Annotated in this window: 399 protein-coding genes, 2 tRNA genes and 4 pseudogenes (2 of these 405 cut by a window edge); 191 read left to right on the forward strand and 214 right to left on the reverse strand. The window is 68.2% G+C overall.

What is annotated here, in order from left to right; all coding sequences use genetic code 11:
* The 5 genes in view from AB4Y64_RS04955 to AB4Y64_RS04975 are tightly spaced (at most 25 nt apart) and all read right to left on the reverse strand, a layout consistent with a single transcriptional unit that may run on beyond the window.
* On the reverse strand, positions 1 to 394 hold the beginning of the coding sequence (locus AB4Y64_RS04955) for a DUF1611 domain-containing protein (protein WP_441815337.1). It extends 650 nt beyond the left edge of the window; only the first 394 of its 1,044 coding nucleotides appear in the window; it begins with the start codon at positions 392 to 394; its stop codon lies beyond the left edge, outside the window.
* Between the two features lie 6 nt (positions 395 to 400).
* Entirely contained in the window at positions 401 to 2,770 is a 2,370-nt protein-coding gene (locus AB4Y64_RS04960) for a TonB-dependent receptor (RefSeq protein ID WP_441815338.1), read from the reverse strand.
* 25 nt (positions 2,771 to 2,795) lie between these two features.
* Positions 2,796 to 4,115 (reverse strand): peptide MFS transporter, encoded by a 1,320-nt coding sequence (locus AB4Y64_RS04965; RefSeq protein ID WP_441815339.1) that lies wholly within the window; start codon positions 4,113 to 4,115, stop codon positions 2,796 to 2,798.
* Positions 4,116 to 4,117: 2 nt separating this feature from the next.
* Positions 4,118 to 5,116 (reverse strand): dipeptide epimerase, encoded by a 999-nt coding sequence (locus AB4Y64_RS04970; RefSeq protein ID WP_441815340.1) that lies wholly within the window; start codon positions 5,114 to 5,116, stop codon positions 4,118 to 4,120.
* Between the two features lie 20 nt (positions 5,117 to 5,136).
* Positions 5,137 to 7,158, reverse strand: a complete 2,022-nt coding sequence (locus tag AB4Y64_RS04975; RefSeq protein ID WP_441815341.1) for a serine hydrolase — start codon at positions 7,156 to 7,158, stop codon at positions 5,137 to 5,139.
* A gap of 225 nt (positions 7,159 to 7,383) precedes the next feature.
* On the opposite strand from AB4Y64_RS04975, the gene AB4Y64_RS04980 reads away from it, so the two are divergent.
* The 3 genes from AB4Y64_RS04980 (at position 7,384) to AB4Y64_RS04990 (ending at position 9,687) form a co-directional block, all read left to right on the forward strand.
* Positions 7,384 to 8,019 carry a helix-turn-helix domain-containing protein gene (locus AB4Y64_RS04980; protein WP_441815342.1) on the forward strand — a complete coding sequence of 212 codons (636 nt, stop codon included), beginning with the start codon at positions 7,384 to 7,386 and terminating at the stop codon, positions 8,017 to 8,019.
* 93 nt (positions 8,020 to 8,112) lie between these two features.
* Positions 8,113 to 9,135: a methyltransferase gene (locus tag AB4Y64_RS04985; RefSeq protein ID WP_441815343.1), complete on the forward strand. Its 1,023-nt coding sequence runs from the start codon at positions 8,113 to 8,115 to the stop codon at positions 9,133 to 9,135.
* 117 nt (positions 9,136 to 9,252) lie between these two features.
* The gene (locus AB4Y64_RS04990) at positions 9,253 to 9,687 is read left to right on the forward strand and encodes an EamA family transporter (RefSeq protein ID WP_441815344.1); all 435 of its coding nucleotides are present in this window, start codon (positions 9,253 to 9,255) and stop codon (positions 9,685 to 9,687) included.
* A gap of 6 nt (positions 9,688 to 9,693) precedes the next feature.
* On the opposite strand, the gene AB4Y64_RS04995 is transcribed toward AB4Y64_RS04990, so the two are convergent.
* From AB4Y64_RS04995 to AB4Y64_RS05035, 9 genes are all read right to left on the reverse strand, one after another.
* Positions 9,694 to 9,987, reverse strand: a complete 294-nt coding sequence (locus AB4Y64_RS04995) for a DUF1330 domain-containing protein (protein WP_441815345.1) — start codon at positions 9,985 to 9,987, stop codon at positions 9,694 to 9,696.
* A 154-nt stretch (positions 9,988 to 10,141) separates the two neighbouring features.
* Positions 10,142 to 10,705 carry a hypothetical protein gene (locus tag AB4Y64_RS05000; RefSeq protein ID WP_441815346.1) on the reverse strand — a complete coding sequence of 188 codons (564 nt, stop codon included), beginning with the start codon at positions 10,703 to 10,705 and terminating at the stop codon, positions 10,142 to 10,144.
* A gap of 109 nt (positions 10,706 to 10,814) precedes the next feature.
* Positions 10,815 to 11,243 carry a DUF1801 domain-containing protein gene (locus tag AB4Y64_RS05005; RefSeq protein WP_441815833.1) on the reverse strand — a complete coding sequence of 143 codons (429 nt, stop codon included), beginning with the start codon at positions 11,241 to 11,243 and terminating at the stop codon, positions 10,815 to 10,817.
* Between the two features lie 32 nt (positions 11,244 to 11,275).
* Complete coding sequence (locus tag AB4Y64_RS05010) at positions 11,276 to 11,698, reverse strand: DUF1801 domain-containing protein (RefSeq protein ID WP_441815347.1); 423 nt, start codon at positions 11,696 to 11,698, stop codon at positions 11,276 to 11,278.
* Between the two features lie 17 nt (positions 11,699 to 11,715).
* Complete coding sequence (prpF, locus tag AB4Y64_RS05015; protein WP_441815348.1) at positions 11,716 to 12,900, reverse strand: 2-methylaconitate cis-trans isomerase PrpF; 1,185 nt, start codon at positions 12,898 to 12,900, stop codon at positions 11,716 to 11,718.
* A 28-nt stretch (positions 12,901 to 12,928) separates the two neighbouring features.
* Positions 12,929 to 13,393 (reverse strand): SRPBCC family protein, encoded by a 465-nt coding sequence (locus AB4Y64_RS05020; protein ID WP_441815349.1) that lies wholly within the window; start codon positions 13,391 to 13,393, stop codon positions 12,929 to 12,931.
* A 57-nt stretch (positions 13,394 to 13,450) separates the two neighbouring features.
* Positions 13,451 to 16,048, reverse strand: coding sequence for a Fe/S-dependent 2-methylisocitrate dehydratase AcnD (gene acnD, locus AB4Y64_RS05025; RefSeq protein WP_441815350.1), 2,598 nt, complete (start codon positions 16,046 to 16,048; stop codon positions 13,451 to 13,453).
* Between the two features lie 208 nt (positions 16,049 to 16,256).
* A complete protein-coding gene (locus tag AB4Y64_RS05030; RefSeq protein WP_441815351.1) occupies positions 16,257 to 17,036 on the reverse strand; it encodes a bestrophin-like domain in 780 nt (259 codons plus the stop codon).
* Positions 17,037 to 17,111: 75 nt separating this feature from the next.
* Positions 17,112 to 18,140 (reverse strand): NADP-dependent oxidoreductase, encoded by a 1,029-nt coding sequence (locus AB4Y64_RS05035; RefSeq protein WP_441815352.1) that lies wholly within the window; start codon positions 18,138 to 18,140, stop codon positions 17,112 to 17,114.
* A 242-nt stretch (positions 18,141 to 18,382) separates the two neighbouring features.
* Between AB4Y64_RS05035 and AB4Y64_RS05040 the strand changes: the two genes are divergently transcribed.
* Together AB4Y64_RS05040 and AB4Y64_RS05045 are read left to right on the forward strand one after the other, a co-directional pair.
* Positions 18,383 to 18,949 carry a hypothetical protein gene (locus AB4Y64_RS05040; protein WP_441815353.1) on the forward strand — a complete coding sequence of 189 codons (567 nt, stop codon included), beginning with the start codon at positions 18,383 to 18,385 and terminating at the stop codon, positions 18,947 to 18,949.
* A gap of 21 nt (positions 18,950 to 18,970) precedes the next feature.
* Positions 18,971 to 19,894: an outer membrane protein OmpK gene (locus tag AB4Y64_RS05045; protein ID WP_441815354.1), complete on the forward strand. Its 924-nt coding sequence runs from the start codon at positions 18,971 to 18,973 to the stop codon at positions 19,892 to 19,894.
* A gap of 9 nt (positions 19,895 to 19,903) precedes the next feature.
* On the opposite strand, the gene AB4Y64_RS05050 is transcribed toward AB4Y64_RS05045, so the two are convergent.
* The 6 genes from AB4Y64_RS05050 to AB4Y64_RS05075 form a co-directional block, all read right to left on the reverse strand.
* Positions 19,904 to 20,314: a low affinity iron permease family protein gene (locus AB4Y64_RS05050; protein ID WP_441815355.1), complete on the reverse strand. Its 411-nt coding sequence runs from the start codon at positions 20,312 to 20,314 to the stop codon at positions 19,904 to 19,906.
* Positions 20,315 to 20,410: 96 nt separating this feature from the next.
* Positions 20,411 to 21,055, reverse strand: coding sequence for a hypothetical protein (locus AB4Y64_RS05055; RefSeq protein WP_441815356.1), 645 nt, complete (start codon positions 21,053 to 21,055; stop codon positions 20,411 to 20,413).
* A gap of 22 nt (positions 21,056 to 21,077) precedes the next feature.
* Positions 21,078 to 21,866, reverse strand: a complete 789-nt coding sequence (locus AB4Y64_RS05060; protein WP_441815357.1) for a DUF899 domain-containing protein — start codon at positions 21,864 to 21,866, stop codon at positions 21,078 to 21,080.
* 178 nt (positions 21,867 to 22,044) lie between these two features.
* Positions 22,045 to 22,722: a glutamine cyclotransferase gene (locus AB4Y64_RS05065; RefSeq protein ID WP_441815358.1), complete on the reverse strand. Its 678-nt coding sequence runs from the start codon at positions 22,720 to 22,722 to the stop codon at positions 22,045 to 22,047.
* A 43-nt stretch (positions 22,723 to 22,765) separates the two neighbouring features.
* Complete coding sequence (locus AB4Y64_RS05070; protein WP_441815359.1) at positions 22,766 to 23,986, reverse strand: helix-turn-helix domain-containing protein; 1,221 nt, start codon at positions 23,984 to 23,986, stop codon at positions 22,766 to 22,768.
* A 9-nt stretch (positions 23,987 to 23,995) separates the two neighbouring features.
* Positions 23,996 to 25,000 carry a saccharopine dehydrogenase family protein gene (locus tag AB4Y64_RS05075; RefSeq protein ID WP_441815360.1) on the reverse strand — a complete coding sequence of 335 codons (1,005 nt, stop codon included), beginning with the start codon at positions 24,998 to 25,000 and terminating at the stop codon, positions 23,996 to 23,998.
* A gap of 147 nt (positions 25,001 to 25,147) precedes the next feature.
* On the opposite strand from AB4Y64_RS05075, the gene AB4Y64_RS05080 reads away from it, so the two are divergent.
* The 4 genes from AB4Y64_RS05080 (at position 25,148) to AB4Y64_RS05095 (ending at position 28,736) form a co-directional block, all read left to right on the forward strand.
* Positions 25,148 to 25,762 (forward strand): TetR/AcrR family transcriptional regulator, encoded by a 615-nt coding sequence (locus AB4Y64_RS05080; RefSeq protein WP_441815361.1) that lies wholly within the window; start codon positions 25,148 to 25,150, stop codon positions 25,760 to 25,762.
* 121 nt (positions 25,763 to 25,883) lie between these two features.
* On the forward strand, positions 25,884 to 26,162 hold the full coding sequence (locus AB4Y64_RS05085; RefSeq protein ID WP_441815362.1) for a hypothetical protein: 279 nt from the start codon (positions 25,884 to 25,886) through the stop codon (positions 26,160 to 26,162).
* A 30-nt stretch (positions 26,163 to 26,192) separates the two neighbouring features.
* Positions 26,193 to 27,008: a polyphosphate kinase 2 gene (ppk2, locus tag AB4Y64_RS05090; RefSeq protein ID WP_441815363.1), complete on the forward strand. Its 816-nt coding sequence runs from the start codon at positions 26,193 to 26,195 to the stop codon at positions 27,006 to 27,008.
* A 33-nt stretch (positions 27,009 to 27,041) separates the two neighbouring features.
* The gene (locus AB4Y64_RS05095; RefSeq protein ID WP_441815364.1) at positions 27,042 to 28,736 is read left to right on the forward strand and encodes a SulP family inorganic anion transporter; all 1,695 of its coding nucleotides are present in this window, start codon (positions 27,042 to 27,044) and stop codon (positions 28,734 to 28,736) included.
* A 19-nt stretch (positions 28,737 to 28,755) separates the two neighbouring features.
* On the opposite strand, the gene msrA is transcribed toward AB4Y64_RS05095, so the two are convergent.
* The 7 genes from msrA to AB4Y64_RS05130 all read right to left on the reverse strand — a co-directional run bounded on the left by msrA (position 28,756) and on the right by AB4Y64_RS05130 (position 36,152).
* Positions 28,756 to 29,265 (reverse strand): peptide-methionine (S)-S-oxide reductase MsrA, encoded by a 510-nt coding sequence (gene msrA / locus AB4Y64_RS05100; protein ID WP_441815365.1) that lies wholly within the window; start codon positions 29,263 to 29,265, stop codon positions 28,756 to 28,758.
* A gap of 129 nt (positions 29,266 to 29,394) precedes the next feature.
* Positions 29,395 to 30,657 carry a serine hydrolase domain-containing protein gene (locus AB4Y64_RS05105; RefSeq protein ID WP_441815366.1) on the reverse strand — a complete coding sequence of 421 codons (1,263 nt, stop codon included), beginning with the start codon at positions 30,655 to 30,657 and terminating at the stop codon, positions 29,395 to 29,397.
* Positions 30,658 to 30,705: 48 nt separating this feature from the next.
* Positions 30,706 to 31,098, reverse strand: coding sequence for a GFA family protein (locus AB4Y64_RS05110; protein WP_441815367.1), 393 nt, complete (start codon positions 31,096 to 31,098; stop codon positions 30,706 to 30,708).
* A 17-nt stretch (positions 31,099 to 31,115) separates the two neighbouring features.
* Positions 31,116 to 31,508, reverse strand: a complete 393-nt coding sequence (locus AB4Y64_RS05115) for a hypothetical protein (RefSeq protein WP_441815368.1) — start codon at positions 31,506 to 31,508, stop codon at positions 31,116 to 31,118.
* A gap of 230 nt (positions 31,509 to 31,738) precedes the next feature.
* Entirely contained in the window at positions 31,739 to 33,280 is a 1,542-nt protein-coding gene (locus AB4Y64_RS05120; RefSeq protein WP_441815369.1) for an arylsulfatase, read from the reverse strand.
* A gap of 338 nt (positions 33,281 to 33,618) precedes the next feature.
* A tRNA-Ile gene (locus AB4Y64_RS05125) sits at positions 33,619 to 33,694 on the reverse strand.
* A 67-nt stretch (positions 33,695 to 33,761) separates the two neighbouring features.
* Positions 33,762 to 36,152 carry a GH92 family glycosyl hydrolase gene (locus tag AB4Y64_RS05130; protein ID WP_441815370.1) on the reverse strand — a complete coding sequence of 797 codons (2,391 nt, stop codon included), beginning with the start codon at positions 36,150 to 36,152 and terminating at the stop codon, positions 33,762 to 33,764.
* Positions 36,153 to 36,336: 184 nt separating this feature from the next.
* Between AB4Y64_RS05130 and AB4Y64_RS05135 the strand changes: the two genes are divergently transcribed.
* The 5 genes from AB4Y64_RS05135 (at position 36,337) to AB4Y64_RS05155 (ending at position 41,510) form a co-directional block, all read left to right on the forward strand.
* Complete coding sequence (locus AB4Y64_RS05135; RefSeq protein ID WP_441815371.1) at positions 36,337 to 37,380, forward strand: LacI family DNA-binding transcriptional regulator; 1,044 nt, start codon at positions 36,337 to 36,339, stop codon at positions 37,378 to 37,380.
* Positions 37,381 to 37,423: 43 nt separating this feature from the next.
* Positions 37,424 to 38,431: a carbohydrate kinase family protein gene (locus tag AB4Y64_RS05140; RefSeq protein WP_441815372.1), complete on the forward strand. Its 1,008-nt coding sequence runs from the start codon at positions 37,424 to 37,426 to the stop codon at positions 38,429 to 38,431.
* Complete coding sequence (locus AB4Y64_RS05145; protein WP_441815373.1) at positions 38,428 to 39,666, forward strand: AGE family epimerase/isomerase; 1,239 nt, start codon at positions 38,428 to 38,430, stop codon at positions 39,664 to 39,666. Before AB4Y64_RS05140 ends, AB4Y64_RS05145 begins: the two co-directional genes overlap by 4 nt.
* A complete protein-coding gene (locus AB4Y64_RS05150) occupies positions 39,666 to 41,051 on the forward strand; it encodes a glycoside hydrolase family 47 protein (protein ID WP_441815374.1) in 1,386 nt (461 codons plus the stop codon). The genes AB4Y64_RS05145 and AB4Y64_RS05150 overlap by 1 nt, the downstream gene beginning before the upstream one ends.
* Before the next feature lie 75 nt (positions 41,052 to 41,126).
* Positions 41,127 to 41,510, forward strand: coding sequence for a SnoaL-like domain-containing protein (locus AB4Y64_RS05155; RefSeq protein ID WP_441815375.1), 384 nt, complete (start codon positions 41,127 to 41,129; stop codon positions 41,508 to 41,510).
* A gap of 66 nt (positions 41,511 to 41,576) precedes the next feature.
* Here AB4Y64_RS05155 and AB4Y64_RS05160 read toward each other — a convergent pair whose 3' ends face one another.
* The 4 genes from AB4Y64_RS05160 to AB4Y64_RS05175 are packed head-to-tail and all read right to left on the reverse strand — an operon-like array spanning position 41,577 to position 47,481.
* The gene (locus tag AB4Y64_RS05160; protein WP_441815376.1) at positions 41,577 to 43,052 is read right to left on the reverse strand and encodes a 2-dehydro-3-deoxy-6-phosphogalactonate aldolase; all 1,476 of its coding nucleotides are present in this window, start codon (positions 43,050 to 43,052) and stop codon (positions 41,577 to 41,579) included.
* A complete protein-coding gene (locus AB4Y64_RS05165) occupies positions 43,049 to 43,987 on the reverse strand; it encodes a 2-dehydro-3-deoxygalactonokinase (protein WP_441815377.1) in 939 nt (312 codons plus the stop codon). The genes AB4Y64_RS05160 and AB4Y64_RS05165 overlap by 4 nt, the downstream gene beginning before the upstream one ends.
* A 34-nt stretch (positions 43,988 to 44,021) precedes the next feature.
* The gene (locus AB4Y64_RS05170; protein WP_441815378.1) at positions 44,022 to 44,762 is read right to left on the reverse strand and encodes an SDR family NAD(P)-dependent oxidoreductase; all 741 of its coding nucleotides are present in this window, start codon (positions 44,760 to 44,762) and stop codon (positions 44,022 to 44,024) included.
* Between the two features lie 37 nt (positions 44,763 to 44,799).
* Positions 44,800 to 47,481: a TonB-dependent receptor gene (locus AB4Y64_RS05175; protein ID WP_441815379.1), complete on the reverse strand. Its 2,682-nt coding sequence runs from the start codon at positions 47,479 to 47,481 to the stop codon at positions 44,800 to 44,802.
* A 243-nt stretch (positions 47,482 to 47,724) separates the two neighbouring features.
* Here AB4Y64_RS05175 and AB4Y64_RS05180 point away from each other — a divergent pair.
* The 3 genes and pseudogenes from AB4Y64_RS05180 to AB4Y64_RS05190 form a co-directional block, all read left to right on the forward strand.
* Positions 47,725 to 47,826 (forward strand): annotated as a pseudogene (locus tag AB4Y64_RS05180) (pentapeptide repeat-containing protein); the annotation flags it as partial.
* 12 nt (positions 47,827 to 47,838) lie between these two features.
* Positions 47,839 to 48,744 (forward strand): dihydrodipicolinate synthase family protein, encoded by a 906-nt coding sequence (locus tag AB4Y64_RS05185; RefSeq protein WP_441815834.1) that lies wholly within the window; start codon positions 47,839 to 47,841, stop codon positions 48,742 to 48,744.
* Positions 48,741 to 49,910: a mandelate racemase/muconate lactonizing enzyme family protein gene (locus AB4Y64_RS05190; RefSeq protein WP_441815380.1), complete on the forward strand. Its 1,170-nt coding sequence runs from the start codon at positions 48,741 to 48,743 to the stop codon at positions 49,908 to 49,910. Before AB4Y64_RS05185 ends, AB4Y64_RS05190 begins: the two co-directional genes overlap by 4 nt.
* Here the strand turns inward: AB4Y64_RS05190 and AB4Y64_RS05195 are convergent.
* The 4 genes from AB4Y64_RS05195 to dtd all read right to left on the reverse strand — a co-directional run bounded on the left by AB4Y64_RS05195 (position 49,889) and on the right by dtd (position 54,676).
* Positions 49,889 to 51,178 carry an MFS transporter gene (locus AB4Y64_RS05195; protein ID WP_441815381.1) on the reverse strand — a complete coding sequence of 430 codons (1,290 nt, stop codon included), beginning with the start codon at positions 51,176 to 51,178 and terminating at the stop codon, positions 49,889 to 49,891. The genes AB4Y64_RS05190 and AB4Y64_RS05195 overlap by 22 nt on opposite strands.
* Positions 51,179 to 51,271: 93 nt before the next feature.
* Positions 51,272 to 51,991 (reverse strand): IclR family transcriptional regulator, encoded by a 720-nt coding sequence (locus tag AB4Y64_RS05200; protein WP_441815382.1) that lies wholly within the window; start codon positions 51,989 to 51,991, stop codon positions 51,272 to 51,274.
* 315 nt (positions 51,992 to 52,306) lie between these two features.
* Positions 52,307 to 54,175 (reverse strand): RNA polymerase sigma factor RpoD, encoded by a 1,869-nt coding sequence (gene rpoD / locus AB4Y64_RS05205; RefSeq protein WP_441815383.1) that lies wholly within the window; start codon positions 54,173 to 54,175, stop codon positions 52,307 to 52,309.
* Between the two features lie 60 nt (positions 54,176 to 54,235).
* Positions 54,236 to 54,676, reverse strand: a complete 441-nt coding sequence (gene dtd, locus AB4Y64_RS05210) for a D-aminoacyl-tRNA deacylase (protein ID WP_441815384.1) — start codon at positions 54,674 to 54,676, stop codon at positions 54,236 to 54,238.
* A 106-nt stretch (positions 54,677 to 54,782) separates the two neighbouring features.
* Here dtd and AB4Y64_RS05215 point away from each other — a divergent pair, with 106 nt between their 5' ends.
* From AB4Y64_RS05215 to AB4Y64_RS05225, 3 genes are read left to right on the forward strand one after another with little or no spacing between them, the layout of a single operon-like run.
* Complete coding sequence (locus AB4Y64_RS05215; RefSeq protein WP_441815385.1) at positions 54,783 to 55,733, forward strand: lauroyl acyltransferase; 951 nt, start codon at positions 54,783 to 54,785, stop codon at positions 55,731 to 55,733.
* A 47-nt stretch (positions 55,734 to 55,780) separates the two neighbouring features.
* On the forward strand, positions 55,781 to 56,296 hold the full coding sequence (locus tag AB4Y64_RS05220; protein WP_441815386.1) for a PH domain-containing protein: 516 nt from the start codon (positions 55,781 to 55,783) through the stop codon (positions 56,294 to 56,296).
* Positions 56,297 to 56,305: 9 nt separating this feature from the next.
* A complete protein-coding gene (locus tag AB4Y64_RS05225; RefSeq protein ID WP_441815387.1) occupies positions 56,306 to 57,790 on the forward strand; it encodes a PH domain-containing protein in 1,485 nt (494 codons plus the stop codon).
* A gap of 10 nt (positions 57,791 to 57,800) precedes the next feature.
* Here AB4Y64_RS05225 and AB4Y64_RS05230 read toward each other — a convergent pair whose 3' ends face one another.
* Positions 57,801 to 58,853, reverse strand: a complete 1,053-nt coding sequence (locus tag AB4Y64_RS05230; RefSeq protein ID WP_441815835.1) for a CDP-glycerol glycerophosphotransferase family protein — start codon at positions 58,851 to 58,853, stop codon at positions 57,801 to 57,803.
* 22 nt (positions 58,854 to 58,875) lie between these two features.
* Between AB4Y64_RS05230 and AB4Y64_RS05235 the strand changes: the two genes are divergently transcribed.
* Both AB4Y64_RS05235 and AB4Y64_RS05240 read left to right on the forward strand, forming a co-directional pair.
* Complete coding sequence (locus tag AB4Y64_RS05235) at positions 58,876 to 59,700, forward strand: glycosyltransferase family 2 protein (RefSeq protein ID WP_441815388.1); 825 nt, start codon at positions 58,876 to 58,878, stop codon at positions 59,698 to 59,700.
* Complete coding sequence (locus tag AB4Y64_RS05240; protein WP_441815389.1) at positions 59,697 to 60,551, forward strand: glycosyltransferase family 2 protein; 855 nt, start codon at positions 59,697 to 59,699, stop codon at positions 60,549 to 60,551. Before AB4Y64_RS05235 ends, AB4Y64_RS05240 begins: the two co-directional genes overlap by 4 nt.
* Positions 60,552 to 60,556: 5 nt before the next feature.
* On the opposite strand, the gene AB4Y64_RS05245 is transcribed toward AB4Y64_RS05240, so the two are convergent.
* The 4 genes from AB4Y64_RS05245 to def form a co-directional block, all read right to left on the reverse strand.
* Positions 60,557 to 62,257, reverse strand: coding sequence for an ArnT family glycosyltransferase (locus tag AB4Y64_RS05245; RefSeq protein ID WP_441815390.1), 1,701 nt, complete (start codon positions 62,255 to 62,257; stop codon positions 60,557 to 60,559).
* Positions 62,258 to 62,319: 62 nt separating this feature from the next.
* A complete protein-coding gene (gene rsmB, locus AB4Y64_RS05250; protein ID WP_441815391.1) occupies positions 62,320 to 63,642 on the reverse strand; it encodes a 16S rRNA (cytosine(967)-C(5))-methyltransferase RsmB in 1,323 nt (440 codons plus the stop codon).
* 38 nt (positions 63,643 to 63,680) lie between these two features.
* Positions 63,681 to 64,595, reverse strand: a complete 915-nt coding sequence (fmt, locus tag AB4Y64_RS05255; protein ID WP_441815392.1) for a methionyl-tRNA formyltransferase — start codon at positions 64,593 to 64,595, stop codon at positions 63,681 to 63,683.
* Positions 64,596 to 64,687: 92 nt separating this feature from the next.
* Positions 64,688 to 65,203: a peptide deformylase gene (def, locus tag AB4Y64_RS05260; RefSeq protein WP_441815393.1), complete on the reverse strand. Its 516-nt coding sequence runs from the start codon at positions 65,201 to 65,203 to the stop codon at positions 64,688 to 64,690.
* Between the two features lie 232 nt (positions 65,204 to 65,435).
* Between def and AB4Y64_RS05265 the strand changes: the two genes are divergently transcribed.
* The 11 genes from AB4Y64_RS05265 (at position 65,436) to AB4Y64_RS05315 (ending at position 77,961) form a co-directional block, all read left to right on the forward strand.
* Complete coding sequence (locus tag AB4Y64_RS05265) at positions 65,436 to 66,584, forward strand: LysM peptidoglycan-binding domain-containing protein (RefSeq protein WP_441815836.1); 1,149 nt, start codon at positions 65,436 to 65,438, stop codon at positions 66,582 to 66,584.
* Between the two features lie 92 nt (positions 66,585 to 66,676).
* Positions 66,677 to 67,897 (forward strand): DNA-processing protein DprA, encoded by a 1,221-nt coding sequence (dprA, locus tag AB4Y64_RS05270; RefSeq protein ID WP_441815394.1) that lies wholly within the window; start codon positions 66,677 to 66,679, stop codon positions 67,895 to 67,897.
* An 89-nt stretch (positions 67,898 to 67,986) separates the two neighbouring features.
* The gene (locus AB4Y64_RS05275) at positions 67,987 to 68,475 is read left to right on the forward strand and encodes a DUF494 family protein (RefSeq protein WP_441815395.1); all 489 of its coding nucleotides are present in this window, start codon (positions 67,987 to 67,989) and stop codon (positions 68,473 to 68,475) included.
* 329 nt (positions 68,476 to 68,804) lie between these two features.
* Positions 68,805 to 71,321 carry a DNA topoisomerase I gene (locus tag AB4Y64_RS05280; protein WP_441815396.1) on the forward strand — a complete coding sequence of 839 codons (2,517 nt, stop codon included), beginning with the start codon at positions 68,805 to 68,807 and terminating at the stop codon, positions 71,319 to 71,321.
* A 135-nt stretch (positions 71,322 to 71,456) separates the two neighbouring features.
* Positions 71,457 to 72,020: a Sua5/YciO/YrdC/YwlC family protein gene (locus tag AB4Y64_RS05285; protein ID WP_441815397.1), complete on the forward strand. Its 564-nt coding sequence runs from the start codon at positions 71,457 to 71,459 to the stop codon at positions 72,018 to 72,020.
* A gap of 98 nt (positions 72,021 to 72,118) precedes the next feature.
* Complete coding sequence (locus tag AB4Y64_RS05290; RefSeq protein ID WP_441815398.1) at positions 72,119 to 72,727, forward strand: DUF1579 domain-containing protein; 609 nt, start codon at positions 72,119 to 72,121, stop codon at positions 72,725 to 72,727.
* A gap of 67 nt (positions 72,728 to 72,794) precedes the next feature.
* Positions 72,795 to 73,499, forward strand: coding sequence for a DUF4124 domain-containing protein (locus AB4Y64_RS05295; protein WP_441815399.1), 705 nt, complete (start codon positions 72,795 to 72,797; stop codon positions 73,497 to 73,499).
* A complete protein-coding gene (locus AB4Y64_RS05300) occupies positions 73,499 to 74,212 on the forward strand; it encodes a DUF4124 domain-containing protein (RefSeq protein ID WP_441815400.1) in 714 nt (237 codons plus the stop codon). Before AB4Y64_RS05295 ends, AB4Y64_RS05300 begins: the two co-directional genes overlap by 1 nt.
* A 129-nt stretch (positions 74,213 to 74,341) precedes the next feature.
* Complete coding sequence (locus AB4Y64_RS05305) at positions 74,342 to 76,198, forward strand: CocE/NonD family hydrolase (protein WP_441815837.1); 1,857 nt, start codon at positions 74,342 to 74,344, stop codon at positions 76,196 to 76,198.
* Positions 76,199 to 76,324: 126 nt separating this feature from the next.
* Complete coding sequence (locus AB4Y64_RS05310) at positions 76,325 to 77,251, forward strand: dienelactone hydrolase family protein (protein WP_441815401.1); 927 nt, start codon at positions 76,325 to 76,327, stop codon at positions 77,249 to 77,251.
* Positions 77,252 to 77,583: 332 nt separating this feature from the next.
* Positions 77,584 to 77,961, forward strand: a complete 378-nt coding sequence (locus AB4Y64_RS05315) for a hypothetical protein (RefSeq protein ID WP_441815402.1) — start codon at positions 77,584 to 77,586, stop codon at positions 77,959 to 77,961.
* A gap of 60 nt (positions 77,962 to 78,021) precedes the next feature.
* Here the strand turns inward: AB4Y64_RS05315 and AB4Y64_RS05320 are convergent, their stop codons facing one another.
* On the reverse strand, positions 78,022 to 78,555 hold the full coding sequence (locus AB4Y64_RS05320) for a cytochrome P460 family protein (protein WP_441815403.1): 534 nt from the start codon (positions 78,553 to 78,555) through the stop codon (positions 78,022 to 78,024).
* A gap of 484 nt (positions 78,556 to 79,039) precedes the next feature.
* Here AB4Y64_RS05320 and AB4Y64_RS05325 point away from each other — a divergent pair, with 484 nt between their 5' ends.
* Positions 79,040 to 81,124: an alkaline phosphatase D family protein gene (locus AB4Y64_RS05325; protein WP_441815404.1), complete on the forward strand. Its 2,085-nt coding sequence runs from the start codon at positions 79,040 to 79,042 to the stop codon at positions 81,122 to 81,124.
* Positions 81,125 to 81,168: 44 nt separating this feature from the next.
* Here the strand turns inward: AB4Y64_RS05325 and AB4Y64_RS05330 are convergent, their stop codons facing one another.
* The 5 genes from AB4Y64_RS05330 to AB4Y64_RS05350 all read right to left on the reverse strand — a co-directional run bounded on the left by AB4Y64_RS05330 (position 81,169) and on the right by AB4Y64_RS05350 (position 87,268).
* Positions 81,169 to 81,810: a hypothetical protein gene (locus AB4Y64_RS05330; protein ID WP_441815405.1), complete on the reverse strand. Its 642-nt coding sequence runs from the start codon at positions 81,808 to 81,810 to the stop codon at positions 81,169 to 81,171.
* Between the two features lie 77 nt (positions 81,811 to 81,887).
* Positions 81,888 to 83,081 carry a hypothetical protein gene (locus AB4Y64_RS05335; protein WP_441815406.1) on the reverse strand — a complete coding sequence of 398 codons (1,194 nt, stop codon included), beginning with the start codon at positions 83,079 to 83,081 and terminating at the stop codon, positions 81,888 to 81,890.
* Positions 83,082 to 83,107: 26 nt separating this feature from the next.
* On the reverse strand, positions 83,108 to 85,453 hold the full coding sequence (locus AB4Y64_RS05340; RefSeq protein ID WP_441815407.1) for a putative bifunctional diguanylate cyclase/phosphodiesterase: 2,346 nt from the start codon (positions 85,451 to 85,453) through the stop codon (positions 83,108 to 83,110).
* Positions 85,454 to 85,472: 19 nt separating this feature from the next.
* Positions 85,473 to 86,066: a hypothetical protein gene (locus AB4Y64_RS05345; RefSeq protein ID WP_441815408.1), complete on the reverse strand. Its 594-nt coding sequence runs from the start codon at positions 86,064 to 86,066 to the stop codon at positions 85,473 to 85,475.
* A gap of 242 nt (positions 86,067 to 86,308) precedes the next feature.
* Entirely contained in the window at positions 86,309 to 87,268 is a 960-nt protein-coding gene (locus tag AB4Y64_RS05350) for a LysR substrate-binding domain-containing protein (protein ID WP_441815409.1), read from the reverse strand.
* 98 nt (positions 87,269 to 87,366) lie between these two features.
* On the opposite strand from AB4Y64_RS05350, the gene AB4Y64_RS05355 reads away from it, so the two are divergent.
* The 3 genes from AB4Y64_RS05355 to AB4Y64_RS05365 all read left to right on the forward strand — a co-directional run bounded on the left by AB4Y64_RS05355 (position 87,367) and on the right by AB4Y64_RS05365 (position 90,508).
* Positions 87,367 to 88,524, forward strand: coding sequence for a hypothetical protein (locus AB4Y64_RS05355; protein ID WP_441815410.1), 1,158 nt, complete (start codon positions 87,367 to 87,369; stop codon positions 88,522 to 88,524).
* A 255-nt stretch (positions 88,525 to 88,779) separates the two neighbouring features.
* A complete protein-coding gene (locus AB4Y64_RS05360; protein WP_441815411.1) occupies positions 88,780 to 90,198 on the forward strand; it encodes a pyridoxal phosphate-dependent decarboxylase family protein in 1,419 nt (472 codons plus the stop codon).
* A 58-nt stretch (positions 90,199 to 90,256) separates the two neighbouring features.
* Positions 90,257 to 90,508: a hypothetical protein gene (locus tag AB4Y64_RS05365; RefSeq protein WP_441815412.1), complete on the forward strand. Its 252-nt coding sequence runs from the start codon at positions 90,257 to 90,259 to the stop codon at positions 90,506 to 90,508.
* Here the strand turns inward: AB4Y64_RS05365 and AB4Y64_RS05370 are convergent.
* The 6 genes from AB4Y64_RS05370 to AB4Y64_RS05395 form a co-directional block, all read right to left on the reverse strand.
* Positions 90,505 to 91,350 (reverse strand): CPBP family intramembrane glutamic endopeptidase, encoded by an 846-nt coding sequence (locus AB4Y64_RS05370; protein ID WP_441815413.1) that lies wholly within the window; start codon positions 91,348 to 91,350, stop codon positions 90,505 to 90,507. The genes AB4Y64_RS05365 and AB4Y64_RS05370 overlap by 4 nt on opposite strands.
* An 87-nt stretch (positions 91,351 to 91,437) precedes the next feature.
* Complete coding sequence (locus AB4Y64_RS05375; protein ID WP_441815414.1) at positions 91,438 to 93,051, reverse strand: PepSY-associated TM helix domain-containing protein; 1,614 nt, start codon at positions 93,049 to 93,051, stop codon at positions 91,438 to 91,440.
* 31 nt (positions 93,052 to 93,082) lie between these two features.
* A complete protein-coding gene (locus AB4Y64_RS05380) occupies positions 93,083 to 93,346 on the reverse strand; it encodes a hypothetical protein (RefSeq protein WP_441815415.1) in 264 nt (87 codons plus the stop codon).
* Positions 93,346 to 93,627 carry a hypothetical protein gene (locus tag AB4Y64_RS05385; RefSeq protein WP_441815416.1) on the reverse strand — a complete coding sequence of 94 codons (282 nt, stop codon included), beginning with the start codon at positions 93,625 to 93,627 and terminating at the stop codon, positions 93,346 to 93,348. Before AB4Y64_RS05385 ends, AB4Y64_RS05380 begins: the two co-directional genes overlap by 1 nt.
* Positions 93,628 to 93,638: 11 nt before the next feature.
* Positions 93,639 to 95,762, reverse strand: coding sequence for a TonB-dependent siderophore receptor (locus AB4Y64_RS05390; RefSeq protein ID WP_441815417.1), 2,124 nt, complete (start codon positions 95,760 to 95,762; stop codon positions 93,639 to 93,641).
* Between the two features lie 221 nt (positions 95,763 to 95,983).
* The gene (locus AB4Y64_RS05395) at positions 95,984 to 96,760 is read right to left on the reverse strand and encodes an SDR family oxidoreductase (RefSeq protein ID WP_441815418.1); all 777 of its coding nucleotides are present in this window, start codon (positions 96,758 to 96,760) and stop codon (positions 95,984 to 95,986) included.
* Positions 96,761 to 96,864: 104 nt separating this feature from the next.
* On the opposite strand from AB4Y64_RS05395, the gene AB4Y64_RS05400 reads away from it, so the two are divergent.
* Positions 96,865 to 97,092, forward strand: a complete 228-nt coding sequence (locus tag AB4Y64_RS05400) for a hypothetical protein (protein ID WP_441815419.1) — start codon at positions 96,865 to 96,867, stop codon at positions 97,090 to 97,092.
* Between the two features lie 91 nt (positions 97,093 to 97,183).
* Here the strand turns inward: AB4Y64_RS05400 and sppA are convergent, their stop codons facing one another.
* Entirely contained in the window at positions 97,184 to 99,067 is a 1,884-nt protein-coding gene (gene sppA, locus AB4Y64_RS05405; RefSeq protein WP_441815420.1) for a signal peptide peptidase SppA, read from the reverse strand.
* Positions 99,068 to 99,192: 125 nt separating this feature from the next.
* Positions 99,193 to 100,575: an MATE family efflux transporter gene (locus AB4Y64_RS05410; RefSeq protein WP_441815421.1), complete on the reverse strand. Its 1,383-nt coding sequence runs from the start codon at positions 100,573 to 100,575 to the stop codon at positions 99,193 to 99,195.
* A 158-nt stretch (positions 100,576 to 100,733) separates the two neighbouring features.
* On the opposite strand from AB4Y64_RS05410, the gene AB4Y64_RS05415 reads away from it, so the two are divergent.
* On the forward strand, positions 100,734 to 102,227 hold the full coding sequence (locus AB4Y64_RS05415; RefSeq protein WP_441815422.1) for a DUF3667 domain-containing protein: 1,494 nt from the start codon (positions 100,734 to 100,736) through the stop codon (positions 102,225 to 102,227).
* 4 nt (positions 102,228 to 102,231) lie between these two features.
* Here AB4Y64_RS05415 and AB4Y64_RS05420 read toward each other — a convergent pair whose 3' ends face one another.
* On the reverse strand, positions 102,232 to 102,870 hold the full coding sequence (locus AB4Y64_RS05420; RefSeq protein ID WP_441815423.1) for a DUF3106 domain-containing protein: 639 nt from the start codon (positions 102,868 to 102,870) through the stop codon (positions 102,232 to 102,234).
* Positions 102,857 to 103,870: a sigma factor-like helix-turn-helix DNA-binding protein gene (locus tag AB4Y64_RS05425; RefSeq protein ID WP_441815424.1), complete on the reverse strand. Its 1,014-nt coding sequence runs from the start codon at positions 103,868 to 103,870 to the stop codon at positions 102,857 to 102,859. Before AB4Y64_RS05425 ends, AB4Y64_RS05420 begins: the two co-directional genes overlap by 14 nt.
* Positions 103,871 to 104,330: 460 nt before the next feature.
* On the opposite strand from AB4Y64_RS05425, the gene AB4Y64_RS05430 reads away from it, so the two are divergent.
* Positions 104,331 to 106,529: a primosomal protein N' gene (locus AB4Y64_RS05430; RefSeq protein ID WP_441815425.1), complete on the forward strand. Its 2,199-nt coding sequence runs from the start codon at positions 104,331 to 104,333 to the stop codon at positions 106,527 to 106,529.
* A gap of 29 nt (positions 106,530 to 106,558) precedes the next feature.
* On the opposite strand, the gene AB4Y64_RS05435 is transcribed toward AB4Y64_RS05430, so the two are convergent.
* Positions 106,559 to 107,314, reverse strand: coding sequence for an NYN domain-containing protein (locus AB4Y64_RS05435; RefSeq protein WP_441815426.1), 756 nt, complete (start codon positions 107,312 to 107,314; stop codon positions 106,559 to 106,561).
* A gap of 152 nt (positions 107,315 to 107,466) precedes the next feature.
* Between AB4Y64_RS05435 and tal the strand changes: the two genes are divergently transcribed.
* From tal to AB4Y64_RS05450, 3 genes are read left to right on the forward strand one after another with little or no spacing between them, the layout of a single operon-like run.
* The gene (gene tal, locus AB4Y64_RS05440; protein ID WP_441815427.1) at positions 107,467 to 108,417 is read left to right on the forward strand and encodes a transaldolase; all 951 of its coding nucleotides are present in this window, start codon (positions 107,467 to 107,469) and stop codon (positions 108,415 to 108,417) included.
* Positions 108,418 to 108,454: 37 nt separating this feature from the next.
* On the forward strand, positions 108,455 to 109,771 hold the full coding sequence (locus AB4Y64_RS05445; protein WP_441815428.1) for an MFS transporter: 1,317 nt from the start codon (positions 108,455 to 108,457) through the stop codon (positions 109,769 to 109,771).
* Positions 109,768 to 111,033 (forward strand): NAD(P)/FAD-dependent oxidoreductase, encoded by a 1,266-nt coding sequence (locus AB4Y64_RS05450; RefSeq protein WP_441815429.1) that lies wholly within the window; start codon positions 109,768 to 109,770, stop codon positions 111,031 to 111,033. The genes AB4Y64_RS05445 and AB4Y64_RS05450 overlap by 4 nt, the downstream gene beginning before the upstream one ends.
* A gap of 90 nt (positions 111,034 to 111,123) precedes the next feature.
* Here AB4Y64_RS05450 and rpoH read toward each other — a convergent pair whose 3' ends face one another.
* From rpoH to rhlB, 6 genes are all read right to left on the reverse strand, one after another.
* Positions 111,124 to 112,014 (reverse strand): RNA polymerase sigma factor RpoH, encoded by an 891-nt coding sequence (gene rpoH, locus AB4Y64_RS05455; RefSeq protein ID WP_441815430.1) that lies wholly within the window; start codon positions 112,012 to 112,014, stop codon positions 111,124 to 111,126.
* A gap of 114 nt (positions 112,015 to 112,128) precedes the next feature.
* Positions 112,129 to 112,863, reverse strand: a complete 735-nt coding sequence (gene ung, locus AB4Y64_RS05460; RefSeq protein WP_441815431.1) for a uracil-DNA glycosylase — start codon at positions 112,861 to 112,863, stop codon at positions 112,129 to 112,131.
* Entirely contained in the window at positions 112,860 to 113,702 is an 843-nt protein-coding gene (locus tag AB4Y64_RS05465) for a response regulator (protein WP_441815432.1), read from the reverse strand. Before AB4Y64_RS05465 ends, ung begins: the two co-directional genes overlap by 4 nt.
* An 11-nt stretch (positions 113,703 to 113,713) precedes the next feature.
* Complete coding sequence (gene ftsX, locus AB4Y64_RS05470) at positions 113,714 to 114,628, reverse strand: permease-like cell division protein FtsX (protein WP_441815838.1); 915 nt, start codon at positions 114,626 to 114,628, stop codon at positions 113,714 to 113,716.
* A gap of 74 nt (positions 114,629 to 114,702) precedes the next feature.
* Entirely contained in the window at positions 114,703 to 115,389 is a 687-nt protein-coding gene (ftsE, locus tag AB4Y64_RS05475; protein WP_441815433.1) for a cell division ATP-binding protein FtsE, read from the reverse strand.
* Positions 115,390 to 115,609: 220 nt separating this feature from the next.
* Positions 115,610 to 117,349, reverse strand: a complete 1,740-nt coding sequence (gene rhlB, locus AB4Y64_RS05480; RefSeq protein ID WP_441815434.1) for an ATP-dependent RNA helicase RhlB — start codon at positions 117,347 to 117,349, stop codon at positions 115,610 to 115,612.
* Between the two features lie 287 nt (positions 117,350 to 117,636).
* Here rhlB and trxA point away from each other — a divergent pair, with 287 nt between their 5' ends.
* Positions 117,637 to 117,963 carry a thioredoxin TrxA gene (trxA, locus tag AB4Y64_RS05485; protein WP_441815435.1) on the forward strand — a complete coding sequence of 109 codons (327 nt, stop codon included), beginning with the start codon at positions 117,637 to 117,639 and terminating at the stop codon, positions 117,961 to 117,963.
* A 259-nt stretch (positions 117,964 to 118,222) separates the two neighbouring features.
* The gene (rho, locus tag AB4Y64_RS05490) at positions 118,223 to 120,007 is read left to right on the forward strand and encodes a transcription termination factor Rho (protein ID WP_441815436.1); all 1,785 of its coding nucleotides are present in this window, start codon (positions 118,223 to 118,225) and stop codon (positions 120,005 to 120,007) included.
* 66 nt (positions 120,008 to 120,073) lie between these two features.
* On the opposite strand, the gene AB4Y64_RS05495 is transcribed toward rho, so the two are convergent.
* Entirely contained in the window at positions 120,074 to 120,919 is an 846-nt protein-coding gene (locus AB4Y64_RS05495) for an energy transducer TonB (RefSeq protein WP_441815437.1), read from the reverse strand.
* Between the two features lie 9 nt (positions 120,920 to 120,928).
* Positions 120,929 to 121,798 (reverse strand): energy transducer TonB, encoded by an 870-nt coding sequence (locus AB4Y64_RS05500; protein ID WP_441815438.1) that lies wholly within the window; start codon positions 121,796 to 121,798, stop codon positions 120,929 to 120,931.
* 155 nt (positions 121,799 to 121,953) lie between these two features.
* On the opposite strand from AB4Y64_RS05500, the gene AB4Y64_RS05505 reads away from it, so the two are divergent.
* Positions 121,954 to 123,783 (forward strand): monovalent cation:proton antiporter-2 (CPA2) family protein, encoded by a 1,830-nt coding sequence (locus AB4Y64_RS05505; RefSeq protein ID WP_441815439.1) that lies wholly within the window; start codon positions 121,954 to 121,956, stop codon positions 123,781 to 123,783.
* 48 nt (positions 123,784 to 123,831) lie between these two features.
* Here AB4Y64_RS05505 and AB4Y64_RS05510 read toward each other — a convergent pair whose 3' ends face one another.
* From AB4Y64_RS05510 to AB4Y64_RS05525, 4 genes are all read right to left on the reverse strand, one after another.
* Positions 123,832 to 127,104, reverse strand: a complete 3,273-nt coding sequence (locus AB4Y64_RS05510) for an ankyrin repeat domain-containing protein (RefSeq protein WP_441815839.1) — start codon at positions 127,102 to 127,104, stop codon at positions 123,832 to 123,834.
* Positions 127,105 to 127,156: 52 nt separating this feature from the next.
* Positions 127,157 to 127,426, reverse strand: coding sequence for a YcgL domain-containing protein (locus tag AB4Y64_RS05515; protein ID WP_441815440.1), 270 nt, complete (start codon positions 127,424 to 127,426; stop codon positions 127,157 to 127,159).
* Between the two features lie 131 nt (positions 127,427 to 127,557).
* Positions 127,558 to 128,571: a cytochrome d ubiquinol oxidase subunit II gene (gene cydB, locus AB4Y64_RS05520; RefSeq protein ID WP_441815441.1), complete on the reverse strand. Its 1,014-nt coding sequence runs from the start codon at positions 128,569 to 128,571 to the stop codon at positions 127,558 to 127,560.
* A complete protein-coding gene (locus AB4Y64_RS05525) occupies positions 128,571 to 130,019 on the reverse strand; it encodes a cytochrome ubiquinol oxidase subunit I (protein ID WP_441815442.1) in 1,449 nt (482 codons plus the stop codon). The genes cydB and AB4Y64_RS05525 overlap by 1 nt, the downstream gene beginning before the upstream one ends.
* 178 nt (positions 130,020 to 130,197) lie before the next feature.
* On the opposite strand from AB4Y64_RS05525, the gene AB4Y64_RS05530 reads away from it, so the two are divergent.
* Complete coding sequence (locus tag AB4Y64_RS05530; RefSeq protein WP_441815443.1) at positions 130,198 to 132,582, forward strand: prolyl oligopeptidase family serine peptidase; 2,385 nt, start codon at positions 130,198 to 130,200, stop codon at positions 132,580 to 132,582.
* A 100-nt stretch (positions 132,583 to 132,682) separates the two neighbouring features.
* Here AB4Y64_RS05530 and AB4Y64_RS05535 read toward each other — a convergent pair whose 3' ends face one another.
* Together AB4Y64_RS05535 and AB4Y64_RS05540 are read right to left on the reverse strand one after the other, a co-directional pair.
* Complete coding sequence (locus AB4Y64_RS05535) at positions 132,683 to 133,585, reverse strand: DUF2950 domain-containing protein (protein WP_441815444.1); 903 nt, start codon at positions 133,583 to 133,585, stop codon at positions 132,683 to 132,685.
* Between the two features lie 13 nt (positions 133,586 to 133,598).
* Positions 133,599 to 135,305 (reverse strand): DUF3300 domain-containing protein, encoded by a 1,707-nt coding sequence (locus tag AB4Y64_RS05540; protein ID WP_441815445.1) that lies wholly within the window; start codon positions 135,303 to 135,305, stop codon positions 133,599 to 133,601.
* A gap of 151 nt (positions 135,306 to 135,456) precedes the next feature.
* Between AB4Y64_RS05540 and hemF the strand changes: the two genes are divergently transcribed.
* Positions 135,457 to 136,383: an oxygen-dependent coproporphyrinogen oxidase gene (gene hemF / locus AB4Y64_RS05545; protein ID WP_441815446.1), complete on the forward strand. Its 927-nt coding sequence runs from the start codon at positions 135,457 to 135,459 to the stop codon at positions 136,381 to 136,383.
* A gap of 48 nt (positions 136,384 to 136,431) precedes the next feature.
* Here hemF and AB4Y64_RS05550 read toward each other — a convergent pair whose 3' ends face one another.
* Together AB4Y64_RS05550 and polA are read right to left on the reverse strand one after the other, a co-directional pair.
* Complete coding sequence (locus AB4Y64_RS05550; RefSeq protein ID WP_441815447.1) at positions 136,432 to 136,920, reverse strand: DUF421 domain-containing protein; 489 nt, start codon at positions 136,918 to 136,920, stop codon at positions 136,432 to 136,434.
* 518 nt (positions 136,921 to 137,438) lie between these two features.
* Complete coding sequence (gene polA / locus AB4Y64_RS05555) at positions 137,439 to 140,219, reverse strand: DNA polymerase I (RefSeq protein ID WP_441815448.1); 2,781 nt, start codon at positions 140,217 to 140,219, stop codon at positions 137,439 to 137,441.
* Between the two features lie 115 nt (positions 140,220 to 140,334).
* Between polA and AB4Y64_RS05560 the strand changes: the two genes are divergently transcribed.
* The 7 genes from AB4Y64_RS05560 (at position 140,335) to AB4Y64_RS05590 (ending at position 144,315) form a co-directional block, all read left to right on the forward strand.
* The gene (locus AB4Y64_RS05560) at positions 140,335 to 140,634 is read left to right on the forward strand and encodes a DUF2782 domain-containing protein (protein ID WP_441815449.1); all 300 of its coding nucleotides are present in this window, start codon (positions 140,335 to 140,337) and stop codon (positions 140,632 to 140,634) included.
* Positions 140,635 to 140,646: 12 nt separating this feature from the next.
* Positions 140,647 to 141,105, forward strand: a complete 459-nt coding sequence (locus AB4Y64_RS05565) for a GNAT family N-acetyltransferase (protein WP_441815450.1) — start codon at positions 140,647 to 140,649, stop codon at positions 141,103 to 141,105.
* A gap of 92 nt (positions 141,106 to 141,197) precedes the next feature.
* The gene (locus AB4Y64_RS05570; protein WP_441815451.1) at positions 141,198 to 141,740 is read left to right on the forward strand and encodes a methylated-DNA--[protein]-cysteine S-methyltransferase; all 543 of its coding nucleotides are present in this window, start codon (positions 141,198 to 141,200) and stop codon (positions 141,738 to 141,740) included.
* A complete protein-coding gene (locus AB4Y64_RS05575) occupies positions 141,737 to 142,477 on the forward strand; it encodes a 2OG-Fe(II) oxygenase (protein ID WP_441815452.1) in 741 nt (246 codons plus the stop codon). Before AB4Y64_RS05570 ends, AB4Y64_RS05575 begins: the two co-directional genes overlap by 4 nt.
* A gap of 60 nt (positions 142,478 to 142,537) precedes the next feature.
* On the forward strand, positions 142,538 to 143,182 hold the full coding sequence (locus AB4Y64_RS05580; RefSeq protein ID WP_441815453.1) for a MarR family winged helix-turn-helix transcriptional regulator: 645 nt from the start codon (positions 142,538 to 142,540) through the stop codon (positions 143,180 to 143,182).
* A 110-nt stretch (positions 143,183 to 143,292) separates the two neighbouring features.
* Entirely contained in the window at positions 143,293 to 143,529 is a 237-nt protein-coding gene (locus tag AB4Y64_RS05585) for a glutaredoxin family protein (RefSeq protein ID WP_441815454.1), read from the forward strand.
* A 69-nt stretch (positions 143,530 to 143,598) separates the two neighbouring features.
* On the forward strand, positions 143,599 to 144,315 hold the full coding sequence (locus AB4Y64_RS05590; RefSeq protein ID WP_441815455.1) for an MOSC domain-containing protein: 717 nt from the start codon (positions 143,599 to 143,601) through the stop codon (positions 144,313 to 144,315).
* A 140-nt stretch (positions 144,316 to 144,455) separates the two neighbouring features.
* Here AB4Y64_RS05590 and uvrD read toward each other — a convergent pair whose 3' ends face one another.
* Positions 144,456 to 146,636 (reverse strand): DNA helicase II, encoded by a 2,181-nt coding sequence (gene uvrD / locus AB4Y64_RS05595; RefSeq protein ID WP_441815456.1) that lies wholly within the window; start codon positions 146,634 to 146,636, stop codon positions 144,456 to 144,458.
* Between the two features lie 52 nt (positions 146,637 to 146,688).
* Here uvrD and AB4Y64_RS05600 point away from each other — a divergent pair, with 52 nt between their 5' ends.
* Entirely contained in the window at positions 146,689 to 147,642 is a 954-nt protein-coding gene (locus AB4Y64_RS05600; RefSeq protein ID WP_441815457.1) for a M61 family metallopeptidase, read from the forward strand.
* 6 nt (positions 147,643 to 147,648) lie between these two features.
* Here the strand turns inward: AB4Y64_RS05600 and AB4Y64_RS05605 are convergent, their stop codons facing one another.
* Complete coding sequence (locus AB4Y64_RS05605) at positions 147,649 to 148,257, reverse strand: TIGR00645 family protein (protein WP_441815458.1); 609 nt, start codon at positions 148,255 to 148,257, stop codon at positions 147,649 to 147,651.
* Between the two features lie 152 nt (positions 148,258 to 148,409).
* On the opposite strand from AB4Y64_RS05605, the gene AB4Y64_RS05610 reads away from it, so the two are divergent.
* From AB4Y64_RS05610 to AB4Y64_RS05625, 4 genes are all read left to right on the forward strand, one after another.
* A complete protein-coding gene (locus AB4Y64_RS05610) occupies positions 148,410 to 149,099 on the forward strand; it encodes a glutathione S-transferase N-terminal domain-containing protein (RefSeq protein WP_441815459.1) in 690 nt (229 codons plus the stop codon).
* Between the two features lie 41 nt (positions 149,100 to 149,140).
* A complete protein-coding gene (locus AB4Y64_RS05615; protein ID WP_441815840.1) occupies positions 149,141 to 151,351 on the forward strand; it encodes a DPP IV N-terminal domain-containing protein in 2,211 nt (736 codons plus the stop codon).
* Between the two features lie 137 nt (positions 151,352 to 151,488).
* Complete coding sequence (locus tag AB4Y64_RS05620) at positions 151,489 to 151,980, forward strand: BON domain-containing protein (protein WP_441815460.1); 492 nt, start codon at positions 151,489 to 151,491, stop codon at positions 151,978 to 151,980.
* A gap of 109 nt (positions 151,981 to 152,089) precedes the next feature.
* On the forward strand, positions 152,090 to 152,824 hold the full coding sequence (locus AB4Y64_RS05625) for a response regulator transcription factor (RefSeq protein WP_441815461.1): 735 nt from the start codon (positions 152,090 to 152,092) through the stop codon (positions 152,822 to 152,824).
* 73 nt (positions 152,825 to 152,897) lie between these two features.
* Here the strand turns inward: AB4Y64_RS05625 and AB4Y64_RS05630 are convergent, their stop codons facing one another.
* Positions 152,898 to 154,568 (reverse strand): NAD(P)/FAD-dependent oxidoreductase, encoded by a 1,671-nt coding sequence (locus AB4Y64_RS05630; RefSeq protein WP_441815462.1) that lies wholly within the window; start codon positions 154,566 to 154,568, stop codon positions 152,898 to 152,900.
* A gap of 317 nt (positions 154,569 to 154,885) precedes the next feature.
* Between AB4Y64_RS05630 and AB4Y64_RS05635 the strand changes: the two genes are divergently transcribed.
* Together AB4Y64_RS05635 and AB4Y64_RS05640 are read left to right on the forward strand one after the other, a co-directional pair.
* Complete coding sequence (locus AB4Y64_RS05635) at positions 154,886 to 155,422, forward strand: hypothetical protein (RefSeq protein ID WP_441815463.1); 537 nt, start codon at positions 154,886 to 154,888, stop codon at positions 155,420 to 155,422.
* A gap of 112 nt (positions 155,423 to 155,534) precedes the next feature.
* On the forward strand, positions 155,535 to 157,352 hold the full coding sequence (locus AB4Y64_RS05640; protein ID WP_441815841.1) for a DUF885 domain-containing protein: 1,818 nt from the start codon (positions 155,535 to 155,537) through the stop codon (positions 157,350 to 157,352).
* 50 nt (positions 157,353 to 157,402) lie between these two features.
* On the opposite strand, the gene AB4Y64_RS05645 is transcribed toward AB4Y64_RS05640, so the two are convergent.
* A complete protein-coding gene (locus AB4Y64_RS05645; protein WP_441815464.1) occupies positions 157,403 to 158,086 on the reverse strand; it encodes a YdcF family protein in 684 nt (227 codons plus the stop codon).
* A 163-nt stretch (positions 158,087 to 158,249) separates the two neighbouring features.
* Between AB4Y64_RS05645 and AB4Y64_RS05650 the strand changes: the two genes are divergently transcribed.
* From AB4Y64_RS05650 to AB4Y64_RS05660, 3 genes are read left to right on the forward strand one after another with little or no spacing between them, the layout of a single operon-like run.
* Entirely contained in the window at positions 158,250 to 159,428 is a 1,179-nt protein-coding gene (locus AB4Y64_RS05650; RefSeq protein ID WP_441815465.1) for a beta-ketoacyl-[acyl-carrier-protein] synthase family protein, read from the forward strand.
* Positions 159,425 to 160,228, forward strand: a complete 804-nt coding sequence (locus tag AB4Y64_RS05655) for a beta-ketoacyl synthase chain length factor (RefSeq protein ID WP_441815466.1) — start codon at positions 159,425 to 159,427, stop codon at positions 160,226 to 160,228. Before AB4Y64_RS05650 ends, AB4Y64_RS05655 begins: the two co-directional genes overlap by 4 nt.
* A gap of 1 nt (position 160,229) precedes the next feature.
* Positions 160,230 to 161,072 carry a glycosyltransferase family 2 protein gene (locus tag AB4Y64_RS05660; RefSeq protein ID WP_441815842.1) on the forward strand — a complete coding sequence of 281 codons (843 nt, stop codon included), beginning with the start codon at positions 160,230 to 160,232 and terminating at the stop codon, positions 161,070 to 161,072.
* Positions 161,073 to 161,078: 6 nt separating this feature from the next.
* Here AB4Y64_RS05660 and AB4Y64_RS05665 read toward each other — a convergent pair whose 3' ends face one another.
* The 9 genes from AB4Y64_RS05665 to AB4Y64_RS05705 form a co-directional block, all read right to left on the reverse strand.
* Positions 161,079 to 161,639 carry a hypothetical protein gene (locus tag AB4Y64_RS05665; RefSeq protein ID WP_441815467.1) on the reverse strand — a complete coding sequence of 187 codons (561 nt, stop codon included), beginning with the start codon at positions 161,637 to 161,639 and terminating at the stop codon, positions 161,079 to 161,081.
* Positions 161,640 to 161,721: 82 nt separating this feature from the next.
* Positions 161,722 to 162,462 (reverse strand): 3-oxoacyl-ACP reductase FabG, encoded by a 741-nt coding sequence (fabG, locus tag AB4Y64_RS05670; RefSeq protein WP_441815468.1) that lies wholly within the window; start codon positions 162,460 to 162,462, stop codon positions 161,722 to 161,724.
* Positions 162,463 to 162,508: 46 nt separating this feature from the next.
* A complete protein-coding gene (locus tag AB4Y64_RS05675; RefSeq protein WP_441815843.1) occupies positions 162,509 to 162,889 on the reverse strand; it encodes a phosphotransferase in 381 nt (126 codons plus the stop codon).
* 49 nt (positions 162,890 to 162,938) lie between these two features.
* Positions 162,939 to 165,275: an MMPL family transporter gene (locus tag AB4Y64_RS05680; RefSeq protein WP_441815469.1), complete on the reverse strand. Its 2,337-nt coding sequence runs from the start codon at positions 165,273 to 165,275 to the stop codon at positions 162,939 to 162,941.
* Positions 165,276 to 165,301: 26 nt separating this feature from the next.
* The gene (locus tag AB4Y64_RS05685) at positions 165,302 to 165,988 is read right to left on the reverse strand and encodes a LolA-related protein (protein ID WP_441815470.1); all 687 of its coding nucleotides are present in this window, start codon (positions 165,986 to 165,988) and stop codon (positions 165,302 to 165,304) included.
* Positions 165,900 to 166,916 (reverse strand): LpxL/LpxP family acyltransferase, encoded by a 1,017-nt coding sequence (locus AB4Y64_RS05690; protein WP_441815471.1) that lies wholly within the window; start codon positions 166,914 to 166,916, stop codon positions 165,900 to 165,902. The genes AB4Y64_RS05685 and AB4Y64_RS05690 overlap by 89 nt, the downstream gene beginning before the upstream one ends.
* Positions 166,913 to 167,218, reverse strand: coding sequence for a hypothetical protein (locus tag AB4Y64_RS05695; protein WP_441815472.1), 306 nt, complete (start codon positions 167,216 to 167,218; stop codon positions 166,913 to 166,915). Before AB4Y64_RS05695 ends, AB4Y64_RS05690 begins: the two co-directional genes overlap by 4 nt.
* Before the next feature lie 49 nt (positions 167,219 to 167,267).
* The gene (locus AB4Y64_RS05700; protein ID WP_441815473.1) at positions 167,268 to 167,960 is read right to left on the reverse strand and encodes a ketosynthase; all 693 of its coding nucleotides are present in this window, start codon (positions 167,958 to 167,960) and stop codon (positions 167,268 to 167,270) included.
* A gap of 52 nt (positions 167,961 to 168,012) precedes the next feature.
* Positions 168,013 to 168,282, reverse strand: coding sequence for a phosphopantetheine-binding protein (locus AB4Y64_RS05705; protein WP_441815474.1), 270 nt, complete (start codon positions 168,280 to 168,282; stop codon positions 168,013 to 168,015).
* A 135-nt stretch (positions 168,283 to 168,417) separates the two neighbouring features.
* On the opposite strand from AB4Y64_RS05705, the gene AB4Y64_RS05710 reads away from it, so the two are divergent.
* From AB4Y64_RS05710 to hemB, 9 genes are all read left to right on the forward strand, one after another.
* Positions 168,418 to 169,782 carry an NAD(P)/FAD-dependent oxidoreductase gene (locus tag AB4Y64_RS05710; RefSeq protein WP_441815844.1) on the forward strand — a complete coding sequence of 455 codons (1,365 nt, stop codon included), beginning with the start codon at positions 168,418 to 168,420 and terminating at the stop codon, positions 169,780 to 169,782.
* 14 nt (positions 169,783 to 169,796) lie between these two features.
* Positions 169,797 to 170,789, forward strand: coding sequence for a chorismate transformation enzyme, FkbO/Hyg5 family (locus AB4Y64_RS05715; protein ID WP_441815845.1), 993 nt, complete (start codon positions 169,797 to 169,799; stop codon positions 170,787 to 170,789).
* Positions 170,790 to 170,915: 126 nt separating this feature from the next.
* Positions 170,916 to 171,164: a hypothetical protein gene (locus tag AB4Y64_RS05720; protein WP_441815475.1), complete on the forward strand. Its 249-nt coding sequence runs from the start codon at positions 170,916 to 170,918 to the stop codon at positions 171,162 to 171,164.
* Between the two features lie 223 nt (positions 171,165 to 171,387).
* Complete coding sequence (locus tag AB4Y64_RS05725; protein WP_441815476.1) at positions 171,388 to 172,839, forward strand: OprO/OprP family phosphate-selective porin; 1,452 nt, start codon at positions 171,388 to 171,390, stop codon at positions 172,837 to 172,839.
* A gap of 20 nt (positions 172,840 to 172,859) precedes the next feature.
* Positions 172,860 to 173,885: a sulfate ABC transporter substrate-binding protein gene (locus AB4Y64_RS05730; RefSeq protein WP_441815477.1), complete on the forward strand. Its 1,026-nt coding sequence runs from the start codon at positions 172,860 to 172,862 to the stop codon at positions 173,883 to 173,885.
* Between the two features lie 110 nt (positions 173,886 to 173,995).
* Positions 173,996 to 174,868, forward strand: coding sequence for a sulfate ABC transporter permease subunit CysT (cysT, locus tag AB4Y64_RS05735; protein ID WP_441815478.1), 873 nt, complete (start codon positions 173,996 to 173,998; stop codon positions 174,866 to 174,868).
* The gene (cysW, locus tag AB4Y64_RS05740; RefSeq protein ID WP_441815479.1) at positions 174,861 to 175,730 is read left to right on the forward strand and encodes a sulfate ABC transporter permease subunit CysW; all 870 of its coding nucleotides are present in this window, start codon (positions 174,861 to 174,863) and stop codon (positions 175,728 to 175,730) included. The genes cysT and cysW overlap by 8 nt, the downstream gene beginning before the upstream one ends.
* A 184-nt stretch (positions 175,731 to 175,914) precedes the next feature.
* The gene (locus AB4Y64_RS05745) at positions 175,915 to 176,958 is read left to right on the forward strand and encodes a sulfate/molybdate ABC transporter ATP-binding protein (RefSeq protein ID WP_441815480.1); all 1,044 of its coding nucleotides are present in this window, start codon (positions 175,915 to 175,917) and stop codon (positions 176,956 to 176,958) included.
* 49 nt (positions 176,959 to 177,007) lie between these two features.
* Entirely contained in the window at positions 177,008 to 178,000 is a 993-nt protein-coding gene (gene hemB, locus AB4Y64_RS05750; protein WP_441815481.1) for a porphobilinogen synthase, read from the forward strand.
* 25 nt (positions 178,001 to 178,025) lie between these two features.
* On the opposite strand, the gene AB4Y64_RS05755 is transcribed toward hemB, so the two are convergent.
* Complete coding sequence (locus tag AB4Y64_RS05755; protein ID WP_441815482.1) at positions 178,026 to 178,940, reverse strand: TolB family protein; 915 nt, start codon at positions 178,938 to 178,940, stop codon at positions 178,026 to 178,028.
* Positions 178,941 to 179,021: 81 nt separating this feature from the next.
* Here AB4Y64_RS05755 and aroE point away from each other — a divergent pair, with 81 nt between their 5' ends.
* The 4 genes from aroE (at position 179,022) to AB4Y64_RS05775 (ending at position 181,535) form a co-directional block, all read left to right on the forward strand.
* Complete coding sequence (aroE, locus tag AB4Y64_RS05760; protein ID WP_441815846.1) at positions 179,022 to 179,864, forward strand: shikimate dehydrogenase; 843 nt, start codon at positions 179,022 to 179,024, stop codon at positions 179,862 to 179,864.
* An 11-nt stretch (positions 179,865 to 179,875) separates the two neighbouring features.
* Positions 179,876 to 180,130 carry a YkgJ family cysteine cluster protein gene (locus AB4Y64_RS05765; protein WP_441815483.1) on the forward strand — a complete coding sequence of 85 codons (255 nt, stop codon included), beginning with the start codon at positions 179,876 to 179,878 and terminating at the stop codon, positions 180,128 to 180,130.
* A 74-nt stretch (positions 180,131 to 180,204) separates the two neighbouring features.
* Complete coding sequence (locus AB4Y64_RS05770) at positions 180,205 to 181,020, forward strand: prolyl oligopeptidase family serine peptidase (RefSeq protein ID WP_441815484.1); 816 nt, start codon at positions 180,205 to 180,207, stop codon at positions 181,018 to 181,020.
* A 140-nt stretch (positions 181,021 to 181,160) separates the two neighbouring features.
* Positions 181,161 to 181,535: a hypothetical protein gene (locus AB4Y64_RS05775; RefSeq protein WP_441815485.1), complete on the forward strand. Its 375-nt coding sequence runs from the start codon at positions 181,161 to 181,163 to the stop codon at positions 181,533 to 181,535.
* Between the two features lie 55 nt (positions 181,536 to 181,590).
* On the opposite strand, the gene AB4Y64_RS05780 is transcribed toward AB4Y64_RS05775, so the two are convergent.
* The 8 genes from AB4Y64_RS05780 to AB4Y64_RS05815 form a co-directional block, all read right to left on the reverse strand.
* The gene (locus AB4Y64_RS05780; RefSeq protein WP_441815847.1) at positions 181,591 to 182,907 is read right to left on the reverse strand and encodes a DUF58 domain-containing protein; all 1,317 of its coding nucleotides are present in this window, start codon (positions 182,905 to 182,907) and stop codon (positions 181,591 to 181,593) included.
* Positions 182,908 to 182,912: 5 nt separating this feature from the next.
* Positions 182,913 to 183,905, reverse strand: coding sequence for an AAA family ATPase (locus AB4Y64_RS05785; RefSeq protein ID WP_441815486.1), 993 nt, complete (start codon positions 183,903 to 183,905; stop codon positions 182,913 to 182,915).
* Between the two features lie 45 nt (positions 183,906 to 183,950).
* On the reverse strand, positions 183,951 to 185,096 hold the full coding sequence (locus AB4Y64_RS05790; RefSeq protein WP_441815487.1) for a DUF4350 domain-containing protein: 1,146 nt from the start codon (positions 185,094 to 185,096) through the stop codon (positions 183,951 to 183,953).
* Entirely contained in the window at positions 185,093 to 186,772 is a 1,680-nt protein-coding gene (locus AB4Y64_RS05795) for a DUF4129 domain-containing protein (RefSeq protein WP_441815488.1), read from the reverse strand. The genes AB4Y64_RS05790 and AB4Y64_RS05795 overlap by 4 nt, the downstream gene beginning before the upstream one ends.
* On the reverse strand, positions 186,769 to 187,818 hold the full coding sequence (locus tag AB4Y64_RS05800) for a stage II sporulation protein M (protein ID WP_441815489.1): 1,050 nt from the start codon (positions 187,816 to 187,818) through the stop codon (positions 186,769 to 186,771). Before AB4Y64_RS05800 ends, AB4Y64_RS05795 begins: the two co-directional genes overlap by 4 nt.
* 1 nt (position 187,819) lies before the next feature.
* Positions 187,820 to 188,500: an RDD family protein gene (locus tag AB4Y64_RS05805; RefSeq protein WP_441815490.1), complete on the reverse strand. Its 681-nt coding sequence runs from the start codon at positions 188,498 to 188,500 to the stop codon at positions 187,820 to 187,822.
* Positions 188,500 to 189,018 carry an RDD family protein gene (locus AB4Y64_RS05810; protein ID WP_441815491.1) on the reverse strand — a complete coding sequence of 173 codons (519 nt, stop codon included), beginning with the start codon at positions 189,016 to 189,018 and terminating at the stop codon, positions 188,500 to 188,502. Before AB4Y64_RS05810 ends, AB4Y64_RS05805 begins: the two co-directional genes overlap by 1 nt.
* A gap of 74 nt (positions 189,019 to 189,092) precedes the next feature.
* Positions 189,093 to 189,632, reverse strand: coding sequence for a gamma carbonic anhydrase family protein (locus tag AB4Y64_RS05815; RefSeq protein WP_441815492.1), 540 nt, complete (start codon positions 189,630 to 189,632; stop codon positions 189,093 to 189,095).
* Between the two features lie 105 nt (positions 189,633 to 189,737).
* On the opposite strand from AB4Y64_RS05815, the gene AB4Y64_RS05820 reads away from it, so the two are divergent.
* Entirely contained in the window at positions 189,738 to 191,174 is a 1,437-nt protein-coding gene (locus AB4Y64_RS05820) for a coniferyl aldehyde dehydrogenase (protein ID WP_441815493.1), read from the forward strand.
* A gap of 195 nt (positions 191,175 to 191,369) precedes the next feature.
* On the opposite strand, the gene ltaE is transcribed toward AB4Y64_RS05820, so the two are convergent.
* On the reverse strand, positions 191,370 to 192,389 hold the full coding sequence (gene ltaE / locus AB4Y64_RS05825) for a low-specificity L-threonine aldolase (RefSeq protein WP_441815494.1): 1,020 nt from the start codon (positions 192,387 to 192,389) through the stop codon (positions 191,370 to 191,372).
* Positions 192,390 to 192,459: 70 nt separating this feature from the next.
* Between ltaE and xth the strand changes: the two genes are divergently transcribed.
* Positions 192,460 to 193,230 carry an exodeoxyribonuclease III gene (gene xth / locus AB4Y64_RS05830; protein WP_441815495.1) on the forward strand — a complete coding sequence of 257 codons (771 nt, stop codon included), beginning with the start codon at positions 192,460 to 192,462 and terminating at the stop codon, positions 193,228 to 193,230.
* Between the two features lie 70 nt (positions 193,231 to 193,300).
* Here the strand turns inward: xth and AB4Y64_RS05835 are convergent, their stop codons facing one another.
* On the reverse strand, positions 193,301 to 193,570 hold the full coding sequence (locus AB4Y64_RS05835) for a GlsB/YeaQ/YmgE family stress response membrane protein (RefSeq protein WP_441815496.1): 270 nt from the start codon (positions 193,568 to 193,570) through the stop codon (positions 193,301 to 193,303).
* Positions 193,571 to 193,735: 165 nt separating this feature from the next.
* Entirely contained in the window at positions 193,736 to 195,067 is a 1,332-nt protein-coding gene (locus AB4Y64_RS05840; RefSeq protein WP_441815848.1) for an AMP-binding protein, read from the reverse strand.
* Positions 195,068 to 195,174: 107 nt separating this feature from the next.
* On the opposite strand from AB4Y64_RS05840, the gene AB4Y64_RS05845 reads away from it, so the two are divergent.
* The 11 genes from AB4Y64_RS05845 to rpmG all read left to right on the forward strand — a co-directional run bounded on the left by AB4Y64_RS05845 (position 195,175) and on the right by rpmG (position 203,928).
* Positions 195,175 to 195,771, forward strand: coding sequence for a 4'-phosphopantetheinyl transferase family protein (locus AB4Y64_RS05845; protein ID WP_441815497.1), 597 nt, complete (start codon positions 195,175 to 195,177; stop codon positions 195,769 to 195,771).
* Positions 195,772 to 195,824: 53 nt separating this feature from the next.
* On the forward strand, positions 195,825 to 196,544 hold the full coding sequence (rsmG, locus tag AB4Y64_RS05850; protein ID WP_441815498.1) for a 16S rRNA (guanine(527)-N(7))-methyltransferase RsmG: 720 nt from the start codon (positions 195,825 to 195,827) through the stop codon (positions 196,542 to 196,544).
* Positions 196,545 to 196,741: 197 nt separating this feature from the next.
* The gene (locus tag AB4Y64_RS05855) at positions 196,742 to 197,563 is read left to right on the forward strand and encodes a ParA family protein (protein ID WP_441815499.1); all 822 of its coding nucleotides are present in this window, start codon (positions 196,742 to 196,744) and stop codon (positions 197,561 to 197,563) included.
* On the forward strand, positions 197,560 to 198,465 hold the full coding sequence (locus tag AB4Y64_RS05860) for a ParB/RepB/Spo0J family partition protein (protein ID WP_441815500.1): 906 nt from the start codon (positions 197,560 to 197,562) through the stop codon (positions 198,463 to 198,465). The genes AB4Y64_RS05855 and AB4Y64_RS05860 overlap by 4 nt, the downstream gene beginning before the upstream one ends.
* A 16-nt stretch (positions 198,466 to 198,481) precedes the next feature.
* Positions 198,482 to 198,907, forward strand: coding sequence for a hypothetical protein (locus AB4Y64_RS05865; RefSeq protein ID WP_441815501.1), 426 nt, complete (start codon positions 198,482 to 198,484; stop codon positions 198,905 to 198,907).
* A 190-nt stretch (positions 198,908 to 199,097) separates the two neighbouring features.
* Entirely contained in the window at positions 199,098 to 200,078 is a 981-nt protein-coding gene (locus tag AB4Y64_RS05870; RefSeq protein WP_441815502.1) for an NAD-dependent epimerase/dehydratase family protein, read from the forward strand.
* A gap of 6 nt (positions 200,079 to 200,084) precedes the next feature.
* Positions 200,085 to 200,819 (forward strand): glycosyltransferase family 2 protein, encoded by a 735-nt coding sequence (locus AB4Y64_RS05875; protein WP_441815503.1) that lies wholly within the window; start codon positions 200,085 to 200,087, stop codon positions 200,817 to 200,819.
* A 49-nt stretch (positions 200,820 to 200,868) separates the two neighbouring features.
* On the forward strand, positions 200,869 to 201,195 hold the full coding sequence (locus tag AB4Y64_RS05880) for a lipid-A-disaccharide synthase N-terminal domain-containing protein (RefSeq protein ID WP_441815504.1): 327 nt from the start codon (positions 200,869 to 200,871) through the stop codon (positions 201,193 to 201,195).
* Between the two features lie 97 nt (positions 201,196 to 201,292).
* Positions 201,293 to 203,059, forward strand: a complete 1,767-nt coding sequence (locus AB4Y64_RS05885) for a DUF885 domain-containing protein (protein ID WP_441815505.1) — start codon at positions 201,293 to 201,295, stop codon at positions 203,057 to 203,059.
* 454 nt (positions 203,060 to 203,513) lie between these two features.
* Entirely contained in the window at positions 203,514 to 203,750 is a 237-nt protein-coding gene (rpmB, locus tag AB4Y64_RS05890; RefSeq protein WP_158731856.1) for a 50S ribosomal protein L28, read from the forward strand.
* 13 nt (positions 203,751 to 203,763) lie between these two features.
* Positions 203,764 to 203,928, forward strand: coding sequence for a 50S ribosomal protein L33 (rpmG, locus tag AB4Y64_RS05895; RefSeq protein ID WP_200607758.1), 165 nt, complete (start codon positions 203,764 to 203,766; stop codon positions 203,926 to 203,928).
* A gap of 215 nt (positions 203,929 to 204,143) precedes the next feature.
* Here rpmG and AB4Y64_RS05900 read toward each other — a convergent pair whose 3' ends face one another.
* Together AB4Y64_RS05900 and AB4Y64_RS05905 are read right to left on the reverse strand one after the other, a co-directional pair.
* A complete protein-coding gene (locus AB4Y64_RS05900) occupies positions 204,144 to 207,131 on the reverse strand; it encodes a TonB-dependent receptor domain-containing protein (RefSeq protein WP_441815506.1) in 2,988 nt (995 codons plus the stop codon).
* Positions 207,132 to 207,164: 33 nt separating this feature from the next.
* Positions 207,165 to 208,178, reverse strand: a complete 1,014-nt coding sequence (locus AB4Y64_RS05905) for a helix-turn-helix transcriptional regulator (protein ID WP_441815507.1) — start codon at positions 208,176 to 208,178, stop codon at positions 207,165 to 207,167.
* A gap of 76 nt (positions 208,179 to 208,254) precedes the next feature.
* Here AB4Y64_RS05905 and cls (AB4Y64_RS05910) point away from each other — a divergent pair, with 76 nt between their 5' ends.
* Both cls (AB4Y64_RS05910) and AB4Y64_RS05915 read left to right on the forward strand, forming a co-directional pair.
* Positions 208,255 to 209,685, forward strand: a complete 1,431-nt coding sequence (gene cls / locus AB4Y64_RS05910; RefSeq protein ID WP_441815508.1) for a cardiolipin synthase — start codon at positions 208,255 to 208,257, stop codon at positions 209,683 to 209,685.
* A gap of 88 nt (positions 209,686 to 209,773) precedes the next feature.
* Entirely contained in the window at positions 209,774 to 213,250 is a 3,477-nt protein-coding gene (locus AB4Y64_RS05915) for a PAS domain-containing hybrid sensor histidine kinase/response regulator (RefSeq protein ID WP_441815509.1), read from the forward strand.
* A 7-nt stretch (positions 213,251 to 213,257) separates the two neighbouring features.
* On the opposite strand, the gene AB4Y64_RS05920 is transcribed toward AB4Y64_RS05915, so the two are convergent.
* From AB4Y64_RS05920 to acs, 5 genes are all read right to left on the reverse strand, one after another.
* The gene (locus tag AB4Y64_RS05920; protein ID WP_441815510.1) at positions 213,258 to 214,589 is read right to left on the reverse strand and encodes a PQQ-dependent sugar dehydrogenase; all 1,332 of its coding nucleotides are present in this window, start codon (positions 214,587 to 214,589) and stop codon (positions 213,258 to 213,260) included.
* 162 nt (positions 214,590 to 214,751) lie between these two features.
* Positions 214,752 to 215,213, reverse strand: a complete 462-nt coding sequence (locus AB4Y64_RS05925; protein WP_441815511.1) for a VOC family protein — start codon at positions 215,211 to 215,213, stop codon at positions 214,752 to 214,754.
* 32 nt (positions 215,214 to 215,245) lie between these two features.
* Positions 215,246 to 216,076: a helix-turn-helix domain-containing protein gene (locus AB4Y64_RS05930; RefSeq protein WP_441815512.1), complete on the reverse strand. Its 831-nt coding sequence runs from the start codon at positions 216,074 to 216,076 to the stop codon at positions 215,246 to 215,248.
* A 40-nt stretch (positions 216,077 to 216,116) separates the two neighbouring features.
* The gene (locus tag AB4Y64_RS05935; protein ID WP_441815513.1) at positions 216,117 to 216,785 is read right to left on the reverse strand and encodes a response regulator; all 669 of its coding nucleotides are present in this window, start codon (positions 216,783 to 216,785) and stop codon (positions 216,117 to 216,119) included.
* A gap of 8 nt (positions 216,786 to 216,793) precedes the next feature.
* A complete protein-coding gene (gene acs, locus AB4Y64_RS05940) occupies positions 216,794 to 218,746 on the reverse strand; it encodes an acetate--CoA ligase (protein ID WP_441815514.1) in 1,953 nt (650 codons plus the stop codon).
* Positions 218,747 to 218,963: 217 nt separating this feature from the next.
* Here acs and AB4Y64_RS05945 point away from each other — a divergent pair, with 217 nt between their 5' ends.
* On the forward strand, positions 218,964 to 220,427 hold the full coding sequence (locus AB4Y64_RS05945; RefSeq protein WP_441815515.1) for a DcaP family trimeric outer membrane transporter: 1,464 nt from the start codon (positions 218,964 to 218,966) through the stop codon (positions 220,425 to 220,427).
* 14 nt (positions 220,428 to 220,441) lie between these two features.
* Positions 220,442 to 222,106: an MFS transporter gene (locus AB4Y64_RS05950; RefSeq protein WP_441815516.1), complete on the forward strand. Its 1,665-nt coding sequence runs from the start codon at positions 220,442 to 220,444 to the stop codon at positions 222,104 to 222,106.
* A 97-nt stretch (positions 222,107 to 222,203) separates the two neighbouring features.
* On the opposite strand, the gene AB4Y64_RS05955 is transcribed toward AB4Y64_RS05950, so the two are convergent.
* Complete coding sequence (locus tag AB4Y64_RS05955; protein ID WP_441815517.1) at positions 222,204 to 224,561, reverse strand: Tex family protein; 2,358 nt, start codon at positions 224,559 to 224,561, stop codon at positions 222,204 to 222,206.
* Positions 224,562 to 224,725: 164 nt separating this feature from the next.
* On the opposite strand from AB4Y64_RS05955, the gene AB4Y64_RS05960 reads away from it, so the two are divergent.
* On the forward strand, positions 224,726 to 225,454 hold the full coding sequence (locus AB4Y64_RS05960; RefSeq protein WP_441815518.1) for a ThuA domain-containing protein: 729 nt from the start codon (positions 224,726 to 224,728) through the stop codon (positions 225,452 to 225,454).
* 12 nt (positions 225,455 to 225,466) lie between these two features.
* Here the strand turns inward: AB4Y64_RS05960 and AB4Y64_RS05965 are convergent, their stop codons facing one another.
* Positions 225,467 to 226,021, reverse strand: a complete 555-nt coding sequence (locus tag AB4Y64_RS05965; protein WP_441815519.1) for a hypothetical protein — start codon at positions 226,019 to 226,021, stop codon at positions 225,467 to 225,469.
* A 220-nt stretch (positions 226,022 to 226,241) separates the two neighbouring features.
* On the opposite strand from AB4Y64_RS05965, the gene AB4Y64_RS05970 reads away from it, so the two are divergent.
* Entirely contained in the window at positions 226,242 to 227,708 is a 1,467-nt protein-coding gene (locus tag AB4Y64_RS05970; RefSeq protein WP_441815520.1) for a DUF1254 domain-containing protein, read from the forward strand.
* Positions 227,709 to 227,714: 6 nt separating this feature from the next.
* Here AB4Y64_RS05970 and AB4Y64_RS05975 read toward each other — a convergent pair whose 3' ends face one another.
* From AB4Y64_RS05975 to AB4Y64_RS06010, 8 genes are all read right to left on the reverse strand, one after another.
* Positions 227,715 to 228,209 (reverse strand): hypothetical protein, encoded by a 495-nt coding sequence (locus tag AB4Y64_RS05975; protein WP_441815521.1) that lies wholly within the window; start codon positions 228,207 to 228,209, stop codon positions 227,715 to 227,717.
* On the reverse strand, positions 228,206 to 229,300 hold the full coding sequence (locus AB4Y64_RS05980) for an efflux RND transporter periplasmic adaptor subunit (protein ID WP_441815522.1): 1,095 nt from the start codon (positions 229,298 to 229,300) through the stop codon (positions 228,206 to 228,208). The genes AB4Y64_RS05975 and AB4Y64_RS05980 overlap by 4 nt, the downstream gene beginning before the upstream one ends.
* 26 nt (positions 229,301 to 229,326) lie before the next feature.
* The gene (locus AB4Y64_RS05985) at positions 229,327 to 232,428 is read right to left on the reverse strand and encodes an efflux RND transporter permease subunit (protein WP_441815523.1); all 3,102 of its coding nucleotides are present in this window, start codon (positions 232,426 to 232,428) and stop codon (positions 229,327 to 229,329) included.
* 168 nt (positions 232,429 to 232,596) lie between these two features.
* Positions 232,597 to 233,466, reverse strand: a complete 870-nt coding sequence (locus AB4Y64_RS05990) for a LytR/AlgR family response regulator transcription factor (RefSeq protein ID WP_441815524.1) — start codon at positions 233,464 to 233,466, stop codon at positions 232,597 to 232,599.
* A gap of 2 nt (positions 233,467 to 233,468) precedes the next feature.
* Positions 233,469 to 234,554 (reverse strand): sensor histidine kinase, encoded by a 1,086-nt coding sequence (locus tag AB4Y64_RS05995; protein ID WP_441815525.1) that lies wholly within the window; start codon positions 234,552 to 234,554, stop codon positions 233,469 to 233,471.
* Between the two features lie 326 nt (positions 234,555 to 234,880).
* Entirely contained in the window at positions 234,881 to 235,249 is a 369-nt protein-coding gene (locus AB4Y64_RS06000) for an EF-hand domain-containing protein (RefSeq protein ID WP_441815526.1), read from the reverse strand.
* A gap of 14 nt (positions 235,250 to 235,263) precedes the next feature.
* On the reverse strand, positions 235,264 to 236,451 hold the full coding sequence (locus tag AB4Y64_RS06005; RefSeq protein WP_441815527.1) for a DesA family fatty acid desaturase: 1,188 nt from the start codon (positions 236,449 to 236,451) through the stop codon (positions 235,264 to 235,266).
* Positions 236,452 to 236,596: 145 nt separating this feature from the next.
* Positions 236,597 to 237,472 carry a CHAD domain-containing protein gene (locus tag AB4Y64_RS06010; protein WP_441815528.1) on the reverse strand — a complete coding sequence of 292 codons (876 nt, stop codon included), beginning with the start codon at positions 237,470 to 237,472 and terminating at the stop codon, positions 236,597 to 236,599.
* Between the two features lie 49 nt (positions 237,473 to 237,521).
* Between AB4Y64_RS06010 and mutM the strand changes: the two genes are divergently transcribed.
* The 3 genes from mutM (at position 237,522) to AB4Y64_RS06025 (ending at position 241,819) form a co-directional block, all read left to right on the forward strand.
* A complete protein-coding gene (gene mutM, locus AB4Y64_RS06015; RefSeq protein ID WP_441815529.1) occupies positions 237,522 to 238,334 on the forward strand; it encodes a bifunctional DNA-formamidopyrimidine glycosylase/DNA-(apurinic or apyrimidinic site) lyase in 813 nt (270 codons plus the stop codon).
* A 68-nt stretch (positions 238,335 to 238,402) separates the two neighbouring features.
* Positions 238,403 to 238,966: an ECF-type sigma factor gene (locus tag AB4Y64_RS06020; protein ID WP_441815530.1), complete on the forward strand. Its 564-nt coding sequence runs from the start codon at positions 238,403 to 238,405 to the stop codon at positions 238,964 to 238,966.
* A gap of 21 nt (positions 238,967 to 238,987) precedes the next feature.
* Positions 238,988 to 241,819: a protein kinase domain-containing protein gene (locus AB4Y64_RS06025; RefSeq protein WP_441815531.1), complete on the forward strand. Its 2,832-nt coding sequence runs from the start codon at positions 238,988 to 238,990 to the stop codon at positions 241,817 to 241,819.
* Between the two features lies 1 nt (position 241,820).
* Here the strand turns inward: AB4Y64_RS06025 and AB4Y64_RS06030 are convergent, their stop codons facing one another.
* The 3 genes from AB4Y64_RS06030 to AB4Y64_RS06040 form a co-directional block, all read right to left on the reverse strand.
* Positions 241,821 to 242,444 (reverse strand): thymidine kinase, encoded by a 624-nt coding sequence (locus AB4Y64_RS06030; protein WP_441815532.1) that lies wholly within the window; start codon positions 242,442 to 242,444, stop codon positions 241,821 to 241,823.
* A gap of 43 nt (positions 242,445 to 242,487) precedes the next feature.
* A complete protein-coding gene (locus tag AB4Y64_RS06035; RefSeq protein ID WP_441815533.1) occupies positions 242,488 to 243,363 on the reverse strand; it encodes a methylglyoxal synthase in 876 nt (291 codons plus the stop codon).
* Between the two features lie 101 nt (positions 243,364 to 243,464).
* On the reverse strand, positions 243,465 to 244,244 hold the full coding sequence (locus tag AB4Y64_RS06040) for a hypothetical protein (RefSeq protein WP_441815534.1): 780 nt from the start codon (positions 244,242 to 244,244) through the stop codon (positions 243,465 to 243,467).
* A gap of 221 nt (positions 244,245 to 244,465) precedes the next feature.
* Between AB4Y64_RS06040 and AB4Y64_RS06045 the strand changes: the two genes are divergently transcribed.
* The 5 genes from AB4Y64_RS06045 to AB4Y64_RS06065 all read left to right on the forward strand — a co-directional run bounded on the left by AB4Y64_RS06045 (position 244,466) and on the right by AB4Y64_RS06065 (position 249,555).
* Positions 244,466 to 246,445, forward strand: a complete 1,980-nt coding sequence (locus AB4Y64_RS06045) for a UvrD-helicase domain-containing protein (RefSeq protein WP_441815535.1) — start codon at positions 244,466 to 244,468, stop codon at positions 246,443 to 246,445.
* Positions 246,446 to 246,463: 18 nt separating this feature from the next.
* Positions 246,464 to 246,838 (forward strand): SMU1112c/YaeR family gloxylase I-like metalloprotein, encoded by a 375-nt coding sequence (gloA2, locus tag AB4Y64_RS06050; protein ID WP_441815849.1) that lies wholly within the window; start codon positions 246,464 to 246,466, stop codon positions 246,836 to 246,838.
* A 137-nt stretch (positions 246,839 to 246,975) separates the two neighbouring features.
* The gene (locus AB4Y64_RS06055; protein WP_441815536.1) at positions 246,976 to 247,989 is read left to right on the forward strand and encodes a transporter; all 1,014 of its coding nucleotides are present in this window, start codon (positions 246,976 to 246,978) and stop codon (positions 247,987 to 247,989) included.
* A gap of 63 nt (positions 247,990 to 248,052) precedes the next feature.
* The gene (locus AB4Y64_RS06060) at positions 248,053 to 248,544 is read left to right on the forward strand and encodes a GNAT family N-acetyltransferase (RefSeq protein WP_441815537.1); all 492 of its coding nucleotides are present in this window, start codon (positions 248,053 to 248,055) and stop codon (positions 248,542 to 248,544) included.
* 69 nt (positions 248,545 to 248,613) lie between these two features.
* The gene (locus AB4Y64_RS06065) at positions 248,614 to 249,555 is read left to right on the forward strand and encodes a 5'-nucleotidase, lipoprotein e(P4) family (RefSeq protein ID WP_441815538.1); all 942 of its coding nucleotides are present in this window, start codon (positions 248,614 to 248,616) and stop codon (positions 249,553 to 249,555) included.
* Positions 249,556 to 249,761: 206 nt separating this feature from the next.
* Here AB4Y64_RS06065 and AB4Y64_RS06070 read toward each other — a convergent pair whose 3' ends face one another.
* The 4 genes from AB4Y64_RS06070 to AB4Y64_RS06085 form a co-directional block, all read right to left on the reverse strand.
* Positions 249,762 to 250,727 carry a Csu type fimbrial protein gene (locus tag AB4Y64_RS06070; protein ID WP_441815539.1) on the reverse strand — a complete coding sequence of 322 codons (966 nt, stop codon included), beginning with the start codon at positions 250,725 to 250,727 and terminating at the stop codon, positions 249,762 to 249,764.
* Entirely contained in the window at positions 250,727 to 252,985 is a 2,259-nt protein-coding gene (locus AB4Y64_RS06075) for a fimbria/pilus outer membrane usher protein (RefSeq protein ID WP_441815540.1), read from the reverse strand. Before AB4Y64_RS06075 ends, AB4Y64_RS06070 begins: the two co-directional genes overlap by 1 nt.
* A 76-nt stretch (positions 252,986 to 253,061) precedes the next feature.
* Entirely contained in the window at positions 253,062 to 253,775 is a 714-nt protein-coding gene (locus AB4Y64_RS06080) for a fimbrial biogenesis chaperone (protein ID WP_441815541.1), read from the reverse strand.
* Positions 253,775 to 254,266: a Csu type fimbrial protein gene (locus AB4Y64_RS06085; protein ID WP_441815542.1), complete on the reverse strand. Its 492-nt coding sequence runs from the start codon at positions 254,264 to 254,266 to the stop codon at positions 253,775 to 253,777. Before AB4Y64_RS06085 ends, AB4Y64_RS06080 begins: the two co-directional genes overlap by 1 nt.
* Positions 254,267 to 254,607: 341 nt before the next feature.
* Here AB4Y64_RS06085 and AB4Y64_RS06090 point away from each other — a divergent pair, with 341 nt between their 5' ends.
* The gene (locus AB4Y64_RS06090) at positions 254,608 to 255,525 is read left to right on the forward strand and encodes a hypothetical protein (protein ID WP_441815543.1); all 918 of its coding nucleotides are present in this window, start codon (positions 254,608 to 254,610) and stop codon (positions 255,523 to 255,525) included.
* 26 nt (positions 255,526 to 255,551) lie between these two features.
* Positions 255,552 to 258,416, forward strand: coding sequence for a glycerol-3-phosphate 1-O-acyltransferase PlsB (plsB, locus tag AB4Y64_RS06095; protein WP_441815544.1), 2,865 nt, complete (start codon positions 255,552 to 255,554; stop codon positions 258,414 to 258,416).
* A gap of 37 nt (positions 258,417 to 258,453) precedes the next feature.
* Here plsB and AB4Y64_RS06100 read toward each other — a convergent pair whose 3' ends face one another.
* Positions 258,454 to 258,663 carry a YdcH family protein gene (locus AB4Y64_RS06100; RefSeq protein ID WP_441815545.1) on the reverse strand — a complete coding sequence of 70 codons (210 nt, stop codon included), beginning with the start codon at positions 258,661 to 258,663 and terminating at the stop codon, positions 258,454 to 258,456.
* 129 nt (positions 258,664 to 258,792) lie between these two features.
* On the opposite strand from AB4Y64_RS06100, the gene ttcA reads away from it, so the two are divergent.
* From ttcA to AB4Y64_RS06115, 3 genes are all read left to right on the forward strand, one after another.
* Positions 258,793 to 259,698 carry a tRNA 2-thiocytidine(32) synthetase TtcA gene (gene ttcA / locus AB4Y64_RS06105; protein WP_441815546.1) on the forward strand — a complete coding sequence of 302 codons (906 nt, stop codon included), beginning with the start codon at positions 258,793 to 258,795 and terminating at the stop codon, positions 259,696 to 259,698.
* Between the two features lie 133 nt (positions 259,699 to 259,831).
* On the forward strand, positions 259,832 to 260,737 hold the full coding sequence (locus AB4Y64_RS06110) for a recombination-associated protein RdgC (protein WP_441815547.1): 906 nt from the start codon (positions 259,832 to 259,834) through the stop codon (positions 260,735 to 260,737).
* 121 nt (positions 260,738 to 260,858) lie between these two features.
* On the forward strand, positions 260,859 to 261,671 hold the full coding sequence (locus tag AB4Y64_RS06115; protein WP_441815548.1) for a M48 family metallopeptidase: 813 nt from the start codon (positions 260,859 to 260,861) through the stop codon (positions 261,669 to 261,671).
* Between the two features lie 108 nt (positions 261,672 to 261,779).
* Here AB4Y64_RS06115 and AB4Y64_RS06120 read toward each other — a convergent pair whose 3' ends face one another.
* Both AB4Y64_RS06120 and hemH read right to left on the reverse strand, forming a co-directional pair.
* Positions 261,780 to 262,652, reverse strand: a complete 873-nt coding sequence (locus AB4Y64_RS06120) for an alpha/beta fold hydrolase (protein WP_441815549.1) — start codon at positions 262,650 to 262,652, stop codon at positions 261,780 to 261,782.
* Positions 262,652 to 263,686: a ferrochelatase gene (gene hemH / locus AB4Y64_RS06125; protein WP_441815550.1), complete on the reverse strand. Its 1,035-nt coding sequence runs from the start codon at positions 263,684 to 263,686 to the stop codon at positions 262,652 to 262,654. The genes AB4Y64_RS06120 and hemH overlap by 1 nt, the downstream gene beginning before the upstream one ends.
* Positions 263,687 to 263,881: 195 nt before the next feature.
* Between hemH and AB4Y64_RS06130 the strand changes: the two genes are divergently transcribed.
* The 4 genes from AB4Y64_RS06130 (at position 263,882) to tatC (ending at position 266,450) form a co-directional block, all read left to right on the forward strand.
* A complete protein-coding gene (locus AB4Y64_RS06130) occupies positions 263,882 to 264,784 on the forward strand; it encodes a lipid-binding SYLF domain-containing protein (RefSeq protein WP_441815551.1) in 903 nt (300 codons plus the stop codon).
* A gap of 110 nt (positions 264,785 to 264,894) precedes the next feature.
* Positions 264,895 to 265,134, forward strand: a complete 240-nt coding sequence (gene tatA / locus AB4Y64_RS06135; RefSeq protein ID WP_441815552.1) for a Sec-independent protein translocase subunit TatA — start codon at positions 264,895 to 264,897, stop codon at positions 265,132 to 265,134.
* A 36-nt stretch (positions 265,135 to 265,170) separates the two neighbouring features.
* Entirely contained in the window at positions 265,171 to 265,641 is a 471-nt protein-coding gene (gene tatB / locus AB4Y64_RS06140; protein WP_441815553.1) for a Sec-independent protein translocase protein TatB, read from the forward strand.
* 26 nt (positions 265,642 to 265,667) lie between these two features.
* Positions 265,668 to 266,450 carry a twin-arginine translocase subunit TatC gene (gene tatC / locus AB4Y64_RS06145; RefSeq protein ID WP_441815554.1) on the forward strand — a complete coding sequence of 261 codons (783 nt, stop codon included), beginning with the start codon at positions 265,668 to 265,670 and terminating at the stop codon, positions 266,448 to 266,450.
* A gap of 46 nt (positions 266,451 to 266,496) precedes the next feature.
* Here tatC and AB4Y64_RS06150 read toward each other — a convergent pair whose 3' ends face one another.
* Positions 266,497 to 267,342 (reverse strand): BPSS1780 family membrane protein, encoded by an 846-nt coding sequence (locus AB4Y64_RS06150; protein WP_441815555.1) that lies wholly within the window; start codon positions 267,340 to 267,342, stop codon positions 266,497 to 266,499.
* Between the two features lie 67 nt (positions 267,343 to 267,409).
* Positions 267,410 to 268,147 (reverse strand): glutamine amidotransferase, encoded by a 738-nt coding sequence (locus AB4Y64_RS06155; RefSeq protein WP_441815556.1) that lies wholly within the window; start codon positions 268,145 to 268,147, stop codon positions 267,410 to 267,412.
* A gap of 137 nt (positions 268,148 to 268,284) precedes the next feature.
* On the opposite strand from AB4Y64_RS06155, the gene glyQ reads away from it, so the two are divergent.
* The 5 genes from glyQ (at position 268,285) to AB4Y64_RS06180 (ending at position 277,571) form a co-directional block, all read left to right on the forward strand.
* Positions 268,285 to 269,190 carry a glycine--tRNA ligase subunit alpha gene (gene glyQ, locus AB4Y64_RS06160; protein ID WP_441815557.1) on the forward strand — a complete coding sequence of 302 codons (906 nt, stop codon included), beginning with the start codon at positions 268,285 to 268,287 and terminating at the stop codon, positions 269,188 to 269,190.
* A gap of 20 nt (positions 269,191 to 269,210) precedes the next feature.
* Complete coding sequence (gene glyS / locus AB4Y64_RS06165; RefSeq protein WP_441815558.1) at positions 269,211 to 271,277, forward strand: glycine--tRNA ligase subunit beta; 2,067 nt, start codon at positions 269,211 to 269,213, stop codon at positions 271,275 to 271,277.
* Positions 271,278 to 271,357: 80 nt separating this feature from the next.
* Positions 271,358 to 273,145 carry an autotransporter assembly complex protein TamA gene (locus tag AB4Y64_RS06170; RefSeq protein ID WP_441815559.1) on the forward strand — a complete coding sequence of 596 codons (1,788 nt, stop codon included), beginning with the start codon at positions 271,358 to 271,360 and terminating at the stop codon, positions 273,143 to 273,145.
* 10 nt (positions 273,146 to 273,155) lie between these two features.
* The gene (locus tag AB4Y64_RS06175; protein ID WP_441815560.1) at positions 273,156 to 277,052 is read left to right on the forward strand and encodes a translocation/assembly module TamB domain-containing protein; all 3,897 of its coding nucleotides are present in this window, start codon (positions 273,156 to 273,158) and stop codon (positions 277,050 to 277,052) included.
* 6 nt (positions 277,053 to 277,058) lie between these two features.
* Positions 277,059 to 277,571 (forward strand): GNAT family N-acetyltransferase, encoded by a 513-nt coding sequence (locus tag AB4Y64_RS06180; protein ID WP_441815561.1) that lies wholly within the window; start codon positions 277,059 to 277,061, stop codon positions 277,569 to 277,571.
* Between the two features lie 37 nt (positions 277,572 to 277,608).
* Here the strand turns inward: AB4Y64_RS06180 and AB4Y64_RS06185 are convergent, their stop codons facing one another.
* Both AB4Y64_RS06185 and AB4Y64_RS06190 read right to left on the reverse strand, forming a co-directional pair.
* Positions 277,609 to 278,127: a lipocalin family protein gene (locus AB4Y64_RS06185; RefSeq protein ID WP_441815562.1), complete on the reverse strand. Its 519-nt coding sequence runs from the start codon at positions 278,125 to 278,127 to the stop codon at positions 277,609 to 277,611.
* Between the two features lie 131 nt (positions 278,128 to 278,258).
* On the reverse strand, positions 278,259 to 278,813 hold the full coding sequence (locus AB4Y64_RS06190) for a DUF2058 domain-containing protein (protein WP_441815563.1): 555 nt from the start codon (positions 278,811 to 278,813) through the stop codon (positions 278,259 to 278,261).
* Between the two features lie 72 nt (positions 278,814 to 278,885).
* On the opposite strand from AB4Y64_RS06190, the gene AB4Y64_RS06195 reads away from it, so the two are divergent.
* The 3 genes from AB4Y64_RS06195 to AB4Y64_RS06205 all read left to right on the forward strand — a co-directional run bounded on the left by AB4Y64_RS06195 (position 278,886) and on the right by AB4Y64_RS06205 (position 283,583).
* Complete coding sequence (locus AB4Y64_RS06195; protein ID WP_441815564.1) at positions 278,886 to 279,383, forward strand: M48 metallopeptidase family protein; 498 nt, start codon at positions 278,886 to 278,888, stop codon at positions 279,381 to 279,383.
* A gap of 111 nt (positions 279,384 to 279,494) precedes the next feature.
* Positions 279,495 to 282,017, forward strand: coding sequence for a type II secretion system protein GspG (locus AB4Y64_RS06200; RefSeq protein WP_441815565.1), 2,523 nt, complete (start codon positions 279,495 to 279,497; stop codon positions 282,015 to 282,017).
* Positions 282,018 to 282,032: 15 nt separating this feature from the next.
* A complete protein-coding gene (locus AB4Y64_RS06205) occupies positions 282,033 to 283,583 on the forward strand; it encodes a phospholipase D-like domain-containing protein (RefSeq protein ID WP_441815566.1) in 1,551 nt (516 codons plus the stop codon).
* A 383-nt stretch (positions 283,584 to 283,966) separates the two neighbouring features.
* On the opposite strand, the gene AB4Y64_RS06210 is transcribed toward AB4Y64_RS06205, so the two are convergent.
* From AB4Y64_RS06210 to AB4Y64_RS06230, 5 genes are all read right to left on the reverse strand, one after another.
* Positions 283,967 to 284,524 carry a dihydrofolate reductase family protein gene (locus AB4Y64_RS06210; RefSeq protein ID WP_441815567.1) on the reverse strand — a complete coding sequence of 186 codons (558 nt, stop codon included), beginning with the start codon at positions 284,522 to 284,524 and terminating at the stop codon, positions 283,967 to 283,969.
* A gap of 98 nt (positions 284,525 to 284,622) precedes the next feature.
* Positions 284,623 to 285,051 carry a GFA family protein gene (locus AB4Y64_RS06215; RefSeq protein ID WP_441815568.1) on the reverse strand — a complete coding sequence of 143 codons (429 nt, stop codon included), beginning with the start codon at positions 285,049 to 285,051 and terminating at the stop codon, positions 284,623 to 284,625.
* Complete coding sequence (locus AB4Y64_RS06220; protein WP_441815569.1) at positions 285,048 to 286,364, reverse strand: sialidase family protein; 1,317 nt, start codon at positions 286,362 to 286,364, stop codon at positions 285,048 to 285,050. The genes AB4Y64_RS06215 and AB4Y64_RS06220 overlap by 4 nt, the downstream gene beginning before the upstream one ends.
* A 194-nt stretch (positions 286,365 to 286,558) precedes the next feature.
* Complete coding sequence (gene mnmG, locus AB4Y64_RS06225) at positions 286,559 to 288,448, reverse strand: tRNA uridine-5-carboxymethylaminomethyl(34) synthesis enzyme MnmG (protein ID WP_441815570.1); 1,890 nt, start codon at positions 288,446 to 288,448, stop codon at positions 286,559 to 286,561.
* 680 nt (positions 288,449 to 289,128) lie between these two features.
* Complete coding sequence (locus AB4Y64_RS06230) at positions 289,129 to 289,674, reverse strand: hypothetical protein (RefSeq protein WP_441815571.1); 546 nt, start codon at positions 289,672 to 289,674, stop codon at positions 289,129 to 289,131.
* Positions 289,675 to 289,882: 208 nt separating this feature from the next.
* On the opposite strand from AB4Y64_RS06230, the gene AB4Y64_RS06235 reads away from it, so the two are divergent.
* From AB4Y64_RS06235 to AB4Y64_RS06250, 4 genes are all read left to right on the forward strand, one after another.
* Complete coding sequence (locus AB4Y64_RS06235; RefSeq protein ID WP_441815572.1) at positions 289,883 to 290,812, forward strand: DMT family transporter; 930 nt, start codon at positions 289,883 to 289,885, stop codon at positions 290,810 to 290,812.
* A 9-nt stretch (positions 290,813 to 290,821) separates the two neighbouring features.
* Positions 290,822 to 291,820 carry a threonine ammonia-lyase gene (locus tag AB4Y64_RS06240; protein WP_441815573.1) on the forward strand — a complete coding sequence of 333 codons (999 nt, stop codon included), beginning with the start codon at positions 290,822 to 290,824 and terminating at the stop codon, positions 291,818 to 291,820.
* Positions 291,821 to 292,013: 193 nt separating this feature from the next.
* Positions 292,014 to 292,442, forward strand: coding sequence for a ketosteroid isomerase-related protein (locus tag AB4Y64_RS06245; RefSeq protein WP_441815850.1), 429 nt, complete (start codon positions 292,014 to 292,016; stop codon positions 292,440 to 292,442).
* 141 nt (positions 292,443 to 292,583) lie between these two features.
* Positions 292,584 to 294,098, forward strand: coding sequence for an ArnT family glycosyltransferase (locus AB4Y64_RS06250; RefSeq protein ID WP_441815574.1), 1,515 nt, complete (start codon positions 292,584 to 292,586; stop codon positions 294,096 to 294,098).
* Here AB4Y64_RS06250 and AB4Y64_RS06255 read toward each other — a convergent pair.
* The 7 genes from AB4Y64_RS06255 to bioB form a co-directional block, all read right to left on the reverse strand.
* Complete coding sequence (locus AB4Y64_RS06255) at positions 294,068 to 294,685, reverse strand: hypothetical protein (RefSeq protein ID WP_441815575.1); 618 nt, start codon at positions 294,683 to 294,685, stop codon at positions 294,068 to 294,070. The genes AB4Y64_RS06250 and AB4Y64_RS06255 overlap by 31 nt on opposite strands.
* A gap of 58 nt (positions 294,686 to 294,743) precedes the next feature.
* A complete protein-coding gene (locus AB4Y64_RS06260; RefSeq protein WP_441815576.1) occupies positions 294,744 to 295,736 on the reverse strand; it encodes a multidrug resistance efflux transporter family protein in 993 nt (330 codons plus the stop codon).
* A complete protein-coding gene (bioC, locus tag AB4Y64_RS06265; protein ID WP_441815577.1) occupies positions 295,733 to 296,647 on the reverse strand; it encodes a malonyl-ACP O-methyltransferase BioC in 915 nt (304 codons plus the stop codon). Before bioC ends, AB4Y64_RS06260 begins: the two co-directional genes overlap by 4 nt.
* On the reverse strand, positions 296,644 to 297,423 hold the full coding sequence (gene bioH / locus AB4Y64_RS06270; RefSeq protein WP_441815578.1) for a pimeloyl-ACP methyl ester esterase BioH: 780 nt from the start codon (positions 297,421 to 297,423) through the stop codon (positions 296,644 to 296,646). The genes bioC and bioH overlap by 4 nt, the downstream gene beginning before the upstream one ends.
* A gap of 85 nt (positions 297,424 to 297,508) precedes the next feature.
* Positions 297,509 to 297,925 (reverse strand): ACT domain-containing protein, encoded by a 417-nt coding sequence (locus AB4Y64_RS06275; protein ID WP_441815579.1) that lies wholly within the window; start codon positions 297,923 to 297,925, stop codon positions 297,509 to 297,511.
* A gap of 22 nt (positions 297,926 to 297,947) precedes the next feature.
* Positions 297,948 to 299,171 (reverse strand): 8-amino-7-oxononanoate synthase, encoded by a 1,224-nt coding sequence (gene bioF / locus AB4Y64_RS06280; protein WP_441815580.1) that lies wholly within the window; start codon positions 299,169 to 299,171, stop codon positions 297,948 to 297,950.
* A gap of 2 nt (positions 299,172 to 299,173) precedes the next feature.
* Complete coding sequence (gene bioB / locus AB4Y64_RS06285; RefSeq protein WP_441815581.1) at positions 299,174 to 300,265, reverse strand: biotin synthase BioB; 1,092 nt, start codon at positions 300,263 to 300,265, stop codon at positions 299,174 to 299,176.
* 49 nt (positions 300,266 to 300,314) lie between these two features.
* On the opposite strand from bioB, the gene AB4Y64_RS06290 reads away from it, so the two are divergent.
* The 3 genes from AB4Y64_RS06290 to AB4Y64_RS06300 all read left to right on the forward strand — a co-directional run bounded on the left by AB4Y64_RS06290 (position 300,315) and on the right by AB4Y64_RS06300 (position 303,430).
* Entirely contained in the window at positions 300,315 to 301,064 is a 750-nt protein-coding gene (locus tag AB4Y64_RS06290) for a ComF family protein (protein ID WP_441815582.1), read from the forward strand.
* A 99-nt stretch (positions 301,065 to 301,163) separates the two neighbouring features.
* Positions 301,164 to 302,618 carry an Hsp70 family protein gene (locus AB4Y64_RS06295; protein WP_441815583.1) on the forward strand — a complete coding sequence of 485 codons (1,455 nt, stop codon included), beginning with the start codon at positions 301,164 to 301,166 and terminating at the stop codon, positions 302,616 to 302,618.
* A gap of 251 nt (positions 302,619 to 302,869) precedes the next feature.
* Positions 302,870 to 303,430, forward strand: coding sequence for an HdeD family acid-resistance protein (locus AB4Y64_RS06300; protein ID WP_441815584.1), 561 nt, complete (start codon positions 302,870 to 302,872; stop codon positions 303,428 to 303,430).
* A 245-nt stretch (positions 303,431 to 303,675) separates the two neighbouring features.
* Here AB4Y64_RS06300 and AB4Y64_RS06305 read toward each other — a convergent pair whose 3' ends face one another.
* Positions 303,676 to 304,176, reverse strand: a complete 501-nt coding sequence (locus tag AB4Y64_RS06305; protein ID WP_441815585.1) for a Rid family hydrolase — start codon at positions 304,174 to 304,176, stop codon at positions 303,676 to 303,678.
* Positions 304,177 to 304,315: 139 nt separating this feature from the next.
* Here AB4Y64_RS06305 and AB4Y64_RS06310 point away from each other — a divergent pair, with 139 nt between their 5' ends.
* Positions 304,316 to 304,870 carry an HdeD family acid-resistance protein gene (locus tag AB4Y64_RS06310; protein WP_441815586.1) on the forward strand — a complete coding sequence of 185 codons (555 nt, stop codon included), beginning with the start codon at positions 304,316 to 304,318 and terminating at the stop codon, positions 304,868 to 304,870.
* Between the two features lie 22 nt (positions 304,871 to 304,892).
* Here the strand turns inward: AB4Y64_RS06310 and ubiA are convergent, their stop codons facing one another.
* The gene (gene ubiA, locus AB4Y64_RS06315; RefSeq protein WP_441815587.1) at positions 304,893 to 305,801 is read right to left on the reverse strand and encodes a 4-hydroxybenzoate octaprenyltransferase; all 909 of its coding nucleotides are present in this window, start codon (positions 305,799 to 305,801) and stop codon (positions 304,893 to 304,895) included.
* 168 nt (positions 305,802 to 305,969) lie between these two features.
* Here ubiA and AB4Y64_RS06320 point away from each other — a divergent pair.
* From AB4Y64_RS06320 to zapE, 5 genes are all read left to right on the forward strand, one after another.
* Positions 305,970 to 306,046 (forward strand) — tRNA-Arg (locus tag AB4Y64_RS06320).
* Positions 306,047 to 306,157: 111 nt separating this feature from the next.
* The gene (locus tag AB4Y64_RS06325; RefSeq protein WP_441815588.1) at positions 306,158 to 306,673 is read left to right on the forward strand and encodes a c-type cytochrome; all 516 of its coding nucleotides are present in this window, start codon (positions 306,158 to 306,160) and stop codon (positions 306,671 to 306,673) included.
* 117 nt (positions 306,674 to 306,790) lie between these two features.
* Positions 306,791 to 308,548 carry an ExeM/NucH family extracellular endonuclease gene (locus AB4Y64_RS06330; protein WP_441815589.1) on the forward strand — a complete coding sequence of 586 codons (1,758 nt, stop codon included), beginning with the start codon at positions 306,791 to 306,793 and terminating at the stop codon, positions 308,546 to 308,548.
* Between the two features lie 105 nt (positions 308,549 to 308,653).
* Positions 308,654 to 309,346, forward strand: coding sequence for an alpha/beta hydrolase (locus AB4Y64_RS06335; protein ID WP_441815590.1), 693 nt, complete (start codon positions 308,654 to 308,656; stop codon positions 309,344 to 309,346).
* Entirely contained in the window at positions 309,343 to 310,470 is a 1,128-nt protein-coding gene (gene zapE / locus AB4Y64_RS06340; protein WP_441815591.1) for a cell division protein ZapE, read from the forward strand. The genes AB4Y64_RS06335 and zapE overlap by 4 nt, the downstream gene beginning before the upstream one ends.
* A 43-nt stretch (positions 310,471 to 310,513) precedes the next feature.
* Here the strand turns inward: zapE and AB4Y64_RS06345 are convergent, their stop codons facing one another.
* The 4 genes from AB4Y64_RS06345 to AB4Y64_RS06360 all read right to left on the reverse strand — a co-directional run bounded on the left by AB4Y64_RS06345 (position 310,514) and on the right by AB4Y64_RS06360 (position 314,845).
* Positions 310,514 to 311,863 carry an APC family permease gene (locus AB4Y64_RS06345; RefSeq protein WP_441815592.1) on the reverse strand — a complete coding sequence of 450 codons (1,350 nt, stop codon included), beginning with the start codon at positions 311,861 to 311,863 and terminating at the stop codon, positions 310,514 to 310,516.
* Positions 311,864 to 311,920: 57 nt separating this feature from the next.
* The gene (locus AB4Y64_RS06350; protein ID WP_441815593.1) at positions 311,921 to 312,157 is read right to left on the reverse strand and encodes a hypothetical protein; all 237 of its coding nucleotides are present in this window, start codon (positions 312,155 to 312,157) and stop codon (positions 311,921 to 311,923) included.
* A gap of 24 nt (positions 312,158 to 312,181) precedes the next feature.
* Positions 312,182 to 314,089: a M61 family metallopeptidase gene (locus tag AB4Y64_RS06355; protein WP_441815594.1), complete on the reverse strand. Its 1,908-nt coding sequence runs from the start codon at positions 314,087 to 314,089 to the stop codon at positions 312,182 to 312,184.
* Positions 314,090 to 314,215: 126 nt separating this feature from the next.
* The gene (locus AB4Y64_RS06360; protein WP_441815595.1) at positions 314,216 to 314,845 is read right to left on the reverse strand and encodes a DUF938 domain-containing protein; all 630 of its coding nucleotides are present in this window, start codon (positions 314,843 to 314,845) and stop codon (positions 314,216 to 314,218) included.
* Positions 314,846 to 314,986: 141 nt separating this feature from the next.
* Between AB4Y64_RS06360 and AB4Y64_RS06365 the strand changes: the two genes are divergently transcribed.
* From AB4Y64_RS06365 to AB4Y64_RS06375, 3 genes are read left to right on the forward strand one after another with little or no spacing between them, the layout of a single operon-like run.
* The gene (locus AB4Y64_RS06365) at positions 314,987 to 315,283 is read left to right on the forward strand and encodes an I78 family peptidase inhibitor (protein WP_441815596.1); all 297 of its coding nucleotides are present in this window, start codon (positions 314,987 to 314,989) and stop codon (positions 315,281 to 315,283) included.
* A 3-nt stretch (positions 315,284 to 315,286) separates the two neighbouring features.
* A complete protein-coding gene (locus AB4Y64_RS06370; RefSeq protein ID WP_441815597.1) occupies positions 315,287 to 315,763 on the forward strand; it encodes a ribonuclease domain-containing protein in 477 nt (158 codons plus the stop codon).
* A complete protein-coding gene (locus AB4Y64_RS06375) occupies positions 315,760 to 316,197 on the forward strand; it encodes a barstar family protein (protein WP_441815598.1) in 438 nt (145 codons plus the stop codon). The genes AB4Y64_RS06370 and AB4Y64_RS06375 overlap by 4 nt, the downstream gene beginning before the upstream one ends.
* 4 nt (positions 316,198 to 316,201) lie before the next feature.
* On the opposite strand, the gene AB4Y64_RS06380 is transcribed toward AB4Y64_RS06375, so the two are convergent.
* A complete protein-coding gene (locus AB4Y64_RS06380) occupies positions 316,202 to 317,470 on the reverse strand; it encodes a TCR/Tet family MFS transporter (RefSeq protein WP_441815599.1) in 1,269 nt (422 codons plus the stop codon).
* Positions 317,471 to 317,943: 473 nt separating this feature from the next.
* On the opposite strand from AB4Y64_RS06380, the gene gltB reads away from it, so the two are divergent.
* The 3 genes from gltB (at position 317,944) to AB4Y64_RS06395 (ending at position 324,453) form a co-directional block, all read left to right on the forward strand.
* The gene (gene gltB / locus AB4Y64_RS06385; protein WP_441815851.1) at positions 317,944 to 322,410 is read left to right on the forward strand and encodes a glutamate synthase large subunit; all 4,467 of its coding nucleotides are present in this window, start codon (positions 317,944 to 317,946) and stop codon (positions 322,408 to 322,410) included.
* Between the two features lie 5 nt (positions 322,411 to 322,415).
* Entirely contained in the window at positions 322,416 to 323,906 is a 1,491-nt protein-coding gene (locus tag AB4Y64_RS06390) for an FAD-dependent oxidoreductase (RefSeq protein WP_441815852.1), read from the forward strand.
* Positions 323,907 to 324,162: 256 nt separating this feature from the next.
* A complete protein-coding gene (locus AB4Y64_RS06395) occupies positions 324,163 to 324,453 on the forward strand; it encodes a GIY-YIG nuclease family protein (protein WP_441815600.1) in 291 nt (96 codons plus the stop codon).
* A 186-nt stretch (positions 324,454 to 324,639) separates the two neighbouring features.
* Here the strand turns inward: AB4Y64_RS06395 and folE are convergent, their stop codons facing one another.
* The 6 genes from folE to AB4Y64_RS06425 form a co-directional block, all read right to left on the reverse strand.
* Positions 324,640 to 325,230 carry a GTP cyclohydrolase I FolE gene (gene folE, locus AB4Y64_RS06400; protein ID WP_441815601.1) on the reverse strand — a complete coding sequence of 197 codons (591 nt, stop codon included), beginning with the start codon at positions 325,228 to 325,230 and terminating at the stop codon, positions 324,640 to 324,642.
* A 219-nt stretch (positions 325,231 to 325,449) separates the two neighbouring features.
* Positions 325,450 to 327,018 carry an efflux transporter outer membrane subunit gene (locus AB4Y64_RS06405; protein ID WP_441815602.1) on the reverse strand — a complete coding sequence of 523 codons (1,569 nt, stop codon included), beginning with the start codon at positions 327,016 to 327,018 and terminating at the stop codon, positions 325,450 to 325,452.
* Positions 327,011 to 330,181 (reverse strand): efflux RND transporter permease subunit, encoded by a 3,171-nt coding sequence (locus AB4Y64_RS06410; RefSeq protein WP_441815603.1) that lies wholly within the window; start codon positions 330,179 to 330,181, stop codon positions 327,011 to 327,013. The genes AB4Y64_RS06405 and AB4Y64_RS06410 overlap by 8 nt, the downstream gene beginning before the upstream one ends.
* 158 nt (positions 330,182 to 330,339) lie before the next feature.
* A complete protein-coding gene (locus AB4Y64_RS06415; RefSeq protein WP_441815604.1) occupies positions 330,340 to 331,533 on the reverse strand; it encodes an efflux RND transporter periplasmic adaptor subunit in 1,194 nt (397 codons plus the stop codon).
* A complete protein-coding gene (locus tag AB4Y64_RS06420) occupies positions 331,530 to 332,546 on the reverse strand; it encodes an SDR family NAD(P)-dependent oxidoreductase (protein WP_441815605.1) in 1,017 nt (338 codons plus the stop codon). Before AB4Y64_RS06420 ends, AB4Y64_RS06415 begins: the two co-directional genes overlap by 4 nt.
* The gene (locus tag AB4Y64_RS06425; protein ID WP_441815606.1) at positions 332,543 to 332,824 is read right to left on the reverse strand and encodes a DUF2798 domain-containing protein; all 282 of its coding nucleotides are present in this window, start codon (positions 332,822 to 332,824) and stop codon (positions 332,543 to 332,545) included. The genes AB4Y64_RS06420 and AB4Y64_RS06425 overlap by 4 nt, the downstream gene beginning before the upstream one ends.
* Before the next feature lie 158 nt (positions 332,825 to 332,982).
* Between AB4Y64_RS06425 and AB4Y64_RS06430 the strand changes: the two genes are divergently transcribed.
* Positions 332,983 to 334,065, forward strand: a complete 1,083-nt coding sequence (locus AB4Y64_RS06430) for a LysR substrate-binding domain-containing protein (protein ID WP_441815607.1) — start codon at positions 332,983 to 332,985, stop codon at positions 334,063 to 334,065.
* Between the two features lie 72 nt (positions 334,066 to 334,137).
* On the opposite strand, the gene recD is transcribed toward AB4Y64_RS06430, so the two are convergent.
* The 3 genes from recD to recC are packed head-to-tail and all read right to left on the reverse strand — an operon-like array spanning position 334,138 to position 342,910.
* Positions 334,138 to 335,994, reverse strand: coding sequence for an exodeoxyribonuclease V subunit alpha (gene recD / locus AB4Y64_RS06435; protein ID WP_441815608.1), 1,857 nt, complete (start codon positions 335,992 to 335,994; stop codon positions 334,138 to 334,140).
* Positions 335,991 to 339,578, reverse strand: coding sequence for an exodeoxyribonuclease V subunit beta (gene recB / locus AB4Y64_RS06440; protein ID WP_441815609.1), 3,588 nt, complete (start codon positions 339,576 to 339,578; stop codon positions 335,991 to 335,993). Before recB ends, recD begins: the two co-directional genes overlap by 4 nt.
* Positions 339,575 to 342,910, reverse strand: a complete 3,336-nt coding sequence (gene recC, locus AB4Y64_RS06445) for an exodeoxyribonuclease V subunit gamma (RefSeq protein WP_441815610.1) — start codon at positions 342,908 to 342,910, stop codon at positions 339,575 to 339,577. Before recC ends, recB begins: the two co-directional genes overlap by 4 nt.
* 218 nt (positions 342,911 to 343,128) lie before the next feature.
* Here recC and AB4Y64_RS06450 point away from each other — a divergent pair, with 218 nt between their 5' ends.
* The 8 genes and pseudogenes from AB4Y64_RS06450 (at position 343,129) to AB4Y64_RS06485 (ending at position 348,637) form a co-directional block, all read left to right on the forward strand.
* On the forward strand, positions 343,129 to 343,917 hold the full coding sequence (locus tag AB4Y64_RS06450) for an ABC transporter ATP-binding protein (RefSeq protein WP_441815611.1): 789 nt from the start codon (positions 343,129 to 343,131) through the stop codon (positions 343,915 to 343,917).
* A 28-nt stretch (positions 343,918 to 343,945) separates the two neighbouring features.
* Positions 343,946 to 344,695: an MlaE family lipid ABC transporter permease subunit gene (locus AB4Y64_RS06455; protein WP_441815612.1), complete on the forward strand. Its 750-nt coding sequence runs from the start codon at positions 343,946 to 343,948 to the stop codon at positions 344,693 to 344,695.
* A 37-nt stretch (positions 344,696 to 344,732) separates the two neighbouring features.
* Positions 344,733 to 345,296, forward strand: coding sequence for an outer membrane lipid asymmetry maintenance protein MlaD (gene mlaD / locus AB4Y64_RS06460; protein ID WP_441815613.1), 564 nt, complete (start codon positions 344,733 to 344,735; stop codon positions 345,294 to 345,296).
* Positions 345,293 to 345,964, forward strand: coding sequence for an MlaC/ttg2D family ABC transporter substrate-binding protein (locus AB4Y64_RS06465; RefSeq protein ID WP_441815614.1), 672 nt, complete (start codon positions 345,293 to 345,295; stop codon positions 345,962 to 345,964). Before mlaD ends, AB4Y64_RS06465 begins: the two co-directional genes overlap by 4 nt.
* 1 nt (position 345,965) lies before the next feature.
* On the forward strand, positions 345,966 to 346,247 hold the full coding sequence (locus AB4Y64_RS06470; protein ID WP_441815615.1) for an STAS domain-containing protein: 282 nt from the start codon (positions 345,966 to 345,968) through the stop codon (positions 346,245 to 346,247).
* 110 nt (positions 346,248 to 346,357) lie between these two features.
* Positions 346,358 to 347,476 carry an MlaA family lipoprotein gene (locus AB4Y64_RS06475; protein ID WP_441815616.1) on the forward strand — a complete coding sequence of 373 codons (1,119 nt, stop codon included), beginning with the start codon at positions 346,358 to 346,360 and terminating at the stop codon, positions 347,474 to 347,476.
* A gap of 520 nt (positions 347,477 to 347,996) precedes the next feature.
* Positions 347,997 to 348,185 (forward strand): annotated as a pseudogene (locus AB4Y64_RS06480) (integrase core domain-containing protein); the annotation flags it as partial.
* Between the two features lie 182 nt (positions 348,186 to 348,367).
* Positions 348,368 to 348,637: a hypothetical protein gene (locus AB4Y64_RS06485; protein ID WP_441815617.1), complete on the forward strand. Its 270-nt coding sequence runs from the start codon at positions 348,368 to 348,370 to the stop codon at positions 348,635 to 348,637.
* 250 nt (positions 348,638 to 348,887) lie between these two features.
* Here the strand turns inward: AB4Y64_RS06485 and AB4Y64_RS06490 are convergent, their stop codons facing one another.
* From AB4Y64_RS06490 to AB4Y64_RS06510, 5 genes are all read right to left on the reverse strand, one after another.
* Positions 348,888 to 349,448: a hypothetical protein gene (locus AB4Y64_RS06490; protein ID WP_441815618.1), complete on the reverse strand. Its 561-nt coding sequence runs from the start codon at positions 349,446 to 349,448 to the stop codon at positions 348,888 to 348,890.
* A gap of 15 nt (positions 349,449 to 349,463) precedes the next feature.
* Positions 349,464 to 353,540, reverse strand: a complete 4,077-nt coding sequence (locus AB4Y64_RS06495; RefSeq protein WP_441815619.1) for an RHS repeat domain-containing protein — start codon at positions 353,538 to 353,540, stop codon at positions 349,464 to 349,466.
* Between the two features lie 42 nt (positions 353,541 to 353,582).
* Positions 353,583 to 356,351 carry an RHS repeat domain-containing protein gene (locus tag AB4Y64_RS06500; RefSeq protein ID WP_441815620.1) on the reverse strand — a complete coding sequence of 923 codons (2,769 nt, stop codon included), beginning with the start codon at positions 356,349 to 356,351 and terminating at the stop codon, positions 353,583 to 353,585.
* 232 nt (positions 356,352 to 356,583) lie between these two features.
* On the reverse strand, positions 356,584 to 357,942 hold the full coding sequence (rmuC, locus tag AB4Y64_RS06505; protein ID WP_441815621.1) for a DNA recombination protein RmuC: 1,359 nt from the start codon (positions 357,940 to 357,942) through the stop codon (positions 356,584 to 356,586).
* A 47-nt stretch (positions 357,943 to 357,989) separates the two neighbouring features.
* Complete coding sequence (locus AB4Y64_RS06510) at positions 357,990 to 359,159, reverse strand: class I SAM-dependent rRNA methyltransferase (RefSeq protein ID WP_441815622.1); 1,170 nt, start codon at positions 359,157 to 359,159, stop codon at positions 357,990 to 357,992.
* Positions 359,160 to 359,295: 136 nt separating this feature from the next.
* Here AB4Y64_RS06510 and AB4Y64_RS06515 point away from each other — a divergent pair, with 136 nt between their 5' ends.
* The 5 genes from AB4Y64_RS06515 to AB4Y64_RS06535 all read left to right on the forward strand — a co-directional run bounded on the left by AB4Y64_RS06515 (position 359,296) and on the right by AB4Y64_RS06535 (position 364,821).
* Complete coding sequence (locus AB4Y64_RS06515) at positions 359,296 to 360,057, forward strand: rhomboid family intramembrane serine protease (RefSeq protein WP_441815623.1); 762 nt, start codon at positions 359,296 to 359,298, stop codon at positions 360,055 to 360,057.
* A gap of 83 nt (positions 360,058 to 360,140) precedes the next feature.
* Entirely contained in the window at positions 360,141 to 361,838 is a 1,698-nt protein-coding gene (locus AB4Y64_RS06520) for a M20/M25/M40 family metallo-hydrolase (protein ID WP_441815624.1), read from the forward strand.
* The gene (locus tag AB4Y64_RS06525; protein WP_441815625.1) at positions 361,835 to 362,524 is read left to right on the forward strand and encodes an aspartate/glutamate racemase family protein; all 690 of its coding nucleotides are present in this window, start codon (positions 361,835 to 361,837) and stop codon (positions 362,522 to 362,524) included. The genes AB4Y64_RS06520 and AB4Y64_RS06525 overlap by 4 nt, the downstream gene beginning before the upstream one ends.
* Positions 362,525 to 362,650: 126 nt before the next feature.
* Entirely contained in the window at positions 362,651 to 363,670 is a 1,020-nt protein-coding gene (locus AB4Y64_RS06530; protein WP_441815626.1) for a TIGR00266 family protein, read from the forward strand.
* A 104-nt stretch (positions 363,671 to 363,774) separates the two neighbouring features.
* A complete protein-coding gene (locus AB4Y64_RS06535; RefSeq protein WP_441815627.1) occupies positions 363,775 to 364,821 on the forward strand; it encodes a patatin-like phospholipase family protein in 1,047 nt (348 codons plus the stop codon).
* A 7-nt stretch (positions 364,822 to 364,828) separates the two neighbouring features.
* On the opposite strand, the gene AB4Y64_RS06540 is transcribed toward AB4Y64_RS06535, so the two are convergent.
* Positions 364,829 to 365,971, reverse strand: coding sequence for a fatty acid desaturase family protein (locus AB4Y64_RS06540; RefSeq protein WP_441815628.1), 1,143 nt, complete (start codon positions 365,969 to 365,971; stop codon positions 364,829 to 364,831).
* An 8-nt stretch (positions 365,972 to 365,979) separates the two neighbouring features.
* The gene (locus AB4Y64_RS06545; RefSeq protein ID WP_441815629.1) at positions 365,980 to 367,122 is read right to left on the reverse strand and encodes a ferredoxin reductase; all 1,143 of its coding nucleotides are present in this window, start codon (positions 367,120 to 367,122) and stop codon (positions 365,980 to 365,982) included.
* Positions 367,123 to 367,250: 128 nt separating this feature from the next.
* Between AB4Y64_RS06545 and fabR the strand changes: the two genes are divergently transcribed.
* Positions 367,251 to 367,886: an HTH-type transcriptional repressor FabR gene (gene fabR, locus AB4Y64_RS06550; protein ID WP_441815853.1), complete on the forward strand. Its 636-nt coding sequence runs from the start codon at positions 367,251 to 367,253 to the stop codon at positions 367,884 to 367,886.
* On the opposite strand, the gene AB4Y64_RS06555 is transcribed toward fabR, so the two are convergent.
* Positions 367,883 to 368,947 (reverse strand): pyridoxal-phosphate dependent enzyme, encoded by a 1,065-nt coding sequence (locus AB4Y64_RS06555; RefSeq protein WP_441815630.1) that lies wholly within the window; start codon positions 368,945 to 368,947, stop codon positions 367,883 to 367,885. The genes fabR and AB4Y64_RS06555 overlap by 4 nt on opposite strands.
* Positions 368,948 to 368,956: 9 nt before the next feature.
* Entirely contained in the window at positions 368,957 to 369,427 is a 471-nt protein-coding gene (locus tag AB4Y64_RS06560) for an Lrp/AsnC family transcriptional regulator (protein ID WP_441815631.1), read from the reverse strand.
* A gap of 127 nt (positions 369,428 to 369,554) precedes the next feature.
* On the opposite strand from AB4Y64_RS06560, the gene AB4Y64_RS06565 reads away from it, so the two are divergent.
* Complete coding sequence (locus AB4Y64_RS06565) at positions 369,555 to 370,169, forward strand: glutathione S-transferase family protein (RefSeq protein ID WP_441815632.1); 615 nt, start codon at positions 369,555 to 369,557, stop codon at positions 370,167 to 370,169.
* Positions 370,170 to 370,192: 23 nt separating this feature from the next.
* Here AB4Y64_RS06565 and AB4Y64_RS06570 read toward each other — a convergent pair whose 3' ends face one another.
* Positions 370,193 to 370,669, reverse strand: coding sequence for an Lrp/AsnC family transcriptional regulator (locus AB4Y64_RS06570; protein WP_441815633.1), 477 nt, complete (start codon positions 370,667 to 370,669; stop codon positions 370,193 to 370,195).
* Positions 370,670 to 370,790: 121 nt separating this feature from the next.
* Here AB4Y64_RS06570 and phhA point away from each other — a divergent pair, with 121 nt between their 5' ends.
* Entirely contained in the window at positions 370,791 to 371,684 is an 894-nt protein-coding gene (gene phhA, locus AB4Y64_RS06575) for a phenylalanine 4-monooxygenase (RefSeq protein WP_441815634.1), read from the forward strand.
* A 33-nt stretch (positions 371,685 to 371,717) separates the two neighbouring features.
* On the opposite strand, the gene AB4Y64_RS06580 is transcribed toward phhA, so the two are convergent.
* Positions 371,718 to 373,142 (reverse strand): FAD/NAD(P)-binding protein, encoded by a 1,425-nt coding sequence (locus AB4Y64_RS06580; protein ID WP_441815635.1) that lies wholly within the window; start codon positions 373,140 to 373,142, stop codon positions 371,718 to 371,720.
* A gap of 282 nt (positions 373,143 to 373,424) precedes the next feature.
* On the opposite strand from AB4Y64_RS06580, the gene AB4Y64_RS06585 reads away from it, so the two are divergent.
* Both AB4Y64_RS06585 and AB4Y64_RS06590 read left to right on the forward strand, forming a co-directional pair.
* Positions 373,425 to 374,528 carry a sensor histidine kinase gene (locus AB4Y64_RS06585; protein WP_441815636.1) on the forward strand — a complete coding sequence of 368 codons (1,104 nt, stop codon included), beginning with the start codon at positions 373,425 to 373,427 and terminating at the stop codon, positions 374,526 to 374,528.
* Positions 374,525 to 375,178, forward strand: coding sequence for a response regulator (locus tag AB4Y64_RS06590; protein ID WP_441815637.1), 654 nt, complete (start codon positions 374,525 to 374,527; stop codon positions 375,176 to 375,178). Before AB4Y64_RS06585 ends, AB4Y64_RS06590 begins: the two co-directional genes overlap by 4 nt.
* 3 nt (positions 375,179 to 375,181) lie before the next feature.
* On the opposite strand, the gene AB4Y64_RS06595 is transcribed toward AB4Y64_RS06590, so the two are convergent.
* From AB4Y64_RS06595 to crcB, 4 genes are all read right to left on the reverse strand, one after another.
* Positions 375,182 to 375,550, reverse strand: coding sequence for a hypothetical protein (locus AB4Y64_RS06595; protein ID WP_441815638.1), 369 nt, complete (start codon positions 375,548 to 375,550; stop codon positions 375,182 to 375,184).
* Between the two features lie 84 nt (positions 375,551 to 375,634).
* On the reverse strand, positions 375,635 to 376,405 hold the full coding sequence (locus AB4Y64_RS06600; protein WP_441815854.1) for a LytR/AlgR family response regulator transcription factor: 771 nt from the start codon (positions 376,403 to 376,405) through the stop codon (positions 375,635 to 375,637).
* A 1-nt stretch (position 376,406) separates the two neighbouring features.
* Positions 376,407 to 377,660, reverse strand: a complete 1,254-nt coding sequence (locus tag AB4Y64_RS06605; RefSeq protein ID WP_441815639.1) for a sensor histidine kinase — start codon at positions 377,658 to 377,660, stop codon at positions 376,407 to 376,409.
* A gap of 120 nt (positions 377,661 to 377,780) precedes the next feature.
* On the reverse strand, positions 377,781 to 378,170 hold the full coding sequence (crcB, locus tag AB4Y64_RS06610) for a fluoride efflux transporter CrcB (protein WP_441815640.1): 390 nt from the start codon (positions 378,168 to 378,170) through the stop codon (positions 377,781 to 377,783).
* A 112-nt stretch (positions 378,171 to 378,282) separates the two neighbouring features.
* On the opposite strand from crcB, the gene AB4Y64_RS06615 reads away from it, so the two are divergent.
* Positions 378,283 to 379,794: an acetyl-CoA hydrolase/transferase family protein gene (locus AB4Y64_RS06615; RefSeq protein WP_441815641.1), complete on the forward strand. Its 1,512-nt coding sequence runs from the start codon at positions 378,283 to 378,285 to the stop codon at positions 379,792 to 379,794.
* Positions 379,795 to 379,802: 8 nt separating this feature from the next.
* Here the strand turns inward: AB4Y64_RS06615 and AB4Y64_RS06620 are convergent, their stop codons facing one another.
* Complete coding sequence (locus tag AB4Y64_RS06620; RefSeq protein ID WP_441815642.1) at positions 379,803 to 380,492, reverse strand: helix-turn-helix transcriptional regulator; 690 nt, start codon at positions 380,490 to 380,492, stop codon at positions 379,803 to 379,805.
* Positions 380,493 to 380,556: 64 nt separating this feature from the next.
* Positions 380,557 to 382,020, reverse strand: a complete 1,464-nt coding sequence (locus AB4Y64_RS06625; protein WP_441815643.1) for an NIPSNAP family protein — start codon at positions 382,018 to 382,020, stop codon at positions 380,557 to 380,559.
* Positions 382,021 to 382,198: 178 nt separating this feature from the next.
* On the opposite strand from AB4Y64_RS06625, the gene AB4Y64_RS06630 reads away from it, so the two are divergent.
* From AB4Y64_RS06630 to AB4Y64_RS06640, 3 genes are all read left to right on the forward strand, one after another.
* A complete protein-coding gene (locus tag AB4Y64_RS06630; RefSeq protein WP_441815644.1) occupies positions 382,199 to 383,245 on the forward strand; it encodes a class 1 fructose-bisphosphatase in 1,047 nt (348 codons plus the stop codon).
* 314 nt (positions 383,246 to 383,559) lie between these two features.
* Entirely contained in the window at positions 383,560 to 384,990 is a 1,431-nt protein-coding gene (locus tag AB4Y64_RS06635) for a sigma 54-interacting transcriptional regulator (RefSeq protein ID WP_441815645.1), read from the forward strand.
* A gap of 84 nt (positions 384,991 to 385,074) precedes the next feature.
* Positions 385,075 to 385,821 (forward strand): 2OG-Fe(II) oxygenase, encoded by a 747-nt coding sequence (locus tag AB4Y64_RS06640; protein WP_441815646.1) that lies wholly within the window; start codon positions 385,075 to 385,077, stop codon positions 385,819 to 385,821.
* Between the two features lie 27 nt (positions 385,822 to 385,848).
* Here the strand turns inward: AB4Y64_RS06640 and AB4Y64_RS06645 are convergent, their stop codons facing one another.
* From AB4Y64_RS06645 to AB4Y64_RS06655, 3 genes are all read right to left on the reverse strand, one after another.
* Positions 385,849 to 386,835 (reverse strand): fimbrial protein, encoded by a 987-nt coding sequence (locus AB4Y64_RS06645; RefSeq protein WP_441815647.1) that lies wholly within the window; start codon positions 386,833 to 386,835, stop codon positions 385,849 to 385,851.
* A gap of 212 nt (positions 386,836 to 387,047) precedes the next feature.
* Positions 387,048 to 387,482, reverse strand: a complete 435-nt coding sequence (locus tag AB4Y64_RS06650; RefSeq protein WP_158731994.1) for a response regulator — start codon at positions 387,480 to 387,482, stop codon at positions 387,048 to 387,050.
* A complete protein-coding gene (locus AB4Y64_RS06655) occupies positions 387,482 to 388,615 on the reverse strand; it encodes a sensor histidine kinase (protein WP_441815648.1) in 1,134 nt (377 codons plus the stop codon). Before AB4Y64_RS06655 ends, AB4Y64_RS06650 begins: the two co-directional genes overlap by 1 nt.
* Before the next feature lie 118 nt (positions 388,616 to 388,733).
* On the opposite strand from AB4Y64_RS06655, the gene AB4Y64_RS06660 reads away from it, so the two are divergent.
* Entirely contained in the window at positions 388,734 to 390,530 is a 1,797-nt protein-coding gene (locus tag AB4Y64_RS06660) for an SLC13 family permease (RefSeq protein ID WP_441815649.1), read from the forward strand.
* Positions 390,531 to 390,544: 14 nt separating this feature from the next.
* Here AB4Y64_RS06660 and AB4Y64_RS06665 read toward each other — a convergent pair.
* Positions 390,545 to 391,662: pseudogene (locus tag AB4Y64_RS06665) on the reverse strand (PA0069 family radical SAM protein).
* A gap of 150 nt (positions 391,663 to 391,812) precedes the next feature.
* Here AB4Y64_RS06665 and cls (AB4Y64_RS06670) point away from each other — a divergent pair.
* The 4 genes from cls (AB4Y64_RS06670) to AB4Y64_RS06685 all read left to right on the forward strand — a co-directional run bounded on the left by cls (AB4Y64_RS06670) (position 391,813) and on the right by AB4Y64_RS06685 (position 395,059).
* On the forward strand, positions 391,813 to 393,249 hold the full coding sequence (gene cls / locus AB4Y64_RS06670; RefSeq protein ID WP_441815650.1) for a cardiolipin synthase: 1,437 nt from the start codon (positions 391,813 to 391,815) through the stop codon (positions 393,247 to 393,249).
* 133 nt (positions 393,250 to 393,382) lie between these two features.
* Positions 393,383 to 393,649: a hypothetical protein gene (locus tag AB4Y64_RS06675; protein ID WP_441815651.1), complete on the forward strand. Its 267-nt coding sequence runs from the start codon at positions 393,383 to 393,385 to the stop codon at positions 393,647 to 393,649.
* Positions 393,650 to 393,750: 101 nt separating this feature from the next.
* Positions 393,751 to 394,260 carry a hypothetical protein gene (locus AB4Y64_RS06680; RefSeq protein ID WP_441815652.1) on the forward strand — a complete coding sequence of 170 codons (510 nt, stop codon included), beginning with the start codon at positions 393,751 to 393,753 and terminating at the stop codon, positions 394,258 to 394,260.
* A gap of 37 nt (positions 394,261 to 394,297) precedes the next feature.
* The gene (locus AB4Y64_RS06685; protein ID WP_441815653.1) at positions 394,298 to 395,059 is read left to right on the forward strand and encodes a pyridoxine 5'-phosphate synthase; all 762 of its coding nucleotides are present in this window, start codon (positions 394,298 to 394,300) and stop codon (positions 395,057 to 395,059) included.
* Positions 395,060 to 395,134: 75 nt separating this feature from the next.
* Here the strand turns inward: AB4Y64_RS06685 and AB4Y64_RS06690 are convergent, their stop codons facing one another.
* Positions 395,135 to 395,560, reverse strand: a complete 426-nt coding sequence (locus AB4Y64_RS06690) for an ExbD/TolR family protein (RefSeq protein WP_441815654.1) — start codon at positions 395,558 to 395,560, stop codon at positions 395,135 to 395,137.
* A 300-nt stretch (positions 395,561 to 395,860) separates the two neighbouring features.
* On the opposite strand from AB4Y64_RS06690, the gene AB4Y64_RS06695 reads away from it, so the two are divergent.
* Entirely contained in the window at positions 395,861 to 396,538 is a 678-nt protein-coding gene (locus AB4Y64_RS06695; RefSeq protein WP_441815655.1) for a hypothetical protein, read from the forward strand.
* Positions 396,539 to 396,600: 62 nt separating this feature from the next.
* On the opposite strand, the gene AB4Y64_RS06700 is transcribed toward AB4Y64_RS06695, so the two are convergent.
* The 10 genes from AB4Y64_RS06700 to dnaA form a co-directional block, all read right to left on the reverse strand.
* Positions 396,601 to 397,017, reverse strand: a complete 417-nt coding sequence (locus AB4Y64_RS06700; RefSeq protein WP_441815656.1) for an ExbD/TolR family protein — start codon at positions 397,015 to 397,017, stop codon at positions 396,601 to 396,603.
* 15 nt (positions 397,018 to 397,032) lie between these two features.
* Entirely contained in the window at positions 397,033 to 397,455 is a 423-nt protein-coding gene (locus tag AB4Y64_RS06705) for an ExbD/TolR family protein (protein WP_441815657.1), read from the reverse strand.
* A 42-nt stretch (positions 397,456 to 397,497) separates the two neighbouring features.
* A complete protein-coding gene (locus AB4Y64_RS06710; RefSeq protein WP_441815658.1) occupies positions 397,498 to 398,250 on the reverse strand; it encodes a MotA/TolQ/ExbB proton channel family protein in 753 nt (250 codons plus the stop codon).
* A 73-nt stretch (positions 398,251 to 398,323) separates the two neighbouring features.
* On the reverse strand, positions 398,324 to 398,998 hold the full coding sequence (locus tag AB4Y64_RS06715) for an energy transducer TonB (protein ID WP_441815659.1): 675 nt from the start codon (positions 398,996 to 398,998) through the stop codon (positions 398,324 to 398,326).
* Positions 398,999 to 399,170: 172 nt separating this feature from the next.
* The gene (locus tag AB4Y64_RS06720; protein ID WP_441815660.1) at positions 399,171 to 400,388 is read right to left on the reverse strand and encodes a tetratricopeptide repeat protein; all 1,218 of its coding nucleotides are present in this window, start codon (positions 400,386 to 400,388) and stop codon (positions 399,171 to 399,173) included.
* A gap of 128 nt (positions 400,389 to 400,516) precedes the next feature.
* Entirely contained in the window at positions 400,517 to 401,320 is an 804-nt protein-coding gene (locus AB4Y64_RS06725) for a M48 family metallopeptidase (RefSeq protein WP_441815661.1), read from the reverse strand.
* 144 nt (positions 401,321 to 401,464) lie between these two features.
* A complete protein-coding gene (gyrB, locus tag AB4Y64_RS06730) occupies positions 401,465 to 403,930 on the reverse strand; it encodes a DNA topoisomerase (ATP-hydrolyzing) subunit B (protein ID WP_441815662.1) in 2,466 nt (821 codons plus the stop codon).
* A gap of 518 nt (positions 403,931 to 404,448) precedes the next feature.
* Positions 404,449 to 405,564 (reverse strand): DNA replication/repair protein RecF, encoded by a 1,116-nt coding sequence (gene recF / locus AB4Y64_RS06735; protein ID WP_441815663.1) that lies wholly within the window; start codon positions 405,562 to 405,564, stop codon positions 404,449 to 404,451.
* Between the two features lie 209 nt (positions 405,565 to 405,773).
* Positions 405,774 to 406,874 (reverse strand): DNA polymerase III subunit beta, encoded by a 1,101-nt coding sequence (gene dnaN, locus AB4Y64_RS06740; RefSeq protein WP_441815664.1) that lies wholly within the window; start codon positions 406,872 to 406,874, stop codon positions 405,774 to 405,776.
* Positions 406,875 to 407,176: 302 nt separating this feature from the next.
* On the reverse strand, positions 407,177 to 408,502 hold the full coding sequence (gene dnaA / locus AB4Y64_RS06745; RefSeq protein ID WP_441815665.1) for a chromosomal replication initiator protein DnaA: 1,326 nt from the start codon (positions 408,500 to 408,502) through the stop codon (positions 407,177 to 407,179).
* A 405-nt stretch (positions 408,503 to 408,907) separates the two neighbouring features.
* On the opposite strand from dnaA, the gene rpmH reads away from it, so the two are divergent.
* The 5 genes from rpmH to AB4Y64_RS06770 all read left to right on the forward strand — a co-directional run bounded on the left by rpmH (position 408,908) and on the right by AB4Y64_RS06770 (position 413,988).
* Complete coding sequence (gene rpmH / locus AB4Y64_RS06750; RefSeq protein ID WP_031374044.1) at positions 408,908 to 409,048, forward strand: 50S ribosomal protein L34; 141 nt, start codon at positions 408,908 to 408,910, stop codon at positions 409,046 to 409,048.
* 71 nt (positions 409,049 to 409,119) lie between these two features.
* Positions 409,120 to 409,548 (forward strand): ribonuclease P protein component, encoded by a 429-nt coding sequence (rnpA, locus tag AB4Y64_RS06755; protein WP_441815666.1) that lies wholly within the window; start codon positions 409,120 to 409,122, stop codon positions 409,546 to 409,548.
* A 15-nt stretch (positions 409,549 to 409,563) separates the two neighbouring features.
* Positions 409,564 to 411,270, forward strand: coding sequence for a membrane protein insertase YidC (gene yidC, locus AB4Y64_RS06760; protein ID WP_441815667.1), 1,707 nt, complete (start codon positions 409,564 to 409,566; stop codon positions 411,268 to 411,270).
* A 113-nt stretch (positions 411,271 to 411,383) separates the two neighbouring features.
* Positions 411,384 to 412,730: a tRNA uridine-5-carboxymethylaminomethyl(34) synthesis GTPase MnmE gene (mnmE, locus tag AB4Y64_RS06765; RefSeq protein WP_441815668.1), complete on the forward strand. Its 1,347-nt coding sequence runs from the start codon at positions 411,384 to 411,386 to the stop codon at positions 412,728 to 412,730.
* 217 nt (positions 412,731 to 412,947) lie between these two features.
* Positions 412,948 to 413,988 (forward strand): TonB family protein, encoded by a 1,041-nt coding sequence (locus AB4Y64_RS06770; protein WP_441815669.1) that lies wholly within the window; start codon positions 412,948 to 412,950, stop codon positions 413,986 to 413,988.
* A 266-nt stretch (positions 413,989 to 414,254) separates the two neighbouring features.
* Here the strand turns inward: AB4Y64_RS06770 and AB4Y64_RS06775 are convergent, their stop codons facing one another.
* Genes AB4Y64_RS06775 through AB4Y64_RS06790 form a run of 4 tightly spaced genes read right to left on the reverse strand, consistent with a single transcriptional unit; the run spans position 414,255 to position 418,561 of the window.
* Positions 414,255 to 415,472, reverse strand: coding sequence for an ABC transporter permease (locus AB4Y64_RS06775; RefSeq protein ID WP_441815670.1), 1,218 nt, complete (start codon positions 415,470 to 415,472; stop codon positions 414,255 to 414,257).
* Positions 415,469 to 416,215: an ABC transporter ATP-binding protein gene (locus AB4Y64_RS06780; protein ID WP_441815671.1), complete on the reverse strand. Its 747-nt coding sequence runs from the start codon at positions 416,213 to 416,215 to the stop codon at positions 415,469 to 415,471. The genes AB4Y64_RS06775 and AB4Y64_RS06780 overlap by 4 nt, the downstream gene beginning before the upstream one ends.
* Complete coding sequence (locus tag AB4Y64_RS06785) at positions 416,212 to 417,738, reverse strand: alpha/beta hydrolase (protein ID WP_441815672.1); 1,527 nt, start codon at positions 417,736 to 417,738, stop codon at positions 416,212 to 416,214. Before AB4Y64_RS06785 ends, AB4Y64_RS06780 begins: the two co-directional genes overlap by 4 nt.
* Positions 417,739 to 417,793: 55 nt before the next feature.
* Positions 417,794 to 418,561: a ferredoxin--NADP reductase gene (locus AB4Y64_RS06790; protein ID WP_441815673.1), complete on the reverse strand. Its 768-nt coding sequence runs from the start codon at positions 418,559 to 418,561 to the stop codon at positions 417,794 to 417,796.
* A gap of 117 nt (positions 418,562 to 418,678) precedes the next feature.
* Between AB4Y64_RS06790 and AB4Y64_RS06795 the strand changes: the two genes are divergently transcribed.
* From AB4Y64_RS06795 to AB4Y64_RS06810, 4 genes are all read left to right on the forward strand, one after another.
* Entirely contained in the window at positions 418,679 to 419,692 is a 1,014-nt protein-coding gene (locus AB4Y64_RS06795) for an ABC transporter ATP-binding protein (protein WP_441815674.1), read from the forward strand.
* A 58-nt stretch (positions 419,693 to 419,750) separates the two neighbouring features.
* Positions 419,751 to 420,551: an ABC transporter permease gene (locus AB4Y64_RS06800; RefSeq protein WP_441815675.1), complete on the forward strand. Its 801-nt coding sequence runs from the start codon at positions 419,751 to 419,753 to the stop codon at positions 420,549 to 420,551.
* A gap of 4 nt (positions 420,552 to 420,555) precedes the next feature.
* Positions 420,556 to 421,503 (forward strand): 2-dehydropantoate 2-reductase, encoded by a 948-nt coding sequence (gene panE / locus AB4Y64_RS06805; RefSeq protein WP_441815676.1) that lies wholly within the window; start codon positions 420,556 to 420,558, stop codon positions 421,501 to 421,503.
* A 180-nt stretch (positions 421,504 to 421,683) separates the two neighbouring features.
* Positions 421,684 to 422,061, forward strand: coding sequence for a hypothetical protein (locus AB4Y64_RS06810; RefSeq protein ID WP_441815677.1), 378 nt, complete (start codon positions 421,684 to 421,686; stop codon positions 422,059 to 422,061).
* Between the two features lie 16 nt (positions 422,062 to 422,077).
* Here AB4Y64_RS06810 and AB4Y64_RS06815 read toward each other — a convergent pair whose 3' ends face one another.
* Positions 422,078 to 424,069 carry a winged helix-turn-helix domain-containing protein gene (locus AB4Y64_RS06815; protein WP_441815678.1) on the reverse strand — a complete coding sequence of 664 codons (1,992 nt, stop codon included), beginning with the start codon at positions 424,067 to 424,069 and terminating at the stop codon, positions 422,078 to 422,080.
* A 190-nt stretch (positions 424,070 to 424,259) separates the two neighbouring features.
* Between AB4Y64_RS06815 and AB4Y64_RS06820 the strand changes: the two genes are divergently transcribed.
* Complete coding sequence (locus AB4Y64_RS06820) at positions 424,260 to 424,568, forward strand: hypothetical protein (RefSeq protein WP_441815679.1); 309 nt, start codon at positions 424,260 to 424,262, stop codon at positions 424,566 to 424,568.
* 6 nt (positions 424,569 to 424,574) lie between these two features.
* Here the strand turns inward: AB4Y64_RS06820 and AB4Y64_RS06825 are convergent, their stop codons facing one another.
* Positions 424,575 to 425,366, reverse strand: coding sequence for a TatD family hydrolase (locus tag AB4Y64_RS06825; protein ID WP_441815680.1), 792 nt, complete (start codon positions 425,364 to 425,366; stop codon positions 424,575 to 424,577).
* Between the two features lie 106 nt (positions 425,367 to 425,472).
* On the opposite strand from AB4Y64_RS06825, the gene hrpB reads away from it, so the two are divergent.
* Both hrpB and AB4Y64_RS06835 read left to right on the forward strand, forming a co-directional pair.
* Complete coding sequence (gene hrpB / locus AB4Y64_RS06830) at positions 425,473 to 428,001, forward strand: ATP-dependent helicase HrpB (protein WP_441815681.1); 2,529 nt, start codon at positions 425,473 to 425,475, stop codon at positions 427,999 to 428,001.
* Between the two features lie 94 nt (positions 428,002 to 428,095).
* Entirely contained in the window at positions 428,096 to 429,127 is a 1,032-nt protein-coding gene (locus AB4Y64_RS06835; protein ID WP_441815682.1) for a hypothetical protein, read from the forward strand.
* A 19-nt stretch (positions 429,128 to 429,146) separates the two neighbouring features.
* Here AB4Y64_RS06835 and AB4Y64_RS06840 read toward each other — a convergent pair whose 3' ends face one another.
* Positions 429,147 to 429,812 carry a Fe2+-dependent dioxygenase gene (locus AB4Y64_RS06840; protein WP_441815683.1) on the reverse strand — a complete coding sequence of 222 codons (666 nt, stop codon included), beginning with the start codon at positions 429,810 to 429,812 and terminating at the stop codon, positions 429,147 to 429,149.
* A gap of 143 nt (positions 429,813 to 429,955) precedes the next feature.
* On the opposite strand from AB4Y64_RS06840, the gene AB4Y64_RS06845 reads away from it, so the two are divergent.
* Positions 429,956 to 430,318, forward strand: coding sequence for a hypothetical protein (locus AB4Y64_RS06845; RefSeq protein WP_441815684.1), 363 nt, complete (start codon positions 429,956 to 429,958; stop codon positions 430,316 to 430,318).
* A 27-nt stretch (positions 430,319 to 430,345) separates the two neighbouring features.
* Here the strand turns inward: AB4Y64_RS06845 and AB4Y64_RS06850 are convergent, their stop codons facing one another.
* Positions 430,346 to 431,467 carry a hybrid sensor histidine kinase/response regulator gene (locus AB4Y64_RS06850; protein ID WP_441815685.1) on the reverse strand — a complete coding sequence of 374 codons (1,122 nt, stop codon included), beginning with the start codon at positions 431,465 to 431,467 and terminating at the stop codon, positions 430,346 to 430,348.
* Between the two features lie 361 nt (positions 431,468 to 431,828).
* Here AB4Y64_RS06850 and AB4Y64_RS06855 point away from each other — a divergent pair, with 361 nt between their 5' ends.
* Entirely contained in the window at positions 431,829 to 432,803 is a 975-nt protein-coding gene (locus AB4Y64_RS06855) for a DMT family transporter (protein WP_441815686.1), read from the forward strand.
* 22 nt (positions 432,804 to 432,825) lie between these two features.
* On the opposite strand, the gene AB4Y64_RS06860 is transcribed toward AB4Y64_RS06855, so the two are convergent.
* The 3 genes from AB4Y64_RS06860 to AB4Y64_RS06870 form a co-directional block, all read right to left on the reverse strand.
* Positions 432,826 to 433,362, reverse strand: a complete 537-nt coding sequence (locus AB4Y64_RS06860; RefSeq protein ID WP_441815687.1) for a pseudouridine synthase — start codon at positions 433,360 to 433,362, stop codon at positions 432,826 to 432,828.
* Entirely contained in the window at positions 433,359 to 434,231 is an 873-nt protein-coding gene (locus AB4Y64_RS06865; RefSeq protein ID WP_441815688.1) for a class I SAM-dependent methyltransferase, read from the reverse strand. Before AB4Y64_RS06865 ends, AB4Y64_RS06860 begins: the two co-directional genes overlap by 4 nt.
* A 67-nt stretch (positions 434,232 to 434,298) precedes the next feature.
* Complete coding sequence (locus AB4Y64_RS06870; protein WP_441815689.1) at positions 434,299 to 435,273, reverse strand: LysR substrate-binding domain-containing protein; 975 nt, start codon at positions 435,271 to 435,273, stop codon at positions 434,299 to 434,301.
* Positions 435,274 to 435,436: 163 nt separating this feature from the next.
* Here AB4Y64_RS06870 and AB4Y64_RS06875 point away from each other — a divergent pair, with 163 nt between their 5' ends.
* From AB4Y64_RS06875 to AB4Y64_RS06895, 5 genes and pseudogenes are all read left to right on the forward strand, one after another.
* Positions 435,437 to 435,655, forward strand: coding sequence for a hypothetical protein (locus AB4Y64_RS06875; protein WP_441815690.1), 219 nt, complete (start codon positions 435,437 to 435,439; stop codon positions 435,653 to 435,655).
* A gap of 228 nt (positions 435,656 to 435,883) precedes the next feature.
* A pseudogene (locus AB4Y64_RS06880) lies at positions 435,884 to 436,126 on the forward strand (AraC family ligand binding domain-containing protein); the annotation flags it as partial.
* Between the two features lie 178 nt (positions 436,127 to 436,304).
* Complete coding sequence (locus tag AB4Y64_RS06885) at positions 436,305 to 436,706, forward strand: helix-turn-helix domain-containing protein (protein ID WP_441815855.1); 402 nt, start codon at positions 436,305 to 436,307, stop codon at positions 436,704 to 436,706.
* 113 nt (positions 436,707 to 436,819) lie between these two features.
* Positions 436,820 to 437,788, forward strand: coding sequence for a DMT family transporter (locus tag AB4Y64_RS06890; RefSeq protein WP_441815856.1), 969 nt, complete (start codon positions 436,820 to 436,822; stop codon positions 437,786 to 437,788).
* A 93-nt stretch (positions 437,789 to 437,881) separates the two neighbouring features.
* Positions 437,882 to 438,931, forward strand: coding sequence for a DUF4344 domain-containing metallopeptidase (locus AB4Y64_RS06895; RefSeq protein ID WP_441815691.1), 1,050 nt, complete (start codon positions 437,882 to 437,884; stop codon positions 438,929 to 438,931).
* Between the two features lie 94 nt (positions 438,932 to 439,025).
* Here AB4Y64_RS06895 and AB4Y64_RS06900 read toward each other — a convergent pair whose 3' ends face one another.
* Positions 439,026 to 441,251: an NADP-dependent isocitrate dehydrogenase gene (locus tag AB4Y64_RS06900; protein WP_441815692.1), complete on the reverse strand. Its 2,226-nt coding sequence runs from the start codon at positions 441,249 to 441,251 to the stop codon at positions 439,026 to 439,028.
* Between the two features lie 215 nt (positions 441,252 to 441,466).
* Entirely contained in the window at positions 441,467 to 442,174 is a 708-nt protein-coding gene (locus AB4Y64_RS06905) for a UPF0149 family protein (protein ID WP_441815693.1), read from the reverse strand.
* Positions 442,175 to 442,271: 97 nt separating this feature from the next.
* On the opposite strand from AB4Y64_RS06905, the gene AB4Y64_RS06910 reads away from it, so the two are divergent.
* Positions 442,272 to 442,652 carry a YchJ family protein gene (locus AB4Y64_RS06910; RefSeq protein WP_441815694.1) on the forward strand — a complete coding sequence of 127 codons (381 nt, stop codon included), beginning with the start codon at positions 442,272 to 442,274 and terminating at the stop codon, positions 442,650 to 442,652.
* A 74-nt stretch (positions 442,653 to 442,726) separates the two neighbouring features.
* Here AB4Y64_RS06910 and AB4Y64_RS06915 read toward each other — a convergent pair whose 3' ends face one another.
* The 3 genes from AB4Y64_RS06915 to queF form a co-directional block, all read right to left on the reverse strand.
* Complete coding sequence (locus AB4Y64_RS06915) at positions 442,727 to 443,218, reverse strand: hypothetical protein (RefSeq protein ID WP_441815695.1); 492 nt, start codon at positions 443,216 to 443,218, stop codon at positions 442,727 to 442,729.
* A gap of 52 nt (positions 443,219 to 443,270) precedes the next feature.
* Positions 443,271 to 443,570, reverse strand: a complete 300-nt coding sequence (locus AB4Y64_RS06920) for a LysM peptidoglycan-binding domain-containing protein (RefSeq protein WP_441815696.1) — start codon at positions 443,568 to 443,570, stop codon at positions 443,271 to 443,273.
* 116 nt (positions 443,571 to 443,686) lie between these two features.
* Positions 443,687 to 444,508: an NADPH-dependent 7-cyano-7-deazaguanine reductase QueF gene (queF, locus tag AB4Y64_RS06925; protein WP_441815697.1), complete on the reverse strand. Its 822-nt coding sequence runs from the start codon at positions 444,506 to 444,508 to the stop codon at positions 443,687 to 443,689.
* 129 nt (positions 444,509 to 444,637) lie between these two features.
* Here queF and AB4Y64_RS06930 point away from each other — a divergent pair, with 129 nt between their 5' ends.
* Positions 444,638 to 445,279: a glutathione S-transferase family protein gene (locus tag AB4Y64_RS06930; RefSeq protein WP_441815698.1), complete on the forward strand. Its 642-nt coding sequence runs from the start codon at positions 444,638 to 444,640 to the stop codon at positions 445,277 to 445,279.
* A 44-nt stretch (positions 445,280 to 445,323) separates the two neighbouring features.
* Here AB4Y64_RS06930 and AB4Y64_RS06935 read toward each other — a convergent pair whose 3' ends face one another.
* The 9 genes from AB4Y64_RS06935 to AB4Y64_RS06975 form a co-directional block, all read right to left on the reverse strand.
* On the reverse strand, positions 445,324 to 446,652 hold the full coding sequence (locus AB4Y64_RS06935; protein ID WP_441815699.1) for a M20 family metallopeptidase: 1,329 nt from the start codon (positions 446,650 to 446,652) through the stop codon (positions 445,324 to 445,326).
* Positions 446,653 to 446,726: 74 nt separating this feature from the next.
* Positions 446,727 to 448,049 (reverse strand): M20 family metallopeptidase, encoded by a 1,323-nt coding sequence (locus tag AB4Y64_RS06940; protein ID WP_441815857.1) that lies wholly within the window; start codon positions 448,047 to 448,049, stop codon positions 446,727 to 446,729.
* A gap of 55 nt (positions 448,050 to 448,104) precedes the next feature.
* Positions 448,105 to 448,503, reverse strand: a complete 399-nt coding sequence (locus AB4Y64_RS06945; protein WP_441815700.1) for an MmcQ/YjbR family DNA-binding protein — start codon at positions 448,501 to 448,503, stop codon at positions 448,105 to 448,107.
* Positions 448,504 to 448,584: 81 nt separating this feature from the next.
* Positions 448,585 to 449,382, reverse strand: coding sequence for an HvfC/BufC family peptide modification chaperone (locus AB4Y64_RS06950; RefSeq protein ID WP_441815701.1), 798 nt, complete (start codon positions 449,380 to 449,382; stop codon positions 448,585 to 448,587).
* Positions 449,379 to 450,266: an MNIO family bufferin maturase gene (gene bufB, locus AB4Y64_RS06955; protein WP_441815702.1), complete on the reverse strand. Its 888-nt coding sequence runs from the start codon at positions 450,264 to 450,266 to the stop codon at positions 449,379 to 449,381. The genes AB4Y64_RS06950 and bufB overlap by 4 nt, the downstream gene beginning before the upstream one ends.
* A 2-nt stretch (positions 450,267 to 450,268) precedes the next feature.
* Positions 450,269 to 450,721: a BufA2 family periplasmic bufferin-type metallophore gene (gene bufA2, locus AB4Y64_RS06960; RefSeq protein ID WP_441815703.1), complete on the reverse strand. Its 453-nt coding sequence runs from the start codon at positions 450,719 to 450,721 to the stop codon at positions 450,269 to 450,271.
* Between the two features lie 98 nt (positions 450,722 to 450,819).
* A complete protein-coding gene (locus AB4Y64_RS06965; protein ID WP_441815704.1) occupies positions 450,820 to 451,494 on the reverse strand; it encodes an NrsF family protein in 675 nt (224 codons plus the stop codon).
* On the reverse strand, positions 451,487 to 452,071 hold the full coding sequence (locus AB4Y64_RS06970; RefSeq protein ID WP_441815705.1) for an RNA polymerase sigma factor: 585 nt from the start codon (positions 452,069 to 452,071) through the stop codon (positions 451,487 to 451,489). Before AB4Y64_RS06970 ends, AB4Y64_RS06965 begins: the two co-directional genes overlap by 8 nt.
* A gap of 192 nt (positions 452,072 to 452,263) precedes the next feature.
* Positions 452,264 to 454,716: the 3' portion of an indolepyruvate ferredoxin oxidoreductase family protein gene (locus AB4Y64_RS06975; RefSeq protein WP_441815706.1), read on the reverse strand. The gene runs 1,231 nt beyond the window's last position; 2,453 of the gene's 3,684 nt are visible here — the last part of the coding sequence; its start codon lies beyond the right edge, outside the window; it ends in the stop codon at positions 452,264 to 452,266.

The raw sequence follows: 454,716 nt of genomic DNA on the forward strand, positions 1-454,716 counted from the left end.
TCAGGCGACGGCCATGGCGCTTGGCGACGTGCTGCAGACCTGGCAGGTCGGCCAGGCGCATGTGCATGCCGCTGATGATGTCGAGCCCGGCTTCGAGCGCATTGACCAGCGCCGCCACCCAGTGTTCCGGGATGACGCCGCCGGCGTTGGCGACACCGATGACCAGCGCGCGCGCACCGGCCGCATGTGCCTGCGCCGGCGTCATGGCCGGCAGGCCCGTGCTGACACGGGCGCCGGGCAGGAGGTATTCCCCGAGGCATTGCTCCGGCGCCCAGTCACGCAGACCAAACGCGGTCTTGGCGTAACCGGGCTCCACCGTGTCCCCCAGGAACAGCAGGTACGGTGCGGGCAATGCCGGGGTCTCGGGTTCGTGCAGCGTGGGGGCGACTTGCATCTGCGGTCAGAACCTGTAGTCGACCTCGATGCCGAAGGTGCGTGGCTGTATCGGCGCGGCGACCAGCTTCTCGGTGACGTCGGTCAGCTCGCTGGTGATGTCGCCGATGGACTGGTAGGCGCGCTCGTCGCTGACGTTCTTGACGTAGGCGCGCAAGGTCCAGTTCTCGTTGCTGAGATACGCGTTGAGGTCGGCGGTGATGTAGCTGTCGAGCTCCAGCGGCGGGGTGACATCGCTCGCCAGCAACGTCGGCGGCGTGGTGCTCGGGTCGAGGATGTCCTGGCGCGCGGTGGTGCCATTGCTGGTCGCACCGACGTAGCGCAGGGCGCCACCGAAGTGGGCCGTCCAGCCATTGGAAAGCGGCAGATAGTAATCAGCCGTCGCGTTCCACGACCAGTCGGGCACATAGGGCAGTGCGTCGCCCTTCGCGCCGCTGGTGATCTCCACCAGGTACGGCGGCGACTCCACCGAGATCACCGGGAAGCTCTCGTCGAGCTTGGCATCGGTGTAGGAGCCGTTGAGGCCGATGTCGAAGTTGCTGCTGGCATGGAACACCGTGGCCAGCTCGATACCGGTGCTGCTGGCCTTGCCTGCGTTGACCAGACCGGAGATGCCGTTCACCACCGACGCGACCTGGATGTCGTCCCAGGCGATATGGAAGCCGGTCACGTCGAACTGCAGGCGATTATCAAGCCACAGCGACTTCAGGCCCAGCTCGTAGTTGGTCAGCGTCGAGGCGTCGACCTGCGAAGGCAGGCCATCGACCAGCACATTCGGGCCGCCCGGCTGGTAGCCGGTGGCGACGCGTGCGTAGACCATGGCTTCGTCGCTGAGCTGGAGCTGCGGGCTCAGGCTCCAGGTGAATACATCTTCAGACGAACTGTTGGGCGTGCTGCCCAGCGGCACCAGGATGCCTTCGGTGACGTCCTGCGAGAAATCCTGTTCGTTGCGCGACCAGCGCACGCCGGCGCTGACCTTGAAGGCATCGGTGAAGTTGTATGCGCCGTTGGCGAAGAACGCGGTTTCTTCGTACGTGCTGGGGATCTGCAGGACCGCAAGCGTGCCTGCGATGGTGTCGAATGGCGCCGGCAGCGGCGAACCGTCAAGCTGGTTCAACTTCGCCGTCTGCTTCTGGAAAGCGTCTTCCTTGGTGTAGAACACGCCGGCCATCCATTCGAATGGACCGCTCTGCTTCGAGACCAGGCGGAACTCCTGGGTGAACTTGTCCAGGTCCAGGCCGATGTCGAAGTACGAGCTGCCCGGTTCCGGCAGGCCCAGCAGCATGTCGGCGACGCCGCCGTACAGCACGGTGGTGTCCGTGCGCTGGTTGCTGCGCGACTCGGAATAGCCGGTGGCCGAAACGAAGTCGGCCCAGCCCAGGTTCCAGTTCACCGTCGCCGAGTAGTAGTCGACGTCCTTGTAGAACGGTTCGTCGACGACGACGTTGTTGGTGAGATCGCCGAACAGCGGCTTCTGGCTTTCCGGGTCGAGCGCGACCAGGGCGTTGTTGTCGCTGTCGACGGTCTGGCGCATCGCCGTCAGGTCGAGCGTGGCGCTTTCGCCCTGCCAGCGCAGCGCGACACGCGCGCTGGTCTGCTTGGCGGAGTTGATGTCTTCCTCGCCGTTGACGGGATTGTCGATGTAGCCCGGCAGTTCGTTCTGCGCGTAGCTCACGCGCAGGCCGAGGCGATCGTCGACGAGCGGCAGGTTGGCGCCGAAGCGGGCGTTCCAGCCCAGGTCGCCGGAATCCTCGACGCTCGACAGTCCGCCACCGACGCGGAACTCGGTGTTGGACAGGTCCGGGGCCACCGACACGTACTTGACCAGGCCGCCCATCGCGCTGGCACCGTAGAGCGTGCCCTGCGGGCCGCGCATCACTTCGATGCGGCTGATGTCGTAGGGCAGCAGGTCGAGGGCGAAGAAGTTGGCGGCCTGGTAGATGCCGCTGGAGCCCAGCGGCGTTTCGTCCAGGTAGGTGCCGACGGTGGCGCTTGACGACAGCGGCGAGACGCCGCGCAGCGAAACCTGCGTCTTGCCCGGCGAACCATTGGTGCTGATGAACAGGCCCGGCACGGTCGCCTGGAAGTCGCTGAGCTGGGTGGCGTGCGAGTTCTCGATGCTCTCCTCGGTGATCACGCTGATCGAGGACGGAACTTCGCGGATGTTCTCCGAGCGCTTGTTGGCCGTGACTACGACCTTGTCCAGGTCGGTCGCGCTGTGACCTCCCGCCGAGGCCGCATCCTGGGCGAAGGCCGAGCCTGCCACTGCCATCGCCAGCGTGCCGGCGATGACAACCGCCAGCGGGCTGCGACGCATCGAACGCACCGACGCGCGCTTGAGGGCTACCGGGTTGCTGCTTGCGTCAACGTCGTACATGTCGTCGTTCCCCTGGTGGTAAGTCTTACAAAGGTGTCGCTTGGCCAATGGCCGCGGCGGGCAACTGCGCGACCGCTTCCACCTTTCGGGTGGGGCGATCGAGCAGCCACAGCAGGGCGCCGGCGGCAATGCCGACCGCGCCCATGAGTACGAAGAAGGAAGAAGGGCCGAGCACGCTCCAGTAGGTACCGAGCACGCCGGCCAGCAGGCTGCCGCCGAAGGTCGTGAAGAACCACGCGGCGATGGTGGTCGCGCCGTGCCCCGCCGGCGCGAGCCGTGCGAACAATCCCAGGCCGATCGGCAGGATGAAGAGCTCGCCCGAGGTCAGCACCAGGAAGAACAGCGCCAGCCAGATCCAGCTCGCCTGCCCCGCCGGCGCGGTCGCGCTGACCACGGCCAGCAGCAGGTAGGCACAGGCGACGCCGAGCGCGCCAATGGCCATCTTGCGGGCCGGCGCAGGTTCGCGACCGTTGCGGGCCTGTCGGGTCCAGTGCGCGACGAACAACGGCGTCAGCACGATCACCAGCAGGGGATTGAGCGACTGGAACCAGGTCATCGGGATGGTGAAGCCGCCGAGCGCGCGGTTCACGCCCGTGTCCGCCCATAGCGCGATGGTGTTGCCGAGCTGCTCGTAGGCGCCGCGGAACAGCATCACCGTCAGCGCGATCGCGGCCAGCACGCGCACGCGCTGCCACAACTCATGGCGCTGCAGCGCGACCGCCGGCTGCGTCGGCGCGTCGGTGCGTCGCGGGCCTTCTTCGGGCAGGTGGCGCGAACCGAGCACATAGATCACCAGTCCGGCGAGCATGCCGATGCCGGCGGCGCCGAATCCGTAATGCCAGCCGTACAACTCGCCGAGCGTGCCGCAGACCAGTGGCGCCAGCAGGCCGCCGACGTTGATGCCGACGTAGTACACGTTGTAGGCCGAGCCGCGACGCGGATCGTCCTTGGCGTAGAGACCGTCGATCTGGCTCGGCAGGCTCGGCAGGAACAGGCCGTTGCCGAGCGCGATAGCGGCCAGCGCGAAGTAGAACAGGCTTTCGGAGGCCATCAGGAAATGGCCGAGCGCCATGATCGAGGCGCCGATGATCACGGCGCGACGGCGCCCGAGCCAGCGATCGGAGATCACCCCGCCGATGATCGGCGTGAAGTAGACCGTCGCCGTGTACGCGCCATACACCAGCGACGCGTGCTGCTGGCCCAGCGACAGCTGCTTGGTCATGTAGTAGACCAGCAGCGAGCGCATGCCGTAGTAGGAGAAGATCTCCCACATCTGCGTCAGGAACAGCACGGTCAGGCCACGCGGCTGGCCGAACAGGTCGCGGCTGCGCGCGCTTGCGACCATCCTCAGCAACCGCCCCACACGTTGCCGGGGCAGTCGACCTGGCCGTCGGCATAGATCACGCCCGGGCTGCGGTCCTGGGCAAGGAACAACGCACCGTCGAGATCGACGATGTCGCAATGCTGGCCGAGCACGAAGCCCGCGCCCATCGCCCAGCTGGTACCGATCATGTTGCCGACCATCACCTGCAGGCCCAGCGCGCGGGCGCGTTCGGCCATCAGCAGGCCTTCGGTCAGGCCGCCGCACTTGTCGAGCTTGATGTTGACCACGTCGAAGCGGCCCAGCAGCGGTTCGATCTCGTCCAAGCCCTGCACGCTTTCGTCAGCCGCGATCGCAACGCTGCAATCGAGGCCGTCGAGGCAGGCTTCGTCGCCGCGCGCGCACGGTTGCTCGAGCAGCGACACATTTTCATCCACCAGCACCGGCACGAGCTTGTGCAGCGTATCGGCCACGTAGCCCTGGTTGGCGTCCACACCGAGCCAGACATCCGTTCGCGCAGCACGCACGGCATGCACGCGCGCGATGTCGAGGTCGACATCGCCGGTGAGCTTCATCTTGATCGCGCGGGCGTGCGAGTAGGCCACCGCACCGGCGGCCATCACCGCCGGTTCGTCCGCACCGAGCGTGTAGGTCGTCAGCAGCGGACGCGCCGTTTCCAGCCCGGCCAGCTTCCACACCGGCACGCCGGCAAGGCTGGCTTCCAGTTCCCACAACGCGCAGTCGAGCGCGTTGCGGGCGCCGCCCGGCGGCAGCAGCGCGCGCAGTTCCTCGCGGCTGATGCCGGCTTCTATCGCCGCGCGATGCGACTCCAGCGTCGCCAGCATGTCGGCCGGTTCGTCGCGAAGGTAATAAACGCCGGCCCCTTCGCCACGGCCCTGGTGGGGGCCATGGCGCAGGGTCACCACCGTCACCGGCGAATCGCGGAAGACGTGACCGGAGATACGGAACGGCTTCGCCAGGCGGAGCAGTTCGTTGCGGATGTCGACACTGACGGAAGTAGCCACGTGGATCAGTCCTGCTGCCGTCAGTAGTTGGCGCTGTAGCCGAGGATGTTCTGGGAGATGCCGAACCACAGCAGGCCCAGCATCGACAGCGCGAGGACCACGCTCCACAGCTTGACCGTCCAGCGGCGACCGCTGCGCAGCACGTGCCAGGCATTGCCCAGTCCCACCAGCGCACCCAGCGGCAGCACCACCAGGTTCAGCAGGCGCAGCGTGTGCACCCACTTGTCGCTGGCCGGCGAGAGCATGTCGAGGCTGCTGAGCATCCACACCGCCAGGACCACCGCAGCACCCAGCGACACCACCACGGCCAGCGAGGCCAGGCGGATGCGCTTGTGCCAGGTCGCGTCGGCACCGGTCAGTGCATACGGCACGCGGTAGTGGCGGCGCACCAGGGCCGAGATCGGCCAGGCCAGCACGGTCAGCAGCAGCGCGCACAGGCCGAGCGCGAGGATCGGCAGGAACACGCCGCCCGAGCGGTACCAGGGCGTGCGGTCGAAGACCATGAAGGGCGAGATCGGGTCGGTGCTGAAGCGCTCCACCTTGCCGTTCATCACCTGCGCGGCGATGCGGTCGGGACCGTCGACATCGCGCCACACGTACGGCGCGACTTCACGCCACTTCTTCGGTGCGCCGTTGGCGCCGAGCAGGTCGGGCACAGTGATGGTGCCGTCTTCATTGGCGACCACCTGCGACTGGCCAAGCAGGTAGGCCAGGGCAACGAAGCCGTCCTCGGAGCGGCGGCTGTTGTCGTAGCGGCCCGCCATCTGCGCGGCATGGAGCTTGGCGGTGGCTTCGTCGACCTTGCCTTCGGCGTTCGGGCCCGGCAGGTAGCGATCGGCGAAGGCATGGAACAGCTCGGTGCGGACCACGTGCGCCGCGCCTTCCTTGCCACTGGAGTTGACCGAGATGTAGAGGCCTACGCCGTCATCCGGGAACAGGTGCAGGTCGCTGTGGAACCACTGCGTGTCGCCGGCATGGGCGATCGAGCGGTGGCCGTTGATGTTGGCCTCGTAGAAACCCAGCGCCATGCGGTTGAGCGGCGGCAGGATCGTCAGCGTGGTCTCGTGCATCTGCCGCGCGGTCGCTTCCGACAGGATGCGAGCATCGCCGTAGGCGCCGTTGTTGAGGTGCGCGATCATGAACTTGGCCATGTCCGCGCCGGTCGATGCCAGGCTGCCCGCCGGCGCCGGATTGACGATCTCGTACGACTTGGCCTTGCCTTCCGAGGCCTGCGAATAACCGCTGGCCATCAGCGGCTGCAGGTTCTTCGGCAGCGGCTGGCGGAAGCTGGAGTGCTGCATGCCCAGCGGCTTGAAGATGTGCTGGTCGATGTAATCGTCGAACGGCATGCCCGAGACACGCTGGACGGCGTAGCCGGCCATGGCGGTGGCGTAGTTGGAGTACGACGGCGTGGTGCCCGGGTCGTAGATGCGCGTGGGCACCCAGTGCTTGAGGTAGGCCTCAAGCGGGATCAGGCCCTTCTCGTCGTTGGCGATCAGTGCGCGCGCGGTTTCTTCCATGCCCGTGGTGTGGGTCATGGCCTGGCGCAGCGTCACCGGCTTGCCGTTGCGGGCGGGAACCTCGAAGTCGAGGTACTTGTTGATGTCCTCGTCGAGGTCGAGCTTGCCGGCCTCGACCAGCTGCATCACCGCGGTCCACGTCAGCAGCTTGGACACCGAGCCGGGACGGAACAGCGTCTGCTCCGGGTCGACCGGCTTGCGCGAGGCGACATCGGCGTAGCCGTAGCCCTTCTGCAGCAGGACCTGGCCGTCCTTCACCACCACCACGACCGAACCGGCGATGTCGCCACGGTTGAGCGCGTAGGGCATGAAGCCGTCGAGCCAGGCTTCGACATCGGCGCGGTTCAGCGCAGCCACGCCTGGCGCGGGGACGTCGGTCGCCACGGGCGCGGCCTGCGGCAGCGCCGGCACGGTCGGTGCCGGCACGGCCGGCTTGATGTCCTGTCCTTCCTGGGCCAGAACCGGCACTGCCGGGAGCGCCAGGATCAAGCCGATCAGGTACGAGACTGCAGTCAGACGCATCGACACGTACTCCCCAAGTTCATGCCCGAAGGCGGATCCCACCGGCGCATCCGGACAAACCGGGCGCACGCAGGCCGCTTATCGACCTGTTTCGGCATTAATGATCCTAATCAGAGAATTGTCAACCTGTTCTGGTCAATCCGAGGAAATGGCAGGATCATGGCTGCAGTCCCCGGCCCGCCCCAGGCGTGCCCCGGACCCGTGCCCGGCAGGAGCCCCCGCTAGATGACTTCGCAACACCCCACGATTGGCAGCCTGTTGCGCTCGTTGCGCGCGCGAAACGGCTGGACGCTCAAGGAAATGAGCCAGCGCTGCGGCATTCCGCTGTCGACGCTGTCGAAGATCGAGCACGACCGCCTGACGCTGACCTACGACAAGCTGCTGCAGCTCAGCCAGCGCCTGAACATCCGCATGTCGGAGCTGTTCGCCGAGCCCGACGAGGCCGCCGAGCCGGCGGTCACCGCGCGCCGCAGCATCGGCCGCATCGACGACTCGATCCGCGTCAACACGCCCAACTACGACTACTTCTACCTGTGTCCGGAATTGCGCCGCAAACGCATGATTCCGGTGGTGACGCGCGTGCGCGCCAAGAGCATCGGCGAGTTCGGCGACCTGGTCCGGCACTCGGGCGAGGAGTACATCTACGTGCTCGAAGGCCGCGCTGAAGTGCATACCGAGTTCTACGACCCGATCGTGCTCGAGGCCGGCGAATCGGTGTACATCGACTCCAACATGGGCCACGCCTATGTCGCCGCCGAGGGTTGCGAGGAGGTCGTCCTGCTCGGTGTGTGCTCCAGCAGCGACGAACACCTGATGCAGTCGCTGATGACGCTGCACGGCGACGAGGCTGCAAACCGGTAGCCGTACACGCCTGCGACGCCGGGCGCGGCCTTCTGGCCGAACGCACCGCCCGGCCGCGTTGTCCAGCAGACTCCGGACTGCCGAGGTAGCGCCATGAACGACCTGTCCCCCGCCCGGATCATCGAGGTCGGCATGGGCTTCTGGCCTGCCAAGACCCTGCTGTCGGCCGTGGACCTGGGTGTGTTCTCCCGGCTCGGGGACGGCGCGATGACCGGCGCCGAATTGCAGGCCGCGCTGGGCCTGAGCCCGCGCGCCAACCCCGACTTCTTCGACACCCTGCTGGCGCTGGGCTTCCTCGAGCGCGACGGCGACGGCGCGCAGGCGCGCTATCGCAACACGGCCGAAACCGCGCACTTCCTGGACCGTGCCAGCAAGGGCTACATCGGCGGCTTCCTGTCGATGGCCAACGACCGCCTGTATCCGTTCTGGGGCGACCTCAGCCAGGCGCTGCGTACCGGCGAACCGCAGAACGAGATCAAGCGCACCGGCGCTTCGATGTTCGACGAACTGTACCGCGACCCGGCGCGCCTGGAGCAGTTCATGGGCGCGATGGCGGGCATCTCCGCCGGCAACTTCCACGCCTTTGCCGAAGCCTTCGACTTCTCGCGCTACACCACGCTGTGCGACGTCGGCGGCGCCACCGGTCAGCTGTCGATGGCGGTGGCGCGTCGCCATCCACATATGCGCTGCATCAGCGCCGACCTGCCGGTGGTGACGCCCATCGCCGAGCGCGAGATCGCCCGGGCAGGCATGACCGGGCAGGTGCGCGCGCAGTCGGTCGACTTCCTGACCCAGCCGTTGCCCAGCGCCGACATCATCACGATGGGGATGATCCTGCACGACTGGAACCTGGAGGGTAAACGCCACCTCGTCAAAGCGGCATACGACTCACTGCGCAAGGGCGGCGCGTTCGTCGTCATCGAGAACCTCATCGATGACGCACGCCGCGAGAACGCATTCGGCCTGATGATGTCGCTGAACATGCTGATCGAGTTTGGCGACGCCTTCGACTTCACCGCGCGCGACTTCGATGGCTGGTGCCGGGAAGCGGGGTTCGAGCGCACGGAGGTTATTTCGCTGGGTGGTCCGGCGAGCGCGGCGGTCGCCTACAAGTAGCGATTTTCCGGCCGCAAGCTGCGTGGCAGACACGACGCTGCCCCATCACCGAGCTTGCCCACGGCCCCGTTCGGGACTGAAATGGCATCCACGCCGCCGACCGGTCAGGAGATGCGCATGACAATCCCCAGCAATTGGGCCATCTGGGCCCTGATGTCAGCCGTATTCGCAGCACTGACCGCCGTGTTCGCCAAGGTCGGCGTGCACGACGTCGATTCCGACCTCGCCATGGCCATCCGCACCCTGGTCGTGGCGGCCGTCATCGTTCCGTTCGTGATGTTCAGTGGCAAATGGTCGAACCCGTTCCAGCTGCCCGGCAACACCCTGGCCTTCCTGGTGTTGTCGGCGCTGGCGACGGGCGCCTCGTGGTACTGCTACTTCCGCGCGCTGCAGATGGGCGACGTGTCGCTGGTCGCGCCGGTGGACAAGTTCAGTGTGGTGCTGGTGGCGGTGTTCGCGTTCGCCTTCCTCGGCGAACGCCTCAGCTGGCGCGAATGGACCGGCATCGGGATGATCACCGGCGGCCTGGTACTGCTCGTCCTGCGTCGCTGACCGCGGTCACTCCAGCCCTTCGATGATGCGCACGTCGCGCTCGGCCGCACCCACCAGGAAGGTCAGCGACGCCTGGTAGTCGGCGCTCTCGTAGGCCGATATGGCCGCTGCCAGGCTCTCGAACTCGACCAGCACCAGCCGCGAGGGCATGCCTTGTTCGTAGGTCCTGGCAGGCTCTCCGCCAGCGACGATGCGCCCACCGTGCGCGAGGATCGCCTCGGTCCCGGGCGCGATGTAGCGCCCGACCGCGACCGGATCGGATACCGACTTCCACGCGATTACCCAATAGCCCTTGTTCATGCGACACCTCCGCCGACCGGATTGGTCGATGCGCAGAATCTACGCGTGAGGTATCGGCCCGCGAATCCCCGAGGCTGGGCAGACATCCTTCCGCGCCGGGGAACAATCGAGATGGACTCTCACCCCGATGGCAAGCAGGAGAGGCTGGCGCAGGTCAGCGCCGCAGCGGCGGGCGGAACGCACCGGGCATCGGACCACCGGGCAAGGGCCCGTCCAGCATCGGTGCCGACATCGGTCCCGGACCGGGGCCGTAGTAATAGCCCGGTCCATAACCTGGTCCATAGCCCGGCCCATACATCGGACCGTCGTACTGGCCGACGCTGATGTTGAGGCCGATGCGGCGGGTGTCGCCGTCGTCGGTGGTGTAGTCCTTGCCCAGGTTGATGTTGGCGGCCTGGTAGTTGCTGTTGCCGCCGTGCTCGGACCAGCCCACGCCCATTTCCAGGTTGCCGTGAACCTGCCAGTCGCCGTTGCCGTTGGCCATGTCGCGCGGGTCCCGTGGGCGCCAGCCCGTCTGGTTGCTGGCACTGGCCACTCCCTCCGGGGTGCCGGGCGGAACGTTGAGATAGTCGGCGGTGTTGGCGAAGGCGATCTTCGTTGCCGGCACGCTGAGGTCCAGTGCGCGGGCGGTGGAATCGGGCGCCTGCTGCGCCCCGGCCGGGCCGGCGGCCAGCACACCGCACACAAGCACGAGACTGATTGTCGCGACCGGTTTCATGGCAGGTGTCTCGAAAGTGCGCGGCTGCGCGGTGCGGGACTTGACGCTATCACACCGGCTTGAATGGCAGCTGTCGGCGACCGGCCAAACCGGGACAAATTGAGGGCGATCAGGCGCCCTTGGTTTTCTTCCTGGCGCGAGTGGCCACCGCCGACGCGTTCAAGGCCACCGCCGCGCGAACCAGCGCCTTCAATCCGGCTTCGTCGATCTTCACGCCTTCGCGGAAATCGATGGCGCGGCGGGTGTTGCCGTCCAGGCTGGAGTTGAACAGGCCCTTGGGATCTTCGAGCGAGGCACCCTTGGCGAAGGTCATCTTCACCGCGCTCTTGTAGACCTCGCCGGTGCTGATGATGCCGTTGTGCGACCACACCGGGACGCCCCACTTCCACTCCTCGACGATGCCAGGGTCGGCCTTGAGGACGACTGCCCGGATCCGGCCCAGCGTCTCGCCGCGCCAGTCACCGAGTTCGTTGATGCGCTCGTCGATCAACTGCGAGGCGGAATCGGTGTTGTCCTCCGCCGGGCCGCTCTTCTTCATCATCGTGGTTGCCTTGGTCGTGGGGAAAGGAATCACATCCGCTCGCCGGGCAGCTGGCTGGCCTGCTTCACCCAGGCGGTGAACTGCGACTCGTCCAGCGGCTCGGCCTCGCCGATGTGCAGGTAGCGGGTGTCCTGGCTCTTCGACTCGCCCGGAGGAACCGGGCGCAGCGAGGTGCCGCGGAAGAACGCCACCTTGATGTACTTCGTGAAGCAATGGACGCTGAGGAACCAGCCATCGCCCTCGATTCCGTACAAGGGCGAGTTCCATTTGACGGCTTTGCTGACGGCCGGAACGGCGGACACGATGAGCTCGTCGAGGCGGCGACCGACGTCGCGCTTCCAGCCCGGCATGGCCGCGATGTAGGCCTGCACCGGGGCGTCGCCGTAAGCCTTGGCAATCTGCGGGTTGCCGCCGGCGAGCAGTTTCGGCGAATCGGACTTCTGGTCGGTCACGCGCCCACTCCCAAGCCTCAGAACGAGTCGGCCGGTACCCGCACCGCGCCTTCCATCAGCACCCGTGCGCTGCGGCTCATCACCGCGCGGGTGACCGTCCACTCGCCGTCGACCAGCCTGGCCTCGGCACCGACACGCAGCGTGCCCGACGGATGGCCGAAACGCACCGCACTGTGTTCGCCACCGCCAGCGGCCTGGTTGACCAGCGTGCCCGGGACGGAAGCGGCGGTGCCGATTGCAACCGAAGCGGTGCCCATCATCGCGTGGTGCAGCTTGCCCATCGACATCGCACGCACGTGCAGGTCGATGTCGGAAGCGGCGATGTGCTTGCCGCTGGAAGCAACGTAGTCCTGCGCCGGCGCGACGATCGCGACCTTCGGCGAGTGCTGGCGCGTGGCGGCCTGCTCGATGCTCTTGATCAGCCCCATGCGCAACGCGCCGTGCGCGCGGATGGCCTCGAAGCGCGCCAGTGCCTTCGGGTCATCGTTGAAGACCGGCTGCAGCTCGGTGCCGGTGTAACCCAGGTCGGCGGCATTGACGAAGATGGTCGGGATGCCGGCGGTGATCATCGTCACCTTCAGCGTCCCGACGCCCGGGACTTCGAGGTCGTCGACCAGGTTGCCGGTCGGGAACATCGAGCCACCGTCGCTGTCGTCGGCCGGGTCGAGGAACTCCAGCGCGATCTCGGCGGCCGGGAACGTCACGCCGTCGAGTTCGAAGTCGCCGGTCTCCTGCACCTGGCCGTTGCTCATCGGCACGTGGGCGATGATGGTCTTGCCGATGTTGGCCTGCCAGATCCGCACCACCGCGATGCCGTCGGCGGGCACGCGGCTGGCATCGACCAGGCCGGCGCTGATCGCGAACGGTCCCACCGCCGAACTGAGGTTGCCGCAGTTGCCGCTCCAGTCGACGAACGGCTTGTCGATGAGGACCTGGCCATAGAGGTAGTCGACGTCATGGTCGGGCACCGACGCGCGGGAAATGATCACGCACTTGCTGGTGCTCGAGGTCGCACCGCCCATGCCGTCGGTGTGCTTGCCGTAGGGATCGGGTGAGCCGATCACGCGCATCAGCAAGGCATCGCGCTTCGGGCCCGGCACCTGCGCCACTTCGGGCAGGTCCTGCAGGCGGAAGAACACGCCCTTGCTGGTGCCGCCACGCATGTAGGTGGCCGGGACGCGGATCTGGGGGAGATGGGACATGGGGGTTCCGTCGAATCAGGGGTTGTGGTCAGGGGGCAGGTTCGTCAGGGACATTGGCTTCGATCAGCTGCGCGAGCAACGTCAACGATTCCTGCCAGCCCAGGTAGCAGAACTCCACCGGGATCATCGCCGGGATGCCTTCCTGCACCACGTTGAGTTCGGTGCCGCACAGGACCGTCTTCAGCGTCACGGTGACCTGCATCTGGCCGGGCATGTTCGGGTCTTCGAACTCATCGACGTAGCGCAGCAATTCTCCCGGCACCAGGTCGAGGTACTTGCCGCCGAACGAATGACTCTTGCCGGTGCCGAAGTTGGTGAACGACATGCGGTAACTGCCGCCCACCTTCGCGTCCATGTGATGCACCTTGCCGGTGAAGCCGTGCGGCGGCAGCCACTTGGCCATCGCGTCGGGATCGAGGAATGCACGATAGATGCGTTCGGCGGGCGCACGCAGTACGCGGTGGAGGCGCACGGTTCCGGTGGCTGCTGTCATTTCCGTATCTCCTTGCTGTCGGGGACTGCGGGGAATTGCGGGCGGCGGGTGGCGGCCTCAGGCCGCCTGTGCGGACTCCAGGAAATCGTTGGCGAAACGCTGCAGCACGCCGCCGGCGTCGTAGATCGACACTTCCTCGGCGGTATCGAGGCGGCAGGTCACCGGCACTTCGACACGCGCGCCATTGCGGCGGTTGATCACCAGCGTCAGCTGCGCGCGCGGCGTGCGCTCGCCGATGACGTCGAACGTCTCGGTGCCGTCGATGGCCAGCGTGGTGCGGTTGGTGCCCGGCAGGAACTCCAGCGGCAGCACGCCCATGCCGATCAGGTTGGTGCGGTGGATCCGCTCGAAACCCTCGGCGGCAATCGCCTCGACGCCGGCCAGGCGCACGCCCTTGGCCGCCCAGTCGCGCGAGGAACCCTGGCCGTAGTCGGCGCCGGCGATGATGATCAGCGGCTGGCGACGCTCCATGTAGGTTTCGATCGCCTCCCACATGCGCGTGACCTGCCCGTCCGGCTCGATCCGCGCCAGCGAACCCTGCTTCACGTTTCCGGCCTCATCGCGGACCATCTCGTTGAGCAGCTTCGGGTTGGCGAAGGTGGCGCGCTGCGCGGTCAGGTGGTCGCCGCGGTGGGTGGCGTAGGAATTGAAGTCCTCTTCCGGCAGGCCCATCTTCGCCAGGTACTCGCCGGCGGCACTGTCGGCCATGATCGCGTTCGACGGCGACAGGTGGTCGGTGGTGATGTTGTCGCCGAGCACCGCAAGCGCGCGCATGCCGCTGAGCGTGCGCTCGCCGGCCAGCGCGCCTTCCCAGTACGGCGGACGGCGGATGTAGGTGCTCTGCGGGCGCCAGTCGTACAGCGGGCCGACCTTTTCGCCGTGCATCTGGCTGATGCGGAACATCGGCTCGTACACCTGGCGGAAATGCTCCGGCTTGACGCTGCTGGCGACGATCGCGTCGATCTCCTCGTCGCTCGGCCAGATGTCCTTGAGCGTGATCGCGTTGCCGTCGGCGTCATGGCCGAGCGCATCGCGTTCGATGTCGAAGCGCACCGTGCCGGCGATGGCATAGGCCACCACCAGCGGCGGCGAGGCCAGGAACGCCTGCTTGGCGTACGGATGGATGCGGCCATCGAAATTGCGGTTGCCCGACAGCACCGCCGTTGCATACAGGTCGCGATCGATCACTTCCTGCTGGATCGCCGGATCGAGTGCGCCGCTCATGCCGTTGCAGGTGGTGCAGGCGAAGGCGACGATGCCGAAGCCGAGCTGCTCCAGCTCCGACAGCAGGCCGGCCTCTTCCAGGTACAGCTGCACGGCCTTGGAACCCGGCGCCAGCGACGACTTCACCCACGGCCGGCGAACCAGTCCGCGCGCGTTGGCGTTGCGCGCGATCAGGCCGGCGGCGATGACATTGCGCGGATTGCTGGTGTTGGTGCAGCTGGTGATGGCGGCGATGATCACCGCACCGTCGGGCATCTGCCCGGGCACGTCCTGCCACTCGCCGGCAATGCCGCGTGCGGCCAGGTCCGAGGTCGGCAGGCGCTTGTGCGGGTTGGAAGGTCCGGCCATGTTGCGCACCACCGTCGACAGGTCGAAGGTGAGTTCGCGCTCGTACTCGGCGTTCTTCAGCGCATCGGCCCACAGGCCGGCCTGCCTGGCGTAGGTCTCGACCAGTCTGATCTGCGCGTCTTCGCGGCCGGTCAGGCGCAGGTAGTCGATGGTCTTGTCGTCGATGAAGAACATCGCCGCGGTCGCGCCGTATTCCGGCGCCATGTTGGAGATCGTGGCGCGGTCGCCCAGGGTCAGCGCCGATGCGCCTTCGCCGTGGAATTCCAGGTACGCGCCGACCACCTTGGACTGGCGCAGGAACTCGGTCAGCGCCAGCACGACGTCGGTGGCGGTGATGCCGGGCTGCGGCTTGCCGGTGAGGTTGACGCCAATGATGTCGGGCAGGCGCATCCACGAGGCGCGACCGAGCATCACGCTCTCGGCTTCGAGGCCGCCGACGCCGATGGCGATCACGCCCAGCGCATCGACGTGCGGCGTATGGCTGTCGGTGCCGACCAGCGTGTCCGGGAACGCGACACCGTCGCGCGCATGCACCACCGGCGACATCCGCTCCAGATTGATCTGATGCATGATGCCGTTGCCCGGCGGAATCACGTCGACGTTGCGGAACGCCTTCTTGGTCCAGTTGATGAAGTGGAAGCGGTCTTCGTTGCGGCGATCCTCGACAGCGCGGTTCTTGGCGAACGCGTCCTTGTCGAAGCCACCGTATTCCACGGCCAGCGAGTGATCGACGATCAGCTGCGTCGGCACCACCGGATTGATCTGCGACGGGTCGCCACCGCGCTCGGCGATCGCGTCGCGCAAACCGGCCAGGTCGACCAGCGCGGTCTGGCCGAGGATGTCGTGGCAGACCACGCGCGCCGGGAACCACGGGAAGTCGAGGTCGCGGCGACGTTCGATCAGCTGCGTCAGGTAGGCATCGAGCATGTGCGGCTCGGCACGGCGCACCAGGTTCTCGGCGTGCACGCGCGAGGTATACGGCAGCCGGTCGTAGGCGCCGGGCGCGATCGCCTCGATCGCGGCGCGTGCATCGAAGTAATCGAGCGCGGTGCCCGGGAGCGGCTTGCGGTGTTGGGTATTCATGGCGGCTGCTGGGTCTTCGTCGGAGTGCGACAGCGACACTCCTTCGCGGGCATGCATCGTGAGGCCATGCGGAGCCCGGTCTGGCAGGTGCGCTGAGGCCGGGGAAATCCCGGCACCGGCGATTATCCCGCAATTGATGGGGGCCCGGACCCCCCATTTCTGGCTGGAACGCGGACAGCGGGGGGCGCCGGGGCCCCTGAGCCGCTTCTCAGCGCAGCTGGTCGCGCAGGTCGACCAGTGCCTGGTCGGCCGAATCGACGCGGATCAGCCCCATCCGCGGGTACTCGATCTCGATGGTCACGTACACCGTCAACGACAGGATCGTGGCGAACACGAACATGTGCAGCCAGCTGCGATCGGGATTGCGCGAAGTGGCATAGCCGACCAGCAGCCCGGCGATGAGGCACAGGCTGCCCAGCAGCCAGTAGACGACCCTCGGCGGATGATTGCGCGTGGCCGCCACGCGCGTGTCGGTGATGTCGAACATCTCGGTCAGCGAGGTCACCATCAGTGTCATCGCCGGCCCCGGGGTCTCCACTCGCTTGCATGCGCTCACGGCCTTCAACCAGATCTGCCGTTGCAGCGCCGCGTCGCTGCCCAGACGCGCCGCAGTCGCGACCCGGTCCTCGACGTTGCGGTACGTCACCAGGCGCGCTTCCAGGTAGCGCCGGAACAACGCCCGCAGCTCCGGCTGCGCATCGGCCGGCAGCAGGTCCAGGCGCAGGTAGGCGGTACCTATCGCGTTGGCTTCGTCGGCGACCAGGCGGCGGCGGTCATCGAAGCGCGACGCCGCACCGAAGAAGGTGAAGGCGATCAGCAGCGCCAGCAGGCCGAACACCGCGCCTTCCGCGGCTTCGGCGCCCTTGGTCAGCCCACGTCCCTCGCGCGCCAGATGGGCGATACCAACCCGACGGCCCAGCTCGACGAACAGCAGGATCCCGGCGAACAGGCCGAGCGAGAACAGCACTACCTGCGATGCGAAGCCCACGCTCGCCGCTCCACGGTGCAAGCCCCGCAGTCTTCGCGGCCCCGCATTACGCTGTCGTGAAGTCGGCCAGCGCCGTCAGTCGGCGACGCGGATGACCAGCTTGCCGAAATTCCGGCCCTCAAGCATGCCGATGAACGCCTCCGGCGCATTCTCCAGCCCGTCGACGATGTCTTCGCGCAACTTCACCTTGCCCGCGGCGACCCAGGCGCTCATCTCGCGGTAGAACGGCGCGAAGCCGTCGGCGTAATGGTCGAGGATGATGAATCCCTGCGCGCGGATGCGCTGGCGCAGCAGCAGCCCCATCAGCAGCGGCAACCGGTCCGGTCCGGGCGGAAGCTTCTGGTCGTTGTAGTGCGCGATCAGCCCGCATACCGGCACGCGGGCACCGATGTTGAGCAGCGGCAGCACGGCATCGAGTACTGCTCCGCCCACATTCTCGAAGTAGACATCGATGCCGTCCGGGCAGGCCTGCGCCAGCTGCTTGGCGAACTGCGGATCATTGCGGTCGATGCAGGCATCGAAGCCGAGCTCGTCGAGGACGTAGCGGCATTTGTCGGCGCCACCGGCAATGCCGACGGCCCTGGCACCCTTGATCTTCGCGATCTGGCCGACGACGGCGCCCACGGCGCCGCTGGCGGCGGCGACCACCACGGTCTCGCCGGGCTTGGGCTCGCCGATGTTCAGCAGCCCGTGGTAGGCGGTGAAGCCGGGCATGCCCAGCACGCTCAGCGCCAGCGACGAATGGGCGGCATCGCCCAGTCGCATCAGGTCGCTTCCGTCCGTGAGCACATAGTCCTGCCAGCCGGCGCCGCCGAGCACGAGGTCACCCTCGGCGAACTTCGGATGGCGCGATGCGACGACGCGATTGACCGTGCCGCCGACCATGACATCGCCCACTTCGGTGGGCGGTGCGTACGAGGGCGCATCGCTCATTCGGCCGCGCATGTAGGGATCGAGCGAGAGATACAGCGTGCGCAGCAGCACCTGGCCGTCTCCAGGCGTCGGTACGTCGAGTTGTTCGAGGCGGAAATCCTCCGTCGTCGGCGCACCCTTTGGGCGCGAGGCAAGGGCGATACGGCGGTTCACGTTGGCGGTCTGCGGCATGGAAGGCTCCGATGGCGATGCGACAGTCGCTGCCGCGATCAGGCCGACATCTTATGCCCGTCTCTCGCCAGCCGGTCCGCGACACTGTGTTGCACAAACGTACGGGCATGCGTGTACGGCCATGCATGCGTCTTGTGCCCATCACGCAGGCATCACGGCCGCGTCGCTGTATTGACCCACATTGCTGGGCCACATTGCTGGACCACATCCCTGAACCACACTCCCCTGCAGGTGAGTCCGTCATGAAATCGTTGCTCATTCCGATCGCCTTCGCCGCTTCCCTGCTCGCCTTTGACGCCGAGGCGAAGTTGCCGCTGATCAACGCCACCTGCCCGGGCAAACTGGATGTCCACGTCGACCAGGGCGGCCCGGTCTATGTCAACGGCAAGGAAGCCAAGCTCAAGGTGTTCAACGACAACGCCTACGAGGCCAAGGACGCGGCAACGGGAACGACCATCTCGATCACGATCAATCCCGACGGCACACCCGATGTCTCGTACACCGGCAAGGCCCGCGCGAACGGCATCTGCACGGTCGCCAGCTCCGAGGTTGCCGAACCCGCGGCGGCCGCGCCCACGCCTGCGTCGGGCGAATCGCATCCGGGCTCGGAACAGGCCTGCCTGGCCGCCGTGTCCAAGAAGGTCGGCATTGCCAGCAACAAGCTTTCGGTGATCGAGTCGCTGGGCAGCGAGGCCGGCATCTCGGTGTCGGTGAAGGTACCGGGTGCCCAGGCGCCCTGGGCCTGCATGACCGACCAGAAGGGCAAGGTCTGGAACGTCAGCTACACCGGGTCCGAAGGCAAGCTGTGAGCGACCTGCCAGGAGCCGGCAATGGCCTCACGGCAGTCACGGCAGTCGCGGCAATCGCGGCAATCGCGGCAATCGCGGGCAAGGCCTGCACGCGTTCTCGCCGTCGCGGTGATCGGCCTGCTGGCTGCGACCGCGGCCGCTGCACAGACCGCTGAGCCACCCGAAGAAGCACCGCCAGCGGCGGACTCCTCATTCTTCCTGTGGACGGATACCAGCCTCACGCTGCTCGCGTACGGCAAGGGCTTCGCGGTCGACCCCGACGAGCAGTCGACGTTCACGCTCGAGCATGCGCACGAGTCGAAGATCGGCGACTTCTTCATGTTCATCGACTTCACCGACTTCCACGGCGAGCCCGCGACCGACTCGACCTGGTACGGCGAATTCGGTCCGCGCCTGAGCTTCGGCAAGATGCTCGACAAGGACCTGTCGCGCACGCTGTTCAAGCACAGCCTGTTCGAGATCAAGGATGTACTGCTGGCGATGCAATACGAGCGCGGTGAGGACCCTGACCTGGCCGAGGCCGCCCTGCTCGGCCTGGGATTGAACCTGGACGTGCGCAAGGAAGGCCCGCTGGGCGGCATGGGCAAGTTCAACTACGTGCAGTTGAACTTCTATGGCCGCGCCGAACTCACCGAGAACACCCGGCACGGTTTCCACGACATGCAGGTCACGCTGGCAGCCAGCTATCCATTCCAGATCGGAGGCGCGAAGTTCCTCGTCGACGGGTACTTCGACTGGGTCACCGGTCTGGGCTCGGAGGACTGGAGCTACCACCTCAACCCGCAGATCAGCTGGGACGCCGGTGCGGCGATGTGGAACACACCGGGCAAGTTCTTCATCGGCGTCGAAGTGGACCTGTGGTGGAACAAGTACCAGATCGTCAATTCGCCGTCCTTCGACACCAACCAGGATGCCGTGAGCGTCATGCTCAAGTACCACCTGTAGCGGCGGCGATCAGGGTTCCGGCGTTCCGGTGTCCTTGTCGCCCTGGTCGAGCTGCGAGCGCGCCGTGGCGGCGAGGGCCTGGTACTTCGCCTTGAACTCGTCGAGGCTCAGCTCCTCGAGCTCTTCCAGGTCCAGCAGCGCGTTGTGCGCGCCCTTGGTCGCGCGGATCAGCTCGTCCAGTTTCACCTGGATCGCTTCGGTGTCGCGGTTCTGCGTGTTCTGGATCAGGAAGACCATCAGGAAGGTGATGATCGTCGTGCCTGTGTTGATCACCAGCTGCCAGGTGTCGCTGAAGCCGAAGATCGGGCCGGTCACGATCCACACGACGATCAGCAGTGCCGCGAAGGCGAACACCCGTGGCCGGCCGCAGAAATGCGACGCAGCCTTTGCGAAGCGGGAATACCAGGACGTGTTGCGCATCGGGGAAGCCTCGTTCTTCTGCAACGGCATTCGCCCGACCCTAGCAGATAGGCCGTGGACGCCCCGCACGGGGGCGTCGGGACACACCCGTGCGTGCTAGCGGACCAGCAGCAGCGCCGTGCCGGTGAGGGCCAGCGCGGCCGTCCATGCATGGGGCCTCGTTGCCGCCCCCAACAGACGAGGATGCAACGCGGCGCCCCGGCACACGCCGGCGGCGATGGCGCCGGTCGTGGCCAGCATTGCCAGCATGTGGACGCTGACGGCGGCCAGCGCCAGCAGCGCCGAACCGGAGGCGGTGATCTCCCGCGCCGGCGAGTTCGACAGGCACAGTGGCACCAGTGCCGGGACCAGCATCAGGCCGGCGCCGTGGGCGGTACTCATCAGGCAGGACCACAGCGCGATGCCGGTCTGGCCGACGCGCCTGCCGACGGCGATGTTGGCGCCGTGGGTTTGCGGCACGGCGCCGCGTAGCCAGCGGTAGAGCGCCACAGCGACCAGAACCGCGCCGGCCACTGCCTGGACCCGCGTGCGGTCCATCAGGACGCCCTGCGTCACCGCCAGGACCACGATGACGATCGAGGCGGCGTGACCGACCGCGATCGGCAGCAGGGCCCGGCGCGACTGCGCGCCATCGCCGGCGCGCAGTCCCAATGCCGCAGCAAACATCCAGCCATTTGCCGGACTCGCGCCGTGCAGCGCGCCGAGCCCGGCAACGGCCAACCATGGCCACAGCGTTTCCATGACGCCCGTCGGCAGCCCGGACTCAGGACTGCCCGCAGTCGCATCCAGCCGCGGGCGGAACCGGCTTCGCTGGCGATTGCACTTCGTAGCGGTCGTGGTGACGCACCCATTCCATGGGGTAGTCCAGGCCGTCCTCGTCGCGCCCCTTCGGAGTCAGCTCCAGCAGGTTGTAGGTGTGCATCATCACCTCCACGCCGCGGCCGTAACGCGAGTACGTATGGAAGACATCCCCCGCCTCGTCGCGATAGAAGACGCTGATGCCCGGCGCTTCTTCATGCGGGAATGGCTGGCGGACGTAGTTGTAGTCGACCTTGCCACTGGTCATTTCGTCCTGGGTGAAGTTGACGCCGTAGTCGTGGTTGAAGTCGGTGCCATGCGACGACACCCACTTGAACTGCCAGCCCATGCGCTGGCGGAAGCGTTCGATGTCGGCCAGCGGCGCGCGCGAGACGGCCAGGAACGTGACGTCGCGCTGGGCCAGGTGGATGTTGGCGCCATCGTTGTGGTCGGCCATGTAGGAGCAGCTCTTGCAGCCCTGCTCCCAGCCCGGTGCGAACATGAAGTGCTGCACCAGCAGCTGGCTGCGTCCGTCGAACAGTTCGGCCAGCGTGCGCGGGCCATCAAGCGTGTTGAAGATGTATTCCTTGTCGACCTTGATCCACGGCAATGCGCGACGCTCGCGTGCGATCTGGTCCTGCAGGTAGGTCAGTTCCTTTTCGCGTGCGAGCAGCGCCTTGCGTGCGGCGATCCATTGATCCGGCGACACGACGGCCGGGGCGAGCGTGTTGGCTTGTGCGATTGCTGCGTTCATGAGTGCTTCCTCGGCCCGTTGGGCCATGATCGGCGATGCGTGGCGACCGGCGGCGTGCGGGCAAGCCGCGCCCGTATCCGGTGGTTGCACCGGATGGGTACCTGCAGGGGCTACGCGATTGCGTTGTTGCGTGCGTCAGCGCGACGGGGCACAGCCCGTGGCGCGTTCTACGCCGTGGCTACTTGCGTGGCCGGCGCACGGCACGGACCGTTCCGCCAGGTCCGCCGCCGCAATAGAACAGATCGGCGCCGTTCGACTCCAGGCCACTGACCCCCGCGCCAGGCGGCATCTCGAGCCGCTCCAGGACAGTGCCGCTGGCCGGATCGATGTGCCGCAGTTCGCTTTCGTCGCCGTCCCAGACGCCGTGCCAGAGCTCGCCGTCGACCCACGTCACCCCGGTGACGAACCGGTTGGATTCGATGGTGCGCAAAATGGCGCCGGTTTCAGGATTGATCTGGTGGATCTTGCGATCGCGGTACTGCCCGACCCACAGGCTGCCTTCGGCCCAGGCCATGCCCGAGTCGCGACCGCCGCCGGGTGCGGGGATCGAGGCGACCACCGCGCCGGTCGCCGGATCGATCTTGTCGATGCGCGCCTCGGCGATCTGATAGAGGTGCGTGCCGTCGAAGGCCGTGCCCGCGTCTGCGGGGCAATCGATGGTGCGCTCGACCTGCCCGCTGTCCGGGTCGAAGGCCAGCACGCTGGGACCGGTGGCGGCCCACACGCGGTGGCCGTCGTAGGTGACGCCGGCAATGTTCTCGGCGCCGTCGAACGGGCCGTACTCGCGGACGATCTCCGCGGCGCGCGCCGGCACCTGCTCTGTCGTCTTGTCGGTGGTGGCGAGGGTGGGGGACATGGCGTGGCTCCTGTTGGCGCCGGTCTTGGCGCGTAGGGTCAATCTACTCAGGCGGCAGCGCGGCAGGGAGTAACAAGATCGTCGTGAATCCGACCAGAGGCGGCGCCAGCCAGCGCTGCGCGCGGGCGCGACCGATCGACCTCACCTGTCCGCCGGCTTCCAGTTCGACCAGCGCACGCTGCACCGTGCGCTGGCTGTCGCCCAGGGCCAACGCCAGCGCCGAGGTGGACCAGGCGGCGCCATCGGCGAGCAGCGCCAGCAAGGACGCCTGCTCGCCATCGATGGGCGGCACGAGCACGACGACGGCCTGCCCGGCGCGTGGCGCGAGCGCGAAGCCGCGCGCAGTGGTTTCGATGTCCACCAGCTGCGACACCAGCGCGCGCAGGCGACCGATTTCCACGCGCAGCCGCGCCCGGTGCGTTTCATCCGGGTGGCGTGTACAGAACACGCGCGCGATCAGCGTGCTGCGTTCGACATCACCGGGCCAACCTTCGGCCAGTGCACGCAGCAATGAGAACAACACCGGCCGCCGCGCCATCGGTTGCCAGTGCTCAGCGGCGCGCAGGCCACGTCGGCAGGCATCGACGACCAGCGTGGCGGAGGCCACCAGTGCCTCGACCTCGTCCAGTCGCAACGGTTGCTCGTGGCCGGCGTGGATGCTGCGCGCGGCGGCGCGATCGAGCCCGGCACGCGCCTCGACCACCTCGGCGATGAGCGCGGGCACGCCTGCGCGTTGTGCCGCGTCGAGGGCGCGCTGCAGCGCTGCCCGCGCCACCGCCGTGCGCAGCGATCGCAACGCCACTTCGGCTGTCGCCAGTTCGGCCACCGCTCGCAGCGATGCAGACAGGCCTTGCAGCTCCAGTGCGGCCAGCGCCGTGGCGGCTTCGTCGAGGCGACCGAGCAGGAGCTGCCGGCGTATCGCGATCAGGCGCGCCTGCATGGCGTTGGCGTGATCGGCGCGCGCGGACAAGGTCTGTTCTGCCTGTGCGAGCGTGCGCGGCGAACCGCCCAGGTCGCGCATCGCGAGCGACACCTCGGCCTCGGCGACAACACAGCGCGCGCGCGCAAGTTCCTCGCGGCTGCCAAAACCGCGGGCGGCAAACCGCAGCAGTTCGCGCGCGCGCGGGTACTCGCCGAGCTGCGCCATCGCGATGCCGCGCAGGGCCAGCGCGGGCGGGTCATCGCGCAGCGCCACGCGCTTGAGCGCGCCGAGCGCGTCGCCGGCGACCAGCGCGCGCCCGGCAGCGGCAATCAGGGAGTCCATCGCGACAGGCTAGGCCACCCCCAGCCGGAACGACAACTGGTCCGGCGTGAAGGAGCGCAGGAAGTCTTCCGCGTCGAACGCCTCGGCCAGTGCCAGCGCACCGGCGCGATTGAAGTCGCCCTTGAGTATCCGCTCGGCCGCTTCGGCCACCAGTGGCGCGGTCACCGCATAGATGTCCTGGCCCCAGGCGACCGCACGCGGCGATCCCTCACTGCCACCTGCCCTGACCTCCATCGCGAACTTCTGCGCCGACCGGCCCTGCGCATCGACCGCGGTCGGCGTTGGCGTGGCGTCGTTGCGGACGTCGGCGAGCGAGGTGCTGTTGAGGTATGCGCGCAGGTTGCCGACATCGAGGTGGCGCGAGATGGTGATGATCTCCGAGAACGGCAGTTCGTCCATCGCCTGCACGCCGTGCGGCGCATCGAACGTCCATTGCGTCCGGCTTGCGGGCACCGGCATCGGCACCAGTTGGCCGTTGTCGAGGACCACGCGCGGAACGCGATTGCGCTCGCCGGTCCTGCGCGTTCCTTCGGTCGGCCACCAGCGGTCGAGCGCGACGGCAACGGTCAGGTCGTCGACGCGGTCGGCGCCCACCAGCGCAGTGGCCAGCAGGTCGGCCAGGCCGCCGTAGAACCCTGCCGCCGGGATGACCGCGACGCCGGCCGCGCGTGCCGGTTCGTCATAGCGTTCGAACGTGGCCTGGGCACTGGCCTGCTCGGCCGTGACATCGATGTAGGACGCGCCGGCACGCAGCGCCGCTTCCACCAGCGGCGAGGCGGTGTCGAGGAACGGACCGGCGCAGTTGATCACCACCGCGCAGCCTTGCAATGCCCGGTCCAGCGCATCGGGGTCGTCGATTGCGGCCACCCGCCCGGTGACGCCCGCGGGCAGCCGGGCGGCATCGCGCCCGACCGCGACCACGCCCAGCCCACGGCGCAGCAGTTCGGCGACGACGAATGCACCGGTATGGCCGGAAGCACCATAGACGGCAACAACTCCTTTGTTTCCAGCCATTTCACTTCTCCGTATGAGCGAGCGAGCAATCAGTGAGCCATCAGCGATGCGGGGCGCGTCGAAGCGACGCTACAGACCTGTCTGTTCTTGCGAAGGTACAGACAGGTCTGTAGTGTGTCAACCACAGAGTTCACCGGACCCGACCCCATGGCTGCCACCCCTACCCGATCGCCCAAGGCGCAGGCCGCCGAATCGCTGGACGTGCGCGAACGGATCCTCGAATGCGCTTCCGGCCTGTTCTATCGCCAGGGCGTGCGCGCGGTCGGCGTCGACCTGGTGGTGGCCCAGGCCGGCGTGGCCAAGACCAGCCTGTATCGACACTTCCGCACCAAGGACGATCTGATCGTCGCGTTCCTGGAGCGCGAGGACATCGACTTCTGGTCGACCTGGGATGCCGTGGCCGCCCAGCATGCCGACGACCCGGCTGGCGAACTGGCTGCCCACATGCGCTGGATTGGCGAACGCCTGTCGCGTTCGAACTATCGCGGCTGCCCGCAGATCAACGTCTCGGCCGAGTTTCCCGAGCCCGACCATCCGACGCGGCACGTGGCACGCGCGCACATGCAGGGTTTGCGCTCGCGGCTCGGCGCGATTGCAAGGCGACTGCACGTGTCCGATCCCGATGTCCTGGGCGCGCAGCTGGCGCTATTGGTCAACGGCGCGTTCGTCAGTTCCGAACTGCTCGCCGGGGAGGACGCGACGCGCATCCTGCTGCAAGCGGCAACGGCGATGGTCGATGCGGCACGGTCGTCGGCGCGATAGCGCGCGTCCCAGCAACCGGCCGGATCCAGCACGTGTCCCGCCTATGCCGTGAAGTCATCGTGAAGCCGGGCCCCTTTGGACCGGCGCAGAATAGCCTCTCGCACGTATTCAGGGGGCTGCCATGTCCGACCAGACCGACGACACCGCCACGATCCAGGCGCTGCTCGATCGTCTCGTGCATTTCCGCCTGCCCCGCGCCATGGCGATCAAGAAGCGCGTCGACAACGGCGAACGCCTGACCGATTCCGACATCACCTTCCTCAAGACTGCGCTGACCGACGCCCAGGACGGACAGAAGTACGTGTCGCGCAATCCGGAATTCCAGGGCCTGGGCGAACAGATCGCCTCGCTCTACAACGAGATCGTCCGCAAGGGCATCGAGAACGAAAAGAACGCCTGACCCGCAGTCCCGCGCAGCGGAGCACCCACCATGAAGCCTGGCAAACGCGATGACGGCAGTTCCGCGGAACCGGAACGGATGAAGCGCAAGCAATACGAGGCCGAGCTCGAAAAGCTGCACGTGGAGCTGGTCAAGCTGCAGATGTGGGTGGTGGAGAAGAAGCTGAAGGTCTGCGTCGTTTTCGAGGGACGCGACACTGCCGGCAAGGGCGGCACGATCAAGGCGATCACCGAACGTGTCAGCCCGCGTGTGTTCCGCGTGGCGGCGCTGCCGGCGCCGACCGATCGCGAGAAGAGCCAGATGTACTTCCAGCGCTACATGCAGCACCTGCCGGCCGCGGGCGAGGTCGTGATCTTCGACCGCAGCTGGTACAACCGCGCCGGCGTCGAGCGCGTGATGGGCTTCACCTCGGAGGCGAAGGTGCGCAGGTTCCTGCGGACCGCGCCGCTGGTTGAGGCGGCGATCGTGCAGTCCGGGATCATCCTGCTCAAGTACTGGCTGGAAGTCAGCGACGAGGAGCAGACGCAACGGCTGAAGGACCGCGCCACCGACGGCCGCAAGTTGTGGAAGCTGTCGCCGATGGACTTGAAGTCGTATGGCAGGTGGTACGACTATTCGAGGGCGCGCGACGACATGTTCGCCGCCACCGACTCGCCGCACGCACCGTGGTACGTGGCGCGAACCGACGACAAGCGCCGCGCGCGCCTGAACATCATCCGTCACATCCTCGACAAGGTTCCCTACGAAGAACTCCCGCGCGAGAAGTTCCGCCTGCCCAAGCGGCAGAAGCGCGGCGACTACGTCGAACCGGACTTTCCGTACAAGTTCATCAGGGAGCAATACTGACGCCGCCGTGACATTTCCCAGGAGCTTGCAGGCATGAACGGCTGGACGCGCTGGCTACCGGGACTGCAGGTCATCCGCGATTACCAGGCGGCCTGGCTGCCGCGCGACATCATGGCCGGACTGGTGCTGACCACGATGCTGGTCCCGGTCGGCATCGCCTATGCCGTGGCCTCGGGCGTGCCGGGCATCTACGGCCTCTACGCCACCATCGTGCCGTTGCTTGCCTATGCGCTGTTTGGGCCGAGCCGCATCCTGGTGCTGGGGCCTGACTCTTCCCTGGCCGCGGTGATTCTCGCCGTCGTGCTGCCCCTGTCCGGCGGCGACGCCGCACGTGCCGTGATCATCGCCAGCCTCATGGCGGTGGTGTCAGGGCTGGTGTGCATCCTGATCGGCGTGTTGCGGCTGGGCTTCGTCACCGAGCTGCTGTCCAAGCCGATCCGCTACGGCTACATGAACGGCATCGCTTTCACCGTGCTGATCAGCCAGCTGCCCAAGTTGTTTGGTTTTTCGATCGAGGGCCATGGACCGCTGCGCGACCTGGTGCAGATCGCGCAGGCAATCGCCGATGGCAAGCCCAACTGGACCGCGTTCGCGGTCGGCGCCGCCACGCTGGTGGTGATCCTGCTGCTCAAACCGTGGAAGCGGATTCCCGGTCTGCTGATCGCGGTGGTCGCGGCCACCGTGGTGGTCGGTGCGTTCGGCCTGGACGTCAGCGCCGGCGTGAAGGTGCTCGGGCCGCTGCCGCAGGGTCTGCCGATGTTCGTGCTGCCGCTGATCGAACCGGCCCATCTGGCGCAGATAGCCATTGGCGGCTGCGCCGTGGCAATGGTGGCATTCGCCGATACCAGCGTGCTGTCGCGCACCTATGCGGCAAAGACCGGCGTCAACGTCGATCCGAACCAGGAAATGATCGGCCTGGGTGCGGCGAACCTGGCGGCGGGGTTGTTCCAGGGATTCCCGGTCAGCAGCAGTTCCTCGCGCACGCCGGTGGCCGAAGCCGCCGGTGCACAGACCCAGCTCACCGGTGTGGTCGGTGCACTGGCCGTCGCCCTGCTCCTGCTGGTCGCGCCGAACCTGCTGCAACACCTGCCAAGCAGCGCGCTGGCGGCCGTGGTGATCGCCGCGGCGATCGGCTTGTTCGAATTCCAGGACCTGCATCGCATCTTCCGCATCCAGCCATGGGAGTTCTGGCTGTCGATCGCCTGCTTCGTCGGCGTCGCGGTGTGGGGCGTGATACCGGGCATCGGCATCGCCATCGGCATCGCCGTGCTCGAGTTCCTCTGGGACGGCTGGCGCCCGCACCACGCCGTGATGGGACGGGTGGCGGGCATCCGCGGTTTCCATGACATCAGCCGCTACCCGCAGGCGCGCCTCGTCCCGGGCCTGGTGCTGTTCCGCTGGGATGCGCCACTGTTCTTCGCCAATGCCGAGCTGTTCCACCAGCGCGTGCTCGACGCCATCGCAAAGTCACCCACGCCGGTGCAGCGGATCGTGATCGCCGCCGAACCGGTGACCAGCATCGACGTGACATCGGCCGACATGCTGGCGGGGATGGAGACGGCCCTGCGCGAGTCCGGCATCGAGATGCGCTTCGCCGAGATGAAGGACCCGGTCAAGGACAAGCTCAAGCGCTTCGAGATCCTCGAGCGCTTCGGCACGCCGTACCCCACCATCGGTTCCGCGGTGGATGCCTACGTCGAGGAACACAAGGTGGAATGGAAGCCGTGATGCGGCTTGCACACGCGCATCACTGCGTGCGTTCGGGCAACTTCCAGTCCGGCCGGATGAAATGGCAGGTGTATCCCTCGGGATAGCGCTCCAGGTAGTCCTGGTGCTCCGGCTCAGCCTCCCAGAACGGACCCGCCGGGGCAATCTCGGTGGTGACTTTGCCGGGCCACAGGCCCGATGCGTCGACATCGGCGACGGTGTTCTCGGCCACGCGCTTCTGCGAATCGCTCGTGTAGTAGATGGCCGAGCGATAGCTGGCGCCGACGTCGTTGCCCTGGCGGTTCTTCGTGGTCGGATCGTGGATCTGGAAGAACAGCTCCAGGATCTGGCGATAGCTGATCACGGCCGGGTCGAACACCATCTCGATGGCTTCGGCGTGCGAACCGTGGTTGCGATAGGTGGCGTTGGGCACATCGCCGCCGGTGTAGCCCACGCGCGTGGACACCACGCCGGGATAGCGCCGCAGCAGGTCCTGCATGCCCCAGAAGCAGCCGCCGGCAAGGATGGCGGTCTCGGTTGCAGTGGTCATTCCGGTCATCTCCACAGTGGCCTGGTCGGACGCGGACATCGCGCCGCCAGGTGGTTGCTAGATGTGGGCCGCGGGCGGTGGTTCAAGGCGGGAGCGGCCAATTCGGCACCGTTTCGGGCCGCTGCCGCCCTAGAGGTCGTAGGACAGCAGGTCGTAGCCGGTGGCCGCGCGCACCACGCGCTGGTGGACGAACGAGCCGCTGCCGCCGTTGGTCAGCACCACGATGCCGCGCCGCCGCTGTGCGTCGCCCACCGCGAAGTTCTTGAAGATGCCGCCGTTGCTGCCCGAGTGGTAGAAGACCGGGCCGTCGCGGGTCGGCTCCATGTTCCAGCCCAGGCCCTTCTGCGTCCAGCGACCGGGCAGGTTGATCTGCGGCGTGAGCATGGCCTGGCGCGTGCTCTCGGTGATCTCCCATGGCGCGCGTTGCCTGCGCGCCATCATCAGCGTCAAGAACGTCGCGTAGTCCTGCACGGTGGTGCGAAGGCTCGCCGCCGCGTTGGCGAGAATGTCGCCGGGCCACGTGACCAGTCCGGACGGTGCGAGCGCCATCACTTCGGGCAGCGCACGTTCGGCGTCTTCGTACTTCCATGCGGACAGCGGCTTGCCCCAGCGGTCGGCGACCCGCTGGGCGATGCTCCACTGCTCGCGGAACATCTGCGGCGGCATCCCTGCTTCGGTCTGATCGTGCGCGCGATGGCCGTAGACCGAGCGCGCGGCAAGATCCGCATTCCAGGTGTAGCTGCTGTCGTTCATGCCGGCCGGGGCGAACAGGTGCGTGCGCATCGAGTCGTCCAGGCTTTGGCCGGTGATCGACTCCACCGCCAGCTGCAGCCAGAAGATCGCCTCGCCGGAATAGTCGATGCGGGTGCCGGGCTTGACCATTGGCACCAGCTTCTCCGTCGCTGGCGTCGTGCGCCAGTTCGGCAGGCCGGTGGTGTGGCGCAGGACATCGCGCGGCGTGATCAGATCGATCCACGGATGGTCGGCCAGGTAGGCGGGACGCCGGTACTGCACCAGCGGGCGATCCAGATCAATCAGGCGCTGGTCGACGAGCTGCATGACCAGATAGGCGAACACCGGCTTGCTCAGCGAAGCGTCCTCGAACACCGTGCGCGCATCCACGGGCGCGCGGGTCTTCGCATTGGTCACGCCGAAGCCGCGGCTCCAGGCCAACGCGCCGTCTTCGACCACGGCAATGCCCACCCCGGGGACGGCGAACGCCTGCATGATCCGCGGCAGCTCGGCGAGAAATGCGTCGTCGGGAATCCAGGCGCTGTCCGCGGTCTTGCACGGAGCAGCGATCGCGAGACTGGAAGGCAGGACGCCGACGGCACCGAGCGCGGCAGCGTGGGCGATGAAGCGACGGCGGTCTGGATCAGGTCGGGTCGGCATTGCCGCATTGGATACGTAGACGGCCGTTGCGGCAAGAGGGCGCGGGGTCTATCCCTCGAAGCGCGTTGTCCTTTCGCGATCGCGCTCGTAGTGCCTGGCGAGCGGGAATCGCGGCAGCCAGGACTCGCGGCGGATGGTCCAGCTTTCGTAGGTCGGCACGAGCTGATCAGGGGCGTCCAGCGAGCCCAGATTCACTTCGACTTCGTCGCCGGAGCGGCCGAAGACGGTGGAGCCGCAACGGGGGCAGAAGTGCCGGCCGGCGTACTCGCGCGTTTCACCCTCTAACGAAACTGCGTCCTGGGGGAAGATTGCGGACGCATGGAAGAGCGCCCCGTGGTGTTTGCGACAGTCGAGGCAGTGGCAAAGGCCTACTCGGTACGGGAGGCCCGACGCTACAAGTCGGACGTCGCCGCAGAGGCAACCGCCGGTGAAGTGCTGCATGGTGTGCCTCCTCTGAATCAAGGATGCTCGATTTCTGGCCCGAACCGGGTTGGTCGCATGTAGCGCCGCATCAACGCCAGAGCCGCGCCGAAGGTGATGATGAGCGAGGGTACGATCCATCGCCAAAGCCCCGAGAACATCCCGGGCCCGTGCAGGATGCTGTCGTAGTAGCTGCGATCAAGGAGCGCATAACCGTGCGGTACGAACACGGTGATGATGGGCGTTGGAACCGGTGCGGCAACCAGCGCGAAAGCCAGGGCGAGCGCCGTGATGGCCCAGCGGGAACGGATCGACCGGCGCCGCATCAAGCGGGCTGCGACAAAGAAGACCAGCAGGATGGGAGCGGCCAGGATCGCCCACAGGGGCAGCAGCACCATGAGCATTGTCAGCATGTGCAGCAGTTCCTCCATGGCCACCTGACGCTTGAATCAAGCCGAACCGCATATCGGTCCCGAACCAAGTGGATCTGCTTGCATCTTGCCGCGAAGCCTGGCGAGCAGCAAATTCCAGGCTCTGCCTGAAGCGATGATTCCGGGCGGGACGACCGCTCGCGCCGGAAGGCGCTGACCTGCCTGCGGTACCGACCGCTTGCGGCCACAAGCTGGATGTCAGCACCAACAAGGTCTGGCTGTGGGGACGTTCAGTTCTTCCTGCTTCCTTCCTGCAATGACTGCAGCGCCTTTTCCACGCTGAGCGATCCGGAGACCTGGCTGGGCGGGTAGTCTTTGAACGTGGACAGGAACTTGGCCATGATGACTGTGGCAGGCATCATGACCCACAGTTTTTCGCCCCACCACTGACCGTAGGACGTCGATTCGGTCTGGTACCGCTCCCAAGGATCGACGCGCAGGTTGGTCACGAGCGGAACGTTGGTCGAATCCTCCTTGCCGCTGAACAGGTTGCCGACGATGGTCTTGAAGGTGACCTTCCACTGGTTGTAACGCACTGCCATGAGGTCGGCATTGTCGCTGAAGTAGAAGAATTCCCGGCGCGGGCCCTCGGTGGCCTTGCCCTCGAAGAATGGCTTGAAGTTGTAACCGTCGAGATGGTTCTTGAAAGTCTTCTCGCCCGCCTTGTAGCCGGTGAGCAGTTTCTCCTTCAGATCCGGTTCGCCCGCTGCCGCAACAAGGGTAGGCATCCAGTCTTCGGCCGACATGATGTCGTTGATGATGACGCCCGGTTGAATGACGCCAGGCCACCTCGCAAGCATGGGCACCCTGAAACCACCTTCGTACACCGTGCCTTTTTCGCCGCGGAACGGATGGTTGCCGCCATCGGGCCAGCTGAAGATCTCGGCGCCGTTGTCGCTGGTGAACAGGACGACCGTGTTGTCGGCGATCCCCAGCTCGTCCAGCTTGGCGAGCAACTCACCCACTACCCAGTCCAGCTCGGCCATCGCGTCGGCAAACAAACCAAAGCCGGTCTTGCCGTCCCATTTCTTGGACAGATGCGTCCAGGAGTGGCACCGCGTGGAGTTGTGCCAGAGGAAAAACGGTTGTCCTGCCTTCACCGAGCGGTCGATGAAATCGCACGAGCGCTTCACCAGATCCGCATCGACATCTTCCATGCTCACCTTGGCAGCGGGATCCATACCCGGATGCGGCGGCAATGGGCCGGCGTCCGCAATCTTCTGCTTGCCGACGCGACCCCAGCGCGAATCCTCCGTCGGATCATCGACATCGGTTGCCACGCTGTGGATGACGTTGCGCGGGCCGAACATTGCGCGGAATTTCTTGTCCTTCGGATACTCCGCGTCGTAGGGTTCTTCCATCGCATTGAGGTGATAGAGGATCCCGTGGAACTCGTCGAAGCCGTGGACCGTCGGCAGATACTCGTTCCTGTCGCCAAGGTGGTTCTTGCCGATCTGTGCCGTCGCGTATCCCAACGGCTTGAGGAATTCCGCGATCGTCGGATCGGAATCCTGCAAGCCCTGCTTCGCCGCAGGCAGGCCGACCTTCAACAGCCCGGTCCGGAACGGCGTCTGCCCCGTGATGAACGCCGCGCGTCCCGCAGTACAGGATTGTTGACCGTAGTAATCGGTGAACAGCGCGCCCTCGCGTGCTAGCCGATCGATGTTCGGCGTGCTGCCGCCCATCATGCCGCGATGGTAGGCACTGATGTTCCAGATGCCCACATCATCAGCCATGATCATGATGAAATTGGGCTTGTTTGAGGCGGCCATCGGATGCTCCGATTCGCGGCGAACGCTCCGCACTTGCCTTCATCATATTGAGTGACCTGTTGGCGTGAGGTCACTCCTTCTTCACAGCCGGTAACGAACGAGTGTGCGATCGGATTCTGAGGTCGTGAACGCGCGCTATGGGTTGCGGTTTCAAGCGGTCGTGGTGACCGCGCCTCAAGGGACCACACTCTGAATGCTCGCCTGCGGAGTCGGCCACACATCGCAGTGCCTTTCCCGCGTCAAATTGCGGCCCAACTTGCTGGACGTTCCTCATAGTTTGGCCATTCCGGCCAGATTATGGTTGAACGCACGCTGCGGTCGACGTCGACGCAATGAACTGGTGGGCCCACCAGGATTCGAACCTGGAACCAAGGGATTATGAGTCCCCTGCTCTAACCGTTGAGCTATAGGCCCGAGGGCTGCGCATCTTACCAGCCCACGGATTCCGCCAGCCCGGCGGTGGGCAACCCCCCGTCCCGCCTCAGCGCCCAGCCGACATCGAGTACGGCCGCTCCGCCGCCCCGGTCGCCCAGGCCTTGTCGGGCTGCGCCTGCATCGTGAAGTGCAGTTCTCCGCCGGCCATGATCTCCTCGTGGCGAAGGAACGCCCGCTCCAGCGGCTTGCCATTGAGCATCGCCCGACCGATATACGGGTGCGCCGCGTCAAGCCCTTCGGCCACCACCGTGAAGCGCTTGCCATTGGGCAGGTTGAGGCTGGCGCGCGGCAGGAACGGCCGGCCGATGATGTACTCGTTGCTGCCCGGCGCGACCGGATAGAACCCCAGCGCGGTAAACACATACCAGGCCGACATCTGCCCAAGGTCGTCGTTGCCCGCCAGGCCATCCGGCCGCGGCGCGTACTGCGTGGCCATGATCTGCCCCAGGCGCTCCTGGGTGCGCCACGGCTGGCCGGCGTACGCATACAGGTAGGCCACGTGGTGGCTCGGCTCGTTGCCGTGCGCGTACCAGCCGATCAGCCCGGTGATGTCTTCCATGTGCTCGAAGATCTTCGGGTCGACCTTGGCGTCGAACACCGCGTCTAGCCGCGCGACCAGCTTGTCCTCGCCACCGTGCGCGGCAGCCAGGCCGGCGACGTCCTGCGGCACGTACCACGAGTACTGCCAGGCGTTGCCTTCGGTGTAGTCGCTGCCGTAGCCGCTGGCGGTGGCGTCGAAGGGTTCGCGGAAGCTGCCGTCGCGCTTGCGTGCGCGCATGAAGCCGGTCTTCTCGTCGAAGGCGTGGCGCCAGTTGCCGGCGCGCTTGCCGAACTGCGCGGCGATGTCCTTGTTGCCCATCGATTCGGCCACGCGCGCGATGGTCCAGTCGTCGAAGGCGTACTCGAGCGTCTTCGAAGCGGCCTCGCCTTCCTCGTCTATCGGCACGTAGCCCAGCTGCATGTACTGGGCGATGCCGTCGTAAGGGCCGTAGCTGGCGCTGTCCACCATCGCCTTCAGCGCCTTGCTGGTGTCGTAGCCGCGAATGCCCTTCATGTAGGCATCGGCGATCACCGGCACGGCGTGGTAGCCGATCATGCACCACGTCTCCTGGCCGTGGAACGCCCACACCGGCAGCACGCCGTAAGGGCTGTGTTCGTACGATGCGAGCAGCGAGTTGACGAAGTCGTTGTTGCGTTGCTCCGGCTGCACCAGCGTCAGCAGCGGATGCAGCGCGCGGTAGGTGTCCCACAGCGAGAACGTCGAGTAATGGGTGAAGCCCTTGGCCTGGTGCACGGCGTTGTCGGGGCCGCGGTAGCGGCCGTCGCTGTCCATGAACAGACTCGGGCCCATCAGCGTGTGGTACAGCGCAGTGTAGAAGCTGCGGCGCTGCGGCTCGGGTGCGTCGATGTCGATCGCGCCCAGCGCCTGCATCCACTGCACCTTGGCGGCGGCGCGCACGCCGTCGAAGTCGAAGCCGGGCACTTCCGCGTCCAGGTTGGCGATGGCGCTGTCCTCGCTCACCGGCGAGATCGCCACCTTCACCACCATCGACTTGCCCGCGGCGCCGTCGAAGTCGAACGCGCCGACCAGCTGCCGGCCTTCGATCTGCGCCCGCTGGCGCGGGTCGTTCTCGCCCGGCGGCGGGAAGCCCTTGTAGACGATGTCCTGCTCGGTGTCGTTGAACTGGTGGCCGCTGACCGGCTGCGAGAAGCGCATCGCGAAGTACAGCTGCCGGCCCGGCGCCCAGCCGCGGGTTTCGCGGAAGCCGGTGACGGTGCCGTCGGCACGCAGGCGCATGCGCGACCACTGCACCTTGCCCGGGTAGTCGTACATGCTGGTGCGCAGGTCGACCAGCACATGCGCCGGCTTGCCCTTCGGGAACTGATAACGGTGCACGCCGACGCGCGGGCTGGCGGTCAGTTCGGCACGGATCGCGTAGTCCTTCAGCGTCACGGCGTAGTAGCCGGGCTGGGCGACTTCGTCGTCGTGGCTGAAGCGCGACATGTAGCCGCTGCCGGGCTTGCCCGCTTCACCGCGCTCGAGCTTCACCTCACCCGCGATCGGCATCACCAGCACGTCGCCGAGGTCGGAATGGCCAGTGCCGGAGAAGTGCGTGTGCGAGAAGCCGGTGATGGTGCTGTCGTCGTAACGGTAGCCGGCGGCCCAGCCGTAGCCTTCCTTGCGCGACTTGATCTGGGTGTCCGGGCTGAGCTGGACCATGCCGAACGGGACCACGGCGCCCGGGAAGGTGTGGCCTTCGCCGCCGGTGCCGATGAAAGGATCGACCGAGGCATACGCGCGTGCGGCCGCGGCGTCAGTCTTCGGCGCCGGCGCGGCGACGGCCATCCCGGCCAGCGCCCAGGTGCACAGCGCGGACAGCAGGAACAGGCGGCGCGGCGCGGAAGGTGTGGCGGTCGTGAGGGCAAGGCGGGGCATCGTTCGCTCCTGGTCCGGGGCCGGGCCGGACATGAATTTGGATCGTTCTAAACCGCGGCAACCTAGCACGCGGTCGCCGCCAGTTCATGCTGCGGTGCAGAATGCGCCGTCTGCCCCGGGGGCGCAGGATGCGCAGAATTTAGAACGATCCAAATCCGCTGCCCATGCCCTCCGGACACCCGCGATGACCGCCCCCGCCCGCACCCGTGCCCGGGTGACCCTGGCCGACATCGCCGACGCCTGCGACCTGTCGCGGGCGACGATTTCGCTGGTGCTGCGCGGTAGCCCGCTGGTCAACGCCGAGACGCGGGCACGGGTGGAAGCCGAGCTCAAGCGCCAGCGCTACGTCTATCACCGCGGCGCGGCCAACCTGCGCCGCAACGTGTCCTCGACCGTGGCGCTGGTGATCAACGACCTGTCCAACCCGTTCTTCGCCGAGTTCGCCGCCGGCGTTGACGAGGCCCTGGCTGCGGCCGGCTACGTCACCCTGCTCGGCAGCACCGGCGAATCGGCCGAACGCCAGCAGGCGGTGCTCGCCTCGCTGCTTGAACACGACCCGGCCGGCATCATCCTGTCACCTGCCGAAGGCAGCGACGGCGCTCGCCTGCGCGGACTGCTCGGCGTGCACACACCGACGCTGGTGTTCAACCGCGAGCTCGGCGTGGAATGGGACTTCCTTTCGCTCGACAACGTGCGCGGTGCGCGCATGGCGACCGAACACCTGTTGTCGCTGGGCCATCGCCGCATCGCCTTCTTCGGCGGCCATCAGGATTCCAGCTCGTGCCACCAGCGCCGCGAGGGCTATCGCGAAGCGCTCGTCGCCGCGGGCATCACGCCCGAGCCGCAATGGCTGGTCGAATGCGCGCCGACGCGACTGGAGGCGGCACGACAGACCGGCGCCTTGTTCGTGCGCGACCCCGCGCCGACCGCCGCCGTCTGCTACAACGACGCGGTCGCACTGGGCCTCATGGCCGGGCTGGCCACGCGCGGCCGCCGCGCCGGACACGATTTCGCCGTCACCGGTTTCGACGACATCCCCGAAGCCGCGGTAAGCGCGCCGCCGTTGACCACCATCGCCGTCGATCCGCGCGCACGCGGTCGCCAGGCGGCGGAACTCATCCTGCAACGCCTGCGCGACCCGTCCACGCCCGCCACCGCCACCATCGCCCCCGTGCAGCTGAAGCTGCGCGCGAGCAGCCTGACCACTTCCCTGGAGGACGACGCATGAGTCATCGCAACCTGTCCTCGACCGCCACTGGCGGTGCGCAGCCATGAGTACCGTCGCAGGACGCACCGCAGTCGTCTGCTTCGGCGAGGCGCTGATCGACTTCCTCGCGGTTCCGGCCGTGGCCGGGCAGCCGCGCCATTTCGCCGAGTACGCCGGCGGTGCCCCGGCCAACGTCGCCGCGGCGGTCGCGCGGCTGGGCGGAAATGCGCGCTTCGTTGGCATGCTCGGCGCCGACATGTTCGGCGAGTTCCTGATGTCGCAGCTCCGCGCGATGGGCGTGGACACGCGTTTCACCGCGCACACATCGGCGGCGCGCACGGCGCTGGCATTCGTGTCGCTCGATGCCGAAGGCGAGCGCAGCTTCAGTTTCTACCGCCCGCCCGCCGCCGACCTGCTGTTCCGCGAGGAGCATTTCGACCCGGCCTGCTTCGAAGATGCAGCCGTGCTGCACGTCTGCTCCAACAGCCTGACCGAGCCCGACATCGCAGCGACCACGCTGGCCGGCATGCGCCTTGCGCGCGAATCCGGCGCGCTGGTCAGCATGGACCTCAACCTGCGTCCGTCACTGTGGCCGGAGGGCGTCGATCCGGCGCCGCGGCTGTGGGATGCGCTGGCCACCGCCGACCTGATCAAGCTGTGCCGCAGCGAAGCCGAATTCCTGATCCGCCGCGCCGGCGACGAGGGCGCCATGCTCCGCCGCCTCTGGCAGGGCCACGCCCGATGCGTGCTGGTCACCGACGGCGCCCAGCCGGTGCGCTGGTTCACGCGCGGCGCCGAGGGCGTGGCGCCGACATTCGCGGTCACCGCCACCGACACCACCGCCGCCGGCGACGCCTTCGTTGGCGCGCTGCTGCACCGGCTGGTCGAACGCGGCGCCGGCATGGAGCAGCTGGGCACGCTGCTCGACGACCGCGTCGCCCTGGCCGACGCATTGCGCCACGCCGCCGCCGGTGGCGCCCTGGCGACCACGCGCCACGGCGCGTTCGCCGCCATGCCCGGCCGCGACGACCTCGATCAACTCCTTCGACCCAAGACTGCGACCGACTCATGAGCCGCATCCCCCCAGCCACTCCGGACTTCCGCAGCCAGGCATTCCTGCGCGCGCACATCGCCGAGACGATGGCGTTCTATCACCCGCGCGCTATCGACCCAGCCGGTGGCTTCTTCCACTACTTCCGCGACGATGGCAGCGTGTACGACAGCGCGCACCGGCACCTGGTGAGCAGCACGCGCTTCGTCTTCAACTACGCGATGGCAGCGCGCGAGTTCGGCAATCCCGAATACCTCGACGCCGCACGCCATGGCCTGCGCTACCTGCGCGAGGTCCATCGCGACCCGCGCAGCGGCGGCTATGCCTGGACGGTGCGCGATGGCGTCGCCGAGGACCGCACCAACCACTGCTACGGCGTCGCCTTCGTGCTGCTGGCCTATTCCACCGCGCTCAAGGCCGGCATCACCGGGGTCGCGCCGTGGATGGACGAGACCTGGGAGCTGTTGGAGGCCCGCTACTGGGAGCCGGCGCACGGCCTGTACCGCGACGAGGCCGACGCCGACTGGAACTTCTCCGGCTACCGCGGCCAGAACGCCAACATGCACATGTGCGAGGCGATGATCGCCGCGTTCGAGGCCAGCGCGCAGCCGCGCTACCTCGAGCGCGCGCTGATGCTGGCCGACCACATGACGCGCCGCCAGGCCGCGCACGCCGGCGGACTGGTCTGGGAGCACTACGACCGCGACTGGAACATCGACTGGAACTACCACCGCGACGATCCCAGGCACCTGTTCCGCCCCTGGGGTTTCCAGCCCGGCCACCAGACCGAATGGAGCAAGCTGCTGTCGACACTCGACGGGCACCTTCGCGAGCGCGGTGTCGTGGTCGAGTGGCTGCGCGAGCGTGCGGCGCACCTGTTCGACGTTGCGGTTGCCGCGTCATGGGATGCGCGCAACGGCGGTCTGTTCTACGGCTTCGCGCCCGATGCCGGCTATCCGGTCTGCGACGACGACAAGTACTTCTGGGTGCAGGCCGAATCGATCGCCGCCGCCGCGCGCCTTGCGCAGGCCAGCGGCGACGATCGCTACTGGAACTGGTACCAGCGCCTGTGGGACTACGCGTGGCGCTTCTTCATCGACCACGACCACGGCGCCTGGTACCGCATCCTCGATCGCAACAACCGCAAGTACAGCGACGAGAAGAGTCCTGCCGGAAAGACCGACTACCACACCATGGGCGCGTGCTACGACGTGCTCCACCTGTTGCGCGCGCACGCGCCGGAGACCGTTGCCTGATGAACCTTCGTCCCCTGTTGCTCAGCGTGCTGCTGTTCCCCACGGCCGGCGTCGCGGCTACTGCCTCCCCGAAGAAACCCGCGACGCCGCCCGTACTCACCCAGGAGCAGGCCACGCAGAGTGCCGAACGGGTCAAGGCCGAGTTCCTGCACGCCTGGCGCGGCTACCGCGAGCATGCGTGGGGCCATGACGCACTCAAGCCGCTGAGCAACGGGTCGCATGACTGGTACGGCCAGTCGTTGGTGATGACGCCAGTCGACGCGCTCGACACGATGATCCTGATGGGCCTGGACGACGAAGCCCGCGATGCGCGCGAGCTGATCGCCACGCAGCTGTCGTTCGACCGCGACATCGACGTCAAGCATTTCGAAATCGTGATCCGCCTGCTGGGTGGCCTGCTCTCGGGCTACCAGCTCAGCGGCGACGAGCGCCTGCTCAGGCAGGCCGAGGACCTGGGCAAACGCCTGCTGCCCGCGTTCGACTCGCCGACCGGCCTGCCCTACGTCTACGTCAACCTGCGCACCGGCAAGGCTCACGGCACCGACAGCAATCCGGCCGAGGCCGGCACCCTGCTGCTCGAGTACGGCACGCTCAGCAAGCTCACCGGCAACCCGGTCTATTACAACAAGGCCAAGCGCGCCCTCGTCGCCACCTACGAACGTCGCTCCAAGATCGGCCTGGTCGGCGAGCGCTTCGACGTCGAGACCGGCAAGTGGACGCAGACGCGCAGCCACGTCGGCGCGCGCATCGACTCCTACTACGAGTACCTGTGGAAGTGCTGGAAGCTGTTCGGCGACCGCGACTGCCTGGCGATGTGGAAGACCAGCATCGCCGCCGCCAACCGCTACTACCCGGAAGAGGTCGACGGCGCGCTGTGGGTCGGCCACGTCGACATGAACACCGGCAAGCGCGTGGGCAGCCTGTACGGCGCACTCGACGCGTTCTATCCGGGCCTGCTTGCCTACTCGGGCGATGTCGATCGCGCGCGCCGCCTGCAGGCGTCGTCGTTCGCGATGTGGCGCGTGCACGGCATCGAGCCGGAGGAGTACGACTACCGCAAGGGCGTGGTGACGTACCCGCAGTATCCGCTGCGGCCGGAGATCATCGAGTCGGCCTGGTACCTGCACCGCCTGACCGGCGACAGGCAATACCAGGCGATGGGCCAGGAGATGTTCGAGGACTTCGTCCGCTACACCCGCACCGACTCGGGCTTCGCCTCGCTCAAGAGCGTGGTGACGAAGGAGAAGGAGGACGACATGGAGAGCTTCGTGATGGCCGAGACCTTCAAGTACTTCTACCTGCTGTTCGCGCCGGCGAAGACGCTGGATCCGGACCAGGTCGTCCTGAACACCGAGGCGCATCCGCTGCGAAAGACGTGGAAGTAGGCCCCTCACGCTGCTGACACAACGCTGACAGTGGCTGGGCGTAGTCTTTCGACTCCTTCCCCCCGGAGACGAACAATGAATACGCAGCAGGTAGCCGCAAGGCTGGTCGAGTTGTGCAGGGCCGGAAAGTTCGACGAGGCGCAGCGTGAGCTCTACGCCGACGATGCGGTGAGCATCGAGCCGGAGGGCTTGCCGGCAGGCGCCCTGGGCAACGTCAAGGGACTGGCGGCCATCCAGGAGAAGAGCCGCAAGTTCAACGAAAGCGTGGAGACCTTCCACAGCGTGTCGTGCAGCGATGCCGTCGTCGCCGATGGCTGGTTCAGCGTGGCCCTTGGCCTGGATGCAACGTTCAAGGGCATGGGCCGCATCGACATGCGCGAGATCTGCGTGTACCGGGTGCGCGCTGGGAAGATCGTGCACGAACAGTTCTTCTACGATGTCGAGGCGCCTGGGACTTGATGCGTTGCATCTGGCGCGTTGCGCTTGCCCGGATGGCTCGAAAAAATGGCCCCGCTTTCGCGGGGCTTATTTCTGTCTTCCGTTGATCCTGAAGAGTCCGCCCGATCCGGGTGAGGCAGCCAGCGCCTCATCGCTCAGCCGGGCACGCGCCGTGGTGACGTACAAGGCACCATCGGGCCCGATGCAGACACTGCCGACATGCGGTGCCGGCACGCGAACGCGCTGGACGCACGCACCATTGGGCGCGATCCGCACCAGTTCGCCTGCGCCCCACATCGCCACCCAGAAGTTGCCCTCAGGCGTGATCGCCATGCCGTCTGGCTTGCCCGGCAGGCCAAGGAAGTCGGTGACGATGACGGGCTCACCAAGGGCACCAGACGCCGCATCGGCCGGATAGGCGAGTAGCGTTCGCGCGAGCGTGTCGATCACGAACAGCGTGCGCTCGTCGTCGGAGAACGCCATCCCGTTGGCGACACCGAGACCTCCGGCCACCTTGCGCGCCGGCGCATCCGGCAATGCGGCATGAAAGATGCCACCGCGCCCTGTCAGTACGCCCCGGTGCATGGTGCTGCCCCACAGACCACCGCGGCGGTCGATGACCAGGTCGTTGAGGCGACATCCGGCACCGGTGTCGATCACAGGGCCGCGCGCGAGGACCGCTCCACCGGCTGCGTCCAGTCGCACGAACGCATCCTCGCCGTTGCCCACCAGTGATCCGTCGGGCATCACCCCCAGCGACCAGACCGGTTCTGGCATCGATGCTTCGGTCCAGTCACCGCTCGATGGCGTGAATGCGAGCAGCCGCTTTCCAATCGGATCGACCCACAGCACGCGATCGCCCAGGACTACTGGCCCTTCGCCGACCGTCGCCCTGGTGTCGCAGACGAGTTCAACCGTCGGAGGCAAGGCGCGCGACGTCGCGGCGACCCACTCGCGTGCACGTGCACCGACTGCGTCCGCACTGCGGCCTGGCTTGTACATGTCGGACCCGGTGCCGAACGCCATCGCACCCGCAGCGAGCAGTGACGGCACCGCGTCTGGACTGACTCCACCGACCGCGATCAACTGCACCCCGGCAGGCATCACCGCCTTGATCCCAGAAAGCGTGGAGGCATTGGCAGGGAACGCCTTGAGATGACGCGCGCCCGCTGCGATCGCCGCGAACGCCTCGCTCGCGGTTGCAAAGCCCGGCAGCGGCAGCATGCCGTGCGCCAGGCTGGCGCGGATCACATCGGCATCCGTGTTTGGCGCGACGCAGAACTGGCAGCCGGTGTCGACGAGTCGCTCGACATCGGTGACGGTCAGCACGGTGCCGGCACCGATGGCCATGCGCTCGCCGAAATGCTCGCGCAGCAGGCGGATGGTGGTGAACGGGTCGGGCGAGTTCAGTGGGACTTCCGCGATCGTCACCCCGGCGTCCAGCAGCGCGGTCGCGACCGCAACCGACTCCGCTGTGGTGATACCGCGCAGGATCGCGATGATCGGCGCCTTGTGCAGGCGCGCGTCGAACTCCGCGGTGAAGGTGGCAAGGTCGGGCTTCATGCCGGCAGCGCACCCGTGTGCAGTGCATGCATCGTCGCGAAGCCCTGGACGATGGCCTCGCGCGACTCCACTGCATGGCTGTCAATGCCAAGTTCCTTCAGTGCGGCCGCATACATCGCGCACACCGGGCCGGTGCCGACCAGCGGAATACTGGCCTCCGCCAGCTCGGGGAACAGGGCACGCGCATCGGCGACCTCCGACCCGATCAGCAAGCCTCGCAGATACGAGGCGCCCTCGCTGCGCTTGATGTCGTCGCGGATGACCGCCGCACGCGCTCCGAACAGCAGCGTGCCCAGGCCGGTATCGCGACGCACGCCGGCGCGTACGCCGTCGAAGAACGCAGGACTCACATGCGCCGGACCGTCGACGATCGACGCCAGCAGGCCGGCCGCGGTGAGCCGGTCGAAGATCTCGCCCGACATCGCCGTCGAGAATTCGCGGACGCGACCGCCGTCCATGCGCACCCATTTGGTGTGCGTGCCCGGCAACGCGACGATGCCGGACTGCGGCAGGCGCCGGGACACGAGCAGGCCAAACAGCTCGGTCTCCTCGCCGCGCATGATGTCGGAGGCGTTGTCGCGCATGCGGCGGCAGGCCAGGCCCGGGACGATCCGGACCTCGACATCGCCGATATGCGTCTCGCGCAGCGCCTGCGCGAGTCCGCCGAGCGCGACGGGACACTCGACGTACCCGGCATCGATCCAGCCGATGTTGGAACCGATCATGCCGCAGGCATAGACATGCGAGACGCCCGGCCAGCGCACTGCCACGCTCGCCATGTGGTTCACCATGCCATCGCGGCTCATCACGGCAATGCCGGCCGGGGCTTCCATCGCGTCGACAACCTTGCCTTCGGCGTCGATCAGGTAGGCGCGGAAGTTCGAGCTGCCCCAGTTGATGCCGACGATGCAGCCTTGCGTGCGCTTCTGGTTCATCTGCTTCTTGACGTGGGGACGGGGGTGGCGAAGCTCAGCGCCTGGTGACGCCTGCGCCGCCGTCGACCGGGAACACGCCGCCGGTGATCCAGCCGCTGCGCTCGCTGGCCAGGAACCACGCCAGTTCGGCGATGTCCTGCGGCGTTCCCAGGCGTCCGAGTGGGTGGCGCTGGATGTTGCGTTCGCGCGCGAGCACCGGGTCGGGTTCGCGGTCGAAGGACGATTGCAGCATGGCGGTGTCGATCGATGCCGGCGCGATCGCATTGACGCGGATCTGCCACGGCGCCAGTTCCAGCGCGGCGGTGCGAGCCAGCTCCTCCAGCGCCGCCTTGGAGCTGGCATAGGCGGCAAGCGTCGGCGTCGCGAAGCGGGCGTTGATCGAGGTGAGCAGGACGATGGAACCGCCACCGCGGTCGCGCATGTGGGCGGCGCAGTGCCGCATGAGGCGCGCGGCGGCGATGACGTTGACCGCGTAGGTGTCGGCGAACAGGTCGTCCGCCGAGTCCATCAGCGTTCCGGGCGGACAGATCGCGGCGCAGTGGACCAGCACGTCGGCCGGGCCCAGCGCCGTTTCCAGTGCGGCGACGGCGGCGTCGATGGCCTTGGAAGAACGCAGGTCGGCAATGGCCGTCGCATCGGCCGCCGGTGCAGGGTGCAGGTCGAGTGCCGCGACCCGCGCCCCGTCCTCCTGCAGCCGGCGGGTGACGGCTGCGCCGATCCCGCCGGCGGCCCCGGTCACCAGGGCCACCTTTCCCGTCATGCTGCCTTCGCTCATTCCGCGACTCTCCGCCTGATCGAGGTACCGCGATGACTCAGAAGCGGAAAGTCACCGTCGCCTTGTAACCGCGACCGAACACCACGTTGGTACGCAGGCCCTCGTCATACCCGTCGAAGGTCTTCTGCTGGCTGTCGAGCAGGTTGATGCCGTCGAGCTGCAAGGTGAGGCGGTCGTTGAAGTCGTAGCTTACCGTGGCCGACAGGTCCGAATAGGTGTCGTTGTAGATGCCGGTCGCCGCGGCCGACAGTGCGACCAGGTACTCGTCGCGCCAGTTGTAGGCCAGGCGGGCACTGAACGGCCCCTGCTCGTAGTAGCCGATCAGGTTGGCGTTGTTCTTCGACAGGCCCGGGAAGGCCATCTCGTTGCCGTTGATGTCGGTGATCGGGGTCTTGGAGTCGATGTAGGTGTAGGTGGCGACGACGCCGAAGCCACCGGCGATCGGCACCTGCGCCAGCAGTTCCAGGCCCTGGATGGTGGCGCTGTCGCCGTTGACCTTGCGGTTGATCAGGAAGTTGACGCCGCCGTAGGACTCGGCGCTCTGGCGCTGGACGATGAAGGTCGACACGTCCTTGTAGAACAGGCCCGCCGAGAGCATGCCCTCGTCGCTGTAGTACCACTCCAGCGACAGGTCGTACTGGTCAGCCTCGAACGGATCCAGTCCCGGCGCGCCGCCGGTGCCGGTGCCCGGGGTGATCTGCACGCCGTTGTCGAACACGGCATTGTTGTTGAGCGAGACGCCGTTGTTGAGGTCTTCGGTGTTCGGGAAGGCGACCACGCGGGCGGCACCGCCGCGTACGACCAGGCTGTCGTTGATGTCGAGCTTGACGATGCCCGAGGGCAGCCAGTAGTCATCGTTGCGGCTGAACACCGTCGGCTGCGGCGAGCCGTTGGGGTTGATCAGGTTGCCGGTCGAATCCATGTCGCGACCGACGTAGCGCAGGCCGACGTTGCCCGCCAGCTGCATGCCGCCGACGGCGCTGTTGATGTCGAGCTTGGCGTAGGCCTCGGTGAAGTCCTCGGCGATGTTGAACGTGCCGGCGTAGGCCAGCGTGTTGTTGGCACCGTCCAGGCACTGCGGGTTCTGCGAGATCGACGGGAATGCGGTGAACGCGGCGCAACCGGTGAAGGCATCGCGCGTGGCGGCCAGGAACGCACGCGGCAGGCCGGCGAACTCGCCGCTCATGAAGTCGTTGTTGCTATGGACTTCGAGGAAATCGCCGAGCTGGTTGGCCGGAAGGCCACCGGCCGGACGGATGTCCGCGCGCAGCGGGTTCTGGGTGGTGTCGAGCGAGCTGTAGCGCGCGCCGAAGTTCAGTGCCTGGATCGCCGAGTCATCGAAGTCCCAGGTCCAGTCGGTGCGTGCGGCGGTGGTGTCGGTCTCGGCACGGTAGCGGTTGTCGAACAGGATCGACAGGCGCAGCTGGTTGGGGTCGGTGATGTCGATGCCGCGGACGTTGAAGCTGCCGAAGTCGCCATTGGTCAGGTCGAAATCGACCAGCGAGGTCAGGCCGACGACCGGCTGCAGGCGCATGTAGTTCTGGTGGTACTCGGCGCTGGAGCTGCCGTAGGACACCTCCGCCGAACCGCCCAGATGGCCTTCGCCACGGAACGTCGCGCGCAGCGCGCTCGACCAGACCTCGGCGTCGATGTCGGCGATCTCGGTGTTGACCAGGACCGGACCGGCCGACGTGCCCTTGATCAGGATGTCGTGCGGCGAGTACACCGCGTTCGACAGCGCCGCGCTGGGGTTGAAGGCGATCCAGTAGCGGTCGCGCTCGGCATCCTGCTTGGAATAGAAGGTGTCGGCGGTGAGCTCGACGCCGTCGGTCGGGCGCCACTGCAGGACGCCGCTGATGCCGTACTTCTCGCGGCTGTCGTTGATGTCCTGCGCGCGCATGTCGGTGCTGCCAAAGCGCGTGCGCGCCGGCGTCACCGTGGTGTCGTTGAAGCGGGCGTAGCCGGAGAACGTGTCCAGGCCCTGCTGGACGACGTCGTACTTGCTGTACGTCGCCGAGATCAGGCCACCGAAGGTCTTGTCGCTGTTGCGACCCGACAGCAGCGTGAACACTCCGCCGCCGCCATTGCCACCGAGCTCGTCATAGCCGGCTTCGGCGGTGACCACATTCTGCGCCGCGTCGCCGGCAAGCGGCTTGCGCGTCTCGATGTCGATGATGCCGCCAAGCGCGCCGGCGATCTGGTCCGAGCCGGCAAGCTTGGTCACCGACAGGCGCGATATGAGTTCCGACGGCACCAGCGTCAGCAGGCCGTAGGTCGACGTGTTGAGCTGGTCGAGGCCGTTGCCGCCGCGTCCGGTCGCGTCGACGATCTGGCGGCCGTTGTAGAGGATCACGTTCTCGCGCAGGCCGCGCACCAGGATGTCGCTGCCCTCGCCCATGCCGCGCTCGAGCTGCACGCCGGCCACGCGGCCGAGCGATTCGGCGACGTTGGTGTCGGGCAACTTGCCGATGTCGTCTGCCACGATCGCGTCGACGATCTGGGTCGAGTCGCGCTTGATGTCCTTGGCCGCTTCCAGGCTGCCGCGGATGCCGACCACCGTGACCTGGTCCAGCGTCCGCGGTTCGTCGCTGGCGCTGGTGGTCTGGGGTGCCGGTGCCGCCGCTTCGGGTGCGGGGGTGGTCTGCGCTGCCGCGGCCATGGAGGCCAACAGCGTGGGTGTAATCAGTGTGGACAGAATCGTTCGACGAAGCTTGCGCATGAACCGGGCCTCCCCCCGAAGTCATTGCTGGGTCTTGTTTGCGATACGAACTGCTTGCGTTGTGTGGCTAATATAGCAATATATGTCCTGCGCAAAGCAAGGGTTTTTGCAGATAAATCGTTGCTGCAGCGCAATAAATGCCAGATTTCAATCGGTTGGACTGTAGCCCTGGTAGCAACGTCCAGCCACATTCCGCAGGCGGTACGCAACGGGGGAGCAATGAGCGAATCCACAGGGAAGGCAATGACAGGTGTCGAGTTGAGAGGCGAGTCCTTGAGAGGAGCGTCCTTGAAAGGGGCGTCCTTGAAAGGGGCGTCCTTGAGAGGGGCGTCCTTGAGAGGGGCGTCCTTGAGAGGGGTGTTCCCGATCCTGCCCACGATCTTTGAAGACAGCGGCGCGATCGACTTCACCGGTACGCGCGCGGTGCTTGAGTACATCCTTGCCGCGGGCGCCGACGGCATCGTGTTCCCCGGCCTGGCCAGCGAATACGACATGCTCAGCACTGATGAGCGCCTGCAGATGACGGTGAAGCTGGGCGAGTGGATCGCCGGTCGCGTGCCGTTGGTGATCGGCGCCAGCAGTGCCGACCCCGAACTGGCGATGCAGTTCGCGCGCGCAGGCGCCAAGGCCGGCGCGGTCGCGTCGATGGTGCTTACGCCGCACCGCCACGCCAAGAACCGCCAGGCAATGGCCGACTACTTCGCGGCGATCCACGAAGCCAGCGGCATCCCGGTGATGCTGCAGAACGCGCCTGCACCGATGGGCGTGGGCCTTGCCGTGGATGAAGTCGCCTGGCTGGCCGAGCAGGTGCCGGGCATTCGCTACGTAAAGGAAGAAACCCAGCCATCCGGCCAGCGCATCACGCAGTTGAGCGAGCGTGCGGGCGATGCCCTCGATGCGGTGTTCGGCGGCGCCGGTGCGCGCTACGTGATCGACGAGCTGGTGCGCGGCGCCAAGGGTACGATGCCTGCCTGCGAAGTCACCGAGGTGCACGTGGCCATGCTCAAGTGTTTTGCCGATGGCGACATCGATGGTGCACGCACGTTGTTCGAACGCAGCCTGCCGCTGCTGAGCGTGCAGGCGGTGTTCCGCTGGCGGCTGACCAAGGCGGTGCTCAAGCGCCGCGGACTCATCGCCAGCGATCACGTGCGCGCGCCCGGCCCTGCCCTGGATGCATTCGACCAGAGTGAAGTCGATGCACTGCTGGCACGCATCGCCGACCTGGTTCCGCTCGATCGCGTGCCGGGAGCGACCGCCGCATGAGCGCCGTGCGCAGCGTAGAGACCTTCATCGTCACCGTGCCGCGCGACACGCCGTACCTGGGCCCGCTTGGCCCGGGCGAGCGTGTCAACGAGCGCGGCTATGTCGTGCGCAAGGGCAACGGCACGATCTATCCGTCCGTGGACCGTTCGGTCGTGGTGCGCATCACCACCGACGACGGCGCGGTCGGCTGGGGCGAGACCTACGGCATCTGCGCGCCGCGTGCGGTCTGCGAGATCGTCAACGACCTGCTCGCACCGGAACTGGTTGGCCGCGAGCCAGACGACGTCGAACAGATCTGGGACGACCTGTACGGGCTGATGCGCGTGCGCGGCAGTTTCGGCGGCTTCTACGTCGACGCGATTGCCGCACTCGACATCGCACTTTGGGATCTGCGCGCACGCGCGCAGAACCAGCCGCTGTGGCAGCTTCTCGGCGAGCGCCAGCGCGAGCGGGTGCCTGGATACCTGTCGGGCCTGCCGGCCGCGACCGTTGCCGGTCGCGTGGAGATGGCCAAGGCGTTCCAGCAGCAGGGCCATGACGCCTTCAAGATCCATGCCGTGGTTAGCAGCGAGGGCATCGTCGAGGAGGCCGCGGCGTTGCGCGAGGCGCTGGGTGACGACGCCGAACTGATGGTCGACCTGCACTGGAAGTTCGATGCCAACCAGGCACTCACCGTGATTGATCACCTCGCGCCGTACCGCCTGCAGTTCGTCGAGGCGCCGGTGAAGCCCGAGGACGTCAGCGGCCTGGCGCGCGTGGCGCGCGAAGGTGCGATTGCGGTTGCGGCCGGTGAGGAATGGCACACCGAGTACGAAGCGAAACTGCGGCTGGACGCGAACGCGGTGCGTTATATCCAGCCGGAGATGGGCCACACCGGCATCACCCAGTTCCTGCGCATCGCGCGACTGGCAGAAACCCATGGCGTGGCCATCGCCCCGCACGCGACGATCGGCACCGGCATCTTCCTTGCCGCGAGCCTCCACGCCTCGTCGGTCGTTCGTGGCCTGTGGCGCCACGAGTGGCAGCACTCGGTGTTCGCCCGTTCGCTGGAACTGCTCGACACCGACATGGACTACGCCGATCGCCACTACCGCCTGCCGACCGGCCCCGGCCTGGGCGTCACGCCGGGCGACCGCTTCTGGGATTACGCCGTCGGCGTCGCCTGAACGACGTTGCCGTCGAGCGACTGGACCAGGCGCGAATGCCGCGCCTGACGCACCGCCAACCATGCCAGCACCATCGCGATCGGATGCAGCATGGCCATCAGCACGAAGGTGCGATCGAACTGGTGCCCGGCGACGAGCTTGCCCACCACCTGCGTCGACAGCATGCCGCCCAGGCCGCTGCCGGCGCCGATGAAGCCGAACACGGTGGCGATGTAGCGACTCGGATACAGATCGACCACCAGCGTGCTGATGTTGATCTGGAACACCAGGTGGGCGAATGCCACCAGCGAGGCGATCGCGAACAGGATGGTCAGTGGCGGATGGAATGCCGCGATCAATCCCAGCGGCGCGAGTATCGCCGCACCGGTCATGGCGGTCAGGCGACTGCGCACCGGCGTCATGCCGCGCTTGATCAGGCCACTGGAGATCGCACCGCCGCCGATGCTGCCGACGTCGGCCGCCAGGTACACCAGCCACGCCAGTGAGGCGACCGCGACCAGGGTCATGCCGCGCTGGTCGTTGAGGTACTTGGGGAACCAGAACAGGTAGAAGTACCAGACCGGGTCGGCCACGGCGCGCGACAGCACCAGCAGCCACATCGTGCGGTCGCGCAGCAGGTTGCGCCACAGCGAGCCTTCGCCCTTGATCGGCGCGGCGTCAGCGCTGGCGGGTGTGGCGGCGGCGGTCTCACCGCGCGGCTTCGACGGAAAGATCCACCACCACGCAATGATCCACAGCAGCCCGACCGCACCGGTGGTGATGAACGCCCAGCGCCAGCCGAACACCACCGCGATGCCACCGATCAACGGCGGCGCGATCGTGGCGCCGACCATCGCACCGGCGGTGTAGATGCCCAGCGCCAGTCCGCGTTCCTGCGGCGGGAAATGTTCGGAGACGACCTTCGATCCGACGGTGTAGTTGCCCGGCTCGCCGAGGCCCAGCGCGAAGCGCGCCGCGCCGAGTTCACCAGCGGTGCGCACCAGACCGGTGAACAGGTTGGCGATGGACCACCAGCCCACGAACAGCGCCAGTGCCACCTTCGACCCGAGCCAGTCGGTGATGCGGCCGGCCAGCAAGTAGGCCACGGTGTAGGCGAACAGGAACATCTGGACCACGCGCGCATAGGCCGGGTCGTCCATGCCCAGATCGCGCTGGATGGTCGTGGCCAGGATCGAGAGCGCCTGGCGGTCGAGATAGTTGATGACGGTGGAGACAAACAGCAGGGCGAGCAGTGCCCAGCGGACGCGGGCCGATCCTTTCCAGTTCACTGAAGTACCGCCCGCTCCCCGAGGTGTCGCTGGACGGTATTGCTAATTTAGCAACACGTCAATCTGCGCCGCATCATGCCCGCGGCGCACGCCTCAGCCGATCTCCTTGACCGCCTCACGCAACGCGGCGACCAGGTCGGCAGTCGCCGACTCCGGGATCCAGCCCGACATCGCGATGCCCGCATGCACCGGATCGCCCATGGGCACGGCGACGATGTGATGGTCGCGATCGTCGGCGACGTGGATGCGCGCATAGCCATTGGCGCGAGTGACCTGCAGCGTGGCCAGCAGCGACTCGATGCCCTCGGGGAACATCGGGATCTCGTGCCCGGCATAGAGATCGCGCACCTCCTCGTCGGACAACTGCGCGAGCAGCACGATGCCGATACCGCTGGTCGTTGCCGGCAACAGACCGATGCGCCCCAGACCGCGCGCGGCCTCGATCCCCGGCGGCGCATGGAACAGATAGCTGACACTGTGATTCCACAGCACGCCCAGCGCGACGGTATGCCCGAACCGGCGCAGCTCCTCCAGCACCGGCAGCGCGCGCCGGATCAGCCCGGACGCAAACAGACTCTGCGCCGCCAGCACGTGCATGCCCGGCCCAGCCGTGTACTTGCGGTTGGCCGTCTGCCGCGCGATGCCCAGGTAGGCCAGCGTCTTGAGCAGCCGATTGACCCGGGTCGGATTGGCATCGAGCTGGCGCGCCAGCTCCCGGCAACCCACGGGCTCGGGCGAGGACGCCAGCGCCTGCAGCGTGGCGATCCCGTCGATCAGGCTCTGGTTGGGCTGCGCGTTGGGCTTGGCTTTCATCCGTTCAGGGTACCGGCGAACGCGCCCCGGCAACAGATGGCTGCTATATCCGCAACGAAAGTGGCGCCACTGCGCTTGCCCGCGTCCAACCGAAGACCGGGAAACGAATGGCCGAAGCGTCGTCCGGCAGGCTGGGGAGTGCTCCGCAGCGGGACATGGATGTCCCGCGCCCCGCATCGGACAAGGATGTCCGACTAAGGGGCGGAGCACTCCCCAGCCTGCCGGACGGCGCCACAACGAAACCTGCCCCCAACGCCCCACAACGAAAAAGCCCCGCTTTCGCAGGGCCTCTTCTTCAACACATGCAACCAGCAATCAATCGATATCGAGGAAGCTGCGCAGCTGTTCCGAACGGCTCGGATGACGCAGCTTGCGCAGCGCCTTCGCTTCGATCTGGCGGATACGCTCACGCGTCACATCGAACTGCTTGCCGACTTCCTCGAGGGTGTGGTCGGTATTCATGTCGATGCCGAAGCGCATGCGCAGCACCTTGGCTTCCCTCGGCGTCAGGCCGGCGAGCACGTCGCGGACCGTCTCGGTCAGGTTGATGTTGGTGGTGGCCTCGACCGGGGACTCGATGTTCGTGTCCTCGATGAAATCGCCCAGATGCGAATCCTCGTCGTCGCCGATCGGGGTTTCCATCGAGATCGGTTCCTTGGCGATCTTCATGACCTTCCGGATCTTGTCCTCCGGCATGTCCATTTCTTTCGCCAGCTCTTCCGGAGTCGCCTCGCGGCCGTACTGCTGCAGCATCTGGCGGCTGATACGGTTGAGCTTGTTGATCGTCTCGATCATGTGCACCGGGATACGGATGGTGCGCGCCTGGTCGGCGATCGAACGCGTGATCGCCTGGCGGATCCACCAGGTCGCATAGGTCGAGAACTTGAAGCCGCGGCGGAACTCGAACTTGTCCACGGCCTTCATCAGACCGATGTTGCCTTCCTGGATCAGATCGAGGAACTGCAGGCCACGGTTGGTGTACTTCTTGGCGATCGAGATCACCAGGCGCAGGTTGGCCTCGACCATTTCCTTCTTGGCCTTGCGCGCCTTGGCTTCGCCATAGGCCATCTGGCGAGAGATGTCCTTGATGTCGGCCAGCGTCAGCAACGAAGCGGTTTCCACCGCGATCGTGGCTTCCTGCTCGGAGATGATCTGGTCCTTGACGTCACGCAGGCCCGACGACCACTTCTGCTTGCGCTTGAGCAGCTCGTCCACCCACTCCAGATTGGTCTGGTTGCCTTCCCAGGCGCGGATGAAGTCCTTGCGCGGCATCTTGGCCACGCGCGTGGACAGGTCGAGAATGCGGCGCTCGTGATCCTTGATCTTGTTGACGACCTCGCGCAGGTTGCGCACCAGCACGTCGGTCAGCGGCAGCGGCAGCTTGAAGGTGACGAACACCGCGGCCATGTCCTCGCGAAGCTTCAGCGAGGTCTTGTGACCCGCGCCGTGCTTGGCGTGCGACTTGAGGAACTTGTTGTAGTGGTCGGCCAGGGCTTCCATGCGCGAAGCGACTTCGACCGGATCCGGACCGCTGACAACCTCTTCGGTTTCCTCGGCGACCGGTGCCTCTTCCTCGTCGTCATCGACTTCGGCGTCGGGATCGGCAACCACGACCGGGGCCGGCGGCTCCGGCACGTCGTCGAGGTGATCGTTGAAGCCAACGATAATTTCAGCCAGGCGCTTCTTGCCCGCCTTGTGCTGTTCGTAGTCTTCGAGGATCGAGGCGATGGTCGCCGGGAACACGCCCAGGGACGCCTGGACCTGGCCCAGGCCTTCCTCTATACGCTTGGCGATGGCGATTTCGCCTTCGCGGGTAAGCAGTTCGACCGTACCCATTTCGCGCATGTACATGCGCACCGGGTCGGTGGTGCGGCCGCCTTCGCCATCGAGCGCGGTCAGCGCTGCGGCAGCTTCTTCGGCGGCGGTATCGTCGACTTCACGGTTGCCCGTGCCGCCGTCTGCGAGCAGCAGAGTTTCGGCATCGGGGGCCACTTCGTGGACCTCGATACCCATGCCGTTGATCATGCCGATGATGTCTTCGATCTGCTCGGCATCGACGAGGTCGTCGGGCAGGTGATCGTTGACCTCGGCATAGGTCAGGTAGCCCTGCTCCAGGCCCTTGCTGATCAACTGCTTGATATCGGAGGAGGGGGGCTGACGTTCGTTGGCCATGTGCTGCGCCACCGCGCTATGAGAGGGTTGGGAACGTTCCAGTATATCAGGCCGGAGGGGTCGGGGCCGGACTCAGGAACGGAGAAGGAAGGTGACCGGGCCGTCGTTGACCAGGCTGATCACCATATGGGCACCAAAGCGCCCCGTTTCCAGCCCCCCTGTGTGTTTTTCCCTGCAGATTTCGACCAGCCTGCTGAACAAAGGTTCAGCCAGCTCCGGCGCCGCGGCAGTACTGAAGCCCGGACGCATCCCGCTGCGTGTGTCGGCCGCCAGGGTGAACTGGCTGACCAGCAGCAACCCGCCGCCGGTGTCCGCGAGGCCGAGGTTCATTCGGCCGGCCCCGTCCGCAAATACACGGTAACCAAGGAGCCGGTCGGCCATCCGCTGCGCCTGCGCCTCGCCATCGCCCGGCTCGACCCCGACCAGGGCCAGCAGGCCCGGCCCGATCGCGCCAATGGTCTCGCCTTCGACCCGGACGGCCGCTTCGGTCACGCGTTGAATCAGAGCCAGCATGCAGTGATGGATGCGCCGTGGTGGAAGAGGGTTCGCGGGGCTGTTGTAGCCTAAGGCGTGGTCCGGGCGGAAGCCCGGAGCGCGCCCCTCCTCGCCGAACGACGCCATGACCGGCCTTGCCGCCCGCCTGCCCGCCCGCCTGTTGTTCGCCTTCGCCGCCCTGCTCGGCCGCCTGCCGTGGCCGTGGCTGCTGCGCCTGGGCGACGCCCTCGCGGCGTGGTGGAGCTGGCGCGACGTGCGCGAAAGCCGGGTGGCGCGGATCAACCTGGAGCTGGCCTACCCCGACCTGCTGCCGGCCCAGCGCAACGAGCTGCACCGGGCGATCCTGCGCACCACCGCGCGCCAGGTGCTGGAAACGGTGCGCCTGTGGACCCGGCCGCACGCCGAGAATCTCGAGCTGCTGCGCGAGCAGCACGGTACCGGGCTGATGGACGCCGCCATCGCCGCCGGTCGCGGCGTGATCATCGCCGCGCCCCACCACGGCAACTGGGAGCTGCTCAACCAGTGGCTGGCCTGGCGCACGCCGCTGGCGATCCTGTACCGGCCGCCGGAGTCGGCGGTGGTCGAGGCCTTCCTCAACCTGGTCCGTGCCGATGCCGGTCATGACGACAGTGGCGACGGCGAGCGCGTCACCCAGGTCCGCGCTGAAGGGCCGGCGATCCGCCAGTTGTTCAAGCGCATCAACGACGGCGGCGTGGTCGGCATCCTGCCCGACCAGCAGCCCAAGGCCGGCGACGGCGAGTTCGCACCGTTCTTCGGCGTGCAGGCACTGACGATGACGTTGATCGGCCGCCTCGCGGCACGCACCGGCGCCACGGTGCTGTTTGCCTGGTGCGAGCGCGTCGACACCCACACCGGCCACCCGGGTTTCGCCCTGCATATCGAAGCGGCGCCGGCGGCGATGGCCGATCCCGATCCGAAGGTGGCCGTGGCCGCGCTCAATGCGGCGGTCGAGCACATCGCCCGGCGCGATCCGGCGCAATACCAGTGGACCTACAAACGCTATACGCTGCGACCGCCGGGCTCCGGGGAAGAGAATCCGTACTGGAAACGCTGACCAGACAGGCTTCGCCGGCGTACCCGTGACACTTTCACTGGATGGCCATGCTCACGCCCGATTCGACGCACACCCCGCCCGTCCCTGCCGCCGCTGCCGCTGCCGTGGCCGACTGGCAACCACTGCCCATCCGTGCCCGCGCCCTGTGCCTGCTGGGTGCCCTGCCGCTGGCGATCCCGTTCGCAGTCGCCGGCTTCATCCTGGCGCGGGTGCTGGAGCTGCCGGTTTTCATCGGCCTGCTTGCGCTGGTGCTGGGCGTGGCGCTGGCGTTCTGGATCGGCCTCAAGCAGTACCGCTACACCTTCTGGCGTCTCGACGACGATGGCCTGGCGATTCGCCGCGGCAACATGTGGCAGCGCGAGACGCGCGTCCCGGCCACGCGCGTGCAGCACCTGGACCTCAAGCGCGGGCCGCTGCAACGCAGGCGCAACCTGGCGACGCTGATCGTGCACACCGCCGGCACCCGACACAGCTCGGTGGCGGTGCCGCACCTGGACGCCGACGACGCCGAGCGCCTGCGCGACCGGCTCGGGCGCCAGATCGACCACGATGACGACCTGTAACCGGCGCCGATGAACGGACCCGTGACCGCTTCGGAACCCGAACGCCGCCTGCATCCGATGTCGTGGCTGTTCGTGCTGCTGCAGCAGCTCAAGCAGTTCATCGTGCCGCTGCTGATCCTGCTGTTCCTCAAGCGCGGCGACCGCAACGAGTTGTGGCCGCTGATCGGCGTCGCGGTGCTGGTGGTGACTTCGCTGTGGCAGTACTTCACCTACCGCTATGGCGTCGCCGGCGACCACCTGGTGGTGCGCAGCGGGCTGCTTGAACGCAGCCTGCGGGTGATCCCGTTCGCGCGCATCCATAACGTCGCGCTGCAGCAGACGCTGCTGCACCGGCTGTTCGGCGTGGCCGAAGTGCGCCTGGAATCGGCCGGCGGCGCCAAGCCCGAGGCGCAGATGCGCGTGCTCAGGCTCGACGATGCGCTGGCGCTCGAATCGCTGGTGCGGCGTCGCGGCCAGGCCACCGCGGCCGATGCGCCGGTCGAAGAACCCGCGGTCGACACGCTGTTGACCCTGCCCGTGGCGGAAGTGCTGCGGCTGGGGCTGGTTTCCAACCGTGGCCTGATCCTGGTCGGCACGGGTTTCGCTGCGGCGGCGCAGTTCAGCCCCAAGCTGATCCCGAACCTGTTCGAAGCCGTCGGCATGCGCCTGTTCGGCTACGCCGGCGAGCATGGCTTCGGTCCGCTCGAATACGCGGCGGCGGGTCTGGCGGTGCTGGCCCTGTTGCTGGGCGCGCTGCGGCTGCTGTCGGTGGCGCTGGCCCTGATGCAGTACTTCGGTTTCCGCCTGAGCGAACAGGGCCGCCGGTTGACCGTCGAACGCGGCCTGCTGGCGCGCTGGCGCACCAGCGCCTCGCGTCGCCGCATCCAGGCCTGGACCCTGCACGAAGGCGTGCTGCACCGCCTGCTCAAGCGTCGCAGCCTGGAAGTCGACACCGCCGTGGCCGAGGAAGGACGCCAGCAGCGCGCGCTGCGCGAGCTGGCCCCGATCGCCACGCCGGCCGCGTGCGATGCCCTGGTCGAGCACCTGCTGCCGCGCGCGAAGTGGTCACATCTGGACTGGCAGCCGCTGCCGGCGTCGAGCTGGTGGCGGCTGTTCCTGCCTTCGGTGCCGTTCGTGCTGGCGGTAGCGATTGCATTGGCGATCAAGTTCGGCGCCTGGGGCCTGCTCGCGCTGCTGTGGTTGCCGTGGTCGGCATTCAAGGCGCGGCGCCACGCGCAGCGCGCCGCCTACGCGGTGGGCGATGAGCTGATAGCGATCCGCGAAGGCTGGTGGACCCGGCACTGGCGCTTCGCCGAGCTGGACAAGTTGCAGGCGCTGCAGCTGACCCATTCGCCGATCGACCGCCGCTGCGGCACCGCGACACTGTGGCTGGACACCAGCGGCGCCGGCGCGATGGCGCCACCGTTGCGCGTGCGCTTCCTGCCCGAGGCAGAGGCGCGGGCGCTGTATGCCCGGCTCGGGCGGACCCTGGCGCAGCGGCCGCTGCGCTGGTGATGCGGCCCGCTCAGGGACGCCAGTAGCCCAGTTCGCGGCGGATCTGCAGCGCGCGCCACAGCGACGACAGCGGCTTTCGCCGCAGCGTGCCGAGCTCACCGTCGAGCAATGCCTGCGTGGCGGCCAGCACGCGCTCGGACGAGCGCCCATCGCGGTACGGGTGGATCGAATCGGCATAGGCCGACAGCGCAGCGAGCAGCGCCGGCTCCGGCGCGAACGCGCGATAGAGCATCTCCGGCAGCCGCGACGGATCGTCGAAATCGAGCATGTGCGGTTTTGGCGCGCGATTGCGGAACGTCACCACCGGCTTGCGCTGCACGACGAACTCGGAGACCACCGAGGTGGTGTCGGCCAGCAGCACGTCGGCGGCGCGCTGCGCGGCGACCAGCTGTTCGGTCTCGAAGAAGGCCGCATTGGCGCCGGCCAGCGAGCGATAGCGCGCGAAGAGTTCAGGCGGACACTTGGGGTGCAGGGTCAGCAGCCAGTAGCGGTCGCCCTTGGCCACCTCTGCCGCGATCGCATCGAACAGGTGCGGCGCCGCGCTCAGGCGCTCGGTGAATGTGGAGGCGAACATGACGACCAGGCGCGAACCGGCCGGCGCACGCAGGGCGGCGGCGGCGCCGTCGTCATCGCGGAACAGCGGATCGAGCTTGGGCCAGCCGGTCTCGACCACGGCGAAGTGACCGGCCTGCACCGCCAGCGCCTGGAACGGCGCGGTCGTCGCCGGGCCCTGGGTGCAATAGAGGTCGAACAGCCCGCGCACGCGGAAATGGCCGCGCTCGTCCGAGCGCTTCTCGACGTTGAAGCCATGGAACAGCTGCACCTTCGCCCCGGAGACGAACGGAGGCACCCAGTTGGCGGCGCTGAACACCGCCCGCGGTTTCAGCGCGACCGCCTCGTGCAGGCCTATCATTCGCACCGGCGCCGGCAGTTCGGCGCCGGCGGCGCCGTCCACGAACCAGGCGTGCACGCCGTGCCCGGCGGCTTGCAGCGCCTGCGCCAGCGGCTGCAGGATGGGCAGCGCATAGCGTTCGCTCGCGAACAACAGGTAATCGGCCATCAACGCTTCCTCCAATACGCCATCGATGCAGGACACGCCGGAGACCGCGCCCCACACGCGTGGCGCGCGCTCAGCATGCCCGCTGTCGGCCTGCATTATTGCGTTCAACGAGGCCGACCGCATCGGCGACTGCATTGCCTCGCTGGCGTTCTGCGACGAAGTGGTCGTGGTCGATTCGTTTTCGACCGACGCCACGGCCGAAATCGCCCGCAGCCTCGGCGCGCGCGTCATCCAGCGCCCTTTCGAAGGTTTCCGCAGCCAGAAGCAGTTCGCCGTCGAGCAGGCCGCGCACGACTGGGTGCTGTGCCTGGATGCCGACGAGCGAGTCAGCGATGCCCTGCGCACCTCCATCGAGGCCGAACGCGCCGGCGCCTTCGGCGATGCGGCCGGCTTCCGCTTTGCCCGCCTCAGCGAGTACTTCGGCAAGTTCCTGCGCCACGGCAACGCCTACCCGGACCGCGTCCTGCGCCTGTTCGACCGCCGCCGCGGCGGCTGGCGCGGCACCCGCGAGGTGCACGAGGCCGCCAGCGTCGACGGCCCGGTGCGGACCCTCGCCGGCGACCTGATCCACTACCCCTACCGCTCGCTCGAGCAGCAACTGCTCAAGACCCAGCGCTACGCCCGGATGATGGCCGAGCACGACTTCGCCCGCGGCAAGCGCGCCACGCTGACCGGCCTGGTGCTGTCGCCGGCATGGCGCTTCTGGCGCGGCTACCTGCTGCGCGGGGGCTTCCGTGATGGTTGGCACGGCCTGGTCTACGCCTACGTCCGCGCCAACTACGTGCGGCAGAAGACGATCATGTTGTGGATGCTGCACAACGGCCAGGCCGTGAGTGGACCGGACCGATGAACGCCATTGCCCCACCGCGCGCCAGCGTCGTCATCACCACCTACAACTGGCCCCAGGCGCTGGAGCTGGCGCTGGAGGCCCTCGCCCGCCAGGACACGCTCCCGCACGAAGTCGTGGTCGCCGATGACGGATCGCGCGAGGACACCCGCGCGATGCTCGAACGCGTGGCCCGTGACTTTCCGGCGCCGCTGCGCCACAGCTGGATCGAGGACCGTGGCTTCCGCGTCTCCCTCGCCCGCAACCGCGCCATCGCCGCAACGGGGGGCGACTACGTTCTGCTGCTCGACGGCGACATGCTGCCGCACCCGATGTTCGTCGGCGACCACCTGCAGGCGGCCGAGCCCGGAAGCTTCGTCCAGGGCATGCGCGTGCTGACCAACGAGGAAGGCCGCGACCGCCTGCTCAATCGCGAAGTGGCGCAACTGGGTTTCTTCGACCGCGGCCTCACTCGCCGCCGGCACACGCTGCGCCTCCCGGCGCTGGCCGCGCTGTCGCTGCGCAGCACGCGCGGCCAGAGCGGCAGCGCGATCAAGACCTGCAACCAGGGCTGGTGGCGCGACGATCTGGTCACGCTGAACGGTTTCGACGAGCGCTACGAGGGCTGGGGCCGCGAGGACAAGGACCTGGCCGTGCGCGCGTTCCATGCGGGGCTTGAGCGTCGTTCACTGCGCTTCGCTGGCCTGGCCACACACCTGTACCACCCCGAGCGGCACGAAGAGGGCGCGAGCCCGAACGATGGCCTGCTGGCCGAAACCCGCGCCAGTGGCCGCATCCGCAGCGTGCAGGGGCTGGACCGCCATATCGCCGAGTTCGCGGCGCATCCGCTCCCGGATCTGCGCCGCCTGGGTTGATGCGCCTATTGACAGTTGGCCGCCGCCGAGCCCGGCACCAGCGTCCATCCGCGCCGGTTGGCATTGCCCATGTGCTGCGCCTTCCCGCTGTCGATGCACTTGGCCAGCGCCACGTCCTGCACCAGCAACCAGCGCGTCGCCGGCGATTGCCGCTGCCAGGCAAGTCCGCGCCGCATCTGCTCGTCGAAGTCGACCTTGAAGCCGAACTCGGCGACCTTGCGGTCGGCCATCAGCAGGTTCTGCTCGCGCCACGCCACCAGGCCCAGTTCGGCCTGCGGCCCGATCCGCTGGCCGATGTCGGTCATCAGCCCGCGGGCCGACGAGGAGTCGTTGAGCAGCGGCGCGATGGCCAGCCCGAAGCACACCCACAGGCCGGTCAGCGTCGCCAGCGTGGCCACGATCGGGCGCGCGCGTCCGAACCACAACAGGCAGGCGACACCGAAGAAACCGACCGCCGTGATGCTGGCCGCAAGCGCCGTGGACACGTCTTCGATGGAGCGCTCGGCGACGAAGCGGCGCTCGAAACCCGGATCGCCCAGCAGCATCGCCAGTCCGCCAATCAACAGGCCGCCGGCGAGTACCGCGGTGAATCCGTAAGCCAGACGCCGCACGCCCTTGCGCCGGATCAGTCCCGGCAGCAACGGCCCCAGCGCCAGCGCCATCATCGGCAGCGCCGGCAGGATGTACATGTCGCGCTTGCCGCTGGGCAGGGTAAAGAACACCAGCACCAGCAGGCACCACGCCAGCGGCAGCAGATAGCGCGGATCGCGCCGGCGCAGGCGCCGCCACCACGCCGGGATCGCCCACGGCAGCACCAGCACCGTCGGCAGCCACATGGTCAGGACCACTTCGAGGAAGTACCAGGCCGGCTGGCCGTGATCCCACGACGCGCCGTAACGCTTGGCCGTCTGCCGGATCAGGATGTCGTCGATGTAGGCACGGTATTCGGGCCCGGAGTTTCCGAGCCCGGCGATCAGCATCGGCACCAGCCACACGCACGCGGCCAGCACGAAGGCGAGCGGACCGAGCCAGAACTTCGCGCGGCCGGCATATACCTTCACGTCCCAGCCGCGCAGCGAGGCGATGCCGGCGGGGATCAGCATCAGCAGCGCGATGAAGCCCACGCCCTTGCTGATCGTGCCCAGCGCCGCGGCCGCCCAGCCGAGCATCCACATCGGCCAGTTGGGGCCCACGCTCCCACCGGACGTGCTTCGCGCGACCTGCAACACATGCCGCAGCAGCCCGTAGTTGGCCAGCGTGATCCAGAACACCACCAGCGGATCGATCTGCGCCTTCTTCGACTGCCAGGTGAACTGCAGCGCGAACAGCAACGCGTATCCGGCGTACAGCCCGACCCGGCGCGTCCACAAGCGGCGGCCCAGGTCGACCACGCACCACAGCGTGCCCAGCGCGGCCAGCAGCGACGGCAGCAGGAAGGCGACGCGCCAGTTGCCGAACACCGTGTAGGCAAGCGCCTGCAACCACATGAACAACGGCGGCTTGTCCGAATACAGCTCGCTTCCGCGGTGCGGGAACAGCCAGTCCCCGCTCTCGATCATGTGCTTGGCGACGAGCGCGAAGCGCGGTTCGTCGGCCGGCCACGGGTCGCGCAGGCCAAGGCCGGCACCGAGCACGAGCACGGCGATGATCCAGAACAGCGTGGTGTCGTTGCGCCAGGTCGGGCGCGCGGCGATCGGCTTGAGCATGGCGCGGATGATAGCCGGCAGGCGTCGTCGCGATGTCGGAACGCCGGGCCGTCCGCCGCCGGTCAGGCGTTCTTGCGCAGCCGCGCGTAGAAGAACCCGTCGTAGCCCAACTCGCCCGGCAATCGCTGGCGACCGGCGCCACTGGCGCGACCGAAACGATCATCGAGCGCTTCGGCCACCGCGTCTGGCGTGCGCGCCAGGAACGCATCGACCTGTGCCTCGTTCTCGGCCTTGAGGATCGAACAGGTCGCGTACAACAGCACGCCGCCAGGCGCGAGCGTGGCCCACAGCGCATCGAGCAGGCGCGACTGCGTCGCCACCAGTGCCGTCAGGTCCGATGCGCGGCGGTGCTGCAGCACGTCGGGCTGGCGGCGGATGATGCCGGTCGCCGAACACGGCGCGTCCAGCAGCACCGCGTCGAACGGCGTTCCATCCCACCATGCCTGCGTGTCGGCGGCATCGGCGGCAAGCAGTTGCACGCGCTCGCCCAGGCGCAGGCGGGTGAAGCCCGAGCGCATCCGGTCCAGGCGTTGCGCATCGATGTCGAGCGCGACCAGTTGCAGCGATGCATCGCGCTCGAGCAGGTGCGCGGTCTTGCCGCCGGGCGCGGCGCAGGCATCGAGCACGCGCGCGGACGGCGGCGCCGCAAGGGCCTCGACGACAAGTTGCGCCGAAGCATCCTGCACGGACGCAGCGCCTTCGGCGAAGCCGGGCAACGCCGCAACCGCGGCCGGCGTGTCCAGTCGCAGCGCGTCGGGCAGACGCTCGTCGACCTGCGACTCGATGCCGGCTTCCTGCATGCGGGCGCGATAGTCGTTGCGCGATTGCTGGCGACGGTTCACCCGCAGCCACATCGGCGGTTCGGCGGCGCTGGCGTCGAGAATGGCCTCGGCGTCCTCGGGCCAGTCGCGTTCTATCTGGTCGCGCAGCCATTTCGGCCAGTGCGCGTGCGGCTCACCGGGCGGCAGGCCTTCACGCTGGGCGCGACGCAGCAGGGCATTCACCAGACCGGCCTGGTGGCGTCGGCCGAGCGTGCGCACGGCCTCCACGGTTGCGGCCACGGCGGCGTGGGCCGGCAGACCCAGCGGATCGAGCTGGGCGAAGCCGACGAACAGCAGCGCCTTGAGCTCGCTGTCGCGCTTGGGCAATGGTCGCGGCACCCAGGCCAGCAAGGCCGACTCGAAGCGCGCCGGATGGCGCAGCACCGCAAAACAGATCGCCTCCACCAGCGCGCGGTCACGCGGATCGGCGATGCGCGGCAGCGCCACCGCGAGCTCGGCCTTCAACGAACGGCCGTGATGCAGCACCGCATCGAGCACGCGTGCGGCGGCTGCGCGCGAGGCGGCGCCGGAGGTCGCGCTGGGGGAGTGGTCGGGGCGTGGCATCGGGGGTCGCCGTCCTGGGTCGCTGTCGTGGCCGGCCGTCAGCGCAGGTCGGGACGACCGTTGAGGTAATCGGCCGCGGTGATCGCCTTGCCGCCCTCGCGCTGCAATACGCGGATGCGCAGTACGCCGGCGCCACAGGCGACATCCAGGCCGTCGCGGCCGGCGCGCAGCAGCGATCCCGGCTCGGCGCCATGGTGTTCGTCGAGCGCGACCGCACCATGCAGGCGCAGCCGCTCACCGGCGACCACCGCTTCGGCCATCGGCCAGGGATTGAAGGCGCGCACCTTGTTGGCCAGCGTCGTCGCCGGCTGCGTCCAGTCGAGGCGGGCCTCGGCCTTGTCGAGCTTGTGCGCGTAGGTGACGCCCTCCGTGGGCTGTGGCTGCGGCACCGGTCGGATGTCGGCGCGCAACAGGCCCAAGCCGTCGGCCAGCACCTGCGCACCCAGCGTCGACAGGCGATCGTGCAACTGCCCGCCCGTCTCGTGCTCGCCGATCTGCAGCGACTGCGACAACAGCACCGGGCCGGTATCGAGACCCTTCTCCATCTGCATCAGGCACACGCCCGACTCGCTGTCGCCGGCTTCGATCGCGCGCTGGATGGGTGCGGCGCCGCGCCAGCGCGGCAGCAGCGAGGCGTGCACGTTCCAGCAACCATGGGTGGGGATGTCCAGCACCGACTGCGGCAGGATCAGGCCATAGGCCACGACCACCATCAGGTCGGGTTGCAGCGCGCGCAACGCGTCCCTGGACACGGCCGACTTGAAGTTCTCCGGCTGGAACACGTCGATGCCGCGCAGCAGCGCCTCGCGCTTGACCGGTGAAGGCGTCAGGCCGCGTCCGCGTCCGGCCGGACGATCGGGCTGGGTGTAGACGGCAACGACCTCGTTGCGCTGCGAAGCCGCGCGCAGGCACGGCACGGCGAAGTCGGGAGTGCCGGCAAAGACGATTCTCATCGGATTGGATGCGCCAGGGGAAAGTGGGACAGGACGAACGAAATCATCCGGGCCTTCCCGGAGTCATCCCGGGCGCGGTCCGGGCCGGGCGCTCAGGCCGCGGCCTGGCGGCGCTGCTTGGCCAGCTTCTTGCGCACCATCTCGCGCTTGAGCGGCGAGAGGTAGTCGACGAACAGCTTGCCGGCCAGGTGGTCCATCTCGTGCTGGATGCACACCGCCAGCAGGCCCTCGGCTTCCAGCTGCTGCGGCTTGGCGTCGCGGTCGAGGAAGCTGACGGTGATGCGGTCGGCGCGGGTCACGTCGGCAAAGATGCCCGGGACCGACAGGCAGCCCTCCTGGTAGACCTGCTCGCCGTCGCGGGCGGTGATCTCCGGATTGATGAACACCCGGGGCTCGTCGTGCTCCTCGCTGATGTCCATGACCATGAAGCGCTGGTGCACGTCGACCTGGCTGGCGGCCAGGCCGATGCCCGGGGCCTCGTACATGGTCTCGAACATGTCATCGAGCAGCTTCTGGAATTCGGCGCTGGTGACGCGCGCAGGATCGACCGGCGCGGCGACGGTGCGCAGGCGGGGGTCGGGAAACTCGAGAATGGGGAGCAGGGCCATGGCGATTCTGGATGGCAATTCAAATGGGGGCGTGTGTCACAACCACAACAAGTAGTGCGATTGTAACCCCGTTGGGTCGCTCCCACGCTTGCAACCATGCGGTTCTTCTGGGCTATATTGCCGCGGGGCCCCGCCTTTACGGGCGTGCGGGGAAGCTGCCTCTGGCAGCACGCAAGGGGCCGTCGATCCAAACTGCTCGACATGGGCTCATAGGGGAAAACCGATGGTCACCATTTTCAAACCGTTGCGCACGGTCCTGACCGCTGCGTTGCTGACGGTCGCCACCTACGGCGTGGCCGCCGAGGTCGCGGGCAACCATCCTGACACCTACGTGGTCAAGAAGGGCGACACCCTGTGGGACATCGCCGGCAAGTTCCTGCAGAAGCCCTGGCTGTGGCCGGAGATCTGGCAGGCCAACCCGCAGGTCAAGAATCCGCACCTGATCTACCCCGGCGACGTGCTCTCGCTGGCCTACCTTGACCGCGTCGCGGTGCAGGAAGGCCCCCGTCAGGAGGCGCCGATCAATGCCATTCCGCTGTCCGATGTCGAGGCCTTCCTCAAGGACATGCGCGTGGTCGAGGACTTCGAGAGCCTGCCGTACGTGGTCGGACTGGAAGAAGACCGCCTCGCCGGCAGCCTCGACCAGGTCGCCTACATCAAGGGCTTGGCCGACGCCCAGCCGGGCCAGCGCTACGCCGTGGTCCGCCCGACCAACCGCTACCAGACGATGGATCCGGATCGCTGCTGCGACAACTCCGGCCGCCGCGCTGCCGACCTCGACTTCCGCGGCAAGCGCAACATCGGCCTGGAATCGCTGTGGAACTACCAGATGCCGGCCGGCGGTGGCGAGTTCCTGGGTTACGAGCTGACCAAGCAGACCGTCGGCACGATCAGCCGCGGCGTTGCCGGTGACTCCAATGCCGCCACGCTGTTGATCGACGGCAATGGCCGCGAAGTACGCGTCGGCGACCGCCTGATCCCGGTCGAGGCGCAGCCCTACGACCTGCAGTTCATGCCGCATGCCCCGAACCAGGAAGTTGCCGTCGAGAAGGCGCGCGTCATAGCTGTCGCCGACATGCTCACCAGCGGCGGCAGCCGCGACGTGGTGGCCCTGTCGGTCGGCACCGCCGACGGCGTCGACAACGGCACTGTGTTCTCGACCTGGCGCCAGGGCAGCCTGGAGATCGATCGGGTCAAGGCCGGCCTCGACCGCAGCTACGACGCCACCACGCGTGGTGGCGAGGTCAAGCTGCCTGACGAGTTCGCCAGCCACGTCATGGTCTTCCGCACCTTCGAGAAGGTCAGCTACGCGCTGGTCATGGACAGCATCCGTCCGACCCGCCTGGGCTACCGCCTCAAGCACCCGGACGCGTCGAACTGAGCCCCGGGTAGCGATCCCCATCGGGATCGACCTACGCTTCAAAACGACGGCGCCCTAGGGCGCCGTCGTCGTTTCCGCCCGATGCTCGGGCCATGCCACTCGCCCCTCCGCCGCAATCCCCGCCTTCCAGCCGCCGCCACCCAGACCGCCCAGACCGCGACGATCGCGCCGACAAGGACGACGCCGCTGACGTCCGTGCCCTGCTCAAGCTGATCGCTGTCGGCGGGGCCACCGAGCCCAGGCGTTGCCTGCTGGAGCAATTCCGGTCGCCCGCACGGGCGCTTGCCGCCGGGCCGGCGGCCTGGCGCCAGTGCGGGCTGACGCCAGCGCAGGTGCTGCGGCTGTGCCCGCGCGACTTCGAACCATCGCCCAGGGCCGAGGCCTGGCTGAAGCGCCCCGGACACCATCTGATTGGTTGGCACAGCCCCGACTACCCGGCGCAACTTCGCCGCGCGCCCAGTCCGCCGTTGGCGCTGTTCGTGGCTGGCGACCCGATCCTGCTCTGGCATCCCGCGGTCGCCATCGTCGGCAGCCGAGGGCCCACGCCCGCGGGGTCCGGCCACGCCAGCGATTTCGCCCAAGCGTTCGTGCGCTCCGGCCTGGCCGTGGTCAGCGGGCTGGCCGCCGGCATCGACACTGCCGCCCACGAGGCCACGCTGGCGGCCGGCGGCATCACCGTGGCGGTGCTGGGCACCGGGCCCGATGTCGCCTACCCGCGCGCCAATGCCGGCCTGCTGGCGCGCGTCGCCAGCCATGGCGTGGTGGTCAGCGAGCATCTCCCCGGCACCCGTGCACTGAAGACGCACTTCCCGGCCCGCAACCGGATCATCGCCGGCCTGTCGCTGGCGACCCTGGTGATCGAGGCGGCCTGGCAATCGGGGGCCCTGATCACCGCGCGCCTGGCAGCGGAAACCGGGCGCGATGTGTTCGCCCTGCCCGGTTCGATCCGCAACCCGCTCGCCCGCGGCTGCCACCGCCTGATCCGCGAGGGCGCCGGCCTGGTCGAGGATCCGGCCGAGGTCATCGCTGCTCTGGCGCCGCAGGCACAGGCCCTGGCGCAGGACTTGCGGATGCGCCTGGACGCCCCAATTCACCCCGGTGAGGAAGTCGTTATCCAGACCGGCAGGGATTCAGCGACGCAGGACGCCGACTACCAGAGGTTGTGGCTGGCCCTGGGTCATGACCCCACCACTATGGATGAACTCGTCACACGTTCTGGATTGACGACCGCAGCAGTGTCCTCCATGCTGCTGCTCATGGAGCTTGATGGTCGTGTTCAGGCACAACACGGCCGGTACTTCCGCAATCGCTGAATGAGGGCATCCACCACCTTCACCCAACGACCCGCGGGTCACCCGCAAGTTTCTGCCCACCGCGCCGCATGCGGCGCAGGCCGAGGGAAATGAAAGAGAGCATTCTGGACGTCCTGCTGTACCTGTTCGAGCACTACTTCACTGAAGACGCGGACCTTGTCCGCGACCACGATTCGCTCCGCAGCGGTCCTCTCTTTGACGAGCTCGGCAAAGCCGGGTTCAGCCCCGCCGAGATCAACAAGGCCTTCGAGTGGCTCGATGCGCTGGCCCTGCAAAGGCCCAGCGCCAGCGTGCCGCGCGCCGATGGCCCGACCCGCATCTACTTCGGCCCCGAGCTCGACCGGCTCGACGTCGAGTGCCGCGGATTCCTGATGTTCCTTGAGCAGCACGGCGTCCTCGATGCCGGCCAGCGCGAGCTGGTGCTCGACCGCGCCATGGCCCTGGACCAGGACGAACTCGACCTGGACGACCTGAAATGGGTCGTGCTGATGGTCCTGTTCAACCAGCCCGGTTCCGAGGCGGCCTACGCCTGGATGGAAACCCAGATGTTCGAGGACGAGCCCGAGCCGGTTCACTGACCGGCACGACCTCTCGTGTCGCGGGCCCCTCGTTTCGCGGTCCCGGGCCTCCGGGGCCGTTCTGGCGCCATCTGCGCTTGCCGGCGCTTGCGCAATTCGCGCGCGATTTCCACCTGCCTTCGTTTACCGCAGCCGAGCTGAACAGCGCTGCGGCGCATGCGCTACAGGTCCCGACTTCACGCAGCCGCGCTTGACAGCCGTGGCCGGCGCGTGCCCTCAATAAAAAAAGGAAGCCCCCCTGCGCCCCGCCACGATGCCGGGCCCAGCCTTCCACAGACCTCAACCGTAACAACCGCCAGCAGCACCGGAACAGGTCCTGCGGAGCCCCCATGGCCAAGAATCTCCTAATCGTCGAGTCGCCTGCCAAGGCCAAGACGATCAACAAGTACCTAGGCAAGGACTTCACCGTCCTGGCCTCCTATGGCCACGTCCGCGATCTGGTGCCCAAGGAAGGTGCGGTCGACCCCGACCGTGGCTTCGCGATGCGGTACGACCTGATCGAGAAGAACGAAAAGCACGTCGAGGCCATCGCCAAGGCCGCCAAGAGCGCCGATGCGCTGTATCTGGCGACCGACCCGGACCGCGAGGGCGAGGCGATCAGCTGGCACATCGCCGAGATCCTGCGCGAGCGCGGCCTGCTCGAGGGCAAGACGCTGCAGCGCGTGGTCTTCACCGAGATCACGCCGCGCGCCATCAAGGAAGCGATGACCCAGCCGCGGCAGATCGCCACCGACCTGGTCGATGCGCAGCAGGCACGCCGCGCGCTCGACTACCTGGTGGGCTTCAACCTGTCGCCGGTGTTGTGGCGCAAGGTGCAGCGCGGCCTGTCCGCCGGCCGCGTGCAATCGCCGGCGCTGCGCATGATCGTCGAGCGCGAGGAAGAGATCGAAGCCTTCATCGCCCGCGAGTACTGGAGCATCGAGGCCGAGTGCGCGCACGCGACCCAGACCTTCACCGCCAAGCTCAACAAGCTCGACGGCAAGAAGTTCGAACAGTTCACCGTCACCGACGGCGACACCGCCGAGGCCGCGCGCCAGCGCATCGTCAAGGCCGCCAATGGCGCCCTGCATGTCACCGACGTGGCCAGCAAGGAGCGCAAGCGCCGCCCGTCGCCGCCGTTCACCACTTCCACGCTGCAGCAGGAAGGCTCGCGCAAGCTCGGCTTCACCACGCGCAAGACCATGCAGGTCGCGCAGAAGCTGTACGAAGGCGTGACCCTCGGCGACGAGGGCACCGTCGGCCTGATCAGCTACATGCGTACCGACTCGGTCAGCCTGTCGGAAGAGGCACTGGGCGAGATCCGCGACGTGATCGCCCGCGACTACGGCACGCGCGCGCTGCCGGACAAGCCCAACACCTACCAGACCAAGTCCAAGAACGCGCAGGAAGCGCACGAAGCGGTTCGCCCGACTTCGGCGCTGCGTACGCCGGCACAGGTCTCGCGCTTCCTCAGCGACGACGAGCGCCGCCTGTACGAGCTGATCTGGAAGCGCGCCGTCGCTTCGCAGATGGTCCCGGCCACGCTCAACACCGTCTCGGTCGATCTGGCTGCCGGCGGCGAGCACAGCTTCCGCGCCTCGGGCACGACGGTGGTCGATCCGGGCTTCCTCGCCGTCTACGAAGAGGGCAAGGACACCAAGTCGAGCGAGGACGAGGACGAAGGCCGCAAGCTGCCGGCGATGAAGATCGGCGACCGCGTGCCGCTCGATCGCATCCACGCCGACCAGCATTTCACCCAGCCGCCGCCGCGCTTCACCGAAGCGGCGCTGGTGAAGGCGCTCGAGGAATACGGCATCGGCCGTCCCTCGACCTACGCCTCGATCATCCAGACGCTGCTGTTCCGCAAGTACGTCGAGATGGAAGGGCGCAGCTTCCGCCCGTCCGACGTCGGCCGTGCGGTCAGCAAGTTCCTATCCAGCCACTTCACCCGGTACGTCGACTACGACTTCACCGCCAAGCTCGAGGACGAGCTCGATGCGGTGTCGCGCGGCGAGGAAGAGTGGGTGCCGCTGATGGAGAAGTTCTGGGGACCGTTCAAGGAACTGGTCCTCGACAAGACCGAGTCGGTCGATCGCAGCGAAGCCACCGGCGCGCGCGAACTGGGCACCGACCCCAAGAGCGGCAAGCCGGTCAGCGTGCGCCTGGGCCGTTATGGGCCGTACGCGCAGATCGGCACGGTCGAGGACGAGGAGAAGCCGGTGTTCGCATCGCTGCGACCCGGCCAGAGCATGCACACGATCGAACTGGCCAACGCGCTGGAGCTGTTCAAGCTGCCGCGCAAGCTGGGCCAGAGCGACGGCCACGAGGTCAGTGTCGGCATCGGCCGCTTCGGTCCGTTCGCCAAGCGCGGCACCACGTATGCCTCGCTGCCGAAGGAAGACGACCCGCACACCATCGAACTGGCGCGCGCGGTGTTCCTGATCGAAGAGAAGGAAGAGATCGCCCGCAACCGCATCATCAAGCGGTGGGACGAGAGCGACATCCAGGTGCTCAATGGACGCTTCGGCCCGTACATCAGCGACGGCAAGCTCAACGGCAAGATCCCGAAGGATCGTGAGCCGGCCTCGCTGACGCTGGAAGAAGTCACCCAGCTGCTGGCCGATACCGGCAAGCCGGTGCGCGGTCGCTTCGGCAAGAAGAAGGCGGCGGCGAAGAAGGAACCGGCGGTCAAGGTTGCCAAGAAGGCGACCGTGAAGAAGGCCGTGGCGAAGAAGGCACCGGCCAAGAAGGCAGCGAAGAAGACGGCGGCCAAAAAGGCGCCGGCGAAGAAGGCTGCTGCCAAGAAAGCCGTCGCCAAGGCGCCTGCGAAGAAAGCGGTGAAGAAGGTCGTCAAGGCCAAGGCCTGAGGCGTCGGCCTGCCCACACCCCAACCTCTCTCCCGCAAGCGGGAGAGAGGCTCCAGTCGCAGCTCCTTTCTCCCGCGCGCGGGAGAAGGTGCCCGCAGGGCGGATGAGGGCCGCTTTGCCCGCTATTCTTCCTGCATGCACCGGTCCCTCACCGCCTCCGACGCCGCCACCGCCCTGCACCAGGGCAGTGTCATCGCCTACCCGACCGAAGCCGTCTGGGGCCTGGGCTGCGATCCCTTCGATGAAGTGGCGGTCATGCGCCTGCTGGCGATCAAGCAGCGCCCGGTCGACAAGGGCCTGATCCTGATCGCCGGCACCCTGGACCAGCTCGACGGACTGCTTGACTGGCAGGCACTGCCGGCCCCGCGCCGCGACGCGGTGCTGGCGAGCTGGCCAGGCCCGAACACCTGGATCGTCCCGACCACCGCGCGCGTGCCGCGCTGGATCACCGGCGCGCACCGCGGCGTCGCCGTGCGCGTCAGCGACCATCCCACCGTCATCGCCCTGTGCGCCGCCTTTGGCGGGCCGCTGGTGTCGACCAGCGCCAACCTCAGCGGCGAGCCGCCAGCCCACCTTCGCGATGGACTCGACGAGCGGTTGCTTGCGCTGCTGGACGGCGTGACCGACGGCGAAACCGGCGGCCTGGCCGCCCCCACGACCATCCGTGACGCCCTCAGCGGGGCGCAATTGCGCGCCTGAGCGCGGGCCCGGCACACCGGCTTAACGGCACAAGTCGTAGCGTCCCGGCGCCGGCGTTGATCGGCAACGCCACGGACCGGGCCCACCAGGAGGCCGCCATGAAGATCGCGCAGGTGTCGCTGCTGACGCTGGCATTGATGGGCGCCGTGCCACTGGTGGCGAAGGAAAAGGCCGGCAGCGCGCCGCAGCTCACCGCCGACCAGCAGGCCATGATGCGGGCTTGGGAAAAGGCCTCGCAGCCCGGTGAGCAGCACAAGCAGCTGGCCGCGATGGTCGGCAAGTGGACCACCAAACAGACGATGTGGATGGGTCCCGACACGCCCCCCATGACCGAAACCGGCTCGGCCACCAATACCCTGGTGCTGGGCGGCCGCCACATCCGCCAGGACTTCCGCAGCTCGTGGATGGGCCAGCCGTTCGAAGGCGTGGGCTACACCGGCTACGACAACGTCACCGGCAAGTACTACAGCTCCTGGATGGACAGCGGCTCGACCGGCGTATTCGTCTCCAACGGCGACTACGACCCGGCGACCCGCACCTACACCTTCGTCGGCGAGATGGCCGACCCGAACGCCAAAGGCGCGAAGGTCCCGGTCCGCCAGGTCGTGCGCATGGTCGACAACGACCACGAGGTGTTCGAGATGTACGAAACGCGCGGCGGAAAAGAATCCAGGACGATGCAGATCGAGTACACGCGGCAGAAGTGAGGACGCCACCGCCATGACCACGCAATCACCGCTATCGCCGGCGTCGCCGACGGCGCATGCTCCACGCATGTCGTCGCTTCGCCTGGTGCTGCTTGCCTTCCTGCCGCTTGTGCTGGCATCGGCCGTTGCGAGCGCGGGCGACATCACCATCTACCGCTGCACCGACGGCAAGGGCAAGCTCACGTTGCGCGATACTCCGTGCCACAAGGGCGAGACCCAGCAGGCCAAGGAAATGCAGCGGCCCAAGGATCCGCCGAGGCAAGCCAGGGCAAAGCCTGCAAGCAAGGGCAAACCGACCCGCACCGTCGCCACGGCGGCGGTTCCCGGTTCGGCACCCGCCACCACCCGCTACATCGTGATGACCCCGCCCAAGCCCATGTACGAATGCACCACTCCCGACGGCACCAGTTACCTGAGCGATACCAGCGAGGGCAATCCACGCTGGATGCCGCTGTGGGCGCTGGGCTATCCGGTCGTGGACTCGCGCACGTCGCTGGGCGACAACGTCGGCGGCCGGCCTGGCCGTCCGTCAGGCACGCAACCCGGGCCGCCGATGGGCGGACAGTTCGTCTATGACCCGTATGGGCCCGGCTCCTGGGTCCGCGATACCTGCAATGCGCTGCCGCAGCAGGAAGTCTGCGCGCGCCTGCGCGATCGTCGCTGGGAACTGGGTCGTTCCTACAACAGCGCGCTGCAGAGCGAGCGCCAGCAGATCGACCTGGAACAGCGCGGCATCGATGCACGCCTGGCCAATGATTGCGGTGACGCCTGATGCCGGTGGCTGCGGGGCGCGGGAGCGCGTTGCGACGCGCGTGGTGGTTGCTGCTGTTGCTTGCCCTGTCGTTGCTGGCCCTGGTGCCGGCGGCGCAGGCGCAGGTGGTGATCTATCGCTGCACTGATGCAACCGGCGCAGTGACGCTGCAGAACGGCACGCCCTGCCCCAAGGGCAGCAAGGAAGTGAAGCGCGTGGTCGAGCCGGCGCCGCGGCAATCACGCGCGCAGTTCATCGCCGGTGGCGCTGTCGCACCGGCTCCCGCAAGCGCGCCTGCGGCGCAAGCAGCCCCTGCGGGCATGACCGCGCCGGTCGCGCCAGCACCCACGGCGGCGCCAGCACCCGTGCCCGCCGCGGAAGCCACCGCCACGCCCGCACAGGCCGGTCCCGCACGCCCGCCAGCGCTGTTCGAATGCCGCACCTGGGAAGGCCACCGCTACCTCGGCGACGAGGCCGCGCCACCGCCGCGCTGCGTACCGCTGGCGGTCTCCGGCCTGGATGGAACCGTTGCGACCGGCGGCGCCTCGGCATGCCAGATGGTCCATGACGACTGCCAGCCAGTGCCGGACACGATGCTGTGCGAAGGCTGGAGCCGGCGCCTGGACGATGTCGAATCGCAGTCCGTCGGCGGTGGCGACAACCGCGCATATGCGCAGGCCGAGGCCAGCCGCCTGCGCGGAATCATCGCCGCGAGCAGCTGCGCCAAGCCCTGAATGGCCGCCACGCTGGCCGACACGCGCCGTTGACGCCGTTAGTGGAAGCGTCGCAGGCACGTGCCGGCGGCGGTTTCGACTGATGCGTGCGCCGCAAGGGACGCCAACTTGGAGATGGACTTGTCCGCGGTGCGACCCGCTTCCTTCTGGTGGATGCTGCTGATCGGCGCCACGCTGACCGTGGTCATCGCCGCGGGCCTGCTATACGCCCTGCGCAATCGCATTCCCGCCCATTGGCAGGTGCCGGCGCGGGCGCTGTTGTTCAACGTGCGCATCGACGACGATGTCTGGATAACGATGCCCGATGGCGTGCGCCTGGCCGGCACGCTGTACCGGCCTCGCGCGGCGCGCGATCCGCTGGCGACGGTCTACGTCCGCCTGCCCTACGACCGCCGGCATTACGGCGAGGCGCTGGGTGAGGCGATGTTCTTCGCGCGCCACGGTTACGCCGTGCTGGTGCAGGACGTGCGCGGCAAGTTCGAGTCGGAAGGCGACGGCTTCGTGCCATGGCGACATGGCACCGGTGACGGTGTCGCGACGCTGGACTGGATCACCCGGCAACCCTGGTCGAACGGCAAGGTCGGCACGATCGGCTGTTCGGCGCTGGGCGAGCTGCAATACGCCCTGGCCCGGGCCAACCATCCCGCGCACGCGGCGATGATCCCGAGCGCGGCCGGCGGCGCGGCCGGCGCACTCGCCGGCAATGCCGACTACTTCGGCTCCTTCGAAGGCGGCGTGATGCAGCTGTCGGGGACGACGGGCTGGTTCTCCCGGCATGGCGGCAAGCTGGCGCACTCCGGCTCGCCCGCGGTCCCGGGCATGGCCGCGCTGCTGCCGCAGTTGCCGGTGCTGGACCTGGTGCAGCGCGCGCGTCCCGGCCCCAACGCCTACGAGGACTTCCTGCTGACGCCGCTCGGCGGCCCGGGCTGGAACGACCTGGACTACGTCACCGATGCCGACCGCATCACCACCCCGGCGCTGGTGATCAACACCTGGGGCGACCAGACCATCGATGGCACGCTGGCGATCAGCGAGGCCGTGCGCCGGCATTCGCCCGAAGCGGCGATGTACCAGCATGTCGTCATCGCCCCGGGCAACCATTGCGAACACGAACAGATCGCCGACATGGGCCGCTTCGGCGAGCTGCCGGTGAGCAACGCCGGGCAGCCCTATCGCGAGTGGTACCTGCAGTGGTTCGACTACTGGCTGCGCGGCCGCGGCGACGGCCTGGCCAAACTGCCGCCGTACCTGTTCTTCGTGCTCAACGAGCAGCGCTGGCTGACTTCCACCGCCTGGCCACCGACACAGGCCCGCCACCAGCGCTGGTACCTGCGCAGCGGCGGCAAGGCCAATGGCCGCGATGGCGACGGCACGCTCGGCCCGCAACCGGACGAGAACGAACACGTCGACGGCTACCTCTACGACCCGCTCGACCCGGTGCCCTCGCGCGGCGGCCCGCTGTGCTGCAGCGCCGATCCGCATGCCGTGTCCGGCCCGGTCGACCAGCGCGATGTCGAAATCCGCGACGACGTGCTGGTCTACACCTCGCAGCCGCTGGAAGCACCGATGCGGATCGTCGGCCCGCTGCGCGCGCACCTGGTGGTGTCGTCGTCGGCACCGGACACGGATTTCGTCGCGCGCCTGGTCCACGTCTGGCCCGACGGTCGCGCCACCAACATCCAGGAAGGCGCCCTGCGCGCGCGCTACCGCGACGGCATCTTCTGCCCGACGCGCATGAAGCCCGGCGAGACCTACGAACTGACGGTCGACATGCGCTCGATCGCCTACCTGGTGCCGCGCGGCCACCGCATCCGCCTCGACGTCACCAGCAGCAGCTTTCCGCGGCTGGAGCGCAACCTCAACACCGGCGGCCGCAACTACGACGAGACCGTCCCGGCGCAGGCACTGAACCGGGTGCACGTGGGCGGCAACACCGCGTCGTATCTGGAACTGCCGGTGCTGTCGACACCGGAACCCCCGGGCTAGCCGCAAGCGTCCGTCATCCCCTCGAATGCGGCGACCCGGCGTCGTTGCCGCAACGCCAGGAAGGTATGCTCGGCCAACCGGGCGCCAGCGTCGTGGATGCTGATGGCCACAACCGCGGAGACCGTCGTGTCGAATCCTCCCCGCTCCAGGAACAGCCGCCTCACCGCGGACGACTTCGATCCGGAAGTGCTGCGCCTGTTCGACCAGTACGTGCACGGCGCCATCGACCGCAGGGGCTTCCTCGCTGGTGCGGCGCGTTTCGCTGCCGGTGCTGCCGGTGCGGCGGGACTGCTGGCGGCACTGAGCCCGCAGTTCGCGGCCGCGCAACAGATCAAGCCCGACGACAAGCGGCTGTCGGCGAAGTACGTCGAGTTCGACTCACCGCACGGCTATGGCAAGGCCCGCGGCTACCTGGCGCGGCCGGCAAAAGCTGATCGCCCGCTGCCGCTGGTGCTGGTGGCGCACGAGAACCGCGGCCTCAATCCGCACATCGAAGACATTGCCCGGCGCCTGGCGCTGGCGGACTTCATCGCCTTCGCTCCCGACGCCCTGTTTCCGCTCGGCGGCTATCCCGGTGACGAGGACGCGGCGCGCACGCTGTTCGCCCAGCTCGACCAGGCCAAGACACGCGAAGACTTCGTCGCGGCAGCGGGCCTGCTGGCGGGCATCGAGGGCGGCAACGGCCGCCTGGGTGCGGTCGGCTTCTGCTACGGCGGCGGCATCGCCAACTTCCTCGCCACACGCCTGCCCAACCTGGCCGCGGCCGCACCGTTCTACGGCGCCCCGCCGGCGCTGGAGGACGTGCCGAAGATCAAGGCGGAGCTGCTGGTCGTGCTCGCCGGCAACGACGAACGCATCAATGCCGGCTGGCCGGCCTACGAGACCGCGTTGAAAGCGGCGAACGTGCATTACACGCTGTTCCAGCCGCCAGGAACGCAGCACGGCTTCAACAACGACACCACGCCGCGTTACGACGAGGCCGCGGCGAAGGAGGCCTGGGCGCGGACGCTGCTGCTGTTCAATCGCACGCTGCGCGAGGGCGGCAAGAAGTAGGCGCGTTCCATCACCTCCATGCCCACGCGGGAGCTCCCATGAGACTGGCCAGGGTTGTTGTTTGCGCTGTCGTGATGGCGGGTGCAGTGCTCAGTGCGTGCAGTCGTCCTGCCGAGCCTGCTGCGCCTGCAGAACCTGCTGCTGTCGAACAGGCGAAGCCTGCCGCCACCGCAGATGCGGCTGCTACGGCTCCCGCTGCTACGGCCCCCGCTGCTCCCGCGCCGGCTGCGACGGCACCGGCTGCGACCGCTGCTGACACGCCAGCCTCGCCCGCGCCGGCGGAACCCGCCCCTGCGACTGCCACTGCAGATACCGCCGCCGGCATCAAGCAGGTGAACGATTCGATCGACAGCAGCCTCGGCGACCACACGCGCTACGAACCGTTCATCCGCACCTTCCAGACGGCCGTGGTCAACAGTGACAAGGCCACGGTTGCCGCCATGGTGCACTACCCGTTCGGCGCCACCATCGACGGCAGGAACCATGTCATCAAGGACCCGACCGCGTTCGTCGCGCAGTACGACAAGGTCTTCACCCCGGACATCGTCCAGGTCGTCAAGGACCAGCAGTACGCCGACCTGTTCGTGAACTACAAGGGGATCATGTTCGGCAGGGGCCAGGTATGGATCAACGGCATCTGCACGAAGAACAGCCGCAGCTGCGAGCAGTTCGACGTCAAGGTCGTGACGATCCAGCATGGCCCGGAGTGACCTCCGGGCACGCGGTCGGCGACATTGCATGAACTCTCATGCGTGACCTCCGCGGAGGCGTCATCGCTTCTGGTACGGGTGGAATATGTAGTTCTTGTCCGCGACCTTCACGTGGCACGCATGCCCACAATCCGAGACGCCCGTTGGGTCGACCGTCATTGAGTCGGTAGCTGCGGTGTAGTTGAAGAGCGCATACCCCCATCCTCCGCTCTTCGGGAACCGCTTGCTGTCCTTCTCCATCAGAAAGGCCTGTGTGAAGACGTCGGGCACGTCGACATCGAACGGCGCATCCGTGCTCTTCTTCGGCTTCCACTGAAGTTTTGCGATCTTGGCGCCATCGGGGAACGGCTGGCCGTTGCCCGGAATGCCGGACTTGTACGCCTTGATCATGATCGGGTTTGCGACGATCACTTTCAGCACATCGGTCTTGGCAGAAGAAACTACCGACCAGTCTTCGTAACCCTTGAAGTCGGCGAACGCGACTCCACTGGGCGATACGAGCGCGTATTTGTCCTGCGCGCCGACAGCTGCACCGGCAATGGCAACAAGCGCAGCCGCAGCCGTGGCAATCCAGAGTTTGGTCTTGCGATTCATGATTGATCCTTGACGTCAGCGTCAATCCGGGCGCAGCAATCCCCGGCCACGCGGCGATTGCCATGTGGGAGATCGTTTCGCGAATGGGTTACTGCCTTGTGCGTGGCAAGCACGAACGTCGATCAGCCGGGGCAGGCTGCCCACAGCGATTGGTTGGGGTTCGTCGAGGTGCGCCAAATCCGTAAGCGCCACGGCGTGGATTGACCGGGAGGGACCGCGTGATTCCAGGGCTACTGCCTTTGCTGGTACCGGCTGTAGCCGGCCGCGAGGCAACGTCTGTTGCTCGCTACCAATCTTCTACGCCTCCAGATGAAGGGCCGCAAGGCCCACGTTCCTCGCGCCAGCGCCTGGCGCGGCTGATTCGGAGGGGGTCGCATGCCGCCCATGGATCCAATGGTTTCACCGCGGTACTTTCGGCACGTTCACCGGCTCATGTTCCAGGTCTAGCGTTGCGGCGATTCGACACCGCAAATGGTGGGCCGACATGCCGACACTCAGCCGTCGCACGTTTCTGAAGCTCGCCGCCGCGTTGGGCGCGACCCTGGCGTGGAGCTGCGCGACGGTGCGTCCTTCGGCCAGTGGCTGGCGCGAGCGTCGTGACCTGTTTCCGCAAGGCGTCGCCTCGGGCGATCCCGATGCCCACAGCGTCATGCTCTGGACGCGGCGCCCCTATGGCGATGGCCGTGAGCGCGCCACGGTGTTGGTGGAAGTGGCACAAGACCCGGCCTTCACGCGCGTGATCGCGACCACGGCGGCGCCGATCCTGGCCGAGGCCGACTGGACCTGTCGCGTGCTGGTCGGCGACCTGCCGCCGGCGGGCGAATACTGGTACCGCTTCATCGACGAGGAAGGCAACGGCAGCAGGATCGGTCGAACGCTGACGGCGCCTGCGCCCGACGATTCGCGCCCGGCGCGCTTCGCTTTCGTCAGTTGCCAGACCATTTGCGAGGGTGCCCAGAACGCCTATCGGCGAATGATCTGGGAAGACGAGCGCGCCGCGCCCGAGGAACGGCTCGGCTTCGTGTTGCACCTGGGGGATTTCGTCTACGAAGTCGTGCAGTACCCGGACCAGGTCAAGGACGGCCATCGCTACGACCGCCTCATCAGGTTTCCGGTCAAGTTTCCGAAGGGCAAGACGGTCGCCAAGAACCGCTTCTGGGCACCGGACTCGCTGGAGGACTATCGCGTCCTCTACCACGCCTACCTGCAGGACCCGGACATCCAGGATGCGCGTGCGCGCTGGCCGTTCGTGGCGATGTGGGACAACCACGAATTCTCCTGGCAGGGCTGGCAGTCGATCCAGGAGTTCCCTGGCACCGAGGGCTGGGTGCCCGCGCAGACACTCAAGGTCGCGGCGAACCAGGCCTGGTTCGAGTATCAGCCGGCGCGGGTCTTGCCGCCGGGGCCCAGGCTGGACGCCTTCAGTGCACCGCACGTCGTCGACACGCTGGTCAAGGATTTCGACGACGACGGACTGGGAACCGAAGCCAACAACCTCGCCGCGATCGACAGCCTGATCGCGTATCGCGCCTTGCGCTGGGGCCGGCACATCGACCTGATCATCACCGACCAGCGCAGCTTCCGCTCGCGCGACCCCGTCAATCACGACGAAATCAGCACGCTGTTCGAGGGCGACACGCTGGGATTCGTACCCGAGGAATTGATGCGGCAACTCGACGGCGGCCGCGACTATGGCAACGGGCATCCGCCGGCGAAGCTGTCCTTCGGCGCCAGGAGCGTTGCCAACTACCGCGTCGGCGACGCCGCACAGACCATGCTGGGGGCGAAGCAGAAAACCTGGTTCCTCGAACGGCTGCGCGGCGCGACGGCCACCTGGAAGATCTGGGGCAATTCGCTGGGAACCCCCGACTGGCGCGTCGATCCGCAGAATCTCCCGACCGCGCTGGGCAAATATCCCGAGGGCGCAGGCTTTGCCGTCCTGGCCACCGGCGACTGGGGTTGCACCTACCACGAACGCGCCGAGATCTTCGACGCCGTGCGCGATGCCGGCATCACCGGTTTCGCCATCGTGTCCGGCGATCGCCACAGCTTCTGGGCGGGTTACGCAGCCAAGGCATTGCCGCCTGCGGCGTTCGAACCGGTGGGTGTCACCTTCGTGACCGGCTCGATCTCTGCCCCGGGCATGGCCGAAGCCAACGAGCACAACCAGAAAGAGGAAAGTCCGTTGCGCCCGCTGTACGTCGCCAACCCGGGTGGCGGATCACCGCAGCCTACGGTCAACCTGCTGTTGCACCACGGCGTGCGTTCGGCGCTGGAGTTCGCCAGCAGCGGCGACCTGCAGAAGGCGCACGCGGTGAGCAATCCCGATGTGGCCCCTCACCTGTCCTTCGTCGACATGGGCGGGCACGGCTACGCCACCGTGCGTGTCGATGCCAGCACGATGGCAACCGACTTCGTCTGCATCCCGCGGCCCATCGAACGCAGCGCCGGCGCGGACGGCGGGCCCCTGCGGTATCGCGTCCGCCACGAAGTGTCGCTGTGGCGGTCAGGCGAACGGCCACGGATGCGGCAGACCATCCTGGAAGGCGATGCGGGACTGGCGGTGTGATGCGCGTATTGCCTTGGGGATTCGGCAGCAGCGTGGCCCGGGCCTCATGACTCCGGAATTGTCGCAGCAGCAAACGGCGCAAGCACTGCCCAGCCGAGGTTCTCATACAGGCCGCGGCCGTCTGCCGTGGCGACGAGAAGCTGCGGACTCGCCACGGCCTTCCTCGCAGCGCCAAGTGCGGCCATCACTGCAATGCCCAGTCCTTTCCGCCGGTGATCCAGTGCGGTTTCGATCCGGTCGTAGATGAAGACTTCCGCGGCTTCTGCCGCGCTTCCGCTCGCGGCCAGACCGCCATCGGGCGCGATGACGCAAGCCCGCGTGACAGGCCCTGTCTGTTGAACCTCCATCCTGTATCCACTCGGCAGCGGCTTTTCGGCGGACGTCTGCGCTGCCGCCATCATGAAATAGTTCGCAGGCTGAACCTCCCACCGGGCCGGCAGTGCGCTGCGCAACTCCTCGTCGCTGCCGCACAACTTCAGGTAATGGCGCGGCGCCGTGATCTCGTGCGCGATTTCGCGCAAGCCATCGCATGACCGCGGGAATACCCAGCGCTTCACTTCCTTTTCCGAGTGGGTGTCGACCCGGAAGCCTCCGCGGTGATGGACAGGAGCCGGCGCGCCACGCGCGATGGAATGCGCGGCCTGCCAGGCGAAAACGAGGTCTGGATCGACGGGAGATGGGGTCATGGGGGGGGGGCCGTCCGGGGGGCTTTCAACTGAAGCATTGCATGGTCTCAGGAGCTAAGACCCACCCGCTTCCCGCTTCAGAAGAACGCCCGCACGGCGACCTGCACCTGCACGTCGGACTGCGTGGCATCAAGACCTTCGTCGCGCCGCTGGTTGCGGCTGCTGTCCACGCGCAGCACCTCCGCGGTGACACGCAGGCGCTCGTCCGGGCGCCAGTTCATCGCCAACGTGAAGGCGTTGCCGTGCTCGCTCAGCGGCGACGATGGTTCGCCTGGCCGCTGCCGGGTCTGGAACATGTCCATGCGCACCGCCGGCTGCCAGGTGCCGTACTCGCGCGCGAGCATCAGGTAACCGGCGTTGAATTCCGTGTTGAGCACCAGCACGCCCGGAACCGGCTCGAAGATCGTGGCGCCGTGCATGAGCTGGCTCATCAGCGCCCATTCGCCGAACCGCTGCTCCGCCCCTGCGCTCCAGAAGTGCGTGCGCCAGGCAAACACCGTGCGATCGGCGTAGCGCTCGGACTCCGAGAGGTCGGCGTGGTTGTCGTAGTACAGCGCGGTGAAGCGCCGTTGCGAGGACGGCTCCCAGCCGAGCGCGCCGTAGAAGCCCGGGCGATCGTCCATCTCCACGAACGGGCGATACTCCATTGGCACGGGAGCGTAGGCGGTGGGCGCGTATACGTCCGGCTGGCGCAGGCTGCCATCGATGCCAGTGGTGATGTCGCCCATGCCCCAGCCGCGCGAAGCGAGCAGTTCACCGGCCGGATCGTTCTTGAAGAACATGGCCACGCGCGCATCGAGGGTGCCGCCCTGCCCGCGGTGCTCGACATGCAACTCCGCTCCGATCGTCCGCAGCTCCTCGCCCACCCAGCTGTTGATCGCCGAAGGCGTGAGCGTCCGCGTCGTGCTCCAGGCAACGCCGTCGTGTTCGAGCGAGATCGGCGGGAAGAATGCGCCGGCCTGGATCGACCAGCGCCACGGCGTGGTCGATACGGGGCGATAGCGCAGCCAGGCCTCGGTCAGGTCGAGCGAGTTGGGCAGCTCGGGCTGGTATTGCGCGGTCGCGCTGGCCAACAGCGATGGCGTGGCCTGGAACGCCACATTCAATGCGGCCCCACCCGACAGCGCGTCATCGTTGCCGCCAAAGCGCGTCTTGCCCAGGCCGCCGTCGAGCCAGCTGGTCTCGTCGGCCGGGGCTGCCAGGCGCAGGTCCAGGTAGCCTTCGACGCTCACCGACTGCGCCAGCGCCGGCTGCGCCAGCAGACAGGTCATGGCGACCGCTGCGATTGCTCTTCGCATCAGCCCTCCATGCCCGCCGGCTGCCGCCAGCGTTCGGTGTTGGCCAACCGGCCGAGCTCGTCGGCTGGCATCGCCGGGGAGATCAGGAAACCCTGCGCGTGGTCGCAGCCGATGTCGCGCAACCAGGCCAGCGCCTTGGCGTCGTCCACGCCCTCGGCCGTCAGTCGATAGCCAAGCTGGTGGCCGAGCTCGACGATCGAGCTGACGATGATCCGGTCTTCGCGCGAGTGCGCCAGGTTGGTGATGAATGTCTTGTCGATCTTCAACTCGCGCACCGGTAACCGACGCAGGTAGGCAAATGACGACTGGCCGACGCCGAAGTCGTCGATCGCCAGGTCGATGCCCTGGTCGGCGAGACGGCGCAGCACCGCGATGGCCGCATCCGGAGTCCGCATGATGGCGCTCTCGGTGATCTCCAGCACGATCTGCGTGGGCGCAACGCCGTGAGCGCGGAGCAGGCCAGCGATCCGGCGTGGGAGATCGGCGTCCTCCAGGTCACGCGCTGAAATGTTGATCGCGACCCGGATATGCCGGCCCTCGGCCTTCCAGCGACTGGCCTGCGCGATGCCCGCGTCCAGCGCCCAGCGCGTGACGCGGTGGATGTTGCCGGTTTCCTCGGCAAGCGCGATGAACGCATCCGGCGCCACCGGACCGACGACGGGGTGCGTCCAGCGCGCGAGGCCTTCGGCGCTGTCGATGCGGTCCTCGCGCAGGTTGAGCTTGGCCTGGTAATGCAGCTGGATGGCGCCGAACTCGAGCGCGTGGCGCAGGTCGCCCATCAGCGACAGACGCTCGGGCCGGTGCGGGTCGGTCACCGGGTCGTAGATGGCGATCGGATCGACCGCGCGCAGCGCGCGGATCATCGCCACCTCCGCGCGGCGCAGCAGAACGCCCGCATCGGCGCCATGTTCGGGCGCCATCGCGATGCCGACGGCGGGTGCGAAGTCGAGCGTGAGATCCGCCTCCCGGTAGGGTTCGGTCAGTGCATCGACAATGGACTGCGCGAGCGTGCGCGCGCCACCGCGTACGGATCCCGGAAGGAAGACCGACAGCTGCGTATCGGTGGCGCGCGCCACCAACGCATCGCCGGCCGCCACTTGCACGCGCGTGCCGGCTTCGCGCATCAGCCGGTCCGACACCACATGGCCGAGTGTCTTGATGATCTCCGGCAAGCGTTCCAGCCCCACCATCAGCAGCGCCGCAGGAGCGTCGGGGCGCGCGGCCAGCGCGTCCTGGATCGCGGTTTCGGTGAAGGCCCGGTTTGGCAGCCCGGTGACCTGGTCGTGACCGGCCTGGTAGAGGATGCGCGCCTCGCGCTCGCTGATGGCGCCGGCCATGTTGCCGAACGCATCGGCGAGTTGACCCAGCTCATCGCGGCGTGCCGGGGTGTCCGGTGGGCTGTAGTCGCCCGAGGCGATGCGCCTGGCCAGGGCCGCCAGCGCCTCCACCGGACGCGACACGCTGCGGGCGATGACCCACGCACAGACCAGGCCCACGACCAGGCCGAAAGCCAGCAGGCCGGCCCATGCCAGGGCCACCGACCGGTAGGGCTTGAGCGCATCGTCGACGGAGAACCCGAGCACCGCGGCCACGCGCGGGCTCTGGCCCGAGCCTCGCAGCCACACGGCCTGCGATACGTATTCGCGGCCACCCACGTTGACCACGACCGGCGACGTGGGCAGGCGACCGCGCGCGGCCAGCGGCACGGCGAGCCGGCTTGGATCGCTGCCCCGCGCCAGCACGGTGAAGCCGCCGGCGGCGTCGGCGGCGGCCAACTCGATGCTCTTTGGCAACGTCGACTGCTGCTGCAGCCGCCGCACGACCCGGTCGTCCACGGGGACGGCGGCACCGATGTAGCCGACCAGGTCTGGTGCGAACACCGGCACGACCACCATCCAGCAGGCGCGCTGTTTCAACGCCACGATTCCCGCGACCGGTTCCTGCAGTGCGTGCTCGACCAGGTCCGCATAGGGAAATGGCGTGCCGACGGGCGACTGCCCGGTGGTGTCGGCCTGGATGCGGCCGTCCACGCCCACCAGCAGCATCTGCGTGGCGCCGACACGGCGGCCGTGGTTACCCAGCGCCGACAGCAGCGTTTCCTCGTCGCCCTGCGCCACGGCGGAGCGCAACGCGAAATCCTGCGCGAGCACCTCCACGCTGGCGGCGGTACCGTCGGACATGTCCTGGAACTGGTGCGCGAACGACTGCGTGGCCACCTGCAGCTGGCGCTTGCCCTCGCCGATCAGTTCGTTGCGCGTGACCTGATAGACGAGCAGACCGGTGAGCCCCTGCACGACCACCAGGGCGACCACGAAGAACGACGCCAGTCGGAAGCGGAAGCCCATGTTCCCGGCGCGCTCGCCGTTAGTACCGCGTGTGCTCGCGGTCGAACTGTCGCCGCGAGTCCGGAAGCAGCGTCACGGCGAAATCCAGGCTGCGATGTTCGTCCAGGCGCAGGGCGATGCCGGACTGCATGAGGTCAGGACGCTTGGGCGGCAACCGCGGGTGCCACACGCGCACATCGAACTCGCCCGCGGGCAGGCCCTGGAACCTCGCCATGCCGCCGGCATCGGTGTGCGCCAGCCACGGCGCATCGGAGACGTACAGGTAATTGATCATGCCGTCGTGGATGTTGCAGCCAACGGCAATGACCCCGGAACGTTCAAGCTTCAGCGGCGCCGATTGTTCGCCGGGCGCGAGCACGAACTCGAATGCCTTGATCGGCGAGAACGAATAGACGTGATGGCGGGTGCGATCGCTGTTGCGGTAAACGACCTCGTCGCCGGGTCGGAATACTTCGACATAGGGGGTGAAAGCAAGCGCCCTCTGGTCGATCACGCGCACCGATGCCGGGCCACGGGCGGGCGTCCTGCGCGCATCACCCGAGGCGGCGCCGCGCACGACCAGGGTCACCACCGCATCGGTGACGGCGCGGCCGCCGGTGTCGGTTACGCGCACGTCCAGATCGGCCGCAGCGGCTGTGCCGCCGAGCCAAGCCAGTAGCAAGAAAAGCACTGCCTGCTTCCGCATGCCGCTCCCCCCGAGGCGTCAGTGACGGATGGCCGACCCCCCGGCCCAGCCCCGAGATTAGCACCGGCAGCGTTGAGCGCAACGGGACTTGCCGGCGGCCGGCGCGCTACGGCTTGGGGTCGTCGATCTCGATGATCGCGTAGTCCTGGCGCGCACCCTGCGCCCGGTCATCAACGTGACCCTTGCACTCGAGGCTCGACGACCACCGCGCGGCGGATCATCGCGCGGGCGGCATCGCGATCGCGCGCGGCCTCCGCCGACAACCATTCACGGAAGCTGGCGATCTTGCGGCTGTCATGCCGGGCCGCCGGATAGGTGAACCAGAACGCGCGGCCGTCGCTGACGACCAGGTCGTGCGCCGGTACCAGCCGGCCTGCATCGAGCTCGCCGCGGAACAGGATCGGCGACCCGATCGCGACGCCCTGCCCGGCGATGGCCGCGGCGATGTCGAGGTACTCGGCGGACAATTGCGTGCCGAACCGGCCCGGCGGGATCGCACCGTCGAACCCGAGGGCGCGATACCACAGCGACCACCAGTCCGGCCGGCCCAGCAGCGGAACCGGCAAGGGTCGCTGCGGATCGCCGCCAATGTCGGCCACCGACTCGCGCAGCGAAGGCGCGCACATCGGCATGAACACACTCGGCAGCAGCTCGACCGTGCGCAGGCCCGGCCAGTTTCCGTGGCCGTTGCGGATCGCCGCATCGTAGCGGCCGCCGCTGAGGTCTTCGGCGGCGGCCGACAGGTCCAGCTCGAAGGCGATGTCGGGATGGCGCGAGCGGAAGCGCCCCAGCTTTGGTGTCAGCCAGCTCGTGCCCAGCGACGGCAGCGTGGTCAGCGACAGGTGGGTCTCGTCGACTTCGGCCGCCTGCACGAAGCTCGCGCGCAGTGCGGCGAAGGCATTGATGGCCTCGCGCGCAACGATGTCGCCGGAGCGGGTCAGGATCACGTGGTTGGGGTGGCGCACGAACAGGCTGACACCGATCTGCTGTTCCAGGCGGCGTACGTGGTAGCTCACCGAGGCCGCGGTGGTGTCCAGCTCCTGCGCGGCCCGGGCGAAGCTGCCCAGCCGGGCGGCGGCCTCGAAGGCCCGGATAGCCGGAAGCGAAGGGAATCGGCGGTCGCTGACCATAAGTCTGGCTGAGTGTGCGGGCCGCATTTCGGGTGGTCAACGTGGCGCCGGCCTGGCCATGATCGGGCCACGAATTCCGTGCCGGAAAGGAGCGCCCCATGCCAGGACCGTCTCTGAATCACTTGGGTCTGGATCACTCGGATCTGGATCACGCAGGTCTGGATCACGCAGGCATCGACCCCCAGGCCTGCTGTCACGCCCGCCGCCAGTTCATCGCCGGCCTCGCCGCCGCGGCGACGGCCTCGCTGGTCCTGCCAGTCTTCGCCGCGACGCCCGGCGCAGCCGTCGCCGCCGCGCACACGCACGACTGGGAATGGCTGCTGGGCAATTGGGACGTCTGGCACCGGCGCCTGAAGGATCGCCTGACAGGCAGCGACGACTGGGAGGAGTTTCCCGGCAAAAGCGTGTTCTGGCTGACGATGGGCGGGCTGGGCAATATCGACGACAACGTCATCGACATTCCTTCAGGCAGCTACCGCGGCCTGACCGTCCGCGCATTCGATGCGCACACGGGCACCTGGGCGATCTGGTGGCTGGACGGTCGCGACCCGACCCGCATCGAGCCACCGGTGCGCGGCGGCTTCGATGGCGACACCGGCACGTTCACCGGCCGCGACACGTTCAAGGACCGCCCGATCGTCATGCGCTTTCGCTGGAGCGACGTCCACGGCGCGCGCCCGTGGTGGGAGCAGGCGTTCTCGCCCGACGATGGCAAGAGCTGGGAGGTCAACTGGCGCAACTACTTCACGCGCACTTCGTCGCAGCCCGGCGCGCTGCCGAAGCTCGCCGATGCACCGAAAGACTGGGATTTCCTGGTCGGTCGCTGGAAGGTGAGCCATCGCCGCCTGCGGCAACGGCTGGTCGGCAGCGACCAGTGGGACGAGTTCGGCGGCACGCTGGTCAACTGGCCCGTGCTCGGCGGCAAGGGCAACGTCGGCGACAACGTCATGGAATTCCCGGATGGCACGGTGCGCGGAGTGGGCCTGCGCGCGTTCGATCCGGCCAGCGGGCAGTGGTCGAGCTGGTGGCTCGACGGCCGCGACCCGGCCGCCATCGGCGCGCCGTTGCGCGGCCGCTTCGCCGATGGCGTCGGCACGTTCATGGGCGATGACACGCTTGCCGGACGCGCGGTGAAGACGCGCGTGCAATGGTCACGGATCACGCCGCGTTCGGCGCGCTGGGAGCAATCGAGCTCCGGCGACGGCGGCGCGACGTGGGAGAGCAACTGGATCAGCGACTTCACGCGCGTGGGGTGAACCGCCCGCACCATCACCTGCAATCCACGGCGTCCGCGCGCCGAGGGCCTGCACCGGCTGGCGAAGGCGCGGCTTCATTACCTCTATCGGGCCTCTACGGGCATTGCTGATCGTCGCCTACGTGGTGCTGTTCTGGCGAGTGACGCATTTTGATCCTGCTCTTCAGGTGAACGCGTCGGCGCGGGAACACTGCGTTCTCCGCCTGGTGACGAGGCCTCCCGTATGCTGTGCCCGTTCCCACGGGATCCCAGCGCCATGGCCACCGATCGCTTCGCGTCCGCCGTGTTCGACGAGTACCTGGAGAAGGCGGTAGCGCACGCCTCCGATTACCTGCGCACGCTCCCTGACCGGCACGTCGGTGCGCGCGCCAGCCGTGACGAACTGCTGGAAGTGCTGCGCATACCGCTGCCCGTGCAGGGCGACGAAGGCGGTGAAGTGATCGACCTGCTCGCGTCGCAGGTCGACCGCGGCGCGGTCGCCTGCAACTCGCCGCGCTACTTCGGATTCGTGATTGGCGGCGCCTACCCCGTCGCGCTGGCCGCCGACTGCCTGGTCTCGACCTGGGACCAGAACGCCGGCATCTACGCCATCTCGCCGCTGGTGGCGGTGGTGGAGGAAGTTGCCGCGCAGTGGTTGCTGGATCTGTTCGGCCTGCCGCCCGAGTCCGGTGTCGGCTTCGTCACCGGCTGCCAGATGGCCAACTTCACCTGCCTGGCCGCGGCCCGCCACGGCGTGCTGCGGCGCGTGGGCTGGGACGTGGAGACCGATGGCCTGGCCGGCGCGCCGCGCATCAATGTCATCGCCTCGGCCGAGTCGCACATCACCATCGATGTGGCGATGCGCTACCTCGGCCTGGGCACGCGCGCGTTGCAGGGCGTGGAGACCGACGGCCAGGGCCGCATGCGCGTCGATGCGCTGCGCGAGAAGATGGCCTCGCTGCAGGGCCCGACCATCATCTGCGCGCAGGCCGGCAACGTGAACACCGGCGCCTTCGACCCGTTGCGCGAGATCGGCGCCATCGCCAACGAAGCCGGTGCGTGGTTGCACGTCGATGGCGCGTTCGGGCTGTGGGCCCGCGCCAGCCAGGCGCACCGCAGCCTGGCCGACGGCATCGAACTGGCCGACTCGTGGGCGACCGATGCGCACAAGTGGCTGAACGTGCCTTACGACTGCGGCGTGGCCATGGTGCGCCATGCCCAGGATCATCGTGCCGCGATGACGTCCGCGGCCGCCTACCTGATCCAGACCCAGGGCGCCGAACGCGACGCCGTCGACTGGGTGCCCGAGTTCTCGCGCCGCGCCCGCGGCGTGCCGGTCTATGCGACGTTGCGCGCGCTCGGGCGCGACGGCGTCGCCGACCTCATCGAGCGCACCTGCGCGCGTGCCCGGCAGATGGCCGGTCTACTGGCGCGCGAGCCGGGAGTGAGCATCCTCAACGACGTGGTGCTCAACCAGGTGCTGGTCCGCTTCGACGACGATGACGATTTCACCCGCGCGGTCATCAGCGGCGTGCAGCAGGACGGCACGTGCTGGCTCGGCGGCACCAACTGGCAGGGCAAGGCGGCGATGCGCATCTCGGTTTCGAACTGGGCCACGACCGAAGACGACGCCAGCCGCAGCGCGGCGGCGATCGCAAAGGTGTTCTGTTCGCTGCGCGGCCCGAAAACCAGCTGACAACAGACCTCGCAGAACAGACTTCGCAACAACAGACTTCGAGAGTCCGGAGAGCGCCATGATCGAAATCATCCTGCTGCTGGGCAGCGACGACTACGCCATCGAGCACTGGCCGGAGGCGCCGGACGTCATCGACTACAAGGGCCGACCCTTCTCGCTGCGGGCCGGTCCGCGGGTACCGGTGGCGACCGATCACGAGTTCGAACCGGTGGCCGTCTATGCGCCGGACGAACTGACCGAGGAAGAGTTCCAGGACCTGTTCTACGCCCTGCAACCGAAAGTGGCCGAGCTGCGCCTGAAGTACTCCTAGCGTGCTGCACGCGCGGCGACGGCTGGCCTGTTGCGGATCCAGCGCACCAGCAACGCGATGCTCGCCGTGACCACGATCGCGGTGATGATCGAGGTTTCCGGACCGAATTCGCCGCCCGTCAGCCACTCAGGCCCGCGATAGATGCTCTGCAGCGGCGCCCGCGCGCGCCAGTCTTCCATGCCCGACAACGGGATGCCGGTGGCGAAGATCGCGAGGTTCCATGCGGCGTGGTGCACGCCGACCACCCACAGGTTGCGCGAGGCGATGTAGATGCAGGTCCAGAACGCGCCGATCAGGGTGAGTGCCAGCACCATTGCCAGGCCGGCTCCTGCATTGAACCAGTGCATCGCCGCGAATATCAGAGATTGCAGCAGCACCGCGGCGACCGTCCCGACCGCCCCTTCCAGCGTGCGGAACACGATGCCGCGGAACACGATCTCCTCGATCATTGCCGCCACCAGGATCGCGCCGGCGATCGCAGGCACGCCCTGCATCCCGCGGACCGAGACGACTTCGTAGTTGCCCAGCGCGAACAGCGAGAGCGTGGTGACCGAGATCAGCAGCGCGCCCGTCACCGCACCCAGCGCGATACCGGCCGGCGCAAAACGCAATTCGCTGGCGGCACGCTTTTCGTGGAAGCGGACGTACGCCCAATACCCCAGCAGGGCAGACAGCAGGATGCCGGCACGCCGAAGAACGCCGGTCGTGGCCTCCGCAGGTTGGAACAGCGCCACCTGCGCCGGCAGCAGCACGGACCGGTACAGCGTCATGCACCCCACCACGGCGGCGAGTGCCAGCGCAAGTTTCAGCAGCGCCTGTCCCGCCGCGCGTCCCGTGATCAAATGAAAACCCCTTCCGACGCGCGTGAGCCACGGCTTCCCGCCATGGTATGCGAGGTGTCCGCTCAAGGCGAAGCGGCGGCGAGCGAACTAGTCGGTGACCAGTCCAGAGGCCGCCTGCGCAGCGCGTCCGCGCGGGTCCGCCCAGACGCTATTGGGTTCACCGTCACGGGCACGGCGCGCGGTGGCGAGCGCCAGCCAGCCGAACCCGAACGCCATCGCCAGCGCGCCGGCATCGATGGCGAACAGTGGCCACTGCCCCTGCAGCGCCGTCACCCACAACCAGGCGCCGGTAACCGCGCCATGCGCCAACGGCACCAGTGCGGTGGTGACCGCCGCGGCCCACAGCAACTCCCGTGCCGCCCGCACGGGTGGTCGCAGCGCAGCCCACAGCGCGCACAGCGCCCAGGTCGCGAAGCAGACGGCCTTGACCGCCTCATCCAGACCCATCGCCAGGCGCAGCCCCGGCCACTGCGCCAGTTGCGTGGCGATGAACGCCACCGAGATCGCCACGCACACGCCGATGCACACGCCGACCGTGGCGCGCGCCATGCCCAGCTGCGCCTTGCCCTGCTCGAGCTGGCGACGCTTGCGCCGCGACTCGACCCACAGCAGGTTGCCCGAATAGAACAGGAACGCGCCGCCGATGCCGAGGACGAAATAAAGCACCCTTACCCAACTGTTGCCGTACTCGCCAAAGTGCAGCGCATACGCCGACGTCAGCGTGGCGTGGTTGGCATCGCGACTGCCCGGCAGTTGCGTGGCGAGCACCGCACCGGTGTTGGCGTTCATCGCCACCGTACCGATCGGCCCGATCGATCCCGGCGACTGGCCGGCAATCTCGATCGTGGCATTGGCGTCGCCGGCATGCGCCAGCTTGAAGTAGGCCGGCTCGAACGAAGCCAGGCCCTGCCCGCGTGCGATTTCGATCGAGCGCGCATGCAGCATCGCCAGCGATCCCAGCGGCTGTACGCGTCCGGCCGCGGTCACCACGGGCGCAGTGTCCATCGCCGGGCCCAGCGCCGACATCAGCTGGCCGCGGAAGACCAGCGGATTGAGCGCCGTCATCACCAGCATGATCAGGCACAGCAGCGCGCCGGTGACGGCGAACATGACGTGCATCGGCAGGCTGAGCACACCGATGACGTTGTGCGCGTCCTGCCAGAAGCGCTTGAGGTTGCGGCCCGGGCGCAATGCGAACAGGTCGTCGGCGAGCTTGGGCAGGTGGATGATCACGCCCGAGATCAGCGCCAGGCCGTAGAGCAGGCTGACGATGCCCATGATGTACTGGCCGGCGACGGGAATGCCCAGCGAGTAGTGCAAAGCGTTGACCAGTTCCGGCAGCGCGCCGCCGGGCATGCGGTCGCTGCCCTCCAGGTTGTCGAGCGTGGCGTAGCGCCACTGGCCGCCGGCGTCCTGCCAGTAGCTGGCGGCCTGCGGGTATTCGCCGCCGGGGAACACCATGCCGACATGCTCGCGCGCCTGCGGATGGCGGGCCAGCGTCTGGTCGAGCAGTTGCTGCGCGTCGGCGAGGCCCTGCTGCGCCGACAACGGCGCGTGCGGGGTCTGCCAGGCCTGCAGGTCGTGGTGGAACACCGTGATCGCGCCAGCATAGAACGCCACGAACAAGGCGAAACCGGCGACCAGGCCGACCCAGGTGTGCACGCTGGTGAAAGTGCGCAGGGTGTTGGACTTGAGCTTCATCATGCCGGTTCGTTCACTTCGGTGCGCGCGCTCAGCGTACCCATTGCAGCGTCTGCAACGCCCACAACAGGCCAAGGCTGAGCGCCGCGCCACCACTGAACCAGGCCCACGCACGCTTGCCATCGCGGAACTGGAAGGCCAGCGCCATCGCGCCCATCCACAGCGGGAAAAACGCCACGATGCCGGCGACCAGCGTCGACTGCCAGGGGCCTGGCCAGAGCCAGCAGGCCAGCCCGGTGATGCCCGCCGCCAGCAGGAAACCGGGAACCGCGGCGGCGGCGGCGCGACCCCACATCAGCGTGACCCGCCGGCGCCGGCGGGCGAACGCAGGGCCAGGTACGGCAGGACGATCAGGCCGAGCATCCAGGTGCCGAGCATTGCGCACAGGCCGGCGCCGCCGCCGAGCAGCACCATCCACAGCACCAGCCCGACCACGGCCAGCGACAGGCCGATGCGGGTCCATCGCCGCGGGTGCTTCGGCCGCGGCGTCCAGCGACAGTTGCGCGAACCGGCATACAGCGCCAGCGCCGACAGCAGCGTGCTGATCAGTGCCGACAGCGCCAGGGCCGTGTCCATGCCGGTGCGCTTTACCAGTGGAAGCGCGCGGTCGCGGTGACCGTGCGCGGATAGCCGTAATAGCACCAGGCCGCGCTGTTGCAGGCGCTGATGTATTCCTTGTCGGTCAGATTGTTGGCGTTGAGCTGCAGGCGCCACTGGCCGATGTCGTAGTGCACCGCGGCATCGAACAGCGTGTAGGACGGCGTCTCCCACAGGTTGTACGCATCACCGAAATGCTCGCCGGTGTAGCGCACGCCGCCACCGAAGCCCAGGCCCGACAGGAGGCCGGAGGTGATCGTGTAATCTGCGCCGAGCGAGGCGACCTGCTCGGGCTGCAGCGGGATCTGCGTGCCCAGCGACAGCGGGTCGGTGCTCTGCGTCACTTCCGAGTCGGTGTAGGTGTAGGCGCCGTAGACGCTGAAACCGTTGCCAACGTTCCAGCGGCCTTCGAGCTCGACGCCGTTCACTTCCGTCTCACCCTGCTGCACCTGGAACAGCGTGTGGTTGGGGTCGACCGTCAGCGTGTTCTGCTGCACCAGTCGGTACACGGCGAGCGTGGCGAGCATGCGGTTGTGCGCCGGCTGGTACTTCACGCCGGCTTCGATCTGATCACCGGTGGTGGGCACGAAGGCGTTGCCGGCGAAGTCGGTGCCGACGGTGGGCTGGAACGACTGCGAGTAGCCGACGTACGGAGCGAAGCCGTTGTCGAACAGGTAGTTGATGCCGACGCGGCCGGAGAACTCGTCGTCGCTCTGGTGGCCACGGGCGCCGCCGATCAGCTCGCGCGTGTCGGTGCCGACCCAGTCCTGGCGTCCGCCGAGGGTGACGACCCAGCGGTCGAGTTTGATCTGGTCCTGCACGTACAGGCCGGTCTGATCCTGGTCCTGCACGGTGCGCGAGGTGTAGTCGGGCTTGACGATCGGGCTGCCGTAGACCGGGTTGAAGATGTCCAGGGTCGGTGCGTTGAACGCGAATGCCTGCGCGTACTCGGTGCGCGAGTCGCGGTAGTCCAGGCCTGCCAGCAGCGTGTGCTGGGCGCGACCGGTATTGAAGGAGAACGTCAGCTGGTTGTCGATGCCGGTGTTCTTCGCTTCTTCCTCGGTCGCCCACAGGTAGCGGAACAGCGTGCGCTGGTCGGCGAGCAGGCCGAACGCGCCGACGGTGACCGACGGGTCGATGTCGGTGGTGCCGTAGCGTGCGTTCTGCCTGAAGACCGTGCCGCCGCCGAAATCGTGGGTGAACTCCCAACCCAGCGACTTCATGGTCTTGTCGTAGCCGTTGTAGCCCGGCTCGCCGGTGAAGCGGTTCATCGGGATCTTGCCGTTCGGGTTCGGCAGCAGCGTGCCCTGCGACGGCAGGAAGCCGGCGCCGGCAACGGTGTCGTTGCGCTGGTAGCGCGCGAGCAGTGTCAGCGTGTTGGCTTCGTCGGGCTTCCAGGTCAGCGCCGGCGCGAAGTAGTAGCGATCGTCGTGGACGTAGTCGATCAGGTCATCGCTGTTGCGGGCCAGGCCGGTGAGGCGGTAGGACCACTCGCCGCTGCCGCCGATCGCGCCACCGAAATCGAACGCGGCCTGCATCATGTCGTAGCTGCCGAACTGCACTTCGACCTCGTGCAGCGGCTCGTCGACCGGGCGCTTGCTGACGTAGTTGATCAGGCCGCCCGGCGGCATCGCGCCGTAGGTGACCGACGACGGGCCCTTGAGCACCTCGATGCGCTCCAGGCCGAACGGCTCGATGCGGGTGATGCTGGTGCCCGAGCCATCGGCGAGGGCGAGGCCGTCGAGGTAGCGCGCCGGGGTGAAGCCACGCACCAGCAGCCAGTCGCTGCGCGGGTCGGGACCGAAGCCACCGCCCAGTGCGCCGGCGGTGTACCAGATCGCTTCTTCGGCGCCGTGCACCGCGCGGTCGCGCAGCTGCTCATCGGTGATCACCGAGACCGACGCGGGGATCTCGCGCAGCGCAGTGTCGGTCTTGGTCGCGCTGCCGCTGCTGCGCGCCAGCGGCGCGTGCACCTGGACCTCGTCGAGGTCGGTGGCCGACGACTTCGTCGCCTGGGCCTGGGCGGCCAGCGGGGCGCACAGAGCGGCGGCCAGGGCCAGAGCGAGGGCGTGACGTGAAGCAACGACGGAAGAAGCGGCGCGGCGAGGAGACATGGGGAGACCAGGGTGGGGGCGGCGGATGCCCCGTCCATGGGGTCTGGGAGTCGCACCGGGACCACCGGTGGACATTCCGCGCAATAAAAATGGGAATGATTCGCATTCTAGAGGCCGGCGCAGGTTTGGGCAACGGCGCCGGCCCCCGCCGGCGCGCGCTGCTCCGTCGTTGAAAAACCCCCGACGCTGGGCCCCGCCTTCGCGGGAATGACGAGCGAGGGTCAGAACCCGTAGCGCAGGAACCCGCCGTCGACCGCGATGCACTCGCCAGTGACATACCCCGCCGCGGGCAGGCAAAGGAACGCCACCGCTGCCGCCACTTCTTCCGGCTCGCCGATGCGCCCCAGCGGCGTGCGCAGGAGCACTTCGTCGAGATAGTCCGGATCGGCGAGCTTGTCGGAGGTGCGACGGGTGCGGATGTACCAGGGCGCCACCGCATTGACGCGGATGCCGTCCTCGGCCCATTCGACGGCCAGGTTGCGCGTCATCTGGTGCATGGCGGCCTTGCTCATGCCGTACGGCGCGCCGGTGCGGACATGGATCATCCCCGAGACGCTGCCGACGTTGACGATGCTCGACGCGGCATGCCGGATCAGCAGCGGGTGCGCATAACGCGACAGTTCGAAGGCGGAAAACAGGTTGACCTCGAACACCTGCCGCCACTCGTCCTCGGTGTAGTCGGTGGCCGGCTTGCCGATGTTGCCACCGGCATTGTTGACCAGGATGTGCAGGCCCTCGCCGAAATCCTCGACCCAGTCGAGCAGCTCGCGGCGTTGCTCGTCATCGGCGACATCGGCAACGAAGGCCTGGATGTCGCGTTCCGGGAAATCCTCGACCAGCTCGCTGCGCGCGGCATCGAGCGCGGTCGAGTCCCGCGCGGCCAGCAGCACGTCGGCGCCGAAGCCCAGCAGTTCGCGGGCGATCGCGCGACCGATTCCGGCGCTGCCACCGGTGACCAGGGCCAGTTGTCCGTCCAGGCGCCAACGCTTCGGGTCCATGCAGCTCTCCGGGAATCGCACAAGGTGAAGTGGGTCGCAGTCGGCAGGTTGCCGCGCGCGACGGCCGCTGTAGCATAGCCGCCAGACCAATCGAGGGTGCCCGGATGTCGCGATCGCTGCTGTTGGCACTTTTGCCGCTGGCGCTGCTGGCCGGTTGTTCGAAACCCGAGCCGCCGGAGAAGGAACGGCCGCCGGAGCCCCAGGCGACGCAGTTGCGCGACGCCATGAAGGCCCCCCTGGAAGAGGCGAAGAAGGCCCAGGAAGACGCCAGGAAGGCTGCCGAGGAGCAGCGCGCGGCGATCGATGCAGCGACGGACGCGACGTCGAACTGAGCGCCTGCCAACCCGGGGCAACCGGCCTCAAATGAAAAACGCCCGGCGATGGCCGGGCGTTTTCCGTTTCGACTGACTTTCTGGCGGTGCGCTACAAGCCGCAGAAGCAGTAGGCCAGCGCCTTCACTGGCACGCCGCGGGTCGGCGTGATCGCACCTTCGAGGAAGCGCAGGTCGGCGGCCGCCTGCGGCGAAGCCTTGGCGAGCAGGCTGCGCGCCATGTCCGAATCGCGCAGCCAGGCGCCACCGGCGCGGCTGCCGACGAAGCCGGTGAAGAACCGCTCGAACGGCGTCGCCGCCTTTTCGATGTAGCGCACGTGGTAGCTGTCGGGCTTGCCGAGCTTGGCCTTGGTGGCCGCGAACTCGATCGCCTGCTGCAGGCCGCCCAGCTCGTCGACCAGACCGCGCTCCTTGGCCTGCTCGCCGCTCCAGACGCGGCCGCGGGCGATCGCATCGACCTGCTCGACCGGCTTGTTTCGGGCGCTGGCGACGCGACCGGTGAAGTCGCGGTAACCCTTGTTGATCACCGACTGGATCACCTCGCCGACTTCCGGCTGCAGCGGTCGGGTGATGTCGAAGGCGCCTGCGAAGCGGGTGGTGCCGACGCCGTCCGAATGCACGCCGATCTTGTCGAGCGCACGCGGGATGGTCGGGATCAGGCCGAAGATGCCGATCGAACCGGTGATGGTCGAGGCATCGGCATAGATGCGGTCGGCATCCATCGAGATCCAGTAGCCGCCCGATGCCGCCAGGTCGCCCATCGACACCGACACCGGCTTGCCGGCCTTCTTCAGCGCGACCACTTCGCGGCGGATCTGCTCGGAGGCGAACACTTCGCCGCCCGGGGAGTCCACGCGCAGCACCACGGCCTTCACGTTCTCGTCGTCGCGCGCCTCGCGCAGCAGGGCAGCGGTGGATTCGCCACCGACGGTGCCCGGCGGCTGCTCGCCGCTGCGGATCTCGCCTTCGGCGACGATGACGGCTACCTGCGGGCGGCCATCGACGGCCTCAAGGCCGCTGTCGAGCTGCAGCAGGTACTCATCGAGCGAGGCCTGGCGGAAGCCGCCATCGGCATCGTCGTCGGCGACGCCCCGCTGGACCAGCAGGTCGTCGACTTCCTCGCGCGTCTTCAGGCCATCGACCAGCTTTGTCTGCAGCGCGAACCTGGCCAGGTCGCCCTGGGCGCTGGCGATGCCCGCCGGCATCTGGTCGATGCTCTGCGCCAGCTGCGTGGCGTCGAGCTTGCGCGCCTTGGCGACGTCGCCCAGGTAGCGCTGCCACACGTCGTTCATCCAGAACAGGTCGGCTTCCTTGGCCTCCGGCGAGGCGGCGTCGAGCACGTACGGCTCGGCCGCCGACTTGTACTCGCCGACCTTGAACAGGTGCACATCGACGCCGAGCTTGTCCTGCAGGCCCTGGCGGTAATACGTGCGATAGCGGCCCAGGCCTTCCAGCAGCATCCCGCCCATCGGGTCGAGGTAGACCTCGTTGGCCTGCGCGGCCAGCAGGTACTGCTTCTGGTCCATCATTTCGGCGAAGGCGACGACCTGCTTGCCGCTGGCCTTGACCCGCGCCACGGCCTGCGCGACTTCGCGCAGCGAGGCGAAACCACTGGCGTCCAGCTCGTCCAGGTCGAGCACCACGCGCTCGATGCGCTTGTCGTCGCGCGCCGCGTCCAGCGCGCGCACCAGGTCGCGCAGCTGCACTTCACCGCCGCGTTCGCCCATGGCCTTGCCGAGTGCGCGCGTCAGCGGATCGTTGCTGTACTGCTCGACGAGGGCGCCTTCCGGCGCGATCACCAGCGTGGTGCGATCAAGCAGCGGCCGCGTGCGCGGACCGGCGCCAAGGATGGCGAGGACGATGAAAAGCAAGGCGAAGAACACCAGGTTGAGGATCAACCGGCGGGTGAAATTCATCGCATCCCATAACCCGATGAAGAAACGGGCGATCGGGCCGCGACGGGGTGTGTCATTCATTGCAAAGGCTCCTGGCGTACGGTTCCAGCCTAATCCCGGATGGCATGGAATTCACCCGCCATTCGTAACACGCCCTCCCGGCAACCGGCGTGATGCGGCCGTGGGGCATCAATTACATGGCCCGCTCAAGGCCCGCGCATGACCAGCCGGTCGGGCTGGCTCGAGCGCAGGAAGCGGGTGCAAAGCAACACGGCGGCGACGGTGAGGCCGGCGATCAGTCCGATCCACATTCCCTTGGGCCCCCAGCCCAGTCCAAGGCCAAGGCCGGCGCCCAACGGCATGCCGATGCCCCAGTAGGCGAGCACCGCCAGCAGCATCGGCACGCGCGTGTCCTTGAGCCCGCGCAGTGCGCCGGCCGACAGCACCTGCACGCCGTCGGGGAACTGGAACGCCGCCGCATACAGCAGCAGCGAAGCGGCCAGCGTCGCCACCGCCGTATCGCGGGTGTAGAAGCTCACCAGCAGGTCGTTGCCGGTCAGCAATACCAGGCCGGAGAACAATTGCGTGCCGATCACGATCGCGTAGCCGGCATAGGCGGCCCGGCGCACGCCGTGGAAATCGCCGCGTCCCATCGCGTGGCCGACACGCACGGTGGTGGCCTCGGCCAGGCCCATCGGCACCATGAAACACAGCGACGCCAGGTTGATCGCGATCTGGTGCGCGGCCGCCGGCACTTCGCCCAGGCGCCCCATCAGCAGCGCGGTGGTGATGAACAGTCCGCCCTCCATCAGCACCGTCACGCCGATCGGCAGGCCGGTGGCGAGCAGCCCGCGGATGATCGACCACTCGGGCAGGTCGAAGCGCTCGAAGAGCTTGAGGTCGGCAAAGCGCCTGGCGCGCCACAGCACGATGGCAAAGCCAATGGCCTGCAGCCACAGCATGATCGCCGAGGCGATGCCCAGGCCGCCGGCGCCCATTTCGGGGAAGCCGAGCCTGCCGAACGTCAGCACGTAGCCCACCGGCAGCAATATCAGCAGGCCGCCGGCGCTAAGCACCAGAGTCGGCAAAGTCCAGTGCAGGCCTTCGCTGAGGTAGCGCATGCAGAAGAACAGCGTCAGCGCCAGCACGCCCCAGCGGATGCCGTGCAGGAACGAGGTGGCGCCGGGAATGATCTCCGGCGTGATGCCCATCGCGCCCAGCGCGTAGGGAATGAAGGTCAGGAATGCGAACAGCACCAGCCCCAGCCCGAACGCCAGCCACAGCGCCTGCCGGAACAGCGCGCCGATCTGCCCGCGCTGGCCGGCGCCGTCGAGCTGCGACACCGACGGCGGCACCGACAGCAGCGTGCCGATCGGCACCATCATCGGCAGCCACCACAACGCGGTGCCGATGGTGACCGAGGCCAGGGTGGTGGTGCTGTGGTGGCCGGCCAGGACGTTGTCGACGAACGCGATCAGGCCGGTCGATACGTGCCCGCCCACCAGCGGCGCGGCGAGGAGGGCGGTGGTGCGGACTTCGCCGAGCAGGCCGGTGCGGGCCGCGGAGGCGACGGGGGAAGACGGGGACATCGTTACAACCAGATGCACGACTGCGGCCGCGCGACCGAATCCGATGTCGGGCGCTGGCGCCGGGTCGCGGCGGCCCGCTATCTTAGCGGCTTGATCTGAACAGCTCGTTGTCGCGGCCTGCACAAGGCCCCGACACCCCGGGGAGAGGGAAGTAACCGATGAGCGCAACAGGACACGACACGCCCAGCCATTGCGAGAACTGCAATGCGCCGCTGCAGGGGCACTACTGCCACGACTGCGGGCAATCGGTGGTGAACCCGGTGCGCGACGCCAGGCACGCGCTGGAGGAGGTGTTCGAGTCGTTCTGGCATCTCGATGGCCGCATCTTCCGCACGTTGCGCGACCTGGTCGTGCCCGGTCGCGTGGCCGTCAACTACCTCGCCGGCCAGCGCGCGCGCTATGTCGCGCCGCTGCGGTTGTTCCTGGTGCTGAGCGTGGTGACGTTCTTCTTCGCGCAGATGGCCATCCACGTCGAGAACAACGAGGGCGCCAATCCCATGGTGCAGCTCGAGGACGGCGTGTCGAGCAACAAGAATTCGGCCAAGCAGTCCAAGGCCTTCGCCAAGGCGGCCAGCATCGCCGACGTCGAGCAGATCCGCCGCAGGAACCTGGCCGACCTGGCCGAAGCGCGCTCGGCGGTGCCGTCGGTGCTGCTGCACGCTCGCAAGGCGATCGACGTCGCCATCGCGGATGTGAACCACGCCGCCGACAGCCGCATCGAGGCGATCGGCCGCGAAAAGGCCATGAGCGCCGAACAGGTCGCCGCGGCCAAGGCCGATGGCCAGCGTCGCGCCAACGAGGCACTGGAAACCTCCAAGCAGAGCATGGACAAGGCCGAGGACCTGACCACGCTCGAGCGCCTGCGTGTTGAACGCCTGGTACCGCACCAGGTCAAGCTGGCGGGCCTGCCCGCCAGCGCGGCGGCCGCGCGCCGCCACGAGTTCAACGAGATTCGCGACATCAACATCGCCGCCGGCTGCCGCGCAGCGAAGTTGCAGATCGCGGTGGCGACCAGCACCGAAGGCAGCCGCGCGCGCAAGGAATCGGAAGACGCGCGCATCTACGGCGATCCGGACTGCTACGACCGCCTGACCCTGTTCGGCAGCGATGAACCCTGGGACGAGGAAACCAACCCGCTGGTGATCAGCTGGGCGCCGGCCTTCTTCAACCACTGGGTCAATCGCCAGATCGCCCACGGCCGCGAGAATGTGTCGCGCGCGCAAAAGGATCCGAGCCTGTATGTCCGCGCGCTGCTCGCGGCGGTGCCGTCGGCGCTGTTCCTGCTGGTGCCGGTGTTCGCGCTGCTGCTGAAGCTGGCGTACCTGGGCTCCGGGCGCCGCTACCTCGAACACCTGGTGGTGGCGCTCTACAGCCACGCCTTCATGTGCCTGGCGATGCTCGCCTTCTTCGTGTCGATCGCGCTGGACAACGCGATCTCGCCGCAGTGGAGCGGATTCGGCTGGATCAGCGGCACGCTCGAAACGCTGCTGTGGCTGTGGCTGCCGGTCTACCTGTGGCTGATGCAGAAGCGCGTGTACGGCAACGGCTGGATCGTCACCACAGTGCGCTACCTGGTGATCGGCAACCTCTACTTCGTCCTGCTCGCCTTTGCCGCCACCTTCCTCGCCCTGGCGAGCGTGGTGCGGATGTAAGCCCTCAGTGCTGCATCTGCTGCCAGAGCCAGTCGCCGCGCCCTTGCGGGCCGGCAGCCAGCAGACCGCGGCGCAGTTCATCGCGCCTGGTCGGAGGCGTGCGCTGCGCCAGCACGCCCAGGTCGATGCGCTGTTGCGGTGACATCGTCCGCAACGCCTGCATCAGCGCGGCGTGCTCCGCTGCCGGCACCTGCGCCAGCAGCGGTTGCAGCATCGCGTAGTCGACTCCCAGCGACGGCCCCAGCAGCCAGCCACGGCGTTCACTGCGATCGAGCGCATCGAACTGCGCGCGCCAGGCCTGCTGCCGTTCGGACGGCATCGCCGCCAGCTGCGTCGTGGCGGCCTGGATGCTGACCTGCTCGCTCGCCGGCAATGCACGCCACGCCTGGTAGCGCTCGCGACGGGCATCGCGTTCGGCGCGAGGCAACGCATCCCAGTCCTTGGCGCGTTGCCTGAAGTCGCCGCGTTGTTGCGGTGACCAGCCACTCCACTGCTGCCATTGCCGCTGCAGTTGCGCATGCGCGGCGGGCGGCAGGCGGGCCATCACGTCGAGCAGCTCGGACGGTGCCGACCACGCCGAGGCGATCACCAGCGCCAGCGACAGCGCCAGCAGGCCAGGCAGACGACCTTCACGTCGGCGCATCGGAGGTCTCCGTGTCGGTTTCGGGGCTCGTGGCGGCATCGGCCGGGGTCGGTGCAACCGAATCCGCCGGCGGCACGTCCGTGGGCGGCGTCGGCTCGGTCACGCCGGCTGCCTGTTGCGCAGCGAACCAGCTGTGGAACTCCAGGTCGCGCGCGTCGGCCTGGCCCTGCGGGTCGGCGAGGAGTTCGAAGTCGCGATGGGCGACCAGGGCGGTCTCGGCGGAGTAGCGCGAGGCCGGCGCATCGCCTTCCGGCAGTGCCTCCACGCGAACCCGCTTCACCCCGGGCTCCAGCCCCAGCGCGCGTTGCCATGGGGTCAGCGAGCCGGGCCAGATGAAGCTGGCGGCCAGGGCCAGCGCACACAGCGCGAACAGCGACCACAGCAGCGGCAGCAGCCAGCGCGGGCGGCGCGGCGTTGCCGGGCTGCCGGCCGATGTCGCGGTCGGACCGGTGACACCGCGCATGGCGGCCTCGCGGGCACCGCTGAGCCGCACCAGCCGGTCGGCCGGCAGGGTCTTGATCCGGCGGTGGATCTGCTCGCGCAGCCGCTGCCAGGCCTCGGGGTCGGCCCGGCCGTCCTCGTGGTGCGGCAGGGCCCGCTGCAGGGCCAGGCGGAAGCTCGGCTGGGATACGCCCAGCACGGCCGCGCCCTCCTCTTCCGACAGGCCCGCGGCCACTCGCAGCAGCAGGGCCGCGCGCGGCCCGCTGCCGAGCTCGCCGAGGCGGTCGGTGACATCGATCGGCAAGGCCACCGCGGTGCGATTGCGCAGCTGCGGCTGGCTTAGTAACAGCGCCCAGAACCGGGCCGGCCACGCCGCCATGGGCACCGATTCGGCCTCGACGCGGAACTGCGCCATGGCCGCCGCCAGGGCAGCGTCGCCGAGGACGGCATCGCCGGCCTGGAGTTCGGCCAGGACCGCGCCACGACGCTCGACGCCGCGCACGAACGCGGACAGCGCGGGGGGCGGAGCGGAGTGGGGGGAGGGGGAAGAAACGCTCATCGGGACTGCATCGCCATGCCCCGCATCATAGCGATGCCGTCATGCCACAAAACCGCTTGACAACGCGCTAACTCGTGCTCCGCGAAGCAGGACGCGGCCCGCACCCGAAAAGCGGTTGTGCACAGCAGTAATGGAATCGTCACGACCGGACGCCAGACCCCGCCCCGGCGTCCCATGACAGCGATGTTTCACAGTCAACCTGTTGATTCAAAAGACAATAACCGCGATGGCGATTTTTTCACCAACGTGGCCGCAAGGCCTGTTTTTGTGTAGCCGGACCAATCTGCCGACACACCATGCACAGATTTATCCACAGGCGATGTGGATAAAGGTTAATTGCCTTTTACATCCGACACTTGCGTGACTTATGTCACATAGCGCGGAGCAATGCCCTGCAACTTTCAGCAGTCGGGCCGTCCCTCGCGCGCCTCGGTAGACTGCGCCGATGCCCGATGCCTCGATGCCTGATTCGCCGGTCTGGCGACTGGCCCTGCCACTGCCATTGCCGCGCCTGTTCGACTACCTCCCGCCTGAAGGCGAGGCGGCGCGGGCGGGCGATGTCGGCAGCCGGGTGCGGGTGCCGTTCGGGAGTCGCGAACTGGTCGGGGTGGTGGCCGAAGTCGGCAACGCCGGCGAGGACGCTCCCCAGCTCAAGCACGCCCTGGCGCGGCTCGATCCGGAACCGGTGTTCCACGGCGAGCTGCTCGATTCGCTGCGCTGGCTCGCGCGCTACACCCATGCCCCCCTGGGCGAGGTGCTGGCGACTGCCCTGCCGGCCACCCTGCGCCGTGGCGAGCCCCTGGCCGACACCCATGCCTGGGCCTGGCAACTGACCGAGGCCGGGCAGACCGGGCGCGAACGCCTGCGTGCCGGTAAGCCGCGCCGCCTGGCCGACCGGCTCCAGGCGGGCGCCTGCGACGAGGACAGCCTCGACGACGACCTCGACGGCTGGCGCAGCGCCGCCCGCGCCCTGGCCAAGCGCGGCCTGGCCGAGCGCATCGCCGTGCCGGTGACGCCACGGGCACCGGCGCCGCGCCCCGGGCCCACCCTCAACGGCGAGCAGCAGGCCGCCGTGGACGCCGTGCTGGCGGCCCGCGACGGCTTCGCCGCGTTGCTGCTGGACGGCGTCACCGGCAGCGGCAAGACCGAGGTCTACCTCCATGCCATCGCCGACTGCCTGGCGCGCGGTCGCCAGGCGTTGGTGCTGGTGCCCGAGATCGGACTGACGCCGCAGACCCTGGCGCGTTTCCGGGCCCGCCTCGGCGTCCCGGTCCACGCCCTGCATTCGGGCCTGGGCGACGGCGAGCGCGCCCGCACCTGGGCGGCGTTCGCCCGTGGCGAGGCGCGGGTGGTGGTGGGCACGCGCTCGGCGGTGTTCCTGCCCATGCCCGAGGCCGGCCTGATCGTGATCGACGAAGAACACGACGGCAGCTTCAAGCAGCTCGACGGCATTCGTTACCACGCCCGCGACTTTGCCCTGGTGCGCGGCAAGACACTGGGCATCCCGGTATTGCTCGGCAGCGCGACGCCGTCGCTGGAGACGCTGCGCAACGCCCAGCTCGGCCGCTACACCCACCTGCGCCTGCGCGAGCGCGCCGGCGATGCACAGCCGCCGACGGTGCGCGTGTGCGACGTGCGCAAGCGCCCGCTCGAAGCGGGCCTGTCGCAGGAACTGCTCGACACGATCGGCCGCGCGCTCGGCGCCGACGGCCAGGTGCTGGTGTTCAAGAACCGCCGCGGCTATGCGCCGGTGCTGCTGTGCCATGACTGTGGCTGGAGCGCGCAATGCCAGCGTTGCAGCACCGAGACGACAGGCACGCCGATGACGGTCCATGCAGGAGGTCGTCGCCTGCAATGCCATCACTGCGGTGCGCGCCGGCCCGTGCCCAATGCCTGCCCGGATTGCGGCGGGCTGGCGCTGCAGGCGCAGGGCGCAGGCACCGAACGCATCGAGGAAGCCCTCGCCGCCCGCTTCCCGGATGTCCCGGTGTTGCGCATCGATCGCGGCACCACCCAGCATCGCGATGCACTGGAACAGCACCTGGCGCGCTTCGGCACCCGGCGCGGCATCCTCGTCGGCACGCAGATGCTGGCCAAGGGCCACGACCTGCCGCAGCTGACCCTGGTGGCCGTGGTCGGCATCGACGAAGGCCTGTTCTCGGCCGACTTCCGCGCTCCTGAGAAACTGGCGCAGTTGCTGATCCAGGTCGCCGGTCGCGCCGGTCGCGCCGAGCGACGCGGTGAAGTGCTGCTGCAGACGCACCATCCCGGCCATCCGCTGCTGGCGACACTGCTGACCGGTGGTTACGCCGCCTTCGCCGAGGAAGAACTGGCGCAGCGCGAGGCCGCGGGTTTCCCGCCGTTCGCGCACATGGCGATGATTCGCGCCGAAGCCAGGCACACCGAGGCCTGCGAGAACTTCCTGCGTTCCGCGCGCGCGGCATTGCACGACACCGGCGCCGCACTCGACCTGCACGGCCCGCTGCCGGCGCCGATGCCACGCCGCGCCGGCTACCAGCGCGCGCAGCTGCTGCTGTCGGCGCAGGACCGTCGCACGCTGCACATGGCGCTCGATGCCGCGATGCCGGCGATCCATGCCCTGCCCGACGCGCGCAAAGTGCGCTGGTCGCTCGACGTCGACCCGGTCGATCTCTATTGACCGCTACTTGAGCGCGGCTTGAGTGCCGCCTATGCGCCGGCGCCTTTCTCCGCCGCCTTCGATTTCGCCCGCTGCTTCGGCCGGATCCACAGGATCTGGTTCTCGCGGTTGACGTCGAACAGGCCGGTCGCTTCGATCAGGTCGCTGAGTTTGCGGAAACCGTAATTGCGCGAATCGAACGAGGCCTGGTTGCTGATCTGGTGGCCCACCTGGCCCAGGTGCGCCCAGCCGTCGTCGCCGCTGGCCGACTCGACCGCGCTGCGCAGCATCTGCAGCAGGCGGGTGTCGTCGCGAAGTTCCTTGGCCGTGCGCGGCTTTGTCGCCACCGCCGTGGCTTCGGTGCTGGGCTCGACGAGGGCTTCGAGGTAGGTGAACTTGGAGCACGCATTGACGAACGGCAGCGGCGTCTTCTTCTCGCCAAAGCCATAGACCTTCACCCCGTCGGTCAGCAGCCGCATCACCAGCGGGGTGAAGTCGGCATCGCTGGAGACGATCGCGAAGCCGTCGAGGTTGCGCGCGTACAGCAGGTCCATGGCGTCGATCACCATCGCCATGTCCGATGCGTTCTTGCCGCTGCTGTAGGCGAACTGCTGGATCGGGCGGATCGCGTATTCGTGCAGCGTCGCTTCCCAGCTCTTGAGGTGCGGGCTTTTCCAGTTGCCGTAGGCGCGGCGGACATTGGCGACGCCGTGGCGCGCGACCTCGGCCAGGATCACGTCGATCTTGGCGGCCGGGGCGTTGTCGGCGTCGACCAGCAGGGCGATTCGGCGTTGCGGTTCGGCCATGACACGCTTCCAGGCGGGGTCGCGCCGAGCCTAACCCAGGGCGGAGGCGACGGCATTACGTTGGACCGTGCGGTGAATGTTAGCGCTACCATGATTTAATCGGGGACAATGCCCCCAACACTCGACCCATCGACGCCAGGACCCCCCAGATCGTGACCAGCCAGCTCGAACAACTGCGCAGCCTGTCCGCCGTCGTCGCCGATACCGGCGACATCGAAGCGATCGCCCGCTTCCATCCGCTCGACGCCACCACCAACCCGTCGCTGCTGCTCAAGGCTGCCTCCATCCCGGCCTATTCGCCGCTGATCGATGCAGCCCTGGCGCAGGCGCGCGGTTCCGACCTGGCCGAGCGCATCGCCGATGCCTCCGACGTGCTGGCAGTCACCATCGGCACCGAGATCCTCAAGTTGATCCCGGGCCGCGTCTCGACCGAAGTCGACGCGCGCCTGAGCTTCGACACCGAAGCCACGCTGGCCAAGGCACGCAAGCTGGTCGCGCTGTACGAGAAGGCCGGCATCGGTCGCGAGCGGCTGCTGATCAAGACCGCGTCGACCTGGGAAGGCATCCGCGCCGCCGAGCAGCTGGAGCGCGAAGGCATCAACTGCAACCTCACGCTGCTGTTCTCGTTCGCCCAGGCCGTCGCCTGCGCCGAGGCCGGCGTGTTCCTGATCTCGCCCTTCGTCGGTCGCATCCTCGACTGGCACCTGGCCAACGGCGCGGAGAAGCCGGCGACGCCGCAGGATGACCCGGGCGTGCAGTCGGTCACGCGCATCTGGCACCACTACAAGCGCCACGGCTTCAACACCGTGGTGATGGGCGCGAGCTTCCGCAACACCGGGCAGGTGCTGGCGCTGGCCGGCTGCGACCGCCTGACCATCTCGCCAGAACTGCTGGCCGAACTGGCCGCAAGCGAAGGCGGCGTGCCGCGCGCGCTCAACGACACCGGCGACCGTGCTCCGGCACCGGCGGCGCTCGACGAAGCGGCATTCCGCTGGCAGCACAACGAGGACGCGATGGCGAACGACAAGCTGGCCGACGGCATCCGCCGCTTCGCAGCCGACCAGCGCAAGCTCGAGGCCTTGCTGGCGCAGCGACTGGGCTGAGTTCGGGCAAACTGTGCGCATGGATGCGACGACCCGGATGACTCCCGCCCACCGCCTGCGCAGCATCTTCAGCGGTTCGGTCGGCAACCTGGTGGAGTGGTACGACTGGTACGCCTACTCCGCGTTCGCCATCTACTTCGCGCCGCATTTCTTCCCCAAGGGCGACACCACCGCGCAGTTGCTCGACACCGCGGCGGTGTTCGCGGTCGGCTTCCTGATGCGTCCCGTCGGCGGCTGGCTGATGGGACTGTATGCCGACCGCCACGGCCGCAAGGCGGCGCTGATGCTGTCGGTGCTGCTGATGTGCGCCGGCTCGCTGCTGATCGCGGTGGCGCCGGGCCATGAGCGCATCGGCATCGCCGCGCCGGCGCTGCTGGTGTTCGCGCGGTTGCTGCAGGGCCTGAGCGTTGGCGGCGAGTACGGCACGTCGGCGACCTATCTCAGCGAGATGGCCGATGCGCGTCGGCGCGGATTCTGGTCGAGCTTCCAGTACGTGACGCTGGTGATGGGGCAGCTGCTGGCGCTGGGATTGCTGGTGTTGCTGCAGCGCCTGCTCTTGACCGAGGAGCAGCTGCAGGACTGGGGCTGGCGGATCCCATTCGTGGTCGGTGCGCTGTGCGCGGTGACTGCGCTGTACCTGCGCCGCGGCATGCAGGAAACCGAATCGTTTGCCATCGCCAGAAGCCAGGATCACAATCAGCGTGGCAGCCTGCGCGTATTGCTGCAGCATCCGCGTGAGGTGCTGACTGTCGTCGGCCTGACGATGGGCGGGACGCTCTCGTTCTATACCTTCACCACGTATCCGCAGAAGTTCCTGGTCAACACCGGCGGCTTCAGCAAGGCCGATGCGACGCTGGTGTCGGCGGCATCGCTGCTGGTGTTCATGCTGCTGCAGCCGCTGGTCGGCGCCCTGTCGGACCGCATCGGCCGGCGTCCGATCCTGATCGCGTTCGGCGTGCTCGGCACGCTGTGCACGTATACGATCCTCAGCGGCATCGCCGGGGCAGGCAGCGTGTGGAGCGCGTTCGCCTGGGTCATGACCGGGCTGGTCATCGTCAGCGGCTACACCTCGATCAATGCGGTGGTGAAAGCCGAGTTGTTCCCCGCGCACATTCGCGCGCTCGGGGTCGGACTGCCGTATGCGCTGACGGTGTCGCTGTTCGGCGGCACCGCCGAGTACCTTGCGCTGTGGTTCAAGCAGATCGGCCATGAGTCGTACTTCTACTGGTACGTGACGGCCTGCGTGGCGGTGTCGCTGCTGGTGTATGTGTTCATGCGCGATACCAAGCATCACTCGCGCATTGATCGCGACCACGAAGACGTGGATGCGCAACATGGAGCAGCCAAAGCATGAGTTCGATTCCTGCACGCCCCCGCGTTGTCGTCGTCGGTGGCGGCTTCGGTGGCCTGTGGACCACGCGTGCGTTGGCGGGCGACGACGTCGACATCACCCTGATCGACCGCCGCAACCATCATCTGTTCCAGCCCCTGCTCTACCAGGTCGCCACGGCCGGCCTGTCGTCGCCCGACATCGCCGCGCCGCTGCGCCACATCCTGCGCAACCAGCGCAATGTCGAGGTGCGCCTGGGCGAGGTCACCGGCATCGATACGAAGGTGCGCGCGGTGACGCTTGCCGATGGCGAACGACTGGACTACGACTGCCTGCTGCTGGCCAGCGGCGCCACCCACGCGTACTTCGGCCACGACGAATGGAGCAAGGATGCGCCGGGGCTGAAGACGCTCGATGACGCGCTGGCGATTCGTCGGCGACTGCTGCTGGCGTTCGAGCGCGCAGAGGCGTGCGAGGACCCGGAGGAGCGTTCGGCGTGGCTGAGCTTCGCCGTCGTCGGCGGCGGCCCGACCGGTGTCGAACTGGCCGGCACGCTCGCAGAGATCGCGCGGCACACGCTCAAGCGCGAGTTCCGCAACATCGATCCTTCGCATGCGCGCGTCCGGCTGGTGGAAGCCGGGCCACGGGTGCTGGCGTCGTTTCCCGAGTCGCTGTCCGACAAGGCGCGGCGCCAGCTGGAGAAGCTCGGCGTCGAGGTGGTGACGGGTACGCCGGTCAGCCGCATCGATGCGCGTGGATACACATTGGGCGAGCAGTTCGTTCCCGCACGCACGGTGTTGTGGGCCGCAGGCGTTGCGGCATCACCGTTGGGGGCGTTGCTTGGCGTGGAGCTCGATCGTGCCGGGCGCGTGCCGGTTGCGGCCGACCTGAGCGTGCCGGGCCATCCGGAGATCTTCGTCGCCGGCGACCTGGCCAGCGTGGTGCAGGACGGCAAGCCGGTGCCCGGCGTGGCCCCGGCGGCGAAGCAGATGGGTGCGCACGTCGCCGCGGCGATCCGCGCGCGGCTCTCGGGCAAGCCGGCACCGGCGTTCCGCTATCGCGATTTCGGCAACCTCGCGACGATCGGGCGCATGGCCGCGGTCGTCGACCTGCATGGCTTCAAGCTGTCAGGGTTGCTGGCGTGGTGGTTCTGGCTGGCGGCGCACGTGTTCTTCCTCATCGGCTTCCGCAACCGGATCATCGTGCTGATCAACTGGGCGTGGGCGTACTGGAGCTACCAGCGGCACGCGCGGATCATCCTGGGGCAGGACAAGCCGGCGCCCTGAGCTCCGTCATCCCGGCGAACGCCGGGATCCATTTTGCTAACGAAAACGGCCCGGTTTCCCGGGCCGTTCTGCATTGCATGCCGCTGACGCTTACGCCGCGAACAGCGCGCGCATCTTCTTGAGCGCGTTGGCTTCGATCTGGCGGATGCGTTCGGCGCTGACGCCGTACTCGTCGGCCAGTTCCTGCAGCGTGATCTTGCTTTCGTCGTCGAGCCAGCGGCGCTTGATGATGTCGCGCGAACGCGCATCGAGTTCCTGCAGGCCTTCGCGCAGCAGCGCCAGGTGACCGTCTTCCTCGTCTTCGCGCTCGTAGGTCTGCGAGGGATCCTCGCCATCGGCGCGCAGGTAGGCCACCGGCGACGGCGGGGCGCCATCGTCGTCCTCGTCCGGCGCGTCGAAGCCGATGTCACGGCCCGACAGACGCGACTCCATCTCCAGCACTTCGCGCTCGGAGACGTTGAGGTCGCGCGCCACGGCACGGACTTCCTCGGCGTTCATCCAGCCCAGGCGGGTCTTGGACTTGCGCAGGTTGAAGAACAGCTTGCGCTGCGCCTTGGTCGTGGCGACCTTGACGATGCGCCAGTTCTTGAGGATGAACTCGTGCATCTCGGCACGGATCCAATGCACGGCGAACGACACCAGGCGCACGCCCTGATCGGGGTCGAAACGCTTCACGGCCTTCATCAGGCCGATGTTGCCTTCCTGGATCAGGTCGCCGATCTGCAGGCCGTAGCCGTTGTAGCCACGGGCGACGTGCACGACGAAGCGCAGGTGCGAGTGCACCAGCTCACGGGCGGCGTCGAGGTCTTCGCCTTCGCGGAAACGGCGGGCCAGCGCCTGCTCGTCCTCGACGGTCAGCACCGGGATGCGGTGCACCGCGTTGACGTAGGCGTCCAGCGAGCCCAGCGCGCTCGGCACGGGGATGTTGTTGGCGACCAGCGCAGTGGACAGGCCGCTGTTTGTAAGGCTGTTCGTGGTCATGGCAGGCATCTTAGCAGTCGGATTGTAGGACTGCTAAAGGCCCTGGAAGTTCCGCACTGTTGCGGTGGCAGAACAATGGAACTGTTCAGGTTGGGGATTGCGCCACAGACGCAGTCAGACAGCCAAGGCAGCCCGGGGCGGCAATGACCAGTCTATTCCGGCCTGGCCGCGGCGCTGCAGGTACTCGTTGGTCGCCGAAAAATGGCCACTGCCGAGGAAACCCCGATGGGCCGACAGCGGCGAGGGATGGGGCGCACGCAGGACCCTGTGGCGGCGCGAATCGATGACCTTGCCCTTGGCCTGGGCGTAGCTGCCCCAGAGCAGGAACACGAGGCCCTCGCGCTCGCGGTTGAGCGTGTCGACCACGTGGTCGGTGAAGCCTTCCCAGCCCTTGCCCTGGTGCGCGCCGGCGCGTCCCTCCTCGACGGTCAGGACGGCATTGAGCAGGAGCACGCCGCGGCGGGCCCACGGCAGCAGGCAGCCGTGGTCGGGCCTGGCCACGCCGAGGTCACGTTCGATCTCCTTGAAGATGTTGAGCAGCGACGGCGGCACCGGCACGCCGGGCAACACCGAGAAGCACAGTCCGTGGGCCTGGCCGTGGCCGTGATACGGGTCCTGGCCGAGGATGACGACCTTGACGTCATCAAACGGGGTCGCATCGAAGGCGGCGAAGATGTTCGGACCGGGCGGGTAGACATTCACGCCGGCCGCCTTTCGATCGCGCAGGAAACCCGACAGTGCCTGCATGTCGGGACGCTGCAGGTAGTCGCCTATCCGTTCTTTCCAGGACGGCTCGAGATGGATCCTGGCCGAGCCGCCCGGGTCCGCCCGCTCGCCGCCGTCGTTCATGCGTCCAGTGCCGCCTGCTCCGGCAGCCGCGACAGGCGCAGCTGGAACAGCGTCTTGGTGATCAGCAGGCGCTCTTCAATCGGCTTGAGCACCAGGTCGTTGGCGCCGGCGCGCAGCAGCGCGCTCTGGTTGTGGGCATTGGCGTCGCCGGTCATCACCAGCACCGGCAGGCGGCGCTTGCCGTGGCCGAAGTCGTGGCGCAGGCGTTCGAGCAGGTCGTTGCCGCTGAGCGCGCCTTTCAGATAGACGTCGGTCAGCACCAGGTCGGCGCCGATGTCGTCCTGGCCGCGACGGGTCTCGAGGAACTCCAGCGCTTCTTCGACACCGATGAAGTGCAGCACGCTCAGGCCGGCGCGTTCGAGCATGCGCTTGGTTGCCAGGGCGACGACCTTGCTGTCCTCGACGTAGAGCACGCGCGCGCCGGGGATCGGCTGCGGCTGCACGTAGCCGCGGATGAAGGCCGCCAGCGCGCTGTGGCCCAGGCCCTTGTCGAAATAGTCGGTGACATCTTCGGTGAAGCTGCGCGATTCCAGGTGCGACTGCGCGTCGCCGGAGACGACGATGATCGGCACGTAGGCCTGACCGGCCGACTCGCGCACGGCGCGCGCCAGGGCGATGCCGTCGCCGTCGGGCAGCGACAGCGATGTGGTGACCAGATCGACCGGGCCTTCGGCCAGCGCCGCCTGTGCTTCGGCGATGCCCGCACACGGCACGACCACCGCGTCGGCGAGTTCGCGCGTGAGCACGTCGCCGATCAGCTTGCGCACCAGCTTGGAACCGTCCACGACCATGATCCGCGGCGCGGTGCTGGCGAGGTGTCGAAGGTCGTGGGAACTCATGCCTGGATCACTTACGAAATGGGCCGGGTCTGGCGCAGGTAATGACCGGTAACGAAACCGGCACCGATCCAGCCGAGCAGGCCGGACCCGAAAACAATCGCACCCGCATGCGCCAGGTCGAAACCCTCCAGCGCGAAGCTGCTGCCGTAGCTGCGGGCGAGGTCGGCCAGCGGCACGCGCAGCGCCAGGTCGGCCGCGGTGAGCAGGGCCAGCGCGATCAGGCCCGCAACCAGACCGTAGCTCAGGCCGAGATAGAGGAACGGGCGACGGATGAAACCGTCGGTGGCGCCGAGTTGTTGCAGCACGGCGATTTCTTCGCGTCGCGACTGGATGTCCAGGCGCACGGTGTTGCCGACCACCAGCAGCGCGCCCAGGCCCAGCAGCATGCCCAGCACCCAGGCCAGGCGCACGCCGAAACGCAGCCAGCTGTCCAGGCGCTGGCGCCAGCCGGCATCGTGCTGGACGACGTCGACTTCGGGCAGGTTCTCGAGCGATGCGGCGAGCTGGGCCTCGTCGCCCTTCGGGCTGACGATCAGCACGCTCGGCAACGGATTGCCCTCGCCTTCATCGGACGCGACCGCGGATATCGCGTCGCCCAGGCCGCTGCGCTCACGCAGTTCCTGCATGCCCTGCTCGGGCGTGCGCAGTTCGAGCGCGGCGACATCGGCGCGACCGCGCAGCTCGTCGGCGAGCGCACGGGCGCGGTCGAGCGCAACCGAGGGCTTGAGGAACAGGCTGATCTGGCGCGCCTGCTGCACCGAGCCGGTGAAGCGTTCGATATTGCCCAGCGCCGCCCACAGGCCCAGCGGCAGAGTGATCGCCACCGCCATCACGCCAATGGTGAGTGCGGTCGCCCAGGGCTTGTGGAACATCCGACCGAGGCTGGCGACGAGGCTGTAGAGATGATGGTCGAACCAGGCACCCAGGCGCGAACGCGGCGCCTGTGGGCGCGGCTTGGCGGCTGCGGGCTGCGGCTTGGCCGCTTCCGGCGACGTGGCGCTCACTGGGCCAGGTCCTCGGGCGAAATGTCATCGACCAGGCGGCCCTGGTTGAGTACGAGCACGCGCTTCTTCATGCGCTTGACCAGCGCCAGGTCGTGGCTGGCGACCAGCACGCTGGTGCCGCGCTCGGGCAGCGACTCGAACAGCGCCATGATCTCCGCCGACAAGGTGGGGTCGAGATTGCCGGTGGGTTCGTCGGCGACCAGCAGGCGCGGTTCGCCGACGATGGCGCGGGCAATACCGACACGCTGCTGCTCACCGGCCGACAGCTGCGTCGGCAATGCCTCGGCGCGAGCGCCCAGGCCGACCTTGTCGAGCACGCTGCGCACGCGCTTGCCGATATCGCCACGGCGAAGGCCACGCAGGATCAGCGGCAGGGCGACGTTGTCGGCGACGCTGCGATCGGCGAGCAGGCGATGGTCCTGGAAGACCACGCCGACTTCGCGCCGGTGCAGGGCGATGCGACGCCCGCGCACCTTGAGCAGGTTGCGGTCGCCGAACAGCACCGCGCCGCGGCTGGGCCGTTCGGAGAGATGGATGAGTTTGAGCAGGGTGCTCTTGCCGGCACCGGAATGGCCGGTCACGAACAACATCTCGCCCGGCGCCACTTCGAAGCTCACTTCGCTCAGCGCGTCGTGGCCGCCGCTGTATCGCTTGCTGACATTGTCGAAGCGCAGGACGCTCATCGCTCACCGGTGCTTGCTGATGCCGCCAAGTATCGGCGGCGCGGGCAAGGAAGGCCAGCGGCGGGGCGAAAACCGCGACGGTGATCCGGTTGGCACAGACGCGTCCGTTCCCCCGCGTGCGGGAGAAGGTGCCCGGAGGGCGGATGAGAGCGCCACTTGCGGCGCCGTGCTACTGCCTCACCCCAACCCCTCTCCCGCACGCGGGAGAGGGGCTCAAGGCTCAGTGCTGGCTGCGCGGTGCGCGGGTGATCAGCGACTTGAGACTGCGGCCGATGCGGTTGAGCAGGCCCGGCTTCTCGGCGGACGCGGCACCGGCCTTCGGCTTCTGTGCATGCACCTGGGTGGCCTTGCCCGACGGCGTGGCGACGGCGGCCGTGGCCTCGCCATTGCCCTCCACGCGCTTGCCACCGCGACGGCGACGGCGCTTGCGCGGTGCGCGCTCGGCATCGTCCAGGCCCGGGGTCGGCGCCGTGACCGCCGCAGCGACAGGCGCGGCGACAACGGCTGCACCGCCTTCGGCCATGGCTGCGGCCGCGCGCGGCTTGCGCTCGCCACGCGGCGCGCCGCCTTCACGGCGCTCGCCAGGGCGACCATCGCTGCGACCACCGCTGCTGCGGCGCGGGCCGCCGGCGCCACTGCCGCTGCGACCGCCGCCACTGCGACCACCACCACGACGCTCCTCGTCGGCCGCACGCTGCTCGCGCGCTTCCTTGAAGATGGCGCCAATGCTCTCTTCTTCTTCGCCCGGCTCGCCGGCCGGCACTTCGCGCGGCGCGCGCGGCAGCGCAACCAGCAGGTCGGGTTCAACCGCCACCACCGGCAGCTTCTGCTCGATGTAGGCCTCGATGTCCGGCAGCGACATCGCGTAGCGCTCGCAGGCGAAGCTGATCGCGTCGCCCTCGGCGCCCAGGCGCGCGGTGCGGCCGATGCGGTGGACGTAGTCCTCGGCATCGAACGGCAGGTCGTAGTTGTAGACATGAGAGACGCCGTCGATGTGCAGGCCGCGCGCGGCCACGTCGGTGGCGACCAGGATCTCGAGCTGTCCCTTCTGGAACTTGTTGAGCAGCGACTCGCGCTTCTTCTGCGGCACGTCGCCCGACAGCACGCCGACGCGGTAGCCGCCGCGCTCCAGCGAACGCGCGACGCGCTCGACGAACGCCTTGGTGTTGACGAACACCATCGTGCGCGCGCCTTCACTGCGCGACAGCAGGCCCAGCAGCAGCGGGATCTTCTCTTCGTCGGCCGGGAAGTAGACCTTCTGGCGGACCTTCGCGGCCGTGATGAACTCGGTCTCGACGACGATCTTCTCGGGCTCGTTCATGTGCTCGTACGCCAGCTCCAGCACGCGATGGCTGAGCGTGGCCGAGAACAGCAGCGTCTGCCGCTCGGTGCGGATCGGCATGCGGCGCAGCAGGAAGCGGATGTCCTTGATGAAGCCCAGGTCGAACATGCGGTCGGCTTCGTCGAGCACGCAGATCTCGCAGGCGTGCAGCGACACGACCTTGTGCTGCTTGACGTAGTCGATCAGGCGGCCGGGGGTGGCGATGATGACGTCGGCGCCCTTCTGCAGCAGCTCGCGCTGCTTGTCGTAGTCGACGCCGCCGTACACCAGGGCGAACTTCAGGCCCAGGTCGCTGCCGAACTTGACCGCGTCCTTGTGGATCTGGATCGCCAGTTCGCGCGTCGGCGCCAGGATCAGCGCGCGCGGGTCCTCGGGCTTGCGTTCGGCCAGGGCCGGACGCGTCAGCAGCCGGTTGATCACCGCGACCAGGAACGCCAGCGTCTTGCCGGTGCCGGTCTGGGCCTGGCCGGCAACGTCACGGCCATTGAGCGCGAGTGGCAGCGTCAGCGCCTGGATCGGCGTGCAGCGGGTGAAACCTGCGGCCTCGAGTCCGGCCAGCAGGCTCGGATGCAGGTCGAAGGTGGAGAAGGAAATATCGGTTAGGGGCTTGTCGCTCATCAGATTCAGTCTGTCCGCGGGACCGTGCTACCTGCAGCATGCAGTTTTGCACCGGTGCGCTTGCGTGGGTGGCGTCCGCCATCGCAGACTGCCGGGGCCGGTCCCTGAGAGGGTCATTCCTCATGGGTGCCGGCTAGGTTCGGTGTCGGCGGCGGGCTTGAAGTCGCCGCGAAACGCCCCAGTTTACCGTAACGCCCGATCCGGCACCGCCGGTTCCGGGCCGGCCCCAGCCGGGCCGGCGGCCCGTGCCGCCCCCCGGCCGTCGATCCAACCCGCAGGAGAACCCCGTGAGCGAGAAAATTTTGCACGTCGGCGATGCCGATTTCGATGCCGCCGTGCTGCAGTCGTCCGAACCGGTCCTGGTGGACTTCTGGGCGGAATGGTGCGGCCCGTGCAAGATGATCGCCCCGGCCCTGGACGAGCTGGCCGCCACCTATGAGGGCAAGGTCAAGATCGCCAAGGTCAATGTCGACCACAACCGCAACACGGCGATGAAGTACCACGTGCGCTCCATCCCGATGCTGCTGCTGTTCAAGAACGGCCAGGTCCAGGCCACCCAGATCGGCGCGGTGGGCAAGGCCCAGCTGAGCCAGATGATCGACAAGGCGCTCTGAGGCCGGGCCCCGGCCTGGCAACGAGCCCACCGGCTGCGTCCGCCCTGCGGGCGCAGCTCCGCCGGCCCGCCCCGGCGATGTGAACGCCCCCTGTCCGGACGCTTGCCGCCGCGCTGTGGCAGTGCTAGTTTCGTCCTACCCGGCGTTCCCGTAAGACGTGTCGCGTGACTTGTCGCGGCGCCGCACCCCTTCTTGAACCAATCGTCCCCGACGTCCCGCTCGCCCTCTGCGAGCGCTCGCCTCAGCGAGGAATCCCTGCTTGTCCGATAACACCCCTGACGCTGGCGACACCGCCGAAAAGCGCGTGCGCAAGCCGCGTGTGAGCAAGGCAGCCGACAACGCCGCCGCCACACAGACCCCATCCGAAAGCGCCCCGGCGCCGCGTGCGGAAGCTCCGCCGCCGGCTGCCCCGGCTCCCAGCGCGCCCGCTCCGGCCGCCGCTCCCACTGAATCCCGCGCCGAATCCCGTGCCGATGGCGCCCCGCCCCAGCAGGGCGGCGAAGGCGGCCAGGGCCAGCGTGGCCAGGGCGGTCAGAACCAGGGCCCGGGCCAGAATCAACACCGCAACCAGGGCGGCCAGCAGCAAGGTCAGGGTGGTCAAGGCCAGCAGGGCCAGCAGGGCCAGGGTGGCGACGAAGGCGGCCGCAACAACCGCCGCGACCGCTTCCGCAACCGCCGTGACCGCCAGCGCGACCGCTTCCAGGGTGGCATGGAGGACGACGGCGGCAACGGCGAGCAGTTCGTGCCGCGCCCGCACCCGCAGGTCCCCGAGGGCTTCCCGCAGTACTCGCTGGGCGACCTCAAGCGGATGCCGGCGAACAAGCTGCTCGACCTCGCCGACACCTTGCAGATCCAGGAAGGCGTCGCCCGTGCCCGCAAGCAGGACGTCATCTTCGCCCTGCTCAAGGTACTGACCCGCCACGGCGAAGGCGTCGCCGCCGACGGCGTGCTGGAGATCCTGCCCGACGGCTTCGGCTTCCTGCGCTCGCACGAGGCCAGCTACCTGGCCGGTCCGGACGACACCTACATCTCGCCCAGCCAGATCCGCCGCTTCAACCTTCGCACCGGCGACCATCTGTCGGGCCGCATCCGCTGGCCCAAGGACGGCGAGCGCTACTTCGCCCTGGCCGTGGTCGACACGATCAACGGCGAGCCGCTGGAAGCGAGCAAGAACAAGGTCCTGTTCGAGAACCTGACGCCGCTGTTCCCGCGCCGCAAGTTCCGCCTCGAGCGCGGCGACGGTTCGACCGAGGACATCACCGGCCGCATCCTCGATCTGATGGCGCCGCAGGGCAAAGGCCAGCGCGCCCTGATCGTCTCGCCGCCCAAGGCCGGCAAGACGATGATGATGCAGCAGGTGGCCACGGCCATCACGCACAACCACCCGGACGTGCACCTGATCGTGCTGCTGGTGGACGAGCGTCCGGAAGAAGTGACCGAGATGCAGCGCACCGTGCGCGGCGAAGTGGTCTCCTCGACCTTCGACGAGCCGGCCGCGCGCCACGTGCAGGTCGCCGAAATGGTGATCGAGCGCGCCAAGCGCCTGGTCGAACACAAGCGCGACGTGGTCATCCTGCTCGACTCGATCACCCGCCTGGCCCGTGCCTACAACAACGTCGTGCCGTCGTCGGGCAAGGTCCTGACCGGTGGTGTCGACGCCAACGCCCTGCACCGCCCGAAGCGTTTCTTCGGTGCCGCGCGCAACGTTGAAGAAGGCGGCTCGCTGACCATCATCGCCACCGCGCTGATCGACACCGGCAGCAAGATGGACGAGGTGATCTACGAAGAGTTCAAGGGCACCGGCAACTCGGAAGTGCACCTGGACCGTCGTATCGCCGAGAAGCGCGTCTACCCGGCGATCAACATCAACCGTTCGGGCACCCGCCGCGAGGACCTGCTGATCGAGCCGGAACTGCTGCAGAAGATCTGGATCCTGCGCAAGCTGCTGCACGGCATGGACGAGATCGGCGCGATGGAGTTCCTGCTCGACAAGATGAAGACGAGCAAGTCGAACGACGAGTTCTTCAGTTCGATGAAGCGCTGAGTCCGGCGCCCGCCGTAACGAAAACGCCCCGCGATGCGGGGCGTTTTTGTTGGTGCATCCGCGGGATCAGCCGCCGATCGGCGTCAGCAGTTTCGGCCCGGTTCCCAACGGTTGAATGGCGCCATTGGCGACGGCATCGGCGCCCAGTGAGGTATCCATCGCGCCAATCCATGGCGCGCTTTGCCTTGGGCCCGGGACGTACGCCTCCCACTCGCCGTACTTCAGCGGTTTGGCGTCGTGGGCAACGAAGTCGACCGGAACGCGCGCCAGCCAGAATGGGGCATCGACTTCGTCGCCGCGCGTCGGCGGGGTGAACGTCCAGGCGCTCGCACCGCGCACCGCCGCCTTCGCCAGCACGCGGCGCCAGCGCTCCAGCCCGGCCTCGCTGTCGATGACCTTCATGTTGACCTGTTCGGCGATGGCGTCCTCGACGTTGCCGTTGCGGCCAATGCGGACAATCAAATAGACCGTGCCGTAGACGCCTGCGCTTGCGGCGTCCATCGGATAAGCCGGCGGCTTCAACGATGCGCTCGCGAGGGATCCTTCCTCGTTCGGATTGCCGAAGTTTCCGGCGGCGATGCGGACATCAAAACCGTCGCCCGTTGCCGCGCGCCTGGCCACCAGGCGGACGCTCATCGCGGTACGCACCCTCGCCGGCTTGCCTGCGATCTCGACTGGCTCGAACTTCCAGCCCGGCGTGGCCTTGTCGAGCAGCGCGGTGACCACTGGCGGCAACTCCGCGCCGCGGTCGAGGGTATAGCCGCTGACGCTGCCGTCGGGCTCGATGTCGATCATGCCAGCCACCAGCAGCGTCGATTCGACCTGTTTGCGCACCGCAGCGGGGCCGGCGGCCAGGGCAGCGGTGAACCAGAACATCAGGCTCAACGTCGCAATCCATCGGATGAATTTCATTGGCGTCTCCTACCCCTGCCCTGCCGGTGTCAGCAGGCGCGGGCCTGTGTCGTTGTCGGAATAGACGCCGCCGGCGGCGATCGCGTCGACGGGATCGCGCGCGTCGTCTGCGTTGTCCCGCCACGGCACCGCCACGCGCGGGCCGGGGACGTAGGCTTCCCAGTGTCCGTACGCCGGCTGCGGCCGGTCCGGTGCGTAGAAGTCGACCGGAATCCGCACGGACCACGACGATGCCGCCACGTCCTCGCCCTTTTTCGGCGGATCGAACTTCCACTGGCGCGCCTTGGTGACGCAGACGTCGGCGAACTCCTTGCGGAAGCGCTCCATCTCCTTCGGTCTCGCCGCGACACGCAGATTGACCTGGCGTGCGATGACGTCCTCGACGCTGCCGTCGCGACCGATCCGCACTATGAGATAGACCGTGCCGCCGATGCCGCCTTGCGCCAGGCCCTGGGGATAGCGCGGCGGCGCCAGTCGACCACGCCGGGTCGGGATCCCCTCGTCGTCACCCTTGCCAAAACTGACGCCCGCGATCTTCAGCGAGAAGTCGCCGTTGTCGCCCTGGTTGCCCACGACCCTGAGGCTGAAATGGTTGCGCGCGGCGACTGCCTGGCCCGCAGCCATTACCGGGTCGAAGCGCCAGGTGGCCACGGCGGCGTCGACCAGCTGGACGACAGATTCTGGCAACGCGTCGACCTTGTCGACGGCGTGACCGCTGACGCTGCCATCGCGTTCGATATCGACCGTACCGGTCACCAGCATGGTGACCACGATCTGCTTTCGCACTTCCTCCGGCGCGCGCGACCGCGTTTGCGCCTGCGACTGCGCCACCGTGCCCAGCAGCACCAGTGCCAGCGCCAGCCATCCCTGCCTTGCCATGCGATCTCCCCCATCCATGAGCTGCGAAGATCAGAACCGGAAACGGGGCTCCATGCAAGCCCTTGCCGCTTGCCGGCGCATCGCAGTGGGTCCGGGTGAAGGCGCTGCAGTCGGGATGCGATGCGCGCCACCTATACTCCGTCCAGGAGGTGCTCATGCACAGCGGCGGTCTTGAATTGGCTCTGGTGTTCCTGCTGGCCGCGGTGATCGCGGTGCCGGTGTTCCGCCGCTTCGGGCTGGGCGCGGTGCTGGGTTACCTGACCGCGGGCGTGGCGCTGGGGCCGTACGGCTTCCGCGTCGTCACCGAGGCCGAGCGCGTGCTCACCGCCGCCGAAATCGGCGTGGTGATGCTGCTGTTCGTGATCGGACTGGAGCTGTCGGCCGCGCGCCTGCGGGTGATGCGCAAGCCGGTGTTCGTCATCGGTGGGCTGCAGGTGCTGCTGACCGGCCTGGCCCTGGGCGGTTTGTCGATGGTCGCCGGCGTGAGGTGGCAGGCGGCGATCGTCGTCGGCCTCGGCCTGACGCTGTCGTCCACGGCGGTGGGTCTGCAACTGCTGTCGGAACGCAAGGAACTGACCACCGACCATGGTCGTGTCGCGTTCGGCATCCTGCTGTTCCAGGATCTTGCGGCGATCCCGCTGTTGGCGGCGATCCCGCTGCTGGGCCGCGCCGGCGCCGCCGAGTTCAGCTGGGAAGAGGTGGTCAAGGCCGTCGGCGCAATGGCGGCGCTGGTGATCGGCGGTCGCGTGCTGCTGCGGCATGTGTTCCGCGTGGTCGCGCGCGCGAACATGCCCGAGGTGTTCACCGGCGCGGCGTTGCTGACGGTGCTGGGCAGCGCATGGCTGATGCAGATCGCGGGGCTGTCTGCCGGCCTGGGTGCGTTCATCGCCGGCGTGCTGCTGGCCGACTCGGAATTCCGCCACGAACTGGAAGCGCAGATCGATCCGTTCAAGGGCCTGCTGCTCGGCTTGTTCTTCATCGCCGTGGGCATGAGCATCGACCTGCAGCGGGTGCTGTCGGAGCCGTGGATCATCACCGGCCTGGTAGCCGTGCTGATGGTGGTGAAGTTCGCCATCCTCTACCTGATCGGGCGGCGACCGGGCGGGCTGGATCCGCGCGCGGCGCTGAAGCTGGGCGGCGTGCTGGCTCTGGGCGGCGAGTTCGCGTTCGTGGTGTTCAACGAAGGCGTGAAGGCGGGCCTGATCGAGGACCCGGTGCGCGACCGCCTGGCCGCGGCGGTGGGCGTGTCGATGGCGTTGACGCCGTTGCTGCTGATCGCGATCGGGCGCCTGCTGGCCTCCAACCGCACGCGCAAGCAGGAGCGCGAGTTCGACACTTTCCCCGACGACGGCCAGCCGCAGGTGATGATCGCCGGCTTCGGGCGCTTCGGTCAGATCGTGGCGCGCCTGCTGGTGGCGCAGAAGATTCCCTTCATCGGCATCGAGCACAGCGCCGACCAGGTCGACTTCGTGCGCCGCTTCGGCAACCCGGTCTACTACGGCGATCCGGCCAAGAGCGAGTTGTTGCGCTCGGCCGGTGCGGCCAACGTCAAGGTGTTCGTGGTCGCCATCGACAGCGTCGAGGAGAACCTGCACACCGTGAGCACCATCCGCCGCCTGTATCCGGAGGCGACGGTGTTCGCGCGCGCGCGCGACCGCCGCCACGCCTGGGAGCTGATGGACCTGGGCGCGCGGGCGCTGCGCGAAACCTTCTACAGCAGCCTGCGCATGGGCGAGAAGGTGCTGGTCGAACTGGGTCTGCCGGAGGACGTGGCGCGCGACCATGCCGAGCGCTTCCGCGAGCACGACCAGCGGCTGCTGCGCGCGCAGTACCTGATCCGCGACGACGAGGACGCGCTGCTGCAGTCGACGCAGGATGCGCGACGCGAACTGGAGGAACTGTTCAACGCCGACTTCGGCGAAGGCATGCTCGGCCAGATCGCCGATGCGACGCGCAACGAGGCGAACGTGCTGGACGAGGAGTAACCACGTCACCCCGGCGTTCGCCGGGATGACGTGAGCAATGCCGAGGCGTCAGCGCGGTTCGCGCAGGAAGCGCGCCATCGACACGTTCTGGCCTGAGGCCGGCGGCGCGAACTCCGCGGCGATGTCGATGAAACCGCGCATCACCGCGATCTCGCGCGGGGTGCGGTTGAGCGCGTCGCGCAGGTCCGGATCGGCGCCGGCGCGGATCAGGAACTGGACCACGCGCAGCAGGCCGTGCAGCGCCGCCAGGTGCAGCGGGCCGAAGCCACGCGGGTCCTTGGCGTCGAGCGCGGCCTCGTGGTCGATCAGCAGCTGCATGCCGGCGATCAGCACGTCCTCGTCGGCGCCCGTGCCGGGTTCGGCGCGCGCACCCAGCAACAGCAGCAGCGGCGTGGCGCCGGCCGCCGGATGATCGGCGTCGACGCCGGCCAGCAGCAGGGTGTCGAACAGCGCCACCAGGCGCGAACGTTCGCGCGCATTGAAGCCGTACATCGCCGCGCAGTGCAGCGCCTGGCGGCCTTGCGCATCGCAGGCCTGGACGTCGGCACCGGCGGCGAGCAGGCGCGCGGCCAGGTCGGTCAGTCCGAGTGCGCAGGCGACCATCAGCACGGTGAGGTCACCGGGCAACCGCTGTTCGAGCGGCGCGCCGGCAGCGATCAGTCGATCGACGATTTCTGCATGGCGCATGCTCACCGCCGCCGACAGTGGCGTCGCGCCGGAATTGGCCGTCGCCTTCGGGTCGGCGCCGCGCGCCAGCAGCAGGTCCACGACGGCACGGTGTCCGCCACCGGACGCACGCAGCAGCGCCGTGCAGCCCTGTGCGTCGACCGCGTCGACCGCCAGGCCCAGGTCGAGCAGGCGGCGCACTGCGTCGGCATCGCCCATGATCGCGGCCGCGGGCACGTCCTGCGCTTGCAGCGGACGCCGCGGCAACGGCCAGCCGCGCCAGTCGAGCCAGTCGGCGAGGTCGCGCCGGCCCGAAGCCAGTGCCACGCCCAACGGGGTCTGGCCGTCGGCGGCCACCAGGTCGGGAGCGGCGCCCTGCGCCACCAGGCGCTTGAGCATGCCGTCGCGTCCCAGTGCGGCGGCCAGGTGCAGCGCGCTCATGCCATGGCTGTCGCGGGCATTGAGGTCGACGCCGATTGCGAGCAGGCGTTCGACGACGCGCGGCCAGTCCAGTCGCACCGCCAACGCCAGCGCAGGATCGCCGGCGGGCGATCGCGCGAACGGGTCTGCGCCGCGTTCGATCAGTTCCAGCGCCAGCGACTCCGCCGCTGCGCCGTCGGCGTCGCCGCCATGGCAGGCGGCGAGGAAGCGGGCGAGGCCACCGGCACCGGCCGGTGAAGCGCCGCGGCGCAGCAACGCCAGCAGCGACGGCAGGGCGTCGCCGCCACGTGCCAGCAATGCCATCACCGGGGTATCGCCGGCCGCGTTGCGCGCTTCGGCATCGGCGCCCTGCGCCAGCAGCCAGTCCACGCGCGTGGCGGAGACCGCCGATTCGTCGTCGTGCAGGAGCGCGCCGCGTTCGCTGGCGCTGAGCAGCTGCGCAAGTCCACCCAGCTCTCCGGCGCGGCCGTCGCGCAGGCCATCGCGCAGCAGCACGGTCGGCGCGCGATCGGGCAACGGCGCATCGTCCTCGCCTTCCTCGCTGAGCGCGGACGGCAACGGATAGGCGCGGTCGAGCGCGGCCACGAGCGACCAGCGCCCGGCTTCGGCAGCGCGGTCGATCGCGCGCTTGCCGTCGGCGTCGCGTTGCTCGGCGTCCACGCCCAGATCAAGCAGGCGCTGCACCAGCGCCGGAGACGGCGACTCGGCCATGCATGCCAGCACCAGCGCGTTGCGGCCGCGGCTGTCGATGGCCAGGGCGGCGTCGGCGCCACCGCGCGGCAGTTGCGTGAGCAGGCGTTCGAGCAGATCGAGATGGCCGCCGCGTGCCGCTTCGAGCACCGGGCTGCGTCCTTCCAGGTCGCGCGAATCGGCGTCGGCGCCGGCGGCGAGCAACGCCGCGGCAATGTCGAGGTGGCCGGCGTAGGCGGCTTCGTGCAATGCATTGCGGCCGCGGCGGTCACGCCCGTCCACGCGCGCCTTGTGCTTGAGCAGCAGGCCAACGCCGGCGACGTCGTCCTCGTCGCCACCGGCGGCGGCGAGCAGCACCGGCTGGCCACCGGCCGGCTCCGGGCGCGCACCGCGCTCGAGCAGGAACTTGGCCAGGCGCCAGTTGCCGCCGGCGCAGGCGACGCCGAGCGGCGACAGACCGTCGTGGTTGAGCGGATCCAGCTCGGCCGCGGCATCGCGCAGCAGCGCCGCCACGCCCGGGTCGGAACTGCGCGCGGCATGGTGAAGCGGGGTGTTGCCCTCGGCGTCGGTCAGGCGCGGGTCGGCGCCATTGGCAAGCAGGGTCATGACCGCGTCCGGACGCCCGTGCCAGCTGTCGCGGGTGGCGGCCAGCAGTGGGTTCATGCCGGCGTGCGTGACATTGAGGTCGATGCCGTTGGCGATCAGCGTGCGCAGCAGGCGCAGGTCGGGCAGCACCGCGGCGAGCACGGCCAGGCTGCGCTGGTCTCGCTCGTCGGCCGGCGGCGGCGCGGTGACGTCGGCGCCCAGTTCGATCAGTTCCAGCGCACGTTCAACGCGACCGCTGCGAGCCGCGGCGTACAGCGCCGGGGCCAGCGGTTCGCCGTCGACGAGGGCAACGGGTTCCTCGTCTTCTTCCCCGTCATCGTCGTAGGCGAATCCCGGCAGCGGATCGGCCGGAGCCACTTGCTGCAGGACGAGGTGCAGGCCCGGTGCGGCCAGTGCGAACACGACGGCGAGGATCCAGCGTGTACCGGCGCCGAGCAGTCCCGGCCAGGCCAGCATCAGCACCGCCGCGGCCAGCGCCAGCACGATCGCGGCAACGCCGAGCCCGCGCCAGGCGCTGAGTTCGAGTTCGCCCAGGGCCTGCCAGTGCTCGCGCAGCGGTCCGCCTTCGCGCTCCATGCCCAGCCACAGCGGCCACAGCCGCCACAATCCGAGCAGGGCCACGCCGACGACCGCACTGAGGCCAAGTGCCGAAGTCAGCGACCCGGTCTGCAGCAGTGAAGACAGCGGCCAGGCGACGACCGCGGCCAGGACCGCGACTGCCGCCGCCCACAGCAGCGCCAGCACACCGGCCTCGCGCACTGCCTCGCTGCGTGTCGGCAGGCCGCCATCGCGCCAGCCGCGCACGGCCAGCGCCGCCAGCGGTTGCGCCACAACGCCAGCCAGCACGGCGACGATGCCGCCAAGGCCGGCGACCAGGCCCAGCGCGATCGCGCCGGCCAGCAGGCCGCCCAGCCGCATAGGCAGCGACGGCGAGGGTCGCGGCGGCGGTGAGGTTCGCAGCGGAATCTGCTCAGGCATCGGTGCCCCAGTCCTCCGTCATCGGATCGGCCTGGGTCGGCGGGAACTGCAGGTGGAAACCGCGCGCCGACAGATTCTCCCGGACCACGGCCACGTCGCCGCGCGCAAGCTTGCGTTCCGGCGTCAGCACCAATTCGAGGACGAACTGCATCGCCCCCAGCTGCGAACGCAGCGGTTCGGGCAGGCGCGCGAAGTCGTCGCGCTTGGCGAGGTACACGTAGGTGTCGGCCTTGCGGAGGCTCTTGTAGACGTAGGCTTGCATCGGTCCGGACGAAAGCAGCGGCAAATACGGCCGCAACGTGATGTTGGACACAGCATACCTGTCGTTGTGGCGCACGCGCACAACGGGGGATTCAGGATTGGGCGCCAATGGTAAAGGCGACGGCGCAGCAATCAGTGGTAGCCGGCGTCCGCCGCGACCTTGCCCCTGAACACGCTGTAGGACCAGTAGGTGTAGCCCAGGATGGCCGGCAGCAGGACGATCAGGCCGACCAGCACGAAGCCCTGCGAGGACGGCGGCGAGGCCGCATCCCAGATCGTCAGGGCCGGCGGCACGATGTTGGGCCAGATACCCAGGACCAGCCCGGCGAAGCCGAGTGCGAAGAAGCACAGGGTGAGCAGGAACGGCGCGGCATCGCGGCCCTCGCGCATCGCCGCCCGCCACAGGGCGAACGCATTGGCCAGGGCCAGCAGCGGCACTGGCGCCAGCCACCAGAAGTTCGGGCCGTCGAACCAGCGCGCCATGATCCGCGAGTCCAGGAACGGCAGCCAGGCGCTGACCAGCCCCATGAAGGCGACCACGACCAGCACCAGCGGGCGGGTCAGGCTGCGTGCGATCAGCTGCATGCGGCCCTCGGTCTTGAGGATGAGCCACGTCGAGCCCAACAGCGCGTAGCCGAACACCACCGCCACGCCGGTCAGCATCGAGAACGGGCTGAACCAGCCGAACACGCCGCCCAGGTACTTTCCGCCCTGCAGCGGCATGCCTTCGACCAGCGAGCCCAGGATCACGCCCTGGGCGAAGGCGGCCAGCATCGAGCCCAGCGAGAACGCCGCACCCCAGGCCGGCTTGCTGCGATGCGCCTTGAAGCGGAACTCGAAGGCGACGCCGCGGAAGACCAGGGCGATCAGCATCAGCAGCACCGGCAGGTACAAGGCCGACAGCACCACCGCGTAGGCCTTGGGGAACGCGGCCAGCAGGCCGGCGCCGCCGAGCACCAGCCAGGTCTCGTTGCCGTCCCAGATCGGGGCGGCGGTGTTCATCATGTGGTCGAGCTGGTGCTCGTCTTCGGCGAACGGCGCCAGGATGCCCAGGCCGAGCACGAAGCCGTCGAGCACGACGTACATCAGTACGCCAAATCCGATCACGCCGAACCACACCACCGGCAGCACGGTCGCCATGTCCATCACGCGCCCTCCGGGCTGCTTTCAACTGTGCTGCCAGCAACCGTGCGGCCATCAACCGCGCTGTCGTCCACTGCTGCAGACAGCGGCCGCGCCGGCGTCTTGTCGCCGCCTTCGGTGTGCTGCGGCGGTTCGTGCGGCAGCGGGCCCTTCAGCACCTGCTTGCGCAGGTACCAGATGCCGGCGCCAAAGACGATGGCATAGACCAGCGCATAGACGATCAGCGAGGTCATCACACTGGCCGCGGCGAGGATCGGGCTGACCGCGTCGGCGGTGCGCAACAGGCCGTAGATGACATAGGGCTGGCGACCGATCTCGACCACGTACCAGCCGGCGAGGATGCAGACGAAGCCGGAGAGCATCAGCGTCTTCCAGCCCAGCAGCACGATCCGCGACTGGTACAGGCGACCGCGCCAGAGCATCCACAGCGACGCCATCGCCAACAGCAGCATCAGCGTGCCCAGTCCGACCATCACCCGGAATGCATAGAACACCGGTTTCACCGGCGGCCGCTCGCTGGCCGGCACCGACTTCAGCGGCTGCACCTCACCGTCGAGCGTGTGGGTCAGGATCACGCTGCCCAGCTTCGGGATCGCCACCTCGTAGTCGTTGCGCTCGGCCTTTTCATTGGGCACGGCGAACAGCACCAGCGGCACGCCTTCGCCCTTGGGATAGTGATCCCAGTGGCCTTCCATCGCCGCGACCTTGATCGGCTGGTGTTCCAGCGCGACCAGGCCGTGCTGGTCGCCGACGATGACCTGCGTCGGCACCGTGATGGCCGCGAAGATCACCGCCGCCTTCAGCATCCGCTTGCCCGCCTCGACGTGCACGCCGCGCAGCAGGTACGACGCACCGACGCCACCGATCACGAAGCACGTCGTGATGAACGCCGCCAGCACCATGTGCGCCAGGCGCAGCGGGAACGACGGGTTGAAGACGATCTGCCACCAGCTCGCCGGTTCGAACACGCCATCGACGATGGTGTAGCCGGCCGGCGTCTGCATCCAGCTGTTGGCCGAGATGATCCAGAACGTGGAGATCAGCGTGCCCAGCGCGACCATGCAGGTGGCGAGGAAATGCATGCGTTCGCTGACGCGTCCCCAGCCGAACAGCATCACGCCGAGGAAGGTCGCCTCCAGGAAGAACGCGGTCAGCACTTCGTAGCTGAGCAGCGGCCCGAGGATGTTGCCGGCCTGCTCGCTGAGCGTGGCCCAGTTGGTGCCGAACTGGAAGCTCATGACGATGCCCGACACCACACCCATGCCGAACGACAGGGCGAAGATCCGGGTCCAGAAGAAATACAGATCGCGCCACGACGTGTCGCGGGTGCGCAGCCAGCGCCATTCGACGAAGGCCAGCCAGCTCGCCAGGCCGATGGTGAAGGCCGGGAACAGAATGTGGAACGAGATGACAAAGCCGAACTGGATGCGCGACAGCAACAGTGCGTCCACGGTGCAACTCCGTGACTTCTTGCACATGATTGTGCGCCGCGCATCTGGGGCTGTCACGTTCGCCCGGGTCACTTCAGTGTTTCCCATGACGCATGACCCGATCCGGCAAACCCGCGGACTGATACGCTTCGGCGGTTTGCTGCACACCCGCCTTGTCCATACGCCCGGTCCCGACCCAATGCGCCTTACGCCGCTTGCCACTGCCCTGACCCTGTCGACGCTGCTGTTTTCCAGCGCCCACGCACAGACGCCCCCCAGCCCGCTGACCCTGGCCCAGACCATGGCCGACCCGGACTGGATCGGGCCGCCGGTCGACCAGGCCTGGTGGTCATGGGATGGCCAGCGCGTGCAGTACTTGCTGCGCCGCGAAGGCGAGACGATCCGCGACACCTGGCAGCAGGGCATCGCCGGCGGTACCGCTGCCCGTCTCGACGGCGCCGCACGGACCGACCTCGATGCCGCCCAGCCAGTGCTCGACGCACAGCGCACGCGCATGGCGTTCGTGCGCAATGGCGACGTGTTCGTCCGCGACCTGCGCAACGGTGCGCTGACCCAGGTCACGCGCAGCAACGACGACGAGGCCACGCCGCAGTGGAGCAGCGACGGCAACCTGGTCTTCCGCAGCGGCAACGACTGGTATCAGTGGCGTGCCGGCCAGGGCACCGCGCAGGCGGCGGTCGTGAAAGCCGAGAAGGACCCGGCGGCCGCACCGAAGGCCGACGACCTGCGCACGCGCCAGCTCGACATGATCGCCACGCTCAAGAACGACCGCGCCCAGAAGGAAGCTGCGCGCCTGCAGAACGAGCAGTGGCGCCAGGCCGACCCGACCCGCGCCGCCGCGCCGACCTACCTCGGCGATGACGTCAAGATCGTCGACAGCGCACTGTCGCCGGACGCGAAGTGGCTGCTGGTCGTCACCTCGGCCAAGGACGCCGACGACGGCAAGGCCGGCAAGATGCCCAAGTACGTGACCGAATCGGGTTACGAGGAATTCGAGGACGTGCGTGTCCGCGTCGGCCGCAACGCGCCGGTGGCGCACAAGCTGTGGCTGGTCGATGTCAACGCATCGAAGGCGACCGAGCTGAAGTTCGACACCCTGTCCGGCATCCAGGCCGACCCGCTGGCGGCGATGCGCAAGGCCGCCAAGCAGGATCCGCTCAAGGGCAATCGCGCGGTCCGCATCGAGACCGATGGCGACGGCACCGGCCCGGCGATCCACTGGAGCAGCGACGGCCGCCAGGCCGCGGTGCTGATCCGCGCGGTCGACAACAAGGACCGCTGGATCGCGACGATCGCACCGGCAGGCGGCGATGCGAAGCTCGCGCTGCGCGACCGCCTCACCGACCCGGCCTGGATCAACTGGGGCTTCAACGACTTCGGCTGGACCAACGATGGTGCGCTGTGGTTCCTGTCCGAGCGCAGCGGTTACTCGCACCTGTACGTCAACGACGGCGGCGGCAAGTCGCGCGCCCTGACCTCGGGCAAGTGGGAAGTGTCGGCGCCGCAGCTGTCCAACGACGGCCGCAGCTTCTACTTCGTCTGCAACCGCAAGTGGCCGGGCGACTATGAAGTCTGCGCGGTCGACCGCAACGGCGGCGACGTGCGCGAAGTGACCTCGCTCGACGGCGTCGAGGACTTCTCGCTGTCGCCGGACGGCTCCAAGGTGCTGGTGCGCCATTCCGACAGCTACATGCCGCCGCAGCTGGCGGTGGTCAACACCAGCGGCGACGGCCTGGTGCAGCTGACCGACACGCGCAAGCCGGAGTTCAAGGCGCGCGAATGGATCAAGCCCGAGTACGTGCAGGTGCCCAGCAAGCACGGCGCCGGCGTGGTCTGGGGCAAGTACTACGGCCCGAAGAATCCGGACCCCTCGCGAAAGTATCCGGTCGTGATGTTCGTGCACGGCGCCGGCTACCTGCAGAACGTGTCGGATCGCTACCCGAACTACTTCCGTGAGCAGATGTTCCACAACCTGCTGGTGCAGCAGGGTTACATCGTGCTCGACCTGGACTATCGCGCCAGCGAAGGCTACGGACGCGACTGGCGCACGGCGATCTACCGCCAGATGGGCCATCCGGAGCTCGAGGATTACCTGGACGGCCTGGATTGGCTGGTCGCCAACAAGGGCGGCGACAAGGACCATGCCGGCATCTACGGCGGCAGCTACGGCGGCTTCATGACGTTCATGGCGCTGTTCCGCTCGCCGGGCACGTTCAAGGCCGGCGCGGCGCTGCGCCCGGTCGCCGACTGGTCGCAGTACAACCATGAGTACACCAGCAACATCCTCAACACGCCCGAACTTGATCCGCAGGCGTACAAGGTGTCGTCACCGATCGAGTTCGCCGGCGGCCTGCAGGACAACCTGCTGATCGCGCACGGCATGATCGACGACAACGTGTTCTTCAAGGACTCGGTGATGCTCAGCCAGAAGCTGATCGAGCTGCGCAAGGACAAGTGGGAGATCGCACCGTACCCGATGGAGCGTCACACCTTCACGCACCCGGACAGCTGGTACGACGAGTACCGCCGGATCTATGAGTTGTTTGAGCGGACGCTGAAGTAATCCGACTTTCCCCCTCTCCCGCTGGCGGGAGAGGCGCGGGACGAGGGGCCTGCCTCATCCGCCCGCAGGCACCTTCTCCCGCTAGCGGGAGAAGGGCTGCTCATTTCGACGCAGCCGCCGCGACGTCCGGCTTCACTTCCTTCCAGCTGCTGTCCGGATCGAACTTCGTCATCGCCTTGGCGAGATTCTCGCTGTCAGGGCCGAGGTCCTTCTCGAACACATCGCCTTCGTGGCTGATCATGAAGGTCATCACGCCGGTATCGCCGTACTTCGACGGCCAGCCGACCAGGGCGAAACCGCGGCTCATGTTCTTGCCCAGCAGGTAACTGTAGGCGCCGCCCGGCGCCGACGGCCCCTGCGCGGTCAGGATCTTGAAGTGGTAGCCATGCCAGTCGCTGCCAGGCTCGGCGTCGGCGAACAACGGCCCCAGCGGGCTGACCTGGCCGCTGTCGTCGTCGGCCCAGTACAGGCCATCGTGCAGGCCATCGGTGCTGAGCACTTTCTGCGCGTACTCGAGGACGCCGTCGCCGTCGCGATCCACCAGCGCGTATTCCGTCTGCGCGTCGTGGTAGGCCAGTTCCGATTCGATCGTGTCGTCCTCGTTGCGGCCGATGCGGCGCACGCGGATCTCCTCGGTCGCGGCATGGGTGTCGAATGCCCAGCCGCCCTTGCCCTTGGCCAGCGGGATCGGCAGCGTCCATGCGTCCTTGCCCACGGCCAGATGCGCGCGACCGTCCTTGCCGGTCTGGATGACGTGCTTTTCGCGATAGCCCTTGAGGAACGCCTCGACATCGCTGCGGTCGACGCCGGCGATCGGGATGTATTCGCGCCAGTCGTTCCCCAGTAGCGCTGCGAGTTTCTGCTCGTCGGCGCGCTGCGTGCCGAGCGCGGCGACGAATGCCTCGGCAGCCGCGTCGGGCGTGGGGTAGGCCTGTTGCGCCCATGCCGGCACGGCCAGCAGTGCCAGCATCGCTACAGGAAGCATGCGCAGGACGGATTTCATGGATGAGTCCCCCTCAGCGACCACGACCGCCGCCACCCTGGCGTTGCGGCGGATGGGATTGACGTGACACCTGATGACCACCACCACCGCCGCCACCTCCGCCGCGATGCTGCTGCGAGCGCTGGGCCGAAGCATGGCTGGCACCGCCGCGATTGGCCTGCGCGCGCGACTGCTGCGGATTGTGCGCGCCGGCGAAAGCGTTGTTGCTGGGCGACTGCCGCGACGCGTGCTGCGTGCGCGCCTGCTGCCGGGCCTGGTTGTTGCCCTGCGTCTGCCGGTGCTGCTGCTGTTGCGGGCGCTGTTGCTGGCGATTCTGCGCGGTCTGCTGGGCGCGCTGGCGATCGGCCTGGGTGCGGTTGCCGGCGCCGCCGCCGGCGGCGGTGCGGGCGCGGTCACGATCGGCGTTGTGCGAGCGGTCGCGCGAGGCAAGGTCCTGCGCGGCATTGGGGCGGTTGCCCCCGAGGTCGGTCGGCTTGGAACGGTCGCGCGCCGCATGCTGCTGCGCGGCGGACTGGGCGCGCTCGCGTTGCGCATCGCGCGTCTGCGCACCGCCGCCCTGCACGCGGTCGCGCGCCTGCGGATTGTTGCGCAGGTCGCGATTGGCCGCCTGTGCGCGATCGCGCGCTTCGCGGTTGCTCGCGGCAGGCGAGTCGATCCCGCGATTCTCCATCGAACTGCGGGCGCGGTTGCGGGCGTCGGCGCGGGCCGGGTCGTCGCCGCGGAACTGGTTGCGGTTCTGCGCGCCATCCATCTGCCGGCCGTAGCGCTCGCGGCTGGCGTTGTCGCGGTACGGCACGCCATCGCGGTTGAGCGAGTTGTGCTGCCAGTTGCTGTTGTTGATGGTGCGGTTGGTATTGATGTTGTTGTAGCGGTTGACGTTGATGTCGACGTCGTTGCTGCCCCAGTTGCAGTCGCCCCACAACGCATTGGTGACGGCGATACCGGTGCCGAAGGCGAGACCGGCCATCAGTGCGCTGCCGGCGTAGTAGCCCGGCGATGGCGGGTAGTACGCGGGCGGATAGGACGGATACGCCCAGTTGCCATAGACCTGGGTCGGGTTGTACGACGGCACGTAGACGACTTCGGGGTCGCTCGGCTCGATGATGATCGTCTGCTCGGCCGGCGGCGGTGCTTCCTGGATGACCGTGGTGCCACCGTCGGATGGCGCTGCGGCGGGCGCGGGCGCGGCTGCCGGCGCGGCCTGCACGGTGACGTTCTGGTACTGGTTGGACGAGAGGTTGCCGGCGGCCTGGGCCTGCCGGCGGAGCCGCTGCACGGCATCCATCACGGCATCGGGCTGGGCCAGGAACGCGTCGCCCAGGCGCTGCACCCAGGCCGGATCCTGGCCAAGCGTGTCGAGCGCCTGCGGGAAGGCCACGAGCGCCTGCACGCTTGGATCCCACGGCTGCGAGGCGACCTGCTTGACCGCGTCATCGCCCTTGGCGTTCGGATTCGCCTTCGACCACGCCGCGGCATCGGCGACGTTGCCCGGATAGGTCGCCGCCATCAGCACCTGCGCCAGCAGCGGATCGGGATAGAGCGCGATCGGCGCGACCATCTGGTCGAGCTCTTCCTTGCTGAACGACGTTGAGGCCGCAGGCGCCGCAGCGGGTGTGGCGGCGGGCGCGGCAGCCGGCGCGGCCGGAGCGGGTGCCGGCGCTGTGGCAGCCGGCGCGGGCGTCTTGTCGCCGGAGCATGCCGCCAGCGACAACAGGACCATGAGAAGGCCAATTCGACGATGGTTGCGCACGGACGACTCCCAACGCTGTGGCGTTTGAATCCTGCTGCCGCCCGGCCATGACGGCTCCGGTGCGGCCCCTGGTTCAGGCGGCGGCTATCATGCGCACCACCCCTGCAAGTTTCTTGTGAACATGACCGAGCCCTCCCCCGGCTTCGACGCCGTCCGCGATTACCTCACCGGCCTGCAGGACCGCATCTGCGCATCCATCGAAGCCGTGGACGGCAGCGCGCGCTTCAGCGAAGACCTGTGGCAGCGCGCGGAGGGCGGCGGCGGACGCACCCGCATCCTTCGCGACGGTGGCGTCTTCGAGCAGGCGGGGATCGGCTTCTCCGATGTCTCCGGCACCAGGCTGCCACCCTCTGCCACGGCCGCCCGGCCGGAGCTGGCCGGCGCGTCGTGGCGCGCGGTCGGCGTATCGCTGGTGTTCCACCCGCGCAACCCGTACCTGCCCACCACCCACGCCAACGTCCGCCACTTCCGCGCGATCCGCGACGGCGAAACCGTGGCGTGGTGGTTCGGCGGCGGCTTCGACCTGACCCCGTTCTATCCGTTCGATGGCGACGTGCTGCACTGGCACCGCGTCGCGCGTGACCTGTGCGAGCCGTTCGGCGGCCAGCAGCGTTACGACAAGCACAAGCACTGGTGCGACGAGTACTTCTTCCTCAAGCACCGCAACGAGACGCGCGGTGTCGGCGGGCTGTTCTTCGACGACCTGCACGAAGACGCCGACCAGGACTTCGCCTACATGCGCGCGGTCGGCGATGGTTTCCTCGATGCCTACCTGCCGATCGTAGAGCGCCGCCGCGACACGCCCCATGGCGATCGCGAGCGCCAGTTCCAGCTGTACCGTCGCGGACGCTATGTCGAGTTCAACCTGGTGTTCGACCGCGGCACGCTGTTCGGATTGCAGTCTGGCGGCCGCACCGAATCGATCCTGATGAGCCTGCCGCCGCTGGTGCGCTGGGAGTACGGGTTCACCCCCGAGGACGGCAGCGCCGAAGGGCGCCTGGCCGACTACCTGCGACCGCGCGACTGGTTGAAGGAACTCGTTCGCTGATCAGCGCGGCGATTGCCGCGCCGCGCTCCTGGACAGGGCGCAGCCCGATCAATCGTCGCTGCCGTCGTCCTTCTGGTCGTTCGTCATGATCGTGATGTGGCCGTCGGTTTCCAGCAGCGCCAGCCGCACCCGTTCGATGTCGCTGCAACCGGACTCGCGCATGGCCTTGGCGAGGTCGTCGCGATTGACGAGTTCGCGTTTGAGCACGTCGCGATAGACGTGCCCGTTGCGCACCAGCACCACCGGCGCGCCTTCCAGCAGGTGCTCGGCGACCTTGCTGCGCGAGGTGATATAGCCCACGAGCCAGTTGAGCACGATGAGCGTGGCCGCCAGCAACAGCCCACCGGTCATCGAGGTGTCCTTGCCGAGCAGTGCGTTCTGCACTGCATTGCCGAGCAGCACGATCAGCAGCATGTCGAATGCGGTGAACTGCCCCATCGTGCGCTTGCCAGACATGCGGATCATCGCCAGCAGCACGACGTAGACCACGACCGCGCGGAAGACGAACTCCCACCACGGCATCGACATCTCGAACATGCGGCGCTCCAGCGTGAGGGTCGCGGCGATTGTGCACCACTGGCCTCGCGTCTTACCGGCGAATGCCGGGGCACACGTTGACGGTGTCGGGCGCTGGGGATCGGAAGCACATAGCGGGGCCCAAGGTTTGCAACGCAAACTTTGGGTTTTTATTGCCTGCGCAAAAAGCGCAGACAATAAAAAGCCCCGCAGGCAGGGGGGGCCGGCGGGGCTGGTGGAGCGGGACCTGGGGAGGGGTCTTCGCTCCGGGGGATCACTCCAGGGGAGGGAGAGATCTACGACAGGCGTTGCACCTGTCGCGACCTATATGACCATTCCGTACATGGATGGTTCGTGAAGATCCGGGTTAACAATTTGTTGGATTCAGGACAGATTCATTCTGAGAAAACGCTTACCCCTGCGTTTTTCCCGTTCAGCGAAACACTGAATGCGCTGGCACGAAACTCGCCGACGGCCCGACCCCGCCGAGGCGATCTCCCGGCCTGGCCGTCCGTCGGCTGGCGGCGTCCTCTGACGGCTCAGTGGGCCTCGTCCCAGTTCGCTCCGATCCCGCTGTCGACCACCAGCGGCACCCTCAGCTGGGCCGCCCCGGACATCCTGGATCCGACTTCGGCCAGGAGCGTATCGACAAAGCCTTCCTCGACCTCGAACACCAGTTCGTCGTGGACCTGCAGGACCATCAGCGCGCGTTCGCCCTGCCCGGCCAGCCAGGCATCGATGGTGATCATCGCCCGCTTGATGATGTCGGCGGCCGTGCCCTGCATCGGTGCGTTGATCGCGGCACGCTCGGCACCCGCGCGCAGGCCCTGGTTGCGGGCCTGGATGTTCTCCAGGTACAGGCGCCGGCCGAACACGGTTTCGACATAGCCCTGCTCGCGCGCCTGCTGGCGCGTGCGCTCCATGAAATCGCGCACGCCCGGGTAACGGCTGAAGTACAGCGCGATGTAGTCCTGCGCCTCGCCGCGGGAGATGCTCAGCTGGCGCGCGAGACCAAACGCGCCCATGCCGTACATCAGGCCGAAGTTGATGGCCTTGGCCGCGCGGCGTTCGTTGCCGCTGACGTCTTCCATCGCCTTGCCGAATACCTCGGCGGCGGTGGCGCGGTGGATGTCGGCTCCCGACTCGAACGCGCGCAGCAGGCCGGCGTCTTCCGACAGGTGGGCCATGATCCGCAACTCGATCTGCGAGTAGTCGCAGGCGACGATGCGCCGACCCGGCGGGGCGACAAAGGCCTGGCGGATGCGGCGACCGTCGTCGGTGCGGATCGGGATGTTCTGCAGGTTCGGATCGCTCGACGCCAATCGGCCCGTGGCAGCGCCGGCCTGGTGATAGCTGGTGTGGACGCGGCCGGTGTCGCGGTTGACCATCTCCGGCAGCTTGTCGGTGTAGGTGCTGCGCAGCTTGGCCAGGCCGCGGTATTCGAGGATCACGCGCGGCAGTTCGTGTTGCTCGGCGATCGCTTCGAGCGCTTCCTCATTCGTCGATGGCGCTCCCGACGGCGTCTTCACCAGCGCCGGCAGCTTGAGTTCGTCGAACAGCAACTGCCCCAGCTGCTTGGGCGAATCCAGGTTGAAGCTGCGCCCGGCCATCTCGGTCGCCTTCTGCTGCGCGGCGAGCATGCGCCGGCCGAGATCGGCCGACTGCCGGCGCAGTTCGTCGCCGTCGATCATCACGCCGTTGGCTTCGATGCGCGCCAGCACCGGCACCAGCGGCATCTCGATGTCGCGGTAGACGCGTTCCAGGCCCGCTTCGGCGAGCAGCTTCGGCGCCAGCGCGCGATGCAGGCGCAGGGTCACGTCGGCATCTTCGGCGGCGTAGCGTGTGGCGTCGTCGAGGGCGACCTGCGAGAACGAGATCGCCTTGGCGCCCTTGCCCGCGACCTGCTCGTACTTGATGGTGTCGTAACCGAGGTAGCGCCTGGCCAGCGAATCCATGTCGTGACGGGTCGCGGTGGCGTTGTAGACGAAGCTTTCGAGCATGGTGTCGTCGGCGTAGCCGGCCACCTCGATGCCGTTGCGGCGCAGGACGTGCAGGTCGTACTTGCCGTGCTGGCCGAGCTTCTTCTTGTTGGCGTCGGCGAACAGCGGCGCCAGTGCGGCCAGGGTCTCGGTGCGGTCGAGCTGCGCCGGTACGCCCGGGTAATCGTGCGCCAGCGGCAGGTAGGCGGCCCGACCCGTTTCCACGGCGAAACTCAGGCCGACCAGGCGCGCCTGCATCGGGTCGAGCGAATCGGTCTCGGTGTCGAACGCGAACTCGTCGGCCTCGCGCAGGCGGTTGATCCAGGCGTCGAGCTGGTCCTGGGTGAGGATGGTTTCGTACTCGCCGGGTGCAGCCAGTTCCGGAGGCGGAGCTTCGCCCGCAGCCGATGCGGAGCGGGCGTAGCCGGCAGCAGTATTGCGCACGCCCGCGCCGCCACCGCGACTGTCGTCACCCGCACCGCCGCCACCTTCGAGTTCCTTCAGCGCCTGCTTGAAGCCGTAGCGCGCGTACATCACGCGAAGATCGTCGTTGTGCGGCGCGCGCAGGGCCAGTTCGGTCGGCGCGCGCTCGAGCTCCAGGTCGGTGCGGATCGTCGTCAGCGTCCGGTTCAGCGGCAGGCGCGGCAGTGCCGCACGCAGGTTCTCGCCGATCTTGCCCTTGATCTGGTCGGCGTTGGCGATCACCGCTTCGAGCGTGCCGTATTCGCCGAGCCACTTGGCTGCGGTCTTCGGGCCGCACTTGTCGACGCCGGGAATGTTGTCGACGGTGTCGCCCATCAACGACAGCAGATCGATGATCTGGTCCGGGCGCACGCCGAACTTGTCGATCACGGTGGCCTCCGAATCCAGGCGGCTGCCGCTCATGGTGTTGACCAGGGCTATGCCCGGCCGCACCAGCTGGGCGAAGTCCTTGTCGCCGGTGGAGATGGTGACGTCGATGCCCTGCTCGGCGGCGCGCAGCGCCAGGGTGCCGATCACGTCGTCGGCCTCGACCCCCGGGATGCGCAGGATGGTGATGCCCAGCGCCTCGACGATGTCGCACATCGGCTGCACCTGCGCGCGCAGGTCGTCGGGCATCGGCGGCCGGTTGGCCTTGTAATCCGGATAGAGCTCGTCGCGGAATGTCGGCCCCGGCGCATCGACGACGAAGGCGATGTAGCTCGGCTGTTCCTTGAGCGTCGCGCGCAGCATGTTGACCACGCCGAACAGCGCGCCGGTCGGCTCGCCGGCGTCGTTGGTCAGCGGCGGCAGCGCATGGAAGGCGCGGTACAGATAGCTGGAGCCATCGATCAGGACGAGGCGGGGGGTCGGCTGGTTCATGGGCCGATTCTACGGGGTCGTTTGCGGGGCGGCATGTCGACGCGGCGTCACCGCCGTGGTGGGTACGAGCGCGTATGCTGTCGCCCTGCGACCCCCACCGGATCTGGAGACCGCCATGCGCAACCGCCTGCTCGCCTTCCTGTTGCTGCCGCTCACCTTGACGGCGTGCGCGACCATGGGCGCGGGAGACGATCCGACGGCCGGCCTGCAGGGCGCGGAAGTACGTACGCGGACGGTCGAAGGCGGTGACGTGCTCGAGGAATACCGCGTCGCCGGCCAGCTTCGGGTCGTGAAGATCACCCCGGCCCGGGGCCCTGTCTACTACCTGGTGGACAACAACGGCGACGGCATCCTCGACAGCAGCAAGGGCGAGGGCCCGATCTCGCCGGTGCAGTACAAGCTCTTCAGCTGGTAACCCAAGCGCACGATGACGACATTGCAAGACCGCGGACACGACATCCGCACGCTCACCGCCGAAACCGGCCTGCGCGCGATCTGGCCGCTGGTCTCGCAGTTGCGGCCGGAGTTCGACGAGGACCGTTTCGTTGCCCAGATGCTGCGGCAGATCGACGAAGGCTGCCGCGCGACGGTGCTGTTCGACGATGGCGGCACGCCACGGTCGTTCGCCTGCTGGCGGGTGATGGAGATGCTCGCGGTAGGCAAGCATGTCTACGTCGATGACCTGGTGGTGGACGGCACCGTGCGCAGCCGCGGTTACGGCAAGGCCATGCTCGACTGGCTCAAGGTCGAGGCACGTCGCCTGGGCTGCGCGCGCCTGCAGCTGGATTCGGGCACGCACCGCCAGGATGCGCATGCTTTCTACCTGCGCGAGGGGCTGCGCATCGAGGCGTTCCATTTCGGGACCGTGCTGAAGGGGCCGTGCTGAAGGGGCTGCGTTGAAGTAGTTGCAAGAACCGGATATCGGGCGGTCCGTCTGCCGCCTAGAGTCATTCGCGTCCCCCGCCTGCGAGGCACGCGATGAACACTTCCACGCTCCACAATGACGCCGCCAGCGAGATGCTCCGCTTCGCCGTGGCGCCGTGCACACTCGGCTATGTCCTGGTTGCAGTCGCCTCCGGCGAGGTCTGCGGACTACGCGCCATCCTGCTGGGCGACGATGCCGACGAAGTCGCGCGCGAATTGCAGCAGCGCTGGCCACGGGCGCATCTGCTGACCGACGCCGACGGCCTGTCCCGCCATGTGCGGGCCGTTGGCGCGCTGATCGAAACACCGCGGCGCGGGCTGGACATGGCGCTGGATATCGCCGGCAGTCCGTTTCAGCAGCGCGTCTGGGCTGCGTTGCGCACGATCCCGGCCGGAGCCACGGCGAGCTACAGCGACGTCGCCGCGCGCATCGGCGCGCCCGCGTCGGTCCGCGCCGTTGCCGCCGCCTGTGCCGCCAACACGCTGGCCGTGGCCATTCCCTGCCACCGTGTTGTCCGTCGCGATGGCGCGTTGTCGGGCTATCGCTGGGGCGTTGCCCGCAAGCGCGCCCTGCTGGAACGCGAGGCCTGGGCATGAGCGCGATCCTGCGACCACACTGGAAGACCCAGGGCCTGATGCAGCGGATCGACTGGATCGACTGGCCGGGCGTGTCGTCACAGCTCGACGCCCGCGGTTGCGTGCGCATACCGGCGCTGCTGGAGCCGGCCGACTGCGATGCAATCGCAGGCCTGTACGACCGGCCCGACGGCTTCCGCAGCACCGTGAACATGGCCCGCCATGGTTTCGGGCGGGGCGAGTATCGCTACTTCGCGTATCCGCTCCCGGCCACGGTCGCGGCCCTGCGCACGGCGATCTACCCGCGGCTGGCCACCATCGCCAACCGCTGGAATGAGGCGATGAACAACGACGTGCGATTCCCCGACGAGCACGACCGGCTCATCGCGCGTTGCCGCGATGCGGATCAGAGCCGGCCGACGCCGTTGTTGTTGCGCTATGACAGTGACGACTACAACTGCCTGCACCAGGACGTCTATGGCGAACACCTGTTCCCGCTGCAGCTGGTGGTGTTGCTTTCCCGGCCCGGACACGACTTCGATGGCGGCGAACTGGTCCTGACGGAGCAGCGTCCGCGCATGCAGTCGCGTGCCGAGGTGGTGCCATTGCAGCAGGGCGATGCCGCGGTGTTCGCCGTGCGCGAGCGGCCTGTACGGGGAACGCGCGGTGTCTACCGGGTGCAGATGCGGCACGGGGTCAGCCGCATTCATTCGGGCCGGCGCCACGCACTGGGCGTGATCTTCCACGACGCGCGCTGAGCGGTCCTGCCCGACAACCGCTCTTGCAACTAAAACTTAGGAGTCCTAAGTTATTGGCCAATGGACGTCGACCCGCAAAAGCTGCAGCAGGCCCGCATCGGCATCGAACGGCTGTCGGGGCTGTTGCGGGCGCAATCCTGGGCCGCGAACGACGCGCCCGCGCTGCACCCGGCGCAACGGTCGTTGCTGCTGGCCCTGGCTGGCCAGGCCAACGGCTTGCGCAGCGGCGATCTGGCGGCGCGCCTGGGCGTTTCCGCGCCAACGATCAGCGACTCGCTGCGCACGCTGGAGGGCAAGGGCCTGGTCCAGCGCAAACCCGACCCGCATGACGGCCGCGCCTGGCGCATGTCGCTCACCCGGGCCGGCAAGACCCTCGCACGGCGCCTGCAGGACCCCGCCGCCGGCCTGGGTCCGCTGCTGCAGGCCCTGCCGGAACGGGAACTCGGGCAGTTGCTTCGGGTGGTCCAGCTGATGATGCGCGAGGCCCAGCAACGTGGCCTGGCCAGCGGTCTGCGCACTTGCCTGGGCTGTGGATTCTTCCGCCCCTACGCCTCGACCGATCCGAAGCAACCGCATTTCTGCGCCTATGTCGGCGCGCCGTTCGGCGACGCCGCGTTGCGCGTGGACTGTGCCGAGCACAAACCCCAATCCGAGGAGGCGCTGGCCATTGCCGTGCAGCGCTTCCGGGATGCCGGCCCTTCATGAGCCGGCGAAAATGGGCGGCGCCCGACGGACATCGGACGCCACCCGGCTACACGCAGTACCCACGTAGTAACCCCCTCCCCCGCGTCACAGCGAAATGAAGGAATATCAGTATGAAGCAGAAGGCCGTTTTCTATCACGCCGGTTGCCCGGTCTGCGTCGATGCCGAGCAGCAGCTCGCGCACGCACTCGATCCGGACCGTTTTGAAGTGGAGGTCGTCCATCTGGGCGAGTCGCCTTCGCGCATCGACGAGGCCGAGCTCGCCGGCGTGCGGTCCGTGCCGGCGCTGGTCATTGGCGGCGCGCCGATGCATGTCAACTTCGGCGCCGACCTGAGCGACCTGCGCTGACGAGCTGCACCGTTGCCGGCGCGGCGCATCCGTGCGCCGCGCCGGCAACGACTCCACGAGACTTCCTCCATGCAGACCTCCCATTCCGCGAAGTCGCTCCCGTGGCGCATCGACGCCGTACTGCTCGGCCACGCACGGCCCTACACGCGTCCGGGCAGCGTCAGCGCGATCGACAAGCAACCGATCGACGAGCCGGTACGCATCGAAACGCTGGGGCTGGTGGGCGATGAGCAGGGCGATCCGCGCGTCCACGGCGGCCCGGACAAGGCCGTGCACCATTACCCGTTCGATCACTACCCGCGCTGGCGCGAGGACCTGGGCGACCTGGAGCGGCTGCGCTTCGCGGGTGCGTTCGGCGAGAACCTCAGCAGCCAGGGTCTGAACGAAGGCGAGGTCTGCCTGGGCGACCGGTTTCGCATCGGTACGGCCGTGCTCGAAGTGAGCCAGGGCAGGCAACCGTGCTGGAAGCTCAACGACCGTTTCGGCGTGGCCGACATGGCCAGGCGCGTGCAGGCCAGTGGTCGCACCGGCTGGTACTACCGCGTACTGCAGCCGGGCAGCGTGCGCGTGGGCGATGCCATCGCGCTGGAGGCGCGGCCGTTCCCGCAGTGGAACCTGCGCCGGCTGGGGGCGCTGCTGTTCGAGCGCCGGCTCGATCCGGCCGAGCTGCGCCCCGCCCTCGACCTGCCGCTGGTGCCGTCCTGGCGAAAGCTGATCGAGACCCGCCTGCAACGCGGTGCGGTGGAGGACTGGGGCAAGCGCATCGAAGGGCCGCAGCCGGACTAAAGTCCGCGCCGGTCCGGCCGATACACCGAGCAGGCAATCCCATGCCACGCAGGCAGAACAGGATTCGGTGTGTCCGCACGGCACCCTCGACGAAACACCGACCCTGCGCAGCGGCAGCTGAGCCACCGCTTCAGCCGGCCTCAGGCCGGCTGCAGGTTCGCGTACGCCAGCACCAGCCACTTGCTGCCGGCGTCGTCGAAGTTGACCTGCACGCGTGCGTGCGCGCCGGCGCCCTCGTAGTCGGTGACCGTGCCGGTGCCGAAGCTGGGATGGCGCACCATCGCGCCAAGCTTGATCGGCGGCGCCTCGATCGCGGCATGGCCCATGTCGCGGCGCGGCTGCGAGTTGTACATCGGCCGTGACACCTGCACCTTCGGCCGCACTTCGTGCAGCAGCGCCGGCGGGATCTCGCGCAGGAAACGTGAGGGCACGCCATACATGTCGCTGCCGTGGATGCGGCGGGTCTCGGCGTAGCTGAGCACCAGCTTCTGCCGCGCACGGGTGATACCGACGTAGGCCAGGCGACGCTCTTCCTCGAGCCGCCCGGATTCCTCGGTCGAGCGCCCACTCGGGAACACGCCCTCTTCCATGCCGGCCAGGAACACCAGCGGGAACTCCAGGCCCTTGGCGCTGTGCAGCGTCATGAGCTGCACGCCTTCCTCGCCGGCCTGGGCCTGGCCTTCGCCGGCTTCGAGTGCGGCGTAGCTGAGGAAGGCGACCAGTTCCGGCATCGCCGCGGCGTCTTCCTCGTCGCTGCGGGTGAAGCGCGAGGCCACCGAGACCAGTTCGTCGAGGTTGTCGACGCGCGAGTCGAGCTGGCCGCGCGATTCGTTGAAGTAGTGATCGCGCAGGCCAGAACGGATCAGCACGTGGTCGATCTTCTCCGGCAGCGTCATCGGCTGCACCTCGGTGTCGAGGTCGTCGGTCAACGCGAGGAAGCCGGCAATGGCGTTGCGCGCACGCGCGGTGAGGCCGTTCTCGCTGACGGTGCGGCGTGCCGCTTCCCACAGCGCGACGCCGTCGGTGCGCGCGCGCCGGCGCACTTCGTCGAGGGTGCGCTCACCGATGCCGCGCGTGGGCGTGTTGACCGCGCGTTCGAACGCGGCATCGTCCAGGCGCGAGGCGATCAGGCGCAGGTACGCCAGGGTGTCCTTGATTTCGGCGCGCTCGAAGAAGCGCTGGCCGCCATAGACGCGGTACGGCACCTGCTCCGAGAGCAGCGCCTCTTCGAAGGCGCGCGACTGCGCATTGCTGCGATACAGGACCGCGACCTCGCCAAAGCTGCCGCCGTCACGCACCCACTGGCGCAGGCGCTCGACCGCGAAGCGCGCCTCGTCCATCTCGTTGTAGGCGGCGTACAGGTCGATCGACTCGCCGGTGCCGCTGTCGGTCCACAGGTTCTTGCCGAGGCGGTCGGGGTTGTGGGCGATGACGGCGTTGGCCGCTTCGAGGATGTTGGCGCTGGAGCGGTAGTTCTGCTCCAGGCGGATCGTCTGCGTGCCGGGAAAGTCCTTGAGGAAACGCTGCATGTTCTCGACCTTGGCGCCGCGCCAGCCGTAGATCGACTGGTCGTCGTCGCCCACCACGAACACGTGGCCGCTGTCGCCGGCGAGCACGCGCACGAATGCGTACTGGATGGCATTGGTGTCCTGGAACTCGTCGACCAGGATCTCGCGGAAGCGGTGGCGGTAGTGCGCCAGCAACGCCGGGTTGTCGCGCAGCAGTTCGTGCGCGCGCAGCAGCAACTCGGCGAAGTCGACCAGGCCGGCGCGCTCGCAGCGCTCCTGGTAGGCCTCGTACGACTTCAGCATCACATCCGCCCACGGATCGTTGCCCACGGGCTGGATGTTCTGCGGGCGCTTGCCTTCGTCCTTCTGGGCGTTGATCCACCAGGCGATCTGGCGCGGCGGGAAGCGCGCCTCGTCGATCTCCAGGCCCTGCACGACGCGCTTGACCAGGCGCAGCTGGTCGTCGGAGTCGAGCACCTGGAAACCTTCGGGCAGCTTGGCTTCCTGCCAGTGCAGGCGCAGCAGGCGATGGGCGAGGCCGTGGAAGGTGCCGATCCACATGCCGCGGGCGCCGTTGCGCAGTTGCGCGTCGACGCGCGCGCGCATCTCGCCGGCGGCCTTGTTGGTGAACGTCACCGCCAGGATGCCGTGGGTGGGCACGCCGTGGACTTCGTTCAGCCAGGCGATGCGATGGGTAAGCACGCGGGTCTTGCCGGAGCCGGCGCCGGCGAGGACCAGATAGTGACCGGGCGGAGCGCTGACGGCCTCGCGCTGCGCAGGGTTCAGCGCGTCGAGCAGGTGGGAGACATCCATCCGGGTATTGTAGCGGGGCCGTCACCCCTCCCCCCGCCCGGAGCGTCGCGCCGTGCACTCCAAGCTGCTGTTATTGCTTGCCCTGCTGGTGGCGACCCCGGCGACAGCCGACGACAGCGGTGCGGTCGTCGGCGAACCTGCCCCGAGCACGCGCGTCCTGCAGGCCGACGGCAATTCGCTGCACGTGGAGGTGCTCGACACCGCCGACCCGGCCCGGGTCGACGAACTGCAGCGCTGGCTGGCCGAGGCCGCCGCGGCGACCCTGACCGCATTCGGCCGCTACCCGCTGGACGATGCGACCGTGCGCATCACCCAGATCGACAGCGACGATGAGAGCCCCGTGCCCTGGGGCCAGACCCAGCGCGGCGAAGGCGATGTGGCGGTGCTGCTGTTCGTCCGCCGCGACGCCCACCTGGCCGAGTTGCGGGACGACTGGACCGCGGTGCACGAGCTCTCGCACCTGTTCCACCCCTACCTTGGCCGCGAGGGCCGCTGGCTGGCCGAAGGCCTGGCCAGCTACTACCAGAACGTCCTGCGTGCCCGGGCCGGGCTGCTCTCGCCCGAAGCGGCATGGCAGGAGCTGGACGCGGGCTTCGGCCGTGGCCAGCGCGAGCACAGCGGCATGCCGCTGGACGGCCTCGGCCGGCGCGGCACGATGCGCGTGTACTGGGCCGGCGCGGCCTTCTGGCTGGAGGCGGACCTGGCGCTGCGACGCGAGCATCGCAGCAGCCTCGACGCGGTGCTCTCGAAGTATTCGCGCTGCTGCCTGCACGGCACCGGTGAAGTCGCACCGGAGGCATTCATGGCGAAGCTCGACGAACTTGCAGGCGCGGCGGTATTCCTGCCGGCGTACCGCCGTTATGCGCAGTCGCGCGAGTTTCCGTCGCTGGATGCGGCCTATGCGGCGCTGGGGATCGAGCGCGGCACGGACGGACTGGTGTATTCCGACCGCGCCGACGCACGGAAACTGCGTGCGGCGATCATGCGACCGCACGCCAAGCCGTAACGACCGTCAGTGCGCCGCCTTGTGCGGCTTGCCGACCTGCGCCATCAGCCTGTCGGTGTAGGCGATGCCGATCGCCGACAGGATGAACACGCAGTGGATGATGGTCTGCCACATCACACCGGCTTCGGTGTAGACCGCTCCCTTCGTCACGGCATCGGCCGCTGCCGTGGTGGCTGCGGCGGCGACGACCGGATCGGCGCCCAGCGACCCGATGGCGATGAAGGTCTTGAGCAGGTGGATCGAGGAAATGCCGATGATCGCCATCGCCAGCTTTACCTTGAGCACGCTGGCGTTGACGTGGCTCAGCCATTCGGGCTGGTCGGGGTGGCCTTCCAGGCGCAGGCGCGAGACGAAGGTTTCGTAGCCGCCGACGATCACCATCACCAGCAGGTTGGAGATCATCACCACGTCGATCAGGCCGAGCACGGCGAGCATGATCAGCTGTTCGCTGAACGTGGTCGCGTGCGAGATCAGGTGCCAAAGCTCCTTGATGAACAACACGACGTACACGCCCTGGGCGACGATCAGGCCCAGGTACAGCGGCAGCTGCATCCAGCGCGAGCTGAAGATCAGGGCCGGGAGGGGGTTGAGGGGGCGTTCGGACGTCTGCGTCATGCGGCGGGGGCGTTCGTTTGCGGGCCGGCTAGGGTACCGGCCGGCCGCGGGCCCCGCCAAACCAGACCTTGCATCTTCTGGCCGTTCGGCACGCTCCGCGACCGGGCCGGCCGCCTTACACTCCGACCTCCCCATTGCCAGGGCGTCACCTGATGATCGACCTGCATTACTGGCCGACCCCCAACGGCCACAAGATCACCCTCTTCCTCGAAGAAGCAGGGCTGGGCTACACCATCCACCCGGTCGACATCGGCGCCGGCGACCAGTTCAGGCCCGAATACCTGAAGATCTCGCCGAACAACAAGATGCCGGCGATCGTCGACACGGCGCCCGCCGACGGTGGCGCGCCGATCAGCGTGTTCGAGTCCGGCGCGATCCTGCTGTACCTGGCCAACAAGACCGGACAGTTCTTTGCCGACGACCTGCGCGGCCGCGTCGAGGTCAACCAGTGGCTGCACTGGCAGATGGGCGGACTGGGGCCGATGACCGGCCAGTACGGCCATTTCCACGTCTACGCGCCCGAAGACCTCCCGTACGCCAAGGACCGCTACAAGCGCGAAGTGCTGCGCCTGCTCGGCGTGCTCGACAAGCGCCTGGCCGACCGTGAATACATCGCCGGCCACTTCAGCATCGCCGACATGGCGGCGCACCCGTGGATCAATCCCTACACCAAGGCGCCGCTCGACCTGGAGCCGTTCGCCAACCTGCGCCGCTGGCATGCCCAGGTCGCCGCACGGCCGGCGGTGCAACGCGCATATGCGGTTGCCGAACGCTACGGCGCCAAGCGCGAGATGACACCTGAAATGCACAAGATCCTGTTCGGCACACCTGAGACTAAATGAAGAACTTCACCGCCCGCGGCGCCGCCGCCTGCCTGCTTGCCATGTCGATCGCAACCGTCCCCGCCCTCGCCCAGAAGACCGCACCGGCCACGCCGCAGAAGCTGACGCTCGAAGCGTTGGCTGGCGATGCGCCGCTGTCGGGGCCGAGCCTGATGAAGGCGAAGGTCGCCCCCGACGGCAGCCGGGTGACCTTCCTGCGCGGCAAGGAGAGCAACAAGAACCGCCTCGACCTGTGGGCCTACGACGTCGCCAGCGGCCAGACCGCGAAGCTGGTCGATGCCGATGACATCCTGCCGGGCGAGGAAGTGCTCAGCGATGCCGAGAAGGCGCGCCGTGAGCGCCAGCGCATCGGTGCGTTCAGCGGCATCGTCGATTACCAGTGGGCACCCGACAGCAAGGCGCTGCTGTTCCCGCTCGGCGGCGAACTGTACCTGTACGACCTGGCCAGGTCGGGCAAGGCCGCGGTGCGCAAGCTCACCAGCGGCGAAGGCTTCGCCACCGATCCGAAGCTCTCGCCGATGGGCGGCTTCGTCAGCTTCGTGCGCGATCGAAACCTGTGGGTGATCGACCTGACCAGCGGCAAGCAGGCCCAGCTCACCCGCGACGGCAGCGCGACGATCGGCAACGGCGTCGCCGAGTTCGTTGCCGACGAGGAAATGGACCGCCACACCGGCTACTGGTGGGCGCCCGACGACTCGGCGATCGCATTCGCACGCATCGACGAAACGCCGGTGCCGGTGCAGAAGCGCTATGAGGTCTATGCGGACCGCACCGAAGTGGTCGAGCAGCGCTATCCGGCCGCCGGCGACCACAACGTGCTGATCAAGCTCGGCGTCGTCGCGCCCAAGGCCGGCGCCGCGCCGAAGTGGGTCGACCTGGGCAAGGACCAGGACATCTACCTGGCGCGCGTGGATTGGCGCGACCCTCAGCACCTGTCCTTCCAGCGCCAGTCGCGCGACCAGCACACGCTCGAGCTGATCGAAAGCGACCTGGCCAGCGGCAAGCAGCACGTGCTGGTCACCGAGACCAGCAAGACCTGGGTGCCGCTGCACAACGACCTGCACTTCCTCAAGGACGGTCGCATCCTGTGGAACAGCGAGCGTAGCGGTTACGAGCATCTGTACGTGCTCGACGCCGACGGCGGCAATGCCAGGGCACTGACCAGCGGCGACTGGCCGGTCGACAGCGTGCTCGAGGTGGATGAAGCCGCCGGCCAGGTCTACTTCGCCGCGGGCAAGGACTCGCCGCTGGATGCGCAGATCTATCGCGTGCCGCTCGACGGTGGTGCGATCGTCCGCCTGTCGAAGGCCGACGGCGTGCATTTCGCCAGCTTCGCCGCCAATGCCAGCGTCTTCGTCGACAACTGGTCGAACCCGACCACCCCGCCGCAGCTGGAGCTGTACCGCAGCGACGGCACCCGCATCGCCGCGCTGCTGAAGAACGAGCTCAGCGACCCGCAGCATCCGTACGCGAAGTTCGCCGCCGCGCAGCGGCCGATCGAGTTCGGCACGCTGACCGCCGCCGATGGCAGCACGCCGCTGCACTACAGCCTGCTCAAGCCGGCCGGTTTCCAGGCAGGCAAGCAGTATCCGGTGGTGGTTCTGGTCTATGGCGGCCCGGCCTCGCAGACGGTCAAGCGGGCCTGGACGCCGGACTTCAACCAGTACCTGGCGCAACACGGCTATGTCGTGTTCTCGCTCGACAACCGCGGCACGCCGCGTCGCGGCGCTGCGTTCGGCGGCGCGCTGTACGGCAAGCAGGGCACGGTGGAAGTGGCCGACCAGCTGCAGGGCGTGCAGTGGCTGAAGAAGCAGCCGTGGGTCGATGGCAAGCGCATCGGCGTGTACGGCTGGTCCAACGGCGGCTACATGACCCTGATGCTGCTGGCCAAGGCCTCCGACCAGTACGCCTGCGGCGTTGCCGGCGCACCCGTCACCGACTGGGGTCTGTACGACACGCACTACACCGAGCGCTACATGGGGCTGCCGGCCGGCAACGCCGACGGCTATCGCCAAGCACGCGTGCTCGAGCACATCGAAGGCCTCAAGTCGAAGCTGCTGCTGATCCATGGCATGGCCGACGACAACGTGCTGTTCACCAACTCGACCTCGCTGATGAGCGCACTGCAAAAGCGCGGCCAGCCGTTCGAGCTGATGACCTACCCGGGCGCGAAGCACGGCCTCAAGGGTGCAGACAACCTGCACCGCCTGAAGCTGACCGAGGATTTCTTCGGGCGCTGCCTGAAGCCTTGAGTGGTCAGGAGCCTCCCGCGAGCGCGGGAGGCTTCCTTGCGCGCGTTACGTTAAGAATCCATCGCCGCTTCTTCGCGCAGCGTTTTCGACCCGTTTGGCAGCATGTTCCGTCCGTGCTCCATTCGAGGTGAACCGACATGCATGAACGAGCCGCAACAGGCGCGCTGATCACGCTGCGCAACATAGCGCTGGCCTTCGCCGCCGGAACGCTGGCGATGTATTTGCTGGATCCGCGTAGCGGCCGCCGGCGCCGCGCGGTCATCCGCGACCGCACCCGCTCCGCGGGCAATGAGGCCGGGCGCTACGTCCAGGGCAAGGCGGTGCGGGCCACGAACCAGCTCAAGGGCGCCGTGGCGAAGACGCGCGCAAATTTGTCCGCGCAGCCGGTCGACGATGATCTGCTGCACGAACACATCCGGGCCCGTCTCGGTCGCCTGGTGGACCATCCCCACGACGTCGAGGTGCATGTGCGCGACGGACGCGTGCAACTGAAGGGAACGGTGTCGGAGGAGCATTTCGATGCCCTGCTCCGCACCGTGTCGTCGATGCGCGGGGTGAGGAACATGGAAAGCCTGCTGCGCACCAGGCCGTCACCGGGGTCCAGCGCGCCGCACCCGGGTCCGCACTGACCGCCCCCCCCCGGGCCGCTGCCGGGCGCCTGGCGGAACCATACGCTCCACAACACCGTCTTCACGGGCGCCGCGGCAGGGTAGCTCCCACTTCAAGGGGGGGCCCTGTATGCCATTGTCAGAAGGCGGTTTGATATTGGTTGTTGAGGATCATTCCACCATCGCCGAGCTGATCGGCGAATGCCTGGAACGCATCGGATATGACGTCGATTTCGCGCGCGACGGGGTCGAAGCGCTCAGGCGCATCGACGAAGATGCCTATGACCTGGTGATCCTTGACCGATCGCTGCCTCGGCTGGACGGAATCGACGTCTGTCGGCGCATCTCGCAGCGGCAGGGCATGAGGCCCTCGGTTCTCATGCTCACCGCGCACGAGTCATGGGCAGACAAGGTCACCGGGCTGGAGGCAGGTGCGGACGATTACCTCACCAAGCCCTTCGCACCGGCCGAACTGCAGGCGCGCGTGACGGCCTTGATGAAGCGCATCCGCAGGGAAGTTGCGGGCATGGTGCTGCAAGTGGCCGACCTCACCCTCGATTGCGAGTCCATGCGCGTCCATCGAAGCGGCGTGGAGATACACCTGACGCCCACGGGGCTGCGCCTGCTGACCATTCTCATGCGTCAGTCTCCCCGCGTGGTCAGCCGCGAAGAACTCGTGCGAGCGCTTTGGCGAGGTGAAGAGCCGGAATCGGATTGCCTGCGCAGCCACCTCTACCAGGTGCGCAAAGCGGTCGATGCGGGAAGTAGCCGGCCCCTGGTGCACACGATGCTGACGGCCGGCTACAAGATTGCCGACGTCGGCGTGCGCGGCCATGAAGACACCCGCGAGGCCTTCGCTGCGTAATGGGGCTGCCTGGCGGACGCCCGAACCCGCTCTCGACGTTGTGCATCCCCGCCTGGATCCGACACCTCAGGCGCTATGCAGCACGCGTCGTGCGCGAAACGATATCGAGCGCGACCGCTTCGGCGGTGCGGATGCCATCGACGCCGGCCGAAAGGATGCCGCCCGCGTAACCAGCACCCTCGCCTGCCGGAAACAGGCCGCGTGTGTTCAGGCTGTGGCCGTCCTCTCCACGCGTGATCCGCACCGGCGAGGACGTGCGGGTTTCCACCCCGGTCAAAATCGCGTCGTGCATCGCGAAGCCGCGGATCTGCTTCTCGAACGCCGGCAGCGCCTCGCGGATCGCTTCGATCGCGTACTCGGGCAGCGATGGAGCGAGATCGCCCAGGCGCACGCCGGGCTTGTACGAGGGCTGCACGGTGCCGAACCCGCTTGACGCTTTCCCCTTCAGGAAGTCGCCCACCAGTTGCCCCGGCGCTTCATACTCGCCGCCACCCAGCTCGAACGCCCGCGCTTCCCAGTGACGCTGCAACTCGATGCCGGCGAGTGGGCCATTGCCGTACTGCGCGTAATCCTCTGGCGTGATGCCACAGACGATCGCCGCATTCGCGTTGCGCTCGTTGCGCGAGTACTGGCTCATGCCGTTGGTGACCACGCGCCCGGGCTCGCTGGCCGCGGCGACCACGGTGCCGCCCGGGCACATGCAGAAGCTGTACACCGAGCGGCCGTTGCGGCAATGGTGCACCAGCTTGTAATCGGCCGCCCCGAGCAGCGGATGCCCGGCCTGCGCACCGAAGCGGGCGGTATCGATCAGTGACTGCGGATGCTCGATACGGAAGCCGATCGAGAATGGCTTTGCTTCGACGAACACGCCGCGCCCGTGCAGCATCGCGAATGTGTCGCGCGCACTGTGGCCCAGCGCAAGCACGACGTGGTCGGCGCGCAGTTGCTCGCCGCTGTCGAGCGTGACACCGCGCACGTGGCGCGTGCCGGCGTGGTCGGTCTCGATCAGCAGATCGTCGACGCGCTGGCTGAAGCGGATTTCACCGCCGAGGGATTCGATCGTCGCGCGCATCTCCTCCACCATCGACACCAGGCGGAACGTGCCGATGTGCGGTTTGCTGACGTAGGCGATCTCGTCCGGCGCGCCCGCCTTGACGAACTCGTCGATGACCTTGCGCCCGTAATGCTTCGGGTCGCTGATCTGGCTCCACAGCTTGCCGTCCGAGAACGTGCCCGCCCCGCCTTCGCCGAACTGCACGTTGGACTCGGGGTTCAGCACCTTCTTGCGCCACAGGCCCCAGGTGTCCTTCGTGCGCTCGCGCACGGCCTTGCCGCGCTCGAGGATGATCGGACGGAAGCCCATCTGCGCGAGCACCAGGCCCGCGAACAGGCCGCAGGGCCCCATGCCGATGACGAGCGGGCGCAGCGGAAGTCCCTCGGGCGCGCGCGTCACGAACTTGTAGCTCGTGTCTGGCGTGCGCATCACCTTGCTTCGGTCGCCGGTGCGCGCGGGCCCTGCGGCTTCGGCCTCCATCCGCTGAAGGATGTCTGCTTCGCGCGGCGTGTCCACGTCGACCGAATAGATCAGCACGATCGCGCCGCGTCGGCGTGCGTCGTAGCTGCGCTTGGCGACGGTGTAGCCGACCAGCTCGTCGTCGGCGATGCCAAGCCGCGCGAGAATGGCTTGGCGCAGTGCCGGCTCGGTGTGGTCCAGTGGGAGGTTGAGGTCGGTGAGTCTAATCATCAGGTGCATCCGACGGCGCGGTTCGTCGCCGAAATTGGGGGCCGAGGCGCGCGCACGTGGTGCGGCTGTTGCGGCGGTAACGCGATGAGCGACGTTTCCTGGGCTGGCAGGAGGCTATCGAAGGAGGCATCTTACCGAACGGCCACCAGGGGTCGGAAGCGGAACCTCCGTGCTGGCTCCCTTCGCAGGCCCAGGGTGCCAATGTCGCCCTGCCAGCAACGTTGCCGGCGTTTCCTGCAGCCGTGGCCGGTTTGGAAGACGGTGTTGCGTTCGGCTGTATACGACCGGCCTCACCCTTTCGATCTGGAGAGAAAGCGATGACCAAGTGGATGGCACTGGGATGCACCGCGGCCATGGCCTGCGGGTACGCAGCGTTGACGCATGCCCAAACCGTGGCCGCCGCGACGCCGGCGCCCGCCGCCGGCACCGCCACCCAGGGCGATCGACTGGTGATGGCGGATAACGAGTCGTTCCTGATGCCGCTGGACGACATGAAGAACGTCCATCCCAGCTACCCGCAGAACCTCCTCAGCCTGAACCTGCCTCCCCGCATGGTGTGCCTGCGGGTGGGTATCGACGAGAAGGGCGCGGTGACCGTTGTCGCCAAGGCGCCGGCCTCGGAGATGTGTCCCGCGGGTGCGGAAGCCGAGTTCCTGGCGGCATCGCAAGCCGCGGCCAGGACCTGGAAGTTCGATCCTGCACTGCGCTGTGTCTTTCGCAACGCGAAGGACAAGGAACGGGCGGTCGCCAGCTGCGATGGCGGCAAGAGCGTTCCGCAGGCGGTAACGCTGGTTTATCGATTCCGGTTTGAGCAGGTCGGCGGGAAACCCACGGTGCATGTGATCGGCGGGTAACGCGCGCCGCCATGCGGTCCGCTCAAATTGCCCCCCGTGACCTTCGGGGTATAGCCGCCGGCCGCGTCTGCCGCCATGCTCGCCGCTCTGTCCCGGAACCCGCGAAGCCATGATCAAGCCGCTGACCCTCGCCATCGCCCTCACCCTCGCCGCGGGCTCACCCGCCCTGCTCGCAGCCACGCCCGCTGCCAAGACGCCCGCAACGAAGTCCGCCGCCGCCAGGCCCGTGCCGGCGTGGGTGACCAAGAGCAACGAGTACGCGCAGGTCCTGCTGAAGTCGCAGGCCGAGTTCGCGCCCGAGCAGATGTCGTTCTTCGGCGTGCCGGGCTACGACGACCGCGTCGCCGATCTGAAGCCGGACAATGCCAAGCGCTACCGCGACGCCACCGCCAAGGCGAAGACCGAGCTGCAGGCCAAGCTCGCCACCGAGCGCGATCCCAACGTGCGCCAGGACCTGGCGATCATGATCAAGGCCGCCGACGAGAGCATCGAAACCAGCGCGCTCAACGAGAAGCTGACGCTGCCGTGGAACGATGCGCCGCAGATGGTCTTCAGCGGCCTGCAGGGCCTGCTCTCCGACCAGACCCCGCCCGAGCGCCGCGCGCGCGCACTCGACCGCCTCAAGGCCTACGTCGGCCAGGCGCCGGGCACGACGCCGATCACCGAACTGGCGCGCGCCCGCTACGAGGAACGCGCCGGCGACAAGGCCCTGCTGCGGCCGACGAAGCTTGAAGTCGAGCAGGCACTGGGCAACGTCGATACCTACGTGGCCGGCATCAAGGACCTGTTCGCCAAGTACAAGGTCGCCGGCGCCGACGAAGCGCTCGCGGCGATGGACACCCAGCTCAAGGCCTACGGCCAGTGGGCGCGCAGCAGCGTCCTTCCCGAAGCGCGCACCGACACCCGCCTGCCGGCCGAGCTGTATGCCAACCAGCTCAAGCAGTACGGCATCGACATCGATCCGCAGTTGCTGATCCGTCGCGCCCAGGTCGAGTTCATGGAGACCCGCGCGGCGATGCAGCAGCTGGCTCCGCTGGTGGCGAAGGACAAGGGCCTGAAGGTCAGCGACGAGCACGACTACGTCGGCGTGATCCGCGCGTTGAAGCAGCAGAACATGCCCAACGACCAGCTCGAGGCGCGCTACCGCACGGTGATCGACCAGATCGACCCGATCATCCGCGCCGAGCGCATCGTCGACGTGCCGCAGCGTCCGATGGTGATGCGCCTGGGCAGCGAGGCCGAATCGGCCGCGCAGCCGGCACCGCATTTCCTGCCGGCGCCGCTGATCGGCAACACCGGCCAGCAGGGCCAGTTCGTCCTGCCGGTGTCGGTGCCGACGCCGGACGGCAAGGCGCTGTCGTATGACGACTTCAACTTCGACGCGGTGCGCTGGACGCTGTCGGCGCACGAAGGCCGCCCGGGCCACGAGCTGCAGTTCACCGCGATGGTCGAGCGTGGCATCTCGCTGGCGCGCACGATGTTCGCCTTCAACTCGGTCAACGTCGAAGGCTGGGCGCTGTATGCCGAAGCCGAGATGGTTCCGTACGAGCCGCTCGACGGGCAGCTGATCGCGCTGCAGTTCCGCCTGATGCGCGCCGCGCGCGCGATGCTCGACCCGATGCTCAACCTGGGCCTGATCGACCGCGACGCGGCCGGCCGCATCCTCAGCGACAAGGTCGGCCTGTCGGAAGCGATGACCAAGCAGGAACTGGACCGCTACACCTTCAATGCCCCGGGCCAGGCCGGCAGCTACTTCTACGGCTACAGCCGCATCCTCGAGCTGCGCATGGAGACCGAGGTGGCGCTGGGCGACAAGTTCGACCGTCTGGCCTTCAACAACTTCCTGCTCGACCAGGGCCTGCTGCCGCCGGACCTGCTGGCGAAGGCGGTGCGGGAAGTGTTTGTCCCGGCGCAGAAGGCGAAGAAGTAAGGGCGGCCCTCACCCCAACCCCTCTCCCGCAGGCGGGAGAGGGGCTTGAACTAACTGACCCGGGCCAACATCCGCCGGTGCCCGATCAACCGCGCCCAGCGCGCGCCGACGTCGGTCATGCACACATAGCCGGCTTCGCCGGCCAGACGCAGCCAGGTGCGCCGGTCCAGGCGCAGGTGCGCTTCGGCCGCGCACAGTTCGACATCGAACCCGAGCCGGCGCGCGAACAGCGCACAGCGGGCGAGGTGGTAGCGGCTGCTGAGCAGGGTCACCCGCGAGCGCATCCGTTCGCCCAGCAACATCCGCGCGTTGCGCAGGTTCTGCAGAGTGTCGCGCGACAGCGATTCCAGCAGCAGCGGCGCGTCTTCGCCGATGCCGCGGGCAAACAGGCCCTGGCGCGCCAGTTCGGCTTCGGTGGCCTCGCCCGGCGCGCCACCGCCGAGCAGCACCACGCTCGCCGGAGGCCGCACCTTCCACAGCGAGACCGCCCGGTCCAGGCGCGCTTCGAAGTCGTGGTCGATACGCCCTTGCGGCGAATGCTTGCCGAACAGCAGCACGCACTGGCCCTCGCGGGGTTGGCAGGGCGCCCGCCGCGCCACCCTAAGGACGTGGACGAAGTAGCCCAGGTAAACCAGCCCGGCACTGAACACACAGGCCGCGACCGCCACGGCCATGGCGTGGAGGACGTCCCGGTCGCCAAACAGGGCCAGTCGGTGGTCGGTGCGGCTGGTCACTGTGAACGGGCGCGTCTACGGGCAGAAAACCTACGGGCATTCAGTTTACGCGGCCGGTGGGCGCAAGGTGCGCTGGCTATACTCTGCGTTCTTCGCAAGAGAGTCCTGCGTGCCGCCTGCAGCCCCGCACCATGCCCACCCGGCCCGCCCCGCCGTAGCGCCGATGCCGCCCCTGGCGATCCGCGCCTACACCGCGACCAGCGCCGTCGGTCGCGGCCGCGAGGCATTGGCGACGGCATTGCGCGAATCGCGCAGCGGACTGCGTCGCAACGATTTCGGCACGTCTGCGCTGGACTGCTGGATCGGTCGCGTCGACGGGCTGGAGGACCTGCCCCTTCCGGAGCGCTTCAGCCGCTGGGACTCGCGCAACAACCGGCTGGCCTGGCTGGCGCTGAACCAGGACGGTATCCCGGAAGCGATCGCCGCCCTGGTCGAGCGGCACGGTGCCGACCGCATCGCGGTGGTGCTGGGCACTTCGACATCGAGCATCGGCGCCACCGAGGACGCCTACGCGAACCTCGAAGACGGCGCCTTCCCGGCAACGCTGGCACGCGCCGACGTGCATACGCCGCATTCGCTGGGCGAGTTCATCCAGCAGGCCACCGGCCTTCGCGGACCGGCGGTGACGGTGGCCACGGCCTGCTCGTCGTCGGCGAAGGTGTTCGCCCAGGCCGCGCGGCTGATCGCGGCCGGCCTGGCCGATGCCGCGCTGGTCGGCGGCGTCGACACGCTGTGCGGCAGCGTGCTCTTCGGTTTCAACTCGCTGCAGCTGGTCGCGGCCGAACCGTGCCGGCCGTTCGATGCCGATCGCACTGGTCTGTCGCTGGGCGAGGCCGGCGGCTTCGCCGTACTCGAACGCGCGCAGCCGGGCGATGCCGGGCTGCAGCTGCGCGGCTATGGCGAATCCAGCGACGCCCACCACATGTCGTCGCCGCATCCGGACGGCCTGGGTGCGCAACTGGCGATGCGCGATGCGCTCGCGCGCGCCGGCGTCGAAGCCGGCGACATCGGCTACCTCAACCTGCACGGCACCGCCACGCCGGCCAACGATTCGATCGAAGCAGCCGCGGTGGCCGGTCTTTTCCCCGACAGCCTGCACGCCAGTTCGACCAAGGGCTGGACCGGGCACACGCTCGGCGCCGCCGGCATCGTCGAATCGGTGATCGCGCTGATCGCGCTCGAGCACGGCGAGCTGCCCGGCACGCTCAACAGCCACGCGCCCGACGCCGCCTGTGGCCCGCAGATCCGCTTCCACCCGCAACGCACGCAGATCGCCTTTGCGATGAACAATTCCTTCGGCTTCGGCGGCAACAACTGCTCGCTCGTGTTCGGTCGCGCATGACGCATCTGCAGGCCCACATCGAAGGCATCGGTTTCTGGACGCGCGGACTGCCCTCGTGGGAGGCCGCACTCGCCCACGCCGCCGACGGCGCCCTGGTTGCCGATGCGCCGTCGCGGCCGTCGCCGCAGCTGTTGCCGGCCAACGAGCGCCGCCGCGCACCGGACACAGTGGCAGTCGCACTCGACGTGGCGATGGCGGCCTGCCAGGCCGCCGGCCGCGACCCGGCCACGCTGCCCTCGGTGTTCGCCTCGACCCACGGCGACCTGGGGATCACCGACTACATGTGCGAGACCCTGGCCGGCGATCCGCTGGCACTCTCGCCGACCCGTTTCCACAATTCCGTGCACAACGCCGCCGCGGGCTACTGGACCATCGGCACCGGTGCGATGGCGCCGGCCAGCGCGATCAGTGCACGCGAATCCAGCTTCGCCCAGGGCCTGCTCGATGCACTGGCCCAGCTCGCCAGCGGCGACGAAGCCGTGCTGCTGGTCGCCTATGACGGCCAGGCCGCCGGGCCGCTGAAGCAGATGGCGCCCAGCGACGGCCTGCTCGGCGCGGCACTGGTGCTGTCGCAGCAGGCATCGCCCGGCCATCTCACGCTGCGCGCGCAACTGGTGGCGAGCGGAGGCCACCAGGACGCCACCGGCCCGCTGTCGAAGTTGGCGTCGGCCAACGCGATGGCGCCGATGCTGCCGTTGTTCGACCTGCTCGCGCGCGGCCATGGCAGCGTGCGGCTGGTCGCCGGCCCGGACCACGACCTGCTGATCGACGTGTCATCGGCGGAGCTCGCCCGTGGCTGACATGCCGACCCGCCCGGTGCGCCTCACCCGCGACGATCTGGTCGTGGTCATCCCCGCACTCAACGAAGCCCTTCGCATCCGCGAAGTGGTCAGTGGCGCGCTGGCCGAATGCCCGCGAGTGCTAGTCATCGACGACGGTTCCGACGATGGCACCGCCGAGCGCATCGCCGACCTGCCGGTCACCGTGCTGCGCCACGCCGCCCGCATGGGCAAGGGCGCGAGCCTGCGCGACGGGTTTGCCGCGGCCCTGGCCATGGGTGCACGCGCGATCGTGACCATGGACGGCGACGGCCAGCACCTGGCGCGCGACATCCCGCGCCTGCTTGCCTCGGCCAACCGCCATCCCGGCCATGTCGTCATCGGCGCGCGGCTGCGCCATCGCTCGCAGCAGCCGCTGCAACGGCGCCTGGCCAACGAGTTCGCCGACTGGGGCATCGCCTGGGGTACCGGCTACGGTGTCGCCGACAGCCAGAGCGGGCAGCGCCTGTATCCGGCCGAAGTCGCCGCGCTGGGTGAAGTGCCGGGCGAGGACTTCGTGTTCGAGGCGCAGATCCTGATCTCGGCCGCGCAGCAACTGGGCACCCGCTGCGTCTCGGTGCCGATCGAATCGCGTTACCAGAGCGTGCACGGCGATGAGCAGTTCCGCGCCAGCCACTTCAAGCCGCTGCGCGACTTCAGCCGCATCACGTCGCACATCGTCAGCGGCGTGTTCCGCCGGGGCAGCATCCCGGCGATGTTCCGCAGCATCCGCGCCAATCCCGCGCTGATCGACGACGCCGACGGGATGCCGTTGCGCGAGCCCGGTCGCGAGGCGCTGTCCGCGCTCGACGACGGGACGCTGTAGGCGCGCCTACTCTCCCTTCGAAAGCGCGCTCTGCGGCTGGGTGCCCTGCGGCTGCGGTTTCGCGCCCTGCGGTTGCGGCTGCGCGCCTTGCGGCATTGGCGGCGGCGGCATCGCATCCGGCGGCGGCGGGTTGGCGACGAAGATCGCCACGCCGTGCGCGTACTTCTTGGTCGGCGAGATGCTCACGCCGATGCCGCCGGAGCTGAAGTTTCCGCCGTGGTAGCCACCGTAGCTGCCGCCACCGGCACCCACACCGATGCTGCTGCCGCCATAGCTGTTCTCGGCGCCCACGAACAACACGCCGTTGGCGCCCAGCTTGGCCGCTTCGATGCGCAGCTTGTTGATGACGTCGTTCAACTTGTTCTGCTCGCCATAGGTGAAACCGCCACTGGCGGTGTCCAGGCGTGCGATTTCCTCGAAGCCGTTCGGCGGAGGCGTGAAGTAGACGCGGACCTGCGATGGATCGATCGGCGGACGCGGCGTGCCGGTGACCAGCTGCGATGTCGACGAGCAACCGGCCAGCAGGGCCAGCAGGACAGGAGCGAGGGACAGGAGGACGCGGCGCATGGTGGCGAATCCGGGTCGGGGTGATGCGCCGATCCTACGCCAGGCCACGCACACCGGCCAATGCGACTTTCCCGGCGTTCAGTCAGGTCATGCCGCCGTCAACGCCGATGACCTGGCCGTTGATGTATCCGGCCGCATCCGAGCACAGGAACCCGACCAGCGCGGCGACTTCCTCGGCGCGGCCGGCACGGGCGGCCGGCACCATCTGCTTGATCGCCTCGGGCGGGAACGCGGCATCGGCCATGCGGCCGGCGATCACCCCCGGGGCGACGACATTGCAGGTGATGCCGCGGCTGCCCATCTCGCGCGCCAGTGATTTGGTCGCGCCGTGCAGCGCCGCCTTGGCGGCGGCGTAGTTGCTCTGGCCGCGGTTGCCCAGCACCGCCGCCACCGAGGACACGCTGACCACCCGCCCCCAGCGCGTGCGCGCCATCGGCAACAGCAGCGGTTGGGTGACGTGGAAGAAGCCGTGCAGCGACACGTCGATCACCTGCTTCCACTGGCGCTCGCTCATGCCCGCCATCGGTGCGTCGTCGTGGATGCCGGCGTTGTTGACCACGACCTGGATGGGGCCGTGTTCCAGCAGCGCGGCCATGGCGGTCGCGGTGGCGGCGCCATCGGCGACGTCGAAGGCGACCGCGTGGGCGCGGCCGCCGGCGGCCTCGATCGTGGCGACCAGCGCCTGCGCGCGTTCGAGGTTCTGGTTGGCGTGGACGATCACCTCGCAGCCGTCGGCGGCCAGGCGCTGGCAGATCGCACTGCCGATGTCGCCACTGCCGCCGGTGACCAGGGCGCGGCGGATGCTGGGTGCGGGTTTTTCCATGGCCGCGATTGTGCGCGAATGGCTTCAGCCCCGATAGCTCAATAGATCAGGTCTGATAGATCACGGCGGCGCGACCGCGCGCGACCTCGGCGTCGCCATGCCGGATCACGAATTCGTACTGGCTGCCGGCCGTATCGGCGATGAGGCAGTGCGCCTCGACCTCGAGCGCCCCGGGCAGGTCGTCGATGCGTTCGACGCGCAACTGCAGGCCGCGCAGCGACACCAGCAGACCGGGCTTCACTGCCTCGCCGGCGGCGCGAGCAAGCAGGCCGCCGTGCACGGCCATCGCCTGGGCGCCGTACTCGCCCAGGTGCACCGCGTGCAGGCGCCCGTCATGACGCAGCGGGTGGTGCGGGTCGCGGTGCCCGTGCGAACGCAGGCGGATGCGCTGGCCGTCCCACTCCACGACTTCCTGCCACAGGCACATCGCCCCCTGGTGCGGCACCAGCGAGGCGATGTCGATGGCAGCGCCTGCTTCATCCACCGTGGGTGGTCCCGGACACCGGGGCGCGCACGATCAGCAGCGCCAGCACGAAGTTGCAGACCACGCCGAGCGCGACCGTCGCGCCGATCGCGCGCAGCACCGGGATGCTGGAAGCGGCCAGCAGCGCGAATACCAGCAGCGTGGTCAGGCTGCACACGATCACCGCGTGCAGCGTGCGCAGCTGTTCGGCGCGGTCGTCGCCGGCGTGGTCGAAGAACAGGGCGTAGTCCAGGCCCAGGCCGGCGGCGAGGATCAGCGACACCAGGTGGAACAGGTTGAGCTCGACGCCCATTGCACGCAGCACCGCCAGGATCAGCAGCGTGCTCAGCGCCATCGGCGCCAGCACCCGCAGCACACGCCGCGGCGAACGCAGCGCGAACCACACCGCCGCGGTCAGCAGCACCGCCGCCAGCGCCAATGCCCACAGCACGCGCTGTCGGTACTGGGCAACCAGCGATTCCGATGCCTGCTTGAGGTCGAGCAGCTGCGCACCGTGTGCGCTCGCCACCGTGGCAACCGCAGCGGGATCCTGCAGGCCGCTCAGTGCGACCAACGCGGTGACGTGGCCCCCGCGCTGCAGCAGCAGGCCCTCGACACTGGCAGCCAGGGGCGTGCCGGCCAGGTCGCGCGGCGCCAGTGCCGGCGCCTGCTTCGCCCGCTCGATGTCGGCGACGAACGCATCGAAGGCATCAGGCTGGAACGGGCCGCCGGCCATCGCGGCATCGAGCGCCGCGCGCAGCGTCGGCCGATCCGGCAAGCGCGCCTGGCGCGCGTGCTGCGTCGTCGCGCTGGGCAGGTATCGCGCCGCCAGGTCGAACCCACCGATCGCGCCCCTGGCGCGCAGGTCCTGCAGCGCCGGCAGCAGGCGCTCGGACGAGCGCAGCGCGGATTCGACATCGGGTTGCTGCACCACCAGCACGTAGCGCACATCCGGCGCGCCCAGTTCGCTGCGAAGTTGTGCATCGCGGGCGAGCGCCGCCGGCGGCACCGGCGTCAGGCGGCCCAGGTCGTTCTGCCAGAACGAGCCGGGCGCGAACGCGGCCACGGCGGCCGCAACCAGCGCCACCAGCAGCACCGCGCCACCGCGCATGCGCGGCCAGCGCGCCAGGCGTTCCCAGCAGCGGCCCAGCCAGACCGAGTCGGCGGCATCGCGCGGCGCCGGGTCGATCAACGCCGGCAGCAGGAAACGCGTGGCCAGCGCCGCCGTCGCCAGGCCGACCACGGTGAACACCGCCAGTTGCTGCAGGCCATCGACGCCGGACACCAGGAAAGTCAGGTAGGCGATGCAGGTCGAGGCCACGCCGGTGGCCAGCGTGGGCCACAGCGCGCGCGCACTCGCCCACGGCGATACGCCGGCGCGCTGGTGACTGAACAGATGGATCGGATAGTCCTGGACCACGCCGATCAGGGTGAATCCGAACGCCACCGTGATCCCGTGCACGCCATCGAACGCCAGCGCGACCGCACCCAGCCCGACCAGGCCAGCGCTCGCCAGCGGCAACCCGCCCAGCAGCGGCGCTTTCCAGCTGCGGTACGCCACCCACAGCAGCAGCACGAAGACGAGGCTGTCGAGCGTGCCGATCAGGCTGGCTTCGCGCGCGGTGCGGTTGCCGATCTCGACCGAGAACGCACCCGGCCCGGTCAGCGACATCCGCGTGGCGCTGTTGCCGCGCACGGCGGCGAATGCGGCCTGGATCGAATCGAATGCGGCCTGCTGGCCCTTCGGATCGAAGCCGGCGGCATGGGTCTCAACCGCCAGCAGCGCTTCGCGTCCGGCCTTGTCGAACCACACGCCATGCAGGCGCTGCGGCGCGTTCGCCGGTTGCCAGGCTTCGGCCAGCTTCAGGGTTTCCAGCGTCGGATCGGCCGGGAGCAGCGGCTCGATCATCGCTGCGGCCGGCGAGCCGAGGTCCTGCATGCGTGCGTCGAGTTGCGCGCGCAGGAAATCGGCGTCGAGCGCCTGTGCGTCCAGCGAGTTCGACAGCAGGTAGCGGTAGGGGCGCAGATGCGCCGGGATCGCTTCCGGGCCCAGCGCCGCGCCGTTGGCCACCAGCTTGAACGACGGCAGCGAGACCAGGCGCTCGCGCAGCGATTGCGACTGCGCCGCCAGCGTCTGCGCATCCGCGCCGGTCAGGCCGATCAGCAGCAGGCGCGAGCCCGGGCCTTCGCCGAGTTCGTCGATCAGCAGCTTCTGCGCGGGCGTCTGCGGCGCCGGCATGAACTTGCGCAGGTCGCCGCTCAGTTGCAGGCGCGGCGCGACCAGTGTCGCCAGGATCAGCAGCGAGACCAGCCACAGCAGGGCGAGCGCCAGGCGTCGCGCCGCACTCATGGACGGCTCATTGACCGGTGCAGCGCTCATCGAGCGGTGTCGCCGTGGCACAGACCGGTCAGCGCTGCGGCGTCGGCGATGCTCGCGGCATCCACGGCGGCGCCGGCCAGCAGCGTGCGCTGCGGCGGCGCGCTGCCGGCGGTGCGCGTCTCGATGCAGCGCAGCTCGGAGCCGCGACCGTACAGCGCGATCGCCTGCAACCGCGCCGACAGTGCGGCTTCCTTCGGCACCAGGGTCAGCGTCCAGTTCTGGCGGGTGCCGTCGGCGGACAAGGTGTAGTGCTGCTCCAACCCGGCGCGGTCACCGCCCAGCAGCGCGGCGAAGTTGGCCTGGAAACCGGCCAGTTCCGGCACGCGCGACAGCGCGAACTTGCGCGGCGCCTGGCCGGCGCGCGTGATCGTCGCCTCGCCTGCGCGCAGCGTCGTGGTTTCGGCGTAGGGCGTGCGCACTTCGCGCACCAGCGTGTCCACATCTGGCCGCAGGTACCGGCCGGTCAGGCGCAGCGGCGTCTTCAGCAATTTCGATCCGCGCACCTCCACGAAAGGCGTGCTCGCCGGCACCGGCCGCGCGATGCCTTTGAGGATCCAGCCCGCATCAACCGGCGTTGCCGCGCCCGGCGCGGCGTCAGTGGCGGCCGCGCACAGCGTCGCGCTGGCCAGCAGCCACAGCGGCGCCAGTCGTCGCGCCCACGCCTTCACTTTGTTGCGCCCCATCGTCATGCGCTGCGTCATTGCCATCCCAGAAATCGTAGAAGTTGAACCAGTTGTAGGGAGCGCCGCGCGCCTGTTCCTGCAGGCGCGCCGCGTAACGCAGGACCACCGCCGCCACCGCGCCGCGCCGCTGGCTGCGCGAGGCATGCTGGCCGAGCAGGTCCGAGCCGTCGCTGAATTCCTCGAAACGCAGGTCGTAGCGGTTGCCGCCACGGTACAGGCCGAAGGCGAGCACGACCGGCACCCGCAGGGTCGCGGCAATCAGCCATGGCGAGTTCGGGAACGATGCGTCCGCGCCAAGGAACGGCACGCGCGTGACGGCTTCGCCGGGCGCGGCGCGATCGACCAGCAATGCCACCAGCTCGCCATCGGCCAGTGCCTGCTGGATCGCCAGGACGATGGCGACACCTGGCTGGCCGGCGTCGATGACGTCGCGTGCAAGCCGCGGGTTGAGCGCGTCGAGCAGCTGCGTCACCGCCGGGTTGTGCGCGATGTCGAGCACGACCCGCACCCGCAGCGAGGGTCGCGTGGTCACCAGCACGCGCAGCGCATCGAAGCTGCCCAGGTGCGAGCCGAACACCAGCACGCCTTCGCCGCGGTCGACGCGATGGGCCAGCGCCTGCAGGCCATCGACGCGGATGTCGAAGCGCGACAGCTGGCCGCTGAGCAGGAAGACGCGATCGAGGATGGTCGCGGCAAAGGTGTGGATGTGGTGGGCGACGTTCCACCATCGCGGCCGCTGTCCGAGCACGCGCGCGAGGTAGGCACGCGAGGCCCGCCGTTCGGGCCCGCGCACCAGCAGGAAATAGGCCGTGATCGGGTACAGGCACAGCCGCGCCACGGTCCGGCCGCCGTAGCGGGCGATGCTGCGGATCACCCACAGTGCGAACCGGCCACCACCTTCCGGGCGCTGCTTCCAGTGTTCGTTCACGCCGGCTCCGCATCGACGCTGTCGGCGGCGGCGATCACTTCGCCACTGGCCAGCAGCGTGTCGCCGCGCAGCACGCGGAATCGCCAGCGCGGCGCGGCGCCATCGAGTTCGATGCGCGCCTCTTGCTCCGGCAGCAGCGGCTGCAAGAACTTGACCTGCGGCAACCGCAGCGGCGGCAGCGGCCCGTGCAAGGCCTCGATGGCTTCGACCACACGCTCCAGCAGCACCACGCCAGGCACCAGCGGCCGGCCCGGGAAATGACCGGGCAGGCAGGGATGGTCGGCGGGGATCACGAAACCCATGGCGGCTGCTGCGGGCACCTGTGCGAAGGCGCACAGGATAAGGCACGCCTCAGGCGAACAGGTCGCGCCAGAACTTCGGGCCGAGGGCGGCCATCTGCCGCAGGAAGTCGAGCAGGTTGCGGTACGGCCGGTGCGGGAACAGACGCCGGCGCAGTGCGTACTCGCCGAGGAAGAAGCCGCCGACGATGCCGTAATTGGCCAGGTTGGCGAACAGCGACCACTGCGACTGGGTGATCGACAGCGCCGGGACGTGACCCAGCCGCGCCAGCACGCCGCCAGGCACCGCGATCATCGCCAGCACGCCATTGGCCAGCGCCAGCAGCGCGAGCACCGTCGCCCAGGCCGCGGTGAGGCGGCGCGAATACCGGTACAGCTGCGGCGCCAGGCCGGCCGGCGTGGTGCGTTCCATGGCCGCCACGATCCGGGTGATCAGCGCCTCGCGCGGCGCGCGCAGGCTGCGCCCGAACAGCCAGGCGACCAGGCCGACGAACACCATCGGCGGCGCCAGCAGCAGCAGTTGCGCGTAGGGCGTGGCCGCCAGCCAGACCAGGCCGGCGCCGAGCAGCACGGTCAGCGCCCAGGCCCACCCGCGGCGCTCCAGCAGCGGCACGGCCAGCAACAGCACGACCAGGTCGGCCAGGGCTATCGCCGCCGCCAGGCCGCCGCCGTCCTCGCTGGCCCAATGCGCGAGCAAGGGGTAGACGACCGCCAGCAACAGCGGCAGCACGGCGGAAGGATTCAAGGGGATGCGCCTGGGAGAGCCGGGGTCAGCGGGGCTGGCGGGATTGGCGAGGTCAGGCAGTCTTGTGCTGCTCGATGTGCGCGGCCAGCGCGCGCAGCGAGGCGAAGATGCGCCGGTTCTCCTCGTTGTCCGAGCGCAGCTGGAAGCCGTAGCGCTTGGAGATCGCCAGCGCCAGTTCGAGCGCGTCGATCGAGTCCAGGCCCAGGCCTTCGCCGAACAGCGCCGCTTCCGGGTCGATCTGCCCGGCCGCCACGTCCTCGAGGTTCAGGCTGTCCACCAGCAGTTGCGCCAGTTCGCGTTCGACGGGGCTTTGTTCAGACATCGGGCAATCCAGGGACAAAGGCGATCAAGGGGCGCAACGATCCGGCATCGCGACGCCGTACGCAACCCGTATCATTCGCGCATGACCGAAACCGCAACTGCTCCCGCCCCGGCCGACGCCGCTGCGGCCGCGGACCTGAACGCGCAGCACCCCCAGCCGGACCCGATCGACACCGACGTACTGGTGATCGGCGGCGGCCCCGCCGGCACCACCGCCGCGACCCTGCTGGCGCGCCGCGGCTGGCGCGTGCTGCTGCTGGAGAAGGACTGCCACCCGCGCTTCCACATCGGCGAGTCGCTGCTGCCGATGAACCTGCCCATCCTCGAGCGCCTGGGCGTGCTCGACCAGGTCAAGGAAATCGGCACCTTCAAGCCGGGCGCCGAGTTCCCGATCGACGTCGACAACTACAACACCTTCCGCTTCGCCCGCGCGCTCGATCCCAAGTTCGGCTACGCCTACCAGGTCAAGCGCGAGGAGTACGACGAGCTGCTGTTCCGCCACAGCCAGGCCAATGGCGTCGATGCGCGCGAGCGTCATCGCGTCGAGCGTGTGGAATTCGGCGCCGACGGCCGCCCGCAGCTGGTGCATGCGCGCGATGGCGACGGCAACGCGTTCACGATCAAGCCGCGCTATGTCGTCGACGCCAGCGGTCGCGATGCGTTCTTCGGCAGCCAGCTCAAGCTCAAGAAGAAGAACCCGCTGCACCAGTCGGCGGCGATCTTCAGCCATTTCAGCGACGTCGAGCGCCGCCCCGGCGAGGACGCCGGCAACATCACGGTGCAGCGCTTCGCCCACGGCTGGATGTGGCTGATCCCGCTGCGCGAAGGCGTGATGAGCGTCGGCGCGGTGTGCTTCCCGGAGTTCCTCAAGCAGCGCCGCGGCGAAACCGAGGCGTTCCTGATGAAGGCGCTGGAGTCGGAGCCGTCGGTGTGGAAGCGCATGCGCAACGCAAAGCGCATCGGCCCGGTGCACGTCACCGGCAACTACTCCTATACCTGCACGCAGATGCACGGCCCGGGCTGGGTCATGGTGGGCGACGCCTATGCGTTCGTCGATCCGGTGTTCTCCTCGGGTGTGTACCTGGGCATGAACAGCGCCGAGCAGGCCGCGGACGTTGTCGACGGGGCGCTGCGCGAGCCTTCGCGCGAGGGCGCACTGCAGCGCGCGATGAGCAGGCGCCTCAAGCGCGGCCTCAAGCATTTCCAGTGGTTCATCTACCGCTTCACCACGCCGGTGATGCGCCACCTGTTCAACCACCCGCGCAACTACTGGCAGGTCGAACAGGCGGTGATCTCGATGCTGGCCGGCGACGTCTTCGACAACCCGGCCGTGCTGCGCCGCTTGCGCGTGTTCCGCTTCATCTATGCGATGACGGCGCTGAGCATGGCGCCCGAGGCGCTGCGTGGCTGGCTGCGGCGGCGGCGCCAGGTCGGTGTCGACGTCGGCCTCGGCGGCGGTCGCGACACGCTGCAGCCCGGCAGCGGAGATCCGCGCTCGTGAGCGCCGTCCGCCCGATGTTGCAGCCACCGCACCTGTCGGTGGACTACGTGCTCGATGCCAGCCCGCAGCAATTGCTGGATGGCGGCGACACGCTCGCGGTGATCGGCTTCGGCAGCCATGCCCCGCACCATGACGACCCGCGCTACCTGCGCGTCGCGCTGCAGCCGCATGGCGTCGCGCCGCTGGAGGTGTGGCGTGGCCGCGGGCCGGTCATCCGTGGCCGCGACGGCGACGTCGCCTGGGCCGAGGACGGCGCGCTGCAGTTCGGCGCCATCGAGCTGGACGAGGCGCCCGGCGCCGGCGGCATGAGCGACATCGAGGCGACGTCCGAGCGCCTCTACGCGCGCATGTCGGCGTTCCTGCGCGGACGCGGCTACCCGCACCTGCTGCGGGTATGGAACTACCTCGACGGCATCACCCTGGGCGAAGGCGACGAAGAGCGCTATCGCCAGTTCTGCGTCGGTCGCGCCCGCGGCCTGGGCACGGTCGACCCGACCACGCTGCCGGCGGCAACGGCCATCGGCCGCGTCGACAGCGAGCGCCGCCTGCAGGTGTACTGGCTGGCCGCGCGCGCGCCCGGCACGCCGCTGGAGAACCCGCGCCAGATCAGCGCCTACCAGTACCCGCGTCAGTACGGCCCACAGCCGCCGAGCTTCGCCCGCGCGATGCTGCCGCCGGCAGACGGCGCGATGCCGCTGTTGCTGTCCGGCACGGCGGCCATCGTCGGCCATGAATCGCGCCACATCGATTCGGTGGTGACCCAGCTCGACGAGACGCTCGCCAACTTCGACAGCCTGCTGAGCGCCGCGCGCGCGCAGCGGTCGACGCTGCCGCCGCAGTTCGGCGCGGACTCGCGGCTGAAGGTGTATGTGCGCCAGCTCGACGAGATGGATGCCGTGGCCGCGGAGCTCGACGCGCGCCTGGGCCCGGACGTCCCGCGCGTGCTGCTGCATGCGGCGGTGTGCCGGCGCGAGCTGCGCGTGGAAATCGACGGCGTGCATTCGTAGTCGCGGCCCGTCATCCCCGCGCAGCCGGGGATGCATCGATGTTGCGCGGGTGGCATCCGGGGCTATCGCCTCCCACCGCCCGCGGCTATGGTGCGCGGACGCCAACATCGTCTGGGAGTCACCGAAATGGGTTTGATCAGCCTGCTCTGGGGAATCTTCGCCATGCTCTGGATGGTGGTCGCGCTGATTCCCTTGCTGGGATGGGGTAACTGGCTGTTGATCCCGTTCGCCTCCGTCGGCGCCATCATTGCCGCGATCGGGATCCTGTTCACCAGCCCGGGCAACCGCGGCCGCGCCAAGACCGGCCTGGTCCTCAACGGGATCGTGATCATCGTCGGCATCGTCCGCCTCGGCATGGGCGGCGGGATCATCTGAGCCCTGCCCGCTCCGCGGCATGAACGGAAGACCGGCGCCTTCCTGTGCCGGCTTCCATATGCCGGGCTGCTCCGCCCGGCCATCGGCGAAATGCCTGTTGGGCATGAGCAGATGACGCAAAACCTTTTCCCTCCGCCGCCTCCGGCCCCCAGAGTCGCGTCATGGACGCTGCCCGGACGCGGCATCCTGCTGTCCCCTCCCCAAACCTGAATAGGAGCCGGCGATGCCGACCCCGCACCGAACGTCGTCCCCCGTGGCCTGGCTGAGCGGCGCGCTGGCCTGCGCCCTGGCCGCGCCGGGCCAGGCCCAGACCGCGCCTGCCGCCCCCACCGTCGAAGACCTCGCCCGCCGCCTCCAGGCCATCGAGCAGCGCCTGGGCACCGCCCCGGCAAGCAGCGCCGACAGCGCCGGCCTGACCGACCTGGACCAGCGCCTGCGCGTGATCGAACGCAAGCTCGAGCTGCAATCCGAGGAAGCCGCGACCCGCGCCGCCAGCACGCCGACCGTGTCGCTCAGCGCCAGCAAGGGCCTGGCGGTGAAGTCGCCGCCGCCCGGCGACGTCGAGGTCAAGTTCAAGGGCCTGGTGCAGGGCGATGGCCGCTTCTACATCGACGACGACCAGTACCCGCAGAACGACACCTTCCTGCTGCGCCGCGTCGAACCGACCATCGAAGGCACCTGGGGTTCGCTGATCGGCTTCCGCGTCACCGCCCAGCTGGCCGGCGACAGCGCCACGACCAGCGACGTCTACCTCGACCTCAAGTTCGATCCGCGCGCGACCGTGCGCATCGGCAAGACCAAGGTGCCGGTCGGGCTGGAGCGCCTGCAGTCGAGCGGCTCCACCGCGCAGGTCGAACTGGGCCTGCCGGGCGAACTCGCCCCGGGACGCGACATCGGCGTGCAGCTGCAAGGCGAATTCGCCAGCTCGACCGTCAGCTACGCGCTGGGCGTCTACAACGGCGCGGTCGACGGCCGCGACGGTGCCACCACCAACCCCGACAACGATTTCGAAGTCGCCGCGCGCGTGTTCGTGGAACCGTGGAAGAACGATGGCACTGCGCTCTCGGGCCTGGGCTTCGGCATCGCCGGCAGCACCGGCGACAAGCAGGGCGTGGGCAACAATTTCCTGCCCCGCTACCGCACGCCCGGACAGGTGCAGTTCTTCAACTACCGCGGCGCGGTCGCGGCCAATGGCGAGAACTCGCGCTGGTCGCCGCAGGCGTACTGGTATCGCAACTCCTTCGGCGTGCTGGGCGAGTACATCAGCTCCACGCAGGAAGTGCTGCTGCCGGCGAGCGGCGCGCGGCAATCGCTCGACAACCAGGCCTGGCAGGTCAGCGCCGGCTTCGTGCTCACCGGCGAAGACGCCGGATACAAGGGCGTAACGCGGCCTAACCATCCTTTTACGCTCGGCAGTGCAGGCTGGGGTGCGTGGGAGCTGGTGGCACGGTACGGCGAACTGGATGTCGACGACGACGCGTTTCCGCTGTTCGCCGACCCCGCCGTCGCCGCCAGCCGCGCGGAGTCGTGGGGACTGGGCGTGAACTGGTACCTCAACAGCAACCTCAAGCTTGTCGCCAACTACACGCAGACCACGTTCGAGCGTGGCGCCCCTGCCGGCGCCGACCGCGAAGACGAAAAGGCCTTCTTCACCCGCGCGCAGTTCTCGTTCTGACCTTCCCCCAGGAAAGTGCCATGACCCCGACTTCACGCCACACGCTGTTCCGCTCCGTCGTCCTGGGCTTCGCGCTTGCATTGGCTGGCGGCACCGCCGCGGCCAAGGACGTCGAACTGCTCAACGTTTCCTATGACCCGACGCGCGAGTTCTACGCCGACGTCAACGAAAAGTTCGCCGCGCAATGGAAGCAGCAGACCGGCGAGACGCTGAAGATCCGCGCCTCGCACGGCGGCTCGGGCAAGCAGGCGCGCTCGGTGATCGACGGGCTGGAAGCCGATGTGGTCACCCTGGCGCTGGCCGCCGACATCGACGCGATCGCCACCAATGGCAAGCTGCTGCCGGCCAACTGGCAGACGCGCCTGCCGCACAACAGTGCGCCCTACACCTCGACCATCGTGTTCCTGGTGCGCAAGGGCAACCCGAAGCAGATCCGCGACTGGAGCGACCTGGTCAAGCCGGGCGTGGGCGTGATCACCCCCAACCCGAAGACCTCCGGTGGCGCCCGCTGGAACTACCTGGCGGCGTGGGCCTGGGCCTCGCAGGAATATCGCGACGGCGGCAAGGTGGTCGACTTCCTGACGCGCCTGTTCAAGAACGTTCCGGTGCTCGACACCGGCGCGCGCGGCGCCACCACCACCTTCGTCGAGCGCGGCATCGGCGACGTGCTGCTGGCATGGGAGAACGAAGCCCTGCTGACGCTGTCGGAGGCCGACACCCGCGACAAGTTCGAGATCGTCGTGCCGAGCCTGAGCATCAAGGCTGAACCGCCGGTGGCCTGGGTCGACAAGAACGTGGACCGTCATGGCACGCGCAAGCAGGCCGAAGCGTACCTGCGCTATCTGTACACGCCCGAAGGCCAGCGCCTGGCGGCCAAGCATGGCTATCGCCCGGCCGAACCCGACAAGGTGCCGGCAGCCGAACTGGCGCGCTTCGCCAACGTCAAGCAGGTGACGATCGATGGCGCGTTTGGCGGCTGGAAGAAAGCACAGGCGGAGCATTTCGCCGACGGCGGTTTCTTCGACAAGATCTATCAGCCCAAGTGATGCGACGTGCGCCCCTCGCTTGCCCGCACTTCTGCCCGACCCGTCATCCCGGCGAAAGCCGGGACCCACGTTGACGTTGACGTAGATGTTCTCGCCGCGCCGACGGTCCGATGAGCGCACACAGCATTCCCCTGCCACGCCTGAAGATGCCGCGCTTTCGCCAGCCGTTGCCCGGCTTTGGCCTGAGCCTCGGACTCGGTCTTGCGTGGTTGAGCGTGGTGGTGCTGTTGCCGCTGGCCGCGCTGGCGATCCGCGCCGCCGGCCTCGGCCTCGACGGCTGGCTGCGCGCGATCCACGACCCGCGCGTGCAGGCGTCGCTGAAGCTCAGCTTCGGCGCCGCCTTCGTCGCCGCATTGGCCGCATCGCTCGCCGGTGCGCTGGTGGCGTGGGTGATCGTGCGCTACCGCTTCCCGGGCCGGCGCCTGCTCGACGCGCTGGTCGATCTCCCGTTCGCCTTGCCCACCGCGGTGGCTGGCATCTCGCTGACCGCGATCTACTCGGCCAACGGCTGGGTCGGCCGCTGGCTGGAACCGCTCGGCTTCAAGATCGCCTACACGCCGGTCGGCATCGTCATCGCGCTGGTCTTCATCGGCCTGCCGTTTGCGGTGCGCACGGTGCAGCCGGTGCTGGAAACGCTCGGACACGAACAGGAAGAAGCCGCGGCGTCGCTCGGCGCCTCGCGGTTGACCACGCTGCGACGCGTGGTCCTGCCGGAGTTGCTGCCGGCCCTGCTGACCGGGTTCTCGCTGGCGTTCGCGCGTGCGCTGGGCGAGTACGGCTCGGTGATCTTCATCGCCGGCAACCTGCCCTACAAGACCGAGATCGCACCGCTGCTGATCACCATCCGCCTGGAGGAGTACGACTATCCGGGCGCGGTGGCCATCGCTGCGCTGCTGCTGGCGGCGTCGTTCGTGTGCCTGCTGGCGATCAACGCGATTCCATCGTTGTTCGCGCACGAGAAGAGGAGTCGTCGCCGTGAGTGACCACGTCGCGACGCGACGCCCGCGCAACGACCTGCAGGAGCCGGCCTGGCTGCGCTGGACGCTGATCGCGCTGGCGGTTCTGGCGATGGCCGCGCTGGTGGTGATGCCACTGCTGATGGTGCTCGGCGCCGCGTTCGCCAAGGGCATCGGCGTCTGGTTCGCCTCGTTGACCGAGCCCGATGCGCTGTCGGCACTGAAGCTGACGCTGTTCACGGTGGCCATAGTGGTTCCGGTCAACGCCATCTTCGGCCTGCTCATGGCCTGGGCGGTGACGCGCTTCGAATTCCGCGGCAAGCAGCTGCTGTTGTCGCTGATCGACCTGCCGTTCGCGGTGTCACCGGTGGTCGCCGGCCTGTGCCTGGTGCTGTTGTTCGGCTCCCACGGCTGGTTCGCCGAGTTGCTGCAGCGGCACGACATCAAGATCCTGTTCGCGCGCCCGGGCATCGTGCTGGCGACGCTGTTCATCACCTTCCCGTTCGTGGTGCGCGAACTGATCCCGCTGATGCAGCAGCAGGGCGCCGATGAGGAGCTGGCCGCGCGCTCGCTCGGTGCTGGCAGCTGGACCATGTTCCGCCGCGTCACCCTGCCCAACATCAAGTGGGGCCTGCTGTACGGCGTGCTGCTGTGCGCGGCGCGTGCGATGGGCGAGTTCGGCGCGGTGTCGGTGGTGTCGGGCCACATCCGCGGGCTGACCAACACGCTGCCGCTGCACATCGAGATCCTCTACAACGAGTTCGACAGCACCGCGGCGTTCGCCGCCGCGTCGCTGCTGGCCGGACTCGCCCTGATCACCCTTGTCCTGAAGTTCTGGCTGGAGGCACGCCATGGCGACGCCCTTGCGCAATCCCATCGTCGACGTTGAGCGCGCCGTGACCGAGATCCCCGCAGCGGTTGGCACCCCCGAGATTGGCGCGCCAGAGATTGGCGCGCCAGGGACAGGCTGGCGCCGCGGCGCCGTGGCAGCCCCGCAGGTGACCGCGGCGGCGGAGTCTGCCACGCTCGCTGCCGCCTCATTCACTCGCCGGCCCCACCCGGCACGGAGCGGCATGGACCTGCACATCCGCCAGCTGGGCAAGCGCTACGGCGGCGTCGCCGCGCTCGACCGCGTCGACCTGGACGTGGCGGCCGGTGAGCTGGTCGCCCTGCTGGGCCCGTCGGGCTCGGGCAAGACCACGCTGCTGCGCGTGATCGCAGGCCTGCTGCATCCCGACGAAGGCCGCGTGCTGTTTGGCCAGGACGATGCGACCCGGCTGAGCCTGCGCGAGCGCAACGTCGGCTTCGTGTTCCAGCACTACGCGCTGTTCAAGCACATGACCGTCGCCGAGAACATCGCCTTCGGCCTGCGCAGCCGTCCACGCAAGCGCCGTCCCGACAAGGCGACCATCGCGCGCCGCGTCGAGGAACTGCTCGGCCTGATCCAGCTGCACGAGTTCGGCGGTCGCTACCCCGAGCAGTTGTCGGGCGGGCAGAAGCAGCGCGTGGCACTGGCGCGGGCGCTGGCGATCGACCCGACCGTGCTGCTGCTCGACGAACCGTTCGGCGCGCTCGATGCCAAGGTCCGCGTCGAACTGCGGCGCTGGCTGCGCCAGCTGCACGAGCGCACCGGCCAGACCACGTTGTTCGTCACCCACGACCAGGAAGAGGCGCTGGAGCTGGCCGACCGGATCGTGGTGCTGCGCGACGGCCGCATCGAGCAGGTCGGCACGCCCGACGAGATCTACAGCGCGCCGGCATCGGACTACGTCTTCGATTTCATCGGCCGCGCCAATGTCTTCGACGGCCAGGTCGAACAGGGCCGGTTCCGCATCGCCGGCCATGCCATCGCCCTGCCGGCGGACGGCGTGGCCGACGGCCCGGCGCGGCTGTACGCGCGGCCGCACGATGTCACCCCGACCACGGCCGAAGCCGGCATCGCCGCGCACGTGATCGCCGCCCACCGCCTCGCCGATCGCATCACGCTGGAGCTGGCGGTGGCCGGCCAGACCCGGCCGATCGAACTGGATTTCGTCGCCACGCCGGGCGTCACCACGCCGGCGCCGGGCAGCACGATCGGGCTGGAGCCCTTGCGCTATCGGGTGTTTGGCGCCTGAACTCCCTTCCCGCTGGCTGCCCGTTTCCCGGGGCGTACAATTGCGCGCCATGAGCAGCTACCCCTACGTACGCCCGCGGCGGATGCGCCGCGACGAGTTCTCGCGCCGCCTGATGCGCGAGTCGGTCCTGACCACCAACGACCTGATCTACCCGGTGTTCGTGCACGAACGCGATGGCCGCGAGCCGGTCGCCTCGATGCCCGGCGTGTCGCGGCTGTCGATCGACGAACTGCTGCGCGAGGCGGAAATCGCCAGCGAACTGCGCGTCCCGGCGATCACCCTGTTCGGCGTGCCCGCCGACGGCAAGACCGCCGACGGCGCCATTGCCTGGAGCGAGGACGGAATCGTCCAGCGCGCCGTGCGCGCGCTCAAGCAGCGCTTCCCCCAGCTGGGCGTGATCACCGACGTCGCCCTCGACCCGTACACCACCCACGGCCAGGACGGCCTGATCGACGACAGCGGCTACATCCTCAACGACCAGACGGTCGATGCGCTGGTGAAGCAGGCGCTGTCGCACGCGCAGGCAGGCGCCGACGTGGTCGCACCGAGCGACATGATGGACGGCCGCATCGGCGCGGTCCGCAATGCGCTCGAAGAAGCCGGCCTGGTCAACACGCGCATCCTCGCCTACAGCGCGAAGTACGCGAGTGCGTTCTACGGCCCGTTCCGAAGCGCGGTCGGCTCGGCCACGGCGCTGGGCAAGGGCAACAAGTACACCTACCAGATGGACCCGGCCAACGCCGACGAGGCCCTGCAGGAAGTCGCGCTCGACCTGGCCGAAGGCGCCGACATGGTGATGGTCAAGCCGGGCATGCCGTACCTGGACATCGTGCGGCGGGTGAAGGACGAGTTCCGCGTGCCGACCTACGTCTACCAGGTCAGCGGCGAGTACGCGATGTTGAAGGCGGCCGCGCAGAACGGCTGGCTGGATGAGCGCGCCACGGCACTCGAAGCCCTGCTGGCCTTCAAGCGCGCCGGCGCCGACGGCGTGCTCACGTACTACGCACTGGATGCGGCGCGCTGGCTGCGCGAGATGGCCTAGGCCGAGACAACTGGAACAAACCGGCCTAGAAGCAGCCAGCCTTCCCCGTCACCGCAGGCGCCTTCATCCGGTAGATGTCGTACTTGCCCGCGCGCGGCGACTTCGCCGTGCCGGTGACCAGCAGTTCGCCGGGTTTGTTCCAGTCCAGCGCCGGTCCGAAGGTGATGGCGTCCTCGCTGTTGAACGAGAGCTTCAGGGGCTGCACGTCGCCATAGCGCGTGCCGTCGCACTGGGCGACGAACAGGCGCACGGGCTGGTCGTCGACGTTCTTCGATCGCGCGAACACGATCGCCTCACCGTCGCCGAGCCAGGCCGCGTCGAAGTCGTCCTGCGCGCTGTTCACGCCGGGCACCGGCACGGCATCGCTGAACGCCTTGCCGTCCCATCGCGCCACCAGCAGGTCGTGCCGGCCAGCACCGCCATGGCCGTCGCTGGCGAACAGCAGATGGCGACCGTCGCGGCTCGGTGTCGGCGCCCACTCGTCGCCACGGCTGTTCACGCCGGGCCCGAGGTTTTCGGCCTTGCCGAAGCCGCCACCGGCCAGCACCGGGGCGCGGTAGAGATCGTCGCCGCCGACACCGCCGGGGCGGTCGGAGAAGAAGTACAGCCAGCGCCCGTCGCCGCTGAACAGCGGATCGAAGTCCTTGGCCTTGCTGTTGATCGCCAGCGGCTGCGCATCCTGCCAGCGACCGTCCTTGAGCGTGGCCTGCCACAGGTCCCAACCGCCGGGGCCGCCTTCACGGTCCGTGCTGCCCCAGACGATACGCTGGCCGTCCGGGCTGACGCTTGCACGGACTTCGCTGGCCTTGGTCGACACCACGCCCATGCCTTCGATCCCGAATTCGGACAGGAAGGCCGCCGCCGGCCCGGACATGAACCATCCGCCCAGTGCGATGGCGGGGAGTAGACTCAAGCCCTGCAAGGCCGCTGTGCGTCGCATGGAGCGTTCTCCTGTGTCTGTGGCCTCAAGTCTAAGCGAGGGTCCCCCGTGTCCAATTTCGCCTCTGTCGCAAATCCCGCCATCGTCAAGCGTTTCGCGGTGATCGGCCATCCGGTCGCGCATTCGCTGTCGCCGAAGATCCATGCCGCATTCGGCAAGCAGACCGGGATCGCGCTGGAGTACCTGGCGCTGGACGCTTCACCGGAGAACTTCGACGCGCTGCTGGCGGAATTCGCGGCCGAAGGCGGCCTGGGCGCCAACATCACCCTGCCGCACAAGACCCGCGCGGTCTCGATCTGCACCACCCTGACCGAGCGCGCGCGCCGCGCCGGCGCGGTCAACACGCTGATCCGCTCGGCCACCGGCTGGGAAGGCGACAACACCGACGGCGTCGGCCTGGTCCGCGATCTCACCGAGCGCCACGGCCTGGACCTGCGCGGCCGCCGCACGCTGCTGCTGGGCGCCGGTGGCGCCGCGCGCGGGGTGGCGCCGGCGCTGCTCGACGCGGGCATCGGCGAGCTGTACATCATCAACCGCACACCCGAACGCGCCGATGCGCTGGCCGACGTGCTGGCCCAGCCCGGGCGCGTGCATCCGCGCTATTTCAGGGACATCAATTCGCTGGGCATGTTCGACCTCATCATCAACGCTACCTCGGCCACGCGCGATGCCTCGCTGCCGCAGCTTCCGGTGGCGCTGGTCGGACCGCGCACGGCGGCGGTGGACCTGAGCTATGGCGAGGTCGCCATCCCGTTCCTGGCCTGGGCCCACGCGGCCGGCGCGCACGACCGCATCGATGGCCTGGGCATGCTGGTCGAACAGGCCGCCGAAAGTTTCCAGCGCTGGCACGGCGTGCGCCCGGAAACCGACTCGTGCTTCGAGTTCCTGCGCGAGCACCGCGCGGTGCTGGTCACCGCGGACTGAACCCGACGACGATGGAATGCCGCGCCCACTGCGGCGCGTGCTGCATCGCGCCTTCGATCACCTCGCCCATCCCCGGCATGCCGCATGGCAAGCCCGCGGGAATGCCATGCGTGCAGCTCGACGACGCGCTGCGCTGCCGCCTGTTCGGCCGGCCCGAGCGTCCGGCGTTCTGTGCATCGCTGCGGCCAACGCAGGAGATGTGCGGTGCCGATCGCGACGAGGCGATGGCGGAGCTGGCGGAACTGGAGCGTCTGACGCGGCCTTAGTCTTGCCCACGTGGACGCGTTCACGTGTGCGGTTGCCGCGTTACGCTGACGGCCCTTTTTTCGATCACGCCCGCATGAAGCTGCTTGCCGCACTGGTGCTCTGCCTCGTTTCACTCATGGCCCGGGCCGCTGACGGCGACGAACTGATCCGCGGCACCGGCCCGATGGCGCGTGGCGCGGTTGCCGACGCAAACGCGGACGACTTCGCGCGCGGCGAATTCGTCGCCAGCAACGGCGCGCACCTGCGCTACCGGTTGCTGCCGCCGCTCGATGCCAAGCCAGGACAGCGCTACCCGCTGGTGCTGCAGTTGCACTCCTCCGGTGGCATCGGCAACGACAACAGCGCGCAGCTCGAACGCGTGGCACTGGGCTGGGCCATGCCGGACGTGCGCCGTCGCTACCAGGCCTATGTCCTGGTGCCGCAGTTCGAACAGCGCAGTGCCAACTATGACTCACCCACTCATCCCCAATCGGCGGTCGCATCGCCCGCGTTGGATATGGCGCTGGAGCTCGTCGAACACATGGCGGCCAAACGCCCGGTCGATCGCCAGCGCATCTACGCGGTGGGCTTTTCGATGGGCGGGTCGGCTGCATGGCTGGCCGCTGCGCGGCGTCCGGCGTTGTTCGCGGCAATCGTGCCGATGTCCGGGATCGCGCCGGGCGACGAGGCCGCCACGGCCCTGCTCGACACGCCGGCCTGGGTGATCCACGGCAACGCCGACATCGAGAACCCGATCGATGCCGACCGCCGCCTCGTCGCCGCCATCCGCGCCCAAGGCGGCAACCGGGTGCGCCTGCGCGAGTACGAGGGCCTGGAGCACCAGCCGCCTGCCGACATCCAACCGGGCAATGGGTGGCGCGACTGGCTGTTCTCCCAGCGGCGACGCTGAATGGGGGCGGCGGAGCAGCCGCGCTTTGCCGGGTTTGCCGGTTCGCACGAACTGCCATAGGCTGCTCGCGGGGACCGGTCCGGGACAAGCCATTGGACCAGCCGGGCTTTGGGTAGTGGGGACTATCTCAGGGGGAAAGCATGGCCAATCACGTAAAGGCGGCAAGCGCACACCGGATGATCGCGGGCATCTACTGCGTCATCGTGGTGCTCGCGACGATTTTCATCTACGCAGCAGTCAGCAACAGTCCGGGGGCGGTGGCAGTGATGTTCGCGGTGCCGCTGGCGATTCTCGCAGCGGTGCATTTCGTCATTGCCAACGGCGCCGACAATTGCAGGCCGTGGGCGCGTACGGCATCCATCGTGCTCGGCGCCATCATGGCGTTGGGATTCCCGATCGGCACGATTGTGGGCGTCTACATTCTCAAGTACTCGCTCGCGCCGTGGGTGCCGGAGAAGCGCCTGTCCGAATCGCTGGCGGAAGGCTGGCCGAACAGTCAGCAGGAAGCGGCTTGATCGCAATGGGAGCAGGCCGGGAATCGCCTGCTCCCTGATACCCGTCGGGCCCGCGTCACAGGAGTCCGTCGCGCTTGACCGACAGGTACTTCTCGACCAGCGACGCGGCGAGCTTGTCGCAGGCCACATCCAGCACCATCACGCCGTGATTGCGCAGCGCCTCGTGCGCGGCGTTGCGCTGTTCCAGGTATTGCGCGGTTGCGCCGGCGCGGATCGCCTGCGACAGGTCGTGCACCGTTTCGCCGAGCGCGCCGTCGAGTGATCCTTCGCGCAGGCTCGCCACGCAGACCAGGTGGCGCTTGCGCAGCATCTGCACGGCGGCAAGGACGTCGTCCATGTCTTCGTCGCGCAGGTTGGTCACCATCATCACCAGCGACCGGCGGCGCTGGCGCAGCGACAGTTCGTTGGCGGCGGCAAGGAAGTCGGTGGCCACTGGCTGCGGCTGCAGTGCATAGCTGGCGCGCAGCAGTTCATCGATCGCGCCGACGCCGCGGCGCGGCGGCACCCAGGTGTTGGCGCCGCCGCTGGCGAGCAGGCCGACGGCATCGCCCTGGCGCAACGCGAGGTAGGCCACGACCAGCGCGGCATCGAGGACGTGATCGAAATGCGCCATCTCGCCGTCGCGCGCCAGCAGGCGGCGGCCGGTGTCGAGCAGCAGCACCAGCTGCTGGTTCTTCTCGTCCTGGTATTCGCGCGACACCAGGCGGCGCGCACGCGCGGTCGCCTTCCAGTCGATCTGGCGCATGCTGTCGCCGATGCGGTACTCGCGCATCTGGTGGAAATCGGTGCCTTCACCGCGGCGGCGGCGCAGGTGCGCGCCAACCAGGCGCGAGGCCTGCTCGGCACTGAACATGGCAAAGCGCGCCAGCGGCGCGAAGTTCGGGAACACGCGAACGGCCTGGCCGGCGCCGACCACGCGCGAGTGCCACCACAGCCGCAGCGGCGAGTGCAGCCGCAGTTGCACGCCCTCGAAGCGGAAATCGCCGCGGGCGTGGGCGCACAGGTGGTAGTCGAACGAAGCCGCCTCGCCTGCACGCAGTTGCAGGCTTCGCGGCAGGCCATGCATTCGCCAGCCGCCGGGATGCAGGTCGTACACATCCAGCCACTGGCTGCGCACATCGCTTTCCAGGTTCAGCGTGACCGGTCGCTCGATGCCGATCGGCCAGGTGTCGGCGAGCCGGCGCTCGACCCGCGGCGTTTCCCGGCGCAACACCTGCGCCGCGTCGAACAGCACCAGCACCAGCAATGCCAGCCCCGCCGCGGACCATGCCTGCAGCGGCGCCCGGTCGAACGCCACCGCCACGCCGAGCGCGGACCACAGCACCAGCAGCCACAGCATGGCCGAAGCTGGGCGCGGCAGGGTGCGGCGCATCGCGCTCACTTGCGCGGTGCCTCCACCTTAGACAGCAGCGCGTGCAGTACGTCGTCGGGCGACTGGCCTTCGATCTGCAACTCCGGCGCGAGCGCGATGCGGTGGCGCAGGGCCGGCTTGGTGATCTCGCGGATGTCGTCCGGCGTGACGAAGTCGCGGCCGTCCAGCACCGCCTGCGCACGCGCGGCGCGCACCAGCGCAAGGCTGCCACGCGGACCGGCGCCGAGGGCGATGCCGGCCCAGTCGCGGGTGGCCGCGACGATCCGCACCGCGTAGTCGATCACCGTATCGTCGACCGTCGTCAGCGCGGTGCCGGCCTGCATCGCCGCGATGTCCTGCGGGCCGAGCACGCGCTGGACCTGCGACAGGTCGAAGTCCGATGCGCTGCGCCCCTGGCTGACCGCGGCGACCATGCGCTTCTCGTCGGTGCGCGAGGGATAGCCGATCAGGATCTTCAGCAGGAAGCGGTCGAGCTGGGCCTCCGGCAACGGGTATGTGCCCTCCTGCTCGACCGGGTTCTGCGTGGCCAGGGTCAGGAACGGTGGCGACAGCTGGAAGCTGTGGCCCTCGATGGTGACCTGCAGTTCGGCCATCGCTTCCAGCAGCGCCGACTGGGTCTTGGCCGGCGCGCGGTTGATCTCGTCGGCGAGCAGCAGGTTGGTGAATACCGGGCCGCGACGGATGTTGAACGTCTCCGTCTTCGGGTTCCACACCGCGTGGCCGCTGATGTCGCTGGGCATCAGGTCGGGGGTGAACTGCACGCGCGCGTAGGTGCAGTCCAGCGCCCGCGACAGCGCGCGCACCAGCAGCGTCTTGCCCAGACCCGGCACGCCCTCGATCAGCACGTGGCCGCCGGCGAGCAGCGCGATCAGGATCTGGTCGAGCACGTCGGCCTGGCCGATGAAGGCCTTGCCGACCTGCTCGCGCACGGCGGCGGCACGCTCGGCCAACGCGGCGCCGGTGATCGGGACGATGGGCTGGATGGTATCGGCGTTCATGGCGTGGACTCGTCGGTGATGGGGTTGGCGATATTCAGCAGGCAATCACAGCTGGTTGCGCAGGCGCACCAGCGTGGCGATACGGCTGCGGAACGCGGCGTGGTCGCGTGCGATCGGGGTGGAGAGGGCGTCGCGGATCTCCGCTGGCGGCACGCTGAAGCGTTCCGACAGCAACACCACCTGCGCCTCGCCGCCGATCGCGGCCGCGTGCGGATCGCGACGTCGCAGGCGCGCCAGGAAGGCGTTGCGCACGGCCTCGTGCAGCAGGTGGGCGTAACCGTAGCGGTAGACGTGCTCGCCGCTGGCGACGACATGCTCGAGCAGCGAGCGGCGTTCGCTGGCCGGCGCCGGCAGTGCCGGGCCGAAGCGCTGCGCGCGCCGCCACAGCCACGCCAGCAGCGCCAGCAACAACGGCGCCCACGCCATCCAGCTGTGGCGCAGCAGCGTCCACCAGAACGACGGCATGTCGGCGGCGTAGATCAGGTGCACGGTGCCGGCGCGATAGTTGGGCGCGAGCAGCTGGCGCGCCAGCACGATGTGCGGGGCATCCTTGAGCGAGTCGTTGTCGAGAAAATCGAAGTCGGACAGCACGTCGACGTAACCGCGGCCGTGGGCGAGGCGCATGTAGACGCTGCCGCGCTCGTCGCCCCAGTCCAGCACCGGTGCGCCCCCGGTGCCGAGCGCGCGGAAGCGGCGGCCGTTGCAGAATTCCACGTGCGGGTCCTTGACCCGCTTGTCCGGGCCGGGCACGTCCCAGCCGGCGCACGTTGCAGAGGCCAGCGCCGGAATGACATCGAGCTGGCTCAGCACCGGCACCACCGTGTTCGTGGCGAACGGGCCGGGCGGCGGCGTACGCACCAGCAGATGGCCACCCTTGTCGACCCAGTCGAGCAGCGCGCGGCCCTCGTCACGGCTGAGCGTGCGCGGGTCGTTGTACAGCAGCACGGTGTCGCGTTCGCCGAGGCGGTGGCTGTCGCGCTGCAGGCTCGGTCGCGCTTCGGCCTGGGCGCCGTCGGCGCGCAGGGCCAGCTTCAGCACATACAGGGGATTGGTGCGCGCCTCGCCCGAGCGCGGCAGGTCGACCGATTCCTCGACGCGCTCGTAGTAGTGCAGCCACCACGCCACGCCGCCGCCGACCAGGGCCAGCACCAGCGCGACGATGGCGACGACCTGCAGGTTGTTCCGGTTCATGCGGCGACCTCCGGAGCGGTCGCAGCGGTGGCCACGGACCCGGCCGGCGCCGGCGTCCAGGCGAAGCGGCGCGCCAGGTCGTCGATCAGTGCCTCGAGGTCATCGCTTGCAGGAAATCGTTGCGCATACGCGGCGTACTGCCAGGTGCGGACGGTGCGCGCGAACGCATCGCGGTCATCGCTGCGGGCAAGCTTTCGCGATGCGCGCAGGCATTCGGCCTCGGTCGCGCCCGGCACCAGCACGGCCTGGGTGCGCGCCACCATCGCCTCGACGCTGGCGCGGTACAGCAACGCGAGAGCTTCGCGCTGGCGTCCTTCGCGCCACAGGCGCCGCACCACCGACGGCACGTCGTCCGGCAGCGGCAGTTCGGGATCGGCGAGGTCGGCCAATCGCAGTCCATCGACTTCGCGCTCCTCGCGCGCGACGCCGTCGCGGAACCAGGCCAGCCAGCGCGGCGCGGTAAACACCAGGATCAGCACCAGCACGGCCAGGACGATCCACAGGCCGAACTCGCTGATCAGTGCAACCGCCGCGGCCAGCCATGGCAGCTCGGGCGTGTCGCGCTTCTTGTCGACCTTGGGCTCGGGATCGCGTGGCTTCCAGGTGGTCACCGTCTGCTTCGGGCTCACGGTTGGGTCGGCGTAGGCCTTGGCTACCGCCTTGCGCAGGCTGGCATCGTCGACGAGCGCTCGCCCGAAGACCTGCTCCGGCGTGACCCGTGCGATCTTCGGTTGCGCGCGCTTGTCCGGTTTCGCCTGCGGCGCCCGCACGCCTTCGTGCTCTTCGCCGGAGGCTTCGTCATCGGCCTGCGCGCCGATGTCGGCGCCGCCCTGCCGCGCGTGCGCAACCGACGGAATCGCCGCGAAGGCGAATGCCAGCACCGGCACCAGCACCAGCACCAGCAACAATGGAGCGCTGGCGGTGGCCAGGCGCGCACCGAGCCGGCGCAGCGCCAGTTCGATGTCCCAGGCCTCGATCTCGGTGCGACGGTTGAGGTACAGGCCCAGCCCGGCGCCGACATAGAACGGTTCGATCAGCCCGGTCGCGATCCAGCCAAGGAGGGTGCTGAGCAGGTTCAACCAGTCGGGCATGGTCTGCGCGAACTTCACCACCGTGCTGCCGAACTGCGACAGGTACTCGTTCGGCACGAACAGCATCGCGCCGGCGAAGATGCCCAGCCACACCGCGATTTCAAACAAGGCGAACGCGGAGGTCAGCAGCAGGCCAACGCCATAGACCGGCGCACCGAGGGTGCGTCGACGCTCGCCGGCCTCGCGTCCGCGGCCGCCCTCGAGCAGGTCGACCGGCAGGTACAGCGAACGTACCGGGCCGAGGCGACGCCAGGTCAGGTAGGGCAGCATCCAGCGCCAGCCCCAGCTGCGTTGCGCCTGCAGGGTCTGTCGCGGCGTAGGCACGTCGCCGAAGACGACGCGCGAGAGCACGTACAGCGGAATGCGGTCGAACACCGGCTTGAGCCACCACATCAGCAGGCCGGCCAGCCAGATCGCGTCGATGGCCCAGGCCAGGGCGCTGACGATCAGCAGCACCGGCAGGGTCAGCGCCAGCCACGGTTTCCAGATCGCCGCGGCGTGGCGGCGGGTCAGCGCGGTGCCCAGTTCGACCGCTTCCCACGGGGTGCGCGGCCGCAATGCGACGGTGAGCGACTCGATCCTCACGGCGCGGCACCGCCGTTCGAGACGCCAAGCCCAAGCCCAAGCTCGGCATCGCCAATGGCCTGGTTGCGCCCGCCGCGCCACAGCCACAACAAGGTCAGTGCCCACAGCGCGCCGCCGACGCTGTACTTGATCCACGCCGGCATCCAGCCGATCGACGACCAGAACGCCTCGACGAATGCCGCGAACACCAGCATCGCCAGCACGCCCAGGCACAGCAGCGCGCCGCGCCGGCCGCCATCGATCAGCGCATCAACGCGACGGCGCTGGCCGGGCGCGACGAGATTGAGGCCCAGGCGCAAACCGGCGCCGCCGGCGATGACTATCGCGGTGAGTTCGGGCGCGGAGTGGGCGGCCACGAAACGCCAGAACGGATCGCCATGGCCGACTGCCTGCAGATGCCCGGCGACGCCGCCGATCATGATGCCGTTGACGATCAGCACCACCACCGCACCGATCCCGGCCAGCAGGCCGCTGGCAAAGGTCTTGAAGCCGATGCTGACGTTGTTCCAGATGTAGTAGCCGAACATGGCCACGTCGGTGCCGTTGTCGCGGCCGAGCTTGCGCATCGGATCGTCCGGGTCGTACATCGACTCGAAACCGACCAGCTGGGCCGGATCGAACAGCGACGCCGACAGTTCCGGCGTGATCTGGATCGCGACGAACACCGCCACCAGCGGCAACCAGAACAGCAGTGCCGACGCGGCCATGCAGCCGCCTTCGGCGCGCACCAGCCGCGGGAACCCGGCCAGCAGGAATGCCAGCACGCGGCGCCAGCGCGGCGGCGGCGTGCGGTAGAGCAGGCCATGGCCGCGCTGCATCAGCCCCTGCAGGCGGTCGGTCACCAGCGGGCTGTAGCCACGTCGGCGAGCGAGCGCCAGTTGCTGGCAAAGGCGCCGGTAGCGGGCCGGCATTTCGTGGTCGGCCATGCCGTGCCACTGGCGGCGCGACATGCGCGCGCGCTTGACGTGCTGGCCGCGCGTATCGAGCCATTGCTCGAACGCGTTCCACTCGGGCTGGTGACGCTTGATGAAGTGTTCCTGCCGCATCTCAGCGCCGCCCCAGCAGCCAGTTGGCCATGCCATACAGGCGCGTCACCGCCAGCGTTCCGCGCGCACCGGTGAGCGGCGTGGCGAGCTCGGCCAGTTCCTCCTGCCGCGCCTGGGTCAGTCGCGGCCCGCGCTCGGCGAAGGCGACCAGCGCGGCCTGCTCGTACGGCTGCAGCACCACCGGCGGCGCCATGACATGGTTGAACGGCTGCGGCGTCGGCGCCGCCGTGCGCACGTCGTGCACGACCAGCGTGCCGGCGACCATGTCGCCGATGCGCCGGCCCCAGGGATCGAGCAGGCTGCTGACCAGGCCCGCCGCATAACCCATCGGCAGCATGTCGACCACGCGCAGCAGGTTGCGGGTGAAGGCCGCCAGCCAGCCGACCGGGGCGCCGTTGCTGGCAACCACGCGCAGCCCGAGTGCGCGCTTGCCAGGCGTGCGGCCATCCCACATCGCCTCGAACAGCACCGGATAGAACCAGTACACGAGGAACAGGACCACGGCGTAGAAACCCGTGCCGCTGCGCCCGAGGATCCCCAGCACCATGGCCGAAACGAACACGATGCCCAGCCGGATCGCCAGATCCAGCAACCAGGCCAGCGCCCGCGGAACCGGGCCGGCGGCGGGCAGGTGAAGGGCGACGCCTTCAGGCGTCACCACTTCGCGGTACGTGTCGAGCATCAGGCGTTGACGACCATCGTGTCGGCAATGTGGTCGTGCAGGCAGCGGCGCTGCTCGCCGAAGATCCACAGGATGTTGGCGAGGCTGAAGACCGGGCCGAGGAACGGCACGCCGCCGATCAGGCCGGGCACGGCGTAGCGCAGCCAGAACAGGCGCCCCAGGCCAGCGCGCTCGCCGTCGGTGCGGACGATGCGGATGCCGACCCAGCGCTTGCCGATGGTCTGCCCTTCGCGACTGAGCAGGATCAGGGTGTAGATGCCCAAGGCGACGATGCCGGCCACGCTCAGCAGGACCAGCGAGCCGCCGAGTTCGCCGATGCCACGGGCCGGGTTGTAGCGAGCGATGGCGATGATCAGCGGAAGGGCGACGGCAAGCGACACGCCGCCGTCGGCCAGCGCCGCCATCAACCGCGACAGCCGCCCGGCCGTGACCAGCTCGTCGTCAAAACGTTCTTCCGCGGTGGGCTGCACCTGCGCCGTCGGCGCCGCATACGGGTTGCGGTACTCGAAACTTTCCATGTATCCCCCATTCCCTTGCGGGAAGTCCTTGCTCCTGCGGTGCCCGCGACCCCCTGCCGCGGCCTGCCGCTGCGCTACCCGATCATCCCCAGGTAGCGGTCCTTCAATCGTACATAGTGCTGGGCGCTGTAGTGCAGCTGTTCGATCTCGCGCTCGCTGAGCCGGCGCACCAGCCTGGCCGGATTGCCCAGCCACAGCTCGCCCTCGCCGACCTGCTTGCCCGGGGCGATCACCGCACCGGCACCGACGAAACCATAGCGATGCACGCGCGCGCCGTCGAGCACCCGCGCGCCCATGCCGATCAGGCAGAAGTCGTCGAGCGTGCAGGCATGCAGGATGGCGCCGTGGCCGATGGTCACATCGTTGCCGATCACCGTCGGCACGCCGCCAGGTTGCGTGAACGGCCCCTCGTGGGTGACGTGGACGATGGTGCCGTCCTGGACGTTGGTGCGGGCGCCGATATGGATGCTGTTGACGTCGCCGCGGATCACGCACATCGGCCAGATGGAGACGTCATCTCCCATGGTGACGGCGCCGATGACCACCGCGGACGGGTCGATGTAGACCCGCTCGCCGTGGCTGGGAAACGTGTCGAGGTAGGGACGCATGGTCATGCCCGGATTCTATCCGTCGCACCGTCGCAGGGGGGGATGAGCGGCGCCGTGGATGTCCGTCTTTACCCTGCTGCGACCGACCCGGCGCGGTCTACACTCGACCGTATGGACATCACCGCCGACACGCCCCTCAACGAACTGGCCACCACCCGCGAGCGCCTGCGTCAGGCCTGGCAGGCGCGCAAGCCCGACCGCGCCCAGCGCCGCGCCGACCTGCTGCGCCTGCGCGACGCGTTCCGCGCCCGCATCGCCGACATGGACGCGGCGATCCGCGCCGACTTCGGCCATCGCAGCCAGCACGAGAACCTGCTGTCTGAAGCGATGATCGTGCTGGCTGAAATCGACCACGCCCTGGGCCATCTGCGCCGCTGGATGCGTCCGCGCCGCGCGGCGGTGGGCTGGCGTTTCTGGCCGGCGAGCGCGCAGATCCGCCCGGAACCGGTCGGCGTGGTCGGCATCCTTTCGCCGTGGAACTACCCCGTGAACCTGGCGCTGGTGCCCTTGGTATCGGCAATCGCCGCCGGCAACCACGTCTACCTCAAGCCGTCCGAGCACGCCCCGCGCACCGGTGTGTGGATGCGCGAGCTGCTGGCCGATGTCTTCCCGGCCGACCGCGTCGCCGTCGCCATTGGCGGCCCCGAAGTGGGCGCCGCGTTTGCCGGCCTGCCGTTCGACCACCTGCTGTTCACCGGCTCCACCGCGGTCGGTCGCAAGGTGATGGCCGCCGCCGCCCCCAACCTCACGCCGGTGACACTGGAGCTGGGCGGCAAGGCCCCGGCCATCGTCTGCGCCGACTACCCGCTCGACCGCGCCGCCGCACGCATCGCCACCGGCAAGTGGTTCAACGCCGGCCAGACCTGCATCGGCGTGGACTACGTGCTGATCGACGCGGCGCGCCGCGACGCCTTCGTCGAGGCGATGAAGGCCGAGCTGCGCTCGCGTTACGGCGGCTTCGACGCGCCGCACGACTACACCCGCATCATCAACGACGGCCAGTTCGCGCGCCTGCGCGGCTACGTCGACGATGCGCGCACGCGCGGCCTGACCGTGATCGAGCCGGTGACACCGGACCTCGACGACGAGGCCCGTGCGCGCAACGCCCAGGACCGCCTGTTCCCGCCGACGCTGGTGCTGGACCCGCCGGCCGACGCCGAAGTGATGCGCCACGAGATCTTCGGCCCGATCCTGCCGGTGTTGACCTATCGCACGCTGGACGAGGCGATCGCGCAGGTGCAATCGCTGGAGCGGCCGCTCGCGCTGTATCCCTTCAGCGGCGACAACGCCAGCATCGAGAAGATCCTTGCCGGGACATTGTCGGGCGGCGTCACCGTCAACGACACCCTGCTGCATTTCGGCGCGCACGACCTGCCCTTCGGCGGCATCGGCCCCAGCGGCATCGGCGCGATCCACGGCCGCACCGGCTTCGACACTTTCAGCAAGCTGCTGCCGGTGTTCCGCCAGCGCCGCATGGCCGCCAGCGACCTGCTCAAACCGCCCTACCGCGGCGCGATCGACAAGATGATCCGCTGGCTGGCGAAGTAGGTTTCGGCGAAGCAGGTTCCTTCGACTTCGCTGCGCTACGCTCAGGACGAACGGTGGGGAACGGCACGCCCCATCACCGTTCGTCCTGAGCGTAGGCGCATGGCGCCGAAGTCGAAGGAAGCGTAGGCGCATGGCGCCGAAGTCGAAGGAAGCGTAGGCGCATGGCGCCGAAGTCGAAGGACCAGGCGCCTCCTATCAGCCGCCCGCGGCAAACCCCCGCAGCGCCCCCACCACCCGATCGACCCCCGCATCATCCACACCCAGATGCGTCACCAGCCGGATCGCCGGCGTGTACCCGATCGACACGCGGATGCGCGCCTCCGCCAATACCCGCCGCAGCGCATCGAGGCGCTCCACCGGCACGTCGATGAACACCATGTTGGTGTGCCGGGCGACCACTCGCAGGCCCGACAACCCGTCCAGTCCTTCGGCCAATCGCGCCGCGCGTGCATGGTCATCGGCCAGCCGCGCGACGTTGTGGTCCAGTGCGTACGAACCGGCCGCGGCAAGAATGCCAGCCTGGCGCATGCCACCACCGACGACCTTGCGCCAGCGCCTGGCCACGTTGATCAACTCCTGCGTGCCCAGCAGCACCGAACCCACCGGCGCACCAAGGCCCTTCGACAGGCACACCGAGACACTGTGGAAGTGCCGCGTGATCTCCCGCGCCGGAACGTCCAGCGCCACCACCGCGTTGAACAGGCGCGCGCCGTCCAGGTGCAGCGCCAGGCCACGGCGGTCGCACAGGGCACGCGCCTGCGCCAGGTACTCCAGCGGCAATGCGCGTCCGTGCCAGGTGTTCTCCAGGCACAGCAACCGGGTCAGGGCGAAATGCGGGTCGACCGGCTTGATCGCCCGCTCCACCACGTCCAGCGGCAGCGTGCCGTCGTCGGCCTGCACGATGGGCTGCGGCTGGATCGAGCCCAGCACCGCCGCGCCGCCGCCTTCGTACTTGTAGGTGTGCGCATCCATGCCGACGATGTACTCGTCGCCGCGCTGGCAATGCGCCATCAGCCCGATCAGGTTCGACTGGGTGCCGCTGGGCACGAACAGGCCGGCGGCAAATCCAAGGTCGTCGGCCAGCCGCTGCTGCAGCGCGTTGACGGTGGGATCCTCGCCGTAGACGTCATCGCCTACCGGCGCGCGAAGCATCGCCTCGCGCATGGCATCGGTCGGTTCGGTCACGGTGTCGCTGCGAAGGTCGATCCAGTTCATGGCGGTTCTGTGGCGGGGTCGGTGGTGGGCGTGGAGGTCCAGGCGCCGAGTATGCGGCTAAACTTCGCCCATGAAGATCGCCAGCTGGAACGTCAATTCCCTCAACGTCCGCCTGCCGCACCTGCAACAGTGGCTGGGGGCGTCCAATCCCGACATCGTCGCGCTGCAGGAAACCAAGCTCGAGGACGAGCGCTTTCCCGATGACGACCTGCTCGCCGCCGGCTACCGCAGCGTTTTTGCCGGGCAGAAGACCTATAACGGCGTGGCCGTGCTTTCGCGCGAATCGGCCCGGGATGTGCAGATCGGCATCCCCGGTTTCGAGGACGAACAAAAGCGCGTGCTGGCGGCGACCGTCGGCGACCTGCGCATCGTCAACCTGTACGTGGTCAACGGCCAGGACGTCGGCACCGACAAGTACGCCTACAAGCTGCGCTGGCTCGAAGCGGTGCACGACTGGCTGGCGACGGAACTGGTGACGCACCCGCGCATGATCGTGCTGGGCGATTTCAACATCGCCCCGGACGAGCGCGACGTCCACGACGCCACGGTCTGGAACGACAGCCATATCCTCACCTCACGCGCCGAGCGCGATGCGCTGCTCAGGCTCAATGCGCTCGGCCTGCACGATGCCTGGCGCGCGCTCAATCCGGACGAGCGCCAGTTCAGCTGGTGGGATTACCGCCAGGGCGGCTTCCGTCGCAACCTCGGCCTGCGCATCGACCTGACCCTGGTCTCCGACGCACTGCGCCCGCACTGCGTCGCCTCGGGCATCGACCGCGAAACGCGAACCTGGGACCGCCCCAGCGATCACGCGCCGGCGTGGGTGCAACTGGGCGGCTGAAACACCGTCCCGGAACAAACAAAAGGCCCGGCAATGCCGGGCCTTTTTCGTCCAGGCCGCAGTCGCGGCGTCAGCGCACGCGTCCGCGCCGGAACAGATTGACGATGGCGAGCAGCACGATGGCGCCAACCAGCGACATCAACAGGCCGCTGACGCTGAAATTGCCGTCGTTGATATCGCCGCCAAGGCCGAACATGCCGCCCAGCCAGCCGCCGATGAAGGCGCCGATGATCCCGACGATGATGTTGAGGAACAGGCCCTGCTGCGCGTCGGTCTTCATGATCAGGCTGGCTACCCAGCCGATGATGCCGCCGACAATCAGCCAAACGAGGATGCCCATCATGCTCGTGTCTCCTTGGTCCGCGCGAATGGTCATGAGGCCATGCGTCCCCGGGGTGGGGCGAAGCGAGTCTGTACGGGCAGATGTGACGGCGACGTCAGAAAATTCGGCGAAACCGCGCCTTGCAGCGCCGGGAGCGGCCGTCGCGCAATATCCCCGCGACGCCTAGTCGTGCAGCAACGCGTTCAGCGCATCGCGTGGCAGCTTGCCCGTTTCGTTGCGCGGAAGCGCGGCCACGCGGCGCAGCGGCCGCGGCAGGAACACCGGATCGATCTGCTGGCGCAGCGCCGACACAATCGCGGCCTCGTCCAGCCCCGGCGCAACCACAAGCGCGGCGATGCGACGCACCCCCATCGCATCGGCGTCGTCGAGCTGGAAGACGACACCGTCCACGACCCCGGGCACGGCCAGCAGCTTGCGCGTGAGGTCGCCGAGCGAGGCGCGCTTGCCGGCGATCTCGAGCATGTCGGCGTTGCGACCGCGCAGTTCGAAGCGGCCGTCGATCGGGTCGACTTCGACCAGGTCGGCCAGCACCACCGGCTCGGCCAGGTGCGCCGCGTGGACGGCAGTGCCATCGGGTTGCGGCGCCAGGCGCACGCCCGGAAGCGGCGTCCAGGCCGTCTCGCGTGCGGTGCGGCGGCGCGCGATCACGCAGGTTTCGGTCGAGCCGAACACTTCGCGCACCTGGCAGCCGAAACGTTCTTCGGCGGCGCGCGCCAGTTCGGCCGGCAACGGCGCGGTGGCCGAAACGATCCCGGCCAGCGGCGGCAGCGCGATGCCTTCGGCGACCAGCGCGCGCAGGTGCACGGGCGTGGTCACCAGCAACGGTGGCGTCGGTGCGTCGTGCAGCGCGCGCGCGACATCGGCCGGGAACAACGGACGCGAAGAATGCACCGCGACGGTACCCAGCAACGGCAGCAGCACCGACATCTCCATGCCGTACATGTGCTGCGGCGGCACGGTGGCGACGGCATGCGTCACCCCGGCTGCGTTCAGCAGCCCGTCGAGAGCGGCGAGGTTCTGCGCGGTGCTGGTACGGAAACTGGCCCAGGTTTTCGCATAGGGCCGCGGCTGGCCGGTGCTGCCGGACGTGAAGCCGATCGCCACCACCGCGTTCGTGTCGATCTGCAACGGCGCGCCGTCGAGTTCGGGCAGCGGCTGCGGCAGGTGGAAGCAATCCGGCGGCGCCAACGCAAGCGCGTCGTCACCGATGCAATGACTGTCGGGATACTGTTCGCGCACCTGGTCGATCACCGCCGGCGCGCGCGACGGCGGCAGCAAGGTGGTCTGCCCGCGCACCGCGGCGGCGCAGAACGCGACCAGGAAGCGGTAGCGGTCCTCGCACAGGTTGATCGCGTGGCGCCCGGGCGGGAGCATCGCCGCCACTGCGCGCACCTGGCGGCAGAAAGTGTCCAGGTCGACCGCACCGGCGCCGTCGAACGCGATGGCGCGAACACCCTCACCGTGCGTCAGCGGCACGAGCGGCAGGTTGGCGATGCTGGCGTCGACGACAGCGGACATGACGTGTTTTTCCTGCGGCTGGCGCCGCCTTTCCCCTGCATTAGCTTACGCTGGAGGCCGCCTGCGAACCCAAACGCAAGTTCATGTCCCTGTCTGCCCCCCCAATCACGCCCGCCGGGGCCGTGCGCTGGGCCTGGCGGCCGCACCTCCCGCGGCAGCCGGCCGAACCGCTGGCGCGCGACTGGCTGGCCGCGCAACTCGGCATCGTCGCCGCCGAGCTGCCACTGGCGCGCGACCTGCGCGGGCGACCGCGCCTGGCCGGGGTGCTGGCCGGCTGGGACTGCAACTGGAGCCACAGCGGCGACGGCCTGCTGATCGCCCTGGGCGAGGGCGTCCAGCTCGGCATCGACCTGGAGCGTTTGCGCCCGCGCGCCCGCGCCCTGGAGCTGGCGCGGCGCTACTTCACCGCGGCCGAGGTCGCCTGGCTCCACGCCGCCCCGTCGGCGGCAGTACGCGACCACGCCTTCCTGCGCCTGTGGTGCGCCAAGGAGGCGGTGCTGAAGGCGCATGGCCATGGCATCTCGTTCGGTCTGGAGCGTCTGCGCTTCGAGGACGGCGACGGCGGCTTGCGGCTGGTGGAATGCGATCCGGCACTGGGTTCGCCCCAGGACTGGCGCCTGCAGGAGCTGCAGCCGGCGCAGGACTACCTGGGCGCGCTGGCCTGGCGTCCGACCCGGTAGCGTCGCGGCGCCCGTGGCCGCCGCGGGCATGCATCGGCGATAATGCGCGCCGAATGAATACCCCCACCCCCTTCGACGGCGCGCCCTCCGACAGCTCGCCCCTCGACAGCTCGCTCTTCGGCAGCTCGCTCTTCGACAGCCGGCTGCGCAAGACGCTCGACGACGGCCTGCGCGCACTCGCGCTGGACCCGGCGCTGTCGGCACCGCTGCTCGACTACCTGGCGCTGCTGCTGCGCTGGAACAAGACCTACAACCTCACCGCAGTGCGCGATCCGCACGAGATGGTGAGCAAGCACCTGCTCGATTCGCTGGCGATGCACCCGTTCGTCGATGACATGGCGGCACGCGGCGGCAGCCTGGCCGACCTGGGCACCGGCGCCGGCCTGCCCGGCATCCCGCTGGCGATCGTCAAACCCGGTCTGCGCGTGACCCTGGTCGAGAGCGCCGGCAAAAAAGCGCGCTTCATGCGCGAGGCGATCCGCCAGCTCGGCCTGCGCGACGTCCGCGTCGCCGAATCGCGCATCGAGGCGCTGGCCGAACCGGGCCAGTACGACGCGATCACCGCGCGCGCACTGGCGACGTTGCCGCTTATCGTCGAACTCGGTGGCCACCTGCTCAAGCCCGACGGCCAACTGCTGGCGATGAAGGGCGTGTACCCGCACGACGAGATCGCCGCACTGCCGGCGGGATGGGCGATGCAGGCTGTGCACCCGCTCACGGTTCCGGGCCTGGCGGCCGAGCGCCACCTGGTCGTGGTCGGCCGCGTCGCCTAGCGGCGTTCGACGCCAGTCGCCAGCAGCCCGGCGACTGGAGGCAGCGCAAGTGCTTGATCCGGCGTCGCCGTCCGTCGCCATGGGCAACGATATCGCCCAGACAGCAACGCAGGGACGCGCAAGGGTCACCATCCGGGCATAATCCACGGTCCGGCCCCACGCCGGTCCACTTCCGCACTCAGCCCAGGACGAGCCGCATGGCCCGCATCATCGCCGTCGCCAACCAGAAAGGCGGGGTCGGCAAGACCACCACCGCTGTCAACCTGGCCGCTGCGCTCGCGCGCACGCCCAAGCGGGTGCTGTTGGTGGACCTGGATCCGCAGGGCAATGCGACGATGGGCAGCGGCGTCAACAAGCGCGAGCTGGAAAACTCGATCTGCGAAGTGCTGCTCGGCGAGACGCAAGTGCGCAGCGCGATCGTGCGCACCGCCGAGGATTTCGACCTGCTGCCGGGCAACATCGACCTGACCGCGGTCGAAGTGCAACTGATGGCCGAACCCGGCCGCGAGCAGCGCCTGCGCCTGGCCCTGCAGGAACTGCGCCCGGACTACGATTTCATCCTGATCGATTGCCCGCCGGCGCTGTCGCTGCTGACGCTCAACGCGCTGACTGCCGCCGACTCGATCATCGTCCCGATGCAATGCGAGTACTACGCGCTGGAAGGCCTGAGCGCGCTGGTCGATACCATCGATGCGCTCAAGGCCAACCTCAATCCCAAGCTCGAGATCGAAGGCGTGCTGCGCACCATGTTCGACGTGCGCAACAACCTCGCCAATGCCGTCTCGGCCGAGCTGACCAATCATTTTGGCGACCGCGTGTTCCGCACCATCGTGCCGCGCAACGTGCGCCTGGCCGAGGCGCCCAGCCACGGCCAGAGCATCGTCGGTTACGACCGCGCCAGCCGCGGCGGCATCGCCTACATGGGCCTGGCCGGCGAAGTGCTGCGCCGCCAGCGCGAACGCGACCAGGCCGCCAAGGCCGCCGCACGCCCGCCTGAAGCGAAGGAGACCACGGCATGAGCGTAGCCAAGAAGCGCGGTCTCGGCCGCGGCCTGGAAGCCCTGCTCGGACCCAAGGCAGCCGCCGAGGCGCCGGTGCTGGAAGCAGTGGAAGGCGACGTTCTGCGCAGTCTTCCGGTCGATGCACTGACGCCGGGCAAGTACCAGCCGCGCAAGCACTGGGACCAGGACAAGCTCGCCGAGCTGGCCGAGTCGATCAAGGCGCAGGGCGTGATCCAGCCCATTGTCGTGCGCGACATCGGCGGCAAGCGCTACGAGATCATCGCCGGCGAACGCCGCTGGCGCGCCACGCAGCTGGCCGGGCTGAACGAGATCCCGGTGGTGATCCGCGAAGTCGACGACCGCACCGTGGTCGCGATGGCGCTGATCGAGAACATCCAGCGCGAAGACCTCAATCCGCTGGAAGAAGCCACCGCGCTGCAGCGCCTGATCGACGAATTCGACCTGACCCACGCCCAGGCCGCCGAAGCGGTCGGCCGTTCGCGCGCGTCGGTGTCGAACATGCTGCGCCTGCTCGAGCTGCCCACCGAGATCCGGGTGCTGCTTGAGACCCATGCGCTGGAGATGGGCCACGCCCGCGCCCTGCTGGCGCTGACGCCGCAGGCCGCGATCGCGCTGGCGCGGCAGGCCGCCGAGCACGGCTGGTCGGTGCGCGAAGTCGAGCACCGCGTGCAGCAGCTGTCCGCCGGCGTGATCCCGACCTCGGGCAGCAAGCCCAAGGCGGCCAAGGTCAAGCCGCAGGCCGACATCGCCACGCTCGAGCGCGAACTGTCGGAATCGCTCAACACCAAGGTCAGCGTGATGCACGGCCGCGCCGGCAAGGGCCGGCTGGTGATCCATTACAACGACCTCGATTCGCTCGAGGGCGTGCTGGAAAAGCTGCGCGGTACCGTCACAGAGTAAGGCCAGGATGGCCACCATGAACCCGTATCGCTACCTCGTCTGCCTGCGTGCCACCCATCCCAGCGCCGACCTGGCGCCGCTGTTCGACCAGCTGGGGCTGACGCCCAAGCGCGCCTGGCGCGCCGGCCAGGCCAAGTCGCCCGGCAACGGCCAGGGCGTCTATCGCGACAGTTACGGCTACGTCGAACTCACCCCTGACGGTCAGCCGCGCGAGTGGTGCCGCGAGCAGATCGAGGATTTCCTCGGCGCGATCCAGCTGCGGCTGTCGATGCACCGCGACACCCTGCACGCGTTCGCCGCCCAGGGCGGCCGCTGCGGGCTGTTTGTCGGCCTGTTCGGCGAGGAAGCGTTCGGCTTCGAACTGCGCCCGGAACTCAGCGCCGGCCTGGCCGAACTCAAGCTCACGCTCGGTTTCGACATCCATCCCGACAACGACGCCTGAGGGCGTCGACTGGCCGGCCCGGACCCGCCCGCGCGGCCGATTCACCGCCGGTTGTTACCCGAATCGGGCATCATTGGCGCCGGCCAGGCAGGCCGCCGATCCGCGCCAGGCGCGACCGGCGCCGGCAGACGGCCCACCCGTTGCTTCCAGGAGCAGTGGAATTGGCTCAAGTCACCCCCGGACCCCACCCATGACGATCCTCGTTACCGGCGCTGCCGGCTTCATCGGCGCGTACACCTGCCGCGCCCTGCGCGCGCGCGGCGAGGACGTCGTCGGCCTGGACAACTACAACGACTACTACGACCCGCAGATCAAGCGCGACCGGGTCGCCGCGCTGTGCCCGCAGGTCGACATCCGCACGCTCGACCTGGGCGACCGCGATGGCCTGGCGGCCCTGTTCGACGAAGTGCAGCCCACGCAGGTGGTCCACCTGGCCGCGCAGGCCGGCGTGCGCTATTCGCTGACCCATCCGCACGCCTACGTCGACAGCAACCTGGCCGGCTTCGTCAACCTGCTCGAACTGTGCCGCCATCGCGGCGTGCAGCACCTGGTCTACGCCAGCTCCTCCTCGGTGTACGGCGACTCGGCGACGCCGCCGTTCTCCGAAGACCAGCGCATCGACCAGCCGCGCTCGCTGTACGCGGCGACCAAGGCCGCCAACGAGCTGATGGCGCATACCTACGCGCACCTGTACGACCTGCGTTCGACCGGCCTGCGCTTTTTCACCGTGTATGGCCCCTGGGGCCGGCCGGACATGGCGCCGCTGCTGTTCTCGCGCGCGGTCCTGGCCGGGCGCCCGATCGACGTGTTCAACCACGGCAAGATGCGTCGCGACTTCACCTTCGTCGACGACATCGTCAACGGCGTGCTCGGCGCACTCGATCATCCGCCGTCCACCGACCTGGCGCCTCCGGCCGCGCCGCATCGCGTGTTCAACCTCGGCAACCACACGCCGGTGGAGCTGGAACGCTTCATCGAAGTCATCGAATCCGCCGCCGGCACCCGGGCCACCAAGGTCTACAAGCCGATGCAGCCCGGCGACATGGTCGAGACCATGGCCGACACCGCGCGCGCACACGCCGCCTTCGGCTTCGAACCGGCGACGCCGATCGAGATCGGCCTGCCGCAGGTCGTCGACTGGTGCCGCACCTATTTCGGCGACAAGGCCTGACGCCCCATGAACAACACCCCGCAACTCTCGGTCGTCGTGCCGGTATTCAACGAGCGCGACAACGTCGCCCCGCTGGTGCATGAAATCACCGCCGCGCTGCGCGGCAAGGCCGACTTCGAGATCGTCTACATCGACGACCACTCGCGCGACGACACCCTGCAGGTGCTGCAGGCGCTCAAGGCCGAGGTGCCGGAGCTGCGCGTGATCCAGCACGTCACCCAGAGCGGGCAGAGCACCGCGGTGCGCAACGGCGTCAAGGCCGCGCGCGGCGAGTGGATCGCCACCCTCGACGGCGACGGCCAGAACGACCCGGCCGACATCCCCAGGCTGCTCGAAAAGCGCGACGCCACCGCCACCGGCGAAGGCATCAAGCTGTTCGCCGGCTGGCGCGTCAACCGCCAGGACAGCGGCAGCAAGCGCTGGGCGTCGCGCTGGGCCAACGCGATCCGCTCGCGCATGCTGCGCGACGACACGCCCGACACCGGTTGCGGCATCAAGCTGTTCGAGCGCGCCGCCTTCCTGGAACTGCCCTACTTCGACCACATGCACCGCTACCTTCCGGCGCTGATGCAGCGCGCGGGCTGGAAGACGGTGAGCGTGCCGGTGAACCATCGCCCGCGCTCGGCCGGCGTGTCGAAATACAACAACCTCAATCGCGCGCTGGTCGGCATCAGCGACCTGCGCGGCGTGGCCTGGCTGATCAAGCGCGGCAAGGTCACCGCGGTGCGCGAGCTGAGCTGACCTTCACTTCAGGCATCACGAGCGGACGGCGCCGATGGCATACGACTTCATGAACCACTCCATCACCTGGCTGGAGTGGACCGGCCTGCACATGTCGCCGTGGAAGATCATCGGCCTGACCGGCGCGCTGATGTTCGGTGGTCGCTGGCTCGTGCAGTTCGTCGCATCGCGCAAGCACGGCAAGCCGGTGATCCCGCGGCTGTTCTGGTACATGAGCCTGGTCGGCAGCGTGATGACGCTGAGCTACTTCGTGTTCTCGCAGAAGCAGGACTCGGTGGGCGTGATCCAGAACCTGTTCCCGGCCTTCACCGCCGCCTACAGCCTGTACCTGGACATCAAGCACCGCGGCTGGCACCGCGACCGCGCCAGCCACTGAGCGCGCCCGGTCCAATGGTCGAACCAGCCAGATCAGCCAACGCTTGACCCGCCGGGAATGCGAAGATCGGCGCTTCGTGCCATTACCGGTCCATCCTGTGAAACCACTGCTCGCGGCCCTGCTGTCCGGCCACCTCGCCCTCGCCTCCCTGGCCGCGCATGCCGGCCCCGCCGACACCCGCTTTGAAGCCATCTACAGCCAGGAATGGAAGTGGCGCCAGGAACAGACCGGCGCCGCCGACGAGGACAGCGACGGCTCTTCCGACCAGCACAAGCTGCCTTCGGTCGACGCCGCCAGCCAGGCCGCCCGCCTGAAGGTGTGGGACGACGTGCTCAAGCGCCTGGATGCCATCGACACGGCCAGGCTGAGCCCGCAGAACCGCATCAACTTTGCCGTCTACAAGGCCCAGGTCGAGAACCTCGCCGCCGACGTGCGCCTGCATGGTTACGAGATGCCGTTCAACTCGGACTCTTCGTTCTGGTCGAACCTGGGCTTCATGACCCGGCGCCCGATGCGCACTGCGCAGGACTACCGCGCCTACATCGACCGCCTGAGCGACGTTCCTCGCTACTTCGACCAGCAGATCGACAACATGCGCGCCGGCCTGGCCCGTGGCTTCAGCGTGCCGCGTGCGGTGCTGGACGGGCGCGATGTCTCGATTGCGGCCGTGGCCGACGTGAAGGACCCGCAGCAGTCGAACTTCTATGAACCCTTCAAGCGCATGCCGGCATCGATTCCGACCGACGAGCAGGCGCGCCTGCGCGCCGACGGCGCGGCGGCGATCCGCGACCGCATGGTCCCGGCCTACGCCAAGCTGCTGACCTTCTTCCGCGAGGAATACGTGCCCAGGGCGCGCACCACGCTGGGCGCGTCGCAGATGCCCGATGGCGAGGCCTATTACCGCCAGCAGATCCGCGAGTACACGACCCTGGACCTGGATCCGGACCAGATCCACCAGATCGGGCTGGCGGAAGTCGCCCGTATCCAGGCGGAGATGGAGGCGATCATCAAGCAGGTCGGGTTCAAGGGCCCGCCTCAAGAGAACACGTTCGCGGCGTTCCTGCACTTCCTGCGCACCGACAAGCAGTTCTACGCCACCACGCCGCAGGCCCTGCTCGATCGCGCCGCCTGGATTTCCAAGCGCGTCGACGGCGAGGTCGGCAAGTTCATCGGCACCCTCCCGCGCGGCCGCTTCACCATCGTGCCGGTGCCGCCCGACATTGCCCCGTTCTGGACCAGCGGCCGCGGTGGCGCCGGCACCTATTGGCTCAACACCTACGATCTGCCCTCGCGCCCTCTCTACAACCTGCCGGCGCTGACCCTGCACGAATCGTCGCCGGGCCACGCCCTGCAGGGCTCGCTGGCCAAGGAGCAGGGCGACCTGCCGGCCTTCCGCCGCGAGACCTACATTTCCGCCTATGGCGAGGGCTGGGGCCTTTACAGCGAGAAGCTCGGCAAGGAAATGGGCATCTACGAGACCCCCTACGAGGACTTCGGGCGCCTGACCTACGAGATGTGGCGCGCCTGCCGCCTGGTCATCGACACCGGCGTGCACGCGAAGGGCTGGACCCGCGACCAGGCCCTGGCCTATCTGCGCGACCGCACCGCCCTGAGCGAGCACGAAGTCACCACCGAGGTCGACCGCTACATCTCCTGGCCGGGCCAGGCGCTGAGCTACAAGCTCGGCGAGATCACGATCCTGCGCCTGCGCGCCGAGGCCGAGAAGGCGCTGGGCAACCGCTTCGACATCAAAGCCTTCCACGACGCCCTGCTCAGCCAGGGCTCGGTGCCGCTGCCGGTGCTGGAAGAGCAGGTCCGCGCGTTCATCGCCAAATCGGCGGAGAAGACGGCAAAAGCGGGCTGATCTGACCTGCTGCCGACCTGCGGTCATCCCCGCGTAGGCGGGGATCCCCAAAAGATCCGTCATCCCCGCGTAGGCGGGGATCCAGGGACGTTGCTCGTGCCGTTGCGCGGCAGGGCAACGGCAAGGTGGGTCCCGGCGTTCGCCGGGATGACGGTGAGGCGCGGGCCGGAGCTTCCGAGGGCCTGGGTCCGGCATCCGCCGGGATGACGCGCGGACCCTCCAGCTTGTGGATAACTACTTGCCCGCCCCGCTTTTCACGGGCATAATGCGCGGCTCGCTGCGTCCGGCTGGCCTTTAGGGGCTTGACCGGGCGGACCCCGGAAGCGCGATTCCGGCCCGCCTCGTGCGGCGAGAATTCCTTACCCGTATCGCGCGCCGCCCACACCCCGGTGTGACAGCGGAGGGGCCGCCGCCTCCCTGGCCAAGGGAAGCACCATTACCTTTCGAGGTGCGTATGGCCCGTGTATGCCAAGTAACCGGTAAGCGAACGACGACTGGCAACAACGTCTCGCATGCCATGAACAAGACCCGCCGCCGCTTTCTCCCGAATCTCCATGAGCGCCGCTTCTGGGTCGCTTCCGAGAACCGTTGGGTGAAGCTGCGTGTTTCCAGTGCCGCCCTGCGCACCATCGACAAGAATGGCATCGACGCCATTCTCGCCGACCTGCGCGCCCGCGGCGAAAAGATCTGAGGAGGATCGAACCATGGCTTCCAAGCGCGACAAGATCCGTCTCATCTCTTCTGCCGGCACCGGTCATTTCTATACGACCGACAAGAACAAGAAGAACACCCCGAACAAGATGGAGGTCAAGAAGTACGACCCCGTCGTTCGCAAGCACGTGAACTACAAGGAAGGCAAGATCAAGTGACCTTCTGACCCACGCGCTGAGCGCGTGGCTTTGTCAGAGGGTCATCCCCGCGAAAGCGGGGATCCACAGCGCCTTCAAGTTTCAGAGAGAACCCGCCGAAAGGCGGGTTTTTCTTTTGTGGGCCACACACGGAGTCGCCCGCGCAAACAACTACGGCCCCTCCCGGGGCCGTAGCGTTGCGTCCATCATCCGTGCATCCATGCACCGGGGTCTGATCAGAACCTCTGCGCGTAGCGCATGTAGAAGAAGCGCCCAGGCACTTCGTACTGCGGGTCGAACGAGTTCGCGAATGCTTCCAGGGCAATCGGCGGGTTCTTGTCGAACAGGTTGTTCATGCCGAGCGTGACTGTCGAATTCCACGGCGAGTTCCAGAAGATGCTGGCATCGTGGTACGTGGTGGCGCCGATGTGGTGTCGCGATTCCTTGCGGGAATCAATCCTGTCGCCACCGGCGGCCCCGTCCCAGACACCGTTGCTATTGGCATCGGTGGGAATGCCGACATAGCGGCTGGACTCGGTGCACAGATAGCCGAAGCCATCGGCCTCGTAGCGCGGATTGCAGACCTCGTCCTGCGCCGAGTAGTAACGGACGTTCCAGGTCGCGCCGAAGTCGCCCTTCTGCCAGCGGGTACCCAGGTTGGAGCGGATGCGCCACTGGTTATCGCGATCGGTGTACTCGCCAACCAGGTTGCCGCCTTCATCATGGTTCAACGGCTGGCCGATTGCCGGTTGCAGCTGCTCGTCTTCGCCATAACGGCCGTCGCCGTCGAGATCGTCGACGCGTTCGGCCAGGTAGGTGGTGTCCCAGGTCAGGCTGAACTTGCCGAACGAGGTCTCCGGCAGGCGGTAGCCCAGCGTCAGGTCGTAGCCTTCCGCGCGGGTGCCGCCAATGTTGGTCGTGGTGTCGACCAGTCGCCCGACGGTGCCCCCGCGCTGGCGCGAATACAGGCCGCACGTTGGGCCCACGCCTCCGGAGTTGATGCACTGCTGGATGATGTCCTCGGCGCCGATCGTGGTGATGGCGTCCTCGATCTTGATCTGCCACCAGTCCAACGCGATATCCAGGCCTTCGGCGTAGCCGGGGCTATAGACGAATCCGAAGGTTGTCGACTGCGATGTTTCCGGCTTGAGTTTCGTATTGCCGCCGACGGTGGTGCGGATCTGGTCGCCGTCCTGGACGTAGCCGCCCTGCGGCACGCCCTGGGCGACGCAGGTACGCCTGGCGACTGAGCTCTGCACGGGGAAGCTGGTGGTGTTGCACGGGTCGGTAAGGCTCGGGAAGGAATCGCCCTGGCCCGCGAAGAGCTCGTTGATCGACGGTGCGCGGAAGCCCTGCGACCAGTTGCCGCGGACCAGCAGGTCATCGACGGGCTTCCAGCGGAAGCCGAACTTGCTGTTGAGGGTGTCGCCGAAGTTGCTGTAGTTCGAATAGCGGGTGGCCACCGAGAAATCCAGCAGCTTTGCGAACGGCACGTCGGCCAGCACCGGAACGGCCAGCTCCAGGTAGGCCTCGTCGAGGTCGTAGCTGCCGGACGTTGCCCGGCGCGCGTTGCCGGTGGTGTTGCCCGAGTTGATCAGCGCGTCGGGCGAGTCGTAACCGGATTCCTCGCGATGCTCCACACCGAACGAGAAGCCCAGCGCACCGCCCTGCAGCTCGAACAGGTCGCCGCCGATGTTGGCGTAGTAGTTCTTCTGCGTGTACTTGAATTCGTCATGTGCGGTGAAGCCCGAGAACGCGATCATCTCCGGCGTGATGCCACCGACGCCGCCCAGCAGGTCCAGCGGCACGCAACCGTGGATCGGCTGTGCCGCGGTGCCACACTGCGCGACGCCGCTTGCATCGCGGAACGACGGGCCGAGTGCCTGCCCCAGCGCGATCAGGTTGAACAGGCCTTCGGTGGTGTTGTTGGCCTTGTTTTCGCCATAGAAGGTGCCGACCTGCCAATCGAAGGTCTTCTCGCCCGCACGCAGTACGCCGTCGAACGCCGCATCGATGGCGAAGGTGCGCACGTCCTGCTTGAACACGCGCCCACCGGTTTCGTTGACGCGACGGTTGATGCGCGAGACGTCGGCGCCGAACGGGTTGTAGACACTGTCCTTGCTGATGTAGACGTGCTCTGCCAGGTCGGGAATGTTGGGGGTCGTGCCCAGCGTCACCGGCGAAGCGGCAAGCAGCTGCTCCGATTCGCGCTGGTTGTAGGTGAAGGTGGTCTTGAAGCGGACGTCGTCGGTGACGTCGACCGAGGCGTTGCCGAACACCGAGCGGCGTTCCTGCGGGGTCAGCAGGTAGTTCTCGGGCGCGAAGTTGTAGGCATCGACGCCGGGGACATACGGACGCGGGGCGGAGCCGCGGCCGTCGTAGGTGAAGGTGCCAGGACGGCCGGTGAAGCTGGTCTGCGGGCCCTTGCACGAGCCCGCTGCCGGGTCGTACCCGCCCGGGCACAACGCGAAGCGTCCGTTCGGGCTGGTGCCGCTGCCGTAGAAGTTGCCGGTGGTGTAGGTCGGCTCCTTCGAGATGTAGCGGTCGCCCGCGAGGACCGGGTCTTCCTTGACGTAACCGAAGCCGACCATCGCCGAGTAGCGCTCGCCGGCCGTGCCGATGGTGAAGTCATAGGACTGCTTGGCGCCGTCGCCCTTGTCGAACTGGCCGAGGTAGGCGTTGGCTTCAGCGCCTTCGAAGTTCTGGCGCAGGATGACGTTGACCACGCCGGCAATGGCGTCGGAGCCGTAGATGGTGGAGGCGCCGTCCTTCAGGATCTCGATGCGCTCCACCGCAGCGGTGGGAATGGTGTTGAGGTCGACCGCGCCGCCCAGGCCGGTGCCACCGACCCAGCGCTTGCCGTTGACCAGCACCAGCGTGCGTTGCGAACCCAGGTTGCGCAGGTCGACCTGGGTCTCGCCGTTGCCGCCGTTGTTGAAGGTGCTGTTGAGCGACGAGCCGCCTGCGGTCAGGTTCTGGATGACGTCGCCGATCGAGGTCAGGCCCTGGGCACTGATGTCCTCGCGGCTCAGCGAGAAGATGGGCTGCGACGTCTCGATGTCGGCGCGCTTGATGCGTGAGCCGGTGACCTCGAGTCGATCCAGCGTCGTGGCGCCCTTTTCGGCCTTTTCCTGTGCGCCGGCGAGTGCCGGCGCCAGGGCGATCGCGATGCATGCCGGCAGCGTGCCGACGCGCACCGCAGTGCGCGTGTTGCGGTGATCCATGTGGTAACTCTCCGGAGAACTGTTAGTTGCGCGTTAAGCGCCTGCCAACCTTATTCCGGAGTTCCTGATTACGTTTTTCCGTGCGTACCTGAGCGAATCTCTGCTTGCGCCCGCATCTTTTGCGGCTCCAATTCGCCGCCTTTGCAGGATCAGCTCAGCGTCTCGCCGTGCGGCCCGGTACTCCGATGCGGTCATGCCAAATCGCGCGCGGAAGCTGCGGGCGAAGCTGCAACTGTTGTCGAAGCCGCTGGAGGCGCCGACTTCGCCGATCGTCATCACGGTCGATGCGAGCAGGTTGGCCGCGTGATCCAGTCGCATCCTCGCCGACGCTGCCAGCGGACTCTCGCCGTAAAGCTTGTGGAACAGCTTGGAGAAGTACCACGTCGAGAAACGCGTGCGTTCGGCCAGTTCGCTGATGCGCACGATGCGGTGGCAATGCCCTTCCAGGTAGAGGCTGGCGCGCTGCATCCGCTCGAACACCTGGCGCTTGCGGCCCAGCGATGCACCCGGACACAGCCCAAGGCGCGTCCTGTATTCGGACTGCATCTCCTCCAGGAACAGCAGCATCGAGCGCAGCGGCGCCTGGATGCGCGTGGTCCGGCCGTCCTTGTCCATGTTGCGCGAAGCCCGGTACCACATGCGCGCGACTTCCCGTGCCTGCTCCGGCCTGAGTCGACCACGCCCGACGTAGAGGCCGAAGTCGGAGAAGCGCCCCATTGCACGCAGCGCGTCCTCGGCGATGGTGAGGCCGATGCAGATGCCGTCCTGGTCGGGCTGGATGAGTGGCATCGAGTCCTTCGCGAATGCGATCCAGTCGCCCGTGCGCAGGTAGAAGCGTCCTTCCTTGGCTTCCACCCAGGAGCCGCCGCGCATCTGCACCCAGAACGACAGGTCGTGACTGGATAGTTCGACGCTGCCAAGGCGCGATGCGCCAAAACATCTGGCCATTTGTTCTTCGGCCGGGCCAACTTGCAATAGTTGACCCCGGTCCGCCCACTTTGCTCGTTCCATAGGAGATGACTGACGTGTGAGGGCATTCAGGCTCACGCCGCGCGGCCAACGAGTACATAAGAACCTTCTCAAAGTGGGCGCGCATGCTGCCATCACGCGCGGCCATGCTCCAATGCCTGCCATGCCCATCGACCTGCATGCCGGCTACTGGCTGTTCTTCCTGGATTGGTTGATCCGGCTGGCGGCGCTCGCCTGGATACCGGTGCACAGCCCGCCGGCGGCGGCGCGCAGCTGGTTGCTGCTGGTCGGCTTTGTGCCGCTGTTGGGCCTTCCGTTGTACCTGGTGCTGGGCCATCCGTGGCTGGCCCGGCAACGGCGCGAGCGCCAGGCGCTGGCGTCGCAGGTGATCCGCGAACGTCAGGGCTTGCTGCGTGAAGTTCGCTGGCTGCCGCCCGGTGGCGTGGGCGAGGCCAGCGCCGACATCCCGGGCCTGGCCGAGCGATTGGGCGACTTCATGCCCACGCGCGGCAATGGCGTCGAGCTGCTCGATGACTACGCGCAGTCGCTTGCTGCGCTGCTGTCGGATATCGAAGGCGCGCGCAGTGAAGTGCACCTTCTCTACTACCTGATGTTCGACGACGGCGTCGGCGCCGAAGTTGCCGCCGCGCTGCAACGTGCCGCCGCGCGCGGCGTGCGCTGCCGCGTGCTGCTCGATGCGGTCGGCGCCAAGCCGGGACTGCGCGCGTTTGCCCGGCCGCTGCGCGATGCCGGCGTGGAAGTGCACGCGATGCTGGCCGGCGGACTGGCCTGGCGCAGTCTGTCGCGCATGGATCTGCGCAACCACCGCAAGCTGGCGGTCATCGATCGCCAGACCGGCTACATCGGCTCGCAGAACCTGGCGGCGCCGCAGTTCGTGCCCGGCCGGCCCAATCGCGAGCTGGTCGCGCGCGTGCAGGGTCCGGCGGTGCGTCAGCTGGCCGGACTGTTCGCCAGCGACTGGCTGATCGAGACCGGCGAGCGGCTGGCTGCGGACGGCGACTACATCGGCACCGGCGCCGTGCCGGCGCAATTGCTGCCCGGTGGCCCGGCGTATCCGTTCCAGAATGCGCGCAACGTCGTGGTCGCGCTGATCCAGCACGCGCGCCGGCGGGTGGTGCTGACCACGCCCTATTTCGTCCCCGACGATGTCACCCTCGGCGCGCTGCAGCTGGCCGCGCTGTCGGGGGTGGAGGTGCAGCTTGTGCTGTCGCAGAGCAACAACCAGAACCTCACCCGCTGGGCACAGCGCTCCTACTACGAGGAACTGCTGGAGGCCGGGGTCCGCATTGCCCTGTACCGACCACACTTCCTCCACGCCAAGCACCTGAGCGTCGATGACGACATCGCCCTGATCGGCTCGATCAACCTCGACATCCGCTCGTTCGCCCTCAACGCGGAGGCCGGCCTGCTCTGCTACGACCGCGGTGTGGTCGCGCGGCTGCAAGGTATCGAGCGCGACTACCTGGCCGATGCCGAAGTGCTGGCGCTGGACAGCTGGCGCGCCCGCCCGCGCTGGCGACGCAGCGTCGAGGGGATCGCACGGCTGGCCGATTCGCTGATCTGACCCGGCTGGCCCCGCCGGGCTTTGGTCGTAGAGCCACTGCCGCCGCCGCGGTCTACACTGCGGCCATGGCTGGAAAGGGCGGGCGCCGATGATCCCTGGCTGGATTCTGCTGCTGGTATCGGCGGGCTACGTCGGCGTGCTGTTCGTGGTGGCCTACTACGGCGACCAGCGCGACATCGACACGCCCAAATCGCGGTGGATGCGCCCCGCCGTGTACTCGCTGGCGCTGGCGGTCTACTGCTCGTCGTGGACGTTCTACGGCGCGGTCGGCACGGCCGCGCGCACCGGCTTGGGCTTCCTGCCGATCTATCTTGGCCCGCTGCTGATGCTCGCCTTCGGCTGGCGCATCCTCGAACGGCTGGTGCTGATCTCGGGCCAGAACCGCATCGTCTCCATCGCCGACTTCCTGTCCTCGCGCTACGGCCGTGCACCCGGCCTGGCGGCACTGGTCGCGGCGGTGGCGCTGACCGCAGCGGTGCCCTACGTCGCGCTGCAGTTCAAGGCAGTGGCGATGAGCGTGGAGGTGCTGGCCGACGTGCCCAGCGATGCCGGGCTGCTGCAGGATCCGGCGTTCTACGTCGCGCTGTTGCTGGCGGTGTTCGCGATCCTGTTCGGCACGCGCCAGATCGATGCCACCGAGCACCATCGCGGCATGGTGCTGGCGGTTGCGCTGGAGTCGCTGGTGAAGCTGCTGGCCTTCCTCGCCATCGGCCTGTTCGCGCTGTTCCACCTGCCTGGCGTCGGTTCGCTGCCGGCGCGGATGGTACAGGCGGCCAGCATCGTCACCGCACCGGGCGTGCCAGCGGGGTTTGTCGCACAGACCCTGCTCGCCTTCGCCGCGATCGTCTGCCTGCCGCGCCAGTTCCATGTCGCCGTGGTCGAGTGCCAGGACCCGTCCGATCTTCGTTCGGCGCGCTGGATGTTCGGTGGTTACCTGGTGCTGATCTCGCTGCTGGTGGTGCCGATCACGCTGACCGGCCAGGCCCTGCTCGCCGGCACCGGCGCGTCGCCGGATACCTATGTGCTGGCATTGCCGCTGGCGTTGAAGCAGGAATCGCTGGCGCTGATCGTCTACGTCGGCGGTTTCTCCGCCGCCACCGGCATGGTCATCGTCGCCAGCGTCGCGCTGGCGACCATGGTCAGCAACGACCTGATCATGCCGCTGCTGTTGCGCAGCGGTGCATTGCACGAAGGCCAGGGCATCGACCGCCAGGTACTGTGGGTACGCCGCATCACCATCGTCGCGCTGGCGATGATGGCCTATGCCTACCACCGCGGCTCGGCCTACTACAGCCGCTCCGGCGAGGACACGCTCGCCCAGCACGGCCTGCTCGCCTTCGCCGCGGTCGCGCAGTTCGCGCCGGCGTTGATCGGCGGCCTGTACTGGCGTGGCGCCAGCCGTTCCGGCGCATTTGCCGGCCTGTTCGCCGGCACCGTGCTGTGGCTGTACACGCTGTTGCTGCCGGCGCTGGCCCGGGGTGGCTGGCTGGGCTCGGACTGGCTGGACCACGGCCCGCTGGGCGTGGACTGGCTGCAGCCGGAGCAGCTGTTCGGCCTGCATGGTTGGGATCGGCTGACCCACGGCACGTTCTGGTCGCTGTTGTTCAATGTCGGCGTGTTCCTGTTCGTGTCGGTGCGGCAGCGGCCGCGCTTGCAGGAGCAGCTGCTCGCTTCGCCTTACCTCGACCCCTACGTGCAGCGGCCCGCGCTCGGCCCCGGCGGCTGGGCCGGCAGCGTCCGCGGCAGCGAGCTGCTGGCGCTGGCAGAGCGCATCGTCGGTGAGCGCCATGCCCGTCGCGCCTTCGAGGAGTACGCGCAACAGCAGGGCCATCCGTGGCTGCCGGAGCAGCCCGCCGACCGCGCGCTGGCGCAGTTCACCGAGCGCCTGCTGGCTTCGGCCATTGGCGCGGCCTCGGCGCGACTGACCCTGACCACCGCGTTGCGCGGCTCGGGCATGGAGCTGGGCGAGGTGGTCGCGCTGCTCGACGAAGCCAACCAGGAACTGCGCTTCAACCGCCAGATCCTGTCGACGACGCTGGAGAACATCAGCCAGGGCGTCAGCGTGGTCGATGACCAGATGCGCCTGGTGGCGTGGAACCGTCGCTACCAGGAACTGTTCGACTACCCCGACGGCATGCTCTATGTCGGCCGCCCCGTCAGCGACCTGATCCGCTGGAACGCCGAGCGCGGCGAGATGGGCCCGGGCGCGAATTCGGAAGCCATGGTCGAGGCGCAGGTGCAACGGCGACTGTCGCACCTGCGTGCCGGTGCGCCGCACGTGTTCGAACGTGTCCGCAGCAATGGCCAGGTCATCGAGATGCGCGGGCGCCCGCTGCCGGGCGGCTACGTCACCACCTATAGCGACGTCACCGATTACAAGCGCGCCGAGCAGGGCCTGCGCGAGGTCAACGAGACGCTCGAGCAGCGCGTCGAGCTGCGCACGCGTGAAGCCGAGTCGGCGCAGCAGTCAAAGACGCGCTTCCTCGCGGCGATCAGCCATGACGTGCTGCAGCCGCTGAACGCGGCGCGGCTGTTTGCCAGTGCGCTGCGCGAGACGCCAGACCCGGTCGAGCAGGCGCGCCTGGCCGAGCGCGTCGATGCGTCACTGCGCGCCGCCGAAGACCTGCTCGATGGCTTGCTGGATATTTCGCGCCTGGATGCCGGCGCGCTGCGCATCGAGATCGTCGACTTCGACGTCAACGAGCTGCTGCGGGAGCTGGTGGCGCAGTACGCGCCAGTGGCCTCCGGGCGTGGCCTGCAGTTGCGCGTGCGCGCGCCCGACCGGCCCCGGCCGGTGCGCAGCGACCGCCGCCTGCTGCGCCGGGCGTTGCAGAACTTTCTTGCCAACGCCCTGCGCTACACCCGCGAGGGCGGCGTGCTGATCGCCGCGCGCGTGCGCGAAGGCGCGGTCGAGTTGCAGGTCTGGGACACCGGCCCGGGCATCTCCGAGCATCACCTTGGGCAGATCTTCGACGAGTTCCGCCGCTTCGATACCCCGGGTGTCGGTGGCGAACGCGGACTCGGCCTGGGCCTGTCGATCTGCCAGCGCATCGCGCGCACGCTCGAACATCCGCTGCGGGTGCGTTCCAGGATCAGGGTCGGCAGCGTGTTCTCGATCACGGTGCCGTTTGGCCGCGCGATCTATGCCGCGCCACTGCCGGAACCGCACCTGATGGTCGGCGGCGATTCGCTGGCGGGCTTGCGCGTCCTGTGCGTTGACAACGACCGCGAGATCCTCGACGGCATGCGCAGCCTGCTGCAGCGCTGGGGCGTGGTGGCGCTGACCGCGGCCAACGCCGACGAGGCGCTGGCGTTGCTGGGCGAGTGCCCGGACGTGGCCCTGGTCGACTACCACCTGCACGATCGCCTCGATGGCCTGGGCGTGATCGACGAGTTGCGCGCGCAATGCGGGCGCAACCTGCCTGCGGCGTTGCTGACCGGCGACGGCAGCGACGCGCTCAAGCTGGCGGCGCGCGAGCGCGGTTGTCGCGTACTGACCAAGCCGGTGAAGCCGGCGTCGCTGCGCGCGTTCCTGGCCGCCCAGCGGCAAGTGGTGCAGGCGTGACCGGACATCACTGTCCCGGAGCGGCCGCAGTCACGCGCCATACGACGTTGCCGACATCGTCGGCGACCAGCAGCGCACCTTTGCGGTCGAGCACTACGCCAACGGGGCGACCGTGCGCATTGCCGGCGTTGTCGAGGAAGCCGGTAAGCACGTCGCGCATCTGCCCCACTGGCGACCCTGCGCGGAACGGCACGAACACCACCTTGTAGCCGTTGAGCGGCTTGCGGTTCCACGAGCCGTGCAGACCGACGAACGCGCCTTCGGCGTAGTCGCCACCCAGTCCGTCACCGCTGGCGAAGGCCAGGCCCAGCGGCGCGACGTGCGAGCCCAGTGCGTAGTCCGGCCGCCGTGCGCTTGCCACGAGGTCGGGACGCTGCGGTTTGACCCGGGTGTCGACGTGCTGGCCGTAGTAGCTGTAGGGCCAGCCATAGAACGCGCCGCGATCGACGCGGGTCAGATAGTCGGGCACCAGGTCGTTGCCGAGTTCGTCGCGCTCGTTGACTACCGCCCACAGCTGCTGGCTGTGCGGCTCCCAGGCCAGCCCGACCGGATTGCGCAGGCCGCTGGCGTAGATGCGCTGGCTGCCGCGGGCGGGATCGAGCTCCAGCACGGCGGCGCGGTTTGCCTCCACGTCGATGCCGTTCTCGGCGATGTTGCTGTTGGATCCGACGCCGATGTAGAAGCGGCTTCCGTCCGCGCTGGGCAGCAGGCTCTTGGTCCAGTGATGGTTGAACTTGTCGCCCTGCTTGCCCGGCAGGTCGGCGACCCTGGTCGGCGCGGCGGCCAGGCGCAGGTCGCCGTCGTGGTAGCGGGCGCGCACGAGCGAGTCGGCGTTGGCGATGTAGAACGTGTCTCCGACCAGGGCCATGCCGAACGGCGAACTCAGGCCGCTGGCGAACACGCTGCGGGTCTCGGCCACTCCGTCGCCGTCGCGGTCACGCAACAGGGTGATGCGGTTGGGGCTCGGTGTGCCGGCACCGGCACGCTTCATCACCGAACCCATGATCTTGCCCTTGATGCCGCCGATGCCCGGCTTGCCGGGGCCGTTCGATTCGGCGACGAGGACATCGCCATTGGGCAGCACGTACAGCCAGCGCGGGTGATCCAGGCCGGTGGCAAAGGCCTTTACCGACAGTCCACTCGCGGCCGTTGGGGTGAGCTTGGCCGGCCAGCCCTCGGCGGGCGCGATGTTGACCGTCGGGATTGCCGACGGCGCAGGTTCGGCGATTACCGGGTCCGGACCGGTGTCCTCGCCGTTGGCGAGCGAGGCCTGGCCGGCGCAGCCCGCCAGCGCGGTCATGATCGACAGGCAGATCGCACAACGCAGTGATGCGTACATGCAGGCTCCGTTGCTTGCGGATGGATGTGCGGATGGATGTGCGGATGGATGTGCGGATGGATGGTACGGCGCCAGCAGTACGCCGGTGGTCGTAGAACCGGCGTGATCGCAGGCGGGGTGAGGCAGGTGCGGTTCAGAACCGTCGAGAGGGCGTGGAGGTTTTCAATCGCAGGGGCCCGTGGTCGAGCCGGCGGTCAACTCCATGAAACGTCGCTGCATCTCCTGCGGCGTGACGTCCTCGATGCTGTGGCCGATGTTCCAGCGATGGCCGAACGGGTCGCGCACGACGCCGGAACGCTCGCCGTAGAACTGGTCGCGCGCCGGCATCACCAGCGTTGCACCGGTGGCCACCGCCTGGGCGATCACCGCGTCGGCGTTGTCGACGTGCACATGCAGGGTCACGCTGCTGGATGCATCCGGATCCGGGGCGAGGATGCCGTACTCGGGATATTCCTCGCACAGCATCAACGTGGTGCCGGCAATCGACACTTCGGCGTGGCCGATGCGGCCGCCGGCGTCGACCAGGCGCAGGGTTTCGCTGGCGCCGAAGACGTCACGGTAGAAGTCGATCGCCGACTGGGCATCGCGGACACACAGATAGGCAAACAGTTCGCGGGTGGACATGGCGGTCTCGCGGCAGTGGGTGTGCGTGGACCTTAGATCCGCGTGGCACCCGCGTCTTGAAGGAAATTGACCATCGCAACATGGGACTCGCCGCGCACGGGCGCTCGCCGGTATGACTGAGGCGTCATGCCGGACAACTGGCGAAACTCGCGGCTGAAGTGGGCCTGGTCGCTGTAGCCGGCGTCGAAGGCAATGTCGGCCAGACGCCAGCCGTGCGCGAGCAGCTTGAGCGCGTGACGGAAGCGCAGCACGCGCGCATACGCCTTGGGTGCAAGGCCGGTGGCGGCGCGAAAGCGCGTCAGCAGGATCCGATGACTGCAACCGCTGGCCTGTGCCAGCGATGCGACCGCACTGCCCTGTTCCAGCCCCTGCATCGTCTGCGCGATCGCCGGATGCATCGCGCGCACCGGGCGCAGGCGCGCGAGCAGCGCCTGCTGCAACAGCAGCATCTGCTGTGATTCGTCGTCGCTTTCCAGCAACTGCTGCTGCAGGCGCGGAGCGGAAGCGCCCCAGAGCGCTTCGAGCGGGGTGTGGCTGGCGGCAAGCTCGTCGGCATTGCAGCCGAACAATGCCTGGGCCGCACCCGGGCGAAGGATCACGCCGACCGAACGCGACGACTGCGTGGTGTCCTTGGCGTAGAAGCCGGCGCGGGCGCCGGCCACGACTGCGTTGGCGACGGCGTCGCCGCGCAGGTCGCCGGCATCGCGATACAGCCGCAGCGGCCCATCGAGGCGGATCGCAATATGCATGCGGTTGCACGGCAGCACGTGTTCGCGCGGTGCGGCAGATTGCGCGGGCGCGGCACTGGCCCAGACCGCTTCGACGAACGGTCGCAGTGCTGGCAGCGGACGGCGCAGGCTCATGGGGCGGAGAGTACACCCGCGCGGGAATGACCGGACCCGACTACTCGACTTCTTCCGGCGGCGGCACGATCGCGCTGGGGTCGAGCGCGAGACGGCCGGCGATCAGCACGGCCTGGGTGCGGTTGCTGGCGCCGAGCTTGCGCAGGATCGCGGTGACGTGGGCCTTGACCGTGGCCTCGGACACGCCCAGTTCGTAGCCGACCTGCTTGTTGAGCAGGCCGGCGCCGAGCATCTGCAGCACGCGGAACTGCTGTGGGGTCAGTTCGCGCAGGCGCTGCGCGGCGTCGTGCTCGTCGGCGTGCGCGGCAGGGGCGGACAACGCCACGGCCGGCGCCCAGCGGTCGCCATCGAGCACGCGCGTGATCGCTTCGCCGAGCGTGGCAGCGTCGGTCGACTTGGGGATGAAACCCACCGCGCCATGGTCCAGCGCACGCCGCATCACGCTGGGTTCTTCGCGCGCCGACACGACCACGATGGGCAACTGCGGGTGCAGCGCGCGCAGGTGCACCAGCGCGCTGAAGCCCTGCGCGCCCGGCATGTTCAGGTCGAGCAGGAGCAGGTCGGCGTCGGGCTCGGCCTCGACCAGGGTGTACAGCGCCTCGACACTGTCGGCCTCGCGCAGCTCCGCTTCCGGCAGCACCCGTGCGACCGCGCCGCGCAGGGCTTCGCGGAACAGCGGGTGGTCGTCAGCGATCAGCAGGGTGGGCATGGCGTGGGTCAGGGTACGCGACGTTCGTTGACCAGGCTCTCGACCACGCTGGGATCGGCCAGCGTGCTGGTGTCGCCGAGCTGGTCGGGCGCGTTCTCGGCGATCTTGCGCAGGATCCGGCGCATGATCTTGCCCGAGCGCGTCTTCGGCAGGCCCGGCGCCCATTGCAGGTGATCGGGCGTGGCGATCGGGCCGATCTCCTTGCGCACGTGCGCGATCAGCTCCTTGTGCAGGGCCTCGGTGGCGGGCTCGCCGGCAATCAGCGTGACGTAGGCATAGATGCCCTGGCCCTTGATGTCGTGCGGGAAGCCGACCACCGCCGCTTCGGCCACCTTCGGGTGCGAGACCAGTGCGCTTTCGACTTCGGCCGTGCCGATGCGGTGGCCGCTGACGTTGATCACGTCGTCGACGCGGCCGGTGATCCAGTAATAGCCATCGGCATCGCGGCGGCAACCGTCGCCGGTGAAATACATGCCCGGGTAGGTGCGGAAATAGGTGTCGATGAAGCGCTGGTGGTCGCCGTAAACGGTGCGCATCTGGCCGGGCCAGGAATCGAGCAGGACCAGGTTGCCCTCCGCCTCGCCGTCGAGCAGCTTGCCGTTGGCATCGACCAGCGCCGGCTGCACGCCGAAGAAGGGCTTGGTCGCCGAACCGGGCTTGAGGTCGATCGCGCCGGCCAGCGGGGTGATCAGGATGCCGCCGGTCTCGGTCTGCCACCACGTGTCGACGATTGGGCAACGCGAGTCGCCGACCACTTCGTAGTACCAGCGCCAGGCCTCGGGGTTGATCGGTTCGCCGACCGTGCCGAGCAGGCGCAGCGAGGCGCGCGAGGTCTTCTGTACCGGCTCTTCGCCGTCGCGCATCAGCGCGCGGATCGCGGTGGGTGCGGTGTAGAAGATGGTGACCTTGTGCTTGTCGATCACTTCCCAGAAACGCGACACGCTCGGGTAGTTCGGCACGCCTTCGAACACCACGGCAGTCGAACCGTTGGCCAGCGGACCGTAGACGATGTAGCTGTGGCCGGTGACCCAGCCGACGTCGGCGGTGCACCAGTAGATGTCGTCGTCGCGCAGGTCGAACACCATCTCGTGGGTGTAGCTGGCGTAGACCAGGTAACCGGCGGTGGTGTGCAGCACGCCCTTGGGCTTTCCGGTCGAACCGGAGGTGTAGAGGATGAACAGCGGGTCCTCGGCATTCATGCGCTCGGGCGCGCAGTCCTCCGGCTGACCTTCGACGATGGCGTCGTACCAGCGGTCGCGCGGCATTTGCATGTCGACGGCCGAACCGGTGTGGCGAACCACCAGCACCGTCTCCACCGTGTTGGTGCCCGGCATCTTCAGCGCCGCGTCGACGTTGGCCTTCAGCGGCACCTTCTTGCCACCGCGCAGGCCTTCGTCGGCGGTGATGATCAGCTTGCTGGTGCAGTCGGCGACGCGGTCGGCGATCGAGTTCGGGGCGAAGCCGCCGAACACCACCGAGTGGATCGCGCCGACGCGGGCGCAGGCGAGCATCGAGACGATCGCCTCCGGGATCATCGGCAGGTAGATGGTGATGCGGTCGCCCTTGCGCACGCCGAGCGAACGCAGGGCGTTGGCGAGCTTGCACACGCGCGCATGCAGGTCGCGGTAGGTGATGTGCTCGGCCGGCCTGGACGGATCGTCGTGTTCGAAGATCAGCGCGGTCTTGTCGCCCTTTTCCGCCAGGTGGCGATCGAGGCAGTTGACGCTGGCATTGAGCTCGCCGTCCTCGTACCAGCGGATATGGAAGTCGTCGAGCTGGTAGCTGACGTCCTTGACCTTGGTCGGTGCCCGGAACCAGTCCAGGCGCTGCCCGACCTTGCCCCAGAACGCGTCCGGCTGCGCCACCGATTCGGCATACATGCGCTCGTACGCCTCGCGCGTGACCCGCGACTTGGCGGCGAATCCGGGATCGACGGGATGGACGGTGGCGGGGTGGTTCATGGCGTGCTCCGGGACAAGGTTCTGTCGGGGTGTCTGGCGAGCGTTCCAGTGTGCCGCATTCACTGTTAAAGCCTCATCCCGCCGGGTGTAGACGATAGTCGTAAACGGGCTCCAGAGGCCCTCTCCTACGACCAATGGGGAATGGTTGTGCAGCGCGATGGGCCAGCAGGCTGGCCGCAGCCGCGCATTGGGTGCGGCGTTCCGTTGGGAGGGAATCATGTCCGCAATCATTGCGTCGCCGACGAGCAAGGCCGCGACCCCGCGCCGCCGCCCGCTCGCCGCCGCCCTGCTGGTCGCGCTGGCGTTGCCGGGGATGGCATTCGCACAAACGGCGAAGGAGAAGGAGCTCGAGGCGCGCGTCGCCCAGCTCGAAGCCATGGTCAAGCAGCTGGTCTCGCAGCAGCAACAGCAGCAGAGCCAGATCAGTGAAGTGAAGACGGCGCAGGCCACGGCACCGGCCGCGCCTGTCGCAGCGGCCGCCGCTGCGCCCGTTACCGCGGGTGCTGTCGCCGGGAATCCGCCGGCGCCGGCCAAACCGACCATCCAGACCGCGCCGATCATGGCCACGGCCAACCCGGGCACGCGCTTCAGCTACGGCGGCTTCATCAAGCTCGATGCCTCGCTGACCAAGACCAACGACGGCGACATCCCCGACGGCACGGTCGGGCGCCTGTTCTACGTGCCCAAGACCATCCCTGTCGGCAACGGCCGCACCGACGAGGGCGGGTCGGACACCGACATGGGCGTGAACTTCTCGCGCTTCTGGTTCGGCGCCGACACCGACCTGGACAGCGGCGACAAGCTCAAGGCCTACCTGGAGTTCGATCTGTTCGGTGGCGGCAGCACCGCGTTTACCGGCAACGAGATCGCCACCAACACCTATGCCCTGACCCTGCGCCAGGCCTACGTGCAGTGGAACAACTGGCTGGCCGGCCAGACCTGGACCAACTTCCAGGACATCGCCGCGCTGCCCGACACGGTCGACTTCCTTGGCCCGACGGAAGGCACGGTGTTCGTTCGCCAGGCGCAGTTGCGCTACACCAGTGGCCCGTGGTCGTTCTCGATGGAGAACCCGGAGACGGTGTACACGCCGTTCAACGGCAACATGGCGCAGGTCCAGGGTGACGATGGCGCAGCGCCGGACTTCACCGCCCGCTACACCTTCAAGGGCGACTGGGGCCACTTCAGCGCCGCCGGCCTGGTGCGCCAGCTGGCTTACCAGAACGGACCGCTCAACCAGGACTCCGACAGCATGGGCTACGGCCTGAGCGTGTCGGGCAAGTTCAATCTCGGCAAGAACGACGACATCCGTTACATGGTCACCGGCGGCAGCGGCATCAGCCGCTACCTCGGCCTGGCGCTCAACAACGACGCCGTGCTCGACTCCACCGGCGACCTGGACAACATCGACATGGTTGCCGGCTTCGTCGGCTGGCGTCACGTGTTCAGCCCGAAGCTGCGCACGAACATCTTCTACTCGCGCGCCGACTACGACCAGGACACCGCGCTGACCGGACTTCTCATCACCAAGGGGGCGCAGTCCGGCCACGTCAACGTGATCTATACGCCGCTGCCCAAACTCGACCTCGGCGCCGAGCTGATCTGGGGCCAGCGTGAACTCGAAAACGGCGACCGCGGCGACCTCAATCGCCTGCAGACGCACGTGAAGTACAACTTCTAAGGGGCGACGAACGCATGTCCACCATCACCGCTAATTCCGGCAAGCCTGCCGCATCGCTGACGCAGGGGCACAAGAAGGTCATCTTCGCCTCCAGCCTCGGCACCGTGTTCGAGTGGTACGACTTCTACCTGTACGGCTCGCTCGCGGCGATCATCGCCAAGCAGTTCTTCTCCGGCCTCAACGACACCAGCGCCTTCATCTTCGCCCTGCTCGCCTTCGCCGCCGGCTTCGCCGTGCGTCCATTCGGCGCGATCATCTTCGGCCGCATCGGCGACATGATCGGTCGCAAGTACACGTTCCTGGTCACGATCGTGATCATGGGCCTGTCGACGTTCCTGGTCGGCATCCTGCCCAACTACGCCAGCATCGGTTTCGCCGCTCCCGCAATCCTGATCCTGCTGCGGTTGCTGCAGGGCCTGGCACTGGGCGGCGAGTACGGTGGCGCGGCGACCTACGTCGCCGAGCACGCGCCGCACGGCAAGCGTGGCCTCTACACCAGCTTCATCCAGACCACCGCCACGATCGGCTTGTTCCTGTCGCTGCTGGTGATCCTGGGCGTGCGCACCTACCTGGGCACCGAAGCGTTCGAAGCCTGGGGCTGGCGCATTCCGTTCCTGCTGTCGATCATCCTGCTCGGCGTGTCGGTGTGGATCCGCATGCAGCTGCACGAGTCGCCGCTGTTCCAGCAGATGAAGGCCGAGGGCAAGACCTCCAAGGCGCCGATCACCGAGAGCTTCTTCACCCGCAACGGCCGCATCGTGCTGCTCGCCCTGCTCGGCGCCACTGCCGGCCAGGCCGTGGTCTGGTACGCCGGCCAGTTCTACGCGATGTACTTCCTGACGCAATCGCTGAAGGTCGACGCGACCACGACGTGGTTGCTGATTGCCGCGGCACTGGCGATCGGCACGCCGTTCTTCGTGTTCTTCGGCTGGCTGTCGGACAAGATCGGGCGCAAGAAGATCGTGATGGCCGGCTGCCTGATCGCCGCGCTGACCTACTTCCCGCTGTTCAAGGCGCTGACCCACTACGCCAACCCGGCCATCGCCGAAGCCAGCACCAATGCGCCGGCGGTGGTTCATGCCGACCCGAGCACGTGCTCGTTCCAGTTCGACCCGGTCGGCAAGAAGGTGTTCTCGAACTCCTGCGACATCGCCACCGCGGCGTTGGCGAAGGCCGGCGTGCCCTACACCATCGAGGCCGCCCCGGCCGGCAGCGTCGCCAAGGTCACTGTCGGTTCGACCGAAGTGGGCGGCTATGAAGGCGCGGGCCTGAGCAAGGAAGACGGCAAGGCCAAGGGCGATGCGTTCACCGGCGAGCTGAAGTCGGCCCTCAAGGCCGGCGGCTATCCCGAGAAGGCCGACGACGCGCGCATCAACAAGCCGATGGTGCTGCTGGTCCTGACCATCCTGGTGATCTACGTGACGATGGTCTACGGCCCGATCGCGGCATGGCTGGTCGAGCTGTTCCCGACCCGCATACGCTATACCTCGATGTCGCTGCCGTATCACATCGGCAATGGCTGGTTCGGCGGCTTCCTGCCGACGATCGCCTTCGCCCTGGTCGCGGCCACCGGCAACATGTACTACGGCCTGTGGTATCCGATCGTGATCGCGCTGATGACGTTCGTGATCGGCTCGCTGTTCCTGCGCGAGACGAAGGACGTGGATATCACGCAGTAACTGCCGACTCGTCGTGGTGCGGTAATGACAACGCCGGCCCTGGGCCGGCGTTGTTGTTTTGCTTCGTCATTCCCGCGCAGGCGGGAATGACGGACTTCTAGCTCTTTTTCGCGCGCGCAAACGCTGCCGCCAGCGCGTTGTTCGCCGGCGCCGGCGCCTGCTTCGGCACCGGTGCGGCGCGACCACCGTCGCGGCCACCACGGTTCCCGTTCGGACGCGCATCGCGCTCCTCGCGCGGGCCGCGCGTAGCAGGCGCGCTGTCGTCGAGGCGACGCGTCAATGCGATGCGCTTGCGGGCGACATCGACCTCGAGCACCTTCACCTTGACGATGTCGCCGGCCTTCACCACTTCGCGCGGATCCTTGACGTACTTGTCCGACAGCGCCGAGATGTGGATCAGGCCGTCCTGGTGCACGCCGATGTCGACGAACGCGCCGAACGCGGCGACATTGCTGACAACGCCTTCCAGGATCATGCCCTCGCGCAGGTCCTTGATGTCCTCGACACCGTCGGCGAAGCGCGCGGCCTTGAACTCGGGGCGCGGATCGCGGCCGGGCTTCTCGAGTTCCTTGAGGATATCGCGCACCGTCGGCACGCCGAAGCGATCGTCGGTGAACTGCTCGGCTTTCAGGCCGCGCAGCAGCGGGGCGTCGCCGATCAGCTGCTTCACTTCGCGACCGCACTGCTTGAGGATGCGCTCGACCACCGGATAGGCCTCCGGGTGCACCGACGAGGCGTCCAGCGGCTGGTCGCCGTCGCTGATGCGCAGGAAGCCGGCGCACTGCTCGAACGTCTTGTCGCCCAGGCGCGGTACCTTCAGCAGTTCCTTGCGGCTCTTGAAGGCGCCGTTGCTGTCGCGGTAGACGACGATGTTCTCGGCCACGGTCGACGACAGGCCCGACACGCGCGTCAGCAGCGCGGCCGAAGCGGTGTTCACGTCGACACCGACGGCGTTCACGCAGTCCTCCACGCGCGCGTCGAGCGTGCGCGCCAGGCGGAACTGGTCGACGTCGTGCTGGTACTGGCCGACACCAATGGCCTTCGGCTCGATCTTGACCAGCTCGGCCAATGGATCCTGCAGGCGTCGCGCGATCGACACCGCGCCGCGGATCGACACGTCGAGGTTGGGGAATTCCTTGGCCGCGAATTCCGACGCCGAGTACACCGACGCGCCGGCTTCGCTGACCACGATCTTCTGCATCGACAGCGTCGGTGCGAGCTTGATCAGATCGCCGGCAAGCTTGTCGGTCTCGCGTGAGGCGGTGCCGTTGCCGATCGCGATCAGTTCGACCTGGTGCTTGACGCACAGCTGGCGCAGGATCGCCAACGACTGGTCCCACTGGCGCTTGGGCTCGTGCGGGTAGATCGTCGCGTGGTCGACGAACTTGCCGGTGCTGTCGACCACGGCGACCTTCACGCCGGTGCGCAGGCCCGGATCGAGGCCGAGCACGGCCTTGGCGCCGGCGGGCGCTGCCAGCATCAGGTCCTTGAGGTTGTCGCCGAACACATCGATCGCTTCCGCCTCGGCCTTCTCGCGCGCCTGCGCAAACAGGTCGAGCAGCAGGTGCAGGTGCAGCTTGGCCTTCCAGGTCAGGCGGCAGCAGTCGAGCAGCCACTTGTCGGCGGGACGGCCCTGGGCCCTGATGCCGGCATGCACGGCAACGCGGCCTTCGGCCTGCAGGTGGCCGGCGGCGGCATCGGTGCCCGGGTCGAGGTCGAGGAACAGGAACTCTTCGCGGCGGCCGCGGAACAGTGCGAGCAGCCGATGCGACGGAATCTTCGAGAGCGGTTCGGCATGGTCGAAGTAGTCGCGGAACTTCTCGCCGGCCAGCTCCTTGCCCTCGGCGACCTTGGCGCGGATCACGCCGACCTCATGCAGCCAGCCGCGCAGTTCGCCGACCAGTGCCGCGTCCTCGCCCCAGCGCTCCATCAGGATCGCGCGGGCGCCGTCCAGCGCGGCCTTGGTGTCGGCCACGCCCTTCTCGGCATCGATGAACCCGGCGGCGAATTCTTCCGGCACCAACATCGGATCGGCCAGCAGGCCTTCGGCGAGCGGCTCGAGGCCGGCTTCGCGCGCGATCTGCGCCTTGGTGCGGCGCTTGGGCTTGTAGGGCAGGTACAGGTCTTCCAGGCGCGACTTGCTGTCGGCCGCCTCGATCTCGCCACGCAGTTCGTCGCTCAGCTTGCCCTGTTCTTCGATGCTGGCCAGCACCGCGGCGCGGCGATCCTCGAGTTCGCGCAGGTAGGTCAGACGCGTCTCAAGGTTGCGCAGCTGGGTGTCGTCGAGGCCGCCGGTGACTTCCTTGCGGTAGCGCGCGATGAACGGCACGGTCGCGCCTTCATCGAGCAGGGCGATGGCGGACTGGGCCTGTTGGGTCTGGGCGCCGATTTCCTCGGCGATGAGACGGGCGATCTTGCCCGCAACCTGGGCGGCGACTTGCTTGTGGTCCTGCATTGCATCCAATCGTGAAAACCCGGAATTCCGGGGAGAAGGCGATTGTCGCAATGCCGGCGCTGGCGCGTAACCCGTTGACAGGGCGGCGCCGTAGTGCGTTCGCGGCGAGGGTGGTGCTGAATGGCCGCCAGCGCGGTTTCGCCGGGGCGTGGCAGAATCCGCGCATGCGCCGACATGCCCTCGCCTGGTTGTGCTCGTCCACCCTCCTGCTAGCCGGTCTGGCGTCCGCCGCGACGCCCGACCGCGCACTGGTGTTCACCAGGACCGCCGGCTGGCGCCATACGTCGATTCCGACCGCGGTGGCCACGCTGCAGCGACTGGCTGCCGACCAGGGGCTCGAAGTCGATCACAGCGAGGACGCTGGCGACTTCAACGCGGCCAATCTTGCGCGATACAAGGTGGTCATTTTCGCCAGCACCACCGGCGACATCCTCGATCCCGGCCAGCAGCAGGCGCTGCAGGCCTTCGTGCGCGGCGGCGGCGGCTTCGTCGGCGTGCACGCGGCCGCCGATACCGGGCACGACTGGCCCTGGTACGGGCAACTGGTCGGCGCCTGGTTCAAGTCGCACCCGAAGGGATTGCAGTCGACACTGGTGCGGCCGGAGCTCGACGGCGAGGCGAGCGGCAAGCCGTGGCCGATCACCGACGAGCTGTACAACTACGACCGCAACCCGCGCGACCAGGTGCACGTCCTGGCCACCGTCGACGAATCGCTGTACGAAGGCGGCACCATGGGCAAGGACCATCCGATCAGCTGGTGCCATGCCTTCGAGGGCGGGCGCAGCTGGTACACGGGCCTGGGGCATGACGATGTCGTCTATGCCGATCCGAACTTCCTGGAACAGCTGCGACGGGGTCTGAGCTACGCGACCCGGAAGTCGGACGACTGCTGAGACGCTCGTCCGTTACGGAGTCCCGGCCAGCGCTCGCGATGGTCGCGGCACATCGACGGAATACGTGCCTTCCTCGTCGCTGCACTCCTCCTCGATCACCGGCTCGAGCGTGGCCTCCAGCTCGCCATCCCGATCCTGTTCAAGCAGTTCGTCCAGCTCCTCGATCCGCGACTGCGGCGAGGCGGCCAGGAACGACGCGTAGGCCGCCAGCGCGCTGCGCACGCCCGCCACCTGCGGTGCGATCGGATCGTCCTTGAGGTCCGGGTGCTGGATCTGGAAGGCGGCGTTGCCGAACATCATCTGCATCATCAGCTCGGGCGCGTGCGGCGCATCCTCGCCGATGTCCGGGCCGAGCAGGTCGCAGACCATCACCATCACGTCCGGGCTGTCCACGGTCCATCGCATCAGCCAACCGCGAATGCGCTTGCCGGGATCGGAAAGTGGACGCTGCTCCAGCTGGCGCGTGAGGCGGATGAACTTCGCCTTGTCGGTCTCCGTCGAAGCCTTCGGACCGGCCATGGCCGTGCCTGCCAGCAGGCAGAGCGCCGCGATAGAAATTCCCCTCATGCACGCCCCCGCGCGTTTAGTGACGGCGGCCCACGACCAAGCGCGCCAGAAGTACCGATGCAACCGCGGCGACGCTACCACCGGCATCGCAGGACAAGCAAATGGCCGCATGCCGCGGGTAGAGCCGCAACGGGCGGGCTGCAACGGGTCGAGCTGGTCTCACCGGTCATTCACCGGTCGCCTGCCATGGTCCGCATCGCCGCCTTTCCGGGATGCCGTCATGTCGAGCCTGCCCTTTCGTCGCCTGATGTTGGCCACTGCGGTGTCCGTCGTGATGGCCGCCACCGTCACCGCCTGCAAGAAGACGGAAACCGCACCGACCGCCACGTCGCCAGCGGCCACGGATGCCGCATCCGACGCCGCGCACAAGGCCAATGTCGATCTCGTCGCCGACGCCTATCTGTTCGGCTATCCACTGGTGCTGGTAGACGTGACGCGGGCAGTGTCGACCAACGTCGCCGACGCCAGCGACGGGGAGAAGGCGCCGACCAACCAGTTCCTCCACAAGCGCGAGTTCCCCGACTACACCTTCACCGACGTGGTCAGCCCCAATGCCGACACGTTGTACTCGATTGCCTGGCTCGACCTGTCGAAGGAGCCGATGGTGCTCAGCGTGCCCGACATGGGCAAGCGCTTCTACATGATGGAAATGATGGGCGCCTGGACCGATGTCTTCGCCTCGCCGGGGTCGCGCACCACCGGCACGGGCAAGGGCGATTTCGCGGTGGTCGGCCCGGGATGGAAGGGCACCCTGCCCGAGGGCCTCAAGACGATACAGTCGCCAACGAACCTGGTGTGGTTGATTGGCCGCACGCAGACCAACGGCAAGAGCGACTACAAGGCCGTGCATGCCATCCAGGACAAGTACCGTCTGGTTCCACTCAGCGGCTGGGGCAAGCCTTACCAGGCGCCCACCGGCCTTCCGGTTGCGGCCGACATCGACATGAAGACGCCTCCGCCGGCGCAGGTGGCGAGCATGGACGCGGCCACGTTCTTCGGCAGGCTCAACCGTCTGATGCAGGACAACCCGCCTTCGGCGGCGGATGCGCCGGCGCTGGAGCGTTTCGCCAAGCTTGGTATCGCACCTGGCAAGCCGTTTGATGCGGCGTCGCTGGATCCCGCGGTCGCGGCTGCACTGGACGAGGGGATGAAGGCGGGCCGTGAAAAACTCATTGCTGAGACCAAGGCGCCACGCGGCAAGGAGATCAACGGCTGGACGGTCCTGCCGCCCAACGTCGCCAACTTTGGTACCGACTACAGCACCCGTGCAGTGGTCGCGCTCGTCGGCCTGGGCGCCAACCTTCCGTCGGATGCCATCTATCCCCACGCCGTCGCCGATTCCGATGGCCAGCCGTTGAATGGTGCCAACCGCTACACGATGAAGTTCGCCAAGGGCCAGCTGCCCCCGGTCAAGGCGTTCTGGTCGATCACGACCTACAACGACAAGCAGGCCTTCATCCAGAACCCGATCAACCGTTACGCCATTGGCGACCGCGACAAGCTCAGGTTCGATCCCGACGGTTCGCTGACGCTGTACATCCAGAAGGATTCGCCGGGCAAGGACAAGGAAGCGAACTGGCTGCCGGTTCCGGAAGGATCGTTCAACCTGTTCATGCGGCTGTACTGGCCTGAGCAGACGATCGTCGACGGCACGTGGAAGATGCCGCCGGTGGAGCGGGTGAAGTAGCAGACGCTACGGCGTCTTCTTGTGGTAAAGACCATCGAAGGCCACGGTCCACTGGCCGCCCGCGTCAGTGGACTCCCAGAACTGGCGGACGCTGCCGTCGGCGTTTGGCGTCCAGGTGATGCGGTGGCGGGTCGTGCCGCTCGTACCTTCCAGCACCATGCGGCCGTCGACCAGGTGCCCTTCGAGCAGCAGCAGGAGGCCGGTGTTGTCGACCCAGGTCTGGTGCCAGAGCTTGCGGGTCGTGTCGTAGGTGTTGAGGCTCTCGCCCTGATAGCCCTTCGGCGTGCTGTAGCGCTCGTGCAGGACACAGCCACCGTATTCCTTCTCGATGCGGTTGCTGCCGGCAAGCGTGCCGTCGGTCTTGAACACCTGCCATTGCCCGATCCAGAAATCGAACTGGCGGTAAGCGGGATCGCTGCACGGCATGGGCGCCTCCACGGCTGAAGCGCTCGCGCTCAGTAGCGCGAGCAGGATGGCGGTAGCGACGTGCTTCTTGATCAACGCGCCGACACCGCTCGCGACAGATCCTGGAGGGTAACCGCCTGCCCGGCCTCGACGCGCTCGCCACCGCGAACGATCAGGCGGTCGCCCGCTTTCACGTTGCCGCTGATCTCGACCAGATCGCCCACTTCGGCGCCGGTCTTCACCGACAACCGCTCCGCCTTGCTGTCAGCGCCCACGCGCAGGACGAAGTCACCCTCGCGGCGCAGGATCACGGCGTCGCGCGGGACCGCGACCACGGCACGCGTGGCCGCACTCGGCATGCCGACTTCGACGGCGGTGCCGACCGGGAACTCACTGGCGTCCATCTTGATGCGCAGCTCCAGCTGCCGCGAGGCTTCGTCGCCGACCGGCACCAGGGCGCTGACTGCATGCGCGCGTTCGCTGTCGCCCAAGCGCACCTGCACTGGGGTTCCGACCGCAAGGTGTCGTGCGAGATCGACTGGTGCACGCACGCGAACCTCCTGTTCGGCGGTATCGACGACGCGGGCAACCGGATCACCACTGCTCACGAACTCACCCAGTTCGACCTCGCGTTCGGCAACGACGCCGTCGAACGGCGCGCGCACCAGCATCTGCTTGCGCTGGTGGCGGGTCTGGGCGAGCAATGCCTGAGCGCGGGCACGCTCCTGCACGAGGATGTCGCGGTCGGCCTGCTGCTGCTCGTACTGGGAGCGGGCGATGTTCTGCTGCTGCGCCAACTGGGCGTAGCGCTGCTCCTGGCGCGTGGCCATGTCGAGCTGCGCCTGAATGCGCGACAGATTGGCCTCCCCTTCGCGCTCCTGCAGACGCAGGGTGGTGTCGTCGAGCACGGCGATGGGATCGCCAGCGCGGACGTTCTGCCCGACCTCGGCGACCTTGATCACGCGCCCGTCCTGTTCGCTGGCGACGTGCGCGTCCTGCCGGCTGATCACGCTGCCCGGGGCCCAGTGCCGCGGCGCCAGCTCGGTACTGACCGCGGCGGCCACGCTGACGATCGCGGGCGGCGCCTCGGGGGGAGGTGCGCTGGCGCCGGCATCCAGGTCGACGAGCGGGACGGTCAGGACCGCAGCCAGCGCCGCGGCAATCAGGGTCTTGTGCAAGGTGCGCATGACGAGCTCCGGGGGAGGAGAAGCATTCAGGGGGAGAGTTGCGGGAGGGGTGCGGTGGCGCCGGCGGCGTTGTCCGCGGTGGCGACGCGGCGACGCGAATCGGCCAGGCGCAGCAGCGCGGGAATCAGCACGACCAGGAACACCAGGCTCAGCGCGACACCGCCGACCGATACCGCAGCCAGGCCGCGGTAGATCACCGCGCCGGGACCGGGATTGATCGCCATCGGCAACGCGCCGAGCACGCCGGTCAATGCACCGATCAGGATCGGGCGCAGGCGCTGGTCGAGCGCCTGGCGAAGCGCCGTGTCGAGCGTCGCGCCCGCGGCCTGCGCGTCGCGCGTCTGCGCAACCAGCAGGATCGCGTTGTTGATCACCATGCCCAGCAGCATGATGAAACCGATCATCGACAGCAGGTCCAGGGTCTGCCCGGCGATGAGATCGAGCACGCGCAGGCCGAGCACGCCGCCGAGCACCGCCATCGGCAAGGTCGCCATGACGAAGGCGCTGTCGCGCAGCGAGCGGAACATCGCCGCCATCAGCATGAACAGCACCGCCAGCGCCATCGCGAAGTTCATGCCCATGCTGCGCACGACTTCATCCAGGCGATCGGCGCTGCCGGAGACGCGGATCTCTGCGTCGCCCGGCAGGTCCTTGCGCAGGGCGGGGACGACATCGGCATCGACGATGTCGAGGGCTTCTTCCAGGGACATCGCGGCAGGCGGATCGACGGTGAGGGTGACCGTGCGGCGGCGGTCGATGCGGCGCAGCTGGTTCGGCGCGAGCACGGTGTCCACCTGGGCCAGCTCGCCCAGGCTGAGCACGCCGCCCTGCGGCGTTGCCAGCGGTGCGGCGCCCAGCCGCTCAATGCTGCTGTCGCGGTCGGTGCGCAGGATGATCGCCAGACGGCGGTCGCCATCGAAGTGTTCGCCCAGCCATTGGCCGTCGCCGAGCGTGCGCACGACCGTGCCGAGTTCGGGGCGGCGCCAGCCTACTTCCGCCAGGCGGCGGTCGTCGGGATTGATGCGCAGTTCCGGCGTGCCGGCGTCCGCGCTCGGCCAGGCCTGCACGTTGGCGCCAGGAAAACGCTCGGACAGCAGCTTGCGGCCGGCTTCGGCGGCGCGCGCCAGGGCATCGCCATCGGAGTGCTGCAGGTGGATCGCGATCGCACGCGCGGATCCGCCGAAGCTGCCGAACAGCTCGCCTTCGCTGGCGAATGCGCGGGTGTCGGGGAAACCGACCACCACTTCGTCGCGGACGACACGCTCGAGCTCGCCGATCTGGTCGGGATCGACCACGCGTGCACCGATCGTGCCGCCGCCTGGCCACAACAGCAGGTACCAGTTGCTCAGCTGCGGGGCTTTTTTGCCTTCCATGTACGGCCGCATGCGCTCCAGGACGGTCGGTGCGATCTCACGGTCGACGCGCTCGGGGCCCATGCCGGGCGGGAAGCTGAAGATCGCGTCCACGGCGGCGCGCTTCACAGGCGGCAGGTAGTCGATCTTCGGCATCAGCAGTGCGGCGAGCAGCGCGGGTGCGAGCACCAGCCCGGCCACCCATGCCAGCTGGCGCTTGCGGCCTTGCGTCACGCGCATCGCCCAGTCGCTGATGCGCGACCAGGTGCGGTGCTGCTCGCGCGTGTCCTTGCGTTCGCGCAGCCAGCTGCTTGCGGCGGCAGGCAGCACCGTCACGGCGACGACGAGCGAGATGGCCACGGCGATCGAGATGGTCAGGGCGAGGTCGGCGAACAACTGCCCCTCCACGTCCTCCATGAAGATCACCGGCACGAACACCGCGACCGTCGTGATGGTCGATGCCACCAGGGCGACGGCGACCTGGCTGGTGCCTTCCAGCGCGGCCTGGCGCGCGGGCATGCCCTCCTCGCGAAGTCGCACGATGTTCTCGGCGACCACCACCGCCGCGTCCATGACCATGCCGACGGCGAAAGCCAGTCCCGCCAGCGAGATCACGTTGAGGCTGCGGCCGGTGAGCTGCAGCACGATGAAGGTGGCCAGCAGCGAAATAGGGATTGCGCAGGCGATCAGCGCCGTGGCGCGGACGTCGCGCAGGAACCACCACAGGCAGCCGACGGCGAGCAGCACGCCGGCGCCCAGGCTGCCCGACAGCAGGCTGATCGCGCGATTGATGAAGACCGAAGCATCGAAGCTCTGGGCAATGTCGAGTCCGATCGGCTTGAGATCCTTCTCGCGCACATCGGCGACCACGCGCTTCACCTCGTCCAGCGTATCGAGCACGTTGGCACCGGTCTCGCGAATGATGCGCAGGCCGATCGCCGGATTGCCGTTCTGGTAGGCGAAGAAGCGCTGCCCGGGGCGCTTCACTTCGACTTTGGCGACGTCGGCCAATCGCACCGGACGGCCGTCGCGCCAGGCCAGGATCAGGTTGCCCATCGCCTCGGGCGAATAGCGTCCGGCGAAACGCAGCACGTACTCGCGGCGGCCGGCCTCGACCACGCCGCCCGATACATCGGTGGCGCGCGCGGCAACCGCGGCCACTTCCGGGATCTGGATGCCCATCGCCGCGGCGCGTTCCAGGTTGAGGCTGATGGCCAGCTCTTCCGGCGAGCCGCCGTTGATCTCGACGCCGGCCACGCCTTCGACCGCCTCGATCTTCGGCACTATCCGGTCCTCGATCATCTGCCGGAAGTCGAGGATGTCGCCAGGAGTACCGGGCAGCTTCTGCACGAAGAAATAGGTGAGCGAGTTGTTGGCGTTGTCGGCGCCGCTCTGCACCACCGGCGGCGTTGCGTCGCGCGGCAGCGGCTGCAGGCGGTTCATCCGCGACAGCACCTCCACCAGCATCGCGTCCATGTCGCTGCCGACGGCGAAGGTCAGGTTGATGAAACTGTTGCCGGCGTTGACGTTGGACTCGATCTCCTCCAGCCCGGGCAGGCCCTGCATCACCGCCTCGATCGGCTCTACGATCTCCGACTCCATTTCCTGCGGCGACGCCGCGCGCCAGCTGGTCTGCACCGACATCTGCGGGCGCTCGATGTCGGGGAACAGTTGCAGCGGCAGCTTGAACAGGCTCATCAGCCCGAAGGCGCAGACCATGGCCACGATCACCGCGACCGCGGCCGGGTTTCGTAGCGAGGCGTCGGTGATCTTCATCGGCGTGGTCCGCAGGGGTGCGGTGGGCACGATGCGCCGTGGTACTCGCTGCGAAGATGGCCCGTAAGTCACGCGTTCACGGGCTTTGCGTTGAATGGTGGTCTGGGCGCGATGAAGCGTTGAGCGGGCACAGAAGGCCCGGACGTGGCCCGTTTCTTGCCGCTGCCCCTACAGCAGCAGGTCGAGCTTGTCGCGATGGCTGCGCGACAGCTTCAGCTCCTGGCCGCAGTCCAGGCGCAGGTAGCCTTCGCCATTGGTGTGCGGTCGCAGCTCCACGACGCGGCGTGCGTTGACTATCGTCGAACGGTGGATGCGCGGGAATCGCTGCGGGTCCAGCTGCTTCTCCAGATCGCGCATGGTTGCGCGCAGCACCAGCGTCTCGCTGTCGGTATGGATGCACATGTAGTCCCCGGCGGCATCGATCCAGCGGATGCTGGCCAGGTCCACGCGCACCGTGCGCCCGCCATCGCGCACGGCGAGCTTGTCGTCGCGACGCAGTTGCTCGATCGCGTCGGGCTTGAGGGCTTCGTCCAGATCGAGCGTCGGGTGCCCGCTGAGTTCGCTCAGCAATCCCAGCAGGTGCGCGCAGTGGCCGCTGGCTTCGCGTTGCGCATGCGCCTGTCGCACGCGCGCCAGTGCCTGGTGCAGGCGGGCGTCATCGACCGGCTTGAGCAGGTAGTCGGTGGCGGACGCTTCGAAGGCGCGGATCGCGTAGTGGTCGTAGGCGGTGACGAACACGACCAGCGGCATCTCCACCGCCGGGATGCTGCGCAGCGTCTCGAAGCCGTCCATGCCCGGCATCTGCACATCGAGGAACATCAGGTCGGGGCGATGCACGCGCAGCCCCTGGATCGCAGCGGCGCCGTCGCCATACTGGCCGACGAGCTCGATGTCGTGGTGGTCGCCAAGGCGGATCTCCAGGCCACGGCGCGCCAGCGGTTCGTCGTCGACCACGATCGCGCGCAGTTTGGTCGTCGTGCCGTGTGCGGCGTTGACGCCGTTGCCGCGGTGACTGCGCCCCGTCGTCGCCCGGTCCATGCTCACTCTCCGATGGTCTGGGAGGTTTCGAAGGGAAGGCGCAGCGTGACTTCGATGCCGCGCTCGCGGTTGCGCACGCCGAAGCCGCTGGCCTCGCCGTACAGCACGCTGAGGCGCTCACGCGTGTTGCGCAGGCCCACGCCCTTGCCTGCCGGCACCTGCCCGCCCTCGAGGCAATCGCAGCCGGGGCCGTCGTCGATCACGCGCAGGACCAGTTGCGCACCTTCGCGTTCTGCTTCGATCCGCAACATGCCACCGGCGATCTGCTTGGCGACGGCGTACTTGATGGCGTTCTCCACCAGCGGCTGCAGCAGCAGGCTCGGCAGTAGCGCGCGCCAGCAATCCTCGTCGATGGCCGTTTCGATGCGCAGGCGCTCGGCGAAGCGGATCTTCTCGATGTCCAGGTACAGCGTCAGCGCATCGAGCTCCTGGCGCAGCGTTACCCGCTGCATCGGGTCGTTGTCGAGCGAGTGGCGCAGGAACGCCGACAGGCCCTGCACCATGCGGTTGGCGGTGGCGTTGTCGCGGTCGAGGATCAGCGTGGAAATGGCATTGAGCGTGTTGAACAGGAAGTGCGGGTTGAGCTGGTAGCGCAGCATCTTCAGCTGCGCCTGGTGGGCCATGGTGCGTGCCGCCAGCGCGCGCCGGGTTTCGTCCTGCAGCTGGCCGTAGTACTTCACCCCCAGGTACAGGCCGACCCAGGCCAGCACCACGTAGATGTAGCTCAGTGCATAGGCGATGTAGGCGGCGCGGTTTTCCGGCACGCAGGTGTCGCAGAAGTCGACCAGCACCGTGCGCGTGGCCAGGTCCATCACCGCCGAACTGGCCAGGATCGGCAGCACCATCACCATCATCAGCCGCCGCGGCGTCAGGCCCCAGCAGGCGCGCAGCAGGTAACGCAGGCCGAGCGTGGCGACGGCGCCGGTCGAGGCCGCGGTCAGCGGCACGATCCAGTAGCCCGACGGCTTGTCGTGGGCGATGGCGGAGAGGTAACCCAGCGAGAAATAGGCGGCCCAGCCGCCGATATGAAGCAGCCAGAACAGGTGCTGCCGGGGCAGGTCGAGCGGGTGCGATGCAGCGATGGCCATGGGCGCAGCGTTCGGGCGGTACACAACCACGATGCTACGCCTGTACAGGCAGGGGACTGGCAACGGCTCGGCGCGGTGCAGGCACGGTTCGCCGCTTACACGGATGGGCACCTGCACTGTATGCGCCTGGGTGAACTGCACCGTTCGTCCTGAGCGTAGCGCCGCAGGTGCGAAGTCGGGGGGTCGGCACGGCCCGGCGTTGCGTGGTCCTTCGACTTCGCTGCGCTACGCTCAGGACGAACGGTGGGGGGGCGACCTGGGGCCGGACCGTGCGTGGTCCTTCGACTTCGCTGCGCTACGCTCAGGATGAACGGTGGGGGGGCGGCTTACTGCGGGGGTGATGCCAGTTCGCGCGCGTCCAGGTAGCCGTCCTTGTTGCGGTCCTGGCGGGCGAAGGTCGTGGCCAGCGTCTGCCGATGTTCGGCAAGGGTGACCGGCTTGCCGCGTCCGCCGGGGAGTTCGGCGGGCGTCAGCACGCCGTCGCCATCCACGTCCATGCGATTGAACGCGTAGCTCATCCAGTCCTGGAATTCGGGCAGGGCGATGCGGCCATCGCCGTCGCTGTCCATGCGCGAGAGGTAATCGCCGGCCGCCTGCACTTGCGCCCACGACGGCATCGCCAGGGCAACCAGCAACGCAAAAGAAAAGCCCGCGCATTGCAGCGCGGGCCGGACATTGCGCGACACCGTGGGCATCACGCGCGTGGTGCTCAGGCGTGTGCCGGCGCGAGGGCGTAGCCCTTCAGGCGCGCGGAGAATGCCTGCAACGCCTGGTTGCCGCTGGCCTCGGCCTCGGCGCACCACGCCTGCAGCTTGGCCAGGGTGGCCTGGGCATCGTGCGAACGCTCGTCCAGCACCTGCGCCAGGCGCTGGCGGTACTCGGCCAGCGTGGCCATGCTCGGGCGTTCCGCCAGCCAGGCCTGCAGCTTGGCGCGCTTGTCGTCGTCGAGCCAACGGCCATCGTCGGCCAGGCCCTGGCGCAGGCTGCGCGGCAACTTGAACTTGGCTTCGCGCAGTGCCGGCAGGGTGACGTTGCGGTAGTAGTCGGTCATCGCCTGGAAGCGGATCGCCAGCAATGCCTTCAGTGTTTCACCGTCGGGCATGGCGATGTTCGGGCGCACGTCCAGGGTCGGCGCGACGCGCAGGACCTTGGCCAGGCCGACCTTCTCGAACAGCTTGATCGCGCTCCAGCCGATGTCGAACTCGAACTTGCGCAGCGCGAACTTGGCCGAGCTCGGGAACGCATGGTGGTTGTTGTGCAGCTCTTCGCCGCCGATCCAGAAGCCCCACGGGGTGAGGTTGGTCGCGGTGTCGGTCGTCTCGAAGTTGCGGTAGCCCCACCAGTGACCCAGGCCGTTGACCACGCCCGCGGCCCAGAACGGGATCCACACCATCTGGATCGCCCACACGGCGACGCCGGCGAAACCGAACAGGGCGAAGCTGATGAACAACATCAGCACCGGGCCCATCGTCGCGTGGCGCGTGTAGAGGTTGCGCTCGATCCAGTCGTCCGGGCAGCCCTTGCCGTACTTCTCGATGTCCTCGCGCTGACCGCGCGCTTCGCGGTACAACTCGACGCCGCGCCACATCACCGTGTCGATGCCCTTGAACTGCGGGCTGTGCGGGTCGTCCTCGGTCTCGCACTTGGCGTGGTGCTTGCGATGGATCGCCGCCCACTCGCGCGTGATCATCGAGGTGGTCAGCCACGTCCAGAAGCGGAAGAAATGCGCCAGCACCGGATGGAAATCGACGGAGCGATGCGCCATCGAGCGGTGCAGGTAGAGCGTGACCGAGAAGATCGTCAGCTGGGTGACGACCAGGAGGTAAACGAGCAACTCGACCCAGGTGGCCTGGACCACACCACCGGCAAGGAAATCGAGCAGGGATGAAACGAACATTGAAAGACTCCGCAGACGCACAGGCAGACCGGCAAACAGCACAGTCGTAGGTGGATGATGCCAGCTGCGGCCCACCCTTCGCGCCGGTATGGGCCGCAGATGTGATGGGGACGTTCACATCGGCCCGCAAGGCCGGTGCGGGCGCTCAGCGACGAGCGGTCGTGATGCGCTTTCGCAGTCGGGCCAATGCAGGTTCGGCATAGGCGCGCAGGGCCTGGCGTTCTGTTTTGCTGAACGGGGATCCCTTGCCGCAATGATCCAGCAGCAGGGTCAGGTCCTGCGCTTCGCCGAGGCGTTCGGTGGTGCGCTTGTCGAAGACCTCGGGCGCGGTGGCCGGGACCGCCACGCCGACCGCTTCGAGCGCGCGACGCTGCTGCGAGGCGCGACGGGCACGACGGCGCCAGCGGTGCCAGTCGCTGTCGCCGCCCTTGCCCAGGGCGATGCCGCGGGCACGCTGGCTGCGCTCATCACTGTCGGCCAGCGCCATGCGTGCCGCCGAGGGTGTCAGCCGTTCCCAGTCGAGCGCCGGCAGCGCTGCGGCGAGCACTTCGATCAAGCCGCGTCGCTGTCCCATTGCCGGGTCCATGGAGACTTCGGCGCCGGCAGTGGCTTCGCGGGCGACGACTGCGTCGGCACGGGCCTGGGCCAGCAATTCCCGGGTGGCGCCCTTGCGCGAGCGCTTGTGCAGCCGTGCCAGTGTTTCCACCAGCGCGTGCGCGTCGCGCAGCAGGGACAGGCCGGTGTTGAGGTGCTTGATCTCGCGATCGACCAGGCCAACGCCCGGTCCGAGGATGCCGTCGCCCAGCGCCAGCGTCGCGCGCACGCGGCGCAGGCCCTTGCGGGCCCTGTGCACCCCTTCGTGGAGGTCATCGCCGGTCTGCGCCAGTGCGTCGAGCGCGGCCTCGAGTTCGCCACGCGCATAGTCGCGCAGGGCCGGTCCCGGCGAGGGCATCGGCAACACGTGCACCGCGGCGACCGGGAGGTCGCCGGCAAGGGTGGACGGCGTCGCGCTCTTGCCCATCGCGCTCCCAGACCCCACGCATCGGATGTCGCGATAGTACGCTCAGCCCATGCCCGAGTTGCCCGAAGTAGAGACCACCCGTCGCGGCCTGGCGCCGCACGTCGAAGGCCGTCGCGTGGTGACCGCCACGTTGCGCCGGCCCGACCTGCGCTGGCCGATCCCGGACGAGATCCGCCAGGTCCTGCCGGGCCAGCGCATCGACCAGGTCCGCCGCCGCGCCAAGTACCTGCTGCTCGACACCACCGCCGGAAGCGCCCTGTTGCACCTGGGCATGTCCGGCAGCTTGCGGGTGCTGCCGGCCGATACCCCGGTGCGCGCGCATGACCATGTCGACCTGGCCCTGGATTCGGGCCAGGTCCTGCGCTTCAACGACCCGCGCCGGTTCGGCAGCCTGCTCTGGCAGGGGCCGGGCGAAACCCACGAACTGCTCGCCGGGCTCGGGCCGGAGCCGCTGTCGGACGACTTCGACGGCGATTACCTGTTCGCGCTCAGTCGCGGCCGCAGCGCGCCGGTAAAGACCTTCCTGATGGACCAGAAGGTGGTGGTCGGCGTGGGCAACATCTACGTCGCCGAAGCACTTTTCGCCGCCGGGGTGTCGCCGCTGCGGGCGGCCGGCAAGGTATCGAGGGAGCGCTACCAGCAGCTGGCCGCGCAGATCCGCCGCATCCTCGGCCACGCCATCGATCGCGGCGGCACGACCCTGCGCGACTTCATCAGTCCCGATGGCGCGCCGGGATATTTCGAACAGGAATTGTCGGCCTATGGGCGTGGCGGCGAGCCCTGCCCGCGCTGCGGCCGGCCGCTGAAACAGGCGGCGATCGGACAGCGCGCGACGGTGTGGTGCGGAAGTTGCCAGAGGTAAGGCAAGCCCGTGTACAGGGAAAAACACGCAAACGCGCTATAGTCCGGCCACTGTGGAGGGGGCTCCCTATGGCCGAAACTGCCGATATCACATTGCTGCTGGATGCTGCACGTGAAGGCGACCGTGGCGCGTTGGACCGCGTCCTGGCCACCCTCTACCAGGAACTTCACACCATGGCGCGGCGCCAGCTCGCCGGCCAGCACGGCCAGACGCTCGATGCCACCGCGCTCGTCCACGAGGCGTACCTCAAGCTGATCGGCCGTCGTGAGGCGCAGTTCGACGACCGCGCGCATTTCTTCGCCTACGCTGCATCGGCGATGCGCTCGGTGGTGGTCGACTATGCCCGCCAGCGTCTCGCGCAGAAGCGCGGCGGCGACCTGCACCGCGTCACCGAACTCCCCGACGATGTCGAAGGCGGCCTGCGCCTGGACGAGGACACGCTGGGCCTGGACACCGCCCTGACCAAGCTCGGTGCGGTCGACCCGCGCCTGGCGCAGGTGGTCGAGCTGCGCTATTTCGCCGGCTTGTCGGAGTTGGAGATCGCGGCGCTGCTGGAACGTTCCGAACGCAGCATCCGTCGCGACTGGCAAAAGGCGCGGCTGTTCCTGCTGGCATCACTGAAGGACTCCTGAGGCCACCGGCAGGGGCGACCCGTGGACACCGAGCGCTGGCAACGGATATCACCGCTGCTCGATGCGCTGTTCGAGCTCGATGACGAGGCGCGCGAACAGCGCCTGCAGCGCCTGCGCGAGGAAGACCCGGCGCTGGCCGACGAGCTGCAGACGCTCATCACCCTCGATGAGCACCACGAGGATTTCCTCTCCGAGCCCCTGATCGCCCCGCTCGCCGGCCTGCGCGCCGGCGGCGAGGTGGGGCCGTACAAGCTCGAGCGCCTGCTCGGCGAAGGCGGCATGGGCCAGGTCTGGCTGGCCGCGCGCGCCGACGGCCTCTACCAGCGCCGCGTCGCGCTGAAACTGCTGCGCCCGGGACTGGCCGACAGCAATCTGCGCGTGCGCTTCTCGCGCGAACGGCAGATCCTCGCGCGCCTGGCGCACCCGCACATCGCGCGCCTGCTCGATGCCGGCGTCACCACCGACGGACTTCCCTACCTGGCGCTGGAGTTCGTCGAAGGCGAACCCATCACCGACTACTGCCGCAACCACCTGCTGCCGATCGAGCAGCGGCTGCGGATGTTCCACCAGATCTGCGATGCGGTCAGCCACGCCCACGCCAACCTGATCGTCCACCGCGACCTCAAGCCGTCCAACATCCTGGTCACGCCCAGCGGCGACGTGCGCCTGCTCGACTTCGGCATCGCCAAGCTGCTCGACTCCGACGCGCCGAGGGTCGAACAGACCCGCACCGGCGTGCGTGCCTTCACCCTGCACTACGCCGCACCCGAACAGGTCCGCGGCGAGCCGGTCACGACCATGACCGACGTGTACGCGCTGGGCGTGGTGCTGTTCGAGCTGCTCACCGACACCAAGCCTTACCGGCTAAAGCGCCAGACCGATGCCGAGTGGGAAGAGGCGATCCTCGCCGCCGACCCGCAACGGCCTTCGCAGACGCTGCTGCACCGCACCGAGGACAGCGGCGCCGACGTGCATGCGCTGCGTCGGCTCGCGCGGATGCTGGCCGGCGATCTCGACAACATCGTCCTCAAGACCCTCTCAAAGCGTCCGGAGCAACGCTACCCCTCGGTCGAAGCGCTGGCGCTGGACCTGACCCGATACGAAGCCGGTCGCCCGGTTCAGGCCCGGCCGCAAAGCGTGGGATACCGCTTCGGAAAATACCTGCGTCGCCACCGCTGGTCGCTGGCCACCGGCGGCCTGATCGCGGTGGTGCTGAGCGCCGCGCTGGCGATCGTGGCCTGGCAGGGCCGGCAGGCCGTCGCCGAGGCCGGCCGCGCGCAGGCGATGCAGGACTTCATGGTCGGCGTGTTCGAAAGCGCGCGCGGCACGCCCGAAGGCCAGGCGCTCGACCTGCGTGGCCTGCTCGATGGATCGCTGGCGCGCGGCAACCGCGAGCTGGCGCGACAGCCACGCGCGCGCGCCGAACTGCTCGGTGTGATCGCGCGGCTGCGCATGGGCCTGGGCGACTATCGCGAGGCACTGATGCTGCTCAACCGCCAGGCCGGCGTGCTGGCCAGCACCAGTGACATACCGGTCAGCCTGCAGCTGGAATCGCTGACCCAGCGCGGCCAGGCGCTGCGCCTGCTCGGCGAACCGCGCCGCTGCATCGACCTGATGGCGCCGGCGCTGACCACCGCACGGCGCGAACAGGCGCAGCTGCCGCCGCAGGCCAGCGAGTTCTATTCGCAGTTCGGTCGCTGCCGCCGCGACAATGGCGAGCTGCAGGGAGCGCGGCTGTTGTTCGAACGTTCGCTGTCGCTGCGCCGCGACGACCGCGACGAAGTCGGCACGGTCGAGAACCTGATCGACCTGGCCAACCTGCAGGCCGATGCCGGCCAGACCGGCGCCGCGTTGCAGGGCTATGGCCAGGCGCGCACGCAGTTGCGGCAGAAGGTCGGCGAGCGCCATGCCCTGCTGGCCGAGATCGGCAGCCGCGTCGCCTCGCTGCGCCAGGGACAGGGCCAGATCGATGCGGCCGAACGCGAGGCCAGCGAGGCCTTCGCGATCGCGCTGGAAGTCTATGGCGCCCAGCATCCGGTCACGCTGTCGCTGCGCCGGCAGATGGCGATGCTGCATATCGACCAGGGCCAGTACCGCCAGGCCGAGACCGAATTGCGCGGCGCGATCGCGGTGCTGCAACGCCGCCTGGCGCCGGAAAGCGCCGACCCGGCCGAGACCCGGCGCGGCATGGTCGAACTGGGCGGCCTGCAGCGGCGCCTGGGCCAGGTCGCCTGGGAGCGCGGCGAAACCGCGACCGCGCTGACGGCGATGCAGCGAGCGGTGGTGATCGCGCGCAAGCAGCAGGACAACGCCCACCTGGGCGATGCGCTGTTCGACTATGCGCGTGTCCTGCATGCGATCGGCCGCGACCGCGCCGCACAGAAGGTGATCGAGGAATCCAGTGCCCTGCGCCTGGCCCAGCTTGGCCCGCGCCACCCGTTGCTGGGCGATACCTACCGCGTGCAGGGCCAGGTCGAACTGGCGCTGGGCCAGAACGAACAGGGCATGGCGCACCTGGCGCAGGCGGTCACGCTGACCCGCAGCGGCTACGGCGCCACCCATCCGCACACCCGCGAGGCCGAGCTGGTACTGGCACGGCAGCAGGCGCTCGATGGCGACGACAGCGCGCTGCTGCGCCTGGACGCGCTTGCCGGGATGCCACATGGCGACCTCGACCTGCGCCGCACCGCGTGGCGCGCGCAGGCCTACGCCGCGCAGTTGCGCTGCCACGGGCCCGACCGCGAACCGGCCCTGGCGCGACTGGACAACCTGCAGGAGCAGCTGAAGACGGCACAGCCCGACGGCGGCGCGATCCCGCGCGAGGTCGGCGCGATCGTGCGCGGCTGCGGGTGACCTACTTCAACTGCAGCGACGTCTGCGCCGGCTCGATCGTGCCCTCGCCGCGCATGATCTTCTTGTACTCGGCGCGCGATACCGAGATGTAGCGGTCGTTGCCGCCGATCTCCACCTGCGGGCCTTCGTGCACCGCGCGGCCCTGGGCATCGACGCGCACCACCATCGTCGCCTTCTTGCCGCTGTGGCAGATGGTCTTGATCTCGGTCAGTTCATCGGCCCATGCCAGCAGGTACTGGCTGCCCTCGAACAGCTCGCCGCGGAAGTCGGTGCGAAGGCCATAGCAAAGCACCGGGATGCGCAGCGCATCGACCACTTCGCTCAGCTGCCAGACCTGGGAACGATTCAGGAACTGCGCCTCGTCGACCAGCACGCAATGCAGCGGGCCGTGGGCGAGGATGTCGGCGCGGACGATGCGCTCCAGGTCGTCGTCGCGCTCGAAGGCGATGCCGTCGGACCGCAGGCCGATGCGCGAGGCGACCGTGCCGGTGCCGGCGCGGTCGTCCAGGCGCGGGGTGAGGATCGCCACGCGCATGCCGCGCTCGCGGTAGTTGTGCGCCGACTGCAGCAACGTCGTGGTCTTGCCGGCGTTCATCGCCGAATAATAGAAATAGAGCTTGGCCATGCGCACAGTTTAGTGGCTGCGCCGGTGCTGGAGGCGCCCGGCGTCAGCGCCTCCTGGCGCGATCGGCTGCCGCACTCGCCCAGCGCTGGGCAACGGCCGGGGCGGTGATGCACACCGCCTCGTCGGTCACCGTGGTCACGGCCCGCTCCAGCAGCTGGATGTCGGCCTCGTGCTGGCGCGCCACGTGCGGGTCCTCGAAGAAGATTGCGCGCTGGCAGCGGCGCTCCAGCACGAGGTCGGCGATCTGGGCGTCGCCGCCCATCGGGCCGCTCTGGTAGCGGTGCACCCACGGGCGTCCCTGCGGCCAGCCGCGGCTCCAGGCCAGCTCGTTCAGGCGCTGCCCGGTGGTGCCGGTGGCGACGCGGCGGGCGAAACGCGAGAGCAGGTCGAAGTGATCGGCGGCAAAGGCCAGCATCTGCGGCTTCATGGCGTCGTGGGCGATCAACGCAAGCGTCTGCGACTCGAAGTCGTGCAGGCGATCGGCCGATGGATCGGCGAGCAGGCCGGCGCGGATACGCTCGACTTCGATCCAGTCGCGCGCCGAGGCCACCGTGGTGATGAAGGGCTTGCCGTGGATCACGCACTGGCGCTTGAGCGCGGCTGCTTCGGGGAACACCGACGACGGATCGACCGGGTCGATCAGGTAGATCGCGCCGTCCAGGGTGCGTTCGTCGTGGTCGACGCCGACCACTTCCGCGACCAGCTTCATCAGCCCGCCCTCGCGCCCGTACGGATAGCGGCGCAGGCCCGGGTAACCGGCCAGCATGCCGGCGGCGGCGATGGCATCGAATGTGCGACCCACCACATGCAGGCTGATCTGCAGCTCGCGGATCCCCGACTCGCAGGCGCGCAGCCAGCGGAACAATGCGGCGTCTTCGCTCAGATGGTGCAGGCGGTTGGCCGCCAGGCCCAGGCGCATGTGGTTCCCCCTGATGTGTGGAGTCGTGGCAAGTGACTCCTACATTAGGGGGTTTTGCACCACCTCGCCGCGATCAGTGGCCCTTGCTCTGGTTGCCATGTTCAGCGCGGCGGCTTGTCCCGCGCCGGCACCATCGGGCCCACGCCGACATTGCCCAGGCCGCTGCCGAGCTCGGCATCCTGCGCCTGCCAGTACGACAGCGCCTGGGCGCGTTCATCGGCGTAGTACTCGTCGCCGGTGGTGCTGCCGACCACCTGCTTGGAGGCCGCCAGCATGCCCGCGGTGGCATTGCCGAACGAGCCGTTGATCGGCCCACCCTGGGTGATGTCGATGGCCTGGTTGCGGTAGCCGATGCGGCTGCCGGTCATGGTGCGCGCGAAGCGGCGAATCTCGACATCGGCACGCGGCCGCGCAGACTCGTCGCCGAAGCGGGCGTAGTAGTCGGGGCCGAGCTGCCCGACCTGCTCGCGCTGCGCCGGCGTCAGGCCTTCCCACATCTTCTCGCGGATCACCAGCAGGCGGGGCACGCCGCGTTCAGCGGCCAGGTCGCTCCAGATGTAGGCGCGCACCGGATCGGCAGGCATGCCCTGCCCATACCAGTACATGAGACTGAGGTAGTGCTGCGAATACTTGTCGGCGTACGACGCGGCGTTCTCGAAGCGCATTTCGGCTTCGTCGTAATGCCCGGCCAGGTACGACTTCAGCCCGTTCAGGCGCCAGGTCTCGTTGGGATGCCCCTGTGCGCCCTTGAGCTGGGCATCGACCTGCATGTAGCTGGCGGTGACCAGCTTGAGCGGCTCTTCGGCGAGGGCCGGGGCCGCAAGCAATGAAAGCGCGGCGCCTGCCAACCAGGCCTTGCCGCGAGCGGAGACGTTTGCCATGGCGATTCCTCCATACCGTGGGTGCAGGAAGGGGCGGCGCCGCCGGGGCCGTCAGGGGCCGTCAAATGCGGCGCGTCCCATGTTGTCGCAGGCATGGTATCGCGGGTGCCGGCGCACTCCCCGCGGTGACGAAATCAGCGCATCGACGGCACAAATCGCCAGGTCGGGGGGGATATTGCGGCACAATACGCCGCCGCAACCGCGGCAGCAAACAGCCTTCAATGCACGGTCTAAACCCTCCCCAACGCGCTGCCGTCCTGCACACCGACGGCCCCTTGCTGGTGCTCGCCGGAGCGGGCAGCGGCAAGACCCGCGTCATCGTCGAGAAGATCGCGCACCTGATCGCATCCGGGCGGATGCCGGCCAAGCGAATCGCGGCCATCACCTTCACCAACAAGTCGGCGAAGGAGATGAAGGAGCGCGTCGCCAAGCGCATCAAGGGCGACGCCGCCGAAGGCCTCACCGTGTGCACCTTCCACGCGCTGGGGCTGCGTTTCCTGCAGATCGACCATGCCAAGGTCGGATTGCGTCGCGGCTTCTCGGTGTTCGACAGCGACGACAGCGCCGCGCAGATCAAGGACCTGCTGCCGCCGGGCAGCAAGAACGACGTGATCGATAACGCACGCAACCTCATCTCGCGCGCGAAGAACGCCGGTCTCTCGCCCGAGGAGGCGCTGGCTGCATCGCAGAGTCCGCGCGAGATGGAGGCGGCGCTGCTGTACCAGCGCTACCAGGCGCGACTGTCGACGTTCAACGCGGTCGACTTCGACGACCTGATCCGCCTGCCGGTGCAGATCCTGGAAGGCGACGAGGACGTGCGCCTGGCCTGGCGCGAGCGCATCGGCTACCTGCTGGTTGACGAGTGCCAGGACACCAACGACGCCCAGTACCGCCTGCTCAAGGGGCTGGCCGGCGACAAGGGCCTGTTCACCTGCGTGGGCGACGACGACCAGTCGATCTATGCCTGGCGCGGCGCCAACCCGGACAACCTGCTCAACCTGGGCACGGACTACCCGGCGCTGGAGATCATCAAGCTCGAGCAGAACTACCGCTGCTCCAACCGCGTCCTGCGCACCGCCAACACGCTCATCGCGCACAACCCGCACGAGCACCCCAAGACCCTGTGGAGCGACCAGGCCGACGGCGAGCGCATCCGCGTGTGGGAGTGCCGCGACAACGCGCACGAAGCGGAAAAGGTTGCCGCCGAGATCCATTTCCTCGCCGCCGCCAAGCAGGCGCCGTGGAGCGACTTCTGCATCCTGTTCCGCGGCAACCACCAGAGCCGCGCGCTGGAGAAGGCGCTGCAGCTGCTGCGCGTGCCCTATCACCTGTCGGGCGGCACCGCCTTCCTCGAGCGCGGTGAAGTGAAGGACGCGCTGTCGTGGTTGAGGTTGATCGCCAATCCCGATGACGATGCGGCGTTCCTGCGCGCGGTGCAGTCGCCCAAGCGCGAGGTCGGCGCGACCACGCTGTCCAAGCTCGCCGAAATGGCGCAGCACGCCGGCATGCCGATGTCGCGCGCGGCCGAGCAGATCGGCATGCTCAAGCAGCTGGCACCGCGTGCCGGCAACGCGCTCGACGGTTTCGTCAACATCATCCGCCACCTGCGTGGCGAGGCGTACAAGATCCCGCCGTCGGAACTGGTGCGCGTGCTCGCCGAGAAAAGCGGCCTGCTCGCGGCGATCCGCGCGCAGTGCAAGGACGAGGCCAGCTTCCAGCGCCGCAAGGAGAACCTGGAGGAACTGGCCGACTGGTTCGACGGCGGCAAGAACTCCGGCCCTGGCGAACTGGCCGCGCAGCTGGCGCTGCTGTCGCATGCCGACAAGGGCGATGCCGGCAACCAGGTGCGGCTGATGTCGCTGCACGGCGCCAAGGGACTGGAATTCCGCTACGTCTTCATCGTCGGCATGGAGGACGGCACGTTGCCGCACGAAATGGCGCTGGAAGAGGGCAGCCTGGAGGAAGAGCGGCGCCTGCTCTACGTCGGCATCACCCGCGCCAAGGAACAGCTGTGGCTGTCGCACTCGCGCGAGACCCAGCGCTGGGGCGACAAGATCCGCCTGAAACCGAGCCGCTTCTTCGACGAGCTACCGGTGGCGGAGATCCAGCGCGACGGCGCCGACCCGGTAGCCGACGCGGCGCGCAAGCAGGAGCGTGCGGTGGCGGGTTTCGCGGCGATCCGGGCGCTGCTGGACGAGTAGCGCCGTGCAGCTCCCCGCATCCACCACGTCGCCATCATCTGCGCCGACTACGCGCGCTCGAAGCACTTCTACACGCAGGTGCTGGGCCTGCGCGTGCTGGCCGAAGTGCACCGCCAGGCGCGCGACTCGTGGAAGCTCGACCTGGCCCTGCCAGACGGCGGCCAGCTCGAACTGTTCTCGTTTCCTTCGCCACCGCCGCGGCCGTCATACCCCGAAGCCCGGGGCCTGCGCCACCTGGCGTTCGAGGTGGTCGATGTCGCCGCCTCGGCGGAGGAGCTGCAGGCACAGGGCATCGCCGTCGAGCCGCTGCGCATCGACGAGTACACCGGCCGCCGCTTCACCTTCTTCGCCGACCCCGACGGCCTGCCGATCGAACTGTACGAAGCGTCCTGATCGTTGGCGCGGCGCCGGCACAGGCGCGTAGCATCGGCGACGGCAGCGGCGGCGACTGATCTGCTGCAACCTGTCTGTGGCCTCATTCAGCGTCCGGATGCCGGCGCATCCGCTTCAACTCCAATGGGCCCGCGACGATGCGCATCACCGACACCAGCTACGGCTCGAACGAACACGGACTGATCTGGGGCTACAGGTTTGCGCCGGGGCAAGCGGCCCAGTCGATCAGTACCGATGCGGCGGCCGCGTTCCTCGCCCAGGAAGGCGACGATCCGGAAGAGGCGTTCATCTGGCTGCACTTCTCGCTGTCGAACACCGGCTCGGAACGCTACCTGCGCCGCCACCTCGAGTTGCCCGAAGGCTTCTACGACTCGCTGCGCAGCGAGGTCGGCTCGACCCGCCTCGAACAGGATGCCGGTTTCCTGGTCGCGGTCATCCACGACGTCCTGTTCGATTCGACGTTCGATGCGTCCGAGGTCGGCACCACCAGCATCTGCATCGGTCCGCGCGTTCTGGTCAGCGCGCGCCTGCGGCCACTGCGCTCGGTCGACCAGTTGCGATCGGCGGTGCGCACCGGCCAGGTGTTCCGCTCGCCGGTCGAACTGCTCGCCCACCTGTTGCGCGACCAGGCCAGTGTGCTCGGCGACATCCTGCGCAAGTCGACGGCGCGCGTGGACCGCATCGAGGACCGCCTGCTCGCCAACCGCATTGCCACCGACCGCACCGAGCTGGGCACCCTGCGACGTTCGCTGGTGCGCCTGCAGCGCCTGCTGGCGCCGGAGCCGACGGCGCTGTTCCGCCTGCTCAACCGGCCGCCGGAGTGGTTCAGCGGGGACGACCTGGAGGACCTGCAGCAGGCCGCCGAGGAGTTCTCCACCGCGATCGGCGATTCGGCCGCCCTGGTCGAACGGGTCAAGCTGATCCAGGAAGAACTGGCCGCGCTGGTCAACGAGCAGACCGGCCGCACTCTGTTCGTGCTGACGGTGGTGACCGTGCTGGCGTTGCCGGTCAACATGATCGCCGGCCTGTTCGGCATGAATGTCGGTGGCATTCCGCTGCAGACGGGCCATGGCTTTGCCGTGATCGTGGTGACCCTCGTGGTCCTGACCGTGCTGCTGGCCTGGCTCGCCTTTGGCAGGCCGCGCGACTAGCTCCCGCTTTCGACGCGGGTGCTGCTTTGGCACCATGCAGTTCCCTGCCCCCTGAGCATCCGCATGGATCTCGTCCTGCGTCCGGCGCAAGCCACCGATCATCCGGCGATCCTGGCGCTGAACCTCGCCGAGGAAGAGATGCTGAGCCCGCTCGATGCGGCGCGCCTGCTGCAGCTGGATTCACAGTCGGCCTATCACCGCGTGCTGTGCGAAGGCGACCGCGTCGTCGCCTTCCTGCTGGCGTTCCGCGAGGGTGCGCAGTACGACAGCCCGAACTATCTCTGGTTCGCCGGCCGCTACCCGCGCTTCCTCTACATCGACCGGGTCGTGGTCGCGGCATCGCACCAGGGGCGCGGGCTCGGCGCGCGCCTGTATCGCGACCTGTTCGAACTCGCCCGCGCCAGCTCCGTCGAGGCAGTGACCTGCGAGTTCTACACGCGGCCGCCGAACGAGGCCTCGCGACGCTTCCATGCCGGTTTCGGTTTTCGCGAGGTCGGGCAGCAATGGGTCGCCGACGGGCGCAAGCAGGTCTCGCTGCAGGTCGCCACGCTCTGAGGCGGTCTGTCATGGCGTGTGCGTCGGGCTCGGCTACACTCGCCGCCCGACCCGACACCAGCCATTGCGATGCGACCACGCTCCTTCATTCCGCGCCCCCTCACCCTGTCCGTTCTCGCCGGCGCCCTGATGCTGGCCGCCTGCCAGCGCGCGCCGGCGCCCGAGCCCACGACGCAGGACGCCGCCGCACCCGTAGCCGCCGCGACGGCCGCAGCTGCCGCCAAGCCGGCCGCGGTGGCCGCCGACGACAACCTCAACGCCGTGCTGTGGATGCAGGCCTCGGCCGAGTACCAGGCCGCCACCACCACCGTCTATCGCGCCGCCGCCGACAAGCTCGGCGTGGCGCTGGCCGAGAAGAACTGGGACGCGCTGGTCCCCGATGAGCGCGGCAACGCCGCCACCGGCCTGAAGCCGGCCGTGATCATGGACGTCGACGAGACCGTCCTCGACAACTCGCCCTACCAGGCGCGCCTGATCCGCGACGGCAAGGCCTACGACGAGGTCAGCTGGGACGCCTGGGTGGCCGAGAAGAAGGCCAAGCCGGTTCCGGGCGTGGTCGAGTTCGCCAAGGCCGCAACGGCCAAGGGCGTGACCATCCTCTACTTGTCCAACCGCGCCGTGCACCTGAAGGACGCGACCATCGCCAACCTCAAGGCGGTCGGCATGCCGGTCAAGGACGACAGCGTGTTCCTCGGCCTGGGCACCCTCCTCGATGGCTGTGAACAGAACGGCAGCGAGAAGAACTGCCGTCGGCAGCTGGCCGGCCAGCAGTACCGTGTGCTGATGCAGTTCGGCGACCAGCTCGGCGACTTCGTCCAGGTCGTGGCCAACACCCGCGAGGGCCGCACGCAGTTGCTCGACGAATACGGCGACTGGTTCGGCGAACGCTGGTGGATGCTGCCCAACCCGAGCTATGGCTCGTGGGAGCCGGCGACGTTCAACAACGACTGGGCGCAGCCGCTGGAGGCGCGCCGTGCCGCCAAGCGCGAGGCGCTGGATGTGGCGCCGTAAACACAGACCCACTGGCTGGCATGGTTCATGCCATTAAATTCAATAGGTTACGCAGCACTACTTCAGGTGTTGCATTAACTCCGGAGGGCGGTTAGTCTGCCCTCCGTCCGGCGCGAGCCGGAGCCATGCCACAACTCGACGTCCATCCGGTGCGAGCCGGATTTGAAGGAGGCCCACGGCCTCCTTTTTCTTTTCTGGCGCGTCAGTCAGAACTCGACGGTCGCCGTGACCACGTCGCTGTAGGTGCCGGCGGTGAAGGTCGGCGTGATCGGCACGCGACCGTAGACGGTAAGCGTCTGCCCCGTGCCCTGACCCGCGCCGGTGCCAGTGCCAATCACGGTGGAGCCGGTCGTGCCGGTGCCCCAGATGACGTTGCGCGCGGCGGTCGTATAGAGGTTGTAGTTGACCGTTTGTGGCCCGACGCCGTTGAGGTACATGCGGCGGGTGGCGACGTTGCCCGAGCGGCCGCCGTCGAGCTTGACCGTGTAGGCGGTGCCGTTGGTGCAGGTGACCGTCAGGTTGGCCTGCGCATCGCGGGCCACGGCCAGCGAGGTGTAGCTGCCGAACGGCATGTTCTGCGCGGCGATCAGGCAGCTGCCCTGGAGCGTGGCGCGCGAGGTGAAGGTGTAGTTGGGTGTCGCCGGCGAGACGTTGCTCGCGCAGTTGGCATTGGCCGCCGTCGAGTAACCCCAGACGGCACTGATCGATTCGGTGTAGGTGCCGGGCGTCGGCGCGGGCGCCGTGGGCTGCACCGTCGATACACGTCCGTACAAGGTGATGGGCCGCGTGATCCACGTGTTTCGCGAGGTGATCGTGACCGTGGTCTGGGCGTTGTAGGTGTAATTGGCGGGCTGGGAATAGGTCGCGTCGGTGTAGATGTCGTAGTAGAACGACGCCACCGGTGCGGCGCGCGTCATCGAGCGGGGCGTGCCGCCGTTGTTGGTGCCGGCGCACACCAGGACGTCGTCGCCAACGTCGGCATTGGCGGTTCCCTGGCAGCTGGCGTTGACCGTCACCGTCGACGTCGTCGCCCCCACCGGCAGTGTCAGCGTGCCGAAGTTCAGGTCGGTGGCGTTGTCGATGCGGCAAGTGATCGCCGCCGAGGCCATGCCCGGCATCAGCAACGACGCGAGCAAGCCGAGCAGGGCCAACGCAATGGGGTAGCGACGCATCATGGTGTGTCCTCGCTGCGGCATTTCACCGTCAGTTTGTCCTGTGCCGAATTGCTGGGCAGCGCCGGGGCCACCGCGGAACACGTGATGCCCGCGCGGGTCCAGGTGAGGCTTTCGCCGGGAGTGTATCGATCGAGCCAGAGGGTGCCGTCGAAACCGACGATGGCCGGACTTCCGTCCTGACGGACCACGCGGGTGCCGGCCTCCACCTGCTTGCCCTCGCGGTCGAGCAGTTCGAGGTTGGCGCTGTGTACCTGCCGGATCGGGAACGGCACGTGCACGCCGCTGCGATCGGGCGGCGTTACCAGCCGTTCCACCGACAGCACTTCCAGGTCGGGCGCGAGGCCATCGGGGTCGATGGCGATGCGATTGCGCTGCCAGCCACGCAGCTCGGGCAGCAGCAGGAAGCCGTTGGCATTGGTGCGGCCGGCGACGCGGTTCTCATAAAGGATCGGCACGTCGGCGATGCCGTTGGTCGAGACAACCGCGAACGAGTCGGTGACGGCGCGGCTGGTGAACAGTTCGCCGCCCATCAGCACCACGCTGCCGTTGCCCTGGCCGTAGACGCTCTGCTGTCCGCCGAAGCTGTCCACGCCGCCCCAGACGTCGCCGGCGCGACCGCGCCAGCCGACGCCAAGCACGCCATCGCCACCGTCGCGCGCCTGCACTTCCCAGCCCAGGCCGCCGCCATAGGGCAACGGACGTCGCAGCGCCGCGACGGCGTCGGTGTCGCCGTTCTGCCGGTCGACCGACAGCGAGGCATCGATGTCGCGGCCCAGCGGCACGTTGATGGACAACGAAACGCCGTGCCCCGAACGATCGTCGTCGAAGGCGCTGACGGTCCAGGCGAAGTTGCGGTAGCTCTGGTTGAACCCGATGCCCTTGGTGCGGCTGGTCGGATTGTCGTGGTCCTGGTAACGGATCCACGAAAGCGAGATCGAGCCGCGCGGGATCGACACCCAGGCCGATGCACGGTCCTGCCGCAGCAACGGCAAGCCGCCCTCTTCGAGAGAGCCCAGGTCGCGGTATTCCTCGGTCGCGCGCTGGCTGTAGACGTCGAAGCCGACGCGCTGGCCGAACCACTGGTAGCCGCCGCCGTACTGGTGGCCGCTGTGCCAGTTGGAGCTGTGTGCGTAGTTGCCGGTGAACACGCCATAGCGGCCCAGCGGCGACCAGGCAAAGCCGATGCCGCCCAGGCTCAACCGCTCGCCGTACTCGGCATGGAACTCGCCGGTGAAGTTGTCGGTGATGCCGTGGCGCATGCTGGCGCTGGCGACCGGGTGCTGCCCGTAGTCGTCCGACTCCAGGCTGTAGTTGCGCCGGAGCAGGCCGGCTTCGAGCGAGAAATCGCTCAGGCCACGGGCCAGGCGCTGGTAGTCGACATACAGCGGGACGCTGGTCTGGGTGGTGCGCCCCAGCGCATCGGTCACCACCACCACGGCCTGTCCGGCGCCGGCCAGGCGCGGGAAGTCGCTGAGCACGAACGGGCCCGGATCGACCTGGCCGCTGTACTGGCGGACGTTGTTGACGTAGAGATCCACCGCCGACGGCACCGCCGCGCTGGCACTGAACTCCGGCAGCGGGTAGATGATCAGGTCGGGGCGGACGCTGAAGTTGCGGCGCCATTGCAGGCCGCCCATGCGCACCGGCCGGCTCCACGCCAGGCCACCGGAAATCAGGTCGCCGGCGGTCCAGGTCGTCATGCGCTGCGGGTCGGAAATCGTCCAGCGCGTGTCCAGGCGCAGGTAGCCATCGTCCTGGTCGCCGCTGCGGCTGACGCCGTAGCTCTGCAGGCTGCCGAACCGGCCAAACCAGCGCAGGCCGGTGCCCAGCGACGCGGTGTCGCTGTCGTCGGAGTGACGGCCATAGGCATCCCAGTCCAGCACCAGGCCCTGGTCGCGATTGACCGAGATCGGTGCCGGCGCCTGGTAGCCCAGGCGGTTGGCGCGGCGCATGTTGGCGGCAGGAATGAGCGTCACCTGCTGCATCGATGCGTCGTAGATCGCGCTGAGGCCTTCGATCGCGTCGAGCGAGACGCGGCCGTTCGGGTCTGCAGTCACGTTGTCGGGCATGACCAGGCCGATCGCATCCAGATCGGCCGGATCGACCGACAGTCGGCCTTCGAACATTTCGAATCGCACCAGCGGCCGCACGATCTGGCCGTCCATGACGATGTCGAGGAAAAGTGCCTGCGGCGCGGCGATCAGCGCGCGCTGGGAGGCCGCCGTCGGGGCCTCTTCATCCAGGCCCGCGGGCAAGCCCGCCGCCGCCCAGGTGGACGGTGCGCAGATCGCGAATAATGCGATCGCCAGCGCTTGCGCGAGGCGATGGTTCCTAACGCCCGGACGACAGTTCAATGCTTGCCGGCTGACCGTTCAGCCGGACCTCGAGCGTCTTCCATACTTGACCGGACCCGAGCTTGTCGCTTTCAAGCGTGAAGCGCCGGGAGCTGCCCGCCAGTACGTAGCCCATGAGGCCAGGGGTCAGTTCCAGACTCTTTCCGTCGGCCGACAGCAGGCGGCTTGCGCCCAACTGGGCAGCGACACCGCCCGAGTTGGAACAGGCCAGCACTGCGGCTTCCAGACGGCACTTGAGGGCGACCGGTGCCGGATCGGCAACGCGGACGAACACAGGAATGAGATAGCGCATCCGGACGTTCACCGCACTCTGGGTCGAGGCGGTGGGATCGCCGGGCAACTCATCGACGACGACCCGGTAAGCCAATTCCTGCCGGGGCGCTGCCTCTGCGTTGCGGACGAGACGGATCAGCTGGTCTGCGCCACCGGCGATTTCCACCACCGGCGGGCTGACAGTCAGATCGTTGCTGGGTTCCAGGACATCCTGGTCACCGTCCTGCGTCCACGCATATACACGGATCTGCGCCGCCACCGGGCTGTCGCCGCCGTTGCCCAGCAGCAACCGGCCACCGCGAACACCGGGCGCCATGTCGACACTGGTCTGTCGGGCTTGCAACTGGCCGCGGGCATGCGCGACCCCACCCATCAGGGTGAGGGCCACGAACGCCGCAAGTGGGAGGCGCAGGTTCATCAGAACGAGACGGTAGCAGTGACGGTGTCGGTGTAGACGCCAGCCGGCTTCGGGTTCTGCGAACCGAACACGCGACCGTAGACATCGAACGTGGTGACGCCCGAGGCGCTGCCGGCCAGGGTGACGTTGCCGCTGGTGCCGTCGCCGATGACGTTGGTGCGGCCGGTTTCAGCGTACAGCGAGTAGTTGACGGTGTTCGCGGACGGACCGGTCATCTTGCGGGAAGCGAAGGTGGCACCCGTGCCGCCGCCAGCACCCAGCGAGACGGTGTACGGACCGGCCGAGACGCAGGTGACGGTCAGCGTGGTCTGCGCGTCAACGGCGGCAGCCAGCGTCGTCTGCGTGTTGAAGTTCAGCGCATTGGCGGCAACGGTGCAGCTGTTGTTGAGCGTCAGGGTGACGTTCATGGAAGCGGTGGCGGTACCGGCCATCGCCATCGGGGCGGTGGCGAGGAGGGCAACTGCGAGCAGCGACGACTTGAGCAGGTTCATTTCCAGATTCTCCGGGGGCGCGATCTGCGCTTTGACGTGCCGGCGGAAATGCCGGGTTATTCGTAGAAAGCAGGAAGTGTGCCAACCGTCGCAAAACCGGTTTCAGGACGTGAAACGAGCGTTAAGTCCGCCAGATTTGACAAAGCTGAACGAGATTTCCATCACACTTTTGTCCTAAAGGTCCAAAGGTGACAATCGCTGTCACGTTGTGTCACCTGTATTTCTGAACGGGGAAATTTCCGGCGGAATCCCGGCGGAGCACCGTTTCGCGACGGTGTCGGCTTGCCGCCGACCCGGCCCACGGCCAAGATTCGGACCCAGCGACAGGGGAACCGCACCGCATGCCATTGATCCAACGCGCCACCGCCGCGCTGCTCCTGGTTGCCGCGGTGGCCGGGGCCGGTTGCGAGCGCGCGCCTGCGCCGGCGGCCGCGCCCACCCCGACCGAGCCGGCCCAGGCGGTCGAGCAGTTGATCGCGGACCTCCGCGGCAACGACTTCGCCACCTACGCCCGCCATTCCGTTCCGCCGGCGCTGTACGCGCGCCTGGACCTGGCCTGGAACGAGGGCCGCACGCGCTGGCCGTTGACCGAGCTGCCGCTCGACGACCGCCTGCCGGCCTTCATCACCGCGCTGGCCGAGCCGGGCGCCGAGCAGCACCTGCTGGCCACCTACAACCGCCAGTTCTCCGGTGCCGGCGCCGAATTGCGCTCGGCGGCGTCGACCCTGGGCCTGTTCGCGACCCAGTACCTGCACAAGGAAGGCGACTACAGCACCGACGAGCGCGCCCATTACGCGCAACTCGTCGCCGCGGTCAGCCGCTGGGGCCAGAAGGCGCCCCTGGGCGACCCGCAGCGTGCGCGCCGGGCAATCCCGCAACTGGTCGCGGCGGCGCGCCAGACCGGCCTGGCCGGCGGCCCGGACAGGTTCCGCCAGCTGGGCATGCAGCGCAGCCTGGAGCGTTTTGGCCCGTTCTTCGGCCGCTTCAAACAGGTCCTGGCCACCTACGGCCTCGATGTCGACGCTGACCTGGGCAGCGCCAGGGCGACCCTGATCGAGCGCGACGGGGACCACGCCCGCGTCGCCCTGGACTACACGCTGGCCGGGCAGAAGATCCGGGCGCAGCTGGCGGTCGAGCGCCGCGATGGCCACTGGTATCTCAGCGATGCACTGCGCCATGCCGAGACCGAGGCGGCACCTGCGTCGGCACCTGCGGCCGCCCCGGCGGCCATGGACCCGGCGGCCAAGCCGAACCGCTGAACGCGCTTTCGACCGCGATAGGCATAATGCCCGCGATGCCGAATCAGACTCCCCTGCCATTCCCGGAACCGGCCAAGGACGCGCCGGCCACCGCCGCCAGCCCGACCGCCGGGTCCGAAACTGTGCCCGAAACCGCGCCCGAAACTGTGCCCGAGCACGCGCCGGGGAACGCGCCCGAGGCCACGCCCGAGGCCGCGCCCGAAGCCATCGCCGACGGGGCTGCCGGGACATCGCCCGAGCCGGACACGCAGCCGCAGCCCGAGCCCGATCCGGCCCAGCCGGAACTGCCAATGCCGGCCGTGGCCCAGCCCGCCGGCTCGACCGTCCGTCCCGAGCGCCGTCGCCCATCGGGCGCACCGCGCCGCCCATGGTGGGCCAAGCTGCTCGGCCGGATGATGGCGCCGTGGGTGCAGCTGACCATCGAGCCGCGCAACCCGACCGCCGAGATCCCCGAGGAATGGAGCGGCCGCCCGGTCTGCTACGTGCTCGAGGACTACGGCCTGAGCAACGCGCTGATCCTGGAACGCGCCTGCCGCGAATCCGGACTGCCCTCGCCGCTGCAGCCGCTGCCCGGCGATCCGCTGCGGAGAAAGCGCGCCTACCTCGCGCTGTCGCGCCGCAACGTCAACACCCTTGCGCAGCTGCAGGCCCTGGCCGGCACCGCCGAGCCGACCACCAAGAGCCACTCCAGTTCTCTGGCGCGCCTGCTCGACGCGCACCGCAACGACCCCACCCTGGACGTGCAGCTGGTGCCGGTGTCGATCTTCGTCGGCCGCGCGCCGGACAAGAACAGCGGCTGGTTCTCGGTGCTGTTCTCGGAAAACTGGACCCTGGTCGGCCGCTTCCGCCGCCTGCTGGCCATCGCCCTCAACGGCCGCGACACCCTGGTGCGCTTCGCCCCGCCGATCGGCCTGCGCGCCATCGTCGACGAAGGCCTGCCGGCCGAGCGCACGGTGCGCAAGCTGTCGCGCGTGCTGCGCGCGCACTTCCGTCGCATCCGCGCGGCCGTGATCGGCCCGGACCTGTCGACCCGGCGCCTGCTGGTGGACCAGGTGCTGACCTCGGCCACGGTCCGCGACGCCATCGCCGACCAGGCGCGTCGCGACAATTCCAAGCTCGCCGACGCCTGGAAGAAAGCACACACCTACGCCTACGAGATCGCCGCCGATTACTCGCACCCGGTGGTGCGTTCGGTCAGCTTCCTGCTGGCGCCGGTGTGGAACCGCATCTACCGCGGCGTGCTGGTGCACCACCTCGACCAGCTCAAGGAAGACGCGCCCGGCCACGAAGTGGTCTACGTGCCCTGCCACCGCAGCCACATGGACTACCTGCTGCTGAGCTACCTGCTGTACACGCGCGGCATCGTGCCGCCGCACATCGTGGCCGGCATCAACCTCAACCTGCCCGTCGTCGGCACCCTGCTGCGCAAGGGCGGCGCGTTCTTCATCCGCCGCAGCATCCGCGGCAGCGCGCTGTATTCGGCGGTGCTGGGCGAGTACGTGGCCCAGCTGGTGTCGGGTGGCTATTCGATCGAGTACTTCGTCGAAGGCGGCCGCTCGCGCACCGGCCGGCTGCTGCAGCCCAAGGGCGGCATGGTGGCGATGACGCTGCGCGCGTACCTGCGCCAGCCCACGCGCCCGGTGCTGTTCCAGCCGGTCTACATCGGCTACGAAAAGCTGATGGAAGGCAACAGCTACCTCGACGAGCTCTCGGGCAAGCCGAAAGAGAAGGAATCGATCTGGGCGCTGCTGTGGGGCATCCCCAAGGTGCTGCGCAGCAATTACGGCCAGGTCGTGGTGAATTTCGGCGAACCGATCCGCCTCAACGACGTGCTCGCCGAGCATGCGCCGGACTGGGATGGCGCGCCTGTCGGCGACGAGGAAAAGCCGGCGTGGCTGTCAGGCGCCGTCGATGCGCTGGCCGAACACATCCAGGTCAACGTCAACCGCGCCGCCGACGTCAACCCGATCAACCTGCTGGCCCTGGCCCTGCTGTCGACGCCCAAGCACGCGATGGGCGAAGCCGACCTGCTGGCGCAGATCACCTTGAGCAAGACCCTGCTGGCGACGCTGCCGTACTCCGACCGCGTCACCGTCACGCCGCACTCGCCGCAGGAGATCGTGGCCCACGGCGAGGAGATCAACGTCCTCAGCCGGACCGCGCACCCGCTCGGCGACGTGCTCGGCGTCAGCGGCGACAACGCGGTGCTGCTGAGCTACTTCCGCAACAACGTGCTGCATCTGTTCACCGCGGCGTCGTGGATCGCCTGCTGCTTCCAGAACAACCGCCGCATGAGCCAGGCCGGCGTGCTGCGCCTGGGCCGCAACGTCTATCCGTTCCTGCAGGCCGAGCTGTTCCTGCCGTGGAGCGAGGAGCAGTTCGCGCAGCGCCTGTCGGACACCATCGAGGTGTTCATCCGCGAAGGCCTGCTCGAGCGCATCAACGAGGAAGAAGGCGGCATCCTCGCCCGCAACGCCGGCCAGACCGACGAGGTGTTCCGCCTGCGTGCGATCGGCCATTCGCTGCAGCAGGCATTCGAGCGCTACTACATCGCCATTTCGGTGCTGGTGAAGAACGGCGCCGGCACGCTCACCGCGTCCGAGCTGGAAAGCATGTGCCAGCTGGCGGCGCAGCGGTTGTCGTTGCTGTACGCACCGGCGGCGCCGGAGTTCTTCGACAAGACCCTGTTCCGCGGCTTCATCCAGAAGCTGCGCGAGATGAAGCTGGTGTGGCCGGACGGGAACGGCAAGCTGGCGTTCGACGCGCGGCTGGACGCCTGGGCAAAGGACGCCAAGGTCATCCTCGGCCGCGAGTTGCGTCACACCATCGAGAAGATCAGCCCGGAGACGGCCAAGGCCGCCCCGGTCGAGCCGGCGACACCGGCAAGCTGAGCCAGGGTTGCCGCAGGCACCGCTGGTGCCGCGGCCTTCAGGCCGGTTCGTCGGGAATCAGTGCGCTCTCGATCCGCGAGATGCAGTCCTTCAACCACAGCTTGCGCTTTTTCAGGCGCTTGACGGTGAGCTCGTCGGCGTCGGGTTCGCGCGCCAGGCGCTCGATCGCCACGTCGAGGTCGCGGTGCTCCAGACGCAGCTCGGCCAGCTGGCGCGCGAGGACGGCGGGATCGTCGCTTTCGATCATCGGCGAAGCTTAACGCGGCCGCGTTGCAGGCGTCACCGCCGTCACCGCCAGCAGGATCTGTACCCATCGAACCGCCGGCCGCCAGATCGGTGTCCGGCCAGAATCCCTGCCCGGTAGAATGGCGGTCCGATGAGCACCGTCCTGCCCCTTCTCGAACCTGCGCCCCACGTGCGCGCCGTCCAGCGCCGCGCGCACGAGAACAACAAGCTGGCCAAGCGCCTGCGCCACCAGGTGGGCCGCGCGATCGCCGACTTCGGCATGATCGAGGACGGCGACAAGGTCATGGTGTGCCTGTCGGGCGGCAAGGACAGCTACACGATGCTCGACATCCTGCGGCAGCTGCAGGCCAGGGCGCCGGTGAAGTTCGAGCTGGTCGCCGTCAACCTCGACCAGAAGCAGCCGGATTTCCCCGAACACGTGTTGCCCGGCTACCTCGAATCGATCGGGGTGGACTACCGGATCCTCGAGCAGGACACCTACTCGGTGGTCACCCGCGTGGTGCCCGAAGGCAAGACCCTGTGCTCGCTGTGCTCGCGCCTGCGCCGTGGCGCGCTGTATGCGTACGCGGCCGAGCACGGCTTCACCAAGATCGCGCTGGGCCATCATCGTGACGATCTGGTATCGACGTTCTTCCTGAACCTGTTCTTCCACGCCAAGCTCGGTGGCATGCCGCCCAAGCTGCTGTCCGACGACGGCCGGCACGTGGTGATCCGCCCCCTCGCCTACGTGCGCGAGGATGACATCGCCGCCTACGCCGAGGCCAGGCAGTTCCCGATCATTCCGTGCAACCTGTGCGGTTCGCAGGAAAACCTGCAGCGCAAGCAGGTAAAGCGGATGATGGATGCCTGGGAGCGCGAGACCCCGGGACGGATCGAATCCATCGCCCGCGCACTCGGCGACGTCCGCCCGTCGAAGCTGTCAGACCCGAACCTGTTCGACTTCCTTGCACTCGGCCGACATGGCGATGCGCCGTTGCCGGATGCCCACGCGTGGCTGGCAGGGGAGCCGGCACGCGACGAAGACAGCCAGACTTGATGCATCGCACGACACTCACCGTCGTTCCCGCGAAGGCGGGAACCCAAGGACGTTGCTTCGCCCATCAAGCGCGAACGTCCATGGCCTCCCGCCTTCGCGGGAATGACGGCCAATCATTTCTCCAGGAATCCAGATGTTCTTCCGCAACCTGACGCTGTTCCGCTTCCCCACCACCACCAAGCTCGATGAACTCAATACCGGCCTGGGCGAATGCCTGCTCAAGCCGGTCGGCCCGCTGGAACTGTCCAGCCGTGGCTTCATCTCCCCGTTCGGCCGCGGCGACGACGAGCTTTCCCACACCCGCGGCGATGCCACCTGGCTCGCGGTCGGCGGCGAGGACAAGATCCTGCCCGGCTCGGTCGTCAACGACATGCTCGCCAAGAAGCTGGCCGAGATCGAGCAGAAGGAAGGCCGCAAGCCCGGCGGCCGCACCCGCAAGCGCATCAAGGACGAGCTGATCACCGACCTGCTGCCGCGCGCGTTTGTGAAGCCCAGCCGCACCGACGCCCTGATCGACATGGGCCACGGCGTGGTCGCCGTCGACACCTCCAGCCGCAAGAGCGGCGAGAACGTGGTCAGCGAGATCCGCCGCGCCCTGGGCAGTTTCCCGGCGCTGCCGCTCAATGCCGAGATCGCGCCGCGCACGGTGCTGACCGGCTGGGTCGCGGGCGAGGAGATGCCCGAGGGCCTGTCGCTGGGCGATGAATGCGAGCTGCGCGACCCGATCGACCAGGGCGCGGTGGTCAAGGTGCAGCGCATGGAACTGCAGAGCGACGAGATCGCCAAGCACCTGGAATCGGGCAAGCAGGTCACGCGCCTGGCCCTGACCCTGGATGACCACGTGTCGTTCGTGCTCGGCGAGGACCTGGTGGTGCGCAAGTTCAAGCTGCTCGATGGCGCCGTCGACGGCCTCGAGTCGACCGAGCGCGAAGACCTGCGTGCCGAGCTCGACGCACGCTTCGTGCTGATGGCCGGCGAGTTCAAGCGCCTGTTCACGGTGCTCGAAGCCGCGCTCAAGCTGTCACGCGCCGAACTCTGACCGCGCACAACTCTGACAACGGGGCGCACTACAGCTGTCATCGCGGCGAAACCAGGAGCAGGCGCAAGCACGTATGATCGGTCTCGTGCCACGTGTTCGCACTCCCACCGAGCCGTCCGCCATGCCTTCCCAGTTTCGAATGTTCGGTCGCCTGCTCGCGCCGAAGCCACGCACGATCGAGCGTGAAGCGCTCGACGTCGAGCTGGACGATGGCCGCACCATCGTCCTGCAGCGCGTGCGCGACCCTCGCGCGCGCCGGCTCAAGCTGTCGGTGGACGAGCGCGGCGCGCGGCTGACGATGCCCACGCGCTGCAGCATTGCCGCCGCCGAGCGCTTCGTCGACGAACACCGGCAATGGTTGGGCGTACAGCTCGACCGCTACGGCATCGACGGCGTGCCGCCGCTCGAACGCGACCTCACCGCCGAACTTCCGCTGCGCGGTGCGATGCTTCCGCTGCAATGGCAGCCAGGCCGCTTCACCCGCCTGGAAGCCGACACTGCCAGCGCCGAGCCCGCACTTCTGTTCACCCTGCCCGACCGTGCCGGCGAGGTCGCGATCCGTCGTGCCGCGCGCGACTTCTATGAAGGGCAGGCGCGCACCGACGTCGGCCGCTGGTTGCCGCGCTACCTGCCGTCACTGCCGCGGGCGCCGCGACGGGTGACGTTCAAGATGATGTCGTCGCAATGGGGCTCGCTGGCGCCGGACGGCTCGATGGCGCTGGACCTGTCGCTGGTGCTGGCGCGCCCGAGCGCATTCGAATACGTGGTGGTGCACGAACTGTGTCACCTCATCCACGCCGACCACTCGCGCTCGTTCTGGCGCGAAGTCGAAGCCCGCTGCCCGCACTGGCGCGAGGAACGCGAGTATTTCCACGGCGAAGGCCGTCGCCTGAAGGCGACGCTGCGCGCGCTGTGCGGGAAGACGGCGGCGTAGCCGGCAACGTCCCTGGGTTCCCGCCTTCGCGGGAATGACGGCTTTTCAAACGAAGACCGGGCAGTGAATTGCCGGAGCGTCGGCGTTCGCCGGGATGACGGTGATGGGCTAGCCCGTCAGGAAATCGCCGATCGTGGCCGCCACCAGCGCCGGATCCTCCATGTGCAGATGGTGCCCACCTTCCAGCACCACCAGCTCGCCATGGGGCAACAGGCCCGCCCGCTCGCGCCGAAGCGCGTCGGGCAGGTACGACTGGGCCGGATTGGCGAAGATCACCCGCGTCGGGCATTCGATGCCGGCGACCAGGTCGCGGATCTGCGGCTCGGTCAAGCGCTGCATCGATGGCAGCGTCAGGCGCGGATCGCTCGACCAGACAAAACCACCCTCGACCGGCGCCACGCCGCGTTCAACCAGCAAGCGTGCAGCCGACTCGCTGAGGCGGCTGCCGACCTGCGCGCCGGCCGCCATGCGCGCGCGCACCGCAACCATCGGATCGGGAAACACCCGCAACGACTTCCCGGGCAGCGCGCGCATCGCCGCGACCGCCTCGCGCAGGCGCGCCACCGTACGCTCGGGCTGCTCGGCCAGGGCCCCAAGCGCTTCGATCGCAACCAGGCGTTCGACGCGCTCCGGGCACGCCGCGGCAACGAGGCTGGAGATGCCCGCGCCCATCGAGTGGCCCAGCAGGGAAAAGCGATCCCAGCCCAGCGCGTCGGCGACATCGAGCACGGCGTTCACGGCGGCGGCGAACGAATAATCCGCACCTGGCGCCAGGTGCGCGCTGGCGCCGTGGCCGGGCAGGTCCGGCGCGACCAGCTCGATACCGTGCAGATGCGCGGCCAGCGGCACGAAGCTGGCGGCATTGTCCAGCCAGCCGTGCAGGGCCAGCACGCGCGGCGCGCCGGCCTGGCCACCGCGCAGTCCGGCGATGCGGCCCAGCGGGGTATCGAGTACGAATTCGTGCAGCGGGTGTACGGGCATCAGTGCCAGGTCTCGAGGCGATGGTTTGCGAGGGCGGCCAGCACGCGCGCATGCGCGCGACTGTCGTTGAGGCACGGGATGTAACGCAGCGTGGCACCTGCGTCGCCGGCATGCGCGGCGAAATCCTCCGCCAGCATCATCGCCACTTCTTCCAGCGTCTCGATGCAGTCGACCGGAAAGCCCGGGGCGACCACGTCGACCTTGCGCACGCCACGTCCGGCCAGTGCGCGCAAGGTGCCCTGCGTGCTGGGTTCAAGCCAGCGGTCCCGGCCGAAGCGCGACTGGTAGCTCAGCGTCCAGGCGTCATCGGCAAGGCCCAGGCACCGGGCGATCGCGCGCGCGCTGGCCTGGCACTGGTCGGCGTACGGATCGCCGGCATCGACCAGCCGCTGCGGCAAGCCGTGGAACGAGAACAGCAGGTGCTCGCCACTGCCGTGCCTGGAGCGGTAGTCGCGAATCGAGGCAGCCACGGTTTCGACCCAGCCCGGATCGAGGTGGTAGTCGTCGATCAGGCGCGTCTGCGGCCCATCCTCGGCGCCCGCCAGGACGTCACCGACCGAGGCCGTCGTCGTGGTGGAGTATTGCGGGTACAGCGGCAGCACCACGGCGCGGCGCACGCCTTCGGCGCGCAGCTGGCGCAGGCGCGAGGCAAGCGACGGCGTGCCGTAACGCATGGCATCGATCACGCGCAGGTGCGGGAGTTCGTCCTGCAGCGCCCTGGCCAGCCTGCGCGTGTACACCGCCAGTGGCGATCCACCGTCATCGCCGGCGACCCAGATGCTGGCGTACTTGCGCGACACCACCTTCGCGCGCAGCGGCAGGATCACCAGGTGCAGCAGCGGCAGCCACAGCGCGCGCGGCAGCGAGACGACGCGGCGATCGGAGAGGAATTCGGCCAGGTAGCGGCGCACCGCTGCGGGCGTGGCCGCGTCGGGCGTGCCCAGGTTGACCAGGACCACGGCGGTGTCGGCGGCCTGGCGGGTGTCAGTGGCTTTGGATTCGCCGGTGGCGGCAATGCTGGCGGGGGCTTGCATGGCGCATAGGATGACAGCTGCACCTGCGGATGGGCATACGCGCCGCGACCCGGCGGGATCTTTCAGCTTATGCGACGCACGCCCGTTTGGGTCGCTTGCAGTTTTCGCTGATTGGGTGAGGATTCATCGCCGCTTAACTAGCCTGAACCGACTGCCGTTTTGGCGGTCGAATCCAAATATCCCCTGGAGTCCGCCATGTCCCGCCGTCTGCCGTCCCACCGCCTGCCGCGCCTTGCTGTCCTGATGCTCAGCCTTAGCCTCGCGGTCACCGCGGTGGCTGGCCCGACCGAGGACCAGCGCGCCGTCGACGCGGTTCGCGTGCTCACGCAGATCCAGCAGATTCCCGAGTCCGGCATTCCCGACAAGCTGCTCGATGAAGCCCGCGGCATTGTCGTGGTGCCCGATTCGCTCAAGGTCGGCCTGGTCCTGGGCGGCCGTCGCGGCCATGGCCTGCTGTCGGTGAAGAACCCCGACGGCACCTGGTCCAACCCCAGCTTCGTCAAGCTCACCGGCGGCAGCATCGGCTTCCAGGCCGGCGTGCAGTCGGCCGACATCGTGCTGGTGTTCCGCAGCGACCGCGGCCTGGACAACATCGTCAACGGCAAGGTCACCCTTGGCGCCGATGCCGGCGTCGCCGCCGGTCCGGTCGGCCGCAATGCCTCCACCGCCACCGACGGCCAACTCAAGGCCGAGATCTGGTCGTGGTCGCGCGCCCGCGGCCTGTTCGCCGGCATCGCCCTCGATGGCGCCGTGCTGTCGATCGACGACGCCGCCAACGAGGCCGTCTACGGCAACGACACGACGCCGCGGATGATCTTCGAAGGCCGCGCGAACGGCCAGCCGTCGACGGCGGTGGTCGATTTCCGCGACCGCCTGGAGGAGGCCAGCTCGATCGCGCGCACCGCCCGCAGCAACGCCAGCGCCGACGAACGCGCCCGCAGCGGCGCGCCGGCGCCGGCGCCGCGCGCAGCCGCACCGGCCGCACCGGTCACTCCTGCCGCCACCACCGCGCCGATCCAGCAGGCCGGTCCGGCGCAGGCCAAGCCCAGCCAGTTCGAGACGGTCGAGAGCCCGGTCAAGGCCGAACCGCTGCCCTGAACGGGTCGCCGCGCTGATCAGGCTGATCAGGCGGGACTTCGCACACCGGAACAACAGCGCCGGCAACGGCGCTGGGGTATCCTGAGCATCCATTTCCTGCGGACAATCTCATGGGCGGTTTGAGTCTTTGGCACTGGCTGATCGTGCTGGTGATCGTGGTGCTGGTGTTTGGCACCAAGCGCCTGGGCAACGTCGGCAAGGACCTCGGCGAGGCCGTGAAGGGCTTCAAGAAGGGCATGCGCGACGACGACGACAAGCCGGCGGCGCAGCTGCGCGACGATTCGCGCGACGCCGGACAGCAGTCCAGCGATACGGCCAACACCAAGCAAGACGACCGCACGCCGCGCTGACGCGGCGTGTGTCCTGACCTGCGTCGGTAGCCGGCCATGTTCGATATCGGCTTTTCCGAGCTGTTCGTCATCGCGATCGTCGCCCTGCTGGTGCTGGGCCCGGAGCGCCTGCCCAAGGCGGCGCGCTTCGCCGGACTGTGGGTGAGGCGCGCGCGTGCGCAGTGGCACTCGGTGAAGTCCGAGCTCGAACACGAGCTGGCCGCCGAGGAGCTCAAGCGCAACCTGCGCGACACCGAGCAGTCGCTGCGCGAGGCCCACGACGAGATCAAGTCCGGCTTCGATGAAGCGCGCAACCGCATCCAGCGCGAGGGCGACGCCCTGCGCCGCGGCGTCGACGAGATCGACGCCGAGTTGCGCTCGCCAGCCACGGGCAGCGATACCGCCGAGAATGCCGAGAACGCCGAGGCCCCGGTTTCGTCCGAGCCGGCCGTTGATGTCGAAGGCAGCACGGCGGCCGTCGAGCCGCATGGCCCGACCCCGGCCGCCGACGCGACCGAGCGCAAATGATCCGCGCTCCCATGAATCGCGCCCCCATGAACCACGACCCCGCACACCCGCACGCCGACGCTGGCTCCGACAGTGACGCCGGCATCGAGCCGCGCCTGATCGACCATCTGATCGAACTGCGCGCACGCCTGTTGCGTGCGGTGGTTGGCCTGCTCGTCGTGTTCCTGGCCTTGATGCCATTTGCCGCCGACATCTATGGCCTGCTCGCCGCCCCGCTGCTGGCGAACCTGCCGGCGTCGGGGCAACTGGTCGCCAACGACCCGGCCGGCGGTTTCTTCGTGCCGATCAAGCTGGCCTTCTTCGCCGCATTGCTGCTGGCGATGCCCTGGCTGCTGTACCAGGCCTGGGCCTTCGTCGCGCCGGGCCTGTACCAGCGCGAGAAGCGCCTGGCCGTGCCGCTGCTGGTATCGGCGGTGGCGCTGTTCTACCTCGGCTGCGCGTTCGCGTTCTTCCTGGTGCTGCCGACGGTGTTCGGCTTCCTGGCCAGGTTCACGCCGGACGTGGTGGCGATGATGCCCGACATCGGCAAGTACCTCGATTTCGTCCTGGTGATCTTCCTGGCCTTCGGCGCCAGCTTCGAGCTGCCGGTGGCGCTGGTGATCCTGGTGCTGCTGGGCTGGGTCACGCCGCAGCAGCTGAAGGATTCTCGCGGCTACGCGGTGGTCGGCGTGTTCGTGATCGCCGCGGTGATCACCCCGCCCGACGTGGTCTCGCAACTGATGCTGGCCATCCCGATGTGCCTGCTCTACGAGGTCGGGATCGTGGCGGCGCGCTGGCTGGTGCCGCAGAAGGCCGAAAGCGAGGCCTGAGGCCGCAAAAGAAAAGCCCCGCTTCGGCGGGGCTTTTTTATCGGCGTCAAACCTCGATGCCACCTGCCGCCGTCGCCACCGGCACGGCCGGCTGAGCCTCGCCGAGCATGCCGCGCCAAGCGTAGTAAATCGTCCCGCCCATCACCGGCAACAGCACCGCCATCAGCAGCAACTGGCCGATGAAGAACGCCGCCTGCTGGCCGATCGCGAAGGCCAGCAGCGCGATCAGGATGTTGGCGACGATGCTCATCGCGAACATCGCGATGAACACCAGCAGCATCATCACCACCAGCGCACCCAGGTTGCGCAGGCAGGCACGGAAACTGATCGACATCGCCGCGAACGCACCACGCTCGGTGAACATCACGTCAGGGATGGCGATGAACGTGAAAAAGCCCGCGACCACGCCGACCACCAGCGCCAGCACCAGCCAGCCGAAAATGCGGCCCGCCGGCAGCGTCTTGGCCAGCTCCGGGTCGGGGTTGGTCTGCATCTGATGGATCACCTGGGCAATGTGCTGCAGCTGCTCGCCGCCGATCATCACCATCAGCAGCAACGCCAGCACCAGCAAGGCCGCCAGCTGCGGCAGCAGCATCGCCAGCAGGCGCGGCAACTTGCCTGATTGCAGGCCCTTGAGCAGGTGCATCGGCTGCGCGCTGCGGCCCAGGTCGACTTCGCGTGCGGCATGGATCACGCCGCCAAACAGGATCGGTCCCAGCACCGCGATCAGGAAACTCAGCCACAGTTGCCCGGTTTCCGAGGCCAGTGCCGACAGGCCGCCCCAGATCAGGCCGAGTAGGCCCAGCGCCATCGGCGCCTTGCGCAGCAGAGCGAATCCGCCAAGCAACCATTCCGCACCGGCACTCGCCGGCACTTTGCGAATCTGCGTCATCGCTGTCCCCATTCCGTCTTTCAAAGGTGGTGTTGTGTTCGCCGTGGCGGTCGCAAGGACCGCCGGCTCAATGTTCGTGCAGGTTGCGGGCGTGCCGGACGAACCGGCGCAGCACCCGCCGTGCGTGCGGCGTTGCGCTGATGTCGCGGGCCAGCGCCTTGGCGCAGCGACCTTCGCGATGCAGCGCATCCTGCCTGGCCTGGACGTAGCCGCGCATGTGCGTGGCGCTGAATTCCGGGTGGAACTGTACGCCCCAGGTGCGCTCGCCCCAGCGGAAGGCATGGCAATCGTCCTGCGACGAACGCGCCAGCACGGTCGCGCCTTCAGGCGCGCGCAGCACGGTCTGCAGGTGCGTGGCCTGGGCCGCGAACTGCGGCGGCAGGCCGGCAAACAGCGGATCGTGCTCGGCGTGCGGGTGCAATTGCAGCCCGATCGTGCCCATCTCGCGGCCGGCCGGGTTGTCGCCAACCTCGCCGCCCAGCGCATGCGCCAGCAATTGATGGCCATAGCAGATGCCAAACAGCGGCATCCCGGCCTGCGCGGCCTCGCGCAACCAGACCGCGCTGCGTTCGCTCCAGTCGCGGCGCTCGGTCACCATCGCCGCGGAACCGGTGATGATCGTGCCGGCGAACCCTTCCCGGCCCGGCAGCGCCTGGCCGTCCTCGACATTGACCACGACCGCTTCGTCGGCCTCCAGGCCGGCGGCGACGCGAATCCAGTGGGGAAAGCCGCGATGGCGGCGCATCGAGGCGACGGGCTGGCCGGTTTCGACGATCAGGAAAGGCCGCTTGTGGCGATGGGTCACGGTACTGGGGACTGCAGAGTGAAGGGTGAAACGACTTCCGGCGGCAAGGCTCTGCACAACCCGGAAGGGCAAAAAATCCAGCGGCATCAAGGCCCGTGGCTATACTAGCGCGCTTTGCAGCACGCCAATCGGGAACCATGGCCGCACCTACCTTCCAGGAACTCATCCTGCGTCTGAACGCCTTCTGGGCGGACCAGGGCTGCGTGCTGATCCAGCCGCTCGACCTGGAGGTCGGCGCCGGCACCTTCCACCCGGCCACCTTCCTGCGCTCGCTGGGCCCGGAGCCGTGGAACGCGGCCTACGTGCAGCCGTGCCGCCGACCCACCGACGGCCGCTACGGCGAGAACCCCAACCGCCTGCAGCGCTACTACCAGTACCAGGTGGCGATGAAGCCCAGCCCCGACAACATCGTCGAGCTGTACTTCGATTCGCTCAAGGCGCTCGGCGTGGACCCGCTGGTGCATGACCTGCGCCTGGTCGAGGACAACTGGGAATCGCCGACGCTCGGCGCCTGGGGCCTGGGCTGGGAAGTCTGGCTCAACGGCATGGAGGTGACCCAGTTCACCTACTTCCAGCAGGCCGGCGGCATGGAGTGCCGACCGGTGCTGGGCGAGATCACCTACGGTCTCGAGCGCCTGTGCATGTACCTGCAGAACGTCGACAACGTCTTCGACCTGGTCTGGACACACGGACCGGACGGCACGCCGGTGACCTACGGCGACGTCTACCACCAGAACGAAGTCGAGCAGAGCGCCTACAACTTCGAGCATGCCGACGTCGCGGAGCTCTTCCACCGCTTCGACGCCTGCGAGGCCGAGGCGCTGAAGCTGATCGAACTGGGCCTGCCGTTGCCGGCCTATGACCAGGTCTGCAAGGCCAGCCACAGCTTCAACCTGCTCGATGCACGTCGCGCGATCAGCGTGACCGAGCGCCAGCGCTACATCCTGCGCGTGCGCCGCATCGCCCAGGGCGTGGCCGAGGCCTATTACGCGCAGCGCGAGAAACTGGGCTTTCCGGTGCTGAAGAAGACGCCGGCTGCGTGATTCAAGAGAAAAGTGACGACATGAAACCGCTGCTGATCGAACTGGGTACCGAAGAACTTCCCGTCAAGGCGCTGCCCGGCCTGGCCCAGGCATTCTTCGATGGCGTGATCGATGGCCTGCGCAAGCGCGGCGTCGCCTTCGCGCGTGGCGAGGCCAAGCCGCTGTACACGCCGCGCCGCCTGGCCGTGCTGCTGCCCGGTGTCGCCGACGAACAGCCGGAGCAGAAATCCGAGGTGCTCGGGCCGTACCTGAACATCGCGCTGGACGCCGATGGCCAGCCGACCAAGGCCCTGCACGGGTTCGCCGCCAAGGCCGGCATCGAGTGGACCGCGCTCGAGAGGACCAGCGACGCCAAGGGCGAACGCTTCGTGCACCGCGCGGTGAAGCCGGGCGCGCGCACCACCGAGCTGCTGCCGGAAATCCTGCGCGAAGCCGTCGCGGCGATGCCGATCCCCAAGCCGATGCGCTGGAGCGATCACGACTACGGTTTCGCCCGCCCGGTGCACTGGCTGGTGGTGCTGCACGGCAAGGATGTCGTCGACGCGCAGATCTTCGGCGTGACCAGCGACCGCATGAGCCGCGGCCACCGCTTCATGCACGACAAGCCGGTGTGGTTCAGCACGCCCAATGACTATGTCGAGTTCCTGCGCGGCGCCAAGGTGCTGGCCGATCCGGACGAGCGCCGCGAGCGCATCGTGCTGGAGGTGAACGCCGCCGCGACCGCGGCCGGCGGCAGCGCGCGCATCGACAGCGGCATCCTCGAGGAGGTCAACGGCCTCACCGAGTGGCCCAAGGCGGTGTCGTGCAGCTTCGAGCGGCAGTTCCTGGCGGTGCCGCAGGAAGCGCTGATCGCAACAATGGAAACCAACCAGAAGTTCTTCCCGGTGCTCGACGCCGAAGGCAAGCTCAGCGAGCACTTCATCGGCATCGCCAACATCGAGTCGCGCGACGAAAGCGAAGTCCGCAAGGGCTACGAGCGCGTGATCCGGCCGCGCTTCTCCGACGCGAAGTTCTTCTTCGTCGAGGACATGAAGCAGGGCCTGACGGCGATGAACGACGGCCTGAAGACGGTGAAGTACCAGGACAAGCTCGGCTCCATCGCCGACAAGGTCGCGCGTGTGGCGACGCTGGCCGAGATGGTGGCGGCGCAGGTCGGCGTCGACCCGCAGCAGGCGCGCGAGGCTGCGTTGCTGGCCAAGGCTGACCTGCAATCGCGCCTGGTCGGCGAGTTCCCGGAACTGCAGGGCATCGCCGGCCGCTACTACGCCGCGGTCGAGAACCAGCCGCTGGAAGTGGCGAACGCCATCGACGAGGCCTACATGCCGCGCTTCGCCGGCGATGCGATCGCGCCGAGCCCGCTGGGCCAGGTGCTCGCGATCGCCGAGCGCCTGGACACGCTGGCCGGCGGTTTCGCCGCAGGCCTGAAGCCCACAGGCAACAAGGACCCGTTCGCGCTGCGCCGCAACGCGCTGGGCCTGGCGCGCACGCTGCTGGAAGGCGGCCATGACGTGGTCCTGCACGATCTCGTCGAGCGCGCGCTGTCGCTGCAGCCGGCGGCCACCAAGGACATCGGCAGCTACGACATCACCTCGTTCGTCTATGACCGCCTGCGCGGCTACTACGCCGACCGCGGCGTGGCGGGCACGCAGTTCGACGCGGTCGAGAATGTCGTCCACGATTCGCTGCCCGACTTCGACCGCCGCCTCAACGCGATCGGCGAGTTCGCCAAGTTGCCCGAGGCCGAAGCACTGGCCGCGGCCAACAAGCGCATCCGCAACATCCTGCGCAAGGTCGAAGGCGCGGTGCCCGACGCCATCGACCCAGCCCTGTACCTCGAGCCGGCCGAGCGCGAGCTCGGCGAAGCCGTCGACAGCGCCGTGGCCGACACCGGCCCGCTGCTCGACCAGCGCGATTACGTGGCCGTGCTCGGCCGCCTGGCGCGGCTGCGTCCGCAGGTCGATGCATTCTTCGATGGCGTGATGGTGAACGTCGACGACGAGCGCATCCGCAACAACCGGCTCGCACTGCTCAAGCGCCTGTCCGATCGCCTCGGCAGCGTCGCCGCGATCGAACACCTGTCGATGTGACCGCAGCCGCGGCCGGACCGCCGCGGACTTATCACGGATTGTTCACTGGCTGACGGATGAAGCCCGGTTATCCTGCATTGATGCGCCCCCCGTACCGTCTGTTGGCCACCGCCGTGTTGACGATCGCCGCAGCCGGCACCGCCCAGGCGGCGAAGGTCACGGCCGTGGACATTCGCGGCCTCGATGAAGCGAAGACGCTGAACGTGCGCGGCGCGCTGTCGCTGGTGCAGGCAATCGACAAGGACCTGTCGGGGCGCCGCCTGGGTTACCTGGTCCGCGAGGCCGACGACGAAACGCGCGAGGCGCTGGAGCCGTTCGGCTATTACTCGCCGAAGATCGAGGTCACGCGCGAGGGCAGCGGTGACGCCACCAAAGTGATCGTCACCGTGTCCCTGGACGAGCCGGTGCGCGTGCGCCGCGCCGATATCGCCATCATCGGCGAGGGCAGCGAGGACCGTTACCTGAAGGAAGACCTGTCGGTGTTCCGCCCGCAGAAGGGCGACATCTTCGATCACGCGCAGTACGAAGCCAGCAAGACCAAGATCACCCGGCGCCTGGCCGAGCGCGGCTACTTCGACGCCGACTTCTCTTCGCGCCGCGTCGAGGTCACGCGCGCCGAGCATGCCGCCGACATCGACCTGGTCTGGACCAGCGGCGGCCGCTACGACATGGGCCCGATCACGTTCGTGCAGACGCCGCAGCACATCATCCGCGACAGCCTGCTCGAGCGCCTGGTGTACTGGGAACAGGGCAGCTACTACCACCAGGGCAAGCTCGACCGCTTCCGCGAGTCGCTGGCGCGCCTGGACTATTTCTCCAGCATCGAGATCGAGCCCGACCCCGACAAGGCGGTCGACAACGAAGTGCCGGTGCTGGTGACGCTGACGCCTGCCAAGCGCACCGTCTACACCGCCGGCGTCAGCTACGGCACCGACAGCGGCGCCGGCGTGCGCCTGGGCATGGAGCGCCGCTACGTCAACGACCGCGGCCACAAGGCCCTGGGGCAGATCGACTGGAACGAGGAGCGCAAGACCGCGACCGCGCAGTACCGCATCCCCGCCTTCGCCTGGCTCGATGGCTGGTACACCTTCAGTGCCCAGTATTACGACGAGCAGAGCGACTACATCGACACGCGCAAGGTCGAGCTGGTCGCCAGCCGCAGCGGCCAGATCAGCCGCCGACTCAACGCGATCGCCTCGATCCATGCGCTGCGCGAGCGCTGGGCGTACGTGGCCGACGACGATGGCGACGCCTCCACGCCGGTGCAGTACCGCAGCGCGACGTTCCTGTATCCGTCGCTGCGCGCGGATTACATCGACGCCGATGACCGGATCTTCCCGCGCAAGGCGATCGGCATCACCGTGGAGGTTCGCGGCGGGCTTGAAGGTGTCGGCTCCGATGCCAACTTCCTGCAGACCTGGGGCGTGGCGCGCTGGTATCACGGCATGGGCGCATTCAATCGCCTGATCGTGCGCGGCGAAGCCGGTGGCACGTTCACCAATGCCCTGGTCGACATGCCGCCGAGCCTGCGCTTCTTCGCCGGTGGCGACCGCAGCATCCGTGGCTACGCCTATCGTGAAGTAGGGCCCACCACGATCGGCAGCGACGGCAAGAAGTACGCGCTGGGTGCGAAGAACGTGCTCACCGGTTCGGTCGAGTTCGAGCACTATTTCAACGACACCTGGGGCGCTGCGGGCTTCGTCGATGCCGGCGATGCGTTCGACGACACGCCCGACATACACACCGGCGTCGGCTTCGGCGTACGCTGGAAGTCGCCGGTGGGGCCTGTGCGCTTCGACATCGCGCACGGCCTGAAGGATCCCGATTCGAACTACGAGATCTACCTCAACATCGGCGCGGACTGGTGAGGAGGTACGCATGAGCGAAAAGACGCCACAAGGCTCCAGCCAGACCCCTCCCGCCCCACTGCCTTCGGATCGGCACGAGGAGCGCATCGCCGAGCTGCGCCAGCGCAGGCGCGCGCGGCTGCGCTGGCTGGCGATCCGCGGCAGCCTGCTCGCCGGCGTGTTGACGCTGCTGCTGGCCGCGTTCGTCTACTGGCTGCTGACCAGCATCGGCGGCCGCGACCTGCTGCTGGCGCAGATCGTTGCGCGCTTGCCCGAGAACGCAGCGCTGTCGTGGCGATCGGTGGATGGCCCGCTGTCGGGCCCGCTGACCATGAACGGCGTGCGCTTCACCTACGACCGCATCGTCTTCACCGCCGACCGCGTGCACCTGGATCCTGCAATCCGGCCGTTGATCCGCAAGCGCCTGCGACTGGACGCGCTGCAGATCGCCAACGCGCACCTGGAGTTGCCCAAGAGCGACGAGCCCTTCGAGCTTCCACGCTGGCCGGAGGTGCTGCCGGAGATCGCGCCGCCGCTGGAGCTGCAGGCCGATGACGTCCGCGTCGACCGCTTCCTGGTGACCCAGGAGGGCGAGAAGCTGATCAACGTGCGCACGCTGCGCACCGGACTGGACGCGCAGCAGGGCAAGTTGCACGTCGAGCACCTGTACCTGGACAGCGACTACGGTCGCTTCAACCTCAACGGCGACTACGTCCCGCGCGAGGACTACCGCATTAGCCTCACCGCGAGCGGCCTGCTCGCCGCCGCCGACGGACGCACGCCGGCGCGCATCGGCCTGGTTGCGCGCGGCGACCTGTCGCGGATGAACGTCGCCGTTGCCGGCCATGTCCCCGCGCCGTTGCACGCCAGCCTGGTGCTGCGCGGCAAGGAAGATCCGCGCTGGAACGTGGTGGTCGACGCCGAAGGCCTCGACCTGGGCCTGGTGACCGGCGCCGAGAAGGCCGATACCGACCAGCTGGTGATCGGCAGCTTCAGCGCCGATGGCGTCGGCGGCAACGCCAACCTGCGTGGCGAATTCCGCCAGGGCGACCTGGTGGCGACGGTGCTGCCATCGAAGGTGCGCCTGGAGAACCAGGTGCTCGATGTGCAGCCGCTGGCGCTGCGCGTGTTCGACGGCACCGCCACGCTGCGCGGCCATGCCGATTTCAAGGACGCGGAGAACGCCAGCTTCCGTTTCGCCATCAACGCACGCGACCTGCGCTGGGGCGGCGAGAAGGGCACCGCGCAGACCGCTGGCGGCGGCGCCGAAGCGTCGCCGACGATCGGCGCCGACGCCGACCTCGGCTTCGCCGGCACGCTCAAGGCTTGGGCGGCGATCGGCAACGCCACGCTCACCCGCGACGGCGAGAAGGCGGTGGTGCAGTTCGACGGCCGCGGCAACGACGAGCGCATGACGCTCAAGACGCTCAAGGCGACGATGCCCAGCGGTACGCTCGACGGCAGCGGTGACATCGCCTGGGCGCCGGCACTGGGTTGGGACATCAATGCCCGACTCGCCGGTTTCGACCCGGGTTACTTCGCGCCGGACTGGAAGGGCTCGATCAACGGCAAGCTGGCGACCAGGGGCAGCACGCGCGCCGACGGCGGCCTCGAGATCGGCGCGGATGCCACCGACCTGGGCGGCCGCCTGCGTAACCGTCCGTTGAAGGGGCAAGGCCGCTTTGCCATGCACGGCGCCGGCACCGCCGGCGGCGAGACCGCCTACGAAGGCGATGTTGCGCTCTCGCTCGGCGGAAGCCGCATCGACGCGAAGGGGAAGGTCGCCAGCAATCTCGACATCGATGCGAAGTTCAGCCCGCTCGTGCTCAGCGACCTTCTGCCTGAGGGTGCCGGCACGCTGCGCGGCACGCTCAAGCTCAGCGGCCCGCGCACCGCGCCGGATGTGGTCGCCGACCTCACCGGCAGCGGCCTGAAGTACGGCGATTACCGCGCCGACACGTTCAGCGCCAAAGGCCGGCTGCCGTGGCAGCGCGGCAGCGGCGCGATCGCGGTGCGCGCCAGCGGTCTCGACGTCGGCCTGCCGCTGTCGTCGCTGACGGTCGACGCGCGCGGCGCGGTCGAAGCCCTGCAGCTGCAGGGCGAGGCACGCGGCGATATCGGCACGCTGACGCTGTCGGGCAACGCGCTCAAGCGCGGCACGACCTGGGAAGGCGCGCTTGCCTCGTTCCAGCTGACGCCGGCCAAGGGCGCGTCATGGCGCCTGCAGCAGGCCGCGCGCTTCCGCTGGGACGGCCGCAACGGCGCGCTGAGCAACAGCTGCTTCACCTCCACCGGCGGCGGCTCTTTGTGCGCGAATGCCGACTGGCCGCGACGCGGACTGGACCTGCGCGGCCAGTCGCTGCCGCTGAGCCTGCTGGTGCCGTACCTGCCCGAGCGTGAGGAACGCCGGCCCTGGCTGCTGCGCGGCGATGTCTCGTTCGAAGGCCAGCTGCGACCACTCGGCAATGCCTGGCGCGGCCAGTTCAATCTGCGCTCGGCCGGTGGCGGCCTGAAGAACAGCGAGCGTGCGCGGCGCGAGATGCTGAGTTACGACAACCTCGTGCTCAACGCGACCTTCGATCCCAAACGGATCCATGCCGAACTGTCCACCGCCTTCAACAGCGGCGGCCACATCGATGCGCGCATCGCCACCGGCTGGGACGACTTCGCGCCGATCGCCGGCGAGGTCTCGGTCAATACCGACGAACTGGTGTGGATGGAGCTGTTCTCACCGGACATCGTCGAGCCCAAGGGCCGGCTCGATGCGCGGATCAGCCTGGCCGGCACGCGCGCGCGCCCGCAGCTGGGTGGCCAGGCGCGGTTGTCCCAGTTCACCACCGAGCTGCCGTCGCTGGCCATCGTGCTGGAGGATGGTGACGTGCGTCTCAACGCGCTCGCCGACGGCAGCGCGCGCATCGACGGCCAGGTGCGCTCGGGCGAAGGCATCCTCAACATCGACGGCTCGCTGAACTGGCAGAACATGGACGCGCCGCTGACGCTGACGCTGCGCGGGCAGAACGTGCTGGTGTCGGACACGCGCGACCTGCATGCCGTGGCCAGTCCCGACATCGAAGTGCGCTACGCCGCCAAGCAGCCGCTGCAGGTCACCGGCACCGTTACCGTGCCGTCGGCCAAGATCGACCTCGAGCGGCTCGACCAGGGCGTGTCGGCGTCGCCGGACGTGGTGGTGCTCGATCCGGAAGACCCCGAGGACACCGGCGATACGCCGCTCGAACTCGACCTGACCCTGGCCCTGGGCGACGACGTCCGCCTCAACGGTTTCGGCCTGGACGGCAGCCTCGGCGGCAAGATGCGCGTGCGCTCGCACCCCGGGCGCGAGATGACCGCCAGCGGCCAGCTGCAGGTGCAGGGCCGGTACAAGGCCTATGGCCAGAAACTCGACATCACCCGTGGCGAACTGTCGTGGTCGAACGGGCCGGTTGCCGACCCGATCCTCAACATCCGCGCCGAGCGCGTGGTCGGCGATGTCACCGCCGGCGTCGACATCCGCGGCCGCGCCAGCGCGCCGACTGCGCTGGTGTGGTCGGACCCGGCCAGCTCGCAGTCCGAGGCCCTGGCCTACCTGACCCTGGGGCGGCCGCTGGCAAGCGCCAGCAGCGATGAGAGCAAGCAGCTCAACGCTGCCAGCGCCGCGCTGTCGGCCGGCGGCAGCCTGATCGCCTCGCAGCTCGGCGCCAAACTCGGCCTGGACGATGCCGGTGTGAGCGACAGCCGCGCGCTGGGCGGCAGCGTGCTCGGCGTGGGCAAGCACATCTCGCCGCGACTGTATGTCGGCTACGGCGTGTCGCTGCTTGGCACCGGCCAGGTGGTGATGCTGAAATACCTGCTGCGCAAGGGTTTCGACGTGCAGATCGAATCAAGCACGCTGGAGAACCGGGCGTCGTTGAACTGGCGAAAGGAGAAGTAGGAACGCATGGCCCAGGTACTGCAGACCGCACGACTGAACATTCGCGAGATCGACGAATCCGATGCGCCTTTCATCCTCGAATTGCTGACGGATCCCTCGTTCCTGGAGAACATCGGTGACCGCGGCGTCAGCGACCTGGCCAGCGCGGTGAACTACATCCGCACCGGTCCAGGCGACAGCTATGCGCGCAATGGCTACGGCCTGTGGCTGGTCGAACTCAAGGACTCGCGCATCCCGGTGGGTACGTGCGGGATCATCCGCCGCGACACCCTGCCGGCCGCCGACATCGGCTATGCCTTCCTGCCGCGGCACTGGGGCCAGGGTTATGCGCTGGAGGCCTGCCAGGCCGTGCGCGACCACGCGCTGCGCACGCTGGCGATGCCGCAGCTCCTGGCCATTGTCGCGCCCGGCAACAACGCTTCGATCAAGGTACTCGAACGCATTGGCTTCAACTTCCGCGACACCGTGCAGCTGACCGCCGATGCCGAGCAGGTGAAGCTCTACGCCGTCCAGGCCTGAAGCGGCGCGTCGGGAGAGGCGATCCGCCGCCCTCCCCTCAAGGGGAGTAATGCGGCGCTGCGCGTTGCGGCGTGCGGATCAGCTTGTCGAGTTCGAATCCCTGCTGGCGTGCGGTGGCCAGGAAGTCCTGCTGCTCGGCTTCGGGCAAGGCGGGTTCGCGCGCGAGCAGCCACAGGTACTTGCGATCGGGGGAGCCGACCAGCGCGGTTCGATACGCATCGTCCACGCGCAGGATCCAGTAATCGCCCTTGGTGAAGGGCACCCACTTCAGGCCGTCGGGCATGAAGCTCACTTCCAGTTTCGCGTTGCCGCTGCCTTCGACCACGACCGCTTCACCCACCGACTGCTCGCCCTCGCCTTTGCCATTGACGGCGCGATTGTCGACCTTGACCGTGCCATCGGGGTTCAACGAGTAGGTCGCGGTGATGTTGCTGTAGTCCTCCGGCTCGTACCGCATGGGCAGGCGGGCGATCTCGTACCACGTGCCCAGATAGCGGCTCAGATCGACTGCAGGTGCGGTGGACGGTTCGGACGTATGGGTCGACGCATGGGTCATGGACGCATTCCTCGCGGTTGGCATTGACGCTGCCGGACTGGCAGGGTCGCCGCCCGCGCGTAAGCGGACCGTGCGTGAAATGCAAAACGGGTCTACACGTCCCTTAATGGTTCAGCTTGCAGGGCGCGCGATCACCAGATCAGGTCGTCCGGCACCTTGAACTGCGCGTAGTACTCGTCGTCTTCAGACGAAGCCGCGGTGGGCTCGGCGCTGGCGTCCTGGCCATGATCGAGCACGATCATGCTGTCATCACGTTCGCGCACCTTGTCGGCGGCCGCGCGTGGCAGCAGCTCGTAACGTTCGTCGATGCGGGCGATCACCAGCACGCCGGACGACAGCTTCTTGCGCAGGTCGCCGTCGATCAGCAACGTGCGGATGGCGCCGTCCGCGGTGAAGCGGTACTCGCTCTCGCCCGAGCGCGGCACCTTGCGGTCCTCGATGATCTGTCGCGCCTGGGCACGAAGCTCGGTGATGCGCGCCTGCGCCTTGCGTTCTGCCGCCAGTGCGCGGTCGCGCTCGGCCTTCTCGGCGCGCGCCCGCTCGGCTTCCAGCTGGATCTCGCTCGGCCCAGACGGGCCTTTGGCGTGCCGGGCCTTGTTCTGCTCGCGCGCCACCTCGGCCAGCTTGGACTTCTTGACCAGTCCGGCCTTGAGCAGCTGTTCCTGGAGCGGATTCGCCTTTGCCATGTCGCGGTTTCTTGCCGTGGATTTCCGGCCCATCATACCCACCGACCCCGCCTCCCGCCTCGATCCCCGCCGATGGAAGACCTGAAGTACCTCGCCGGCTATCCGCAGCACCTGCAGGCTCGGGTGCGCGAACTGATCGAACAGGATCGACTGGGCACGGTGCTGTCCGGCAAGTACCCCCAGCCGCACGCCGTGCGCAGCGACGGCCAGCTTTATGAATACGTGCAGGCGCTCAAGGACCGCCACCTGCGCAAGTCGGTGCCGCTGGGCAAGGTGATCTATGACAGCAAGCTGCAGGTGATGAAGCACGCGCTCGGAACCCACACTGCGATCTCGCGGATACACGGAGGCAAGCTCAAGGCCAGCCGCGAGATCCGCATCGCCACGGTGTTCCGTGATGCGCCCGCGCAGTTCCTGAAGATGATCGTCGTGCATGAACTGGCGCACATGAAGGAAGCCGAACACAACAAGGCCTTCTATCAGCTGTGCGCGCACATGGAACCGGACTACCACCAGCTGGAGTTCGATCTGCGGCTCTACCTGACGCATCTGGATATCGCGCAGAAATAGGGCTGCCGCAACCGCCCGTCGGCGAGTCCGCACAGGTGGCCTGTGCGTCCGCGCCATCGCGTTCGATCCCAATGGCCGTGTTCATTCCACGGATGGCAAAGGAGCGATTCGATGGAACGGACCAACAGCAAGCGGCTTCTGTTCACCGCCAACCACGTCACCACCAAGCTGACGGCCAACGACCAGGAAGCGGCCGCGGCGCAGCCTGAAGGCGCGCTGCGCAAGCTGGCGTTCGTGCGCGCCCTGCGGGTCACGTCGCCGGAGTTGCAGCGCCTGCGGGAACACTCGACTGCGCACGATCCCGGTGTTCGCGAGACGCTGCACGCCGTGGCTCAGCTCGAGACGGCTTCGCACCTCGAGGCCGCCGCCGGCCTCGCGCGCGTGCCGGCCGAGCGCCTGGTCGCGATCGCCGACCAGGTGGCCGCACTGCGCGGCACCCAGCGCACCGGCGCCTTCGACATGGTGCGGGAGGCCTTCGCGCAGCAGATCAAGGTGTCTCCGGTCGGCCGCCTGCACCTGGAGCGCCTGGAGATGTACCCGGCGGGCGTGGAACGCGGCGAACTCGTCTTCACCGTGCCGATGGCGCCCGGCGAGACAGTGACGGTTTCGCACAAGGAGTGGTCGACGTCTTCCCAGACCTACGAAGACATCGTCCAGGACGCCTTCGAGAGCTACAGCGAGCGTGGCGTCGCCGAGAAGACGGACGCCTCGATGTCGACACAGAACGAGGCCCGGCATGCCGATGCGCTCAGCTTCGGTTCCACGCTCACCGGCAGCTATGGCCCGGTGTCGCTGACCACCACCCTTGGCCTGAACAACAACAACGAGACCCACGACTCGTTGAGCAGTTCGATGCACCAGATCAAGGAAGTGACGGAGAAGGCCTCGGCCCGCTCGCGCCAGGAGCACAAGGTCTCCATCAAGCTCGAGAGCAGCAAGGGCACCGAGGACAGGAGCTTCCGCACGATCACCAACCCCACTGCCAATGCGCGGCGCATCGACTATTACAAGATGATGCGCAAGTGGAAGACCGACCTCTTCCGCTATGGCCTGCGGATGACCTACGACGTCGCCATCCCGACCCCGGGAGTACGGCTGTGGGCGCGCTGGCGGCGACTGGCCGCGATCGATGCCGAACTGCAGGTTCCGTTTGTCTTCGCGCTGCAGCCGGAGGACCTCACCACGCTCAACTACGTGGACGAGGGCGAAAAGGTCGGCGCGCTGGGCCTGCCCGACCTCCCCGACGAGCAGGTCAAGCAGAGCCTGAGCAATACGATCGGGCCGATCGCCGAGGACGACCGGCACAACGTCGGCTACTTCAAGTTCGAGTTTGATGTACCCGCGGGTTACGAGTTCCTTGCCGCCACCGCCACCGCGCACATCAACCGCTGGACCGGCGAAGCGTGGCACTTCCGCTGGTACAGCGGCAACACCATCTTTCACAAGCCGCCGGCGTTCCCGCTGAACGAAGCGATCGGCGACTTCAACCACTTCAAGGGCGCCACCGGCCATCTCACCGGCGTATGCATGTACCAGACCATCCTGTCGGCCGCGCTGGTACTCGATGTCACGTACTCGCGCACGCATGCGGTCTACGTGGACTGGCGGCGACGGGTGTGGGACGCCATCCACGCCGCGGCACGCGCCCAGTACCAGGATCGGATGAGCCGGCTGCAGGTCGAGCGCGACCGTCTCTGGCGCGACCTCACTGCCAAGGACACGCTTTCGCTGCGCCGCATCGAGCGAGAAGAGATGTTGCGCCTGATCATGCTTTGGCTGCTGGGTCCGTCCAGCGGCTACTCCAACGCGCCCGGCAGCGTGCAGAAGACCATCGATCGACTGCTCACCAACGAGCAGTTCCACATGACCGGCAATCCGGGGCCGGTCGCAGACTCCCCCACCTTCACCGGCATCGTCGAAGCCGACTGGGCGGAGGCGCTGCTGTTTGGCGAGCTGGTCAAGTTCGTGCAGCAGGCGGTGGAGTGGGAGAACCTGCTCTACTTTCCTTATGCCTATTTCTGGGGTTCGGAGAACCAGGGCCGCGACAAGTTGCTGTTCGAGTGCGCGGACCCGGAGCACCAGCGCTTCCTGCGTGCCGGTTACATGCGCGTGGTGCTGACCATCCGGCCCGGCTACGAAGAAGACTTCACGCGCCTGGTCGAGACGGGCTCGCTGCAGGGTCCGGGCACTTCGCCGTACCTGCCCATCGCGCAGGAGATCGCAAATTTCGCGCGCACCAACTACATGGGGATCCCGCCGGCCAATCCGGAAAAGCACGCGCGCCCGCTGCTATACCCGCAGCAACGGCGGACCTGGGAGAACATGGAAACGGTCATCGCGCAGATCGAGCAGTTCCGCGTCGACGAGGGTCACTATCCCGCGACGCTCGCCGACCTGCCGGGCGGTGCGCCCGATCCCGATGCCTGGGGCAACGACCTTGTCTACGACATCCCGGGCAGCGGCAACGACTACGACCTCATCTCCTTCGGCGCGGACGCAGCCGCGGGCGGCGATGAGCTGGATGCCGACATCTCCTCGGCGGCAGGCGCGTCGCTCGTCGCAAGCTGGTTCGAATACACGCCCACCAGTGGCATCGACCTCGAGGTCGACACCAAGCCGGTCGACATCGCCTAGCCCAGGGCGGCAGCCATGAGCGAGTTGCTGGACCGCTGGTTCATCGCCAAGGCGCGCCGCGGGCAGCCGCCTGCGGCCTGCGAGAACAACGACGTCACCGCCTACATCCACTACGTCGACTACTACCGCGCGCTCGGCGACGCGCTTCGCACGGCCGGCGAAGGCAACGTGGTGCTGCTTGCCGGCTGGAGCATCGATCTGGACACGCCGCTCGGAGACGATCCGAAGCAGACGGTGGGTGAGTTGCTCAAGCAGGCCGGCGCCGCCCGCGCGCGCGTCTGCGTGCTCCTGTCGGGCCATCACGGCAATCCCAGTCCGCCCGCGGCCGACTGGCTGCGGCGGCAACCGGGTTGCGCCGCCATCCTCGACGACCGGACGCGACTGCCCGGCTGCTTCCACCAGAAGGCCGCCGCGGTGCTGACCCCGGACGGCGTGACCGCCTTCGTGGGCGGCATGGACATCGGTCGCGACCGGCTGGCCGATCCCGTGAGCAAGCGGGCGCCGTGGCACGACGTGCAGGTGAAACTGCGCGGACCGGCCGCCCACGACGTGTACGCCACGCTCGCAGCGCGCTGGGGGAGCCACGCCAGCCAGCGCAGCACTCCGATTCCAGGGACGCCGCGCGCCGTGGTGAACGCGCGTGCGGGTACGGCGCGGGCGGTGCAGGTGGTACGCACCTATGGCAACCCCTGCACCGGCATCCCGCTGACCGTGCTGCGCCCGGAGAATGCGCGCGCGTCGATGGCCCAGGTCATGCGCGATGTCGAGAACGGCAGCGAGTTCAGCTTCGCGCCCAAGGGCGAGTCGTCGATCCACGATCTGCTGGTCCAGGCCATCCGCGCGACGCGCGAGTCGATCTATGTCGAAGAGCAGTACTTCGTCGCCTCTGCCGCCATGGGCGGCCAGGAAGAACTGCTGCAGGCGCTTGCCGAAGCCATCGCCCGGCCGAGCTTCAAGCACATGCTGGTGCTGACGACGGGCGTGGGCACGGTGCAGGGCGAACTGTTCCAGACCAACCAGCGCCGCCGCGACCTGGTGCGCCGCATCGCCGCGCGCTTCCCGGACAAGATCTCGCTGTGGGCTTACAAGGGCGGACAGGACCGCTGCTACTGGCTGCACTCGAAGATGTGGATCTTCGACGACACCATGGCCGTCATCGGCTCGGCCAACTTCAATCGTCGCGGTCTCTCGCACGACGGCGAGCTGGGCGTGGGCGTGGTGGACACGCAAGCCCCGGCGCGCGGCTGGGTGCGCGAGCTGCGCAAGCGCCTGTGGCTCAAGCATCTTCCAACCGCGGCGCGGCCGGTCACGGCCGAGCAGGTCGACGATTTCGAACAGGGCCGCGCGTTGTGGGTCGACACGGGGAACACCCTGCTGTTCCGCATGGACACCGAGGCCGGCGAGCCTTCACAGCCGGACCGCCTGATGGTTTGCAGCGACCCGCCGCCGCCGACGCGCTGGGGCCGGTTTGTCCGGGGCTGCGCCTGCGCGCCGTATCCCTTCGGTGGTCCGCTGCGCTCGTACCAGAGGCAGTGGGACCTGGCACTGGACCCGGACGGTACGTAAGGTTGCCGGGCGGTGGTCGGATACCACCCATTCCACATCAGGACCCGGCGATGCGACTGGTATGCCTATCTCTCTTGCTCCTGGCGTCGTCGGCGCAGGCAAGCGGATTAGCGCGCGAACGCATGAGGCGGCCTATGGAGGGATTTGCCATGAAAGGAAGTCGTCGCGTTGTGTTCTGGTCTTCGCTCGCGGTCACGCTGCTTGCAACCAGCACTATTGCGTCAGCTCGGCGGGCGTATGAAGTTGAGATCGGCTACTTCGATGCCTCTGTGTCGGTGAGGGCGATGGCAACGGCTGGTACTGCGGTTACTAGTATTTCGCTGTAGCTCGACTGCCAAGGGCGGCGTCCTGTACTCCGCCCTTGGTTCTGGTTGGCGAGACGTCTACCTGGTCTTCGACACGCGATACGTCAGCTCGGCAAACCCCGTTCCGACCTGAGCCACCGATTCGAGGGACAGGCGCGGACTCAGAACCCGACGCGGGAAAAGCGGCTTTCCTTGTCCCAGCGTTACCGAGCCGATCTGGACGATGATCTCGTCCAGCAGATCGGCGTCATGGAACTGCCCGGCGAGATCTCCGCCTCCCATCACCCAGACATTCCTGCCGCCAGCAGCCATGAGCATCTGCTGATGGGCCGCTTTCACATCGCCCTCGACGAAATGGACGTTTGCGCCGGCAACCGTCGCAAGCTTTCGACTGGTGAAAACCCAGGTTGGCTGTGCGTAGGGCCAGGCCGATCCCGTCTGCTCCGAAACCGCCTTGGCGTTGCGCATGATCCACTCATAAGTGGCCGATCCCATGGCGATCGCACCGACGCCCTGGATGAACGATGGATAGCTCGTCTGCTCGATATCGGCCAGCGGGAACAGCCATTCGAGGGAGTCGTCTTCCGTAGCGAGGAAGCCGTCAAGACTGGAGGAGGTGTAGTACTGCGTCTTCAATTCGATACCCTCGGATGGGAACGTCCGAAGACTCTATAACTTCCACCAAACCGGCAGAATGACCTGATCTGGCGTTGCGTTCGACGGGCCACGTTCGCCTATGCAATCTCGATCCTGACGTCGCCAAACCACAGCTGTTGCCAGCGGGTCGCCTTCTCCGCGGCCGGCAGCAATCGCGGTTGCGCGGTCTGTTCGGGTGCGAAACCCGGAGCACCCTCGACTGTTCTGGCGTTGAGCGCTGCGTATAGACGACCATCGTTCTGGTAGGTCGCCAGCACCAGCACGGCGCAGCTTGCGCAGGCAATGAACTCGGCCTGATCCGATCCGTGCCGGTAGTGCAGCGCTGCGTTGCCGTCTTGCTGGCGCATTCGCAACCGTCCCGCCGGATCGGTCAGCCATGCCGCGCCATGCCGGGTACAGAACTCACAGTCGCACGCGCGCGGGGCGTAGTCGTGCAATGGCCGGGTCAGCGTGGCCTCCACGGCCAGGCGCCGGCAATGGCAACTGGCGTGGACGACCGGGCTCACGGTGCCAGCCGGTAGCGCTGGCCCTGCAGCCGCGGCTTACCGTCGACGACGTCTGTCCACACGACATAGGCGCCATCATCGGCCAATGCGAGCTGGGCGAAACCGGTGGCGCGGCCGCGACCCTGCAGCCGCGCCACTTCGACGCGCTGCAGTTCGCGCCCGAGGTCGGGTGCGTATCGCGCCAGCTGCAGCGACTGCACGCCGGCGTCTTCGCGCATCCAGAGCACCCAGGCGACGTTCTTGTCGAGTGCGAGGTCGACCCTTCCCTGCACCGGCATGCCCTGGTCTACCGTCACAGGTGCGGCAAAGGTGTCGCCGGCATCGTTGCTGCGCGCGATCTTCAGCGCCGGCATGTCGCCGGCCGCGGTGTACCACGCGACCAGCGCGGTATCGCCGTCGGCGACGACGGCCGGGCCGTTGACCGGGCAGGCGGGCATCTTCCAACCGTCGGCGTGGACCACGTGCGCGGGTGTCCACGCGCCGTCCTGCAAACGGGTGACGGCGATGTCGCGGATCTCGTCGGGCGTTCGGTCGCGATACGCCAGCAGCGGGCCGCGGCCGCCGAGAGCGACGTCGGTCTGGCAGCAGTCGCAGGTCATTGCATCGAGTTCGCGTTCGTCGGCCCGCTGCAGCGATGCGTCGAAGAACGCGACGCGCAACGTCATCGCACCGCCGTGGTGGCCTTCATGCCCTCCGTGTCCGCCATCGCCGCCGCCGCTGTTGCGGCCGTCGAGCCAGGCCACGCCGATACGGTCGGGGCCCGCCGGCCACAGCGATACGAAGCCATGATCGGAGGGCATGCCGTCGTCGTTCACCAGCACCGGTTTCGACCAGGTGCGTCCCTGGTCGCCGGACCTCACCAGTGCGACGTCGTATGCATACGGCGCCTTGCCCGATTTCTTCAACCAGTGCGCCCACAGCGCGCCATCGGCCGTCACTGCAATATGCGGCGTGTCGGCCCAGTTGACGAACCAGTCGTCGCCGCGCGCGATCTGCCCTGTATCGCTCCACTTGCCGTTCACCTGGCGCGCGAACTTCAACGCATGCGCGTCGCCGTCGGTCTCGATCCAGGACAGCACGAGGGAACCGTCGGGGGCGCGCACCAGGTCGGGCTGCGCCGCCGGAGCCTGGCCCGACGGCAGTGTCCACGGTTCGGCCGTGGCCGCCGCGACCGCCTCGGGTTTCGCCGGCGCTGGCGACGCGCTGGTGGTCGCGGTGGTGGTTGCGGTGGCCGCTTCGTCCGCGGGCGTGGCCGTGCGGTCGCATGCAACCGGCAGCAGCAACAGCAGGGGCAGGATCAGGCTGGGCTTCATCGGGGCAAGCCTAACTCCTAGTGCCGTCGAGGGGGATACCCGCCCTGTACGCCAAGGCGCCGAGCAGCTCGGCTTCGGCGAGGCGGCCAACTTCATCAAGTTCTTCAAGCGCGATGCCGGTTGTTCGCCGGGCGAGTTCCGGCGCCAGCATTCGGCCTGACTGCGCGCCTGCTGACTGCCGGGCGACGACGCGATCAGGCCACGCGGGCGCGGCGGGCGCGGGTCAGGTGCACCAGCAACAACGAGATCGCCGCCGGCGTCATGCCCGGGATGCGCTGCGCCTGGCCGATGGTCTGCGGACGCACGCGCTCGAGCTTGCCCTGCACTTCCGCCGACAGGCCGCGCACGGCGGCGTAGTCGAAGTCGTGCGGGATCGCCGTGGTCTCGTGGCGCTGCTGGCGGGCGATCTCCTCGCGCTGGCGGTCGAGGTAGCCGGCGTACTTCACGCCGATCTCTACCTGCTCGGCCACTTCGGCGTCGTCCACCGCAGGGCCGAGCGACGGCACCTGCATCAACTTCGCGTAATCGAGTTCGGGACGCTTGAGCAGGTCCAGCGCGCTGGTTTCGCGGCTGATCTCGATGCCCAGCGCGCTCATCGCCTCGCGGCCAAGCGCGTTGCCCGGCGCGGCCCAGACCGCGCCCAGGCGCGTGTTCTCGCGGGCCACGGCTTCGCGCTTGGCGTCGAAGCGGGCGAAGCGGGCGTCGTCGACCAGGCCGAGTTCGCGTCCAACCGGGGTCAGGCGCGCGTCGGCGTTGTCCTCGCGCAGCTGCAGGCGGTATTCGGCGCGCGAGGTGAACATGCGGTAGGGCTCGCTGGTGCCGTGGGTGATCAGGTCGTCGACGAGCACGCCCAGATAGGCCTCGTCGCGACGCGGCGACCAGCCCTCTTGGCCCTTCACGAAACGCGCGGCGTTGACGCCGGCGAGCAGGCCCTGCGCGGCAGCCTCCTCGTAGCCGGTGGTGCCGTTGATCTGGCCGGCGAAGAACAGGCCCGCCATGGCCTTGGTCTCGAGCGTCGACTTGAGCCCGCGAGGATCGAAGAAGTCGTACTCGATCGCGTAACCCGGGCGGGTGATGTGGGCGTTCTCGAAACCGCGGATCGACCGCACCAGCGCCAGCTGCACGTCGAACGGAAGCGAGGTCGAGATGCCATTGGGGTAGATCTCGGCGACGTCCAGGCCCTCGGGCTCGACGAAGATCTGGTGGCTGGGCTTCTCGGCGAAGCGCACCACCTTGTCCTCGATCGAGGGGCAGTAGCGCGGGCCGATGCCTTCGATCTGGCCGGTGTAGAGCGGTGAACGGTCGAGCGCGCCGCGGATGATCTCGTGGGTCTGCTCGCTGGTATGGGTGATCCAGCACGAGACCTGGCGCGGCTGGTCGGCATGGCTGCCCATGAAGGACATGACCGGGCGCGGGTCGTCGCCGGGCTGCTCTTCCATCACCGAGTAGTCGAGGCTGCGGCCGTCGATGCGCGGCGGCGTACCGGTCTTGAGGCGGTCGACCACGAACGGCCCTTCGCGCAGGCGCGCGGCCAGGGCGACGGCGGGCGGGTCGCCGGCACGGCCGGCGGCATAGGTGGTCTGGCCGACGTGGACCTTGCCGGCGAGGAAGGTGCCGGCGGTGAGGATGACCGCAGGCGCTTCGAAACGCAGCCCGGTCTGGGTGACCGCACCGGCGACGCGGCCGTCGGCGAAGACGATGTCGTCGACCGCGGCCTGGAACAGGGTCAGGTTGGGCTGGCTCTCGACCGCGCGCCGGATGAAGGCGCGATAGAGCGAGCGGTCGGCCTGGCAGCGGGTGGCGCGTACGGCCGGGCCCTTGGACGCATTGAGCCGGCGCCACTGGATGCCGGCCGCGTCGGCAGCGCGCGCCATGATGCCGCCCAGTGCGTCGATTTCCTTGACCAGGTGGCCTTTGCCGATGCCGCCGATGGCCGGGTTGCAGCTCATCGCGCCCACCGTCTCCACCGAGTGCGTCAGCAGCAGCGTGCGGGCGCCGGCGCGGGCCGACGCGAGCGCGGCCTCGGTGCCGGCATGGCCGCCGCCGATCACGATCACGTCGTACTGGTAGAAGTTCTGGCTCATCGAATCCTGGGGGCAATGCGGGTGGGCAACTCGGGCCGCTGCTGAATTTTAGGCCACATGGCTTTGCCCTGCCGGTCAGCCTGAATCCAACGTGAAACTTGGCACGGTTCGTGCTTTGTATCTAATGCACCCAGCGGGGCAGGCGCTCATCGCCGGCCGGAATTGGAACAGGGGCTGGCCAAGCGCTCGCGGGGGAAGCCGGGGGGCCGAATGTCGGGGGACGTTCGGCCCCCTTTTTTTATTGCCGCAGGCAATAAAAACCCAAAGTTTGCTGTGCAAACCTTGGGCCCCGTGGATGCCCTTCCCAATCCCTGCGGCTGCCGCCGCGCCCCCTTACCAAGGGGGCTGGGCCTCCAGTGGGGGCTCAGTGGGGCCGAGGGGCCTTTCTTTGATATCCGGACAAGACGAAGGCCCGCGTTGGCGGGCCTGGTGTCGGCTTGCGATTTGCAGGGCCGCGCGGTGCGCGCTGGGCCGGATTAGGCGCCGACGCCCGACGGGGACGGAACAGGGGGGATCCGTGGTTCCTCGCCGGGCGCCGACATAGAAGCGGAGCCGCTTTGCGATTTACGTCCAAAAGCGACGCAATCGGTCAATGTCCGCAGATTGCCGTCAGTCGCGCCGTGACGCAAGCAGAAAAATGTGAATTGCCGCTAGCTTGCGCAAGCCCAAACGTGGCGGGGTCACGGTTCCTGGCGCGGTGCGTGTTCGCGACCGCGCGTCGGTGTCCTGGGCGCGTCCTGGCGCGGCATCGGGCGCGGTTCGTTGCTCGCATTGGGCGGCCGTCCGCCGCCGGGGCGGACGCCGGGCTGGCCGCCCGGACGCGGACCGGGCTGCGTGCCCGGCTGGGGCATCTGGCCACTCCACGACGGTCGACCCGGACGGTTCGGGTAGTTGCCGTGGCCATGGCCATGGCCGTAGTAGCCCGGGTAACCGTAGCCGTAGCCCGGATAGCGGCCACCCGGGTAGCCGTACGGGCCGTAGCCGTATCGATACGGATAGGCGTAGCGATAGGGGTAGCCGTAGCCATACGGATTGCCGTAGTAGCCACCCCAGCCACCGTAGTAGCCGCCGTAACCGCCACCGTAGCCGCCGTAGTAGCGGTACTGCACGCTGGGCTGGCCGTAGTAATAGTCGCCCGCGCCGCCATGGCCGCGGTAGGCGTAGTCGGTATAGCAGCCCGCCAGCAGCAGCGTGGCGAGTACTGGAAGAACGAGTTTGCGGATCATGATGCGGAACCCCCCAGGGCAGGCCGTCAGCATCAGGCCGCGGAATTGAACTCGGCCTTAATTTTTCCCGCTGCACGGCGGCGACCGCAACGGCGTTCAGCTGCGCCGCGGAACCCGGCATTCCATCCAACCGCATTGCCGTGCCCGCAGCCAGCTGCCAGCATGCCACGCTTTGTTTCGGCGAGAGCCCCATGTCTGCGAGAGCCCGATGACCCTGCACCGTGCGTCCGGCCAGTGGCGGCTGGGACTGCTGCTCACCCTTGTCACCGCACTGTGCTGGGCGACGCTGCCGGTTGCGCTGAAGCTGGTCCTGGAGGTCCTCGACCCGATCACCCTGACCTGGTTCCGGTTCCTGGTGGCGGCCGTGGTCACCGCGGCCTGGCTCGGCGCTCGCGGCAAGCTTGGCGGGTACGGCCAGCTCGGCCGCCGTGGCGGCGCGATGCTGGCGCTGGCGGCGGTGATGCTGGTCGGCAACTACGTCTTCTATCTGCTTGGCGTCCAGCACACCACGCCGGCCAACGCCCAGCTGCTGATCCAGCTGGCGCCGCTGCTGATGGCGCTGGGCGGGGTGTGGGTGTTCGGCGAGCGTTTCCGCGCCGCGCAGTGGCTCGGCCTGGGCCTGCTCGTGGCCGGCATGGGCTTGTTCTTCGCCGACCAGCTGGCCGCCAGCGCGCGGGCACCCGGCTATGTGCTGGGCTCGGCGCTGGTGGTGGTCGGCGCGATCGTCTGGGCAGTCTATGCGCTGCTGCAGAAGCAGTTGCTGATGCGCCTGGGCTCGATGCAGGTATTGCTGTTCATCTACGCCTTCGCCAGCGTGGCCCTGCTGCCGTTCGCCCATCCGGCCACGCTGCTGCGCCTGGACGCGGTGCACTGGGCAATGCTGATGTACTGCGCCTTCAACACGATTGGCGCCTATGGCGCATTCGCCGAAGCGCTGGCGCACTGGGAGGCATCGCGGGTGTCGGCGATCCTCGCCACCACGCCGCTGCTGTGCATTGCCGCCGCCGCGGCGGTGCACGCGCTGTGGCCGCAATGGCTGGCCCCGGAGCGGATCACCACGCTGGGCTGGATCGGCGCGGCCCTGGTGGTCGCCGGGTCGGCGGCGGTCAGCCTGCTCAATCGGCCGCCGTCGCGCTAGCATCTGCGCATGAACAACGCCGCCCCCGCGCAGACCGCGCAGCGCGCTTTTGTCGCGCCCGATTTCGATGCCGTGCTGGCTGCCGCCGCACGCATCGCACCACACGCCCATGTCACCCCGGTGCTGCGCTCGCGCAGCCTGGATGCGATCGCCGGCTGTGAGCTGCATTTCAAGGCCGAACACCTGCAGCGTGCCGGCGCCTTCAAGTTTCGAGGCGCCTGCAATGCGATCTGGTCGCTGAGCGAGGCCGACGCTGCGCGCGGCGTGGTCACCCATTCCTCCGGCAACCACGGCGCGGCACTGGCATTGGCCGCGGGTACCCGTGGCATCGCCTGCCACGTGGTCGTGCCCGAGGGCGCGGTCGCGGCCAAGGTCGCGGCGATCCAGGCCTATGGCGCGGTGCTGCACCGCTGCGCGGCGAACACCGCGGCCCGCGAAGCCAAGTGCGCGCAGATCCAGGCCGAGACCGGCGCGGAGCTGGTGCACCCGTATGCCGATGCCCGCGTCATCGCCGGCCAGGGCACGGCGGCGCTGGAGTTGCTGTCGGGCGATGTTTCGTTCGATGCGCTGATCGTCCCCGTCGGCGGTGGTGGCCTGGCATCGGGCACGGCGCTCAGCGTTGCCGCCCTGTCGCCACGGACGAAGCTGTACCTGGCCGAGCCCACCGGCGCGGCCGACACGTGGGAGTCGATGCAGCGCGGCGAGCGCATCGCCCAGTTCACCCCCGACACCATCTGCGATGGCCTGCGCACGCTCGTTGGCGAGCCCAACTTCGCCCTGCTGAAGCGGCACGGCGCCGAGGTCCTGACGGCGGACGATCGCGACACCGTCGCTGCCATGCGCCTGCTGTGGCAGCGCACCAAGCAGACCATCGAACCGTCCTCGGCCCTGGCCCTGGCCACGGTGCTGACCCGCAAGGACCTGTTCGCCGGCCTGCGCGTGGGCATCATTCTTTCCGGGGGCAACGTCGACCCGGATGCGCTGCCGGAGCTGTTCGCGCGCGGCTGACGGCGCCTGCGGCGGAGCACCGGGGGAAGGTCGCGCGTGTCGGAGCCGCGTTAACACGGTCTGGCGGCCGTGCGAAGGCGTGCCCTTTCGGGCTTTGGCGGCAGGGATCACATTCGCGGGCACCCGCTGCACCGCTATCATCGCCATGCCGGCCACCCTCGACGGCGCCAGATCCCCGCAAGGACACGCGATGATGAAGATCGACGGCACGCGCAGTCACGACCGCGCCACGGAGCTGATCCTGGCGTACTACGCCGCGTTCAACCGTGCCGACTGGGACGCGATGCTGGCACTGCTGGGCGACGGCATCATCCACGATCTCAACCAGGGCCCGCGCGAGATCGGTCGCGAGGCCTTCGCTTCGTTCCTGCAGCGCATGGCGCGCAGTTATCGCGAGCAACTGCACGACATCGTCGTCATGGTCTCCCCCGACGGCGCCCGCGCCGCCGCCGAATACATTGTCCACGGCGAGTACGTGGCCAGCGATTCCGGCCTGCCGCAGGCGCGCGGACAGAAGTACGTACTGCCTGGCGGTGCATTCTTCGAGGTGCACGACGGCCGAATCCAGCGCGTCAGCAACTACTACAACCTCGAAGACTGGATCGCCCAGGTCGGAGGCTGATCCGCCCGGTTCCGCTCTCGCCCGTGTGACCGATTGCGTGTGTGACTCGCAGGCGGGAAGGCTCCAGGCGCCACGCGTTCCGACAGTCTCTTTACGTTTCCGTCACTAGAGTGTCGCAGCCAAGGCTGCCTTCGAGTCTGCATGCACAACGCTCTGCGTTCCCCGTCGCTCTGGATCGCCGCGATGTCGGTGGTGCTGGCGCTGTGTTTTCTCGGCACGCGCGGCATCTGGGATCCCGACGAGGGCCGCTACACCAACGTCGCGTTGAACATGCTGCACAGCGGCGACTGGCTCAACCCGCACCGCAACCATGAAGTCGGGCACTGGACCAAGCCGCCACTGACCTACTGGGCCATTGCCTCCAGCGTGGCCGTGTTCGGCGCCAATCCCTGGGCCGCGCGCCTGCCGGCGGCGCTGTCGTACCTGCTGTGCGTCTGGTTTGCCTGGCGCATCGCCAGAAGGCTGTCGCCTGGCAGCGAACGGGCGGCGGCGCTTGCCTATTCCTCCATGCTGTTCACGGTCGGCGCGTCGCAGCTGATCACCACCGACTATGTGCTGGCCGCGTGCGAGGCGCTGGCGATGTGGGCGTTCGTCGAAGCGCGCTTCGGCACCGGGCGGCATCCGCGGCGGTGGATCGCGCTGATGTGGGTCGGCTTCGCGCTGGCCTTCGTCACCAAGGGACCGCCGGGGTTGATTCCCCTGCCAGTCGTGCTGCTGTTCGATTCCCTGATGCCCGGCCGACGCCTGCACCGGACCCTGCAGTGGTCGGGGATCGTGCTGTTCGTGGTGCTGGCGTTGCCGTGGTACCTCGCGGTTTTCCACGGCAATCCAGGACTGTTCCACTACTTCATCGGCGATGAGGTGGTGAACCGCGTGGCCACCCGCGAGTTCGGCCGCCATGGCGAGTGGTACGGCTGGCTCGAGATCTACCTGCCAACCGTCGTACTCGGAACGCTGCCGTGGACGCCGGCACTGTGGCGCTGGGCGCGCACGATACCCACCTTCGCGCGTCGATGGCGGGGCGATGCCGGACAACGCCAGGCCGATGCGCCCTGGCTGCTGACAGCGCTGTGGCTGCTGCTGCCGCTGGTGGTGTTCTGCCTCTCGCGTTCGCGCATGCCGCTGTACCTGCTGCCGTTGTTCTTGCCGATGGCCTGCATCGTTGCCCTGCAATGGCAGCGCGAGGGTCGCTCGCTGCCACGCTGGCCGTGGCTGCTGGCATGGGTGGCTGTGTTGCTCTCGCTCAAGCTGGCGCTGGCCTGGTGGCCGACCCACAAGGACGCGTCGGCCTGGGCCGATGCCATCCGCGAACGTGCGCCTGGCGACGTGCACGAAGTGGTGTTCGTCGAGGACATGGCCCGCTATGGCCTGCACCTGCACCTGGGCACCGGCACGGAAGTCGAGAAGATCTCGCTGGACGCGTTACCGCAGCCGCGCTTCAACCCGGCCTACGACGAACCGCTCGACGTCGAACTGGGCGAACACGAAGCCGGCGTGGTCTGGGTGTGCAAGCAGGCCGACTGGCCGGTCGTGCAGGCGCGCATCGCCTCCTATGGCTACCGGGCCAGCCTGCTGGGAACGCCCTACCAGAAACGGGTGATGTTCCAGGTGGAGCACGTTGCCGATCAGCGCCCGCCGCCGGCGACGGCCAGGTAGTCCAGTCCCTGGCTCAGCAGCAGGCGCATCACCGAGGCGCGTTCGGCCACCGGCCGCGTCTGCAGCGAGTCGAGCAGTGCGCCCACGGAGCGGCATCGCGCCGGGTGGTCGTTGCCGTTGAGCCCGGCCAGGAAGCCGTCGTTGAGGATCGCCGCGCGGACGCCCGCGGCCTTCAATGCCTGCATCGCCAGCGCTGGGTCGTAGGGTTGTGGCGGACTCTGGGCTGCGGCGACGAAGAAATCGGCGACGGCATTGGCGAAGCGCACGCGGCTGGCCTGGCTCAATTGCGAGGCAATCTGGTTGTAGCCGTCGAGCGTGCGCTCGGCGCCGGGATCGAACAGCTCACACATGACCCGCGCGTCCTGCGGCGACTGCGCGCCTGCGTGGATCGCCTGGAACAGCCCGTCGATGCTGGCATCGGGTGCGCGCAGCAGCATCTGCCGGCCATCGCCGACCAGGGCGCCGGCGTCGATGCCCCATTGCTCGAGCAACCGGTCCTGGGCAAGGGCAGGCACGCTGGCGGTCGCGCTGCAGATCAACGCCAAGGCCAGCAGTGGGCGACGGATGAAGTGTGGGCTGCGCGGCATGGTGCGAATCTAACCAGCCCCGCCTGAACGACGGGCGCGCCGCCAACGGCCGTCGCGGCTACGCGCCGCGATCGCCGCGCAGTTCCTGTGTTGCACGCCGGTCGCCGGCGGCCGCGCGTGCGGCAACCAGGCTGAAGACCACGATGCCGACCACCACCAGCACCGCGCCGCCCAGCGCACGCCCCTGCGGCCACTGCTCGCCGAGCCAGAGCACGCCGATCACGGTGGCGAACAGGATCTCCGCCGCCTGCATCGCCTCGGCCGCGGCCAGTGCGGTCGGGTCGTTGCGCACCATGCCGGTGGCCTGGAAGAACAGCACGGTCGCGATCACGCCGGCGCCGAGAGCCACACCGCCGGCCAGCCAGACCTGTCCGGACGAAGGCAGGCCCGTGCCGGCCCACGCAAACGCGGCCACCACCAGCCACATCGGCTGGCTGGCCAGGGTCATGCCGAACACGCGCTGGGTGGCATTGAGTTCGACGCCGGCTTTCTCCAGGTGCAGAAGCAGCCCGCGGTTGCCGAGCGGGTAAGCGAACGCCGACACGGCAACCAGCACCAGCGCGATCCAGCCATCGCGATCGAGAGCGCCGCCGCCGTGGCCGAACTGCATCAACAGCACGCCGACCACCACCAGCATCCCGGTCAGCAATGCCGGCAGCGGGATCCGCGCGCGCGCATCGCGATAGAGGAATGGCGCGCACAGCATCCCGGCGATCACGGTCAGCTGGAACGTGCCGGCCACCAGCCACGATGGGCCGCTGGACGCCGCAAAACTCAGGCACAGATAGAACAGGACGAAGCCGATGCCGCTCCACAACAGCCACGGCCCCGGGTGCGCACGGATCGCGCGCCACACTGGCGCCATGCCGCCCTGCAGGCGCATGACCGGCAGCATCAGCGGCAGCGTGATCAGGTAGCGCAGGCACGCGGTCCATGCCCAGTGCCCGCCTTCCACCGCGGCGGCGCGGTTGAGCACGTAGGTGCAGGTGAAGAAGAACGCCGAGGCCAGGGCGATGGCGACCGCCGCCAGCGCCAGTCGGCGCCCGCTCACGTGCGTTTCCGGATCGGGATCCGGCTCACCGGCACCTGCACTTCGTCGACGCCGCCGACGCGGATCGGCGTGCCCGGCTGCGGACCCCAGGCGTGGGCGTAGATGACTTCCCAGGTCGCCGGCAGGCGGCCGTCGCGACGCCAGGGCTCGTAAGCCTGTGCGGCGCGGGCGAACCGGGCGCGGCCGGTCAGGCTGCGGCGGCGATCGAGGTTGGCATTGGTGGCACCGAGCGTGCGCAGCTCGCGCATCAGCTCGCCCAGGTCGGCGTGGCCGAGCACGAACTCGTCGCGATCGAGCACCGGGTTCTTGAAACCGGCGGCGATCAGGGCGTCGCCGAACTGGGCGATCGTGGCGAATGCGCTGACGTGCTGGACGTTGTCGGCTTCGGCAAAGGCGCCGCGCAGTTCATGCAGCGTGCCGGGACCGAAGGTAGACACGAGCATCAGACCGTCGGGCTTGAGCACGCGGCGGAACCCGGCGAACACCGACGGCAGGTCCTCGACCCACTGCAGGCACAGGTTGGAGAACAGCACGTCGACGCTGCCATCGCGCAGCGGCAGCGCGCGCGCGTCGGCGCAGACCGCGTGCGGACGCGCGCCGCCGAGGAATCGCGGCCGCCAGCCACCGGCGTTGTGGGCGGTCTCGCGCAGCATGGGCTGGGCGAGGTCGAGCGCGACCACCTGGGCCTTCGGCCAGCGCTTCTGCATCGCGATGCTGGCATGGCCGGGGCCGCACCCGACGTCGAGCACGACCTGCGGCGGCGCGCGGTCGAGCGCGGGATCGTCGAGGTAGTCCAGCTGTTCCATCAGGCGCGAGGCGACTTCGCGCTGCAACGCGGCGGCATTGTCGTAGCCGTGCGCGGCGCGTGAGAAGGCGCGGCGGACCTGGCGGTGGTCGAACAGGTCGGTCATGCCGGCACCTGCGCGGCCTCGTCGGCCATGAACGCGTCGATTTCCTTCGCCACCTGATCCGTCGCACCGAGGAATGGCGCGTGCCCCGCGTGCGCGATCACCACGCTGCGCGCGTTCGGCGCCAACGCGGCCGCGGCGGGCATCGCACCGGCCGGCACGAGGCGATCGCGACGCCCGGAAATCCACAGGCTCGGCACCTGCAACTGTGGCAGCTCCGCGCGCAGATCCAGACCGTCGAGCAGCGCCAACCCCTCCTGCAGCGCGCGCTCGGCCGGCTCGCCGCGCTCGAACGCCTGCACCTTGAGGCTGCGCAGCTCTTCCTGCGCATGCGGCGAACCGAGCGCCTCCAGCGCGAGGAAGCCCTCGAGCGTGCCGCGGAAATCGCGACTGAGCGCATCGCCGAAATCGCGGAACAACTGCGGCGTGACGCCATGCGGCCAGCCGTTGTCGGCGACGAACCGCGGCGACGACGCGATCATGATCAGGCCGCGTACGCGTCGCGGGAAATCGAGCGCGGCGCGCAATGCGAACTGCCCGCCCAGCGACCACCCCAGCCAGACCGCATCGGGCACGCGTTCGACCAGCTGCGCCGACAGCGCCTGCGGTTGCAGCGGGGTGGTGTCGTCGCGCGAGTTGCCGTGCCCGGGCAGGTCGACCAGGTGCAGCGTGTAGCGCTCGGCCAGGCGGTCGGCCAGCGGCGCGAACAGACCGCCGTGCATGGCCCAGCCGTGAATCATTGCCAGCGCGGGACCTTGCCCGCGCGTCTCGATGTACATGTTGTGTTGCCCTGGAACCGGGTGCCTTGCGGCGTGGGGGATGGCGTCCGTGCCGGGAATCATCCCGGCAGCTGATTATCCGTGCTCAGCGCGCCGACGCCTGCACCGAAAGCGCTGAAAGCGCAGAAAGCACTGCAAGCGCCTCGTCGCGCCGTTCCGCCGCGACCAGCAGGTGGTCGTGGTGGAAGCCGGCCAGGACGTTGCAGGGGATCTGGTGCCGCGCCAGCGCGGTGGCGACGGCTGCGGTCAGTCCGACCGCTTCGAGCGCCGAATGCACGCCCAGGCTGAGCCAGGCGGCGCGGAAGTCGTAGGACAGGCGCAGGGCATCGGCCTTGGCGCGGGGCAGCACGTAGGTGACGCCTTCGTCCTCGCGGACGCTGGCCTCCGACAGCGCCGCCAGGCCAGGATCTGCGACGGGCCGGCTGACGAAGACGAACTCGCCGTCGCGCGCGGTGACCTGCAGGCTGGCGAGCAGGCGCGCGAGGTCGCGCTCGCCGCTCACCGGTGACCGTTCACCGGCCACCTCATCGAACCAGGGCGAGATTGCGCTCGGGCAGGCCGGTCATGCCGAGGTTGAGGCGGTCGCGGGCCTTGGCGATGGCATCTACCAGGCCGTCGACATCGCCGGCGCCATGCAGTGCCGAGAGCGTCACGCGCAGACGCGCGCGGCCTTCCGGCACGGTCGGCGGGCGGATCGCCGCGACCCAGTAACCGGCCTGTTCGAGCGCCTGCGCCATGGCCAGTGCGCGGTCGTCTTCGCCGCACAGGACCGGCTGGATCGGCGTTTGCGAGTCGAGCAGGTCGAGGCCGAGGCGCTGGGCGCGTTCGCGGAAGCGACCGGTCAGTTCCTCGAGCTTGTTGCGGCGCCAATGTTCGGTGCGTGCCAGCTTGACCGCGGCCAGCGTCGCCGCGGCCTGGGCCGGCGGCAAGGCGGTGGTGTAGATGTAGGTGCGCGCGGTCTCGGACAGGTGCCCGATCAGGTCGGCGTCGCCGACGATCGCCGCGCCGTAGCCGCCCAGGGCCTTGCCCAGCGTCGCCAGTTGCAGGGGTACGTCGGCAGTGCCGAGCTTGGCTGCGGCGACGGTGCCCCGGCCATCCGGGCCGGCCACGCCGATGCCATGGGCATCGTCGACATAAAGCAGCGCCTTCTGCACGCGTGCGACCAGGGCCAGCTCGCGCAGCGGGGCGACGTCGCCGTCCATGCTGAAGACGCCGTCGGTGGCGATCATCGCCATGCCTTCGGGCATGCCGCGCAGCTGGCGGATGGCGCCCTCGGCATCGGCATGCGGGTAGCGGCGCAGGCGGCAACCGGCCAGGCGCGCCGCGTCGATCAGGCTGGCATGGTTGAGCCGGTCCTGGACGCAGACGTCATCATCGCCCAGCAGCGACTGGATCACCGCCAGGTTGGCCATGTAGCCGCTGCCGAACAGCAGCGCGCGCGGCGCGCCGAGCCAGTCGGCGAGTTCGCGCTCGAGCGCGTCGTGGATGGCGTGGTGGCCGCAGACCAGGTGCGAGGCGACGCCACCGGCGCCCTCGCGCGAGGCCGCGTCCTGCAGCGCGCCAACCACGGCGAAGTGCTGCGACAGGCCGAGATAGTCGTTGCCGCAGAAGTTCAGCAGGGAGCGGCCGTCGACCACGCAGCGCGCACCATCGCGCTGGGTGACCGTGCGCCGGACGCGAACGCGCGCGTTCGCCACGCGCTGTTCGCGCGCTGCCTCGATACGCTCACGCCACGTCTCCCGTCCCATGGCTAGGCCGCCCGGGTCGGGCAGAACGACGAAGACGACGGATCGACGTCGACTTGTTCGACGATATCGGCGTGCACGGTGGTCCCCTGTTGAGTGACCTGCATCGGTCGCAGGCCCAGTCGGGCAAACAATGCCATATCCCGCTCGGTGTCGGGATTACCGGTCGTCAGCAATTTCTCACCGTAGAAGATGGAATTTGCCCCGGCGAGGAAGCAAAGGGCCTGCAACTCGTCGCTCATGGCCTCGCGGCCGGCCGAGAGGCGGACCATCGAGCGCGGCATCAGGATCCGGGCCACGGCCACCGTGCGGACGAATTCGAAGGGGTCCAGCTGCTCGGCCCCGGCCAGCGGCGTGCCCTCGACCTGGACCAGGCGGTTGATCGGCACCGAGTCCGGGTGCGCCGGCAGGTTGGCCAGGGTCTGCAGCAGGCCGGCGCGCTGTTCGCGCGACTCGCCCATGCCGACGATGCCGCCGCAGCAGGTCTTCATGCCGACGTCGCGGACGTGCGACAGGGTGTCGAGCCGGTCCTGCATCTCGCGGGTGTGGATGATCTGGTTGTAGAACTCCGGCGCGGTGTCGAGGTTGTGGTTGTAGTAGTCCAGGCCGGCCTCGCGCAGCGCCTGCGCCTGCGTGCCCGAGAGCATCCCCAGCGTCGCGCAGGTCTCCAGGCCCATCGCCTTCACTTCCGAGATCATGGCCGCGACCTTCGGGATGTCGCGGTCCTTCGGCGAGCGCCAGGCCGCGCCCATGCAGAAGCGGCTGGCGCCGGCGGCCTTGGCCTGGCGGGCCTTTTCGATCACCGCCTCGGTGCTCATCAGCTTCGTGGCCTCGACACCGGTGTGGTAGCGGGCGGCCTGCGGGCAGTAGCCGCAGTCCTCGGGGCAGCCGCCGGTCTTGATCGACAGCAGCGTGCTGACCTGGATCTGCGCCGGGTCGAAGGTCTCGCGGTGGACCAGGCCGGCGCGGTGCAGCAGCTCCGGGAACGGCAGGTCGAACAGGGCGCGTACTTCCGCGCGCGACCAGTCGTGGCGCAAGGCGGTGAGGTCGGCGGCGGGGGTCGAGGAAGGGGAAGGCGCAGCGCTTACAGCTGACATATGGCTTTTCCGACAGTTGCGGCGGGACAGGGCCGGCAGTCTGGAAAGCGTGGCCGGCACTGTCAACCAAACAGGGGGCGATCAAGTTGACGGTGCGCCGGGAGGCTGGCTGCGGCGCCTCGGCGCGGCCCTGTGGCCGCCACGCTGCCTGCTCTGCGCCGACCCGGGCGATGACGGGCTGGATCTGTGCCGGGCCTGCCACGCCGACCTGCCCTTCAACCTGGGCGCCTGCGCACGCTGCGCCCTGCCGCTGGCGACTACCGCGACCGCCGCGACCACCTGCGGCGGATGCCTGCGCCGGCCGCCGCCGCAAGCGTCGGCCCGCGCGGTCTTTCTCTATGCACCGCCGCTGGACCGGCTGCTGCCACGGGTGAAGTTCCATGGCGACCTCGCCAGCGCCCGACTGCTGGCGGCGCTGATGGCGCGCAGCCTGGCCCGCGCCGAGCCGCCGCAGGCGCTGGTGCCGCTGCCCCTGCACCGCTCGCGGTTGCGCCGCCGCGGATACGACCAGGCGCTGGAACTGGCGCGTCCCCTGGCGCGCGCACTGCAGCTGCCGCTGCGCGATGACCTGCTGTTGCGCCGGCGGGCGACCGCACCGCAGTCGACGCTGGATGGCGATGATCGCCGCCGCAACGTGCGCGATGCCTTCGCGGCCCGCGTGGGTGCCGCGCTGCCGGCACACGTCGCCGTGATCGACGACGTCATGACCACCGGCGCCACGGCGCGCGCCGCGGCCATGGCCCTGCAACGCGCCGGCGTGGCGCGGGTCGATGTCTGGGTGTGCGCGCGGGTGGCCTGATCAGTCGATGCGATCAGTGGGTGCGATTAGTCGGCGTGCTCGAAGCGTTGGCGTCAAACTGACAGGTCACACCAGCAGAACACGACACAGAGCAGCGCCATGCGGATTGGAATCGACTTCGGGACGAGTTATTCAGCCGCGGGTGCGGTCGTCGACGGTCAGCTGCAGCTGATCCGTTTCGGCGACGACCGGCAGTTCCGAACGACGGTGTTCTTCCCGCTGCGCATGCCCGATGTCGCGCAGTTCGAGTTGACCGCCGAACTGGAAGATCAGGTGAGGGCGCTCGTCGCCGGGGCGCGGCGCGACCAGACCCAGGACCAGGCGCGCGTGCAGCGCCTGCGCGATGAAGCCATGCGGCGGCCGGAGCACCAGCGCGCACAGGCGCTTGCCCTGGTGCCAACGGCGCGCAGGCAATCGGATCACGAGATGCACCGTGCCGCCGTGGTCGCGGTGCGCCGGCAATGGGCGGCCAATGAGATCCGCAAAGCGATGGACGCCGGCGCGGACGTGCAGAACGCGCTGTACGGAGACGAAGCCGTCAAGGCGTACATGGCCAGCGGCAGCGGTCATCTCGTGGTCTCGCCCAAGTCGATGCTGGGTTACAAGCTCGAGGGCAATGCGCGCGAGGCGCTGCTGCGGATCGCCACGCAGTTGCTGCGACACATCCGCACCACGGCATCGGCGCAGCTTGGCACCGAGGTGCGATCGGCGCTCATGGGCCGGCCGGTGCGATTTCGCAGCAGCATGAAGGAAGCAGGCGGCGCGCAGGCGTTGGAGATCCTGACGGACGCGGCCTACGCGGCCGGATTCGATTCGGTCGATTTCCTCGAGGAACCCGCGGCGGCGGCCTTCGGCTATCACCGCGGCGTGACCACGCCACGCCGGACGCTGATCCTGGACATCGGCGGCGGCACCACCGATATCGCGCTCGCCAATGTCGGCGGGCCGGCTGCGGCGCCGGTCATCGACGGTTCGTGGGGCGACCCGGTCGGCGGCACCGACGTCGACATCGAGCTGAGCATGCGCGGCGTCATGGCGCTGTTCGGCAAGGGCGTGACGCCGACCGCGGTGCACCGCTACTACGAGGCATCGACCGTGCATGACCTGGAGCGGCAGAACAGGTTCCAGCACGCCTCGTTCAAGCACGTGGAGGCCCCTTTCGGCGCCCGTCTGGAACAGCTCAAGCTGCCCGGCCACACGGTGCGCCTGAACCGTGCCGTGGAGCAGGCCAAGATCCGCCTGAGCGACGAGGACCGGGTCGAGTTCGAACTCGACTACATCGAAGACGGCCTGCAGGTGCGCCTCGACAAGGCGCGGCTGGAGGACGCGGCCAGCCCGTTCCTGCGCCACCTGTGCGAATTGATGCGCCGCGCCAGGGCGGAGCTGCCCTATGAACCGGAGGTCGTGTACCTCACCGGCGGCATGTCGCGTTCACCGTACGTGCCGGTGGCCGTGCGGGAGGTCTTTCCGGACGCCGCGATCGTCACCGGCGACGCGTCGCTCGGCGTGGTGACGGGGCTGGCGCACGCTGCGGCGGCTGGCCAGAGCGAGTGAAGCCGGCACACAAAGGTAGGCCGAAGCGCATTTGGATACCTGGAGGTAACTTTGTTTTGACGTTTGTTTACCTATAAGTATTCATTAGCGTTGACTTTAGCCACCTATAGGTATCCAGTTGCTCTCGAAACTACGCCCGTAGGCATCGGATCGCACCGAGCCTAGTTGCGGGCCTCGAAACCAGACGGCGACTTGACCTGACCGCGGCCGCGCCGTATCCATGCAGCGACTTTCACCGACTGGAGCAGGTGATGGGCAGGATCGAGGACGAATCGGTCGCGCGCAGTGGCTGGGTGTTCGTGCTGTACGGCGTGATCGCGCTGGCGTTCGGCATCGCGATGCTGTGCTGGCCGCAGCGGACCGTGCAGGTGATGGTGATGGCCTTTGGCCTGCTCGCCCTGATCGACGGTGCGGTCAGCCTGCTCAGCGTGTTCCGCAAGGACATCTGCCTGCCGAACTGGTTGCTGATCGCCTATGCCGCGGCATCGATCGGACTGGGCGCGCTGGCCCTGTACCAGCCCCTCTGGCTCGCCGAGGCAATGCTGTGGCTGCTGGCGTTGTGGCTGATCGTCGCCGGCATCGCCCGCCTGGTGTTCGCTTCGCTGCTGCGCAAGCTGGTCAGCGGCGAATGGCTGCTGGCACTGAGCGGCGCATTGGCCATCGCCTTGGGCGTGCTGTTCCTGGCCAAGCCCGACATCGGCCTGAACACGATCGCCTTGTGGGTCGCGATGGGTGCGCTGCTTTATGGCGTCGTGCAACTGCTGCTGGGATGGCGCCTGCTGCGGCGGCAAGCGTCGCGCAATGGCGGATAGGAGCGCACGAAGCAACGTCCATCGGTTCCCGCCTTCGCGGGAATGACGGCTTGAGGAACGAAGACCGGGTAATGAAACGCTGGAGCGTCGTCCGCCGGGTCGGGGATTGCGCAGCAGCGGGACATGGATGTCCCGCGCACCGCATCGGACAGGATGTCCGACTAAGGGGCGGAGCAGTCCCCGACCCGGCGGACGACGCCCTTCGGAAGCCACAAGCCTCACGCCCAACGCCCAACACTAGACGCCTAAGGTGCAGTCGGCACCGGAATATCCGCCTTCGCCTTCGCGCCCGAACCAATGATTGCCTCGGCGCGTATCTCCATCGGCGCGTCTTTCGAGTACAGCGCCGTGGTGCCGACCGCCGTCCACGCCGGGTAGTGATCCTTGAAGAACTCGCGGTGCACCTTCAGCACCGGCTCGATGCGGCGGCGAAATTCGTCGTGGTCGCGCGCGACGTGGAAACTCTGCAGCTCGACGACGTCGGCCATCGTTGCACCGACCGTCGCAAGGTGTGCCTTCATCTGCTCGAACGCCCAACGGATCTTGGCCTCTTCGGTATCGCCCTCGGCCGCGGGAATCCCCGAGATGATCACGCGATCGCCGATGCGCACCACCGGGCTGTAATGCAGGCCGTGGTACGAATCTTCCCAGCCGGCGGGTGCCAGATGCTCTCGCACCGGCGCCTGCTGGGCCTGGCTGGACGTGGCGGCACAGATCAGCAACAACGACAGGCACAGGCGACGCATGGACGGACTCCGGCACTGGGATGCGCCGATTGCAGCGCAATTGACCGGCCGCTGCCAGTCACGAACGTGCATTTGGGCTTCACGCGCTCCAAACCGCCCCGCGTTCACCCTGCCCGCCATCGACGCAAAGGAGATCGCGATGAGCAGCAGTGGATTGTTGGCAAGCCTGGGACGCAGCTGGTGGGTGCTGGTGGTGTACGGCGTGATCGCCGTGCTGTTCGGCATCAGCGCATTCGTCTGGCCCGGCAGCACCGCGATCGCGATGGCCTGGGCGTTCGGCGTGATGGCGCTGGCCGAAGGCCTGATCAGCGTGTTCGCCCTGTTCCGCAAGGACGTCACCGTGTCCAAGGGCTGGCTGGCGCTGTATGCCGTGGCCTCGATCGCGTTCGGACTGATGGCCGTGATGCACCCGCTGGCCGTGGCCGGCATCCTCCTGCTCCTGCTGGCGGTGTGGCTGGTGATCGCCGGCATCTGGCGCATCGTCCTGGCCATCCGCGTGCGCAAGGAGATCGAAGGCGAATGGCTGATCGCCCTGAGCGGCGTGCTGGCGATCGCACTGGGCGTGATGTTCTTCGCCCGCCCGGCGGCAGGGCTGGTGACGGTGGCGCTGTGGATCGGCGTGGTCGCGCTGTTCTACGGCGTGCTGCAGATCATCGCCGGCTTCCGCCTGCGCAAGCTGGCCAGATACGTCTAGGCAGGCGCGTCAGTCGTCCACGTCAGGCCGTGGGCCCGCGCATCGCGTAATCGAGCGCGATGCCGGCGAACACCGCCAGCCCGACCCAGTGGTTGTGCAGGAACGCGCGGAAGCAGGCCGCGCGTTCGCGGGTGCGGGCGATGACGAACTCGTAGACGACCAGCGCGAAAGCAACCGCCACGCCGGCCCAGTAGTAGTCGCCCATGCCCGCGCGCTGGCCGACCAGCACCAGTGCGCCGAAGAACAGCGCGTACAGCACGCCTTGCGCGACCAGGTCCATCTCGCCGAACAGGATCGCCGTCGACCGGCTGCCCATGCGCAGGTCGTCGTCGCGATCGACCATCGCGTACCAGGTGTCATAGGCGGTCGACCAGACGATGTTGGCCGCGTACAGCAGCCAGGCCAGCGCCGGCACCTCGCCGCGTACGGCGGCGAAGCCCATCGGAATGCCCCAGCCGAAGGCCACGCCGAGGTAGACCTGCGGCAGGTGGGTGTAGCGCTTGAGATAGGGATAACTGGCCGCGAGCAGCACGCCGATGAAGCTCATCCAGATGGTGAGCCGGTTCATCGTCAGCACCAGGGCGAAAGCCGCCAGCATCAGCACAGCGAACAGCGCCAGCGCCTCGCGCCCGCGCACCTCGCCGGTCGCCAGCGGGCGGTCCCGGGTGCGTTCGACGTGGGGGTCGAGCCAGCGGTCGGCGTAGTCGTTGATCACGCAGCCGGCCGAGCGGGTCAGCCAGACGCCGGCGCTGAAAACGAACAGCGTCCACAGCGGTGGCATGCCCTCGGCCGCCAGCCACAGGCCCCACCAGGTCGGCCACAGCAGCAGCAGCCAGCCGATCGGGCGGTCGCCGCGGACCAGCTTCCAGTACAGGGCCAGGCGCGCCTTCCACGGCTCGACGGGCGGGGTTTCGAAGCGTTCGTAACTCATATTCCAGCGACTGATGATGGTCGATTGGCGCCCGGAGGGCGCGAAATGCGGCTTGAAGGCGGCCGCGGCAGCCCGTGACCGGGCATTTGCAGATAGAATGCCAGCCCCGCGCGGAGCGACTGTGATCGGATTCATCCGGTCAGGCCATTCGCGCAGGATCTTAGCCAGGCGCCCGTAGCTCAGCCGGATAGAGTAGTGGCTTCCGAAGCCATTGGTCGGGGGTTCGAATCCCTCCGGGCGCGCCACTTCCATGTCCCAGGCCTGCTGTGGCCTGGAGCACGGGGGCGGGCTTTATACTGGCCACTATTCGTCGAAGCTACGCGTGCCCGGCAAGGGTGCGTGCCATAGGTGGGTTTGTGCGCAATTACGACCTTGAGTTCCTTAAGAAATTCTCGATGGTGATCGGCTTCCTGATGCTGGTCACCGTGGGCCTGATGGTGGCTGCGAGCTTCGTGCACGATCAGCTGCCGCCGGAGATCAACCCCGACGTGGCCAAGCGCACCGCCGAACGCATCGCGCCGGTCGGCTCGGTCTATGCCGGCACCACCGGCGCCGCGGCCCAGGCCGCCGCTTCGGCCGCAGCCGCTGCCCAGGCCGCCTCGCAGGTCGCCTATGGCGGCACCACCGACGGCTCGGTGATCTTCAACAACCTGTGCACCGGCTGCCACACCTCCGGCGCCGGCGGCGCGCCGACGCTCGACAAGGCCCACTGGGCCGAGCGCATCGGCAAGGGCAAGGACACCCTGCACAAGCACGCCATCGAAGGCTTCACCGGCACGTCCGGCGTGATGCCGGCCAAGGGTGGCAACCCGGCCCTGACCGACGAGCAGGTCATGGCCACGGTCGACTGGATGCTGGGCAACCTGAAGTAAGCGCCGGCATCGCCGCCCGCTTTGCGCGACGCCGCCTCCGGGCGGCGTTGTCGTTTCTGGCGAGCCAGTGCCGTCATTCGTCGTGATAATGCGCGACCGCCCTGCTGCCAACGCGCCATGACCCCGACCCGCCCGACCGCTTTCGCCCTGCTGCTCGTTCCGTGCCTGCTGGCCGGCTGCAACACCCTTTCCAGCCCTGCCGATGCCATCGCGATCGGCCGCGTGCAGGGCACCGGTGCGCAGAGTCCGCTACTGGGGCAGACGGTCACCGTCGAGGGCGTGGTCAGCGCAGGCGCCAAGGGGGGCGGCTGGTTCCTGCAGGACAACGGCGACGGCGACGAGGCCAGCTCCGATGCGATTTTCGTCGCGGGCAACGATGCCGGCGACCGGATCGTGCCCGGCGACCGCGTGCGGCTGCGCGGCGTGGTGGTCGAACAGGCCCGTGGCCGCGCCAGCCGCACCGCCCTCGAACAGGCCCAGGTGCAGCGCCTCGGGCACGGGACGGTGACGCCGGTCGCCGTGGCCGAAGCGGTGGCGGACTGGGAGCGGCTGGAAGGCATGGCGGTGCGGATCCAGGCGCCGGTGTTGCTGGCAGACAGTGGCGACCTGGGCAAGCACGGCCGCGTCCTGGCCAGCGTCGGTGCGCGCCTGTGGCAGCCGACCGAGCGCGCCGGGCCGGGTACCGAGGCCGCGCGCGCGATCGTTGCGGACAACGCGCGCCGACAGCTCTGGCTTGAGGCCGGTGGCGGAGACGGCGAATTGGCGGTCGCATGGCCCGAGGGCCTGGCGCAGGCGCGCAGCGGCAGTCGCCTCGACGGCGTCAGCGGCGTCCTCGACCAGGCCGACGCCGGTTATCGCCTGCAGCTAACGTCGAGCCCGAGCCTGGCAGCCGCCCCGCGGCCACAGCCGCCGAAGGTGGCCGGCGACGTCCGTGTGGCGGCGCTGAACCTGGAGAACCTCTTCAACGGCGATGGCCACGGCGGTGGTTTCCCGACCCCGCGCGGCGCACGCACCCCGGCGGAACTGTCGGCGCAGCTGGCCAAGCACGTCGCCATCATCAGCGCCCTGGATGCCGACATCGTCGCCCTGATGGAACTGGAGAACGATGGCTACGGCCGCGACTCCAGCATCGCCTCGCTGGTCGATGCGCTCAACGCCGCCGGTGCGGGTGGCGCCCACTGGCGCTTCGTCGATGCCGGCCGGGGCCCGGGCGACAACGCGATCCGGGTCGGCCTGATCTACCGCGGCGACCGCGTTCGCGCGCAGGGCCGTCCGGTGACAATGGAAGGCGGTCCGTTCGGGCCGCACAGCCGCGCGCCGATGGCGCAGGCGTTCGTGCCGATCAAGGACGGTCGCGTCGATGGCGCGACGCTCGTCGTCATCGCCAACCACTTCAAGTCGAAGGGTTGCAGCGGCGCCGAAGGAGACGATCGCGACCAGGGCGATGGCGCCGGCTGCTGGAACGCCACGCGCACCATGTCGGCGCGCCTGCTCGCCAGCTTTGCCATCGCCAACCCGACCGGTCACGGCCGCTCGCTGACCCTGCTGGTGGGCGACTTCAACGCGTATGCGCGCGAATCGCCGCTGCGCGCTTTCGAGGAGGATGGCTGGCGCGACGCGTTCGCTGTCGCCGCATCCAGCAGTGATGCCCCCAACAGCGAGGCCCCCTACAGCTACGTCTACGACGGCAAGCTCGGCCGGCTCGACCATGCCCTGCTCAGCGCGGACTTGGCGAAGCGCCTGCGTGGCGCCGCCGAGTGGCACAGCAATGCCGATGAACCCGAGAGCGCCGGTTATCGCGACGGCGGCGCCGGGCCGTGGCGCAGCTCCGACCACGACCCGCTGTTGCTGGGTTTCGACCTGCGCGGGCGCTGAAGCCGAGCAATGGATCCCGGCGTTCGCCGGGATGACGGTCCTGGTGGAAGGTCCCGGGACCGTCGGATTACGGAGCCTGAACCCGCCTCCCCGTATCATGAGCGCATGAACACTCCCGCGTTCCCCACCGACGCCGCCACCACGTTGCTGCTGGATGGTCCGGCCGGCGCGCTCGAACTCACCGTCGAGGCGCCCGAGGCGCCAGCCCGGCCGGTCGTGGCGATCGTCTGCCACCCGCTGCCGACCGACGGCGGCACGATGCACAACAAGGTGGTGACGATGACGGCGCGCGCACTGCGCGAGTCGGGCGCGGCCACGGTGCGCTTCAACTTCCGTGGCGCTGGCGCCTCCACCGGCAGCTTCGACCACGGCCACGGCGAGGCCGACGACCTGCGCGCGGTGGCTGCATGGGTGCGCGCGCAGCGCCCGGACGCGCAGCTGTGGCTGGCCGGTTTCAGCTTCGGCTCCTACATCACCCTCAAGTGCGCGGCCGAACTCAAGCCGGGCATGGTGATCTCGATCGCGCCGCCGGCCGCCGGCCGCAACTGGGACTTCAGCAAGATCGTGCCGCCGGAGTGCCCGTGGCTGGTGATCCAGGGCGAAGCCGACGAGATCGTCGACCCGCAGGCCGTGTACGCCTGGCTCGACAGCCTCAAGCAGCTGCGGCAGCCGCCGGAGCTGGTGAAGATGCCCGACACCAGCCACTTCTTCCACCGCCGCCTGATCGACCTGCGCGGCGTGATCAAGCACGGCGTGAAGCCTTACCTGCCGCCGGAACAGGCGCCTCAAGACGCATGAGCACGGTCGTCCGGGATGCGGCCCCGACCGGAACGCCGTCCACGCTCTATGCCGCCGGCGTCGCCCGGGGCGACTGGAACGACGATCCGGCCCAGCATGCCGCGCTGCGCGAGCTCGACCGTATTCATGCCGCGCTGCACGAGCCGCGCAGGCGCGGGTTGCTCGACGGCCTGCTCGGGCGCAAGCCGCAGGCTGCGCTGGGGCTGTACCTGTGGGGCGGTGTCGGCCGCGGCAAGACCTTCCTGATCGACCTCTTCTTCGATTCGCTGCCCGTGGCCGGCGACGACGCGATCGGCAAGCGCCGCACGCACTTCCACCGCTTCATGCGCGAGGTCCATGCGCAGTTGCACGCGCACGCCGGCGAGAGCGATCCACTGGCGTCGATCGCGCGCGAATGGGGCCAGCAATTGCGCGTGCTGGTGCTCGACGAGTTCTTCGTCAACGACATCGGCGACGCGATGCTGCTTGGCCGCCTGCTCGAACGCCTGTTCGCCGAGGGGGTGGCGCTGGTCACCACGTCCAATACCGAGCCGCGCAACCTCTACAAGGACGGGCTGCAACGCGCCAGCTTCGTCCCCGCGATCGCGCAGCTCGAGCGCCATTGCCGGGTGCTTCATCTCGACAGCGCCCACGACTACCGCCTGCGCGCGCTGACCCGCTCACCGGTGTACCGCGCCCCGCTCGATGCCGCCTCCGACACCTGGCTGGGCGAGCGCTGGCACGAGCTCACCGCGACCTGCCCGCGTGAAGACGGGCCGCTGGTGATCGACGGCCGCCAGATCCCGGTGCGCGCGCTGGCCGAGGGCCACGCCTGGTTCGATTTCGCCGCACTGTGCGAAGGTCCGCGCGCGGCCAGCGATTACATCGAGATCGCCACCGAGTGCCACACGGTGCTGGTCGGGGGCATCCCGTTGTTCGACGGCAGCAACGACGACCCGGCGCGACGTTTCGTCCACCTCATCGACGAGCTCTACGACCGTCACGTCAACCTGGTCTGCACCGCGGACGTGGTCCCGACCGCGCTGTATGCCGGCAGCAAGCTCGCCCACGCCTTCGAGCGCACCGCATCGCGCCTGATCGAGATGCAATCGGCGGAGTACCTGGCGCTGGAGCATCGCGGCTGAGGATCGACGCAGCCCCGGCACCCGGTCATGCCGAGGACATTGCTCAGATCGCCGACTTGCGCGCGCCGCGGCCGCGCATCGCCGCCAGCACCGCGTAGACCACCACCAGCGCCGTCAACGACAACGCGATCGCCACCCATTCGTTCTCGGTCAGCGTGGCCAGGATCGCGGCCATGGTCAGCACCGCCAGGCCCGGCACCAGCGTACCGCCGGGAAGCACCAGCGGTTCGCCCTGGCCGCGCAGGTTGATCCGCTGCGCCCACCAGGCCGACACCGCGACCGCGGCGAACACCAGGCAAATGGCACCGCCGGAAATCAGCGCCAGGGTCTCGAAGCTGCCGGCCACGGCGAGCACGATGGCGACGGCGGCATGGGCGAACAGGCCCAGCATCGGCACGCGATGGCGCACGTCGACCAGGCCGAAGGCGCCCGGAAGGAAGCCGTCGCGGCCCAGCGCGAACAGCAGCCGCGACGACGAGAACAGATTGCCCATCAGGAAGCCGAGCATCGACACGCAGGCCGTCACCAGCAGCAGCGTGCGTCCCGGTGACCACAGCGCGTGGGCGGCGTCGGCGATGGGGGCGGTGCTGGCAGGCAGGTTGTCGCCGACCATGCCCTGGCACACGGCCTGGATGCCGATGTAGAGCAGCACCACGATCACTATTGCGCTCATGGTTGCGCGCGGCACGTGCCGGGCCGGATCGCGCACTTCGCCCGACGGCACCAGCGCGGTCTCCATGCCGGCATAGGCGAACACCACCAGCACCAGCGACGATCCCAGCGCCGACCACGACGGGACATCGGCCCAGGCAAAGCTGACCTGGTGCCAGTCGACGAAGAACAGGCCCAGCGTTGCCAGCAGGAATAACGGAGTCAGCTTCAGCGCCGCCAGCACCACGATCATGCGCGCGCCGAGCTTGACGCCGAATGCGTTGAGGGCGAACAGCGCGCTGTACACCGCGGCGATGAGCAGCGCGCGCGGCGAGGCCAGCGCGAACTGCGGATAGGCATGCGCGACCTGGCTGGTCAGCGCCGCGGCAACGCCGGCGCTGGAGGCGACGTTGCAGATCCACATCAGCGCCCCGGTCAGGAAACCGGCAAACGGCCCGAAGCAGGCGGTGACATAGGTGTACGGGCCGCCGGTGGCCGAGGCGCGGCTACCGACCGCGGCGAAACACAGGGCGATGGGAATGATCGCCACCGCACCGGCGACGAAGGCCAGCGGCGCGGCCTTGCCCATGCGCGCGACCAGCAGGGCAGGCAGCATGAAGATGCCGGCGCCGACGATGATGTTGATGATCGAGGCACCCAGCTGGAACGAGCCCAGCGAGCGCACCAGTGCAGCTTCCCCCCGTAGCGACGTATCGGGGTCAGTGCTGGGGGCGTCCGTCATTGGGCTTGCATCGGTCCTGGGTTGCGGGGGAGGGTCGCACATAGGTGCTGTTCATGTCTAAGCCGTTCCGCCGGGCGGCACCTGATCGTTGCCGCCGGCCAGGCTGCGCTCGCGCTCCTGCGTCAGCCAGCGCAATTCCGCGCGGTGCAGTTCGCGCGCATCGCGTTCGCGTCGGCCGAGATCCTGCGAGAGCACGCGATGCAGCGACACCATTACTGCCACCAGCAGCAGCGCGAACGGCAACGCGACAATGATCACCACTGCCTGCAGCGCATCCAGCCCGCCTGCGGCCAACAGCGCGACCGCTATGGCGGCCTGCTACTTCGGCGCGAAGATCTTCGACAAACGATCCTGCGTGCCCGCAATCCGCTCCAGGTGCGGATACTTCAGCCCATCGCGATAGTCCAGGTGCACGGTCCGTACCACCTCACCGTGCTTGACCATCAGCTCGATCGGCCGGGACCCATCGCGATTGGCCTTGATCGCATCCTTCAACCGATCGTTCTCGAACGCATAACCGTTGACGGCCAGCAGCGTCGTACCCGGCGCGATACCCGCATCGAAGGCCGGACCATCCCAACGCACCCCACTGACCGTCGCATCCTTGCTCGACACCGACATGCCCAGCGAAGCACTGAAATCGGCCGACTTGCGATCAGCTTCGATCGCCTTCTGGTACGCACTGGGCGTATCGGTGTAGACCAGCTTCCAGCCACTGGCGGCCAGACCGTCGAGCGGCGCCGCATTGGCGTCGACGCGATCGCGCAGGAAGGTCGCCCAGTCATACGCCGCCACACCGTTGAGCGTGCGCGCGACCTCATCGAAGTCGTAGGTGTTGACGTCCCAGTCGCCGTCCTTGACCCCGAAGAACGCCTTGGCGAAATCGTCCAGCGAACGCTTGCCGCCGGTCAGGTCGCGCAGCTTGTTGTCGACCGCCAGCCAGATCAGCTGGCCCGCACTGTAGTAGTCCTCGCTCATCTGCCAACTGCGATACGCCTGCGGCTTGCGCGAATTGATGATCGGGTCGAGCGTGGTGTCCTGGACATTGCGCCAGGCAAAACCCGGGCGATCGGTGCTGTAGGTCGAAGCGACCAGCGCCAGCGCATCGCGCGCCTGATCCTGCGTCCACAGGCCCGAGCGCGCAGCCAGCACGTAACCCCAGTACTGCGTCTGGCCCTCGTACACCCACAGCAGCGTGTCGCTCATGGGCACGTTGAAGTTGGGCGTGGTCAGGTCGGCCGGGCGACGGTACTTGCCGTTCCAGGAATGCGTGAACTCGTGCGGCAGCAGGTCGCGGTCGGCGGCGTTGGCAGCCCAGTCGGTGAAGTATTCCGGGCCAACGCCATTTTCGCTGGAGCGCTGATGCTCCAGGCCATTGCCGCCCATCTGGTCCGACAGCGAGAACAGGAAATCGTAGTGGTCGTAATGGCGCGCGCCGTAGAGCTTGTAGGCCTGGGCGACGAGCTTGCGGTGGGCCTCGATCTGCTCCGGCTTGGCCTCCAGGTATTTCGGATCGTCAGCGACGATGTTCAGCCGCACCGGCACCTTCGCGCCGGGGTCGAGGTCGACCTGCTTGAAGTAGCGGCCGGCATAGACCGGCGAATCGAGCAGCGTGTCGAACGGCACCGGCTTGTAGCGCACCGTGTCGCCTTCCTTCGACGCCACTTCCAATGCGGTGCCGGCCTGCCAGCCGCTGGGCAGCTTCAGCGCCGGGGCGATCTGGATGCGGCGCGCGTAGTGGCCGGCCGGGTACAGCGCGACCTGGTTCCACTGCAGGTTGAGCATGTCCTGGGTCATGGTGATGCGACCCTGTTCGCCGGCGGTCGGCGTGAGCACGTCGAAGCTGACATCCAGGCTGCTGACGCCTTCGGGCACGACCAGCTGGAACGCATAGACATCGAGCGGGTCGCGGCGCCACTGGATGCGCTGGCCGTTGCCGGTGATCTTCAGTCCAGCGACGCGGTTGACCGGGCCGCTGGGCGAGTGGTTGCCCGGAATCCACTGCGGGTACAGCAGCGTCAGCGGGCCCGGCTGCACCGGGATCTGCTGGCTGGCGCGGAAGACGCGGTGGTTGAGGTCGGTGGCATCGATGGTCAGCGCCAGCGTGCCGGGATAGACCACGTCCTGCGGGGGCGCGGTCTGCGCCTGCGTGACGGGTGCGGCGAGCAGCGTGGAAACCAGCAACGGCAGTGCGCGCAGGCGCGGCGCAGAAGAACGAAGAAGCATTACCAACCCCTGTGGAAGACGGCCAACCCCGCATCGTTACGGGGGTTGGCGCCTGCGCACCCCTGCCATAGGCCACGGATGGCGTGACGACGCGCACGTTCGCCAGCTTCGGCAAAGTCTCCGTCGTCAGCTCGACACAGCCACGGCGTCCCGCTTCCACACCAGGCAGCGGTTGTTGGCCGGCATCGCCACGTCGGCCACCAGGCGCAGGCCGATCGCGCGGGCCAGCGCATCCACCTTTGCGGCGTCGCGTATGCCCGAGCGCGGGTCGCGCGCCTTCAGCCAGCCGTCGAAGTCGCGATTGCTGTCGCTGCTGTACTGGCCGTCGTAGTTGAAGGGCCCGTACACCACGACAACCGCGCCCGCGGTGAGCACGGTGGCCAGGCCGGCGAAGAATGCGCGCACTTCCGGCCAGCCCATGATGTGCAGCGTGTTGGCGCTGAACACCGCGTCGAATCGGCCGTCGTCGTTGTCGGCGCGCGGCCACGGTCCACCGGCCACGTCCAGTTCGACCGGGGCCGGCGTGTTGGCCAATGCCGCCTCGTCCAGCCACATCGCAATCCCGGGCAGCGAGGCCGCCTGGTCGCTGCATTGCCAGCGCAGCCACGGCATCGCCGCGGCGAAGTACACCGCGTGCTGGCCGGTGCCGCTGCCGACTTCGAGTACATCGCGACGGTCGGCGAACTGCTCACGCAGTACGCCGAGGATCGGATCGCGGTTGCGGTCGCAGGCAGGGGCGTAGGGGCGTTCGCTCATCCACGCTATATAGCGCTGAACGCCATCGTTGCCTATTGGTCTTGCTGTCATCCCTCACCCGCTATGCTCTCCCGCGTTTACACCCCGCACACGGCATCGGGCGCACGGTGCGCCCACGCTGGTCCCTACCGGAGATTCCCCATGTTCCGCAGCTTTTCCTTCGCGGCAATCGCTTTGACCCTGGCCGGCTGCGCGTCCGCGCCGCCCGCCGCTGGCGGCGCCGTGCCGCCGTCGGGCGTGTGCAATGTCGAAGCCGCGCGCTGGGCCATCGGCCAGGGCGTGAACGACGACATCGTCAACCGCATCCTGCGCGACACCGGCAGCCGCGAGTCGCGGGTGCTGCGTCCCGGCCAGGCGGCCACCATGGATTTCCGCGAAGACCGCATCAACGTCGACGTCAACGACCGCGGCGCGATCACCGGCCTGCGTTGCGGCTGATCGATGCAGCGTCGCCACCTCGGCCTGCTCGCCGCCATCGTCCTGATCGGACTTTGGCTGTGGACCCGGCATTCCGGAAACGGTGAGCTGCACGCGCCGGTGACCGCGCCTGCTGGCCAGGTGTCGGCGCCGATGTCCGGGCCGGTTCCTGCGCCGTTGTCTGCGCCCGCCAGCGCTGAAGCCAGCCAGTACCCCGCTTTCCTGCCGCGCGAGGCCCGCGATGTCCTGGGCCGCATCGCCCAGGGCGGCCCCTACGCGCACCGACAGGATGGCAGCGTGTTCCAGAACCGCGAGAAGCGCCTGCCCCCGCAACCGCACGGCTATTACCGCGAGTACACGGTGGAGACTCCTGGCGCGGATGACCGCGGCGCGCGCCGCATCATCACCGGCGGCGATCCACCGGCCGAGTTCTGGTACAGCGACGACCACTACCGCACCTTCCGCCGCTTCGAACCACCAGCGATGGAGGCACGCCGATGAGCGCGACCGACCTGCGTTCGATCCTGGCCGATCCGGCCCACAGCGGCGCCTACTTCATCGATGCGCGCGATACCGAATCGATGGCGCAGGCCGGCGCGGCCCTGGACTACGCGGTGCTGCGCATCGACCTGGCCGGTTGCAGCGACAAGGCGGCGCTGATGCAGCGATTCGCAGCCGCCGCGCAGTTCCCCGACTGGTTCGGCGGCAACTGGGATGCGCTGGCCGACAGTCTTGCCGACCTGTCATGGATGCCGGCCCCCGGCTACCTGCTGCTGGTCGAGCACGCCGATGGCTGGCGTGCCGGGCACGGCGAGGATTTCGACACGCTGCTCGACATCCTCAACGAGAGCGCCTTCCGCTGGGCCGGCAACAACACCGCGTTCTGGGCGTTGCTGCCGTTCCCCGCCGAACAGCTGGCGGCGCTGGAAGACTGAAAGTTCAGCGCGCCTGCGCGGCCACCACCGGCGTGGCCTGCACCGGAACCCGCGCATAGCGCCACGCGATCACCACCGCGACGCACAGCAGCCCCGAAGCAATGAGGAACGGTGCGCCCGGCAGGTGAACCGGCGCGCGGTCGTCGATGAAGTAGCCGAAGCTGCCGGCGAACACCGCCGGCCCGATGATCCCGGCCAGGCTGACCAGGCTCATCAGCGCACCCTGGATGCGGCCCTGCACGTCCGCGCCGACCTGGCGCGTGATCAGCGCCTGCGTCGACGGCGCCGCCAGGCCCCAGATCGCCGAGATCGGCAGGCCGATCAGGAACACCCAGCCGACGTCGGCGAAGCCGTAGATCGCGAATCCGACCGCGCCGAAGCACAGGCCGATGATCAACGCGCGGCGTTCGCCGATCGCGTGCACGATCCGACCGACCAGGCCCGCCTGCACGATCACGTTGAGCACACCCACAATCGCCAGCACGTAGCTGACCTCACGCGGGCCCCACTTGTACTGGTAGTCGGCGAACAGCACGAACACACTCGGGTAGACGTAGTGGGCGAGGTTGGCGATGAACACCACCGCCGCCAGGCCGAACACCTGCGGGTAGCGCTTGAGCAGCACCAGCGAGCCGAGCGGATTGGCGTGCGACCAGTCGAAGCGCGTGCTGCGCTTTTCCTTCGGCAGCGACTCGGGCAGCACGAACCAGCCGTAGCAGAAGTTGACCAGCGCCAGGCCCGCGGCGAACCAGAACGGCAGGCGCAGATCGATCTCGCCGAGCTGGCCGCCGATCAGCGGGCCGACGATGAAGCCGACGCCGAACGCCGCGCCGAGCAGGCCGTAGCTCTTGGCGCGCTTGTCGGCCGGGGTGACGTCGGCGACATAGGCATTGGCGGTGGTGAAGCTGGCAGAGGTGATGCCGGAAATGATGCGGCCCACCAGCAGCCACGCCAGCGACGGCGCCAACGCCATGAAGACGAAGTCCAGGCCCAGGCCCAGGCACGAGATCAGGATCACCGGGCGGCGGCCGAAGCGGTCCGACAGGGCGCCCTGGATCGGCGAGGTCACAAACTGGATCGCCGCGAACAGGAAGCCGAACGCCGCCACCCAGTAGGCGGCGTGCGCGGTGTCGCCGCCGGCGAACTGCTCGATCAGGTGCGGCAGCACCGGGATGATCAGCCCGAACGAAAGTACGTCGATCAGGATGGTGACGAAAATGAAGGCGAGCGCGGCGCTACGGCGCGCGCCGCTTGCAGGAGTCGTATCGGTCACGGATGGGCCGCAGGGCGTGTCGGGAATGATCGGAGTTTATCGCGGCTGCCCACCTTGTCCGGCATCGCGATGCACGCCGGGATCCGAAGGCAACGTCCCTGGGTTCCCGCCTTCGCGGGATTGACGGGCCACGACGGGAATGACGGGCTACGAAATGCGTGACGGCGTTGTCCATCAGACACCGCCGCGCATCGCCGCTCGCAATGGTTTCAATCGTTACCAAAACGCTGTGATTTTCGCCCGCATTCCCCAATGACATCAACAACTTGGATGGTATCTGGTGACGGTCGCCGGACAGCCTGCGGCGCAAATTGCCGCATCGCACAATTTGTGCTTTATTCGGTTGAACCAGGGCATCAGGCAGGTCGGACCGCGCGAGCGGACCGTCATGCCCCGTCCCTGCGAGCCAGGTTTCGTTGTCCAACGATTTCAAGCCGCACAACGCGCTGCACGACAGCGACGACGGAGTAACGATGGAGCAGCAGTACCGCACCGGCCCTGTCGGTCTTTACGACCCCCGCGACGAGCGGGACGCCTGTGGTTTTGGCCTGATCGCACAGCTCGACGACGCGCCCAGCCGCGCCATCGTCGACCGCGCGATCGACGCCCTGGTACGCATGACCCATCGCGGCGGCATCGCTGCCGACGGCCTCAGCGGCGACGGCTGCGGCCTGCTGATCCGCCAGCCCGATATCTTCCTGCGCTCGCTCGCGCGCGAAGCCGGCATCACGCTCGGCCCGCACTACGCCTCCGGCCTGGTGTTCCTGCCGCACGACGAAGCCGACGCCGCGCGCGCGCGCGACACACTCAATGCACAGCTGCAGCGCGAACGCGTCGACGTCGCTGGCTGGCGCGTGGTCCCGGTGGACCTCAGCGCCTGCGGCGAACTGGCCAAGCGCACGATGCCGCGCATCGAGCAGGTCTTCGTGCGGCCGGCCGGCGCGTTCGATGCCGGCATCTTCCAGCGCTCGCTGTTCCTCGCCCGCCGCCGCGCCGAGCAGGCGCTGCGCGATCTCGCCGACTTCTACGTGGTCAGCCTGTCGGCGGCGAGCATCGGCTACAAGGGCATGGTCCTGCCCGATCGCCTCGCCCAGTTGTATCCGGACCTGCAGCGCGCCGACCTGGCGGCGAGCGTGGTGGTGTTCCACCAGCGCTTCTCCACCAACACCACGCCGCGCTGGCCGCTGGCGCAACCTTTCCGGCTGCTGGCGCACAACGGCGAGATCAACACCATCGCCGGCAACCGCGCCTGGGCGCAGGCACGCGTGCATGCCTGGCACACGCCGGCGCTGGACCTGACCGAGTTCGATCCGGTCATCTCCACCGACGGCTCCGATTCGCAGTCGCTCGACAACATGCTCGAGCTGCTCCAGGCCGGCGGCATGGACCTGCTCAAGGCGATGCGGATCCTGATCCCTCCGGCGACGCAATCGCTTGAGTACAAGGACGCCGATCTCGCCGCGTTCTACGAGTACTACGCGCTCAACACCGAGCCGTGGGACGGCCCGGCCGGCATCGTCACCGTCGACGGCCGCTATGCCGCCTGCACGCTCGACCGCAACGGCCTGCGCCCTGCACGCTGGCTGCGCACGCGCGACCGCCACTTCCTGATCGCCTCCGAAGCCGGCGTGTGGGAGATGCCGGCCGAGGAGATCGAGGCCAAGGGCAAGCTCGGCCCGGGCGAGATGATCGCCGCCGACCTGTACCTGGGCGAGCTGCTCGACTCCGACGCGATCGACCGCATCAACCGCGCACGCGCGCCGTACAAGCGCTGGCTCAAGCAGGGCATGACCTACCTGCAGACCGAGCTGATCGACCCGCAACTGGCGGCCGAGCCGTTCGATGCGGAGACGCTGGCGACGTTCCAGAAGTTGTTCCAGCTGACCCGCGAGGAGCGCGAGCAGGTGCTGCGCCCGCTTGCCGAGACCGAGCAGGAAGGCATCGGCTCGATGGGCGACGACGTACCGATGGCGGTGCTGAGCAAGCAGGTGCGGCCGCTCTACGACCAGTTCCGCCAGGCCTTCGCCCAGGTCACCAACCCGCCGATCGACCCATTGCGCGAGGACTGCGTGATGTCGCTGGCGACGCAGCTGGGCCGCGAGGGCAACGTCTTCGCCGACGGCCCGGCCAATGTCGGCCACGTCCATCTCAATTCGCCGGTGCTGTCGCAGCGCAAGCTCCGCCAGCTGCTGGCGATGGCGCCGTACGACGAGTCGCATGCGCTGATCCACCTGCATTACGCGCCGGAGGAAGGCCTCAAGGCCGCGCTCGAGCGCATCTGCGCCGAAGCCGAAGCGGCCACCCGCGCCGGCAAGGTGCTGCTGGTGCTCAGCGACCGTTACCCGCAGCCCGACCGCCTGATGGCGCACGCCCTGCTCGCCACCGGCGCGGTCCACCAGCACCTGGCGCGCGCCGGCATCCGCTGCGAATCGAACCTGATCATCGAGACCGGCACCGCACGCGACCCGCACCATTTCGCCTGCCTGCTCGGCTTCGGCGCGACCGCGGTGTACCCGTACCTCGCCTACCAGACCCTGCACGACCTGGGCGTGCGCGGCATCCTCAAGACCAAGCATGGCGAAGTCGCGCAGATCGGCCGCAGCTACCGTCGCGGCATCAAGAAGGGCCTGCTCAAGATCATCTCGAAGATGGGCATCAGCACCATCGGCAGCTACCGCGGTGCGCGCCTGTTCGAGATCGTCGGCCTGGATCGCGACGTGGTCGACCTGTGCTTCGCCGGTACGCCTTCGCGCATCGGCGGTGCCGGTTTCGACGACCTGCATGCCGATGCGGCGCAATTGGCCGACCACGCCTGGAACGCCAATGCCCTGCCCGCCATCGGCGGCCTGCTCAAGTACACGCCCGGTGGCGAGTACCACCTGTTCAATCCCGACGTGGTCGTGCGCCTGCAGCGCGCGGTCGCCACCGGCGAATGGAGCGACTGGCAGCGCTATGCCGAGGCGGTGAACGAGCGCCAGACCGCGGCGCTGCGCGACCTGCTCGACGTCGATGTATCGGCGGCGACGCCCATTCCGCTCGATGAAGTCGAACCGGTGTCGTCGATCGTGCGCCGCTTCGATTCGGCGGCGATGAGCCTGGGCGCGCTGTCGCCCGAAGCGCACGAGGCGCTGGCGATCGCGATGAACCGCCTCGGTGGCCGCAGCAACTCCGGCGAAGGCGGCGAAGACCCGGTCCGCTACGGCACCGACAAGGTCAGCAAGATCAAGCAGATCGCCTCGGGCCGCTTCGGTGTCACGCCCGAGTACCTGGTCAATGCCGAGGTCCTGCAGATCAAGATCGCCCAGGGCGCCAAGCCCGGCGAAGGCGGCCAGCTGCCGGGCCACAAGGTCAACGAGCTGATCGCGCGGTTGCGCTACGCAATGCCCGGCATCGGCCTGATCTCGCCGCCGCCGCACCACGACATCTATTCGATCGAAGACCTGGCGCAGCTGATCTTCGACCTCAAGCAGGTCAACCCGAAGGCGCTGGTGTCGGTGAAGCTGGTCTCGCACGCCGGCGTCGGCACGATCGCGACGGGCGTGGCCAAGGCCGGCGCCGATCTCGTCACCATCTCCGGCCACGACGGCGGCACCGGCGCCAGCCCGCTGTCGTCAATCCGCTATGCCGGCACGCCGTGGGAACTGGGCCTGTCGGAAGCGCGCCAGGCATTGATTGCCAACGACCTGCGCGAGCGCGTGATCCTGCAGACCGACGGCGGCCTCAAGAGCGGCCTGGACGTGATCAAGGCCGCACTGCTCGGCGCCGAGAGTTTTGGCTTTGGCACCGCGCCGATGATCGCGCTGGGTTGCAAGTACCTGCGCATCTGCCACCTCAACAACTGCGCCACCGGTGTGGCCACGCAGGACGATGCGCTGCGGCGCGATCACTTCACCGGGCTGCCCGAGCGCGTCGAGAACTTCTTCCGCCTGCTCGCCGAGGAAGTGCGGCTGTGGCTGGCACAGCTGGGCGTGCGCACGCTCGGCGAGCTGGTAGGCCGCACGGATCTGTTGCGCCAGGTGGATGGCGAGAGCGACCGCCAGCACGGACTCGATCTTGCGCCGTTGCTGGCCGGCAGCGGCCTCGCCCATGGCGGCCATTGCGGTGCGCCGCAACCGGCGGCGGATCCGACCGGCCTGGCCGCAAGGCTCGATGCCGAGCTGGCCGACGCCATCGACCGCAAGCTGGGTGGCGAGTATCGCCATGCGATCCGCAACACCGACCGCAGCATCGGCGCGCGGCTGTCCGGGCGCATCGCCCGCGTGCATGGCGACCGCGGCATGAGCGACACGCCGCTGACGCTGCGCTTCGACGGCACCGCGGGACAGAGCTTCGGCGCGTTCAATGCCGGTGGCCTGCACTTCGAGCTCAACGGCGAAGCCAACGACTATGTCGGCAAGGGCATGGCCGGCGGCCGCATCGTGATCCGCCCGCCGCAGGGTGTGCGTTATGTCGCCCACGAAACGCCGATCCTCGGCAACACCTGCCTTTACGGCGCCACCGGTGGCGAGCTGTATGCCGCGGGCCGCGCCGGCGAACGCTTCGCGGTGCGCAACTCCGGCGCCACGGCTGTCGTCGAAGGCGCCGGCGACCACTGCTGCGAGTACATGACCGGTGGCGTGGTCGCCGTGCTCGGCCGAACCGGTCTCAACTTCGGTGCCGGCTTCACCGGCGGCATGGCCTACGTGCTCGACACCGAGCGCGACTTCGTCGACCGCTACAACCACGAACTGATCGACATCCTGCGTATCGCCGCCGATGGCTTCGAGAACCACCGCTCGCATCTGCGCGAACTGCTCGAGGCGCATATCCGCCTGACCGGCAGCGTCTGGGCGCAGCGCATCCTCGACGAGATGCGCGACTACCTCGGCAAATTCTGGCTGGTGAAGCCGAAGGCGGCGAGCCTGGAGTCGCTGGCGGAAAACCTCAGGAGGGCAGCGTGAGCAAGATGGACGCAAAGAAGCCCGTGTTTGCTTTCCGCGAGACCCCCCGGCAGATGCCGGCGCGGATCCCGCTCGAGCTGCGCCAGGGCGGCGACTGGAACGAGCTCTACGGTCGCTTCGGCGAAGCCGAAGCCAAGCACCAGGCCAGCCGCTGCCTCGACTGCGGCAATCCGTACTGCGCGTGGAAGTGCCCGCTGCACAACTACATCCCGAACTGGCTCGAACTCGCCCGCGAAGGCCGCATCCACGAGGCGGCCGCGCTCGCGCACGAGACCAACCCGCTGCCGGAAGTGTGCGGACGCGTTTGTCCGCAGGACAGGTTGTGCGAAGGCAGCTGCACGCTCAACGACGGCTTTGGTGCGGTCACGATTGGCGCAGTGGAGAAGTACATCGCCGATCGCGCGCTTGCCGATGGCTGGCGCCCGGACCTGTCGCGCGTCGTCGCCACCGGCAAGCGGGTGGCGGTGGTCGGCGCCGGCCCGGCGGGGCTGTCATGCGCGGACCGGCTGGCCCGCGCCGGCATCGAAGCCACGGTGTTCGACCGCTATGAGCAGATCGGCGGACTGCTGCACTTCGGCATCCCCAGTTTCAAGCTCGACAAGTCGGTGATGGCCACGCGCCGCGACGTGCTCGAAGGCATGGGCGTGACGTTCCGCCTCGGTGTCGAGATCGGGCGCGACATCGGCCTCGACACCCTGCTGGCGGACTTCGACGCGGTGTTCCTTGGCCTGGGCAGCTATCGCTACACCGACGGCGGCCTACCGGGGCAGGATCTGCGCAACGTCCTGCCGGCATTGCCGTTCCTGGTGCAGAACGGGCGCCTGGTGCACGGCGAGGACGAAGTGGACGGCAAGCCGATCGCCGGCTGGGAAGACCACGTCGCCCTGCCCGACCTGCACGGGAAGCGCGTGGTCGTGCTCGGCGGCGGCGACACCGGCATGGACTGCGTGCGCAGTGCGGTGCGCCTGGGCGCATCGCGCGTGACCTGCGCCTATCGTCGCGACGAAGCCAACATGCCCGGCTCGGCGCGCGAAGTGGCCAACGCCCGCGAGGAAGGCGTGCAGTTCCTGTTCAACCGGCAACCGCTGGCGTTGCTCGGCGAGGACGGTGACGTCACCGGCGTGCGCGTGGCCGAGACGCAGCTCAGCGCGCCGGACGCGCAGGGCCGTCGCAACGCGGAGATCGTCGAAGGCAGCGAATCGGTGCTGGCGGCGGACGTGGTGATCATCGCCTTCGGCTTCCAGCCCGATCCGCCGCAATGGCTGTCGGCGCATGGGATTGAGCTGGAGGGCAATGGGCGGATCCGCGTGCAGCCTGCGGCTTCGGGCTGCGGCTCGCGGCGCAAAGCGGCCGATGATGCGAAGTTGCCGTTCCAGACGGCCAATGCACGGGTGTTTGCCGGTGGCGACAGCGTGCGCGGCGCGGACCTGGTGGTGACGGCGGCGTATGAGGGAAGGGAAGCGGCTGCGGGGATTGTGCGATTGCTGCTGGGGTGAATGTCTGACTGCCGCTGGGGTACTGAACTTTCGGTCCTTCGACTCCGCTGCGCTACGCTTCCTTCGACTCCGCTGCGCTACGCTCAGGACGAACGGGGACATCGTCGAACCCAGAACAACCGTTCGTCCTGAGCGTAGGCGCAGAGCGCCGAAGTCGAAGGAAGCGTAGGCGCGGAGCGCCGAAGTCGAAGGAAGCGTAGGCGCGTAGCGCCGGAGTCGAAGGACCCACCACAGAGTCACGCTCAAGGAGGAGCGCATGTTCTGGATGTACATGCTTCGCTGTGCCGATGGCAGCTTCTATCTCGGCCACACCGATGACATCGAGCGGCGTCTTGATCAGCACCACGCCGGACAGCACCCCTGCTATACGCGCGACCGACGACCGGTCGAGCTGGTCTTCTCGCAGGAGTTTCCGACCAGGGAAGAGGCGCTGGTGGCTGAGCGACAGATCAAGGGCTGGAGTCGCGCGAAAAAACAGGCGCTGACCGAGGGTGACTGGTCCAGGATCAGTCGACTTGCGCGGGGAAAGCATCGGCACGAGCGGTGAGGAGGCAGGACCTGGCTTCCTTCGACTTCGGCGCTGCGCGCCTACGCTCAGGACGAACGGTGGTTTTGCCGGCTCCGTTCGTCCTGAGCGTAGCGCAGCGGAGTCGAAGGAAGCGTAGCGTAGCGGAGTCGAAGGAAGCGTAGCGCAGCGGAGTCGAAGGAAGCGTAGCGCAGCGGAGTCGAAGGATTACCGCCCCGGCCCCACATCAATAAACCGCAGGAACTCCGCGCGCGTCCGCGCATCCTCGCGGAAGGTGCCGAGCATCTTCGAGGTGATCATGCTCACGCCGCGCTTGTGCACGCCGCGCGTGGTCATGCACTCGTGTGCGCCTTCGATCACCACGCCGACGCCGCGCGGCTGCAGCACTTCCTGGATCACCTGGGCGATCTGCGCGGTCATCTTCTCCTGCACCTGCAACCGCCGCGCATAGGTTTCGACCACGCGTGCCAGCTTGCTGATGCCCACAACTTTGCCATCAGGCAGGTAGCCCACGTGCGCCTTGCCGATGATCGGCGCCATGTGGTGCTCGCAGTGGCTCTCGAATTCGATGTCGCGCAACACGATCATCTCGTCGTAGCCCTCGACTTCCTCGAAGGTGCGCTTGAGGTAGTCGGCCGGGTCCTCGGCGTAGCCGCTGAACCAGTCCGTGTACGCCTTGGCCACGCGCTTGGGCGTGTCGAGCAGGCCTTCGCGGGCCGGGTCGTCGCCAGCCCAGCGCAGCAGGGTGCGCACGGCCGCTTCGGCCTGTTCGCGGGACGGCTTGTCGTTGTCGGCCATGGCGCGGCTCCTGTGGGGGACGCAAATGCTACTCCACCGGGGCGGAGAGGATAAAAAAATGCCGCAAGGCGGGATGGTGCCCCTGCGGCAAGAAAAGGCTGCGAGGAGCCTGACGAAGTCTGATCCGCGCCGAACAACCGGTGACGCCACGCTCGAGGGAGGGGGAAAGCGTGCCGCCACCGGCCGTCGGGTTGGATGGGGGAAAGGTTGTGGCGCTGCTCAGCGCCTGGCGACGTCCTCACGCAGCGGCACACGGGTCGGCCAACCGCCGGCCAGCGCCTTGTACAGCGCGACCGCACCGCTGACGCTGCGGGTACGGCCGTCGGCAAAGGCTTCCTGGGCGACCAGCTGGGTGCGCTCGGCATCGAGCACTTCGAACAGGTCGGCGGCACCGGCTTCGTAGCGGACCCGCGCGAGGCGTGCCGCGGTCGCGCTGTCGATCGCCGCCTGCTCCAGGTGCTGGTCCTCGACGCGGGCGCGCGAGTAGCGCACCAGTGCGTTTTCGGTGTCTTCCAGCGCCAGCAGCACGGCCTGCTCGTAGCGCGCCAGGTCGCCGGCCGCGTCGGCATCGGCGGCGGCAATGCGCGCGCGCACACGGCCGATGTCGAGGAACGACCAGTCGATGCCCAGCCCGATCAGGCGGGTCTCGCTGTCGCGTTCGAACAACGCGCCGCTGTCGATCGCCTGGCTGCCGATCAGCCCGAACAGGGTGAAGCGCGGGAACAGGTCGGCCGTGGCCACGCCGATCTTGGCCGTGGTCGCATGCAGGCGGTGTTCGGCCGCGATCACGTCCGGACGGTTGCGCAGCAACTCGCCCGGCGTGCCAGGGTCGAGCCGCGCAGGCAGGTTGGGCAGGGGCTGTTGCGGCGTCAGGTCGGCAATCAGCGCTTCCGGCGTCTTGCCGGACAGCACCGCCAGCCGATGCATGCTCACTGCCACCTGCGCTTCCAGGTTCGGCACGCGCGACAGCGTCGATTCGAGCTGGGCGCGTGCGCGCGAGGTGTCGAACTCGGTGCCGCGGCCGGCGTCGAAGCGCGCCTGCACCAGGCGCAGGGTCTCGCGCTGGTTCTCGGAGTTGTCGCGGGCAACGCGCAGGCGCTCCTGCAGGCCGCGCATCTCGACGTAGGTGCGTGCGACTTCACCGACGATGGCGACCTGCAGCGCGTCGAGGTCGGACGCCGTCGCCCAGGCCTCGGCACGCTGCGACTCGACGTTGCGACGGACGCGACCGAACAGATCGAGTTCCCAGCTGGCGTCTGCCTGCACGCCATAGCTTTCGCCGTCGCGATCGTTGCGATTCACGCCGGGCGCCTGGTCGGCGCTGGAACGCGAATCGGTCGCCGTGGCGCTGGCGGTGACGGTCGGGAAGCGATCGAGCTTGGCGTTGCGCAGGAGCGCATTGGCGCGGTCGTAGCTGGCCAGTGCGATGCGCAGGTCGTGGTTGGCGGTCAGCGATTCCTCGACCAGCCGCGTCAGCAGCGGGTCGTTGAAGCTGGTCCAGAACTCGGCGCTGGCCTGCGGCGTCGCCTCCCCGGCCACGGCGGCGGTGCCGCCGGCGGCCGTGGTGGTGTCCGCAGCCGGCGCGCCTTCGTCGCGCCTGAACGTTGCCGGCGTCGGCACATCCGGACGGACGTAGTCCGGGCCGACCGCGCACGCGGCAAGCGCGAGCGCCAACAGCGAGGGAACCAGCACCCTGGCCATCGAACGGGCGGTCATTGCGTGTGTTTGCGGTTCTTGCACGATGGAATCCTCGTAGCCAATGGGCGCGATGGTCGAAGGCTTATGCATGGGCCTTCCCCATCGAGCTCTGCTCGTTCACCCACTTCGGCGTCTTGCTCACCATCTTGCGCAGGGCGACGTAGAACACCGGGGTCAGGAACAGACCGAACAGGGTCACGCCGAGCATGCCGGCGAACACGGTGATGCCGGTGGCCGAGCGGACCTCGGCGCCAGCGCCGTGCGAGAGCACCAGCGGCACGGTGCCGGCGATGAACGCGATCGAGGTCATCACGATCGGGCGCAGACGCAGGCGGCAGGCTTCCAGCGCGGCTTCGACGATGCTCTTGCCCTGCATCTCCAGCTCGCGGGCGAACTCGACGATCAGGATCGCGTTCTTGCACGCCAGGCCCATCAGCACGACCAGGCCGACCTGCACGAACACGTTGTTGTCGCCACCGGTGAGCCACACGCCGGCCAGGGCCGAGAGCATGCACATCGGCACGATCAGGATCACCGCCAGCGGCAGGGTCCAGCTTTCATACAGCGCGGCCAGCACCAGGAAGGCGAGCAGGATGGCGAGCGGGAACACGACGAGCGCGGCATTGCCCTGGGTGGCCTGCTGGAAGCTCAGGTCGGTCCATTCCAGGCTCATGCCGTTGGGCAGCACCTTGGCGGCGATGCCTTCCAGCTGGCCCATGGCCTGTGCCGACGACAGCATGCGCGGATCGGCTTCGCCGGCCAGGTCGGCGGCCGGATAACCGTTGTAGCGCAGCACCGGGTCGGGGCCGTAGGTCTGCTTGATCGTCACCATCGAACCGATCGGCACCATCTCGCCACGGTCGTTGCGGGTACGCAGGTTGGCGATGTCCTCGACGCTGTCGCGGTAGGAACCGTCCGCCTGTGCGATCACCTGCCAGGTGCGGCCGAACTGGTTGAAGTCGTTGACGTAGGCCGAGCCCAGGTAGGTCTGCAGCGTGTCGAACAACTCCGTCAGCGGCACGCCCTGGGCCTTGGCCTTGACGCGATCGACTTCGGCGTCGAGCTGCGGCACGTTGGCCTGGTAGCTGCTGATCGGGAAGCCCATGCCAGGCGTCTGCGCGACCGCGCCCTGGAACGCGTTCACCGCGTTCTGCAGTGCGCCGTAGCCGAGGTTGCCACGGTCCTCGATGAACATCTGGTAGCCCGAACCGTTGCCGAGGCCGAGGATCGGCGGCGGCATGAACGAGAAGGTGAAACCTTCCTGCAGCCCGGCGATCTTCTGGTTGATCTCGGCGTTGATCTGCTCGGCAGTGCGTCCGTTGCGCTCGCTGAACGGCTTGAGCGGGAAGAACGCCACGCCGGTGTTGGGCGTGTTGGTGAACTGCAGGGCGTTCAGGCCCGGGAACGCGATCGAATGCGCCACACCGTCGGTGCTCATGGCGATGTCGCTGACCTTCTTCAGCAGCGCATCGGTGCGGGCAATGGACGAGCCTTCCGGAAGCTTCACGCCGGCGATCAGGTACAGCTTGTCCTGGATCGGGATGAAGCCGGCCGGGACGATCTTGAACATCAAGCCGGTGGCGACCAGCAACACCGCGTATACCGCAAACACCATGCCGCGGCGGCCCAGCGTGCGCGAGACCGCGCCCTGGTACTTCTGCGAGCTGGAGTTGAAGAAACGGTTGAACGGACGGAACAGCCAGCCGAAGGCGCGGTCGATCAGGCGCGACGGTGCGTCCTTGGCGGCGTCATGCGGCTTGAGCAGGCGCGCGGCCAGCGCCGGCGACAGGGTCAGCGAGTTGATCGCCGAGATCACCGTGGAGATGGCGATGGTCACTGCGAACTGCTTGTAGAACTGGCCGGTCACGCCCGACAGGAACGCCATCGGCACGAACACCGCGCACAGCACCAGCGCGATCGCCACGATCGGCCCGGACACTTCCTTCATCGCCTGGTGCGCCGCATCCATCGGCGACAGGCCTTCCTCGATGTTGCGCTCGACGTTCTCCACCACCACGATCGCGTCGTCCACGACGATACCGATGGCGAGCACCAGACCGAACAGGCTCAAGGTATTGATCGAGAATCCGAGCAGGTACAGCGCGGCAAACGTGCCCACCACAGACACCGGCACTGCGATCAGCGGAATGATCGAGGCGCGCCAGGTCTGCAGGAACAGGATCACCACCAGCACCACCAGCGCGATCGCCTCCAGCAGCGTGGTGACCACGGCCTTGATCGAGTCGCGCACGAAGATGGTGGTGTCGTACACGGCCTCGTACTTGACGCCGGCCGGGAACTGCTTGGTCATCTCGTCCATGGTGGCGATGACCTTTTCCTGGATCTCGAGCGCATTGGCGCCCGGAGCCTGGAAGATGCCGATGCCGACCGCGCTCTTGCCGTCCAGCTGCGAACGCAGCGTGTAGTCGCCGGCGCCAAGCTCGACGCGTGCGACATCGGACAGGCGCACGATCTCGCCGCCCTCACCGCTCTTGAGCACGATGTTGCCGAACTCCTCGACGCTGCGCAGGCGGCCCTGGGCATTGATCAGGGTCAGGAAGTCGCTGCTCGGCATCGGTTCGGCGCCGAGCTGGCCGGCCGAGACCTGCACGTTCTGTTCGCGAATCGCACGGACCACGTCGCCGGCGGTGAGGCCGCGCGAAGCGATCTTGTCGGGGTCGAGCCAGGCGCGCATGGCGTAGTCGCCGCCGCCGAACACCTGCGCGTCGCCCACGCCCTGGATGCGTGCGAGCGCGTCCTTGACGTGCAGGCGGGCGTAGTTGCGCAGGTACAGCGTGTCGTACTTGCCGTCAGGCGATGTCAGGTGCACGACCATCAGGAAGGTCGGCGACTGCTTCTGCGTGGTCACGCCCTGGCGGCGCACGTCCTCGGGCAGGCGCGCGAGCGACTGCGCGACGCGGTTCTGCACGCGCACGGCGGCATCGTCGGCGTCGGTGCCCGGGCGGAACGTGACGGTCATCTGCAGCACGCCATCGGAACCGGCGACCGACTTGATGTACATCATGTTCTCGACGCCGTTGATCGCTTCTTCCAGCGGCGTGGCCACGGTCTCGGCGATCACCTTGGGGTTGGCGCCCGGATAGACCGTGCGCACCACCACAGACGGCGGCACCACTTCCGGGTACTCGCTGATCGGCAGGATAGGTATGGCGATCAGGCCGGCGGCGAAGATCACGATCGACAGCACGGCGGCGAAGATCGGTCTGTCGATGAAGAACTTTGAAAAGTCCATGAGGGGTTCCTGATGCGGCCTTCAGGCCGCAAAGTCCTGGGCGACGCCGGAAAGCGTCGCCAAACGGGTCTGTTTTTCTGCCCCCTCCCCTGCTTGCAGGGAAGGGTTGGGGAGGTCGCTCCCAACCTCCCCCTGCACGCAGGGGGAGGGGCTTTCGATTACTTCATCGCCACTTTCATCTCGGGCGCAGCCGCGCCCATCGCGATCTGCTTCGGCGACACCGGCATGCCCGGGAAGAACACCTTCTGCACGCCATGGACAATCACCTTGTCGGTCGGCGCCAGGCCCGAATCGACCACGCGCAGTCCATCGACGGTGCGACCGAGTACGACATCCTTGCGGGTGGCGGCGTTCTTCGGCCCGAGCACGTAGACGTACTTGCGGTCCTGGTCGGTGAGGATGGCCTTCTCGTCGATCAGCATCGCCTTGACGCTGCGGCTGCCTTCCAGCTGCACGCGTGCGAACAGGCCCGGGGTGAAGATGCGGTCCGGGTTGTGCAGCACGGCGCGGGCGCGGATGGTGCCGGTGGCGGCATCGACCTGGTTGTCGGTGAAGTCGACCGTGCCTTCGTGCGGGTAGCCCTGCTCGTTGGCCAGGCCCACGCGCACCGGGTTCTGCGACTGCGCACGCTTGCCGTCACGGGCCAGCGCCTGGTAACGCAGGAAGCTCTGCTCGTCGGCTTCGAAGTAGACGAACACCGGATCCTGCGAGACCACGGTGGTCAGCAGCGTGGTATCGGCCTGGGCAAGGTTGCCCTCGGTGACCACGGCACGACCGGCGCGGCCATTGATCGGCGAACGCACCTGGGTGAACTGCAGGTCGAGCTGGGCGTTGGCCACGGCGGCTTCGGCCGCTCGCACCGCAGCGTTGCCCTGGGTGGTGGCGGCACGCCGGGTCTCGAACTCTTCACGCGAGATCGCCTTGGCCTCGACCAGGGTCTGCGCACGCGTGTCCTGGGTCTGGGCCAGGCGTGCCTCGGCGCGGGCGCGCTCGAGATCGGCCTGGGCCTGGTCCAGCTGGGCCTTGTAGCGACGCTGGTCGATCACGAACAGCAGATCGCCCTTCTTCACTTCCTGGCCTTCCTGGTAGGCGACGCGTTCGACATAGCCAGACACGCGCGGGCGCAGATCGACCGTCTCGATCGCGGTGACGCGGCCGGTGAAGTCGTCCCACTCGCTGACCTGCTTGCTCAGTACCTGGGCGACGCTGACTTCCGGCGGCGGCGGCATCGCCGCGCCGGGCTCGGCCTGGCTGCTGCAGGCGGTCACGACCGCGGCAACCAGAAGGCTCGCCGCAAGGGCGAGGACGGGAACTCCGGAGGTGGAGCGGGCCAATGCTTTGCGGGGGGTCATGGGGAGGGTTCCTGGTTCGCTTTGTTGTTATTGGTGTTATTGGGTGAAAGCAGGTTCCTGAGCAGCGTGCGCGCATCCTGCAGACAGCGTGATGGCAGTAGTGCGTCGTCGCTTGTGTGACAGTTGTCAGGATCCTTGGGGGTCTGGGTGGGCGAATGGGCCTGCGCGTGCGCATCGGCTTGCGCGTCGACTTCGCTTTCTTCGCTTGCCTGTGAGGTAATCGAATCAGCGACGCCGGAATCGACATCCGCCTCGTCGCCCGGCAACACATCGGCGTATCGGACCACCGCTTGCGCCGCCAGCTGCGTGCCCAGCGGTTCGACCAGGGCCAATGCGCGCTGGCCAACGGCGATCGCACTGGGCCATTGCGGGCATGCATGCTCGCGATTGAGTTCGGTGCTGACCGGGCTGTCGATCGACAGCAGCTGCACGCGCACACCGATGCTGCGGGCCTCTTCATGCAGTACGCGCGCGAGCATGCGCAACGCGGCGGTGGCGATCGAGCGATGGCCGTAGCCGGCCCACGGCTGTTCCGCGCCGGGCCCGCCGATCAACACATACGTGCCGCCGCGGTTGGCCTGGGCCAGCAGCGGCAGCAGGTGACGCGCCGCCGCCAGGTGCGGCAGCAGGTCCTCGTCGAGGCGCTGGCGCAGGTAGGCGGCGGGATGGTCGAGCAGGCGGCCGCGGCTGGCGCTGCCCGACACGGCGGCGATCACGCCGCCGATCGGCCGGCCGAGCTTGGTCAGGGCCTTGGCCAGGCGCTCGCCGTCGGCGTCGCTGCTGATCGAACCGGCGACGACGCTGAGGTCGGCCTTGGGGTGGTGGGACTTGAGGCACTGCAGTCCGGACTTGTCGCGGGCGACCGCGATCACTGGCCGGCCGGCCGCCAGCGCGGCCTCGACCACGCCGCGGCCGACCCCACCCGTGGCACCGAGGACGACGACGGGCGTCTTCTGTGCCGAGGGTTTCTGGGCCGATGTCCGCTGGGCGGGACGGGCGAACGGGGAGTTCACATCCGGCTCCAATGTCCCGAATGCGGGATTTTCTCTCCCGTCACCGGGACGGTTTCGCGACGGGTGGCGCGCTGCAGGAGGGAGCTGATGATCGGGAGGACCAGCATCGCGGCCGGCAGGGCCAGGGTGAAGGCGAGCACCCAGGCCAGCATCCAGAACTCGTCCGGGCCCGCTGCCAGGCCTTGCTGGACCACGAGGACTGCCAGCCCGATCAGCGCCGACATGGCGACCAGCATCAGCGGCAGGAAGGCGTAACGGGCTTGGCGGGGGGTGAGCATGACGGCTGCCAGGGGGGATTGGGGGGGATCTGCGGGACAGAGTAGGCCTCCGACCGGCACTTGATTAGCCGGCAATTGAGGGAATAATTGTCCCGTGATCGGTCCAAACCCCCCGGACCACCCCGTCTCCCCCGACGCGCTACCCAGGAGCCCCCGCCATGGCCCGCGATCTCAACGACACCCTGATCTTCGTAAGGGTGGTCGAGCACGGCAGCTTCATCTCCGCTGCCCGCGCCCTGCAGCTGCCCAAGACCACCGTCAGCCGCAAGGTCCAGGAACTGGAGACCCGCCTGGGCGCCCAGCTGCTGCACCGGACCACCCGCAAACTCGGCCTGACCGAAGCCGGCAACATCTACTTCGAGCATTGCCAGCGCATCGCGCGCGAGCTCGATGAAGCAGAAAGCGCGGTCGGCCAGTTGCAGGGCGGCCCGCGCGGCTGGCTGCGCTTCACGGCCCCCTATTCCGTCGGCATCACCTGGATCGCGCCGCTGCTGGGCGAGTTCCACGCGCGCCATCCGGAAGTGCGGGTCGACATGGTGTTGACCAACGAAGCGCTGGACATCATCGACAAGGAAATCGACGTCGCACTGCGCGTGGGCAACCTTCCCGATTCCAATCTGGTCGCACGCAAGCTGGCGACGTTCCGTACCCAGGTTTACGCCAGCCCGAACTACATCGCCCGCCACGGCGAGCCGCTGCATCCGGACGACCTGATCCACCACCGCACGGTGGCGATGCCGAAATCGCGTCGCAACGGCCAGTACTTCTGGCCGCTCAGCGACGGCACGCGCACGGTCGACTACCGCATCGATCCGGTGCTGCTGGCCAACGATCCCGCCCCGCTCAGCGGCGCCCTGCTGTGCGGCGAAGGCCTGATGCTGGCCAGCGACGTCACCGTCAAGGCGTATGCCGAGCAGGGCTACGTGCAGCGCGTGCTGGCCGGCTGGACCGGGCCGGAGTACGAGTTCAACGCGGTGTTCCCGCGTGGCCGCGTGCAGTCGCCGAAGGTGCGCGCGTTTGTCGACTTCCTGGTCGAACGCCTCAACTTCGACGCCGACTACATGCAGGTGCTGTGTCCGAACGTGCGTGCGCGCTACCAGGCCGCGGAGAAATCGGCGGCCGAGGCGATCACCGCCGAACTGGCGAAGGTCGCCGGGCTGCCGGCGGCGAAGGCAAAGACCAGGTCCAAGCCGAAACCGCTGCAGGAGCCGGTGGGTTCGGAGATCGACGAGGAAGAGTAGCAACCAGGTTCCCTCTCCCCTTGTGGGAGAGGGACAGGTCGCCGCAGGCGACCACGGAGAGGGGAGGTCGCCCTACCCGCGCAAGCGCCAGGCCAGCCCCGACACCCGCGCCGCATGCCGCGCCAGCGCCGCGCGCAACACCGGTTCGCTGGCGCACACATGCAACTCGCTGCGCGCGCGGGTGACTGCCGTGTACAGCAGTTCGCGCGACAGCGTTCGTGCGTCCTGACGGGGCAGCAACAGCCACACGGCATCGAACTCCGAGCCCTGCGCCTTGTGCACCGTCATCGCGAACGCGCCGGTGTGCGCCGGCAGGGCCGCCGGATGGAAACCGCGCACGCCATCGCTGCCGCCAGCGAACCAGGCCACGGTGTGGCCCTGCGCATCGCGCTGGCAGACGCCGATGTCGCCGTTGAACAGACCGTGGCGGTAGCTGTTCTCGGTGACCAGCAGCAGACGTCCGTGGAAGTAGGGGTCGCGGTGTGCGCCGGCCAGCGCCTCCTCGATGCGCGCATTGAGCACGCTGGCACCTTGCGCACCGTCGCGAAGGGCCGTCAGCACACGCAGCGCGGAGGCCCGCTGCAGGGCGATCGCCGGGTCGTCGATCAACAGCAGCTCCCGCCACACCGACAGCAGCGTCTCGCGTCGCGGTCCGGCCAGCGGATCGCTGACGCCTTCGTGGTAGTGGACGCCGCGCAGTGCATTCGAGCGCAGCAGCTGGTCGGTGCGGTCACCGTCACCGACGCGCAGTGCGTCCGCCAGCGGCGCCAGGTCGAGCGCCTCGGACTGACGGTAGCCACGCTTGAGCTGGACACGGTGACCGGACAGCGCATTGGATGCGGCCGATGGCGACGATGCCGGTACGTCGCCAATCAATGGCTGCAGTCGCTGTGCCAGGGCCTGTGGCAACTCGCCGCCATCGCCGGCGGCATCGGTGATTGCCGCGAGCACGTCGCCGGCCTCGATCGACGGAAGCTGGTCGCGATCACCGAGCAGGATCAGCCGCGCGCCATCGGCGACCGCCTCGACCAGCTTGCACATCAACGGCAGGTCGACCATCGACGCTTCGTCGACGACGATCACGTCGTACGGCAACGGGTTGGCCGGGTCGTGACGGAAACGCGGGCTGCCGGGAATCGTCCCGAGCAGGCGATGCAGCGTGCTGGCGGTGTCGGGCAGCGCATCGCACAGGGCAATGTCGACGCCGTCGATGCCCCGCAACTTCTCGCTGGCGGCGCGCAGGCTCTCGGCCATGCGTTCGGCGGCACGACCGGTCGGTGCCGCCAGCGCGATCCGCGGCGGTGGCAGGTCGGCCTGCCGGGCCTGGGCGATCAGCAGCAACAGCAGGCGGGTGATGGTCGTGGTCTTGCCGGTACCCGGGCCGCCGGTGACCAGCAGCAGGGGTTGCAGCAATGCCAGCGCTGCGGCGCGGGCCTGGCGGTCGTCGTCGCGCGCCTGCGGGAAGAGGGCGGCGAACAACGGCGCCAGCGAATCGACGGCATCGCCTGCCAGGCGCGCCTGGGCGATGCGGCGCAGGCCCGCGGCGAGACGGCGCTCGTACTCACGGTAGCGACGCAGGTACAGCAGGCCGTTCTCCCACACCAGCGGCGCGTCGCCGGCGGCGATCGCATCGGCTTGCGGTTCGGTGATCCAGCGCGAGCCCTTCAGCGCGTCGCGCCAGGCGCGCGCGCTGGGCCAGTCGACGGATTCGTCCGGCAACCATGACGGCAGCGACGGATCGAACGCGGCGTGGCCACGGGACACGGCCTGGGAGGCCAGTGCCGCCGCGGCCAGCACCATGTCGGGCGTGTCGGCGCCGAACAGGTCGGTGCTCGTATCGCGGCGGCCGAGCCGGCGCAGGCTTTGCGCGAACGCGTGATCCAGCGTGTTGAGCACGCCGGCGCGGTGCAGCGCATCGAGCAGGCTCATGCCGCACCCCCGGCGAACAGCGCGTCGAGTGCATCGACGAGGGCCGCGTCGGGCTTGTGCGCGTGAATGCCCTGCCCTTCGACCAGGCCGCGACAGAACAGATAGCGCACGCCACCGAAGTCGCGCCCGTACGCGTACGCGTCGCCAAGACGGAAGCGCAGCCAGCGGTGCAGCGCCAGCGTGTAGATCAGTGCCTGCAGGTCGTACTCGCTGTGCGCCATGGCGGCATCGAGGCTGGCAGCGTCGTAGGCCGGCAGCCGGTTGGACTTGTAGTCGAGCACATACCAGCGCCCGTCGACGGTGTAGGTCAGGTCGATCTTGCCGGTCATCAGGCCTTCGAGGCGGCGGCGCGTGCCGAAGCCACGGCGCGCAGCGACCACGCCGAAGCGATGCAGGACCTCGATCAACGCGTCCACCGAGGTGGGCTGGAGGGCAAAGTGGAACTCGATCTCGGCGCGGCGCGCGCTCGTGTCGAGATCGCACAGGCGCCCGCCTTCGGGCAAGGCGGTGGTGAGGGTGCGGCCGACCAGCCGTTCCAGTGTCGGCACGCCATCGACCACGTCGTCCGCGGCGTAGCCGCCATTGCGCAGTGCGGCGGCGAGGATGTCCTGCTGCCCTGGCGGTGCGGCGGCGCCATCGCTCCAGGACTGCCACGCGAGGAAGTCGGTGTGCTCGAGCGCGTCGTGCAGGACGTTGCCGAAGCGACTGCCGCTGAAGCGCGGGTCGAAGGCCTCGCCATCCTCCAGGCGCGGTTCGGCGCCGACCGGCTCCGCTTCGGCGGGCTCGTCAATCGCGCCGCGCTCGTCCACGGCAACGACCACTTCGGCCCCGGCTTCGGCCTGGGCCAATTGAGTGAAGCTGTAGACCCACCAGTCGCGCGGTATCGCGCGGCGCGACAGGCGCGCGTTCGCGACCGCCATGATCTGCGCCGCGTTCAGTGGCGCGGCCGGTGCGATGACGTCACCGCTGACGATCGCCACGTCCGGGTTGGCGCGCAGTGCGTCATCACCGGCGAGCATCGGCGCCAATCGCGTCTTGTCGGCCGCATACAGGCCGCCGCTGGCGATCCACAGCGCGTCGCGTGCGCGCGTCAGGCCGACGTAGAGCAGGCGCGCGTCTTCGGCGTACTGCTCGTTTCGCCATTCCACGGCGGCGCTGCGCCAGTCCGGGTCGTCCTTGTCGATGCGCCAGCGCAGCTGGCGGCGGTCGCCGTCGTGGACGATGCAATAGCGGTCGGGGCTCGGTGCCTGTCCCCCAATGGCGGCGAACGGCAGGTACACCAGCGGGTATTCCAGGCCCTTGCTCTTGTGCAGGGTGACGATCTGCACGCACTGGGCGTCCGATTCCAGACGCAGCAACTGCGCCTCGTCGTCCGAGTCGGCTTCGGCGATCCGGCGGCACAGCCAGTCGACCAGGCCGTGCAGGCCCAGCGAGCGGGCGTCGGCGTCCTGCATCAGTTCGCCCAGCTGCAGGTAGTTGGTGAGCCGGCGTTCGCCGTCCAGCAGTCCGAGCAGGCGCTCGCCATTTGCGGCGCACAGGTCCGACACCAGCGCGAACGGGCCGCTGCGCTGCCAGCGCTCGCGCCATGCCATCGCCTCCAGTTGCCGGCGCCGGTAGGCGGCGCCGTCGCGTTCGAGCTCGTCGATCTCGTGCGCATCCACGCCCAGCAGCACCGTAGCCAGCGCGGTGCGCAGGCGGCCATCGTCGGCCGGCTGCAGCAGCGCTTCGAACAGCATGCGCAACTCGGCGGCCTCCTCGGTGGCGAACAGGCTCTGCTTGCCGGCGGCCACGGCAGGGATGCCCACCGCGGTCAGCGCACGCTGGATCCGCGTGGCGTCGTTGTGGCGGCGTACCAGTACCGCGATATCGCCCGGCTGCACCGGTTTGCCGTCGATCGTCGCGCGGCCTTCGCGTCCGCGGCTGAGCACGTCATGGATGGCGGCGACACAGGCACCGGTCGCCAGTTCCCGCGAGCGCTCGACGTTGTGAGCCTCGCCATTGGCGTCAGGCGCGATCATGCGTACGGTCAGCGCGGGCGCGGCGGCGCCGTCAACGATGAAGTCGTCGTCGCTGCGCCGTTCGCCCGGTTGCACCGGATGGAAGTCGATTCCATCCACCACGAATGGCCGTTCGCCGGCGTTGGCATAGAGCGATTCGATGGCGCGCAGCACACCGGGACGTGAGCGGAAGTTGCGGTCCAGCGGCGGTGCACGCTCGGCCAGGGCAGCGGCGGCCAGGTAGGTGTGCACGTCACCGCCGCGGAAGCCGTAGATGGCCTGCTTCGGATCGCCGATCAGGAACAGCGCCCCCGGGCCGTCGCCGGAAGCACGCGACGCTCCGAAGACGCGCTCGAAGATGCCCCATTGGCGCGCGTCGGTATCCTGGAACTCGTCGACCAGTGCGACCTGGTACTGCTGACGCAGCCGTTGCGCCAGTTCGTCGCCGTGGTCGCTGCCGAGCGCATCGGCGACATCGTCGATCAGGTCGTCGTAGGTCTGCAGGCGCAGCGTCTGCTTGGTCTGGCGCAGGCGCCGGCGCGCATCGTCGCGAACCCGGTGCAGCAGCGCCACGCGCTGGCGGTCGTGTTCCTGGCGATGGCGGGCACGCGCGTCCAGGTAGTCGGCAACGGCGACGAACAGCGGCGACTGCGGGCAGCGCGCGCGCAGCTTGACCTTGGTGCGGTCGCTGAGCGTGGCCTGGCGCAGGTTGGGCAGCTTTTCGTGGTGCTCGTCGAACGGGCCGCCGTGATGCAACTGCTGCTCGAGCGCGCTCCACAGCGGAGCCACATGCTCGGGCTTGTAGCTGGACTTGTTCAGAAGCTCCTGCGCGATGGCGTCTTCGAGCTTCCAGCGCGCGTCGTCGCCGTGCTCGGCGAATGCGCGCCTGAGCGCCTGGAAGCGCGCATCGACATCGCTGCGGACGCTGCTGCCGTCATCGGCGCCGGCCTCCGCCACTGGTAGCAGCGGAACGGCCGACATCAGCGTTGGCAGGTCCCTGGCCAGCTCGTCCGGGCCGTTCCACAGCGTCGGCAGCAGCAGTGCGTCGTCGCCGTTCGCGGCGAATGCGCGCCACAGGTCCGATGCCAGGCCGTCGCGGAGGTCGGCGTCGCTGGTCAGCAGTTGCGGCGCGGCGAAGGGCTGGTCGCTCTCGAGCGCATGCTCGCGCAGGACGCGTGCGCAGAAACCGTGGATGGTGAAGATCGCGGCGAGGTCGACCTCCAGCACGGCGCGCTGCAGGCGGCGCTGCAGCTGCACCGGAGTCTCGTTGCCGGCAGCCAGGTGGCTGTCGATGATGCGTCGGGTGAGCGCGGTGTCCGCGGCCTCGTCCTGTGCGGCTTCGGTGCCGACTGTCGCGGCGGCCTGTTCGAGCCGTTCGCGGATGCGCTTGCGCAGCTCCTGCGTCGCCGCTTCGGTGAAGGTGACCACCAGGATGCTGCCGACACGCAGATCGCGCTCGACGACCAGGCGCGTCACCAGGGTGGCCAGGGTGAACGTCTTGCCGGTGCCGGCACTGGCCTCGATCAGGCGCACGCCGTGCAACGGCAGGGTCAGGTAAGGATCGGCCGTGGTCAGGGCGAGGTTCATGCGCCCTGCTCCGCAGGCACGGCGCCGGTCACCGCGTCGAATACCAGATGGGTGACGGCGGCGAATGTTTCGCGCAGCTGGCTGTCGTTGGGCAGGTCGCGGCCGCGCAGGGTCAGCCGGATCGCATCGCCTTCGCCCTCGGCCCACTTGCGGCCGCTGCTGCCGCCGGTCCAGCGTTCGCGCATCTTCTGCCAGGCCTTGTCCTCGGCGACGCCATCGCGCAGGGCGCGGTACAGGTCCCAGCCGCTGTAGGGTGCGAACGCGAGCGCTTCACGCAGCCCGTGCGCGCGCAACTGCAGCAGCTGCCGCAATGCTTCGCGCGCGGCTTCGGCTGCCAGTGGCGGGCGCTCGTGACACTGCGCGCCTTCGCCGCTGTCGTGGAACTGCACCAGCGCCCTGCCCTGCCCGGCTGCGGACAGCAGCAGCCAGTCCAGGCCATCGCGGATGGTCGAGGGGCCGTTGGGCTCGCCGATGCGCACCCGCGCCAGGGCCTGGCCGTAGATGTTCTCGACGCGACCACGCAGCCGCGTGCCGCCAATGTCGGCCTCGACCGTCACTGCCTCCGGCTCGCGTGCGCCGCGCCACTGGGCGAACTGCCGTGCATAGGGGCGAATCTCGCCGAGCATCGCGTCGAACTCGCGCCGTCCGAGCGGGCCCGAGGGAAGTTGCGCGCGCGCCAGCAGCCGTTCGTACAGGCCCTCCGTCTGCTGCTCCAACAGGGCGGCGAGCATTGCGCGCTGCAACGCCGTGCGTGACCAGCCACCGCCGGGCAGGAGCATCGGTTCGGTGTCGTCGGCGAGTTCGACTTCGGCGGGCAGGCGCATGCCCATGCGCTCGCGCAGGAACTGGCCGGACGGATCGCACAGGAAACGCCGCAGGCTGTCGAGCGACAACAGGTCTGCTTGGGCAATGGGCGCCGGCAGCGGCGTGGAGATCCACGCCCCCAGCGCATGCCGCTCGCCACCGTGGAGATTGGCGGCCGGATGCCACTCGTCGCGATAGCTGAAACGGCGCGGCTCGGCGGCATCGCCGAACGCCGCCGGTGCGAACGGCTGCAGCGGATGGCGCACCACCAGCGCCTGCTTCGCGTCGGCGGCGGCGGTGTGGTAATCGGCGATGACGTTGAGCAGTTCCGACACCAGTACCGACGGTTCACGCGCACTGCCGTCACGCGGGTCGGCGCCCTGGTAGCTCAGGTACAGCACGTCGCCCGCGGACGCGAGCAACTGCAGGAACAAGAAGCGGTCGTCCTCGCGCAGCGAGCGGTCGCCGTGGCGGCGGTGGGCGGTGCCGAGCTCGGCGCTGAGGCGATTGAGGCCGGCCGCCGGATCGCGCCGAGGATAGTCGCCATCGTTGAGGCCGAGCACGCAGATCACGCGGAACGGCAACAGCCGCATCGGCACCATGCGGCCGAAGCTGACACCGCCGGTAAGCAGCGGCGCGCGCGTGTCGGCTTCCGACAGGCGCGCGGCGAAGTGCGCCCGTACCACCTCCGCCGGCACCGCGCCGTCGAATCCGGCGCGCTGCGCCGACAGGGCGAAGTCGCCGATCAGCGAACGCAGGCGTTCCAGCGCGCGTTGCCCGGCGACGCTCGCCGGCGGCCGCAGGAACAGGGCATCGAGCAGGCCGAGCAGGCGCTCGCGCCATTGCGCAGGTGGCATCGCTTCGCCGAGCGTGCGCTGGTGTCGGGCCAGCACGCGCATCAGCCGCAGCAGCGTGTCGAGCGCGTCGGCCGAGCTGCCCTCCAGCTCCGGCCACGGCGCGACGCCGGCGATGTCCTCATCGCTGCCACTGGCATACCCCAGCAGCAGACGATCCAGCGCGAAGGCCCAGGTATAGGCGTCGTCGCGCGGCGCGTCGTGCTGCTCGCGATGGCCGGCGTCCAGGCCCCAGCGCACGCCGGCGTCCTGCAACCAGTCGTGCAGGCGCTCCAGCGCCGGCGCGTCCAGCCCGGCGCTGTTGGCCAGCGGTGGACTGGCGAGCAGGTCGAGCACCTCGTTGAGTCCGAAGCGCGATACCGGCAGCGCCAACAGGCGCAGGAACAGTTCGGCCAGCGGTTCGCCGGCGAGCGGGCTGGCGTCGGCCAGCGCGAACGGGATGAAATCCTCGCGCCCCGCCTGGCCGCCAAACACCGCATCGATGCACGGTATGTACGGGTCGATGTCGGGCGCAAGCACGGCGATGTCGCGCGGCTGCAGCGGCGGGTCGAAGCGCGGATCGTCGAGCAGCCCGCGCAGCTGGTCGTGCAGCACCTGGACTTCGCGCAGGCGCGTGTGGCAGGCATGCATCTGCACGCTGGGATCGCTGCGGTCCACGTCGCCGCGCCACGGCGCCGGCGCGCGCCGGTGCAGCAGGTCGCGCTGCAGGTGGCCAAGCAGGGTGTCGTTTTCGGGCCGGTCGCCTTCGGCCGCTTCCGGATCCACGTAGTGGGCATGTTCGTGCGAGGGATGCACTACCTCGTAACTGCCCAGCACCGCCATGAAATCGCGCCCGGCCGCGCCCCACGCCTGCAGCATCGGGTTCTCGTCGGCCGCCGTCCCGAACGGATCGTCGGCACCGCTGCGCAGTTGTTCGGCCAGGGTCTGCAAGTCGCCCCAATAGCTGCGCGTGGGGCTGGGCAGATAGAAATGCAGCGTGCCGACGCGGGCCTGGGTGGCAATCACGCGCAGCACGTCGGGCGACATGTTCAAGGTCGCGAAGGCGAACAGGCGCGACGGCAATCCCTGCGGCAGCGGCCCGGCATCGTCACCGAATCGCTGCAGGTATTCGCCGATCCGCTGCGCGCGATGGCCGCCGCCGGCCGCCACGCGCCGCCACAGTGCCGCCTGCGGATCGCCGGGCTCGTGCCCGGCTTCCCAGGCCAGCAGCCAGTCGCGGCGCCAGGCCTGGTACTTCTCGAACACGCCGGCCAGCTCGCCAGCCAGCGACCACGGCTTGAGCGCGTCGCCGCGCTGCAGGTACGCGCGCAGGGGCCGCAGCGCAGGCACGCGCAATGCGGCCTGGTCGGTCAGCGCGGCATACAGGTGCCAATGCAGGGCTTCTGCGTCGAGGTCGTCATCGCCGCCGGGAACATTGGCGTCCAGCGCGCGATGGACGAACTCGCCGGGCGTCAGGAACTCCAGGTTGGCGGCAATGCCGTACGTGCTGGCCAGCGTCGCCTGCAACCAGCGCCGCATTGCCACCTGCGGGATCAGGACGATGTCGGGCGCCAGCAGCGATTGCCCAGGCGCCGGTTGCCGCAACTCCCGCGCAAGCAGCTGCGCCAGGATGTCCAGCGCATTGGAGTGATAGAGGCGGAAGTCGGGGCGGCGGAAGTCGGAGCGAATGGCCATCACTACTATCTTGCCGGAGCAGCGGCGCACGCGTTGAGACCGGCGGGCGGGCACCGGCTGGGCTCCGCGCCCATTTCGCAATTCTGCGGGCCCCTCCCCCCGATTCCGTCGAGCATCTCGTCCGAACCTGCCACAATGCCCGCCCTGCTTCCCGTTCAGCCATTCCCGGCGACACTGCCGGCCTCGCTGCACGGCAGTTCCGGAATGCACCCCCGCGCATGAGCAACGAAGATCCCATCGTCCGCCTCAGCCAGCTCCGCCTTGATCGCGGCGGACGCACGGTGCTGCGCGACATCAACCTCGATGTCCCGCGCGGCAGCATCGTTGCCGTGCTCGGTCCATCCGGTAGCGGCAAGTCGACGCTGCTGGCGGCGCTGACCGGCGAGCTCGAACCGGCTGCGGGCACAGTCGAGGTGCTCGGCGAACCGGTGCCGCCGGGTCGGCGCGCGCTGCTGGAATTGCGCAAGGGCATCGGCGTGCTGTTGCAGGGCAATGGCCTGCTCACCGACCTCACGGCGGCCGAGAACGTGGCCCTGCCGATTCGCGCCCACACCAACCTGCCCGAGCCGGTGATCCGCCAGCTGGTGCTGATGAAACTGCATGCGGTCGGCCTGCGCGCCGCCGCCGACGCCTACCCGCGCGAGCTGTCGGGCGGCATGGCGCGTCGCGTCGCGCTGGCGCGTGCGCTGGCACTCGACCCGCCGCTGATGATCTACGACGAACCGCTGACCGGCCTGGATCCGATTGCCAGCGGCGTCGTCATGGCGCTCGTGCGCCGTCTCAACGACACGCTGGGCCTGACCAGCATCGTGGTCACCCACCACGTCCACGAAACCCTGCCGGTGGCCGACCACGCCATCGTCATCGCCAACGGCGGCATCGTCTTTTCCGGCACCCCGGCCGAGCTGGAGGCCAGCGACGACCCGCTGGTGCGCCAGTTCCTCAAGGGCGAGCCGGACGGTCCGATCGCGTTCGATGCCGCGCCGCGCGCGTCGGAGGCGGCATGACCGGCCTGCATTTGAGGGAGATCCGCTGATGCCCTTCGTCGCCGCGACCCGCTCGCTCGGCCGCGCCGGCCTGTTTTCGCTGTCCGTGTTCCGGGCATCGAAGCCGACCCCGGACTTCTTCCGCGAGCTAATCCGCGAGATCTACAAGATCGGCGCTCGTTCGCTGCCAATCATTGCCGTTGGCGGCGCGTTCGTCGGTCTTTCGGTGACGTTGCTCGGCTATCGCGCGCTCGAGACCTACGGCGCCACCGCCCAGGTCAGCGCCCTGCTCGGCCTGGGCATGTACCGCGAGCTCGGCCCGGTGCTGACCGCCCTGCTCTTCATCGGCCGCGCCGGCAGCTCGATTGCTGCCGAACTGGGCCTGATGCGCGCCACCGACCAGATCACCGCCCTCGGGCTCATGGCGATCGACCCGGTCGGCAAGGCCGTGGCGCCGCGCTTCTGGGCGGCCGTGATCTGCGTTCCGCTGCTGACCGGCTTCTTCTGCAGCTTCGCCATCACCGCCAGCTACTTCGAGTCGGTGCACGTGATCGGGCTCGATAGCGGCACGTTCTGGCAGGTTTTGAAGGACAGCGTCGATTTTGTCGACGACTTCCTGATGGCCCTGGTCAAGTCGGCGGTGTTCGGCGGGACCGCGGCCCTGGTCGCCTCCTACGTCGGCTTCCACGCCGAGCCGACCATCGAAGGCACCTCGGTCGCCACCACCCGCGCGGTGGTGAATGCCTCGCTGCTGGTGCTGATGTTCAATTTCGTCATGTCCGCCTTCCTCTTCCGCTGAGGCGAGCACTCCATGGTGCCCTTATGAGTATTCACCGATGAGCATCCGCGCCCCCCGTATCGAATTTGCCGTCGGCGCCTTCCTGCTGCTGGCCCTGGCCTCGCTGCTGGTGCTGGCCCTCGCCTCGACCAACGGTCGCTGGGGACTGGGCAGCGATACCTACCCGTTGACCGCACGTTTCTCGACGATCGGCGCACTAAGGCCCAACGCCCCGGTCAAGATCGGTGGCGTTGCAATCGGACATGTCGACAAGATCGACGTCGATCCCGTCAAGTTCGACACCGTTGTCACCTTGGCGGTGAACAAGCGCTACGACAAGCTGCCCGCCGACACCGCGGCCAGCATCCTCACCAGCGGCCTGCTGGGTGAGAGCTACATCAATCTCGCCCCGGGCGGAGACCCGGATTCGCTCAAGCCCGGCGACGAGATCTACCTGACCCAGTCCGCGGTCGACCTGATCCAGCTGGTCGGCAAGTACATGTTCAGCGGCGGTGGCGCAAAGCCCGCCGACAATGCCGGCCAAGCCGCAGAACCCTCTGCCGATGTTCCCGACTACCTGAAGGGCGATGCCGCCCCCACGGACGAGACCAAGACCAAATGAACCAGTCCAACCGCGTTCTCTCCCTGATGATTGCCGCCGCCCTGACGGTTGCGGCGCCTGCCGCGGTCCTCGCGCAGGCGGCGCCTGCAGCGGCTCCGTCCACCGCCGCCGCGGCCGATTCGCCGAGCGCGCTGGTGCTGAGCAACAGCACCCGCATCCTGGCCACGCTGGAAAGCCGCCGCGCCGAATTCAGCCAGAACCGCGCCGCGCTGCGCCAGTTCATCGCCAGTGAATTCGACAACATCTTCGACCGCGACTACTCCGCCCGCCTGGTCCTGGGCGTGCACGGCCGCGGCGCTTCCGACGCCGACGTGAAGGTGTTCGCCGACGCCCTCGCCGACAGCCTGATGCAGCGCTACGGCTCGTCCCTGCTCGACCTCAACACCAAGCTCAAGGTGCGGGTGAAGTCGGAGACGCCGATCCGTGGCGGCGCGATCGTGAAGGTATCGAGCGAGTACCTGCGCCAGGGCAACGAAGCCGTGCCGGTCGATTACCTGATGCGCAAGGTCGGCACGCAGTGGAAGGTGTTCGACGTGATGGTCGAGGGCGTCAGCTTCGTGCAGACGTTCCGCAACCAGTTCGACGCCCCGCTCAAGCAGAAGTCCATCCCGCAGGTGGCCGCCGACATCAAGGCGGGCAGGCTGCAGGCGCAGGCCGCCAGCAACTGAGATGACCACCGCGACGGTCCGCCAGGACGGTGACACCCTCGCCTTCAGCGGCGCGCTCGAGCGCGCCGCGGTCGCTTCGCTGTGGGCGCAGTTGCGTACGCCCGCCGCCGGGCTGGTGCGGATCGACCTGGGCGCAGTCAGCCGGGTCGACAGCGCCGGCCTGGCCCTGCTTTCGGAGCTGTGCGCCAGGACCGGCATCACCCAGGTCAGCGGCGACCCGCCGGGGCTGGCCGAGCTGCGCACCGCCTACCGCCTCGACAACGCCCTGGCCTTCGCCGGCTGAGCCCCGCGAACACAGCGTTCCGGCCACGGACCCGCCGGCGGCGGGGCGTGGCTGCCCCTGAGCCTCTACACTTGCGACCCATGCGCCCCCACGCACCCCTAATCGCTTTAGTGCTCCTGTGCGTGCCGATGTTCGGCCAGGCGCAGATCCTCACGCGCCCGTTGTCGGGCCAGCAGCGCGAGCAATTCGACCGCTGCATGAAGGAAGCCGGTGAAGACGCGGCCAAGGCGCGCGCGTGCGTGAAGGCGTCGATCGACGGCCAACCGACGCCGCCGCCCGAGCAGGCACCCGAACCGGTGGCGCCGACGCCTGCCGAGCCGACGCCTGCCACGCCGGTCCCCACCGAGCCCGCGCCGACCACGCCAGTGGAGACGCCCACGCCCGAGCCGCACCCGCAGACCGAACCGACGCCGGTTCCGCCCGCGGACGAGCGCACCCAGGCCGAGCGCGACTACGACACCCTGTACGGCACGCCGGATGAAGGCTATGCCGACCCGAACCTGCCGGCGCCGGCGGTGATTTCCCCGGTCTATGACCCGTGGGAGAAGTACAACCGGCAGATGCACCGCTTCAACAACGCCGTCGACCGCGGCGTCGCGCGGCCGCTGGCGCGCGGCTACGTCAAGGTGGTGCCGCGCCCCTTTCGTCTGGGCATAAGCAACTTCTTCAACAACCTCGGCCAGCCGGTGTCGGCGGTGAACGCGCTGCTGCAGGGCAAGCCGAAGCAGGCCGGGCAGTCGCTCGGACGTTTCCTGCTCAATTCCACGCTCGGCATCGCCGGCATCTTCGACCCGGCCTCCGACGCCAAGTTGCCCAACCGCGGCGAGGATTTCGGCCAGACGCTGGGTGTGTGGGGCTGGAAGAGTTCGCGCTACTTCGAACTGCCGTTGTTCGGTCCACGCACGTTGCGCGATTCGTTCGGCATGATCGGCGACGCGCCGCTGAGCCCGCTGCGCCAGGTCGAGTCCGACCGGCTCCGCATCCCGCTGCAGGGCCTGCAGCTGGTCGACATCCGTTCGCAACTGCTCGCCACCGACAGCTTCCGCGAAGGCGCCGAGGACGACTACACACTGGTGCGCGATGCGTGGATCCAGCGCCGCGATTATCAGATCCAGGGCGACCGCTTGAAAGGCGACGGCACCGACACGCTGCCCGACTATCTGCAGGACGACAGCAACCCGCAGGTACCGGTGGACGCAATGCCGGTCATGCCCGCCGACGGCGGCTGATCGAATTACCCGTCATCCCGGCGAACGCCGGGATCCATCTGCTCTTGCCTCAGCGCCTCGGCGCCGACCAACGCCGCCACACCGCCACCGCCGCGGCAACCGCCGCCCACGCGAACGTACAGACCACGCCGGCAATCACGGCAAGCGTCAGCATCAGCCAGATGCCGCCGCGATCACCCGCAAAGTTCAGTGCAAGGTTGCCGGCGAGCAGGACGGAAATCGGCAGCCATGCCGCCGCAGCGATCAGCATCCCCAGCGATGCCCGGCGCAGCGCGGTGCCGCGCGTGCTCATCGCCACCGGCACCGCAGCCAACGCGCACAGGCAGAGTGCGGAAAGCGCGTTGCCTGCAGGCAGTCCGCCCGGAAGCTCTGACTCCAGCCATGCAACTCCGCTGACGAGCGGCCACGCCGAGGACGCAGCGAGTACGAGAAGCGCCGCGACCGTGGCGGCTGTCGACCGGGACGACGGTGGGACAGGGGGCACGCGCTTCATTGGGTCCGTATCGGATTCCAGGTCTGCTGCCTCAACGAACATTGGTTCACGTCGCTCGTCCAGGCCCGCGACGTCACCGCCGACTGGCGCCGGGATTACAACGAGGTTCGCCCCCACAGCAGTTGCGGCCGCATCCCGCCACCGCAATTCGCCGCCAACCACCGCGCACAACAGGGCAACAACGCAGTAACCTTCAACCCCGGACTTTGTCAGTAACCGTTGGTACGGCTGGTGGGGCAGGTCAAGGGAACCATGCAGGATTACGCCGCCCTCGATGGCGAAGCCCTGATGGCCATCGCCGATCCGCGCGACTGGGCATTCACGGTGTTGAACAAGGCCATCGCCCAATACGATCCTACCCGGAATGGGTCGTCACCGTCTGGGAGCGGCTGGAGCGCATGGACGATGCCGCATTGGCGCGCGTGCGAGATGCGCTCGACGGGCACGTGCCGGTCGGCGATCTCGATGACGATGGCCACGAACTGTTCTACGACTTCTTCCCGTTCGTCGGGCCGCATCCGGAGATGGTGAAGTTCTTTGCGCAGATGCGCGAACGGGGCGGCGGCGTGGGCCACGACGATCAGGGCCGGCTCGTGCGCGGCCTGCCCGGCGGTGGCGTCGATGTCGTCCGCGACGCCGGCGGCAAGCCGATCGGCACCGCACACTGACCGCGCCCAAAAGTACGGCCGCCGTACTTTTCGACAGCCCGCCCTTCGGCGGGCTTTTTCATGCCTGGCAATAACGGTCAGCGCCGCGCGTGTAGAACATTTGCAGCAGCGTGGCACCAGCTGCTACACAAAATCATATCCTGCCCTCATCACCATGCTTCCGATCGAAAGTAGGGTGGCCGTACTTTCGACTGTCCCTCAACGCAGAAACAACAAGCCCGCCGAATGGCGGGCTTGTCTTTGAGGGGTGTCATCGATCGATGATCGGATCGTTCTTACGATGTAGGCCAGTGACACACTCTGCCAACCTCGCGGCAAGCGCATCCCCTTGCACTACAACGCTATATGCCCCGCCAGGGTTGCTGGGATAGTAATCAACCAAAACTGCCCAGCGGCCGTCCGTCTCATAAAGCACGATTGAATCTTCCGCCGCCTCCGCGGAGGCAAGGAGTGAAGCCCACCGCACGTTATCGACTTTGGCAAGACCTAGGTATGCCTTATCGTGGAATCCAATCAGACCGCTAACCGCGTCAACCTTGGTTTGAAAGCATGCCAAGGTTTCAGCCACCCTATCTCTACTAACGTACACAAGCGATAGACCGGGAGCAGATCGAATATCCTCCGGCCAGGTGAAAGTACACCTCGGCTGAACCCCAACATCAAAGTCGCTCAACGTCAGTTCACTTCCGGTGGCCACTGCGATGATGTTCGCGAGCCTTGCTCCGAACTGCGTTCGCAACTTGCGCCCCTCTTCCTTCTCGAGGAGATCAACGCGTTTAGCGCGAAGTGCTGCCAGCCTCTCACTATCCATCGTACTTCTCCGAAACTACTTCTTTGGATCGAAGTCAACTCGAATCTTGGACTCATTCTGGATGCGAGGACGACCCGCTGCGTCAATTTGGCCACCCGGCTTCACTGTGCCAGCTTCAATCTGTGGCATTCCAGCGTGATCGCCCCGAATGTCGCGCGAGACCTGAACTGACTTTGTTTCCGTACCACCACCAGGCTTTGGCACGTCATAAGTCTGTTGTCGTCCTGCGGCGACTCCATCCGCTCTTCCGTTTGTCTGACTGGTTGGTTGCCGGCTCGTGGGAATTCCTGCTTGCCGCTTCGCCTCGCGCGAAGCGGCCCGCTGCGACATTTTTCCGACGCTTGCAGCCATCTTAACGGCCGAACCTAACTTCCCTGCTGGGGAAGCACCCGCCACCTCAACTGCAGCCTGACCCGCCGACATCGAAGACGTCCGCTCACCTGGCGCAGGAGCGTTTGCATCTCCAGATGTCATGAACAGCGAGATGCCGGTGATGATCACTGGAATAAGGATCGGCAGCCGTCCATCCGGGTCCGTGAACTTGTACGGATTGTTATTGGCGTACCAATACCGATTGAAGTTCCCGCCCGTGCTGCCATTGGCCGTCACCGGATCGACCGACAAGAACCGCCCAATCTGCGGATCATAATAGCGCTGCTGCATGTACGTCAGCCCGGTCGCCGCATCGGCAACATGACCGGTGTACCCAGGGCCATCCTTGGCCGCCCCGTTGGCCTTGGCACCGAACGGCTCGTACTCCGTCCGCTCGATCACGTTGCGACTGGCGTCGGTTACCGCCACCGGACTACCCAGCGCATCGGTGTGCTGGTACTTGACCGTCGCAACACCACCCGGTGCCGTATCCACCACGGCAACCAGGTCATCGCCCAGGTACAGGTACCTGCTCGCCTTGCCTGCACGCAGGTCGTTCGCGTAAAGCAGCTGCCCCGATTGGCTGTACAGGCTGTACTTGCTGGCACCGCTGGTATCGCGCACGCGTCGGCCATGCCCGTCGTAGGCGTAGCTCGACACCGGGCTCCCGCTGACGCTGCGCAAGCGGTTGCCATGGTCAAACGCGAACGTCCGGCCGTCCTTGTTGGCCAGGTTGCCCTGTGCGTCGTAGCCCATCCCCGAGACCGTGGTGCCGCCGCAGCCACCGGTCTTGACGTTGGTCAACCGCCAGGCCGCGTCGTAGCAGTAGTGGTGGTCGCGCGGCTGGTTGCCGCCGGTGACCTGCACGCGGGTCAGGTTGTCCAGCGTGTCGTAGGCGTAGGTGGCCTTGCCGAACACAGGCGAGGTGGCCGATGTCAGCCGGTCCAGCCCGTCGTAGGTCAGGTCGCGATTGCCACGCCCGCCGGGCAGGCCGTCGCTGATGGCGGCGACGTTTCCGGCGGCGTCGTAGTCGTAGGCGTCGTGCAGCACCGCCGTGCCGGCGTAGGCGTCGCGGCTGGTCTCGGGCAACTGGCGGGCGTTCTGCCCCAGCGTGTGGACGATGCCGTTGCCATAGGTGAACTGACGGACGGCGCCGTTGGGGTAGTAGCTGACTCCGGTTGCCTGGGTACCGACCTGGCTCGGTTGACCCAATGCGTTGGGCAGGTATGTCACCGCCGCCCCGTCCGGATAGACGTGGCTGGCCAGGTGGCCGTTTCCGCTGTAGCCGTAGCCGATGTCGTATTGCACCGTGCCCGTTACCATGCGTTCGCCGGTCAGCAGGCGGCGCTTGTTGTAGCTGTAGGACGTGCTGACGCGGTCGCCACCGCCGTTGTCGGCCGTGATGGTCGCCAGCAGCCCGTCGGGTGTGTGGCCGTAGTCGGTGTCGCCCCGGCCGTCCGGGAGGCGCAGCGTCTTTACTCGATTTCGCGTATCGAACGTGCGGGTGACTGCGCGCGACACGACTTCGGCGTGGGTGGTGTCGCAGCTCGATGTGCCAGGCAGGGCAAGCCCACTCGCCGACAGCACCAGGTTGCCGGCGCCGTCATGGGCCATGACCGTCGCCCCCGTCTCCGGCTCGATGACCTTGCACAGTTGCTGATGCGCGTCATAGACATAGCGGCGGGCAACGCCCTTCACCGGGACCGGTGGCACGGCGTCATCGACCTTGATGATGAGCGCGGTGCTGGTTGACTGCTTACCGCGCGAGTCAAAGGCACGCGCGGAAATGGTATGGGTGCCCTTGGTCGCGGTCCACGCGGCCGCGTAGGGCGCACTGATACTCTGGCCGATGACACTGCCCTCGACGAGGAACTCGACCCGCGCGACCGCGTCGCCGCTGTCGGGATCGCTGGCCGCTGCCGCAAAGGCGATGGTGTTACCGGTCACGAAGCCCTGGCCCGATGAGGGAGCCGTCAGCGAAATCGTCGGCGCGGTGTTCACGGGCGCCTTGCCATGCACGTCGACCGTTGCCACCGTCAGGCCGCGATGGCGCAGGATGAAGCGCTTGCCTTGGGCTGGGATCCACGTCGCCACCGCACTGCCGTTTCGCGAACTGCCTGCGAACAGTTGCGACCCGGATCCGTCGAGGTTGCTGACCCAGACTTCGGAGCCGTAGTGGCTACCGGCCCACTGGATCGTCGTGGGGCACGTAGAACTGCCCCAGCCGATGTCGCACGTGGCCGGGTTGGCGCTGATCGAGCCCGAGACCACGGTCACTGCGGCCCCAGGCGTGCTCGGCCCGAACCACTTCACCCCTTCCTGCAGCAGCCGCCATTGGAAGTTGTAGGTGCCCGGAGCGGAGGGCGCTTTCGCCATGAAGGTGAACTGGGCAGTCTGCTGAGTACCCACCTGGCCGGCAACCGGCACGCGGTGGGTGCCCCAGAACGAGTTGTCCGAAGGGCCTTGGGAACCGATCCGGTATGCGGCGGAATCGCTCCAGGTGTTGGCACCAACATTGCGGAAGCTGACGGTGGCTGGATACGACTGTCCTGCAACCATGACGCTGGGGACGTTCTGCGACACGAGCTGCGCTGCATGCGACTCCAGCTGCCCGCGCACATCCACTGTCGCCAGGGTTAGGCCGCTGCGCTTGAGGTGGAAGCGTTTGCCGTCGACAGGAATCCACGGTGCCTTCGCGCTGCCACTTTGGGTATTGCCGCGGAAGAGCTGCATACTCGAGTTGTCGAGGTTGCTGACCCAGACTTCGGCGCCGGCGTGGCTGGCTCCCCACTGGACCGTCGCCGTGCAGGAGGAACCGACCGCCGCAATGGTGCAGGGGCTGGGCGATGCCTTGATCCAGCCCGACATGACCGTGATGGGAACATTGGGCATGGTCGCCCCGAACCAGGCGACACCGTCCTGCACCATCCGCCATTGGAAGTTGTGGGTTCCGGCTTGGGATGGCGCGCGCGCCATGAAGGTGAAGACCGCGCTCTGCAGGCTGCCGATGCTGCCGGGCACCGCAACCCGGTGCGTGCCCCACGTGCTGTTGTCGCCCGGATTCTGCGCGCCGAGGTTGAAACCAGCGCCGCTGTGCCAGGTCAGGCCGCCCTTGTTCTGCATTGCCACCGTCGCTGGATAACTTTGGCCGGCGACCATCAGCGTCGGGACCGAATGCCACAGGTGGGTTGCCGCAAGGGGCGGCGGCGGGGCGGGGACGCCGCGAATCTCCGTACTCGAGAGCGTTGCGCCGAACCGTTTCAGGATGAAGCGAACACCACTGGCCTGGATCCACGTTGCCGAAGCGCTGCCGCTCTTCGTCTTTCCGTAGAACAGCTGGGGATTGGAGCCGTCCAGATTGGTGACCCAGACTTCGGCCTGACTGACGCTGGCACTCCAACTGACCCGCGTGGTGCACGTGCCGGCGCCATGGGCAATCTGGCATGGATTGGGCGAGGCGGTGATCCAGCCGGTGATGGCCCTTCGCGCGAAGGCTCGAGGGGCGGTGTCGTCGTGGTTCTCCACCACGTCCGTCGCGATGCGAGGAAGATCGACAGGCACCTGCGTCGGGGCCGGCTCAGTGTCGGCCGCGATCGCATTGCGAATCCACATCACGGCCAACAACGCAGAGAAGACCGCGATCCAAGTGGACCGCACCAGAACCCGTTTTCTTCGACGCGCAAAGCGCGCGTTACGTCCGGCCGATTGGCTATACGACACTTCGGGACTTCCTTGTCTTGTTGATTCAATCCAGCGAGCGGTTCATCCGCCCGGTGCGGAACGCACAATTTCCAGGGGCTTCATGTATCGGTCGCGGGCGATGTCCGTGGACACCCTCTCGGGCGCGTCGATCCTGACGGGGGCGTCCATGATTGGCTGGTCATACGCCTGGAAACGTTCGAGCGTGACGTGCTGCCTGGGGTTGGTCACCTGACGCTGGAACCCCGGCAGGTATGCCGTGCTCGTCGTCAGCACGCCAAGCTCGGAGTCCTGCTCGACCCGGATGATCCGGTCGAGGGCGTCATGCGAGGTTCTGGTTCCGTCAATCGCGGCGCCCGCGCTCACCGCGCCAGCTGTGGACGGATTGCGGGGATAGGACTGGAATACCAGACGCCCCGCGCTGTCGTATCGACGCGTCATCCAGCGCGTTGTTGCTCCGGAATCGGCGAGGTCTTCCTCCTGCTCGACCACCGGGCGCCACAGGGCGTCAAAGTACATCGCCTTCCTGTAGTTGCCCTGCGAGACGACCTGGCGCCAATGCCCGGCGGGGAGGCCGTGCTCCACGCCCGAAATCCGTTCGAACGCGAGCGTCTTGTTGTTCCACGCCGCCGTATCGTCTGCGGGATAGACAACTGAGGCCAGGCGCCCCATCGCATCGTAACCGTAGCCAGTCGTGAACCCGTTCTCGTCGACCGTCGAGGTGATGTATCCCCAGTCGTCGACGAGCGCCGATTCCACTGTGCTATCCGGATGCTGGATGGACTGCGGAACTCCGCGCTTCCAGCCAGACAGCGTCGTGGTGTGGTTGTTGCCGTCCTTCACCGTTGCCACGGTGCCGTCAGCGTGATAGCTCAAGATCTGTTGCAGCTTGCCAAAACGGTACTGTCGCTCAGGCAAGGCGCTCGATGCCTGGTAGTGCGTCCGGGCAATTTCATCGCCGTTGTCTGCGTTGGTCACCCGGCTCACCTGTCCGATCACCCACTTCGACAAGTCGTCGTAGTACTCCGTGCCGTCTGTCTTTGCGTATCCGAGAGAGCTCCATCGCTTCACGACGAGAGGGCGTGCGAGCGCATCGAATCCGATGACTTCGCTGTTGAACGTCGCGCCGTCCTGCTCGATCGTGTGGAGGCGCTGGGGTCGCAGGTACTCGGAGGTGAATCCATTGCCTCGTGGTTGCGGACTGTGTCCCACCGGCGTGGGAAATGGCTGTCCCTCGTGCCGCAACTCGTAAGACGTGGTTTCCGTTCTCGCCAGGCCTGTCGATGCGGATCCGCGCTCTACCTTGAGCAGCTTTCCTTCGTTGTAGCGGTAGCTGTTGCCAAAGACATGCCGGGTCCATTGGCCTTCCGGCCCAGCCACTTCAACCGTCGTCGATCCGGCGCAGCTGTCGGATACGCAACTGGGCCGAGCACACTGGGTCAGGCAAACCGGAAGCCCGTTTCCGCTCGGGTGACGGAAGGATGAGATTTCGGAGTGATAACGGTAGGTCCACTCTGCCGACGCCAGGCCAGGCCCGGAAACGCGCTTCCTGGTCAGGGCGAAGGCGTCCCAGGCGAGCGGGAAGTAGGTCACATCGTCGTTGGGATCATTTGAAGGCGTCGAGTAGTTTCCGCACGCCAGCGGCACATTCGATCTCCCGAAGCGGACGGGCGCCACCGTGAATTCACCGATCGCGCCGGACGGATGACTGATCGTTCCGCTGACGGGAGTTTCGTCGGCGATGTCGCCGGGGTTGGTGCAATTGCGATATGCCTCGCCTGCCGCTTTGGTCACGTGGTAGCGGAAAGCCGCCCGGGATAGCAGCGCGAAGTCGATGCTCCATTGGCTCTTGTCAGGCAGGATCACCGCCTTGAGTGTGCCGGCCTGTGCCGCCGGATAGTCGTACTGGTACAGCCAGGTCTGGCGACCGTCCGTGGCACTGCTGATGTGGCCCTGGACGTTATGCCCGAGCGTGATCTGGCGACCGTCGCTGGAGGTGATGTTGGCAAGCCTGCCGGGTCCATTCCATGGATTCACGTAGGAATAGGCCACCCAGTTGCCGAATCGATCTTCCACGCGCGTGGCGTAGAGCACATTCCTGCGCCGGGAGATGAGTTTGCCATTGGCCTCCAGTGGCGGTTCGAACGACTGGCCGAGCCAGTCGAACCAGTACTTGGTTCCCTCGGCCGTAATGGCGAGAAACCCTTCACCCGAACCATTCCTGATGCTGGGCAGGCACGAGAAGTACGTGAAGCCGCTGGTCATCCACGGATGCGGCCCGCCAACGGCGGGTTTGGCAGTGGCGGCGCCGGCCACCAGCATTTCGCCACCGCCGGGCATGTCGGCTCGATAGCCCTGCCAATAGTCCTCGGGCGGGATGGTGGCCTTTCCGGCATCGACAGGCGGTGGCGCAAGGGTCGAAGAGCAACGCTTGTCTGGCCAGTTCTGGACGAATACACCGCTCAGCCTGGGGAGATCGAGATCCCAGTCGGCAAATGCGCCGTCGTTGATGGCCAGCTTCTGGACGCCGCTGCCGGCAAGCATGTAGCCCTTGCGATTGTTCACCCAGATCGCACGCGGAAGCGCTACGGGCAACGCGGAGTTGCCTGGAATGTTGATGTCGGTCGCCGAGAACGACAGCACGCCGGCACCCAGATCAATCCGGTCACCAAACAGGTCTGGTCCTTGAACGGGGACCGTCTCCCTGGACTGGATGAGTTTGTCGTATTCCTCCCAGGGCATCCTTGCGCTGTCGTTCGCGTTGGCGCGCAAACAGGCACCGCCGAGCAATGCGCCTGCGCAAACAAGCGCCGTCATCCGGATAAGTTCCATTTCAGCCAGCCGTCCCTTGGCGCATTAAGGCGCGGCAATGACGCCAAACAGCGGGCAGAGTGTCAATCAAGCGTTGGGCGCGATAAAGCGCCTACCGGCGGGAGTCCTGCGCTTGTGGTGGTTCGTTTCTGATCGGTTGTATCAATTGCAGAACAGGTCGAGCCCATTCTTCATTCAGCAGTTGTACCTACCTTGGCCAACGCCCCGCCTGATTCGGCAAGGCAGTCGGGCGTCACTCTTCTGCGCTGTCATCCAGTTCCGTGCCGAGCAGTAGGCGGCTCTCCTCGGCCGGCAGTGCTTCGACGTCGCGCAGCTTGCGCGTCAGCACGCGCGTGCGGCGGCCGGTTTCCTCGATCTTGTTGCTGGCTTCGTCGAGCTTCTTCTTGACGCCGTCGAGCACCGTGCCGAATTTCGCGAACTCGGTCTTGACCGCGCCCAGCGTCTGCCAGACCTCGCTCGAGCGCTTCTCGATCGCCAGCGTGCGAAAGCCCATCTGGAAGCTGGTCATCAGCGCCAGCAGCGTGGTCGGGCCGGCCACGGCGATGCGGACGTCGCGCTGCAAGGCATCGACCAGGCCCGGGCGGCGCAGCACTTCGGCGTAGAGGCCTTCGGTCGGCAGGAACAGGATCGCGAACTCGGTGGTGTGCGGCACGGCGACGTACTTCTCGCGGATGCGCGCGGCCTCGTGGCGCACGCGGCGCTCCAGCGCGTCGCCGGCAGCGCGCGCCAGCTCGGGCTCGCCACGCTCCTGCGCGTCGAGCAGGCGCTCGTAATCCTCTCGCGGGAATTTGGCGTCGATCGGCAGCCATACCGGCGCGTCGCCTGTCGAACCGGGGAAGCGCACGGCGAACTCCACGCGCTCGGTGCTGTCGGGCACGGTGGCGACGTTGGAGGCGTACTGGTCCGGCGCGAATACCTGTTCGAGCAGGCCGGCCAGCTGCACTTCGCCGAACACGCCGCGCGACTTCACGTTGGTCAGCACGCGCTGCAGGCCGCCGACGTCGGCGGCGAGCTTGTTCATGTCGCCCAGGCCCTGGTGCACCTGCGCCAGCATCTGGGTGACGTTGCCGAAACTTTCAGTGAGGCGGGTTTCCAGGGTCGCGTGCAGCTTCTCGTCGACGGTGGCGCGCATCTGCTCGAGCTTGGCGGAATTGTCCGCCTGCAGTTCGCGCAGCTTGGCTTCCAGCGTGGTGCGCATCTCGCCCAGGCGCGCTTCGTTGTTGCGGGTGAGTTCGCCGACGCGGGCGTCGAGCGCGGTGGCGAAATCCTTCAGCGCCAGCGCGGTCTCGCTGCGCGCCTTGCGGGCGTCTTCGGTGAGCGCTTCGCGCAGGTCTTCCAGGCGCTGGTCGGTGCGTGCGGCGGCATCGTTGAGGCGAGTGGCGAAGCCTTCGATGCGCTGCTCCTGCTGCATCGACAGGCTGTCGAGCTGCTGGCGCAACTCGCCGCGGCCGTCGCGCTGTTCCTCGCGCAGTGCGTGCTCGAGGCGGTCGAGGCGGCCTTCGGGCTTGCGCAGCAGCAGGACGACGAGGAGGACGATCGCGGTGATCACCGCGACGAGCAGGACGAGCAGGAGCAGGGACGGATCGGGCATGGCACCAGTCTAGCCGGTCCGATCTCAGTCGCTGAGAACTGTCGGGCTCAGTCCACCACGCGGCAGAACACCGCCTTGAGGTAGCGCGACTCCTGCACCTGCGCCAGCCACGGGTGGTCGGCGCCAGCGCCGGCGACCTTCAGCACCTGCACGGTGCGGCCGGCGTAGTAGGCGGCGCGACGCAGCATGTCGAGGAACTGCTCCTCGCTGACCAGGCCGGTGCACGAGAACGTCGCGAACAGCCCGCCCGGCTTGACCACGCCCATGGCGAGCTTGTTCATGTCGAGGTACTTCTTCAGCGCCGGGATCACCTGCTCGCGATCGCGGGTCATCTTGGCCGGGTCGAGGATCACCACGTCGTACTGGTCGCCGCGGATGCCTGCATCGCGCAGCCACGGGAAGATGTCGGCCTGGACGAAGCGCGGGCGCACGTTGTTGAGCTTGCCGTTGGCTTTGGCGATCTCGATCACGTCGGCGTCGATGTCCACGCCGATCACGTCCTCGGCCCCGCGCGCCGCGGCGTACACGGCGAAACCGCCGGTGTTGCAGCACAGGTCGAGCACGCGCTTGCCCTCGACCTGCTGCGACAGCCACTCGCGGTTCTCGCGCTGGTCGGCGAAGAAACCGGTCTTGTGGGCGCCGGCCGGGTCGGCGCGGAACTTGATGCCGTATTCGGTGATCACCGCCGGTTGCACCGGCTCGCTGCCGCGGAAGTCGAAACTTTCCTGCTTCTGCACGTGCTCGTCGGCGAAGCTGTAGAAGCGGCAACCCGGGAACTGCGCCTTGAGCGCTTCGTAGATCCACTCGCGGTGGCGGAACATGCCGGCGCTGAAGAACTCCACCACCAGCAGGTCGCCGTAACGGTCCACGACCAGGCCCGACAGGCCGTCGCCTTCGCTGTGGCACACGCGCCAGGCATCGCTGACCGCATCGAGCTTGAGCACGTCGCGGCGCAGCGAAACGGCCTCGGCGATCTTGCGCGCGAACCAGCCGGCGTCGACCTCGACGTCCGGGTTGGTTTCCAGGATGCGCACGGCGATGCGGGAATGGCCGTTGTAGAAGCCGCGGCCGATCCAGTCGCCCTCGACCCCGTAGCAATCGACGATCGTGCCGGGCTTGGGTTTCTGCGCGGGCTTTTCGACCAGGCGCTGGAAGATCCAGGGGTGGGTGGATTTCCAGGCGTTCTTGAGGCGTACAGCGGGGTAGGGGGCGTTCATCGGGGCATTTTACGCCTGCCCCCGTCATTCCCGCGAAGGCGGAAATCAGTGCCGTCAGCCATCGGCCCGTCCCCGGGATATTCAGGCCCGCGCAGACCGGCTTGTTTTCCCTGCCAGCCGGATCAATCTGGTCAACATGCACCTGCCAACGCCAGAAGTCGTCCCCGACACCCCGGCCCAGCGCAAGGCCGACAAGCGCCGCTGGCTGCGCGCGTTCAACGCCAGCCTGGCCTTCGTGCTGGTGCTGGCGGCGGTGTTCAGCGCCCAGGGCCACTTCGACGTGGCCGCCTGGACCGTGCAGCCGTGGTCGCTGCGAGGCCTGCTGGGCGTGCTGGCGGCGCCGTTGCTGCACGGCTCGTTCGAACACCTGGCCGCCAACTCCATTGCCCTGCTGATGCTCGGCACGCTGTCCGGAGGCCTGTACCCGCGGGCCACCTTGCGTGCGTTGCCGCTGATCTGGATCGGCTCGGGGCTGGGCGCATGGCTGCTCGGCGATCCCGGTTCGCACCATCTGGGCGCCAGCGGGATCAGCCATGGCCTGATGTTCCTGGTGTTCGTCCTTGGCCTGCTGCGCCGCGACCGCGCCAGCATCGCTGCGGCCATGCTCGCCTTCATGTTCTACGGCGGCATGCTGCTGACGATCCTGCCGCGCGAACCGGGCGTGTCCTGGCAGGCGCACCTGGGCGGCGCCGCCGCTGGTGTGCTGGCCGCCTGGCTGCTGCATCGCGTCGACCCGCTGCCGCCACGCAAGCGCTACAGCTGGGAAGACGAAGAGGACTCGATGGTCCCGGCAGTCGATGAGCTGGAACCGCCCAGCCCGCGCGAAGTGCCGGTGCTGTGGAACCGCCCCGACCCCAACCAGCGAAGGGTGCTGCGCTTCCCGCCCCGCGCCGAGTAGGAGTGCCGGCAGCCCGCCCGGCATTGGCCCGTCAAGGCTGCGGTGCTAGCGTCGCGGCCTGACATTGGCAACCGGACCCGCCCATGCGCATCGCCGCGCCGCTCTGCCTTGCCCTGCTGCTGGTGGCCTGCCAACGCGATGCCGCCGCGCCGGCCGCGACGGCCACGCAGACCAGGGAGATCTACGACGCCAAGGCCGGCGCGGACGCACGCCGAATCGAAGCCGATGTCCGCTTCCTCGCCGACGATCTGCTCGAAGGCCGCGAGGCCGGCACGCGCGGCTACGACCTGGCCTCGCTGTACGTGGCGCAGCGCTTCCGCGCGATCGGGCTTGCGCCGGCCGGCGACGACGGCACGTATTTCCAGCGCGTGCCGATGCTGCGCGGCGTGGTCCAGGCCGAGGGCAACGGCCTGGCGATCAACCGCGATGGCCACAGCCGCGCCCTGGCGTTTCGCGAGCAGTTCCTGCCGAGCGTCAACTACAACCAGGCCAGCGCGCAGGTCGAGGCGCCGGCGGTGTTCGTGGGGCAGGGCGTGTACGCCCCGGAACTGCAGCAGGACGATTTCGCCGGGGTCGAGGTCAAGGGCAAGATCGCGGTGATGTTCAACGGCGCGCCGGCACGCTTCGACAACGATCGCCGCGCGTTCTACTCCTCCAGCCGCACCAAGGCCGAGGAACTGGCCCGCCGCGGCGCAGTCGGCGTGGTCGTGGTGCAGACCGACGATGAAGAGAAGACCCGGCCGTGGGCGCGCAGCGCCAGCAACTGGAATCGCCCCGGCATGCGCCTGCGCGGCGCCGACGGCAAGGGCATCGACACCTGGCCGCAACTGCGCGTGGGCGCCTATGTGAGCGCCACCGGCGCGGACGCGCTGCTGTCGGCAAATGGCCGCACCGCCAAGGACCTGTTCCAGGACCTGCGCGACGGCAAGCTGCGCGCGTTCGACCTGCCGGGCACGCTGCAGTTGTCCGCGCGCACGCAGATCACCCCCGTCGATTCCCGCAACGTCGTCGCCCGCATCGACGGCGCTGATGCGGCGAAGAAGGCCGAGAACGTGGTGTTCAGTGCCCACCTCGACCACATCGGCATCGGCGCGCCAGTCAATGGCGATGCCATCTACAACGGCGCGCTCGACAACGCGCTGGGCATCGCGGTGATGCTGGAAGCGGCCAACCGCCTCGCCCACGAAGCGACGCCGACGCGGCGCTCGCTGCTGTTTGTCGCTGTCACCGCGGAGGAAAAGGGCCTGCTCGGCGCCGAGTGGTTCGCCCGCAACCCGACCGTGCCGCGCGAGTCGCTGGTGGCCAACGTCAACATGGACATGCCGATGCTGCTGGCGCCGACCTCGGACGTGGTGCCGATCGGCATCGAGCACTCGAGCCTGCAGGGCCTGGTGCAGCAGGCGGCGAAGGAGGTCGGCGTCGACCTGTCGCCGGACCCGATGCCGGAGGAGGTCGTGTTCGTGCGCAGCGACCAGTACGCCTTCATCCGCGCCGGCGTGCCGGCGGTGTATCTCGATGGCGGCTACAAGGATGCCGACGGCGCGGGCGGCAACGCGAAGTCGATCCAGGAAGCGTTCCTGCGCGAGCGTTATCACCAGCCCGGCGACGATACGAACCAGCCGATCCGGTACGCCGATGCGGCGCGACTGGCCCTGCTCAATGCCCGCATCGGCCGCCTGATCGCCGATGCCGCTCAACGGCCGGCCTGGAATGCGGGCGATTTCTTCGGCGAGCGCTTCGGCAAGCAGGCGCCAACCAGTGCGCAGGAGCGCGCGCCATGAGAACGCTGGGCCTGATCGGCGGCATGAGCTGGGAATCGACCGTGCCGTATTACCGGCTGATCAACCAGACGGTGAAGGAGCAGCTCGGCGGGCTGCATTCGGCGCGGCTATTGCTCTACAGCGTCGACTTCGCCGAGATCGAGCGCCTGCAGATGAGCGGCGACTGGGACACGGCAGGCCAGGTGCTGGCCGACGCTGCGCGCGCCCTTCGCGCCGGTGGCGCCGAGCTGCTGGTGATCTGCACCAACACCATGCACAAGGTCGCCGACGCCGTCCAAGCCGCGAGCGGGCTGCCGCTGCTGCACATAGCCGATGCCACCGCCAGCGAGATCCGCGCCCGCGGACTGCATCGCATCGGCCTGCTCGGCACTCGCTTCACCATGGAAGAGGATTTCTATCGGCTGCGCCTCGAGAACCATGGGCTGGAAGTGCTCGTGCCCGAAGCCGACGACCGCGGCATCGTCCACCGCGTGATCTACGACGAGCTGTGCCTGGGCCAGATCCGCGAGGAGTCGCGCGACCAGTACCGGCGGATCATTGCCGGCCTGGTTGCGCGTGGCGCGCAGGGCGTGATCCTGGGCTGCACCGAGATCGGCCTGCTGGTCGGCGCCGACGATGCCCGCGTGCCATTGTTCGACACCGCCGCGCTGCACGCGCGCCACGCCGCACTCGCCGCGCTGGCATGACGCGCCGGCAGGGCGCGCTGACATGAATGAGCGGAGCCGGGCACCGCGGCGACGGTGACCTTCGGCCGATGTCCGGCCATGGGGCGCGGCTACACTCGCGGCTTTCCACCCCCGCAGGAAGCCGACATGTCCCAGTGGTACTTCGTCCCCGCCGGCAGCACGCAGCGCATTGGCCCGCTCGATCCGGCCGCGGCCCGGGCGCACGCCCGCCGCAACCCCACCGACCTGTGCTGGCGCGAGGGAATGGCAGGCTGGCAGGCAGTGAAGTCGGTGCCGGAGTTCGCCGAGTCGGTCGAGACCGCGCCGGCACACCTTCCGCCGGCGCCGCCGCCGTCGCGCGGGCGCAGCGACGACATCGATTACCGCATCGTCGGCAACGACATGCAGTTCGTCGAGGTCGAGCTGGACCCGGGCGAAAGCGCAATCGCCGAGGCCGGCGCGCTGATGTACAAGGACGCCTCCGTCCAGATGGACACCGTGTTCGGCGACGGCCGCCAGTCCGGCCAGGGCGGCGGCCTCATGGACAAGCTGATGTCGGCCGGCAAGCGCGTGCTGACCGGCGAGAGCCTGTTCACCACGGTGTTCACCCATGCCGGCAGCGGCAAGGCGCGCGTCGCGTTCGCCGCGCCGTACCCGGGCACGGTGCTGGCGATGAAGCTCGACGAGCACGGCGGCCGCCTGATCTGCCAGAAGGACAGCTTCCTGGCCGGCGCGCGCGGCGTCACGGTCGGCATCCACTTCCAGCGCAAGATCCTCACCGGCCTGTTCGGCGGCGAGGGTTTCATCATGCAGAAGCTCGAGGGCGACGGCTGGGTGTTCGTCCACGCCGGCGGCACGGTGGTGGAGCGCGAGCTGCGCGCAGGTGAGCGCCTGGATGTGGACACCGGCTGCGTGATGGCCTTCCACGACAGCGTGCAGATGGACGTGCGCGCGGTCGGCGGCATCAAGAGCATGCTGTTCGGCGGCGAGGGCATGTTCCTGGCCACACTGAGCGGCCCGGGCAAGGTCTGGCTGCAGTCGCTGCCGTTCTCGCGCATGGCCGGCCGCATGCTGGCGGCCGCGCCGCAGGGCGGCGGGCAGAACCGTGGCGAGGGCTCCGTGCTGGGCGGGTTGGGCCGCATCCTCGACGGCGACAACGGGTTCTGACGCCCGGAGCTCGTCGGCGGGTGAATGGTTGCCACATCAGTCAGATTTCCCGCGGCTCCGCCGCTGTATGCTGCGCCGCTATTGCCCCGAGCCGCCTGTTCACCATGAAGCCGTCCACCGCCCTGCGCCCGCTGTTGCTGGCCTCCTTCGCCGTCCTGCTGGGTGCCTGCGGGGGTAGCGAGGTCGTCAAGCCGACGCCGCCGCCGGTGGTGGTCGCGCCGCTTCCGCCGCCGCCGAAGATCCGCATCGGCGTCGCCCTCGGCGGCGGTGCGGCCAAGGGCTTCGCCCATATCGGCGTGATCAAGATGCTCGAGGCCAACGGTTTCCAGCCCGAGGTGGTGTCCGGCACGAGTGCCGGCAGCGTGGTGGGGGCGATGTACGCCAGCGGCATGGACGCGTTCGCCATGCAGAAGCAGGCCTTCGCCCTCGACGAAACCCAGATCCGCGACTACAGCCTGTTCTCGGGCGGCGTGGTGAAGGGCCAGAAGCTGCAGGACTACGTCAACCTGCAGGTCGGGCAGAAGACCATCCAGCAGATGAAGAAGCCGTTCGCCGCGGTCGCCACGCAGCTGGAGACCGGCGAGCGCACGGTGTTCGTGCGTGGCAATACCGGCCAGGCAGTGCGCGCCTCGAGCAGCATCCCGGGTGTGTTCGAGCCGGTGACGATCGGCCAGTACCACTACGTCGACGGCGGCGTTGTCAGCCCGGTTCCGGTGGACGCCGCACGCCAGCTCGGCGCCGACTTCGTCATCGCCGTCGACATCTCCAGCAAGGCCAGCGGCAAGAACCCGGGTAGCGTGCTGGGCAACATCAACCAGTCGATCACGATCATGGGCCAGCGCCTGGGCCAGCAGGAACTCGCGCGTGCCGACGTGGTGATCCGGCCGAGCGTGAACGAGATCGGCCCGGCCGATTTCGAGCAGCGCAACAACGCAATCATGGAAGGCGAGCGCGCGACCTTGGCGGCGATGCCGCAGATCCGCGCCAGGCTGGCGCAGATGCAGCGCGCGCGCGTCGCCGCGCAGGCGCCGAAGGTGCCGGTGGTGGCACCGGTGAAGGCCGATCCGGAATGCGAGAAGCCGGGCTTCCGCATCGGTAACCTGTTCGGCCGCGACGACAAATGCGAGGGCGCGCAGGCGTCCGCGCCCTGAGCCGTTCTTACGCCTCGCGCTGCACCAGCGCCGCCGTGGCCCGCGGCCTGCTCGGGAAGGCGTGGCGAACGATCCGCCACATCACCTGGCCGAACTGCTTCGGCAACGAGCCGGTGTTGTAGTGCTGGCCGTAGCGCGCGCAGATCTCACGCACTTCCGGCGCCACCTGGGCGTAGCGGTTGGCCGGCACGTCCGGGTAGAAGTGGTGTTCGATCTGGTGGCTGAGGTTGCCCGACATCAGGTTGAGCAGGCGGCCGCCGGCGATGTTCGACGAGCCGCGCAGCTGGCGCAGGTACCAGTGGCCGCGTGACTCGTTGCGGACCGACTCCTTGGGAAACGTCTCGACGTCCGCGGTGAAGTGGCCGCAGAAGATGATCACGTAGGTCCACACGTTGCGCATCACGTTGGCCACGGCATTGCCCAGCAGGACCGGCAGGAAGAACGGGCCGGCCAGTAGCGGGAACAGGATGTAATCCTTGAACACCTGCCGGCCCATCTTGCGCGCGACCGGGCGCAGCGCCTTGCGCATCTGCGCGTTGCTGGTCTTGCCGGCGATCCAGCGACCGAGCTTGAGGTCCTGTATCGCCACGCCCCACTCGAACAGCAGCGCGAAGATCACCGCGATGACCGGCTGCAGCAGGTAGAACGGGCGCCAGCGCTGCTCGGGGAAGATGCGCAGCAGGCCGTAGCCGATGTCGTCGTCCATGCCGCGGACGTTGGTGTAGGTGTGGTGCTTGTAGTTGTGCGTCTTGCGCCAGGCGTCGCTGGTGCCGGCGATGTCCCACTCGTAGGTCTTGCCATTGAGATGGGGGTCGCGCATCCAGTCGTACTGGCCGTGGATGACGTTGTGGCCCAGTTCCATGTTCTCCAGGATCTTGGCCAGGCCCAGCAGCACCGTGCCGGCGATGCAGCCCGGCCAGAACAGCGCCGGCAGCAGCGTGCTGCCCAGGATCGCGCCGGCGAACAGCAGCACGCGGCCGGCCACGCCCATGTAGCGCACGCCCTTGACGACATTGCGGATGTAATCGGCGTCGCGCTGGCCGAGCGTGGCGACGGTGCGCGCACGCAGGGCATCGAGCTCCTCGCCGAAGCGGTCGAGTTCGGCCGGGGTCAGGGGGCGGTTGCGGAATTTGCTGGTCGGGGCGGTCATTCGATCGCTCACAGGTCGAGTACGAGGTCGCTGCTGGCCGCGTTGACGCACAGCCTCAGCGCGGACACCGGTTCGCCGATGGCGTCGCCGGTATGCAGATGACGGGTGGTGCCGGAGACCTTGCCGCAGGCGCAGGTGTTGCAGATGCCCATGCGGCAGCCGCTGGCGAGCTTGAGGCCCTGGCCTTCCAGCGCGGCCAGCAGCGATTGGCCACGCGGCACGCTCAGGGTGCGGCCGCTGGCTGCCAGCGTGACTTCGACGTTGCCGCCTTCGGCGTCGGCGATGTTGCGCGGCGGCGGCGTGAATGCCTCGGCCGCGAAGCCTCGCGCGGCCGGTTCGGCAAGCGCGCGGGCACTGTCGACAAAGCCGCCGGGACCGCAGGCATAGACGCTGCGCTGGGCGAGGTCGGGAACGAGCGACGACAACAAGGTCGCATCGATGCGACCGCTGGATTCGCCTTCGCCCAGTTCGCCCTCGCGGGTCAGCACGAAATGCACGGCCAGCTGCGGATGGCGCTGCGCCAGCGCGCGCAGCTCGTCGACGAAGCACAGCTCGTCGCGGGTGCGCGCCCAGTACAGCAGCGTCAGCGGGGTCGGCACGCCCTTGGCCGCGTGCGCGCGCAGCAGCGCCATCAACGGGGTGATGCCGCTGCCGGCGGCGAGGAACAGCCAGGCGCCGTCGGTGCCCTGCGGCCAGGTCATCTCTCCGAAGGCCTGGCCGATATCGACGACATCGCCGATGCGCGCGTCCTGGCACAGATGGCGGCTGACGCGGCCGCCTTCGATGTGCTTGATCGTCACTTCGATCCGGCCGTCTGTGCGCGGGGCATCGCACAGGCTGTAGCTGCGGGTCATGCGCACGCCGTCGAGCTCGACACCGAGATTGACGTGCTGGCCCGGCTGGAAGCCGCGCCAGTGGCGGTTGGGCTGCAGCAGCAGGGTCACCGCGTCGCGCGATTGCGACTGGCGGCCGACGATGCGCGCCAGCGGGCGCTCCCAGGACCAGGTGGGGTGCAGGCGCGAGGCCCAGAAATCGAAGACATCCGGGGCGACCCAGGTGCGCAGCAGCGACAGCGGATGCCTCGGGGGTTGGCTCTTGGGTTGGCTCTTGGAGCCGGTGCGGCGGCCGCGGGGGCGGGTAACAGCGTTCATGGGGTCACTATACAGGCACACATACAAGTGTGTATACAGGTGTGCATTAATAGGTCCCGAGTATGATGCCCGCGTCGTTCAACCCAGCCGCCTTCGTGATCCAACGTCCTGATCAGCCCGGTCCAGTCCTGCCTGTCCTGCCTGCGGACGGCGATCACGCGGCCGGGCGCAAAGCGTCCATTTCGCGCGAGGACATCCTCACCGCGGCGCTGAAGCTGATCGGCCCGCATCGCAGCGTGTCGACCCTGAGCCTGCGCGAGATCGCGCGCGAGGCCGGCATCGCGCCCAACAGCTTCTACCGCCAGTTCCGCGATACCGACGAGCTGGCCGTGGCCCTGATCGACCTGGCCGGCCGCTCCCTGCGCAAGATCGTGGGCGAAGCGCGTTACCGGGCGAAGACCGACCGCAGCATCGTGCGCAGTTCGGTCGAGGCGTTCATGGAGCAGGTCCGCGCCGACGACAAGCTGCTGCACGTGCTGTTGCGCGAGGGCACGGTCGGTTCGGACGCCTTCAAGCACGCGGTCGACCGTGAGCTGAACTTCTTCGAGGAAGAGCTGCGCGTCGACCTGATCCGCCTGACCCTGGCCCAGGGCATCACCTTGCGCGAGCCGGCGCTGGTGGCCAAGGCGATCACCCGGCTGGTCTTCGCCATGGGCGCGGCGGCGATGGACTCGCCGCCGGAGAAGGACCCCGACCTGATCCGCCAGCTGACCATGATGGTGCGCATGATCATCGCCGGATCGCGGACGTTGGCGGCCAGTTAGTCGCCTGTAGTGCCGGCTGCGGGATCCGCCTCGGTGACGATCACGACCACCTCGCTGGTGCCGTGGAGGCCGTGTTCCCGGGCCAGTGCCGGGTCCCCGGCCACCTTCAGCAGTCCGGCCAGGCCGGCGGCGCCGGACGGTGTCGAGCGCGGACCGCCCGCCTCCCGCAACAGGTAAACCGCTTCGGCCAGGCCGGACTCGTCCACCGTCGCGGTCGTGGCGCCCGCGCGGCGCAGGGCGGGCAGGGCGGCGGCCGACGCCAGCCCGCAGGCCAGCATCTCGGCCACGGTGTGCAGCTCGCCCTCGATCAGCGTTGGCTCGCCCCGTGAGAGGGCATGGGCAACGCAGGCCGCGGCCTCCGGTTCAACGACCACTAGGCGCGCGCCGCCGCGCAGGTGCGGCATCAGACCTTCGGCCATGGCTGCGGCCAGGCCGCCGACGCCGGCCTGGATGAAGGCATGGCCGGGACGCACGCCGCTGTCGCGCAGCTGCACGCCCAGTTCGTCGGCGATCAGGCGGTAACCGGCCATGACATCGGCTACCACCAGGTTGCCCGGGTCGGCGTCGGTATCGGCGATCAGCAGGCCGTCGCCGGTTGCGACAGCCGCGGCGGCGGCATCGACGGCGTCGTCGTAACTGCCTTCGACGATGACGACCTGCGCACCGCGATCGACGATGCGCTGTACCCGCAGCGGCCCGACCGAAGAAGGAAGATAGATCCGCGCCTGCGCACCGGCACGCTGCGCGGCCAGCGCCACCGACAGGCCGTGGTTGCCGTCGCTGGCGCACACCAGCGTCGGCAGCGTCGCCGCGCGGGCATTGCCGGCAAGCAACTCCTGCAGTGACGCGGTGCCACTGGCCCGCATCAATGCGCGCAACCCGGCGAGCATTCCGCCGAGCACCTTGAAGTTGCCGAAGGGCCGCTGGTTTTCGAGCTTGGCGAAGACGCGGCCAATGCCGGCGGTCTGCGCCAGTCGCGGCAGTTCGACCAGGGCCGTGGGCCGGTAGTCCGGAAACAGCAGGGCGAAATCGGCGGCAGTGTCGTGGTTCGCGCGTTCCATGGTGTCCGGTCAGTCGAGCAATGGCACGGGAATGGTCAGGCCGCGCTTGACCACGCTCATCGCCACGTTGGTGGTGAATCGCGCGACATTCGGGTTCTCGCTGACCAGTCGGCCCATCAGGGCATCGTAGGTTTCGGCGTCGGGCGCGGTCACGACCAGCACGAAGTCGGCTTCGCCGGTCACGTAGAACGCCTGCTGCACATGCTCCTGCTCGCCAAGCCACTTGCGCAGCTGCGCCAACAGATCGGGGCGCTCGCGTTCGACCTGCAGCGAGACGATGAAGAGCGTCGGCCGGCCCACCGCTTTCGGGTCGATGATCGCCGCCTCGCGCTCGATCACGCCCTGCTCGCGCAACCGCCGCAGGCGGCGCTGGATCGCCGACGGCGACAGCGCGACGTGTCCGGCCAGCTGCTCGGCGGTCTGGCCGCAGTCCTGCTGGACCAGGTTCAACAGCTGGCGGTCGAAACGATCGAGTTCCATGGCGCGCAGCTTATCGCGGCCATCGTGCAGGAAATGCGCGCGTGGGGCCGGCACAACGCGGCCAACGCGCGTTGTTGTGAGGCCAGTATTCAAGTCCGGCCCATCCCCGGCTCCCGGATCCGCGCACATGCAGCTTCTCTACCAGACCCATTCGCCGTTCGCCCGCAAGGCGCTGGTGTTCGCCCACGAGGCCGGCCTCGCCGACCGCATCGAGGTCATCCACCACGAGACCAGTCCGACCCGCCGCAACGAGGCGGTGTTCGAACGCAATCCGCTGGGCAAGGTGCCGGTGCTGCTGCGGCCGGGATTGCCGGCGCTGTTCGATTCCGACGTCATATGCGCCTATCTCGACACGCTGCACGCGGGCCCGCGTTTGATCCCCGCCGAGGGCGAGGCGCGCTGGCAGGCACTGCGCGTGCAGGCGGTGGCGCAGGGACTGGCCGAAGCCGGCATCGCGGTGCGCTGGGAAACCGTGCGCCGTCCGCAGGCCCTGCGCTATCCGGCGCTGCGCGACGGCTACATCGCCAAGCTGGTGAGCAGCTATGACTGGCTCGAACGCGAACTCGACACCGAGGCGGTGCATGTCGGACACGTCGCGGTGGCTACCGCGCTGGACTGGCTGGAGTTCCGCGAACTGCCCGGGTTCCGCCGCGGACGCCCGCGACTGGGCGCATGGTTCGATGCCTTCGCGGCGCGGCCGTCGATGCAGGCGACGCTGCTGTCGGGCGAGACGCAGGACTAGTTGGCAGCGGCCGGTCGCAGCCTTCAGCGCGCCGGCAGCGGCATGCCGCGGAAGGCCTTGACCGTGCGCAGCACGAAGCTCGAGTTCACGTCGGCCACGCCGGCCTGGTTGAGCAGCCGGTCGAGCAGGAAGCGCGAGAAGTGCTCCAGGTCCTGCACGACGATCTGCAGCAGGTAGTCCATGTCGCCGGTCAGGGCGTGGCAGGCGACCACCTCGTCCCAGTTCTTGACGAAGTCGACGAAGGCCGCGATCGCTTCGCTGTCGTGACGCACCAGCTGCACGCGGACGAAGGCCTGCAGGCCCAGCCCGAGCCGGTCGGGGTCGACTTCGGCGCGATAGCCGGCGATCACCCCCTCGCGCTCCAGGCGCTGCACCCGACGCAGGCAGGCCGATGCCGACAGGTGGACGCGCTCGGCCAGCTCGGCATTGGTCAGCCGGCCACTGCGCTGGAGCTCGGCGAGCACCATCAGGTCGGTGCGGTCCAGTTCGACTGCGGGCATTTCGTGCGCCTCTATGCCTGAATGCGCAAGAATATTGCGCCGTAACCGGCTGCACGCGCAACTACGCAAGCTTATTGCGCGCCCCGGCCGCTAGAGTCGGTATTCGGCAGAAGGAGTCCCCATGAACGCCCCCACCCCCAATCGCGTCGAACACCAGCTGACCGACAAGGGCTACGTGCCGGTGTACACGACGTCGGTGGTCGAGCAGCCGTGGGCGAACTACAGCGCCAGCGACCACGCGGTCTGGGCGACCTTGTTCAAGCGCCAGCGCGAGGTCCTCGTCGGCCGCGCCAGCGACGAGTTCCTGCACACCCAGGAAGCGATGGGCATGACGCCCGACCGCATCCCCAGGTTCGAAGACCTCAACCGCATGCTGCGAAAGGCCACCGGTTGGGAGCTGGTGGGCGTTGAAGGCCTGCTGCCGGAGCTGACGTTCTTCGACCACCTCGCCAACCGCCGTTTCCCGGTGACGTGGTGGATCCGCAAGCCCGAGCAGCTCGACTATCTGGCCGAGCCCGATCTGTTCCACGACCTGTTCGGCCACGTGCCGCTGCTGATGAACCCCGTCTTCGCCGACTACATGCAGGCCTATGGCCGCGGTGGCGTGAAGGCGCACGGCATCGGCCCGGAAGCGCTGGTCAACCTGACCCGCCTGTACTGGTACACGGTGGAGTTCGGCCTGATCCGCCAACCCGATGGCCTGCGCATCTACGGCAGCGGCATCGTCTCGTCCAAGGGCGAGTCGATCCACTGCCTGGAAAGCGCGTCGCCGAACCGGATCGGCTTCGATCTCGAGCGGATCATGCGCACGCGCTACCGCATCGACACGTTCCAGAAAACCTATTTCGTCATCGACAGCTACGAGCAGTTGATGGAAGCCACTACGCCGGACTTCACGCCGATCTATGCGCAACTGGCGCAGCAGGAGTCGATCCCGGCCGGCAGCGTGCTCGCCACCGACACGGTGTTCAACCGCGGCACCGGCGAAGGCTGGGCGACCGACGGCGACGTCTGAGGTGTCGTCCCGGCGAACGCCGGGACCACGCCCTCAACCCGTCTGCAAGCTCACGTCGTTCACGCGCAGGCGGGAGTCCAGCGATGCCGTGGCCGATGCCGACGACGCCAGCAACTGCTTCGCCAACGCCCGCGCCGCCACGCGCAGCTCGGGCACCGCGGTGATCTCCCATAGCTGCGCACGCAGCAGCGGCCCCAGCGCATAGAGCCCGCGCACCGGCGCGCCATTGCCATCGAGGGCCTCGAATCGCGCCGAAGCGTTGATGCCGAGCCCGAGCGGATCGGCGCTGAGCATCCCCGAATCGCGCAGCTGCGCCACCAGCGGATGGCTGGTGCGTTCCAGATCGGTGTCGAAGCCGGTCGCGCGGATCAGCACGTCGAACTGTTCGCTGCTGGCATGCGAGAAGCCGCGCTCGCGTATCAGCACTTCGATTGCATCGCCGCCGCGGCGCGCGCGCAGCATGCGTCCGGCCCGCACGCGCAGGCGGCCGCGCACGCGAAGCTGCTCGATTTCGCCGGCCAGCGCCGGCGCCAGGCGGTGGCGGAATACCTCCCAGTGCGCGCGCAGGTGGCGCAGGAACTGCCCGCGCTGCGGCTGCGACAGTCCGCGCCAGAATCCCTGGAGGTAGGGTCGCAGCGCGTCGATCAACGCGCGCCAGTCGGGCACGATCGGCGACAGCGTGCGCAGCGCCCGCACCAGTTGCGCCAGGTCGTGGCTGTTGAGCGCCTGCAGCACCGTCGGCGGCAGCGCGATCGGCGCGATCGGCTCCTCGCTGTGCGGGTGCGGCAACAGACCGTGCCGCGACAGGGCGGTGATCGGCCCGCGATGGCCGCGCCGATGCAGCGTCGTCACCACATCGGCCATGGTCAGCCCGGTGCCGATGATCAGCACGCGCGCGGCCGGCGGTACGCCGTCGATCGCGCCACGCCCGTCCAGCCCGTTCTGCCAGGGCCAGCCCAGGTAACTGGGATGCACCGCCAGCCGCGGACCGACGCCGGGCAGGGGTTGTGGCGGCAGCGCGCCGACCGTGAGCACGACCACGTCGCTGAGGAAGTCGGCGCCATCGGCAAGATGAACCCGAAAGGCGCCAGCATCGCGCTGGATCGCGATCGCCTCCTGTTCGACCCGCGCCAGCGCCGCCAGCGACACCTGCGCCGCGCCCTGCAGGCGCGAGTGCAGGTACTCGCCGTAGACCAGGCGCGGCAGGAAGCTGTGACGCCCGCGCTCGGTCAGGCTCAGCCAGTCGGCGAACTCGCCGGGGTGGTCGGCAGTGGCGCCCAGGTCGCGCGCGCGGACGTTGAGCAGGTGCTCCGGCCGCGCCTCGCCGTAGGCGACGCCGCGGCCGTAACTGTCGGGCGTGCCGACGAGCTGGATGTCGACGCCGGCAGGGGCCGCCCGCGCCAGTTCGGTGGCCAGTACGCAGCCGCTGAATCCGGCGCCGATGATGCTGATCCGCATGACCGTCCACTCCGTCGCTGTCGGGGCGTCCATTGGTAACCGGACACGGCCGCGCGTTGGTAAATCTCCGGTTATCCGGTCGGAACGCTTTTTCAGCGCGACATAACCGATCGCCATATCGCACCGTCGGGAACGCGATGTGGGTGGCGATGCCGTTGCCGAGTACGGCGGTGTAGTGCTCGACCACTCGCGACGCCCGCGGTCATCGCCGTGACCTGCCGGAAGTCACTTTCTGCACCCGCGGCATTGCGCCCCCGCCGCCGCGGTCGCAGCATGGCCGCCATGAAGGAACGCCTGCTTGCGCTGCTGCAACCGCTGAACCTGGCCGGCATGTTCACCCTGCTCGCGGTGGGCATGGCGCTGCGCTGGATGCCGCCGGACCGGCTGCCCTACGGCGTGGCCCTGCTGGTGGCGTTCGCGGTGCTGTTGCTGTCGGCCGACGTGTGGCCGCGCACCGCCTGGTGGCGGCCGCTATCCATCGTGCTGATGCCGCTGATCGCCCTGGTGCTGATCTGGCTCGATCCGCGTCCGTCGGTGTCGCCGGTACTGCTGGTGGTGTGGACGGCGGTGATGGCGCTGTCGATCTCGCTGCGCACCACGCTCATCGCGGTGGTCGTGGTCGACATCGCCTACTACGTCCTGCTGCTCATCGATGGCTCCAGCGCGCCGTTGACGGTGGTGCTGATCCACGGCGGCTTCCAGGCCTTCGCCGCGTTGTGCGCCTGGTACGCCACCAGCGCCGAGCGCGCGCGCGACGCGCTGGCGCGCGTCAACGCCGACCTGCTCGCCACACGAGCTCTGCTGGCCGATTCGGCGCGCAACAACGAACGCCTGCGCGTCGCCCGCGAGCTGCACGACGTTGCCGGCCACAAGCTCACCGCGATGACGCTCAACCTGCGCGCGCTCGCCGCCGACCCGGCATTCGCCGGCCGCCACGAGATCGCGATCGCACAGCAGTTGTCGAGCGAACTGCTATCGGACATTCGCGGCATCGTGCAGGCGATCCGCCACGACCGCGGCCTCGACCTGGCCACCGCCCTGCGTGCGCTGGCGGCGCCATTGCCGCGGCCGACGCTGCGGTTGCGGATCGACGACAGCGTGCATGTCACCGATCCGGCGGTCGCCGAGGCGATCCTGCGGCTGGTCCAGGAAGCACTGACCAACAGCGCCCGCCATGCCGACGCCGACGTCGTCCAGGTCGCTTTGAGCTGCGATGCCGGGCGCCTGCGCATCCAGGTCGAGGACGATGGCCATGTCCGTGGCGCACTGCGGGAGGGCAACGGCCTGGCCGGCATGCGCGAACGCATCGTCGCCGCCGGCGGCAGCCTCGACCTGTCCACGTCCGCGCGCGGTGCGATGCGCATCGAGGCGAGCCTGCCGGCATGACCGCTGCGCCACCGCCTGCGGCACCGGTCCGCATCGCCCTCGCCGACGACCAGGGCATTGTCCGCGCCGGCCTGCGCGCCCTGCTCGAGCGCCATGGCATCGAAGTGGTGTTCGAGGCCGAGGACGGCGCACAACTGCTCGACCTGCTGGCGATCACGCCGGTGGACGTGGTGCTCAGCGACATCCGCATGGCCGGCGTCGACGGCATCGAGGCGCTGCGCCGCATGCGCGAGCGCGGCGACACCACGCCGGTGCTGCTGTTGACCACCTTCGACGAGAGCGAGCTGCTGCTGCGCGCAGCCGCTGCCGGCGCGCAGGGCTTCATGCTCAAGGACGCCGCACCGGAAGACCTGCGCGACGCCATCGCGCGCGTGGCCGCCGGCGAGACCCTGCTGCAGCCGGTCAGCACCGATCCGGTGCGGGCGCGGTACCAGTACCACACCAGCGAAACACCGCGCGACACCTTCACCGAGCGCGAAGTGGCGATCCTGCGCCTGCTCGCCGGCGGCTATTCGAACAAGGAGATCGCGCGGGCGATGTTCCTGGCCGAGGGCACAGTCAAGAATTACGTGTCGGTGATCCTGGAAAAGCTCGATACCCGCGACCGCACCCGCGCGGTATTGAAGGCGATCACGTTGCGGGTGATCTGAGGCTCAGCCGGTCGGCCGGCACCGGGCGTCGACGGCGTCATCGCGATGACTCACGCACAGGCCGAAATCGGCGGGAAGGTCCTTGCGCTCCCGCGCCTGGCCAACGGGGACGTCGAAGCTGCAGTCCGCCGCACGCGCCTTCACCGGCGATGCCGCGCATGGTCCGGCGAACAGCACGTAGTGACAGTGCCCGCTGGCGCTGCGCAGACACTCGAATCGCACGTTGCCGGTGGCGACATGGGTCCTGCTCAACACGGTCTCGACGCCATCCTCGACCGTTCGCGCGACCAGGGTGGTACCACCACCGTCCACGCCGCCGGCCAGGCCGACCAGACTGAGAAGAAAGTAGACGAAAGCCATAACGCTGCGCATAGGGCGTCCTTTCGCGGCAACCGGGGCCGCGTCGCGGGTACTGCCTGACGGTGGATCGGGGCGGTCGTGCCGGGTGGCGTGCCGCTACATCTGCTTGAACAGCGCCATGAAGGGCTGGCTGACGGTGAGTGTTTCCGGACGCTGGCGCAGGCGCACCACGCCCTTGCCGCTTTCGTCGCGCACGATCGAAGCGATCGCCTTGAGGTTGACGATGGTGGAGCGGTGGATCTGGCGGAACACGGTCGGGTCGAGCGCCATCAGCAGCTCACGGATCGGCTTGCGGATCAGCGCCTCGCCCTCGGCCGTCATCACCACGGTGTACTTGTTGTCGGCACGGAAGTAGGCGACGTCGTCGACCATGATCAGGCGCGTGTCGCGCCCGGAACTGGCGGTGATCCAGGTCAGCGGTGGTTCGCTGCGGCGTGGCACCAGGTCCAGGCTCGCGACCAGTTCGGCAAGCGTTGCGGCATCGACGCTGCCGGCGGCGGCGCGCGCCTGCACGCGCCTGGCGGTCGCCGCCAGTCGTTCGCGGCTTACCGGCTTGAGCAGGTAATCGATGGCGCCGTGTTCGAAGGCGTCTATCGCGTACTGGTCGTAGGCGGTGACGAACACCGCCTGCGTGCCGGGGCTGGCCTGGGCGGCGGCGGCGGCCACGTCCAGTCCGGTCAATCCCGGCATGCGGATGTCGAGGAAGGCGACGTCGGGATGGTGCTCGGCAATCGCCTCCAGCGCGCTGGCGCCGTCCTCGCACTCGGCGACGACCTTCAGCTGCGGCCAGGCCTCGCCGAGCAGCTCGACCAGCGCATTGCGCAGCAGCTCCTCGTCTTCGGCGACCACGGCGGTCATCACTTTCATCTCAGCCATGGCCGGCCTCCTGCGGTCCAGCGACCGGGACGGTGATGGTGGCGGCGACGCCGCTGGGGAAATTGGCCACGATCGCCAGTGTCGCCGCGTTGCCGTAGACCAGGCGCAGGCGCTCGCGCACATTCTTCAGGCCGATGCCGGTGCCGGTGCTTTCGGCGTTGAAACCGCCGCCGTCGTCGGCCACCGTCACCGAAACGATGCGGTCGTTGCTGCGCGCCATGATCCACACCGTGCCACCGCCCGGCTTGGGTTCCAGGCCATGCTTGATCGCATTCTCGACCAGCGTCTGCAGCATCATCGGCGGCAGCGGCGTCGCGCGCAGGTCCTCGGGCACGTCGATCTGCAACGCCAGGCGCGGACCCATGCGCAGCTTCAGGATTTCCAGGTAGGCGCGCGAACGCTCCAGCTCCACGCCCAGCGTCGACAGTGCTTCGTCGGTGCGCGGCAGCGAGTGGCGCAAGTACAGGATCAGGTGCCCGAGCATCTCGTCGGCACGGACCGGATCGGTACGGGTCAGGTACTGCGCGCTGGCGAGGGTGTTGTAGAGGAAGTGCGGCTCGACTTGCGCGTGCAGCAGGCTCAACTTGGCCACGGTCAGCTCCTTCTCGGTCACCGTCTGCGCGGCGGCGGCCTGTTCGCTGCGGCGGCGCTCGGCGATGCGGCGCGCCACGGCGCGGGTGATGGCTTCGGCGTTCTCGAGGTTGGTGCCGTTGTCGACGCGCAACCAGTCGCTCCAGGCGCCACTTTCCGGTTCGCAGATCAGCGTCACGCTGCCGGTGCCGCGGCCTGGCATCACCGTCGCGGTGATCTGATTGCGCGGAATGCCCAGCAGTGCGAGCGGATTGATGTAGCGCGACGGCGAATCGCCATAGGGTTGCAGGCGCTGCACCTTGGCGCGGATCTGCAGGCTGTCGCGGGCGCTTTCGATCTCTTCCGTGCGCGGCAGCTCGCGGATCGCCGCATCGAGCAGGTCGAAGGCTTCGCCGGCCTCGAACGGAATCTCGATCTGCCGCCGCTGGCGATTGCCAAGCATGGCCGCATCGACCTGGCCGGCGATCAGCCGCACCCGCCGCAGGTGCGAGACCGCTTCGATGATGACGAAGCCGATGGTGACGAAGAACAGGAACGAGACGGGCCAGCCATCGAAGCGCCCCAGCGGCGTCGCATCGATCAGCATCGCCAGCACCAGGAACGCCAGGAACCAGGCGCCGATCAGTCGGGCGATGAAGGTGAAGTTGGTGGCCATGCTGGTGCGGTGGGACCGTATCGGGATTCAGTGCGGCCGAGCATAGCGGCGGCGTGCGCGGGCAGGGGCCTGGTTGCGATGGAACCGGCCAGGAGGCGACGAAACCCCCGGTTGGCGCGCCTAGATGGCCGCGCCACGCAGCCAGCGCATCGTCATGATGCCCAGCACCGTCATCGCCAGCGACCCCAGCAGGTGCAGTGCGATCGTCGTCAGCGCCCAGCCATAGGCCTCGCGCTGGAGCATCTGCACGGTTTCGGCCGAGAACGTCGAGAAGGTGGTCAGGCCGCCCAGCAGGCCTGTGATCACGAACAGACGCCACTCCGGCGCCACGCCCTGGCTGGCGCCGAACCACGCCACCGCCAGTCCGATCAGGTAGCCGCCGCCGAGATTGGCCGCCAGCGTGCCCAGCGGCAGGTTGCCGTTGAGCGGGTTCAGCCAGGCGCCCAGGCCCCAGCGCGCCCACGAACCGAGCGTGGCGCCCAGCGCGATCGCCAGCAATGAATTCAGCATCGATGCCTCCCGGTAGCCATCGCGAAAGGGTAAGCGAGGACGGACCGGCATCAACACATCCACGCCACGGGCGCGGAATAGACTCGTTGTTCCCCCGCCCGGTATTCGTCCCATGAGCGACCGCATCCGCCATCCCGGCCTGCGCGATCGGCTGATGTCCGCCGAGCAGGCCGCCGCCCTGATCCGTCCCGGCATGACCGTGGCGATGAGCGGCTTCACCGGCGCCGGCTATCCCAAGGCGGTGCCATTGGCGCTGGCGACACAGATCGAGCAGGCGCACGCCAACGGCGAAGCATTCCGCATCAAGGTGCTGACCGGCGCGTCTACCGCGCCCGAGCTCGACGGCGTGCTCGCACGCGCCGAAGGCATCGAACTGCGCCTGCCATACCAGTCCGACCCGGCACTGCGCGAGCGCATCAATGCCGGCGAGCTGGACTACATCGACCTGCACCTGAGTCACGTCGCGCAGTACACCTGGTTCGGCTTCTACGGCGCGGTCGACGTTGCCGTGATCGAGGTGGCCGGGATCACCGAGGACGGCCGGCTGGTTCCGTCCTCGTCGGTCGGCAACAACAAGACCTGGCTGGACCAGGCCGACAAGGTCATCCTCGAGGTCAACCGCTGGCAGCCGGCGGCGCTGGAAGGCATGCACGATGTCTATTACGGCACGGCATTGCCGCCGAACCGAAAGCCCATACCGCTGCTGCATCCGGACGATCGCATCGGCGAACCCTATCTGCGCTGCGATCCGGACAAGGTCATCGCGATCGTCGCCACCGACGCCCCCGATCGCAACTCGCCGTTCGCGCCGCCCGACGCCGACTCCAGGCAGATCGCCGCGCACCTGCTCGACTTCTACGCGCACGAGATCCGCCGCGGTCGCCTGACTCCGCAGTTGCTGCCGTTGCAGTCGGGCGTGGGCAACATCGCCAATGCGGTGCTGGCCGGCCTGGCCCAGGCGGGCTACCGCGATCTCACCGCCTTCACCGAGGTGATCCAGGACGGCATGCTCGAGCTGCTCAAGAGCGGCGTGGTGCGGATGGCGTCGGCGACGTCGTTCTCGCTCAGTCCGGCCGGCATCGACGAGTTCCTCGCCCATCTCGACCACTACCGCCAGCGCATCGTGTTGCGCACGCAGGAGATCTCCAACCACCCCGAGCTGGTGCGACGCCTGGGTTGCATCGCCATGAACGGCATGATCGAGGCCGACCTGTACGGCAACGTCAACTCGACCCACGTCGCCGGCACGCGGATCATGAACGGCATCGGCGGCAGTGGTGACTTCGCCCGCAACGCCTACCTGTCGGTGTTCATGTCACCGAGCACGGCCAAGGGCGGACGCATTTCGTCGATCGTGCCGCTGGCCAGCCACGTCGACCACACCGAGCACGACGTGATGGTGGTGGTGACCGAGCAGGGCCTGGCCGACCTGCGTGGCCTGGCGCCGAAGCAGCGCGCGCGCCGCGTGATCGAGGCCTGCGCGCATCCCGACTACCGGCCGATGCTGCAGGATTATTTCGATCGCGCCTGCCGCGACAGCTATGGCAAACACACGCCGCACCTTCTGCCCGAGGCGTTGTCGTGGCACCAGCGCTACATCGATACCGGCAGCATGCGGGCCTGAGCGCCGCCCTATGGATTTCTTAGCGCTTTCGCCGCGCGCAGGTACGCGGCAAGCCCGCGCTCGCGGCTCTCGACAAAGGTCTCGCCGGTAGGCGAATAGTCCACGATGCGGTCCGGCCGGAAGTTGCGGAAGTCCGCGCGCAGGCGGCACCACGCGCCCAGCGTCCAGCTGCCGCCCCAGAACGCCAGGCACAGCGGCTCGATGTCACGCTCGCTTGCGCGCGCATCGTTGTCGCGGTAGCGCATCCGCAACACCTGGGCGCTGGTCACGGCGGCATGCAGGTCGTCGATGAGCCCGCTGTTCTCCAGCCGGTCGACCTCGGGCGCGAAGATGCGCGTGCGCTCGCTGCGTTCGCGCAGCTCCGGCGGCAGCACCGCCTCGATCTTCAGCAACGCCGCGGCCGCCTCGCGGCCCAGTCGCACGCCACCGAAGGCGCGTACGAAGCGCGTGCCAACCACCAGCGCCTCGAGTTCGTCGGCGGTGAACATCAGCGGAGGAATGTCCGAACCCTTGCGCAGCATGTAGCCGACGCCGGCCTCGCCTTCGATCGGCACACCGGATCGCTGCAGGTCGGCAACGTCGCGGTAGACCGTGCGCAACGACACGGCCAGGGTCTCGGCCAGTCGCTGTGCGGTGAGGGCGGAACGGCGTCCACGCAGGGCATGGATCAGCAGGAAGAGGCGGTCGGCTCGGCGCATGCGGCATGATCGCGCGCCGCCGCGCCAGTCTCAACGCAGGGTAGCGATAACATCGCCGTGCGTCTCATGTCCGCAGCTCCGATCGCGGCGTTGGCGCCAGCCGCAGCCGCTGTGGTGGCTGCCTGAGCCCATCGAGCAGTGCCTGCGCGACCGCCGTGTTCCACAGGCCGTCGGCGAGCAGCGCCGATTCGTAGCGATGGTGCGCCTGGACATCGGCGAAGCGCGCGAACCACACCAGCACCGGCTCGCCTTCACGCACGGGCAGGCGCGGGTAGGTGTTCGGCGCGGATTCGGTGATGTACACACCCACCATCTCGGCGCCTGCGGCCCGCAGCCGCGGCGCCATGGTCTGCACGAAACGCTCGACGAAACCGGCTTCCGCCGCGTCGTCGAGATGACAGATTCCCGCTTCGAGCAGGCCGCCGGCAGCGTGGTCCGCGCCGACTGGCGGACGCTCGCCGGAATGCGGCAAGGCCAGTTCCGGCCGCGCCGGACGCAGCAGCAACACGTCGTCGCTGTCGACGATGGTGGCGTTGGCATCCTGCCGATGCCGCGCCCAGGTCGGCCCGCAGTAGAAGCCCGACAGCGCCTCGGCACGCACCGGCATGTCGGCGAAACCGCGCATCCAGACGAAACGGTCGTCGTGGTCGAGGTCGCGGAACTGGCCGATCACGTGCATGCCGACGGCTTCCTGCGGCTCGATGAACTCGCGCTCGAACAGTTCGATCAGGTCGTCGCGCCGCCCGGGCTGCATCGCGTACTGGCGCAGTTCGATCACGCCGTCGTCGTGCAGCAGGCGTCCATCGCCATCGGTGCGGCGGAACCACATGTGCCAGTTGGTTTCCCAGGTCTGGCCCTGGTCGGCCGAGAACGCCTGCTGCCAGTGCGCGGTGTTGGCGCTGACCTGGTTCCAGACGAAGCGGACCTGCACGGGCCGCCCCTCGTGCTCGCCGTGGCCATGGAACGTGCCGACGCCATGGTCGAACCGTCCGACCATGGGCGGCTCCAGGTGGCCGTCGTGGTTGCCGGCCCAGTAGATGCTCCACTGCCGCGACTCGGGACTGAACAGGCGCAGCGTCATGCCGATGAAGCGCTCGTCGCTGCCGGGGCGGGCCCAGTCGCTGACGAAATCGTCGACGTTGCCCACGCCGCCCAGCATCGGCTGGCACCACTGCGTGGCGCCGAAGATCTCCCAGTCGCTGGAACCGGCCAGGCGCTGCGTCAGGCGCTCGTTGCGGATCTGCCATTGCCCATGCAGGAAGTCGAAGTCGTGGCGGCCGTCACCGCTCACCGCGGCGGCGCCGGAGTCGCCCTGGGCAACGGAGTTGGCCGCCCGCGCGGTCCGGCCGGCGGCGCGCAGCGGCAACAGCACCAGCGCCTGCGCGCTGGCAGCCAGCTGCAGCAGCAGGCGGCGATAGCGGTCGACGCTGGCTGCGCCGGGTCGGGGCCGTCTGTTGCCGACTGTCGTGCCGACTGTCGTGCCGGCCGTTGTGCAGGCCGTCCTGCTGGCCGTGTTGTCGGTGTCCATTGCGGCGCTCCGGCCGTCGTGCCAATTGCACGTTGGCAGATTGCGACCGGGCTGCTGCCAGCCTCCTGTCAGCAGTGGTAGCGGCTTTGACCAGGGGGCGGCGTCTCCTTGCGCATCGCCCATCGCCGCCGCCGCATCGGCGACAATGTCGCCCCCGTTGCCGCTGCCCGCCGTGCCCATGTCGAACTCAACGCCGCAATCCATCTCCCTGACCCGCTACCTGATCGAGGAGCAGCGCGCCGGCCGCATCAATGCCGATGCCCGCCTGCTGATCGAGGTGGTCGCCCGCGCCTGCAAGACGATCTCGATCGCGGTCGGCAAGGGTGCGCTCGGTGGCGTCCTCGGCGACGCCGGCACGGCCGGCGAGGCCAGCATGAACATCCAGGGCGAGGCGCAGAAGAAGCTCGACGTGCTGTCCAACGAGATCCTGCTCGAAGCCAACGCCTGGGGCGGCCATCTCGCCGGCCTGGCCTCGGAAGAGATGGACACCTCGCAGCCGATTCCCGATGTCTATCCGCGCGGCAACTACCTGCTGCTGTTCGATCCCCTCGACGGCAGCTCCAACATCGACGTGAACATTTCCGTCGGCACGATCTTCTCGGTGCTGCGCTGCCCCGAGGGCGTCACCCAGGCGCAGGACGAACATTTCCTGCAGCCCGGCACCGCCCAGGTCGCTGCCGGCTACTGCACCTACGGCCCGAGCACGATGCTGGTGCTGACGATCGGCAACGGCACGCACGCATTCACGCTCGACCGCGAGGTCGGCAGCTTCGTGCTGACCACGCGCGGCATGCGCATTCCCGAGGAGACGAAGGAGTTCGCGGTGAACATGTCGAACCAGCGCTTCTGGGAAGCGCCGATGCAGCAGTACGTCGGCGACCTGCTCAGCGGCAGCGAGGGCCCGCGCGGCAAGGACTTCAACATGCGCTGGGTCGCCTCGATGGTCGCCGATGTGCATCGCATCCTCACCCGCGGCGGCATCTTCAGCTATCCGCTCGACAGCAAGTGCGCGGCCAAGGGCGGCAAGCTGCGACTGATGTACGAGGCCAACCCGATGAGCCTGCTGGTCGAGCAGGCCGGCGGCGCGGCCAGCACCGGCCGCCAGCGCATGCTCGAGGTGCAGCCGACCGGCCTGCACCAGCGCGTGCCGGTGTTCCTGGGTTCGAAGAGCGAAGTCGAGGCCGCGGTGCGTTACCACCGCGAGCACGACGCCAAGGGCGCCTGAGCGTCTGAGCTTCTGAATGCGAGTGCGGCGCGGTTGCGCGCCGCACTCACGAAGTTGAATCAGGTTGGCGCGATTCGTGCCGAAGTCACACGCGTTTTTTCGTCTTGTTTTTGACCGTTCATCGTCATCCCCGCCGTAACTAACACTGCGTATCTATGCGTAGTGGCAGCATTTGCCAGCCGCGGCAGGGCCTGTTAATGCATTTCGATCCGGCCCTGCGGGTTGCCCTGGCAACTCATCCGGGCGCGTGTCCTCGACAGCGCGCCAGACCCGGCCTTTCGAAATGCGTCAGCAGCTTCTGACCGGAGTCGGAGATGACGACCGAAGGAACGCAGGAAGCCTTGGCGGGTGACTACAACGCCCTCCCGCACGACGCGCGTGAACTGATCTATGTGACCCGGGGCGGTGCCGGCCGCGTGCTTGCACTCGGCGGCCTGCAACAGATGGGTTGGAACCTGCGCCGCGCGCCGGATGCGCGCAGCGTCCTGCGCATCCTGCAGCACGACCCGCGCCAGCCGCACGCGGCCCTGCTCGACCTGCGCGAAGGTTTCAGCCAGCAGGACCTCGCCGAATTCGGTGTGGCGTTGTCGGCCGCCAACGTCGGCTGGGTCGCCGGCATCGACGCGCGCCAGCTCGACGAGGAGCCGGTGCGCAAACTGATCCGCGACTACTGCTACGACTACCTCACCCTGCCGTGCCCGGAAGCGGTGATGAACACGGTGATCGGCCACGCCCACGGCATGGCAAGCCTCGCCTGCGAAGGTGGCGACGTCACCAGCGAGGCCGGATTCGACGGCATGATCGGCGAGAGCGGTGCGATGCGGACGCTGTGCCGCACGCTGCGCAAGGCCGCGCTGACCGAAGCGCCGGTGTTCATCGCCGGCGAGACCGGCACCGGCAAGGAACTGGCGGCGATGGCCGTGCACCGCCATTCGCGCCGGCATGCGCATCCGTTCGTGGCGATCAACTGCGGCGCGATTCCGCACAGCCTGATCCAGTCCGAATTGTTTGGTTACGAGCGTGGCGCGTTCACCGGTGCGCAGCAGCGCAAGCTCGGCCGGATCGAGATGGCGAACGGCGGCACGCTGTTCCTCGACGAGATCGGCGACCTCCCATTGGAAAGCCAGGCTTCGTTGCTGCGCTTCCTGCAGCAGGGCAGCATCGAACGCCTCGGTGGCCACGAACAGATCCCGATCGACGTGCGCATCATCTCGGCCACCCACCACGACCTCGACGTCGCCGTGGCCGAGGGCCGTTTCCGCGCCGACCTCTATCACCGCCTTTGCGTGCTCCGCCTGCAGCAGCCGCCGTTGCGCGAGCGCGGCAGCGACATAGACCGCATCGCCGAGTACGCCCTGCAGCGCTATTCGCAGGAGGGCCACCGCACGCTCAAGGGCTTCGCCCCGTGCGCGCGCCAGGCACTGCACAGCCATGGCTGGCCGGGCAACGTGCGCGAGCTGATCAACCGCGTCCGCCAGGCCGTGGTGATGGCCGAAGGCCGCCTGATCACCGCCGCCGACCTGCATATCGAGAATGCGCTGGCAACGCCACCGCCGACGCTCGACGAAGTCCGCGACGCGGCCACGCGCAACGCCATCGAACACTCGCTGCACCGCAACCGTGGGCGGCTGGTCGATGTCGCGCGCGAGCTGGGCGTGTCGAGGGTCACGCTGTACCGCTTGATGCAGCGCCACGGCCTTCGCGCCAACGACCCGGAGACACCCAACACGGTCAGCATCGCCTAGCCGGCCGAGGCAGCCGGTGGCGGTTTAGACGCCAGCCCGGTGGCGTGCGAGGATGGCCGCTGCCGCCGGATCCCCTGCCCCCGCATGTCCATCCAGTCCGCTGCACCGCTCGCCGGCGAACAGCCCGCCGCCGACAACGACTTCATCGAGGTCTATCCCGATGCCCTGAGCCAGGACCAGTGCGCGCAACTGGTGGCGCGTTTCAGCGCCAGCGGCGACACCGTCCCGGGCCGCGTTGGCGGCGGCGTGATGCCTGACCTCAAGGACAGCCGCGATCTCACCATCAGCGGCCGCGAGGGTTGGCGCGATGCCGAGACCGCGCTGAACCTGGCGGTGTTCCGTGGTGTGATCGCCTACCTGCGACGTTATCCGCACACACTGATCGCGCCGCTGATGCTGGAGACCGCTGGCAACGACGGCAAGAGCCACCGCCTGACGCCGGAGCGGATGGCGGCGATGGAAGATGGCGAACTGGTGCCGGTGATCCAGACAGTCCTGCGCCCGGGTTCGATCAACCTGCAGCGCTACAGCGCCAACCGTGGCGGCTATCCCTACTGGCATTGCGAGCTGTACCCGCGCGATCCACGCGCGGAAACACTGCATCGGCACCTGTTGTGGACGATCTACCTCAACGACGCCTTCGAGGAAGGCGAGACCGAGTTCCTCTACCAGAACCGCAAGATCGCGCCGCGCACCGGCAGCCTGCTGATCGCGCCGGCGGCCTTCACCCACACCCATCGCGGCAACCGGCCCAAGGGCGGCGACAAGTTCATTGCTACCAGCTGGGTGTTGTTCCAGCGCGCCGAGCAGTTGTTCGGGACGGGGGCGTGACACTGCGCCCACCCGCGGCAGCGATCCTCATTGGTAGCTCAGCGTGAATGTGGCCATCGCCAGTACCGTCCCGGGCCGGACGATTCCGGTGCGGATGTAGCGGACGATCAGCGCCGTCTGCCTGAGTTCCCGGGCGTTGCCGAGCGCGAACTGATTGTGATTGCCGGGAAAGGCCGAATCCGGGCCGAAATGGATCGGCACGCCATCCCGGAGAATCTGCAGGCGTACACCGGCGCTGGTGGAGGCCGGAGAGAGTGTCAGCTCGTCGCCCGTGTTGGCAGGGTTGGAGCTGTCGCCGAGCGTCACCAGAACCGACACGCCAGCGGCGCCGGCGCAGTTGAACCTCAGGTTGAAAGGGGTTGCGCCGGCCGTTGCGCCGACATGGGGCAGCGCCGTCGATGCGACGGTGGGAAGTGCCACGCTTTCATTCGAGGTCGAGCACGACACGGCCGTGAACGTGCCGCCGCTGAAGGCGATGTCGGAACCGAACCCCGGCGAAGTCGCCGTGCCCCGATAGAAGATGCCGCTCAATGTTCCGGTGCCGATGGGGCCGGTCTTGACCAGGTCCACCCGGGTCCGGAACTGGCGAAAGAAATAGGGATCGGTGCCACCGTGCTCGGTGAACGAGGCGTAGGCGAAGTTTCCTGCGTCGGCCCCCGGGAGCACCCTGACGCCCACGCCGGCGACGTTGGTGTAATAGACGTTGGGCAACGCAGTTCGACCATTGGTCATCGCATAGTTGAACTGCCCGACAGGCCGGGTGCACCGCGCATCGTCCAGTCCGACCATGCGGGTGGCGATCAGTTCGCCGATTGCGGCGGTCGCCGACACGACCATGTGGCCAAAATCGACCGTGGGATGCGTGCCCGCCGATCCAGGGACGAATGCCCGCGCGCACTGTGCGCCGGCGTCGGTCGCGCCCGCACAGCACATCAACCCGAATAGTCGTCCGCGCAACCGCGCCCGCGCGCAGCCCGCCGCGCCGCGAGCGAATCGCGTGCCGTGCAGATCCATTGCCTTCCCCGGTTGTGCCCGACCCATCCGTGGTCGGGGATACGGGAGACCTTGCCACGCGGCGTGCCTCCCCGCGTTTGCCTCGAGCGTCGACCAGGCACACTCCGCCGGCCCGCGGTCTTTCTGCCACGGGGCGGGGATGTGTTTCCGGGATTGCGGCCAGTCGCCCCGCGGCGATGCCTCGCGTGGAGGCGCAGGTCGAAGCGTGCTGCCTACGCAGTGCGCGGGTGGTTGAGCACCAGCCAGTAGAGTCCGACCTGCTTGACCGCCCAGACGAACTGCTCGAAGTCGACCGGCTTCTGGATGTAGCTGTTGACGCCCAGCGCGTAGCTGGCCTCGACGTCAAAGGGTTCCGCGCTGGTGGTAAGCACCACCACCGGCAAGGTGCGGGTGGCTTCGTTGGCGCGTACCGCCTGCAGCACTTCGCGACCGTCGACCTTCGGCAGGTTCAGGTCGAGCAGCATGATCGAGGGCAGGTCCTCGGGGTCGCGGTCGCTGTACTTGCCGCGGGCAAACAAATAGTCGAGTGCCTCGGCGCCGTCGCCGACGACCATCAGGCGGTTGGCGATCTTGGCCTCGTCGAATGCGAGCCGGGTCAGCTCGACATCATCGGGATTGTCCTCGACCAGCAGGATTTCCTTGTGCATCAAAAACTTTCCTCCGCCGCGGAGACCGGCAACTCGAGGGTAAAGATGGCACCGGCTTCCGGCTGGGATTCGGCCCGCACGCAGCCGCGATGTCGCTCTGCGATGCGTCGGGCGATCGCCAGCCCCAGACCGTGACCACCCCCCTGGTCCGGTCCGTGCAGCCGCTGGAATGGCTCGAACAGCTTATGAGCATAACGCATGTCGAATCCGATGCCCTCGTCGCGGATCTGCACCTGCAGGGTGTCGCCGTCGCGGCGACCACTGACGTCGATGCGGATCGGCTCGCGCTCGCGCGAGAACTTCCAGGCGTTGTCCATCAGCTGCACCAGCAACAGCTTCAACAGTCGTTCGTCGCCTTCGACCTGCAGGTCCGGCTGCACGCGGATCTCGGCCCGGCGCTGCGGGTCGGCATCCTGCAGTTCGGCGCCGACCCAGTCGGCCAGCAGGCTCAGGTCGACGATGGATGCCTTGAGCTCAGTGCGGGTGACATAGGACAGATCGTTGAGTGCGCTGAGCAGGCTGCTCATGCGCGACGCCGCCGCGCGGATGCGGGCGAGGTAATCGCGGTCGGTGTCGTCGAGGCGGTCGCCGGCGCGGTCGGCCAGCAGCGCCGAGAAGCTTTCGATCGAGCGCAGCGGCGCGCGCAGGTCATGCGAGACCGCGTCGGCGAACAGCTGCAGCTGTCGGTTGGAGACATCGCGCGCGGCATGCTCGGCGTCGGCGCGCGTTTCCAGCGCCAGTTCCGCGGCGCGCTGCGCACTGATGTCGCGCAGCTGCACCAGCAGGTACAGCGGTGCGCCTTCGTCATTGCGCATGACGGCAATATTGATATGTGCCCACAGTGTCTCGCCGCTGCGGTGCAGGTAGCGCTTCTGCGCGTCGAGCACCGGAATGCTGCCGTCGATCAGCCCACGCAGGTACGACTGCGTCAGCGAGATGTCGTCGGGATGGGTGAAGGCGACCGTCGGGCGGCCGACGACCTCGTCGGCCTTGTAGCCGAACATGCGCTCGAACGCCGGATTGACCTCGACCCAATGTCCATTCAGATCGACGATCGCCATGCCGACCCCGGACGCGGCCATCGCCAGCCGGAAACGGTCGACTCCGGTTTCTTGGCCGGTGGTGTTGCTCATCGGGATGGGTGACTCGTGAACATGCCGCAAGGGCGGAGTGTATCCAACCCGATTGTGACGGGGCGGTGCACGCGTTGGGAAGCGCGGCTGTATGGGGCGATCGAGCACAATGGCCCGCATGGACCTGCAACAAATACTCTTCCTGCTGATCCTGGCCGGCTCACTGTATCTGTTCATCAGCGAGCGGTTGCGGGTGGACGTCACGGCCATGCTGACCCTGCTGGCGCTGGTGCTGGCGGGCGTGCTGGATGCGCGCCAGGCACTGTCGGGCTTCGCCAGTGAACCGGCGATCATCGTCGCCGCGGTGTTCGTGATTTCCGGCGGGCTGGCTGCGACCGGCATCACGGAACGCATTGGCCAGGGCATCGGTCGCGCCGCCGGTCACAGCGAATCGCGTGCGATCGCGGTGGTGATGCCGGCCGTGGCGGCGCTGTCGTCGTTCACCCATCACGTGATGGTGACGGCGATGATGCTGCCGATCCTCACGCGCTTCGCACAGGCGCGCGGGATGTCGGCATCGCGCCTGTTGATGCCGATGTCGTTTGCCGCCTCGCTCGGCACGACGCTCACGCTGGTCAGCGCGCCGGCTTTCCTGCTTGCCGACAACCTGATCGAGCGCACCGGCGCCGAAGGCCTGGGGATCTTCTCGATCACGCCGATCGGGCTGGCCCTGGTGGCGATCGGCGTGGTCTACATGCTGCTGGCGCGCTGGTTGCTGCCGCGCCGGTTCGGGGCGCTGGCCGATGACGGCTACCTGCGCCTGGATCGCTATCGCACCGAACTGGTCGTGGTCGAAGGCTCGCGCTGGAGCACGCGCCCCCTGGCCGACCTGCAGAAGGCGCTGGGGGACCGTTTCCGCCTGGTCGGCTGGTTGCGCGACGGCCGTGCGCGCGAGGACCTGACGGGGTCGAGCGTGCTGATCAGCGGCGACATCCTCCTGGTCGAGGCATCGGCCGACACGCTGGCCTCGCTGCACGACGACCCCGGCCTGGGCCTGCAACCGATCGCGCGCTACCGCGGCCAGGCCGACGGCGACGGCGAGGCGCAGCTGGTGCAGGCGGTGGTGGCGCCGGGTTCGGAGTTCATCGGCCACAGCATTCGCGAACTCGATTTCGCCCGCCGCTTCCATGCCGTCATCGCCGGCCTGTGGCGTCGCGATGGCGACGCGCCGCCGCGGCTGGCCGAAGCGCGCCTGCGTGAAGGCGATGTGCTGGTGCTGTGGGGCCGGCCATCGCAGTTCGGCGAACTGGCCGCACACCATGGCTTCCTGATGCTGGTGCCGTTCGCCGGCGAGGCGCGCCGACGCGTGCGCGCACCCGTCGCGCTGGCGATCCTGGCGTTGACCGTGATCGCCGCCGCCACCGAGTGGCTGCCGGCGTCACTGGCATTCCTGCTGGGCGCGGTGGCGATGGTGGCCACGCGCTGCGTCGACGTCGAACAGGCCTACCGCGAGATCGACGTGCGCATCTTCGTGATGATTGCCGGTGTGATCCCGCTCGGCATCGCGATGGAGCAGACCGGCACCGCCCAGCTGCTGGCTTCGGGGCTGTTGCACCTGGTCGCCGGCTGGCCGGCGCTGGCGGTGCTGCTGGTGATGTTCACCGTGGCGGCACTGCTCACGCAGATCCTGTCCGACGCGGCTACTACAGTCCTGCTCGGCCCGGTCGCGGTGGAGCTGGCGCAGTCGCTCGGGCTGGCGCCGACACCGTTCGTGGTGTGCACCGCGCTGGGCGCGGTGGTCGCCTTCCTGACCCCGATCGGCCATCACGGCAACCTGCTGATCCTTGGCCCGGGGCAGTACCGGTTCGCCGATTTCCTGCGCATCGGCCTGCCGTTGACGATGCTGATCGCGCTGGTCAGTGCGTGGATGTCGCGTTGGCTGTGGCTTGGCGGCCCGCTGTTGCCGGGCGGCTGATCAGGCGCGCCTTATCAGAACAGCTCGCCCTGCGCCGACGGCTTGCGTGGCGGCACGAACAGCGAGGTGTCCAGCGGCGGCAGGCGGCCGAAGCCGAGGCGCTTGTGCGCCTTGCGGAAGCGCTGCTCGATCAGTTGCGCGAAGGGCCCCTGGCCATGCATGCGGCTGCCGAAGGCGCTGTCGTAGTCCTTGCCGCCGCGCATCTGCTGCACCAGGCTCATCACGTGCGCGGCGCGCTCGGGGTAGTGCAGCTGCAGCCACTCACGCCAGACCTGCTTGAGTTCGTGCGGCAGTCGCAGCAGCACATGGCCGGCCGAACCGGCGCCGTGTTCGCGTGCGGCCTGCAGGATGTCCTCGATCTCGCGGTCGTTGATCATCGGGATCACCGGCGCCACCATCACCCCGACCGGCACGCCGGCGTCGGCCAGCGTGCGCATCGCCTTGAGCCGGGAATGCGGCGCCGATGCACGCGGTTCCATGCGCGCCGAAAGGTGGTTGTCGAGCGTGGTCACAGAGAAGTACACCGTGGCCAGGCCGCGGCTGGCCATCGGCGCGATCAGGTCGAGATCGCGGGTGACCGCGGCGTTCTTGGTGATCAGGCTGAACGGGTGCGAGCAGGCGGACAGCACTTCGATCAGCGCGCGGGTGACGCCGTAGCGGCGTTCGATCGGCTGGTAGGAATCGGTGTTGATGCCCAGCGCGATCGGTTCGCAGCGATAGGACGGGCGCGCCAGTTCGGCGAGCAGGCGCTCGGCGGCGTTGGTCTTGGCGAACAGCCGCGTTTCGAAGTCCAGGCCCGGCGACAGGTCCAGGTAGGCGTGCGATGGCCGCGCGAAACAGTACACGCAGCCGTGCTCGCAACCGCGATAGGGATTGACCGACTGGCCGAAGGCGATGTCCGGCGAGTCGTTGCGGCTGATGATGCTGCGCGCGCGTTCTTCGGTGACCTGTGTCTGCGGGCGCGAGGCGTCGGCCAGGTCCTCGTAGACCGAGCCCCAGCCATCGTCCTCGCCGCGCGCGACCGTGACCGCGTAACGGCCGTCGACCTGCGAAGCCGCGCCGCGCCCCTTGATTGGCTGCTGGGCTTTGCGGGCGTCGTCCATGCCGCCAGGCTACTACCAGGCTGTCGCAGCGGCTGAGACCACAGGTTGCAGCCGATTGCCGCGGTGTCGGCAAGCGACTGCCCGCATCGCGCACTTGGCGTGCGTCATGCGCGCGGCTTAGCCTAGGGTCGGCCTGCCAGCTGGACAGGTACCTGACCAGAACGAACGGAGCCTTCCCCATGTTTGAAGCTGTGCAGGTCGCCTGGTCCTCGTTGCTGGATATCCCGCACCTGCGCCTGTACCTGGTGCTGGGGTGGCTGGGTTACCTGATATGGCTCGGCCTGTGGATCGTGCTGCAGAAGCGCGAGCCGGTGGCGACGCTGAGCTGGCTGATCAGCCTGGCGGCGTTGCCGTATGTCGGTTTTCTCATCTATTACTTCTTCGGGCCGCAGCGGATCCGTCGTCACCGCATGCGCCGCGGTCGCGCACGGGCGGGGCTGCCGCCGGCGCCGGAAGGGTTCCATCCCAGCGCGGATGCCATCGAACTGGCCAGGCTCGGCCAGGCCACCACCGGTTTGCCGCCGCTGACCGCGACCACCGCGGAGCTGCTGATCGATGGCGCGGCCAAGTACACCGCGCTGCTGTCGGCGATCGCCGATGCACGCGAGCACATCCATCTGGAGTACTACATCTTCCTGCCCGACCGCACCGGCGAGTCGTTGCGCGACGCGCTGGTCGAGCGCGCCAGGGCTGGCGTGCAGGTGCGCCTGCTGCTCGACGCGGTCGGTTCGGGCCGGACCAAGCGGCGTTTCCTGCAGCCGCTGGTCGAGGCCGGTGCGGAAGTCGCGTGGTTCCATCCGATGAAGGTGCAGTGGTTCTGGAAGCGGCCGTGGCTGAACATGCGCACGCACCGCAAGATCGTGGTGATCGACGGCCTCGTCGGTTTCACCGGTGGCATCAACGTCACCGACGACGAGGACGAGCGGCTGCGCGAGGACGCCTACCGCGACCTGCACCTGCGTCTGGAGGGCGACGTCGTGCGGGCGCTGCAGCTGGTGTTCGTCGAGGACTGGGCCTATGCCACCGGGCAGGCACCGTTGCGGCTGCACAATCCCGCGCCGCGTCCGGGCACGATTGCCACGCAGGTGCTGGTGTCAGGTCCGGATTCGAGCTGGGAGGCGATCCACCGCCTCCACGTCAGCGCGATTCATTCGGCGCAACGGCGGGTCTGGCTGGTCACGCCGTATTTCGTCCCCGGCGAAGCCGCGCGCATGGCGCTGACGTCGGCGGCGCTGGGCGGACTGGATGTGCGGCTGCTGGTGCCGAAGATTTCCGACAGCCGCCTGGTCACCCTGGCGGCGCGTTCCTACTTCGATGAATTGCTGGCGGCCGGCGTGAAGATCCACGAGTACGGACCGCGCATGTTGCACAGCAAGGCGCTGCTGTGCGACGACGACCTCGCGATCATTGGCAGCGCCAATTTCGACCATCGCAGCTTCCGCCTCAATTTCGAGGTGTCGGTGATGTTCCGCGACCGCACCCTGTGCGCCGGTCTGGCACGTCTGATCCAGAGCGAATGCTGCCTGGCGCCGCGCGTGCGCGACGATCGCGCCCGGCCGTTGTGGCGTACCCAGTTGCCCGAGGCCCTGGCGCGGCTGGTGTCGCCGCTGCTGTAGCGCAGCAAGCCGGGGCGACGCCGCACGGCGGCTGACCGGCGGTCGCGGCGGGCCGGCAATCGGCCGATGACGCGTCCGCGCTGCGGGCTAAACTGCCGGCGCCGTCGCAATCCAAATTCGGAGCATCGCCCCCATGCACTGGCTCTTACTGCTGCTGGCCCTGGTCGCCCTCGCTGTCGCCTTCAAGACCACTTCGCTGGCTATGCTGGTCATCTGCCTGCTGGTCGCACTGGGCCTGTCGCTGGCCTGGGTGATGAAGTTGCTGGCGCTGCGCGTGGACAGCCAGAGCCGCGACACTTCGATGATCCTGGATCCGATGGAACTGCGTCGCCTGCGTGAGCAGGCCGAAGCCCGCCGCGCTGCCACCGGCAACCCGCCTGGCACACCGCCCGCGACCTGAGGCTCGCATTTCACACGGCCCCTTGCCGGCTGCCTGATAGCATGGCCGCGCCGGAGGCAACGGCGCGTCCGCGCGCGAATGCCCGGACACTGGAGGCTGTCATGAACAAGCTCGCACTGTGCCGCCTGCCGACGCTCGGCGCGGCGATCGCCGGACTGGCATCGCTTGGCATTGCATCGGCTGGCACTGCGTCGCCACAGGTCGATCCGGCCAGCGCACCGGCCGCGACAAGCGTCGCTCCCGGCGCGGCAGGTTGCGGCCGTGTCAGCGTCTTCGACGTGGCCCCGCGCAGCAAGGATCTCTATCGCGCGCGCCTGATCAACATCGACGGAACCTTGCCCGGGCCGACCACCGCCCGCAGCTACCGTGTCGCTGCCGGCAAGCACACGCTCGAAGTCGCCGAGATCATCGACAACGAGCAGTTCGGCGATGTCCAGTTGCGCCAGCGCGCGCAGCAGGCCGATCGCTACAAGACCATCGAGCTGGACGTGCAGCCCAACACCACTTACCTTCTCGCCGCGCACCTGATCGAGGAGCGCCGCAACTACATCATGGACCAGTCGTACTGGGAGCCGGTGATCTACAGCCAGAGCAGCGAAGCGTGCAAGTGAGCCGAACCTGCGTGTCGCTGCGCATGGGCGCGGCGTCGTGACCGTCCTCAGCGTCAACGTCAACAAGATCGCGGTGCTGCGCAATTCGCGCGGTGGCGACGAGCCCAGCGTGGTGGCCGCGGCGACGGCTTGCCTGGATGCCGGCGCGCACGGGATCACTGTGCATCCGCGTCCCGACGCCCGCCATATCCGCGCCGACGATGTGTTCGCGTTGTCCGAGCTGACGCGCGCGCGTGGCGTCGAGTTCAACCTCGAAGGCAATCCGTTTGCGCCGCCGCGCGCCGGCTATCCCGGGTTCCTGGCGTTGTGCGAGCAGGTCCGGCCAGCGCAGGCCACGCTGGTGCCCGATGGCGACGCCCAGCTCACGTCCGACCACGGTTTCGATTTCGTCAGGGATGCGCAATCGCTGCGGCCGCTGGTCGATGCGCTCAAAGCGATGGGCTGCCGCGTCAGTCTGTTTGCCGATGCGCACACGCCGTCCGGGCGTAATGGTATTGCCCATGCCGCCGCGGTCGGCGCCGATCGTGTCGAGCTCTACACGGGGCCTTACGCGGAAGCGTTCGCTGCCGGCGAAGGCGAGGCGATGGCGGCGCAGTTCGCCGATGCCACGCGGCGTGCGATGGATGCCGGCCTGGGCGTCAATGCTGGCCACGATCTGAGCCAGGCGAATCTGGGTTTCTTTCTTGAGAACGTACCGGGAATCCTCGAGGTGTCGATCGGTCATGCGCTGATCGGCGAAGCGCTCTACCAGGGCATCGATGCAACGATCGCGTCGTACCTGCGGATCCTCTCGGGCTGACGATTCAATTGCGTGCCTGATCGAACGCATTCGCGTGGCGCAGCCCGGGACTGACCCGGGCTGCGACGCTTGCATTCACTTCGTTGCGATGTCGCGCAGGCCACTACGCTGCGCTTCGTTCAACGCCCAGGCGAAGCCCTGATAGTCGGCGTCGGCATCCGCGCCAACCAGGAGGACCACGTTCGGCTCGCGCCTGGCAAGGTCCCGCAGCGAAGAAGCCAGTTCGGATCGCGCCAGCACGACACCGTCGAGCCGGAATGCGCCGTCGTTGCCGACCAGCAGTTCCACGCGCGGCGGCAGCTCGGTGCGATGAGTGGGTGGCGTGGATTGCGGCAGTCGCAGGTCCAGCTGTCCGGTCAGTGCCGGGGTGGCGACCATGAAGATGACCAGCAGCACGAGCAGTACATCGACCAGCGGGGTGATGTTGATCTGGGCCACGGCGCGGTGCTCGCCGTGGCCGCCGTGGCGGGAATCAGACAGGTAGAACGCGGAGACGGCCATATGCAACCTCCATGGGCCCCATGCCCGATTCCACGCTACGCTCGCCGCGGGCAGGCAGGCAAGTCCTCGCTTGGTCGAAGGCGGGCGGTTCTGGACGGGTGGGCACCGGCTTACCGGCTTGTAGGGGGCAGGACCGGTGCGTAGTCTCGCCGGGCAAGGGGTGGGGAGTTTTTCGGGCTCCGCTCGTCAACGGACAGACTGGAGGATCTCGTGACTCGTGCTCTTCTGCCTTTTGCTCTTTCGCTCGCAATGGCCATCCCGCTCTCAGCCTTGGGGGCCGACGACACCGGCGAGCAGCCCGTGTTGATCCACATGCAGGCCGCGCTTGATATCGGTCGCGACGGCCACGTGACCGGCGTCGAGTTCGTCGACAAGCTCAAGGTCCCCGATGCGATCAGGCAACGCACGCGCGACGTCGCCGGGACGTGGGCATTCGCGCCGCCGGTGAAGGACGGCAGGGCCGTCACCGGGCGCACTTACGCCGACGTCGAGGCGTGCCTCATTCCCGGCAAGGATGGCCTGGATTTTTCCATCGCGTTCTCGGGCAACGGGCCGGCGCAGTTCGTGGTTCCGCCGCGCAAGCCCATGTCGTTGTCGATGCCGCTGGAGGATCTGCAGGAGCAGGGCATCAAGCAGATCGAAGGCAAGGTCGTCTACGTGGTCGATGCCGGGGGTCATGCGCAGGTGGAAACCGCCACGCTCAATGACGCCGCGCTGCAGCAGCGTTACGGATCGTTGTGGAAGCGGGACCAGCGGGAGATGTTGCGCAACTACCGCTACCTGCCGGAGATGGTCGACGGCGTGGCGATCGCAACCCGGATGGAGACCGAGCTCATGGTCGGGGAGCGTCCGCCGACGGCGTCGCTGGAGGCGATGCGCCAGGCCAGTGCAGACCAGTCGGATGCCTGCCGCGCAGTGCGTGGCGAAGACCACAAGCGCGTGGCCATCGACAGTCCTTTCAGGCACGTCGGCGGCTAGAAGCGCATAAAAAAACGCCGCCCGGGGGCGGCGTTTTCACGACGGTAAGCGACACCGATCGGTCAATCGTTCTGGACGAAGCCGATCTTATCCATATCAGCGTTCTTCGCATGAGCCAGCACCTTGGCCAGGATGCCGTAATCGGCGTCCGGGCTGGTTTCGATCTCGAGCATGGGCTGGTTGGTCGGGTCGCGCTGGACTTCGACTTCCATCATGTTCTGGATCGCGGTGAGCGGCTGCGGTGCGTCATTCCAATACACCTGACCCGAGGCATCGATCCGCAGCCTGATCGGCGGCGGCGGTTCCTGTGTCTGCGGCGGTGGGTTCAGCGACTTCTGCGGAAGGTTAACGTCGATCGGGTACGTCAGAGGAGGCGCCGTCACCATGAAGATGATCAGCAACACCAACATCACGTCCACAAGGGGCGTGACGTTCATGTCCGCCATCGGACCGCCACCGGATTTCGATGCAAATGCCATATCTGGATCTCCGGATCAGCGAGGTTCTTTGAGCGCCATGAAGCCGACCTTGCGCATGCCCTGGGCCTGCGCAATCTGCACCACTTCGTTCACGATGCGGTACTTGGTCGTCTTGTCACCGCGAACATTGAGCTGCGGCTGCGGGGTCTTCTGAGCTTCGATCGACAGACGGCTCTCGAGCAGATCCTTGGTGATCGGCTCATCGTTCCAATAAAGGTTGCCGGTGTCTTCGACCGTGATGTTGATCGGCGTAACCGGCGGGGCCTTATCGGGACGCTGGTCCAGATTGGCTTGCGGAAGATCGACCTGGACCTTATGCGACATCAGCGGTGCGGTGATCATGAAGATGATCAGTAGCACCAGCATCACGTCGACAAGCGGCGTGACATTGATCTCGGCCATCGGGCCGCCGCTATCGTTGCCTGTACTGAAGGCCATGTACGAACTCCAAACCTACTGCGAGAGGGCGTCGTTTAGTGCTTAGCGCTTGCTGACAACTTCGCCGACGCGCGAGCCGGTAGCGAAGAAGTCATGCAGGTCGTGAGCGAACGTATCGAACTTGTTGTTCGTAACGCGGTTCAGACGGGTGAAGAAGTTGTATGCCAGCACCGCCGGGATCGCGACGAACAGGCCGATCGCGGTCATGATCAGTGCTTCACCGACCGGGCCGGCAACGGCATCGATCGAAGCCTGGCCGGTGGCGCTGATGCGGATCAGGGCGTGGTAGATGCCCCAAACGGTACCGAGCAGACCAACGAACGGAGCGGTCGAACCGACGGTGGCGAGCACGGTCAGGCCGGCTTCCAGCTTCGAGGACTCGCGGGTCACACCCTGACGCAGGGCGCGGTCAACGAACTCGGAGCGGTTGAGCGACTCGACCAGGCGCGAACCTTCGTGGCGCTGGTGGTGCGCAGCTGCCTGGGCAGCGTCGAGGGCGATCTTCGAGAACGGCTCGAAACGGCCCTGCTCTTCCATGAAGCGGATGGCGTCCTGAGCGTTCGGGGTCTCCCAGAACGTGCTGACGACGCGATCAGAACTGGCGCGCAGGCGCAGGTTCTTCACGAAGTTCACCACGATCCAGTAGATCGAGAGGATCGACATGATGGCGAGAGTGAGGAAGACGACCCAGCCGACCAGGTCGAAGTTCTGCAACAGATGGGCGAAGCTCATCTGCTGAAGTGCCTGGGCGTTGGAGCCTCCAGCAGTCGCAGCGGTGGTGGTTTCCTGCAGCATGACGCTTACCTTTGAATGTCGTGGAAAGGAAAGAGGTATTACGGATTGCCTACAACTTGTCCCGTGACCCCGATCAGGTCGGCGGGACGAAATCGACCGGGACGCGGACGCGGCTGGTTACACCAACGCCGTTCTGCATCTCGGGGTTGAACTTCCACTTCCGGGCGGCGTCCATTGCAGCGCGGTCGAGGTTGCGGTTACGGCTCGACTTCTCGACCGCGACGTCCAGGACATTGCCCTGGCCGTCAATGGTGATGATCAACGTTACCGTGCCACCAACGCCCTGACGGGCTTCGGTCGGCGGGTACTTGGGCGGGTTGAGCCGCTTCGAGGACGGGTCGACGCTGGAACCGATGGTCGTGGCCGGCGCGGGCGGCGACGGCGGACTCGGCGGCGGCGCGGCCACGTCGACCGGGCTCGGATCGTCGACCAGCACCGGCGGTTCATCCGGCGGCGGCGGCAACGGAGTCGGCTGCGGCGGCGTCAGCTTCGGCGGCGGCTTGAGCTCCTTGGGGGGCTCAGGCGGCGGCGGCGGCGGCGGCGGGGGCGGCGGCGGCGGCTTGATCAGGTTGACGAACGTCACGTCTTCCTCTTGCTGCTGCTGGGCCGGAGGGGCCATAGGAGCAAGCAAAAGCAGCAGGGCCGCGACATGGAATGCGATCGCCATGGTCACACCGGCGATACGCGCCCAGTTCAGACCTTCGAGGTCGTCATCTTTTCTTGCGTGGATTTCGAGGTCTTGCGTCATGCGCCGTAGCTCGCGAGGTATTTCCGGACGCCAGGGCGCCTCGGGCCGTCAGTTGCGATTCCCGTAGCTACTTCGAGCCGCGGGAACCTCCTAGCATATACCAAATTGCGCTCATTGGACCAAGTGCAATTGGATGATTTCGCGTTGCCGATTTGAGCCGGCATTCAACTCGTTACTTGCCAGGCAACGCGATGATCTTCTTGGCGTCTTCGGGCTTCTTCACGCCCTTTGCGATCGCCTGCTTGGCGGCATCCTTTGCCTCGGGAATACGGTCTTCCTGCCAGAGCACGCGGGCGAGATTCAGGTACGCCTCACCGTCCGGCCCCAGGGGAGCGGCCTTCTTGTAGGCGTCGATCGCCGGGCCGGCCTGGTCAGAGAAATAATACGCCTGTGCAAGTGCAAGGTATGTCTGGTAGTCGGGCTTGATCACGCCCTTCTGCAGGCCCTCGTTGATCACCCCGATGGCCTCCTTCTCGTGGCCATCCATGTTCAGGTAGGTGGCGTAGAGCTGGCGGTATTCCTTGTCTTCGGTCAGCTGGCCGCTGGCGCGGAGCTTCTCGAGGGTCGCGGCGGCCTTGTCCAGCATGTCGTTCTGCTGGTAGACGGCGGCCAGGTTGAGCTGGGCGCGCTTGTCATTGGGGTTCTTGGCCGCCAGGCCCTCGGCGATCTTGGCCGCTTCGCCGGCCTGGCCGGACTCGGCGTAGGTCGCCATCAGCAGCTGCTGCCATTCGGGCTTGGGATCGGGGCTCAGCGAGATCGCCTGCTTGAGGACGACCGCGGCCTCCGGGTACTTCTCCAGGCGGTACAGCGCGTTGCCCTTGATGATCAGGTGTTCGGGCTTCTGGCTCTTGGTCTCGGCCAGGAACTGGTCGATGGTCTTGAGCGCCTCGGCGTACTGGTCTTCCTGCATCTGCAGCTGGCCGAGCATCAGCATCGCGCCGTAATGGCCGTTGTTGTCCAGGCCGTTGAGCTCGATCGCCTGCTTGAGGTACTTCATCGCGCCGGCGGAGTCGTCGGCGTCGTAGGCGATCTGCGCGCCGATCTGCGAGGCGAACGCCTTGTCGTAGGCATTGGAATCAGCGCTGGCGATGATCTGGTCGGCGATCGCGCGGGCTTCGGTGCCCTTGTCGTCGTCGTACAGCTTCATCATCTTCTGCAGCTGCGGCGTGGCCTTCTTCGACGACTTCAGGTCCGGCGCCTGGCGCGTGGCCTGCGGGTATTCATCGGCGGCCTTGCCCGAACTCTGCTTGCCTTCTTCGTGCTTGGCGCGGCGTTCGGCCGCGCGGTCCTGCGCCGACTGCGCATGGACCTGGCTGACCGCACCGAACACCAGGACGGCGCTGACAGCGGCGGCCAGGATGCTGCGGTTACGGCGGGAGAAGTTGTTCATCGATCACCTCAAATCTGCGGCCGCACTGGTGCGGTTCGGTGGCAAGGCCAAGGGGGCGTCAAGCTATCAGAAACGTGACTGCGAGCGATACGGGGTTTTCTGTCCTGATTCACGTTCCCTGCACACGATCAACCGCACTTGGGCGTATGGCCGGAGGCTCGGGCTTGCTCGTAGACGGGCATCAGGCTGCCAGCGCGGGCGCTGAGTTCACCGATGCGGGAAGACGGATCAGGGTGGGTCGACAGCCAGGTCGGTGCCCGCTCGCCACCGGCGGCGGCCATGTTCTGCCACAGGTTCACCGCCTGGCGCGGGTCGAAACCGGCCTTGGCGGCGAGTTCCTGGCCGACCACGTCGGCTTCGGTTTCCTGCAGGCGCGAATTTGGCAGCAGGTAGAACGTCTGCGCCGCCGCGCCGCCGATCTGGCCTGCAGCATTGGCCGCGCCGGAACCGTAGGCCGAGCCGAGGATGGCGCTGCCGATGCCGAGCAGCGTCGAGGTGCCCTGCTGCTTGGTGATGCGCTCATCGTGGTGGCGCGAGACGACGTGGCCGATCTCGTGGCCGATCACGGCGGCGAGCTGGTCCTGGTTCTTGGCGACGGTGAAGATGCCGGTGTTGACGCCGACCTTGCCACCGGGGAGGGCGAAGGCGTTGGCCGAGCTGTCCTCGAACAGCGCCACTTCCCAGTTGGTCTGCCAGCCCTGCGGCAACTCGTGGGTGATGTCGTTGACCACGCAGCGCACGTAGGCGTTCATGCGCGCGTCGTTGCTGACCTTCTGCTTGGCCTTGGCCTCGGCGAAGGCCTGCTCGCCCATCTGGTTGAGCTGCTCCTGCGAGACGGCGCCGACGTACTGCGTCCGCCCGGTGGGCGAGGTCGTGGTGGCGCAGGCGGTCACGACGGTGGCCGCGGCCACGGCGAGCAGGACGTGCTTCATGTTCGGGGAATCCCGTTCAGGAGTTGATGACGCGTTGTAACGTCCGCCGGATTAACACTTCGTCAATGCGGCCGGGGCGTCACTTCCGGGCCCGGGAGCCTCGCTGGGAGGCCCCGGGGACTGCACACGGTAGCTGTGCAGCAATCAGACGTCGAGGTTTGCGACCTTGAGCGCGTTGTCCTCGATGAAGATCCGGCGCGGTTCGACCACATCGCCCATCAGCGTGCTGAAGATCTGGTCGGCAGCGACCGCGTCCTCGATGCGCACCTGCAGCAGGCGGCGGGTCTCCGGATTGACCGTGGTTTCCCACAGCTGCTCGGGATTCATTTCACCCAGGCCCTTGAAGCGCTGGATCTGGCGGCCCTTCTTGGCCTCCTCGAGCAACCAGGCCTGGGCCTGGGCGAAGCTGGTGATTGCCTGCGCGCGATTGCCGCGGACGATCTGTGCGCCGTCGCGGATCAGGCCGTGCAGCTGCGTGGCGGCTTCGCGTACGGCGCGGAGTTCGCCGCCTTCGAATGCGGCCAGCGGCAACACCTGGGTCATTTCCTCGCCCATGTGCAGGCGCTTGACCAGCAATGCCGACTGGCGCTCGCCGCCGCCTTCGTGCAGCTCGAGCTTGTAGCGCGGCTTGCCGAGTCCACCGAGGTTGAGGCGCGATTCGACACGATCGAACTCGCCGCGCAATGCGTCGTGGTCGCCAATGTGGGCGGTGTCGAGCGGGATCGAATCGATCAGCGCTTCGACCACGCTCGGGTCGTAGCGGTGCGCATTGCGCTGGATCGCTTCGCGCGCGCCGGCGTAGGCGAGCAGCAGTTTCTCCAGCGCCGCGCCTTCGATCGCCGGCTCATCCACGGCCGGACGCAGCGATGCGCCTTCGACCGCGTTGTTGGCCAGGTACGCGTCGAGCGCGGCATCGTCCTTGAGGTAGAGCTCGTTCTTGCCCTGCTTGATCTTGTACAGCGGCGGCAGGCCGATGTAGATGTGGCCGCGCTCGATCAGCTCCGGCATCTGCCGGTAGAAGAACGTCAGCAGCAGCGTGCGGATGTGGCTGCCGTCGACGTCGGCGTCGGTCATCAGGATGATGCGGTGGTAGCGCAGCTTGTCCGGGTTGTATTCGTCCTTGCCGATGCCGGTGCCGAGCGCGGTGATCAGCGTGCCCACTTCGGCCGAGCCGAGCATGCGGTCGAAGCGCGCACGCTCGACGTTGAGGATCTTGCCCTTGAGGGGGAGGATCGCCTGGGTCTTGCGGTTGCGGCCCTGCTTGGCCGAACCGCCTGCCGAGTCACCCTCGACGATGAACAGTTCGCTGAGCGCCGGATCCTTCTCCTGGCAGTCGGCAAGCTTGCCGGGCAGGCCGGCGATATCGAGCGCGCCCTTGCGACGGGTCAGGTCGCGGGCCTTGCGCGCAGCCTCGCGGGCGCGCGCGGCGTCGACGATCTTGCTGGTGATGGCGCGGGCTTCGTGCGGGTGTTCCTGCAGGAACTCCTGCAAACGTGCACCGAACGCGCTCTCAACTACCGGCCTGACCTCCGAACTGACCAGTTTCTCCTTGGTCTGCGAGGAGAAGCTGGGGTCGGGCACCTTCACCGACAGCACGGCGATCATGCCTTCGCGCATGTCGTCGCCGGTGAGGGCGATCTTGGCCTGCTTGGCGATGCCGTTCTGTTCGATGTAATTGGTCAGCGTGCGCGTGAGCGCGGCACGGAAACCGATCAGGTGGGTGCCGCCATCCTTCTGCGGGATGTTGTTGGTGAAGCAGAACATCGTTTCCTGGTAGGAGTCGGTCCACTGCAGGGCGACGTCCACCGTGATGCCGTTCATTTCGCCCGACACCGAGATCACGTTCGGGTGCAGCGGGTTCTTCAGTTGCGCCAGGTGCTCGACGAAGGAGGCGATGCCGCCGGCGTACTCGAAGACGTCGCGCTTGCCTTCGCCGCGCTCGTCGGTGAGGGTGATCTTGACGCCGGAATTCAGGAACGACAGCTCGCGCAGGCGGCGCGCCAGGATGTCGTAGTGGAATTCGATGTCGGTGAAGATTTCCTTCGCCGGCAGGAAGCGCAGGGTGGTGCCGCGGCGCTCCGACACTTCGAGCTGCTTGAGCGGATAGCTCGGCTCGCCCAACTGGTATTCCTGCTGGTAGTGGTGGCCGTCGCGCCAGATGTCGAGCCAAAGGTGCTCGGACAGGGCGTTGACCACGGACACGCCGACGCCATGCAGGCCGCCGGAAACCTTGTAGCTGTTGTCGTCGAACTTGCCGCCGGCGTGCAGGACGGTGAGGATCACCTCGGCCGCGGAAACGCCTTCTTCCTTGTGGATGTCGACCGGGATGCCGCGTCCGTTGTCGGACACGGAGCAGGAGCCGTCGTTGTGGAGGGTCACGGTGACTTCGTTCGCGTGGCCGGCGAGGGCCTCGTCGATCGAGTTGTCGACCACTTCGAAGACCATGTGGTGCAGGCCGGTGCCGTCGTGCACGTCGCCGATGTACATTCCGGGACGCTTGCGCACGGCTTCCAGACCACGCAGGACGGTGATCTTGCTGGAATCGTAGGTCTGGGAAGGTGCGACGGTGGCGGTGGGGTCTTGCGAGGGGTCGTGCTCGATATGGGTCATGCGGCAACAGGCTCCGTCGACGCGTTACCCGGCGGGGCCGGAGGCGTCAAGACACATTAGCTATTCAATGCGGGAGTATAGCAGTCGGACCCCTATCGCTGGTTGACTGGGAGCTTGTGTGGGGGTATTGGCGGGGGCTTTGGGGGTGGTGGTTTCGGGCGTGAGGGCGTTGTGCGGCTTCGTCTCCGGGAGGCGCAGTGCGGCTTTGTCTGCGGGAGGGCGTTGTCCGGCGAAGCGGGGATTGCTCCGTCCCGCAGACGACATCCCTGTCTTTATGCGGGACGCGGGCCATCCATGGCCCGCTCCTCCGCAATCCCCACTCCGCCGGACAACGCTTCGGCCAGTCGTTTCCAGGTCTTCGTGGTCTTCGTCGGCATCAGCGAGGAGGCATCCTCGGTGGGATTCCAGCCCCTTCCCATGACCGTTTCCCATGCCCGTCATCCCCGCGAAGGTGGGGATCAATGGACGTTGGTTTTGCAGTCGCGAACGGGTCTGAACTTCCGGATACCCGAGCGCGGCTAACCCTGGATCGCACCATGTTCCACGTGGAACCGTCGAACCTGTGCGGCTGCGTCCAGCCCGGTTGGCGCCTCCGTTCCCGTGATGAAGACCTGCGCGCCACTGGCCTGCAGCCGGGCCAGTACGCGGCCCTGATGCTGCCGGTCCAGCTCCGAGGCGAGGTCGTCCAGGGCAACCACGGGCCATTCGCCGCGGGCGGCGGCATGGTGTTCGGCCTGGGCAAGCAGGGCAGAAAGTGCCGTCAGCTTGGCCTGGCCTCGTGACAGGGCGTCCCGGCCCGGGATGGCGCCAAACACGATCCGCCAATCGGCCCGGTGTGGGCCCACCGAGCTGTATCCGGCCGTGAGGTCGCGGTCGCGGGCGAGCAGCAGGGCGTCGGCGAGGGGCAACTCGTCGCGGCGCCAGCCTGGGGCGTAGTCGAGGCGGCTCGGGCCCAGAGCCGGGGCGAGTTCGGAGAGCAGGGCGGAGAACCGCGGCTGAAGTTGGTCCAGGTATTGCTCGCGGCGCCGGCTGAGCGGTTCTCCGGCCTCCGCCAACTCGTGATCCCAGGCGTCGAGCTGTCCATCGCGTGCCCGCGCCTTCAGCAGGGCGTTCCGTTGCTTGAGCGCCCGAGCGTAGCGGCGCCACAACGGCAGGAAATCCTGTTCCACGTGGAACAAACCCCAATCGAGGTAGCGGCGGCGGGACTCACCGCCTCCGGTGATCAGCGCATGGCTGCCCGGCTCGAAGCTCACCACGGCCAGGGCGGCGCACAGGTCGCCCAGCTGGGAGACGTTGCTGCCGTCCAGGCGGCCCGTCCAGTCCTGGCCGCTGTGCCTCATTCCGGCTTTGCGGGTCCGCTCGGCCGGCGCGGTGCCCGGCGGGGTGCCCGAGCCCGTTGCCAGCCTTTCCTGCCACTCCACGAACACTTCAAGGGCGGGGTCGCCGTCGCGGATCAGTCCGTCGCGCACGCGGCCCCTGAAGCTGCGGCCGTATGCCATCAGGTGCAGGGCTTCGAGCACGCTGGTCTTGCCGGCGCCATTGTCGCCAGTGATCAGGTTGAGGCCCGGGGAGGGATCGAGGCGGAGCTCGACGAACCGGCGCAGGTTGCGCAGTTCAAGGCGGGTTACGTGCATTGGGGGCAGTTTACCGGTCCGTTGTGAGGCCGGTAAGCGCAGGGAGGGTTCGGAGGATCACCGTCCTGGTGGCGTGTTCCACGTGGAACAGCTGAGTATCGGCAAAAACGAAAGGAAACGTTCCTGGGTTCCCCGACTTCCCTGCAATGACCGGGCAACAAAAAGCCCGGCGCGGGGCCGGGCTTCTGTGCTGCCGTTCCTCGGTCGAATCAGAGGCGCAGCGGCATCACCACGTGGCGGCAGCGGTCGTTCGCCGCTTCACGTACCAGCGCCGAGGAGTTGGCATCGCGCAGGGCGATCACGACGTGCTCGTCCTTCAGCGCGCTCAGCGCGTCGAGCAGGTAGTTCACGTTGAAGCCAACGGCCAGGTCGTCGACCTTGGTGTCGGCCTCGACTTCTTCCTGGGCTTCTTCCTGTTCCGGGTTGTGCGCGCTGATCTTGAGCTGGCCCGGCGAGACTTCCAGGCGCACGCCGCGGTACTTCTCGTTCGACAGGATCGCCGCACGCTGCAGCGAGGCACGCAGAACCTCGCGGTCGATGCGGATCTCGCGGTCGGCGCCAATCGGAATCACGGCCTCGTAGTCCGGGAACCGGCCGTCGATCAGCTTGCTGGTAAAAGTCACGTCGTCGCGCTTCACGCGCAGGTGGCCGCGGCCCATTTCCAGCTCGAGTTCGCGATCGCCGCCTTCGAGCAGGCGCTGCAGTTCCTGCACGCCCTTGCGCGGGACGATGATCTGGCGCTTGGTCTGGGCGCCGTTCTCGAGGGGCGATTCGCACAACGCGAGGCGGTGGCCGTCGGTAGCCACACAGCGAAGGCTGGTTTCGCGCAGATCGAACAGCAGGCCGTTGAGGTAGTAGCGAACGTCCTGCTGCGCCATTGCGAAGGCAGTGCGTTCAATCAGCTCCTTCAACGCCGCTTCCGGAACGCGAACGCGCTCGGTGGCCTCGACTTCGTCGATCGACGGGAAGTCGTTGGCCGGCAGGCTCGCCAGGGTGAAGCGCGAACGACCGGCCTGCACCGTGATCTTTTCCGCTGCCTGCGAAATGGTGACCTTGCTGCCGTCGGGCAGGGCGCGAACGATCTCGAACAGCTTTCGCGCCGGGATCGTGGTTTCGCCGTCCTGGGCGTCATCGACGAGGACGCGCGACACCATCTCCACTTCCAGGTCGGTACCGGTCAGCGACAGCTGTCCGTCCTTGACCTGGACCAGAAGGTTGGCCAGGACCGGAAGGGTCTGGCGGCGCTCGACGACGTTGACGACCTGGGCGAGCGGCTTGAGAAAGACTTCGCGTTGAAGGCTGAAACGCATGCGGACCCCGTCCCCGTGCCATTACTAAAGATGTGGAATAAATCAAAAGCATGGTGGTGGTGGAGCAGCCGAAAACCCGGGAAAACTGCACCAAACTTTTGATTTATAAGGATTTTATTGCCTGCGAAACTTCGGTAGAACTACCCCTGCAAGTCCCGGACAAGCTGTGGACAACTCTAGCGCACCGGTGACAGGTGCGAATTGTCCACAACTTGTGCCCGCAACATACACGGCTTACCCGCAGGCATTGAGGATAAGTATGTCCTGCCCGGCGCAGCTTTGCGCTGCGACCGCTGGCGGACTTACTCGCTCAGCTTGCGGATGAGCTTGTCCCAGTCTTCGCGCAGCTTGCCGTCGGTCTCCATCAGCGTGCGGATCTGCCGGCAGGCATGCAGCACGGTGGTGTGGTCGCGACCGGCAAAGGCGTCGCCGATCTCCGGCAGGCTGTGCTCGGTGAGTTCCTTGGCCAGCGCCATCGCCATCTGCCGCGGACGCGCCAGCGAGCGCGTGCGGCGCTTGGACAGCAGGTCCTTCATCTGCAGGCCGTAGTAGTCGCCCACGGTCTTCTGGATGTTGGGGATGCCGATGGCCTGCTGCTGGGCGCGCAGGAGGTCGCGCAGCGTCTCCTGGGCGAACTCGACGGTGATCGCGCGGCCGGTGAAGTTGGCGCGTGCGGTCAGGGTGTTGAGAGCGCCCTCCAGGTCGCGCACGTTGCTGCGCATCTTCTTGGCGAGCAGGAAGGCCACTTCCTCGGGAATGTTGGCGCCGCGCTCGCGCGCCTTCGACAGCACGATCTGGGCGCGCGTCTCGAAGTCCGGCGGCTCGATCGCCACGCTCAGGCCCCAGGCCAGGCGCGACTTCAGGCGCGGCTCCAGGCCTTCGACTTCGCGCGGGTAGCGGTCGCAGGTCAGGATGATCTGCTGCTTGCCGTCGAAGAGCTGGTTGAAGGTGTGGAAAAACTCTTCCTGGGTGCGGTCCTTGCCGGCGAAGAACTGGATGTCGTCGATCAGCAGCGCGTCGACCTGCTGGAACTGGCGCTTGAACGCATCCATGGTCTTGTCCTGCAGCGACTTCATCATCGCGCTGAAGAACTGCTCGCTGCGCAGGTACAGCACGCGCATGTTCGGGTTGGCGCTGCGCATGGCGTTGCCGGCGGCGAACATCAGGTGGGTCTTGCCCAGGCCGGTGCCGCCGTACAGAAGCAGCGGGTTGTGGGCGCGGTCGCCGGGCTTGAGCGAGGCCTGCCAGGCGGCGGCGCGGCCGAGCTGGTTGCTGCGACCCTCGACGAAGTTGTCGAAGGTGTAGTGGTTGTCGAGGTGGCCGTTGAACGGCTCCGATGGCACCGAACGCACCGCCGGGGCGGCATCCATCTGCGGCATCGGCATCGGCGCGCGCGGCAGCGAGCCGATCTCCAGGCTGACTTCGCCGCTGCCGACGAAATAGGTCAGCAGTTCACGGATGCGGGCCAGGTAACGTTCGCGCACGTGCTCCACGACGAACGCGTTGGGCGCATAGAGCACGGTGACATCGTCGCGCTGGGCAGCCTGCAACGGCTTGAGCCAGGTGTGGACATCTTCGGCCGGCAGTTCGGCTTCAAGGCGTTCGAGGCAGCGGGGCCAGGCATCCATCGGGTCGGGCGTCTTCTTCAAGTTGCGGTCAGCGGGCCCTGCGGCCTCGGACGAAAAGCGGCCCGCCGCGCGATGCTCACATCGCGGCGAACGGGGCTGGGGGTGAGGGCCAGACTATCACCGCGAATGGGCGCGGAACAGGACTTGTCCACAGGATGTCCACGGTGTAGCGCGTGTTTCCGGCACGCCGGGCCCACCCCCAAAGTTTGCGTTGCAAACTTCGGGCCCCACTACGTGTTTCCCATACCCCATTCGCGCTGGCGCGCGAATCGCCCCCTGACTCAGGGGGCTGGTCCGGGCTCTCGAGGGCGGGGCAACTTGAAGCGGCCAAGTCGGAGGTTGACCTTGGGTTCCAGGACCCGCTAGAATCGCCGGTCCTATTTGACGTTTTCGCAGAGCCGGATCATGGCCACCAAGCGCACCTATCAGCCCAGCAACCTCAAGCGCAAGCGCGACCACGGCTTCCGTGCCCGCATGGCGACCGCCGACGGCCGCAAGATCCTTGCCCGTCGCCGCGCCAAGGGCCGCAAGCGTCTCTGCGCCTAAGCGTCGCCGCTGCCGCCTCGTGCGGCAGCCGACCGGCATTTGCCGGTAGTCCTTAGATCGGAAGTCATCAGATGACCTCGGCCCGCTTCCCGCGCACGGCGCGGGTACGCGCGCGTTCCGACTTCGATCGCATTTTCCAGCATGGCAAGCGCGTTGCGCTACCCGTGCTGGCTTTGCATTGGCAGCCCAGCGACGTCCCTGCGCGCCTGGGCCTGGCCGTCTCGCGCAAGGTCGACCCGCACGCCGTCGGCCGCAACCGCATCAAGCGCGTACTGCGCGATACCTTCCGCAAGATCCGTGGCGAACTCGCCGCGGGCGACTACGTCGTGGTCGCCCGGCCTGCCGCAGCGCGCAGCACCGGCCCGGAACTAGCCGCGGCCCTGCGTGGTCTGCTGCAGCGGTGCGGGGCCATGTCCGCTGCGTTGCCCCCGACTTCGGCGACCGGCACAATGCCGGCCGCATCCCCTTCCGCCCCAATGCCTGACTCCGGTCAAGGCTGAGCCTGCCTGTCGCCCATGAACCAGACCCGTGTTTTTCTGATCTTCGCCTGGCTGCTGGTGGCGACCTTTTTGTGGATGGAGTGGGGCAAGGAGAAGGCCGCGCCGCCTGAAACCGCGCAGACCTCGACTTCGACTTCGGCAGCGATTGCCGGCGACGGCTCCGTCCCGGGCGCGCCCACCGCGGCTGCACCCGGTGCGGTGCCGACGGCGCCGACCATGGCCTCTGCCGCGGCGCCGACGGCCAGCACGTCCAGCGCACCGACTGTCACCGTCACCACCGACGTACTCAAGCTGGTGCTCGATGGCGGCGAACTGCGCCAGGCGGACCTGCTGAAGTATCCGACCACGGCCGACCGCAACAGCGCGCCGGTTCGCCTGTTCGCGCAGGATCCGTCCAACTACTTCGTCGCCCAGAGCGGCTGGGTCAACCAGGGCCACAACGCACCGACCCACCAGGGCGGCTTCGTGCCCGCAGGCGGCAAGACCGATTACGCACTCGCCGACGGCGCTTCGAGTGTCGACGTCCCGTTCGTCTGGACCGGCGCCAATGGCGTGACGATCCGCCGCACCTACACCTTCAGCCGCGGCGATTACGTGGTGAAGGTCCGCGACGAGGTTGCCAATGCCGGCACGGCTCCGTGGCAGGGCTTCGTCTATCGCCAGCTCAGCCGCGTTCCGCGCGCACTGGTGAAGAAGGGTCCGATGAGCGCCGAGCAGTACAGCTTCCAGGGCGCGGCGTGGTACTCGACCAGCGACAAGTACGACAAGCGCAAGTACGACAAGTTCGTCGACGGTGGCGCGCTCGACAAGCAGGTCACCGGTGGCTGGATCGGCATGCTCCAGCACCACTTCTTCTCCGCCTGGATCCCGGGCGATAGCGACACCAGCACCTTCTCGCTGGCGACGACCCAGGGCACCGGCGGCACCCAGTACGTGGTCCGCGAAATCGGCCCGGGCGTGACCGTCGCACCGGGCGCCACGGCGTCCACCGCTGCGCGACTGTGGGTCGGCCCGAAGCTGGTCAAGGCGATCGAAGCACAGAACGTGCCCGGGCTCGACCGCGCCGTCGATTTCAGCAGCTACAGCATCATGGCGACCATCGCCAGCTGGCTTTTCTGGGTGCTGGAAAAGATCTACGGCCTGGTCGGCAACTGGGGCTGGTCGATCGTCGGCCTGGTGCTGCTGATCAAGCTGGCGATGTATCCGCTGTCCGCGGCGCAGTACAAGTCGATGGCCAAGATGCGCAAGTTCCAGCCGCGCATGGCGCAGCTCAAGGAGCGCTACGGCGACGACAAGCAGAAGCTGCAGATGGCGATGATGGAGCTGTACAAGAAGGAGAAGATCAATCCGGTCGGCGGCTGCCTGCCGATCCTGCTGCAGATGCCGGTGTTCCTGGCGCTGTACTGGATGCTGTCGGAGTCGGTCGAGCTGCGCCACGCACCGTGGATCGGCTGGATCACCGACCTGACCTCGCGCGATCCCTACTTCGTGCTGCCGGTGATCAACGTCGCGGTGATGTGGTTCACGCAGAAGCTCAACCCGACTGCGGGCATGGACCCGATGCAGGCGAAGATGATGCAGTTCATGCCGCTGGTGTTCGGCGTGATGTTCGCCTTCTTCCCGGCCGGCCTGGTGTTGTACTGGGTCACCAACGGTGCGCTCGGCCTGCTGCAGCAGTGGTGGATGGTCAAGCGTTACAGCGAGGAGCCGGCCAAGGCCTGAGCCTTGCCGCCCTGATCGCAACGAAGCCCGCCGCAAGGCGGGTTTCGTGTTTCCGGGGTCGCCTTTCCTTGGCGAAGGCGGCCAGGGAGAGGGCGATCTGCGACCATATCGCCATGACCGTGCCTGCCCGCGACACCATCGCCGCGATCGCCACCGCCCCCGGCGCCGGCGGCGTCGGCATCGTGCGCCTGTCCGGACCGCGTTCGCGCGTCATCGCCGAACGCCTGTGCGCGCGAACCTTCAAGCCGCGCCACGCCCATCACGTCCGCTTCGCCGCCGCCGATGGCGACACCATCGATGACGGCATCGCCCTGTTCTTCGCCGCCCCCGCCAGCTACACCGGCGAGGACGTAGTGGAACTGCAGGCGCACGGCAGCCCGGCCGTGCTGCACGAACTGGTGGCGCGCTGCGTCGAACTCGGCGCGCGCCGCGCGCGTCCCGGTGAGTTCAGCGAGCGCGCTTTCCTGGAAGGTCGCCTCGACCTTGCCCAGGCCGAAGCCGTCGCCGACCTCATCGCCGCCGCCGATACCCGCGCCGCACGCGCCGCACGCAGAGCGCTGGACGGCGAGTTCTCGCGCCGGGTCGATGCGCTGGCCGACGAACTGCTGGCGATACGCGTCCATGTCGAGGCGGCAATCGATTTCGCCGACGAACCGATCGACACGCTCGGCGGCGCGCAACTGCGCATGCGCCTGGCCGCGACCGCGCTAGCACTGGACGAACTGCTGACCGCCGCCGAGCGCGGGCGTCGCCTGCGCGACGGACTGCATGCGGTGATCGTCGGCCCACCCAATGCCGGCAAGAGTTCGCTGCTCAACGTCCTCGCCGGCAGCGACCGCGCGATCGTCACCGACATTGCCGGCACCACCCGCGACCTGCTGCACGAGACGATCCGCATAGACGGCGTCGAGCTGACCCTGGTCGATACCGCCGGTCTGCGCGAGGGCGGGGACGTGATCGAACGCGAGGGCATGCGCCGGGCACGCGGTGAACTCGGGCGCGCCGACCTGGCCATCGTCGTGCTCGACGCACGTGATCCCGAGGGCGGCCGCAGCGCCGTCGCCGACGCGATCGCGGACGTCCCGGACCGGCTGTGGCTGCTCAACAAGGCCGACCTGCTGGAGCGACCGGCAGCGGCCGATGGCCCCGACACTCTGCAGGTCTCGGCACGCACCGGGCTTGGCATCGAGGCATTGCACGCGCGCCTCCTGCAACTGGCGCAGGGCAACGCCGACGGCGCAGGCGAGGGCGCCTTCACCGCGCGGGCCCGCCACGTCGATGCCCTGGCCCAGGCCCGCCTGGAGCTGGCGGACGCGCGGATCCACCTCGATCACGAGGCGCTCGACCTTGCCGCCGAAGCGTTGCGACTGGCGCATGACCAGTTGGGCGAAATCACCGGACGCGTCCGGGCCGATGACCTGCTCGGTCATATCTTCTCGAGCTTCTGCATCGGCAAGTGAGGCGCCCGCCCGAAACGCCGCCAGGACCTCGGCCCGCCCGGGCCGTCCGGGCGATGGGGCGGCGCGGGGCTGAACGGGTGCGCCGGGCAGCGGTGGAATTCAGTAACAGCCCGTGTCGATGGTAGGCTGCTGCCGCCACCGCTTGACAAACACGGCCCGCTCACGCGATTAAGAGCCGTGTGCTCGTGACGGCGCACTTCAGGGGAGCTTTGCCAATATGACCGTCGTAAATCCGCAAGCCCGGCGTTCCAGCCGGCTGTCCGCCGTAAAGCAGTTGTCCGCCGTGCTGGCCATCGCCTGCGCGCTGGCCGCCTGCCAGAAAGAAGAGCCCGCGCTACCAACCGCGGCTGCACCCGCCGCCACCGCAGCCGCACCCGCGGTGACCGCCGACACGGCCGTGTCTGCCAAGGTGACGGCCATGACGGCCGACCAGCTGCGTGAGGCGGCCCGCAAGGCCTACGCCGAAAACCGTCTGTACGCTCCGGCCGAGGACAACGCGGTCGAGTACTACCTGGCACTGCGCGACAAGGCACCCGGCGACGCCGCCGTGTCGAGCGCGCTGACCGACCTGTTGCCGATGACGGTCATCGCCATCGAGCAGAGCGTCAATCGCGAGGACTTCACCGAAGCGCAGCGCCTCGCGGCCCTGCTGGAAAAGGCCGATGCGCAGCATCCGGCGCTGGCGCGTCTGAAGACCAGCATCGCCACGCAGCAGGAAGCGGTTGGCAAGCGTGCGGCCCAGCAGCAGTTGACCGCCGAGGAAGAGACCAAGCGCAAGGCCGATCTGGAACTCAAGCGTGTCGAGGACCAGAAGAAGCAGCAGGAAGAGGCTGCCAAACTGCTGGCTTCGCAGAATGCCAAGGCTGCTGCCGACAAGGTTGCCGCGGACAAGGCTGCTGCTGACAAGGCCGTCGCCGACAAGGCCGCTGCCGATGAGCGTGCCGCCGAGCAGCGTGCCGCGGTTGCGCGCCAGACGGCCGCGGCTCCGGCCAGTGCCGATGCCAGCGATCTGCGTCCGCTGTCGATGCCGCCGCCGCGTTATCCGCCCGATGCGCTGCGTGCCGGTACGTCGGGTGAGGTGCAGGTGGAGTTCACGGTCGGTACCGATGGTTCGGTCACCGCCGCGCGCGTGGTGCGTTCCAATCCGGCCCGCATCTTCGATCGCGAAGCCGTCAACGCTGTTCGCAAGTGGCGCTTCCAGCCGGTCGATTCGCCGGTCACGACGCGCCGCACGATCGGCTTCAATCCGCAGAGCTGATCCGGCCAGGCGTTGCGGGAGCGGTTGGGGAACCGCTCTCGTCTGCGCCCAGGCAGCAACAAGAAAGCCCGGCGCGAGCCGGGCTTTTTCTTTTGGGCCTCGTTGCTCGCGGACTCCTGTCCGATGCGGGGCGCGGGACATCCATGTCCCGCTGCTACGCAATCCCCGACCCGGCGGACGACGCTCCGGCAATTCATCACCCGGTATTCGTTCTATAACCCGTCGTTCCCGCGCAGGCGGGAATCCATGGACGTTGCTTCCTGGGATCAACCGGCAATCGCCAGGCGCTCCTGGTGGTAACGGCGCACTGCCGCGAACCACAGCAGGGCGGCAACGCCGAACCCGGCCGCCAGGTAGATCGCCCACACGCGGGTGTCGATCTCTTCGCCGCGGATGACCTTCAGCAGCATCTGGTTCTGGGCAAGGAACGGCACGGCGAATTGCCACATCTGCGTCTTGATCGGGTTCACCGCGAGCGCGATCGTCGGGATCATCGGCAGCAGCATCAGCCAGGTCATGTGGCTCTGTGCTTCCTTCATGCTCTTGGCCGTCGCCGACAGGTAGGTCAGCAGCGTGGTGCCGATGAACAGCATCGGCAGCAGCACCAGCAGCATGCGGCCCATCGCGGCGAAGCGCACGTCGAGCATCTTGCTGACGGAGGTGCCGAACTGCGCGCTGAACTTGAAGGCGAGCAGGGTCAGCAGCAGCGACAGCAGGCCCAGCGCGCAGGCCGCCGCGATCTTGCCGCTGACGATCGCGCCGCGACGCGCGGGCGTTGCCAGCAGCGGTTCCAGTGACTGGCGTTCGCGCTCGCCGGCAGTGGCGTCCATGATCAGGTAGGCGCCGCCGAGGAACGACATCAGGATCAGCAGGTACGGCATGATCGACGACAGCACCAGGCCGCGCTTGGCGTCGTCGGTGGCGAGGTCGCGGCTGCCGACGTTGAGCGCGCGCGTGATCGATGGGTCGATGCCGCGCGCGAGCAGGCGCAATGCGCCGACCTGGTCGCCGTAGGCAGTCAGCGCGGCGCGCAGTCGTGCTCCCGGGATGTCGCTGTCACGGCGCGTGCTGTCGCGGACGATCTCGACGAGGGCAGGTTGGCCGTCGCGCCAGTTGCGGGCGAAGCCGACACTGATGCGCATCGCCACGTCGATGTCCTGGCGCGCGATCGCCGCGTCCAGGTCGCTCGGCGCCGGCTTGGCCTCGATGCCCTGCGTGGCCAGGAACGCGACCAGGTTCGGTGCGCGCTCGATGCCGACGGTGGGAACTTCCAGGACCTTGTCGAGCTGGGTCTTGGCGCGGCTCTCGGCCAGTGAACCGATGCCGATCATCAGCAACGGGTACAGCAGCGGGCCCATCAGCAATGCCAGGGCGAGGGTGCGGCGGTCACGCGAGATGTCGCGCAGTTCCTTGCGCATCACCGACCACAACGTGGCCATGACGCCGGTGCGCGAACGTGTGCCTTCTTGCTGGATCGAACTCATGCGTGCAGGCCCTCATCCGAACCAATCGCCTTGACGAAGGCATCCTCCAGGTTTGCCTCGCCAGTCTGTGCGCGCAGTTCGTCGGCGCTGCCCGATGCCACCACCTGGCCCCTGGCGATGATGACGATGCGGTCACACAGTGCGGCGACCTCCTGCATGATGTGGCTGGAGAAGATCACGCAACGGCCTTCGGCGCGAAGCTGCTGGAGGAACGAGCGCATGGCGCGCGTGGTCATCACGTCCAGGCCATTGGTTGGCTCGTCGAGGATCACGTTGCGCGGGTCGTGCACCAGGGCGCGCGCGATCGCGGTCTTGGTGCGCTGTCCCTGCGAGAAGCCCTCGGTCTGGCGGTCGAGGATGTCGTGCATCTGCAGTGCATCGGCCAGCGTCTGCGTGCGCTGCGCGATCGCCTGCGCGGTCATGCCGTGCAGTTCGCCGAAGTAGGCGATGTTCTCGCGCGCGGTCAGGCGCTTGTAGACGCCGCGCGCATCGGGCAGCACGCCCAGTGCGCGCCGCACCGCGGCCGGGTCGCGCGATGCGTCGACGCCATCGACCATCACCTGGCCGGCGTCGGGTTTCATCAGCGTGTAAAGCATGCGCAGCGTGGTGGTCTTGCCGGCGCCATTGGGGCCGAGCAGGCCGGTGATCTGGCCGTCGTGGGCTTCGAAGTGGACGCCGTCGACGGCGCGCACGGTGCCGGTCTTGGTCTTGAAGCTCTTGTGCAGCTCGTTGGCGATGATCATGGTTCCCACCCGTTGAAGCCGGTGAACGGCGGCACGTAGCCGATCGCATCCAGGCACTTGGCGTCGAGCTTGCGTGCGTCGGCGGCCTCGATGAACTGACCCACCAGCTTCGGCAGGCAGCCGACGCCGCCGACGTTGTGGCCCTGTCCGCGCAACACCAGATGACGGCCATTGGGCAGGCCCTTGAGCACCTGTTCACCGTACGTCGGCGGCGTCACCGGGTCGATCTCGCCCGACAGCAGCAGCGCCGGCACATCCGACTTCAGCGGCTGGTTGAAGTGGGCCGGGCGCGTTCCGTGCGGCCAGCTCTTGCACGCGGCGAAGAAGGCGGTAGCGACGTCGGCGCCGAGGACCGTAGTCGCATCGGCAGGATCGGCGCGGTAGCGGTCGGCATCCTCGGCGCAGATCACCGACCACTGCATGGTGCGCGACATCTGCCCACCCACTTCGCGCGTCATCAACTGCGACAGCGCCATGAGCGGTGCGTAGCGGCCATGGTCGGCCTCGTCGATCACCACCGGCAACAGCGACGCCATCTGCGGCATGTACGAGAACAGGTGGGTGAGACCGGCCACCGTATCGCCGGTGAGCGTGTCGCGCTTGACCTCGGCGCTGGCCGGATCGCGGTACTCCACTTCCACCGGCGCTGCCGCGAGGCGCTCCTTCAGCCCGTGCAGCTGCGCGCGCAGATCCTGCGGGAAGCGCTTGCTGCAGCTCGATACCTTCTGGCACTGCGCGGCCTGGATGCCGAGCGCGCGCTCGAAGCTGCGTGCGAACTCGGCGCCGACGACCAGTTCGTTGGGCGCGATGCCGTCGAGCACGATCGCGCGCGTGTGCTTCGGGTAGCGCGCGGCGTACTGCTGCGCGACGCGCGTGCCGTAGGACACGCCGACCAGGTTGATGCGCTCGACACCGAGCGCGGTGCGCACGGCATCGAGGTCGGCGATGGCCTGGGTGGTGGTGTAGAAGCGCGGGTCGGCCTTGCCGGAAAGCGCCTGCGCGCAACGCGCGGCATAGTCGGCAATGGCATCCGCGTCGATCTCGTCGGCGCTGGCCAGCGTCAGTTCGCGGCCGTTGCCGTCGCGGCAATCGAGTGTGCCGAGTTTGCCGGTTCCGCGCTGGTCGATGAGGACGATGTCGCGCTGCTTGCGCACGTCGCGCAGCGCCATGTCGATCTGCGCGGCGTACTCGGTCGCGGCCTGGCCGGGGCCGCCGGCGAGGAAGAACACCGGGTCGGTGGTGCCGCCGGACTGGTCGCTGGCCGGCAGCCAGGCGATGTTGAGCGCGATCCTGCGACCCTTGGGTTCAGCCGGATTCTCGGCTACGTCGAAGGTGGCGCATTGCGCGTCGATGCTGCTCGGCGACATCGGCGCCGACAGCGTGCACGGTTCGAAAGCGATCGTGCCGAACATGCGTTTGCCGGCATCCTTCGCCGTCGCGGATGGATCCGCGACCTGCGAACCGCAGCCGGCCAACAGCCAGGCTGCCGCCAACGCGGCCGCCCATCCCCTGGTAATGCGCATCGTGTCCCTCTCATCCGCAAGGCAAAGCGCCTTCAAGGATGCCAGACGCGCGGCCCTACTTGCTGCTGACGTACTTCTCGCGGCGGATCTGCGGCACCGGCAGGCCATGGCCCTTGAGCGACTCGAAGCAGGCATCGACCATGTTCGGATTGCCGCACAGGTAGGCGATGTCGTCGCCGGCGCTGGGCGCGAACTCGTCGAGGTACTGCTGGACGTAGCCGTGGCGGACGTCGGCATGGGCCTGGGCCGAGCCGGGTTCGGGCAGCTCGCGCGAGAAGCACGGCACGAAGCGGAAGTTCTGCGGGTGCCTGGCGGCGAAGGCGCGGAACTCGTCGCCGTACAGAAGCTCGGCCGGCGTGCGTGCGCCAAACAGCAGGACCACCTCGATGCCGCGCTCGCGGATCAGTGCATCGAGCTGCGGCAGCATCGCCCGGTACGGGGTGACGCCGGTGCCGGTGCCGATCAGCAGGTAACGCTTGTTGGCGTCGGCCGGCATCAGGCAGAAACGCCCGAACGGACCGCTGGCATCGACGCGGCCGTCCGACTCCAGGCCCTCGAACAGGGCCGTGGCGGCGCCGCCGGCGACGTAGCTGACGGCGATCTCCACCGCCTCGCCCGGTCCCAGGGCGTGGTCGTGGATGGTCGCCAGCGAGTAGCTGCGCTTGGTCGCGGTGCCGTCGGCGTAGCTGAAATGGACCTGGATGAACTGCCCCGGGATGAAATCCAGCGGCTGGCCGTCATCGCGGACGAAGGTGTAGTGGCCGACCGTGGGGGCCAGCATCCGGCGCGAGACGAGCTTGAGAGGGAAATGCTGGATGGCCACGACAGTACCGGTGGAAGTTGCAACAGACTGTGGCCGGAGTGCCGCCACGAGGCCGCCTATACTACCGGTTATCGCCGTGCGCCTCGCGCCGCAGGCGCTCCAGCACAGGCCTCACAGATGACCCCGGCTTCCGACTTGTCCCCCGCGGCGACTCCCGCCGCAAACACCACCGCAGCCCCGGCGCTTTCCGTCCGCGGCCTGCGCAAGACCTACGACAACCGCGTGGAGGCGCTCAAGGGCGTCTCTCTGGATGTCATGCCGGGCGACTTCTTCGCCCTGCTTGGCCCCAACGGCGCCGGCAAGAGCACCCTGATCGGCATCGTCAGCTCGCTGGTCAACCTCAGCGCCGGCTCGGTGTCGATCTTCGGCGTCGACCTCGCCCGCCAGCGCGACGCCGCCATGCGCCTGATCGGCCTGGTGCCGCAGGAGCTGAACTTCAACATGTTCGAGAAGCCCCTCGACATCCTGGTGAACTACGCCGGCTTCTACGGCGTGCCGCGCGAGGAAGCGTTGCACCGTGCCGAGGTCGAGCTCAAGCGCGCCCACCTGTGGGAAAAGGCGACGATGATGAGCCGCACGCTCTCGGGCGGCATGAAGCGGCGGCTGATGATCGCGCGGGCGATGATGACCCAGCCCCGCCTGCTGATCCTCGACGAGCCCACCGCCGGCGTCGACATCGAGATCCGCCGCGGCATGTGGAAGACGCTCAAGGAGATCAATGCCGCCGGCACCACGATCATCCTGACCACGCACTACTTGGAAGAGGCCGAGAGCCTGTGCCGCAACCTGGCGATCATCGACCGCGGCCGCATCGTCGAGCAGGGTCCGATGAAGGTGCTGCTGTCCAAGCTCGACGTCGAAGGCTTCCTGCTCGACATCGACGGCCAGCTGCCGGCGACGCTGCCGCTGATCGAGGGCACCACGCTGCTGGCAACCGACGATCACACGCTCGACATCGAGATGCCGCGCGCGATGGACCTCAACCGCGTGTTCGCGGTGCTGGGCGATGCCGGGATCCGGGTGCGCTCGATGCGCACCAAGTCCAACCGCCTGGAAGAACTCTTCGTCCGCCTGACCGGCGAGAACAACCAGGACAGCACGGTGCAGGCACCGCCCGAACCGGTTGCCTGACACCCATTCGCCTGACGCACCCTTGCCAGGCACGACGAACGAACCAGCAGGACCAAGCATGAATACCGCTGTCGCCAAAGAACTCACCGACCACCAGCGCAACCTGGTCGCGCTGGGCACGATCGTCCGCCGCGAGATCAACCGCATCCTGCGCATCTGGGGCCAGACGCTGGTGCCGCCGGCGATCACGATGACCCTGTACTTCCTGATCTTCGGCGGCCTGATCGGTTCGCGCGTCGGAGACATGGACGGGATCAGCTACATGGACTTCATCGTCCCCGGGCTGGTGATGATGAGCGTGATCCAGAACAGCTACGGCAACATCTCCTCCTCGTTCTTCGGCGCCAAGTTCGGCCGCCATGTCGAGGAGCTGCTGGTCAGCCCGATGCCGAACTGGGTGATCCTGGGTGGCTACGTCGCCGGTGCGGTGCTGCGCGGGCTGATGGTCGGCGCGATCGTGCTGCTGATCGCGATGCTGTTCACCAAGGTGACCGTGCCGCACCCGCTGGTCACCTTCACCACGGTCCTGCTCGGCGCGACGATCTTCTCGCTGGCCGGCTTCGTCAACGCGGTGTACGCCAAGAAGTTCGACGACATCGCGATCGTGCCGACCTTCATCCTGACGCCGCTGACCTACCTGGGTGGCGTGTTCTATTCGGTCAAGCTGCTGCCGCCGTGGGCCGAGGCGATGACCCATGCCAATCCGATCTTCTACATGGTCAACGCATTCCGCTACGGCCTGCTCGGCGTCAGCGACGTGCCGCTGTGGATCGCCTACGGTTTGATGCTGGCCTTCGTCGTGGCCCTGGGTTCGCTCGGCCTGTGGCTGCTCAAGCGCGGTGTCGGCCTGCGCAGCTGAGGAATTGGCCATGCGCGTCCTGGTCCTCGGCGCCGGCGGTACCGGCGGCTATTTCGGCGGGCGCCTGGCGCAGTCCGGCGCCGACATCACCTTCCTGGTGCGTCCGGCACGCGCCGCGCAGTTGCAGGCCGATGGGCTGTCGCTGCGCAGCCCGCTCGGCGATGCCGACATCGCCGTTGCCCACGTCACCGCCGATGCGCTGCCGGCGCTGGCGAACGAGCGCCCGTTCGATCTGGTGCTGCTCAGCTGCAAGGCGTACGACCTCGACAGCGCCATCGCATCGGCCGCGCCGGCGGTGAGCGACCGCACCGCGGTGCTGCCGATCCTCAACGGCCTCGCCCACTATCGGCTGCTGGATGCCAGGTTCGGCGCCGATCGCGTGCTCGGCGGCCTGTGCTTCATCAGCGCGATGAAGGGACCGCAGGGTGAGGTGCTGCACCTGGGCCGTCCGGCCTCGATCACGTTCGGCGAGCGCGCAGGCAATCCGGACAGCGCACGCACTGCCGCCTTCGCCGCGCTGTGTGCACAGGCGGGCGTCGATCACGTGCGCTCGCAGCGCATCGCCGCCGAGCAATGGGCCAAATACACCTTCCTGTCGACGCTTGCCGCCGCCACGTGCCTGATGCGCGCCAGCGTCGGCGGGATCGTTGCCGGCGAGGGTGGCGATGCGTTCATGCGCGCGCTCTACCGCGAATGCCTGGCCGTTGCCGTGGCCGAAGGCGAACCGATCGCGGAGGCCGCGCAGCAGGCCGCACTGACCACGCTGACCCAGGCCGGATCCGCGCTGAAGGCCTCGATGCTGCGCGACCTGGAAGCCGGCCAGGCCGTGGAAGCGATGCAGATCGTTGGCGACATGCTGCACCGCGCCCAGGCCGCCGGGCAGTGGGCGCCATTGCTGGCCGCGGCGTGGTGCCATCTGCAGGCTTACGAGTCGGCGCGAGTCACGCGCTAGCGCGCGTCGATTCAGTGCACATCGACTTAGTGCACATCGACCTAGTGCGCGGCGACGCGGTTCAGACGATTCTGATGGCGCTGGGCGGCACCGGACGCTGAACTGGCCGGCACCATGCATGCATCAGATCCCGCCATGAACCGGAATCCGGAAACCCGCCAACGGACGGCATCGCTCCGGATGCTGGCGCTCAGGATTCCGGCCATCCTGCTTGCCCTCATGCTGCCGTTGCCGACCCCGGCACAAACTGCGGCTGTCGAGTTGTCACCGCGACTGCCAGCGAGCGCGATTTCATTCCAGCCCGAAGCGCGCCCCCCGGGTCTGGTCACGTCGAATGACGATGCCCCGGCTACCGATCGTGTGCATCCGCCCGTACTGGTGTTCGCCACCGGGCAGCGTGAGCCCGAGTCGCCGGGCTACTTCTCGATCAAGGATCCGTGCGCGCCGGAGAACCTCAACCGCAACGACGAGCCGCTGTCGCAGCGGGTCGACTGCACCGGGCTCGGCGTTCCATCAGGATGGTTTCCTGCGCAGAACCGCGGCGGTTCAGGTCGCTGAATCTGCGGACGTCCCGTCAATCGCACGCGACCGCCGCACCGTCGGCACGGCAGACCCCGGGCCAGCCGTGCTCGCGCCAGTACGTCGCAATTCCACTGCGCTGCAGGTAGTGCTGGAAGGCCGGGTCTTGGCGCAGTGCGCGCGAACCGGGCTGCCAGAACACCCACTGGTATGACGCGTAGCCGGCGCGCTGGACTGCGTCGAGGCCGTCGATGTCGCGGGCGTAGTCGCGTTGCGGCAGCAGCAGGCGGGTGAAGTCGTAAGGCACCTGTCCCTGCCAGTGATGGCGCTCGGACGCCTCGATGGCGGTCGTCACGGAGGGCCACAGGGCCGGGTCGCGCAATGCCGCCAGCGCCGCCAGTTCCGACGCGCGCCAGGGCACTTCCAGCGGCAGTGCCTCGACCAGGCGCTGCGCCGTGTCGTAGTCGCGCCGCCACACCGCATTGAAGAACAGCGCCGTCTCGCTGCGTTCGGGCGACGCCAGCGAGAGGCTCTCGCGCGCCTCTTCGTGGCGGCCCAGCGTGTCGAGCAGCCGGCCTCGCCAGAAGAACAGATCCTGGTCGTAGGGCGACAACTGCAGCGCCTCGTCGGTGACCTCCAATGCCTGCTGGACGTAGCCGAGCGTGGCCAGGTGGTAGGCGCGCCAGCCGCGGAACATCGCATCGGCGGGCGCCAGCACCACGGCCTTCTTCGACAGGTCCATGCAGGCCTGCCACTGCTGCAGCCGGCACGCCCTGGCGGCGAGGACGCCATGCGCCTCGGGTTGCTCCGGGTCGAGCTGCAAGGCGCGCATCGCGGCCTGCTCGGAGCGTGCGCGCAACTCGTCGCGGCCGGGCTGCGCCCGCAACGAGAGCGCCCACAGCACCATCGCCAGGCCGCCCTGGGCCCGCGCGTAGTCGGGGTGCTCGAGGGTCAGTTCGCGCAATGCCTGTTCCGCCGCCATGGCGCGGTCCTCGCCTACTCGCGGCGAGGCGTTGCGCGCGAGCAGGTAGCGCCGGTACAGCGCGGGGTCCTCGCCGCTGGTGGAGGTCGCCGCAGACAGGCCCAGCTGCAGCTGCAGCGCATTGGCGATGGCGAAGGCGATATTGCGCTGCAGGACGAAGATGTCGCGCAGTTCGCGGTCGAAACTCCGGGTCCAGATGGTGCGGTCGCCGTCGGCCTCGACCAGGTGGAGACTGATGCGCAGCCGCTCGCCGTCCTGGCGCACGCTGCCTTCGAGCATGTGCGTCGCCTGCAGCCGCCGCGCCACCTCGGCAGCGGGCAGGTTGGCATCGCGAAACTTGAACGAGGCCGTGTGCGAGATCACCCGCAGGCCGTCGATGTGGGCCAGCAGGCCGATCATTTCCTCGCTCAGGCCATCGGCAAACGCCTGGCCGCGCGGGTCGTCGCCGACGGCGTGCATCGGCAGGACCGCCAGCACCGGCGCTGGCCTGGCCGGCGGTGCTCCGCCGGATGGCGATCGCCATAGCCACCAGGCCAGGGAAACCGCTGCGATCGCGAACACCAGGGCGGCGCAGACGAGGCGGCGGCGCGAGGCCGGTCGTGATGCCGGCTGCGGCAATCCGGGGGCATCGGGTTCCGGGGCGGGCCCGGCCGCATCGCCGGCCAGGGCCGCTTCGGGCGGGGCCTCGCTGTCGCCGGCGCGCCGGTTGTAGGCGGCGTTCGCGTCCGCCCCGATTTCCGGCGATGTGTCCGGCAGGTCGAAGCGATAGCCGTAGCCGTACACCGTGTGCAGGTAGCGCGAGCTCTGGGCGTCTTCGCCGAGGGCGTGCCGGACCAGGGTGACGACCCGGTTGAGCACGCCAGGCGTGACGTGGCGGTGGCCCCAGACCTGGTCGAGGATCTCGTCGCGCGAGAACACCTGGCCGGGTGATCCGGCCAGCAGTTCGAGGACGGCGAACGCCTTGGGTTCCAGCGCCTGCGATTGTCCGGCGCGCAGCAGGCGCCGTCCCGGAAGGTCCAGGACGATGTCGTCGAAGCGGAGCACGGGCGGTTCGGGTCGGGTCATCGCGGCACGTGGGAAAACACCCAATTACGGATACGCGGGCCAGCCGTGCACACGGCCTAAGCTTTTCCAAAGGATTGGCGCCAGGCCAAAGACAAGCCTGTGCTCGCCCTCAGGCCAGCCTCAAGACCTGAATGCCGCGCAGCGCGAGTCTGGTCGCGCCGGAACCTGCCGGCGACCCCGGGAGCCTCCCATGAATGCCCGCAATGCCCGTCTCACCCGTCCCGCGCTCCTCGCGCTGGCACTGCTCGTCCCGGCCGCTGCCGCAGCCCAGGTGGCCGATGACGCCACCGCGCCAACGATCACCATCGACTGCCAGCGTCCGCTGCTGCCCAGCCAGCAGGCGATCGCCCGCCTGACCGGCGTCGACAACCCGGGCCAGGCTTACGCCGTGCGGACGCGGCTGATGATCGACACGCAGCGCGCCTGCCAGCGCAGCCCCGGCATCGTCCAGCTGGTGCTGGCCAGGCCGCAGCAGTCGCAGCGGTTGGCCGGACGCTGAGACGACTCAGCCGGGCAGGCGGAAGAACGCGCGCGCCGTGGCGGTGCTGTTGGCCGCCGAGGTGGCGACGTCCTCGCCGCGGTCGCGGGCGAGCTCCTCGACGATGTGCGCCAGGTACATCGGCTCGTTGCGACGGTGCGGCGGCGCCGGCCGGATCGTGCGCGGCAGCAGGTAGGGCGCGTCGGTCTCGATCATCAGGCGGTTGGCCGGAATCGACTTCACCAGCTCGCGCAGGTGCTGGCCGCGGCGCTCGTCGCAGAGCCAGCCGGTGATGCCGATGTGCCAGTCGCGGTCGAGGTAGTCGAACAGCTCCTCGCGGGTGCCGGTGAAGCAATGCACCACCGCCGGGCCGATGCGACCGTCGAAGTTGTTCATCATCGCCATGAAGTCGGCGTGGGCATCGCGCTGGTGCAGGAACAGCGGCTTGCCGGTGTCGACGGCGATCTGCAGCTGCTGCTCGAAGGCGCGCCGTTGCGCCGGCCGCGGCGAGAAGTCGCGGAAGTAGTCGAGCCCGCATTCGCCGACGGCGACGACCTCGGCATGGGAATGCAGCTCACGCAGCTGCGCATCGCATTCGCTGGTGTACTCGCTGGCATGGTGCGGGTGCACGCCGGCCGTGGCGAACAGCTTGCCGGGATGCTGCTTCGCCAGCTTCAGCGCCAGCGGTGAATGCTCGCGGCTGGCGCCGGTGACCACCATCTGCGCCACCCCGGCTTCGCGGGCGCGGGCGAGCACGGCGTCGCGGTCGTGATCGAACGAGTCGTGGGTGAGGTTGGCGCCGATGTCGACCAGTTGCATGGCAGGAGAGCATTGCAGGGCGGGGCAGTCTAGCAACCGCGGCGGTGCAGGCCGATCCGCGCGCCTGTCGCGCGCCCGCGGTGCACTCCCGCCTTATCCTTGTGCGGTGAACGAGCAAGCCCGGCAAGCGCCCACCTTCCCCATCGACGAACTGCTGCCGCGGATCCGCGCCAGCCTGGCCGGGCACCCGCGCCTGGTCCTGGAGGCGCCCCCGGGCGCCGGCAAGACCACGCAGGTGCCGCCGGCGCTGCTCGATGCGCCGTGGCTGCGCGGCCAGAAGATCGTGATGCTGGAACCGCGCCGGGTTGCCGCGCGTGCCGCCGCCGGGTTCATGTCCCGCCAGCGTGGCGAGCCGGTCGGCGAAACCATCGGCTACCGCATCCGCTTTGAGAACAAGGTGTCGGCGCGGACCCGGATAGAAGTCGTCACCGAGGGCATCCTGACGCGGATGCTGCAGGACGATCCGATGCTGGAAGGCATCGGCGCACTGCTGTTCGACGAATTCCACGAGCGCCATCTCGCTGCCGACCTCGGCCTGGCGCTGGCTTTGGATGTGCAGTCGGGCCTTCGCGAGGACCTGCGCATCGTGGTGATGTCGGCCACGCTCGATGGCGAGCGCCTGGCCGGGTTCCTCGATGCGCCGCGATTGAGCAGTGCAGGGCGCAGCTATCCGGTGACCGTTGGCCATTTCACGAGCCGGCGCGACGAGGCGCTCGAGCACCAGTCGCGGCGCGCGGTCGAACACGCATTGGCCGAGCACCCGGGCGACGTGCTGGTGTTCCTGCCGGGGCAGCGCGAGATCGCCAGGGTGCAGGCGGCGCTCGAATCCAGCCTGGCGGTCGCGGGCGGCAACGCAGCCGACGTGCTGACCCTGCATGGCGAGCTGCCAGTGGAGCAGCAGTCGCGCGTGTTGCAGCCCGATCCGGACGGACATCGTCGCGTCGTGCTCGCCACCAACGTTGCCGAGTCCAGCGTGACCCTGCCGGGCGTGCGCGTGGTGATCGACAGCGGCCTGGCGCGCGAGCCCCGCTATGACCCCAACAGCGGCTTCGCCCGGCTCGATGTGGTCAACATCGCCCAGGCCTCGGCCGACCAGCGCGCCGGTCGTGCCGGTCGCGTCGCCGAAGGCTGGGCCTACCGGCTCTGGCCGCAATCGCAGCGCCTGGAGCCGCAGCGTCGCGCCGAGATCGGCCAGGTGGAACTGGCCTCGCTCGCGCTCGAACTGGCCGCATGGGGCGATGCCAACCTGCGTTTCGTCGACCCACCGCCGGGCGGCGCGCTGGCCGCCGCACGCGAGCTGCTGCAGCGACTGGGGGCCCTCGATGGCGGCGCGATCACACCGCTCGGCCGGCGCATGCTGGCATTGGGCACGCATCCGCGTCTGGCGGCGATGCTGCTGGCGCCGACACAGGCCGCCGAACAGGCGCTGGCCTGCGATCTGGCGGCGCTGGTGGAGGCGCGCGACCCGTTGCGCTCGCGCAGCGACGCAGTGGCCGAGCGCTGGCAGGCGCTGGCCGCATTCCGCGCCGGTCGCGTTGGCGCCGACGCCTCGCGCTCGGCGCTGGCGGCGATCGACCAGGCCGCCAGGCAGTGGCGCCGGCGCCTGCGCGTGGATGCGAACCCTCCCGCGTCCGCGCCGCCGCACCTGCTGGGCGATCTGCTGCTGCACGCATTCCCGGACCGGATCGCGCGCCAGCATCCGGGCGACCCGTATCGCTATCAGCTCGCAAACGGCCGCAGCGCAAAAATCTTCGACGACAGCGCCCTCTACGGTGAACCGTGGATCGCCATCAGCGAACTGCGCGACGATCCACGCGATGCCCGCGTGATGCGCGCCGCACCGCTCGACGAACAGCGGCTGCGCCAGGATTTCCCGAAGCGATTCGTCAGCGAGGACCGCGTCGTCTGGGACAGCGCCCTGCGCGGCATCGCGGCCGTGCGCGAGCAGCGCTTCGACCGCATCGTCATCGACAGCCGCCCGCTGGCCAAGCCTGACCCATCGCGTTACGCAGACGCGCTGGTCGATGCCGTCCGCCAGCTCGGCCTGCAGGCGCTGCCGTGGACCTCCTCGCTGTCGCAATGGCGCGCCCGCGTGCGCTGCCTGCGCGCCTGGATGCCCGAGCTCGCGTTGCCCGACCTGTCCGATGATGCGCTGTTGTCCACGCTCGACGCGTGGCTCAAGCCGGTGCTCAGCGGCAAGACCCGTCTCGATGCATTGGCCGAGCAGGAACTCGGCGAAGCACTGCGCTCGCAGCTCGACTGGCCGCTGCGGCAGAAGGTCGATGCGCTCGCGCCGACCCGGATGACCGTGCCGTCGGGCATGGAGCGATCTATCGAATATGCCTTCGATGACGCCGGCGACCAGCCGGTGCCTCCGGTGCTGGCGGTGAAGCTGCAGGAGTTGTTCGGCCTGGCCGACACGCCGCGCATCGCCGAAGGGCGCGTGCCGCTGACGCTGCACCTGCTCTCACCCGGCGGCAAACCGCTGCAGATCACCCAGGACCTGCGCGGCTTCTGGGATCGGACCTACCCGGAAGTGAAGAAGGAAATGAAGGGCCGTTACCCCAGGCACCCATGGCCGGACGATCCGTGGACCGCGGCCGCGACGCACCGCGCCAAGCCGCGCGGAACCTGACCGGGTCTTCTCGAACACGCCCTCGCGCCCTCGCGCCATCGCACCCTCGCGCCCTCGCGCCCTCGCGCCTGCGCGGATCGCTACACTCCTGCCCATGAATTCACCGCTCGACGATGCCGGGTTCCTGCCGTTCAAGCTCGACCTGGTCGGGCGGCGCGTGCTGTGGTTGCAGTTCGATGCGGCACAGCGGCGCGAGGCGGCATTCCTCGACGACCGCGCACTGCCGGCAAATGCGCAGGGCGGCTGGATGCCGCTCGACGCCATGCCAGCGCGCGCCAGCGATGCGATCGCGCCGGCCGACGCCATCTTCCACATCGGCCATTGCGGCTCGACCCTGCTGAGCCGCCTGCTCGACAGCTGGCCACACGTGCAGGGCCTGCGTGAGCCGTTGCCTCTGCGCACCCTGGCCGAGGCCTGGCCCGAGGTGCAGCAACCGCAGTCGCGGCTGTCGTCCGCACAGGCGGCGCAGCTGTTGCGCGCGCTGTGGTCGCGCTGGTCGCAGCCGCTGCCGCCGCAGACGCGCAGCGTGGTCAAGGCCACCAGCAGCTGCAATGGATTGATCGTGCCGCTGCTGGAGCTGCAGCCACCGATGCGCGCGGTCCTGCTCGACATGCCGTTGCGGCCCTATCTTGCGACGCTGCTGAAATCGCCGGCCTCGGTGCTCGATGCCGCCGCCGCCGCCGGCGAGCGCCTGCGCGACCTGCATGCGCGCGGATACCTGGGGAAAGACGCTGACGGCGTCGCATTGCACGCGTTGACCCTGCCGCAGCAATGCGCGATGGGCTGGCTGGCCGAGCGCGTCCGCTTCGATGCGATCGCGCGCGGCGAGCACGGTGCACGCGTAGTGCGCCTGGATTTCGACGCACTGCTGGCGCAACCGGTCGAGCAACTGCACAGGGTCGTCGCCCACCTTGGCCTCGACCCCGCCGGGCTCGACGACGCCATGGCGTCGCCTGCATGGGGCCGCTATTCGAAGGCGCAGACACACGGCTACAGCCGCGACGACCGCGCCCACGACCTGGCACTGGCCCTGCAGCGGCACGCTGCGGAAATCGCCGAAGGAGAGGCGTGGGTGGAAGTCCTGCTGCAACGCCATCCCTCATTGCGGGCAGCCGCCACGGGCTAGCGCCGCAGCTGCCTGCGCCTCAGGTGTCGGCCCACATCCGGAACAGGTTGGTCCGCAGCGATTCCAGCAGCACCTGCAGGCGTTGGCGGTCAGCGCCGCTGGCGACCAGCGTGCGTGCTTCTTCCAGCTGCACCAGCAGTTCGCGCCGGCCGATGTCGGCCACCCAGCTCTGCAGCCAGGTGATCGCCGCCAGGCGCACGCCGCGGGTCACCGGCGTGACGCGGTGGATGGTGGTCGATGGATACAGGATGGCGCTGCCAGGCTCGAGCTTGTAGGTCAGCTCCTGCGCGCCCAGCTGGATGGTCAGCTCGCCGCCGTCGTACTCGGCCGGATCGTTGAGGAACACCGTGCACGACAGGTCGCTGCGCATCGGCGGCGTCGACGGGAACAGGGCTTCGTCGACGTGCCAGCCATAGTTCATGCCCGGCTCGTAGCGAACCACCGTGGTCCGCGCCATCGTCCGCGGCTGCGCGAACACGCGCAGCTCCGGAAAGCGCATGAGGGCATCGCGCGCGATCTGGGCAATGCGGGTATTGGCCGGGTCTTCCTGCGGCGCCTGCAGATTCTGCTTCACCGACGAATCGGGATTGGTGACGCGGCCGTCGCCGAAACGCACCTGCGGCAACAGCTCGCGCACCGCCTGCAGTTCGGCGGCGGAGAGCACGTTGGGCAACACTCGGATCATGGCGGGCCACGCAGGAGCGGATCAGGGCAACGGCCATGATCGGCATTCAGCCGCGAGCCGGCAACCGTGCACATCGCTCACGCCGCTTCAACGAAGCGGCGTGGACACTGCAGCCCTGCCCACGTTTCCCGGGATTGACCACGATGAGCAAGTTCACCGACCTGCCCGAACGCGCACTGGAGCTGGCTTCCGCCGTCGGCGACAACCTCCGCCACGCCGTGCCCAGCGTCACCCAGCACGCCGGAAAATGGCTCGAGACAGGGGCGAAACTCGGCGTGGTCAAGGGCGGCGTGCAGGTCGCGGGCAAGTTCGTGCGCCGCAATCCGGTGCTGGTGGCGGCCGCGGTGGCCGGTGCCGGCCTGCTCTGGTACGCGGCCAAGCGCCGTGCCCGCAACGCCGAGAACGGCAGCGGCGCGGCAATCGAAGGGACGGCACGCCGGGTCGAGGCACAACGCACCGCACGCCGCCCGGCGCCCCGGCGCACGCGCCAGGCTCCCGCCGAGTAGGCCCAGCGCCTAGTCGATGGCCAGCGCCTAGTCGATGGTGATCGGCCCGGCCTCGGGCAATTCGATGATGAACCGGGAACCGCCGTGCCGGCGCGGCTCGTACCAGAGCTGGCCGCCGGCGTTGGCGATGATGCGCTTGGCCAGCGACAGGCCCAGGCCGTTGGACAGGCCGGTCGGGTCGGCGCCTTCGTGCAGTCGCACGAACGGTTTGAACAGTTCGCGCTGGCGGTTTTCCGGGATGCCCGGGCCGCGATCGGCGACGATCAGCTGCCAGTAGCCCGGTGCGCCGCTGCGCGCGGTCAGCAGCAACTCGCAGTCGGGCGCGTATTTCATCGCATTGGTCACCAGGTTCTCGCTGACCTGGCGCAGCACGCGCGGGTGGATCGCGACCTGCGCCGGTCCAGCCGGCGGCCGCAGGTTGACGCGGATGCCGCGCGTCTCCAGCTGGATCTCGTAGCGCTGCAGCAACCACTCCAGCGTTTCGCCCACGTCGGCGCGTTCGGCCGGCATCTCCTGCCCGCGACGACCGGCCTGGCTTTCCAGGTAATGGCGGATGTAGCCCAGGGCGTCGTCGGCGCTCTCGTGGATCATCTGCAGGTAGCGCGGGACCCGTTCGGGCTTGCACACGCCGCTGCGCAGCAATTCGCCGGCGAACAGCACGCTGCTGAGCGGGTTCTTCAGGTCGTGGGCGACCAGGTTGACCAGTTCCTCGCGCTCGCGGGCGACGCGTTCGAGGCGGTCGCGGGTGAGCTTGAGGCCAACGTGGGCGTTGACCCGGGCCAGCAGTTCTTCCGGCAGGAAGGGCTTGGTGACGTAGTCGACCACGCCGGCGTCGAAGGCGCGCAGCAGCAGGTCGCGGTCGTGGGCGGCGGTGACGAACACCACGGGCACCTGCAGCGGGCCGAGTTCGTGCAGCGCGGAGAGGACGTCGAAGCCGTCCATGCCGGGCATCATCATGTCGAGCAGGATCAGGTCGGGCGGCGATTCGACGTAGCGCTGCAGCGCTTCCTCGCCGCTGCCGGCGGTGATGACCTCGTAGCCCTGGCGGACCAGGAGGGTTCCGACCACGCGCAGGTTCACATTCTGGTCGTCGACGACCAGAATGCGACCCGAGGTGCTCGGGCCCGAACTGCTTGTTGCTATGGCCATGCGTCCGTGTCCCCGTGGCGGCGACGTCCCCTCTCGCGCCGCGGCAGCATCGGGCCAGACGTTAGCAGAAACCTGCCGGATTGCGCGCATTTTCCACCCCATGGCCCGCAGAACCTTGCCGGGATCGGTCGACATCCGGTCATGGTCCGCAACACGGCGTTGCGGGATGCGTCTGCCCCAGAGACCACAACGCGTCGCATCATGTATCACCCTACTCCTGCCGCGCCCCCCTCATGAGCCAGTCCACCCGGCCGCCCGGCCGTTCGTCGCTGCAGGTGGCGCCCTTCCCTTCCGGCGGCATGGCCACCCGGCCTGGCAACTGGGAACGCCACCCGCGACGGTCTCCGGCCAGGATCCAGCAATGACCGCCGCCACTTCCCACGACCCCGCCGCGCGCCGGATCGGCTTCACCCTGGCCGCCGCCGGTGCGGTGCTGTTCTCGGCCAAGGCGATCCTGGCCAAGTTCCAGTACCGCTACGGCATCGACGCCCTCGATGTGCTGGCGCTGCGCATGCTGCTGTCGCTGCCGCTGTTCGTCGCCCTGGGCATCCACGAGTCGCGACGGTCCGCACGCGCGCCGATCAGCCGGCGCGACTTCGGCCTGATCCTGATCCTCGGCGTGCTCGGCTACTACCTGTCGAGCCTGTTCGACTTCTGGGGACTGGAATACGTGCCGGTGTCGCTGGAACGGCTGATCCTCTTCCTCAACCCGACCTTCGTGCTGCTGATCGGCATGTTCGCCTTCGGCCGCAAGGTGGCGCGCAAGGAATGGGTCGCGATGGCGGTGAGCTATGCCGGCGTGGCGCTGGTGTTCGTCGAAAACCTGCGCGTGCAGGGCGAGCACGTGCTGCTGGGCAGCGGCCTGGTGCTGCTGGCGGCGCTGAGCTACGCGCTGTACCTGGCGATGTCGGGCCAGCTGATCCAGCGCATCGGCTCGCTGCGACTGGTGGCGTATGCGATGTGCGTGTCGACTGCGGCCACGGTGCTGCACTACCTGTTGATGCGCGATCCGGCGCACCTGCTGCAGCTGCCTGCGCCGGTCTATTGGCTTGCGCTGGTCAACGCGATCTTCTGCACGTTCCTGCCGGTGACCTTCACGATGGGCGCAGTGGCGCGGCTGGGCGCGGGATCGGCCGCGCAGATGTCGGTGATCGGACCGGTGTCGCTGGTGTTCCTCGGCGCGTGGCTGCTGGGCGAACCGATCACGGCAGTGCAACTGGTGGGCACCGCGGTGGTGCTCGGTGGCGTGCTGCTGCTGACGCGACCAGGGGCGAATTCGGTGCCGGTGGCGAACTTCGCAGCCGATAGCGACCCCGATGAAGAGACGCGAGGCTGATGCCGCCGAAGCGGGCCGGTGCTCAGTCGCAGTGACGCCACTGGCCCGGCGCGAGCTCGCCGAGCCGGTACGGGCCGATCGCCACGCGCACCAGACGCAACGTCGGCAGCCCGACTGCGGCGGTCATGCGCCGCACCTGGCGGTTGCGCCCTTCGCCGATGGTGATTTCCAGCCACCCATCCGGCACGGTCTTGCGGAACCGCACCGGCGGATCGCGCGGCCATAGCGGAGGCGGGTCGATGCGCCGCGCCTGTGCCGGCAGCGTCGGGCCGTCATTGAGGGCGACACCGCGCGCGAGCGCGGCCACCTGGTCCTCGGCGGGATCGCCTTCGACCTGCACCCAGTAGGTCTTGGGTTGTTTGTGCCGCGGGTCGGTCAGGCGATGCGCGAGCGCGCCGTCGTCGGTGAGCAGCAGCAGGCCTTCGCTGTCGTGGTCGAGACGACCTGCGGCATAAACGCCAGGGGGCAGGCCGAAGCCGGCCAGCGTCGGACGCGGTGGCGTGCTGCGGTCGGTGAACTGGCACAGCACGCCATAGGGCTTGTTGAACGCGAGGATCACTTCGCCTTGCGGAAGCGCAGCGTCATCCGGTCGCTTTCGCCGATGGCCTTGTACTTGGCGTCGTCGGCGGCGTCATGGCGGTTCACCGGCGGCAGCGTCCACACACCATTCGGATGGTCGGTGGTGTCCTTGGCATTGGCGTTGACCTCGCTCTTGGCCTCGAGCACGAAGCCGGCGCCCTGGGCCAGCTGGATCACCAGCGCCTCGGTCAGGTAGCCCGACTCCTTCTGCCTGGCCAGGTCCGTGCCCGGCTTGGCGCGATGGTCGACCACGCCGAGCGTGCCGCCCGGCTTGAGGACGTCATGGAACGCCTTGAAATAGGCCTCGGCATTGTTGTCGCTGACCCAGTTGTGGGCATTGCGGAAGGTCAGCACGGTGTCGGCCGATCCGGCCGGGCCGAAGTTGGGCGCCTTCGGATCGAACCCGCGCACTTCCGGTGTGCCGTACACAGCCGCGTTGCCGGCGAACTTGCCGCGCAACGTCTTGTTGGCGTCGTAGCGGTACTTGGGCTGGCCCGGGATCGCGTCATCGGAGACCGCGGCGACGTAATGGCCGCCATCCTTCAGATACGGCGCGAGGATCTCGGAGTACCAGCCGGTGCCGGGGGTGATCTCGATCACCGTCTGCTGCGGGGCCACGCCGAAGAAGGCGAGCGTCTCGCGCGGATGGCGGTAAGGATCGCGCGCGACATTACGCGGATCGCGGACGCTGCCGGCGATGGCGGCGTCGAGGGCGGCGCTGTTGTCGGGCGCCGCGGTTGCCGGCGCGGCCGCTGCCTCGGCGGCGGTGTCGTGCACGGTGCTGGCGCAACCGGCGAACGCGACGGAAATCAGGCTGGACAGCAGGACGACGGGCAGCGTGCGTTTCATGCGGTGGGCTCCAGGCCAAGGCTCGGTACGGGGGCGCCAGCCTAACCCCTGGCGCTGCCGGCAGCCATCACCCGCCCTTGCGACGCCCGGCCGGTGCGGCCGGCCTGGCCGCGCGCCGCGGCGGCTTCATGGGCGGTGGCAGCACGCGCGGTGGCGGCAGCGCTTCGGCGGCTTCGTACACCTGCGCTTCCTCCAGCAGCCAGTCGCGGAACACGGCCAGCCCACCGTGTCCGCGCGAGCGCGGCGGGAACACCAGGTAATGCGCGAACTCGGCCTTGAAGCGCTCGTCGAACAACGGCACCAGGCGCCCGGCATCGATCAGCGGGCGTGCAAGCGTCATCCGCCCGAGCACGATGCCAAGCCCTTCGACTGCCGCGCGATGCAGGTTCTCCGAATCGTCGAGGATGGCAACGAATCGCTCCGGTGGCGTACCGCCGAACTGCGCGAACCATTCGCTCCAGCGACCGCCGGGCGCACCCAGCAGCGGGAAGCTGCCGAGCGTTTCCAGCGTCGGGTAACCCAGGCGCTCCAGCAGTGCCGGACTTGCGGTGGGCGTCACCCAGTCGTTGAACAGGTGCACCGCTTCCAGGCCGGGCCATTGACCCGGGCCGAAGCGGATGCCGGCGTCGATCGAGGTGTCGCGGGCGAAGTCGACCACGCCGACATTGGATTGCAGGCTGATCTCCAGTTGCGGGTTCGCGGCGAGAAAACGCGGCAGCCGCGGCACCAGCCAACTCGATGCGAACGACGGCATCAGCGTGATGGTCAGCGAGTCGTCGCGGCATGCGCGCGGTTGCAGCGCGCGCTCGATGGCATCCAGGTGCGGCGCGATGCGTTCGTATAGCGCCTGGCCGTCATCGGTGAGGCGCACACCGCGCGCGCCACGCACGAACAGGCGTCGGCCCAGGCGCTCCTCGATCGCGCGTATCTGGTGGCTGAGCGCACTGACGGTGAGGTGCATCGATTCGGCGGCGCGGGTGAGGTTGCCCATGCGCGCAGCCGCGGCAAAACCGATCAGGGACTGCAGGGGCGGACGACTCATCCGAGGGTCTCCATTGCCTGGGCCTGGAACTGTGAGACTTGAGGACTGCTCAAGTCTAGGTTGCAAAACCGTCGCTTTTTCTTCGAAACCAGCAGGCCTATCTTGCAACCTGTTCAAGGAAGTTGTCCACGCCAGGCAGGCGATCCCGTCCCAGGAGTCCGTCATGAACATCTTCACCAATCTGCTGTTCCTGCAGGGCCAACAGGCCGAGCCGCATCCGTTCGACGAGGACGATGACCGTTACTCGCACGGCTACGGCAACGCCGCCGCATCGCACAGGTTCTTTGCCCCGCTGGGCCACGCGCGCGCTGCCAGGAAGAGCGCCGACGCAACGCCCCTGCCCGACCTCGACGCGTGCTGCGCGCTGGCTGGTTGCGGCTGAGTATGAAGCGGCCGGACCGCAGCGCCATCGAATCGCGCGCCGTCCAGGACGGCGGGGCGCACACCTTCGAACTGGATGCAGCCGCGTCCGAGCGTGCCCTCGCCGCGGCGCCGCCGCTGGTCTATCCGCCGCTGCACCTGACCGCCGCTGCACCTGACCCGCTATTGAAGCTTCCGCCATGCCCGCAAACCGGCGGGCGTGGCGGCCGATGCGTGGCATCATCGGCATATGCAGGGCGTGCCCATCCAGTTCGAGCATCGCCAGGACGTGGCGCAGTTCCGCCGGCCGGCGCACCGGGGCGGCATCGAGCTGTACCGCGCGCATATCGTCCGCCACGCGTTCGAACCACACACCCATGAGGCCTTCGGCCTGGGGGCGATCGAATCGGGCGTCGAGCGCTTTCGCTATCACGGCAGCGAACACCTGGCGCCGCCGGGCTCGCTGGTGCTGATGAACCCCGACGCGCTGCACACCGGCCGTGCCGAAACCGAGGGCGGCTGGCGCTATCGCATGGCCTATATCGACCGAAGTGGTCGAGGCGGTTACCGGGGAACGTGGCTGGTGGTTCGCCGACGCGGTCGCCCACGACCCTGCCCGCGCGCGTCGGGTGACCGCTTTGCTGGACCGGCTCTGGCGCACGAACGAACCCTTGGCGTTCGACAGCCTGCTGTCGCAGTTGCTGGATGCGTTCGCGCTCCAGGCACGACGCCCGCCTGCGGCGAACCACGCGGCGCCCCGCTTCGCCTCCGTCATCGACTACCTGCGGGCGAACCTCGAACGCACCCTCACGCTGGAAGAACTGGCCGCCGTCGCGGGACTCAGCCCGTTCCACTTCCTGCGCAGCTTCCGCGCCGTCCACCACGCCACGCCGCAGCAGATGCTGATGGCCCTGCGCCTGTTCGAAGCCAAGCGACTGCTGGCCGGTGGCGAAGCGCCGGCGCGCGTGGCGGCCAGCGTCGGCCTGAGCGACCAGGCCCACCTCACGCGCGCGTTCGCCCGCCGCTATGGCGTCACACCAGCGCGTTACCGCCTGCAGGTGCGATCGGCCTAGCCGAATTCGCATCCTCATCCGCATCCGCATCCGCATCCGCATCGGCCCGCGCACGGGCGCGCCACCGCAATCTGGTTCAAGACAACTGCCGCCGCACCGCGCAAGCTCGCGGCATGTGGATCGGAACCCTCTACGCGCTCGCTGCCGGCCTGATGTGGGGCCTGGTATTCATCGGCCCCCTGCTGCTGCCCGAATACCCGGCGGCGCTGCAATCGGTCGGGCGCTACCTCGCCTTCGGCCTGATCGCGCTGCCGCTGGCGTGGATGGATCGCGCCGCGCTGTGTCGGCTCACGCGCAGCGACTGGATCGAAGCGCTGAAGCTGGCGGTCATCGGCAACCTCATCTATTACCTCTGCCTTGCCAGCGCGATCCAGCGTGCCGGGGCGCCGCTGCCGACGATGATCATCGGCACACTGCCGGTGGTGATCGCGATCAGCGCCAACCTGCGCGACCAGCGCCGCGATGGCCGCCTGCCCTGGCGCAAGCTCGCGCCATCGCTGTTGCTGATCGCCCTCGGTATCGGCTGCGTCAACCGGGTCGAGCTGCAGGCCCTGCGCGCCGATCCCGATGCCGACCTCGTGCGCTACGGGCAAGGCGCCGTGCTCGCGCTGGTCGCCGTCGCCTGCTGGACCTGGTACCCGTTGCGCAATGCCGACTGGCTGCGCGCGCACCCCGACCGCAACCCGCGCACCTGGGCCACCGCGCAGGGCGTGGCCACGCTGCCCCTGGCGGCGGCCGGGTACGCCCTGCTCTGGTTTGGGATGTCGTTCGCGGGCTCGGATTTTCCGATGCCGTTCGGCCCCCGTCCGTGGTTCTTCATCGGCCTGATGGCGGCGATCGGCCTGTTCGCGTCCTGGCTCGGCACGACCTGCTGGAACGAAGCCAGCCAGCGCCTGCCGACCGCGCTGGCGGGGCAGCTGATCGTGTTCGAGACCCTGGCCGCCCTGGCCTACGCGTTCGCGCTGCGTGGCCGGATGCCGGGACTGCTGACCCTGCTCGGCATCGCGCTGCTGATCGCCGGGGTGATGTGGGCGGTGCGGATCCGCCCGGAACCGGTGGCCGCGGCGAGCCACGCCACCTGAACGAGCGCGGCGGTTCCGCCGCGACCGCCAAGCCGTTACGATCCGGGCGTGGCGCGCGGTATGCCACGCCTGTGAAGCGCAACGGGGAAGCGCATGTCGCCAAGAGTTCTCATCGTCACCTTGTCGTTGGCCCTGGGCGCGGTCAGCGGCGCGTTCGGCTATTCGCTGATCGCCGCCAAGCGCGAGCCGGCGAAGCTGGCCGCCGCGCGTGCGGAGGGTCGCGCCGAAGGTCGCGCCGAAGCCGAGAAGGCGGTGACCGACGAACTGGCCGCGCTCAAGCCGGTCGTGTTCGGCAAGGCGGCCGACGCCGAATCGAAAGTGGGCGGCGTCCAGTTCGGCTACGAGTACGTCAAGCCCAAGAACCCCGCGCTGGAGGAGTACTACAAGCTCGCCCACGACGGTGACCTGCTGCACAAGATGCCGGAAGTGCACGCCATCGACGGCATGCTGATGCTGCCCAGGCAGATCAACTACCTCACCGCCGAGTGCGGCGAACCCAATGCGTTCTACACGCCGGAGCGCGGCGAAGTGGTCATGTGCTACGAGACCATGAAGGTGCTGCTCGAGCGCGGCCGCGAACTGGCCGCGCAGAACAAGCTTGGCGAGGGCTATGCGGAGCGCTACCTGGAAGCGAACGTGCGCTTCATCATCCTGCACGAGACCGGCCACGCCCTGATCAACATGCTGCAGATCCCGATCACCGGGCGCGAGGAAGATGCGGTCGACCAGCTCGCCACCACGCTGATGCTGCGCTTCGCCGGCCTGGACGAATCCACCGGCGTGGTGACCGAGAACCTGCGCATGGCATCGAACTGGTTCCTCGCGCGCAGCACCGGCGAATACAACCTGGATGCGTATGCCGACGAGCACGCACTGGGCGAGCAGCGCTACTTCAACCTGCAGTGTCTGCTGTATGGCAGTGACCCGGCGCGCTACCTGAGCATCGTCACCGACGGCGACCTGCCGGAGGCGCGCGCCAAGGGTTGCCCGGAAGAAGCACGACGCATCAGCCGTTCGTGGCTGCGCCTGTTGCTGCCGTATGTTGCGCCGAAGTTCGAGATGACCGAAGAGAAGGCGAACCGCCTGTTCCAGCAGCGCGAACAGGAACGCGATCGCAACGCGTCGTTGCCGTACGTGCGTTGAGGCGGGGCGGTAGCGGCTTCGCCGTTGCCCCGCTTCCGGCCCTTCGGGCCACCTTCTCCCACAAAGGGAGAAGGAAGCGCAGAACCCTCTCGCCTTACAGCGCCGCCACCGCCGCGTTGAACGTCGCGCTCGGCCGCATCGCCTTCGCCGTCAGTGCCAGCTCCGGGTGGTAGTAGCCGCCGATCTCCACCGGCTTGCCCTGCACCGCAGCGAGCTCCTCGACGATCTTCGTCTCGTTGCTCTCCAGCGCCGCGGCCAGCTTGGCGAAGCGGGCCTTCAGGCCGGCATCGGCATCCTGCGCCGCCAGTGCCTGCGCCCAGTACATCGCCAGGTAGAAGTGGCTGCCGCGGTTGTCGATGCCGCCGACCTTGCGCGAAGGTGACTTGTCGTTGTCGAGGAACTTGCCGTTGGCGGCATCGAGTGCGTCGGCCAGTACGCGCACGCGCGGATCGCCGTAGCGGTCGGCCATGTGTTCGATCGAGGCGGCCAGCGCCAGGAACTCGCCGAGCGAATCCCAGCGCAGGTAATCGTCTTCGACGAACTGCTGCACGTGCTTGGGCGCCGAACCGCCGGCGCCGGTCTCGAACAGGCCGCCGCCGGCCATCAGCGGCACGATCGACAGCATCTTGGCGCTGGTGCCCAGCTCCATGATCGGGAACAGGTCGGTCAGGTAGTCACGCAGCACGTTGCCAGTCACCGAAATGGTGTCCTCGCCCTTGCGGATGCGTTCGAGCGACAGCTTCATCGCATCGACCGGCGCCAGGATGCGGATGTCCAGGCCGCTGGTGTCGTGGTCCTTGAGGTAGCGCTCGACCTTGGCGATCACGTTGGCGTCGTGCGCGCGCTGCGGGTCCAGCCAGAACACCGCCGGGGTGTGGCTCAGGCGCGCGCGGTTGACGGCAAGCTTGACCCAGTCCTGGATCGGCGCGTCCTTGGTCTGGCACATGCGCCAGATGTCGCCGGCTTCCACCGCATGCTCCATCAGCACGTTGCCGGCCTCGTCGAGCACGCGCACGGTGCCGTCGGCCGGAATCTGGAAGGTCTTGTCGTGGGAACCGTATTCCTCGGCCTTCTGCGCCATCAGGCCGACGTTGGGCACGCTGCCCATCGTCGCCGGGTCGAATGCGCCGTTGGTCCTGCAGTCGTCGATCACCGCCTGGTAGATGCCGGCGTAGCAGCGGTCCGGGATCACCGCCTTGGTGTCCTGCAGCCTGCCGTCGGTGTTCCACATGCAGCCCGAGTCGCGGATCATCGCCGGCATCGAGGCGTCGACGATGACGTCGCTGGGCACGTGCAGGTTGGTGATGCCCTTGTCGGAGTTGACCATCGCCAGCGCCGGACGCCGGGTGTACTCGCTGGCAATCTCGATCTCGATCGCGGCGGCAACGTCGGCCGGCAGCGAGGGCAGGCGCGAGTACAGGTCGCCCAGGCCGTTGTTGGCGTCGAAGCCGGCCTGATCGAGTTCCTTGCCGTGCCTGGCCAGCGTGTCGCGGAAGAAGCGCTTGACCACGATGCCGAACATGATCGGGTCGGAGACCTTCATCATCGTCGCCTTCAGGTGCAGCGAGAACAGCACGCCCTGGGCCCTGGCATCCTCGATCTGCGCGTCGACGAAGCTCGACAGCGCACTGGCGCTCATCACCGAAGCGTCGATCAGCTCGCCGGCCTTGACCTTGATGTTGGTCTTGAGCATGTTGCGGCGGCCGTCCTTGCCGACCAGGTCGATCGAGACCGTGCCGGCCTGTTCGATCAGGCGCGACTGCTCGCTGCCGTAGAAGTCACCGCCGTCCATGTGCGCGACATGCGACTTCGATTCGCTGCTCCACTTGCCCATGCGGTGCGGATGCTTGCGTGCGTACTGCTTCACCGACGCCGGCGCGCGGCGGTCGGAGTTGCCTTCGCGCAGCACCGGGTTGACCGCGCTGCCCTTGACCTTGTCGTAGCGGGTCTTGATGTCGTTCTCGCGCTCGCCCTGCGGCTCTTCCGGATAGTCCGGCAGCGCATAGCCCTGCTGCTGCAGTTCGACGATGGCCGCCTTGAGCTGCGGCACCGAGGCGCTGATGTTGGGCAGCTTGATGATGTTGGCGTCCGGCGTGGTCGCCAGTTCGCCCAGCTCGGCCAGGTGGTCGCCGATCTTCTGGTCATCCTTCAGGAAGTCCGGGAAGTGCGACAGGATGCGGCCGGCCAGCGAGATGTCGCGCGTCTCCACGGCAATGCCCGCGGTGGCGGTGTACGCCGCGACGATCGGCAGCAGCGACTGCGTGGCCAGGAACGGCGCTTCGTCGGTCAGCGTGTAGATGATCTTGGGAGTGTTGGACATGTCGGCGTGACTCGCTTGCGGATGCAGTGTGGTCGGGAGGCCTGGGCAGGCCCGGCAATACCGGCGCTGCCGGTAGGTGCCGATGGCGACGCGCGCCCGCGGGCGCGCAACCGTCGCATTGTCGCGGTTTCAGCTGGGGCGGGCAAAGCGCCAGGCGCAACGCTGTGTGCGCTGGCGCCGTCCATACGCCGGAGTGTTGGCGCCGTGTGCGGGCCTCAGCTGGCGCCGCAGCACTTCTTGTACTTCTTGCCGCTGCCGCACGGGCACGGCTCGTTGCGGTCCGGCGTGGCTTCCTTGCGGATCGGCTCGCGCGGGGTCAGCGCATCGATGCGCTGGTGGTGCAGGTCGGCGAGCATGGCGGGCAGGCTGGCGATGACTTCCAGGCGCTCGCGATAGCTGACCGGGGTGCCCGGCTGCTCCGGGTCTTCGCCGACGATCTCGCCGCTGGCGAGGCGGTCGAAGCGCAGGAAGATCTCGTCGATCCACTCGTGTTCGTCCAGCCAGGTGTCCCAGGCGATCTCGCTCAGTTCGACGCCGCGGAAGAAACCGAAGGCCCAGTCGCGGCCGACATCGAGGTCGTCCTCCTGTTCCTCTTCCGGGTCCTCGGGCAGCCACAGCAGCGGGGCGAGGTGGTCGGGCAGGTCGTCTTCGCCGAAGCGCACGCGCTGGCTGACCATGTTCCAGTGGCCCTGCAGCAGGGCTTCGACCTGCTGGCGCTCTTCGTCGTCCTTCCAGCGCGGCTGCGTGCCCCAGACCGGTCCCTGCCACTGCTCGAACGCGATGGTTTCCGGGCCCACGGCGAGCGCCGACAGGTAGCCGTCGAGCGCTTCCAGGTTGAAGCCCTTGAAGGGCACCGCGCGCTGTTCCAGCAGTTCGGCCAGTTGTTCGATCTGGGTGTCGTCGAGATAGGCGGGGGCTTTCATCGGGGGACTCGGGGTCGCAGAAACGCGACATGGTAGTCGCATGCGTGTTTTCTCGCCGAGAATGCAGCCATTCCGCCCGATTCAGTGTTGTATCCAGATGACCAGCCTCTGCCCATGTGGCCTCGGCCGCCCCTACACCCGATGTTGTGGCCCGCTCCACGCAGGCGGGGTTGCCGAGACGGCCGAAGCGCTGATGCGGTCGCGTTACAGCGCGTTTGTCCTTGCGGACGTCTCCTACCTGCTGGCCACGTGGCATCGCGACACGCGGCCGCCGGCGCTGGATCTGGGCGAGGCAGGCGCCACGCGCTGGCTTGGGCTGGAGGTCAGGCGCCACGCGATGACCGGCGCCGACCGCGCCACCGTCGAGTTCGTCGCCCGCTACAAAGTGGGCGGAGCGCCGGCCGTGCGCCTGCGCGAGGTCAGCCGGTTCGCGCGCGAGGATGGCCGCTGGTTCTACCTCGACGGTGAGTTTGCGTAAGGTAAAAAAAAGGGCGCGGCAAAGGACCGCGCCCATGCTTGCCCACCATGAGGTGGGGGAGAGAGAGGGTTGCCTTACTTGACCTCGAACTCGGTGGTAGAGGCCGATGCGCCGTTGACGGTGACTTCGGCCTTGTACTTGCCGGCCGGCCACGGCTTGGCATTGGTGAACTCGAAGTTGGTGGTTTCCGCGCCAGTGGTGTTGAGCGCCTGCTTCATGTCGCCGGCGGTCTGGCCGTCCTGGTAGAGCAGCCGCGCGCCGATCTCGGCGTTGCTGGCGGTACCGTCGGTGGCCACCGAGACGATGATCTTGTCCTTCGAGGTGAAGGCCATCGTCGGCGCGGCGATCTTCTTGTCGGCGCCCGCGGCGGTGCCGAGGGTGACGCTGGTGACGCTCACGCCAGCCGGTACGGCTGCCGGCATCGGTTCGGCCGGCGGCATCGGCGCGGTCTCGGCCGGCGGCGGCGTCACCGCAACCGGTTCTTCCTTCTTCTTGCAGCCCACCACCGCCAGCGATGCCAGCAGGGCTACGGCCACGGCGTAGTTCACGCGGTTGCGGATCATCATGTGTCGATCTCCTTGGAATTCTGTGCGCGGAAAACTTCAGTCCAGCGGCGGGTCAGTCCAGCGGCGGGATCTTGAGGACCTGGCCGGGCTGGATCTTGTCGGGGTCGTCGAGCTGGTCGCGATTGGCTTCGAAGATCGCGTTCCACTTGTTCGCACTGCCGTAGAACTGCTTGGAGATGTGCGAAAGCGTGTCGCCCTTGGCGACGGTGTAGGACTGTTCGCCTACTTTCTCGGCGGTGGTGTCGACCGTGGCGCTCACGCCCGAGAAATCGGCCTTCTCGACCTTCTCGGCGGTGGTGTCGACGTTGGCGCTGACGCCGGAAAAATCGGCTTTCTTATCCGGTGTGGTCATGGGTGAACGGCTCCTGCCGGAATGGCGGGAGCACCATGACACGCACGTTGTTAAGGAAATATGGCGACCGGGTGAGCTTCGTCACAAGTCGTTATCAGTCGCGTCGCGGCGCGGCGCTATTGCCGTTCGTCGCGACCCGCGGTCGGTTGTTCATGCCCGGGCGTGGCGCGCCAGGGATTGATGTCCAGGCCGCCGCGACGGGTGTAGCGCGCTTCAACCGACAGCCGTTGCGGCGTTGCGCGCGCCATCAGGTCGCAGAAGATCCGCTCCACGCATTGCTCGTGGAACTCGGCGTGGTCGCGGAACGACACCAGGTAACGCAGCAGGCCGGCGCGATCGAGTTTCGGGCCGTGGTAGCTGATCACCACGCGCGCCCAGTCGGGCTGTCCGGTGACCGGGCAGTTCGACTTGAGCAGCGAACTGGTCAGCGTCTCGCTGACCACATGCGAGGCGTCGGCCGCGAGGTGGTCGGCATTGGGCGGGCCGTAATCGTCGACGCTGACATCCAGGCCGTCGATGCAGTCGATGACCGCATTGTCGGCGCTCTCGTCGATCGGCGGCAGGCCGAAGGCAACGTCGACCGCCGCGCCGGCCGCGCGCGACAGGTCGTCGACCATGCGCCCGCGCACCGCCTCGTCGCTGTCGAAACGCGTGGAGTTGAACGAGTTCAGGTACAGCTTCAGCGACTTCGATTCGACCAGGTTCGGCGCGGTCGCCGGCACCGTGATCGTGGCCGTGCCGACGTGCGGCTTTCCATGCGCATCCAGCCAGCTCAGCTCGTAGGCGTGCCAGCGGTCCAGGCCGATGAACGGCAGGGCGCGGTCATCGATGCCGATCTCGCCGCGGCCGAGCGCGCGCGCGATCGGGAACAGCAGGGAGGCGTCGTACTTGCGCGGGTAGTCGACGTGGCGGCCGAGCGGAAGGTCTTGGGGGGTCATGGCGGCGATTTTACCCGTGGCGGACCGCCCCAACCTGACCACCGGCCCGTGATGGCGCCGCAAGGATCGGATATCGGCCGCGCCGCCACCGGCCCAGACTGCGCCCATCGACCCGTGCGGCCCGACACCATGCTCACCCTCTACGACTACCTGCCCTCCCGCAACGCCTGGAAGGTCCGGCAACTGCTGCAGCACCTGCACCAGCCGTACCGGACCCGCATGGTCAGCATCTTCGAAGGCGAGGGCCGCCAGCCCGGCTACCTGGCGATCAGCCCCACCGGCACGGTGCCGGCGATCGAGCTCGACGATGGCCGCACGCTGGCCGAGTCCAACGCCATCCTGATGTACCTGGCCGAAGGCACCGATTACCTGCACGACGACGCCCACGGCCGAGCGAAAGCCTGGCAATGGCTGTCGTTCGAACAGGAGCGGATCGAAAGCCAGATCGGCGCACTGCGCCACTGGACCCTGACCGGCAAACTCGCGCGGCGACCCGAAGCGCTGGTGGCGGCCAAGCGCGCAGCCGCCACCAACGCCCTGGCGATCCTCGAACGCGAACTGTCGGCCCGCGACTTCATCGGCGGCGACCGCTACGGCATCGCCGACATCTCGCTGTTCGCCTACGTCAGCGTCGCCGCCGATGCCGGCTTCGACCTCCACGCACATCCCGCCATTTGCCGGTGGCTCGACCGGGTGCGGGCGCAGCCCGGACACCTGCCGGACGTTCACCCGTACGCGATGGACCCGCATTCGGTGAAGGAGCTGGGCTGAGCCGGGGTCTCATGTTTACCCGGGGCCGTTCCGCAGCCAAGTGGTCAGCCCTGCGGCTGGTGCAGGTAATCCAGCGTCACCTGCAGCAGCGCGCGCAGGCCCAGGTCGAGAGCCGACTCATCCAGCGCGAACTGCGGCGAATGATTGCTCGGCGCAGTCACCGGATCGATGCCCTTGGCCGTGGCGCCGACGAAGAAGAACATCGACGGCACCTCCTTGGCGAAGTATGAAAAGTCCTCCGCGCCCATCTGCAGCGACGGCTCGACCACGTTGTCGGCGCCGGCAACCGCCTGAAGGCTGGGCAGCATGCGCGCCGTCAGCGCCGGATCGTTGACCGTGACCGGATTGCCCTCGCTGTCGGGCACGTTGGCGATGGCCGTGGCCCCGTTGGCGATGCTGACGTGCTCGGCGACGTTCTTCAGATCACTGAAGATCTTCTGCCGCATGCCCTCGTCGAAGGTGCGGATGGTGCCGACCATTTCGACTTCATCGGGAATGATGTTGTAGCGGATGCCACCGTTGATGGCGCCGAAGGTGACCACCGCCGGCAGCTTGGCGATGTCGGTGCGGCGGCTGACGATGGTCTGCGCGGTGCCGATGACGTCGGCCGCGGCGACGATCGGATCGATGCCGCCCCACGGACGCGAACCGTGCGTCTGCCGGCCCTTGATCTTGATGGTGAACTTGTCCGAGGCCGCCATCAGCGGACCCTGGCGCACGCCGATCTGGCCGGCCTGCAGCGTCGAGAACACATGCAGGCCAAACATCGCATCGGGCTTGAAGGACTTGAACACACCTTCTTTCAGCATCAGCGAAGCACCGCCTTCCTCGCCATCGGGCGCGCCCTCCTCGGAGGGCTGGAACACCAGCATCACCGAACCGGGCAGGTCGGCCTTCATCTTCACCAGCGCATCGGCGATGCCGAGCAGGATGCCGGTGTGAGCATCGTGACCGCAGGCGTGCATCACGCCGACCGTCTGCCCGCGGAACGTCGCGGTGGCCTTGGACGCGAACGGCAGGTCGACCTGCTCGGTCACCGGCAGCGCGTCCATGTCGGCGCGCAGGGCGACGCGCGGACCGGGATTGCCGCCCTGGATGATGACGACCACGCCGTTGTGGGCGATGCCGGTCTGCGGCTTCAGGCCCAGTGCGCGCAGATGCTCGGCGACCTTGGCCGCGGTGCGGGTTTCGCGGTTGGACAGTTCCGGATGCTCATGGAAATCGCGGCGCCAGGCCACGACCTCCTGCTGCACCGCCTTCGCCGCCGCGGTGACTTCCGGTCGCTCGGCGCCGGAACCGTCCGCGGCGTGGGCGGGCGCAGCCAGCAGCGCGGCGATGAGGGCGGGCAGGACGTGCAGGGCGGGACGACGCATCAAGGGCTCCGGTGTGGTCGTTGCCGCGATCGGCGACCGCGGCAGGTGTGTGAAAGGATGTCGGGGTGAAGCGGTCAGCCGCCGCCGTGCAGGTAGTCCAGCGCCACCTGCAGCATGGCGCGGGTGCCGACATCGAGCGACTGCTCGTCGAGCATGAACTGCGGCGAGTGGTTGATCGGCGCGTGCGCCGGATCAATACCGGGCGACGTGGAACCCACGAAGAAGTACAGGCCGGGCACGGTGTTGGCGAACTGGGCGAAGTCCTCGGCCACGGTCACCATCGGCATCTCGACGACGTTGTCAGCGCCGACCGCGCGTTGCAGCGATGGCCGCACGCGCGTGGTGAGCGCCGGGTCGTTGATCGTTGCCGGCGCATTGGCCGCGACATCGAGCTTGGCCGTGGCGCCGCTGGCGTGGGCGAAATCCTCGGCGGTGCGGCGGAAGCGGGTGATCACGTCCTCGCGCACCTTGGTGTCGAACGTTCGCAACGTGCCAACCACGCGTGCCTCGTCGGGAATGATGTTGAAGCGTACGCCGGCATTGAACTGGCCGGCCGTCAGCACCACCGGCGTGGCGGCGATGTTGACCTGGCGCGCGATCAGGCTCTGCGTGCCGAGCAGGATCTGGGCGGCAACCGTGATCGGGTCGACGCCGTCCCACGGGCGTGAGCCGTGCGTCTGCTTGCCGTTGACGGTCAGGCTCCACTCGTCGGCCGCGGCGAGCATCGGGCCGCTGCGCACGCCGACCTGGCCGACCGGCAACCCGGCCCAGACATGCAGCCCGAATACCGCGTCGGGTTTGAAATCGCGGAACACACCTTCATCGAGCATCAGTTTCGCGCCGAAGGTCTCGCCCGGGTTCGGCGGACCTTCCTCGGCTGGCTGGAACACGAACATCACTTCGCCGGGCAGGTCCTGCTTGTGTGCAGCAAGCGCAGTGGCCACGCCAAGCAGGATCGCCACGTGCGCGTCGTGGCCGCAGGCATGCATCACTCCGACCGGCTGGCCGCGGTACTGCGAGGTCACCTTCGAGGCGAACGGCAGGCCGGTCTGTTCGATGACCGGCAACGCGTCCATGTCGGCGCGGATGGCGATGCGCGGACCGGGCCGGCCGCCCTTGAGCACGGCGACGACGCCGGTATGGGCGATGCCGGTGCGCGGCTGCAGACCGAGCTTGCGCAGCTGGTCGGCGATCACCTTGGCGGTGCGCACTTCCTGATTGCCCAGCTCGGGATGCTGGTGGAGGTCGCGGCGCCAGGCCACCACTTGCGGCTGCACGGCCTTGGCGGCGGCGACGACGTCGGTGGCGTCAGTGGCGGAAGCGCCGGCATGGGCCGCCGGGGCCAGCAATGCGGCGAGCACGGCCGGGAAGATGGCGAGGTGCAGGGCGTGGCGCATGGCGCGTTGCTTCGGCTGACGCATCGAGAAGGACTCCGCAGAACAGGCCCCGATGCTAGCTGCCAAGGCCCCCTTGTTGTAGCCCGGGCCAGGTACTGCCCGACAGAATCTCCGCCTGACGTTTCCGGCTGAGCCCGGCAAGCGCCTGCCTGTACGACCAGTCGACCAGTTCGATCAGGTAATCCTCGGGCACGCGCCGCACATCGACGATCGTGATCCAGCGGTAGCGGCCCATGTAACGCGCCGGCTTCATGCCCGGCACGTCGGTGAGTTCAACGAAGCGCTCGGGACTGACCTTGATGCTGAAACGCCAGCGCTCCGGCTCGCTGGTCTTGAAGTAGGCGAAGGTCTTGCCACCGACGCTGTAGACTAGGATGTTGCTCGGCGCGGCATGCAGCACCCGCGTGGCGCCGCGGAAGCGCGTGCAATGCGCCTGAAGCTGCAAAGTGTCCATGTTGTTGGGCGCGCTCTGGGGCGGGCTACCGGGCCGGGAGGACGATGCCGGGATTGTTGCACCGGCGTGGTCCCGAACCTGTCAGCACAGTTGCGACAGCCAGCCGTCCTCGCACCACGATTGCAGATAGCCCACCGCCACCGCGGGCACCTGGGCGGCGGGCAGGTCCGCCAGCAGCGCCTCGCACAGCCCGGCAAAGTCGCCGCCCTGCAGGAAGTGGCCCAGGGCCAGGTCCTGGCTGCCATCGAGCGAGCGGAAGCGGCCGACCCGGTCTTCGTCGCGCCACAGCGCCCAACGCGCCTCCGCCGGCACCGCCAGCGGCGGAGCCTGCGCGGCCTTGATCGCCTGCCAGGTTTCCACGGTGTTGAAGGCGGCCCGGTAGCGCTGGACGCTGGGATGGAACTGCAACCGAAGCCCGGGCCAGGCCGCCTGCGGAAGCGCCAGCAACTGGCCCCAGTCCAGGCGGCTGCGGTCGGCGGCGTCGAATCCATCGAGCAGGCAGCGCTCGAACCGCGCCAGCTCGGCCAGCTGCGGATGCGCGGAAAACGGTTCGGCAACCGCCAGGTAGTCGGGCAGGCCAGCGCCGAAATCGCGCAGTGAGCGCACGCGCGAGGGATGGCTGGCGATGTAGCCGGCGCACATGCGCTCCCACAACTCGTCGCCGAGATAGGTACCGAGCACCGGGTGGTCGTTGTCCAGCGCCTCGCGCAATCGCGCGCCGTAGGCGTGGCCGTAGATGCCAAGTCCCAGCGCGACGGGCATGCGGCCGCTGGCGAGCAGGCCGCCGACTTCGCCGCTCGCATCGCCGCCGCGCATCTGCGCCAGGAACCGGCGCTGCAATGCCAGCAGGCCGTCGCCGCGGCGGCGAGCGGCAATCATGCCGCCACCGCCGCGCCGGCACTGGCGCGCGCGAATGCCGCACGCGCGAGGTCGAGCTCGGCCAGCAGTTCGGGCAGCGGCGGGAAATGATCGTCGCGTTCGATCATCGTGCTGACAGAGCCGAACCGGCGGATCGCATTTTCGTACAGCGACCAGACCGCATCGGGCACCTCGTGGTCGTGGGTATCGACACAGTGCGTGCCGTAATCGCTGTGCCCGGCGAGGTGGATCTGCCAGACCCGGTCGACCGGAATGCCGGCAAGGTAGTCGTTCGGATCGAATCCGTGATTGCGGGCGCTGACCTGGATGTTGTTGACGTCCAGCAGGATCCGGCAACCGCTGCGGCGGGCGATCTGCGCGACGAACTCCCACTCGGGCATGTCCGAGTCGCGGAACTCGACGTAGCTGCTGAGGTTCTCGAGCAGCAGCTCGCGGCCAAGGTGGTCCTGCACCTGCTGCACCCGATCGACGACGTGGGCAATGGTGGCCTCGTTGTAGGGCAGGGGCAGCAGGTCGTGGCTGTTGAGGCCATCCACGCCGGTCCAGCACAGATGGTCGGAGACCCAGGCAGGTTCGATGCGCAGCATCAGTTCGCGCAGGCGATGCAGATAGGCGCGGTCAAGCGGGTCGGTGCTCCCGATCGACAGCGACACGCCGTGCATGGCGATCGGATATCGACCGCGGATCTGTTCGAGGTAGTGCTGCGGCTTGCCGCCATCGACCATGAAGTTCTCCGAGATGATCTCGAACCAGTCGACGGCGGGCGAACCGGACAGGATCTGCTCGAAGTACTCCGGCCGCAGGCCCAGCCCGAAGCCGAGCCAGGGACGGACCTCCGGCGCGAGTGCGCCGGAGGGGTAGAGACGGGTTGCATGCGGCTGCATGATCAGCCCGCGTTGCCGCCGACGTTGGAGCAGCTGGCCGCCGGCAGCGCGACGAAGCCCTTGCCCTTGCAGCTGCCGTGGCCCTTGCAGGCGTTGTCGGCGGTCTTGCAGTCGTTGTGGCCCTTGCAGGCGTTGACGCCGTAGCAGTGCACCTGGCTGGCGGCGGCGGCGCTGAACTTCACCTTGGGGTCGACGCGGCTACCGCCGATGTCGCTGCACGCCTTCTCCGATGCGGCGACGAATCCCTTGCCCTTGCAGCTGCCCTGGCCCTTGCAGGCGTTGTCGGCGGTCTTGCAGTCGTTGTGGCCCTTGCAGGCGTTGACGCCGGAACAGTGCACGAGCTCGACCTTGTCGGCCGACTTGGACTTGGCGACTGCGGCCGGCGCCGCGAACGCCAGGCCGGCGGCCACCAGGGCCAGGGCGACGCCGGAAACGGGGATCAGGGAAGCTTTCATTGGATGGTTCTCCAGAACAGTAGGAAGAGATCGGGGGAAGAGATCGAGCGCGGGGAATTCCGTCGCCAGGGAACAGTTCGCACGAGGCATCGCGTTGGTTACACGCGCCGCCGCGCAGTCGGGGATCCCAGCCAGGCGAACAGGCGCCCGGCGAGCACGGCGGCCAGCGCCGACAGCACCAGCACCGCACCGAAATGCCACAGCAGCGACATCAGCGCGGTCTCGCCGCGATGCACCATCGCCACGGTCGCCGAAGACAGGGCGGCCGCCGACAACGCCGTGAGTGCCGCCGTCGCCGTCGGGCGGACGACGCCGGCGTGGCGCACCATCAGCAACATGACCAGGCCCAGCGGCAGGCTGGTCAGGACGATCGCGCGCGCGCACTCGAAGCTGAAGCCTTCGTAGGCAAACGCGCCGGCGCCCAACCGCGCCACGTCGCCCGCACAGCCCAGGCCGATGCCACCGAGCCACAGCAGCGCCGGGAGCAGCGGCAACCACTGCCATCGCGCGCTGCGGCCGGGCACGCTCACCTGGAACACCGCGAAGGCGGCGAACAGTCCGGTGATCGCGCTCGCGCCCCACTCGATCGCCGCGGCGGGCGAGCGCAGGTGCCGCAGCGCCCCCGGATCGAGGCCGATGCCGGCCACGACCAGCGCCAGCACCGCGATGGCCGCCGCCATCCAGGCCAGTGTCCGCCGCAGCGGCGAGGCAATCGGCCGCACCGGTGTGGCCGCATCGGCGAGTCGTCGGATCAGAACGTTGGTGTCAGTCATGGAGGTGGCCTTTGTCGATGACGATGCGCCGAAGGGTCTTGAGCGCGCGATGGCAGGCGACCTTGAGCGCGCCCTCGCTCTGCCGGCTCTGGCTGGATGCTTCGCGCAGCGACAACTCGTCCAGCCGCAGCAGCCGGATCGCCTCGCGCTGGCGCTCGGGCAGCGCCCCCACCGCGTCGCGCATGCGGTCGGCGACGTGGACGCGGGCGAGCGATTCGTCGGGCCCGGCCACCTGCGTCGCTGCATCGAAGTCCGGGTCGCTGCCGCACTCGTGCTGCTGGCGATGGCTGCGGCGGCGGAGCAGGTCGATGCAACGCCGACTGGCGATGGTGGCCAGCCAGGGCTTGAACGGGCGACCGGGTTCGTAGGTATGGCGGATGCGGTGCACCACCAGCAGCACTTCCTGCAACGCATCCTCGGCGTCCTCGCCCGGGCCGACGTAGCGCCGTGCGATCGCACGCACGTAAGGCGTCACCGCCCGCAACAGTGCGTGATAGGCGCTGCGGTCGCCGCACTGGGCCTGCAGCATCCACTGCCCCCAAAGGACATCGTCGGCCTGCGCCGTGTCTGCGGACATCGCTGGATCCTCGGGGGAATGGGGCGACGGCTGCGGCAGCACACAGGGCGCGGGATGCCCTGACACGCGGCCGCGCCGTCACTCCACAAGAGGCAGCGAAGGGGCGAAAGGATTCGCGGCGGTGCTGCCCCCCCAAAAGAAAAAGGCCGACTCTTGCGAGCCGGCCTTTGCTGGAAACACTGCGCTTGCGGCTTACGCCACCTTGACGATCCGCAGCGGGTTGTCCCATTCCTTCAGCAGCTCGGCCTCGCGCGCCTTGGCCTTGTGCAGGTGGTCTTCCTTTACGTGGCCGTAGCCGCGGATGTGCTCCGGGATGCCGGCGATCTCCGCAGCCAGGCCCACGTTGCTGCGGTCGAGCTTGCCGAGCAGGCCTTCGATCGTCGCGAAGTAATCGACGATGAGCTGGCGCTCCATCTTGCGCTCCTCGGTCTTGCCGAAGATGTCAAAAGCACCGCCGCGCAGGAAGCGCAGCTTGGCCATCCACTTGAACGCGGTGAACACCCACGGGCCGAACTCCTGCTTGATCAGGCGGCCCTGCGCGTCCTTCTTTGCCAGCAGCGGCGGCGCGAGGTGGAACTTCAGCTTGTAGTCGCCGTCGAACTGCTGCTCGAGCTTCTTCTGGAAATCACCGCTCGTGTACAGGCGCGCGACCTCGTACTCGTCCTTGTAGGCCATCAGCTTGAAGGCGTAACGGGCGACGGCCTCGGTCAGGTCGGTGGTGCCGGCGACGTTGCGCTCGGCCGCATGCACGCGCGCGACGAAATCGCTGTAACGCTTGGCGTAGCCGGCGTCCTGGTACTCGGTCAGGAAGGCGACACGGCGCGACACGACCTCGTCGAGCGAACGCGACAGGCGCGCGTCGTCGAGCGGCAGGAACGCGACGTTGTCGCCGCCATGTGCGGGCACGTGGCGCAGCTCGTCTTCCTTGCGGGTCGTGCGCGGTGCGCTGGTGGCGCCCCACTCGTTGCCTTCCCAGGCGCCAGGCGACAGCATCGGCAGCTCGCCCGGAGTGGCTTCTGCAGCCGTCTGCGCGTTGCGCACCAGGCCTGCCGACTCGGCGACGGCCTTCGGATCGATCACGGCCAGGCGGCCCCAGGCGAACGCGGTCTTGTTCATCTCGATCGCGGCGCCGTTGAGCTCCACCGCACGCATGATCGAATCCAGCGACAGCGGCACCAGGCCCTGCTGCCAGGCGTAGCCGAGGATGAAGAGGTTGGATGCGATCGCATCGCCCATCAGCGCGGTGGCGAGCTGGGTGGCGTCGACCACGTGCGGGTCTTTGCCACCGAGCGCGACCTTGATCGCGGCGATGATGTCGGTCGCCGGGAACTGCATGTCCGGACGGGTGGTGAACGTGCCCGGCATCGCCTCGTAGCTGTTGATCACGACCGAGCTGCGCCCGGCACGCACCTTCGACAGCGCCCAGTAGTCGTTGACCACGACCATGTCGCAACCCAGCACCAGGTCGGCTTCACCGGCGGCGATGCGCACGGCGTGGATGTCGGCCGGCGTCCGGGCGATGCGGATATGGGTGGTGACCGCACCTCCCTTCTGCGCCAGGCCGGTCTGGTCGAGCACGGTCGCGCCCTTGCCTTCCAGATGCCCGGCCATGCCGAGCAGCGCGCCGATCGTCACAACGCCCGTGCCGCCGACGCCGGTGATCAGGATGTTCCAGGGCTGGTCGAGCGACGGCAGCTGCGGCATCGGCAGGTCACTCAGGCGATCCTTCGCGCCGCTGCTCTTCTTCTTGCGCAAGCCGCCGCCTTCCACCGTCACGAAGCTCGGGCAGAAGCCGTTGACGCAGGAGTAGTCCTTGTTGCAGTTCGATTGATCGATCTCGCGCTTGCGGCCGAACTCGGTTTCCTTCGGCAGCACCGACACGCAGAACGACTTCTTGCCGCAGTCGCCGCAGCCTTCGCAGACCAGCGAGTTGACCATCACGCGCTTCTGCGGATCGACCATCTTGCCGCGCTTGCGGCGACGGCGCTTCTCGGTGGCGCAGGTCTGGTCGTAGATCAGGACGCTGGTGCCCTTCACTTCGCGCAGGCGCTTCTGGACGGTGTCCAGTTCCTTGCGGTCGAAGAACTCGACGTCGGACGGGAAGATCTCGCGCTTGTTCCACTTGGCGATGTCGTCCGACACCAGCACGATGGTCTGCACTCCTTCCGAACGCACCTGGTGGGCGATCTGCGGCACCGACAGCGTGCCGTCGACCGGCTGGCCGCCGGTCATCGCGACCGCGTCGTTGTAGAGGATCTTGTAGGTGATGTTGACGCCGGTCGCGACCGACTGGCGGATCGCCAGCGAGCCCGAATGGAAGTACGTGCCGTCGCCGAGGTTCTGGAAGACGTGCTGCGTTTCGGTGAACGCCGCCTGCCCCGACCAGGTCACGCCTTCGCCGCCCATGTGGGTGAAGGTGTCGGTGCTGCGGTCCATCCAGGTCACCATGTAGTGGCAACCGATGCCGCCGAGCGCGCGCGAACCTTCCGGCACGACGGTGGAGGTGTTGTGCGGGCAACCCGAGCAGTAGTGCGGCACGCGCGGGAACTGCGCGCGCGGCAGGGCCAGCTCGGATTCCTTCTCGGCCATCCAGCGCAGCACGTTCTCGATGTGCTCGCTGTTGTGGAACTTCTGGATGCGACGGC

Source organism: Lysobacter sp. TAF61 (assembly GCF_052113485.1).
In the GTDB taxonomy this organism is placed as follows: domain Bacteria; phylum Pseudomonadota; class Gammaproteobacteria; order Xanthomonadales; family Xanthomonadaceae; genus Lysobacter_J.

Coding starts and splice junctions, on each gene's coding strand:
- AB4Y64_RS04960 (WP_441815338.1), bottom strand. CDS start 2,770: ATGTACGACGTTGACGCAAGCAGCAACCCGGTAGCCCTCAAGCGCGCG.
- AB4Y64_RS04965 (WP_441815339.1), bottom strand. CDS start 4,115: ATGGTCGCAAGCGCGCGCAGCCGCGACCTGTTCGGCCAGCCGCGTGGC.
- AB4Y64_RS04975 (WP_441815341.1), bottom strand. CDS start 7,158: ATGCGTCTGACTGCAGTCTCGTACCTGATCGGCTTGATCCTGGCGCTC.
- AB4Y64_RS04980 (WP_441815342.1), top strand. CDS start 7,384: ATGACTTCGCAACACCCCACGATTGGCAGCCTGTTGCGCTCGTTGCGC.
- AB4Y64_RS04985 (WP_441815343.1), top strand. CDS start 8,113: ATGAACGACCTGTCCCCCGCCCGGATCATCGAGGTCGGCATGGGCTTC.
- AB4Y64_RS04990 (WP_441815344.1), top strand. CDS start 9,253: ATGACAATCCCCAGCAATTGGGCCATCTGGGCCCTGATGTCAGCCGTA.
- AB4Y64_RS04995 (WP_441815345.1), bottom strand. CDS start 9,987: ATGAACAAGGGCTATTGGGTAATCGCGTGGAAGTCGGTATCCGATCCG.
- AB4Y64_RS05000 (WP_441815346.1), bottom strand. CDS start 10,705: ATGAAACCGGTCGCGACAATCAGTCTCGTGCTTGTGTGCGGTGTGCTG.
- AB4Y64_RS05005 (WP_441815833.1), bottom strand. CDS start 11,243: ATGAAGAAGAGCGGCCCGGCGGAGGACAACACCGATTCCGCCTCGCAG.
- prpF (WP_441815348.1), bottom strand. CDS start 12,900: ATGTCCCATCTCCCCCAGATCCGCGTCCCGGCCACCTACATGCGTGGC.
- AB4Y64_RS05020 (WP_441815349.1), bottom strand. CDS start 13,393: ATGACAGCAGCCACCGGAACCGTGCGCCTCCACCGCGTACTGCGTGCG.
- acnD (WP_441815350.1), bottom strand. CDS start 16,048: ATGAATACCCAACACCGCAAGCCGCTCCCGGGCACCGCGCTCGATTAC.
- AB4Y64_RS05035 (WP_441815352.1), bottom strand. CDS start 18,140: ATGCCGCAGACCGCCAACGTGAACCGCCGTATCGCCCTTGCCTCGCGC.
- AB4Y64_RS05040 (WP_441815353.1), top strand. CDS start 18,383: ATGAAATCGTTGCTCATTCCGATCGCCTTCGCCGCTTCCCTGCTCGCC.
- AB4Y64_RS05045 (WP_441815354.1), top strand. CDS start 18,971: ATGGCCTCACGGCAGTCACGGCAGTCGCGGCAATCGCGGCAATCGCGG.
- AB4Y64_RS05050 (WP_441815355.1), bottom strand. CDS start 20,314: ATGCGCAACACGTCCTGGTATTCCCGCTTCGCAAAGGCTGCGTCGCAT.
- AB4Y64_RS05055 (WP_441815356.1), bottom strand. CDS start 21,055: ATGGAAACGCTGTGGCCATGGTTGGCCGTTGCCGGGCTCGGCGCGCTG.
- AB4Y64_RS05060 (WP_441815357.1), bottom strand. CDS start 21,866: ATGAACGCAGCAATCGCACAAGCCAACACGCTCGCCCCGGCCGTCGTG.
- AB4Y64_RS05065 (WP_441815358.1), bottom strand. CDS start 22,722: ATGTCCCCCACCCTCGCCACCACCGACAAGACGACAGAGCAGGTGCCG.
- AB4Y64_RS05070 (WP_441815359.1), bottom strand. CDS start 23,986: ATGGACTCCCTGATTGCCGCTGCCGGGCGCGCGCTGGTCGCCGGCGAC.
- AB4Y64_RS05075 (WP_441815360.1), bottom strand. CDS start 25,000: ATGGCTGGAAACAAAGGAGTTGTTGCCGTCTATGGTGCTTCCGGCCAT.
- AB4Y64_RS05080 (WP_441815361.1), top strand. CDS start 25,148: ATGGCTGCCACCCCTACCCGATCGCCCAAGGCGCAGGCCGCCGAATCG.
- AB4Y64_RS05085 (WP_441815362.1), top strand. CDS start 25,884: ATGTCCGACCAGACCGACGACACCGCCACGATCCAGGCGCTGCTCGAT.
- ppk2 (WP_441815363.1), top strand. CDS start 26,193: ATGAAGCCTGGCAAACGCGATGACGGCAGTTCCGCGGAACCGGAACGG.
- AB4Y64_RS05095 (WP_441815364.1), top strand. CDS start 27,042: ATGAACGGCTGGACGCGCTGGCTACCGGGACTGCAGGTCATCCGCGAT.
- msrA (WP_441815365.1), bottom strand. CDS start 29,265: ATGACCACTGCAACCGAGACCGCCATCCTTGCCGGCGGCTGCTTCTGG.
- AB4Y64_RS05105 (WP_441815366.1), bottom strand. CDS start 30,657: ATGCCGACCCGACCTGATCCAGACCGCCGTCGCTTCATCGCCCACGCT.
- AB4Y64_RS05110 (WP_441815367.1), bottom strand. CDS start 31,098: ATGCAGCACTTCACCGGCGGTTGCCTCTGCGGCGACGTCCGACTTGTA.
- AB4Y64_RS05115 (WP_441815368.1), bottom strand. CDS start 31,508: ATGGAGGAACTGCTGCACATGCTGACAATGCTCATGGTGCTGCTGCCC.
- AB4Y64_RS05120 (WP_441815369.1), bottom strand. CDS start 33,280: ATGGCCGCCTCAAACAAGCCCAATTTCATCATGATCATGGCTGATGAT.
- AB4Y64_RS05130 (WP_441815370.1), bottom strand. CDS start 36,152: ATGCCCCGCCTTGCCCTCACGACCGCCACACCTTCCGCGCCGCGCCGC.
- AB4Y64_RS05135 (WP_441815371.1), top strand. CDS start 36,337: ATGACCGCCCCCGCCCGCACCCGTGCCCGGGTGACCCTGGCCGACATC.
- AB4Y64_RS05140 (WP_441815372.1), top strand. CDS start 37,424: ATGAGTACCGTCGCAGGACGCACCGCAGTCGTCTGCTTCGGCGAGGCG.
- AB4Y64_RS05145 (WP_441815373.1), top strand. CDS start 38,428: ATGAGCCGCATCCCCCCAGCCACTCCGGACTTCCGCAGCCAGGCATTC.
- AB4Y64_RS05150 (WP_441815374.1), top strand. CDS start 39,666: ATGAACCTTCGTCCCCTGTTGCTCAGCGTGCTGCTGTTCCCCACGGCC.
- AB4Y64_RS05155 (WP_441815375.1), top strand. CDS start 41,127: ATGAATACGCAGCAGGTAGCCGCAAGGCTGGTCGAGTTGTGCAGGGCC.
- AB4Y64_RS05160 (WP_441815376.1), bottom strand. CDS start 43,052: ATGAAGCCCGACCTTGCCACCTTCACCGCGGAGTTCGACGCGCGCCTG.
- AB4Y64_RS05165 (WP_441815377.1), bottom strand. CDS start 43,987: ATGAACCAGAAGCGCACGCAAGGCTGCATCGTCGGCATCAACTGGGGC.
- AB4Y64_RS05170 (WP_441815378.1), bottom strand. CDS start 44,762: ATGAGCGAAGGCAGCATGACGGGAAAGGTGGCCCTGGTGACCGGGGCC.
- AB4Y64_RS05175 (WP_441815379.1), bottom strand. CDS start 47,481: ATGCGCAAGCTTCGTCGAACGATTCTGTCCACACTGATTACACCCACG.
- AB4Y64_RS05190 (WP_441815380.1), top strand. CDS start 48,741: ATGAGCGCCGTGCGCAGCGTAGAGACCTTCATCGTCACCGTGCCGCGC.
- AB4Y64_RS05200 (WP_441815382.1), bottom strand. CDS start 51,991: ATGAAAGCCAAGCCCAACGCGCAGCCCAACCAGAGCCTGATCGACGGG.
- dtd (WP_441815384.1), bottom strand. CDS start 54,676: ATGCTGGCTCTGATTCAACGCGTGACCGAAGCGGCCGTCCGGGTCGAA.
- AB4Y64_RS05215 (WP_441815385.1), top strand. CDS start 54,783: ATGACCGGCCTTGCCGCCCGCCTGCCCGCCCGCCTGTTGTTCGCCTTC.
- AB4Y64_RS05220 (WP_441815386.1), top strand. CDS start 55,781: ATGCTCACGCCCGATTCGACGCACACCCCGCCCGTCCCTGCCGCCGCT.
- AB4Y64_RS05225 (WP_441815387.1), top strand. CDS start 56,306: ATGAACGGACCCGTGACCGCTTCGGAACCCGAACGCCGCCTGCATCCG.
- AB4Y64_RS05235 (WP_441815388.1), top strand. CDS start 58,876: ATGCAGGACACGCCGGAGACCGCGCCCCACACGCGTGGCGCGCGCTCA.
- AB4Y64_RS05240 (WP_441815389.1), top strand. CDS start 59,697: ATGAACGCCATTGCCCCACCGCGCGCCAGCGTCGTCATCACCACCTAC.
- AB4Y64_RS05245 (WP_441815390.1), bottom strand. CDS start 62,257: ATGCTCAAGCCGATCGCCGCGCGCCCGACCTGGCGCAACGACACCACG.
- rsmB (WP_441815391.1), bottom strand. CDS start 63,642: ATGCCACGCCCCGACCACTCCCCCAGCGCGACCTCCGGCGCCGCCTCG.
- fmt (WP_441815392.1), bottom strand. CDS start 64,595: ATGAGAATCGTCTTTGCCGGCACTCCCGACTTCGCCGTGCCGTGCCTG.
- def (WP_441815393.1), bottom strand. CDS start 65,203: ATGGCCCTGCTCCCCATTCTCGAGTTTCCCGACCCCCGCCTGCGCACC.
- dprA (WP_441815394.1), top strand. CDS start 66,677: ATGCCACTCGCCCCTCCGCCGCAATCCCCGCCTTCCAGCCGCCGCCAC.
- AB4Y64_RS05275 (WP_441815395.1), top strand. CDS start 67,987: ATGAAAGAGAGCATTCTGGACGTCCTGCTGTACCTGTTCGAGCACTAC.
- AB4Y64_RS05280 (WP_441815396.1), top strand. CDS start 68,805: ATGGCCAAGAATCTCCTAATCGTCGAGTCGCCTGCCAAGGCCAAGACG.
- AB4Y64_RS05285 (WP_441815397.1), top strand. CDS start 71,457: ATGCACCGGTCCCTCACCGCCTCCGACGCCGCCACCGCCCTGCACCAG.
- AB4Y64_RS05290 (WP_441815398.1), top strand. CDS start 72,119: ATGAAGATCGCGCAGGTGTCGCTGCTGACGCTGGCATTGATGGGCGCC.
- AB4Y64_RS05295 (WP_441815399.1), top strand. CDS start 72,795: ATGTCGTCGCTTCGCCTGGTGCTGCTTGCCTTCCTGCCGCTTGTGCTG.
- AB4Y64_RS05300 (WP_441815400.1), top strand. CDS start 73,499: ATGCCGGTGGCTGCGGGGCGCGGGAGCGCGTTGCGACGCGCGTGGTGG.
- AB4Y64_RS05320 (WP_441815403.1), bottom strand. CDS start 78,555: ATGAATCGCAAGACCAAACTCTGGATTGCCACGGCTGCGGCTGCGCTT.
- AB4Y64_RS05325 (WP_441815404.1), top strand. CDS start 79,040: ATGCCGACACTCAGCCGTCGCACGTTTCTGAAGCTCGCCGCCGCGTTG.
- AB4Y64_RS05330 (WP_441815405.1), bottom strand. CDS start 81,810: ATGACCCCATCTCCCGTCGATCCAGACCTCGTTTTCGCCTGGCAGGCC.
- AB4Y64_RS05335 (WP_441815406.1), bottom strand. CDS start 83,081: ATGACCTGTCTGCTGGCGCAGCCGGCGCTGGCGCAGTCGGTGAGCGTC.
- AB4Y64_RS05340 (WP_441815407.1), bottom strand. CDS start 85,453: ATGGGCTTCCGCTTCCGACTGGCGTCGTTCTTCGTGGTCGCCCTGGTG.
- AB4Y64_RS05350 (WP_441815409.1), bottom strand. CDS start 87,268: ATGGTCAGCGACCGCCGATTCCCTTCGCTTCCGGCTATCCGGGCCTTC.
- AB4Y64_RS05355 (WP_441815410.1), top strand. CDS start 87,367: ATGCCAGGACCGTCTCTGAATCACTTGGGTCTGGATCACTCGGATCTG.
- AB4Y64_RS05360 (WP_441815411.1), top strand. CDS start 88,780: ATGGCCACCGATCGCTTCGCGTCCGCCGTGTTCGACGAGTACCTGGAG.
- AB4Y64_RS05365 (WP_441815412.1), top strand. CDS start 90,257: ATGATCGAAATCATCCTGCTGCTGGGCAGCGACGACTACGCCATCGAG.
- AB4Y64_RS05375 (WP_441815414.1), bottom strand. CDS start 93,051: ATGAAGCTCAAGTCCAACACCCTGCGCACTTTCACCAGCGTGCACACC.
- AB4Y64_RS05380 (WP_441815415.1), bottom strand. CDS start 93,346: ATGTGGGGTCGCGCCGCCGCCGCCGCGGTTCCCGGTTTCCTGCTGGCG.
- AB4Y64_RS05385 (WP_441815416.1), bottom strand. CDS start 93,627: ATGGACACGGCCCTGGCGCTGTCGGCACTGATCAGCACGCTGCTGTCG.
- AB4Y64_RS05390 (WP_441815417.1), bottom strand. CDS start 95,762: ATGTCTCCTCGCCGCGCCGCTTCTTCCGTCGTTGCTTCACGTCACGCC.
- AB4Y64_RS05395 (WP_441815418.1), bottom strand. CDS start 96,760: ATGGACCCGAAGCGTTGGCGCCTGGACGGACAACTGGCCCTGGTCACC.
- AB4Y64_RS05400 (WP_441815419.1), top strand. CDS start 96,865: ATGTCGCGATCGCTGCTGTTGGCACTTTTGCCGCTGGCGCTGCTGGCC.
- sppA (WP_441815420.1), bottom strand. CDS start 99,067: ATGAATGACACACCCCGTCGCGGCCCGATCGCCCGTTTCTTCATCGGG.
- AB4Y64_RS05410 (WP_441815421.1), bottom strand. CDS start 100,575: ATGTCCCCGTCTTCCCCCGTCGCCTCCGCGGCCCGCACCGGCCTGCTC.
- AB4Y64_RS05415 (WP_441815422.1), top strand. CDS start 100,734: ATGAGCGCAACAGGACACGACACGCCCAGCCATTGCGAGAACTGCAAT.
- AB4Y64_RS05420 (WP_441815423.1), bottom strand. CDS start 102,870: ATGCGCCGACGTGAAGGTCGTCTGCCTGGCCTGCTGGCGCTGTCGCTG.
- AB4Y64_RS05425 (WP_441815424.1), bottom strand. CDS start 103,870: ATGAGCGTTTCTTCCCCCTCCCCCCACTCCGCTCCGCCCCCCGCGCTG.
- AB4Y64_RS05430 (WP_441815425.1), top strand. CDS start 104,331: ATGCCTGATTCGCCGGTCTGGCGACTGGCCCTGCCACTGCCATTGCCG.
- AB4Y64_RS05435 (WP_441815426.1), bottom strand. CDS start 107,314: ATGGCCGAACCGCAACGCCGAATCGCCCTGCTGGTCGACGCCGACAAC.
- AB4Y64_RS05445 (WP_441815428.1), top strand. CDS start 108,455: ATGACTCCCGCCCACCGCCTGCGCAGCATCTTCAGCGGTTCGGTCGGC.
- AB4Y64_RS05450 (WP_441815429.1), top strand. CDS start 109,768: ATGAGTTCGATTCCTGCACGCCCCCGCGTTGTCGTCGTCGGTGGCGGC.
- rpoH (WP_441815430.1), bottom strand. CDS start 112,014: ATGACCACGAACAGCCTTACAAACAGCGGCCTGTCCACTGCGCTGGTC.
- ung (WP_441815431.1), bottom strand. CDS start 112,863: ATGAACGACGGCGGCGAGCGGGCGGACCCGGGCGGCTCGGCCAGGATC.
- AB4Y64_RS05465 (WP_441815432.1), bottom strand. CDS start 113,702: ATGAGTTCCCACGACCTTCGACACCTCGCCAGCACCGCGCCGCGGATC.
- ftsE (WP_441815433.1), bottom strand. CDS start 115,389: ATGAGCGTCCTGCGCTTCGACAATGTCAGCAAGCGATACAGCGGCGGC.
- rhlB (WP_441815434.1), bottom strand. CDS start 117,349: ATGAGCGACAAGCCCCTAACCGATATTTCCTTCTCCACCTTCGACCTG.
- AB4Y64_RS05495 (WP_441815437.1), bottom strand. CDS start 120,919: ATGAAATTCATCCGATGGATTGCGACGTTGAGCCTGATGTTCTGGTTC.
- AB4Y64_RS05500 (WP_441815438.1), bottom strand. CDS start 121,798: ATGGCAAGGCAGGGATGGCTGGCGCTGGCACTGGTGCTGCTGGGCACG.
- AB4Y64_RS05505 (WP_441815439.1), top strand. CDS start 121,954: ATGCACAGCGGCGGTCTTGAATTGGCTCTGGTGTTCCTGCTGGCCGCG.
- AB4Y64_RS05510 (WP_441815839.1), bottom strand. CDS start 127,104: ATGCGGCTGGGCGGCCTGCTGGCCGGCGCGATCGCGCTGGGCCTGGTC.
- AB4Y64_RS05515 (WP_441815440.1), bottom strand. CDS start 127,426: ATGCAAGCCTACGTCTACAAGAGCCTCCGCAAGGCCGACACCTACGTG.
- cydB (WP_441815441.1), bottom strand. CDS start 128,571: ATGGACATGGCGACCGTGCTGCCGGTGGTGTGGTTCGGCGTGATCGGA.
- AB4Y64_RS05530 (WP_441815443.1), top strand. CDS start 130,198: ATGCGCCTTACGCCGCTTGCCACTGCCCTGACCCTGTCGACGCTGCTG.
- AB4Y64_RS05535 (WP_441815444.1), bottom strand. CDS start 133,585: ATGAAATCCGTCCTGCGCATGCTTCCTGTAGCGATGCTGGCACTGCTG.
- AB4Y64_RS05540 (WP_441815445.1), bottom strand. CDS start 135,305: ATGGTCCTGTTGTCGCTGGCGGCATGCTCCGGCGACAAGACGCCCGCG.
- hemF (WP_441815446.1), top strand. CDS start 135,457: ATGACCGAGCCCTCCCCCGGCTTCGACGCCGTCCGCGATTACCTCACC.
- AB4Y64_RS05550 (WP_441815447.1), bottom strand. CDS start 136,920: ATGTTCGAGATGTCGATGCCGTGGTGGGAGTTCGTCTTCCGCGCGGTC.
- polA (WP_441815448.1), bottom strand. CDS start 140,219: ATGAACCAGCCGACCCCCCGCCTCGTCCTGATCGATGGCTCCAGCTAT.
- AB4Y64_RS05560 (WP_441815449.1), top strand. CDS start 140,335: ATGCGCAACCGCCTGCTCGCCTTCCTGTTGCTGCCGCTCACCTTGACG.
- AB4Y64_RS05565 (WP_441815450.1), top strand. CDS start 140,647: ATGACGACATTGCAAGACCGCGGACACGACATCCGCACGCTCACCGCC.
- AB4Y64_RS05570 (WP_441815451.1), top strand. CDS start 141,198: ATGAACACTTCCACGCTCCACAATGACGCCGCCAGCGAGATGCTCCGC.
- AB4Y64_RS05575 (WP_441815452.1), top strand. CDS start 141,737: ATGAGCGCGATCCTGCGACCACACTGGAAGACCCAGGGCCTGATGCAG.
- AB4Y64_RS05580 (WP_441815453.1), top strand. CDS start 142,538: ATGGACGTCGACCCGCAAAAGCTGCAGCAGGCCCGCATCGGCATCGAA.
- AB4Y64_RS05585 (WP_441815454.1), top strand. CDS start 143,293: ATGAAGCAGAAGGCCGTTTTCTATCACGCCGGTTGCCCGGTCTGCGTC.
- AB4Y64_RS05590 (WP_441815455.1), top strand. CDS start 143,599: ATGCAGACCTCCCATTCCGCGAAGTCGCTCCCGTGGCGCATCGACGCC.
- uvrD (WP_441815456.1), bottom strand. CDS start 146,636: ATGGATGTCTCCCACCTGCTCGACGCGCTGAACCCTGCGCAGCGCGAG.
- AB4Y64_RS05605 (WP_441815458.1), bottom strand. CDS start 148,257: ATGACGCAGACGTCCGAACGCCCCCTCAACCCCCTCCCGGCCCTGATC.
- AB4Y64_RS05610 (WP_441815459.1), top strand. CDS start 148,410: ATGATCGACCTGCATTACTGGCCGACCCCCAACGGCCACAAGATCACC.
- AB4Y64_RS05615 (WP_441815840.1), top strand. CDS start 149,141: ATGTCGATCGCAACCGTCCCCGCCCTCGCCCAGAAGACCGCACCGGCC.
- AB4Y64_RS05620 (WP_441815460.1), top strand. CDS start 151,489: ATGCATGAACGAGCCGCAACAGGCGCGCTGATCACGCTGCGCAACATA.
- AB4Y64_RS05625 (WP_441815461.1), top strand. CDS start 152,090: ATGCCATTGTCAGAAGGCGGTTTGATATTGGTTGTTGAGGATCATTCC.
- AB4Y64_RS05630 (WP_441815462.1), bottom strand. CDS start 154,568: ATGATTAGACTCACCGACCTCAACCTCCCACTGGACCACACCGAGCCG.
- AB4Y64_RS05635 (WP_441815463.1), top strand. CDS start 154,886: ATGACCAAGTGGATGGCACTGGGATGCACCGCGGCCATGGCCTGCGGG.
- AB4Y64_RS05650 (WP_441815465.1), top strand. CDS start 158,250: ATGCCGCCCCTGGCGATCCGCGCCTACACCGCGACCAGCGCCGTCGGT.
- AB4Y64_RS05655 (WP_441815466.1), top strand. CDS start 159,425: ATGACGCATCTGCAGGCCCACATCGAAGGCATCGGTTTCTGGACGCGC.
- AB4Y64_RS05660 (WP_441815842.1), top strand. CDS start 160,230: ATGCCGACCCGCCCGGTGCGCCTCACCCGCGACGATCTGGTCGTGGTC.
- AB4Y64_RS05665 (WP_441815467.1), bottom strand. CDS start 161,639: ATGCGCCGCGTCCTCCTGTCCCTCGCTCCTGTCCTGCTGGCCCTGCTG.
- fabG (WP_441815468.1), bottom strand. CDS start 162,462: ATGGAAAAACCCGCACCCAGCATCCGCCGCGCCCTGGTCACCGGCGGC.
- AB4Y64_RS05675 (WP_441815843.1), bottom strand. CDS start 162,889: ATGTGCCTGTGGCAGGAAGTCGTGGAGTGGGACGGCCAGCGCATCCGC.
- AB4Y64_RS05680 (WP_441815469.1), bottom strand. CDS start 165,275: ATGAGTGCGGCGCGACGCCTGGCGCTCGCCCTGCTGTGGCTGGTCTCG.
- AB4Y64_RS05685 (WP_441815470.1), bottom strand. CDS start 165,988: ATGGGGCGCAACAAAGTGAAGGCGTGGGCGCGACGACTGGCGCCGCTG.
- AB4Y64_RS05695 (WP_441815472.1), bottom strand. CDS start 167,218: ATGGGTTTCGTGATCCCCGCCGACCATCCCTGCCTGCCCGGTCATTTC.
- AB4Y64_RS05705 (WP_441815474.1), bottom strand. CDS start 168,282: ATGTCTGAACAAAGCCCCGTCGAACGCGAACTGGCGCAACTGCTGGTG.
- AB4Y64_RS05715 (WP_441815845.1), top strand. CDS start 169,797: ATGTTGCAGCCACCGCACCTGTCGGTGGACTACGTGCTCGATGCCAGC.
- AB4Y64_RS05720 (WP_441815475.1), top strand. CDS start 170,916: ATGGGTTTGATCAGCCTGCTCTGGGGAATCTTCGCCATGCTCTGGATG.
- AB4Y64_RS05725 (WP_441815476.1), top strand. CDS start 171,388: ATGCCGACCCCGCACCGAACGTCGTCCCCCGTGGCCTGGCTGAGCGGC.
- AB4Y64_RS05730 (WP_441815477.1), top strand. CDS start 172,860: ATGACCCCGACTTCACGCCACACGCTGTTCCGCTCCGTCGTCCTGGGC.
- cysT (WP_441815478.1), top strand. CDS start 173,996: ATGAGCGCACACAGCATTCCCCTGCCACGCCTGAAGATGCCGCGCTTT.
- AB4Y64_RS05745 (WP_441815480.1), top strand. CDS start 175,915: ATGGACCTGCACATCCGCCAGCTGGGCAAGCGCTACGGCGGCGTCGCC.
- hemB (WP_441815481.1), top strand. CDS start 177,008: ATGAGCAGCTACCCCTACGTACGCCCGCGGCGGATGCGCCGCGACGAG.
- AB4Y64_RS05755 (WP_441815482.1), bottom strand. CDS start 178,940: ATGCGACGCACAGCGGCCTTGCAGGGCTTGAGTCTACTCCCCGCCATC.
- AB4Y64_RS05765 (WP_441815483.1), top strand. CDS start 179,876: ATGGAATGCCGCGCCCACTGCGGCGCGTGCTGCATCGCGCCTTCGATC.
- AB4Y64_RS05770 (WP_441815484.1), top strand. CDS start 180,205: ATGAAGCTGCTTGCCGCACTGGTGCTCTGCCTCGTTTCACTCATGGCC.
- AB4Y64_RS05775 (WP_441815485.1), top strand. CDS start 181,161: ATGGCCAATCACGTAAAGGCGGCAAGCGCACACCGGATGATCGCGGGC.
- AB4Y64_RS05780 (WP_441815847.1), bottom strand. CDS start 182,907: ATGCGCCGCACCCTGCCGCGCCCAGCTTCGGCCATGCTGTGGCTGCTG.
- AB4Y64_RS05785 (WP_441815486.1), bottom strand. CDS start 183,905: ATGAACGCCGATACCATCCAGCCCATCGTCCCGATCACCGGCGCCGCG.
- AB4Y64_RS05790 (WP_441815487.1), bottom strand. CDS start 185,096: ATGAACCGGAACAACCTGCAGGTCGTCGCCATCGTCGCGCTGGTGCTG.
- AB4Y64_RS05800 (WP_441815489.1), bottom strand. CDS start 187,818: ATGCGGCAGGAACACTTCATCAAGCGTCACCAGCCCGAGTGGAACGCG.
- AB4Y64_RS05805 (WP_441815490.1), bottom strand. CDS start 188,500: ATGCTCGACACGTACCGCGAAGTGGTGACGCCTGAAGGCGTCGCCCTT.
- AB4Y64_RS05810 (WP_441815491.1), bottom strand. CDS start 189,018: ATGGAAAGTTTCGAGTACCGCAACCCGTATGCGGCGCCGACGGCGCAG.
- AB4Y64_RS05815 (WP_441815492.1), bottom strand. CDS start 189,632: ATGACCATGCGTCCCTACCTCGACACGTTTCCCAGCCACGGCGAGCGG.
- AB4Y64_RS05820 (WP_441815493.1), top strand. CDS start 189,738: ATGGACATCACCGCCGACACGCCCCTCAACGAACTGGCCACCACCCGC.
- ltaE (WP_441815494.1), bottom strand. CDS start 192,389: ATGAACTGGATCGACCTTCGCAGCGACACCGTGACCGAACCGACCGAT.
- xth (WP_441815495.1), top strand. CDS start 192,460: ATGAAGATCGCCAGCTGGAACGTCAATTCCCTCAACGTCCGCCTGCCG.
- AB4Y64_RS05835 (WP_441815496.1), bottom strand. CDS start 193,570: ATGGGCATCCTCGTTTGGCTGATTGTCGGCGGCATCATCGGCTGGGTA.
- AB4Y64_RS05845 (WP_441815497.1), top strand. CDS start 195,175: ATGTCCCTGTCTGCCCCCCCAATCACGCCCGCCGGGGCCGTGCGCTGG.
- rsmG (WP_441815498.1), top strand. CDS start 195,825: ATGAATACCCCCACCCCCTTCGACGGCGCGCCCTCCGACAGCTCGCCC.
- AB4Y64_RS05855 (WP_441815499.1), top strand. CDS start 196,742: ATGGCCCGCATCATCGCCGTCGCCAACCAGAAAGGCGGGGTCGGCAAG.
- AB4Y64_RS05860 (WP_441815500.1), top strand. CDS start 197,560: ATGAGCGTAGCCAAGAAGCGCGGTCTCGGCCGCGGCCTGGAAGCCCTG.
- AB4Y64_RS05865 (WP_441815501.1), top strand. CDS start 198,482: ATGAACCCGTATCGCTACCTCGTCTGCCTGCGTGCCACCCATCCCAGC.
- AB4Y64_RS05870 (WP_441815502.1), top strand. CDS start 199,098: ATGACGATCCTCGTTACCGGCGCTGCCGGCTTCATCGGCGCGTACACC.
- AB4Y64_RS05875 (WP_441815503.1), top strand. CDS start 200,085: ATGAACAACACCCCGCAACTCTCGGTCGTCGTGCCGGTATTCAACGAG.
- AB4Y64_RS05880 (WP_441815504.1), top strand. CDS start 200,869: ATGAACCACTCCATCACCTGGCTGGAGTGGACCGGCCTGCACATGTCG.
- rpmB (WP_158731856.1), top strand. CDS start 203,514: ATGGCCCGTGTATGCCAAGTAACCGGTAAGCGAACGACGACTGGCAAC.
- rpmG (WP_200607758.1), top strand. CDS start 203,764: ATGGCTTCCAAGCGCGACAAGATCCGTCTCATCTCTTCTGCCGGCACC.
- AB4Y64_RS05900 (WP_441815506.1), bottom strand. CDS start 207,131: ATGGATCACCGCAACACGCGCACTGCGGTGCGCGTCGGCACGCTGCCG.
- cls (WP_441815508.1), top strand. CDS start 208,255: ATGCCTGCCATGCCCATCGACCTGCATGCCGGCTACTGGCTGTTCTTC.
- AB4Y64_RS05915 (WP_441815509.1), top strand. CDS start 209,774: ATGATCCCTGGCTGGATTCTGCTGCTGGTATCGGCGGGCTACGTCGGC.
- AB4Y64_RS05920 (WP_441815510.1), bottom strand. CDS start 214,589: ATGTACGCATCACTGCGTTGTGCGATCTGCCTGTCGATCATGACCGCG.
- AB4Y64_RS05925 (WP_441815511.1), bottom strand. CDS start 215,213: ATGTCCACCCGCGAACTGTTTGCCTATCTGTGTGTCCGCGATGCCCAG.
- AB4Y64_RS05930 (WP_441815512.1), bottom strand. CDS start 216,076: ATGAGCCTGCGCCGTCCGCTGCCAGCACTGCGACCGTTCGTCGAAGCG.
- AB4Y64_RS05935 (WP_441815513.1), bottom strand. CDS start 216,785: ATGCCCACCCTGCTGATCGCTGACGACCACCCGCTGTTCCGCGAAGCC.
- acs (WP_441815514.1), bottom strand. CDS start 218,746: ATGAACCACCCCGCCACCGTCCATCCCGTCGATCCCGGATTCGCCGCC.
- AB4Y64_RS05945 (WP_441815515.1), top strand. CDS start 218,964: ATGTCCGCAATCATTGCGTCGCCGACGAGCAAGGCCGCGACCCCGCGC.
- AB4Y64_RS05950 (WP_441815516.1), top strand. CDS start 220,442: ATGTCCACCATCACCGCTAATTCCGGCAAGCCTGCCGCATCGCTGACG.
- AB4Y64_RS05955 (WP_441815517.1), bottom strand. CDS start 224,561: ATGCAGGACCACAAGCAAGTCGCCGCCCAGGTTGCGGGCAAGATCGCC.
- AB4Y64_RS05960 (WP_441815518.1), top strand. CDS start 224,726: ATGCGCCGACATGCCCTCGCCTGGTTGTGCTCGTCCACCCTCCTGCTA.
- AB4Y64_RS05965 (WP_441815519.1), bottom strand. CDS start 226,021: ATGAGGGGAATTTCTATCGCGGCGCTCTGCCTGCTGGCAGGCACGGCC.
- AB4Y64_RS05970 (WP_441815520.1), top strand. CDS start 226,242: ATGTCGAGCCTGCCCTTTCGTCGCCTGATGTTGGCCACTGCGGTGTCC.
- AB4Y64_RS05980 (WP_441815522.1), bottom strand. CDS start 229,300: ATGCGCACCTTGCACAAGACCCTGATTGCCGCGGCGCTGGCTGCGGTC.
- AB4Y64_RS05985 (WP_441815523.1), bottom strand. CDS start 232,428: ATGAAGATCACCGACGCCTCGCTACGAAACCCGGCCGCGGTCGCGGTG.
- AB4Y64_RS05990 (WP_441815524.1), bottom strand. CDS start 233,466: ATGGACCGGGCGACGACGGGGCGCAGTCACCGCGGCAACGGCGTCAAC.
- AB4Y64_RS05995 (WP_441815525.1), bottom strand. CDS start 234,554: ATGGCCATCGCTGCATCGCACCCGCTCGACCTGCCCCGGCAGCACCTG.
- AB4Y64_RS06000 (WP_441815526.1), bottom strand. CDS start 235,249: ATGCCCACGGTGTCGCGCAATGTCCGGCCCGCGCTGCAATGCGCGGGC.
- AB4Y64_RS06005 (WP_441815527.1), bottom strand. CDS start 236,451: ATGTTCGTTTCATCCCTGCTCGATTTCCTTGCCGGTGGTGTGGTCCAG.
- AB4Y64_RS06010 (WP_441815528.1), bottom strand. CDS start 237,472: ATGGGCAAGAGCGCGACGCCGTCCACCCTTGCCGGCGACCTCCCGGTC.
- mutM (WP_441815529.1), top strand. CDS start 237,522: ATGCCCGAGTTGCCCGAAGTAGAGACCACCCGTCGCGGCCTGGCGCCG.
- AB4Y64_RS06020 (WP_441815530.1), top strand. CDS start 238,403: ATGGCCGAAACTGCCGATATCACATTGCTGCTGGATGCTGCACGTGAA.
- AB4Y64_RS06030 (WP_441815532.1), bottom strand. CDS start 242,444: ATGGCCAAGCTCTATTTCTATTATTCGGCGATGAACGCCGGCAAGACC.
- AB4Y64_RS06035 (WP_441815533.1), bottom strand. CDS start 243,363: ATGCGCCTGGGCCTGGCGGCCAACCGCCTGCACCATCTGAGCGAAGAC.
- AB4Y64_RS06040 (WP_441815534.1), bottom strand. CDS start 244,244: ATGGCAAACGTCTCCGCTCGCGGCAAGGCCTGGTTGGCAGGCGCCGCG.
- AB4Y64_RS06045 (WP_441815535.1), top strand. CDS start 244,466: ATGCACGGTCTAAACCCTCCCCAACGCGCTGCCGTCCTGCACACCGAC.
- AB4Y64_RS06055 (WP_441815536.1), top strand. CDS start 246,976: ATGCGCATCACCGACACCAGCTACGGCTCGAACGAACACGGACTGATC.
- AB4Y64_RS06060 (WP_441815537.1), top strand. CDS start 248,053: ATGGATCTCGTCCTGCGTCCGGCGCAAGCCACCGATCATCCGGCGATC.
- AB4Y64_RS06065 (WP_441815538.1), top strand. CDS start 248,614: ATGCGACCACGCTCCTTCATTCCGCGCCCCCTCACCCTGTCCGTTCTC.
- AB4Y64_RS06070 (WP_441815539.1), bottom strand. CDS start 250,727: ATGCGTCGCTACCCCATTGCGTTGGCCCTGCTCGGCTTGCTCGCGTCG.
- AB4Y64_RS06080 (WP_441815541.1), bottom strand. CDS start 253,775: ATGAACCTGCGCCTCCCACTTGCGGCGTTCGTGGCCCTCACCCTGATG.
- AB4Y64_RS06085 (WP_441815542.1), bottom strand. CDS start 254,266: ATGAACCTGCTCAAGTCGTCGCTGCTCGCAGTTGCCCTCCTCGCCACC.
- AB4Y64_RS06090 (WP_441815543.1), top strand. CDS start 254,608: ATGCCATTGATCCAACGCGCCACCGCCGCGCTGCTCCTGGTTGCCGCG.
- plsB (WP_441815544.1), top strand. CDS start 255,552: ATGCCCGCGATGCCGAATCAGACTCCCCTGCCATTCCCGGAACCGGCC.
- AB4Y64_RS06100 (WP_441815545.1), bottom strand. CDS start 258,663: ATGATCGAAAGCGACGATCCCGCCGTCCTCGCGCGCCAGCTGGCCGAG.
- ttcA (WP_441815546.1), top strand. CDS start 258,793: ATGAGCACCGTCCTGCCCCTTCTCGAACCTGCGCCCCACGTGCGCGCC.
- AB4Y64_RS06110 (WP_441815547.1), top strand. CDS start 259,832: ATGTTCTTCCGCAACCTGACGCTGTTCCGCTTCCCCACCACCACCAAG.
- AB4Y64_RS06115 (WP_441815548.1), top strand. CDS start 260,859: ATGCCTTCCCAGTTTCGAATGTTCGGTCGCCTGCTCGCGCCGAAGCCA.
- AB4Y64_RS06120 (WP_441815549.1), bottom strand. CDS start 262,652: ATGCCCGTACACCCGCTGCACGAATTCGTACTCGATACCCCGCTGGGC.
- hemH (WP_441815550.1), bottom strand. CDS start 263,686: ATGCAAGCCCCCGCCAGCATTGCCGCCACCGGCGAATCCAAAGCCACT.
- AB4Y64_RS06130 (WP_441815551.1), top strand. CDS start 263,882: ATGTCCCGCCGTCTGCCGTCCCACCGCCTGCCGCGCCTTGCTGTCCTG.
- tatA (WP_441815552.1), top strand. CDS start 264,895: ATGGGCGGTTTGAGTCTTTGGCACTGGCTGATCGTGCTGGTGATCGTG.
- tatB (WP_441815553.1), top strand. CDS start 265,171: ATGTTCGATATCGGCTTTTCCGAGCTGTTCGTCATCGCGATCGTCGCC.
- tatC (WP_441815554.1), top strand. CDS start 265,668: ATGAACCACGACCCCGCACACCCGCACGCCGACGCTGGCTCCGACAGT.
- AB4Y64_RS06150 (WP_441815555.1), bottom strand. CDS start 267,342: ATGACGCAGATTCGCAAAGTGCCGGCGAGTGCCGGTGCGGAATGGTTG.
- glyQ (WP_441815557.1), top strand. CDS start 268,285: ATGGCCGCACCTACCTTCCAGGAACTCATCCTGCGTCTGAACGCCTTC.
- glyS (WP_441815558.1), top strand. CDS start 269,211: ATGAAACCGCTGCTGATCGAACTGGGTACCGAAGAACTTCCCGTCAAG.
- AB4Y64_RS06170 (WP_441815559.1), top strand. CDS start 271,358: ATGCGCCCCCCGTACCGTCTGTTGGCCACCGCCGTGTTGACGATCGCC.
- AB4Y64_RS06175 (WP_441815560.1), top strand. CDS start 273,156: ATGAGCGAAAAGACGCCACAAGGCTCCAGCCAGACCCCTCCCGCCCCA.
- AB4Y64_RS06180 (WP_441815561.1), top strand. CDS start 277,059: ATGGCCCAGGTACTGCAGACCGCACGACTGAACATTCGCGAGATCGAC.
- AB4Y64_RS06185 (WP_441815562.1), bottom strand. CDS start 278,127: ATGACCCATGCGTCGACCCATACGTCCGAACCGTCCACCGCACCTGCA.
- AB4Y64_RS06190 (WP_441815563.1), bottom strand. CDS start 278,813: ATGGCAAAGGCGAATCCGCTCCAGGAACAGCTGCTCAAGGCCGGACTG.
- AB4Y64_RS06195 (WP_441815564.1), top strand. CDS start 278,886: ATGGAAGACCTGAAGTACCTCGCCGGCTATCCGCAGCACCTGCAGGCT.
- AB4Y64_RS06200 (WP_441815565.1), top strand. CDS start 279,495: ATGGAACGGACCAACAGCAAGCGGCTTCTGTTCACCGCCAACCACGTC.
- AB4Y64_RS06205 (WP_441815566.1), top strand. CDS start 282,033: ATGAGCGAGTTGCTGGACCGCTGGTTCATCGCCAAGGCGCGCCGCGGG.
- AB4Y64_RS06220 (WP_441815569.1), bottom strand. CDS start 286,364: ATGAAGCCCAGCCTGATCCTGCCCCTGCTGTTGCTGCTGCCGGTTGCA.
- mnmG (WP_441815570.1), bottom strand. CDS start 288,448: ATGAGCCAGAACTTCTACCAGTACGACGTGATCGTGATCGGCGGCGGC.
- AB4Y64_RS06230 (WP_441815571.1), bottom strand. CDS start 289,674: ATGATCCGCAAACTCGTTCTTCCAGTACTCGCCACGCTGCTGCTGGCG.
- AB4Y64_RS06235 (WP_441815572.1), top strand. CDS start 289,883: ATGACCCTGCACCGTGCGTCCGGCCAGTGGCGGCTGGGACTGCTGCTC.
- AB4Y64_RS06240 (WP_441815573.1), top strand. CDS start 290,822: ATGAACAACGCCGCCCCCGCGCAGACCGCGCAGCGCGCTTTTGTCGCG.
- AB4Y64_RS06245 (WP_441815850.1), top strand. CDS start 292,014: ATGAAGATCGACGGCACGCGCAGTCACGACCGCGCCACGGAGCTGATC.
- AB4Y64_RS06250 (WP_441815574.1), top strand. CDS start 292,584: ATGCACAACGCTCTGCGTTCCCCGTCGCTCTGGATCGCCGCGATGTCG.
- AB4Y64_RS06255 (WP_441815575.1), bottom strand. CDS start 294,685: ATGCCGCGCAGCCCACACTTCATCCGTCGCCCACTGCTGGCCTTGGCG.
- bioC (WP_441815577.1), bottom strand. CDS start 296,647: ATGACCGACCTGTTCGACCACCGCCAGGTCCGCCGCGCCTTCTCACGC.
- bioH (WP_441815578.1), bottom strand. CDS start 297,423: ATGTACATCGAGACGCGCGGGCAAGGTCCCGCGCTGGCAATGATTCAC.
- bioF (WP_441815580.1), bottom strand. CDS start 299,171: ATGGGACGGGAGACGTGGCGTGAGCGTATCGAGGCAGCGCGCGAACAG.
- bioB (WP_441815581.1), bottom strand. CDS start 300,265: ATGTCAGCTGTAAGCGCTGCGCCTTCCCCTTCCTCGACCCCCGCCGCC.
- AB4Y64_RS06295 (WP_441815583.1), top strand. CDS start 301,164: ATGCGGATTGGAATCGACTTCGGGACGAGTTATTCAGCCGCGGGTGCG.
- AB4Y64_RS06300 (WP_441815584.1), top strand. CDS start 302,870: ATGGGCAGGATCGAGGACGAATCGGTCGCGCGCAGTGGCTGGGTGTTC.
- AB4Y64_RS06305 (WP_441815585.1), bottom strand. CDS start 304,176: ATGCGTCGCCTGTGCCTGTCGTTGTTGCTGATCTGTGCCGCCACGTCC.
- AB4Y64_RS06310 (WP_441815586.1), top strand. CDS start 304,316: ATGAGCAGCAGTGGATTGTTGGCAAGCCTGGGACGCAGCTGGTGGGTG.
- ubiA (WP_441815587.1), bottom strand. CDS start 305,801: ATGAGTTACGAACGCTTCGAAACCCCGCCCGTCGAGCCGTGGAAGGCG.
- AB4Y64_RS06330 (WP_441815589.1), top strand. CDS start 306,791: ATGACCCCGACCCGCCCGACCGCTTTCGCCCTGCTGCTCGTTCCGTGC.
- AB4Y64_RS06335 (WP_441815590.1), top strand. CDS start 308,654: ATGAACACTCCCGCGTTCCCCACCGACGCCGCCACCACGTTGCTGCTG.
- zapE (WP_441815591.1), top strand. CDS start 309,343: ATGAGCACGGTCGTCCGGGATGCGGCCCCGACCGGAACGCCGTCCACG.
- AB4Y64_RS06345 (WP_441815592.1), bottom strand. CDS start 311,863: ATGACGGACGCCCCCAGCACTGACCCCGATACGTCGCTACGGGGGGAA.
- AB4Y64_RS06355 (WP_441815594.1), bottom strand. CDS start 314,089: ATGCTTCTTCGTTCTTCTGCGCCGCGCCTGCGCGCACTGCCGTTGCTG.
- AB4Y64_RS06360 (WP_441815595.1), bottom strand. CDS start 314,845: ATGAGCGAACGCCCCTACGCCCCTGCCTGCGACCGCAACCGCGATCCG.
- AB4Y64_RS06365 (WP_441815596.1), top strand. CDS start 314,987: ATGTTCCGCAGCTTTTCCTTCGCGGCAATCGCTTTGACCCTGGCCGGC.
- AB4Y64_RS06370 (WP_441815597.1), top strand. CDS start 315,287: ATGCAGCGTCGCCACCTCGGCCTGCTCGCCGCCATCGTCCTGATCGGA.
- AB4Y64_RS06375 (WP_441815598.1), top strand. CDS start 315,760: ATGAGCGCGACCGACCTGCGTTCGATCCTGGCCGATCCGGCCCACAGC.
- gltB (WP_441815851.1), top strand. CDS start 317,944: ATGGAGCAGCAGTACCGCACCGGCCCTGTCGGTCTTTACGACCCCCGC.
- AB4Y64_RS06390 (WP_441815852.1), top strand. CDS start 322,416: ATGGACGCAAAGAAGCCCGTGTTTGCTTTCCGCGAGACCCCCCGGCAG.
- AB4Y64_RS06395 (WP_441815600.1), top strand. CDS start 324,163: ATGTTCTGGATGTACATGCTTCGCTGTGCCGATGGCAGCTTCTATCTC.
- folE (WP_441815601.1), bottom strand. CDS start 325,230: ATGGCCGACAACGACAAGCCGTCCCGCGAACAGGCCGAAGCGGCCGTG.
- AB4Y64_RS06405 (WP_441815602.1), bottom strand. CDS start 327,018: ATGCATAAGCCTTCGACCATCGCGCCCATTGGCTACGAGGATTCCATC.
- AB4Y64_RS06410 (WP_441815603.1), bottom strand. CDS start 330,181: ATGGACTTTTCAAAGTTCTTCATCGACAGACCGATCTTCGCCGCCGTG.
- AB4Y64_RS06415 (WP_441815604.1), bottom strand. CDS start 331,533: ATGACCCCCCGCAAAGCATTGGCCCGCTCCACCTCCGGAGTTCCCGTC.
- AB4Y64_RS06425 (WP_441815606.1), bottom strand. CDS start 332,824: ATGCTCACCCCCCGCCAAGCCCGTTACGCCTTCCTGCCGCTGATGCTG.
- AB4Y64_RS06430 (WP_441815607.1), top strand. CDS start 332,983: ATGGCCCGCGATCTCAACGACACCCTGATCTTCGTAAGGGTGGTCGAG.
- recD (WP_441815608.1), bottom strand. CDS start 335,994: ATGAGCCTGCTCGATGCGCTGCACCGCGCCGGCGTGCTCAACACGCTG.
- recB (WP_441815609.1), bottom strand. CDS start 339,578: ATGAACCTCGCCCTGACCACGGCCGATCCTTACCTGACCCTGCCGTTG.
- recC (WP_441815610.1), bottom strand. CDS start 342,910: ATGGCCATTCGCTCCGACTTCCGCCGCCCCGACTTCCGCCTCTATCAC.
- AB4Y64_RS06450 (WP_441815611.1), top strand. CDS start 343,129: ATGAGCAACGAAGATCCCATCGTCCGCCTCAGCCAGCTCCGCCTTGAT.
- AB4Y64_RS06455 (WP_441815612.1), top strand. CDS start 343,946: ATGCCCTTCGTCGCCGCGACCCGCTCGCTCGGCCGCGCCGGCCTGTTT.
- mlaD (WP_441815613.1), top strand. CDS start 344,733: ATGAGCATCCGCGCCCCCCGTATCGAATTTGCCGTCGGCGCCTTCCTG.
- AB4Y64_RS06465 (WP_441815614.1), top strand. CDS start 345,293: ATGAACCAGTCCAACCGCGTTCTCTCCCTGATGATTGCCGCCGCCCTG.
- AB4Y64_RS06470 (WP_441815615.1), top strand. CDS start 345,966: ATGACCACCGCGACGGTCCGCCAGGACGGTGACACCCTCGCCTTCAGC.
- AB4Y64_RS06485 (WP_441815617.1), top strand. CDS start 348,368: ATGGACGATGCCGCATTGGCGCGCGTGCGAGATGCGCTCGACGGGCAC.
- AB4Y64_RS06490 (WP_441815618.1), bottom strand. CDS start 349,448: ATGGATAGTGAGAGGCTGGCAGCACTTCGCGCTAAACGCGTTGATCTC.
- AB4Y64_RS06500 (WP_441815620.1), bottom strand. CDS start 356,351: ATGGAACTTATCCGGATGACGGCGCTTGTTTGCGCAGGCGCATTGCTC.
- rmuC (WP_441815621.1), bottom strand. CDS start 357,942: ATGCCCGATCCGTCCCTGCTCCTGCTCGTCCTGCTCGTCGCGGTGATC.
- AB4Y64_RS06510 (WP_441815622.1), bottom strand. CDS start 359,159: ATGAACGCCCCCTACCCCGCTGTACGCCTCAAGAACGCCTGGAAATCC.
- AB4Y64_RS06515 (WP_441815623.1), top strand. CDS start 359,296: ATGCACCTGCCAACGCCAGAAGTCGTCCCCGACACCCCGGCCCAGCGC.
- AB4Y64_RS06520 (WP_441815624.1), top strand. CDS start 360,141: ATGCGCATCGCCGCGCCGCTCTGCCTTGCCCTGCTGCTGGTGGCCTGC.
- AB4Y64_RS06525 (WP_441815625.1), top strand. CDS start 361,835: ATGAGAACGCTGGGCCTGATCGGCGGCATGAGCTGGGAATCGACCGTG.
- AB4Y64_RS06530 (WP_441815626.1), top strand. CDS start 362,651: ATGTCCCAGTGGTACTTCGTCCCCGCCGGCAGCACGCAGCGCATTGGC.
- AB4Y64_RS06535 (WP_441815627.1), top strand. CDS start 363,775: ATGAAGCCGTCCACCGCCCTGCGCCCGCTGTTGCTGGCCTCCTTCGCC.
- AB4Y64_RS06540 (WP_441815628.1), bottom strand. CDS start 365,971: ATGACCGCCCCGACCAGCAAATTCCGCAACCGCCCCCTGACCCCGGCC.
- AB4Y64_RS06545 (WP_441815629.1), bottom strand. CDS start 367,122: ATGAACGCTGTTACCCGCCCCCGCGGCCGCCGCACCGGCTCCAAGAGC.
- AB4Y64_RS06555 (WP_441815630.1), bottom strand. CDS start 368,947: ATGGAACGCGCGAACCACGACACTGCCGCCGATTTCGCCCTGCTGTTT.
- AB4Y64_RS06560 (WP_441815631.1), bottom strand. CDS start 369,427: ATGGAACTCGATCGTTTCGACCGCCAGCTGTTGAACCTGGTCCAGCAG.
- AB4Y64_RS06565 (WP_441815632.1), top strand. CDS start 369,555: ATGCAGCTTCTCTACCAGACCCATTCGCCGTTCGCCCGCAAGGCGCTG.
- AB4Y64_RS06570 (WP_441815633.1), bottom strand. CDS start 370,669: ATGCCCGCAGTCGAACTGGACCGCACCGACCTGATGGTGCTCGCCGAG.
- phhA (WP_441815634.1), top strand. CDS start 370,791: ATGAACGCCCCCACCCCCAATCGCGTCGAACACCAGCTGACCGACAAG.
- AB4Y64_RS06580 (WP_441815635.1), bottom strand. CDS start 373,142: ATGCGGATCAGCATCATCGGCGCCGGATTCAGCGGCTGCGTACTGGCC.
- AB4Y64_RS06585 (WP_441815636.1), top strand. CDS start 373,425: ATGAAGGAACGCCTGCTTGCGCTGCTGCAACCGCTGAACCTGGCCGGC.
- AB4Y64_RS06590 (WP_441815637.1), top strand. CDS start 374,525: ATGACCGCTGCGCCACCGCCTGCGGCACCGGTCCGCATCGCCCTCGCC.
- AB4Y64_RS06595 (WP_441815638.1), bottom strand. CDS start 375,550: ATGCGCAGCGTTATGGCTTTCGTCTACTTTCTTCTCAGTCTGGTCGGC.
- AB4Y64_RS06600 (WP_441815854.1), bottom strand. CDS start 376,405: ATGAAAGTGATGACCGCCGTGGTCGCCGAAGACGAGGAGCTGCTGCGC.
- AB4Y64_RS06605 (WP_441815639.1), bottom strand. CDS start 377,660: ATGGCCACCAACTTCACCTTCATCGCCCGACTGATCGGCGCCTGGTTC.
- crcB (WP_441815640.1), bottom strand. CDS start 378,170: ATGCTGAATTCATTGCTGGCGATCGCGCTGGGCGCCACGCTCGGTTCG.
- AB4Y64_RS06615 (WP_441815641.1), top strand. CDS start 378,283: ATGAGCGACCGCATCCGCCATCCCGGCCTGCGCGATCGGCTGATGTCC.
- AB4Y64_RS06620 (WP_441815642.1), bottom strand. CDS start 380,492: ATGCGCCGAGCCGACCGCCTCTTCCTGCTGATCCATGCCCTGCGTGGA.
- AB4Y64_RS06625 (WP_441815643.1), bottom strand. CDS start 382,020: ATGGACACCGACAACACGGCCAGCAGGACGGCCTGCACAACGGCCGGC.
- AB4Y64_RS06630 (WP_441815644.1), top strand. CDS start 382,199: ATGTCGAACTCAACGCCGCAATCCATCTCCCTGACCCGCTACCTGATC.
- AB4Y64_RS06635 (WP_441815645.1), top strand. CDS start 383,560: ATGACGACCGAAGGAACGCAGGAAGCCTTGGCGGGTGACTACAACGCC.
- AB4Y64_RS06640 (WP_441815646.1), top strand. CDS start 385,075: ATGTCCATCCAGTCCGCTGCACCGCTCGCCGGCGAACAGCCCGCCGCC.
- AB4Y64_RS06645 (WP_441815647.1), bottom strand. CDS start 386,835: ATGGATCTGCACGGCACGCGATTCGCTCGCGGCGCGGCGGGCTGCGCG.
- AB4Y64_RS06650 (WP_158731994.1), bottom strand. CDS start 387,482: ATGCACAAGGAAATCCTGCTGGTCGAGGACAATCCCGATGATGTCGAG.
- AB4Y64_RS06655 (WP_441815648.1), bottom strand. CDS start 388,615: ATGAGCAACACCACCGGCCAAGAAACCGGAGTCGACCGTTTCCGGCTG.
- AB4Y64_RS06660 (WP_441815649.1), top strand. CDS start 388,734: ATGGACCTGCAACAAATACTCTTCCTGCTGATCCTGGCCGGCTCACTG.
- cls (WP_441815650.1), top strand. CDS start 391,813: ATGTTTGAAGCTGTGCAGGTCGCCTGGTCCTCGTTGCTGGATATCCCG.
- AB4Y64_RS06675 (WP_441815651.1), top strand. CDS start 393,383: ATGCACTGGCTCTTACTGCTGCTGGCCCTGGTCGCCCTCGCTGTCGCC.
- AB4Y64_RS06680 (WP_441815652.1), top strand. CDS start 393,751: ATGAACAAGCTCGCACTGTGCCGCCTGCCGACGCTCGGCGCGGCGATC.
- AB4Y64_RS06690 (WP_441815654.1), bottom strand. CDS start 395,560: ATGGCCGTCTCCGCGTTCTACCTGTCTGATTCCCGCCACGGCGGCCAC.
- AB4Y64_RS06700 (WP_441815656.1), bottom strand. CDS start 397,017: ATGGCATTTGCATCGAAATCCGGTGGCGGTCCGATGGCGGACATGAAC.
- AB4Y64_RS06705 (WP_441815657.1), bottom strand. CDS start 397,455: ATGGCCTTCAGTACAGGCAACGATAGCGGCGGCCCGATGGCCGAGATC.
- AB4Y64_RS06710 (WP_441815658.1), bottom strand. CDS start 398,250: ATGCTGCAGGAAACCACCACCGCTGCGACTGCTGGAGGCTCCAACGCC.
- AB4Y64_RS06715 (WP_441815659.1), bottom strand. CDS start 398,998: ATGACGCAAGACCTCGAAATCCACGCAAGAAAAGATGACGACCTCGAA.
- AB4Y64_RS06720 (WP_441815660.1), bottom strand. CDS start 400,388: ATGAACAACTTCTCCCGCCGTAACCGCAGCATCCTGGCCGCCGCTGTC.
- AB4Y64_RS06725 (WP_441815661.1), bottom strand. CDS start 401,320: ATGAAGCACGTCCTGCTCGCCGTGGCCGCGGCCACCGTCGTGACCGCC.
- gyrB (WP_441815662.1), bottom strand. CDS start 403,930: ATGACCCATATCGAGCACGACCCCTCGCAAGACCCCACCGCCACCGTC.
- recF (WP_441815663.1), bottom strand. CDS start 405,564: ATGCACGTAACCCGCCTTGAACTGCGCAACCTGCGCCGGTTCGTCGAG.
- dnaN (WP_441815664.1), bottom strand. CDS start 406,874: ATGCGTTTCAGCCTTCAACGCGAAGTCTTTCTCAAGCCGCTCGCCCAG.
- dnaA (WP_441815665.1), bottom strand. CDS start 408,502: ATGGATGCCTGGCCCCGCTGCCTCGAACGCCTTGAAGCCGAACTGCCG.
- rpmH (WP_031374044.1), top strand. CDS start 408,908: ATGGCCACCAAGCGCACCTATCAGCCCAGCAACCTCAAGCGCAAGCGC.
- rnpA (WP_441815666.1), top strand. CDS start 409,120: ATGACCTCGGCCCGCTTCCCGCGCACGGCGCGGGTACGCGCGCGTTCC.
- yidC (WP_441815667.1), top strand. CDS start 409,564: ATGAACCAGACCCGTGTTTTTCTGATCTTCGCCTGGCTGCTGGTGGCG.
- mnmE (WP_441815668.1), top strand. CDS start 411,384: ATGACCGTGCCTGCCCGCGACACCATCGCCGCGATCGCCACCGCCCCC.
- AB4Y64_RS06770 (WP_441815669.1), top strand. CDS start 412,948: ATGACCGTCGTAAATCCGCAAGCCCGGCGTTCCAGCCGGCTGTCCGCC.
- AB4Y64_RS06775 (WP_441815670.1), bottom strand. CDS start 415,472: ATGAGTTCGATCCAGCAAGAAGGCACACGTTCGCGCACCGGCGTCATG.
- AB4Y64_RS06780 (WP_441815671.1), bottom strand. CDS start 416,215: ATGATCATCGCCAACGAGCTGCACAAGAGCTTCAAGACCAAGACCGGC.
- AB4Y64_RS06785 (WP_441815672.1), bottom strand. CDS start 417,738: ATGCGCATTACCAGGGGATGGGCGGCCGCGTTGGCGGCAGCCTGGCTG.
- AB4Y64_RS06795 (WP_441815674.1), top strand. CDS start 418,679: ATGACCCCGGCTTCCGACTTGTCCCCCGCGGCGACTCCCGCCGCAAAC.
- AB4Y64_RS06800 (WP_441815675.1), top strand. CDS start 419,751: ATGAATACCGCTGTCGCCAAAGAACTCACCGACCACCAGCGCAACCTG.
- AB4Y64_RS06810 (WP_441815677.1), top strand. CDS start 421,684: ATGCTGGCGCTCAGGATTCCGGCCATCCTGCTTGCCCTCATGCTGCCG.
- AB4Y64_RS06815 (WP_441815678.1), bottom strand. CDS start 424,069: ATGACCCGACCCGAACCGCCCGTGCTCCGCTTCGACGACATCGTCCTG.
- AB4Y64_RS06820 (WP_441815679.1), top strand. CDS start 424,260: ATGAATGCCCGCAATGCCCGTCTCACCCGTCCCGCGCTCCTCGCGCTG.
- AB4Y64_RS06825 (WP_441815680.1), bottom strand. CDS start 425,366: ATGCAACTGGTCGACATCGGCGCCAACCTCACCCACGACTCGTTCGAT.
- AB4Y64_RS06835 (WP_441815682.1), top strand. CDS start 428,096: ATGAATTCACCGCTCGACGATGCCGGGTTCCTGCCGTTCAAGCTCGAC.
- AB4Y64_RS06840 (WP_441815683.1), bottom strand. CDS start 429,812: ATGATCCGAGTGTTGCCCAACGTGCTCTCCGCCGCCGAACTGCAGGCG.
- AB4Y64_RS06845 (WP_441815684.1), top strand. CDS start 429,956: ATGAGCAAGTTCACCGACCTGCCCGAACGCGCACTGGAGCTGGCTTCC.
- AB4Y64_RS06850 (WP_441815685.1), bottom strand. CDS start 431,467: ATGGCCATAGCAACAAGCAGTTCGGGCCCGAGCACCTCGGGTCGCATT.
- AB4Y64_RS06855 (WP_441815686.1), top strand. CDS start 431,829: ATGACCGCCGCCACTTCCCACGACCCCGCCGCGCGCCGGATCGGCTTC.
- AB4Y64_RS06865 (WP_441815688.1), bottom strand. CDS start 434,231: ATGAAACGCACGCTGCCCGTCGTCCTGCTGTCCAGCCTGATTTCCGTC.
- AB4Y64_RS06870 (WP_441815689.1), bottom strand. CDS start 435,273: ATGAGTCGTCCGCCCCTGCAGTCCCTGATCGGTTTTGCCGCGGCTGCG.
- AB4Y64_RS06875 (WP_441815690.1), top strand. CDS start 435,437: ATGAACATCTTCACCAATCTGCTGTTCCTGCAGGGCCAACAGGCCGAG.
- AB4Y64_RS06890 (WP_441815856.1), top strand. CDS start 436,820: ATGTGGATCGGAACCCTCTACGCGCTCGCTGCCGGCCTGATGTGGGGC.
- AB4Y64_RS06895 (WP_441815691.1), top strand. CDS start 437,882: ATGTCGCCAAGAGTTCTCATCGTCACCTTGTCGTTGGCCCTGGGCGCG.
- AB4Y64_RS06900 (WP_441815692.1), bottom strand. CDS start 441,251: ATGTCCAACACTCCCAAGATCATCTACACGCTGACCGACGAAGCGCCG.
- AB4Y64_RS06905 (WP_441815693.1), bottom strand. CDS start 442,174: ATGAAAGCCCCCGCCTATCTCGACGACACCCAGATCGAACAACTGGCC.
- AB4Y64_RS06910 (WP_441815694.1), top strand. CDS start 442,272: ATGACCAGCCTCTGCCCATGTGGCCTCGGCCGCCCCTACACCCGATGT.
- AB4Y64_RS06915 (WP_441815695.1), bottom strand. CDS start 443,218: ATGATGATCCGCAACCGCGTGAACTACGCCGTGGCCGTAGCCCTGCTG.
- AB4Y64_RS06920 (WP_441815696.1), bottom strand. CDS start 443,570: ATGACCACACCGGATAAGAAAGCCGATTTTTCCGGCGTCAGCGCCAAC.
- queF (WP_441815697.1), bottom strand. CDS start 444,508: ATGACCCCCCAAGACCTTCCGCTCGGCCGCCACGTCGACTACCCGCGC.
- AB4Y64_RS06930 (WP_441815698.1), top strand. CDS start 444,638: ATGCTCACCCTCTACGACTACCTGCCCTCCCGCAACGCCTGGAAGGTC.
- AB4Y64_RS06935 (WP_441815699.1), bottom strand. CDS start 446,652: ATGCGTCGTCCCGCCCTGCACGTCCTGCCCGCCCTCATCGCCGCGCTG.
- AB4Y64_RS06940 (WP_441815857.1), bottom strand. CDS start 448,049: ATGCGCCACGCCCTGCACCTCGCCATCTTCCCGGCCGTGCTCGCCGCA.
- AB4Y64_RS06945 (WP_441815700.1), bottom strand. CDS start 448,503: ATGGACACTTTGCAGCTTCAGGCGCATTGCACGCGCTTCCGCGGCGCC.
- AB4Y64_RS06950 (WP_441815701.1), bottom strand. CDS start 449,382: ATGATTGCCGCTCGCCGCCGCGGCGACGGCCTGCTGGCATTGCAGCGC.
- bufB (WP_441815702.1), bottom strand. CDS start 450,266: ATGCAGCCGCATGCAACCCGTCTCTACCCCTCCGGCGCACTCGCGCCG.
- bufA2 (WP_441815703.1), bottom strand. CDS start 450,721: ATGAAAGCTTCCCTGATCCCCGTTTCCGGCGTCGCCCTGGCCCTGGTG.
- AB4Y64_RS06965 (WP_441815704.1), bottom strand. CDS start 451,494: ATGACTGACACCAACGTTCTGATCCGACGACTCGCCGATGCGGCCACA.
- AB4Y64_RS06970 (WP_441815705.1), bottom strand. CDS start 452,071: ATGTCCGCAGACACGGCGCAGGCCGACGATGTCCTTTGGGGGCAGTGG.